This window comes from Viridibacterium curvum (assembly GCF_039544165.1).
GTDB classification, from domain to species: domain Bacteria; phylum Pseudomonadota; class Gammaproteobacteria; order Burkholderiales; family Rhodocyclaceae; genus Viridibacterium; species Viridibacterium curvum.
Genome location: NZ_BAABLD010000017.1, coordinates 394,802 through 747,336, shown reverse-complemented (window position 1 = coordinate 747,336; position 352,535 = coordinate 394,802). Strand labels below are relative to the sequence as shown.

The following is a 352,535-nucleotide window of genomic DNA, read 5'->3' as shown; positions in this document are numbered from 1 at the left end:
ACGAAGTCGCGCCGATGATAGTGCGGATTGCCCGCGTGAAAGTAGGTCATCGTCAGACTCCCCACAACACAACGCCCCTCAGCTCAATGCTGCAGGGGCGTTGGCTTTTTGGGTGGCGCAGACGCAAGCCCCGCAGACTCTATCGTTATCTCATATCCATGCTGATACAGAGCCTCCCTCAAGATTACGAAACCCAATTGGCGGAGAAAGTGGCTGCGTTCAATGCCGCGTTCTCCGAATTCGGCGCTCCCGCCCCAGAGGTGTTTGCTTCGGCCCCCTCGCACTACCGCATGCGGGCCGAGTTTCGTGTCTGGCACCAAGGCGAACGCCTGGATTTTGCGATGTCAGATCCGCAGGATCCCAAGCGAGCTGTTGTGATTGAGAGCTTCCCGGCCGCATCGCGTCGAATTTGCGATGCCATGCCTGACCTGCGCGCATATCTGGAAGGCAGCCTGGTGCTACGCCAGCGGCTGTTTCAGGTGAACTTTCTTTCTACACTCAGCGGGGAGCTGATGATCACGCTGCTGTATCACCGGAAGCTGGAGGGCGACTGGGAGAAGGCGGCACAAAGCCTGGGGGAGAGATTCAATGCACAGGTCGTCGGGCGTAGCCACAAGCAGAAGCTGGTACTGGGGCGTGATTGGCTGCTTGAGGAGCTTGCCGTGGGGAAGCGTCTTCTGCGCTACCAACAGATTGAAGGGTGTTTCAGTCAGCCAAATGCGGGAACAAATCGTCTGATGCTGGACTGGGCGACAGAGCAGGTGAGGAAACTTGGCGGGGACTTGCTGGAGTTGTACTGTGGCAATGGCAACTTCACCGTAGCATTGGCCCCCCTGTTCGACAAAGTGCTCGCGACAGAAGTCAGTAAATCCTCCACTCGCGCCGCTCACTACAACCTTGATGCCAACGGAATTGGTAATGTTGCTATCGCTCGGATGTCCAGCGATGAAATCAGTGATGCATTGGCAGGTGGCCGAGAGTACCGCCGCTTGCGCAACATTCACCTTGATACGTACCGCTTCAGCACGATTTTCGTTGACCCCCCACGCTCCGGGCTCGACCCCGCAACTGTGGAGCTGGCTCGTGGATTCGCCAACATTCTCTACATCTCCTGCAACCTGCGGACATTGAAAGACAATGTTGCTGCTTTGCAGGCTACGCATTCACTCGTATCAACGGCTGTGTTCGACCAGTTTCCTTATACACACCATATGGAATGCGGAGTTTTGCTGAAGCTGCGCGCATAAATGGGGGGGTGCAGCGCGTAGCGGATCCGGGCTGTCTGGCCGGTCGCAGCCGGCATGTCTGCATCGAATTGGTTGAAGGGAATGAAGGTGGCGCCGCGGCTGAGCGTGCGCACCTTGTCGCTGCGGCTGATGGCCGGTCGTGCGGCTTAACAGGCTTCGATATGGCGGACGACGTGGCACGAATCTTGGGACGGCCTGGCGATTGGTTTGACAGCCTCTCTGTCACGGCTAGCGGATTTTCACTTGGCGATGCCGCATGAGGAATTGATGTTGACGCGTCGTAGCTGCAAGTTTGCGACAATTCAACGGCGTGCCTTTTCCAGCCAGGTCAGTACTTCCAGTGTCTGACCTTCTGCTGCGATGAGGTCAAGCCTTCGGCCGCGTGCCGGGCGGACGCAGATGTATTCGAAGTCAAAGCCGATGCCACTCGCCCGTCGTGCCTGACAGCGGGCCGCGCGCAGATCAATTTCCAATTGTCCATCGGCGCTGTGCAGTATTGGCCCGTCAAGATAGAAGCTGCGCATTCGTGAACCAGACAGCAAACTGATCGATGACAGCGGGATCGCCCATATCAGCCAGGCAAGCAGTGGTCCTACCAAGAAAATTATCACTAGCGCGCCCAGTATGCCTTTGTTGTTCTCTGTCAGAGAGGCCAGAACTATGGTACGTCCCCGGTTTCCAAGACAGTTAAACGGACTGCTTTGAGGCAGCCGCTTCAAACGTCATCGGGGCGACGCCCCCGAGATGTCCATGCCGTCGCTGGCGGTTGTAGAACACCTCGATATAGTCGAACACATCACTGCGTGCCTCGTCACGTGTTCGATAGATTTTTCCGCGAATGCGCTCCTTTTTCAGGCTGCTGAAGAAGGACTCGGCCACCGAGTTGTCCCAACAATTGCCGCGCCGACTCATGCTGATCTCCAAGCCATGCTCACGACAGAAACGCTGCCAATCGTCACTGCCGTACTGGACGCCCTGGTCCGAGTGAATCATCACGGACGTTTTGGGGCGTCGGCGCCAGATCGCCATCAGCAAGGCATCGAGCGCTAGCGCCCGGGCCAACGTCGACTTCATGGACCAACCAATCACCGCACGCGAGTACAGATCGAGCACCACCGCCAAATACAGCCAGCCTTCAGCCGTGCGTAGATACGTAATGTCGGTCACCCACGCCTGGTCTGGCTCCGGAACGGTGAATTGCCGTTGCAGCTTGTTGGGCGCCACCGCTGATGGCTTGCCTGCCCTGTAGCGGTAGCGCTGGGGCGAGCGAACCGAGCGCAGTCCGTGTGCGCGCATCAAACGGGCCACGCGGTGCTTGCCCACCGACTCGCCGGCCTCCCTCAGGTCACGATGCACGTTGCGCGAGCCATAGACGCCGCCACTGGCCAGGTACGACTCCTCAATGCGAACCAGCAGGCGTGCATCCTCGATGGCACGCGCCGATTGTGGCTGGGCTTGCCAGGCATAGAAGCCACTGCGCTGGACCTTGAGCACCCGGCACATCACGGCCACTCTGAACTCACGCTGATGCGCCAGCATGAACGCGTACTTCGCCCTTACCCCCTGGCAAAGTACGCGGCGGCCATTTTTAGGATGTCGCGCTCCTCTTCGACACGGCGCAGCTCGGCGCGAAGGCGCTGATTCTCCTTGAGCAGGTCGGCCTCCTGCTGAGCGCTGCGCGCCTGCTGGCTGACACCAGATTCGCGCAACCAGGCATACAGGCTGTGGCTCGATACGCCCAAGCGTTGCGCAACCTCCGCCACCGGGTAGCCACGTTCGGTGACCTGCTTGACTGCCTCGGCCTTGAACTCGTTTGTGTATCGCTTGCTAACCATGATTCCTCCGATCTCAAAAACACCATATCAGGTGTCTAGGAAACCGGGGACGTACCAATATGTTGTGCGTGCCCGTGCAGGTTTGACCATTCCAATTCATCCCTACCGCACAACGCTGCCAGATCAGGCCGGTTTTCGTATCCTTGATCTGGGTGCCATGCCCAAAGGGAGATAGCGCTTGGCGATCAGGGACGTGGCCGATGCTTCCTTGCGCGCGGCGGAAGGAGTCGCAAGGGGCGCAACAGACGTCTTGTTCTGCACCACCGGAGGCTCTTGCGCCAGTGCCGTGCCGATCAAAAGCAAGGCACACAGCCCCCTCAGTTTCTGATTCAAGACACATACCCTTTCAGAATCAAAACCTTCATCATCAAGCACGCCACGCGCAGACCGAGGTAAGCCCCCGGAATAATTTTTGGGTCTTGCACTACAGGTCTTTGAGGTTCAAGAACAGATATGGGTGGGTCCCGGTTTTACTCGCAGCGCAAAGGAAAACCCGACGCAAGTTTGCCTTGCACTCATCTCTATTGAATTTTTTGTGCAGAATTGGCCACACAGCGCATGGCGTAATCTGCAAATCTTCCTGTCGGATCGACTGGCAACCGCACCATGGTCATTGCGCGCATCTCCATCGCTATCGGCTCCAGATTTTCTTGACCACGGGTTACTTTCTTTGTCCCGGTTTCTGGTCCCTTGGGGTTGAGGACGGGTGAATTTGCGTAGTACTTCGCGTCATACCAATCCAGCGTCCAGTCCGCTCCGTTCGAGACCAAGTCGTATAAACCAAGAGGGGAGGGCGGGAAGAGTCCTACCTCGTACCAAGAGCTTGCATACCCATCACGGTTGTGTTTTTCAAGCCACTCATAAGTCGGCACATTGCGCCCTGCTTCTATCTTGCCGTTGTCTGTGGCGTAGATCACCATCTGGCCCCGGTTACGGGCGGCATATTCCCACTGCGCTTCCGTAGGTAAGTCCATTGGCGTGCCCACTTGCTTGCCCAGCCATTGGCAATAGTCACGTGCGGCTTGCCAGCGAGCCCTGGCAGGTGCTGTACGACGTTTGTACTCGAGGTCGCGCGGATCTTGCGCAATCTTCTTCTGCCCAGTCGCTTCAGTGTAGACGTCGTAGTCTTCATACGTTGTTTTGTAGGCGGCGATGGAGAAGCTATCCAACGTGACCTTGTGCAGTGGCATGGTGTCCAGAGCTCCGTAGTAGGGCAGCTTGGCCGGGCTATGCACCGTCCCGAAGTCGCCCATCTCGAATGTGCCCCCCTCTACAAACACCAGGTTCTTTTTGGTCTTGGCTACCAGTGCTTGCAAGGCCGTGAAGCTGGAGGCTTGTGCGTCACTTGCTCCTGGTACGGCGGTGGCCTCGCATGTGACACAGCTCAGTGCAAAAGCCAAGCAGGCGACCGTCTGCTTTGTGACCATCGCTATTGAATTTTCTGTGCAGAGTTGGCCACGCAGCGCATGGCGTAACCCATAAACTTGTTAGGCCCAGGTTCGTCTGGCAGACGCACCATGGTCATGGCGCGCATTTCCATGCCTTCTGGCGATAAGTTCTCCTGACCTCGCGTTACTTTCTCCGTCCCCGTTTTTGGCCCCTTGGGGTTGAGGATGGGGGAGTTCGCGTAGTACTTCGCGTCATACCAATCCAGCGTCCAGTCCGCCCCGTTCGAGACCAGATCGTATAAGCCAAGAGGCGACGGTGGAAACAAGCCAATTTCATACAGTGAATGAATAGACGAGTAATCACCTCCAGCTTGATTGTGTTCCTCCAACCACTCATAGGTTGGCACATTGCGCCCCGCATCTATCTTGCCGTTGTCTGTGGCATAGATCACCATCTGGCCCCGGTTACGGGCGGCATATTCCCATTGAGCCTCGGTGGGTAAGTCCATGGGGGTGCCCACTTGCGTGCCCAGCCATTGGCAATAGTCACGCGCGGCTTGCCAGTGAGTCCTGGCAGGCGCTGTGCGGCGCTTGTAGTAGATGTCTCGCGGATCTTGCGCAATCTTCTTCTGCCCAGTCGCTTCCGTGTAGACGTCGTAGTCTTCATACGTCGTCTTGTAGGCTGAGATGGAGAAGCTATCCAATGTGACCTTGTGAAGCGGCATGGCGTCCAGAGCCCCGTAGTAGGGCAGCTTGGCCGGGCTATGCACCATCCCGAAGTCGCCCATCTCGAATGTGCCCCCCTCAACAAAGATCAGGTTTTTTTTGGTCTTGGTGACCAGAGCTTGCAGGGCGCTGCTTTCGGGGGGCGGCGCTTTTGCGTCAGTTGTAGGCGAGGGGCTGGAAGGTTCGCAAGCGGTCAAGCATAGCGCCAAACTCATGCTCAGGGCGCGGACAGGAAGTGATGTGAACATGATTAGCCGACCGGATTTTCGAGGTTTGAGACGGTAAACGATGGACTGGTTTTTTGGCCGGAAATGTTGAAGGCCGGTGTGTCATTCATAGCCACCTTGTAACCTTTGGGGAAAGTTCCTTTAAGCCTTGCCTTCATTTCAAAGAATTTAGTGAGGTAAGGGTTGTCCATTCCCTTGTTGGCTGCGTTTTTGCCTGCATTGGTGTTGGCAAAGGCTTTCTGCAGATCGTCGGACAGATTCAGGCCGTTGTTCAGCAAACGCAGAACGTCACCTTCGGCTTCGCCAGCGGTACGGGGGGCTTCTTTGTCAGCGCGCGGCCTCGCGGCGGTTTTTGCGGTGAGTTTTCCACCACGGGCGGTCATATGCTGAAACACGTTCTCCCATTCAGCGGTGAGTTGCACAGGCGTCAGTATTTTGATGATGGCTTGCTTGCGCCTGTCTAGGTAGTGGATGTTCGGCAGATAGCCCGTTCCCTCCCTTTTCACCGCCGGTGTATCGCTCGTATGGTCGTAGGCCCAGTGACGCGTCAGCTGATAGAGGAGCATGCCGCGCGTTTCAGGGGTTGCATACACCAGCCAGTGTGGATTTCGCATGATGCCGTCAAGCATTTTTTTGCGGGCATCGGAGCGGTCAATAGTTTTAAGCATGGCAGTAAAGCTTTCATCTATTTGATCCGCCGACTTCGCCAAGGCCTGCCCCAACGGAGTTTGCTCGCCAACCATCATCACCAAAACTTTTGATAGAGCCTGGAAGGCTACTTTGTCCACAAACACCAATTCTCGGAATCCCGCGTGCTGCAACTGCATGGCGAGCCACTTCACCAGTTCGGCCATCTGGTCGAGGTTCACTGCGAAATCCAGCGCCCCCTTGGCACCAGGGCCGAAGGTCAGGCCTGCGGCGAGCTTGAAGCGGAACTTGCCTAGGGCGTAGTACATGTGAAAGTTGAGCTTGGCTCCGATGCCCGCACTAAGTGCGAAGTCGAAGGCCACGTCGGCAAGGCTGACGAATTCCTTTTTTTCCGGCGGTAGCCATTGCAAGCTGCCCTTTGGAATGATGCCGCCCTCAACCCCGGCAAAAGCGTCCACACTGGCTTTGACGCCTGTGCCATCGGGCATTGCGGTGTTCTCGCCATCGGCTTCAAAGCGCGGCAGTTTGATGGGCTTGTTTTTGTCTTTCCAGGCCGTCTTCACCATGCTTGTATAGTCGGGGCCTTTGTCGCGGGGCTTGCCTTCGAGCGATGGGCCGACCCCGGGCATGAACTTGAGGGTGGCACTGCCCTCCATCGCGATTTTCGCGCCCACAAACCCATACAGCGTCAGCTCCAGATACACGCGTATGGCACCAAGGTCTTGGCCACCGCAGGTCATCAGCCAGCCTGCGCGCGAGGGCACGGCATAGTGCATGGCATAGCTGCCCTCGCACGCCACCACCTTGCCTTGCAGGTTGGCGCTGATGCCCACCTTGCCCTTGCGCCAGTCCATCTCGCTTTGTGCGCCCGCTGCGCCGACAAGGCGCAGCCACTGCGCAGAGTATTCGGTGTCAAATGACTCGCTGTGCTCGATGCTGTCGGCCATTTGCCCGCCAAAGCCGGGCAAGTCCAGAGTGCCGTAGGCTTTTTCATCGAGCATCTTGGTCTTGAGCTCTCCGACGATGTTCGAAATGGATTTCCTCAATAGCTCGCGGTCTACGGCCCCAGTTCCCAGGGGATTGCGTGTGGGTGGGGCTTTGCCGGGTTTATCGGCGTAGTAGGCTTCTTTTCTGGCGACATCAGCCGCTTTTTTAGCTGCAGCCTTTTGGGCTTCGTCGGTATTTTTTGCGGCTTCCTCTTTTTCGGCTTTGGCTTTGGCTGCCGCATTGTTTTTTTGCAGATTGTTCGAAGCATCAACGGCGGTGTGGCCTTTGCCTTCGTATTGTTTCTTTGTAGTGCCGTCGATGTCCTTCACGGTGAGTTTGATGCTGAAGTGCTCGCGGTTGATGCGGTTGTTCTTGAGCTGCAGGTAGCGGCTTGCATTGACGTAACGTCGGCGCAGTTCCGTCTTGGGCTTGCCATCGAGCTTTCCGGTGGAGACCGTCTCGAAGGTGTAAACCTCCCTGATGTCTGTCGGTTGTTTGAAGTTCTTGTTCAGTGTTTCTTTGACTTTGTCTTCTGCCAAGCCCAATGCTTTCTCTGCCGCGGCGACGGCATCGGCGTCTCCCGACTCAAGTGCTTTGACAACATCCGCCTGCGCTTGATGTTTCGTGCGAAGTACAGCATCAAACTGGCCGCTAAATTTTTCGAATTCTTCAAAGTCTTTCCGAGGTACTACCAGCAATTCTTGCGTTTGCGGGTTGAGTACTACGGGGGCTGAAGTCACCCCAGACAGGGGCACGGTATGGTTGGGTGCGGGGGCCGTAGTCGCGGAGATGGTTTTAAACGGAACGTTATGGTGGATTGCTGTGCCGCCCTGCACAAAAGGATCAAGGTATCCGGTTTTGATAAGCGCGCTGGTTCCGGGGTAGGTGAACTCGAAGCTGACGCTATCGGTGCACCAGATCCGCTCCGTCATGCCTTTCGCATCTGTTGTGCCGGCAATGAGCTGACCTGATTTGGCATCACGCGCTCGCACCCTCTTTCCCTGGTTGTCGAGCATGAAGGCTTTAAACGAGGCACCTGCAATAGGCTTGTTTGTCGCAGAGTGAACGAGCAGTGCGCGTTGAAACGCTAGCAGCGCGACTTTTCCAATGCTGTTGCCGGTAGTGCTGTGGCCCGACACCTCGATTTGTAGCTGGGAGATTTCTTGATCTTCCATGCGGATCACAGGTGCTTCGTAACGGCTGCTGACAGGGTTCCAGATTTTTATCTGGAACTTTTGTGCCGTCGTGGCGGGATTCTCGAACAGCGTTGTTTCTCCATTGGGGCCTGCCACGCCGCGTGCAATTTCGGTGTTTGATTCATTGACAATCTGGTATTGCGTATTCGCGCTGGCATGCCTGCCACCGTACGTATCCAGGTAATACAAAAAAAATTGCCCGTGTGCCATGTCGCTACTCTTCGGTTAGTTTTCTTGCGGCTGAACGTGGTAACCCTGATGTTCGTCGTCTTGCAGATATACGTGCACTCGTTGTGCAAAGTCCGTAGTGATCTGCTGCGTGCGCCCCTGAGCGTCGGTTTTACCTGTAGCCAATACGCTTCCGTCGGGGCCGAACATCACATAGCTTGCCCCCTTGATGGGCTCGCCCGTTGACGTCGTCGCCTGGTAACGCAGGTAGTGCGCACCCGACGACAAGTTGAGGTTGGACTGAGTAAAGCTGACTGGGGCTGGCGACACACTCTTTGCACTCGTCAAATTCCGCTGACTCGCGAGCAAGGACACCTTGCCCGGTGCTGTAAGCGTGATGTTCCCGCCCGAGATCTGTATCGACGCACCGCCTGCAGTGAGCTGCAGGTCGTTCTTGCCTTGCAGCAGCACATCCTTGGTGGTGGAGGTGATCGTTACCTTTTTGTCGGCGTTGAAGTCGGCCTTGTCGCTTTGCGCTTGCACGCTCAGCTTGCCTTTGGCAGCGTGGAGCATGAGGCCTTTGTCGCTGACTGGTCGCTTGGCGTCGGATTGCTTGCCGTAGGTGTAGAGCGCGATGCCGTCTTTCACCGCCCAAGCGCTCTTGCCTTGTGCGGCGAGATGGATGTCCTGCGCGGCGAGCGTGAGCGTGTCACCCGCGTTGAGGATGGCGTCCTTGGGCGTGAGCGTACCGATGCCGGCGGGGGACTCGGCGACGATCATGGGTTCGCTCCAGGCTGGGGCCGTGCCAGCCCCAGCCGGTGAGGAGTCAGGAGTGAGGGGTGAGGAGCCGCCCTGTGTGTCGGTCTGGGTCAGCACCTCGCTGCTGTGCGCCAGTTGTTCGGCTGCGGCGAGCTTGTCGGGTGCCGGGTCGCCTTGCAGGTCGGCCTTTTGCTTCTGCGCGGATTCGGCCAGCGTCTTGACGAGGCTATGCGCCGCGTCGAGCTGGTTGCTGGCCAGCCGCGCATCCATCTGTGTGCCGCTGGCGTTGTTGCGGGCATCGGTGCTGAGCAGCAGGCCGCTGCCGGCGCGCAGTGCGCCGGACTGCAGCGTGGCTAGTTCGGCGCCGTGGGCGCGGTAGGCGAGGCGCTGGTTGTCGGTCTGGTGGCGGATCGCACCGAGGTTCAGCGTGCTGGCGAACTGCGTAGTCGCCAGCTGGGTGCGCGGCTCGTTGGGCGTGAGGTCGAAGACGAGCTGGTTGTAGCCGCCGCTGCCACTCTGGCTGGCGGATAGGGCTTGGGTCTTGATGCCGGCGAGTGTGTCGGGGTGGGCGTGGCGTTCGCCTGCGGCCCTCACCCCCTGCCCCTCTCCCGCAGGGAGAGGGGAGGTGTCGCCCGCGAACCATGCGGGGGCGTTGCCGGTGGCCACACCTGCGCCGCTGGCGACCTGGTTGTTTTGTGCGTTGGCGGCGCCCTGGCCGTTGTAGAGCGCACCGACGACCACCGGGCGGTCGATGTCGCCCTCGATGAATTCCACCAGCACTTCTTGCCCCACGCGCGGGATGAAGTGGCCGCCCCAGTTGGCGCCGGCCCACGCGGTCATCACGCGCACCCAGCTCCAGGCGGCCTTGTCGCCCGAGGCGTCTTCCGCGCCCGAAGGATGCGTGAGGCGGCTGTGACTCTGGTTGCCACGCTGCCAGTGGAACTGCACGCGGATGCGGCCGTCGCGGTCGGTGTGGACGGGTTGGTTTGCATCGCCGACAACGATGGCCGATTGCGCGCCGCGCACGGTGGGGCGGGCTCGCAATGTGATGCCGCGTGCATCTTGTGCGATGGGCCGGAAGGGGACGGGGGCGGGGAGGAGGGTGAAGCTGTTTGAATACAGTGAGGAGTCAGGAGAGAGGAGTGAGGAGTCGCCCTGCAGCGCAGCGAGTCCCTTGCTCAAGCTGGGATTGAGGTTGTTGCGCGCATGGTGTGCCACGCGCAGCAGGGCGTAGCGGTTGCGGTCGGCGGGGTCGGTGTCCGCCGGCATGTCGGCATCGAAGTGATTGTCGAGCGTGAAGGTGGTGCCGGGCGAGAGCGTGCGCACGGTGCCGCTGCCGGTGAGGGCCAGGCGTGCGGCTTCCAGCGCTTCGATCTGGCGGGCGGCGTAGCGCTCGCCCTGTTCGCGCGTCGGCCAGATGTAGGCGCCGGGGGCGTCGAAGCGGGTGAGCGGCATGTCGGCCACCGCTTCGTCGGGCGTGCTGCTGGCGGAGGCGCTGCGGGTGTCGAGGCTGCGATAGTCCCAGCTGGCGATCTCGATGCTGTGGGTGGCGAGGCTGCGCTGCGGCACGATGGACTGGATGGTGTCCTGCGACTCGGTGGCGTTGGCGCGGTGAAAGCGGATGCGGGCCTGCGCGTTCTCGGTAAAGGCGCCTGTGTGGTCGGCGATGACCATCTTGTGTGAGGCGCCATCCAGCGTGCCGCTGGCGGTGTGTTCGAACCAGTAGTAGAGGCCTTCCTCGGCCATAAGGCGTTCGATGAAGGCCAGATCCGTTTCGTTGTATTGCGTGCAGATGCTGCGCTTGGGGTAGGCCGAAGCGTCGGCGAGATCCAGGCGCCAGGCTGGCACCAGCGCGCCCTGTGCGGAGTAGTCGGCGAAGACCGCTTCGATGATCTCGGGGACCGACATGTCATGGAAGACGAAGCTGTCGCGGCGGTGGCCGAGGAACGCGAGCCAGGGCTCGATGCGCAGGCGGAAGTAACCGAAGGCGCCGTCGGCCTGCAGGCGCTCGAAGGCGGTGATGTGGCCGTGGAAGGGACGAAGTGCGAAGCGCGATTGCTGGGTGAGCAGCTCGATGAGGATAGGCTTGCCCAGCCAGTCCGGCGCGTCGAGGCTGGCGGTGGCGCAGAGGACTTTGAGGTCGAATGCGAAGCCCGCAGTGCACTCCTGGCTGTTCGACGATGGGCCGATCTCTTCGACACCCGTGAGCGTTTCGGCGAGCAGGCTGTGCACGACGTTGCCGGTGTGCAGGCGTATGAGGCGCGTGCTGTCCGTGTGACCCGGCATGAGGGCTTTGCGGATTTCTTCAGCGATGGTGGTCAGCGTGTCAGCCATGGGTCACCCGGTAGTGCGGGGGGTTGATGTGTTGGAGCCGGTTGTCATGCAAGTTCCCAGAACCAGATTGCTTTGCAGTTGAAGTAGCCGTAGACGCTGCAAAGCAGTGTTGCGTTGGCGGGTTCGAGCAAGTCGATGTGGCCGCCGTCGTAGCCGGTGATGGGCTCGAAGAACACGACGCCGCGCTTGTAGCTCAGATCATATTTGGCGATTTCGGCATCGGTGAAAATCTCTGGTTTGCCGAGGATGGAGCGCATCGACAACTGTTCGGCCAGGCGCGTGGTGCCGGGCTCGACGAACTTGCCTTGATGCCTTCCCGTCTTGACGGGCAAACGACCCATGAAGGGCAGGCCGCATTCGAGCAGCGTCAGGCTCATCCGCAGCGCGCTCTTGTTGATGCTGCCCGGGTTGGAGGCGCTCAGCGCCAGATCGGTAGCGGCAGTGTCAGACAAGAAATTTGCCGCCTTGAGTGCGGCGTAGCTGGGTTTCATGTTTTCACCTTGCAGGGCAGGGAGGATCTGAGTGCGCTTTCAATCAGCAACGACGCGCGTTGCTGCAGGCGGGCTGGTGAGGTTTTGCGTAGCGACGCAAAGACGAGTTCGTGCAGTGTGATGGACTTGGCACGGCTGTAGCTGCACCAGGCACGCCCTTCGCTCGCATCCATCACGCCAAGCAGATAGAGCTGGGCGCGTTCGCGGATGGCGGGTTCGGTATGTGTCCAGGCAGCGAGGAAGTCCACACCGTTGAGGTTCACCGTGTGGGCCGTTGGCGCTTGAGGTATCGATGGGACGATCAAAGGCGCCGAAGCTTCAACAGAGGCCCATGCGGGTGTGATCGCCGACATGATGGTTGCCGCACACAGGGATGACCGCAGGGCCGAATGTAGGGCCGACTTCAGTCGGCCACTCCGCTCGCCGACCGTGCCCGATGCGCAGCACCAGTGTGCGGCTGAAGCCGCACCTACGGAGCGGGCGTGGAGGAGATCAGCTGATCGCATACTTGAACTCGCCCTTGTCGCTGGCGGTGAGTTTGATCTTCTTGATCTCGCGCCCTTCGGCCATGCGCGAGAGCACGGTGCCGGCGATCTCGGGGAGCATGGTGCCGTTGAGGATGTTGTCGACGTTGCGGGCGCCGGAGTCGACTTCGGTGCAGCGGGCGAGCACGGCTTCGACGAGGTCGTCGGTGTAGCTGAGCGCGGCGTTGTGGTTCTCGGCGACACGGCGGGCGATGCGGTCGAGCTTGAGGCGGATGATCAGCTCCAGCACGTCATCGGAGATCGGGTAGTAGGGCACGACCTTGAGGCGGCCGAGGAAGGCGGGCTTGAAGGCCTTGTTGAGCTGCGGGCGGATCAGTGCGTCCAGTTCGTCAGGTGTCGGTTGTTCTTCTGCAGGCTTGTTCAGGCTGGCCTGCATCAGGGTGCCGGAGCCGACGTTGCTGGTGAGGATGATCAGGGTGTTGCGGAAGTCGATCTCGCGGCCCTCTGCGTCGTCCAGCACGCCCTTGTCGAAGACCTGGAAGAAGAGTTCGAGCACGTCGGGGTGGGCCTTCTCGACTTCGTCGAGCAGCACGACGGAGTAGGGCTTGCGGCGCACGGCTTCGGTGAGCACGCCGCCTTCGCCGTAGCCAACGTAGCCGGGGGGCGAGCCCTTGAGGCCGGAGACGGTGTGCGCTTCCTGGTACTCGCTCATGTTGATGGTGATGAGGTTGCGCTCGCCGCCGTAGAGCGATTCGGCGAGGGCCAGTGCGGTCTCTGTCTTGCCGACGCCGGAGGGGCCGACGAAGAGGAACACGCCCTTGGGCTTGTTGGGGTCTTCGAGATTGGCGCGCGCGGTGCGCACGCGCTGGGATATGGCTTCAAGCGCATGGGGCTGACCGATGACGCGTGCTTCGAGCGATTCCTTGAGCGTGAGCACGGCCTGGATTTCGTCCTTGACCATCTTGCCGAGGGGGATGCCGGTCCAGCTGGAGATGATTTCGGCGACCACGTTGCCGTCGACCTGCAGGGGCACCAGCGGGGTCTCGCCCTGCATGCCGCGCAGCTCGGCGGAGAGGGTTTCGAGTTCGAGGTGGGCGTCGCTCTTGGGGGCGGCCTTGGCTTTCTTTGACGGCTTGGTGTCGGAAGGCGCTTCGCTTTTCCGACTGACGTCGTCGGCTGTCGTGGTGGCTTGGTGTTCGAGGGCAGCCCGCTGTGCGCCGATCTTTTCGACAAGGGCTTTCTCCTGCTCCCAGCGTGCGCGGTCGGCGGTGAGCTGTGCGTTCAGGGCTTCACGTTCGGCTTCGAGTTCCTTGATGCGCGCGGCATGGTCGTGGCCGGTGGCGCGCTCGCGTGACAGCGAGGCGAACTCGGCTTCGATGCGGTCGAGGCGTTTGGTGGCGTCGTCGATGCGCGCGGGTGTGGCGCTCTGGCCGAGGGCGACGCGGGCGCAGGCGGTGTCGAGCACGCTGATGGCCTTGTCGGGCAGCTGGCGGCCGGTGATGTAGCGCGCCGAGAGGCGCACGGCTTCGGTGATGGCTTCGTCGAGGATGCGCACGTTGAAGTGCTTCTCCATCAGCGCACTCATGGCGCGCAGCATGGCGCTGGCGAGTTCTTCGGTGGGTTCTTCGACCTTGACGACCTGGAAGCGGCGGGCGAGGGCGGCGTCTTTCTCGAAGTACTTCTTGTACTCGCTCCAGGTGGTGGCGGCGATGGTGCGCAGCTCGCCGCGCGCGAGGGCGGGCTTGAGCAGGTTGGCGGCGTCGTTCTGGCCGGCCTGGCCGCCGGCGCCGATCATGGTGTGGGCTTCGTCGATGAAGAGAATGATGGGCGTGGGGCTCTTCTTTACTTCATCGATGACGTTCTTGAGGCGGTTCTCGAACTCGCCCTTGACGCTGGCGCCGGCTTGCAGCAGGCCCATGTCCAGCGTGTGCAGGGCGACGCCCTGCAGCGGAGGCGGTACGTCGCCGGTGGCGATGCGCAGCGCGAGGCCTTCGACGACGGCGGTTTTGCCGACGCCGGCCTCGCCGGTAAGGATGGGATTGTTCTGGCGGCGGCGCATCAGGATGTCGATGGCCTGGCGGATTTCCATGTCGCGGCCGATGACGGGGTCGATCTTGCCGTCCTTGGCGCGCTGCGTGAGGTTGGTGGTGAACTGGTCGAGCGCGGGCGTGCGCGGGTTGCCTTGCGAGGCGGCGGCCATGTCGCCAGCGTCAACGTCGCCGTCCGGGCTGCTCGCTGCATGGCTGACGGCCTGCACGGCTTCGTCGGAGCCGACGGTGAGCTCGGTGAGCTTGTGCTTGATGTCGTCGAGCGGGAACTTGACGAAGAGCTTGGAGCCACGGAAGGCCAGTTGCGACAGATCGGGCGAGGTGAGCAGGGCCAGCAGCAGGTGGCCGCTGCGGATCTGCGCGTTGCCGGATTCGAGCGAGGCGATCAGCCAGGCATGCTCGAACAGGGCGGGCAGGTGTTGCGAGAAAACCGGCGTGCGCGTGTTGCCATCCTTGAAGCGGGCGATCTCGGTATTGAGGTCGCGCTCCAGCGCGGTGAGGCTGACATCGCACTTGCGCGCCAGGCGCGCGAAGTCGGAGTTGTCGGTTTCGCACAACGCGAGGAAGAGGTGCTCGATGTCGACTTCGAAATTGCCGCGCGACATGCACAGCGATGCTGCGCGCTCGGCCGCCTTGCGACAGGTGTTGTTGAGTTTGCCGACGAGTACCTTGAGATTGTTGGACATGGTGCGTGGTGTGAGTGATGTTGAATGGGTATGCGTATCAATGAGGATCAGGCGGCGAGCGCTTGTTCTTCTTCGTGGGTGATGTCGTAGGCGACATCGCTGCGGTGTTCGTGGGTCATGCGCGTGAGCACCCAGGTGTTGTGGCCGAGGCGCGCGGTGCCGGCTTGCGAGTCGAGGCGGATAGGGCGTACGTCTTCCTTGCGCAGGATGGGGCGCACCGTGCATTCGAGCGTGATGCCCGAGAGCATGGCGAGCAGGCGCGTGATGGCTTCGGCGGCTTCGCCACCGGGCAGGAAGCGTTCGAAATCCTCACGTTTAAGTGGCCCGACATTGAGTTCGAACGCAGTCTGCACATGCCACATGCGATTGCCGCAGACGGTATCGACGCCAAGTCGCATGCTGCCGCCCAGCATGCTGAGCTGTTCGTCGGGCAGGGTGTGCCAGCGGCCCTGGAACTGCACGAGCTTGACGGGTACCTGGAAGTAGTCGGCGATGATGCGCTCGATGAGGTGTGCAGGGCGCGCACTGTGGCGCAGGGCGCCAGCGTAGTAGGCGAGCGTTTCGGCGAGTACCGGGCGCGCGGTGTCGCAGACCTTGTCCTGCACCGACGGATTGCCGGCACCGACGAGGGACAGCACCATGGGCAGAAAGCGTTCCTGCCGGTTGCGTTCGTACTGGAAGTAGAGACGGTACTTCTCCCAGGCGCGGTAGAAGAGTGCGACCGAGCGGTTGGTAAAGACGTCGAGGAAGGCGCGCGCGCCGCGATCGCGGTGGCGGATTTCGCGCTCGACGAGTTGCTCGGTGTAGGTGTGCGGCAGCGTGCCCTGGCTGCCGGTCATGCCGATGAAGGCGGGCGTCAGGTGGGCGCGCGTGATGGCGTCACTGGGGGGCTGTGGGGCGGACTCTGGCCACGCAACATCCTGCGTGCTCGCTTCGTCGTACTCGAACTGCAGTGCTTCAATCTCGCTTGGCGCGAAGCCGATGTTGAGCGAGTTGCCGAAGCGGATGTGCTCACCGACCGGGTCTTCATTGCCGGTCGCTCCGTTACGGCGGAAGTGTGTGACGAGCACGCGCACCGCCTGGAAAAACTCGAAGCGGTACGGCTCGGCGCGGAGGCGCTCGATTACACCAGGGTCTGGTCGCCGTTGCGCGGTGGGCATCGCATGATCTCCTCGTTCGTGTCCTGACGGATCAGAACGAGCTGCGTGAAGCTGTTGATGTGGACGTAGAGGCCGAAGAAGTGGTCGAGCAGGCGACCGACCTGTTCGACGCCCGTGCCGACAAAGTGTTGCGGATCGACACCGACACTGATCTCGATGCCTTTGACGAAGCTGGGAAAGGGGTCGCCGTTGATGCGTGCCGTGACGACACGGTGCTTGATGGACTGCAGGCCATCGATGATCTTGCGCGTTACGGGTGAGCGTGTGATGTCGTAGAGCGCCAGCGTCTCCTTGAGCGAGGCCAGGCCCGCCTCGGTGAGCGAGAGATGGTTCAGCGAAAGTTGCGAGATCAGGCGCCAGTGCGAGCCGCTGCGGTCGATGCGGGCCGTGGCGGTAGGCTTGCGCAGCAGGTTGATGCTGCGTGCAACGGAGCCGCCTTCAAGGAACAGATCGCCGCCGGCCACGCCAACAGGAATCTGCGAGGGCAGGTCGCGATTGGTGCAGGTGAGCTCGATCGACAGCGTTTCGGTTTTCTCGGCGCGCGGGTCGAAGTCGAGATCAACGACTGACATTTCGTATTCGAAGCCGGGACTGAGTTCCGCGACCTGCTCATCGCGCCGCAGGTGGTAGAAGCGGCCTGCCTCGCCGAGAGTCTCGCCATGCCGCAGGGCGTAGTAGGGGCGGTACTCCAGCAGACGCTCGCCGCGCACGCTCTTTTCGACCTTGGTGACGGCGTCGACCGAGTACAGCTCGAAAGCATGCGCGCGGCGACTGTCGGGCACGATGGGGTAGCTGGAGCGGGTGTGCGACAGGCGCACCGGCTCGGCGTTCTGGCGAAACAGGTTGACGACGGGCGTGCAGTGCGTGAGGAAGTTGCCCGCGCCGATGCGCTCCAGCAGTCGTACGTCTCGATCATCGTCGCGCTGTGAGCCGAGAATGAAGTGCAGCGTGATAGCCTTGCAGCCGGCCGGCAACTGCTCGCGCAAGGCAGCCATGTCGATGTCGACGAAGTTGAACTTTTCCGGGAAGGCGAAGAACTCGGACAACAGGCGATACGCCAGATGCGAGCGCGGATCGTAGTCGAGCAGTGACTCGTCCAGGCCATAGCCAACCGGGCGCGCAATGGCTTGTGTCTGTATGCGCCAGCGGTATTCGCCAGGCACTTCAAGTGCGACTTCCAGCGCACGCGACAGCAGGGCTTCACGCAGCTGGGCAACCAGCGAAGTTTCGCCTTCGATGAACAGGCGCAGCGCTTCGAGCGGCAAGGTGTCCAGGGTTAGCTGCGATGAGGCGGACTCCAGTTGCAGGCTCAGTAGTGCTCCAGCACCGACCGGGGGCAGGTAGCCCCGTGGCGGCGTGAAGGCTTCTTCAAAGCGGGCGCCGGTGACGCGCAGCGGCGAGAGCTGGACGTCGTAGGCCGTGCGGAACTTGCAGGCGATGCCTTTGACGGGGCGCGTCGTCAGCTGGGTGCCGCGTGCGACGGATGCAACGTCCGACAACTGCGCATCGGCTCCGGCCAGATCGAAGCGCGCGATGGAGCACGCCGGTAGCGGGCGCAGGTAATGCGGATACAGCACATCGAGAAAAGAGCTCGTCAGCTCGGGGAAATCGTCTTCGAGCTTCTTCTGCACACGGGCAGATAGCAGCGCGAAGGATTCGATCATGCGCTCGACGTGCGGGTCTTCGCAGGCGTCGCCGGATATCAGCAGGCGCGACGCAATCTTGGGATAGCGCGTGGCGAACTCGCGGGCGTGGCGCCGCAGGAAGGTCAGCTCGCGTTCGTAGTAGGGCAGCAGGTCGCGCATGGTTCGGCCCGCCTATCGATTTGCCGGATGCAGACGCGAGCGGGCGATCGAGTACTGCTGGGTGTTGGGTTGCAACAGCGCGTCGAAGCTGACCGGCTCGTTGGCGGGCGCGACATACAGCACTGCGCTGATGCCGAACTGCAGACAGCCGATGGAGGAACGGTCCGCTTCGAGATGAACCACCACGTCGCGAAGGCGCGGCTCGTGATGTTCGATGGTGCGTGCAAGGGTATTGCAGATCAGTTCGCGGTCACCGGGATTCGCCAGGCTCAGGCCGACGAAGTCTTCCATGCCGTAGCTGGCAACCGAGCGATGCGATTCGGGAAAACGGACAAAATGATCGGCCGACAGGGCGGCACGATTGTTGAGCAGGGACTCGAGGTCGCGGATGACCGAATCCTTCAACTCATCGACCGACCAGCGACGCAGGGGGTCGGCCTCGGCCTCGCGGTGCGGCGCGTCGTCGAACAGCCTTTCGAAGAGCGTCGGCAAGAATCCCGCCATGGCCTGATACGTCTTGTTGTTATGGGTAGAAAAGCATCCTGCGATGCAGGATCCTGAACTGCCGGAAGAGGGAGGCTCCCGACCGGACCGGACCCTGCACGCAGGACTCCATACGACTTACACCGCGTAGTTCGGCGTGTTCTTCGCCAGACTCCAGGCTTGCACTTTGTTGCCCTTGGAGGCACCGGTGATGTCCTGTTGGGTGTAAGTCCATTGCACGGCTGCATAGGTCAGCGCGAAGGTTTCCGTGGGAATGCCTTCACCCATGACCGACGGTGTCACCGACGAGATGAGCACGTTCTTGAGCTTGATCTCGAGGTACTTGATGCGCTTGGCGCCATCCGAACGCATGAAGTCGATGACCACTTCGTTGAAGGTCTGACCTGCCGAACAGGCAGCCCAGATCACCGGCGAGGTCATGTCGAGATCCTTCGTGAAAATCATTGCGCCATGTTCGCAACGTTCTGCCGTGTGGCCGCCGGCCGTCGAGGCAGTAGCGGACTTCGGCTGAATGACCTGATGCTGCCAGGACGAGACTTCGAACCAGTCCTTGTGCGCATCATCACGCGATTCGCCTTTCAGATCGAACGAACCACCTTTTTCGAACTTGACGTAAATGTCTTTCACTTAGTGCTCCTTCAGGGGAAAAAAACAGGGGATGACGACTTAGCCCCCCTTCGCAGATTGCGGCAACTCCGCAACCAGACGCAGGGAGACGGAAAGCTCATCGAGCTGGAAGTGCGGGCGCAAGAACGACACGGCGCGATATACGCCGGGACGACCCGGTACTTCCGAAACCTGGATCGAAGCCTCACGCAGCGGAAACTGCGCTTTGACCTCTTGCGTTGCGCCGTCGTCGAGCAACACGTACTGCGTGATCCAGTTGTTGAGATAGGTTTCGACATTGCCGGCCGAAGCGAAGCTGCCGATCTTGTCGCGCATCATGGCCTTGAGGTAATGCGCGATACGCGACACAGCGAAGATGTACTGCAGCTGCGACGAGAGCGACGCGTTGGCGTTGGCAGAGTCGGTGTTGTACTTCTTGGCCTTCTGGACCGACTGGGCGCCAAAGAACGCGGCGTAGTCCGTGCCCTTGCAATGCACCAGGGGGATGAAGCCCAAGTCCGACAGCTCTTTTTCGCGACGATCGGTGATAGCGATTTCGGTCGGGCACTTGAGTGCAACTTCGCCATCATCGGTCTTGAAAGTGTGAGTCGGCAGGTCTTCGACCAGGCCGCCGCCTTCAACACCGCGGATCGCTGCGCACCAGCCGTGCTGATCGAATGCGTCGGTCAAGCGCGCGGCAAAGGCGTAAGCGGCATTCACCCACAGGTACTTGCTGTGGTTGCTGCCATCCACGTCTTCGACGTAGTTGAAGCCTTCAACGGGCGTACCGTCCTTGGGGTGATAAGGCAGGCGACCGAGGAAGTGCGGCAGGGTCAGGCCGACATAGCGCGAGTCTTCGCTTTCGCGGAAGGACTTCCACTTGGCGTACTCGACGGTGTCGAAGACCTTGGCCATGTCGCGCGGCTTGCCCAGATCGGTAAAGGCTTCCAGACCGAACAGTTCGGGAGATGCCGCCGAGATGAAGGGCGCGTGTGCCGCGGCCGCCACGTGAGCCATCTGGTCGACGAAGTACATGTCTTCAGCCTGACGGCCGATTTCAAAGTCACCGATGAGGGCGCCAAACGGGGCACCACCGAAGGTGCCGAACTCTTCTTCGTAGACTTTCTTGAACAGCACGCTCTGGTCGAAATCGATGGCCGACTTGAAGTCGCGAATCAGATCCTTCTTGTTCGTGTTGAACACCTTGACCTTGAGCGTCGTGCTGGTCTGGCTTTGCTTGACGAGATACTCCAGGCCGCGCCAGGTGGCTTCCAGTTTCTGGAATTCAGGGGCGTGCATGACTTCGGACAGCTGGAGCGAGATCAGCTCATCAAGTTCAGCGATACGGGCGTCCAGCGTGGCGGAGAGGTTGTCGGAGACAACGACGGCGCCATCCATCACCTGCGAGACGAGCTCACCGATCAGGTCGCGTGCACGGCTGTGCTCAGCAGCGGATTTGGCGACCTTGCTGTCTGCCACGATGCGATCGAGCAGACTGTTTTCGGTCGTTGCTGCAGTGGCGTTCTGGAGTGCTGCGGATTCTGCGCTCATGACTTACTCCTTCTTGCCGGCTTCTTGTTGCAGGGCCGCCAGCTGCTCGGTGCTTGTGAGCACTTGCTGAAGGATGTCTTCAAGCTTCTCGCTGCCAGCCAGCTTGCCACGCAGGTCAGCCAGCTTGGAGCGGGCTTCGAGCAGTTTCTTGAGCGGCTCGACCTGTTGCACGACAGACTCGGGGCGGAAGTCCTCCATCGACTGGAACTTGAGATCGAGGCCCAGCTCGCCACCCTTTTCCGTCAGGCGATTCTTGACGCGGAACGTGGTGCGCGGGGTCATGCCCTTGAGCACGTCGTCGAAATTGTCGCCATCAATGTTGACGAACTTGCGATCGCGCAGCTTGGGCAGCGCCTCTTCCGGATTGCCGGAAAAGTCGCCGAGCACGCCGACCACGAAGGGCAACTCCTTCTGTTCGATTGCATCGCCGATCTCGACGTCATACGACAGCTGAACACGCGGCGGACGCACGCGGTTGAGCTTTTTCTGGGTACTTTCAGACTTGGCCACGACACTTCTCCCTTGCAAATGACCGATTGGTTCAAGACACACCAGCGACGCCAAGACAGCGTGCGCCGATGCTTTACTTCAAGACGTTGAATGGATTGCCACCACCGCCACCACTACCGCCAGTGGCTGCCGGTTCTGGCGTCCGGCGTGTGCTCGGAGCAGGGGCCGGGCGCACCACAGGCTTGGCGGCAGGAGCTGCGACGGGGGTTGCTGCTGCAGGTGCTGCGGCGGGGGCCGGAGCCGCTGCAGGTGCTGCGGCAGCGGGCGTTTTGTGTGCATTGGGATTGGCTGTGGTCGCGGCGCCAGGCACCGGGACGAGCACTTCTACACTCAGTGTCTCGCGCAGCGTGCGTGCCAGCTGCTCCGCTTCGAGGCGAGTATTGCCGCGCAGGCTGGCATCTTCACGCATCTCGCCCAGCGCTTGCATTGCGACACGCAAGCTGGCGACAACCGCGATAGCCTTGGTTTCGCGACGAGTCGAGTCCCGTTTCATGGCTTCGTCCGCAGACTTGATGGCCATGGGGTAGTTGCCTGCTTCGAAGTGAATCTGCGCAGCCTTCACCCAAGGCTCCGCGTACGCAGGATTTGCGCGTGCCGACGCGTCGAGCAACTGCAGGGCTTTGTCTTTCTGTCCGTCGTTCAGCGCTTGAACGGCATCTTTATAGAGTTGCTCGTGAGCGCCTTTGGGAGCGTCGGATGTGGTGGCGCAGCCTGTCGCAAGTGCGAGCAAGGCGAAGCACAGGCATGCTGAGAAACGGCGCAGCGAGCCGGAAGATGCTTTAAACATGAGATGCTACGATTTTGTTGATTTGAATAATTATGCATTTATGCATTAGTAATTACGCGTGGTGAAACTGGTGATCCCGCTGCGTAATCGAGGGCGATCATAGCATCGTCATTTCCCGATCCCGCTATGGTCGGAAGGGCACACAGGTGCGCAACCGACGCGGTTGTCGGATACTAGAGACCTGTCAAAGCGACGCGCAGTTTGCGTTGTTGTGTGGGTAGAGAAAAGCTTTTACGTTGTTGATTTATAACGCTAAATATGGCGGCGCAAAGGGCGGCGTTGTTGCTTGCGCGGCTCACAATTCTCTGCAAATGACGTGTGGGAGTTGCGTTCTGAAGCATGCCGATCAGACGAGTGGTTGATTGTGGGTCGTCAGTGGCATCCGGTTAATTTTGCGCGCAAAACAAAAAAATCATTTTTACTTACGTTTATGCGTAATTATTCATTAATTGTTGTTTTTGGCGTTTCGGTTCTGCTGTCTGGTTGCACCTTGAGTGCCGCCGGTCAGTTGGTGACAGGGGCATTGCAGGTAGCGGGCCTGGTCAAGCCGGATGCCAAGCCAGAGCCCGCCAAGGAAGTGCCGCTGAAGATCTTTGCGGGTGGCAATCTGAATGCAGATGCAAAGGGGCGTCCGCTCGCGGTTGTCGTCAAGCTCTACAAGCTACGCAATAACACCACCTTCATGTCGGCGCCTTACGACGCCTTGGCCGACGCGGCGCGGGAGCGCCAGATCATCGGACAGGATCTGATCGAGGTGCGCGAGATAGTGCTGACGCCCGGGCAGCAACTGGAGTTCAAGGAGAAGCTGGCGCCAGAGACCGGATTTCTGGCCATCGCGGTGCTGTTCCGGTCGCCGGCTGCGGATCGCTGGCGTTTTTCCTTCGCGGTGGATGACAAGAACACCAAGGGCGTCAACATTGGCGTGCATGCGTGTGCCATGACGGTTTCACAAGGTGTGGCGAGCGGTGTGGCAGGTGATGTGCAATCCCTTAACGGGGTGCGGTGTACGGCAGGCGCGTGACTGGCGCTGCGAAAAAAGCGGGATCAATCAGTGAAAACAGTACAGAAGTTGTTGTGGGGCGAGGGGTTGTTCATCAAGCCCCAGCATTTCCAGATGCAGGACTTGTATCACGAGCAGCGTCTGGCGAATGCCATGCGTCTGGCGCATCCGTTCCTGTGGGGCGTGGGGGCCGCGTCGCTCGACCGTGACGCGCTGGAGAGTGGCCTGCTGCGCTTCTCGGAGGTCCGGCTGGCCTGGCCGGACGGTGAGACGTTCGACGCGCCGTACGCCGATGTGTTGCCCGAAGCGCGCAACCTGGCAGATATCGATGTGCCGGCAGAGGGGCTGGTGTTCCACCTCGCGCTGCCGCTGCTGCGCGAAGACGGCGGCAACTATGCGACGCGCGGCGGGAACGGCGCCGTCGCGACCCGTTATGTGCAGGCTGGCGAGATGGCGCCAGATCTCTACACCCGCGCCGTGGCGAGTGAGCTCACTGTGCTGCGCAAGACGCCGCGTCTGCTCGCCGATCACGAGCCGCGCGAACAGTTTGTGTCTGTGCCGCTGACGCGCATCCGGCGAACGGCGACCGGCGGCTACGAAACAGATCCCGCGTTCATTCCTCCCGCCATCAGCATCGAATCGGTTCCCGCCCTGGGCACGATGTTGCGGCGACTGCTCGACATGCTGCAAGCCAAGGTGGCAGCCCTGTACGGCCACCATCGAGAACCCTCGCGCAACATCATCGAATTCCGCTCGGGCGATGTGGCGTCGTTCTGGCTACTGCACACGGCGAGTGCGGCTTTTGCCAGTTTGTCGCACTACTTCCACCACCCGCGTCTGCACCCCGAGCGTCTCTATCAAGGCATGCTGGAACTGGCTGGCCAGTTGCTCACCTTCTCGAAGAGCTACACGCTTACCGATCTCCCCGCGTACGACCACGCAGATCCTGGCCCGTCGTTCTTCACGTTGGATCGCATCATCCGCGAACTCGTCAACACGGTGATCTCGGCGCGCTACGTTGCCATCACCCTGGCCGAGATGAAGCCGGGCTTCCATCATGCCCGTCTCGATTCCGACAAGCTCACCGAGGGCGCCTCGTTCTACCTTGCTGTGGGTTCCGACATGCCGCCGGCCGAGCTGGTCGACGTCGTGCCGTTGCGGCTCAAGGTTGGCGCGCCAGACGACGTCGAGAAGCTCGTGCTCTCCTCGATGCCAGGCGTCAAGCTGATGGCGGCTCCGCAGGTGCCGGCAGCGATTCCGGTTCGCCCCGGCAGCTATTACTTCTCGATTGAACCGCACGGGCAGATCTTCGATCGCATGATGCAGGCCAAGAGCCTCGCCATCTATGTGCCCTCCGGCTTCAAGGACCTCAAACTCGAACTCATGGCGGTGATTGAATGAGCTCTGCTCCCACGCTCTTCGGCCAGACTCCGGCCGCACAACCCAAGCCCGAAGCTACTGCCGGCCGCGTACCGCGCAGCCTCGTCGACATCATGCACGACGGCTTCTACCTGCTCCACCTGTTGCGCAACCGCGCCGCACCGATGGATGCGGGCGTGTTCCGTGATCGCATCCGCCGCTTTCTCGATGAGTTCGAGAAGAGCGCGCGCCGCTTCAATGCTGACCCGGAAGATGTATTTGCCGCCAAGTACGCATTCTGTGCGGCGGTCGATGAGGCCGTGCTCGGCTCCAGCTTCAGCGTGCGCGACGCTTGGGAGTTGCAGCCCCTGCAGCTCGTGTTGTTCGGCGAGCAGCTTGCTGGCGAGCAGTTCTTCGTCAAGCTCGAAGAGCTGCGTTCGCAGGGAGCACGGCGTGTGCAGGCGCTCGAAGTTTTCTACCACTGCCTGCTGCACGGCTTCAAAGGCAAGTACCTGCTTGAAGGCTCCGAGAAGCTCAACTACCTCATCGCACGCGTCGGCGACGAAGTCGCGCATCACAAGGGCAAGCGCGCGCAGTTTGCGCCGCACTGGGCGATTCCCGATCGCATCCGTCACGCCCTGCGCAGTGAAGTGCCGATCTGGGTCATTGCCAGCGTCATGGCCCTGATGGCTGTGCTGGGGTTTGTTGGTTTGCGCACCTGGCTCGATCACCAGACGGCTCGCACCATGTCGAGCTATCAAGGCATCGTCAAGCTCGCGCCGCGCGCGGCCAACGTGCATATCACTTTGCCCTGAGCTGTTTGTCCCCGCGTTGCTGCCGCAGCGCTTTGCGTCCTGCCGAGAACGTTCATGTCTGATCTGTCCGCTTCCCTATCCAGCGCCATCGCAAACGCCGCCCAGGCAGCGCTGCCCAGTCGCGATGCCTTCCTCAAGGCGCTCTCGCAGAAGTCGCGACTGCTCAGCATCGTCACACCGCTGCCCGACGCTGCCCTCGTCGTCGAGTACATGGCTGGTCGCGAAGCCTTGTCTTCACCCTACCGCTTCGACATCGACTGCCTCTCCAGCAACGCGCACTTCTCGCTCGCCCGCTTCATTGGTGAAGAAGTCACGCTGCGCCTGCTGCTCGCCGATGGCCGCACGCGCAGCTGGCACGGGCTCGTCACGCGTGCCGCACAGCTCGGTGCCGACGGTGGCCTTGCACGCTACCGCCTGACCATCGAACCCTGGCTCGCCTACCTCGCCCAGCGTCGCAACAGTCGCATCTTCCAGGACAAGACCGCTCAAGACATCCTCACCGAGCTCTTCGCCGACTATCCCGGCGTCAGCTTCGAATTTGCGCACACCCGCGAACTCCCGCCCCGCAGCCTCACCACTCAATACCGCGAGACCGACCTCGCCTTCATCACCCGCCTGCTCGCCGAAGAAGGGCTCAGCTACCGCTTCGTGCATCAACAGGACGCAGCCGCCACCCAAGGCAGCGCGCAAGGTGACGACAAGCCCGAAGCCGACAGCCTCGCCCACACCCGTCACACCCTCGTCATCTTCGATGCCGAAACAGAGGCCGTCGTATCGCCGCAAGCCCTCATCCGCTATCACCGCGGCAACGCCACCGAGGCAACCGACACCCTGCAGCAATGGCAAACGCGACAAGAGATCCTCAGCAACAGCGTCACGCGCAGCAGCTGGGACTACAAGCAACTGCTCGCGCCTTCCGGCAACGCCAGCGTAGACACCGCCGCGCTACCACTCGGCACCGTGCCCGAACTCGAAGACTACGAAGGCGCCGGCGCCTATCGCTACCCCGATGCCGACAGTGCCCAGCGCGCCGCCACCCTGCGCGCCCAATACCTCGCGCTCGCCACCCAGACCCACCGCATTGGCGGCAGCGTCCGCCAGCTCGACGCCGGCCACCAGTTCACCGTCCTCCAGCACCCACACTACCAGGGCGACGCCGCACGCTTCACCTTGCTGGCCGTTGAGCACGAAGCCGCCAACAACCTGGACAGCAACGCCAAAGCCGCCAGCGGCCTGCACAACGACACCACGCTCGAACGCGGCACCTACCGCAACCAGGCCATCTGCGTTGCCGCCGCACTCCCCATCGTGCCGCGCCCCCAAGCCCGTCCGCGCGCAGCCGGCCTGCAAAGCGCCATTGTCGTCGGTACCGCCAAAGCGAACTCAGGCACCAGCACGCACAGCGAACGCGATCACCGCATCAAGATCCAGTTCCCCTGGCAACGCGGCACCGCCCCCCTTGCAGGCGGCCTCAGCAGCGAAACCGAGCGCGCCACCGGTGACGACGCCAATGGCACCTGGGTCCGCGTCGCCGAATCCCTCGCTGGCCCCAACTGGGGCAGCGCCTTCACCCCGCGCATCGGCAGCGAAGTCCTCATCGACTTCATCGAAGGGGACATCGACCGCCCCCTCGTCGTCGCAGGGCTCTACAACGGCCAGGACGCTCCCCCCTGGCCTGCAGGCGAGGGCAGCAGCGCCAACCACCCCGGCATCCTCGCCGGCTTCCACGCCCCCACGCTGGACGGACAAGGCTGGAGCCAATGGCAAATGGATGACGCCACCGGCCAGCTGCGCACCCGCATCGCCACCAGCTTTGCCCGCAGCGAACTCAACCTCGGCTACCTCATCCACCAACGCCCCGGCAGCAGTGAGCGCGGCCAGTACCGCGGCCAAGGGTTTGAACTGCGCACCGACGGCTGGAGCATCACGCGTGCCGCACAAGGCATGCTCATCTCCACCACCGCCCGCCAGAACGCCACCAGCACCCAGCTCGACACCAGTGAAGCCGCAGGTCAGCTCAAAGCCGCCCACGACACGGCCAACCGACTCTCCGACGCAGCCAGCCAATCCGAAGCCGACGCCCTCGCACAAGCCAAACAGATCGACGCCTTCCGCGAAGTGATCAGCTCCCCTCTCCCAGCGGGAGAGGGGCAGGGGGTGAGGGCAGGAGAGGGGGCCAACAACGGCCGCCCCGACGACGAAAGCAAACCCTTCACCGCCCCCGCCATCCTCATCGAAGCCCCTGCCAGCATCGCACTCACCACCCCGCAAAGCAGCAGCCTCTTCGCCGGCGAACAACTCAGCACCACCGTGCAGGCCGACACCCAGATCACCGCCCAGCACACCGCCAGCCTCGTCAGTGGCGACGCCACCAGCCTCTACACCCACGCCGGCGGCATCAAGGCCATCGCCGCCAACGCCCCGCTCAGCATCCAGTCCCACGACGGCCCCCTCGAAGTGCTGGCCGACCAGAACGTCACGGTCACGTCATCGAACGACGAGATCCACATCCTCGCCAGCAGCAAGATCGTGCTGCAGGCGGGGCAGAGTTCCATCACGCTCGAAGGCGCGAACATCACCTTTGCGTGTCCGGGCAAGTTTGCGGTGAAGGGGGCTAATAATGTTATGGCGGGCGGGGGGAGTGGGGCAGCGAGTCTCGACGAGTTGCCAGACGGCAACATGCCCGTCGTGCCTGCCACACCGGTAGCGTTGAACGATGGGGAGCCTGAGAAGTACAGCGAGCGCATCGTTGTCATCAGTCCGGTAACCGGCGAGGCGATGGACACGAAATACACCCTTACACATCAGGGGCAGACAAAGCTGAAAGGCAAGGCCGCTGCCGATGGCTTCGGCGAGCGCTACATCCAGCCCAAAGCCGAAAAGCTGGATGTTCTGGTCGGCCCATCCGGCGAGTGGAGCGTTGAATACCACATTGCCGACGTGCTTCCGCCCGCAGTGGATCACGACGCAAACGAAGAAGGATCCATGTGATGCTCGACAACGAACAGGAAGTTCCAACGCTGGACCAAAGCTGGCGCGACAAGTATCCCGAGCGCGAAGCTGCCGATGTACCCACGCCTGCCAAGACTTCGGGTGATGAATCCTTGGCCGGCAACCCGGTCGAATCGGGAACCGCAACAGCTAGCGCCAGCCCCCGTGCGGATGCGGACAACACCGACAGCCACTTTGCACTGGTCCTGCGCGACGGCAATGACCAGGCTATCCAGGGGTTGGAGGTTCAGGTCACAACACCCGATGGTGCCATCACTGCCAAGAGCTCTGCCCAAGGCGTTGTCGCTGTTCCGCTGCCTGCCACCAAAACTGGTACGGCTGAGGTCAAAGTCAAGGATCAAACTGGCGCGCACCAGCCCGTCTGCAAGCTCGACCTCGCCAAATGCCAAGGTGCGGTGATCATCCGCAGCCCCAAGGTCGCCACACAGATTGTCTTGCGCCCCCACCAGCAAACGCCACCCCCAGCCGCACCCGGTAAGGCCGCTTCGCCAAAGACCGATGAAGCGGCCACGCAATCCGGCAAGGCCCCCGCCGCCGGCCCATGGTGGAAGCAGAACGGCGCATTGCAGATTGCCTGGAAATGGCTGGGCGCAAAGCTCGCCACTGGGCCGGTTGAACAAGCTTCATCCAAGCCCCTTGCCGCACAGACGCTCAACACTGCGGGGCAGCCGGTCAGCGTCGTAGTTGGCTCAGAATGTCCGAACAAAGACAACCTGCGGCTCGGTCAAAACAACATTTACCGCAAAGCTATTCTCGACGCGAGTAAACGCCTAGGGATGATTCCCCAGGCCTTGTGTGCGCTGATTGAATGCGAAGCCGCGAAGAAGATGATTGTAGTGCCCTTGCTGGACCCTAAAACCAACCAGCAGATCAAAGACAAAAAGGGCATCCCGCAAGAGAAAAAACTCGGCATGCAATGGGATGAGCACTCAGGCGGCGCTCAGGACAAAATTTCTGGCATGACGCAATTCATGCGCGAGACCTGGCTTGGTCTGGTGATGAAGCCTGGCACTTATCTGCACACGCAGGCCAAGGCAAAGAACTGGGTTAGGCAAGAGGACGTTCGCAAGAAGGGGAAGCAGTGGGTGTTTGTGCTGGAGAAAGGCACGACCACAGAACCCAAATTGCATCTGAACGACAGCAATGTGCGCGCATGCCTTGCAATGCGATTGGATCACACTTGGGCCATCAATGCTGCGGCAGACTATGGCATCGAGAACCTCGGCATTCTTGCCAAGGAGGGCTTCAAGACCTCAGGCTTGCCGGACATGGACAAGGCGAAACTGATGTACCTGATGCACCATGAAGGCTGCCCTGACGGGCCGAGGTTCATCAAGAACACGCTTGCGCCAACAGATGAAGCCAAGAAGAAACTCAAAGGCAAGTTTGCGGCTCAGTTCAAGACTAAAACGAGTAGCGGCGTGGAAGAGGCAGAGCGACGCATTCGCCAGGCAGGCGGTGACGTTGAAATTGCTTATCGTTCTTGGTTAGCGCGTTACGTAGATGACCGGTTTGCATCTGCAGAACGCAACGCTTTTTGCTGCAATCCCATGCAGTCTGGACGCACAAACGATCTTCTTTTAAAAATTGGCGGGGTGAAGGTGGTGGTGGTATGAAAAACGCAATTCCGTTTTTTTTGTGGACGCTTTGTTTCTCTGCGTGTGCGTCTGAGGTGTGTGAGTCCGGCAAAGGATTTCAAACCAGTGCAGGGCGGCTAGTTTCTACTGACTGTGCGCTAAATGGATATACAACGCGTCAGTTCAAATCATTAAACGGCAATAAAATTCTTGAGGATCGCTCGTTGTATGAAGAGGCCGGAGACTCAGCGGGGCAGCGCTGGGTGTTTTCAGGAGGTAACAATCCAGAAACGGGGTGTGCCAAGACCTTGTACCTTTTGGATATCGGCGTCACTCCGCCGCAAGTACTTTCCTTTGGTGTTGAAGGTGCGTGCACTGAATTTCACTGGGCGTCCTGGGGTAAAAAGCGAAGCGTCATTGCCATCAAGAGCAACGTCAAATTCGTGTACGAGAATGGCAAGCTGATTCCGCCCCCCAAGGATCTCGCTTTGATCACCAAAATCGATCCGCCCCGCATTGGATCGGGGATAGACGAGAAAAAACTGCAGCCTTTTGTGCGTGAAGTGTCGTTACCGAAGTGAGGTTCGATTCATTAAAACGCGGGGGAGTGCACAAGAGAAAAACCATTTTTGCTGTGTTTTTCTCTGTCGCTGTGTCAGTTGGACACGCGGCCGATGAATGTAAGTCGGGCAAGGGGTATGTTACGGAGCATGGGCGTTTTACACAGACCCACTGTCACGAAAATGGCCATCCTACCCGCTCTTTCCTGAGGCTTGACTCTCTCAAGCTGATAGAGGATGCGCAACTATTTCTTCTGACTAGCGACAACTCGCTTCAGAGATTCCTCTATTCTGGCGGTCTGGATCGGTCAGTTGCGTGCCCAAAGAATTTGTATTTGATTGACATAAGCTTGGCCGCACCAAAAGTCATTGCCTTTGGCGTAGAAGGCGCGTGCCCAGAGTATCACTGGGCGTCCTGGGGTAAAAAGCGAAGCGTTATTGCCATCAAGAGCAATGTCAGATTCGTGTACGAGAATGGCAAGCTGACTCCGCCGCCGAAGGATCTTGCCTTGATCACCACGATTGAACCGCCTCGCACCGGGTCTGGGATAGACGAGAAAAAACTGCAGCCGTTTGTGCGTGAAGTATCACCGCCGAAGTGAAGTTCACTTTGTTGAAGCGCGCGAGGGCGCATAAGAGAAAAACCCTATTTTTTGTGGTTGTCGCTGTCGTTGCGTCAGCCTGCCATGCGACAGAGGAGTGTAAGTCTGGGAAGGGATTTGCTACATCCGCCGGGCGGTTTGTGACGACAAGTTGCACTGACGGCGGAGTCAAAACGAGGAGGTATATCTCCTTGGATGAACAGAAAATTCTGGAGGATCGCTCGTTGTATGAAGAGGCCGGAGACGTAGCTCAGCAGCGCTGGGTCTTTTCGGGGGGCAACAATCCAGAAACGGGGTGTGCCAAGACCTTGTACCTTTTGGATATTGGCGTCACTCCGCCGCGAGTACTTTCCTTTGGCGTTGAAGGTGCGTGCACTGAATTTCACTGGGCGTCCTGGGGTAAAAAGCGAAGCGTCATTGCCATCAAGAGCAACGTCAAATTCGTGTACGAGAATGGCAAGCTGACCCCGCCGCCCAAGGATCTCGCTTTGATCACCAAAATCGATCCGCCCCGCATTGGATCGGGGATAGACGAGAAAAAACTGCAGCCTTTTGTGCGCGAAGTATCACCGCCAAAGTGAATGTGTTGCAATTGGAGCCGTTGGTTGGTTGAAGCCGCGCAGACTAATTTTGCATGCCAAGCGTTCAGCCAATTTCGGATTTGGCTTTCGCGGTCCATTTGGTGACTTGCGTGGTGAGAGATGTATTGGTTTTGCTTAGGACGGCGGTGGTGAGGAAATTCAAGAGATGCACAATTGCATGCTTGGCTATCCTCTGTATGGTTGGCGACGTAAGTGCGCAGGTTAGATGCAGGACAGCTACAAGCCATGCTAGCGCGGGAGCGTTGGATCACGTTACCTGCAGAGATGAGGCTCGCAACTACACCCACGTGCTCAAGTTTGATGGGATGGATCTCATTTGCAGCCCTTTTCTGGTCGAGTTGGACATGAGCAAGACATTGGACAAATTTATCTATGCCGGATCGATAGATCCGACAACGGCTTGTTCAGCTAACTTGTATCTTGTTGACCTGTCTTTCAAGCCACCAAAAGTAATTTCGTTTGGTGTGAAAGGTGCATGCACGGAGTTTCACTGGGCATCTTGGAGTAAGAGCCGTAGCGTAATTGCGATCAAGAAAAACGTTAAGTTTGTCTATGAGAATGGCAAATTGACGCCCCCTGCCAAGAACCTGCAGCTCATTAAAAGCATAGAGCCTACGCATGTTGGCGAGGGCTTGGACGAAAAAGCCCTCTCTGTTTTTTCCGACGAGCTCGCGCTACCCGAAAAGTAAGTTCACGGCTAATCACCCGGGCGCGTTCTGAATCGCCCAGGGTTTTCCAGATCGGGTCATGGCTCGACGATCTGACGGTGTGAGGCGTCGAAAGAGATCAAGCCAGGCGAGCGGGTGGATTGATGAGGTTAGCTGTGCCGATGAAGTATCTTGCGTGTGTGTTGCTGCTATGCATGTCCGTGGCGGCGCGGGCTGAGTTCACTGTGGGTGCCAGCTTGCCAATCTCTGAAGAGCGTGGCGGGCAGACGACGAACAAGCTGCGGATTGGCAGCGAAGTTAGCGTTGAGTCCGTCGATGGTGACTGGGTGTATGTGTTCGATAGACTGATGGGGTTTGGCTGGCTGGAGAAGCGCTGGATTTCGGCTGAAGCGCCGACTCTTGCAGGTGTCCAGTCGGACTACGCCAAGATCGTTTCTGACGATTGGGCGGGGAAGCTGCTTCACGCTCAGCGCGCGGCTGAATTGGTGCCGCTGGAGCCTTGGGGCTGGCAGAAAATGCTCGAAGCTGCCAAGCAGCTTGGACAGTCAGAGACGATCAAGCTGGCCCGCGATGCCCTGGATCTGCTGACGGAAAAATCCCCTGCGCTCGCGAACCTTTCTTTGGCCGTGGCAGTTGCCTCCCAGGGGGAATCCTCTGGCCTTGGGAATGCTCTGCCCAACGAAGGGCCTCTGGTTCTGGAGTGGTTGGAAGGCAGCACGTCCAACGTGCAGGAAATTCACCGCCTTTACAGTCTCACAGGGCAGGCTCTCGGGCTGACGGGGCTGGATCACGTGGTTCAGCGTGAGTGTGGATATACCGATGAATATGTGCGCTACCGCCTGCATCCAGGGATGAGTCTTGAATCTCTCATGTTGGTCAGCGCACAACCGTTGCAACTGCGCGCCGGAACGGGTGCGAGGTTAAGTCCAGCACTGAAAAAGCGTGTGCACAGGCTTGCTGTCAAAACCCTGCTCGACCAAGGCGCGCCAAGAAAAGTCGTCAATGCAACGCAGGGCGCCATAGATGTCATGCCACTCGACATTGATCGAGATGGCAAAGCCGACGCATTGGTGACGGCACAGTTGTTCCGAACCGTGCGCAGCAAGACGCGCGATGGCGATGTAGAGATTGAAACTGAAGAGCGCCCTGACAGCTACACCTTGCTGATGGTCGCGCGTAATGACGGAAAAGGGCGCTTCAAGCCAGAGGTGCTTTTCTGGCATCACGGAACAGAAGATCCTGAGGTCAGCTATAGCAGTACGCACGCCGGCAACTTTATCTATCACGCCCATTTTGATCTGGACGGTGTTCCGTCGATCCTGTTGCGCCGTGATGACGACTACGGTGGCAGGTACACGTTGTTTCGTTTTGATTGGGCCGCGCAGGTCTGGCAGGAAAAACGTTTTCAGTACAAGGGCTGCGATTGATGCTGTGTGGACACTCCCTCATGCGCTGCTGAGCGCACCTTCGGAGCTCGGTGACGGGGCGCTAAGTTGGTCGGAGGACGGTTCAGAGCAGCCGCTATACTGACAAGCCCACCTCCCCAAGGCCTCAGCCTTTTCCACCGTGTCTGCATCTCCCGCTTCACAACGCGCCTCCGGCTTGCTGTTCGCCACGCTGGGGGCTCTTGGTTTTTCGTTCAAGGCAATCTTCATCAAAGCGGCTTACGCTTACGGGCCGGATGCGGAGACCTTGCTGGCATTGCGCATGGCGTATGCCTTGCCGTTTTTCATCGTGATGGGCGTTGTGGTGGAGCGGCGCGAGCCGTGTGTCTTCACGCTGCGTGACCGCTGGATGCTGCTTGTGCTGGGGCTGACGGGGTATTACGCGGCGAGCTATCTCGACTTTCTCGGTTTGCAGCACATCTCGGCGGCGCTGGAGCGTTTGATCCTGTTCCTGTACCCGACGATGGTGTTGCTGCTGTCTGCCGTGTTCCTCAAGAAGCCGATCACGCGTCGCATGTTGTTGCCGCTGGCGATCTGCTATGTCGGCATTGCGGTGGCGGTGGGGCATGACCTGCATTTCGGTGGTCGCAACGTGGCGCTGGGGGGTGTGCTGGTGTTTGCGAGTGCCTTGTCGTATGCGATCTATCTCATGCTGAGTGGTGAGGTGGTCAAGCGCCTCGGCTCGACGCGGGTGACGGCCTGGGCGACAGGCGCGGCGTGTCTGTTGAGCCTGGCGCAGTTCTTTGTGCTGCGGCCGGTCAGCAATCTCGTGCAGCCCTGGCAGGTGCATGCGCTCAGCATGGCGATGGCAGTGTTCTCGACGGTGTTGCCGATCTGGATGGTGGCGGAGGCGATGCGCCGTATTGGCGCGGGGCCGACTTCGATGGTCGGCACTCTGGGGCCGGTGCTGACCATCCTGCTTGCTGCGCTGTTTCTCGGTGAGCCGCTGACGGTGTTCCAGGTCGCGGGGGCGGCGCTGGTGATCTTCGGCGTGTCGCGCATCAAGTGAGGGGGGCGCGATGACCTTGCCCACCCGCCTCATCGATAGCTTGCGCATCCGTTATGCCGAGCCGCATCGTCGCTACCACACGCAGCAGCACGTCGACGATTTGCTGGCCGAACTGCGCAGGACGCCTGAGCCAGTGCAGGACCGTGCCGTGGTGGAGGCGGCCATCTGGTTTCACGACGCGATCTACGACACGCGCCGGCAGGACAACGAGGCGCTCTCGGCCGAGCTCGCCGCCAGTGCGCTGGCCGATGCGGGATGGCAGGCGGCGCCGATAGCGCGCGTTGTCACCCTGATTCGTGCCACGGCAGACCACATGGCGGCTGCGCAAGACCCGGATGCCGCGCTGTTCCTTGATCTGGACCTCGCCATTCTTGGCGCAGACGCCAAGACCTACGATGCCTATGCCCACGGGGTAAGGGCGGAATTCGGCTGGGTCAGCGAGGCGGACTACCGGGCAGGGCGCACGCGTGTGCTGACGCGCTTCCTTTCGCAATCGCGTCTCTATCGCACCGCCTACTACGCAGGCCAGCTGGACATCCTGGCCTGCGACAACCTGCAGCGGGAGCTCGCCCGCCTGCGTGATGCACCCGGCTGACCCGCCCCGAGACATTCATGACCGCCTTGTTCCGCAGCAGCGTTCTCCAGCTTCTCCTGCTCGCCGCCATCTGGGGCGCGTCCTTCCTGTTCCTGCGCATCGGTGTGCCCGTGTTCGGGCCGGCGAAGCTGATCTTCCTGCGCGTGGCGCTGGCCGCAGTCTTCCTGTCGGGCGTGGCGCTCTGGCTGAAGCAGGGGCTCGCGCTGCGTGGCAACGTGCAGCATTACTTCGTGATCGGCGTGCTCAGTGCGGGCCTGCCGTTCCTGCTCTATGGCTACGCTGCGCAGTCGCTCAACGCCTCGATGCTGGCCATCGTCAATGCCATGACCCCCATCTTCGGCGCACTGGTTGCGGCCATCTGGTTGCGCATTCCGCTGCGCCCGCTCGCCATGCTGGGTCTCGCACTGGGCTTCGGCGGTGTGTTGCTCATCGTGGGGGCTGATCTTGGCACGCGTGGCGCGCAAGACTGGCTCGCCTACCTTGCTGCGCTCGGCGCACCGTTCTGCTACGCCATCGCCACCAGCTACACCAGGAAGTACGCCGCCGCGATTCCACCTTTCGCACAGGCCCACGGCAGCTGCTGGACGGCGGCCATCGCCACCTTGCCGCTCGCGCTGTGGCTGCCGGCGCGCGCCGAGCCCGTGGCTGGCGACTGGCTCGCCGTGCTCGCACTGGCCGTGCTCTGCACGGGCTGGGCCTACCTCATCTTCTTCCGCTTGCTCGCCAGCATCGGCCCCGCGCGCACCATGACGGTCACCTTCCTGATTCCCGTGTTCGGCGTGCTGTGGGGGCATCTCTTCCTCGGAGAGTCCATCACGCTGATCATGTTGGCGGGTGGGGTGATCGTGCTCTTGGGCACGGCGTTGGCGAACGGGTTGATTGGGCGGCGCGGCGACTGAGCGACGCATTCGGACGCAGGATGCGCCTGCGTTTTCCGATGACGCTGCGCTTGTCCACGCTACAGCGCGGCTCAGAAGCCGGGAATCGGATTCTTGCCACGCACCAGGTTGTAGGTACCGTTGGCAAAGCGGTACACCGCCGTCTCTTTGACGGGGCGTGAGCGTACCGTCACCCATTCTTCCGGTTCCGCATCCGGCGTGCTCGCCTCGGCAGCGGGCGAGCTGGTCTCGGGGGCAGGGGCAGGGGTGATCGTAGTCTCATCAACCACGGACCCCGAGAAGGTCAGCACCAGATCGGCGTAGCCCTTGCGTGCTTTCAGTGACCACTTTCCCTCGATGTCGAAGCAGTCGCCCGGCCCGGTAGCTGACGCGGGCACCAACACGCCCTTGTCATCCAGGGCCTCGCTGCAGTTCTCCAGAGCCCCGCTTGAATTGGCCCACAACGCAATGCCCGCATCGTCGCGTAGCAGGCGCTTCATTGAGTCTGCGCCAACCTGAAAGATGTCGAGCCAGCTGCCGCAGTAACCCTGCCAGCAACCACCGCTTTCGACGATCAGTGCATGCGTGTCTTTATCGAGAAGTGCCGTGGTGACCGTACCGGCATTGCCATGAGAGCCGGTTTTGTGAAAAGACCCTTTTGATCTGGACAGATACCAGCGGCCTTCGCGCTGCTGGAACCAGTAGGCCCCAAGGTTGCCTGGCGTGCCGTGCGAGGCCATGTCGGTCCCGCTTTCGTCGGTCGGTGAGCCGCTGACCACCAGCACGACTGCCTGCGGCGTCAATTGCACCACCGCTTCAGGGCTGACGAGCATCGTCTCAAGCACCGAGATGTCGCCCTCTTCGACCTCAACTTCAGCAGGCCGTTTTTCGGACCAGTCCGCGAACACCACGCGCATCAGCGCCGCAGGTTCGGTGGAGGTCGCATACGGTTCGGGCTCCGACTTCTCGCAGCCGGCCAGTGCCAGCGAGAGGAGGGCAACAATGCACTGGATCGCGCAACGCACGGCGCGGGGCAAAGCGGTGAAACAGGTTGGCATGACATCGCCGCAGGTGTGACGGAGACGCGCATCTTAGCGGGATGTGTGGGGGCTGAGACGGGCAGCGCCCCCGGAAGACGCTTCGCTCCCCCAGGCACCGCAGCGAGCCGCTATGCTGAGCAACTCGACGCCTAGGCCGGAGGCCACATGCAAACATCTCTCCTGATCTGCACCCGCAAGGGACTGTGGATGCTGCATGCCGATTCCGCACGCGAAAGCTGGGCCGTTGAAGGCCCGCACTTCCTCGGCAACGTCATCCACCACGCGCGGCTCGATCCGCGCGACGGCCGCACCCTGCTCGTCGCTGCCAGCACCGGCCACCTCGGGCCCACGGTGTATCGCTCAGGTGACTACGGCGCCAGCTGGCAGGAAGCCACAACGCCGCCAGCCTTCGAGAAGGAGCCCGGCGGCCGCAGCGTCGACCACGTCTTCTGGCTCACCCCCGGCCACGCTTCGCAACCCGGCGTGTGGTACGCCGGCAGCAGCCCGCAAGGCCTGTTCCGCAGCGGTGATGGCGGCGCCACCTGGCAAGGCGTCGATGGCTTCAACAAGCACCCACAGCGCAAGGCCTGGTGTGGCGGCGATCAGGACGGCACGCCCGACGGCGCCAAGCTGCACTCCATCCTCATCGACCCGCGCGACCCCGCCCACATGTATCTCTCCATGTCCGGCGGTGGCACTTTCGAATCGCATGACGCGGGCGGCGACTGGAAGCCATTAAACCGTGGCGTGCGCGCCGACTTTTACCCCGACCCGGACATCGAATTCGGCCACGACCCGCACTGCGTCGGCCTGCACCCCGCACGCCCCACGCGGCTCTACCAGCAGAACCACTGTGGCCTGTTCCGCCTCGACGAAGGCGACGCACGCTGGACCGACATGGCTCTCAGCCTGCCCAAAGAAGGCCCGCGCCTCGACATCGGCCTCGCGCTCGCCCTGCACCCGCGCGACCCCGACACGCTCTGGACCTTCCCCATGGACGCCACCACCGTCTGGCCCCGCGTCTCCCCCGAAGGCCGCCCCGGCGTGCTGCGCTCGCGCGATGGTGGTAACACCTGGCAATGGCTGAACGGCGGCCTGCCCGCCGAACAAGCCTGGCTCACCGTCAAACGGCAGGCCCTTGCGGCGGATGCGGGCACGCCCGCCGGCGTGTACTTCGGCACCACCAGCGGCGAGGTCTGGGGCAGCCGCGACGAAGGCGAAAGCTGGACCTGCCTCAAGGCCCACCTGCCCGAAATCTACGCCGTCGAAGCAGTGGAGTTCCCGGAATGAGCGCGATCCATCAATACCCGTCATCCCCGCCAGCTTTACAGCCGGCGAAGCCGCACTTCGCTCCCCTCTCCCTAAGACGGGAGAGGGGTTGGGGGAGAGGGCTGCGGGGATCCAGTGACTTAGCCGTCCCTTTCCGAACGCCGCTGGATTCCCGCCTGCGCGGGAATGACGCGCTTCAGCTCGCATCCCCAGCCCCATGACCCACGTCCTCCTCCCCACCCACCTGCACGACTACACCGGCGGCCTGCGCGCGGCAGACTTCGACCTGCCCGCCGGCAGCACCCTCGCCGACCTGCTCGCCGCAATCGACCAGCGCTGGCCCGGCCTGCGCTTCCGCATCATCGACGAGCAGGACGGCGTGCGTCGCCACATCAAGATTTTTGTAGCGGGCGAGTCGGTGCGCGACATCGGCATCACGCTGCAGTCGGATGCCGAGGTGATGATCGTTGCGGCCTTGTCGGGCGGCTAAGGCGGTATTCCGCACAAGGCTTCTGGCCCCATCGCGATGTGCCTCGCAGCCCATGGCCACTCGGGCAGGCGTCATGCTGATGGAAAGAACGGCGACTACGGTTCAGGTTTTACAAGAACCCTCAGAGAGAGCCGACATGAAGCCAGTCATCGATGCCGCGCAGAACATGGAACCCTTCATCCCCCTGCTGCGCGAACGCGGCGTGCGCACCGTCATCCGCTACTACAACCATCGCAACAGCGCGCGCCTGCCGACCAAGCGACTGGAGAAGGCCGAAGCGGAGGCGCTGATCGATGCGGGCTTCGATCTGGCCGTGGCCTTCCAGCAAACCGGCGGTGCAAAGGGCGCCATTGGCGACCTCGACAAAGCACATGGCGAGGCCGATGCTGTGCAGGCCCTCAAGCTCGCCAAAGAGCTCGGCCAGCCCGAAGGCAGCGCCATCTACTTCGCCGTCGATCACGACTACTTTCGCGAGAGCGAGCTGCGCGCCATCGAGCCTTATTTCGCCGCTGTGCACGCGGCGCTTGTCGGCAAATATCGCGTCGGCGTGTATGGCTCCGGCGCGGTAGGCGGGCGCATGGTCAGCAAGGGCTTTGCCGAGCTCATCTGGCTCGCCGGGGCCAAGGGCTGGTCCGGCACGCGCGACATGCTCAAGACAGATCGCTGGGCACTCTTCCAGGGCGACATCGACATGGTCGAACCCGGTGCCTTCAGCTACGACGGCAACGAGGTCAGCCCCGCACATGGCGACTTCGGGCAGTTCCGCCTGGGCGATGCCGACGCAGTGCCGGCCAACACATTCGCGCTGACTACACCTGCCAGCCCCAAGGTGCTGATGGAAGTGCGCGCGCGCGACGGCCTCAAGCTGCGCCCCACTGCGAGCACCGAGTTCCCCGCCAAGCAGTCACTGCCCTTGGGCAGCATCGTCAGCGCCCTCGGTCGCAACGGCGACTGGGTGCTGGTCGACATCGACGGCGACGGCGCCTCAGACGGCTTCATGCATGGCGACTTCCTCAAGGTCGTCGCCGGCGGCTTTCCCGTCACCCCTGCGAGCGGCGACACACCATACGACATCGCGCGCGCCGAACTCGCGCTGGGCATCGCCGAAGTGCCCGGCCCCGGCAGCAACCCCCGCATCCTGCTCTACCACAGCCACACCACGCTCAAGGCCACCAGCGACGAAGTCGCGTGGTGCTCGGCCTTCATGAACTACTGCGTGGACATGGCCGGCCTCGTCGGCACGCACAGCGCGGGTGCGCGGTCGTGGCACGACAGCGGCTGGGGCCGCGACGTCACCGCCTCACCGCAGCCGGGCGACATCGTCGTCTTCAGCCGCACGGGCGGCGGCGCCCCGGCCGGCAGCGGACACGTCGGCTTCTGGGTGGAAGCCGATGACGAAAGCATCACCGTGCTGGGCGGCAACCAGAGCAATCGCGTGCGACTGCAGAAGTACCCCAAGGACGGGGTGCTGGGCACGCAGAAGTACAAGGTGTTGTCGGTGCGGCGGGGTTGAGCGCTACTGCGTTCAACCAGCGCTCCGGTCATCCTGTTTGAAAGGTCGTCGTCACGTATAAAGTTGACTGCGACTGCTACTGCTACTGGAACAAGGTCCGCTCCGTCATGATTTGCACGGGCGCGGCGCAACATCGAAAGTGGCCGGGTCCCGGTAGTCATTCAGCATCACGCGCAGGCCGCCCTGCAGCCCAGATTGTGCGGTTGGGGCTGGCGCCGGCACAGCTGCGAGATCGGCGCCAAGGTCGGCCACCCAGCGCGCCGAGCTGTCGCGCGGCAGATAGCCGATGCGCGCGGCGTCGTCATCGTGCCACCAGCGGCCGGGATTGTCGGAAACGCCGTACACCACCGCACAGCCCGGCGCCTCGGCAAGCAGCGCGCAGCGCACCAGTTCGGCGAAGTCGGCCGGGCTCAGCCAGGCGGCCAGGCTGCGCAGGTCGCTCGGGCGTTCGCGACAGGCGCCGATGCGCAGGCACACCGATTCGAGTCCGTGGCGATCATGGAAGTAGGAGGCCAGTAGTTCCCCATAGCCCTTGCTCACGGCATAGAGGCTGTCCGGCCGCATCGGCATGGACGGGCTCACCATTTCGTCCATGCGGTAAAAGCCGGTGACATGGTTGGAGCTGGCCAGCACCACGCGGCGCATGCCGTTGGCGAGCGCCGCGTCATAGAGGTTGTACTGGCCCACGATGTTGGCCGGCAGCAGGGAGGCGAAATCGCGCTCGTGCGCCATGCCGCCCATGTGCACCACCATCTGCGCGCCGCGCAGCAGTTCGACGACGGCAGCGTGGTCGGCCAGATCACAGGGCTGCAGGCTTTCGTTGCCGCATGGGGGCTCCGACAGCGGGGCAATGTCGCTCAGTACCAGCTCCTCGCACAGCGCACGCAAAGGTGCGCGCAACATACGGCCGAGACGGCCGGCGGCGCCTGTCAGCACGATGCGACGACAGGCCGGGGGCGAGGGAGCAGACATTGTTTGGCTCGAATCAGTGAGGGACCGGGGGATGATGAACCCGGTGCCAGCTGGCTGCAAATCGGGTAAGCCCCAGCGAAACGTGGAGCCCTGGTTGCATCCTGCGAGGAGAGCGTCATGCGGATCGGACGTGACATGAACTAGTATTCGTGGCCTCGCGAAGCAGTGCTGTCCGACATGACCGGATCAAGGTGCGGGCCGTCTTCCTGGGCACCGCTGGGGTGGGTGGATATAGCAGGTTCGGTGCTGAGCGACTGCCCACCATCGTGAACGCTTGAGGTTCGTGATGCCCCACCCTACGCTCCGAGTGCTTTGCGACTTTAGCTATCAGCCCCGCTGGTGCCCACGCGTGGACGCCTTCTTAGCCGATCACTAGACTCATAGCTTATGAAGCTCACCACGGAACTCCACACCCGCGATATCCCCAATGTCTTCAATCGCTTTGTACAGCTAATCGGAGAGAAGGCTTGGCGGAGGCGTGTCAGAAGCTGCAAGGAAGAGATAAAGGGAAATCCCTTTCTAGAGGGCTACTTGCGGTCAGAGTACGAAATTGCTTTTCAGCTCGATAAGCTGAGCCAGATTGCCGAGTCGTATGGTGGAGCTATCCCAATCGAGTTGTGCAATGACAGGTCTGTGTATCGGGCGGCAGCCTTTGCCGCACAGGCAGTTTCTTACATTGAGTCGTTGCCAAAAGTAGACGGTGAGCGATTCAGCCGCCGAATAGATGGAGCGCTACGCAACCCTGATGACATGAGAGGGATGCTTTTGGAAATGGCTGCTGCAACGCATTTTCTCAGGCGTGGCTTACGGGTTAGTTGGCCAGAGTTAACTGGTCAAGGAACATTTGATCTGCTGATAGAAGGGGCTGGAAAAGGGGGGCTGGAGGTTGAGTGCAAATCAATTTCGGAAGACAAAGGTCGTAAAGTTCACCGCCGAGATTTTTTTGACTTCTTTAATCTCTTAAAGAAGCACCTGCCGGCAGCCATTTTGGCTTTGCCTAAAGGCGTGTGTGCCGTACTTACGCTACCAGACCGGTTGCCAACCGCATACAGAGAACGAGTGGAGCTTGCCAAAGAAATTGTTCGGACGGTAATTTCTAGTCGTGACAGAACGTTGGCGGATGGCACATCGATAAGGATCAACGACTTTGACGCTACTGGACTTTCGCTTGAGTCGCTCTCCGATAGGAAAGTGGCCCGACGAGACCTTGATCGAATCACCAACACCAGCAATCAGCCTGTGGCGTGCTTTCGCACAAAGCCTGGTGGAGCATTTGCGCTCGCAGTGCAAAGTTTTCGAGATGACGAACTCTTGGACGCAACATTTGCAACACTAGGTAGTGCCGCGAGTGATCAGCTAAGCGGTACGCGGGCGGGGTTGCTGATTGCACGCTTTTCTGGTCTTACGTCATCGCAGCTAATATCGATAGGAGAGCAGGACAAGGACGTAGAACAAAAGCCGACAGCCTTGCGAGTCAAGGTGAGTAAATTTCTATCGTCATCTAGCCGCCAACATTTGATGGGTGTTGGATTCGTGTGCGCAGGCGAGTTAAATGAGCTGGATTCTGGAGTGGTTGAATCTGGTGGGGCTTCGTATCACTTTCCGAATGTGGAGAGCTTATTTTGGTCACCAGAGTTCGAGAGCCTGTTTAGCTAAGGCTGGATTGATTGGGCGTAGTTGCTACGCCACTTCCTTCAATGACTTGTGTCGCCATCTCGTCAATCATCAATTCATCGGCTCAGCCAATTTCCAACCACTCCGCCACCCCAATCTCCGGCCATCCCTTCTCCAGCGCCTTCAATCCGCGCATCGCACGCGTACTCCAGCCCTTGCCTCGCGATAGCAAATCTTCCCAAGCCTCTTCGACTTCCCAGGGGCGGCTTTGTTTGTAGAGAGAGCAGGCAGGCGGCCTGGAGCAGGTCCTTGTTGCCTTTCACGGTTCAGGCGCCGGAGCGTTCGCCGAAGACGATGAGTTTGTGGAGCGCGTAGCGGGCGGGGTGGGGGATGTTGACGACCACGGCGCCGTCGGCGCAGAAGAGGGCGGCAGGCTGGGGGGGTTACGTGCCGATGTTCGCGAGAAGATCAGCCGGTGTGACGATGTGCAGTGTGCCGATGGTTTGCAGCAGGAGCAGGTCTTGATCGCCGCTGACGATGACGTCGGCGTTGGCGATCAGGGCGGTGTGGATGAATTTGTCGTCATCCGCGTCGCGGCTGTGGCGCACGCTGGTGATGGCTTCCTGGCCTTCGAGCGATACCCATTCGGCGACGGCGTTGAAGTCGTGCAGGAGAAGTTGTCGCGTCTCGATGCTCAGATAGCGGTCGAACTTCGGGCGCCACAGGCGAGTTTCGAGTTCGGTAAAGGTTTCGGGCGAGAAGATCAGGCGTGCGTGCTGCAGAAGGTGCTGCAGGAGCTTCGCTGGTGCGGCGTTGGCGGAGAGGGCGGCGCTGATCAGGACATTCGTGTCGACAACGACGCGTTCAGCTTTCATCGGCCAGCAGTTCGTCCAGTTTTTCGGGGGTCAGCCCGGCGGCCTGGGCGTTTGCTGCACTCTGGCGCAGGGTGTTCTGCAGGCGATCGGCGTAGAAGGCGCGCATAGCTTCGTAGTCGCTGGCGGAGACCATGACGCCGACGACGCGGTCGCGGCGCGTGATGCGGACAGGTTCGCGCTGGGCAATGTCGATGAATTCGCCAAAGCGGGTCTTGGCTTCGTTGGCGGTGAAGGTTTGCATGAGGGGGCTCCGGTGTTCGTTCGTTCATCTTAGGCGAATCGTTCGATTCGCTCAAGTCGTGCGGAATGCTCGGCGAGCCGGACGGCGCAGGGCGCAATAAGCACAGCGCATTGCGCCGGATCGGGAGTGCAGTGCGCGCTTTGCAAAACATGCGGCGTAATGCGCTCCGCTTATTGACGCCCTACGAAAGTCGTCCGTTACGCATACGTTCCAGGGCTTCGCGGATGCGCGCCACGTCGGTGGTGTAGGCTAGTCGCAGCCACCGCTTTCCGTCTGATTCCACAAAGTCGATGCCCGGCGTCGTCGCCACGCCAGCCTCTTCCAGCAACCGGTGCGCGAGCTGTGCTGAGTCTTCGCAAATCCCGCTGACATCCGCCCACACGTAGAAGGCGCCCTGCGGTGTGGCAGGTACCTTGAAGCCGAGTTCGTTCAAGCCTGCGAGCAGCACCTTGCGGCGTTCGGCGAATTCGGCGCGGCGGGCTTCGAGGATGGTGGTGGTGTCGGGCTGGAAGGCGGCGAGGGCGGCGTGTTGGGCGGGGGTGGGGGCGCAGATGGTGTAGTGCTGGGCGAGTTTTTCGAGATCGCGTGTGTAGCGTTCGGGCGCGACGAGCCAGCCGAGGCGCCAGCCGGTCATGCCGAAGTATTTGGAGAAGCTGTTGACGATGAACATGTCATCGGCGCCGGGCAGGCTGAGGGCGGTTTGTGGGGCTTGCTCATAGACGAGGCCCTGGTAGATCTCATCCACGATGAGCGTGCCGCCGCGTTGCTGGAGGCTGGTGTGGATGCGTGCGAGTTCGTCTTGCGCAATGAGGGTGCCGGTGGGGTTGGCGGGGCTGGCGACCATGAGGCCGCGGGTTTGCGGCGTCCAGGCGGCGTCGACCGTGGCGGCGGTGGGCTGGAAGTTGCTGGCGGCGTCGACGGGCAGTGACACGGGCAGGCCGGAGAAGGCGCGCACGAACTGGCGGTTGCAGGGGTAGCCGGGGTCGGGCAGCAGCCAGGCGTCGCCGGGGTTGGTGAGCACGGCGTGGGCGAGCATGAGGGCGCCACTGGCGCCGGCGGTGATGAGGATGCGGCTGGGCGACACGGTGATGCCGAACTTGTCGGCGTAGTGCTGCGCGATGGCCTCTCTCAATGCGGGCAGGCCGGCGGCAGGGGTGTAGTCGACGCGGCCACCGGCGAGGAAACGTTGCGCGGATTCGATGATGGGGGCGGCGGTGGGGAAGTCGGGCTCGCCGACTTCCATGTGGATGATGTCGCGGCCCTGGGCCTGCAGCGCTTGCGCGCGGGCGAGCAGCTCCATGACGTGGAAGGGCGGCAGGTCTTGCGCGCGCTGGGCAGGCAACTGAGCTGGCAACTGAGCGGGCAGGGGGCGGAGTGCATGGGTCATGCCGGGGATTGTGGCAGAGCGTCTGGCGGAAGCACGCTATCGGCCGCTGGTGCTGCGCCGGGACAGGCGGGGGTTGTTGCCCGATATGCGGCAACGCAGCATTTGGCGCCCGTAGGCGAATAGGGGTTTTCCACGATATTTAACTTGACAATTGCTGCGTTGCACACAAACCTGTAGGTCAGGTGCAGAGGGAAACGCGCAGCCTGACGTTTCCTCTGCATCGGCCGGCCGCAAGGCCGGTTGTAGCAGCAGGAGGCAGCATGGGTGCAGTGGGACGCAGTGAGACGAATCGACTTGATTCGCGGGTGGTAGATCCGGTTGTGGGCGGTGAGGGTGGTGGCGACGCGGGTCGCATCGCTTTTGCGCTGGGTGGGCTGGGCGGTGGCAATGCCTTCGGGGCGGGCTTTCTGGCGGCGGCACGCGAACGCAACATCCGCCCCCATGCGATCACCTGCACGTCGGGGATGATCGTGTGGACGGCGCATTTTCTGGCCGGTGACGATCTGCGCGACAAGTTGCGCCAGCACATTGCCGAGATGCCCAAGGCGCCGGAGTCGCTGCCCTTCGGCAACCAGATGATGCTGGCCAAGGGGCTGCCGGGGGTGTTCCGCCCGGCGACGCAGGAATACTGGGAGCGCTGGTCCTTCCTGTCGCCCTTCTCGTCGCTCTCGCCGCTCTCTGACACCAAGGAATGGGCCGATCGCCTGCTGCCGGCGCAGACCTGGGTACCGACGCGCACGCCGGAGTACTTCGCCTTCATCGCCAACACGCTGGCCGACAGCGATGTGGCCATTCTCTTCAACGCGTTCTGCCCGCCGAGTGGGCAGGAGGTGCTGTTCCTCAACGACGCGGCGTGCGGGATGCTGGGCGTTAATTACTTCGACCAGACGCCCGAGACGCTCTACATGCCGATCAGTGCCGAGGGCGTGGAGGCGGCCTTGCACCTCTACAGCTATGGCTATGAGCGCAAGTATTTCGACATGCATCTGATTGACGGGGCGTATCACCGGCAGTTCATCCTCAACGAGCTGATCGACCTGACGGCCCCGGTGCGCGCCGAGACAATATGGGTGGTACGGCCGCAGAATTCGCGCTGGATGGGCGAGATGCCATCCAACTATTTCGAGCAGCGCCACATGGAAACCGAGATCGGCATGAACAGCTCGTACTCGATGCAGGTGGCGCGGGTGGATCGCATCAACAGGGCGTTGCGCGAGGGCAAGCTGAGTGACCCGGCGATCCGCCCGATCCGGCTGGAGCCGTTCCAGTTCACGGGCAAGCGGGAATTTTCGGATTACTTCATCGAGAGCGAAGAAGTCTTCAATTCGGCCTATCACCGCGCGCTTGACCAGCTCGTGGCGCGACATGGGTGGCAGCCGCGTCCGTTTCCGATGGTGGCGGCTGAGGGCTGAGCGTGGGGCGGGCGACGTCGCGGTCGTGATAGCCGCTTCGCATAAAAGTCACTGGATTCCCGCCTTCGCGGGAATGACGGAGCCTGCTACGCGCCGGCGTCTTCGCGCATCACGTCGACCTGCAGGTCTTGCGCGATGGCTTGTTCGCAGCGCGCGGCATAGCTGCGACGCGCTTCGCCGCCGGGCAGTGCGGGCAGCTGGTTGAAGCGCACGCGGGTGAGCGGTGCGCGGGCAATGGCGACGACGCACTGGAAGAAATTGACGTCGCCGACGTAGGCGGGCGCGAGGCTCATCTGCCCTGTGTGGTCGAGGTAGCGCAGGCTCAGTGGGCTGACGGGCGCGCCGGTGAGGCTGGCGGCCTCGAACAGCGCGGCGTTGAAGGGCAGCAGCACGCTGCCGTCGGTGGTGGTGCCCTCGGGGAAGAAGACGACGCTCTCGCCCTGTTTGAGCGATGCGCTGAGGGCCTGCATGGTGCGCGCGGCACCGGCGCGACTGCTGCGGTCGATGAACACGGTGCCGGCCGCCGCGACCAGCCAGCCGATGACGGGCCAGCGGCGTATTTCGATCTTGCAGACGAAGTGGGCGGGTATGCAGGCGCTGATGACGAAGATGTCGAGCCAGGAGATGTGGTTGCAGACGACCAGCGACGTTGTGTCGAGGCGCGGCTCGATGGCGGGCAGTTCCACCTTGAGGATGCGCAGCAGCAGACGCGACCAGTGGCGGCGGTAGCGCCAGAGGTTTTCGGCGCGGGCGTAGGGGAAGTAGCAGCGCAGCGCGAGCAGGCCGTAGCCGACGTGCAACAGCAGCAGGCTGATGCGCCAGCAGGCGCGCAGGAAAGAGATGGGCGAGCGCAAGAGCGTGTGGCAGGCAGATGACAGACGCCGCGAGTATACCGGGGCGCTCTGTGCCAGGCCGGTTGTCCGGCTGAAGCCGGACCTACGGGGTGGTCTGGAGCGCCGCGCCGCGTAGGTGCGACTTCAGTCGCACACCGCACTTGCGAAAGGTTCGTTGTCCGCCTGAGGGCGGACCTACCAGGGCGAGCGTTGTGGGCGCGACTTCAGCCGCGCTGTGCGGCACGCTGTGTTGTCCGGCTGAAGCCGGACCTACAGGGGCTGGTATGCCGTGCCCCGTAGGTGCGACTTCAGTCGCACACCGCACTAGGCTGCAGCGCCACCCGCACCGCGCACTACCTGCAGCTGCAGGTTGTCGGCAATCATGCGTTCGCACTGTGCTGCGTACTCGCGTCGGCTCAGGCCGGGTGGCAGGGTGTCCAGGCGCTGCAGGCACACCTGCGTCCAGGGCTCGCGGGTGATGGCGGTGATGCATTCCACGAAGCTGATGTCGCCGTCGTAGGCCGGGGCGAGGCTGGTGTGACCCTGTTTGTTGAGGTAACGCAGGCTCATCGGCACGACGTGGGCGCCGCCCAGCGTGGCCGCTTCGAACAGCGCGGTGCTGAAGGGCAGCATGAAGGTGCCGTTGGTGGTGGTGCCTTCGGGGTAGAAGGCGACGCGCTCGTCCTTGCGCAGCGAATCGCTCAGGATCTGCAGGGCCTGCGCGGCGCCGGCGCGGCTGGTGCGGTCGATGAAGATGGTGCCCGAGGCGGCGACCAGCCAGCCGATGGCGGGCCAGCTGCGTACCTCCTGCTTGCACACGAACAGCGTCTGCACGCGCGCATTGAGCACGAAGATGTCGAGCCAGGAGATGTGGTTGCAGACGACCACAGCGCAGGACGGCAGGTCTTCGTTCCACATCTCCATGCGCACGCCCAGCACGCGCAGCAGATTGCGGGACCAGCGCTGTTTGGTGCGTTTCTTCGCGGCTTCGTTGATGAAGGGGAAGATGCAGCGCAGAGTCAGCAGGCCTGCGACGATGTGCAGCGCCACCAGGCTGAGGCGGAACGTGGAGCGCAGCGTGGCCATGACGCCGGGGTACGGCGTGTGCACGGCAGCAAGCGGGGATGTAGTGCTCGGCAGCTCTGCGGGCGCTTCAGTGGCGTGTGTCATGGCGATGCGACGAAGGGCCAATACCGTTCGATTATGGCTTGGGGCCAAGCTTCGTCATTCCCGCGCAGGCGGGAATGACGGGAGTGGGCGCTCACCGACCCTGCGGATTTCAGCGATCCAGGAAGTGGCGCGCGTAGCGGCGATCCAGCTGCGACATGGGCATCAGCAGCAGCAGGTCGGCGGTGTTGAAGTCGGGGTCCCACGCCGGGGCGCCGCAGATCTTCGTGCCGGCACGGATGTAACCCTTGAGCAGCGGCGGCAGCTCGGCGGGTACTTCGGTAGCGAGCTTGTCGACCGGCAGCGGGTTGCGCGGGAAGACGTGGTGCTCCAGGTCTGCCATGTGCGTGTCACGCAGGGCGTTGAAGATGTTGGCCGCGTTGTGGCCGCCGTCGCCCATGGTGATGCTGGCGCAGCCCATCAGGTATTCGTAGTTGTTCTCGATCATGAACTTCGCGAGGCCGCCCCACAGCAGGGTGATGACGCTGCCGGTGCGGTAGTCCGCGTCGATGCAGGAGCGGCCGATTTCGACGAGGTTGCTGCGCATGTGCTGGAAGCGCGTGATGTCGAATTCGGTCTCGGAGTAGTACGAACCGACGCGCTCGGCAGCATCGGGCGTGAGGATGCGGTACGTGCCGACGATCTTGCCGGCGTTCTCGTCGCGCACGACGAGGTGCTTGCAGTAGGGGTCGAAATGGTCGCGGTCGACGCCGGGGATGCGCGTCGGCAGGCGTGCACCCATCTCTTCGGCGAACACGCGATAGCGCAGCATCTGCGCTTCGAGGATCTCGGACTCGGTGCGAGCAAAACCTACCTCCAGACGGTGCTGGCGGCGCTGCAGGACTTGCGAATCGGCACGTAGCATGCGGCTTCTCCTTTTTCGGAGAAGCCACTCTAGGGGCGAGGGATTGCGCGGTTGTTACGCGGGTATTGCGGATTGATGACAGCGGGACTGGGAACTGGGGCCGGGGGCGGTTGGGGGCGTGGGGTTGGGCGGATGAATCCGCACCTGCAGGGGGCTACAGTGGGCGGGTTTGCAGGGCGGGTGTAACTCGCCACGGTGTCACGCACGGGGCCGGGGGGCGCCCGGTAGGTGCGATTTCGATCGCACAACCCAGCGTCGCAAGCCGCCCCGGCAAACGCCTGCGTGCTCAGCGGATGCCGGGAATGAAATGCAGCCTGGTCTTGTAGGCGTGGCGCAGTTCTTCGAAGTCCATGCGCTGGAAGCGTGGCAGGGCTTGCCACAGGCGGCGCATTTCAGCGCGGGCACTTTGTGGCACGCGCTGCACTGCAGGCGAGCGGATGATGACCATGAACGGCGCGAGCGGCGAGGGGATCAGCCGCAGGCCGGGACCCAGCGTGGGAAATGCCGCGCGATAGTCTTCGAGACTGAACGCTGCACGCAGGGAGTTGTGGAAATCGGTGGTGAACAGCGGCCCCTGCAAGTCGGCGAAGCGGTGCGACATGAAGCGCATGGTGGCGTCGCGCCGCAGGCGGCCGAAGTCGGCGAGGTAGACGCGGCCGCCGGGTTTGAGCACGCGACGGATCTCGCCGAAGCAGCGCGCGAGGGCTGCTGTGTCGGGCAGGTGGTGCAGGGCGAAGGTGGACATCACGACGTCGGCAGAGGCGTCTGCGATGCCGCGCAGATCGGTCATGTCGCCTGCGGCCAGCTCGACGTTGGCAAGCCCCTGCGCGGCAATGTGGCGGCGCGCATCGGCAAGCATGGCCGGGGCGAGGTCAATGCCGAGAAAGCTGGCTTGCGGGTTGAGGCGCGCGACCTGGGCCAGCTGGGTAGCGGGGCCGCAGGCGAGGTCGATGACGCGGTCGCCGGGCCGTATCAGCCCGCACAGCTGCACGCTGTGCAGCAGGTAGATCTGGCCGATGACGCCGTCTTCACGACCGGCGCGAGCGAACGCTTCGACCTGCGCCGGATCGTCCATCAGCAGGACGGGCTCGGGGATGCGCTGCGGGCGTTGGCGCGAGAAGATCTCGCGGGCGAAATGGCTGAGCAGGCGCAGGTCGGGCATCTAGCGGGTGTTCAGTGCGTCACACGCATGGTGCCGCCGCTGTTGACGACGCGCACGCGCTGGCCGGCTTCGAATTTGTCTTCGCCCTTGCCCTGCACGATGATCATGCTCTCGCCGTTGTCGAGCTTGACGGTGAGCTCCAGCGCCTGTTCGCGCGTGAAGCCTTCTTCGGCCACGGCGCCGGCGATGCCGCCTACGACGGCACCGGCCACGGCACCCACGATGGCGCCACGACCCTGGCCGACGCCGCTGCCGGCGACACCACCGATGACGGCGCCAGTGCCGATGCCGACGCCGGACTTGGTGCCTTCGAGCTTCACTTCCTTGACCTGCACCAGGGTGCCTTCACGGAAGGTCATGACGCGCCGCGCCTCGTCGCGCGAATAGACGTCACCGGCCTTGCTGGAGACGCAGCCGGCGCTGATGAGGGCCAGCGGGGTGACGAGAGCGAGAATGAGTGCGTTGCGTTTCATGATGATGCTCCTTGTATGAAACCGGCGGATCACTCCGCCAGCGATAAAGCTTCTCCGAACGTGGCCTGGTAACGCGCAGCGATGTCGGCATGCGTCGGTGCGTGATTCTGGCCGCCACGCTGCGCGATCTTGATCGCACCCATGACGGAAGCCAGGCGCGCCGACTTTTCCAGCGTCCAGCCGCGCGACAGACCGAACAGCAGGCCGCCGCGGTAGGCATCGCCGCAGCCCGTCGGGTCAGTCAGCGCGTCGGCCTTGGCGCAGGCGACTTCGATGACGCGACCGCCTTCATAAATGCGCGAACCTTCGGCGCCCAACGTGACGATGAAGCCCTTGACGCGTTCTGCCAGCTGCTCCAGCGACAAGCCGGTCTTGTCACTAACGAGGCGGGCCTCGTAATCGTTGACCGTGCACCAGGTCGCAAGTTCGAGGCAGCGCAGCAGGTCTTCGCCCGACAGCAGGGGCAGGCCCTGACCCGGATCGAAGATGAAGGGGATGCCGGCTTCGGCAAAGCGGCGGCAGTGCGTGAGCATGCCTTCGAGACCGTCCGGGCCGACGATGCCGAGCTTCACGCCGGCTTTGGCGTCGAGCAGGTTGTTCTCGTGCGAACGCATCATGGCGCCGGGGTGGAAGGCGGTGATCTGGTTGTGCGAGAGGTCGGTGGTGACGAAGGCCTGGGCCGTCAGTGTGCCGGGGATGTTCAGCAGCGCGCTCTGGTCGATGCCCAGTTGCGTGAGTCGTTCGCGGTACGGCGCTGCATCGTCGCCGACGGTGGCGAGGATGCGTACGTCGCCGCCCAGCAGGCGCACGTTGTAGGCGATGTTGCCGGCACAGCCACCGAATTCGCGGCGCATCTGCGGCACGAAGAACGAGACGTTCAGGATGTGGATCTGGTCGGGCAGGATGTGCTTATGAAAATGGTCTTCGAACACCATGATGTTGTCGAAGGCCATGGAACCGCAGACGAGGATGGTCATGTCAGGGCAGTGAGGAGTAAGGAGTTGGGAGTGAGGAGGCGTGATGCTTACTTGCAGTCGAGGCGGTACATCTTCATCTGCTCGCGGCGCGCGGCTGGCGGGTGCTTGGCGAGCGCGGCGCAGATGGTGTAGCCCCCGACCTGGCGATTGTTGCGGGTGTACATCCAGTCGGTGATGTCACCACGGCGGAAGACCACCTGTTCGTTGGCGACGAGTTCCTGTTCGGGGTCGTCAATGGCGGCGAAGGCGAGGCCCGTGAAGCCTTCGGGGGTCTTCTGCACTTCATTGACCCACACGCGGCGGATGCGGTCGCCCGTGGTGACTTCGATCTTGACCATGTAGTTGCCACTGCCTTTGGGGGGCTTGGAGGACAGTGCGAGGAACTTGTCGAACGATGCCTGCGCTTTGGCGATGGCGGCGAGCATGGCTTCGTCATGCGGCGGGCGGCTGTTGGTGGGGGCAGAAGTCTGGGCTGCGGCGAGGTGCGCTGACAGCAGGAGGAGCACGCCGAGGATGAGGCGAGGGGCTGAGGTGAGACGGTGCATGGGCTGTGTCCTTGTGGTGAACCGGGGCTGGCGATAGACCGTGTCGGCGCAGGAAGGTGCCGCTGGCGGAGCTCAGCGGTAGAAAACGCCGACCTTGTAGCCGACAGCTTCGACGTCGGAAGCGAGATCAAGTCGCGTCGTCAGTTCGCCATGGGCTTCGAACGCCGGTGCGCGGCCCATGTCGGCGGGCAGCCACTCGGAGGGTTCGAGGATGCGACGCGTCAGCCAGCGTTCGTAACGGTCGGTGAGGATGATTTCGAGCTGCGGCCAGGCCACGGGGTAGCGTGCTTCGTTGCGCAGCGTAAAGGCGAGCTGATAACCATCGCGACGTTCCTTGGAGGGCACGAGTTCGCTGCCTTCGAGCTTCACGAGCTCGGCATCGCGCAGATAGGGCACGTCGCAGCCCAGCGTTGCGCAGGCCTGCTCAAGCGGTTCGCGCAGGCCCGGGTACTGGCTCGCCAGCTGGGCGCGCAGCACATAGGTGGCGAGCAGGATGCCGCTCAGTGCAAGGGCGACGTTGGCCGCGATCAGGCGGTTGCGGCGTGAGCGGCGCGCGGCCAGCTCCGCAGCATCGGGCTTGATGTGGTGGGGCAACTCTTCGTCGAGGAAGACGGTGTGCAGCTGCGGTACCGATTCGCCTTCGGGGGCGGCGTCCTCTTCCGTGCCGCTCTCAAGGGCATCGGCGAGCGCAGGGTCGTGCTGGTCGGGCAGGGCACCGCCTTCGGCAGCGATCTCGTCTTCGAGATCATCGATCATGTTGCCCAGCGAGATCTGCTCTACGGCGGGTGCGGGGCTGGCGGGGGTTGCGGCGGGGGCGCCGTGCGTCGCGCTTCCCCCAGCCACTTCACGCGCTTCCTCTTCGAGATCCAGCTGGATGTCGAAATCGCCCATGTTGTCGCCGTCGCCGGCCTGTGGTGCAGGGCTGGCGGGCGCAGCCTGGGCTACGGCTTGGGTGGCGCCGGCAGGGGTGGCGTTGGCCGGCGGCGCAATGCGCGCCGCTGCGCTTTCTTCGGGCATCTCGTCGAGCGAGGAGAGTGCCGAGAAGGGCGTCTGGCAGTGACCGCAGCGGACACGACCACCGCGCAGGTTGAGTTGCTCGGGGCGGATGCGGAAGCTGGTCTGGCAGTGAGGGCAACGCGTGATCAGCAAGGGGCTCTCCGGTGCTCATTGACGGGGCCCGAGATCTGTATGGCGTAGGTCCGGCTTCAGCCGGAGGTGTGCGTCTGAAGGCGCACCAACGTCACAGCAGACAGGGCCCGATCAACAGGGCGTCTTCACAGTATGCGGCGTTCAGCTTTGTAACCTTAGTTTTGCAACCTTACCCAGCCTTCGTGCTCAGCGCCGACGTGCAGCGCGATCCAGGGCTTGTAGGCGTCGATGACCTGCTGTGCCTGCGTCGCCAGCACACCCGACAGGGCCAGCTTGCCGCCGGGAGCGACGCGGGCCGCAATCGACGGCGCCAGCACGCACAGCGGGTTGGTCAGGATGTTGGCGACGACGCGATCATACTGCCCTGCGACCTGTTGCGCACTGGAGAGCCACTCGGCGCTGACGCCATTGCGTTCGGCGTTGTCGCGGCTGGCTGTGACGGCGTTTTCATCGATGTCCATGCCGACAACCTTGCCGGCGCCGACCTTGGCGGCAACGATGCCGAGGATGCCGGAGCCGCAGCCGTAGTCGAGCACGCTGTTGCCGGTTTCCACCTCGGCGAGGATCCACTGCAGGCACAACCGCGTAGTGGGGTGCGAGCCGGTGCCGAAGGCCATGCCGGGGTCCATCACGATGTTGATGGCGTCCGGGTTGGGCGCTTCGTGCCACGAGGGCACGATCCACAGGCGGTCGTCGATGTGGATCGGGTCGAACTGCGCCTGTGTCAGCTGCACCCAGTTCTGCTCTTCGACCTCGTCGACGCGGAAAGGGGGAATGCTGTCCAGCCCGGCACGGCCCGAGGCTTCGGCCAGCATGTGGGCGAGGTCGCCGCTGTCGTCGAACAGGGCGACCACATTGCTGTGGTCCCACAGGCGTTCATTGACGTGGCCTGGCTCGCCGAACTGCGGCTTCTCCAGCTCAGTGCCCGCGTCGGCGTCTTCAATGCTGACCGACAGGGCACCGGCTTCCATCAGTGCCTCGGAAAGGGCTTCCGCGAGGGCTGCTTCTGCTTGCAGGGTGACGGAGAGAAACATGTCGGGGTTTTGCCTTGTTTTTACCGAGCGCCCAGATCGGGTGATGGAACCGTAGCGAGCGGGCCGAGGTCGAGTCGGGAAGCAGAGATTCGAGATCGGCCCGCGCAGCAGGTTCAATCGCCGGATCAGTCTTTGGCGGCGAGCTTGTGCTCCAGATAGTGGATGCTCGTACCACCCTGCATGAAGTGGGTGTCGTGCAGCAGGTTCTGGTGCAGCGGGATGTTGGTCTTGATGCCCTCGACGGCCATTTCAGACAGGGCGATGCGCAGCCGGCGGATGGCCTGCTCGCGGTTGTCGCCGTAGGCGATGACCTTGCCGATCATGGAGTCGTAGTTCGGCGGGATCGTGTAGCCGGCGTAGACGTGCGAGTCGACACGGATGCCGGGGCCGCCCGGCGTGTGCCAGGTGAGGATCTTGCCCGGCGAGGGCGTGAACTTGAACGGGTCTTCGGCGTTGATGCGGCACTCGATGGCGTGGCCCTTGAGCTGCACTTCTTTTTGCGAATAGCGCAGCTTGAGGTTGGCGGCGACGCGGATCTGCTCCTGCACGATGTCGATGCCCGTGACCATCTCGGTGACCGGGTGCTCGACCTGTACGCGGGTGTTCATCTCGATGAAGAAGAACTCGCCGTTCTCGTACAGGAACTCGAAGGTGCCAGCGCCGCGATAGCCGATGCGCTTGCACGCGTCGACGCAGGACTGGCCGACCTTGGCGATGAGCTTGCGGTCAATGCCGGGGGCCGGTGCTTCCTCGATGACCTTCTGGTGGCGGCGCTGCATCGAGCAGTCGCGCTCGCCGAGGTAGATGGCGTTGCCGTGCTGATCGGCGAGGACCTGGATCTCGACGTGGCGCGGGTTCTCGAGGAACTTCTCCATGTACACGGTCGGGTTGCCGAAGGCAGCGCCGGCTTCCGAGCGGGTCATGGTCACGGATGAAAGCAGCGAGCCTTCGGCGTGCACCACGCGCATGCCGCGACCGCCGCCGCCGCCCGCCGCCTTGATGATGACCGGGTAGCCGATCTGGCGGGCGATCTTGACGATCTCCTTGGGGTCGTCGGGCAGTGCGCCACCGGAGCCCGGCACGCAAGGCACGCCAGCTTCAAGCATGGCTTGCTTGGCCGAAACCTTGTCGCCCATGAGGCGGATGGTTTCAGCGCGCGGGCCGATGAAGACGAAGCCGGAGGACTCGACGCGCTCGGCAAAGTCGGCGTTCTCGGACAGGAAGCCGTAGCCGGGGTGGATGGCTTCGGCGTCGGTGACTTCAGCGGCCGCGATGATGCGCGGCACATTGAGGTAGGACTGGGCGGACGGAGCCGGGCCGATGCAGACGGATTCGTCCGCCAGCTTGACGTACTTGGCTTCGGTGTCGGCTTCGGAGTGCACGGCCACCGTGCGGATGCCCATCTCACGACAGGCGCGCAGGATGCGCAGGGCAATTTCCCCGCGATTTGCAATCAGGATCTTTTCAAACATGCTTTTGCCGGCTGCGGTGCGGATCACCGTCGCCGCTCCTCTTTAGCCAATCACAAACAGCGGTTGGCCGAATTCGACCGGCTGGCCGTTTTCGACGAGGATGGCCTTGATGCTGCCGGCGGCGTCGGACTCGATCTCGTTCATGAGTTTCATGGCCTCGATCAGGCACAGGGTGTCGCCAGCGGAAACGCTCTGGCCTTCCTTGACGAAGGGCTCGGAGCCGGGCGAGGCTGAGCGATAGAACGTACCCACCATCGGCGACTTGACGACGTGGCCAGCCGGCAGGGCCGGTGCGGCGTCGGCGGCGGGCGCTGCGGGCGCGGCGGCGATCGGTGCTGCGACCGGTGCAGCCGGCGCGGCGGCGTAATGCACGGCAGCCGGTGCGGCGGCGGCGTGCTTGGCGATGCGCACTTTTTCTTCGCCCTCGGTTACTTCCAGTTCGGCAATGCCGGACTCTTCAACGAGGTCGATCAGTTTCTTCAGCTTTCGCAGATCCATGTCTGTGCTCCAGTGCGTGGCGGGCCGCTACGTGCCCTATGGTTCTTGTGATTGAGAAAATTCAGCGCGACAGCAGCCGTGACAGTGCGTAGTCGAGGGCCAGGCGGTAGCCGGAGGCTCCGAGACCACAGATCACGCCCACGGCGATGTCGGAAAAGTACGAATGGCGGCGGAAAGGTTCGCGCGCATGGACGTTGGACAGGTGGACCTCGATGAAGGGGATCCGAACTGCCGCGAACGCGTCGCGCAGGGCCACGCTGGTGTGCGTGTAGCCGCCGGGGTTGATGATGATGAAATCCACGCCTTCGTCGCGTGCGGCCTGCACGCGGTCGATCAGGCCGCCTTCATGGTTGCTCTGGAAGGATTCCAGCTGCACGTTGGCGGCGCGGGCCTGGGCTTCCATGTCGGCATGGATGTCGGCCAGCGTGGTGGCGCCATATATCTCGGGCTCGCGCGTGCCGAGCAGATTGAGATTGGGGCCGTGGAGAACCAGAATGCGGGCGTGCGCCTTGTCCGCAGCAGCTTTCGCCGTGCGGGTTTTGCCTTGGTTCTTGCCTGTTTCTGATTTGTTGCGGGGACTCACCATGGCCGCGAGTTTGCCGCAAATGGCAGCCATTTGTCCATTATTGACCCCAACTTCGGGGAATTGACAAATGTGGCGCTTGCTGTCAGCGCGGGGGCTCGATCTGCGCCAGATAGTCGCGGAGATCGGCTTCCTTCAAGGCGCCCAGCTTGATCGCAGCGATTTCTCCGTTGTCACGAACGAACACCGTGAAGGGCAGACCCATGGCTTTGTTGCCCAGTTTGCCGGCAAGTTCGGTGATCGCCAGTGTGGTGATCGGCAGCGGATAGCTGACCGGGGTCTTGCTCTGGAATTCGCGCACATGGGCGGCATCGTCGACGCTGATGCCGACAAATTGCAGCTTGGGATGGTTTTTCGCAGCCGAATCCAGCAGGGGCATTTCTTCGCGGCAGGGCGCGCACCACGTAGCCCAGAAATTCACGACCAGGGGCTTGCCCTTCCATTGGGCGAAATCGACAGTCTTGCCGTCGGCGTCGGGCAGCTCCAGCTGCATGAGGGCGGCGATGGCCTCGTTGTCAGGTTTGACGAGGCCTTTGACGGCATACCAGCTGGCGGCGCCAGCAATGGCAGCGGCGAGCATGACGGCGGCCGTGATCAGGGTGCGACGTTGCATGAGAAGAAGAGAGGTAGTTGTCGGGTCAGCGCGCTTCGGCGAGCAGCGCTTCGACCGCCTCGATGCGCGCGCGTTCCGCGGTGCCGCCGGGTCCGGCCCGGCGCGGGGTGCGCTCAGCGACGCGGTCGTAGATGGCCAGGCGTACCGGGGCGTCGTTGCAGTCGAATTCCAGCACGGCTTCGGGGGCGTCGAAACCGCTCTTGCGGACTTCGCGGTGTTCGTAACGCAGGCCTTGGCCGAGCAGGAAGATCTCGACGTCCTTGGCGCTGTCGGCATAGATCTCCAGCTCTACGCTGGAGAATGCGCCGGCGGTGCCATTGAGCACGGTGCCGGTGAGATAGGGTTTGAACGGGCTGAGCAGGCGCATGGCGTCGACGGCGGCTTCACGCAAGGCGAACAGGCGCTCGTCGTGGTCATCGTCCTGGTAGATCGAGAGGTGTTCCTGCAAGGCCTCTTCAATCTCGGCATTGGTGGGCAGGAACTCGCCTTCGGTGACGCCCATCTGGCGTGCGGCCTTGCGCTTGGCAAAGCCGTAGTCTTCCACACCTTCTTCGGCGATCAGCCTCGCCGCGGCGGCGGCGATGGCCCGCCGCAGGTTGTTCTGGCGGGGCATCGCACTCGCGCGCGGGGCGGGGCGGGTCGTCATGGTGCGTTTCCTCGTGCCGGTCGGAAGCCGGTATCGCAAATGATTGTACACACTGAGCGCGCCGTGCATAGCGGCATAATGCGCTGCGTTTTCACCGGGAGACTTCATGAAGCTGCGTCTGATCGTGCTGCTGGTTGTCCTGCTTGGCCTGGCCGGCTTTTTCATTGCGCGTCACCCGGTCTGGTCGGTGAAACTGAAGGAAGTGCTCGACACCGCGACCCTGCCGATGCCCATGCCCGAGACGGGCGGCGGCGAGACGGTTTACAAGTGGACGGATGCGCAGGGCCGCGTGCAGTACGGCACCGATGTGCCCAAGGGCGTGCGCGCCGAGCCGGTCTCTGGCGGCACGGTGAATACCTTGTCCATTCCCAAGCCGCCACCTGTGGCCAAACCGGCGCAGTCGGATCCGCTGGAGGGCAAGTCCATCCACGAACTCGCCACTGAGCGCGCGATCGAACAGTCGACGCGCTGACTGGTGCGCCCATCGGTGCGCGCCGGCCCCCCATGCGGCGGCCGGTGGGTGAGCGGGGGCGGTAGAATGTCGGCCTTCCGGTCTGGCCCGCGCTGAAGCGCACCCGGGCGACCATTCCCAGCAGACTAAGACTCCATGCACATCCATATCCTCGGCATCTGCGGCACCTTCATGGGTGGCGTTGCCCTGCTGGCGCGCAGCGCCGGCCATACCGTCACAGGCTGCGACGCCAACGTCTATCCGCCGATGAGCACGCAACTGCAGGAGCAGGGCGTTGCGCTGGTCGAGGGCTATTCGGCCGACCAGATAGCGATGGGGCCTGACCTCTTCGTGGTGGGCAATGCCGTCTCGCGTGGCAACCCGCTGCTGGAAGCGATCCTTGACCGTGGCTTGCCCTATGTGTCGGGGCCGCAGTGGCTGGCCGACAACATCCTGCAGGGCAAGTGGGTGCTGGGTGTGGCGGGTACGCATGGCAAGACGACAACTTCGTCGCTGCTGGCGTGGATTCTTGAGCACGCCGGTTTGAACCCGGGTTTCCTGATCGGTGGTGTGCCGGGCAACTTCGGCATTTCGGCGCGACTGACCGACACGCCATTCTTCGTCATCGAAGCCGACGAGTACGACACGGCCTTCTGCGACAAGCGTTCGAAGTTCGTGCACTACAAGCCGCGCACGCTGATCCTCAACAACCTCGAATACGACCACGCCGACATCTTTCCGGACCTGGCCGCCATCGAGACGCAGTTCCACCACCTCGTGCGCACGGTGCCCAAGTCGGGGCGCATCATCGCCAATGCGGCCGAAGAGTCGCTGCGCCGCGTGATCGCGCGGGGCAACTGGAGCGAGCTGGAGTGGTTTGGCGGCGCGGGTGAGACGGCCGGTGAATGGCAATACGAAGAGCTCGACAGTCGCGGCGATTCGATTGCTTTCATGCATCACGGCAAGGAGGCGTCGGTGAGTCGCTTGCCGCTGGCTGGCGCACACAATCGCGCGAACGCCCTGGCGGCGCTTGCTGCTGCACGCCACGTCGGCGTGACCCCCATGCATGCGGCCGAAGCGCTGGAAGCCTTCGTTGGCGTGAAGCGCCGCCTGGAGCCGCGCGGCACGGTGCGGGGCGTGACTGTCTACGACGACTTCGCTCATCACCCGACAGCCATCACCACGACCGTGGCCGGCTTGCGTCAGCGCATCGGTGAGCGGCGCATCCTCGCCGTGCTGGAGCCGCGCTCCAACACCATGAAGCTGGGCAGCATGAAGAGCCAGCTGCCGGGCAGTCTCACCGATGCCGACCTTGTGTTCTGCTACGCCAAAGGCCTGGGCTGGGACGCGAACGAGGTCTTCTCCACGATGGGCGACAAGGCGGCCGTGTTCGAGGATCTGGACCAGCTCGTCGAAGCCGTGGTTGCCAAAGCGTCCTATGGAGATCAGGTGCTGGTGATGAGCAACGGCGGCTTCGGCGGCGTGCACGACAAGTTGCTTGAAGCCTTGGCGCGCAAGGCCTGATCCCGGATAATCCGCGCCGATGTCTTTCAGCACTGCCTTCCTTCGCCGCGTTTCCCGCATCGCCATGCTGGCGATGCTGCTGCATGCGTTTGCGCCGTTCGCGCACGCCATGTCGCGCGTTGGTGGGGGCGCTCCGTTCGATCCGCTTTCCAGCATCTGTACGACGGCAGGTCCCGGCTTGTCGCTTGCGCAGCCGGTGGCGAGCGACGCGGCACCGGCCAGCCCGGCTGTCGATCTGGTCCGTCACTGCCCCTTGTGCCTGGCCGGCGCCCATGTCGCGCTGGCCTCACTGCCTGCGCTGCTGTTCAGTGCAGACACCGCTTTGCAGCACGTGCGCGTTGCCGTGTTGCCCGTCTCGCCGCCCGCCACCGCACGCTGGCTGGCGCCCGCTCCCCGAGGCCCGCCCGCGGCCTGAATCATCACCCGCTCGTTCGTGGTGCTGCCAGTGCGCAGCGCCTGGCCCTGATGATTTGCGCGACAGCCTGATGGCGAGCCGCGCCTGGAGTTATTCGCATGTTCAAGTCTTCCATCGCTGCGCTCGTCTGCGCGGCTTTCGCCATTCCCATGGCTCACGCCCACGTCACGCTGGAGCAACAAAGCGCTGTGGCCAACTCGAATTACAAGGCGGTGTTCCGCGTCGGCCACGGCTGCGCGGGTTCTCCCACCACCTCGGTGACGGTGTTTCTGCCGGCCGGCTTCGTGGGCGGCAAGCCCATGCCCAAGGCGGGCTGGAAGCTCGACGTGAAGACCGAGAAGCTCGACAAGCCCTATGACTCGCACGGCACGCTGGTGACCGAGCGTGCCGCGCAATTCACCTGGAGCGGTGGTCGCCTGCTCGATGCGGAGTACGACGAGTTCGTCGTGCGCGTCACGCTGCCCGCCGAGCCCGGCAAGCGCTGGATCCGCGTGCTGCAACAGTGCGAACAAGGCCAGAACGACTGGGCCAGCGTGCCGGTTGAAGGCCAGCCGCGCCCGGCATTCCCGCCTGCCCAGATCGAGATCCTGCCGGCTGCTCCCACGCCTTCGGCTACCGCTGTCGCTGGACCACACGCCCACCACTGACATTTCGCAAAATGAAGAAAGGCTCACATATGTTCAAGACTCTCCTCCTGAGCGCATGCCTGCTCGCCAGCAGCCTTGCGCAAGCCCACGAGTTCAGCGCCGGCAAACTGCGCATCATCCACCCCTGGGCGCGGGCCACCGCACCCGGCGCCATGGCCGGCGGCGGCTTCCTCAAGATCGAGAACAAGGGCGAGGCGGACCGTCTGGTCTCGGCCAGCGCTGGCGTCTCGGAAGCCGTCGAACTGCACACCATGTCGATGGAAGGCGACGTCATGAAGATGCAGAAGCTCGACCGTGGCATCGAGCTGCCCGCCGGCAAGACGACCGAGCTCAAGCCCGGCGGCCTGCACATCATGTTCATCGGCCTCAAGGCGCCGCTCAAGCAGGGCGAGAAGTTCCCGCTCAAGCTGAAGTTCGAGAAGGCGGGAGAAGTGAATGTCGAAGTCGCCATTGACGCCATGACGGCCGGCACCAGCGGCCACGCCCACTGACATGCTGCGACGCCAGTTCCTGCAAGGTCTTCCTGCACTGGCAGGCCTTGCGATCGGCTGCGGGCGCCCCGAGCGGGCGCCCTTTTTTCACAGCATCGACATCACGGGCAATGCCGAATTCAAGGGAGACTTCCAGCTCGTCGATCATGATGGGCACCCGCGCAGCATGGCGGACTACCGCGGCAAGCTCGTCACGCTGTTCTTCGGCTACCTCAACTGCCCCGACTTCTGCCCCACGCATCTGGCGAGGCAGAACGAAGTGCTGCGTCTGCTTGGCGACCAGGCGTTGCGGGTACAGACCCTGTTCGTGTCGGTCGATCCCGAGCGCGACACGCCCGAGCGCATCAAGGCTTACGTCACGGCGTTCAACCCGGGGTTCGTCGGGCTGACCGGCGGCCGCATGCAGATCGACGAAGCAGCCAGGGCATTCAAGGCCAGCTACAGCATCTCCGCCGCCAGCGGTTCTGCGATGGGCTACACCGTCAACCACTCGACCTTGAGCTACGCCTTTGATCCGCTGGGGCGACTGCGACTGGCCGTGCGGCATGAGCTGTCTGCCGCCAATGTGGCGGACGACTTGCGGCAGTTGCTGTAACGGATTTGTTCCGTTGCCCGCCACGAATCGGGAGGTGTCGGGGGCTTTGACAGTTTGCTGGCCGAAATGCTGTTTCCTCCTCGTCGAGGCCAGGAGGGTTTCTGTAAAACACTGTTTCAAAAAGAAAAAATACCGCCATACAAAACCTGGCATCAAGAATGCTTTACAGAGACGTCAGCAGTGTTTCAGAGCCGTAAGAAGCTGCGCAGACACTTAAACGCATTTTCAAAGGAAGACGACATGTTCAAGAAAATCTTTGCAGCAATGGCAGTCGCTGGCCTGATGGGCGGCGCACAAGCTATCACCATCACGAACACGACCGACGCAACCGCCCTGGCCAACGCCATTGCGGGTTCGGGCGTGACCATCAGCAACGCCACCCTGACCTACAACACCGCCGTGCCCGCTGGTACCTTCACGGGTGCCAACTCGGCAATCGGTTTTGACTCCGGCGTCGTGCTGACGACGGGTACCACCGCTTGCGTCGGCAGCACCAACACGCAGGGCGGCTGTACTGGCAGCGGTAGCTACACCTCGCTGAAGTTCGACTTCGTGTCGGCTTCGAACTCGCTGTTCTTCAACTACGTGTTCGGCTCCGAGGAGTACAACTACTACGTCAATTCGTCGTACAACGACAGCTTCCAGCTGCTGCTGAACGGCGTGAACATCGCCTTCCTGCCCGGCGGCACGACTCCGGTGACCATCAACAACGTCAACTGCCTGACCAACTCGTCTTCCTACGTGAACAACGTGTCGGGCGAAGGCAATGACGCGAACTGCCCGAACAACAACCTGCCAATCGAACTTGACGGCCTGACCAAGGTCCTGACCGCCAGCGCCGCCATCGTCGCTGGTCAGACCTACACGTTCGAATTCCTGATCACCGACGTGGGCGACAGCTCGCTGGACTCAGCCGTGATGATCCAGGCTGGCACCTTCTCCGACACCGAAACCAAGGTGCCGGAACCCGCCAGCCTGCTGCTGGCTGGTCTGGGCCTCGGCGCTCTGGCTGCTCGCCGTCGCCGCGCAGCCTGAGTCTGCTGAGACCATCAGGTCTCTTCAGCAAAACAAACGGCGCACCTTCGGGTGCGCCGTTTGTTTTTGGCGGGCTAGAATCGCGGCACTTTTCAGCAGGGCAGGGCGACATGGCATACCGGGATTTGCGGGACTTCATTGAACAGCTCGAAGGTCTTGGGCAATTGCGCCGCATTGCTGTGCCGGTCGATACGCATCTGGAAATGACCGAAATCGCTGACCGTGTGCTGCGCGCGGGCGGGCCGGCGCTGTTGTTCGAGAAACCGCATACGCAGGGCAAACCGCAGGCGATGCCGGTGTTGGCCAATCTGTTTGGCACGCCCGAGCGTGTGGCGCTGGGCATGGGGGCTGAGGGGGAATGGAAGCCCGCGTTGCGCGAGGTGGGCAAGCTGCTGGCTTTTCTCAAGGAGCCGGAGCCGCCCAAGGGCTTGCGCGATGCCTGGGAGAAGCTGCCTGTGCTCCGCCAGGTGCTGAACATGTCGCCCAAAGTGGTGAGCCGTGCGCCGTGCCAGGAGGTGGTGTGGCAGGGCGAGGAGGTCGATCTGTCGCGCCTGCCGATCCAGCATTGCTGGCCGGGGGATGTGGCGCCGCTGATTACCTGGGGGCTGGTGGTGACGCGCGGGCCGCACAAGTCACGGCAGAACCTGGGCATCTATCGCCAGCAGGTGTTGGGGCGCAACAAGCTGATCATGCGCTGGCTGGCGCATCGTGGCGGTGCGCTGGATCTGCGGGATTTCCAGCAGGCCAATCCGGGCAAGCCGTTCCCGGTGGCGGTGGTGCTGGGCTGCGACCCGGCGACGATTCTTGGCGCGGTGACGCCGGTGCCGGATTCGCTGTCTGAATACCAGTTCGCGGGGTTGTTGCGCGGGGGTAAGACCGAGCTGACACAGTGCATGGACTCCGACCTGCAGGTGCCGGCGCGTGCCGAGATCGTGCTGGAGGGCGTGATCCATCCGGGTGAGATGGCCGCCGAGGGACCGTATGGCGATCACACCGGTTACTACAACGAAGTGGCCGAGTTTCCTGTGTTTACGGTCGAGCGCATCACCCTGCGTCGCGAGCCGATCTATCACAGCACTTACACGGGCAAGCCGCCCGATGAGCCGGCGATGCTGGGCCTGGCGCTCAACGAGGTGTTCGTGCCGCTGTTGCAGCGCCAGTTTCCGGAGATCACGGACTTCTACCTGCCGCCCGAGGGCTGTTCGTATCGCATGGCGGTGGTAAGCATGAAGAAGGCGTATCCCGGACATGCCAAGCGCGTGATGTTCGGCATCTGGAGCTTCCTGCGGCAGTTCATGTACACCAAGTTCATCATCGTGGTGGATGAGGACATCGACATCCGCTCGTGGCCCGAGGTGATCTGGGCAATCACGACCCGTGTTGATGCGACGCGCGACACTACGCTGGTCGACAACACGCCCATTGACTACCTGGATTTCGCCTCGCCCGTGTCGGGCCTGGGCAGCAAGATGGGGCTGGATGCCACCAGCAAGTGGCCGGGCGAGACGCAGCGCGAGTGGGGCCGCGTGATTGTGCAGGACGAAGCGGTGCGCCAGCGCGTCGATGCCATGTGGGCATCGTTGGGTCTGGACTGAGGCGCTGACAGCACAAGGCCCGCAGGGCATGGACGGGCTGGTGCGCACCCGCCATACTCCGCAGGGCGGAATGCTGATCGAAGCATGATGCGGGTTTCCTGACCGGGCTGCGGGCCCGTCGAGGACGGAGGGGCGCGATGCGGCAAGGCAAGGACTGGAAGTTTCCCCTGCATATCCTGACGGCTTGCGGCGCCACCTTGCTGCTGTTGGCGCTCGCCATCGTCATGGCCTGGAATGCTCGCGAGAACCTGCATCAGGTTCTGCTCAGCTCGGTCGATGAAACCGTTGCGCGGACTTCGCTGGACGTCAATGAGCGCGTGCAGGACATCTTCCAGCCGGCGCAGCAGCAGGTTGCGTTCTGGGCACATCAGGATGTCGTGCGCGCACAAGGGCTGGAGCAGCGCTTGCGGATCCTGCCCTTCGTGCAGCAGATGTTTGCGACGCAGGGGCACTTTGACGCTTTCTACATCGCCAACCCCGCTGGCGAGTTCCTGTTGTTCCGGCCTTTGCGCAATTTGCGCGTACGTCAGTCTTTCAAAGTGCCGGATGCCGCCAGCCTGCTGGTGCAGGCGCGGACGCTTGACCGTGCGGGCAAGCTGGAGGGCGAGTACCTGTTCTTTGACGACAAGGGCAGATTGGTGAAGCGGGAAAAGCGGGGCGACTACAGCTTCGACCCACGCGAGAGACCTTGGTACAGACTCGCGCAAACGCAGTCTGGTGCCGTGTTGACTGCGCCCTATGTCTTTTACTCGACGCGTTCAGCAGGTACGACCCTCGCTCAGATGGCACCAGGTGGTGTGGCTACCGTAGGGGTGGACATCACGCTGGAGGCGTTGCAGGGACAAGCCGAAAAGTTGCGGCTGACTGAAAACACGCAGGTGGCGTTCCTCGATGCGGAGTCGCATGTTGTCGCGCGCGATCAGCAGTCTGACGTGACGACAGAGTCCGGCAATGTGAGTCTGCCGGATCTGGCCGAGCTTGATGCGCCCGCGCTGCTGGCCGCTGCGGACCTTGGTGGAGGCGTGCTGACGCGGGCTTACGCGAGCCTGGGGGGGCGTGACTGGGAAGTGCTGTCCGTGCCCGTGACAACCACGGTCTCCGGGGCGAGCTTGCGCGTCGTGATGGCCATCCCGCACGATGATTTGTTTCGTAGCGCGCGAAAGCTGCTGCGCCAGCAGATGTGGGTGACCTTGTTGCTGATAGCGTTGTCGATCCCGTTCGGCTACTGGCTGACGCAGCGCGTCGTCACGCCATTGCGCAGGGCGATCCTGGACACGCAGGCCGTGGCTGCTTTCGATTTCTCTCCATCCCAACCGAAACGTTCCCGCATTGCTGAAGTCGACCAGCTGTCGAACGCAACCGCACACATGAGGTCGACGATTTCGCGTTTCCTGAATGTGAGTGCGGCACTCAACTCGGAGACGCGGCTCGATCGTTTGTTGAATGTGGTGCTGGATGGCGTCGTAGCCGCAGCCAGGGCACAGGCGGGGGCGCTTTACCTGTTCGATGATCGCGACTGGAGTTTGCGGCGTTCGCAGTGCTACCCCGAGAACAGTCAGGCGTTGTCCGAGTCGCTGTCCATCGACGGGAATCGTGATCACCCCGCAATTCGCGCCATGACCTCTCGGCGAAGCTATATCAGTCCGGACGGCAAGAGCTTGGCTGTGCCGCTGGAGACCTTGTCGGATGAATTCGTCGGGGCGCTGATGCTGGAGCTCGACGAACCGATGCACGTTGATGAACAAGGCGGGCCGCAAGGGACCCATCTGGCATTCATTGAGGCGCTCTCTTCGACAGCAGCGGTGGCGATCGAGACCCGCCACCTCGTCGATAGCCAGAAAGAGCTGATCGAGTCCCTGATCCAGCTGTTGGCCGGCGCCATCGACGCCAAGAGTCCCTATACGGGCGGCCACTGCCAGCGCGTGCCCGAGCTCACCAAGATGCTGGTGCAGGCCGCTCACGATTGCGAGGAGGGCGCCTGGCAGGAGTTCCGCCTTGAGGAGCCTGACTGGGAGGCCGTACACGTCGGTGCCTGGCTGCATGACTGCGGCAAGATCACGACGCCGGAATACGTGGTCGACAAGGCGACCAAGCTGGAGACCATCTACAACCGGATCCACGAGATCCGCATGCGCTTCGAGGTGCTCAAGCGCGATGCCGAGATCCAGTACTGGCGCAAACGTTCCGAAGGCGTGCCGGAGCAGGAGGCCTGGGATCTGTTACGCATTCGCTGGCGGCAGATTGATGAAGATTTTGCGTTTGTCGCCGAGTGCAACATCGGCGGCGAGTTCATGGACGCAACGAAAATCGAGCGTCTCAAACAGATCGCGCAGCAGCCCTGGATGCGCACGATCGATGATCGTCTGGGCCTGTCGCGCGAAGAGCAGCGCGCGGTCGCGGAGCTGCCGCCACGGCCCTTGCCAGCGATGGAAATGCTGCTGGCCGACAAGGTTGAACACCTCGTCGAGCGTCTGCCTTCAGAGCAGGCCATGCCGGAGGGGCTGGGCTTCAAGGTCACGCCACCGCGCTACAAGTTCAATCGCGGCGAGCTCTACAACCTGTCGATCTCGCGCGGCACGCTCACGGAAGAAGAGCGCTACATCATCAACGACCACATCGTGCAGACCATCACCATGCTGGAGAAGCTGCCTTTCCCCAAACATCTGCGCAGCGTGCCGGAGATCGCTGGCGGGCATCACGAACGCATGGACGGCCGCGGTTATCCAAGAGGCCTCACACGCGATCAGATGAGTGTGCCGGCACGCATCATGGCGATTGCGGATGTATTCGAGGCACTGACGGCGGCGGATCGTCCTTACAAGCCGGCCAAGACCCTGTCCGACTCGCTGATGATCATGGCACGCATGGCGGCCGAGCATCACCTTGATGTGGAGCTCTTTGTGCTGTTCCTGCAATCAGGCGTCTATCGCGCATATGCCGAGCGCTACCTGCTGCCAACGCAGTTCGACGAGGTTGATGTGGCCGCGCTGATCGACAAGGCGCGCAGCGGCAAGCCGCTGGCCGCTGCTACCTGAGCCGGGATGTAGCGGGCGCTGCTTCGGCGACCACGCGCAGCGCAGCCAGCGTGGCTGCCTCACCCGCTTCAGCGCGTGGGCCGGTGATCATCAGCACGACTACCTGCCATTGGCCGCGTGCGTCCTGCACGTAACCGGCCGTGCTCATCACGTCATTGAGCGAGCCGGTCTTCAGGTAAGCGCGACCTGCCGAGGGCTGGCCGCTGAAGCGACGACGCGCCGTACCGTCTTCGCCAGCAATCGGCAGGGTGGCGACGAGATCCGGCATGCGCGGGCTCTGCCACATGCTCTGCAGCAGGTTGCCGAGCCCCGCCGCCGAGATGCGCTCGTGGCGCGACAGGCCGGAGCCGTTTTCCAGCACCAGTCCCGGCAGGGCCGTCTGCCGATTGGCCAGCCAGTCGCGGATGCGCTGCACGCCCATCTGCGGGGTGAGCCCCTGCGCCTGCGTGTCGCTGCGGCCCAGCGTCAGCAGCAGATGGCGGGCCATCACGTTGTTCGAATACTTGTTGATGTCGCGCAGCACCTCGACCAGCGTGGGCGACTGCCAGTTGGCAAAGGGTGTGGCATCTGGCGGCGTTGTGCCTTCGCGGACGGTTCCGTCGAGCCGGCCACCCAGCTCGGCCCACAGGGCGCGGAACACGCTGGCCGCGAGTCGTGGTCCATCATGCGCAGCAAGGTTCAGCACGCGTTCGCCGCAGCTCGCAGGCATGCTGCCGGCGAGGCGCAGCACGAAGCCCTCGCCTTGCGACAGCAGCTCGCTCTGGATCTGGCCGCGCCAGTCGCCACAGCCACCGCTGCTGGCGACGAGTTGGTTGTCGATGTTGAACGGGGCCAGCGGCACCAGCGACACGGCCGCAATGGGCTGGCGCGCTGCGGCGGGCGTGAGGCGCACGCTGATGGCCTTGAAGTTCACCAGCAGCGCATCGGGCGCGGCGTTGTAGGCGCGCTGCGGTTGATCGTCGAAGTTGTCCTGCACGATGGGCGCAAACAGACTGCGGTCCAGCAGCACGTTGCCACGGATCTCGCGCAGGCCACGCGCGCGCAGGTCGCGCAGGAAGCTGCCGAAGCGGTCCCAGGTCAGCGCGGGGTCGCCACCGCCACGCAGCACAAGGTCGCCTTGCAGCACGCCGCCCTGCAGCGGGCCGCGCAGCAGGGCCTCGGTGCGCCAGGTATAGCCGGGGCCCAGCAGTTCGATGGCGGCGCTGCTGGTCACCAGCTTCATCACTGATGCGGGGTTGAATGCCTCGTCAACGTTGTGCTGCAGGCTGGGGGCGCCGCCGTTGGCGGGGGCGACCCATAGCGCGACATTGGCGGGCGCGATGCCGGCGTTTTTGAGGGCTTGTGCGAGGGTTTCGGGCAGCGCTGCTGTTGCTGAGACAGGACCCAGACAGCAGATGAACAGTGCACCGCGCAGGAGTGCCGTCATTCCCGCGAATGCGGGGATCCAGCGGCGTTGATTGGCGCTGACAAAGTCACTGGATTCCCGCATTCGCGGGAATGACGACTCCTTGATGTGCTGGCCTTCTCTCATCCGATCAGCGCCTCGAACGCGAGCGCCGCCTGGCTGATGGGGCGGCGCGGCAGGCGCAGGCGATAGAGCTCGCGCGACAGCTCGCCGGTTGTCAGGCTCAGCGCCGTCACCTTGCCCAGCGCCAGCTGATCGGCGGCGCAGACACGCGGCACCATGCCCAGTCCGAGACCTGCGGCAACGCTCTGCACGATGGCTTCGTTGTTGCCCACCTCCAGCGTGCGTGCCGGCGTGATGCCCAGGCGCAGCAGTTCGCGCTCTACTACTTCGCGGCTGCCCGAACCCGGTTCGCGCAGGATCCACTGCTCGCCAGACAGTGTCGCCGGTTCTACCGTGCAGTCACCATCCGGGCGCCCGCGCGACCCGACGATGACCATGTGTTCATGGCGCCAGATGCGTGACTCCAGTCGCTCGTCGATGACCGGGCCTTCGACCAGTGCCACGTCCACCGCGCAATCCAGCAGCCACTGCGCCACGGCTTGCGTGTTGCCCGACATCAGGCGCACGTTCACACCGGGGTTGTCACGCGTGAAGTCGGCGATGAAGGGCGGCATCCAGTACGTCGCAATTGTCGTGCTCGCGCCGATGGTCAGCGTGCCACGCTCCATCTCGTAGAAGGACTGGACCGCATCGACCGCCGCCTTCTCCATCGCAAAGATGCCTTGCGCATACTCGTAGAGCACGCGCCCCGGCTCCGACAACTGGAAGCTGCGTCCTCCACGGTCCAGCAGCACCACGTCGAGCTGTGACTCCAGTTCGCGCACGGCTTTCGAGACAGCCGGCTGGCTGACTTCGAGCGCCTCGGCGGCACGAGAGAAGCTCTTGTGTTCGACGACGGTGGCGAAGATGCGGAGGAGGTGGAGGTTCATGACTGCAGTGAGGAGTGAAGAGTGAGGAGTGAGGAGCAGTGAGCTTGCCACTGAGCAGCGCATGCGTGGCATGGGCGCAGCTGCTTGCCCGGCGTAGGCAAGGGATGTTTGTACTCCTCACTCCTCACTCTTTACTCCTCTCTGCTTTCAAGGCCAGGCTCGCGCACCAAAGATCATGCGCTTGGTGACGAAATGCCGCAGCGGCGGGCAGATGTCCAGGGCCAGCAGGCCGGCGCCGCGGGCGTGGGTGAGCAGCGGGTTGTTGTTGGAGAACAGGCGGACGAGGCTGTCGGTGAAGCCGGCGGCACCCTGGCGGTCGGCGCGACGTTGTCGCGCGTAGCGCGCGAGGACGTCAGCCGCACCGGGGTCGGTGGCAGCGCGCAGCGTGTCGGCGAGCTCCCACGCATCGCGCAGCCCCAGGTTGAAGCCCTGGCCGGCGACGGGGTGCAGGGTTTGCGCGGCGTTGCCGAGCCAGACGGTGCGGTCACCGACGGGGGATTTGCGCATCTTCATGCCCAGCGGGTAGCTGGCGCGGCTGTGCAGCTTGCTGAAGTGCACACGCAAGCCGAAGGCGCGTTGCAGTTCGGCGAGCAGGGCATCGTCGGGCAAGGCCTTGAGTGTTGCGAGGCGCTCGGGTGACATGGTCCACACCACGCCGAAGTCGCCACCTTGTGGCAGCAGGGCAATGGGGCCGTCAGGCGTGAAGCGTTCCCACGCGGTGTTGGCGTGCGGTTGGGCGGGCGTCACGCGCAGCAGCAGAGCGTGCTGGTCGTAGTCACGGGCGTGCACGTCAGAAGAGGCCGCAGAAAAGTCGCCGGGCCGCCCCAAGACTTTTCTGCCAGCCCTCTTGGGGGGCGGCGCGACGGAGTTTTGTCGCGCCGGGGGCTCATCAATCCTGCCCTCGCAGCAGACGGCGAGTGTCGCATGCAGCACGTCGCCGGCCCCCGCCTCGCTGCGTGTGTTGAGGCTGACCTGGGTGGCGCTGGCTGACAGGGCCTCCACGCGGGCGTCGTAACGAATGTCCAGTCCGACGTCGCGCGCACGTGCCAGCAGGGCTTGCATGAGGGCGCTGGCTGGCAGCACGTAACCCAGCGCTGGCAGGCCGTAGTCGGCGTGGCGCATTTCGGTGCGACCCAGAGCACCGCGCTGCGATACGTGAATGGTGGTGATGGGCGTTGCAGTCTGTGCGGGCCAGGCGCCAAGCGTCTCCAGCAACTGACGGCTGCCGTGCGAGAGGGCGAGCACGCGGCGGTCTTCGTGCGCCTGGTCTGCGCGGCGTGCGTCGAGCAGCTGCACGCTGTGGCCTTGTGCGGCGAGACGCAGGCCGGCGCAGAGGCCGAGGGGGCCGGCGCCGACGACGATGATGTTTTTCCCCTCTCCCGTTTGCGGGGCGAGCAGGGAATTCGTGGAGCTTTGCTCTACGCCTGCGCAGCCGGCAGGCAGTGCAATGCCTGCCGTGGGGCGCGGAGCGGGGTGGCCCGCAGGGCCGGGAGAGGGGCGGGTTTGTGACGCAGCCCTCTCCCCCGGCCCCTCTCCCGTTTCACGGGAGAGGGGAGTATTGGTGCGCGCCTCAGCCACGCTCTTCCACATCCGACATGATGAGTTCGATATCGCTGACCGACTTGGGTGTCGCGATGGTCAGGACGTCATGGCCCTCTTCTGTGATCAGCACGTCGTCTTCAATGCGGATGCCGATGTTCCAGAAAGCCTCGGGCACGTCGGGCGCGGGGCGGATGTAGCAGCCGGGTTCGACGGTGATGACCATGCCGGGTTGCAGCGGACGCCATTGCCCGGCGAGCTTGTACTCGCCCGCGTCGTGCACGTCGAGCCCCAGCCAGTGGCCGGTGCGGTGCATGTAGAAGCGGCGGTAGCCGCCGGTCTCCAGCACGCTGTCGAGCGAGCCGGTGAGCAGGCCGAGGTCGAGCATGCCTTGCGCGAGCACTTTCACGGCCGCGTCGTGCGTGGTGTCGTAGGTGTTGCCGGGGCGGGCCTGCGCGAAGGCGGCTTGTTGTGCGGCGAGCACGAGTTCATAGACATCGCGTTGTGCGGCGCTGAAGCGGCCATTGACCGGAAAGGTGCGCGTGATGTCGGAGGCGTAGCCGTCGAGCTCGCAGCCGGCGTCGATGAGCAGCAGATCTCCGTCGTTGAGCGGCGCGTCGTTGCTGACGTAGTGCAGCACGCAGGCGTTGGCGCCACCCGCGACGATGGAGTTGTAGGCGACGGACTGGCTGCCCTGGCGGCGAAACTCATGCAGCAGCTCGGCCTCGACTTCATACTCATTGACGCCGGGACGCGTGAAGCGCATGGCGCGACGATGCGCTTCACCGCTGATGCGGGCGGCCTGGCGCATGGTGTCGATCTCGACCTCGTCCTTGATGAGGCGCATCTCGTCGAGCGGGCCGCGGATGTCGCGGATGTCGGCGGGAGCGATGACGCCACTGCGGCCCTGCATGCGCACGGCATTCAGGGCTTCGAGCACGCGCGTGTCGTGCGCGGCGTCGTAACCGAGGGCATACCACAGCGCGGGTTGGTTGCCGATCAGTTCGGGCAGCTTGCCGGCGAAGTCGTCGATGGCGTGCGCTTCGTCGAAGCCGAAGACTTCGGCTGCAGCGGCCGGACCGTAACGGAAGCCGTCCCAGATCTCGCGTTCTTCGTTCTTGCTGCGGCAGAACAGCACGCTGCGTGTCGCACTGTTGTCGCCTGAGCCGACGATCAGCACGAGCACGGCTTCCGGCTCGGTAAAGCCGGTCAGGTAGTGAAAGTAGCTGTCGGCGCGGAAGGCGTAGTGTGCGTCGCGGTTGCGGATGCGCTCGGGCGCGGTTGGCACGATGGCAACACCGCCGCCGGCGGCACGCAGTCGTGCGGCGAGTTGCTGGCGGCGACGAACGATGGCGGCGAGGGCGCGGGCTTCGGGTGAGCGGGGCATGGCGGGGTCTCAGTGCTGCGGTTGTCCGGCCTTGATGGCCTCATCGAGTTCGTGCAGGCGGTCGGGTGTGCCGACATCGGTCCAGCTGCCCGTGAAGTGTTCGCCCGTGACGCGCTTGGCGACGATGGCGCGCAGCAGATAGGGCAGCAGCTTGGCCTTCTCGCCGGGGTTGATGCCGGCGAAGAGTTCGGCGCGGTACATGCCGATGCCGGAGTAGGTGAGGCGGTTGGAGGTGTCGCTGGAGAGGTGACCGTCGCTGCCTAACTGGAAGTCGCCCTGCGTGTTGTGCGCGGGGTTACTGACCATGGCGAGGTGGGCGTGCTTGCCCTGCATGAGCTGTGCGAGGCCGCGTGCAGAGAAGCGCGCAAAGTCGAGATCGCACCAGACGTCGCCATTGACCACCAGAAAAGAGCCGTTGCCGAGCAGGGGCAGGGCCTTGGCGATGCCGCCTGCCGTTTCCAGTGCTTCGCCTTCGGGTGAGTAGCGGATGTCGACATCCCATTGCTGACCGCTGCCGAGCGTGTCTTCGATCTGCTGACCGAGGTAGGCGTGGTTGATGATGATCTCGTTGAAACCGGCTGCAGCGAGCTTTTCGATATGCCAGACGATCAGGGGTTTGCCGCCGACAGGCAGCAGGGGCTTGGGCGTGATGTCGGTGAGCGGGCGCATGCGTTCGCCGCGCCCTGCGGCCAGGATCATGGCTTTCATTCTTCGCGCTCCTGCGCTTTCTTCTCGTAGGCTTCAACGATACGCGCAACGAGCGGGTGGCGCACGACGTCTTCCTTGAGGAATTGCGTAAAGGCGATGCCACGCACTTCGGCCAGTGTCCTGGCGGCGTCGAGCAGGCCGCTCTGGTGGCCGCGTGGCAGGTCGACCTGGGTGAGGTCGCCGGTGACGACGGCGCGCGAGCCGATGCCGATGCGGGTAAGGAACATTTTCATCTGCTCGGGCGTGGCGTTCTGCGCTTCGTCGAGGATGATGTAGGCATTGCTGAGCGTGCGGCCGCGCATGAAGGCGAGCGGGGCGATCTCGATGCACTGGCGCTCGAAGAGCTTGGCGACGCGGTCGTAGCCCATGATGTCGTAGAGCGCGTCGTAGAGCGGACGCAGGTAGGGGTCGACCTTCTGTGCGAGGTCACCGGGCAGGAAGCCCAGGCGCTCGCCGGCTTCGACCGCGGGACGCGTGAGGATGATGCGTTCGACCTGCTGGCGTTCGAAGGCGTCGACGGCGCAGGCGACTGCGAGATAGGTCTTGCCTGTGCCGGCCGGGCCGATGCCGAAGGTAATGTCGTGCGACTGGATCTGGCGAATGTACTCGACCTGGCGAGGTGTGCGGCCGTGCAGGTCGCCACGTCGGGTGAGCAGGCCCGCAGGGGCTTGCAAGCCCTGCTCAAGGTTGGTTTGCTCGATGACGCCGAGCTGTATCTGGCCGACTTCGATGGGCTTGTCGGCCTGCTCGAAGAAGCGCCGCAGCGCTTGCGCAGCGCGCTGCATCTGGGGCGGCTCGCCGCGCAGCTTGAAGTGTTCGCCACGTCGTGCAATGGCCACGTCGTAGGCGGCTTCGATCTGGCGAAGGTTCTCGTCCAGCGCACCGCAGAGGTTGGCGAGGCGAAGGTTGTCTGCCGGCAGGGTGATGTCGAGGGCGCGTGGCTTCATGTCAGCCCAGCTTCAGCAGCTTTGCTTCCAGCGCTTCGTTGATCATTGAGAGGGTCTCTTCAAGGTGGGCGCGGGTTTCGAGGTCGTAGTTTTTCGCCTTGAGAGCCTTCTGCAGCTGCGTGCGCAGCTTGAGGCATTCAACGCGCACGAGGCTGCGCATGTCGGGCACGGTGGTGCCGAGGCGTGCAGTCCAGGTGGCGAGCTGCGTGGTCCATTGGCGCTGCAGGTTGCGGCGTGTGAGGGCGATGTTCTGGCCGGGCTTGTCGAGCTCGCTCCAGATGGCGCCCTGCAGGGTGCCGAGCAGATCGGCGATGCTCAGCGTGGGCTGGCCCGGTGTGCGCAGCAGTTCGATGTTGACGAGGCGCACGAGGGTGGCGTCGCTGGTGAGCTGTCGCAGCACGGCGCTTTGCGTATCGAAAATGAGATTGGCCAGCGGCAGGAAGCTGGCGCCGCCGCCCATGCCGGCCCAGCGTTCGAGGTGGTCGGGCGGCAGGCGCTGTAGCAGCCCGGCGGGCAGTTGCAGGCTGTCGGCCTGGAACAGCGCCTGGGTGAGGCTGTTCAGCGCGCGGCGTTGCTCGTCGGTGGGAACCGGCGTGTAGCTGGCGACGCGGGTGCTGGGGTTGCGTGTGGTGCGCACGCCCCCGATTTTCTTGCCCAGCGTGCCGGCCGTGGCACCGAGGCCGCGCAGGCTGCGCTCGATGGTTTCGCGGGCCAGGCTGTAGTCCCAGTCGTCAGGCGAGCGTTTGGCGACCCAGTCGATGCGCTCGCGGATGATCTTCACGCGGCGTTCGAACCAGGCTTGCGAGTCCGAGCCGAGATCGAAGCGGTTTACCTCGGGATCCAGGCCCGAGCCCGTGCCGCCCAGATCGGCGTCCAGATCGTTGGCGTAGGCCAGATTGCGGTCGCTGGCGGCCTTGCTCGCGATGCGCTTGAGGCCCGCCGCTTCGTCGGCAATGGCGAGCGGGGTGTAGCCGTACTCGATGGCCCAGAAGTCGTAGGGGCCGATCACCTTGGGGAAGTAGGGCACAGCCTTCTCGCCAGCCAGGCCGATGTTGCTGGGGATGTAGTCCATCACCGAGGCACTGGTGCCGAACTTTGCGACGAAGTCCGGATCGCGCAACTGTGCGATGGTGTAAGCCGAAGAGGCAATGAAGTTGTGCGAGAGCCCCAGTGCATGGCCGACTTCGTGGGCAACGAGCTGGCGGAGATAGTCCCTGACGTAGGTTTCGATCGCCTCGGGGTCGGCAGGCATCTCGCCGCGTGCGACGAGGTGGTCGATGGTGTCCTTGAGCTGTTCGCCCAGTGCGTCGGCGTAGTCACAGGCCTCGTGGTTGTGCAGGCCGGATGGCGAGGGCACTGCGGGGGTGATGTCGTTGCGGATGGTCTGACGGGCACCGCGCGCGAAGGAGTCGCTGATCAGTACATCGGCATCGAGAATCTCGCCGGTACGCGGGTCACGTGCCGTGGGGCCGATGGAGACGTCGCCGTCCTTGGCGAGGTACCAGCGGATCGAGGCATGCTGGCGGTCCATGGTGTCGAAGCTGGCGTCGTCCGCTTGTTGTTTGACGACGATGGCATTCTTGAAGCCAATGCGCTCAAAAGCGGCATTCCACATCAGTACGCCTTCGCGCACGGTGTCGCGGTAACGCTCGGGGATGTTGCGGTCCAGCCAGAAGGTGATGGGTTGCTTCGGCTCGGATTCGGCAGCGGCCTCGCTCTGCTTTTCAAGTCGCCAGCGGGCGATGTAGTGCTCGGCGTCGCGTGTCGAGAGCTCATCGCGGTAATCGGCAATGCTCTCCATGAAATAGCCGACACGCGGGTCGGCCACGCGTGGCCGCATGGCGTCGGGGAGTGCCGAGAAGCTGTAGTGGAAGCCGAGCGTGAGGCTGCGCGGGTCCGGCACGGTGGTGGGGAGTGACAGCGGGGGCTGACCGGGTTGTTGCACCAGGCTGCGCGCCAGCAGGAACTGCAGACGCACTTCAAAGGTTGTCTCGTCCTTGTTGCTGCGCGCCTCGGTAATCAGGCTGTTGTTGCGGTCTTGCGCGTACGGCAGCCGGAAAGCGTATTCGAGCTGCATGCCGCCGGCGGCAATGTCGTTGAGCAGCACTTGCGAGATGTCGATCAGCACGGCCTTGCTGGTGGGGTGCGGCAGGCTCAGCACGGTAAAGGTGCCGATGGTGCTCTCGCTGAAGCCTTGCGCAATGTTGCGCTCCATCACCTTGTTGCCGGGCGCAATGAAGCGTGAGTTGCGTTCAACCCACTGCACACGGTCACCGGGAATCTGACGGAACACGCCGATGCTGTTGTCGAGCAGCAGACCGGGCCACAGCCGCCGCTCCCCCAGCCCCTGGCTGCGGTGGCTCATGAAGAAGAAAGGCTTGTCGAAATCCTTCTCACCGAGTTCGACGAGGTAACGCCCGTCCTTGACCCAGACATTCAGAAAGCCCTCCAGCCGCTTGAAGTCGCGTGTCAGTTCGGCGAAAGGCTTGAGGTTGGGGTTGCTGGGTGGTCGCGCCGCGGGGGCTGAGGCCGCTGCGGGCGCGGAGCCTGCAGCGGGCGCCGAGGCTGCGACAGGAGAGCTGGCGGCAGCTTGTGCTGCCAGTGGCGCGCTGGCCGCCACGGGCTGACGGTTGGCCTGCGCGGCAGGCGCAGGGGTGTCCGTCGTGCTGCAGGCAATGAGAAGGGCGCTGGCGAGGAGGGCGCTGAGCGCGTGGGCGAGGACGATGACTTTCCGGTCAGTCTGCAAGGACGAGTTCTCCACGCAGCGAATGCGGCAGCGCTGCGCTGATGGTGACGTTGATGAAGTGGCCTATCTGGCGCGGATTGCCCACGAAGTTCACGACGCGGTTATTGTCGGTGCGGCCAGCGAGCTCGCCCGGATTCTTCTTCGAGCGGCCGTCGACGAGAATGCGTTGAACGGAACCCACCATCGATGTGCTGACGGCGGCGGTCTGCTCTTCAATGCGCTTCTGCAGGCGAGCGAGGCGTTCGAGCTTGAGCTCCTGCGGCGTGTCATCGGCAAGGTCGGCGGCCGGCGTGCCGGGGCGGGCGCTGTAGACGAAGCTGAAGGCGTTGTCGAAACCCACGTCTTCGATGAGCTTCATGGTGGCCTCGAAGTCCGCCTCGGTTTCGCCGGGGAAGCCGACGATGAAGTCGGAGGACAGCGAGAGATCTGGCCGCGCGGCACGCAATTTGCGCACAAGCGCCTTGAATTCGAGCGCGGTGTAACCGCGCTTCATGGCAGCCAGTACGCGGTCCGAACCCGATTGCACGGGCAAGTGCAGCTGCGAGACGAGCTTGGGCAGTTTGGCGTAGGCGTCGATCACACGTTGCGTCATCTCGCGCGGGTGCGAGGTGGTGTAGCGGATGCGTTCGATGCCGGGCATGTCATGCACGCAGTCGAGCAGGAAGGCGAAATCTGCCAACTGAGCGCCCATCTCTTCCGTGCCCTTGCTGATCGGCCCACGCCAGGCATTCACGTTCTGGCCGAGCAGGGTGACTTCCTTGACGCCTTGCGCCGTCAGGTTCGCGATTTCGGTGAGGATGTCGTCGAGCGGGCGCGACACTTCTTCGCCGCGCGTGTAGGGCACGACGCAGAAGGTGCAGTACTTCGAGCAGCCCTCCATGATCGACACGAAGGCCGTGGCACCCTCGACGCGCGCCGGCGGCAGGTTGTCGAACTTCTCGATCTCGGGGAAGCTGATGTCGACCTGTGAGCGACCGCTTTCGCGGCGCTTGTCGATAAGCTGGGGCAAACGGTGCAGGGTTTGCGGGCCGAAGACTACGTCGACATAGGGTGCGCGCTTGACGATGGCCGCACCCTCCTGCGAGGCCACACAGCCGCCCACGCCGATGATCAGGCCGGGCTTGGTCTTCTTGAGTTCCTTGACGCGCCCGAGGTCGTGAAAGACGCGCTCTTGCGCCTTTTCGCGCACCGAGCAGGTGTTGAACAGGATGATGTCGGCGTCTTCAGGGGTGTCGGTCTTGACGAGTTCTTCGCGGGCGCCCAATACGTCGGCCATCTTGTCCGAGTCGTATTCGTTCATCTGGCAGCCGAAGGTGCGGATGTAAAGCTTCTTCATGTTTCGGGGTGCGGATTGTCGGCTGGCAGCGGGTGGCCGGCCGGTGTTATTGCAGACGTTCCAGGATCCAGATGCGATGCAGCGTGCCGGCCACGTCGATACGCGCCTTGACGCGGAATTTGCCGCGCAGCGAGTAGATCGACACCAGTAGGTTGTCCTGGTTCCGCACTTGCAGCGCCGCCGTGACGGGGAAGGGGATCTCGTCCAGCAGCATCTGTCCGTCCGCAACCTCCAGCACTCCCTCTTTGGCATCAGCTGGAATGGCTGCACCGGGCACTCCTTGCGCAAAACAGGTTTGCGGCAACAGCGGCGTGGCAGCCAGGGCCAGCGCGAGGGAAAACAGGCGGAAGGACTTGAGCATGGAATCCTCGGGAAAAGGCGCAGCGAAGCCGAGCCGGACGGACTGCAATGGTCGGCGATCACCCCCCTTAAGTCAATCTGGAAAGCTTGCCGTACAGCGTGCCAAATCCATGAATTGCATGGACTTTGCCATCAAGGGGTGTTGAGGTTGTCTTGACCGGTCGTGCGGCAGCGCATTAGAATGGCGGGCTCGATTAGGGTGATGTAGCTCAGATGGTTAGAGCGGCGGATTCATAACCCGCAGGTCGGCGGTTCGATCCCGCCCATCACCACCAGTCAAATCAAAGGCTTGCCGATCGCTCGGCAGGCCTTTGTCGTTTTCGGAGCGAGCACTTCGAAGGCGCTCAAAAACAAAGAGCCGCGCGACGTTTCGTCGAGCGGCTCTTGTCGTTTCTGGCAGGCGGCTTACCAGTTGGTCTCGCGTTCCGGTGTGGCGGTGATCTTGTGGATGGTGATGTCGGCCCCATCGAATTCTTCTTCGGCAGAGAGGCGGATGCCGACGAGCTTGCGGAGCAGGCCGTAGATGATGCCGCCGCCGATCAGGGCGACGGCAATGCCGCCGAGGGTGCCGATCAGCTGGCTCACGAAGCTGATCTTGCCCAGGCCACCAAGCGCTTGCTGGCCAAAGATGCCGGCGGCGATGCCGCCCCAGGCGCCGCACAGGCCGTGCAGGGGCCAGACGCCGAGCACGTCATCGATCTTCCAGCGGTTTTGCGTCAGCGTGAACAGCTGGACGAAGAGGGCGCCGGCAACGGCGCCGACGACCAGCGCGCCGGCCGGATGCATGATGTCCGAGCCTGCACAGACGGCGACGAGGCCGGCGAGCGGGCCGTTGTGGACGAAGCCGGGGTCATTGCGGCCAAGCAGCAAGGCCGCCAGGGTGCCGCCGACCATGGCCATCAGGGAGTTGACGGCGACGAGGCCGCTGATGGCTTCGAGCTTCTGGGCGCTCATGACGTTGAAGCCGAACCAGCCGACGATGAGGATCCAGGCGCCGAGGCCAAGGAAGGGGATGCTTGAGGGCGGGTGGGCGGCGATGGCGCCGTCCTTGTTGTAGCGACCGCGTCGCGCACCGAGGAACAGCACGGCGACAAGGCCCAGCCAGCCGCCCACGGCGTGCACGACGACGCTGCCGGCGAAGTCATGGAACTTGGCGCCGAAGCTGGCCTCCAGCCAGGCTTGCAGGCCGTAGTTGTCGTTCCAGACGATGCCTTCGAAGAACGGATAGACCAGCCCGACGATCAGGGCAGTGGCGGCGAGTTGTGAGCCGAAGCGTGCGCGTTCCGCGATGCCGCCCGAGATGATGGCGGGAATGGCGGCCGCAAAAGTGAGCAGGAAGAAGAATTTGACGAGGGCGTAGCCGCTGTTCTCGGTCAGGCTCTCGGCGCTGCCCATGAAGTGCAGGCCGTAGGCAATGCCGTAGCCGATGAAGAAGTAGGCCAGCGTCGAGACGCTGAAGTCGACAAGGATCTTGACGAGGGCATTGACCTGATTCTTTTTGCGGACGGTGCCGAGTTCCAGAAAAGCGAAGCCGGCATGCATGGCGAGAATCATGATGGCGCCAAGCAGAACAAATAGAACGTCACTGGTGGTTTTTAACTGCTCCATGGTGGAAGGGTCTCCGTTTGCACAATGGCGGAGCATGAAGCACAAACTGCACCAGATTGGTGTTCAATAAAATCAATTGCTTATGGTCGTACTGTTTCCATTTGGTGCGAATATTGGTCGTAAGTGGTGCGCCGGTTCGTTGAGATGCACTTGTGTGGTGCGTTTCTGCAGAGCGGGTTGCGCTGCAATTGGCGGCGCTTGGGGCGCAGGCGCGCGCGGGCGCGCAGGCGTCACGGGACGAGCCGGGTCAGGCGCCCTTCAGCGGCGGGGAGGGGCAGAGTGGCGCGGATGTGGCCTTAGAACGAGTAGCCGACCGTGCCTTCTTCGGGGTCGAGCTTTTCGAGCAGGTGAGCCAGTGGACGCAGTTCGGTGTAGCGCTGGCAGGTCTTCCGCAGGTACTTGAGGACCAGGGGCAGGTCCTTGAGGTAGCCGTCCTTGCCGTCCCGGTGATAGAGCCGCGCGAAGATACCCAGAACCTTGATGTGGCGCTGGGCGCCCATGAATTCGTAGTCGCGGTGAAAGTCGGCAAAATCTTCACGCACGGGCAGGCCGATCTGGCGGGCTGCTTCCCAGTAGCGGACCAGCCAGTCGATGGTGCGTTCTTCCGGCCATTCGATGTAGGCGTCCTTGAACAGCGAGGCCAGGTCGTAGGTGAGTGGGCCGTAGACGGCATCCTGGAAGTCGATGACGCCGGGGTTGGGGGCTGTCAGCATCAGGTTGCGCGAGTGGAAATCGCGGTGTACGAAGACCTTGGGCTCGGCCAGGTTTACTTCAATGATGCGGTCAAAAACCTCGTAAAGGCTCGCGCTGTCTGCTTCGGTCAGCGTGACGCCTTTGTGGCGGGCGATATACCAGACGGGGAAAAGCTCCATTTCGCGCAGCAGATGAGCGCGATCATATTCGGGTAACAAGCCGGGGCGGCTGGCGCGCTGGATGGCGGCGAGGGCGCCGAGCGCGTCGGCGTAGAGCGTGTCGGCGTTGTCGTCCGTAAGTGCCGAGAGATAAGTGCTGCTGCCAAGGTCGGAGAGCAGCAGAAAGCCCTGTTGCAGGTCTTCGGCATGGATTTCCGGCACGTGGGCGCCGGCGGCGCCGAACAGTCGAGCCACGTGTATGAAGGGGCGGCAATCTTCGTGCTCAGGAGGGGCATCCATCACGATGCGGGTGTTGCCGTCGGGCAGTGCGACGCGGAAGTAGCGCCGGAAGCTGGCGTCCGCCGAGGCCGGTGTGATGACGGTTTGCTGGTCAGGGAACTGCTGGGCGACCCACTGATGTAGCTGCTCGAGGCGTTGCAAGGGAAGGGCTCCGGGGGCTTGATGTAGAATCTTGCGCGAACCTGCGGCAAGAGGATCGGAACGGGCCGGTGGCCCGAATAGTAAATGCCGCGGAATCTTAACAAATGTGGATGGTCTGCCTTAGCGGCAGGCCTTGCACGGATTGCCCCGCCCGCCCCGCACAAGAGCTTGCCCGCCAGCCCATGCATCGACTCCCTGTAGCCTTGCGAAGCAAGTGCCGGTTGCCAGTCCCCCAGCCACGCTGCCTCAGCCTGTCGGTCTTTGCCGCGCTGGCCTGCCTGTCGTTGCCGGTGTCTGCGCAGACTTCTTCGTCGGCTTCTTCTGCCGCAGCCGCAAAGCCTGTCGCGCTGCCGCCCGCACTGCTGCAGAAATTCCCGATGCTCGCTGCTGAAAATGCAATCCCGCTTGCGCCGGGCGCGACACGCGTGCGTGCCGAACGGCTCGATGGCCGCAACCAGTTCGAGCTCACGGCTGAGGGCAAGGTCATTCTGCGCCGGGACAGCATGTTCCTGCTGAGTGATCGCTTGCGGTTGGACCAGATCAGCAATGAAGTGACGGCGGAAGGCAATGTGTCGCTGTTGCGTGGTCGTGATCGCATAGACGGACCACGTGCCCAGCTCAACCTGGACACCTCTGTCGGTGAAGTCACCAAGCCGAACTATGTCTTCCAGCGGGACTCCGCACCGTTTCAGAAACGCAGCACGACGCTGACGGCGACGGGCGAGGCGGAGACCCTGTTGCTGGAGGGCAAGAACCAGTATCGCTTGCAGGATGCAACCTACACGACCTGCCGTGCACCGGATCCGGACTGGTACCTCAAGGTGCGGGACCTGTCGCTGGACTACGACCGCGAGCGGGGCGAGGCGCACGATGCGGTGTTGCGCTTCAAGAACGTGCCGGTGATGTGGATGCCCTGGGCGGATTTTCCGCTCAACGACTCGCGCCAGTCCGGTTTGTTGCCACCCACGATCGGCAGCACCTCGAGCACGGGCTTCGACATCACCCAGCCCTACTACGTCAATCTTGCACCCAACTACGACGCCACGCTGGCGCCACGCTGGATGGGCCGTCGTGGCTTGCAGCTGGGTACGGAATTCCGCTATCTGACCAAGTCGGGCACGGGGCGTCTGAGCGGTGAATGGCTATCCAGGGATCAACTGACGAAGGAAGAGCGTGGCTTGGTATCGGCGCGCAACTTCCAGGACTTTGGTGGCGGGCTGAACGGTTCGCTGGATTACACCCAGGTGACGGATGCCAACTATTTTGCTGATCTGAGTTCCCGCATCACCAGCACTTCGCAAGCCACGCTTAACCAGCAGGCCATACTGAATTATGGTGGTCTGCCCTGGTTGAGCAGCTCGCTGAACGTACAGCGCTTCCAGACCCTGGTGGGCGAGGCGCCTTACGACCGCTTGCCGCAGGTGCGCGCAGATTTGAACGTGCCTGACCAGTTGGGCATGTCGGTGCGCATGCCGTTCGAATACACGAAGTTCGAGCACTCGGCCAAGGATGCCGGTGAACGCACAACCGTCCACCCGCAGGTGGCACTGCCGCTGCAGAATTCCTACGCCTTTTTCGTGCCCAAGGCAGGCGTCCACCTGTCGCACTACGATCTGACGCGCCGGACGACGACCGGTTACAACACGCTTTATCGCTCGGTGCCTGGCTTCTCTGTGGATTCTGGACTGACCTTTGAACGTTCGCTGAAGCTGGGGCAGTCGGATTTCATCCAGACGCTTGAACCGCGTGTGTTTTACGTGCGTACGGCGTATCGCGACCAATCGCAGTTCCCCGTGTTCGATACCGCGCGCGCCGACTTCAATTTCTCGCAGTTGTTCTCCGAGAACATCTACACAGGTTCGGACCGCATTGCCGACGCCAACCAGATGACTTCGGCCGTCACCTCGCGCTTCATCAGCGAACAGACGGGTGAAGAGGCCTTGCGCCTGGCGGTGGGGCAGCGTTTCTATTTCAGCGGACAGGAAGTGACCCTGCCCGGTGAAACCCGGCGCGACGGACGCATCGCTGACTGGCTGGGCTTGATGTCCGGCAGGGTGACACGCAGCATCTGGGTGGACAGCTTTTACCAGTACGACCCGCGTGAGCACCGCAGCGAACGCGGCGTGCTGACGACTCGTTACCAGCCGCAGGCTGGTAAATCGGCAGCAGTGAGCTACCGCTACCAGCGCGGTGTGCTGCGCGACATCGATTTTTCTGGTCAGTGGCCTGTCGCCGGAGGTTGGTATGCCGTTGGGCGCTACAACTACAACCTCAAGGATAGCCAGCTCACCGAGGCCATCGCCGGCTTCGAATACAAGGCCGGTTGCTGGGTGCTGCGGACGGTCTATCAGACCCTTCTGAATACCAAGCAGGTGCGGAACAACGCGATCTACCTGCAACTCGAACTCAACGGGCTGGCCTCCGTAGGATCGAGCCCCGTGCAGCTGCTGCGTCGCAGTGTCGGGGGCTATACCGACATCACCAGCACCGGAGATCCGGTGTTTGGTACCAGCGCTGAATAACCAAACGACAATCCGGAGTCATCCATCCATGTCATTCCGAGCAAGTTTCCGCGGAATCTTCGTTGCCCTCTTTATGGCTGTGCCGTTTGCGTTGCAGGCTGCCGAGCCGCTCGACCGCATTGCGGCGATCGCCAACGACGAAATCATCACGATGTCCGAAGTGCGCGCCAAGGTGGATCAAACGCAGCGCCAGCTGCCGCCCGACGCACCCAAGATGAGCCGTGCTCAGATGGAGGAGAAGGTGCTTGACCGCCTGATTCTTGAGCGCCTGTTGCTGCAGCGTGCGCGCTCGTCAGGTTTGCGCGTTGACGACGTTACGCTGGACCGCGCCGTGCAGCGCATTGCGGAGCAGAACAAGCTTCCGATGGCGAAGTTCCGCGAGGTAATCGAGAAGCAGGAAGGGGTGCCATGGCAGCGCTTCCGTGAAGACATCCGCACGGAAATCCTCATCAGCCGCTTGCGCGAACGCGAGGTGGATAGCCGCATTGTGGTCAGCGATGCCGAGATCGACGCGGCGCTGGCTTCCCCCGAGGCGCAGGCCAGTGGCAAGGAGTACCAGATTGCACATATCTTCATTCGCGCGCCCGAAGGTGCGAACGCAGAGTCCTGGATGCGACTCTCGTCACGCGCCAGTGAGGTGCAACGCCTGCTGCGCCAGGGTGATGACTTCGGCAAGCTGGCGGCCGCTTTTTCGGACGCGCCGGATGGCATGCAGGGCGGTGTGATGGCCTGGCAGACCGTGCAGCGCATGCCTACCGTGTACGCCGAAGAGGTTGTGCGCTTGAAGCCGGGGCAGATCAGCAATGTGCTGCGCAGCCCGGCTGGCCTGCATGTCATCAAGCTCGTTGCCGTGAATGATGCCGCCAGCGCCAAGCCGCTCAACGTAACCCAGACACAGACGCGTCATATCCTGCTGCGTGCTTCTGAAGTGCTCAATGATGACGATGCGCGTCGTCGCCTTGGTGATTTGCGCAAGCGCATCCTGGCGGGTGCCAGGTTCGAGGATATCGCCCGTACCACGCCGGGTGACGCGTCTGCTGCGCGCGGTGGCGACCTGGGTTGGTTGTCGCCAGGCGACACGGTGCCCGAATTCGAGCGGGCAATGAACGCCCTCAAGCCGGGTGAGATCAGCGAGCCGATCCAGTCGCCTTTCGGTTGGCACCTGATCCAGGTGATGGCGCGCCGCGATGTGGATATGAGTGGCGAGCGCAGGCGCCTTGAAATGCGCCAGTCCCTGCGCGAGCGCAAGTCGGACGAAGCCTATGAGGCGTGGCTGCGCCAAGTGCGCGACGAGGCTTTCGTTGACGTGCGACGCAGCGAACCCTGAACGACCATGACGGCTCCTCTCATCGCCATCACGAGCGGAGAGCCGGCCGGTATCGGCCCGGAGTTGTGTGCCGTACTGGCCGCACATGAATGGCCCGTGCGGCCCGTGGTTATTGGCGATCTGGCATTGATCACTGCACGCGTGGCCTGCACTGATCGGCATGTTGCCGTGCGGGCGTTCGATGCCTCACAGCCTCCCGTGCCCGGAATGCTGGACGTTCTCCACGTGCCGCTCGACGTGGCGTCCGAGCCCGGTGTGCTCGACACGCGCAATGCCGCTTACGTGATCCGTACGCTCGATGTTGCCGTCGAGGGTTGTCGCAGCGGCCACTTTGCTGCCATGGTGACGGCGCCGGTGCAGAAAAATGTCATCAACGATGCGGGCATCCCTTTCACGGGACACACCGAATACCTTGCTGACCAGACGCAGACACCACGAGTCGTGATGATGCTGGCCGGTGAATACGGTGAGCCGCGTCGCTGGATGCGCGTTGCCGTGGCTACCACGCATTTGCCGCTTGCCGAAGTTCCGGCTGCAATCACGCCTGATTTGCTCGAAGATTCGTTGCGCATCATGCACAAGGATTTGCGGGACAAGTTTGGACTGGTGTCGCCGCGCATTCTTGTATCCGGCCTCAACCCGCATGCGGGCGAGGGCGGGCACATGGGGCGCGAAGAGATCGATGTGATCCAGCCCGTGCTCGACAAGCTGCGTGCCGAAGGCTTGCAGCTCATCGGCCCCTTGCCTGCTGACACCTTGTTCGTACCGCATCAGTTGGAACGCGGCGATGCAGTGCTCGCGATGTATCACGATCAGGGGCTGGCTACCCTCAAGTTCGCCACCTTCGGTGGCGGCATCAACGTGACGCTGGGGTTGCCCTTCATCCGCACCTCGGTGGATCACGGAACGGCGCTTGATCTGGCCGGCAAGGGGTGTGCCGATCCCGGCAGCCTCATCGCCGCGATGAATTGCGCCATCAACATGCTTGGATACCGCTCATGAAGCGTAGGGATTTTCTTTCTTCCGCCAGCGCATTGGCCGCGTTGTCTGCCCTGGCGGCCTGTACCCAGGTGGAGCCCAAGCCGGACGTCGCGCCGAATCCTCCGCTGCAACCGCAGGTTGCGCCGCGACCGAAGCCGCGTCTCGGACTGGCACTGGGTGGTGGTGCGGCGCGCGGCTTTGCCCACATCGGGGTGATCAAGGTGCTGGAAGCGCAAGGCATCGTGCCGGATGTCATTGCAGGCACTTCCGCAGGCGCAGTTGTCGGTACTTTGTATGCCGGCGGTTTCGATGCCATTGAACTGCACCAGCTTGCCAACCGCATGGAAGAAAGCAGTTTCACTGACTGGGTGATTTTCGATCGCGGCTTCCTCAAGGGTGAGGTGATCGAGCGTTTCGTGAACAAGGAGCTTGGCAATCGTCCGCTCGAAGGGCTCAAGCGGCGCATGGGTGTCGTAGCGACCGATCTGGCTTCGGGCGAGATGGCCGTCTTCACCGCCGGCAATGCCGGAGTGGCAGTACGTGCTTCGGCGTCGATTCCTGCGGTGTTCGCGCCGGTTGTCATTCGTGGGCGCGAGTTCGTTGATGGCGGTCTGGTCAGCCCGGTGCCGGTCCGTGCTGCGCGGCAGATGGGTGCCGATATCGTGGTGGCCGTCGACATCTCGGCCAAGCCTTCGGGCAAGAAGAATCAAGGCACTGTCGACATGTTGCTCGACACCATGGCGATCATGGGTCACACCATCGGTGAGACAGAGCTTCTGGGTGCTGACGTCATCATTCGCCCGGATATCCGCGGTTTGCCGGCAACCAACTTCCAGCAGCGTCAGGAAGCCATTCTGCAAGGTGAGCGGGCCGCGCTGGCGGCCTTGCCGCGCATTCGCGAAAAGCTGGCCGTAAGGTGATGCGAGGCGATCAATCGCATCAGGGCCACCTCGCACGCAAGCGCTTCGGGCAGAACTTTCTCGTTGACCGCGAGATCATTGCGCGCATCGTCTCGTCCATCGCGGCGCAGCCCGGGGATCATGTCGTCGAGATCGGGCCGGGATTGGGGGCATTGACCGTTCCCTTGCTTGCTGCGTGCAAGCATCTGCACGTGGTGGAGATCGACCGCGACCTCATCGCCCGCCTGCGCGAGAAATACAGCGAGGAGCAGGTCGCGATCCACGAGGGGGATGCGCTCAAGTTCGATTTCGCCAGTCTGCCCGCGCCACTGCGTGTGGTCGGCAACCTTCCCTACAACATCTCGACGCCGCTGCTGTTCCACTTGGCCGAATTCGCCGAGCACGTTCGCGACATGACCTTCATGCTGCAGAAGGAGGTCGTCGACCGCATGGTGGCCGAACCGGGCGACGAGGCCTATGGGCGCCTGTCCGTGATGCTGCAGTACCGATTTGCGATGGCGCACCTGTTTGACGTGCCGGGCGACGCTTTCCGGCCGGCACCCAAGGTCACGTCGGCTATTGTCTATATGCGCCCCAAGCCCGGGGCGGACTTGCTCTGCCGCGATGCGGCACTGATGGGGCGCATTGTTACCGCTGCGTTCGGTCAGCGCCGCAAGACCCTGCGCAACACTTTGGGTGACTGGCTGCAGGCGGCGGACTATGAGGCGTTACAGATCGATGCAGGCTTGCGCGGTGAGCGCCTGGCAATGGAGGACTATGTGCGCATCGCCAATCACATAGGGGGGCGAGACGCATGAAGCGTATCGATACTTCGCTGGCAGGTGTGTGCGTGCTGGAGCCCAAGGTGTTCGGTGATACGCGCGGATTCTTTCTGGAAAGCTTCAACGCGCGCACTTTCGAGGACTTGCTGGGCTTTGCGCCGGATTTTGTGCAGGACAACCATTCGCGCTCGCAGCGTGGCGTGCTGCGCGGCCTGCACTATCAGATCCGTCAGCCGCAGGCCAAGCTGGTGCGCGTGACGCGCGGTGCCGTGTGGGACGTGGCGGTGGACCTGCGCCGCAGCTCGCCCACTTTCGGACGGCATTTCGGCTGCGAGCTGAGCGAGGACAACCAGCGCCAGATGTGGATTCCGGCCGGCTTTGCGCATGGCTTCCTGGTGTTGTCTGACGTTGCAGACTTTCTCTACAAGACCACCGATTTCTACGCCCCGGAGCATGAACGCTGCCTGCAATGGAACGATCCTGACCTGGGCCTGACCTGGCCGCTGGCTGGAATGGAACCGACGTTGTCCGCCAAGGACAAGCAGGGTCTGCCCTTGGCCCGCTGCGAGGTTTTCGACTGAGATCTTGCTGAAAGTGCCCTGATCGGGCATCTGTCACGGCCGGGTCAGGCAGACGCGCTAAACTCGCAGGCTTTCCGTCCTGTTCCGGATTCCAGATCATGTCCTGCATCCTCGTTACCGGTGGCGCCGGCTATATCGGCAGCCACACCTGCGTTGAATTGCTCGCGGCGGGCCACGACGTTGTCGTGGTCGATAACCTCAGCAACAGCAAGGCCGAGTCCCTGCGCCGCGTCGAAGAGATCGCCGGCCGCAAGCTCACCGCCTTCCATCAGATCGACCTGCGCGAGCGCGAAGCCCTGGCCGAAGTGTTCCGCGCCCACAAGATTGACGCCGTGATCCACTTCGCCGCACTCAAGGCTGTCGGCGAGTCGGTAGCGCAGCCGTTGCGCTACTACGACAACAACATTGCCGGCACTGTGGCGCTGGCCGAGGTGATGGCTGCTGCCGGCGTGAAGACCCTGGTGTTCAGCTCGTCGGCGACTGTGTACGGCGACCCGGCCAGCGTGCCGATCCGCGAAGACTTCCCGACGGGGCCGACCAATCCCTATGGCCGCACCAAGTGGATGATGGAATACGTGCTCAGCGATCTGGCTGCGGCCGACAAGGAATGGAGCATCGGGCTGCTGCGTTACTTCAACCCGGTGGGTGCGCATGCCTCCGGTCGCATCGGCGAAGATCCCAACGGCATCCCCAACAACCTGATGCCCTTCGTCACGCAGGTGGCGGTCGGCAAGCGCGAGAAGCTGTCGGTGTTCGGCGGCGATTACCCGACGGTTGACGGTACGGGTGTGCGCGACTACATCCACGTCGTCGATCTCGCCGTGGGCCACGTCAAGGCCATCGAGCGGCTGGCAAAAAGCCGTGGCGTGCTGACCGTCAATCTGGGTACTGGCTGCGGCTATTCGGTGCTGCAGGTCGTCAAGGCATTCGAGAAGGCCAGCGGCCGCCCAGTGCCCTACCAGATCGTCGATCGCCGTGCCGGCGACATCGCAGAGTGCTGGGCTGATCCGGCCGCAGCCGAGCGCGAGCTGGGCTGGCGTGCGACGCGCGGCATTGATGAGATGTGCGCAGACAGCTGGCGCTGGCAAAGCGCCAACCCCAACGGTTTCGAATGAATCCCATCGAACAAGATCTGAACCAGGAGTCATCCATGTCCTTGCAACCCGTCATCCTGTCCGGCGGTTCCGGCACTCGCCTGTGGCCTGCCTCGCGCGAGCAATATCCCAAGCAGCTGCTGCCACTGACTGCCGACGAGACCCTGCTGCAGATCACCGCGACGCGGCTGCGCCAGCTCTCCGGCATCGAGGTCGCGCAGCCCATCGTCGTGACCAACGAAGACCACCGCTTCATCATTGCCGAGCAGCTGCGCCAGATCGGCAAGCCCAGCAACCACATCGTGCTGGAGCCGGTCGGCCGCAATACCGCACCCGCCATGGAGCTTGCCGCGCAGGTCGCCCAACTGGACGGCGCGGATCCCGTGCTGCTGGTGATGCCGGCCGACCATGTGGTGACCAACGAAGCCGCGTTTTGCGTCGCCATGCAGGAAGGCTATGCCCAGGCCAGCGCGGGTGCGCTGGTCACCTTCGGCATCGTGCCGGACCGCGCCGAAACCGGTTACGGCTACATCCGCGTTGGTGACAAGCTCGGTGGCGCTGCGACGGCGCGCCAGCTGGCCGCCTTCGTCGAGAAGCCCAATGCCGAGCGCGCTGCCGAGTACGTCGCCAGCGGTCAGTACCTCTGGAACAGCGGTATCTTCATGATGAAAGCCTCGGTGTGGCGTCGTGCGCTCACCGCCCTGAAACCTGCGATGGCGGGCGCCTGCAGCGATGCGGTGGGCAAGGCCGCGCGCGATGCCGATTTCATTCGCGTCGACAAGGCGGCGTTCACTGCCTGTCCGTCGGACTCCATCGACTACGCCGTGATGGAGAAACTCGGCCAGCATCCCGAACTGGGTGCTGGTGTCGTCGTGCCGCTGGATGCCGGCTGGAGCGATGTCGGCGCCTGGGACGCGCTGTGGCAGGTCAGTGGCAAGGATGCGGCCGGCAACGTGACGCGCGGTGACGTGATGCTGCACGACACGCAGGACAGCCTGATCTTCGCCGGCAGCCGCCTCGTCGCCGCCGTGGGCGTCAAGGACGTCATCGTCGTCGAAACCCCTGATGCCGTGATGGTCGCCGACAAGGCCAACGCGCAGGACGTCAAGGCCATCGTCAGCCGTCTCAAGAGCGAGGGCAAAACGCTTGCCGCCAGCCATCGCAAGGTCTATCGCCCCTGGGGCTGGTACGACAGCATCGACATGGGCGAGCGCTTCCAGGTCAAGCGCATCGTCGTGAATCCAGGTGCCAAGCTCAGCCTGCAGATGCACCACCACCGCGCCGAGCACTGGATCGTCGTCAGCGGCACGGCCGAAGTCACCAATGGCGACAAGGTGCTGCTGCTGTCCGAGAACCAATCGACCTATATTCCGCTCGGCACCACGCATCGTCTTGCCAACCCCGGCAAGGTGCCGCTGGAGATCATCGAGGTGCAGTCGGGCTCTTACCTCGGCGAGGACGATATCGTCCGTTTCGAAGACACCTACGGGCGCACTGCGTGAATAAAGCTACTGCGCGGCGCAATCTCGCAATTCCGGTGCTCGCCGTACGGCAGTACGTCTCCGCTCCTCGTTGCGACCTTGAGCCGCTCGCTACGCTTTCTTCACACCGTGCTTTTCCTTGGGGCGGTTCCCCGTAGCCCGCGAGCGGGTGTATCGTGAAAGCCCCACCCCGCGACACTGCATGACCATGAACGAGCAACGCAACGTCCTCGGCGGGCCCCTGATGGCCTGCAGCTATTCGCCCCTGACGGGCTACTTCCGCACGGGCTGTTGCGAGACAGACGTCACCGACCGCGGCCAGCACGTGGTCTGCATCAAGGCTACGGCCGAGTTCCTCGATTACAGCCGCCGTGTTGGCAATGACCTTTCCACGCCGCGCCCCGAGTACCGTTTCCGCGGCGTCCAGCCCGGCGACCGCTGGTGCCTGTGTGCCCTGCGCTGGCTGGAAGCCCATGAGGCGGGCTTTGCGCCCCCGGTGGTGCTTGAGGCGACCAACGAGACGGCGCTGGAAGTGATTCCCCTGGAGTTGCTTCGCGAGTTTGCGCTGGGCTGACTATCACCTGGCGCGAAAAACGTGTTCTGTAATTGCGTAAAGCATTGATGACAGGAGTGATGAGATGTTCCGGTTTACCAAAGCCCTTTTTACTCTCGGTGTATATGCGCTGACGTCTCAGGCCTTGACGGCTCAGGCGGACCCGCGGGCTCTGGATCTGGATGATCTGATGGAATCCTCCGCAGCACAAAAGCATCTCAAGTCCCCGATCAGGCTTGTCTGGAAGGGCGGCGTTGACCCGGATCTGGCAGAGCGGGCGCTGCCTGATCATTTTTCTGATTTCAGTCGCGCGCTGATCAATCCCTGCAAAGCGGCATTTCTCAGCGTGCTCGGCAACGTGATGGAAAAAGCCGGCGAGCTCGGATACGACTACGTTTATCTCGAAGGCTTGGCCTACGATGAAGGCCCCAAGCCCGAGGCGGGCCAGGTCATCTGTGATCGGGGGGCGCTGTGGAACAGACTGAAGTTGTCAGCGACCATGGGCGTCTCAAAGGCAGGGCAGGCCAAACAGCAGGCGCTGTCTAATGATCCGGGGCGGGCGTCAGCTATCGCAGAACAGGTGGCCAAGCGCAAGGCTGAGGGCAAGTCGATATTTTTGCCCATGGCATCCCTGTTCGATTCGCCGGGTGCCAAGGAATTGCTGAAGCCAGGTGAAGAATGGGTGTGGGGCGCCATGCCAGTGCCGGCGTTCACGGTTCGCAAGGGGGCGGACAACCACTCCGAAAAAGTCAGCCTCAAGAATCAGACGCAAGAGCAGGCCTGCCACGAGGCCGGGCTCAAGGTTTTGAAGGAGATCCTCAAAGACATGCGCGAGGATGGCTTCAACACGGTGATCCGCATCCGCAGCAATTACGATGACTTGCCGGCGCAGGATGGCGAATACGAATGCAAGCTCGCTTCAAGCAGTGTTCAAGTAGCTCTCAGCGCCACGCTGGTGCGCCGGCATTGAGGCGAGTCACTCGATTGCAAAGCATGGCGGCTGCGCCGCCAGGTGCCAGCAGCAGGCCGGCCATCGTTGTCTGTTAAGGAGCCCCAAACATGATGACCTTGCTTTGGTTGCTGGCCGCCGCAACACTGCTCTTCCAGGTTTTTGTCAGTGTTTGCCTGCTGCGAAGCGATGCGTATTCTTCGTCTCAGCGCACACTGCAATGTGTGCTGATCTGGTGCCTGCCCTTGCTCGGTGCGTGGTTGTCGTATTCGATGATCCGCGCCTCAACCTATGAGAGAAGGCCTGACCGCCAGTTCACTTCCCAGGACGACCAGAGTGTTGCCCCTGGCGTGCATGGGGGTAGCGGCAGCTGATCGGCAAGTCAGGGTTTCTGTCGTTCAGCCGAAACTCAAGCGGTCTGCAAACGCCACCGAGTCCAGCAAGGCGTGGCTGACCTGTTCGTTGGTCAGTCCCAGCGCTTCGGTCTGCGCGCGCAATGCGTCAGGCAGGAAGTTTTCGGTGGCCATTGCGAGTTTGAGCAGTGCCGCGTAGGCACCTTCGTTACGCAGCAGGGCGTCGTTCACCGGCTCGGGCAGGCTCATCTGCTCCAGCACCGTGTCGAGGCTGGTGCCGAGCAGCACCGGCAGCAGCGAGAAGGCGCCTGTAATGAACAGGTTGTCGAGTTCGCTCTTCTCGAACAGATGCTTGCCCAGACTTTCCATGAAATGACCGCGCGTGATCGCGGCCTGCATGACGGCCGGCGCTGTCGGGTCCTTGCTGGCTGACACCAGCAGCAGCGACAGCCACTTGTTGAGCTTGTCCATGCCGAGGATGGTGACGGCGTGGCGGAAGGACTGCACCTCAACCATCAGGCCGAAGCCGGCCGAGTTGATGTACTTGAGCAGCTTGTAGGAGAGCGCCACGTCCTGCTTGAGGGCCGCCTCGATCTCGGAGACTTCGGCCTCGTTGCGCACCAGGTTGAGCAAGCGGACGATGCCTGCGTGCGAGGGCGCCAGCTGCTTGCTGACCTGCACGCCGTGCAGGAAGAACCAGCCCGCTGCGCCATCGTAGCCCTGCCGGATGGCGCCATCGAAGCCGGCCAGATCCTTGAGGCCCCAGGCCATGGCGAGACCGGGGGCGCCGGTGGGCGAGGCGAGCTTGTTGGCGTCGGCCATCACGAAGCGGCAGTCGACGCCGCCGGGCCAACTGACGCCGGGCTGGTACCAGCTCATCGCCAGCGGCATGCCTGCATTGTTGAGTTGCTGGATCAGATCCTGTGTCTGCGGGTATTGCAGGGCAGGGGCCGGGATTTCGACGAGGGTGTTCGGGGGGGCTTGCCATTCGAGCAGCTCGGCGGTGGGCACGAGCTTGCCGAGGCTGACGAAAACGGTGTGGCCGCTGGGCCAGATTTCGCTGTAGCTGTTCAGTGCCGCCGCTGCGGTCGGCACATTGGGGGCATGAACGATCAGCCGGTTTGCAGTAATGGCGCGCTGCTTGTTGACGACGGGTTCGCGCGTGACGAGAACGCTGGCTGACATGGGGAGGCCCTCAGAGTGTGCAACAGGGAACGGTTCCCCTGCTGAAACGGCATCTCCGGCCCCGACCTTGAGGGCGGCTGTCGCCTGCGTAGGTGCGCACTGCGCACCGGGCATCTCAGGCCGTAGCGTCCGCCGCAAACGTGAAGGCGTCAGAGAAAAAGGCGTCAGCCGGCAGCTTGCATTGCTCGACGAAATCCTTGCGGGCCGCATCGATCATCGCCGGGGCTCCGCAGGCATAGACCTCATGGCCCGACAGGTCGGGCAGGTCGGCCATCACGGCCTGGTGCACAAGCCCGGTGCGGCCCTCCCAGGCCTCATCGGACAGCACCGGGATGTACTGGAAGTCGGGCACGGGTTTGCCAGACTCTGATGCCCACTCCAGCGCGCGTGCGTGGCGGTAGAGGCCTTCCACATTGCGCGAACCCACGTAGAGGCGCACCGGGCGGCGAATGCCGCGGTGGGCCATGTCTTCGATGATGCTCTGGATCGGCGCAAAGCCCGTGCCGCCGGCGAGGAAGACGATGGGCTTGTCGCTGTCGCGCAGGAAGAAGCCGCCCAGCGGGCCTTCGAGGCGCAGGATGTCGCGTTCCTTCATCGTGCCGAACACCTGCTCGGTGAAGAAGCCGCCCGCGACGTGGCGAATGTGTAGTTCGATGGTCTCGTTCTGGTGAGGCGCATTGGCCATCGAGAAGCTGCGGCGCTTGCCACCCGCGAGCAGGAAGTCGACGTATTGCCCGGCCATGAAGCGGAACGGGTCGTTAGCGGGCAGCTTGAGCGTCACGATCATCACGTCGCTGGCGGCCTTTTCGAGGCTCTGCACGCGGCAGGGCAGCTTGCGCACCGGGATGTCGGTCGTGCGGCGCACTTCGCGGCACTCGATGCTGAGGTCGGACAGCGGCTTCGCGCAGCACATCAGGGCCAGGCCCGCGTCGCGATCGGTCGGCGGCAGGGTCGATTCTGGCGAACGGCCGTGGTCGACCTGACCAGACAGCACGCGCGCCTTGCACGAGCCGCAGGCGCCATCCTTGCAGCCGTAGGGCATGATCAGTTCGGCGTTCAGCGCCGATTGCAGCACGCTGGTGTCGTCGGCAGCGGGGAACTGGTGGCCGGCGGGCTGGAGGGTGACCTGGTAGGTGTTCGACATGATGCGGGCTCTGGCTGTGTGGCGGTGACGAGATAACGGGTAAGGCTGGGCGGCGTGGGATAATCGCCGCGTGAAAAGAATCCTGATCGTAGGCAGTGGCGACGTTGCGCGCCGGGCCATCCCCTGGCTGGTGCGGCGCTTCCGTGTGTTGGCGCTGGTGCGTCGCCCCGAGGCTGCGGCAGAACTGCGCGCGCTCGGCGCCACGCCGGTGGCCGGCAATCTTGACGACCTGCGTTCGCTGCAACGCCTGGCTGGTCTCGCCGATGCAGTCCTGCACTGCGCACCGCCACCGAACGAAGGGAGCGACGATCCCCGCACAAGGCGGCTGATTGCGGCGCTATCGCGGGGCCCGAGTCTAGCACGCAGGGTGGCCTACATCAGCACCAGCGGGGTCTATGGCGATTGTGGCGGGGCGCGAATCGACGAGTCGCAGCCTCTGCAGGCCACCACCGCGCGGGCCCGTCGCCGGGTCGCGGCAGAGCAGCGCTTGCGGCGTTTTGCGGCGGGGCAGGGCGCGCGCCTCTCTATCCTGCGCGCTCCTGGCATCTATGCGGCAGAACGCCTGTCGCTCGAGCGTCTGCAGCGCGGCAGTCCGGTGCTCAAGGCGGAAGAAGACGTCTTCACCAACCACATCCACGCCGATGATCTGGCACATGCGATGATTGCGGCGCTTTTCCGCGCGAAAGGTGGGCGCGCGTTCAACATCAGCGACGACTCGGAGCTGAAGATGGGCGATTACTACGACGCCATGGCGGATACTTTCGGCTTGTCGCGGCCGCCCAGGGCGAGTCGCGCTGAATGTGCCGCGCAACTGACGCCGGTGACGCTGTCGTTCATGTCCGAATCGCGTCGCCTTGTGAATCAGCGCATGAAACGCGAGCTGCGTGTGGCTTTGCGCTGGCCAGACGTGCGCACAGCGCTGCAGCAGATTGCAGCAGCCAAAAACTGACAGGGAGTTTCCATGCTTTACCTCTGGCTCAAGGCCATCCATATCTTCTTCGTCATCAGCTGGTTTGCCGGTCTGTTCTACTTGCCGCGCATCTTCGTGAATCTGGCGCAGGTGCCGCAGGCAGGGGCCGAACGTGAGCGTCTGCTGGGCATGGCGCAGCGGCTCAAGCGCTTCATGATCCCCTTACTGGCCGGCACCTGGATCTTCGGTCTGGCCATCGTGTTCAGCAACGGCATGGACAGCGCCTCGGTCTGGTTCAAGCAGGGCTGGATGCATGCCAAGTTGCTGCTGGTCATCGTGCTCAGCGGCTACGACGGGTATTGCAAGAAGCTGCTGCGCGATTTCGAAGCAGGTCGCAACACAAGGAGCCATGTGTGGTTCCGCTGGTTCAACGAAGTGCCCGCTGCGCTGCTGTTGATCATCCTGATCCTCGTCGTCGTCAAACCGTTTTGAAGCATGAGTGAAACCTTCTTCTCCCCCTGTCCGCGCGGGCTTGAGTCCTTCCTTGTCGAAGAGCTGAAGGCTTATGGCGCGAGTGCGATCGATAGCGTACCCGGCGGCGTGCAGTACGAGGGTGACTGGCAACTGGCCTGGCGCACCAACCTCGAAAGCCGCATTGCCACGCGCGTGTTGTGGAAGGTGGGGCGCACGCGTTATCGCTCTGAGGACGAGATCTACAAGCTCGCCTACGCAACGACCTGGGCCAAGTGGTTCACGCCCGACGAGACCATCCGCATCTACGTCACCGCGATCAAGTCGCCGTTGAAGAGCCTCAACTTCACGACGCTGAAAATCAAGGACGGTCTTTGCGACCACTTCCGCACCGTTGCCGGCAAGCGCCCCAGCGTGGACACCGAGTCGCCGGATTTGCGCATCCACGCCTTCATTACCGAAGACACCTGCACGCTCTACCTCGACACTTCGGGTGAGCCGCTCTACAAGCGCGGTTTCAAGCCGGCCAAGGTGGATGCGCCGCTGAAAGAGAACCTGGCTGCGGGCATCCTCAAACTCTCCGGCTGGCAGCCGGGTCAGCCTTTCCTGGACCCAATGTGCGGCAGCGGCACCTTTCTCGTCGAAGCCGCACAGATGTCGCTGGGCATCGCGCCGGGGCTGGGGCGGCGTTTTGCCTTCGAGAAGTTTCGTCACTTCGATCAGGCAGCCTACCGCCGCGTGCGTGGCGCGGTCGAGGCAAAGCGCAAGCCTGCGGCCGAGTTGCCGATCTTTGGCGCCGACATCGATCCCCACCAGATCGCGGCGACCGAAGAAAACCTTGCTGCAGCGGGTTTCGACAATCGCCAGGTCGAACTGGTCGTCAATGATGTGCTCGACCTTGAGCCACCACTGAATGACGGAATCATTGCCAGCAACCCGCCGTACGGTGTGCGCCTGTCAACGGGCGAGGAGCTTGCAGAGTGGTATCCCAGACTGGGCGACGCGATGAAGCGTCACTGGGCGGGCTGGAACATCTATCTGCTGACGGCGGACACAGAGCTGCCAAAACGCATCGGCCTGCGCGCCAGCAAGAAGACGCCGCTCATGAACGGGGATCTGGATTGCCGGCTGTACGAGTTCAAGATGCTGGCTGGTAGCGCGCGCGACACTTTCCGCTGACGCAGCCCTCCAAAGACAAAGGCCGCCATCGCGGCGGCCTTTGTCTTTGGAGGGCGGTTGTTCAGACAATATCCAGATTCTGGATACCAGTCATGAGGTCCTTGTCGGAGTGCTTGCTGTTGAGCTTGATCTGCAGGCGCAGGTCGTTGACCGAGTCGGCATTGCGCAGTGCGTCTTCCAGCGTGATCAAGCCGTCCTCGTAGAGCAGGAACAGTGACTGGTCGAAGGTCTGCATGCCCAGCTCGCGCGAGCGTTTCATCACTTCCTTGATCTCGTGTACTTCGCCCTTGAAGATCAGGTCGGCGATGAGTGGTGAGTTGAGCATCACCTCAACGGCGGGGACGCGCCCCTTGCGATCCTTGAGCGGCAGCAGGCGTTGCGACACCATGCCGCGCAGGTTCAGCGAGAGGTCCATCAGCAGTTGCTGGCGGCGTTCTTCCGGGAAGAAGTTGAGGATGCGGTCGATGGCCTGGTTGGTGCTGTTGGCGTGCAGGGTGGCCAGACAGAGGTGGCCGGTTTCGGCAAAGGCAATCGCGTAGTCCATGGTCTCGCGGTCGCGGATTTCACCCATCAGGATGACGTCGGGGGCTTGCCGCAGGGTGTTCTTGAGGCCAGCTTCCCAGCTGTCGGTATCCAGCCCCACTTCGCGTTGGGTCACGATGCAGTTCTTGTGCGGATGGACGTACTCGATCGGATCTTCGAGCGTGATGATGTGGCCGTAACTGTTCTCGTTGCGGTAGTCCACCATCGCGGCGAGGGTTGTTGTCTTACCGGTACCCGTACCGCCGACGAAGATTACCAGGCCGCGCTTGGTCATGCCGATGTCCTTGATGATCATCGGTACGCCCAGCTCTTCGAGGGTCGGGATCTTCTGGGCGATGGTCCGTGCGACGAGGCCGACCTTACCCTGCTGCACGAAGGCATTGACGCGGAAGCGACCGATGCCCGAGGGCGAGATCGCGAAGTTGCACTCTTTGGTGGCTTCGAAATCGGCTGCCTGGCGGTCGTTCATGATCGCGCGTGCCAACTCAGCCGTATGCTGGGGGGTCAGCACCTGGTTGGACTGCGGCACGATCTTGCCGTCGACCTTGATTGCAGGCGGAAAGCCCGCGGTAATGAAAAGGTCGGACCCGCGCTTGCTCGTCATGAGCTTCAGCAGGTCCTGCATGAACTTGATTGCCTGGTCGCGTTCCATCGCTCAGCCCCGTCGGTATCCTGAAAAACGCATCATAGCGCCGCCGCCGGGCCCGCGCCTGACGGGCTGACCGGCGCGGGCAGCGGGCCCCGTCAGTTGCCGGGGAAGAGGTCCTTGTTCATGGCGCGCGGGCGGGCTTCGGCCGCCGAGATGACGTTGCGCTTCACGAGGTCCTGCAGGTTCTGGTCCAGGGTCTGCATGCCGTACTGGCCGCCGGTCTGGATCGAGGAGTACATCTGCGCGACCTTGTTCTCACGGATCAGGTTACGGATGGCGGGCGTGCCGATCATGATCTCGTGCGCAGCGACGCGGCCCGTACCGTCCTTGGTCTTGAGCAGGGTCTGCGAGATCACGGCGCGCAGCGATTCGGACAACATTGCGCGCATCATTTCCTTTTCCTCGGCAGGGAACACGTCAACGATACGGTCGACGGTCTTGGCCGCAGAGGAGGTGTGCAGGGTGCCGAACACAAGGTGGCCTGTTTCGGCTGCGGTCATTGCCAGGCGGATGGTTTCAAGGTCGCGCAGCTCGCCGACGAGGATGATGTCCGGGTCTTCACGCAGCGCTGAACGGAGAGCGTTCGAGAACGACAGCGTGTCGCGCGAGACTTCGCGCTGGTTGAGCAGGCAGCGTTTGGATTCGTGCACGAACTCGATCGGGTCCTCGATGGTGAGGATGTGGCCGTACTCGTTCTCGTTGATGTAGTCGATCATCGCAGCCAGCGTGGTCGATTTGCCCGAACCCGTTGGGCCGGTAACGAGCACGATACCGCGTGGCTGGTTGGAGATTTCCTTGAAGATACGCGGCGCATTGAGGTCTTCGAGCGACAGCACCTTGGACGGAATGGTCCGGAACACGGCGCCAGCGCCACGGTTCTGATTGAAGGCGTTGACGCGGAAGCGGGCGAGGTTGGGCACGGCGAAAGAGAAGTCGCACTCGAAGAATTCTTCGTACTGCTTGCGCTGGCCGTCGTTCATGATGTCGTACACCATGCCGTGCACCTGCTTGTGTTCGAGTGGCGGCAGGTTGATGCGGCGCACGTCGCCATTGACGCGGATCATCGGGGGCAGGCCGGCGGAGAGGTGCAAGTCGGAAGCCTTGTTCTTGACGGCAAATGCAAGCAGTTCGGTGATGTCCATGTGTCGGTTCGTCTCGTGATTGGCCGTGTCGGCGGGCAAATGTTCTTCAATCCGGTACCGGCATGCGGCAGTCCGCTGTACCGGCGTTGCTATAATTTCGGCCCGCGAGTCGGGAAGTTGAGCATGCTCCGGCCTGGATGCCGGTGCCCGCCGCAAACCCTCTCGCAGCCTTGATTTCACGCCTCCTGAATATGACGCCAATCGGCCACAACCTGCAAGCAGTTCGTGCCCGTGTACAGGCCGCCGAGCGGGCTGCCGGCCGGCCTGAAGGCGCAACGCAGCTGCTGGCCGTGTCCAAGACCTGGCCTGCCGCGGCCGTGCGTGACGCCTGGGAAGCCGGGCAGCGCGCTTTTGGCGAGAATTACGTGCAGGAAGGCGTGGCCAAGATCGCCGAGCTGGATCTGCCAGATCTTGCGTGGCATTTCATTGGCCCCCTGCAAAGCAACAAGACGCGCGAGGTGGCGGCGAATTTCCATTGGGTGCACTCGGTAGATCGCCTGAAGATTGCCGAACGCCTTGCGGCCCAGCGTGATGCACACCTGCCGCCCTTGCAGATCTGCCTGCAGGTCAATGTCAGCGGTGAGGAGAGCAAGAGCGGTGCTGCGCCCGCCGAGGTGGAGGCATTGGTCCGAGATGTCATGGCGTTGCCGAGGCTGCAGTTGCGCGGGCTGATGTGCATTCCCGAGCCGACGGAGAACGCCGCGGTGCTGCAAGCGCGCTTCGGCCTGTTGCGCAACCTGCGTGATGACTTGAACCAGCGGCTGAGCCTGCAGCTGGATACATTGTCGATGGGCATGTCGCACGACCTGGAGGCGGCCATCGCAGAAGGTGCGACAATCGTGCGGGTCGGGACGGCGATTTTCGGTCAGCGTAACAAGCCAGCCGGGTAGAGCAGCCAGGCCTGACGACTCCTCGACTCATCACACCTTATTTCTCACTCATCACCCGAGCAACACATGAAGATCACTTTTCTGGGCGGCGGCAACATGGCGACTGCCCTCATCGGCGGGCTCCTCAAGCAAGGCCATGCAGCGCAGGATCTGCTCGTCGTCGAGCTGCTGGAAGCGGCACGCGAGCGACTGGTGCAGGATTTCGGCATTCGCGTGTCGGCGTCGCTCGATGATGAAGCGCTGGATTGCGATGTGTTGATGCTGGCGGTCAAGCCGCAGCAGATGCGCGAGGCGCTGGCCCCTGCTGCGGGCAAACTGGTGCGCCAGCTGGTGGTGAGCATTGCGGCGGGCTTGCGTTTGCAGGACTTGTCGCGCTGGCTGGGCGGCTACACGACACTGGTGCGCGCCATGCCCAACACGCCGGCGCTGATTGGCAGGGGCGTCACAGGCCTTTACGCCGACTCGGCCGTGAGCGAGACAGGGCGTGAAGCGGTGACGAGCATCCTCGGCACGGCAGGGCGTTGCGTGTGGCTGGCGTCCGAATCGCAGATGGACGCGGTCACCGCCATCTCGGGTAGTGGTCCGGCCTACGTGTTTTACTTCATTGAAGCTTTGCAGGCCGCTGGTGAGAATCTGGGCCTGGCTCCGGACACGGCGCGCACGCTGGCGCTGGAGACTGTCATCGGCGCGGCCACGCTGGCTGTGCAGAGTGATGAGTCGCCTGCTGTGTTGCGCGAACGCGTGACGTCGAAGGGCGGCACGACTGAAGCCGCTCTGCGCAGCATGGCGGCGGATGCGCTGCCGGCCATCATTGCGCGTGCGACCGAAGCGGCGGCAAAGCGCGGCGGCGAGCTCGGCGACATACTCGGCAGCGATAGCACTGTCTGAAGCACAACGGGACTCCAACCATGCTGATCCAGGTTTTCATCTATCTGCTGCAGACCGTCGTGGGTTTCTTCACGATGATGTTGCTGGTGCGTACCGTCATGCGCTGGATGCGCATCTCGTTCATCAACCAGGTCGGCCAGTTCGTGCTCGCCACGACCAACTGGGCGGTGTTGCCGGCACAGCGCATTCTGCCCACGATAGGCAAACTCGATACGTCGGCTCTGGTGCCAGCCTGGTTGCTGCAGGTGTTGCAGGCGTTGCTCGTCAGCGTGCTGATGGGCTATAGCCTTGCCAATCCGGCGGCGGTCGCGGTGCGCGCCCTCATCGCCGGCAGCATGGCCCTCATCAGCTCGGCGCTCTACCTGCTGCTGTTTGCCTTGATCCTCACCGCCATCATTTCCTGGGTGAATCCCTATTCGCCCATCGCGCCGACGCTCAATCAGCTGACGCGGCCTTTCCTCGACCCCATCCGCAAGGTCATTCCGCCGGTTGCGAATGTTGACCTGTCGCCAATGATCCTGATGGTGTTCATCTGGGGCTTGCTGCTGTTCGTGTTCGGTGGTTGATGCGCCGCCCTGGTTGCGCCGCGCTTCGGATGGCGGCGTCACCCTGACAATTCATGCCCAGCCTGGAGCAAAGCGCACGGAGGTTGTCGGGCTACACGGCGAGGCTCTGAAGATCCGTCTCGCTGCGCCACCCGTCGATGGCAAGGCCAACGCGGTGCTGACGGGCTTTCTCGCGGAATGTCTGGGCGTGCCGCGTGTGGCGGTGCGCATACTCAGCGGCGAAAGTTCGCGCCACAAGATCGTGTGGGTGGAGGCGGCGAGCGATGCAGCGCTGAGACGCCTGCTGCCGCCGGGTTGACCAACCCCGGCCTGCGCCAATCAACCCATCTCGACGCGGTTCTTGCCCGCGCGTTTGGCGCGGTACATGGCCTTGTCGGCCCGGTCGATGGCGGTCTGGGCTTCCTCGCCGACCAGCAACTCGGTGACGCCAGCGCTGAAGGTGATGAGAATCTTCTTGTTCTCGTGCAGGAAGAAGCGCTTGGTCAGTTCGCGCTGCAGACGCGTGATGGCGACCTGCGCGTCGTCGGGTTTCGTGTCCGGCAACAGGATGACGAACTCTTCACCGCCGTAGCGACCACAGGAGTCTTGAGGGCGCAGCGTTTCGCGGATCACCTGGGCCAGGTGTTTGAGCGCGTCGTCACCCGTGCTGTGACCGTATGTGTCGTTGAGCGTCTTGAAATTGTCGACGTCGAGCAGAGCGACACAGAGGCGTGATTTGCGACGCTGCTGGCGTGCCATTTCGCGCGCCATCATTTCTTCCAGGCCTTTGCGGTTGAGCGCGCCCGTCAGCGGGTCGTGGCGCACCATTTCGCTGGCTTGTTGCAGCTCGTCTTCAAGGCGTGCGATTTCGCGATAGGCCTGATCGACAGTCGAGCGCAGGCTGTTGAGTTCGTCCTGCGAACGGCGTGTGCGGCTCTCGATCGCGCGCGTCTCGCTCAGCACCTCGTCCACGAGCCCCGAGAGCTCCTGCAGGCTGCTGGCGCTGGCGACGCGGGTGGCGAATTGTTCGATCTTGCCGTGATAGATTCCGGTCGAGTCGGCCAGCTCGGTGAGGCGGTCAATGAAGTGCGCGAGCATGTCGCGCAGCTTTTCGTGGGCATCCGACAGGCTGCGCTTGAGCGTGCCCTGCTTGTAGATGACGTCGCGCAGACGCTCGCGCAGTTCGTCGAGTACCTGCTTGTCGAGTGGGCGCGAGAAGAGGTCCAGCACCAAAGACATCTGGCCTTGCAGCCATTTGTCGTCGACGGCGAGCTCGGCAATGTTTTCGATGATGAGCTGTAGCAGGTTCATCAATGCCTGGCGGATGTAGCTCTGATCCTGCACCACCCACTGCACCTTGTAGGAGAACTCCTGCAATTGCGCTTCGAAGAGATCCTGTTCGACTTCGCCCGGAGTACGTAGCGCCTTGGCGAGCACGCCAGCCTGCTGCTGCAGTTCCGGTGTGTCGATGAGCAGCATGCCTATGGCGTTTTCCAGCGTCTGGGCAATCACTGCGCGCCAGGCTTCGGGTGCGTTCTCCAGCGAGCGGGAGGCGGCTGCGGTGCGGGCTGTTGTGGCGGCGCTGAGCGGCGTCGCAGCGGCTGCGCCAGCACTTTCGGCTACATCCTGCTCGGGCAGGCGATTGGCGGCAGCAGCTTGCGACCAGCCACGCACCATGCCCTGCAGACGTGTGAACAGCACGGTCACGTCGGCGCTGCTGGATTCCAGCACCTGGCTCAAGGCGTCAAGCTTGGCCTGACTGGTGAGGCCCGCCGTGGGGCGATCGAATTGCGTAACGAGGTCGCGGATGAGTACGGGCCAGCCCGGCGCTTCCGGGGCTTTTTCGCTCAGCAGGGCGATGGTCTGGGCCTTGAACCCCGCCCAGTTGCGTTCCGCAACCGCCGTTTCAAAACGGCGGGCAAACTTGAGTTGGTCTGGTGTGCCGCGCGGCAGGGAAGCGGCGACCTGCTTGAGCTGGCGCTCGGGGAACGGCTCTTCAACCACCGTGCCGGCGATCTGGTGGTAGAGCTCCTGGTAGTTGTCTGGCGTCGGTGGCTTGCGCGCCATGGCCAGGCGGCGCAGCACTTCACGTGCGATTTCCGAAGGTGTGCCGAACTCAGCCATGAGATGCGCGCGGTGCGATGAACATGAAGGAGGGGCGCGCCGGGTTTATTCGACGAGCCCGTGCTTGAGACCGTAGTGGGTCAGCTCCGCATTGTTGCGCAGCTTCATCTTCTCCAGCAGACGGGCGCGGTAGACGCTGACCGTCTTGACGCTGAGATTGAGTTGTTCGGCGATCTGCGTGAGCGTTTTGCCCGACGAGATCATGCACAAGGTCTGGTATTCGCGGTCAGAGAGTTTCTCGTGCGGCGGGCGCTCGACATCTTCGCCGATGGCGTTGGCGAGCTCTTCGGCCACGGCCGCGCTGACGTATTTCTTGCCTGCAGCTACCTGACGGATGGCGGTGACGAGTTGTTCGGGTGCGCCCTGCTTGGATAGATAGCCAGCAGCACCTGCGCGCAGGGCGCGCACGGCGTATTGCTCCTCAGGGTGCATCGATAGCATCAGAACCGGCAGGCGGGGGAATTCCTTCTTGATGAGCTTGAGCGTGTCGATGCCGTTGCGGTCGGGCATGGATACATCCATGAGCACGACGTCGCTCTGCGTGTTGCGCAGAACCTGCAGGGCTTTTACGCCGCCATCGGCTTCGGCCACTACCTCAAGGTCTTCCGTGTCGGAGAGGATCTGCTTGAGGCCATGGCGGATGATGGCGTGGTCATCGGCAATCAGGACGCGAATCTTCTGGCTCATGGCATGCAATGTATCGATGCTGCTCAGGCCTGTCCACCGGGAAAAGCGTGGTTCTCCCGGCCCATTTCATGGCGCAGTGGCGCGCGTAGCACAACCGTTGTGCCTTGCGGTTCCCGCAGCAGGATGTCCATGGTTCCACCCAGCGCGTTCAGGCGTTCACGGATGCCACGCAGGCCGAAGGACTTCGGTTTGCGCAGGTCCGCGCTTTCGATGCCGCGACCGTCGTCACTGACCTCCAGCACGATTTCGTCACCTTCCTGCATCAAGCGCACTTCAACATGCTGTGCCCTGGCGTGCTTGCTGATGTTGGTGAGCGCTTCCTGATAGGTGCGGAAGAGGGCGATGGCGGCATCCTCGCTGGTCTCGATGTCGTGATCGGCACACAACACCTCGCAGGGAATGCCGGTGCGCTGCTTGAAGTCTTCGGCGTGGCTTTCGATGGCCGCCGCAAGACCGAATTCCTTGAGAATGCCCGGCCGTAGCTCACGCGCTACACGGCCAGCGGTGGTGATGGCGTCATCGATCATGGCCTCGATCTGGCGCACGCGTTCGCGCAGGGGCGACTCGGTTTCCAGCTTGCTGGCGAGGATGGAGACGGAGAACTTCATGCCCACCAGGGTGCCGCCCAGCACATCATGGATGTCGCGCGCGATGCGGTCGCGCTCTTCTTCCTTGATGGTCTGCAAGTGGTTGGAGAGCGCCGCAAGCTGCGCTTGAGAGCTGCGCAGTTCGGCTTCGGCTACCTTGCTCTGCGTGATGTTCCACATCACGCCCTCCCAGATGAGCTGGCCATTTCCGGGGTCGCGCACCGAGCAGCGCAGGTTGATCCATTTGATGTCGGCGCCCGGTACCAGCACGCGGCCTTCCCAGTTGAGCGTGCTCTGGCGGTCCATGGCCAGGCGCAGGTCGCTGAAGAAGCTGTCGCGGTCTTCGGGGACGATGAGCCCGACCAGCGCGTTGTCGCGGGCGAGGAAGTCCTCGGCACTCATGCCCAGCAGCATGTGGCTCGCTTCGCTGACATACAGGAATTGCGGCGAGCCCTCGGCACTTACCTGCATCTGGAACAGCATGCCCGGCACATTGGCGGCCAGCGCCTGGAAACGTGCGTCGTTGACCCGCATGGCGTCCAGCGCGGCGCGGCGCTCCTGGCGCATGCGCGTTTCACGGCGTTCGCGTTCGATGACGGCAGCCAGGCGACCAAGGTGGTTGTTGTCGAGGCAGTCCTGCGCGCCGGCTTGCATCGCTTCGCAAGCCGCGGCTTCGTCAATCTGCGCCGAGACGACGATCAGCGGGATGTCGCGGTTGCTCTGCTGCAGCAGGCGCAGCGCCGCGAGCACGTCGCAGCCAGCAACATCGAAGGCAGCGATCACCAGATCCCAGGTGTCCCCCAGCAGGGCCTCGCGCAAGGCACTTTCGGTCGCAACACGTCGCGCCTTGACGGCGTACCCCAGGGTCGCCAGTTGTTGCCTCAGACGCAGCATTTCGGCTTCGCTGTCCTCGATGAACAGCACCCGCAATGCACTCGAACCGACATCCTGCTGCATGGATCCCCCGTCGTCGTGACAATCGGCGCGAAGATAGCACGAAGCCTGCGGGGCCAACTGCCGTATAATGCTCGCCGCGTCGCCGCTTTAGCTCAGTTGGTAGAGCAACCGCCTTGTAAGCGGTAGGTCGTCTGTTCGAGTCAGACAAGCGGCACCAGGAATTCCGGAAAGCCAAATTTGTTCAGAGCGCTTTCCTTGACATGAGGACGGGACTGGGCTATAGTCTCGCCTCTCTGACGCGGGGTGGAGCAGTCTGGCAGCTCGTCGGGCTCATAACCCGAAGGTCACAGGTTCAAATCCTGTCCCCGCAACCAAGCCTTCAAGCAAGCAGGCCAATCACTTCACGGTGATTGGCCTTTTTGTTTTCTGCGCCGCCAAGAATTGCTGGCCCATCCATGGCCCACCTTTGGCCCATGGTTGGCCCTCAAAAATTGGGCATTTTGCACTGAGTGAGGTTTTTGACCTTCGGGTTACTGGCCCTTCTTGCCTGCGCCGCTGCCTTGCGGTTTCGCCAGGAATATTTCCAGCGCGTAACGAATGACGTCCGATCGTGTGGGGATCTTCCCTAGCGTCGGTTGCAGTTCAATTCGCTTCCGATCCAGTTCTTCGATTTGTTCCGGCGTAAGTCTTACGTTGATCTGTAAGCGGTCCATTGCGATTCCCCAACCAAGATAGAAGCGCCATTGTCTGTCTAGAAACTAGACTTGACAATGTTGTCTAGCGGTCTAATATCTAGCTGTCTAGCAAATAGACACAACAGGAGATCGCAATGACCAACACTTATCTGACGACGGACGAGTTGTCCGCTCGAATCAAATATGACGTAAGGACAATTCGTGAACGCTTGAAGGACAGCGTCTTGCTGGAAGGCGTTCACTACGTACGACCTTTTGGCGGCCGCAAAATTTTGTATATCTGGGAACGCATAGAGGCAGATCTTTCCGCGTACTCCCAAGAGTCCGCGGTAATTCCAATGGCTCGGGGAGGTGTGTGCCATGGGTAGCGTGCGAAAGCTGGCGGAGACGCAGAAACTCTTTTTGGACTTTCGTTGGCAAGGGCGACGCTGCCGGGAGTACACCTCACTTGACGATACGCTCGCAAATAGAAAGCGCCTCGAAAAGGTGCTTGAACGCATCGAGGCCGATATCAAGCTCGGAGCCTTCGATTACGCGAAGTATTTTCCTGGGTCGCGGATGTTGGTGAAGCTAGGGGGCGCTGAGCTGGAGGCTGACAGAATGAAGGCAGGCATATTGATGCCTGCGGACCCGAACGTCCAGCCAGCCGCCAGGCAATTCTCTTCGCAAAATTCAGCGATGGCTGGACGTGAAGTGCTCATGGCTGCAACTCCGACTTTTGCCGTATTTACTGAGGACTGGCGGGCAGAGAATGCAGTTTTGTGGCGCCGCACGTATCAACAGACGATAAAAGATATCGTCATGAAGCACCTGCAGCCTGCTTTCCGCGAGAAAAGTGTCGGAAGCATCTCGCGTGAAGAAATCCTGAAGTTCCGGTCCGAACTCGCCAAAGTCAAAGGCCGGAAAAGGGAAACGCTCTCACCACGCCGAATCAACGCCATCATGAATGTGCTGGGGCTCATTCTCAAAGAAGCCTCCGACCGGTACAAGTTTACTTGTCCCTACTACAACATCAAGCCGCTGAAGATTCCCAAGAGTGATGTGCAGCCCTTTTCGCTCGATGAGGTACGTCTGATTCTTCAGACCGTGAGAGAAGACTACCGCGACTACTTCACCGTCCGCTTCTTCACGGGAATGCGTACGGGAGAGATTGATGGCTTGCGCTGGGAGTACGTTGATTTCAGCCGAAGGCTGATCCTCGTGCGCGAATCAATTGTTCAGGGTGTGGTGGAGGAGAACACCAAGACCATCGAGTCAAACCGCGACATCCTCATGTCCCAGATTGTGTTTGACGCCTTGCAACGTCAACGGCTTCGCACGGGCCGCACACGTTATGTCTTCTGCACCCGAGACGGTACGCCCCTGGATCACAACAATGTCACCAAGCGCGTCTGGTATCCCTTGCTGCGTCACCTCGGGCTGAAGGAGCGGCGACCCTATCAGACTCGTCACACGGCTGCGACGTTGTGGCTCGCTGCCGGTGAGAACCCCGAATGGATCGCGCGGCAGATGGGTCACACCAGCACTGAAATGTTGTTCAAGGTCTATTCCAGATATGTACCAAACCTGACGCGCCGTGACGGCTCGGCATTTGAGCGCCTAATGGCCGGTGGATTGGCTTCGAACGATGCAGTGACGCAAACTTCGCAGGAGGCTATCCATGGCTAAGTCGATGATCGAGCCTTTGACTGACGATGATGAGTCGCTCGGTTGGCAGCCACTAAGTTTCAATTGGGCGGCGGAGCGTAATTCGAATGGCTTGCCTCTTCAAACGAGTCTGCGCGGAGTCAGCGGAGGCGAGCGATTTGAAGGGTGCTATGTGCTGACAGGCAAGAGCGAGCACAGGGATATCAGCGGTAAAAGGTTCTGGCTGTTGCATCTCCGTGATCGAACTGCGCAAATGCTCTTTTTGGCCAGATCTGGCCGATGTGAACTCCCTCGTGAGATTCAGGAAGGTGACGTCATCTACATAGAAGCGCGAGCACATAATCTGGGCAAGCAAGTGATTGCTGACTTGATCAGTATTGGCCTAGCGAAATAAGTGAGCCGCCGGCCAGCGTGCGATGACTTGCCGCTGGCCGGCTCGGCTAAGTTCTAGGCTCGAAGGGATAGAAAGCCGGCAACTCAAGCGAGGATAAGTTTTTTTATCTAAAAGGAACCGATGCCTATATCATTCTGGAATGAGCAAGAAGAACTGGCTGATTTCCTGGGTAGGCAAGGCTGACCATGACTGCGCGGAGGGCGCGCGTGGCGACGACCTCGGCCCGGTGGCCTCCGCCATCAAGGCCCACACACCTTTCGACAAAATTCACCTGCTCACCAACTACGATTTCGAGCGTAGCAAGGCCTACTGCGCCTGGCTGGAGCGCACCACTGGTTGCGTTGAGGCCGATCTCTATTCCGTGGATCTAAGCAGTCCCACCGACTATTCCGCGATCTATTCCAGCGTCTGCGCCGAGCTGAAATCACTTCGCTTGCCACACGACGACATCCAGCTCACTTTCCACTTGAGCCCCGGCACGCCAGCCATGACCGCGATCTGGATCATCCTGGCGAAGACGCGCTTTCCAGCTCGACTGATTCAGACCTCAAAGGAAAAGGGGTTGGAGACGGTCGACTTCTTCTTCGACCTGGCTAACGAGTATCTGCCCGAGTTCCTTCAACGCAGCAGCGAGCGCATCGAGCGGCTCAGCAAAGAAGTTCCAGTTGCGGCCGAGTTCTCAAAGCTGGTTCATCGCAGCCCGGTCATGCGCGAGCAAATCCAACTCGCACAGAAAATTGCCGCCCACCAAGTCCCCGTGCTGATACTGGGCGAAACCGGCACCGGCAAGGAGCTCTTTGCCGAGGCGATTCACGCGGCCAGCAGTCGTGCGCGCAAGGCCTTCATCGCCGTCAATTGCGGTGCCATGCCCAAGGATCTCGCCAACTCCGAGCTCTTCGGCCACAAGAAAGGCGCATTCACCGGCGCGGATTCAGCCCGCCCCGGCCACTTTCGAGAAGCCGAAGGCGGCACGCTCTTCCTCGATGAAATCGGCGATCTGCCGCTCGACTCACAAGTACGTCTGCTGCGGGCCTTGCAACAACGTGAGATCACCCCGCTTGGAGAGTCGAAACCAGTCAAAGTGGATGTCCGCATCATTGCCGCCACCCATCGCGAGTTGCCCAAGGATGTTGCCGAGGGGCGCTTCCGCGAAGACCTCTTTCATCGCCTTGCTGTCGGCATTCTCAACCTGCCGCCCTTGCGCGCGCGCGAAGGAGATCTGGATCTGCTTATTGATCACCTTCTGAAGCAAATCAACGCTGATGCCGCCGATAAACCAGAGTCACAACATAAAGAACTTTCTCCAGACGCCAGAAAACTTCTCCTTTTGCACGACTGGCCAGGCAATATCCGCGAGCTGTACCACACGCTGCTGCGGGCCGCGATCTGGTCAGCCAGCGCAAGCATCGAAGCGGCAGACATCCAGCGCTCACTCCTCTATATCCGTAAAGGTGGCGAAAGTCTGCTGGAACGCCAACTAGGCAAAGGCTTTGATTTGCAAACACTTCTGGATGACATATCGCGCCACTACATTGGCCGGGCGATGGAAAAAAGTGGCAACAAAAAGAAGCGGGCGGCTGAGTTGCTTGGCTTCTCGAACTACCAAACGCTGGGCAACAGGGCCGAAAAACTCGGCCTGAAGCTCGACGAGAAAGACTGACAACGGAGGTTGGCACGGTTCTCGCCGATAGGGATGTAATCAGTCCCGCCGCAAAGACCACCAGACATGCTGATGCAAGACATCCGATCGCTGAATTTCGAGCCCCTCAGGCCTACGTATCCCGAGCTCGCCAACATGGGCGGCTATGCGGAACACTACGCCTACAGCGATGCCGAAAGCGCGCTGGTCAAACTGCGCAACTTCGCCGAGCGTATGGTCGATGTGATCTACATGCGTTTGCGCTTGCCGCAGGTTCCACAATCCACCTTCGTCGATCTGCTCAAGAACGATAGCTTCCGCATGGTGGCCGACCCGCTGGTGCAGGACAAACTCCACCTCATCCGCCGCCTTGGAAATCGCGCCGCGCACGGTGAAGACGTCACTGTCAGCGATGCCCTGCGCAGCGTGCATGAAGCCTGGCAGCTTGCACGCTGGCTGCACGTCTCCCAACTGCAAGGCAAGCTTGAAGACTTCAGCGACTACGTCGAGCCCCCGCAAGGCGGCATCGATGGCAAAGCCGAGATCAAACGCGTCGCCAAAAGGCTCGAAGAAGAAAACACTCTCAAGGAAGCGCGGATCCGCGAGATGCTCGAAGAAATGCAGGCACTGCGCGACAAAGAGCAGGCCTTGCGAGCGCAGATCCTGGCCGGCAACCAACCGATTCCCACCGCCCAGCTTGAAGCCATCAGCAATGCAGCTCTGGCCGCCACCAGGCAGCTCCGCTTCTCGGAAGACAATACCCGCAAGTGGCTCATCGACCGCGACCTGCGCATGGCGGGCTGGAACGTCGGGCACAACGGCGCCAACACCCCGCAGGTTGGTCAAGAAGTTGAAATCCGGCATCAGGGCACCCAAACCGGCCTCGGCTATGCCGACTACGTGCTGTGGGACGACAACGGCAAACCGCTCGCCGTCGTCGAAGCCAAGAAAGCCATCGTCAGCGCGACCCAAGGTCAGCAGCAAGCCAAGGACTACGCCGATGGCCTTGAGAAAGTGCACGGCCAGCGGCCGATGATTTTCTACACCAACGGCCACGACATCTGGCTGTGGGACGACGCTGGCGGCTACCCGCCGCGCAAGCTCTACGGCTTCTTCGGCAAGGACACCCTGCAATACCGCATTGGCTTCCAGCGTCGCGAGCAGCGCGATCTGCTCACCCTCACTCCCGACCCTGTCATCGCTGGCCGCCTCTACCAGATCGAAACTCTGCGCCGCGTGCAGGAGCGTTTTGCCGCCCGCCATCGCAAGGCGCTGGTCGTGCAAGCCACTGGCACCGGCAAGACCCGCGTAGCCATCGCCCTCGCCAAGTTACTGATCGAAGCCCGCTGGGCCAAGCGCGTACTCTTCCTGTGCGACCGCCGCGAGCTGCGCAAGCAGGCAAGGAATGCCTTCAACGACTTCATCAAAGAACCGCTCTACGTTATCGGTCAGAAGAATGACATCGCCAAGCAGGACGCTCGAATCTACGTTGGCATCTATCAGGGCCTGATCAACGACTACGAAACCTTTGACGTCGGCTTCTTCGACCTCATCATTGCCGACGAATCTCACCGTTCCATCTACAACCAGTACAGCGACATCTTCCGATACTTCGATGCGCTACAGGTCGGTCTCACCGCAACCCCCGTCGAGATGGTCAGTCGCAGCACCTGCCACCTCTTCGGCTGCGACTACAAGACCCCGACTGCCAACTACACGCTGGAGCAGGCCGTCGCCCAAGGCAACCTCGTCCCCTACCGAATCGTTGCCCACACCACAAAGTTCCTACGCGACGGCATCAAGGCAGCGCATCTCACTGAGGAGCAGATTGCCCAGCTCGAAGATCAGGGCATCGATCCGAACATGCTGGATTTCGACGCAGAAGAGATCGACAAGGCGATCTTCAACAAAGACACCAACCGCGCCATCTTGCGCAACCTCATGGAGCACGGTATCCGAGACGCAGACGGTCATCTGCCTGGCAGGAGCATCATCTTTGCTCGTAGCATCGACCACGCCCGCATGCTGCATAAACTATTTGACGAGATGTACCCCCAGTTCGCCGGTAAGTTTTGCGCCGTGATCCACTCTCAGGAGCCCCGCGCCGAGCAACTCATCGACGATTTCAAAGGGGGCGAGAACAGCAAGAACAATCAACTCACGATTGCCATTTCGGTCGACATGCTCGACACCGGCATCGATGTGCCAGAAGTCGTCAACCTCGTCTTCGCCAAGCCCGTCAAATCCAAGGTCAAGTTCTGGCAGATGATCGGACGCGGCACTCGCCTGTGTAAAAACCTCTTCGGCCCCGGAGCGCACAAGACCGAATTCCTCATCTTCGACCACTGGGGCAACTTCCCCTATCATGAGATGGACACAGATGAAGTCGAGCCTGTGACCCCGAAGTCGCTGGCGCAGCGTCGATACGAGGCTCGCATCGAGCTAGCCCGTCTTGCGCTCAAACGCTCTGAGCTGGAGGCATTCTCCTGCCTCACCAACTTGCTCAAGCAAGATGCCGATGCCCTCGACGATGGCAGCATCTCAGTGCGGGACAACTGGCAGCCCGTGCAACTCGCTCGGGACGCAGCCCTGCTCGACCAGTTCGCGCCTGCCACAGTGCAAGTGCTCGCCGAAAACGTCGCCCCACTGCTCAACGCGCTGGATGTGCGAGGGCAGGGGGACGCACTACGCTGGGACCTGACTCTTGCCGAGGCTCAGGAGTATGCCCTGCTTACACCGGGGCAAGAGAATCCCGTGCGGATCGAAATTCTCGCCCTGCTTGATCGCCTGCCTGCCAACCTCAGCCAGGTGCGCGCGAAGGCCGAGCCACTCAAGCAGATCCGCAGCGAGGCCTTCTGGCAAACAGCAGACTTTGCCAGCCTCGAAGCTCAGCGAATCGCATTGCGCGATGTCGTGCATCTGGTTGAGCCTCTGACCCTGCCGCCCCCAATGCCCGCGACAGTCCTCGACGTGAAAGAGGACGTTGCCGAGTACCGCTCCGAAGAGATCCAGAGCAAGGTCAAAAGCATCGACGCCCGCATCTACCAGCAAAAGGTCGAGGCTACGCTGCGTCCGCTCTTCGGCAGAAACCCCGTGCTCACCAAGATTCGCAATGGCGAGCCGGTCAGTGAGGCCGAGTTGGAGCAGCTCAACAGCCTGATCCACACCCGCAACCCGGATGTTGATCTGCACACCCTCGCCGCGTTCTACGCCGACACCGCCGTACCGCTCGCCCAGATCCTGCGGAGCATCGTGGGCATGGACGTTGCGGCTGTCGAAGCCCGCTTCACTGCTTTTGCGCAGAAGTACCCGCTCACGGCACTCCAGTTGCGCTTTCTCGACATGCTCAGGGAGCACATTGCACTAGCCGGTTCCATCCGCCTGGAGCAGCTTTTCGAGCCTCCGTTTACACGCATCCACGACGAAGGCATCACCGGCGTGTTTAATCTGGACGGCCAGCTCGACGAACTGATCGGTATTGTGCGTAGCTTCGGCGAGCCGCCTGCGGAGCTAGGGCAAGCATGAAACGGGTCATCCAGGAGGACTCCACGGGATGCGGTTTGGCGTGTATCGCGATGATGGTTGGTACGCGATACAAAACCATCAAGAAACAGGCCCATGAACTCCTGCATGATTGGCCATCCGGGCCACGTTCGTTCTACACAGAGCCAACGCATCTGAAAACGCTTCTGAAAGCCCACAGCATTGAATACGGCCACTACCGCCGAACCAGTAACTGGCGCCAAATCAAGGCCGAGTTGGCGATTGCAGCGATCAATCTCCAGAAAAACGGTAACTGGCACTGGGTTGTATTCAAGCAGCAGGCCAACGATGCCTACATTCTTGACCCACGCGCCAAACAAGAAAAACGAAGAGATTTTGGACGCGCGAAACTCCACGCATATCTGCCAATCCGACTCACTGAACACCTCGGCGTACTGACACACAAAATCCCATGATCACCGGCGAACTCAAGAACCGCATCAACAGCCTCTGGACCGAATTCTGGACCGGCGGCATCACTAACCCTCTCACTGTGATCGAGCAGATCACCTTCCTCATGTACGCCCGCATGCTGGACATGGCCGAGCGCCGAGATGAGCGCATGAGCCAGGTCTCCGGCAAAAGCTTCAAGCCCCGTTTTGCGGCCAACGAGCAAGACTGCCGCTGGGAGGGATGGCGCCACCTGGGTGGGGCGGAAATGCTGCCGCATGTCCGTGATCGCGTCTTCCCACACTTCCGCCGCCTCGCCGCGGAGGCTGGCGACAATCCGTTCGCCGAGTTCATGAAAGACGCTCAGCTCATGGTGCAGAAAGAACAGCTGCTGGTCAAAGCTGTCAATATGATCAACGATCTGCCCCTGGAGCGAGGTGATACGAAGGGAGACCTCTACGAGCACCTCCTCAGCAAGCTCACCACTGCCGGCATCAACGGCCAGTTCCGCACCCCGCGCCACATCATCCGCATGATGGTCGAGCTCATGGCCCCGCAGCCCACCGACCGCATCTGCGACCCCGCCTGCGGCACCGCCGGCTTCCTCGTCGAAAGCTACGATTACCTGCTGCGCAAATACTCCAGCGCCGCCGGCACCCACACCGAAATCGTCGATGGCGAGCCCGTCACCCTCTACAGCGGCGACCTGCTCCAGGAGCACCGCAAGCACGTGGACACCGACATGTTCCACGCCTTCGATTTCGACGCCACGATGCTGCGCATCGCCACCATGAACCTCGTCATGCACGGCGTTGCCGAGCCAGACGTACACTATCAGGACACCCTCAGCCAGAAATTCGAAGAGCGCTACCCGCGCTCAGCCAAAAACGGCTTCGACCTCATCCTCGCCAACCCGCCTTTCAAGGGCAGCCTGGACGAGCAAGACGTCGCGCCCGACATCCTCCGCACCGTCAAGACCAAGAAGACCGAGCTCCTCTTCGTCGCCCTCATCCTGCGCATGCTCAAGGTTGGCGGCCGCAGCGCCACCATCGTGCCCGATGGCGTGCTCTTCGGTTCCAGCAAGGCCCATGCGCAGATGCGTAAACATCTGGTCGAAGACAACCAGCTCGAAGCCGTTATCTCCCTGCCTTCCGGTGTGTTCAAGCCCTATGCCGGCGTCTCCACCGCCATCATCATCTTCAGCAAGGGCGGCAAGACCGACGAAGTCTTCTTCTACGACGTGCAGGCCGATGGCCTCTCGCTGGACGACAAACGCCAGCCGATCAAGGACAACGACCTTCCCGACGTCCTCGCCCAATGGCAGCAATGGCGCGACCGCCTCCCCCCTCTACCGCGTGCGGGAGAGGGGCCGGGGGAGAGGGCGGATTTCACCGACCGCACGCAGAAAGCCTTCAGCGTGCGGCTCGCCGACATCGCCGCGCAGAACTACGACCTGTCGATTAACCGCTACAAGCAGCAGGTTCACGTCGCGGAGAAGCACGACAACCCGCGCGACATCCTCAAGCGCCTGAAGGAGCTGGAGAACGAGATCCAGAAGGAATTGGCAGAGCTGGAGGGGATGCTGGGATGAGTGGCGTGAAACTTGGCGAAATATGCGATTTCGTTAACGGCAAAGCATTCAATGCTGACGATTGGAAAACTTCAGGAGTGCCCATTGTTCGGATTCAAAATCTGAACGACGAAACCAAACCATTTAACTATTGCAACTCAACGGTAGATGAAAAATTCCACGTCAATACTGGTGATTTGCTGTTCTCATGGTCAGGAACACCGGGCACATCATTTGGAGCGTTCATTTGGGAGCGCGGCCATGCTTACCTCAATCAACACATCTTCAACGTCAAAGTCCGTCACGACGTAGATAAGAGGTACTTGTTTCACTCGCTCAATGCGAGCATGCACTTAATGATTGATCAAGCGCATGGAGGGGTGGGCCTTCAGCACATCACCAAAAAGAAGCTTGAAGGCATCGAAATCGCGCTGCCTGAGCTAAAGGAACAAAAACGCATCGCCGCCATTCTCGACAAGGCCGACAGCCTGCGCCGCAAACGCCAGCAAGCCATCCGCCTCGCCGACGACTTCCTCCGCGCTGTCTTCCTCGACATGTTCGGCGACCCGGTCACCAACCCGAAGGGTTGGCCGGTCGGCACGATCCGCGATCTGGTGGCATCTGCCAATTACGGGACATCAGAAAAAGCCGACGAAACAGAGGGGCAGTACCCGATTCTGCGCATGAACAACCTGACCTATGAAGGACGACTGAATCTCTCGTCGCTCAAATATGTAGATCTGGATGAGAAGGTGGCAGACAAGTATCTCGCCCGCAAAGGTGATCTGCTCTTCAACCGGACCAATAGCAAAGAACTGGTTGGAAAGACTGCCGTGTACGACCGCGACGAGACGATGGCCATCGCCGGCTATCTGGTCCGAGTCCGCATGAATGAACGAGGCAACCCTTACTACGTGTCGGCATACCTGAACTCCACACATGGCAAAGCCACGTTGCAATCCATGTGCAAGTCCATCGTTGGTATGGCGAACATCAATGCGCAGGAAATGCAGAACATCCAGATCATGCTACCCCCGATTGATCTTCAAGACCGTTACGCCAACGTGGTCGAAAAGATGCGAGCAATAGAGCAAACTTTTTCGCAATCTGGTGAGGTCTGCGACAAATTGAGCGCGGCACTCTCCCTAGATCTTTTGAGCTGATTACATGCCATCCCTCATCAAATCCATCGCACTGAAGAACTTCAAAGGCTTCTCAGAAGAAGTTCGTATCGATCTGCGCCCAATCACGCTGCTCTTCGGCGCCAATAGCGCGGGCAAAAGTACGATCCTGCAGGCATTGCAGTACGTGCGCGAAATCCTTGAACGCAACAACCTCAACCCGGATCGCACGCTACAAGGCGGCGAGGCGGTAGATCTGGGAGGTTTCCTGAATCTTGTATGTGGCCGTGACCCAGCCAAACGCATCGAGATCGAAATCGGTATGGATCTGCGGGGAGAGTCGTTCCCTGAAATCACACCAGAGTCCTTCGACGAATGGGTTGCATCGAATGAAACCCACGATTTTTACTCGGAGCTGTATGAGATTCGTGGTGCGGTTTTAGATGCCAGTGTGCGCTTGGAAATCGCATGGCAACCGTTGCGGAATACAGCCGTTGTCACCAAGTATGAGGTCGGCATCAATGGCAGTTGGTGCGTTCGTCTGGAGGGCTCGCCGACGGGTCGCGATGTGACGATGCAGATCAATCGCGAGAACTCGATCTTTCTGCGCGAGCAGACAGAGGAAGATGAGGAGGCCGATGCCGCGCTGGCTCTGTTGGACGACTGGGTGGCGGAGTCCGACATTCCCGCCGGCGAAGGCTCACCGTTGTTGCCCGACGGGCAACGCCCTAGGGTATCTGTATTGCCCAGTATTCTCGCTGCAGTGCGCGATGCAGGTATGGAGCGCCCGGGTGCAGGTTTGCGGTCATGGCTGCATGGTTTTGGCAGTGCCTTGCCCCGCTTGGAGCGCATGCTCAACATTCCGGTCTCGGGCGTTCAGGGCGCCCAGAATATTTACGTCGCGCGGGAGTTCACGGCATTTCTGACCTGGCTTACCGTCGGCCCCGCGATGCTTCTCCGCGATCAATTGCAGGCCGCTCGCTATGTCGGCCCGCTGCGCCGTGTGCCTCCGCGTGGCTTTGAGGCTTCACTGACAAAAAACGAATCGGCTTGGGCAGACGGTATGGCTGCGTGGGAGGCTCTGCTCGTGCGCTCAAACGAGATGTTGGAGCGCTGCAGCGATTGGCTGCGCGACGCCGACAAGCTGAATACCGGCTATGGCTTCCTGCGTACCGAAGTGCAGGAGATCGACACCGACACCGGCGCACCACTTGGCCGCCCAAAACCGCGCTTATCCCTTGTTGACGCAGCAGGTCTGAAGCACCAGGCGCTGGATATCGGCGTTGGCATCTCGCAGGTGGTCCCCGTCGTGGTCGCCGCGCAAGACGACCGCGCCAGCATCGTCTCCATCGAGCAACCCGAACTCCACGTCCACCCGGCAGTGCAAGTCGGCCTCGGCGATCTCTTCATCGACGGCGCCATCGAGCGCGGCCTGAGCTTCCTGCTCGAAACCCACAGCGAACACCTGATCCTGCGCCTGCTGCGCCGTATCAAGGAAACTACCGAAGGCTCACTGCCGGAAGGCGCATCTGCTGTGACGCCAGATGACGTGAATATCGTCTATCTGGAAAAGGGCCAAGATGGCGGCGTTATCGCCCACTCCATTGGCGTTGATGCCAACGGTAAATTCAACGACCGCTGGCCGCGTGGTTTTTTCCCCGAGCGGATGCGTGAGGCTTTACCACCTGAGGTGCGTCGCCGCATGGAGGCTGGCAGTGCGGGGGATGCATCTTGATCTACGAGTACGCACTGGATCCCAGCCTTGTAGTCAATTGGGCTATCAATGAAACGGGGAGAGTTGTCGGTCAATTCGGAATGGATCAGCGCCGGCTTCTGTCGGACTTTCCCAGAGATTGGAAAGGCCAGGCTTACGGCGAGTTTTACAAGTACTTCGGATATGACGACACGTCGCTGGATTTTCAGAATGCCCAGCCCGCATTCGAGGCCTACGTCCAGCTACTGACTGACCACACAGTCAGGCGAAACAGGACGATAGACGAAAGCAAAAGCTGGCTCGATGAGGCTGTGACGGAGCATTCATCGCGTCCTTTTCACGCCATCATGGCTTCCCACACTGGCGATGGCTCTTGCGCTTCGGTCATCACGCCGAACGTTATTGACGATATTCGGGATGGCAGGTGGTATCTACCAACCATTGCCTCGGCACGAAAGACGGCTACAGAAATTGCTCAGGCTGTCGCGCCCCTGCTTAAGGTTGCAAACAGGATTGCGCTCATAGACCCTTACTTTGACCCTTCCGAACCACGCTATCTCGCAACTTTCACGGAGATGATGAAGATTGCTTTCGGGCCGTCTCGTTGCATCGGAACTTGGCCTTCAGTTTCAATTATGACCAACGTCTATCAGGCGCATCGGTCGCGAGACGGTGAGTTCACTGCAGATCAGAAGGCGAAAGTCGCAGCAGATCTGACTAGCAAGGCGATTAAGTTTCTGCCGGCACACTTACCAAAAGGGGCGGTCGTCGAGTTCTACTGCCTTGAAAACCCGCCGTCCGGTGACTCATTTCACAACCGCTTCGTACTCACCGATGCAGGTGGAGTCATCGCTCCGTATGGACTGGATGATTTCTCGAGCGGAGCTGGGCATAACGCCAGAGATGATCTGCAACCGATGTCAAAGGGCGTCTATGAGGGACGCTGGAGGCAGTATGCAGAGAAGAAGGATGTATCGATCATCGGCAATCCAGTGCGCGTTGAAGGCCTAGCTTGATTGCTGGCTGCGGAGCCGCTTTTCGACGGCTGAAAATTGCATAGCGATGGCATTCCTAAGGGCTGATATCCCCGCCTTGATATCCGAAGTACTCACTACAAGGAGGCCCCATGGCAAAACGGTCCGCCAAGTTTCAAGTTAGCTCCCGGTTGGCGCATCTGCTCAGTCAGGAGTACTCGTCGTCCGAAAGAGCGCTGAAAGAGCTGGTCGACAATGCCTGGGACGCCGATGCGGATTCCGTCCACATCTCCTTGCCCGAGCCGATGTCGGACTCGCCAATAGAAATCGTGGATGACGGCACCGGTATGACAGAGGAAGAGGTTCGCCGCCACTACCTGAATATCGCAGCCGATAGACGAATTGCGCGTGGCGAGCGGACTGCCGGGAAGGCTCGGCGAGTCAAGGGCAGGAAGGGAGTCGGGAAGTTCGCTGGCCTGATGGCAGCATCCGAGATGCGCCTTGAGACCTGGGCTCGCGGCGTGAAAAGCAGTTTCGATCTGCGATTGGTTGACCTTGCCGGAGTTGAGGACATCGAGAAGCTTCCCATCGACATCGCGTCCGAATCATGCCCCGGAGATAAGCATGGTACGCGGATTGTCTTGGGCGGCTTGCATGCGGGCTTCGCCCTGCCTGACCCGAAAAAATTCCGGCAGGTTTTGCTGCAGGAGTATGGCCGCGAATCCGGCATCGTCATTCACGTTGATGGCAAGCCATTGGGCGTCGATGACGTGGAGGGTAGCTATCAGGACACTTCACTCCAGGTTGAGGGAGTGGGCGATGTGCGCTTGCGCTTTTCGATTGCGGAGAACAAGTCGGTATCACGTGCGCCGGGAATCGTACTTAAGGTAGGTGGCAAGGCCATTGGGAAGCCTTCGTTCTTCGGCTTGGATGAGCGAGACGATTTTCCGCAGAAGCTCTTGAAGAAGCTCTATGGCGAAATAGATGCCGATGGTTTGCATGATCACGTTACGGCGGGCTGGGACAGCATCATTGAGAACAGCGAGCTGTTGACCAAGCTGGTCGAGACGGTTCAGCCGATGCTGACATCAGCATTTGAATCGCGCTACAGGCGCGACATTCAACTAGCCCAGGCGAGATTGAAGCGCACGGTTCATGAGCGACTGGCCGAGCTACCGGAGTACCGACGGGAGTACGCGCAGCGTGCAATAGAGAGAGTGCTGGATCGCTTTTACGGGGACGCACCGGAAAAGATTGAGCCATACATCTACGTTTTGCTTGAGGCGATTGAAAACGCCGACTATGGGACAGTTCTTCGCCACATTGCTGAAGCGGAACGCAGTGATGTGGTTGCAGTGGCTGAAGCGTTAGCAGATTTTGGTCTGGCAGACATGGCTCATCTCGTCGAGCAAGCCAAGGCGCGGCAAGCATTCCTGGATAAGCTTGAGGCCCTCGCGCGCGACCCGAAAACGCTTGAAGCCCAAATGCACAAGGCCATTGAGAAGAACCTCTGGTTGCTTGGTGCGCAATACAGTCTGTTCAGCTCGAACAGGACGCTCGCCCGTCAATCTGAGGACTATCTGGACAAGAAATTTACGGGACAACGTGCAAAGGATCGCCCCGATCTCCTGCTGAACGAGAACCTCGATGGGGCTGCGTTGCTGATCGAGTTCAAGCGCCCAAGCCATCCCCTCAATCACGACGACTACCAGCAAGCAACCGGATATCGCCATGACTTGCACAAGGTGATGAACAAGCCCATCGAAGTGCTGTTGATTGGCGGCAAGCGCTCCCCCGATTTTCCGCAGAAAGACCTGGAGCCCAATGTTCGCGTACTGTCATATCTGGACGTGATCGCCACAGCGCGACGTCTGATCGAATGGCAGTTGAAGACCGGCCAGAACTGACGCGTATTGCAGGAGGCAATGAAATCGGGCCCTTTCTAGCAATTGCAGGGGAAAGTCGTTGCTCAACAATATTATGTTTTGGTAAAGAGATTTACGTTGCGTGGCAGGCGGCATATCCGAGAGTGCATGTAACTAACTGATTTGGTTTGAGTTGTTGTCTGCTGCAATGGCAGGCACGTTTGTCGCAGGTGCATGGCATCAACTTCAGGAGTTCATGCCATGCATAGCAATGTCGAGTTTGATTCCTTCCCCCTGACTAACCACGCACAGCGGCGCATGCAGCAGCGTCGTATCCCATCGCAGGTGCTGGATATGGTGCTGCAGCACCAAAATCGGAATGCACAGGCGATTGCCGAGCAGTGTGCGAAGCTGTATGACGAATTCGTAGGATTCGTTGAGAATATGGAGGATGCAGGGAAGCGGATTGAGCAGGCACAAAAGGCATATCAGGATGCTCATGGCAAGCTGGCTTCCGGCCGAGGGTGTCTTATCAGCCAGGTCGAAAAGGTGCGGGCGCTTGGGGTCAAGTCAAGCAAGACCTTGCCGGCGCCGCTGATGCACGGCCTGGAGTTGGCTGCAGAAGAAGGAACCGAAGCCCGCATAGGCTGACGATTCCAGACAATATCGAGGAGCGAGTCAATGAGTTCTCAAGCCGGATGGTTGCAGGGATTCTTCGGTGCGCGTGGTCTGCAGGGAGCAGACAAGCGGATGCTATATGCGTATCGGCTCAAGGGGGACGAGTTCGCCACCCTGGCAGACAGCTTGCGTGAGAGCCTCGCCGCTGCGTCGTTTGAGCAATTGGCGACGCGTAGCACCTTCTTTTGCGCGCAGTTTGTGCTCTTCGCCTCCGAGTGGTGGCATCGGGAATATCGGGGAGGAGCCTGGAGGTGGGACCCGATTTTTCATGCACTGGGCTACCTGACAGCGGTAGATGCAAACAAGCGCACCACGTGTGTAGAGCGTGGTCTGGGATATTGGAAACATCGACCATCAGGCGTTGGCAAGATGTACTTCGGCGCCATCGTCGCCCATGGTGGGCTGCCCCTCAAGGCTCTGGGGCAAGGTACTGGCAAGCTGAGTGGCATCCTGCTCCATGCGCTGCGTCTGGCGGCTCGTTATGGATGGGGTGAAGAGCAACTGGTGGACGTGGTGCGAGAGCGGGCGGCCTCACTGCCCGATAGCCTGAGGCACGAGGAGATCTACCTGTTGTTGGCCCAGATGGTACTGACCGCGCTTGAATTGCGTCGGGAGTTCAGACTGGAAGCAGGCGGCGACGTTCTGGCGACGCTGCAACGGCATGACCCCGCCTGGATGGATCGATTTCCTATCTCGCTGGAGGAGTCTGCAGCGAAGCCACTGTTGGCTGATCTGGTGAAGGAGGCTGTGCTGCAGCAGCCCACGAGCGGTGGCCGGGTGTTCTCTTTGGAGCGCACGCTGTTTGAGGGGGGCAGTGGCGGTTTTCGTCTGCGCGCTACATTGCGTACGAAGCGAAACGTGACGGTTGAAGAGCTGGCACAAAGCTTCAGATTGGCACCAGAAAAGTTGCCCAGCTTTTTCAGCATCGATCCTTTTGCCGAGTTGGCGGATCCCTGGTTGAGTGGACGTCTGGTGTTGGGGCATGAGGGCGCCGTCAGGCTGGATGGCGCTGATCGCGTGTTGCCTGAGAGTTTGGTATGCGATGAGGTTTGTCTGGTACTGCGCCACCGCGCCAGCATCGTGAGTGATGGACCAATCCCCGTGCCAGGTGGCGCGGCACTTTCGTCTGACCTGCCTTGGGTGTTTGCGGAACGCGACGGGACATGGAGTTTCCTGGCGCAAGGCGGCGCGCGATTGCCTGATCGAATGCTGCGCGTTGCCGTGGCTGAGGGCTGGATCGTAGAACCAGCGGATGCAAGTTCGAGCGTGCTTAGTTGTGGGCGCTTGGCTTCAGCAGGAGCCGAGCAGATGCAGCGCGAGGTGTTTGCCATTGAAGGGAGCGCGACGCTCACGTTGGCTGATCAGGTCTATCTCGTTCGCTGTGGGCAAAGTGCGCGACTTTCTGAAATGTATTCCTGGGAAGGGCGGCGCTTGCCTTGGCAACCTGCGCGCATGCCAGCGTTTCGTGGTGTCCCCAAGCTTTACCGGATCATGGAGAGCGGAGAAGCCTTACGTGTACCGACCAGCGAGATTATCTGGAGGGAGGCTGGCAGTGGCCGGGCGCTGGATGCTCACGCCGCGCGTGGCATCGTCGATGCAATAGTGGTTCAGTCCGGCGAGACATGTGCTCGTTTTCGCATGCTGATTCTGAGTGAAGGCGCAACGATCGAGTTCGGCTCGGGCAGCAGCATTCAAGAAGGGCGCGTGCGACTGAAAGGTTTTGATGCGCCGAACGTAGCCTGCTTGAGTTGCGAGGTCACGGCTCGCGTTGTGAGGGAGGCGGAGGCCTCCGAACTGCACCTCCGGTCCAATGGGGGGGCTCCACCTGAATCGATACGTGTCAGTGTGGGGTGGGGGGCGGCCGAGGCAGTCTTCGCTCTGCCATTTCCGAGTTCGGGCGGGCGCTTCTTTGACCCTCAAGGGACGCCGATGCGCGACCGGGAGCGGCTTGTCCTGTCTGCGCTGTCGGGGATTCGTCTGCGAATTTTCGATCAAAACCCCAGTGCGCCCAAACAGTATTCATTGCATCTGGCGTTGCTTTGCAATGAACGATCAGGCACTGGATCCCTCAGCGATGAGATTCGCTTGCAACTACCCGAGAACGGACTCGCCGAGTTTCGATTGATTGATTTTCAACGAAACATCGAGGCATTGATTGGATTCACCTCTGATCTGGATGCCTATGTTCGGGTGTCTCTCCGGGTGGGCGGCAAGGTTATGTGTGTGCTGGATGTCGCGCGATATGTGGCCGGACTTGAAGGAACGACTGAGCGCACGCTGCGCATACCTGATGAGGAGATGATCAGGCTGTCGTCCGACGACCTGCGTTCAATCTGCATGTTTGCAGCGCCTTTGACGAGCCCGGTTAGGGAGTCGGTTTCGCTTGTTCAAAGTCTGAGCGAGGGGGTGCCTACTGGTGCGTGGAGCATGGAGGGGCTGAAACACCCCGAGCGTTTCTGGCTTGTCTTCCCGGGGCGAGAGGCCATCGTTCCAATGAGGCCAGCTCTCTGGATTGATGCGGACAGAACAGAGGTGGCGCAACGCTGCAGTCTAGGCGCTGCAATGGGGCTGGCAGATCAGACGGAGCGGCGCACAGCCATCGAACTGGCGTTGGGCGAAATGTGCAACCAGTTTGAGCATCCATCGTGGCGCTTGTTTGAATACCTTTGCAGTACCTTGTCTCATTTGCCATTGGGCACGCTCGATGTTTTCCATGTGCTTGCCGGGCAGCCGCAGTTTGCTGCCGCTGTGGCCTTGCGCGCGCAGCACGACGATATCGGGTCCTTGTGTCGTCGGCTGGGGAGCGAGATGGGATTTGTGTGGGAGCTAACGTCGCCGACGGACTGGCTGGATGCCTTGAGATCTTTGCAGCACCACAGCAGAGCTCAGTTTGCAGATGGCTTCGACGTAGTGTTTCCGATTCTTCTGAAGGATCGCTGCGACAAGTTGCGTGAAGCACTGCCCTCCATTTCATTGTTGTTTGATCTTGTGGTGTTTGAAGGTTGCGGGGAGTCAACAGATGCAATGCGGTACGCACTGCAATCTAAAACGAGATCAGTGGAGCAGATTGCGGCCCACATGCTGAAAGGCGAAGGTAGCTTGCTGCAGACAATCCTGCTCAGGAACCATGCTGATGATGCGCATTGGCCGGAGCAGTGGTTCTTTAAGAACAAGGCATGGGACGCGATTGCTGAGAGGGCGACCGGCGATGTGGGGAGCAAGTTGAAAGCGGTTGGCAGGGCGATCTTGTGGATTCCCAGCAAAGATGACTTCAAGCTGACCGTCGTGAATATGCCCGCGTTGCTCGCGATGTGGACAGTGTTTGGTGTTTCAAGGGAGTGGTGGCGTACTGAGGCGAACCGACTCGCGCTTCGAAAAATTCGGGCCTTCGATCCAGAGTGGTTCAAGCAGGCCTATCAGCAGGCTCTGATTGCGTGTTTAGCCGCCAGTACTTCCCCGGCGCCGGGGATGAGAAGACCGGGAGGACGGGACAAGGCCCCCGCACTTTTCAGCGCCCCTACTAACGTTTGCTCGCACAAGTTGAGACCATGAAAAACAGCTATTTCGCTGAGTTGCTACCGGAGCTTGCGACCCGGGCTTCGCGCGCCACACTAGGCCGCCTGGGATTCTCCAACCCTGCGTTGAGGCGGTTTCTTTCCGAGGCGTTTTCGCGTGAAATCGGTGCGCCAGGCAGCTATATCGGCGAGCCTGTTTTCGAAGCGACTTTTGGCTGGGAACAGGCCGACAAGACGCTCGCTCAGTTGAGCGCAGACTTGCTGACGCCCAAGACGGTTGCTGCGCTGGATCAGCCGCCGAAGGACAAAGATGGTAGGGACAGCTCCTACCGTTTCCCGAGGGACGCCTTTCCATACAAACACCAGTTGGAAGCGTGGGGACACCTGTCCAGAGATGAGCCTCGCTCTGTCGTAGTGACCAGCGGGACGGGTTCCGGCAAAACCGAATGCTTCATGGTGCCGATTCTCGACAGTCTGGCGCGGCAAGTGTCACAGTCAGGCCAGAAGCTGGTGGGCGTGCAAGCGCTTTTTTTGTACCCACTCAATGCGCTGATCGAGAGTCAGAAAGAGCGCTTGCATGCATGGACGGCGAGCTTCGACGGATCTATTCGTTTCTGCCTCTACAACGGAAATACTCCGGATAGGGAGCCTCAGCACCGCCGGGATGCGGCGCCAAATCAGGTTATTGACCGCGAGGTTTTGCGCGCGGCGCCCCCGCCTATCCTGGTGACGAATGCAACGATGCTTGAGTACATGCTTGTGCGTGCTCAGGACGCAAATATGCTGAAAGCTTCCAGAGGTCAGCTGAAATGGATTGTCCTGGATGAGGCGCACACCTATATCGGCTCTCAAGCAGCAGAACTGGCTTTGTTGCTGCGGCGTGTTTTGCATGCATTTGATGTGGAGGCGTGCAATGTGAGGTTCGTGGCGACGTCTGCAACCATCGGTGGCGGCGAAGCCGCTGAGCAGCTGAAGCACTTCCTCGCAGACCTGGCGGGATTGCCCGCAGATCGTGTGCATGTCGTATCGGGGCGACGCAAAATTCCCGAACTGATCGCGGGCACTACCGACTATCGGCAGGCGACTCTGGAGCAATTGGAGGCACTGCCAATGGCTGAACCAGAAGTGCGCTATGCGGCGTTCTGTGCGAATCAGACGGCTCGCCGCATTCGTCAGCTATTCGTGCCAGAGGATGGCCGCGCAAGGCAGCTGCGCCGTGTGATTGCGGAGCTGTTCGGCGCAGAAGCCGCCGTTGATCACGCGTCACAGATCACCGCATTGCGCTGGCTTGACCTGTTGACGTCGGCCAGGTTCTCTTCTGGCAGAGAGGCTGTGCCGTTCCTGCCCTTACGCATGCATATTTTTCATAACGTGCTGGCGGGGCTATGGGCGTGCGTTGATCAGAGCTGTACTTGTAAGGACGGCACGGCGCTGGATGCCCCTGAGTGGGCTTTCGGCATGCTTTACCAGGAAGAGCGACGGCACTGCGATTGTGGCGCGCCCGTCTTTGAGCTTCGATCCTGTAGTGATTGCAATACCACCTATCTGTGGGCGGAACGGAAAGTAGATCGCAGGACGGGAGCGCATCGTCTGACGCATGCGTCGACCGAGAACGAAGATGAGTTCAAGCTGGACGTTGAAGTTGCCGACGACGACGAGGCTACGGATCAGGATTTTTCAATCGATGCCCCGCTTCTGATTGCAAATGCACATCTGAGATCGACAACCAGCATTTTTATCGATAAGAAAACACTGGAAATCAACCCCGTTGAAACCACTGAGGTGACCGAAATAAGGGCCTGCGAGGCAGGGGCCTTCGGCGATGACGGGGAGATTGTGTTGTGTTGTCCAGAGTGCGGCGGACACAAAGGCGATGGGCGGAGGTTTTTCCGCAGAGCGATTCTCGGCGCCCCGTTTCTGCTCGGCGAGATCATTCCCACGCTGCTGGAGTTTTGCCCTGATTTTGACGAGAAGGGCGTGTCACCGATGAGTCTGCCTTGGCGCGGTCGACGCATGATCACGTTTACGGACAGTCGGCAAGGTACTGCAAGAATTGCAGCCAAGTTGCAGCAGGACAGCGAGCGCAATGCTGTTCGAAGCTTGATTTATCAGCGCATGTTGCAAGCAGGCCGGATCGGCGCAGACGACAAGGCCCAGAAGCTCAAGAATGACATAGGCGCTCTGGAGGCGGTTCTCGCTGGTGTTGAGAATGAAGCCATCAGAAGAATCGTCGAAGAGAAGCGTGCGGAGCTGGCAGCATTGTCCGAGCCGCAGCCCGTGCAATGGCGGGACATCACTGCATGGTTGATGACCAATGAGCCTGACGTACGAGACTGGATCTACGACTACTACTCCGACCTTGATCCACAACTGTTCAAACAGTCTGATGGTCGTGAGACGCTAGCCCGCATATTGACCATGCGGGAGTTTGCGCGTCGACCGAAGCGTGCCAACAGTCCGGAAACCATGGGGCTCGTGGCAGTAAGGTATCCCAAGCTGGATAGCGTGAAGGTTGCACCAGCTGGTTTTTCTATTGCGGACTGGAAAGACTTTCTGAAAATCGCTTTGGACTTCTGGGTGCGGGAGAACTCATTTATTGACCTGCCCGACTCTTGGAGGAAATGGGGCGGGAATCGCCTTTCCAGGAAATGGCTCTTGCCTCAGGATTCAAAAGAGCAGCCGAGCAACACTCTGAAACGCTGGCCAAAATGCAATACCAGCGGCATCCAGCCAAGATTGGTTCGTCTGCTGTCCTACGCACTGGGCAAAGACCCTCTGAGCACTACAGGGCGTGATGAGATTGACGCCTTGTTGCTTATAGCTTGGCAAAACCTGGTGGAGGTTGGGCTGCTGACCGCTTCTACGCAGGGCCGGTTCTTGCAGTTGGAAGACATCTCCTTGTCGCCCATCACGAAAGGCTGGTTGTGCCCGGTTACTCGTCGCGTACTAGATGTTACTTTCAAAGGCGTTACCCCCTACCTTCCCCGCAAAGACATCAGCAAGAAGTACGCGGAGTGTTCGCCACTTGCGATTCCGCTGGGCGTTGTGACGGACGATGATCACGCAGAGAGACTGAATCGCTGCCGTGCCTGGTTGAATGCTGATGCGTCGATTCTGGCCTTGCGGATGGAGGGGGTCTGGACCGACCTGAATGACCGCATCGTAGAGGGTAGTCGGTACTTCCGTACGGCAGAGCACTCAGCCCAGCAGTCAGGAGCGCGCTTGCAAGCCTACGAGCGAGATTTCAAGTCGGGGCGGGTCAACCTGCTGAGCTGCTCAACAACGATGGAAATGGGCGTCGACATTGGCGGCATCTCAGTTGTGGCCATGAACAATGTACCGCCACACCCAGCGAACTATTTGCAGCGGGCTGGCCGGGCCGGACGACGGAGCGAAACGCGATCAATGGCATTGACCGTGTGCAAGAACAATCCTCACGATCAGGGGGTCTTGCGGAATACCTTGTGGGCATTTACGACAAGCATTTCCGCGCCTTCAGTCAGACTGTCCAGTGCATTGATTGTTCAGCGGCACATCAATTCGTTGTTGCTGGCGGCATTCTTGAAACGTTCAATCGATGGGCATGGCTCGGCAGATAAGCTCGATCTTGATTGGTGGATGTTGCCGAAGGGCGGTGCGCCCGTTGATCGCTTCATTGCTTGGGCTGAGTGCTTTGAGTCACAGGTCGAGGCATCGATCAGTTCCGGGATGCGTACTCTCCTTGTCCGGACATGCCACGCAGGCCTCACGAATCTGCAGAGCCTTACGCGTCAAGCGGCTGCGATGGTCTTCAGGCACAAGACTGACTGGTTCAATGAATATGAAGTGATTCAGGATCAGCTGAAGCAATTCTCAGGGAGCAAAGAGAAGAATCCAGCGTTTAAGGCTCTACAGATGCAGAGCGGCCGACTCACGGGCGAGTATTTGCTGCGCGAACTTGCGGGGGCAGGAGTGCTTCCCGGTTACAGCTTCCCGAGCAACATTGCGTCTCTGGATACGCTGACGTGCGACGAGATCGCGCGCGAGAAAGAGCGCAAGAAAGAGCGTCGCTCGCGCGATGACAATGCGTACCAGCGCCGTGAGTTGCCAAGTCGGGACATCGCCACGGCGTTACGCGAGTACGCCCCTGGTGCTGAGGTAGTTATCGATGGGCTTGTTTACCAGTCACGCGGTGTCACGCTGAATTGGCATGTGCCCGCCTCTCTACAGGCCACTAACGAGATTCAGAGTCTGCGCCGCGCTTGGCGATGCGAGAGGTGCGGGAGCAGTGGTACTGCAACGAGCGCTGAGAATCTTAGCCACTGCTTCGATTGCGGCGCTTTGCTCACTTGCAATAAACAAACTCGTTTCGACTATCTGCAGCCGGCGGGATTTGCAGTAGATCTTTACGCAGCGCCACACAACGACGTTTCACAGCAAAGCTATGTACCAGTTCAACGCCCGTGGGTCGATGCCCGTGGAGAGTGGCGGCCGTTGAGTAATCCTGTGCGAGGAAAGTTCAGGGTCAGTGATGCAGGAACTGTCTTCCACTATTCAGATGGCGTGTCGGGAGAAGGGTACGCGGTGTGCCTGCACTGCGGACGTGCAGAACCGATGCCGGTAGATTCAAGTTTGTTGCCAGAGGCGTTTCAAGATCATAAGTCCGGGAAGATGAAAGAGCACAGGCGGCTGCGCGGTGCAGAGGGCGGTGAAACCGCAATCTGCTCCGGTAGCCAGTCGTCGTACGCGATCAAGTCGGGTCTCCGCCTGGGGCATGAATCGACGACAGATGTACTTGAGCTTGTTTTCTTCGGACTGGACGGCAAACCACTGAACGACGTAGTGACAGCCTACTCCATTGCAGTTGCTTTGCGTTCTGCTGTAGCAGAGCAGCTCGGTATTGAGCTGGATGAGCTGGGGGTCGAGACGAAGCCGGTTCAGTTGAGCGGACAAGCAACAGCGCAAGCTATTGTCATTTTCGATAGAGCGTCGTCTGGCTATAGTTCATCTATTGCGGATAGTGTGTCTGATTTGATCCGTAAAGCTGCACGAAAGCTCGATTGTCAGGCTTCCTGCCCGGCGGCTTGTCAGCACTGCTTGCTCCAGTTCGACACGCGCTACCGTATTGATGACCTTGATCGCAATGCCGCCCTGCGTTTCCTCACTGAACCTTGGTTATCGGGGCTCGCCTTGCCGGTTGATCTTGCCTTTTTTGGGAGAGATTCACGTGCTGAGTGGCAGAGGCTTCCAGAAGCAATCAGCAGCGTGATCAAAAAGCCCGGCGCGAACAAACTTCGTTTGTATCTACAGGGAGTGCCGGAGGACTGGGATCTGGCCGGATCGCCTATAAAACGGCACGTCCGGCGTTGGCTGGAGTTGCCGTTGGAGTTGGTAGCACCCCTCAGCGTGTTGGACGCTTTGTCTTGTGAAGATCGCGAAAGCTTGTTCGGTTTGTCTGCGCTTGGTGGAGTTCAAGTTCTCTCGAGCAATGGTGTGAGCAAAGCAGGATCAAACGCGGCCGTTCTGGCCGAAGTGCTATTCCAGGATGGAACCAGCGAGGTTTGGGCATCTGACTTTGCAGAGATTGGACTTCCAGACGCACACTGGGGGGCTGTCAGAAGGGCGGCGTTGATAGTCGGGCGCACAAAGTTTGAAGCTCAAGCATTGAGTCCTTACGAGTGCGTGACAGGGGGATCCGACGCCCCCGTCGTCACGAGGATCGAAATACAGGGGCAGTTTGACGGACCGATCCAAGAACAAGGAGGGCGAGCCTCTTTTGCGGATCAACTTCTGGACGCACTGGGGCTTGCTCCTGCCCACGATTTGTTTCGTGGCAGTGCCGAGATCGTTCGCATCGAATACCAAGATCGATATTTGATGACGCCTTTGTCTTGCGCGCTACTCGTTGAGACGGTGAGTGCCCTGAAGCGACGTTTTGAGGATGTTTGGGCGCTCAAGTCTATCGATGTGACAACGTTGGAAATCCGGAGAGCAGGAGATGATTTCCGCAAACCATTGCATGTGTCCGACACTTGGCAGACCTCGACAGAGCGAGGCAGTGCGCTGAAAGCTGCCTTCGAGTATTGCGGTATTCCTTCTAGCGTGAGCTGCGCACCAAAGCAAAGTTGTCCGCATGGCCGGTATTTGAAACTCATCTTGTCCGACGGGCGTTTAGTACGAGTGACTTTGGACCAGGGATTCTCATGTTGGCGTGAGACATCTCGAAGCTCCCTTATCCGCACTGGGTGTCCGTTTGACTTCGGAGCTAGCGTCGCCAGGCAGGGAGAGTTGCTGGCAAACATGAATTTGGTAATCGAAGGGCCAGAGGGAGAGAGCTACGCCATTGTCGACTATGGGACAAGTGAGTCGCCCGGGGTTTTCTAGACGTCTGATACGGTGTCTTTCAGGTCGGCGGATCGTGACGAGCAAACGACAATGAACGATTCCAAGGCCGAATTTGTCAAGCGGATCAAGGGTACAGAACTGCCTATCTCAGACGTTTACTAGGCACCTTCTTTTCAGGCACGCCTTTCAGTTTGTCGCGATAAAGCTTCAGAAAATCATCAATGTCGACATCCAGAATGTCGGCAAGCTCCACGAACTCAGTGAAATCCACACGGCGTTCGCCTCGCTCGTACTTTGATACGAAGCTTTGAGGCTTGTTCAGTTTTGCGGCCACCTCGATCTGCGTCAAGCCGGACTTCTCCCGCGCGCCGATCAGCAGCGTGCGGAAGTATTCGTACTGGACCCGGTGGATAGCTCTTGGCATCCACTCACAGTACTAACCCGTTATGGAATAACCCGAAACGGGTTATTATTGCATTGGTCGCTTGTGAATCGAGCTTGGGCGTTGTCCGCGAAAACACACCAAAGGAATGTCAGATTGAAGACCTGCTCTTGGCTGAAAGAACACAAATTTTCAGGGGATGTAAACGTAGCGGTTGATCGTGGCCACGAGATGCTTTGGCTGAACGTCGGCCAGAGGGTCGAACTGGGCTATCCGCTTCAGATGCCCGGTGTTGACATGTTCTTTGACGCGGACGAAGGCCGGCTTAATGCGACATTCCCGGCGATGTCGTGGTTGTCGATGAAGACAACCAGGGCCGAGGCTGAAATCCTGGCGAACGCGTTTGGCGTCAAGTTAGACGAAACAGGGCGCCAAGCCTCGGAGTCGCAGCCTTGAAAGTCATTCCTCGTTTTCTCAAGCTATGCGTAGGTGCCTTACTTGCTGGACTCGTAACCGTTGCTCACTCTGGCGTTGTTCCGCTTGATTTTGAAACGCACACTGACGATTACGACTACGTTAGCCAACAGATGCTTAATGAGTTGAAGGCATCGCTGGGCAGAAGTGCGGAGGTGCGACAGACGCGAGGCCGAGAGAGATACGTCCGGATTATTGTTCATACCCTGCCTCCGAGTCAGGACAACCAGATTGCTTACGCTGTCGTCTGGCTGGCCATGGGCCCACAAGGAGAGCAATGCCAGCAAGGGTGCTACCTGAACAGCATAGTTGGTCGAGCCGGAAACCTCGTGGCTGATCGAGCCGGGCAACGGATAGCAAGCGACACGCTGGGAATCATTCGCGCAATCTCACAACACTTCCCATAACCAAGAGCTACCGGGCGAGCAGGTATCTCTGCGTCTGCTTGTTGGTGATGGTCGTTGGCTTCGTAGTTGACCTGGCATCGTTCTGCATGTCGCCCAACCTGGAGCTGTGCCCAGACACTGCATCTGACTGCACGAAGGGTGTTCACAGGGGGGCGCAATACTGTGTTCACGTGGTGCACGCGATCAGGTGCGTGTCGTACAGGAGAGGCTCCCATGGCAAGCAGGCTCGATACACGCGAGGACGTACATCGATCCGTCGTGAGCGACAAGTTTCGGGATTTCTACGGCAGGCTGGCTGACCTGTTGGAGGGCCCCAAAGCCCATCGCGATGTGGGTGCCGGACTTGACCAGCTTCGCTTTCATGTCCTCGTCACCCGGGGCGTACAGAAGGACCTCGCCAGATTGTTCTCGAGCGGTTTTCTGACGGTGCCTCGCAAGGAAGTCTTACGCGTGATCGGCGTCAGCGAACGAGCACTCCTGAGTGCAGACGAGAGCGCTCTACTGAGCCCTGGCGCCAGTGATCGCCTTCTGCGTCTGGCATCTGTGGCTCAACAGGCCATGGATGTCCTGGGCTCGCAAGAGGCAGCCGAAGCCTGGCTTGCCAAGCCCGCCATCGGCCTGGATCGCAACCGCCCGATTGACCTGATTACGACATCCGCAGGAACGGGTGCGGTCAAGGCGCTACTCAAGCGCATGGACTACGAGGTCTATGTTTGATTGAGCAGCCCCGGCTAGAAATTCAAGGGATGCATGTTCTTTAGCGGAACGCAGCGTCCGTAGATCTCCCTGGAGGAATGGCATGGACCGTCGTCGTAAGGTCATCAAACGCAAGCGTCAGTACGAGCGCCAGGCAATGCGGGCAAAGCGGCGGCGCCGATGTCGCATCGCGGACCTGCTTCCGGAAAAGGGGGAGGCGCTACCGATTCTTGAAGAATGGGATCGCCTCGTTTCAGTTGGTCGGGAAATCGTATGAGCAGAGATTTCTGTGGCGTAGGGGCCGGGGTATTTGACCTGCCGCCCGACAAGCGGCCAAAGATTGGGGCGCAGCCGCGCCGGGCCAATACTCGGTTTAAAATTGCCTGAATGCATAAATATTGGTAACTCAACATGAGCGGTCGCGCAAAAGTTTCGAAGGCAATCAGGAACATCAAGGGCTTCAGAGCCGAGAGCGGTCTCAACCAGGCGGATTTCTGGATTCCCTTGGGCTGCACCCAGTCGGCAGGAAGCCGTTTCGAGAACGGGCGAAAGATTCCGACCCCGACAGCGATCCTCTTGGTTCTGAGAGAGCAAGGCATCATTGATGACGAAGCCCTCAAGCAAGCCATGCGCACCGTGAAAGCGTCCAGAAAGTAAGGCGCGTGACATTCAGAGACTTGGTCTCTGGATCACCGGACCGCCCTCTACGAGCCGCTGTGGCGTCAGCCCCAATTTCACCCGCATCAAGCAACCGCTTTGGTGAATTTAATGCTTTTTGGGTTTCGGAAGCCACCCGTCCGAAACTCCGGGAGTTCACCCATAGCCGCCTTTTAGAATCCATGCTCGCCAGCACTCCGTGCTGAAAATCTAGCCACCGCAAGCGCCTGCGAACACCGCTCGCGCAGCCTCACGGTCGACTCGCACATGGATATCCGGGACATCTTCAATGCGCTCCGCGCCGGCCACACCGACGCCTCGCGCCTCCTGCGCCTGCACACCCCGCAAAAGCTCACCCCCCTCCTGATCGAACGCCTAGATGGCATCGAATCCATGGGGCCCGGAGCCGTTACGGATGACAGAAACGCTCCAGGCAACGTCACAGGATTCCGCCTGCGGCTCGTCACCGTCTCAGAAAGCGCCCATCTCCAGGCGACCGACTTCCTGGGCAAGCCTGTCCTCATCGAACTGCTCACGGCGCAATCACGCTTCGCGCTGCGCCCGTTCCACGGCCACATCACCGCCTTCGAACGACTGCAGAGCGATGGCGGCTTCAGCTACTACCAGCTGACCCTCGAACCCTGGCTCGCCTTCCTTGCACATCGTCGTGACAGCTTCGTCTTCTACGACAAGACCATCGTCGAGATCGTCGAGAGCATCTTCGCCGACTACCAGGGGCAGGGCGCCCTCACGCCAGCATGGCGCTGGGAGTTGGCCGACGCCTCGGTGTACCGCAAGCACAGCACCTGCACCCAGTACAACGAGACCGATCTGCAGTTCATCGACCGCCTGCTCGCGCAGGAGGGCATCAGCTACTACATCGAACACAGTGGCGACGCCAGCAGCGCCACCCTCGGCCAACACACGGTCGTGTTTGCCGATCACGTCGATGCCTTCAAGCCCAACGCCCAGGCCAACATCCGTTTCGCTCGCGCAGCGGCGACCCAGAGCGAAGACGCCATCCAGATCTTCACGCCCAGAGCGAGCTGGACCACCCAGACACTGGAGTCCGCCAGCTGGGACTACCGCACCCTCAACACCCGCCCGGTCTCCGCATCCGGCAGCGGCGCCAAGGATGACGCCGAGACGGATACCGGCCTCAGCCACTGGGAAGTCCCCGGCCTCTACGCCTGGCCTGACACCGAAACCGGTGAGCGACGGATCAGCCGTCGTCTTGAAGGAGACCTTGCCGCCGCACGCCTGATCCATGGCGAAGGGACCGAACGCACCATGACGCCGGGCCACCGCTTCAGCCTGATGGATCACTTCGACTTCAGCCCCAGCTTCGGACAACTCTCCGGCTCCCAGGCGGACGACGCATCCAACGGCTTCACCATCCTGCGTGTCGAGCACCATGCGCGGAACAACATCGGTGCCAGCCTCACCCAGCAGCTGGGTAACGTCGGGGCGCTGACAGGGCTCGCACAACGCTTCCTGGGCGCCAAGGACTCCGCCAAAGGTGTGCAAGGTGGGCAGGGCGACAAGGCAGAGGACGACACGCCCCTCTACATCAACCGATTCATCGTCCTGCCTGCTCCGCATCCCTACCGAGCGCGGCTCAAGGATGACCAAGGGCGCCAGCGCTTCGCAGCCCCCCTCGTTAAGGCACAAACGGCCATCGTGGTCGGCACGCCTGGCGAACCCGTGCATACCGACCGGGATGGACGCATCAAGGTGCAATTCCACTGGCAGCGCGGCGCTGCCAATAGCCATAGTCGTCTTGCCCACCCCTCCGGCGAAGAGAACGCTCCCGGAGACAACGGTGCCTGGAGCTGGGTGCGCGTCATGACCGCGTGGGCCGGCGCCAACTGGGGCGGCCACTTCATCCCGCGCGTGGGGCAAGAAGTGCTGGTGGAATTCATCGAGGGCGACATCGACCGCCCGGTGGTCGTCGGTGCGCTGTACAACGGCCAGGGCGCCGCCAATGCACAGAACAACCAGGTCGCCAGCGGCGCCGGCGTCGCCACAGGCAACGCCCCCGCATGGTTCGCGGGTGAAACCAGCGAAGGCAGCAGCGCACAAGCCAGCAGCGGCCCCAAGCACGCCCACCCCGACACACTGGCTGGCATCAAGACGCAAGCCATGTCCGCCAGCCAGAGTGGCAGCGGTGGCTACAACCAGCTGGTCTTCGACCTCACGCCCAACGAGCCGCGCACCCAACTGGCGACCACGCAGTTCGCCAGCACGCTGAACCTCGGCGCGATCCGCCACCAGACCGACAACCAGCGCCTCGCCTACCGCGCCCACGGCGCCGAACTGGCCACGCTGCAGTCCGGCGCATTGAGAGCCGGCAGCGGGCTGCTGCTCAGCACCGATGCACGCAACAACGCCAGCGGCACGCAGATGGACGCGCGCCTCGCCAGCAACCAGCTCGACGCCGCGCATAGCCTCGTCAAGACGCTGGCCGAATCGGCGCAGAAGCAGAAGGCAGATCTGCAGGGAGACCCGGCACCCGACAAGCTCGCCGCAGCCGAAGCGCTGGCCAAGAGTCAGGAAATCCTCGGCACCACCGAAACCGGCAGCACCGCCAGCGAACAGCTCGGCGGTGGGGCTGGCACCGTGCCCGCCTGGAGCGAACCCATGATCGTCGCCGAGTCCCCCGCCGGCATCGGCACGCTCACGCCCAAAGACGCCATCCTCAATGCGGGCGACACGCTGACGCTCGCCGCGCAAGACATCCACCTCGCCGCCCAAGGCAAGAGCGCCTGGGCAGTGAAAGACGGCATCGCGCTCTACACCTATGGCAAAGCCTCCGACGGCAGCCGCCCCGTGCAAGACAAAGGCCTCATGCTCCACGCCGCCAAAGGCAAGCTGAGCGTGCAAGCGCAAAGCGACAAGGCCGACTTCAACGCCGACAAGAAGATGACCATCACCTCCACCACCAAGGATGTGCTGCTGCAGGGCAAGAACGATCTGCAGATCGTGGCAGCAGGCGCGGCGATCCAGATCTCGGGCGGGAACATCACGCTCACGGCGCCGGGCAAGGTGTCCTTGCTGGCGAGTCAGCGGAATCTGACGAGTGCGAAGAGTGCTACAGCGGAGAGCGTGAAGTTGCCATCAGCCAAGGACGTCCCGCCTTGTTCGCAACAACAGTCGGCCGGTGCCGCAGCAGGTTCCGCATTGCTTTGAGCGTACCGATGAATACCAACCGTGCTTTGAGTTTTTCAGGTGCGTTGCAGCTTGAGCAACTGCCTACCTATGCGCTGATTGACCCATTCTTTGGAGAGCCTCCGGCGTGGGACTGTATAACGGACACAGCCCAGACTTTTGACGCTCTGGCTGATGCGCGCGCAGCAGTCTGGGAGCGCCAGATTTGGGTCGCAGACTCCCCCAAACCTCTGGTGAGCCCTCACCGGCTTCCATATCTCGTGGAGCTGAACGGCGCACGCGACCCGCTGATCAAGCAGCTGTGCGAATACGCGCAAGAAGAGCAAATGACGTCAGCCGATAACGTAGCAAGCACCGAATACCGCCTCGGTTCTTTTGTGCAAACGTCTCTTCCGCCCGCGCTCCTGATGGGTCGTCTGCAAACTATGTGGGCCTACCGCTTTGGTGGGGCAGCACCACGCTATCTGCGCATCGCTGACCGGCGCGTGATGGAGTTGCTGTGTCACCTGCTTCAACCCGAATCAATTGCAGCTTGGCTTGGGCCTATCGCGCGCTGGCATGTGCTTTCGCGTCGTGGAGTATGGATTTCAGCCTCAGGCATTCTGGACGAAACCCAATTTGATGAGAATGAGAGTCTCCGCCGCGTTGAGAGTCTCAGCGCCAGCGCGCTTTCCACAGCCCGGCTGCGCCCAACTCCAGCAGAGCATCTGCGCATTGCATCGTCTGAAGCTGCCTCTCGCGCTCTCCTTCTATGGCAACGGGCAGGCAAAGTAGTCGATGACTCTGCGCACCGTGCTGTATGGGCTGGCATCGAAACCGCCCGTACACATAGTCTCTCTTCACCGGAAGACCTCGCGGAGTTCGCGTGGCGATGGATGGCAAACTCAAACTGCGCAGTACAGCCACCACTGCGCGAAGCACTGGAACAGCGCAGGAACGAACTACGCCCCCTTTCCGAAATTCTTGACACCCTGTCTGCCGTAGCAGACTGAGTCACTACATGGATCAAACACCATGAGCAACGCACCCACGACATGCAAGGTTTGCGAGAGCAGCGGTCTCGCTCTGTTGTTCACTTGGCACTCCGCCATCGCAACGGACACAGCCCTCGCTCCAATAGGAGCGAGCGCGTTGAGCAGCCACACGACCAGCGCCAAAGCGCTGGGACTGCCCGACCTGCAGTACGCCCGGTATGTGTTGCGCACTTTGCGTCCCGGCTACTTGCACGTCTATCACGAGAAGGCTCCAGTGCGACTCGCAAAGAAAGTCTCCGCGAAAGATCCAGAGGCTGGGAACTGGGAGATTTTTCGTGTCGCGCCGGGCGGGGCGTTGTATCCAGAAGATCATCCAGATTTCTCTACGGCAGCTCAGTTCTCGTGTTCCCAAGACGGGGGCTCGCATATCTTTACCGCCATGGCCTACCGGCTGCCCGACGCACATAGCTCAGGCAAACTGTGGGTCGCGTTTAGTGCCAACCTCTGGACACCTGAGCTGCGTGGGAAGAACAAGAAGAAACAGGAGGTAATGCAATGCGTCGACGTGCCAGCGTTGCTAGGAGGCGCTTCGTCGGCCACTTACATCAGTGCAAAAGCGGACTGGATCGAGAAGAACATCGCTGAGTTTGCGCTCGGTTCTTTTGACCAAGGGGGTATCACCCCTGCGTTTCCATTTGTCTCTCGGCGCGGTCAAGGAGCAAAGATCGAAGCTCGTTTCAACGTACTCGACAGCAAACACTCGCAGACCAAGGGACGCTCAGCAGTGATCGTGCTTCGTGACCCCGTTGGTACGGCTGCTTCGCTCGCACATATCGGCGCATCCAGACACTTTCAAGCAAAGGAATACGCCTGGACCCAGCGCCATCCGCTCGGGGCCGCGCGGTCCATAGACTTCATTCGTGACAGCGTCTACCAATCTCAAGTTCAAGAGATCCAGAAGACGACTCGCCCCTTGCTGGTCACCGATGTATACGACGCGCAGGGCAAGCCGCTGGTCTCCGAGACCGAACGGAAGTTCATGCCCAAGCCGGAAGAGATCAGCGAATGGCGCTACATCGGCGTCATGGGCTCGCAGATTTTTTACGACAGCAAAAATCTTTATAAAGACATCCCGCAATCGGCCCGCTGGCTGCAACTCAATGCCCAGCCCATGGACGGCATCGTGATTGCACCAGCGGCCGATACGGCCGCGGCGCGCACCGAAATTGCCACGCGCAAGATCAATCGCCTGCATGACCGCGAAGCCGTCAAGAAATTCAAGGAACAGTTCCAGACGGAGCTGAACGCCTACAACGACAAGATCACCCAGCACGGCAGCGACCATGCCTTGCTGATTAATCATCCGCCCATTAAGGCTTACTTCGACAAGCACTTTGACCCTGCAGACCCCAACCGCCCCCAGCAGTTTTGCAAGCCAGGACTGATTTATCTGGAAGAAGCGACGCGAGCCTTGATCGGATGGGGCGGTATTACGCCGGGGATGGAAGCAACAATCCGCACCCTGCTCGAAGCCAAGGTCGACAGTCCCGAAGGCTGGGCTTGGCGCGCAGTCGTTGGCAATCAGCAAGGCTTGTTCTCCACCCTCGATAGCTTTCTGTCGCAGCAGTACGACTGGTTCACAAACCCTGATAACAAGCTGGACAAGAGCTACGACACGCTCAAGGCACTCCTAGCGGATGAAGATGCCAGCAAGATCCTCACCGCCAAGTTTGGATGGCTAAACAAGAGCGGCATCGGCTTGAGCTTCGGCATGATGGGATTCCTCGGCGGTGCCGCTTCACACATTGCCGCTCAAAGCATCTCGCGTGATTTCCCCGACGAAGTCGCCAAGGCTGCGCAAGTCGGTGCCAAGATCGAAAAGACGACGAGAAAGTTCGCCGAAGTCATGAGCAAAGGTGTTGCCGGTATCGAGTTAAAGCTCGCCGCCAAAGTGCAGACCTGGTGCCTTAACCAGAGCATTGTCCTGGAAGCACTCCTCAACAAGAAACCCCCTGCGCGCCCGCTCTACGTGCGCGTTGATGTGACCCTGCCGCAAGCGCTGGAGATCCTCGTCGACTTCCGCAAGCAGAAAGCTGACTTCAATCGCACCACGCGCAAGATGCTCAAAGAGCTGGAAGGTTTGCAGGCACTCGACGGGAAACAGACTGTTTCGCTCGATTTCCTCACCACCGATGTGGCGCTGGACGACGCGAAGAACATCAAAGGACTGGCAGGCGAGGCCGACCGAGTGCGTGTCAGCGTGCTCAGTCACACCGCTGGCGTGCCCGTCGCCGCCCTGTCCCTGCAACAACTCGGCGAGGTCTACCGCAAGGCACATCGATACGACGGTTTGAAAGCTGGACTGACAGCGCTGCTGGGTGAAAGCACGCCAGCAGCCGTTCGTGCTGCCACGAGTGTGGTGGCCGGAGCCGTAAATGTACCTGCTGCAGCGTTGCGAGGAGCAACTCAGTTCAACGGACAGCTTTCACTCTTTGGCGCCTGGCTGCAATGGCGGCTCCACGTCAAGAACGAAGAAAAGCTGGAGGAGCTCAATCGCCGACTTGCCGAGCGCAAAGACCTTACCCAAGGCCAGCGCGAAGCCATCGAAGATGCAATCTTGATTACACGCCTGGGGAACTACGACAACTGGTGCGGCATCGCAGGCGGAACGCTGGAAATGGTGGGTGTCGGAGCCGCCGAACTTCGACTGGCGGGTACGGCGTCTGCGCTCACTGCGCTTGCAGCGTTTGCCGGAGCGGGCGGTGCCTTCATGAATGCGGCGCAGAACTTCAAGAAGGCGCAAGGAAAGTCGAATGGACTAGAACGCGCATATAACCTTGTCGGAGTGCTGTACGTCTCCGCTGGCTTTGCGCTGGGTGCGGCAGGTGTAGAGGTCGCAACGCACTGGTTCCTTGAACGCAAGCTGCTGGAAGTCGGTTTGCGCGTCGCTACCCGCGACGCTGCGGGGCGTGCCATTGCCACGCGGTTTGGATATGGACTGGCTATTCGTGGCGGACTGAGTCTGACGGGTGTCGGCCTAGTCGTAACGGTTGCGGCGTTCGCGATCGAAGGATTGGTCGCCTACTACGACCGTACCAAACTGGAAGCATGGGTCGAGAACTGCTACTTCGGAAACTACCCGAAGTGGCGCGCTCAATCACGCCCTACAGACGGGCGTCGCTATGCTGGATGGGCACGCATGCTGCCCGAGAAAGCCATCGAAGACCCTGCACTCTGGGACAGTGAAGCAAAAGCTTTCTCACTGGCTTTGGAAGAGGCTAATGACCAGGGAGCTGCTTCGTGACCGCTTATGTGTTTCGACGAGCGACGGAAGTGCGAGCGAAAGAGATGCTCTCAGTGGCAGAGCGATCAACAGAGGCGCAGCACTTACCCAAGAGCGCAGCTGCGTCGCAGAGTCCAAGTAGCTACGCACTCGTGAGACGCGCGGCCGACAATGCCGTTTTCCTCGATAGCGCCACTACCCGGTACAGAGGCGTCCCTAGTGCATTTCTGCTGATCTTCATCGGCGGGATGGCGTTGTTGTTATGGCCAATTCTCACTACTGCAAACGGCTTCCAAGAACTCATCCAGCAAGGAGACTATGGGTGGCTAGTTGTGGATTTCGTTTTCCTTGCGTTCATTCTTGCAATAGAAGCTGCGGCCCTTTCCGTTGTTGTTCGAATTCTCCGCATCGATCTCTTCGGCCCCAAAGAAGTGCCATTAGTCTTCAACCGCAAAACGCGTAAGGTCTATAAGTTCATACAGAATATGCCTGCGCGTGATTTAAGCAGTCTGCGCAATGCATTCCGCTATTGGCTTACCGCCTTCCAGCCCTGGCCCATGATGCTGATCGAATACGAGTGGGATTGTCTCGAAGCGGAGTATTTCGAGCGCACTACGCTCTTGGGCAATGTGGTCAAAACCTTCCATGTCCTGCAGTTCTACGTCAAGGAGACTCCCGACAGTGATAAGGTGATCGGCAGCTTCACCATTGCATCTCCATTCATGCTCGGCCGCGAAATTGCGATGGATATCTGGGAGTTCATCCGCTGCTACATGGAAGAGGGCGGCCCGGTAATGTGCCCCGGCGACAAACCAGCACCGGCGCATCCACGCAACCTGTGGCAAGCCGCCAATACCGTGTGGGTAGGCTGGCCGCTCGTGGTCGGGGCAGCAATTTGGGCCGCCAACCGAGTCGCTCAAGCGCCCGATCTATATTCAATCGACTTTCTGCCTTTCGTCACCGCACTGGTCTCATGGCCCTTCACGCTCGCCATTGTCTTCAACTGGCTAGGGCACAAGTGGGGCGCCGACGTAACGCTGCCTCCCGAGCTGATGGCCGAGGCTGGAGAGCCTATGGACATCAAGCGCATATCAGACGAAGCAAACGGCATTGCAGTTCCCGATGTGCCAACCGAAAAGAAACTCCCATCTCGTATCGGCAAGATGCGTAAAAGCGGGAAGCATCGCTGATGCATATCTGCTGCTGTCTCTGCCGGGGTTGCTGACTTCAACGACGGGACCGAGGTATACGCATATCTATCAGACCGCCCGGCTGGCCTAGTTCTTGGCGGTGGCGCATTGCTGCTGGTCTTCTTCAGTCTTGGACAGCTTTAGCTGCGCTGACAGTGCCTGGAAAACCACGAATCTGTCTCGCTCCACGGCCGCGATGCTATGAAGACCACCCATCCCGTTCTCGATCACACAGAAACCATACGTGCTGCGGCTGAACGAAGCCGCGTAACCTGTCTCGACAGCGTTTGGCTTGGTTGGTCGCATCCGTACCAATTCATGTGCTCTGAGGGCCATGAATTTACGCTCAACGCATTGAGATTCGAGAACGCTCGCGTAGCTTGCCCTCAATGCAGACAACTGACCAGAGAGAAAGTACGAACTGAGGCATCAAATCGATTGCATCAAGTGGTCACCGACAAGGGTGGAAAGTTACTCACTGATACATTCACTGCACTCCGAGCTCGGTATGAGTTCAAGTGCGCGGTCGGACACACTTGGAAAGCTCAAGGCGCCAGCGTTTTACGCGGTAGCTGGTGCCCAAGATGCGCCAATGCGGCAACTCGGATCTCGCTACGCGATACGGATGGATTGGAGAAGATGCGGCGCACTGCCGCCTCCCGTGGCGGCGTGTGCCTCAGCGATCATTACTTAGGTCTAACGAGCCGATACCAGTTTCGCTGTGCTCAGGGACATGTGTGGCAAGCCACTGCAAAGCGCCTTCATGCGGGCGATTGGTGCCGAAAATGTGCGGACGAGGCAAGGCGACTGACGGATGGCCTCGACGCGCTGCAGATAGCCGCAGCAGCGCATGGCGGAGTGTGCCTCTCAAACACCTATGAAGGCGTGAATCACCGCTATCGCTTTCGTTGTCAGCATGGCCATGAATGGACTAGCCAGGCAGATCCAGTATTGCGCGAAGGTCGTTGGTGCATCGAATGCGCCCATGAGAACTTGCGCCTTGGCATCCAGCGCGCGCACGAGGCGGCGCGCGAGCGCGGTGGACAATGCTTGTCAGAGCACTACATCAACAATCATACAAGGCTCACCTGGCTTTGCCACAAGGGCCACATGTGGCAAGCGCCTCTTGCAAGCATTCGCAATAAAGGCTGCTGGTGCCCGCAGTGCGCGCACGCAGACCGTATTGCTGCGAGAACTTCAAAGGCTAGGGCACGATATGTTGCAGCCTAGTCGCCCAACTGTTGGAAGCGGGCCGTCCTTTTCCTTCTCGTTGAACGCTGACTGTTAGGTGACCAAGCAACTTACCTTGCGTGGGTGAGGGCACTTTACGATTTCACAAGTCGTTACTAAATGCGCTTATTGGACTTCTCGACCAAGGTTAAAAGTCCGTTTCGAGCTTCTCTCGACTGATCAAGGGTGGTGGTTGGGTGGTTATGGCATTGGACTATCGTCGTAACTGTAAGGTTGTAAAACTCCCAGCCATTCCTGTACCGTTGCTGAAAGGATGTCGGCATTGAGTATACGCATCACTCGATAGCCTGCATGGCGACGCGAAAGGGGCGATACCAGTTCCACCACTTCCAGATCGATTGCAGTGTCAGTGAGCATTGCTGCATGCGCAAGAAGGCTGAACCGAGGGGCGTCATCCGTTTGGCTCAGCTTAACCTGCGCTGTTTTGCGCAGCGGTCGCATCGCGCCATGCGAGAGTCGTTGAACTCCGCCCAGGCGTATTTGATGGCGAGCGGCTTTTAGGACCTGACCGCGGATGCGCAGTGTATCGGGCAGTGTATCCAGCGCGACTGGCGGGAGTTGGGCAACCGAAAGGTGCGCGAGCGCACCATCTAAGTCCATCTGTAACTGCTGTCCTTGGAAGGCGTGCAGAATGCCGTGCAAGGCTCGGCGATGCGAGGTGGGCGGCTCGGGGAACGCCCCCGCGCGCAAGAATTCAATTTCGGCATCCAGCGCAGCCTGTGCAACATGCAGCGCCTGCCTTGCCTGCCGGACCTCGGCAGCCATCAGCGTGTAGGCTGTGGCCGGTTTGCGTTCGAATTGCAACTGCAATTGACGATTGGGCTCGAGACTGAATTCGACGTAGAGCTGGTTCTCGCGCGCACAGAAGGCGTACGTGAGCTCGGTGTGCGCCAGCGCACCGAGGAGCGGCGCGATTTCGCCGAACGCCGCCATCCAGCGCCGAGCGTGGCGCTCTTGCTGCGCGCTTGTCAATGCCTGAGAGCCGCGCACAAGCGGTACGATGCATAGCGGCCAAACACGCCGGTGGCTCATGGGGCGGCCCTCCCGTTGTTGGCCGTGCGCAGCGCAAGCCAGACACTCAGCGCCAGCATCCACGCATGAAACCCTCGCAGACTGCAGCGAGCTGATGGCGGCTCAAGTCCGATACTAACCGGCGTGCTAGACCACACCAGATAATGCGCGGGGCGCCCACGACGGGGCTGAACGACAATTCGGTTTGGTGCTGCTGAAAATACGCGCTTGAAAGCCAACGATAGCTGCTCTGAGTATTTGTCGCGACCCCAGTCTCGTGGCGCAGCGGTTGGCTGTTCTCCTTCTTGAAGTGGAGCACGTGCATGCGAGCGAGGACGCCCGGCTGCGCATACCAATGCAAGGTGATCGGCTGGTGTACCGACCCTGTGCAATAGGTCCAATAGCTCATTGGCTGAGGGAAAATGCTTTAAGTCAAGGAAGCGCCCGGCCTGCGTCGTAAGCCAGGCATCGATGAGTCGATGCAGGGTCTCGTCTTGTTGGTTACGTGCAAGCCAGGCAGTCAAGCCGTCATATTTCGTCTGCAATGCGGCACGGAAGCAGGGACCTGTGAGCTGTTGAGCAAGATACTTGCACAGAGCGTCAGCGCAGTACTCGGGACGCAGCGTCTTGCTCATCGGCCCGCGGTGAGTCGGCGCAACGACGATCTCATACGCGTGACGGACAATGTCGTGAAGACACGAAATGGGTGTGTCATGCCGACTTGCAATCTCGTTGAGACCCATGCCTTGCGCGAGGTCGCGCAGAATGTGCAACAAGTCTGCGATTGAGCGCTGTGAGTGCGCCGCCGAGAGCCACCCTGGCGTCAGTGGTTCGCAGAGGTCAGCGTGTGCCGCTGCCGACGGCAATGCCGCGTGTGTTGTCGCAGACGATCTCAGTCGGATGGCGGACCAGATTTCGTCCTTGAGTGGCGTGTGATGGAGGGAGGCACGCTTGCGCAAGGCGGACGCACTTACACCGGCCCACCTCGCTCCCTCTACTGACGAGATGCTGATGCGGGAGAAAGCGCGGTCCAGCAGCGTATGAATCGCAGGTTCGTAGCAATGTGTATAGACGCGGAGTGTCGTCGTCGCAGTGCGGTGACCAGCCGCGACGGATACGCTATCCAGCGGGTTAAGGTCGATCGACCTACCTTTGGCCTCTGCGGAGTCGAGGAGTGCCTCGGCCATCGCGTCAGAAACCCAAGTGTGCCCCAACGTATGAAACGATACATCCGGATCGCCCGTCGCGGCTTTGAGCAGTTGGTTCAGGCCTACCGTTAGCGCGCCAGGCTGGCAAACATTCCCGGTGATAGGGTCACCGAACAGCAGATCATTCGGCAGCGCGCGCTCGAAACTTCGTTGTGCTTTCCAGCGCACGATTGTTTCGATCGCAGCTGCGTCATCAACTGTCACAACGCGTCGCGCCGACTCGGATTTCTGTTGGGGGTCACGGAGTCGTGGAGAGATATGGATCTCTATTTCGCTGACAGCGCCAGACTTGCTGGACTCCGGTGTGCAAATCGCACGCATCTGCAGATGGAGCAACTCACTGATCCGTATCCGGCAGCTAAAGGCAATGGCACATGCTACAGAGAGCATCGTATTGAGTCGCGACTCCGAGGCAGATCGCAGCCATTGGCTGATGCGCAACTTTTCATGTGGCCAGATGATGTTGGCCGCAGGAAGTGCAGGCTCAATGTCATCAGAATGTATGCGTGCGTATGGCAACTGCAGCCACTTTTGTAGGAAGCTATGCCAGGACCTCAGCGCAGACAATGCAATTAGCATTTGCTTCGGCGTGGTTTCTCTGGCTATCTCGTTGTACACAGCTTCAAAATCATTACGCGACATCGTCAATAGATCGCGATGCGCCAGATGTGTATGTAGCGCGCGCAAGGTTCGATGCGTGTAATTGCGCAGAGTATTCGGACGCAGTGGTTTGCCCCGGACCCCACCGGTCTGTAGCAGATTGATCACCCAGCCCAGCATTAGCGCAGACAGAGCGTCTGCATGCGGGAGTTCGACGCTGAGCGCTCGGCACGCCATAAGTTTCGCGCGCCGTTGCGCGTGGGTGGCGTTCCGACTTTCCTGACGCGTGGCGATCTGCTCGAGCTCGCTCACCAACCAAGGTGTACCTCGCGCCGTTTCGGCGAGATGAAACCGGTTGAGCACATTTGCCATGTCTGCTTCCTGGCCCCCTGCGACAGGGAGGCTAAGTGCCAAGCCTGTGTGCTTGCGCGCTTTGGCAGAACGCGGCAGTGCGGTCAGCGCGGCGTCACGTGTGACATGAGCATACAGTGCGGGGGGCAGTACAGTAAAAGCCCAGCACTGCGCGGCCACCAGGACGGACTCTACTGCGGGTGTCCCAAAAGCTGCCCATTGCCCGAAAGCCTCCAGTCCAGCCCTTGCCTCGGCCTCGGTGATGAGGGTAGGGGTGTCTGCGATCAGATGCAGCACGAACCCATGCAATTGGCGACTATCCTGCCGCCCGCAATGAGCAAGCCAATCGACCGACACCTTGTCATCAAAGGCGTAGCGATCAGCGAGGGCCTGCAGCGCCTCGACGACATCGTGTGCTGTGGTGATGCACTCAAACGCAATCAGCGCGCCTGCCAGGCGTGCCAGTGGCGGCAGGGGCGCAGAGATCAGCTCACCGTAGAGCAGACGTCTTTGAAGCTGTTCAAAGCGCGTAGCCATGTGAAAGGTTTGCGGCATAGGCCGATATCGAATCCGTCCGACGGAGTCGGTCTTCAGTGCAGGCAGTGCTGGGTGAGATATTTGCGGTGCGCGCAGGCTCATGACAGACGCCCCCCGGACTTTTGTGACAGGCCAGCCAGTGCATGAATCCCAAGCTCCCGCAGTGTGACTTCGACTGCTGCATTGATGCGCGCGTTAGCCGCCACGACAGTCGTGTTGGAGGTGTTGGCGTAGGGGTCGCATCCCGCGAGTGTGTGGCGCACCCACCGATCAATCAATGAGCTTGGCAAGCCGTGCTCACGTAGTGCTGACTGCCAGAAATGACGCGGCCAATTTGGTTCCAAGGCGAAGTCCGCAGGCCACCAGCTGTGTAGTTCGTTCGTACTGATGTCTTGTGGGCGGTGCAGTCGGTTAATGTCAACGATCAGCGGAACATCTTTGCCAATGCTTGCCGCCGCGAGGCATTTGCAGAGCAGCGTTGTGCGTTGGACTCCAAGCCTCAGGAGACGACGCAGCAGCGCTGCGCAATGGCACTGCACTAAGTGCAGCTGTTGCTGTAGCGTCTCACACACCGTGATAGCAGAATTTCCGGGGAACTCCCCAACGCGTTTGTCCTGGTAGGCAATTGTCTCGTCCAGCACATCAGCAGCGCTGAGTCGCAGGCGCTTTGTAGCGCGTGCAGCTAGCAGAAAACTTGCGATCGACGCGGCGCAGCGCACATACACGCGGTGGTGTTCTAGGAGGCCCGAAAGTGAATAATTGCGCCCTGGGTTTGCAGCATCAAGCGACTCTTCCAGCCAACGAAACCAACGCGTGACTGTCTCATGGATGGGCGTCACGGCTGAGCCTACCGCAAGCCCACTTAACATTGCTGTGGGAGCACCCCAGCCCAGCTCACCAAATAGCAGGGCGCTGGCGTCCCAGATTTCTTCGCGACTCGCCCGAGCGTAATAAAATTTTCCAGTCGGAGTTATGCGGAAGTCATGTGTAACCAGTGCGCCAAGATACCTGTCTATGCCGCACGTCACTGCAAGCGCGCCCATTGTGTTCAACATGCGCGGTAACGTTAGACGTATCGGGGCGTCGTGCCCAGGCAAGCGAAGGCCCTCCGTTTGCGCCGAGACACCGAGTAGCGCACTGACGTCACTTGCCGCAGGATATGCGGCTACTCGTGCGCGCAATGCAGTGGCGAGTATCTCGGGCAATGGACGAACCAGTTCGCCTGTTGCCTGATGCAGCGTCCCGTTCTCGGCATCCGGTGCGCCGGCGCGACCCGGTACAAGCGCGTCCAGGTCAAGTTTGAGGACGCCGGTATGCAGGTCAATGACGAGTGGCCCTTTCGTCGGACCTGCGGGGGAAAACTGAAGTCGCACCGCGTGGCGTGCGGGTAGTCCGCTGAGCAGCGCAAGCATCTGCAAGCATGCCACGGGATCTTCATTGCGCACACGCCGCGCAATTTCCTGGCCCGCGGCGCGCAGCATGGAGAGCGTATTGCAGCGATGATCGGGGACCGCTTGACCGGCGCGCTCCCGCGCATAGAACAAGCGGTTACGAAAATATTTATTGAGTTCAAGCGCTGGCGTGGGATTCGCCGCTGAAGCAGATGCGTCGTTTGATACAAACAGCAAGAATTCTGGCCGAGTCATTTTTGCCTCCCGGTGGTTGTTTGCGATAGAGAAAAAAGCAAAGCAAACGCGAGCGGAGGGGCCGCAGGCGTAACCAGAAGACATTGGCCAACTTATCGCCTACGTAGTAACTCTAGGGTTGTGGTAAAGGCGATACCTACGCTGTAACAAAGTACTCAGCGCAAGGAGGACAAACAAATATGCAGGGACTAGAGGCGAGCGATAAACGGAAACACCCGGCGCGCTTGCGCGGGACTGCCGTGCAACTGCCTACTTATATGACTTGATGCAAGAGGTGGTGTTCGACCACCTGACTGACTAGGCTCGGGAAATGCGCCCCAGCTGCAAAATACAATAATGGTTCTCTGGTGCGCCTGCAACACCCGAAGGTCATTTTTCAGTTGCGTTGCCGCGGCCCCGAGGGCGCAGTAGCCATTCACGAGCGCGCCAGTGACCTGCACACCAGCCCCGTCACAGAGATCAATCCACATCCGGCATCGCCACAAAGTCCTGCGCATCAAACGGCTGCAGCAGTGACCTCGCCTCAGCGTCGGTTCGCGCATTCAGCCAATCTGGATAGTCGTCTGGAGACAGAACAACAATGCTTCGCTTCTCATCGTCCGGCTTGTGAAACCGTTTCATCAACGGATGTTGATCTGCGTTGATGGTCAGCATCGTAAAGCTCCAGCGTGCCGGGCCTTCATCGGCAAATCGATGCTCCCATAGGCCGGCAATGCCGAAGGGCTTCCCGTCTGCGCGCTGAATGCGCCAACGGACAGCCTTGCCGGACTCGTAGTTGGGCTCACAGAAGTGCTCAGCGGGAATGATGCAAAGCTGTCGCTGACGCCAGGCGGATCGATAGGACGGCTTCTCTGCGACGGTCTCGCTTCTGGCATTGTAGGTCGAGCGAAATAGATCCGGCTTCGCCCAATGTGGCATCAGCCCGAAGCTGCCGACCTGCCAGAGGCCACCGTCTGCATTGCTGAGGAACGGCGCGGCATACCCCGGCCACACATCCGTCCGGTAGCTTGGAAAGGCATCAATGTGCGTTTCGGCAAATGCCACCAGTCCAAGCGGACCCGGTGCTTTGTAGTTCGAACACATTCCCCTCTCCCCGAATCGGCAGTAGCGACCTGACTACGCACGTGGATCTCGACTTGGCGGTACGCCGTCACGCTTGCGAAGCAGCTTCTCGATGACGGGATGCCAATCCCGATCATACCGAGCATCACGCAGTGAAAGCTCCTCGCATTGCCACTCCTGGAGAACCAGATAGGGCCCATCCCCCTGGTCAATGCGCTCGTAACCGCGCAACTGGAATCCTCCTCTACTTATCCCAGTGAGTACCGGTTCGAAGAGTTCCGGCACGATCAGCTCGGGCCGCCCGCCACCGGTAGACAGGATGGCCGCGTTGCGCGTCTCGTTCCGCCGGACCCATACCCCCTTCATCGACAACTCCCCGACGTAGCAGGGACCATTGTCGACATCACGAGGCGAACGCCGATAGCCTCGGGTTCGCAAGAGGAGAATACGCATCCGCACAATAAAAGCTGTATGTTTGTACAGTCTTCATGGTAGCGTCCACACCGTCAGCTTTGCCAGCCCACCAGCCAGCGTGCGGAGGCCGGTTGCGGCATTTCGAGCCTCAGCTCACGCATAGACCTCATAGTTCATGCGCTTGAGCAGCGCCTTGACCGCACCCGTTCCTGCGGATGTCGAAATCAGGTCAATAGGGCGGTTGCGATCCAGGCCGATGGCGGGTTTCGCAAGCCAGGCTTCTGCAGCTTCCTGCGAGCCCAGGATATCCATGGCCTGTTGGGTCACGGATGCCAGGCGCAGAAGGCGATCACTGGCGCCAGGGCTCAGCAGATCGGTCTCGACTGCACGCTGGAGCGTGCGTTCGCTGACGCCGATCACGCGCAAGACCTCCTTGCGTGGCACCGTCAGAAAGCCGCTCGAGAACAATCTGGCGAGATCCTTCTGTACGCCCCGGGTGACGAGCATATGAAAACGGAGCTGGTCAGATTCCGCACCTGCATCACTAAGGGCCTTGGGGGCTTCCAACAGGTCAGCCAGCTTGGCGTAGAAGTTCCGAAACTTGTCGCTCACTGCGGGTCGATGCACGACCTCGCTGATATCGAGCCTGCTTGCCATGGAAGCTCCTCCCGTACGACAGGTGTCTTGTCGGGTGAAACACCTGCGCGCTGCATTGCGCTCAGTCTGTGCATACCCTTCACGCTGTCAAAGTACAGCGTCCGGGTAAAGCTTGCACGGGCCAGCTGCCTATCCGCTCATTTTGAGCAGTGCTACATTGCTGTACAGAGTCTACCTATACCGGAGCAAGCCATGCCTGACGTGCGCTCAATGAAGTCTGACGCAGCCCCACCGTATCGATTGGGGACGGGGCCGGCAATGCCTGCGGACAGTTCGGTCGCGGACTGGCTGTTGGCGCTGGATGCTCCGGAGCCAATGAAGCAGATCGGCTTCGAGCGCTGCGATTTCAAATCCTCATTCATGGCCGAACTAGCAAAGCACCTTGGGGTGCGCACGCAGCGTCTGTATGCCATCGTAGGCCTTCCTACGGCCGGTAATCGCAAGACCGTCACAGGCGCCCCTGCCCTTGCCACCCTGGGGCTGCTACGACTGCTGAAGCAGGTGCAGGAGCAACTAGACGATGCCGGCGACGTCGCGATCGGATTTGACGGCGCGCGCTGGCTGGGTCAATGGATCGAAAAGCCGTGCCGGGCCTTGGGCGGTCGCTTGCCTGCGGATCTGCTCGATACCCCGACTGGCACGAAGCTCGTCAGCCGCGTGATCGGCGCGATGCAAAGTGGCGTATATCTCTGATCGGGTGTTGGCCATTTCGATCCACAAAGGCTGGCAGTCGATCATCACCACCGGGGCAATACGCAGCGCCATGCTTGTGATGGGGGCTGTGCTACTCAGCTTGCTGAGTGTGCAGACCGAGGCGCAAGGCCAGACCTTGACGGGACGGGTTGTCGCGGTCGCTGACGGTGACACGCTGACACTTCTGGATGACCAGCGCCAGCAGTACAAGATCCGCATTGCTGGCATCGATGCTCCGGAAAAGCAGCAGCCGTTCGGGAGTGCGTCCAAGGCCTCACTCAGTGAGTTGGCATTCGATCAGATGGCGACGGCCGTTTGCCCGAAGCGGGATCGCTACGGCCGCAGCGTTTGTGTTGTGACGGTCAAAGGTCGGGATGTCGGGCTGGAACAGATCCGCCGCGGAATGGCGTGGTGGTATCGCGAGTATGAGCATGAGCAATCAGCGTCGGATCGTGCGGAGTATGAGCGGCTTGAGAACTACGCAAGAAGCTCAAAGCTTGGGTTGTGGACAGCCCCTGACGCGGTGCCTCCCTGGAGCTGGCGGCGCGCCAAGCGCGTCAATCCGTAGGTTGAGTTGGCCCGCGTCGGGGAAAAAATCGGAAACTCATGAGCGAGGACATTCGACTGAGCTATTCACTCAACAGTCATATCGAATTCGCTGCAGCCGAAGTATCTCCGGATCAGCAGTGTCTGCCACAAGGAGGCCAATCAGGAAGCGTTGACTCTTTATTTTGTCGGGTCGAGCCCACCAGAATTTGCGTACCTCTTGGTAGGTAGACGAGATTTTCGTCGGGAGTCATGTCCTTTCGGGCAATAGATTGCCTCCACAATCAGAGTGTGATTATCTGAGCAGCCACCAAGGGAGAGAGAAATGAAATGGTCAAACATGCTCCCGTAAGTGGGCTGCGGCACTAGTTCTAGAATCAATCACGGAGGTCGACATGGCAAACGTCGTTCTGCTCTTCGGTCATGGCAGCTTTAACCCGCTAGAGAGTCCAAGCAAAGCCACTATTCCAACTGGATGCCGGCTACTGCTTTTTGCACGTCATGGTGAGGAAATCAATGGTGAACGGATGACCCATATCACCTACTGGATTGATCACTTCGCCCCCGAAGCCAAAGCTGAACAATCAGATCTGCTCGCGCATTCCGCTTTCATGAAGCAAATGAAAGAAGACAACCATCTTCGCCGCGTAAAGAACGGCGGGGAGCAAGTTCATAACTATCGGCTGTTCCCTCCGGCGGGGCTGTACCACGATGTCTCCGGAGAAAAGTCGGAGACAGGCGTCAAACTGGTGATGGTCGAAGACGAGAACGGCGTACCTCTTCAATCACTTCTGGCTAAGTATGGGAAGCCGGGCAGACTCGTGATGTGGGTTGCCTGTCGGGCCATGACAGATAAAACCAAGAGGCGTGTTGATGGTTACAACCTTTCCTCCACGATCACGCACGTCACCCAGGGAGATGACTTGGTCCCCATATACCGACGTGAAAACGAGCCAAATGGATACTCGCCAAGCAGCTGATTCGAGTCTTTCATGAGTGACTACTTCTAGCCCAGGTGAGTTGAAGCCAGTCGGATCTGGATGATTTCGAAGTAGTGCTGGATGAGCGAAAGCTGCAATACCTAAGGGAAAGCCATCCGGAGGGCTTAGAGCGTTCCGGATTTGAGGGGCTGTCAGCATCAGACATCGCCGAGCAAATCCGCTGCAAAATCACGGCGAACTACATCTACAACTTAGCCCGCTCGGTGGATGGATCAACTATGAAGTTCAACATCCTGCTTGAAAACCCTGGCGTAGCACGTTTTCTTTGTGCCCTAGAGCATCGTCCACAAGACCGGCAGCTTCGGGTGATTACGTTGTTTTAGCTGCTAGTTGTCAGACTCAATGAAGCTTTCACCTAAAAGCCATAGCCCGTAGTTCGAACACTGGAAGCCAGGGAAGCTGAATGCGAGTAAGAATCTGAACAATCCGCTGCGGACTTGCCCGCGGCCCTGTGCGCATACCGAGCCCCTGCTGCGGATGTAGCATAGGGACCGAATCGGTTCTCGTGACGGCCTTCCGTTCATGCCACGACTTACTCAATCACCTTTTAGAAGGGCCGCCTTTGAGGTCTCACTTTAATCAGGAGTTTCAGATGAGCCTAAGCGAAATCAATAAACTGGGCGCCAGGAAGTACTTTGAAGACCGAGGGGTCTATCGAAATCCTTACGCTGCGGGAAGCCCTGAAGGCAATGAATTCGAACGTGGTTGGATGCAATCACTTAAGAAAAACGGCGGACGTCTCGTGAAGGAAAGTGAGCTTCAAGCTGAAAAGCTAGTGAAGCAGGCGACTTCTGACGATATGATTAAGCGTTATCGCGAAATCAAAGGTTGATGGCCTCCATCAATTTGAGGAAGCAGATCTTGAGGCCTAGGCAGAATTGACATGTAAATCCAAATTCCTCGAGCAGTGCTTTACAGTCGATTGTCGATGACGAATTGATGGCTGCGCTCAGATAGTGCCATCGCCCGACAATTTGAACGACTGTCTTCTCGCGATTTCAGTGGCAATCTCAGCAAGTTCTGGATGTACGTAGGAGCTGCTCTGATGCGCAATGAACGCAGCAGAGCTCAAAGAAACGCTTCTCTTTAGATGCTCATAAAGCAACACACCTCGTCCCAAATTCAGGTGCTGAAGTTTTTCGTGGTCCACATCTGCGATGTCCGCACACTTAACTGTCCATTGCTGAGTAGCTCCAATGTTCAGATTCAAAGCGACTCCTTCCGGGTGGAGTGAAACCCAAAGCGCGACTGCATTGGGGTCGCCCAACAACTTCAATAACTGCTCATCCTTTCGATGAAATGCTCCCGTTCCCAGCATGCCGTCTGCTGCATCCTCATCTAGGCTCGTCAGTGCTCGCCGAAGTGTGGCGGCGCAGTTCGAATCTGTCGCGCTGCGGCCAAATAGAGCGAAACCAACGCCAAGCGCCAACTTCGCCATAAATCTTATGTCATATTTTGCATAAATGCTCAGGTGCCCATGCCCAAGATCTTTGGCTGTCTGCAAATACGCGATCCTTTGAAGATCGAGTTCATCTGGATCACTAAAGCCAATACTCTTGACGTCTGCATCGAGAACAGTTGTCATCATTATTTTTTTGACCTTTCGTCCCGCGAACGCATCCCGAAAAGTTCGCCAAGCCAACCCGACATTTAGCTCTGATTTTATGGAAAAGGTGAAGTAAGCTCGACTCGGGGTCGACTTGGCGGTGCGTGGATTTCCGCCCGAATACCAATAGGTTCGCTTGTCGTCTTGGCGGATCCAATATACCTGCTCACCGTGAGGCCCCAGCCATATCTCGCAGACCTCGTCATCTTTAATTCCCGGCAGCTTCGCCTTCACTGCACCAAGGCAGTTCAACTGCATGCCGGCGTCGGCGGAATAGTCAAAGGTACGCTGCGTAATACCCCATAGTGCTTGATTGACGAACCAGCACTTTTCGAATCCGGCGTCGACAAAGAGTCCAAGATTATGGTTGCAGGGCCCGCAGACCGCACGAACTTTGAACTCGTCTGGTGCGTAAGCTCCGCCCAAAAATCTGGGTATGGTGTGCTCTAAGGTAAAAGCAGATTCCGGCTTATCTTCATTGCAATAGATACAGCGTAGGAGCCCCATATTCTGCCCTATCCAATTCTGTCATCAAGTCGCAGTAGCTCGGTTTTCTCAGCACTTTGTGAGCGGAAGTTTAGCGGCAAACGAAATTCCTGATCAGCTTGTCGAAAGAGCTCTGGATATGTCGATGTCCTGCATGCCATCTCTACCTGTTCTCCGAAGAGTACTCGCTTTACGAGGGTTGGCAGCGGATCCCGGGCTGCGGCGGTTTCAGCGCTTACGTTGTACGAGGAGTATGCGCAGTGATGCCTAACAGGCGGTCATCCGGGCCCGTGCCTACGCAAGACGGTTATGTTCCGTTGAAAGGCCACTCCGGTCCAGAAAGTTGTCGCCCGGGGACTGCAAGTGCCACTTTCGCTTTGGCCGAGCTTCGGGCTTCGAGTCTCGGACAGGTGTAGGGCACGCTAGGCTTATCTGCATTGACCGCCTCGTCGTCGGCCAAAGCAGTCTTTCGGCGCATCGCCCTGATAGGTCAGCTTCCGATCCACAATAGACGTTCGTAGTCTCGACGGCTCTGCGGCAGGTCTTAGAGAGGAGCGGTCGTTCAGGACATCTGTCGAATGGATACAACTCTGCCAAAACCGACGCTAAGAAGGCTGACCTTGGCTTCGCATCTTCTGTAGAAGAAAGTGCTCCAGTAACACATTAAAGGTCGAAAACGTCGTGTGAGGGGATAGCCTCATCCTCACCTCGCTAAGCGATTGCACACTTTCCAATAGAATGTCGAGTTGGGCCACGCTCGCTGAAGCGGCATTGAGCGGATGAGCGTTGATGTCTTGCCCTGCCGCCTCAAGCAGGCGCGTCTCTTCCTTAAACAAGTGCAGATTCGTGTTGAATTCATCGACTTGCCTTTTTTTCGGATAGCTGGGATCGCAGGTTACTTGGGCCGACAACAAAGCGTTATAGACGTTGCTGAGCATCCACCGATCCTGGAGTGCACCGTGGTCCAATAGGGTCACGGTGAGACGCGTGATGTTCCGGTCCCGATATTCCAGCCTCGTCCCGTCGCGAAATAGTATCGAGCCCGTACATCGCAAAATACGCTCATGCTTGAGCGCCTGAGCTTGAGACGCAAACAGCCCACCTGCAAAATCGAGCAGCGCATCGCCCTGAATGCCTGTCATAGCTCCTCGGGTCAGAGCCTTCGCTTTGCATTCGACGAGGAGAATATTTTTCTCATCCTCGAATACGAAATCGCACTCGCCGGCACCTTGTTCACCAAGAACATAGGTGGCGTTTTCGAAGCTAGGAGTAAAGCCGTGCTTTGCGAATAGGTGTTTCGTTAGCCGTTCTGCTGCGTCGCCTCTCAGGCCGGCAATTTCCTGATCTGTTTTGATGGTTTTCAAGGCTGCGAATGTGGCTTCGAACAGGGCAGGACCCAGTACCGAGGCCGCGGGCAGAATGACGCTGTTTTCCTTGAACAGGATGAGCGGCTTGAAGATTACGTCAGGACCTGCGGCCCCGAAGGGGGAACGATAGTTTTTATTGGCTTCTCCCTCTCTATGCGCAAAGAATGGCAACATGGAATTGAAGACTCGCGGGTCGATGCCGGTTTCAAGCAGCCTAGAGATCGGTACAACCAGAGTGCCCGGTCTGGCATGAGCTTTGAGAACGTGGGCCAGTTGCACCACATCTGCGACGTTCCAGCCGAGTCGCTGCTTCATGCCAGCATCGAATTCTTCGCCGAAAAAAACGGTGAGAAACTGCGGCGTAAAGCTGAGATGCCACTGACGAAGAGCGAAGCAGTGGTCGTAGTGCGCGACCTCTCTTAGTCCATCCTCCAAGGCTTGTGCATCCAATCCTAGAAAAGCAAACTGTGAGTAGGGTTCGAGATCGAGCATCGCCACTAGATCGCGCGCTAGGCAAACAGCCTTGTCCCAGAAGGACTTGGCATTGCGTTCGTTGGATCCGCCGGCCGGCAGCTTGACGGCAATGTTATAGAGTAGCCCGATCGGCAACCCAGGGGGCCGATAACCAAAGCCAACGGCATATTTTCTACCGAATAGAATTTGCTCGTAGGCGTAATCTTGGGTCTGCAAGCCAGCCTGCATGATATTCGCCAGCGCATTGTGGCAGCCTAGGCGAAGGAGACATTTCCAAATTTCGCCCACGATATTTTCGATACCCTCAGGCCTGATCCGGTATCGGCCTGAGCGGATCGAAAAGGCGTAGCCGAGCTGTCGGATCCGGGTCGCTGCGTCCGCAACCGCTTTCGTGCGAGCGTTCGAGAAGGGATGTCGCTTGAGGACCGTTAAGGCGCGACCTATGTGCATGGCTTCCAGCCAAGCCGACTCATCGTCAAGTGTTCGCACGAAGGCAGTGACTTGCGAAGAGGGAGATGCGCCTGGTTGAACTGGCCCGGATGGAATCCTCGTTCCGTCGGGCTTGGCGATTCTGGGCAGGCAAGCCGCAACGTTGTTGAGCGCGTCGGCGATTGGCTCGCTTACCCTATCCAGCACATTAGCCAAAAAGAAATGACTGGCTAGAGAGCGCACGGTGCCAACCGTTTGGCCAGTATTCTCCAAGACGATCAATATATCAAAAAGGCGATTCGATACGTGTTGAAGGCTCTGATAGCCTTCCAAGGCCTTATTCGCGGCCGCCTCATCGGTCATCGGCACTGCTGTGGCGGAATCCAGAAAAATCGCTCTTAGTTTTTCTACCTGATCGTCAAAGTCTTGCATCAGGGGTTCCTTGAAGCGCGCGAATTATATTTAAAAATGCAACCCTGCCACGATGACTAAATTGGCCGCTTAGTGGAGAAATCGGAAGGCAGCTTCGCACCGGTAGCGACCATTCTAGCCCGCTGGCATCGATAGCCGCAAAGGCCGAGGTTCGGACAATCGAGGAACGACAGCCTTCAAAGCTTTAGTCGACTCACCGTAGGCCAAAGAAGTCGGTAGCGCTGACTCAATTGAATGGCCGGTGTCTGGCACGTTGCTGACGTTGAAGGGGCGCGGTATGCAATGATTGTTATTGTCAGCTCGCATTCTGACGCTCACGCCTTTCCAACAAATGCCAAATGCGTGGATAATTCAAGGCCCGAGGAGAAAATCCCAAAAACATGGGGGCCTGAAACACAGAGGAGGTGTTTGGCGTCGTCGTTGCGTTCCTCGACAAGTGCAGCCCTCGCGACGCCGGTTAGGCCAAACCCCTCGCCAACGCTCTGCTTTTCTAGGTTGGGCCGCTTGGTGTGAAGATCGACTCGTACACTAACTTCGACGAACTCCGCTGGCTTCGCTGACGATTCATAAGGGATTTGATCAATGCACGTTCATCGCGTTTCCGCTGAGAACTTTCGGACGTTTGGTGCATGTCTTAACGGGAAGCACCTCGACATCCTGCTAAATAGGGGCCTGAATGTTCTCGTCGGCGAAAACGACGCTGGCAAGACCAGCATCATTGATGTGATGCGCTATGCGCTACTTACGACAAGTAATGACTTCGTCCGAGTCGAAGACGACGACTTCCATATTGACGCGGGCAACCAAGCCACCGAGCTATGGCTCGAAGTGGAATTGCGCGGACTAAGTAAGCCACAGCAGGCAGCATTATTGGACTGGCTTACACTTGAGGCTGGTGCTGAGCCCTACTTGATCATTCACCTACACGCCAGGCGCCGGCTCGGAGGCGTCGGAGGCGGTCGGCAGAGCAACCCTGCGGTAACCGTTAGCTGTGGCAAGGGTGGCGGCGGCGCTGAGATCAGTTCTGCTGCCCGCGAGTTGATTCGCGCTACCTACTTAAAACCCCTTAGAGATGCAGTTGCAGAGTTGAGGCCGAAGAAGGGTTCTCGTCTATCGCAGGTGCTTCGAGCGCATAAGGATGTCAAAGCCGAGGCCGAGAACAACTTCGATAAGACAAAGCCCGACGATAAGCCCACCACTCTCGTCGAAATCATGGCGCAGGCGCAACATCGCGTGAGCACCAGAAAGGTGGTGACTGACGTTCGGGACAAATTGAACGACGATTTTCTGAAAGAGCTCAGTTTCGACGCAACACCGCTGATCTCGGACATTCGTGTTTCGGCCGACCTAACGCTTGCACAGATCCTGGAGCGCTTGGAGCTAACGCTCAGGCCGCCCGGTGGTGTGAGTCAGGATTTGGTGTGCGAGCGCGGCCTTGGATACAACAATGTGCTGTTCATGGCAGCAGAGCTACTACTCCTCAGCAATGGCGGTGGAGATGAGCTTGCGCTGTTGCTGATAGAGGAGCCTGAGGCGCATCTACATCCACAGCTGCAAGCTCGCGTACTGTCCATGCTAGCGGATAAGGCGGCCACCAAGAACATACAGGTTGTGGTTACGACCCATAGCCCCAATGTCGCCTCGAGCGCACCGGTAGAGACGCTTACGCTGGTGTGCTCCGGGCGGCCGTATCGGCTCTCGCCGGGCGATACTTGCTTGGAGCCAGCCGACTATGAGTTCTTGCGCCGATTCTTGGATTCGTCGAAGGCAAACCTGTTTTTTGCTCGCGGTGTCCTCATCGTAGAGGGGCCTGCGGAATCCATCTTATTGCCGGCGCTGGCCGAGGCAGCAGGTCGATCGTTCGAAGCGAACGGCATTTCGACCATAAGCGTTGGAGGTGTTGGTCTATTTCGGTACGCGCGTATCCTTCAGCGCAAGGATGGCACTAAGCTACCAATTAAGGTCGCCTGCCTTGGTGACTCGGACATTGTGCCGAACGATGTCAGCTATGTGGAGGGACGCCAAGACAAGATCAATAAAGGTCAAGCGCTAACGAAGGATGGGAAGCAGCACATGCGACGTAAGGTTGCCGACTACACGTCGGCCGAGCTTATAGAGGTTCGTCAAGCCAAGGTCGACCGCGCAAAAGGTGGTAGCACCGAAGTGTTCATCGCAGACCATTGGACGCTTGAGTATGACCTGCTCCGCTCGGGGTTAGCCAAAGCAGGCTACATAGCGATACAGCTCGAGCAGGCGGAGGGCAGCAAGGGATATCTGACGGCCGTTGAGTATGACAAGGTCTATCAGGAAGCGGGGGAGGCGTTCGATTCGCTTGCGCTGTTCGAGCCTGAAGAGGCGATCGCCGCAGATGCGTACGAACTCCTTCACTCGAAGAGGGCCTCCAAGGCGATAGTTGCACAGTATCTCGCCAAGATGGCTAAGGACGGAAGCCTAGGCACAGGCGATGCGCTTCTTAAGGCATTACCCCCGTATATCAAATCAGCTTTGGACTACTTAGTCCCCGACGAACTGTAATGAGCGGTCCGTTCCAACTCACTCACGATGATCTGGCGGCGCTCAGTCAGTTCTTCCCTCATCTGAGTTTCGCCAGGCAGGAGCAGATCAATGCACTACTCCATGCGGCGACTGCCGATTTTCAGGCGGCCCCCGGCAGTGGGAAGACAACACTTCTCGGCGCAAAGCTCGCGCTAATGTCTGCTCGGTGGCCACATGAGCGTCGCGGCATCTGTATCCTGACTCACACCAATGTGGCTCGAGAAGAGATTGAGCGGTGTCTCAAGTCAGTGCCTCACGGTGACTCGCTTCTTGGCTATCCACACTTCATTGGAACCATTCAGACATTCGTGAATAAGTTTCTTGCAATTCCTTGGTTGCGAACCCTTGGCATTAACCTGCGAGAAATTGATGAAGAGGATTTTGCAGACAGGTTTTACGGGCGCGCATACCCTTTCTGCAAGGCTTGGGTCGATGTGAATGCTTGGGAGCGCGCGACGACAATCCGAAATGTGCGCTATCAGGGGGCCGAGTTAGCGCTAGTCAGCGATGCGGAGACGCCTCTTCCGGCGACTGGCAAAATGATCGATAGCCTGCGCGCGTTAAAGGCGACGATGGCGCGCGACGGCCGTTTGCGCCACGCAGATATGTTTGCGTACGCGGAGCAGGCGCTTGCCAAGGTTCCCGGCTTGGCTGAAGCGGTAGCGTATCGGTTTCCGAACGTCTTCATCGATGAGATGCAGGACACGAATGACATCCAACTCGGAGTCCTGTCTTTGGTCTTCAACGCGGGGACCATCGTGCAGCGATTTGGCGACGTCAATCAGTCGATTCTGAATCGAGGTCGTAGCGCGGCGCCTAACTCATTCCCAGGATTGGGTAGCCTTGAGGTATGCACCAGCCTTCGCTTCGGCATGAACTTCGCAGCGGTGGCGAACAGCGTCAAAGCAGTCGGCGGAGAAATCGACGGCCAAGGGCCACCGTGCCTCGCACCACCAACGCTCATTCTCTACTCAGACGCTACTGCCCAACAGGTTATTGCGCGGTTCGGCAATTGGATTGCCGGCTTCTTGCCGAGTGATGAGGTTGAGAAGTTACCCGTTAAGGCGATTTGTGCCATCAAGACAGAAGGGAACATGCGGCAAAAGGTTGGACGGCACATTACGGACTACTTCCCTCAGTTTGATGACGCAGCTGCCAAGACAGCCCCAAGCCAAAGATCTGTGGGGCAGTTGCTTCGGACCGCCGCAACCCATGTAACTAGTTCAGCGACGGAGAAACGAGGAGCCGCAGCCAGAACGGCATTGCTGTTGATGGTTCAAAAATTTGGTGTTAGTGGCTATAGGGATGCGAAGACTTGGCGTGAGTTAACATTGCTGGGAGCTTCCAACGTGGAGCACATTTCAAGACTACGTGGAGCGGCCCGCGATATCGTGCTAAGTCCATGTGACGTTTCGACAGACGCTTCATGCAAGACGGCCATACTGACGCTGCTCGTGTCGCTCGGCGACATCATTGATGGGCAAGTATCGGCGGCGGACCTACCCGTCGAATGGATCGTGGGCGCGAGCCCAAATGTGGCGGATAGACAAGGGAGCCCCAACATATTGCTTGTCGAGACGCGGAATATGAAGTTCCCGATTCATGTCGCCACAATTGCATCAGTCAAAGGCGAGACGCATCTTGCGACACTGGTTTTAGAGAGTTGTCGTAGACAACGGTACGACATCAAGGAGGTATTGCCTTACCTATGTGGCGATAAGAAGGCGGCAGACGTAACGGATGCGATGACAGAGGGGCAACTCATGAATATTTTTGTGGGTGCCAGCCGTCCGAGGAAACTGCTAGCGTTGGCCATGCACGCCGACCGTATGAACGATCGGACGCGACAGAAACTTGAAGAGGTTGGCTGGAACGTCCTTGACTGGACTACCGTCGTCTAACCCTTCAAGCCCCGTGTTCGCTGAGTGACAGATAACCGGACCATTGCGGCCATATTTTGCCGGAACACCAAATGTCGGCTATGGCCGAGAAGCAGAAGTTCAGGGCTACCTGCACCTGCTTCTCTTTAAACCCGTAGCGGTAGTTCAGTGACGACCAGGAGTGTGGTCAGCGGTCAAACAGACCGCAATCTACACTTCGGCCTTGCTCTTCGCTCCTATAGCTTGAGGCATCGGCCCTACGTCAAACAGCTCATTAGTTGATTGCCCGACGGTCATTTTGACGCACTGCGTTGCTGTGCTAGGCTGTTCTGCAATAGCCTGCTTTTTGGTTGGCTTCTGTGAACTGAGCATCTACGTTGTTGGAAAACGGTATTAAGCGGTTCACAAGGCGGATGCAGTAAGTGTTTGATTTTATTTGGCCTGCGCCGATTTTGACCGATTGAGCTGCACAGAATCGCTGTGCACGCCCATCAATTTTTTTGGCCTCATAACCCGAAGGTCACAGGTTCAAATCCTGTCCCCGCAACCAAGCCTTCAAGCAATCAGGCCAATCACTTCACGGTGGTTGGCCTTTTTGTTTTTGGTCTGCTGCGGGGCCCGTTCACGTCAGAGCGATCAAGTGGTGGGATTGGGTATCGGCTTTGAGCCGGGGGATAAAGACTTGGGGCGAGGGGCAACTACAAGATCTGCCGGCCGCAGCAATTCGACCCAGCGTGTTTCAGTCACAAAAGCGGTTGGCACGTTTGCCGGATAGCGGAGCCCGGCTGGGCTGCCTCCGCGAGACAGCCGCCGCGCCCAGCCCTGAGCGCGGTTCTCCTCGACTGATCGCCGCAATCCTGTTGAGTCTGCGGGCGCCAAGTTCCGGATGCGCTCTAGCGTTTGTAGAAGTACTGCTGGGGTAGTGTGGGACCCGGAGAGCCAAAGCTCCAGCCGGAGGGGAAGGAGTCCGGCACATTGATCAGCTTCGTGTTTCGCAATGCTGTGGCGCCGCCTGGACGAATTGTCCCAATGACATCGAATTCCTCGGCTGCGAGCGCGAGAATTTCGCGGAAAAGGGCATCCGCTTCCTTGTCTGTCTTGGCCAGTTGCCAGCGGTCATACAGTTCCAGGCGTTTCTTCATGTTGGGTAGCGGTTCCTCGCCCGACTTGCCGTTGGTTTCGTACCAGCGCACCCAAAGCAGGCTTTGCCGTGATTCCTGCGCATGGATGGTCAGGATGGAACGCATGTCCAGCGTGGGGTCCAGCCCGCCAGCAACACCATCGATGGCGGCCTCATAGTCATTGTTGCGGGCCCGCTCGTAGTGCAGCGAGCGTTCGACGGCCTGGATGACGAGGTCGACCCCCGCAGCCTTGAATTGTTTGCGCATCAGGTCAGCGATATCGAGGCTTTGCGTTGACGCCAGATTGACCGAGAGATTGATTGCCAGTCTCTTGCCGCCCGCGTAGGTGCGATAGCCGTCCGGGTCACGCGCAGTCAGTCCCAGTTGGTCGAGCAATGTATTGGCGCGTGACAGGTCCCGCTCGGTGTATTGCTTGGCGAGCTTTTCGTTGAAAAAGCGATTCTGGCGCAAAGGACCGATCTGCCATGGCTCGCCCTGTCCTAGAAAAACCAGTTCGTTGATCTCTTTGCGGTCCATCGCCAGTGAAAGCGCGATACGGAAGTCTTTGTTGCGGAAGAGCTCGCGCAGCGGAGCATTTTTCGTCGAATAGTTCAGGTACAAGCCGGCAGCATTGCTCGGCAGCTCGGGCAACGAGAGCAGGGTATAGCCATTACGTTTTGCGTTCTCGGCAAGAACGGAGCGGTTTTGCACGCCACCGATGTGACGGTTCTGGAAATCTAGCTGGCCACCGATGGCCGCGAGAACGATGGTCTCAACTTCAGAGATGACCTTGAGCTGGATGGTATCGATATAGGGCAGCTGCTGCCCTTGAGGGTCAACCTGCCAGAAGTACGGGTTTCGTACCATGAGCACGGATGCGCTGCTTCCGGTATAGGGTTCCTTGACCAGCCAGGGGTCCAGGCTCGGTTTTTCCGGGTTACCCCAGCGTGTGGCGAGTTCGATATCGCCGCACTTGTTGCGCATCAGTGTCCCCCAGTCGGCAAGCTTCGCATCGCGTAGCAAATCGTCCACCTTTGCGTTGTACTTAGGGTGGAACTGGCCGCAATAGTGTTTGGGAAACAGCGTGGGATGTTGCCCCAGCGGCGTCGCCAGTTCCTCAGGAAAGCGCCGGTAGCTGCCTGCAAAGCGGAACCTGACGGTGTAGTCATCGAGCTTTTCGGTGACAATCGGCTTGTCATTGATGACATAGCGCGAGGGCGTGACGCGGAAGAACTGCGGATTGGTGACGAGGTCGTTCATTGAGAACAGCACGTCGTCGGCAGTAAAGGGTTTACCGTCAGACCAGCGCATGCCGCGACGCAGGTAGAAGGTGTACTCGGTGACGTCTGCATTGCTTGTCCAGCGCTCTGCTACGTTGGGCACAACGCCGGAAAAATCAGGTGTCCAGCGAACCAGCCCCTGCGCGCCGATAGTGCGCAGAATGGCGTTGTGGTCTGCATTGCCCCGCAGAGCGGTACGCAAGCGCCCGCCGTAGGTGCCGATGCGCTGATGGGGCTGGATTACCTCGGGCTTCTCCGGCAGTCGTGCAGCAACGGGCGGCAGCTTGCCAGCGCGTACCTCTCGTGCCAGTTCAGGCGATTCTTGCCAGGCAGCAAGACAAGATGTTGAAGTCATGGCCAGCGTCGTGATCGTGGCAACGATGGTTATGAGGCGAAGCATGTGTGTCTCCTGCGATCGGCTATGCATGACCGAATTGCATTCTTGTCAGGTCTGAACGCGAAAGAGGCAGCCCGTGGGCTGCCTCTGCTTCCGTGTTGCTACAACTTGGCAGGCAGAATCAGAAATCCTTGACCAACCCCACGCGGGTGTAGCGCTCGTCACGCTTGGTCAGAGTGTCCGAGAAGTTTGCCTTGGTGCCGTCGTACTTGCCGCCAGCATAGGACTCGTTACGTGCGTAGTCCGTCCGCATGGTTGCGACGTAGAGATAGAGGTTCTTACCAAGGAACCAGGCGCCACCCAGCATGTAGCCGCGGCCGCTGTTGCGGTTCGAGCCGAGATCGCGAAGCTTCGAAAACTCTGCGCCGATCTCCAGAGTGTTGTCCCAGTTGTAGGACAGAACCATATTCGTGTTCTTTTCCTTGAATGCCGAACCGCCATTGGCATCTGTGATGTTGGGGTTGCGGCCCTTGAACGTGTTGTAGTTCATGCTGAACTTCAGGTCCTTGATGGGGCGAACCGTGAAGTGTGTGTGCGTGATCACCATACCGTTTTCGATCGTTGGCATCACACCCTGAGACTGGCGATTGATGATGTCGAAGTTGAACGTAAAGATGTTGTCCCCGACTGCGGTCTCAAAACCCGCAGCAGTGGTGCGCCCCGAATTGCGATTGCCGGGATTGGTGCCGCCCGTGGTCGTGTCGTCGTTGTTGGTGCCGTCCTTCTGGAAGTCGCCAAACGCATGCTGGCCCTTGATCAGCATCTTGACGGGGCCCGCCGACACAGTAGGGCTGACCCACTCAGTCACGCGTGCGGTCAGTTGGGATTCGCGCGCGCCGGAGATTCCGAACTTCACGATCTCCATGTCCCGGGGTGAAACCATATAGGGCTTTTCTGCAAGGTGAAGGTTGGTGATGTTGTAAGTGCCCCAGGTCAGTTTGCCGATCGGGGAGATCAGACCCATCACCTTCTTGTCGTTGTTGTTCAGGCCGGTTTTGCCTTCATGCACGTTCGTAAAGCGGAGGTCGAGGTCGACAAACGCAGAAATGCCCTTGGAGATGTCTTCCTTCACACCGACGGTGATGCGCGAGGTGCTGGCGCCGCCATCGCCCTGGGTTTCCGTCGTCACGCCACCGGTGCTTGCGCTGTTGGTGACTGCGCCACTCGCGCCGTAGACGGTCTGCAGGTTCTGTGTGCGCTTGAACTGATAACCGGCGTCGAGCTTGCCGCCAATCTTCACCTCTTGGGCAAACGCACTGCCAGAAATTGCTGCCATCACGGCTGCAGCAACGATGGTCCTTTTCATGTTCTCTCCTCTCGGCCAGCAGGTGCCTGCAAGGCCCCAATAGTTTGTGGAATGGCCGATTGGCCACTGCGTGCTTTTTACAGAGCAGGCGGTTTGGTCACAATTGAGATATGGGGTGCGCGGATTTATGTTTTTCTTTGCTGGGCTGCAGAAAACCGATTTGTGCATCGCGACACCACCTGTCGAAGCTTGCTGTTCGCCTAGTCATGGGTTCGGGGGCATTTGTTGTTCTGTGCGTTTGCACAACGGAAAATCCGTTGCGCGGACGACTGAAATCGCAATATCTCGCCGCGGTTGGGCTGGCTAGCATTCCCGCACAAACAGAGGCCAACCCAATTCGGCAGGTGGGCTTCAGGCAGGAGGAGTCGGGAATGCGTGTGCAGAACAAGTCCGCAAGCTTGTGCTTGCGCTGGATGTCCGTCGTGATGATTGCGGCGTTGGCTGCGTGTGGTGGGGGGGGCGGAGGAGGGGGGCAGGCTACTGGTGGCGGAGGCGCGAGTTCTGCGTCCTCCATTGCCGCCACTTCTGCGTCCAGCACGAATTCGGCTGCGTCAAGCGCTCAGTCGAGCTCCAGTACCAGTGCGTCATCGACGTCCAGCTCGGCGAGCAGCGGTTCCGGTGTTTCTTCGTCCACCGCGACCTCTGCATCATCGTCCTCTGCAACATCCTCGGCGTCCTCCGCATCCAGTTCGACGCCGAACTACTACGCAAGCTGCACATTCCCGGCGGGCGACTGGCGCAACGGCGCCTGGTGCTGGAGCAACCCGACAGTTGTCAGCGGGGCCGTTTCGAAATACGACCTGACCGGTTTTGCGAGCTTGCCGGGCGATAGCGTTACGGGGCTCGTGCCGGCAGGCGTGACCGGCGGCGGCGTCATTCCGGAGACGGACCCTGGCTATCGCAAGGTCACAACGGCGCTGGAGCTTGCGCAGGCCATCGTGGCGGCCAACAAGATTGATCCCGGCAAGACAGGGCGCGCCTATGTCATCGAGATCATGAACGACCTCGATCTTGGCTGGAACGAAATCGGCTCGGCTGCGCAGACATTGGCCAGCACGCCGTTCTCAAAGCATGCCAATACGCCAAAACTGCACCCGAAACTGATTGCATCGGATGTTTCCAATCTGCAGATTTCGCCAAAAAAGGGCGGGCTGACGATCTTCTCTGCCAATGGCGCGACGATCCGTCATTCCAGCTGGTCGATCAAGGCAACTTCAAACGTGATCATCCGCAACCTCAAGTTCGACGAACTCTGGGAGTGGGATGAGGACACCAAGGGTGACTACGACAAGAACAACTGGGACTTCATCGTCATCGGCGTGGGCGGTGGCCGGGTGAGTCATATCTGGATTGATCATTGCACGTTCAGCAATGCCTACGACGGCATCATCGATACCAAGGGCGGTACGAGCAACGTCACCTATTCCTGGAACGCCTATGTGGGGGATGACGGGGTGGCGAATGCCTTCAACCCGACAGCGAATCTCAACAGCTTCGTCTGGCAACAGATCAACAAGCTGGAAGAGAACAAGGACTCCTACCCCCTGTACAGCACGCTGCGCAACAAGATGCTGCTCACACCCGAGCAGATCGTACAGGTCATGCAGGGCACCAAGAAGACTATGGCGATTGGCGAGCTCTCCAAGGACGTCGTGAACCAGATGTCCTCGGTGACGCTGCATCACAACCTGTACCTCAACCCCGTCGATCGTCTGCCGCGCAGCGCCGGAGCGCAGGTCCACAGCTACAACAACTACGCCGACGCAACCAACCTGCTGGCAGCGAAACGCATGCGGGACGCTAAATTTGCGGCGATGAGCAGCGCAGATCAGGCGAAGTTCACCAGCGACAACCCCTACAAGTTCGGCCCCTCGCTCAATGGCAGCATCTCGGTCGAAGACGGCGCAATGCTGGTCGAAAAGTCAGTCTACATCGACGTGCTCTGGCCCTTGCGCAACAACCAGACCAACCCGGCGGATGCCAGCTACACCGGCAAGATACTGGGGCTCGATCTTCAGTACATCTTCCATAACGAGGATGGCACGACCTACACCGAGCGTGGTGACAGTACCGCTACCGGAAGTCGCCTCGGTCCGTTCCAGGACTCTCGCATCAAGCCTTTCGCCTGGAACACCACCCACGGTGGAGCGCCTTACACGCTGCCGGCCTCCGCCTATGACGATCCGGCAAGTCTTCTCCCGGTCATTCAGGCTGGCGTGGGCGCCGGCCGCCTGACCTGGGCCAAGGAGAACTGGTTGAAGGTCAAGTATTGAGCTTGCGCGGGCGCCAGGGTTTGCCTGGCGCCCCATTCGGGGCGGCGTGGTTCAGAGGGGCCGAATTGCCGCCTTCCCGGCTGAGCAGGCTGGCGCGCACTGCGTCAGAGGCAGGACGAACTTAACAACACATAATGGAGACAGAGATGCGTAAACAGATACTGGCGGGCAGCCTGGCTCTCGCCATGGCGAGTGTGGTGCACGCCGCTGGCGATGCACCAAGCGATTACACGAAGTGTGCGCAGAACACGGGGGCTACTTGTACCATGAGCGGCACGCGCTCGGTTGCGCTCGGAAAATCGGGCACGTTCGTATATGCCACCAAGACGGGTAGCTTTGCATGTACTGGCAGTGCTTTCCCCAGCAACAGCTTCGGCACTTCGGCATGGTGTTCGTACGCACCGACGGCAAGTGCTTCGTCGAGCTCTTCGTCAAGCGTGTCTTCAAGCAAGGCCTCCAGTGCGGCGTCGAGTGTTGCAAGCAGCGCCGTGCGGTCTTCATCTTCCAGTGCAGCCTCTTCGGCTAGCGCCAGCAGCCAGAGTAGCTCCTCTGTCAGCAGCGTGGTGGCTTCTTCAAGCAGCTCCACGTCGTCTGCACCGCAGACCTTGTCGCGCTACAACCTCAGAGGGTTCGCGACGCTCCCGGGCGACAGCACCAGCGGGCTGCTGGCTGGCGGTGTGTCGGGTGGCGGCGTGATTGCAGAGACCGATGCGGCTTACGCGAAGGTGCGCACGCCGCTTGAACTGGCCAATGCGCTGGTCGCCGCCAACAAGAAAGGCACGATCAAGGTCATCGAGATCATGAACGACCTGAATCTGGGCTGGAACGAGATCGGCGCCGAAGTGCAGAACCTGGCTTCCACGCCCTTCACGGCGGCGGCGGCCCCGAAGCTTCATCCGGTGCTGCTCAAATCGGGTGTGAGCAGCATGCAGATTTCGCCCAAGGCTGGCGGGCTCACCATCTTCTCGGCCAATGGCGCGACCATCCGCCACGCCAACTGGTCGATCCGCAATACCCACAACATCATCATCCGCAACCTGAAGTTCGATGAATTGTGGGAGTGGGATGAGGCCAGCAACGGCCACTACGACAAGAACAACTGGGACTTCTTCACCATCGGTGTGGGCGGCGGGCGCGTGCATCACGTCTGGATTGATCACTGCACTTTCACCAAGTCGTATGACGGAATCATCGATACGAAGGGTGGCGCGAGCAACATCACGTACTCCTGGAACACCTACATCGGCGACGACGGCGAGACCAACCCCAACAGCTTTGTACGCCAGCAGGTCAATGCGCTGGAGGCATCCAAGTCTTCCTACCCGATGTACAACTTCCTGCGTACGCGCGGCTTCTCGGTCGAGGACATCGTCAAGATCCTGCAGGGACCGGACAAGACGCAAGCCATCGGCGAGCTGTCCAAGGATTCGTCCAACCCGTTGGCCTCGGTGACATTCCATCACCAGTACTACCTGAACACCTGGGATCGTCTGCCCAGGCTGGCGGGTGGTCAGGCCCACAACTACAACATCTATGTCGACGACACCAAGGTGCTCGCAGCCAAGCGCTTGCGCAAGGCCCGTTATGACGCCATGAGCGCCGCTGACCAGCTGAGCTTCACCAAGAACTACAGTTTCGACCCACCCATCAACGGCAGCATCTCGACCGAGGATGGCGCACTGCTGGTGGAGAAGTCGGTGTACGTCGATACGATCTGGCCGCTGCGCAACAACCAGACCGACCCGAGTGATCCCAGCTATACCGGCAAGATCCTTGCGACCGACACGGTCTACGTCTTCCACAACGAGGATGGCACCACCATCAACTCTCGTGGAAGCAGCACCGATGCAGGCAGCAAGCTCGGGCCTTTCCAGGCCACGATCAAGCCCTTCTCCTGGAACACCGCGAACGGGGCTGCGCCGTACAGCTTGCCCGCGTCCGCCTACGACGATCCGATGAGTCTGCTCGATGTCATCAAAGCGGGCGCCGGCGCAGGGCGTCTCACATGGGACAGGCAGAACTGGCTCAAGACGGCGTACTGATTCCCCGGTTCTCACAACTGGCGTAAGCATCGGGGGGGGGCGGCAGTTGTGACGCGAAATGTTCAACCCCCTATGGAGTTGGTGGTTTCTGATGTCCGGCCACGCAGGCCGGACATCACCGTCTGATTCCAGATATTCCAACAATATGAAGCAGGAGACAGCATGAACAAGTACAGATTGGTTTTACCCGTTCTCGCGTTTGTTGCAACACAGGCAGGCGCTGTCACGGACTACCCCGCTGGATACACAAAATGCGCGAAGCTCGGCGAGTCGTGCGTCATGACGGGGACGCACAAGGTTGCCCTCGGCAAGTCCGGCTCGTTTGTCTACACGACGCTGACGGGCACTTTCACGTGCGCATCGTCGGTTTTCCCGGCAAACACCTTCAGCAGCTCGGCGGTGTGTTCGTATGATCCGGCCACTGCCAGCTCGTCAAGCAGCTCGACGAGCAGTTCAAGCTCCAGCAGCGTGCAAAGCTCGTCCTCCGCAAGCAGCGTGTCGAGCAGTAAATCGTCGTCGTCGGTCGCCAGCTCTGTTTCATCCAGCACATCAAGTGCTGCGTCCGGCACGGTCATCGATGCACGCACACTGACGGGCGCCAGTACACCCTTCCAGTCCGAGCTGTATGGTGTTCGCAATTACTCGGCGCCGGTGAAGCTCTCCAGTGGGCACGACCCGAAGAACTACAAGGCCGCCCCCAAGCTGCCAACATGGCAGTTCGCGTCGTCAGACCCTACGGGCGGAAAGCTCAGCTTTGAACGCGAGGTCGCGCCGAGCAACGGCTGGCATTCGTTCTCGCGAAAGGGCAAGGTGAGTGTCACGGGCGGTTCCGCCGCGACAGCAAATCGCGTGTACACAGTCTTCAACGGCCAGCAGCTTGTTGCGGCCATCAACGAAGCGAAGAACGATCCGAAGATCATTCGTGTGGTGGGCCACATCGATTTGCGTTGGAGCAGCAACAACACGGTGTTCAAGGAATACACCAGCTTCTCGGATCAGAAGTTCGGCGGCTCGATCATGATTCCGTCCAATACCACACTGGTCGGGATCAACGATGCGCAAGGTCGCCCGGCTCGCTTCACCGGGACAACCCTGCTGGTTGGAGCCGAGTTGCCGCTGGCTACGGGCGGCGATCCCAAGACGGACCTCACCGCGTGGATTGCGTCGGGCAAGGATGGGGAAGACTACCCGACCTGGACGCGCAACATCATCATCCGCAATCTGGTGATCGATACGCCCTGGGATGTGAATCCGGAAGGGTCCGCCGATGCCTATGCAGACGGCATGACGCTTGCGCGTGCGCAGAACGTCTGGATCGACCACATCACGATGTCTGATGGCACCGACACGCCGGACTCCGCTGCGTCGGACACGCGCCATGATGGCCTGCTGGACATCGTGCGCGGCTCGGACTACGTCACGCTGAGCAACAACTACTTCACGCGCCATCACAAGACCACGCTGATCGGAAATGGCGATGCCGATCGCGCCTGGGGTGACGATGGCCGTTTCCACGTGACGCTGTTCGGCAACTGGTGGGACAACCTCCAGGCGCGTCTGCCGCTCAATCGTTTCGGTCAGGTGCACATCTTCAACAACTACATCACGGGCAGCACCTCGACCAAGGACTCCGACCTCAAATTCATGAGCGGATCCGATGCGCGTTATCACTCCAACCAGTTGCTGCAGAATAACTACTACAGCTTCTCCGGGCTCAAGCTCTCTGATGCCTGCGGCAAGGTGATTACCGGCAAGGACTACACCGGCTTCCGCTCCTCGGGTCATCTTTTCGTGAGCGACAAGATCGACGTTGGCCTCAACATTCCCGCTGGCACGGTCACGGCATGGGATGGGCAGTGCGGCATGACTGCGCCCACGGGCGCAAACGTCTGGACGCCACCTTACAGCTTCACGCTGGCCGCCACATCGTCGGTGCCCGCATCTGTGCAGGCCAATTCGGGTGGAGGCAAGCTGAAGTAATCGCCGGAGTTCACGAACCGGGTTGCTGACAAAGCACGGTCGCCTGCAGGCGACCGTGTGCGTTTTCCGGGGGCATGAACGCCAGTGATCAACAAAGAAGAGGAAATCAAACATGGAGACAAATATGAAACGGAACAAACACCCGGTTGCAAGCCTCATGCGCCGGTCTTTGCTTGTGTCAGCCGTCTTTGCTGCTGTGTCGGCGCACGCGGCGGTATCGGGTTGCGGAACCAGCTGCACGGACTATCTCCGGCCCAATGTCGAGGCCGTGCCATTGACGCAAGCGCGCATCGACGCAAGCGCAGGTAGCCTGGCCAAGGACTTCACGACCTACCTGGCAGCCTCGAAGAAAGCGATGGACGCTGACAAGGCGACACTGCGCAGTGAGCGGCAAGGTTTGTCTTCGGTGCCCAAGTCGCGTGCGTCAGACAAGTCTTCGCCCGATACCATGCCGCTTTCCGAATCGAGCAGCTACTACGCCGGCAGCAAGGCGCTGGGCATCGCAAAGGAAATCATTTCCTTTCAGACGCCCGCAGGCGGCTGGGCGAAGAACATGCCGCGGACGGGCGCCTTGCGTCTGAAGGGCCAGTCTTTCAGCACCTATACCGTGAACCCGGCGACGACGGCTTACGAAGACTGGTTGTGGGTGGGCACGCTGGATAACTCCGCGACCTGGACTGAGCTGCGCTATCTCGCCAAAGTGCAGGGCGCGCAAAGCTCGGATCGCGCTGCGATTCAAGCCAGCATAGTCAAAGGCGTCAATTACCTGCTCAACGCCCAGTACCCGAGCGGTGGCTGGCCCCAGGTGTACCCGCTGGCTGGCAAGTATCACGATGCCGTCACCATCAATGACGACGCCATGCTTTCCGCAATCAAGCTGCTGCGCGAGATTGGCTTGAACAGCAACAAGGACTTTTCGTTCCTCGATGCCAGCCTGCGATCAAAAGCCGCAGCCGCCGCAGACAAGGGCGTTAACTGGCTCCTGACCAACCAGGTAAGCATCAACGGGAAACTTACCGTCTGGGGCCAGCAGCATGATGCCTTGACGCAGAAGCCGACGCCCGCCCGCACCTGGGAGATGGCTGCGCTGACGGCGCAGGAGAGCGCGAAGATCATGTCGTTCCTGATGGCGCTGCCCAGCCCGGACGCGCGCACGCGCGCCGCCGTCTATGGCGCTGCTGACTTCTTCAAGGCCACGCAGATCAACAACAAGAAATGGAGCTCTGGCAAGTTCATCGATGCCAGCGGCACCAACTCCTGGGCGCGTTTCTACGATCTGGCGTTCTACACACCGACGGATGCCACGGTGAGCAAGCGCGCCAGAGCCCTGTTTGGCGACAAACCGGAACTGCACGGAAGCAATGAGTACGGTCTGGTCTTCACATCCCTCGCTGCGTTTCCTGCAGAAAGTCTGGGCTATGCCTGGTACGGCAGCACAGCCCAGTCGGTGCTGACCCGCTTCAGCGACTGGAGCGCGAAGAACGCGCGTCCGTAGTTGCATGACGAACCGGGGGCGCTCGTCGAGGCCCTCGGTGTCGGTCGGTTGATAAGCGAATTCTGACCCCATTGTTATGCAGAAACAGAATCGCTCTGAGAGATATTGCAATTGCGATTCTCGATCTGGACTTCAAGAATGAAGCTCCCTGCCAGAAAGCAGGTCAAGTAAAACATTCATGGAGACAGATCAATGAAACTCGTAATGCTGGCAGCCACACTTGCGCTGCTATGTGCGCCCTATGTCCGTGCGGCGACAGATGCGCCAGACGGCTACACCAAATGCGCGAAGAACGATGGCTCGACGTGCACGATGACGGGCACTCGCCAGGCGGCGCTGGGTAAGTCCGGTAGCTTTGTGTACGCAACGAAGACTGGTAGTTTCGTTTGCGTTGGCAGTGCATTCCCGACCAACAGTTTCCCGACCAATGCGACTTGCTCTTATGGGCCCACAAGTACTTCGTCGTCGGCCTCCTCGTCCACGTCTTCCGTCAGCTCATCGGTCAGCTCTTCGTCATCCCTGTCCTCAAAGTCCTCTTCGAGCAGTTCCAGTAGCTCCAGCACAGTGCAATCCTCCGCCTCCAGTTCGAGTAGTTCTGTGGTGTCGTCCGGCGCCCTGCTGAGCTCTGGCGGCTGGAATGAAGTGGCGTTCGCAAGCTGGAAGCCTGTGTCGGGCGCAAGTTCCTACAACGTCTACGTCAAAGCTGCGGGGGCTGCGGATTCGACCTACAAGAAGATCGATGCGCCTTTGGTGAGGCAGTACGCCAGCTCCTATCGCGCCGATGTTCCGGGGCTCGCCGCCGGTAGCTATGTGCTGAAGGTGGTGCCTGTATCCGGAGGGGCCGAGAACGGCGCTGGTGCTTTCGTGACGAACAGCCTGACTGTGTCGGCGCACAAGCGCGAAGGCTTCGCATTTTCGCAAACCTCGCCCGCCAAAACAGGCTCCGGTGGTTATACGGACAATGGCACGCCGGCTTCCAACGCGCAGATCCTGTACGTCACCTCCAGCAACTTCAACAGCGTTGCACTGGATGTCATCACGGGCACGGACGGCCGAAAAACTGCGGCAGTGGGGATGGAGCGGATCATGTACTACCGCGCGAAGGGGTTCGACAAGACTCCCCTGATTGTGCGCGTCATCGGCTTGATCAAGGCAGCTGACGTCAAGGCCGGGCTCAAGGACGGGGTCTATCTCGGGCTCAAGGGTGGTGGCACGAGCGCGCTGATCAGCAATGTGACCGTCGAAGGCATCGGTGACGATGCGACGTTCCATGGCTTTGGCATCTACCTGGGCAACACGCAGAATGTCGAGATCCGGAATCTCGGCATCATGTTGTCGGGACCTGGCAACGACGCGATCTCCATGGAAGGCAACAACCACAACATCTGGGTGCACAACTGCGACCTCTTCTACGGGCAGCCCGGCAGCGATGCCGATCAGAAGAAGGGCGATGGCACCATCGACATGAAGTACGACACCTCGTACGTGACGATTTCCTACAACCACTTCTTCGACAACGGCAAGACGACCTTCGCGGGCGGGGCGACGGAGAGCAACCCGATCTACTTCACCTACCACCACAACTGGTTTGATCACAGTGACTCGCGCAATCCGCGCCTGACGCATGCCACCACGCACATCTACAACAACTACATGGACGGCAATGCCTCGATGAGCGTGTTGAGCACGGGCACCTCGTCGGCCTTTGTGGAAGCCAACTACTTCCGCAACAGCAAGTACCCTATGATGATCAACCTGCAAGGGACAAACTATGTGTTGTGGCCCAATGGCGAAGCGAACGGCGGTGGCTTGATCAAGGCTTACAACAACATCGTTGTTGGCGCGACGGCCCTGGTTTATCAAACCACCAACGCAACCGAGTACGACGCATATCTCGTGACCAGCCGCTCGGAGCAGATTCCCTCGTCCGTGAAGAGCAAGGCCGGGAACGCCTACAGCAACTTCGATACGGCTCCCACCATGTACGCCTATGTGCCGGATGCGCCCGGAAGTGTGCCCAACATCGTGAAGGGCGCTGCCGGACGTCTCGGCGGCGGCGACTTCAAGTGGGTCTTCACCGACGCGGATGACACGCTGACCGACATCAATGAAGGGCTCAAGACCGCGCTGACGAACTACCAGTCCAAGCTGGTCGCGGTGGGCAAGTAACCAATCAGCATTCCGAGTTTGGCAAAACGGGGCTCCGATGGAGCCCCGTTTTCTTTTTGGTGCCCGCCGCATTGGACTCGGGCGGGCGGTTGTCCGATTGACAAGGTGGCAAAAACAGACCAGGCGCGCCGCATGAGATTCATTTTGCAAACAGGTGCATTTGCGATTTTTAAAGATTTTGCTTTGTAAATGAATCGGTTCTGGCCGAATCAATGTCTGGGCGCTACAGTCAATTTGCAAAAACTAAATATTTGTCATGAGTATGTGCGGCGTCTTTTCGCGCAACTTCGTGGCAGGAGTCTGGAGAGAGACATGAGTAGGTTCGATATTCGCCTGGGCGCGACAGCGCTCGCAATTCTTGCGCTGGCAGCGTGCGGTGGAGGCGGTGGTTCAGGTAGTGGCGCAGGTGCAGCTGCGGCGTCTTCCGCAGGCGGAAGTTCTAGTGCAGCCTCGTCCCAGGCATCCAGTTCCGTGTCATCTCTGGCCTCCAGTTCGGCTTCATCAAGCAGTTCGTCGTTGGTGACCGGTTCAGCTATTTGTCCGGCAATCTCCCTTGCTGCAGTGGATGCGAAGACCTTGACGGGTTCGAGCACGCCTTTCCAGTCAGCTGTGTATGGCATTCGCAGCTACTCGGCACCCGTGAAAGATTCGAACGGGCATGACCCCGCCAACTACAAGGTCGCGCCCAAACTGCCAACCTGGCAGTTTGCGACGGTCGATCCCACTGGTGGCGCATTGACCTCACTGGAATGTGACGTGGCGCCAGACAGCGGCTGGCACACCTATCGCCGAACGAGCGGCACTGCCGCGACGATTACCCATGGCAAGGTGGTTGTCACAGGTGGCCGCAACGCGGCCGCCAATCGCATCTATACCGTGTTCAATGGGCAGCAGTTGATTGCGGCCATTAATGAGGCCCAGAACGAGCCGAAGATCATTCGCGTTGTCGGTCATATCGACTTGCGCATGAGCGACAACAACGGCACGTTCAAAGAGTACACGAGCTACCTGGATCAAAAGTTCGGCGGATCAATCATGATCCCGTCGAACACCACGCTGGTTGGTATCAATGGCACTGACGGGAAGCCGGCACGCATTACGGGGACCACAATTCTCGTCGGCAGTGAGCTGGCGAATGGCGCCATTGATGCTGAAACGGGTTTCAAAGCCTGGATCGCTGCGGGCAAGGATGGCGAGGATTACCCGACCTGGACGCGCAACGTCATCATTCGCAACCTTGCCATTGATACGCCGTGGGACGTGAACCCGGAGGATTCCGGCAATGCCTATGCGGATGGCGTGACAATCTCGCGCGCTCAGAACATCTGGGTGGACCACGTCACGATTACCGATGGCGACACGCCGGATTCCCTGGCCTCGGATACCCGTCACGATGGAGCGCTCGACATTGTTCGCGGTTCGGACTACGTGACAGTCTCCAGCAGCTTCATCGGTGATCACGGCAAGGTGATGCTCGTTGGCAACGGCGACAGCGGACGTGCATGGAGCGACGCCGGTCGTCTGCATGTCACGCTCAACCAGATCTGGTGGAAGGGATTGACCTCGCGCCTGCCGCTCGTGCGCTTCGGGCAGCTGCATACATTTAACACCTTGATGGAAGGCACCACCGGAACAGCCACTTACGGTCACAAGTTCGAAGGCGGGCTTGATGTGCGCTATCAGTCCTCGGTGTTCCTGGAGAACAGCTTCCATTACTTCACCGGGCTCAAGCCCAAAGAAGTATGCGGCAAGCTATCGGGCGGCAAGGATGGCCTGGGCTTCCGGGTGACTGGCGCGCAGTTCATCAGCGACAAGACTGACGACGGCAAGGCTTGGACGGGCGGGCCTATCGATGTCAGTGCGGCGTTGGCGGCAGCTGCGTGTGCCGAGGTTCCCGCTGCCGACATCGCCTGGACGCCGCCTTACGCCTACACTGCCCTGGATGCCAACAGCGCTCGCGTCAAAATCGAAGAGGAGGCAGGGGCTGGTCGCGTTGGCATGTTCAGCACCAAGGGCACGGCTCGCAGCATTGCCAGCGGTTCATCCTCGAGTACGTCCAGCAGTAGTTCATCGGCAACGTCATCCGCGTCTTCTTCTACTTCTTCGGTTGGCTCGTCTGCCTCATCCTCCGTGGCGTCTTCCGCGTCAAGCAGTACGGGGGTGTCGGTCGCTGCGGGCGTAACGGGGACCTGGACGGAGAGCTTCTCGGCCAGTAACGCGAGTGCTTTCTTCACTACTGCTTACGCTGCGCAACCCGATGATGCGGGCAAAGCCATGTACCGCAAGACCGGGGGTACGGCCACAGTAGCCAGCGATGTGCTCACGATGGCAGGCCTGCGCTTCACGGTGGGTGAGCGTGGCAGCACAGGCACCACGGCAACCAGCACGCCGGGCGGCATCTTCACTATCAACGGCAAGACCTGCACCCTGACGATCGATGTGGGAGTCGCGGGATCCGGTACTGGCAACTTCCAGCTGGCTGTCGATAACAACAGCACGAGCAACAGCAATAGCAGTTCGCCTCATGGATCCAACTCGCGCGTGGTCGATGTCGCCATTGGTACGCTGACGGTCGGGACGCACAGCTGGACATTTGCGCTGAACACACCTACCTATTCGGGCGGATCGTTCTTCCAGCTGCGCACAGAGTCCAGCGCGACGATAGGTCTCAATAGCGCCAGTCTGAGCTGCAACTGACGTCGATTGTTCTCCAGGCGCAGGCGAACCCGCGGATGGGCCGATGCAAATTCGCGGAGCGCTTGGCTCACCATTCGAGAAGCAGCATTCGCGCTTACGGCGGCTCTTCGTGCGCAAGGAAGAGCCCCGGGCGTCGGCGCGCGCGCAGCGGTCGACATGGTTTGGTGGGGTGCGGCGCCGCAGCAACAGAATTCATAAGCCTGCCCGGCAAAATTTCGCCGGGAAAATTCATCGCGGTACCCAATAATCAGGCAACTGCACAAGCTACTGGATGTGGCTGTGCACCATAAAAGCAAGCATTTGGAGGGATTCAGGATGTACACACCGCGTTCTCAGCTTCTGGCTACGTTGATCTGCATGAGTCTTGTCGCCTGCGGCGGTGGCGGCGGCGGCGGTGGTGGCAGCGCCACCGCCGCGGTCTCCAGTAGTTCTTCCACGAGCGCTGCCTCGGCCTCGAGCAAGACGTCAAGCAGTGCGTCCTCGGTCTCCAGCAGCGCCTCTTCCGCTTCGAGCAGTCAATCCAGCAGCGCCGTGAGCAGCGCGCCACTCCTGTCGCAGTCGGGTAATCCTGCGTCTGCCGAGCTGGATACTTACAAGGTCTTGCTGAGCACGGCCGCTGATGACGCAAGCAAACTGACTGCCGACAAGGCCAAGGCAGACATCATGCTGACCTGGCAGACCGCAGAAGGCGGCTTCTACAAGCATCTCACCGACTTCAAGAACACCGCGAGCAAGAGCAAGACCGAGCTCTATGTCACTGCATGGACCACGGGCAGCAAGTCCTCCTCCTGGCTGGGCGTGAATGGCGAGAGCCTGGGCACTATCGACAACGATGCGACCACATCAGAACTGTTTTTCCTGGCTGATGTGTATAAGCGTAGCGGTGATACCAAGTACCGCGACGCCGCCCGCAAGACGCTCGATTTCCTGCTCACGATGCAATATGCATCAGGCGGCTTCCCGCAGGTTTATCCGGCGCGTTCAGCGGATACGCCTTACTCCAACTACGTGACCTACAATGACGACGCCATGACCCGCGTGATGCTGGTGTTGGAGCAGGTCGCCAAGAAGGTTGCGCCTGTCGATAGCGCCGACCTCTTCACTTCGGATCAGTACGCCAAGCTTTCTTCAGCCATCGACAAGGGTGTGGACTACATCCTTAAATCCCAGATTGTGCAGGGCGGGGTGAAGACGGTGTGGTGTGCGCAGCATGACCCGGTGAACTACGCTGCGCTCGGTGGCAGGGCGTACGAATGGCCGTCCAAGAGCGGTAAGGAATCGGTCGGCGTAGTCGGCTACCTGATGAGTCGGCCGCAAACCACCGAGATCAAGGCTGCTGTGCAGTCGGCTTTGGCCTGGTTCCGTAGCAGTGCCGTGCAAGCGGTGGACAAGGCTTATGTCAACCGAGCCTCTGGCAGCACTGACATTACCTACAACCCGATCCAGACCCAGGCCGGCAGCGTGATGTGGTATCGCTTCTATGATCTGGACAAGGACACCCCGTTCTTCAGCGGCCGTACTCCGAATGGCAGCGACTGCACCACCCCGGCGCCTTTCACCACCTGCACCGGGAAGCAGTACGACATCATGGCTATCGAAGCCGAGCGTCGCTATGGCTATTCATGGGGTGGTGCCTATGCTGCGACCCTGCTGACTTACGCCAGTTCGGTAGGTTATTGAGTCGCAACCCGGCGACCAGTGCTACGTCACTGGTCGCCAGCCCGGCTGTGCGGAGGCAGGCCGGGCGTTCGTTGCGGCTCTCGCCATGTTTATGGTCAAACGCCTTAGCACTGGCTCGGCACACGGCTCAGTCGGCACGCATAAGCCGCGATCACGGTGCAGCCACATGCACCGCACTAGGTGCTGGTGACCCTTCCGGTTGGTGCCAATGTCACGGCAATTGTCGAAATGGATCTGGCTTGCAGACGGGTCGGGTTCGACGAAGGCCAGAACGAACTTTCTGTGCCTCATGACCTCCGTTTTGCAGGGCAATGCTGAGTCGGCTGCGCGACGCTGCGGGGTACGCAATCCCATGCGATATCGGCAAACATGGCAGTTGGTCAGAGTATGCAATCCGGGTTGTTGCGCCGATTGCCACAACCGAAAGTCACGGTCGAAATCTCGTTCAGCCAATTGATAAAAAACGAAAGGGCGTTGCATGCCGCACTGCTTAAACTGATTTTGAACCTTGTACGACGCAAGGCATGACAAGATCAGGAGACAGAGATGAGTATGCAGACACAGGTCTGGAAGTCGATGTATGCCGACGCCCCCAGGGCCGGAATCGTAGCGTTGACGCTTGCCCTGCTTGTGGCAGGGTGTGGTGGCGGTGGAGGTGGGGGCGGCTCTTCGTCGCCCGCCGCTTCAGGCAGTTCAAGTAGCGCAAGCAGCACAAGCAGTTCAAGCCAGAGTTCCGTTGCGTCCAGTTCCGCATCTTCTGTTTCTGCATTGGCGGCTCCTGTCGAGTTGCAGGTGCCCACGCTGGCTTACGATGACTCCCAGATCACGCTGGTCTGGAAGAAACCGGATAGTTATTCCGGTATCGTTGATTACAACGTTTATCTCGGCGGCAAAAAGCTTGGCAGCGCTGCGTCAAACAATCTGACGAACTCTCCCGCTGCGCCCTACATCCAGGCTTTCTACGCAGCGGATACGGCCAAGTTCCATGTTCCGGTGACGTATCACAACTTCACAGCAAGCGGGCTGAAGCCTGATACCGAGTACACCTTTACGGTGCGCTCGGTGAACGCCAAGGGCGAAGAGTCGGCAGACAGCATTGCCCTGAAGACCCGGACGGCCTCGACGTTTGCCAAGGTTGTCGATGTGGCAAAGCTGGGGGCGAAGGGTGATGGCGCGACTGTTAATACCGCAATCATTCAGCAGGCAATTGACGACTGCGCCACCGCGTCCACTTCGGCTTACGGGTGCAAGGTTGTGATTCCCGGCGCGGACGCTAGCGGTAAGGTCTTCGTGACAGGGGCCCTGTTCCTGAAGAGCAACATGACGCTGGAGATCGCGGAGGGGGCTACCTTGCGGGCGTCGTCAAACTCGGCTGACTTCCCGCTCAGCAAGGGTTACCAGCTGTACAACTTCTTCAACAGTACGGTGGATGACCGTCGTCCGCCATCTGTGTTGAATCTGCTGTCGACAGACCATATGAATGGTTCAAAAGCACTGACGGACCATCAGGGCAACGACGACTCGCGTGGTGTCTTCACTAACGTCCGCATCACCGGCAAGGGGGCGCTGGATGGAAGCGGCTGGACTCCGGATGGCGTCACACGCAAAGATGAACTCGGCAACGATTTGCCCAACTACCTGAATAGCAGCGCGAAGAACTGGAAGGCCTACGGCTTGCTGGTCAAGAGCCAGGTCGAGGCAGCGCAGGCCGAAGTAGGCGGTACGTTCACGGGGTCGCAGGAAACGGAGTTCTACAACCAGCGCCGTTCGAGCCTCGCCACCTTCCGCGGCGTTAAGAACATCCTGCTGAGCGGCATTACCTTGCTGAATCCTGCCAATCACGGGCCGATGTTTCTGGAGAGCGAGAACGTTGTCTTTGCCGGTACGATTTCCAAGACGTATGACATCCATAACGCCGATGGTGTCGAGTTCGGCAGCAGCAGCAACGTCATGGCGTACAACAACTTCCTGGATACGGGCGATGACTGCATCAACTTCGCGGCTGGCCAGGGCCTTGACTACGAGACCAAGGGGCATCCGTCCGAGAAGGCCTGGATCTTCAATAACTACATGAACGAGGGGCATGGTGGCGTGGTGGCAGGAAGCCATACTGCTGCCTGGATTCAGGACTTCCTGGTTGAAGACAACGTGATGTTCCACACGGATAACGGCCTGCGCATGAAGAGCCAGCCAGCGAATGGCGGCGGTGCTCGGCGGATCGTGTTTCGCGACAATGCGATGAAGGACATGAGCACCAATGCCTTCATCATGACGCTGAGCTATAGTGCTGCCGCCCTGCCATTCACCAAGGCCGGCAAGTCGGCCCAGTTCCGCGACATCACCATCAGCAACGTTTCAGTAGACAACATCCTGAGTGGCAGCGCACCGATCCAGGTAGATGGCTATGCCGGCACCGACACCACATTGGGCTACCCTGAAACCTTCCATGAAAACGTGAGCTTCAAGTCGGTAAAGTTCACCAACGCCAAAGTGGCCACCAAGATCAGCCGCCTGAAGGGAAGCAGCTTCACGGATGTCACGGTGACCAACAGTCCGGATCCGTTCTGGGTGGTCAGCGACTCGCCTGATGTGACGTTTACCGGCGTCACCGGGAAGTGATGTACGGCGTTCTTCCCTCGCTGGATTGGGGCAAGAGGTTCGGCGTGATCAAGCCCCGTTTGCGGCGGGAATAAACGCCTGAATGTGCGCGGTGTTGGCGGGATGTGGCCGACGCCGCGCAGCGGAGGCGGTAGCTAGGCCGTATGGTTGGCAGGCTACCGCGTCCCTTTTTCTTTTCCTTTTTCCGTCGGGTTTGCATCCGGGCCATTTGGTCGGAGGCCTGCCTGAGCACTCGTACGCCCCTTGATTGTCGGGGCACTCACCCAAGCTAGCCCAGCCAGCTATTTGCACGAGCCATGAGGACGCGACTGCAGAGCTTCGTCCGTTGCCGGGACGGCCCGCTGGTCAGTTTGCACGCCAAAATTATGCGGCTTGCGCAGGTAGGCGCGCCTTGGCTCGTCTGCAAGTCAGTTCGACAGCTAAGGAATCACAGGTGGCTTGGCAGCGCAGACGAACGCTGTGACTGAAGCAGGGGAGTGCGGGACAAAAAATTGGCGACCGTTACGGTCGCCACAAGAAGAGCAGCTACACACTGTGGGAGGAAAGCGCTGCTCCAGGAGGGGTAAAACCAGTTTCTGCCAATGCTTTGCAGTGATCTTCCGGTTTTGCGTTGGATCTCTGTCTGGTTGAGTAGTCGGAGTGATCGACTATCGAGGTTCTATCAGTTTGGCGCGCCACTTTTCGAGACAGATTCTAAAGAGCTGGACCTTCGACTGGTTTGTGTTTTTGGATTGGATCGCTATCGATTTTCAGTGCTGAAAAGACGAAGCCTGATCAGTGGGCATATCAGGCTTCGTGGTGCTTCAGATCGCGCTACTTCGTTGTTCGCAGCCGGCTCAGCAACCCGATGCAGCGAGCTGCGCTCCGTCTTTGCCGACACCCGCAACGTTCTTCAGCTTTGCCTTCACGCATGCAGCCGTGACAGGGCTATAGCTGTAGCCCAGGGTCTTGGGGAACGCCTTGGTCGTTTTCCAGCTTTCCGCACTCTTCTGGTTGCCGCTGACTTTGCTCCACGTGATGCTGTACTTCGAGTTGTCGGCGGCGCTGGTCAGATTGTTGCTGCGCAGGTCCCAGTCGCCACAGCCACTTGTATCCAGGCAAATGACGGGGTCTTTTGCCTTTTCAAAGTAGTTTTTCTCGATGAGTGCATAGCCGCCCGCACGCACGGCGATGCCGGAAGTTGTGACATTGGAGTACAGGTTGTTGTACTCGTGCGTCCAGCCACCACGCTGGAGTGGCAGGCGTGCGTTCACGTTCTCATAGACATTGTGGTGATAGGTGATTTCACGACCACCTGCGATGTCCGTGTTGGCGGCGCCATCCAGCCCTACCTTCTTGTGATCGTGGAAGTAGTTGTACGAGACCGTGATGTTGTGGGAATCCTTCTTGATATCCAGGGCTCCCTCGAAAGTCAGGTCACCATCCGGTGAGCCCTTGCATTCGTGGTTGGAGCTGAAGAGTTCGTTATGGTCGATCCAGATGTTCGAGGAGCTGTCGATGCGGATGAGGTCGGCATCCTTGGCTGCACCGCCCAGTGCACCGAGCTTCATGTTGCGGATGATCACGTTCTTGGAGTCGATGATGGGGATGCCGAAGTTTCCGGATGAGCCCTTTGCGCCGATGATGGTGATGCCTTTTGTGAAGCCTTTGATCTCGACCGAGCGATACGCGTCGTCCCAGTGCGGTGCGGGGCATTTTCCGGAGGAGTCGGGCGTCGAGTCCTTGATGATCTTTGCGATGGCCGCGTCTTCGTTGCCTGTGTAGGTGATGATGAGGGGATAGGCGCCGCTTTTTACATCCTTGGTGGCGTCAGCGATGATCTTGTTGATCTCGGTGTGGCTTTTTGCGGTGAATGATTTCGCGCCAGAAACGTTACCGCCGTCCGTGGTAGCGAAGCCGCCCGTGTTGGCCGCGTAGGCGCTGGATGTCAGTGCAAGAATCGTCAATGCTGCAGTGGTTTTCAGTTTCATCGGGTGTCTCCTGGTTTTTTGAGTTTCAAGCAGAAATATGACTTGCTTGGGTGCCCTCTTGCGGTGTGTCTGGTGAAAGGAGGGGCGGTTCAATCCTAGCCCTGCGCCGAAGAAGTTGAATTCTGATTTTGTGTGCGGCACGAGTGATTTATGCGAGTGCATTGCAGCACTGTGAACTTGTGCATGGTCTGGATGCGTCGCGCGGGCAGCTACAGTGAAGCTGCTTGATCGGGAAGAGTTGATCGCAGGCCGACAGTCCCGATCTGCGCGTCAAAGAACAACGCCCATTGCCTGGAGGGCAATGGGCGTTGGTCATGCATCTTGCGAGCGCGTTGCGCTCGCAGGCATCACGGTGTCGGCGTCCAGCTGATGGAAGAGAACACGGCGCTGCGAGACGAGTAAGGCAGCACTTCGGTGGAGGTGAGTGTGCGTGCTGCCGCGGCACGGCCGGATGTGTCGAGGGCAGATCCATCCAGTGCAGTACTGCCATACTCGCGCCAGCCGCTTGTGGCCGTTGCAGTGGCGGGCGTTGGGGCAGGGCTCGTGAGCCATCCTGCTACGACGATGTGGCTGTCGATCTTGCTGTTGACGAACACGACATTGTCGTAAGTGCCATTGCCCGCGCTACGTGCAAGATAGCTCTTGGCAGAGGTGCCGGTGGCAACGGTGTTGCCCCCGGGGCCGACACCCTGCGTCAGGCTGCTGTTGAGGAAGACGAATCCGGCGTCTGTAGCGGCCGCAACACGGGCTTGCAGGATATAACCGCCCGAGGGTGTGCCGAGCGTCTGTGTGTCGCCCAGCATGCGGATCTCGCAGTTCTCGAACAAGGCGGCCTTCGCGCTGCCCCAGATGAAGTCAACGTTGCCGGCAACCAGCGAGTTGTAGAACCACACGTAGCCGTTGAGCTGAAGGGTGTCTTGCTCGCTCCAGAACTCGGCATTTTTGACGCTCAGGCGACCGGTTGGCGAATTGAAGTAGATGACTTCAGCCTGATCGCCTGCGCCGCTGCGCAGGTGGGTGTTCCTGAACGTCATCGTGTCGAGCACGAGTTCGTCTGATGCCTCGACGAGGAGGAGTGAGCGCCCGCCCCCAGCGTTGGCTACGCCCGCAACGCTGGCGCCGGATCCCGGGTTCAGACCGTCATAGTTGTTGAAGTTCACAACGGTTCCGCTGCGACTCTCGCCCTTGATGGTGAGCTTGTTCTTGTTGCGCAGGAACAGGGTTTCCGTGTAGTTGCCGTTCTTGACGGTGATGCTGGCAGGGGTGTCCTTGGCTACGTTTTTCATGACGTAGTTCAGCGCGCCTTGAATGCTGCGGAAATCTGCGGTGTTGCCATCGTCATCGACTGTCAGGTCTGTCAGCGACGTTGCCGGGGCAGAGCGTGTGGTGAAGCCCCAGCCAGCTGCTTTGCCCAGACCATTGAAGGCCTTGCCACCCAGGGTGGCGCCCGTGAGTACGCCATCTGCAATCGCGACATAGTAGGCCGTGCCATTGGCAAGCTTGCCCTGGTGCGGGCGTACGAACAGCTTGTTGCCACTCACCCAGGCCAAAGGCATCTTCAGGCCGCGATAGTTGCCGTCAGCTGCCGGGCCGATGGCGTCGCTTTCGTTGATGAGCTTGACCACGTCAACCAGGCTGTCGTCGCTCGTGCGGAAGATCCGGATCGACCCGTTCGAGGTCAGCGTCGGTGCGGCGTCGAAGTTCAGGCTGAACAGTTCGTCGGCATAGGCGCTGGAGGTGCCTGCACTCGGAACGGTCCGCGTCGACAAGTCGCCGTAGGTGGTGGATACCTGCACGAAGGCCGGGTTGATGGTGGCGGTGATGGTGCGCACCAGATCCGGCTTGGAGCCGCTGGTAACGGTGATTGTTGCGGTACCAGCTGTTTTGGGTGTGATCGACACAGTGGTGCCGCTGATGCTGACCGATGCGACAGATGGAGCGCTGGAAACCACGGTAAAGGAGTCGTCGGCGGCGGCGGAGGTCTTTGCCGTGACGGTGAAGGTATAGGGGGCGTCGCCCACCTCAGCGGTGTACGAGGTGGCGGACGGTGCCAGCGTCAGCTGAACCGGCTTCTGTGAGGGGTCGCCGATCTTGATGTCATCAATCAGGAACGAGCGATTGTTGGTGAAGATGCCGATCTTGCCTGCGGAGAAAGTCGAATCGGCCATGGGCGTGCTGTTGATCCGCTCACCCTCGAAGTAGACCGTGTGGTTGCCGCCGATCATCTCGAAGCGGACGGTGTACCACTGCCCGTCAGCACTGCCCTGAGTGCCCAGGACAATCGGTTTCTTGGCTGTCACGGGACGGCTGATGACCCCGGCTTTGTTGTAGCCGGCTTCGACCTGGGTGCTGGCCGTCGTGCTCTGGACGTTGAGCCCGCCGAGAAGCCAATTGTTGGCATCCTGGTAGCGCCCCAGCAGGAAGATCTGCTTGTTGGCGGTCGTGCTGTTGTTTTGCGGTTTGATGCGCGCTTCGACGAAGTAGTCACTCTTGCTGGCGATCGTCGCCCAGACCGAATCCTTCAGCAGGGCAACAACGCCGCCGGCCTTGCCGGCCGTGTATTGCAGCACCTTGTTGCCCGACACGCCGGGTTCGTCCACCACGGAGAAGCTGGAGCCTGTGCCGGCGGGGGTCAGGTCCCAGTTATCCGAGGTTCCTTTCTGGAAGTCGTCGCAGAACCAGTCTGACGTGGAGCAGCCCGAAAGCGTAGAGGCCGATGAGGATGAGGATGAGGCCGAGGACGATGGTGCGCTGCTTGCACTGCTGGCTGAGCTGCTGGTGACACTGGAGCTTGCGCTGGAGGAGGCCGGGGCGCCGGTACCGCTGCTGCCTCCGCCACCACCTCCACCTCCACCGCAGGCGGTGAGAAAGGCGAGCAGGAAAAGGATCGCGGCCCTCGCGGGCTGTCTGTCGAGAAATTGCATGGTCTCCTCCGGTGATGCTTGTTTTTCTGGTGCGGTGGCGTAAGGGTTGGTGTTCGCCACGCAGGAGGAGTCATTCAATCACTGCTCAAGTTGGGGCGCGAGGCACCTGAGGCTGAAAGCGAAATTTTGTCCGGCGCTTGTCAAAAACCTTAAGGCGATAGCCGAGCAAAGACCTTAAGGCGATAGCCGAGGATCGGTTATCGAGAGGGCAGGTTGTTCAGTTTGGCGGCGCTCACTGATCGGTTGAGCGCGCGCAATGCGCCCCACCCCAGTCGCGTTTCAGGTGTTTGGCGCGCTTCAATGTGCGCTCAGCGCTGCGAAGCGGCGTGGAGATTGATCTGGTACTCGCGAGGTGTGCAACCAATCTCGCGTTTGAACACGGCGTACATGTACTGCAGTGAGGTGAATCCGCATTTCACTGCTATATCACTGATGCTCAGCTTGCCTTCCGCGAGATGGTTGCAGGCAATCTCCAGTTTGAAGTGCAGTATTTCGTCATGCACGCTGTGCTTGAGTTCGCGCTTGAAGCTGGTTTCCAGCGTGGTGCGGGAAACGCCCACGTAGTCGGCAACCTGACCGGTCTTGATCCCCTGGGCTGCGTACTGACGGATGAAGTGGCGTGCGCGCATCACCAGTGGGCTGCTCAGCATGACGTGTTTGCTGGAGGCCTGGGCGTTGATGCCTTGCGGTGCGACCAGGTGGCGCTGCACAGGCAGGTGGCCCGTGCTCAATCGCCTGTGCAACAGGCTTGCGGCGGTGCGCCCCATCTCCCGTGTGCCCTGAATGACCGAACTGAGGGGAATGCGCGTGATTGCTTGCGTTAGCGGGTCATTGTCGATGCCGATGATGGCGACCTCTTCGGGGACCGCTATGCCCTCCTGCAGGCAGGCTTGCAGCACCTGGCGCGCTCTGGCATCCGTCACGGCGATGATGCCGATCGGGCGTGGCAGCACCTTGAGCCACGCGGCGATATCGCGCTGTGCTTCGCTCCAGCCGGAAGCACTCGTCGGCAGCCCGCGATGAACATGAGGGATGAGGCCTTCGCGTTGGGTGAGGGCTTCGAACGCGCGTTCACGCTCCAGTGCCCAGCGATTGCCGGGGTTGGGTGGAATGCTGTACAGCGCGAACTGTGTGAGCCCGGACTCAATCAGGTGGCGATAGGCCAGTTCAATCAGGGCGCGGTTGTCGGTGGCGACATAGGAGACATCGTCCGGATAGTCGCTTTCCTTGGCATACGACCCTCCTGTTGCGATGACGGGGCGTGCGTCGCCGCACAGTGCCGCAGCAACGTCAGGGTCATCGAAGTCTGCGATGAAGCCGTCGCCCTGCCACTGCGAGATGGTTTCGGGTCGGCAGCGGAAATCTTCTTCGAGGAAAAGGTCCCATGCCACACGCGTCGAGCTCAGGTACTCGCCAATACCTGCAATGATCTCGCGGTCGTACACCTTGTTTGCATTGAACAGGAGGGCGATGCGATGAATGACGGGTTGTTTGAGCACGAGGGTGGATTCCGGGAAAACTTCTGCTTAGTGCCTAAGTCCGTGCTTGTTGAGCCAGGCAGGGTAGTCCTTTTCGAGGAGCTGACGAGGCGCCTCGGAGAACCAGTTGTATTTTACCCGGCGTTCATAGCTGACTTCGCTGAATTCGCTGCGTGGAATGCTGTCGCGAGAGGTGAAGAGCGGCTTGCCTTGCAGGTCGTAGAAACGTGCCCAGAGCAACGGTGCCTGAGGGTCATTCTGCAGGACATAGTCGACGCCAAATTCCAGCGTGCGGTCGTCGCGCTTGACGCGACGCACTCCCTTCAGGCTCGAAGCTTCGAACCAGGCCATGGCGTCGCGAATGGCTTGCTTTACCGACGGGGAGGGCTGTTCGATGCTCATCAGGAAGCGCACCACGTTCACGCTCTCGTGGCCACTGATTGAGGGCAGTTCAAAGGCGCGGCCCATAGCCGGGGCCAGTGTCAGCTCATCGTACTGCGCACACCAGCCCGTCTTCTTGCCGGCGACAGTCAGTTGGGTTCGCAGGATCAGCGAGACGCCCTTTTCATAAGCCTGGGCGGCCCGCTGGCGCCGCGCGTCATCAACAAAGGCGTAGTCAGGCGTACGCTGGGCGATGTCCCGCAGCACTTCGAGAATGTTGGCGATGGCATCGTCGTTGAAGGTGATGCGCTTCTTGTAACCAATGGGGTCAGGCCAGAACTGCTGCCAGCCGCCGTTGTCGAGCTGGGCGGCCAGAATGTAGTCGAGCCCGCGTTCGAAGCTGCGCAGGAATGCCGGATCACGATGCACCACGTAGGCGCGGGCCAGCGCTGTCAGCTGTTTGGTGGTGGAGTCGTTGTCGATGGTCGACTTGCCCTTCACGCCCGTGAGCGCTGCGCGATTAACAGGCACCAGCATGTTGGTGCGCCGGTCGAGTTTGGGCCAGCCGCCGTCGTCGTTCTGGTAGGCGACGACGATTTCACCAAGCTTGCGCCCCTCGCCGCTGGCATAGAACGGAGCGGGCTGCTCGGTCATGTTTGCTTCGGTGATGCTGCCTCCGAGGGTCAGCCCCTCGGTCTTGCGATCCTTGGGGAGAATGAAGGTCGCGGCGAGGCGCTGACGCGCCTCATCCCAGCGCGAATAGGCGCCAAGGAGCGAGAAAACCTCTTCGAGTGGCACCCACATGCTGCCGTCGCGCCATTCGGGGGCAATTGAGAGAGTCGCGACGCGATCCTGCGCGCGCGCCCCCGTACTGTCTGCTGTCAGTGTGAGGGTGCGCCGGTCAAGCGTATAGGTCACGCTACGTGCACCGGTATCGCGGATAACCGTGCCGCCAAGCAAGGTGATGATGTCCTGGATCGGGGCGAACATCTTCTTGCCGGGCTTCAACTCGGGTTTGGTGTAAAGACCTTCTTCCAGCTCCTGATATCCGCTATCCAGCGAGAAGTTAGGTTCGCCCATGATCAGGGCGATCACGACAGGGACGCCATTTGCGAATGGGTCGGGGGAGGCCTGCTGCCCGTCGGGTTGGACGGGTGGGACCGTGCAGGCAGAAATCACAAACACTGCGAGGATAACGGCGAGCTTTTTCATTGATCTGTCTCCGGCAGAGCGTGGCGGAGCGCAGTATATGCAGGGCCTTTGTGCGCAGCCATGCTTGCCGCAGTGCGTCGCGAAAAATCATAAAGCCGCTTGCGCGAGACCGCGATTGGACAGTGTGTCGCGCGGGCATAAGCTCGCGGCCATTGTTGATTTTGCGGTTCCCGTTTGCATGGCCAACTATCTTGGCATTGATCTCGGTACGTCTTCCCTCAAGGCGCTCCTGTTGTCGGATCGGCATGAGGTGCTGGACGTCGCGGAGGTGCCGCTAGCCGTCTACACGCCACACACAGGCTGGTCGGAGCAGTCTGCTGAAGACTGGTGGGCAGCCTGCTGCGAGGCGCTGGATGCGCTCGCTTCCCGACAGGTTGCCGGCATGGCCGCAGTGCGCAGCATCGGGCTTTCGGGGCAGATGCATGGCGCGGTGCTGCTGGACGATGAGGACGTGGTGCTGCGACGGGCCATTCTCTGGAACGATGGCCGCAGCGCCGAGGATTGTGCGGTGTTGAGCCGTTGCCTGCCAGATCTGCCGCAGATAGCGGGCAATCTTGCCATGCCTGGCTTTACGGCACCCAAGCTGCTCTGGGTTGCTCGCGAAGAGCCGGCGATCTTTGCGCGTACGCGCAGCGTGTTGCTGCCCAAGGATTGGCTGCGGCTCAAGCTATGCGGCGAGAAAATCTCCGACATGTCGGATGCGGCCGGGACGTTGTGGCTGGACGTTGCGAAGCGCGATTGGTCGGACGAACTCCTCCAGGCCACGGGCATGCAACGCGCCCAGATGCCGCAGCTTGTGGAGGGGAGTGCCGTGGGCGGCATATTGCGTCCTGAGTTGGCTCATCGATGGGGGCTCCGCGAGCGCCTGCTCATGGCGGGCGGTGCCGGCGATAACGCCGCCAGCGCCGTGGGAATTGGCGCAGTGTCGCCCGGTGATGGGTTCGTTTCGCTGGGGACATCGGGCGTGCTGTTCGTTTGCACGCCGCAGTATCTGTCGGCACCACATTCAGCAGTGCATGCGTTCTGCCACGCTCTGCCCGGTGTATGGCACCAGATGGGCGTGATTCTCTCTGCGGCAAACTGTCTGCGCTGGGTGACAGGACTGCTCGGGCGCGACAGCGAGCGAGCGTTGCTCGACGAGGTTGCCATGCTGGACGACACCGCGCGTCAGCAGGCGCCGATTTTCCTGCCCTATCTGAATGGCGAGCGCACGCCGCACAACGATGCTGCGGCCAGTGGCGTGTTGTTCGGTCTGCGCAGCACTCACGCGCCTGCGGCCATCGGCTACGCCGTGATTGAAGGCGTTGCATTCGCGCTGCTGGATTGTCTGCAGGCGCTCACGAATAGCGGCACAGCTGTTGGCGCACTGGGTCTGGTTGGCGGCGGTGCACGGAGCGCTGAGTGGGCGCAGCTGCTCGCGGATGTGCTCGAGCGCGAGATCCACGTTTATGCCGACAGTGCGCATGCGGCAGCGGTCGGTGCGGCACGCCTCGCATGGCTGGCAGACGGCGGCAACACGCTGACCGTATGTCTCAAGCCAGACGTGTCAGCCCGTCTTGTGCCAAACCTTGAGAACACCGGCAGGTTGCGCGGGCGGCATGCGCGCTTTGCCCGCCTTTATGCCGCACTGAAAAATGAGTTTGATGTCGAGAATCGGAAATCATGATGAGTTCGTATTTTGCTGAAATCCCTCCCGTCCGCTTCGAGGGGCCCGAGTCCAAGAACCCCTTGGCGTTCCGGTGGTATGACAAAGATCGTGTCGTGCTGGGGCGTCGCATGGAAGACCACCTGCGGTTCGCTGTCTGCTATTGGCACAACTTTGTCTGGCCCGGTAACGACCCCTTCGGCGGTGCGACTTTCGAGCGCCCATGGTTCCAGGGGGGCGACCCGCTCGCGATGGCAAAGCACAAGGCGCGTGAGGCTTTCGATTTCTTCAGCCGCCTCGGCGTGCCTTACTACTGCTTCCATGACCGCGACGTGGCACCCGAGGGCGCAACGCCTCGCGAATCACTGGCTTTGTTCCAGGCCATGACTGACGAATTGGCTGCGCAGCAGGCGCGCACCGGCGTGAAACTCCTGTGGGGCACCGCCAATCTGTTCAGCCACCGCCGCTTCATGTCGGGTGCAGCAAGCAATCCAGACCCCGAAATTTTCGCGATGGCCGCTACCCAGGTGAAGGCCGCGATGGACGCTACGCTGGCTCTTGGCGGCGAAAACTACGTGCTGTGGGGTGGGCGTGAAGGGTACGAGACGCTCCTCAATACCGATGTGGGCCGCGAGATGGATCAACTCGGTCGCTTCCTCAACATGGTGGTGGACTACAAGCATCGTATCGGCTTCAAGGGAACCATCCTCATTGAACCGAAACCGCGCGAGCCTTCGCGTCACCAGTACGACTTCGATGTGGCGACGGTTTATGGCTTCCTCATGCGCTACGGCCTGGAAAGCGAAGTGAAGGTCAATATCGAAGCGAATCACGCGACCTTGTCCGGTCACAGCTTCGAGCACGAGATCGCCATGGCGCAGGCACTGGGCATTTTCGGCAGCATCGACATGAATCGTGGAGATCCGCTGCTGGGCTGGGACACCGACCAGTTCCCCAACAACATCGCTGACACGGCCATCGCTATGTATCACATCCTGCAGGGTGGGGGCTTCACGACGGGGGGGCTCAACTTCGACGCCAAGGTGCGTCGCCAGTCCATCGATGCGGCCGACCTGTTCCACGCACATATTGGCGGTATGGATGTCAGCGCGCGTGCCCTGCTGATTGCCGAACGCATGATTCAGGACGGCGCGATGAAGGCGGAGCTGGATACGCGTTATGCAGGCTGGGGTAGCGAACTCGGGATGGGCATTCTGGGCGGTACGCTGAAGCTGGAAGATCTCTCTGCGCGCGTGCTGACGCAGAATCGGGATGTGGCACCGGTGTCGGGGCGCCAGGAATTCCTCGAAAACCTTGCCAACCGTTATTGTTGATCTCCTTGCCACCTCACCTCGAAATCGACATGCCTCTGCTCCTCATCTTCGTGCTGTTGGCCGGCCTGCTGGCTGGCTGGTTCCTCGCGCGACGTCACTCGCCTGCCATGCAAGCCGCGGTCACACCTGCCCTGCCTGGGGTGGAGTGTGTGCCTTGGGCACGCGGCATCGAGGGGCAGCGCAAGGCCGACCTGGGTGATGGCCGGTACCTCAACCCGATCATGCCGGGCGACCATCCGGATCCTTCGATCCTCAAGGATGGTGATGACTACTACATGACCTTCTCGTCGTTCGATGCGTATCCCGGTCTGGTGATCTGGCATTCACGCGATCTGGTCAACTGGCAGCCGGTCACTGCTGCACTGAAGCAGCCCATCGGTTCGGTCTGGGCCCCCGAGCTGATCAAACATGAAGGCCGCTACTACCTCTACATCCCCACACGGCTCAAGGGAGAAGGACTTGGCGGGCGCGGCAGCATTCATGTGATCTGGGCCGATGACATTCGTGGCCCCTGGAGCGATCCGGTTGACCTTGGCAATCCGCGCATTGATCCCGGGCATGCGGTGGGTGAGGATGGCAAGCGTTACCTGTTCCTGTCTGGTGGGGGGCGCGTTCAACTGTCCGATGACGGTCTGTCCATCGTCGGCGAAATGGAGCATGTCTATGATGGTTGGGCCTACCCCGAGGAGTGGGATGTTGAAGCCTTTGCGCAAGAAGGCCCGAAGATCACGCGTCACGGCGAGTACTTCTACATGGTGCTGGCCGAGGGCGGTACAGCCGGGCCGGCGACGGGGCATATGGTTATCTGCGCACGCTCGCGCTCGATTCATGGCCCTTGGGAGAATGCACCGCACAACCCCATCCTGCGTACGCGGTCGTCCAGTGAAGCCTGGTGGTCGCGCGGACATGCCACGCTGGTAGAAGGACCTACCGGGGCCTGGTACATGGTCTACCACGCCTACGAGAAGGGCTACTACAACCTTGGCAGGCAGACCCTGCTGGAGCCCATCGAGTGGACCTCCGATGGCTGGTTCCGCGCCGTTGGCGGTGACGTGGCCCAACCGCTGCCCATGCCTGTTGTCGGTCGCGCCGTTCCGCATGGTCAGGCTTTGTCGGATGACTTCTCGACGGATCGAATGGGTGTGCAATGGGGCTTCTACGATCCACAGCCTGGCGCCGCGCGACATCGTTACGACAACGGGGCGCTGGTTATCGAAGGACGCGGCAGCAGCCCGGCCGACTGCTCACCGCTTACCTGTGTGACCGGGGACCGCGCCTATCGGTTCGAGGTTGAACTCGATATCGATGAGGGCGCACAGGGTGGGGTGCTGCTGTTCTACAGCAGGCGGCTCTACGTGGGTCTGGGGCTTAACGCAAACAACCTGGTGATGCACCGCTACGGCACCGAGCGCGTATTGGCGCGCCCGGCGCATCTCATCGGTCGTCGCGTTTTCATGCGAGTGAGCTTGCGCGATCACGTCGTAACAATCCATACAAGCAGCGACGGCCAGACCTGGCACAAGTTCGGCACCCAGATGGAGGTCTCGGGTTACCACCACAACGTCGCATTCGATTTTCTCAGCCTGCGCCCTGGTTTCTATGCCGCAGGGAGCGGCGAAGTACGGTTCCGCAATTTCAGATTTGAAGCGCTGCGCGATTGAGCGCGCTCGCAGTACAGCCAAAACAGGAGACATTGTCATGATCAGGAGATTGAGTGTGCGCTGCGTCGGCACGCTGTTCGCAATTGGGCTGGTGAGCGCGGCCAGCGCCGGTGAGGCGCCCGCTCTGGCGGCACAAGTGAAAGAAGGCAAGCTACCGCCTCTGGTGAAGCGCTTGCCCGAAAAGCCTGAAGTCATCACACCACTGCACAGCGTGGGTCAGTATGGCGGCACGCTGCGCAATGCCTTGCGCGGCAACGGTGATCACAACGCAATCTTGCGCGTGGTGGGCAATCAGGGCCTGGTGCGTTGGAATGTGGAAATGACCAAGATCGTGCCCAACATTGCCGAGCGCTGGACTACGAACGCGGACTCGTCGGAATACACGTTCTACCTGCGCAAAGGCATGCGCTGGTCAGATGGCACGCCGTTTACAGCCGATGACATCCTGTTCTACACGCAGGATCTGATGGTCAACAAGGAATTCATTACGGCACCACCGTCGCAGTTCCGCGTTAACGATAAGCCCATGCAGGTCGAGAAGATTGACGATTACACGGTGCGCTTCCGCTTTGCCGGGCCGTTCGTTCCATTTCTCGAGAACCTCGCACATCCGACAGGGCAGCAGCCGGTTTTCTATGCCAAGCACTATTGCAGCCAGTTCCACCCCAAGTACAACCCCAAAATTGACGAACTCCTGAAAGCCAACAACCAGCGTGATTGGGGGGCCTTGATGCGTCAGAAGTGTGGCGACATCGAAGTGCCGACGCGTTGGGGGAACACTGCGCGTCCGACCCTGGATCCTTGGGTGATTGTCGAGCCCTACGGCGGTTCTGCGAGCCGGGTGGTACTCAAACGCAACCCCTATTTCTGGCAGACCGATACCAAGGGCAACCAGCTTCCCTACATTGATGAGCTGCGGCTGCAAGTCATTTCTGAAGTTGAGACCATCGTGCTTGCAGCTATCAACGGTCAGTTGGATCTGCAGTTCCGCCACATCGGTGTGATCCAGAATCTGCCTGTGCTCAACGAAAACGCAGCCAAGGGCGGCTACAAGGTCTTGCAGATGGAGGACGCCAGTTCCAACGCAGCGGGTTTGTTCCTCAACCAGAGCACCAAGAATGAAAAGCTTCGCGCGATGGTTCGCAACAAGGACTTCCGCGTTGCCTTGTCCCTCGCAACAGATCGCAAAGAGATCAACGAAACCGTATTCCTCGGACAGTCATACCCCTGGCAGATCGGCCCCAAGAAAGGCAACCGCTTCTACAACGCCCAGCTTGCGACGCAGCACACCAAGCTTGACGTTGCTGCAGCAAACGCCTTGCTCGATAAGCTCGGTCTCTCCAAGCGTGACGCCGACGGGATCCGGTTGTATCCGCAAGGTGGCCGGGTGAGCATCGGCGCCATCGTGCAGGTCGCCAGCACCAGCTATGTCGATGTGCTCGAGCTGTTGCGCAAGCAATGGGCGCGGGTTGGTGTCGATCTGGTTATCCAGGGCGTTGAACGCTCGTTGTTCTATGATCGTTCCAATACGAACGACTACGATATGGCGATTTTTGTTGTTGGTGGCGGTCTCGACCCGCAGTTCGACAAGACCGGTGTGATGGTCTGGTCGATGGAGTCGCGGCAGAGTCTGCAGTGGTTCAAGTGGGCTGAGAGCGGCGGCAAGCAGGGTGAGGAACCCTCGCCGAGCATGAAGCGTCGTTTGCAGCTGAACGACCAGTGGAAGGTTGCGAAGTCCCCGGCCGAGGCAGATGAATTGCTCAAGCAGATTTTGCAGCTGGCCGCAGACGAGTTCGAAGTGATCGGTACCGTCGCCACCCCCAAGGTGCCGGGCATCGTCAGCAAGCGACTGGTCAACGTCTTTGACAGCATGCCCTGGGCCTGGCCCTACGCAACGCCGGCGGGTTCGCTGCCGCAGCAATACTACTTCCGCCGCTGAGCCCCGCCTCCGGTCGCGCAATATGGCAAAAGGCTCCACGCGCACACTGCGGTCTCACGAATTCCGTGACCCAGATACCGGTGTGCGCATTACCCGCCTGACGCCGCCGGAGGTGGTGTGCCACCGCACCTACTTCTACCAGAAGTGCTTTACGTCCGATGGCCGCTACCTGTTGTTCGGTGGCGGCTTCGACGGCCACTGGAACTGCTGGTTGCTTGACCTCGTCACCGCGCAGGCCACTCAGCTGACTGAAGGCGCAGGTGACAACGCCTTCGGCGCCTTCATTACACCTGACGAGCAAGCGGTTTGCTATGTGAAGGGCAATAGCGTGCTCTATCGGGTCGATCTCGCGACCTTGCAAGAGGACCCCGTTTTCCTTGTTCCCGAGGGCTGGAAAGGCGCAGGCACCTGGGTGCCCAACAGCGCGGGCACGCATCTGGCGGCCATGCTGCTGGCGCGGGAAGATATCGCGGCAGGCAAGGGCTGGGAACAGTTTCATCGCCAGCTCGCGCGCAATCCCCGCTGTCAGTTGTTGTCTGTCGATATGCAGACTGGCGCAGCACGCGTGGTGCTCGACCAGCGGCGCTGGATGGGACATCCCATGTATCGGCCTTTTGACGACGAAACCATGGCCTTTTGCCACGAAGGGCCGCACGATCTTGTCGATGCGCGCATGTGGCTCGTGAATTCGGATGGCAGCAAGCTGAGGTGCGTCAAGAAACAGGACGCAGGTGAGAGCTGCATGCACGAGTTCTGGGTGCCGGATGGTTCGCGCATGATGTACGTGAGCTATCGCCATGGTGAGCAGCAGCGCTGGATCTGCGAGGCCGACCCCGTCACGCTTGAGAATCGTCGCTTGATGGCCATGCCCCCGTGCTCGCACATCATGAGCAATCACGATGGCAGCTTGCTGGTGGGCGACGGCGCAGGTCATCTGGACGACATCGCGGACAAGGCCGCATTCCAGTTCGAGCCTGATCCTTGGCTTTATCTGTTCCAGCCGGAACGACAGCGTGTCACGCGCATTGCTGCGCATCGCACCAGCTGGCGCGAGATCCGTGGCAATCACCAGGTGACTCACCCACATCCTTCGTTTACGCCGGACGAGCGGCGCGTGCTCTATACCAGCGACTTTGAAGGGGAGCCTGCGCTATACCTTGCGGACGTGCCGCCCGATTCTTAGTCGGCGGGTGAAAACGACGCCAAGCCAATCGATCCGTGGATGCTGGAAGTTTTGCACGGTGACCTCGGCTTGGCTCTGATGCCGTGTCCTCTCGAGTTGGGAGCCGTCCGGGGCGTGAGTAACGCCTTGAGCCAGTCGGATCGGCGACTCAGTCTCGCTGCGGGCGGATTTCGGGCTGGGGGCTCGTGCCGAGGAGCGTGGTCAGCCGGCGTGCGGCGAAGAAGCCTGTGACGAGGCCGGCGAGGCCGGCAAGCAGGGACAGGCTGTCGCCGGCACCCCACGCGGTCGCGATGACGGTTCCGAGCAGGAAGCCCAGCGCCGGCGGAATGTACAGCGCCGCCGCAAGGCCGAGTGTCATGGCGGTGGGCATGCTGATCTCCACTTTGTCTCCCTGGCGCAGCTGGCTGAGCGTGAGGTCGTCGACGACCACGGCGCGCGTTGTGCCGACGCCGCACGACGATTTGCTGCGGCAGCTGCCGCAGCCGGACTGTTCGGCAATTGCGAGTTCGACGCTGTTGCCGACGATGCCGACGATGCGACCCTGAGTGGTGCTCATTCTCTGATCTCCCGGAAAGGATGTCGGGATCGCAGCAAACTGCGTGCCGAAGCCGATATGCGCGGCGTTCCGCGCTGCCGGTGCTGCGCGTACCTTGTTGCATTGTTTGTTTTGTCGCGATTGATGGTTGGATCTTGGCGCAATTGTCTGACGCTATGCCCTGTTTTGACGGGTATGACGCCAGTTGGGGCGAACATGCCTGCCTGTCGCTTTGCCAGCAGACGCCAGCGCCTCAGACACACTCTGGCGCCACCTTTTAAACGCCTGATTTCACGCCATCTTCCGCGTTCCGCCGGCTGGCATGCCCATTCGGTACGTTGTTTGCTAAGGAACCCCTGAGGAAAGGGTTGGCCTCATGCGGTACCCGGCGTCCGGACACCAAGAAGAACAGGGCAGTTCAAGGGTTCGCTTATCGTTACGCGGAGGGTCGCGTCATGCTGGCGAGTGGAATCGATTTGAACGCACGTGCGAATGTAGAGCTGGTTACGGTCTACGAGATCAGCAAGATCCTGAGCTCGTCTCTCGATCTGTCGAAAACCCTGCGCGAGGCGCTCAATGTTCTTGCGCATCATCTCGACTTCCGGCGCGGCATGATCGTGCTGGTGGAAGAGGATGGCGAAACACTGACCCTGCAGGCTGCGGTGGGGCTCTCTGCGGCCGAGTGGATGGGCGGGCGCTACCAGGCTGGTGAGGGCATCATCGGGCGCGTGTTCTCGTCCGGGACGCCGATGGTGATTCCGGACATTTCCAACGAGCCCCTGTTCCTGAACCGCACGGGATCGGTAGATGAGGCGCGTGGCGAGACCATCGGCTTCGTGGGTGTTCCCATCCGTGGCGGCAGCGAAACGCTTGGCGTGCTGTCGATTGATCGTGCCGCAGGTCTCAATGGTGGTTTTGGCAACGACGTGCGCCTGCTGTCGATGGTGGCCAACCTCGTTGGCCAATCGGTCGCGCTGCGCCGTGTCGTCAGCGACGAACACGAGCGCCTGCTCACCCAGTCCAAGCGTGTGCGGCGCGAGACCCGCACACGCTTCAAGCTGGACAACGTGGTGGGCAGCTCGCGGCGCATGCAGGAGGTGTTCGCAGAGGTGCACCAGGTTGCGCCATCGCGCTCCACCGTGCTGTTGCGTGGCGAGAGCGGCACGGGCAAGGAAGTCATTGCGCGCGCCATCCACGAACTGTCGACGCGCAAGGCGGGGCCTTTCATCAAACTCAACTGCGCAGCGCTATCAGAGTCCTTGCTGGAGTCGGAACTGTTCGGCCACGAGAAAGGCGCTTTCACCGGGGCCAGTGGTGATCGCAAGGGCCGCTTCGAACTGGCGGATGGCGGCACGCTGTTCCTTGATGAGATCGGCGACATCTCCCCGTCCTTCCAGACCAAGCTGTTGCGTGTGCTGCAGGAGCGCGAGTTCGAACGCGTCGGGGGTAGCAAGTCGATAAAGGTCGACGTACGTCTCGTTTGTGCGACCAACCGCAATCTGGAGAAGATGGTGGCGGCGGGCACCTTCCGTGCCGACCTGTACTTCCGCATCAACGTGGTCAGCATCTTCCTGCCCGCGCTGCGCGAGCGTCGTGACGACATTCCCGCATTGGCGCGCCATTTTCTTGAGCGCTTCAACCGTGAGAACGGTCGGCAGATGGTGCTGGATGCGGGCGGGGAACAGGTGATGTTGCAGTGCTACTGGCCAGGCAACGTGCGCGAACTGGAGAACTGTATCGAGCGCACCGCCACCATGGCACACCAGGACACCATCGGTCATGACGACTTCCCCTGCTCGGTCAATCGCTGTCTGACGCAGGTGCTGCACTTCATGAAGAAGGATGATGCCGTGTCGCCAGTGCTCAATCTGCCGTCTGCCGAGCCGGTGGCCCCACCGCCGGCCAGCGCGGCACCGCCGATGGAAGATACGCATGAGGTGGATGCAGACGTCACCGTCGCCGCGCCAGCACGGCAGTTCGGCTCGGACAAGCCGCACGGCGAGCGCGAACGTCTCATCTGGGCCATGGAGCAGTGTGGCTGGGTGCAGGCCAAGGCGGCCCGCCTGCTCAACATCACCCCGCGCCAGATGGGGTACGCGCTGCAGAAGTACAACATCGAGGTGCGGCGCTTCTGAAGTGCCCGGCTTGTCGACAACCCGACAGGTCGGCATGCGCCAGCGAAGCGACACCCGGCCCGCAATCTGGCGCGATCGCTGACGGGCCGTGCCACAGCGGGGTTCGCTGCACCTCTGGCATTCATCTTGCGCGAGGCCTGTCGTCACAACGAATGGCGACACATCATGAATGCACCGGTTACTCCGCAACTCGACTGGTCCGCTTACGACAGTTATGGCGCTGGCGATGCCTATGCGCAGTTGCCTTCTGCGGGCGGCGGCTTCGGCAAGGCTGCAGCGGTCTGCATCGGCAACCGCCAGTGTCAGCGCGAGGAAAAGGGCGTCATGTGCCCCAGCTACCGCGCGACCCAGAACGTGCAGCACTCCACCCACCATCGCGCTGCCACGCTCAAGGCTGCGCTGAACGGTGAGCTCGGCGTTCGGCCTTTTCTCAGCGATGCGCTGACGCAGGCCATGAACCTATGCGTCGGCTGCAAGGGCTGCAAGCGTGAGTGCCCCAATGGTACTGACATGGCCCTGCTGAAAAGCGAGAGCCTTGCGCAGCGCTGGTTGGCGCGTGGCAAGCCACCGCTGCGCGAACGTTTGCTGGCCGGCGTGCCGCGGCTGCTGCCCTGGCTCCGGCGCCTGGCCTGGCTGGTGTCGCTGCGCAACCGTGTTCCACTGCTGGCCAGCCTGGCAGAGCGCATTACGGGCATTTCGGCACGCCGCACGATTCCCGCCCCGGCGGCAAGCAGCTTCCTGGCGACACAGGAAGATGTCGTGTCGGGGCCCGAGGGCGGGCGCGAGGTTGCCCTGTTCGTCGACACCTTCAGCAACGAGCTGGAGCCGGCCAACGCACAGGCCGCACGGGAGCTGCTCGTGACGGCCGGTTACCGCGTTCATCTCGTGCGTGCTGCGAAGGGTGAGCGCCCGCTGTGTTGTGGGCGAACCTGGTTGTCTTCTGGTCTCATCGAAGCAGCCCGCACCGAGGCGCAGCGGGTGGTCGACGCGCTGTGGACCTTTGTGGAACGCGACATTCCGGTCGTCGGCCTGGAGGCCTCATGCCTGCTGATGTTGCGCGACGAGTATCACGCGCTGGGCCTCGGCGAACGCGTGCCGAGGATTGCCAAGGGGGCCTTTCTACTTGAGGAGTTTCTGGTGCGCGAACATGACGCAAAGCGATTGCAGCTGTGCTTTGCCGACGCGGCAGGTCGGCGTGTGGCCGTGCACGGACATTGCCACCAGAAGGCTTTCGGCGCCATGAAGGCCATGCGCAAGCTGCTCGGTCTGGTGCCCGGTCTGCAGGTGACATTCATCGAATCGAGCTGCTGTGGCATGGCGGGTGGTTTCGGTTTCGAGGCAGAGCACTACGATGTCTCCATGCGCATGGCCGAGCTATCGCTACTGCCCGCATTGCGCCACGAGCCGGCCGAGACCCGTGTGATCGCCAATGGCATGAGCTGCCGTCACCAGATCCGTGACGGGGCGCAGCGCGACAGCCAGCATGTCGTACGCCTGCTGCGCGATGCCCTGCAGGACGTCGGTTGAATGTCGCACAGCTGGCCGCCCGGTGAGTTCAGCACCTCGCGCCTGCTGCTGCGCAAGCCTCACCCGGCAGACGCCGAGGTGCAGTTCAGCCGACTCAGTGGTGATGCCGCTGTGACGCGTTACCTCGGCTGGTTGTGTCATGCGTCCATCACGCAAACACGTCAGCAGATCAGCCACGACCTGTTGCGCGCCGACCGTGGCGCCGCCTGGACCTGGGCTTTGCTTCAGCAAGGCAGTGCAGCGCACGATGTCGCTGGTTTCCTGCAACTGACAAGGCACGACCATGTGCTGCGTCTGGGCTATGCCCTGCGGCAATCGTGCTGGGGACAAGGCTTGATGGCGGAGGCTATAGCGGCCGTCTGTGAACGCGTGTTCGAACAAGCCTGGGCATGGCGTCTGGAGGCGCAGTGCGATGTTGACAACCACGCCTCCCGACGTCTGCTCGAAAAGCTGGGCTGGTGCTGCGAAGGCCGTTTGCGGCGCGGACTTGTGCATCCCAACGTATCATCCGAACCACGTGATGTCTGGCTGTACGCCCTGACGAGAGACTGATGAAACCCGATGCGCCGTCCTGCGCCCGTAACCGTGACGTGATCCTCGCCGTGCTCCGCGATCATCTGACGGGGCCATGCCATGTACTCGAGCTGGGCAGTGGTACCGGGCAGCACGCCATCCATTTCGCGGCGTTCTGCCGCAGCTTGTCTGGCAGTGTTCGGATGTGGCGGACAACCTGCCCGGCATTTCGGCCTGGTTGGCCCATGCAGCGTTGCCCAACACACCGGCTGCCTTGTTGCTGGATGTTGACGGAGTTTGGCCCACTCGGCAGCACGATGCGGTGTTCTCGGCCAACACACTCCACATCCTGTCCTGGCTGCAGGTTCAGCAATTCTTCGCGCAACTTCCGGGTGTGCTGCGACCCGAAGGGACGCTGATTGTCTACGGCCCGTTCAACTATGGCGGGCAGTTCACCAGCGAGAGCAACGCCGCTTTTGATCTGTGGTTGAAGGAACGCGGCATGCATCAGGGCATCCGCGATTTCGAGGCCGTGGATGCTTTGGCACGCGCTGCGGGGCTGGTGCTCGTCGAAGACTGCGAAATGCCCGCCAACAACCGTTGCCTGGTTTGGCGCATGCGCGGCTGACGCGCTCATCCAGGCTGATCCGGGTCGCCTTCTTCCTGCGCTTTGAGCTCGGCACGGATTTCGTCCATGTCCATGGCACGCAGCTGCGCGATGAGCTGCTCGAACGCACCTGCGGTCATGGCACCCGGCTCGCGGAAGACGATGATCTGCTCGCGGATCACCATCAGGGTCGGGATCGAGCGTATGCCGAAGGCACTTGCGAGCCCCTGCTCGGCATCGGTGTCCACCTTTGCGAAGAGGATGTCCGGGTGCCGTTCCGCAGCGGCTCCGAAGATCGGGGCAAAGTTCTTGCATGGCCCACACCAGCTGGCCCAGAAATCGATGATCACCAAGGGGTGATTGTCGACGGTGTTCCTGAATGTTTCCTCGGTGAGCGGAATGGTGGCCATATCGATTTCCTGTTGTGGGGGCGTTCATTCAATGTCTGCGAGTCGTACATGAGCGGCGCCCTCTACGCCGCTGGCCTGCTCGCCAACTTCTTCGATGCCGGCTGGTCCGTGCAGATCCTGATGGGCGACATGGATCGCGCCCAGTACTTCGCTTCGCGTCTCACGCGTCGCGAAATCAAGAAGCATCTGCGCATCATGATTGATACGGTCAGCCTGCTGCCCGTCGACGTCCGGGAGCAGATGCCCGCCATCAATTGGCAGGCCTGGCGTGAGCTTGGCGCGGCATTGCCGTGCCTGTCACGCGCGCAGAAAGACACCGTGTGGTACGCGCTGGAGACGCTGGTGCCCATCACTGGCTATCACCTGCGGCAGTACAGGGCGAAGTTGCCAGACCTGTTCGCCTTCCGCATGTGACGCCTGACGGCGCTCACCATTCGTTCTTTACGCCCCAGGGCATCGCGCCATCCACGAGAGACGCTTTGATACCGCGCTTCTCGATGTCTTCCAGAGACTTGTAGAAAGTCGCTTCGTGCATGAGGGTGCCGTTCTCGGTGTACAGCGCGACGTATTTCGCAACGGGGTCGACGTCGACGACGAAGCCGCCGCCCGCGTCTTCTGTGCGTCGTGCCTTGCCGTTCCAGTCGATGAAGAAGCCGGGGATGACTGCCATGGTGCTCTCCTGATGGGTTTCTGAAGTGTCTGTGTGAGGCGGTTCGCAACTTGCTTTGCAAGAAAGACACCAGTGCTTGCAGCACGCGGCAATGCGGGCGATGGCCTGGTGTGGGCACAAGTGCGCGTGCGGGCTTGTCGCAAACCCTTCAAACCGTGTTGCAGCAGTCGAGGTTGAATATGAATGCAATTGCCAGTCGTGTCGTGAGTGCGCAGGTCATCGAAACGGCGCGCGCCATTACCCTGTTCGGTTTTGATGCTGAAGACCGTTGCGTGCTGGCCTGCCAGGGCCTCATTGAAGAAGCGCCGGCCAGCCTGCAGCGCTACGTGGCTTCGGTTATTGAAGGCTGGTGCGACGAAGGCTGCGAGACTGACCCGACGCGCGCTGCCGCGCTCTACGACCTGCTGACGGGCAGCGAGGATAGTTGGGAGGTGATCGCCGAGCACGACGGCGAAAAGCTCTTCCTGTTTGAGGAAGACATGAGCCGCGCGAGTCGTCGCTTCGCTGGTGTGGGCTACGTGCTGGGTCTGCTGCACCTCAAACCTGAGGGCAACTGGTTCGAGCAACTCGGCGAAGGCAGCATCTGGCAATACACCTTTCGCGACCCCATCGCCGCCGAAGAATGGCGCGACGAGCTGGTTCAGGACTGCGAGATCCACTCGGTGGCCAACCTGCTGGAGAAGGGCTGCGTGCTGCGCGGGGAGTGAGGTGCAGGGGGGCGATTTCCCCTCTCCCGCCCCTGACGGGGCACCCTCCCCCATAGGGGGAGGGAACGGCTTGCCGTGTTGCGGGCTCGGAAAAAGCAGGGTGGAGACGCGCGAACAAACCGCACGCTCGGCCGTCATTCCCGCGAAGGCGGGAATCCAGTGACTTTTCGAACGCCGCTGGATTCCCGCCTTTGCGGGAATGACGGCATCCAGGGAGGACGCCGGCCGCGGTTACGCGGCGCGCAGGCGACTATCAAGCCGGATTCTCCAGCACCGCCACCGCCTTCACCGTCACGTTGTTCTTCGTCGCATCGGTGTAGGGCGACACCTTCAGCGCGCGTTCGACCAGCGAGTCGGCCGTACCCTGATCGATGCCGTGCAGGATGGCGGCGAAGTTGATCGAGAAGCGGTAGGCCTCTTCGAAGTTCTTGAACAGCGACACCTCGGCTTCGACCATGCAGCCTTTCACGGGCAGGTGGTCGCTGCGGATGATGTGACGCAGCGAGTTCTCGAAGCACGCGGCATAGGCCGCCGCAAAGAGTTGTTCGGGGTTGGCGCCGGGCTTGGTGCCGCCCATTTCGGCGGGCTGGGCGAGGTCGAGCTTGAGCAGGCCATCTTCGCTCTGCACGCGGCCGTTGCGGCCGCCCTGGGTGAAGACGCGGGTTTTGTAGATCAGATCCATGGTGATTCTCCGGGCTGGCGATGAAAATCCCTTGCACACCGTGACGAGAGCAGGGGAAAGGGGGCGGGCAACATCTTGTGGAGCCTCAGCTTGAGCAGCTGACCGTCAGGCCGTCGGCCCAGTCCGGCGGGGGAGAGGACCAGGCTTCGTTGTCAGGCTGTTCGTCAAAGGGATGACGAAGGCATTCAAGCAGGCGCGTCACCAATGCAAAGTCACCCGTGCCGGCGGCGCGGATCGCGGCTTCGGCTATCCAGTTGCGCAGCACGTATTTCGGGTTGCAGGCCAGCATGGCAGCTTGCCGTGTGGCGTCGTCACGACCCTCACGTGCGAGCCGCGTGCGCCAGGCCAGCAGCCAGGCGTGGCCCTCGTCGCGGTCGCTGAACTGCTCGCGCAGTGGTGCGTCGCTGACGACACGCTCTTCGCGCGAGGCCTGTGCCGGCAGATGGCTCAGGGCGCGGAAGAAGCAGGTAAGGTCCAGCCGCTGGCGTTGCAGCAGGCCGAAAGTCTCGCCGACGAAATCGGCGTCACCGGGCAGCACTTGCGCGAGCCCCAGGCGCGCGTTGGCGGCCTGCTGGAAGCAGCGCTCGTAATGCGGCCAGTAGCTGTGCTCGATCAGCTCGCGAATGTGATCCGGGTGCCCGATCAGGCTTTGCAGCGCGTCACCGAGTGCCAGCAGGTTCCAGTGGCACACGCGCGGCTGCATCCGCCAGGCATAGCGGCCGTGCGTGTCGGAGTGGTTGCAGATGTGGTTCGGGTCGAAGGCTTCCATGAAGCCGAAGGGGCCGTAGTCGAGCGTGAGACCCAGAATGCTCATGTTGTCGGTGTTGAGCACGCCGTGCATGAAGCCCAGCACCTGCCAGCGCGCCACCATCTCGGCAGTGCGCTCGCAGACGTCGACGAGCAGTGCGGCATAGGGCTTGTCGCGTTCGCGCAAGGCGGGGCGGAAGTTGTCGATCACGTAATCGGCCAGCACGCGCAGTTCGTGATTGCGGTCGAGTGCCGACCAGTGCTCGAAGGAGCCGAAACGCACGAAGCTCGGCGCCAGCCGCGTGACCACCGCAGCCGTCTCGACCTTCTCGCGGATCACCGGCAGATTGCTGCCGATAAGACTCAGCGCGCGCGTGGTCGGCACGCCCAGCGCATGCATGGCTTCCGAGCAGAGGAATTCGCGCACGGATGAGCGCAGCACGGCGCGACCATCCGAGAAACGCGAATAAGGCGTCGGCCCTGCGCCCTTGAGCTGCAGTTCGATCGGGCCGGCAGGCGTCTGCACCGCCCCCAGCAGATGCGCGCGACCGTCACCCAGCTGGCCCGACCACATGCCGAACTGGTGGCCCGAATACACCGCAGCCAGCGGCTCACTGCCGGGCAGCGCACGGTTGCCTGCGAAGTAGTCGGTGAAACGCGGATGCGACGCGGCCTCCGGGTCGAGCGAAAGCAGCGATGCCGCGTCGGGACTCACGGCAATGGGGTAGGGGTCGGGGATACCTGTCGGCGGCAGTCGCGTGTAGAACGCAGCGGGCAGTCGCGCGAAATGGTTGTCGAAGGGCAGGGCTTCGAGCGGATGCGCGTTCTTCAGGTCGGGCAAGTGCGGGGCATTCATGTCGGAGCAAACCTTTGAGCTGGCCTTCTGGCGGGCTTTGATGCAGCACCAGAGGTAAACGCAAGGATCGCGCCTTGGCTTGCCAGCCGCGTCGCGATGCGCTTTTGCGCGGATTTGCACAGACGCAGCCCGCGTGATGTGTGTGGATTGCGACAAAGTCGACGCGGCGTCGTTGCTGATGCCGTACGCAAGTCGGGGACGACACGCAGGACAGGTGGGTTTCCTCCTTCTGCAAAAAAGGTAGAGGACGGAATCGGCTTTACCTCGCCAATCAAGGCCCCAAGCCAATCTTCCTTCGCCCCTCTTTCGCGAAGGGGAGCCGTCGGACCCGGGTGACGGAGTCCGCGTTGCGGTTCGCGCGGGCGTGGAACGATGCTTGCTGTATGAGTGCCATAACACGCGTCTCACAGAGAGGACTGCCATGCTCGACACACTCATTGTCGGCGCTGGCCTTTGCGGACTCAGCCTTGCCAGCAAGCTGCAGTTCGCCGGCCGCGACTATCTCCTGGTAGAAGCCCGTCCGCGTCCGGGTGGCCGTATCGACACCGAACGCGACGCCAACGGCCTTGCGCACGATCTGGGCCCCGGATGGTTCTGGCCCGAGACGCAGCCGCGCATGACGCGCCTGCTCGCTGACCTGGGCCTGCAGACTTTCGCGCAGCACGACAGCGGCACCATCATGATTCTCGCGCAGGGCGATGGCAGCCCCGAAGCCTTGCCGCAACCCGGGGTGCATAACGGCGCGCAGCGCGTTGTGGGTGGCATGCGTTCGCTGGTCGATGCCTTGCTGCAGCGCCTGTCGGTAGAGCGCCTGCGCTTCGGTTATGAAGTGACGCGTCTGTTCGACCAGGGCACGCATGTCGAAGTGCATTGCTGGACGGGCAAGGAAACCGTCGTGCTGAGTGCGCGCAATGTCGTTCTCGCACTGCCTCCTCGCCTTGTCGAAGAGCGTCTTTCCTTCACGCCGGCACTGGAAGCAGAAATGGTGGAAACACTGCGTGCCACGCCCACCTGGATGGCATCGGCCGCCAAGACATCCTGCGGCTTCGACCGCGCCTGGTGGCGCGACGGCGGGCTTGCCGGCAACGCTTTCGTGACGCATCCGCAGGCCGTGCTGGCCGAGATTTTCGACGCCTCTTCATCGACCGGCACGCCGGGCGCACTGGGAGGCTTCGTTGCCATGCCGCCTTCGGTGCGCACCGCCTTCAAGGCCGCGCTGCCGATGATGATCGGCAGTCAGCTCTCGCAGTTCTTCGGGCCGCAGGCGGCAGATGGTGAGCTGCACATGCGTGACTGGGCGACCGAGCGCTTCACGTGCAGCGGCATGGATGCGGTGTCGCGCAACGAGCACCCCGAAGACGGCGTGGAAGCCTATGCGCGTGCGCACTGGGCCGGCAAGCTGCACTTTGCCGGCAGCGAGACTGCAGCGCAGGCTGCGGGCTACATGGAAGGCGCGCTTGAAGTTGCCGCGCGTGTGTGGCAGCAACTCGACGAGCGCCCGCAGCTGCGCGTCGTGCCGCCGCCGCTCGCCGAGACGAATGCCGGCAGCCTCGACGCATTCGCCGCCTGGGTGACCGCGCGGCGCGAAGAGGCGATTGCCAACTATCGGCGCATGCTCATGCAGACCCTTTCCACACAGCAGTTCGAAGCGCCTACGCGCGTCGCCGTGATGGAGGTGGTGGGGCAGTTCTATGCCGCCGCGCTGACGCAACTCGCCGGTCTCGCGCTCGACCTCGATGGCGTGCCGGTAGAGAAGGGCCGCTCGGCGCTCACGCCGCGCGTGCTGGAGCCCTTCGTGGGTTTCAGTGATGTTTTCCTCACGGCGGCGGTTACGCACAACGCCACCTCGTGCGCGATTTCAAACTTCCCCACCGAGCACGACCCCGATGCCGAATACCTGCAGGCCATCCGCCGCGAGATGGCGGCGGCCTGGCGCGAGTTTGCGCTGAGCGTGAATGAACAGTTGCTTGATCGCGCGGAGGCGGCTGCGCATTAGGTGAAAAGTTTTCTTTGCATTGGTCGGGCGGTCCGGTGAGAGCTGGCCGCCCGTTTTTTTGTGTGAGTTCCTTGCAGCGCTGCTGATGTCTCCGCCTGCCCCCAGCTGCCGTCATTCCCGCGAAGGCGGGAATCCAGCGTCGTTCGATCCCGCCGCAAAGTCACTGGATTCCCGCCTTCGCGGGAATGACGGGGGAGCCAACGGTCGCTTCACCTCGTGGCCTGGACGGCCCTGTGGTGAACCCGACAAGCCCCGCGCAATGCCGCTGCAAGTGTTTGTGTGAATTGTCGTGTGCGTCGCTTTTGTGCGCCGCCACCTGCGTCGTGCAGGAATCTGCAAGCTTATGAATATCAAGAAGAAATGGCAGTGGCACGGAACTGGCTATTTACCCTTCGCCAGCCCCAGCCGAGCAGGATCTGTCTGCCAGGAAGAGCAGACAGCGCTGCAGAACAAGGAGTACGTCATGCAAGGTGCAACAGCAAGCTACGTCAGCATTGCCGATCTGAAGTCCAGTCACAATGCGCTGGCTACCCCCGCCGATATTCCTGCAACCGGTGGTGGTTGCGGTACCCATGGCGGAGAAGGCAAGGCCAGTTGCGGATCGTCAGGTGGCCCCGACGACATGCCGCAGGAAATCTGGGACAAGGTCAAGAACCATCCCTGCTACTCCGAAGAGGCTCACCACCACTACGCACGCATGCACGTGGCGGTCGCTCCGGCCTGCAACATCCAGTGCAACTACTGCAACCGCAAGTACGACTGTTCCAACGAGTCGCGCCCCGGTGTCGTTTCGCAGAAGCTCACGCCCGAACAGGCCGTCAAGAAAGTCGTCGCAGTCGCCAGCGAAATTCCGCAGATGACGGTGCTCGGCGTGGCTGGCCCCGGTGACTCCCTGGCCAATCCGAAGAAGACCTTCGATACCTTCAGGATGCTGCAGGAGCAGGCGCCTGACATCAAGCTGTGCCTCTCGACGAATGGCCTCGCACTGCCCGACAACGTCGACGAGATCGCCAAGTACAACGTCGATCACGTGACCATCACCATCAACATGGTCGACCCCGAGATCGGTGCCAAGATCTATCCGTGGATCTTCTGGGATCACAAGCGCGTAACCGGCGTCGAAGCCGCCCGCATCCTGCACGAACAGCAGATGAAGGGACTCGAAATGCTCACCGCGCGCGGCATCCTCACCAAGATCAACTCGGTGCTGATCCCCGGCATCAACGACGAGCACATGATCGAAGTGAACCGCGAAGTGAAGAAGCGCGGCGCCTTCCTGCACAACATCATGCCGCTGATCTCGGAACCCGAGCACGGCACCTACTTCGGCCTCAACGGCCAGCGTGGCCCGACCGCGCAGGAGCTCAAGGCTGTGCAGGACGCCTGCATGGGCGGCGCGAACCTGATGCGTCACTGTCGCCAATGCCGTGCGGACGCCGTCGGCCTGCTCGGGGAAGACCGCAGCAAGGAATTCACGCTCGACAAGATCGAAGAGATGGAAGTGGTCTACGACCTCGACCGTCGCCGCAGCTACCAGGACAAGGTCGAGGCCGAACGCCAGGCCCAGCACGCTGCCAAGGTCGAAGCCCTTGCCGCACAACCGGAGATCGCCTTCGACGAAAACATCAAGGTGCTCGTCGCCGTCGCCACCAAGGGTGGTGGCCGTGTGAATGAACACTTCGGTCACGTCACCGAGTTCCAGATCTTCGAAGTCTCGTCGAAGGAGGCGCTGTTCGTTGGCCACCGCCGTGTCGACCAGTACTGCCAGGGCGGCTTCGGTGACGACGAGCAACTGCCTTCGGTGGTGCGCGCCATCAATGACTGCCACGCCGTGCTGGTGGCCAAGATCGGCGCCTGTCCGAAGGACGAGCTCAAGTCCGCCGGCATCGAGCCAATCGACCAGTACGTCGATGAGTTCATCGAGAAGGCTGCACTGTCCTGGTTCGCCGACTATGCCAGCCGTGTGGTCGATGGCGTCATCGAGCATCAGCCGCGTGGCGACGCCTCGATCCGTCAGGGCGCATTCACGGCTGCTGCCTGAAGCATCAAGAAGTAGCCCGGCCCGCGAGGGCCGGGCAGTAACAACCGCACATGCAAATGTGCTGAACAAGCAAGGAGTCCATCATGTCCCTGACCATTGTTGCCGACGTCTGCACCGGTTGCTCCGCCTGCGAACCCGAGTGCCCCAACGATGCCATCAGCGAAAAGAAGAATCTTTTCGTGATCGACCCAGAGTTGTGCACCGAATGCGAAGGCCACTACGACACGCCGCAATGTGTCGCGGTGTGCCCCATCGACGACTGCATCATCCCGCTCGCCGCCTGAGGACCCCGCCGGGGATCCCGCGGATCCATCCCACCGAGGACATCATGACCAACGTAACGCTGACTCCCGCCGCCACCAAGTTCATCTCGCGCATGGTGCGTTTTTCCGGCCAACCCGAAGGTGCCGGCTTCCGCCTGCAAGTGAGTGCCGGTGGCTGCTCCGGCTTCAACTCCGAGTTCACCGTCGAAGCCGCACCCATGGCCAACGACTCCGTGGTTGAAGTCAACGGCGTGAAGCTGTTCCTCACGGCCGAGTCGCGCTTGCTGCTCGAAGGCGTGACTATCGACTTCGCCGATACGCCGACCAAGAGCGGGCTGACCTTCATCAACCCGAATCAGGCGCCGTGCGCCTGCAGCAGCAGCGGTCCCTCGGCTGGTCATGATCATGGTCACGACCACAGCCACGCGCCGGCCGCATCGCTGCCTGGCGTGGTCACCGTGTCGATCGACGCGATCCGCCGCCACTGAACCGCTGCGCATAGAGGGAGGTATGTCATGTCGTCCAGCAGCCTGGCATCGAACGTTGCAGACTTCGATGTCGCCGTGCTGGGGGGCGGACTGCCTCCTGCTGCCGAATCACTGATCCGTCGCGCGGGCCTCAACCGCAACGACGTTGCCACGGCGCAAGCCCTGCTCGAAGAAGCACGCGCGCTCGCACCCACGCACCCGGCGGTGCTGATCGCGCTGTATCGCTTCCACTTCTACGGCAATCGCCTCAAGGAGGCGCGCGGCATCGCCATCGACGCGTTGCCTGTCGCGCTGATGGCGCTGGGCCTGCGCACCACGCGCTGGCAGGACGTCAGCGCCGACAACTTTCCGCGCGACCGCTCCGCTGCACTGGAGCCGCTACCGCGCTTTTTTCTTTTCACGCTCAAGGGTTATGCCTACCTGAGCCTGCGCCTTGGCGAACTCGACGAAGGGCGTGCGGCGATTGCGCGCCTCAACGAGCTGGATCCGGCGGACGAAGTCGGCTACCGCGTGCTCGACGCCGTGCTCGCCCGCATGGGGCGTGACGACATCGGTTACGAAGACTGTCCCGAGATTGCAGGCGCGCGCACTGTCGGCGCCGACGAGGTGTTGTCATGATGGTCGCCGTCCCGCGCTTCGAACAGGACATTCCCCTCGTCGACTGGCATGGCACGGCGCTCGACTGCGACACCTGCCCCAGCCGCGCGAAGTATGAAGCCAGCGAGATGCGCTGCGAGCTTGCCCATGCCTGCGTCGAAGACCGCTACGCCAAGCGCGTAGACCGCTTCTTCAAGTGGAACCCGCATCTCGGTAACGACTTCCTCGGTCACCCGTACTTCGAAGTGCGCGCCATTGCCTGCCGCCACGCCGACGTGTTCCGCCTGCAATCGCTGATTCACGACGAAGACGAAACCGTGCGCCTGTCGGTGGCCGTGCGCTTGCCGCTGGGCCAGACCGTGCGATTGAGGGATGACCCGCATCGCGAAGTGCGCATCCGCGTCGCCATGCGTCTCGAAGGCAGCGAACTGCTGGCGATGAAGGACGACGAGGACTACTACGTGCGCAAGCTCGTCGCCCGCCGCGTGCCCGAGGGCATGCTGTCTCGTGTGATGCACGACCGCGAGTGGGAAGTGCGCCTCGAAGTCGCCAAACGCATGCCCATGCCCCGCCTGCTCGACATGTGTGACGACCCCGAGGTCGCCGTGCGCCGCGAAGTCGTGCAGCGCATGCCGCAGGCCTTGCTGTCGCGCATGGCGAAAGACCCCGCCTGGGAAGTGCGCTGGGAAGTTGCCCAGCGCGCCGACGCCGCACTCGCGCGCCAGATGAGCGAGCACGACGAAGAACCCGAAGTGCGCAACGAGGCCTTGTTGCGACTGGAACAACTCGGCGTGGGCAGTGCCCCCGCCAGCAGCAGGGAAGGAGTACGCCATGGGTGATATCAGCCGCGACAGCGACACCGTAGAACTGACCGCACCGCCGATCTTCAATTACGGCGAACGCGTGGTCACGCGCTACACCATCCGCAACGATGGCACCTATTGCGGCAAGGACATCGGTGAAGTGCTCGCACGCAAGGGCGATGTCGGCTTCATCCAGAGCATCAACACCTTCCTGCAGCAGTACTACATCTATGCCGTCGAGTTCATCGAGACCGGCAACCGCGTCGGCATGCGCGGCCGCGAACTGGTCTCCCTCGACAACCTGCCCGAACACGTCATAGAAGCCCTCGGCCCTGAAAAGATGGCCCAGCTCAACCGCGCCAAGGTGGGGGCAGTGCAGGAGGCGCCGCCGATCAAGGCAGTCGATGTGGAGATTGGCGGCATTCGTGTTGAAGAAGGAGAAGGCCATGTTTGACATGCGCGAAGCGAAGTACCAGTGGGGACAGCGCGTGTCCGCGCTGATCGACCTCTACAACGACGGCAGCTATCCCGAGATGCCCGAAGACGCGCTGCTCGTTGCCATCGGCACGCCCGGCGAGATCGTGCAGATCGGTCATCACGAAGAAGCCAACCTGCCGGTCTACATCGTCGAGTTCGGCACCGAACGCCCCTGCGTGGTCGGCGTGATGGAAGAGGAGATCGCGCCTCTGTGAGGCGCGTCGTCGGTGATGAACGCCATGCGCACCCTGCACCCCATCGAGAAGAAGGCTTCGGTGCTGGTCGGCCAACAGGAGTTCACGCGCCGACGCCTGCAGCGCGCGCTGAAGGACCGCGAACGTTACCGCTACGTCGAGCCCGAGGTGCACGTTACTGACGCCGGCTATCTCGTCACCAGTCCCTGTTGCTCACGCAACATCGACCCCGAAGGCGGCGTGATCGACATCGCCCGCATCGAACAGTTGGGCAGTTCCTGGCTGCTCTACTCGCGTGACCACCAGCTCGACATGTGGCTGCTGCACGACGAATACAAAGACCTCGACGCCTTGCTGGCCGTACTTTGTAAGGACAGCGAGCGGGTGTTCTGGCCATGAACGTTCATCACATTCCCTCAGATTCGTCATTCCCGCCGGCTTTACGTTCGGCGCAGCCGCATTCCGCTCCCCTCTCCCGCTCGCGGGGCGAAGCAAGGGTTTCGAGTTGCATGCAACTCGCTTGCGCAGCCGGTTGGCAATGCATTGCCAACTGTGGGGCGCAGAGCGGGGGTTGGGGGAGAGGGTTCGTGCGGGAATCCAGTGACTTTCAACGACGCTGGATTCCCGCATTCGCGGGAATGACGGCGGCGACCCCTGCATCTGGCGAATGGCCTGATCGGAGCACAGCATGATCTACCTCGACCACAACGCCACCACGCGCCCGCTGCCCAAGGTGATCAGCGCGATGAACGCCTGCATGCAGGACTGCTGGGGCAATCCGTCATCCAAGCATCCGCTGGGGCAGGAAGCCAGGCGCGAGCTGGCCGCCGCGCGTGCCGAGGTTGGCCTGCTGCTGCGCGCACAGCCTGTCGAGATCATCTTCACGAGTGGCGCGACCGAATCCAACCACCACGTGCTGCACGGTGCCCTGCATCGCCCCGAGATGCCACGCCGCATCATCCTCTCGGCCATCGAGCACGCCGGCTACATGAAGAGCGCCCTGCGTCTGCGCCAGGAAGGCGTCACGGTTGACCTGCTGCCGGTAGACAGCGCCGGCCGCGTGCGCCTCGATGCGCTGCGCGAGATGTTGCAACAGGATGCCGCGCTGATCTCGGTGATGGCCGCCAACAACGAAACCGGCGTGCTGCAACCCGTGCGTGAAATCGCCGCGATGGCGCGCGAGCGTGGCATCCCCATGCACGTCGATGCTACCCAGATGCTCGGCAAGCTGCCGCTGAGTTTTGCGGAGTGGGGTGCTGACCTCATGTCGGTTTCGGCGCACAAGCTGCACGGTCCCAAGGGCATCGGCGCGCTGGTCGTGCGTAAGGGCCTCACCTGGTCCTCGCTGCTCAGCGGCCAGCAGGAGCGTGCACGTCGTGGTGGCACCGAAAACCTCGCCGGCATCGTCGGCTTTGCCGCCGCGGCACGGCACGCACGCGAAACGCTTGAAACCGAAGCCGCCCGCCAGACCGCGCTGCGTGAAGCGCTGGAGGCCGGCCTCATCGAGCAGGTACCGGGCGTCACGATCTACGGCGCCGAAGCCGAGCGCCTGCCCAACACCGTGTGCCTCACCGTCGCCGGCATGTCCTCCGACAAGCTGCTCGACAGGCTCGAACGGCGCGGCATCTTCGCTTCCTCAGGCGCGGCCTGTTCGTCGGGCGGCTCCGATCCCTCGCATGTGCTGCTCGCCATGGGTGTCGCTGGCAACGTCGCGCTCGGCGCGATCCGCCTCTCACTGGGCCGCGATACGCAGCTTGCCGACATCAGCGAAGTCGTCGCCACACTGCGTGCCGTCGCCGAAGCGAACGACGCCGCTGGCAGCAACCCCGAGGCGCCCGCGCCGGCGCACTGATTCCCTTCCACACCCAACCTTCCTGACTGTGAGCCAGCACATATGAAAGTCATGATCCGCAAGAACGGCAAAGGCGAACTCTCGCTGTACGTGCCCAAGAAAGACCTCGAGGAACCCATCGTCTCGATGGAACGCCCCGAGATGTGGGGCGGCCTCGTCAAGCTCGGCAACGGCTGGGACATGTCCCTGCCCGAAATGCCGGCTGACACCAAGCTGCCCATCACGGTTGAAGCCAAGAAAGTCGGAGGTGAATGATGGCCATCAATGCCGAACAACTCACGCACGTCGCACGCCTCACGCTGCAATGCGTAACCCTCAATGACGCCGTCAAGGCCGTGCGCGAAGCCTTGCCGGGATTCCGTGCTTCGGCCGTCGACGCGCTGGACATGCGCGGCGAAACCCCCGTGCTGCGTATCGGTGATCGCGACCTCTACCTCATGCAGAGCGATGGTCATTGCTGGTCGGTGACGGCTGACCCCGGCCAGGCGGTGGGGCTGGTGCTGACGCAGCACATGTGAGTTCCGACATGTCTGGCTGCCGCACCTACCCTCTCCCGGCGCTTCGCGCCACCCTCTCCCGCAAGCGGGAGAGGGGATGCCATGCGCACTTCCCGCTCCCCTCGCCCGCTTGCGGGAGAGGGGTTGGGGGAGAGGGCAAACGCAGCACCTGCCACCCAGTCTTCCAAAGGAGCACTGACCATGGATAGCGACTGGATCGCCCTCTCCGTTGCCGACATCGCCGAGCGCGAAGAGCAACTGATCTCTCACGTTCTGCAATCGGGTCGCGTGTCGAGCGGCCCCATGGTGGAAGCCTTCGAATCCGTCTTCGCCGATTTTCACGAACGCAAATATGGCGTCGGTGTTTCCAGCGGCATGACTGGTTGCTGGATCGCACTGCGTGCCATGGGCATCGGCCCCGGCGATGAGGTCATCGCCAGTGCCTACAGCTGGCACCACATCGCCCACGCCATCGTGCATGCCGGTGCCACGCCGGTGTTTGCCGACATCGACTACTGGTCGGGCTCGGTTGCACCGAAGTCGGTCGAGCAGAAGATCACGCCGAAGACGCGCGCCATCATCGCCAGCAACTGCAACGGCCACCCGGCCGACTGGAGAGCCTTGCGCGAGATTGCCGACCGCCATAGCCTGCGCCTCATCGAAGACTCGACCGAGGCGATTGCCTCGCGTTACTACGACGACCTTGTCGGCAGCTTCGGCGACGTTTCCATCTTCGACCTCTCGCAACCACTGGCGGTCAGCTGTGGCGAAGGCGGCGTGATCCTCACCGACGACGCTGACCTTGCCTCAGAGCTGCGTTACCTGCGCGCGCATTCGCTGTCCGACCGCCTCTCCGTATCGGTCGGCAGCCGCGTGCCAATGCAGGGCTGCATGAGCGACCTGAGTGCCGCCATCGGCATTGCGCAGATGGAACGCATCTACGAAATCCTCGCGCGCAGGAAGCAGGTCGAGGTCTGGTACAACGAAATCATGCAGACCTTCGAGGGCATCAAGCCGCCCTACATCGCCGACGGCGTGAACGAAGTGCACTGGATGCTCTACGTCGTGCATCTGGGCAAGCGCATCACCGCCAGCGCGCGCGACAAGCTCATCGAAGACCTTGACGACGAAGCCGTCGAAGTGGCCGCCTACGCACGCCCCCTGCATCAGCAATTCTTCTACAGCCGCTTCGGCTACCAGAAGGGCGTCGGCGGGCTCTCCAACACCGAACGCATCGCCGACCGCTCGCTCGCGCTGCCCTTCCACGGCTTCATCGCCGAGGAAGAAGTGCGCTTCGTCGTCGGCACCCTCAAGGACGCAGCGACCAACGTGGGCGCCGGCGTACCCATTTACTGAGGCGATCGCGATGCACAGCAACCCAACCCCCCCAGCCCCCCTTGTCAGGGGGGAGTGCGTGCAGTGCGCGCCGGACTGCTCCTCCCCTGATAAGGGGAGGCTGGGAGGGGTTGCCGTTCATTTGAACAACGCACCCTACAAGGAACAACCATGACCCTGCCCGCCCAACTCGAAGCCAGCCTCAGTGCCGGCACACTCGTGCCCTACCTCGGCCCCAGCGTTCTCTCGCTGGCGCCCGACTACGCCGTGCCCGGCACGCCCGAAGCACTCGTGGCCCTGCTCACCGCCAAGGTCACCGTGCCCCACAAGATCCGTAACAAGCTCACGCAGGCAGCTCAGTTCATCGAGAACTTCAAGCACCGCAAGACGCTGGTCGACCAGATGAACGCCGCCTTTGCTGCCGCCCCCAGCACCTCGCCGCTGCACACCTGGCTGGCAGGGCAGGGCTTTCCCCTGATCGTCGACGCCTGGTATGACGAAGCCATGGCCGCCGCGCTGCAGGCCGAAGGCGTCAAGTGGGGTGAAGTGCAGGGCCTCTCGCAGTCCGAGCACTTCGGCACCTGGACCGGCTGGTACGACCGCGACGGCAACCCCGTGCCCGACCGCGCGCCCGACTGGAGCACGCTGCTCTACAAGCCCATCGGCTGCGCTTCACCGGCTGCCAACTACCTCGTTTCCGACACCGACTACGTTGAAGTGCTCACCGAGATCGATATCCAGACCCCCATCCCGCAAGAGATCCAGAGCCTGCGCACGGGCAAGAACTTCCTGTTCATTGGCTGCCGTTTCAACGACCAGCTCACCCGCACCTTTGCGCGCCAGATCATGAAGCGCTCATCGGACCGCCACTGGGCCGTGCTGCCCGAAGAGCCCACGCGCATGGAAGCCAAGTTCATGGCCGAGCAGAACATCACGCGCATCGCCATGCCGCTCGACGCCTTCGTCGCACAGCTCACCGCTTTGTCTCAACCCGCTTGATCACATCCATCCAGGAGAATCCACCATGCCAAAACTCACCATCCAGCCCTCTGGAAAAGTCGCTGACGTTGCCCCCGGCACCAACCTGCTCGCCGCAATCACGGGCGCGGGCGAAACCCTCAAGTGCACCTGCGGCGGCAACGGTGGTTGCGAAGCCAGCCACCTCTTCGTGAGCGAAGGTCGCAAGAGCCTCACCAAGGCACAGAAGCCCGAACACGAAAAGCTCGACTCCCTCGTTGGTGTCAGCTCCAAGTCGCGTCTCGCCTGCGTCGCCGCCATCGGCGAAGAAGACGTCACCGTAGAAATCCTCAGCTTCGTGTAATCCATTGCCGGCACTACTGCGCGGCCCGATCCCGGCGCTGCGATGCTCGACGTACTCCAGTACGTCTGCGCTTCTCGCACCGGCCTCGGGCCGCTCGCGACGTGCCAGCAACGGATCTGACGTGCTGAACAACAAATTCTGATTCATCCCCTGTTCAAGAGAGAACCATCATGAGCTACGACGCCATCAAATCCGACCGCGCCCTCTGCATCGGCTACCGCAAAGGCCTGGCCGGAAAGTGCAACGCGCAGGTCCTCAAATGCGAATGCGGTGCCACCGGCTGCCGCCAGACCTACGCCGAGAACTGCACCGAGCAGATCTTCGACGTGAACTACAAGTGTGTGAAGTGCGGTGCCGTGGGCAAGTACGAAGTGCTCAACTTCGTGAACCGCATCGGTGCATGACGCACAGCAGGTTGGGCTTCGCGCTTGCGCAGCTCAACCTCTTATAAGCAAACCTCGAATCCATGTTCAGCGCAGCGGTATTGCACACCATCGAAGAGGCCGGCAGCAGCATTCTGATCCTCACCGAGGGACTGGAGCGGGAGGAGTTTCTGCGCTCTCGCCTGACCCGGGCTGAGGTCAGCCGGCAGCTAATCATCCTCGGCAACAGCATCGCGCAGCTGCCGCCCGAGGCGCATGCAGCAATGCCGGAGATTGGTTGGGACGGGTGGAGCACAACGGGACGTCAGCTCTCTACGCCTGGCTCGGCGCAGGACGATGCCCTCTGGTTTGCCGTGATTTCGCTTGTGCCCGCCACGCTGATGTGGCTGCGCGTTTACCGTGAGAGCCAGCCGGGCATGTTCAGCTTTTCAGCCTGACTGTTGTGCCGTCAGGATTTTTTCCAGGAGTCCGGCTACTCCAGGAACTTTCCGTCGTTATAGGACTTCACAAGCTCCCGGTACGCGGGCTTGCTGCGGATGTCGCCGAGCGCCTTCCAGAAGCATTCAACCAGCGCTGTATTCGCCTGATAGAAGCCCTTGTTGAACATCACATAGCCATACAACGATTCAAGCGGTGGTTGCTGTGCCTTCACTTCAGCAACGAGTTCCGGATTGGCAGCAAGTATTTCGTTGACATGGCTTTCTATGGCAATAAGTCCTTCGGCGCGCCTTCTTGCCAGCATGCGCAACATCGTCGCATAGCCTGTGTTCTCAAGAGGCTCCAGGCCAAGTTTGATAGCGATATCGACGCCGGCCGCACCTCGTTCGACGATGACCTTGCGGTTCGAACCCTCGACTGTTCTGCCATTCCAGGAGAGCTTGCTTTCAGGGTGCAGGTACAGGATGTAGGAGTAGCCTTTCATTGCTCGGGCGGGGTCCGGCACGCCGCCTTTCAGCGGGAAAACGCCGTACTGGGCGCGCTCGGCGGACCATGAGGCAGAAAACGCGCCGTCCACGGCTTCTGTCTTGACCTGTTCCAGAACGCGCCGCCAGGGTGCGGTGACGAAATTGACAGAGACTCCGCATTGATTGCCGGCCGATCGCAAGATTTCAACCCTGAATCCGGGGCGATCAGGATTGGTCATGGTTCCATCTGTGGTCATCGCAGGAATGGATTCCGGAATGGTAGCCAACGTCATCGATAGCGCTGCATCTGATGGATGACAGAACAACAAAAGAATGAAGCAGTAGATGAAAATCCGGCTGGCGGGCATGTTTGCGTGAGGCGTGTTTCATGCAGGAAATTCTGCGTGAGCTTTAACGGTTAGCACACCATCAGCGTTGCCGCCATATCACAAATGGGTATTGAAAATTGTCCAGCAATGATCTTGCCTTGGTGGCCCTGTGTCTGCATTTTGTCGAGTGAATGCGCGGCAGGCAGACCGATGAATGAGGTTTGGCTATGAAGTAAGTCGATCGCGATTGATTTTTGATCAAGATCAAACAATCTGCCTCGCACTCTCCGCTTTGATCTTCTAGATTCAACGCGCAGCGCTTTGCGCTGACCGCAGGAATGCGGCCCCAAAAGTAAGTTCAGATAACAGGAGATTCGACAAGATGGTTCGAGAGTTTTTCTATGGTGGCGATCGTTTTCGCGCCACGCTGCACGGCCATGCCGGCAAGGAAGAAGTGTTCATAGTCCAGATGCTTGAAGATGATGAAGAAGGCCCGGAAATTTCGCTGGATCGTTTTGAAGATCCGGCCAATGATCCCGCAGCCAGCATTGAGAGCGTGCTGACCATGCTCGTCGACCGCATGCGTCGCGAACAAGGTCTCAACGCTGCCAGCGCAGCAGGTTTCAACTGGTCCGAAGGCCGTGTGCTCGCCAAGGTGCACAGCGGCGTGCAGCACTGAGTCGTCGCAGCAAACTCACCGCATCACCCCTGATGCCTCGCAGACCGGGTCGATACGAAGACCAAGAATCCCGGTGCTGTCTCTTTCTGTGTGATGCCTGTTTTCCTTCGCAGTCGTGCCCGAAGACAGGGCATTCGTAGGCGCGATTTCAATCGCACAATCCCGCGCCGCAAGCCATCCGAAGCTTCTGCCTGAACGTGTTGGCGGGTTGAAACCCGCCCTACATCCGGCGCTCGCTGAAAGTCGCTGGATTCCCGCCTTCGCGGGAATGACGGCGGTTTGGCGTCGTCCGACGAAGCAGCTCGGCACCCTTCTTGCAGAACTCCCTCTGATTCGCCCCTTGGGAGCATTCCATGTCACGTTCGTGTCGCATTCGTATCGAAACCGACGCGCTGCCGGCGGCTGCCGTGTTGCAGGGCGCGCTGAAGTCGCTGGGTTTTCCGCTGGATCTGGAAGGGCTGGAGATCGCGGAGGCGAGTGGCTTCCAGGGCTGCGTGCTGGATGGCGAGGACGCTGGCTTCTCGGTGGCCGACGACGACGAAGGTTTGATGTTGCGCTGGTCGGGTGACCCGCGCGAGGAGTGCGCGGCGCTGATGGTGGCGGCGGCCTTGCAGTCGCTGGCCGGGGCCGAGGTGAGCATTGGCGGCGGCGCTGCACAGACGGCTGCGGCGCTGAAGTCGCGTGTTGAAGAATTGCGTGCGGAGATATGATGACCATGAATGCAATGGCTGAAATCCAGACGCATCCGGTGTGGCAGCACAACCGGGTGATCCTGTCGCACTTCGACAGTTACAGCACGGCGCTGGTGTTCGCGCGTTGGCCTGACGGTTCGCTGCTGGCGCCGGGGCCGTTGCCGGCGGGGGCGAAGGTGGGCGTGGAGGCGGCCGCCGATGGCAGCGTCACGGCGCAGACCGTCATCGACGCCGCTTTAGAGACGCTGCAACTCACGCCGGCGGAATTTGTGTATGTGGGTGACTTCGATGCCTGGGCGGCCGCAGAGAGCGGCGCCGTGCGCATCCACCTGCTGCGCTTCACGACCTTTGAAGCGCCAGCACACCGCATTGAAGGTGGTGGTGGCATCTTCCGCCCGATCAGCGCCCTGCGCGGCGCCGACGCGCAGGAACTGCTGCTGATGCGCAAGGTGTTCGACCTCATCATGGGTGGCGGCGGGCGCTGAGGGCTGGTGTCGCGCTTGCTCCGGCAGGAGCGTGATTTGAAACCCCTCCCACCCTCCCCTTGAGGGGAGGGTGGCCGGAGGCCGGGAGAGGCGGGATGGTTCGCAATCTCGCATCGGTGAGGCTTGAGTGAGGTGCGTGGCTTTTCCCCTCTCCCGGCCCTGACGGGTCACCCCGCTCCGCGCCCCACGGCAGGCATTGCACTGCCTGTCGGCTGCAGAGGCGCAAAGCAGTGCTTTGCGAATTCACTCTTCGCCCCAAGGGAGAGGGAACGGCTATGCGTGTGCGGCATTCGCGGGCGTGGTCGCTACCCTGACCGCCTTTCCTCCATACTTGCGTCCATCCCTTCTTCAGGAGCCTCACCGTGTTGTACGACATTCTGCGCAGCCTGCATGTGCTGGCCATCATTGTCTGGGTAGGGGGCATGGTGTTGATGCATTTCATCGTGCGGCCGACCGTGGCCGAGTTGCTTGAGCCGCCGCAGCGCTTGCCGCTGATGGCGCGTCTGCTGGGTCGCTTCTTTGCGTGGGTGACGGTGGCTGTGGTCGTCGTGCTGGTGACGGGCGTGGCGATGATGCGGCTGATCGAGACGGGTGGGCCGACGCCGGCGGTCTACCTGCACGTGATGATGGGCATCGGCATCGTGATGGCGCTGATCTTCGGCTGGATCCGCTTGAGCGAGTATCCGCGCCTGCGTCATGCGGTCAGCACTGCGGCCTTGCCTGTGGCGGCAGCGAGCCTGTCGCGCATCCGCCGCCTGGTGGCGCTGAATCTCGCGCTGGGTGTACTGACGACGCTGATCGCGATGCTGGGGCGCTCGCTGTAGTGTGGGCCCGGTGAGCCCACGCGGTGGGGCGTGCGCTGCAGGGTCAGCTACCGGTTTCGAGCAGGTAGGCACTCACCCAGCGGTCAACGCGCGGCTGGCAGGCAATGAGAGCGACGCGATACTCGGGGATGTCGAAGTAGGCAGGGTCGTGTGAGTAAGGCTCGCGCATGGCTCCCACATCGCTGGCGTCATGGCTGAGATCGACCAGTCGGCCGGCGATGCGGTTGTACTGATGCGCATAGTGGCCCTCGATGACGCCGCCGTAGAGGTCGTGCATGAACAGCGAGCCATACTTGCAGGCGCCCGACAGGTCGATAGGCAGCAGGGCGCCGCGCTCGCGGGCGAATTCGCACCATGCACGAAAGAAGAAGGCTTTTGCCAGTGCGAACTCGGTGTAGTCGTAGTGCAGGGGCTGTATGCGTGGTTCCATGTGGATTACCTGTAGCCTTCTTCCCGCAGGACGCGTTGCACCACGGGGCGGCTGCGCATGAGGGCGTAGTGCGCCTGACAGCGCGGGGGGAGTGGAATCTTGAGGTGTTCGGCCCAGAACGCGACGTAGAACAGCGCCGGATCGGCGATCGAGAAGTTGCCGACGGCATAGCCTTCATCGGGTAGCCATGCTTCGAGCAACTCAAACGCTTGCGTCACCATCTCGCGGCCGCGTGCCTGCACGGCGACGTGCTGGGTGGCGTCGGCGGTGTAGGCGTCGGTGGTGAAGATGCGCGTGTAAGCCTGGCCGTGCACGTGGCCCGTTACATAAGACAGGAGCGACATGGCCTTTGCCGCCAGCACGGAGTCTTCGGGTAGCAGCTTGCGGCGCGGGTGTCTGGCGGCCAGCCAGTACGAGATGGCGAGGTAATCGCCGAGCACGTTGCCGTCGTCGAGCACGAGGGTGGGGATGGTGCCGCGCGGGTTGAGCGCGAGGTATTCGGGCTTGCGGTTGTCGCCCGCGGGAATGTTGACCACCCACACTTCGAAGGGCAGTTCGAGCTCTTCGAGCAGGATGTGAATGCCGGTCGTGCAGGAGCCGGGAGCCATGTAGAACTTCATGCGATTTCCTGTTTGGGCTGGGGTTGCCAGAAGTTCGTCATTCCCGCCAGCTTTATGCTCGGCAACGCCGCTTTTCGCTCCCCTCTCCCGCTTGCGGGAGAGGGGTTGGGGGAGAGGGCACGGGCGGGAATCCAGCGTCGTTCGAAAAGTCACTGGATTCCCGCCTGCGCGGGAATGACGGAGCGATGCCTAGCTGAAGGTCAACACCTGCACGTCCTCGTCTTCGTCCGGCCCCTTCACGTGCGCTTCGCAGAGCTGGCCCTCTGCATCGTAGAGATAGTCATGGCGCATCTCGACTTCGCCGTAGACGAACTTCTCGCAGCAGAGCATGCGGCCATCGGCCGCGTAGCGGGCGCGGAACCAGGTGTTGCGGTTGCGCAGTGCGTCGGGGGCGAGTTCGTCGAAGAGCTGCAGGGGCAGTTTGACGCCGGTGTAGCTGAGGAAGAAGCGCTCGTGGTCGAAGTCGGTGGACTCCATGTTGCTTGTCTCCGTATGGGTTATCGACAGGTGTCAGTGATGAACGTGCAACAGTTGATGAAGTGGCTCGCCGAAATGCCGGCAGAAGCGACGGTGCTGCTCGAAGGCGATGTCGGTTACTCGCCGCTCGGTGGGGTTAGCCTGCAGGCAGGCGAGGGCGGCATGCCCGATGAGGTGATCTTTCACCCGGACATGACGCCTGATTGACGCAGTGCGCGTCGCGAGGTGTGGCGGCCAAATGGTGCGCAGTGCGCACCCTACGTAGCGGGTGTGCATGGTGCGCTGTTGATGTTTGCCGCGCAGCCCTCGGCGCGCGCAACGGGGCGTGCCGCGTCCTGCGCGTTAAGGCCGATCCAGGCATCCACGGCAGCGGGGTCGAAGCCGACGCGGCGTTCGTCTCGCACCTGCATCAGCGGGCGACGGATCAGCAGTGGCTCGGCGAGCAGAAGTTCGATGGCTTTGTCGGCTTTGAGCGCCTCGGGCACGATCTCGCCCGATTTCACACGCGGTGCGGCGCGATTGAACCAGTCAGCCACCGGCAGCGGGCCGAGGAATTCGAGCAGCGTGAAGGCCGTCCAGGGCCAGGAGAGCAGGTCGCGCACTTCAAGCGTGTGGCCAGCGGCCTGCAGCCAGGCTTTCTGCTTGGCGTTGCCGCCGCAGCCGGGTTTTTCCCAGAAAAGGATGTGGGGCATGGTGGCCTCCGTAGGGTGCGCACCGCGCACCACAGGTTGGGGTGGAGTGGACGGTGCGCATTGCGCACCCTGCGTTTTCAAGCCTGCTTCGCCGTTCGCGTCGCCGCGCGCAGCAGTTGCAGGCATTCCACACTCGCCGCCATGTCCAGTGCGCTGAAATCGTCCTGTGTCTGGATCAGCGGGTCGGCGCCGAGGGCGAGCAGGGTGGCGACGATGTCGGGTTTGCTCGATGAGGCGGCGTACATCAGGCTGGTCGCGCCGGTGAGGTTGGCGTGGTCGATGTCTGCGCCTGCAGAGGCAATGCGCTGCACGATGGCGGGGTCGTTGCTCACGCAGGCCAGCCACAGGGCGGTGTTGCCATCGTTATTGACGGCGTCGACGCGCGCGCCAGCGGCGAGCAGCGCATCCACGACCGAGGCTTCACCTTTCCACGCCGCGTGCATCAGCGGCGTGTTGCCATGCGTGCCGGCAGTCTGCACATCGCTGAAGCCATTGTTATTCAGCCAGGTGGCGAGCCCCGCATCGACGGCGGGCCTGTGCGCCAGTGCTTTCTGCAAGCCTTCCCAGCCGCCGACAAGGTCAGCAACATTGCGGAAGCCGAAGTCGGCAAACTGTTGCGCGTAGGTCTGGCTGGCGTTGCCGCGATAACAGTAGATGAACACCGGCCGCGACTTGGGCGTGGAGAAGATCAGGCCTTCGTGGTTGCGACCGTCGAGACGCACGCTCGTCTCGATGTTGCCAGCTGCAAAGGCATTGGCGTCGCGAGCGTCGAGGATCAAGGCATCGGGGTTGGCGCCCAGCCAGGCGCCGAGTTCGCTGACGGCGAGGCGCTGGAATTTTCTCTCTGTCATGGTTCTAGTCCTTTAACGGCCTGCCCTCGTAGGGCGGCTCGGTGGTGATGCGGTTGTCGACGAGGGGCACGCCGACGGTGAAGTGATAGAGCGTCTGTAACTGACGGTCGTGGATGCCGAGCAGGTCGTGCAGGGCATCGTCGAAAAAGCAGCCGATGCCGGTGCCGCGCAGGCCCATGGCTTCGGCTTCCATGTAGAGCGCCTGGCCGATGAGGCCGGCCTCCTGGAAGAGGTGGCGGTAGTGCGCGGGGTCTTCATCCAGCGCGCCGGCAAAGTCGGCCAGCAGGGCCACGGCGAAACAGGCATCCGAGCCGATGGCCTGGTGGCAGCACAGCGTGCGCAGGGTGCCGGCCAGTGCGGCGTTGTTGGCGAGCATGAAGAGCGGCAGATCCGTGTCGCAGCCTTCGAGTGGCTGCCACTGCATGTCGTGCGAGAGGCTGGAGCGCATGATCTGCTCGCCACGCCGGCTGCGCGGCATGGCCCAGGCACCGGCGGGAATGCCGTCGACGCGATGCACGAAGAACACCGGGTGGATGCGCGGCGGCAGATGCCAGGCATCGAAGGGCAGGCAGTCTTCCATGAGGCTGCGTGCGATGGCCAGGAAGGATGCCGACGGCATGCTGGCGCGGCGTTCGAAGTGCTGCGCGCTGCGGCGCTGGCGGATCAGCGTGGCGGCGGGCTGTTCGCTGCGTATCAGGGCGTTGCCCGCGGGCTGGCGTGGCGGGCGCGAGGGAGGGTCGGCAAAGATGAGGCGAGACGCGGCGGCGGCTTCGTCGATGATGGGCCACTGGTAGAGGCGGCGTCCCTTGTCGAGCCGGCTGGGCTTGCCGAGAAAGGCGGCTTCATCGATCCAGCCGCGCGGGCAGAGCGGGGTTGCGCCTGCGGGCAGAATCTCGACGAGCAGTTCGGGTTCTTCTTCCTCCACCATCATGTAGTCGGTGTGGCGTGAGCTGCCGATGAGGCGGCCGAGGTCGTCGGCGTTCATCGGCACCACGCGCGCCTGCCAGCCCATCAGCGCGGAGGCATAGCGCAAGGCACCCAGCGCGTGGCCGGTGTCGAGCTGGCAGTAGCGGAAGGCACGCTCGCCGTACTTCCAGGCCTCGCGCCACATCACTGAACTGAGAGCGACCCACAGGTGTGGCCGGTCTTGCGGCCGATTGGCGGCAAGTGCGGCGCGCAGCTCCAGCGCGTGTTCGCGCGGCGCGTAGTGGTAGAGGCCGTCGTCGACATCCGGAAAGCCCTGCGCGATGACATAGGCTTCGGTGGGGTGCAGGTTGCCGCTGGAAGGATTGCAGCGCAGCGCCCAGCGGTCGGGGCCGTATTGCTTCCAGGCGGACAGGCCGAAGGAGAGTTCGAGCAGGGCGGCGAGCGCTTCGCGCTGGAAGATCTGCGGCGTGATCAGGCCCAAGTGCAGGTCGGACCAGCTGCGGCGCAGGCCATCAGCGACGAGGGGCAGGGCGTCGACGGGGCTGCCCTCGAAGCGGCGGAACGGATCGGGCTGCGAATCCCAGTCCAGCGTCTCGGGGCCCTTGGCGTACTGCTGCAGCGTGTGTTTGCTGCGCTCGTGGTAGGCGAAGAGGGTTTGCAGGCGTTCGTCGAGCATGTCAGTGCTTCCTGCCTTGAAAGTGCGTTCTTTCCCAGCCGTCATTCCCGCGAAGGCGGGAATTCAGAGTCGTTGAAAGACGCTGGATTTCCGCGCCAGCCCTCTCCCCCAGCCCCTCCCCCGCATGCGGGGGAGGGGAGCGAAGTGCGGCAATGCCGCTGGTAAAGCTGGCGGGAATGACGATGCGCGGGATCTGGAGCGTGTGTTCGCCCATCACACCTTCCTCGGGAACGCGAGCCCCAACAGCTGTCGCGTCTGCACTTCAATGCGGTGGCGGATGTCGGGGTCGATCTTGCGCAGCCATTGGCGAGGCAGGGCGCGCAGGCCGAAGCGTGCGCCAGCGAGCATGCCGGCCAGCGCGCCGGTGGTGTCGGCATCGTCACCGCGATTGACTACGGCGATCACGCAGTTCTCGAAATCGTCGTGCGTGAAGAAGTGGTGCAGCACGGTCTGCATGGTGTCCACGATGTAGCCGGTGGCGCGGCCCTTGTAGCGGCTGGTCGAGAAGCGCGGCTCCTGCGCGGCGAGTTCTTCGGCAATGCGCTTGGCCTGGGTAACGGGCTCGCCACGCAGGAGGGATGCCGTCATGCGCGCAATGGCCACGTTGGCGAGGTCGGACAGCGGGTGGTTGTGCGTGACGCGGCCCTGCTCAAAGCTGTGGCGCACGAGCTGTGCATCGTCGTGCAGGAAGCCGAGCACGGCGGGCAGGTTGCGCATCACGGCGCCGTTGCCGGCGTCCCCCTCGTTGAAGGCAGCTTCGAGCGTGCCGTCGAGCATGTAACGCCGGATGCCGCGCCGGCAGGTGTTGCCGCAGTCGACCGGCATGCCGCGCAGCCAGTCCGCATAGTGTTCGGCGACTTCGCGCAGATCCCAGCCGCGCGCCTTGACGATGGCGTCCCCCAGCGCGAGCGCCATGGTGGTGTCGTCTGTCACCTGGCCGGGCTTGAGTTTGAGCCAGCCGCCGCCGATGACATGGCGATGCGTGCCATAGGTGGTCATGATCTCGCGCGGAGTCATGAACTCGACCGTGGCGCCCAGCGCGTCGCCGATGGCGAGGCCCAGATAGGCGCCGAGGGCGCGGTCGAGCAGCGACAGCGGCGGGGCCTCAGGCAGACGGGCAGGGCGTTCGAGAACCAGATCAACCATAACGTGCCTCCACGCGATAAAGACCGCCGATGACCAGGGCTTCGCCTTCGGCGTTGAGCACCTTGTCGTTCAGCAGGCCGGGAAAGAACAGCAATTTGCAGGCCGGGACGTCGCTCTTCAGTACCCAGTCGCCAAACTCGCTGGCTCGTTCGGCATCAAGACTGAACGAGACGAGGTTGTTGAGACGCGTGATGCACTCGCGGCTCCGCAGCGAGCCGCTGAGGATCTGCTCTTCCATGTGGTTGGTGCCGCGCCACATGAGGCGGCAGAGCGGATGTGCGAAACGCACGAGGCTCCATTGGCAGAATTCGTACAGCGCATCCAGTTGCATGTTGATGCAGTTGTTGTGGAAGCGACTGTTGAACTTCTCTTCGAGATAGCCCGTCCAGGCGGGTGAGGGATAGCGGTCCAGCGCCGACTTGTGGAACGAAGGCGTGATGCCGAAGCGGCTCTCCACCCAGCCTTTGAGCACAGCCCCCTGCGGACTGTTGGAGTCGAAGCCCCAGCCTTGCAGCAGTTTGAGATAGCTGGCACGGAAGCGTCGTTCACGGGGGCGTGGCTGCGTGGGGTCGGGCTTCTCCAGCCCGAACACGGCGTCCATGTAATGCGCAAAGCGGTCGGCCGCGTCAGCCTGGTCTACGGCGTCATCCAGCAGGCGGAACAGGCCCGCATTCGCCTCGCGCGTGCCGGCAATGCGCAGGGCTTGTGGATGCTCGTTGAAAGCGACCGACGCGACCAGATCTGCCGGTATACCCACCATGTTGGTGGAATACCAGCGGCTGGGCTGGTGCTCAAGCATCAGACCTTCGTCGCGGGCAGCCATGGCGGGCGAGTGGCGAGTGCAACAAAGGGCGTCATTCCCGCGCAGGCGGGAATCCAGCGACTTTCACGCAACGCCACTGGATTCCCGCGCCAGCCCTCTCCCCCAGCCCCTCCCCCGCAAGCGGGGGAGGGGAGCGAAGTGCGGCAATGCCGCTGGTAAAGCTGGCGGGAATGACAGACCCTTAAACGGGGCGATTCTCGTACGGATTGCGCACGGGGCCCATCAGCGTCAGCAGTTCGTCATACGTGCTCTGGATGAACTTCTTGTCGCCGACAAACTTCAGCCCGCCATTCACCACGGCTTCGGTCTTGCCGCCTGTGTCGAGCTTCTTGAGGTCGTTCTTTTCGAGATAGAAGATTTCGAGCAGCTCGTTGTACACGGTCGCTTCGTCGATCGGCAGGATGTAGAAGGTGGCGCCGGCGTAGTTGATGACGTACTTCTTCGACAGATCGATGTTGTCGCAGTAGAGGATGTACTTGCCGGTCGGCGTGAGCTTCTCGCCCAGGGTTTCGGCAAGCAGCTTGATGTAGCCGAATGAGAGCAGGAAGCCGCCCAGGAAGCTGAAGCCGACTTCGCCTTCCTGGCAGGCGGCGATGACTTGCTCGACGCACTTTTCAGGCGGGCGCTTCTCGTCGGCCTTCTGCTGCTGGAACTCGATGGCGATGTCACCGCGGAACCCGAAGCGCCCGGCGGTTGCGGTCGGCCCCTTGAACACGGCGTTGAGGAGTCGTCCTTCAGCTTCGAGGGACGCAAAGGCGGTTTTATCGATGGTGGTCATGGTGGTGATCCTCGTCATTGCGGATGAAATCTGCGGTTTTGAAAAAGGCTTGCTCCAGTTGGGCAATGAGCGCCGTGTCCTGCACGGTCTCTTGTAAGGCGGTGCGCATGCACAGCATCCATGCGTCGCGTTCGGCAGCGCCGATCGGGAAGGGCAGATGCTTGCGACGCAGGCGCGGGTGGCCGCGCTCGACCGAGTAAGCCTGGGGGCCTCCCATCCATTCGGTGAGGAAGCCCACCAGAACCTGCTTGACCGGCCCGAGGTTGGGCGGATGCATCGCGCGGATGCGGGCAGCCTCGGGCAGCGTGTCCATATGGAAGTAGAAACGCTCCACCAGCTGCGCGATGACCGGTACGCCACCGATCCGCGTGAAGTGCGGATTGGCGGGGTTGTCGGTGCTCGGGGCCGAGGCCACGATTGGCGCGATGGGCGTGTTCATTGCTGGCGGGCTGTAGCGAATACGAACCCTTATCAGCAAGGCCCGTACCCGACAACTGTCTGTCGCACACAAACCCAGCACTGGCGCGCTTCTACGCGCGTTTGTCGACTTTCAGGCGCGGTTTTATGGCGCCGTGTGCTTTGTGACAGGCGCAATGCCTTTGTCGCATTTGTCACACCCGACTATCACCTCGATAGTTTTGTGGCATCGCCCGAAAACCCGCGCAAATAAAGGCTTTCAAGAGGATTTCAAGAGGGTGGCACGCCAGTTGCTGAAAGGAGCCTGCACCGACCATGTCTCGCCGACGAGTCGCAGATACGAAGAGCAAGAAAAGGCGTTAGGGGCTGCATCCGGGGCACGGTAAAGCGCAAGAACCACACCCAACAGGGCAAAAAATTTTTGCGACCACTTTTAACTGCTCATCTGTTTGTCAGGAGAATCACATGTCAGACCTTCGTCAAATCGCCTTCTACGGCAAAGGTGGTATCGGCAAGTCCACCACCTCGCAAAACACCCTTGGCGCCCTCGCCGAAATGGGTCAGAAGATCCTCATCGTCGGCTGCGACCCCAAGGCCGACTCCACCCGCCTGATCCTGCACGCAAAGGCCCAGGACACCATCCTGTCGCTGGCCGCTGAAGCCGGTTCCGTGGAAGACCTGGAACTGGAAGACGTCATGAAGGTGGGTTATCGCGACATCCGTTGCGTTGAATCCGGTGGCCCGGAGCCGGGCGTTGGCTGCGCTGGCCGTGGCGTGATCACCTCGATCAATTTCCTCGAAGAAAACGGCGCCTACGACGGCGTGGACTATGTCTCCTACGACGTCCTGGGTGACGTGGTGTGCGGCGGCTTCGCAATGCCGATCCGCGAAAACAAGGCTCAGGAAATCTACATCGTCATGTCCGGCGAAATGATGGCCATGTACGCCGCCAACAACATCTCGAAGGGCATCCTGAAGTACGCCAACTCGGGTGGCGTGCGTCTGGGCGGCCTGGTGTGCAACGAGCGCCAGACCGACAAGGAACTGGAACTGGCTGAATCGCTGGCCAAGATGCTCGGCACCACGCTGATCCACTTCGTGCCGCGCGACAACATCGTGCAACACGCTGAACTGCGCCGCATGACCGTGCTCGAGTACGCACCGGACTCCAAGCAAGCCAACGAATACCGTCAGCTCGCCCAGAAGATCCATGCGAACAAGGGCAACGGCACGATCCCGACGCCGATCACCATGGACCAGCTCGAAGACCTGCTGATGGAGCACGGCATCATGAAGCAGATCGACGAGTCGCAAGTTGGCAAGACCGCTGCTGATCTGGCTGCCTAAGCACTGAGAGTCGAGGGGGTCATTACTGCCCCCCGGAGTTGCCGCGCAAGCGGCAACTCCGGCCCCCCTGGGGGGCGCCAGGAAAGCTTTGGACGGCCTTGCGCTTGGTTTCGTGGCTTTCCTGGCTCCGGCACTCACCGCCAGCGTGCACCCCGGCTCTCCACCCTCCGCTCCCGCATATAGGAGATTTAGAAATGAGCATGACCATTGACGAAAAGAAGGCCCAGAACGCAGCCCTCATTGACGAGGTGCTGAAGGCCTATCCGGAAAAAACGGCCAAGAAGCGCGCCAAGCACCTCAACGTGCACGAAGAAGGCAAGTCGGATTGCGGCGTGAAGTCCAACATCAAGTCCCTGCCGGGCGTGATGACCATCCGCGGCTGTGCATATGCCGGTTCCAAGGGTGTGGTGTGGGGTCCGATCAAGGACATGATCCACATCTCGCACGGCCCCGTCGGCTGCGGCCAGTACAGCTGGGCTGCGCGTCGCAACTACTACATCGGCGTGACCGGCGTGGACACCTTCGTGACCATGCAATTCACGTCCGACTTCCAGGAAAAGGACATCGTCTTCGGTGGTGACAAGAAGCTCGAAGTCATCATGGACGAAATCCAGCAACTCTTCCCCCTCAACAAGGGCATCACGGTGCAGTCGGAATGCCCGATCGGCCTGATCGGTGACGACATCGAAGCCGTGTCGAAGAAGAAGAGCAAGGAATACGCTGGCCACACCATCGTTCCCGTGCGCTGCGAAGGTTTCCGCGGCGTGTCGCAATCGCTCGGCCACCACATCGCCAACGACGCGGTGCGTGACTGGGTGTTCGACAAGACCGATCCGAACAAGCGCCCCGACTTCGTCTCCACCCCGTATGACGTGGCCATCATCGGCGACTACAACATCGGTGGTGACGCATGGTCCAGCCGCATTCTGCTCGAAGAAATGGGTCTGCGCGTCATCGCCCAGTGGTCGGGTGACGGCACCATCGCCGAGCTCGAGAACACTCCGAAGGCCAAGCTGAACGTCCTGCACTGCTACCGCTCGATGAACTACATCAGCCGCCACATGGAAGAGAAGTACGGCATTCCCTGGGTTGAGTACAACTTCTTCGGCCCGACCAAGATCGAAGAGTCGCTGCGAGAAATCGCTTCGCACTTCGACGACACCATCAAGGCCAATGCCGAGAAGGTCATCGAGAAGTACAAGCCGCTGATGCAAGCCGTCATCGACCGCTATCGTCCGCGCCTCGAAGGCAAGAAGGTCATGCTGTTCGTGGGCGGTCTGCGTCCGCGTCACGTGATCGGCGCCTACGAAGACCTGGGCATGGAAGTGGTCGGCACCGGCTACGAATTCGGCCACAACGACGACTATCAACGTACCACGCACTACGTCAAGGACGGCACGCTGATCTATGACGACGTCACGGGCTACGAGTTCGAGAAGTTTGTCGAGAAGATCAAGCCGGACCTCGTCGGCTCGGGCATCAAGGAAAAGTACGTCTTCCAGAAGATGGGCGTGCCCTTCCGCCAGATGCACAGCTGGGACTACTCCGGCCCGTACCACGGCTATGACGGCTTCGCGATCTTTGCGCGCGACATGGACATGGCCATCAACGCGCCGATCTGGGGTCTGTCGAAGGCGCCCTGGAAGAAGTAAGTAACCAGTGAGGAGTGAGGAGAGAGGAGTGAGGAGTAACACCTCGCCTCACGTCCTCCTCACTCCTGACTCCCAACTCCTCACTATCCTTTTCAGGAGAATCATCATGCCGCAATCCGCCGACAAGATCCTCGATCACGAGAACCTCTTCCGCGAGCCCGAATACCAGGAGATGCTCGCCACCAAGAAGAAAGAGTTCGAATTCAATCACCCTGATGCCAAGATCCAGGAAATCGTCCAATGGACGAAGACCGAGGACTACAAGGAAAAGAACTTCAAGCGCGAAGCCCTGACGGTCAACCCCGCCAAGGCCTGCCAGCCGCTGGGCGCCGTGTATGTCGCCAACGGCTTCCACAAGACGCTGTCGTTCGTGCATGGCTCGCAAGGCTGTGTTGCCTACTACCGTTCGCACTTCTCGCGTCACTTCAAGGAACCGACGTCCTGCGTCAGCTCCTCGATGACCGAAGACGCAGCTGTGTTCGGCGGCCTCAACAACATGATCGACGGCCTCGCCAACAGCTACAACCTGTACAAGCCCGAAATGATCGCCGTGTCGACCACCTGCATGGCCGAGGTGATCGGTGACGACTTGAACGCCTTCATCAAGACCTCGAAGGACAAGGGCAGCGTGCCCATGGAATTCGACGTGCCCTTCGCCCACACCCCGGCCTTCGTCGGCAGCCACATCACCGGCTACGACAACGCGCTGCTGGGCATCCTGCGTCACTTCTGGGACGGCAAGGCCGACACCACGGCCAAGCTCGAGCGCGTGCCCGGTGAAGCCATCAACTTCATCGGTGGCTTCGACGGCTTCGTCGTCGGCAACATGAAAGAGATCAAGCGCATCATGGATCTCTTCGGTGTCGAGTACAACATCATCTGCGACCCGTCCGAGACCTGGTCGACCCCGACCGATGGCGAGTTCCGCATGTACGAAGGCGGCACCACCAAGGAGACCGTCGAGCGCGCGCTGAACGCCAAGGCCACGATCATCTTCCAGGAGTTCTCCTGCGAAAAGACCGCCAAGTTCATTGCTGAACACGGCCAGGAAGTCGTGCTGCTCAATAGCCCCATCGGCGTGGCCGGCACCGACCGCTTCCTGATGGAAATCTCGCGCCTCACCGGCAAGCCCATCCCCGCCGTGCTCGAACGCGAACGTGGCCTGCTCGTCGATGCCATGGCTGACTCGCAAGCTCACCTGCACGGCAAGCGTTACGCCCTCTACGGTGATCCCGACTTCCTGCTGGGCCTCACCGAGTTCCTGCTCGAACTGGGTGCCGAACCCGCCCACGTGCTCGCCACCAACGGCGAGAAGGAATGGGCCGCCAAGGTGGAAGCGCTGTTCGCTTCTTCGCAGTTCGGCAAGGGCTGCAAGGCCTATCCGAAGCGCGACCTGTGGCACATGCGTTCGCTGCTCTACACGGAGCCGGTCGACTTCCTCATCGGCAACACCTACGGCAAGTACCTCGAGCGCGACACCGGCACGCCGCTGATCCGCATGGTCTTCCCGATCTTCGATCGTCACCACTACCACGTGCGTCCGATCTGGGGTTACGAAGGCGGCATGCGCGTGCTGGTTGACCTGCTCGACGAGTACTTCGAAACCCTGGATGCCAACACCATCATCCCAGGAAAAACCGACTACTCCTACGACATCATCCGCTAAGGATAGGGCGCTCGCCTACTGCGCGGCCCGATCTCGACTCTCCGGTGCTCGCTGTACCCCGGTACAGCTCCGCTCCTCGAATCGACCTCGGGCCGCTCGCTACGGCGATCACCCCATCCTGGAGTACGGAGATTCACGGCGGAATGCATCAATCCCGTCATTCCCGCGAAGGCGGGAATCCAGCGACTTTGATTTGTATCAGCGTCGCAAAGAGTTCAGCAGTGCAAGCGCAGCAATGAGGAAAAAGGCGCGGTGGGGGACTCCATGCCCCCACCGTTTCCTCACCGAGTCCGGACGCAGAGCCGGGCCGATACACGTTTCATCCCCTGCAAGAGGTGTCCCATGCTTATCAGCCACGACATACTCGGGCCGAAGAGCTTCACTGCCGTGATGCAGGAAGCCGGCGTCGCGATCGAAGAAGTGCCCATGGTCAGCTGGCCGCTGGGCGTCAAGGGTCAGAGCAAGGTGCTGCACTACAGCTACGTGTCGCGCAGGAGTGGGCAGACCGTGCATGTGCTCTCCTACAGCGAGCCCCTGATGCCCAAGGGCGAGTACCACGAGATCTGGCAGTTCGACGCGCCGTTCTCTGAGGCCGAGGCCGTTGCTTCGCTCGACAAGCATAGTTATCTGAACGGCCGCCTGGGGTGATGTACCGCTGGCGGCATTGAGGATGTCGCCATGTCTTCGCCCGCTTCGCCCGCTTCGCCCGCTTCGCCGCTGCTGTATTTCAGTCACCGCCACGCCAGCTTCTCGACAACGCTCACTGATTGCCGCAAGCAGGGCGAGTTGAGCGAAACCATGTTCGACGAAGCCGACGCCCAGTTCGAAGCGCGTGTCACAGAGTCCTGCAAGGGCGCCGACCCCATCGCCTGTGGCAGGGGCTGCGCGACCTGCTGCTCGCTGCGCGTGACGGCCACCGCTCCCGAAGTGCTGCGCGTTGCGCGCCACCTGCGCGAGCGGGTCGATGGCGACACCTGTGTTCGCCTCGTACGCCGCCTGTTCGAAGCCGACGGCCTCACGCGCGACCTTGACGAATCCGAGCGCGTCGCCCTGCGTCACAAGTGCCCCTTCATCGATAAAGCCGCCTGCGTCATCTACCCCGTTCGCCCGCTGGCCTGCCGAGGTCATGCGTCGCACTCGCGCAAGGCCTGCGTACAAGCCGCTCGCGGCCAGATCGACAGCGTCCCTCATTCGGTGGCGCACCGCGACGCGCGCAGCCTGATCCAGAACGCACTGCAATCAGCCCTGCGCGACACCGGCCTCGGCTGGGGCGCCTACGAACTCAACCACGCCCTGCGCATCGCGCTCGCGACCCCCGATGCCGAAGCACGCTACCTGCAGGGCGAAGACCTGTTCGCCGACGCCCAGGTGCACGAAGTGCCCGCCCATGAGATGGCTGAAGGTTTCGACCTCATCAAGAAGATGGCAAATACCGCAGTGCCCGCAGTCCGGCGCAATGTCGCTTCGTAGGTGCGATTTCAATCGCACAACTGCCCGCCGCACTACACGCTTGTTGCCGTTCCCGCCGGATTGACTCACGGCAAAGCCGCTCAACGCACCCCTCTCCCGCTTGCGGGAGAGGGGTTGGGGGAGAGGGAGTCAGGGAGAGGGTGCCCCGTCAGGGGCGGGAGCGGGGAGATGCCACGCGCCAGGAGCAGCAAGGCCGTCGTGCGCGCACCAAGAGACACAACGGCGGAGTTTCCACTCCGCCCTACACCCCCGAACATCGTCATTCCCGCGCAGGCGGGAATCCAGCGTCGTTCGCAAAGTCACTGGATTCCCGCCTTCGCGGGAATGACGACCATTGGAGATGTTGTCGCAACCGGATGACCTGGCGAAGCCGGATATCACCAGCTACAGACGTATGGCGGCGCGAATACTCCGCCACAACCAAAGCCCGCCAGAAGAACTGCGCTCGAAGCGAGTTCCGGCTGGAGCAACATTTGCTTGTGTCATGGCATCTCCTGGCAGAGGTAGCCCCGCAATGCAGCCCGACAGTGCAACCGGCAGCACCCTTCCCGCAACAGAGCCGCCTGCAAGTGGCGCTGGCATTACACCTCTGGGTAACGGCGCCACATCCCGCCGCCTCGCCACCCTCATCTTCGCCGGCACCATCTTCAGCAGTGCCTTTGCACTGTTTCTGGTCCAGCCCATCATTGCGCGCCAGATCCTGCCCTGGTTCGGGGGCTCGGCTGCCGTGTGGGCGCTGTGCATGGTGTTCTTCCAGGTCGTGTTGCTGGCCGGCTACGCCTATTCCGACTGGCTGACGCGGCGCCTGCCGGTACGCAGGCAAGTGCTCGTGCATGGCGTGCTGCTGCTGACCAGCCTTGCCTGCCTGCCCATCGTCGCCAACGTGCAGTGGAAGCCAGTGGGCGACGAAGAGCCCACCTGGCTCATCCTGCGCCTGCTGGTTGCCACCATCGGCTTGCCGTACTTTTTGCTCTCCACCACCGGCCCGCTGATCCAGGCCTGGATGTCTCGCACGGCGGTCGACGCCAAGGTCTATCGCTACTTCTCGCTCTCCAATCTTGCGTCCCTGCTGGCGCTGCTGTGTTACCCCGTGCTGCTCGAACGCCACGCCACCACCGTGCAGCAGGCGCAGGGCTGGTCCATTCTCTACACGCTCTACGTCGTGCTGTGCCTTGCTGCCGCCTGGCAATTCACGCGCAGCACGGCACCAGACGCTTTCGCGACCACGCGTCTCATTGCGCCATCACCCGGCTGGCGCACCTGCGTGGGTTGGGCCATGCCGGCCGCGCTGGCCTCTGCCCTGTTGCTGGGTGTCTCCAGCCACATCACGCAGAACGTCGCTGCGATTCCCTTCCTGTGGGTGCTGCCGCTGACGCTCTACCTCTTCACCTTCGTGCTCTGCTTCGAAAGCGACCGCTGGTACCGCCGCGCCTTCTGGCTCCCCGTCGCAGGCGTCTTCCTGCTGCTCGCCTCCTGGGGTCTGCACGACGGTGCCGTGGGCCGCCACGTGCAGGTGGCCGTGCCGGTCTATGTCATCGCAATGTTCTCGCTGTGCATGGTCCTGCACGGCGAGGTCGCCACACGCCGCCCGGGCGCCGGTCAGCTCACACGCTTCTACCTCATGCTGTCCCTCGGTGGCGCCACTGGAGGCATGCTCGTTGGCCTCATCGCCCCCAACGTTCTGCCCGCGTATTACGAGCTGGGGCTGGCCATGGCCGGCTGTGCTATCTGGTTCGCCTGGCTGCAGCGCGGCCAGCGCAAGCTCGCCGGCGCGGCCGCCGCCATCGGCACCTGCACGGTCGCCTGTCTCGCACTGCAGGTGCATGACGACTACGCCGGCAGCCGCGTCGTCACGCGCAGCTTCTACGGCGTGCTCTCCACCTTCGACACGCAGCGCGAAAGCCTCGGCGGTGCCCCCGTGCGCCAGCTTTTCCACGGCGCCATCAAGCACGGCGAACAGATCCTCACCCCCGGCCACGAACGCGAACTCACCAGCTACTACGGCGAGAGTGCCGGCATCGGCCTCGCCATCCTCAACACACGCAGCAAAGGCCCGCAGCACGTCGGCGTTATCGGCCTCGGCGCCGGCACGCTGGCCGCATACGGCAGGGCAGGTGATCGCTACCGCATGTACGAAATCAACCCCGAAGTCATCGATATCGCGCGCAGCGAGTTCAGCTTCCTCTCCGACTCGCCCGCCTTCATCGCCACCGTGCTCGGCGACGCCCGTCTCGCACTCGAACGCGAAACCCCGCAAGACTTCGACGTCCTCGCCGTCGACGCCTTCTCCGGCGACGCCATCCCCGTGCACCTCATCACCCGCGAAGCTCTGGCGGTGTACCTGCGCCACCTGCGCCCCGGCGGCATCATCGCCTTCCACGTCACCAACCGCTACCTCAACCTCGCCCCCGTCGTCGCCACACTCGCCCACGAACGCGGCCTCGCCGTGCGCCTTGTGCACGACGAAAACGAAAACCCGCGCTTGCGCGATACCGATTGGGTGCTGGTGAGCAGGGATGCGACTGTGCTGGCACAGCCGGCGATTCAGCGGGTGAGTAGCCCTGTTGTCATCGACTCACACAAGGGGGTGTGGACGGATGACTTCAATAATTTGTTTGATGTGTTGAGATAGCGCCGCGTTGGATTGGATGGCGTCGGCTATTCGGCCTTAACGGTCATTCAACAGGCTGGCGTGCTTCGTCTGCAATGCTTTATTTTTCGGACTCCCAGATTCGACCATCACTGAACTCCGCGACATGACCCGCCGATTTACACACCTGACAAGACCGTGGAGTCAGAGTCAAGCCTATTAAAGGCCGGTCATTTTCAGGATGGCTTCCGGTAAACGCTCGCCCTGAATCTCGATGCCGGCGAGCTGAGTCTGGATGCGGGCGAGATCATCTGCATTCAGTTCCAAATCCACTGTGCCGAGGTTTTCTTCCAGCCGGTGCAGCTTGGTTGTGCCCGGGATCGGCACGATCCAGGGCCGCTGCGCAAGCAGCCAGGCCAGCGCAATCTGCGCGGGTGTCGCGCCCTTGTCGGCGGCGATGGTCTTGAGCACTTCCACCAGGGCAAAGTTGTTGGCGCGTGCCTCGGGCGAGAAGCGCGGTACAACGTTGCGGAAATCGCCTGCTTCGAACTTCGTATCGGCGTCGATCTTGCCGGTGAGAAAGCCCGCACCCAGCGGGCTGAAGGGTACGAAGCCGATACCCAGCTCTTCGAGGACAGATAGCAGCTCGGCTTCCGGCCCGCGCCAGAACAGCGAGTACTCGCTCTGCACGGCGGTGACGGGCAGCACCGCGTGGGCGCGGCGGATGGTCTGCACACCGGCTTCCGACAGGCCGAAGTGGCGCACCTTGCCGGCGGCCACCAGATCCTTCACCGCGCCGGCAACGTCTTCAATGGGCACGGCTGGATCGACACGGTGCTGGTACAGCAGGTCGATATGGTCGGTGCGCAGGCGCCTGAGGCTGCCTTCGACCGCCGTCTTGATGTGCTCTGGCCGGCTATTGGTGCCGGGGCCGCGCTCGCCGCTGTGCGGATCGACGTTGAAACCGAACTTCGTGGCGATGATCACCTGGTCGCGGATCGGCGCGAGGGCTTCGCCAAGCAGTTCTTCGTTGGCGAACGGACCATAGACTTCGGCCGTGTCGAACAGCGTCACGCCCCGCTCGTGCGCGCTGCGCAGCAGGCCGATCATTTCCGTGCGGTCAGCCGGCGGGCCATACAGGGCGCCGGTCATGGTCATGCAGCCGAGGCCGATGGCGGACACTTCGAGGCCGTTGCCGAGGGTGCGGGTTTTCATGTGAACGCTCCTGATTGCGAGATCAGCGATCCAGCCGGTTCCGGTGAAGGAAGTCCGATACGAGGTCGGCGATCTGCAGGTTGTTGAGGTCGGAGAACGCAAAGTGCGTATTGCCCCGGATGCCGATCTCCGGCAGATGAATGACCATGACATTACCGCCGTGGCGATTGACGGCATCACGCCAGGCGCGCGCCATCGCAAGACGCACGCGCCAGCTGTCCTGCCCGGGCAAGGCCGAGGCTTGCGCAGGAATGTTGTCGCCGTAGTAGATGACGATGGGGATCTTCGTCAGCGCCAGGAAGTCGGCCAACGGGATGGCCTGGCCACGCAGCGTGTCGAAGGCGCTGGGCATGGGCTCCGGCACCTCCCCTTCCGGAAAGACGAAGCCGCTGCCGGGCTCGAAGGAGACGATGGCGCGTACCCCGGGATTCCTGATCGCGGTGAGCCAGCCCGGTCCGCCGCCCTGCGAGTGGGTGAGCAGCACGCCGTCACCGACGCGTTCAAACAGTGCAGACAGCGCATCCGCGATCACCGTTGCATCGTAGGCGCCGGTATTGGGCGTCATCTGACGGAAGTACTGGTTCAGCGATTCAGCATCGCGCGGGAACTGCACGCCGTCGAAATACGCAGGCCAGTTGCCGACGCGGAACTGGTTGAACCACAGCTGTTCGTCGGCCGTCGGTTTGAGCGTGCCCTCCACCATGCTCCGGCCGGCATTGCCGCGCCGTGGCTGGTCGATCAAGTAGGTGGCAAAGCCGCGTCGCAGGAAGATGTTCTGGAAGCCTTCGCGGCCATCCGGTGTGCTCTGCCAGGTGCGCATCGACTGACCGGCACCGTGCAGCATCACGAGTGGCAGCTTCTTCGCCTTGACGGGTACCTGATAGAAAACAGCGGCATGGTCACCGTGATAACTCTGCCCCGCCGGCTCCAGCGGCTTGAGCGGATCAAAGCTGCCCGGCTCGGTTTTCTGTGCGCCGCCAACGGCGAAGCTGCCTTGCGCGGCGAGGCTGAGCGGCCGGGTGACAGCCGGCGCGGCAATGGCGGCGGCTATCCCGCTCAACAGGCAAACCAGCAACAGCGAGCGGCGGATAATCTTTGCGGACATGTCTGGTCCTCCCGGTTTTCGTAGCCGATGTCAGGTGTGTGAAGACGTCGCCTGGCCGGCCACGGCAGGCGGACGCCGGAACAGGTAACGCGCCGACACCAGCAGGGCCGCGAACAGCAAGCCTGCGGCGGCCTGCATCGTGATGCCCGTGTGACGCGCCATGCCGACAGCATCAAAGACCGGCGCGTGGCCACCGGCATACACCACCACCAGCACGGCCAGACCCAGCGAGGCCCCCAGCTGGTGAGCGACATTGACCAGACCCGACGCAGCACCCGAATTGCGCGCTTCCACACCCGACACACCGGCCACCGTAAGCGGCGCGAGCACCCAGCCCTGGCCGAAGCCGAGCAGGATCATGGGCAGCACCACGCCACCGACATACGACATCTGCGTTGCCGTCAGGCCCAGCCACAGCAGACCCACGACACACAGGCTCAGACCGATCAGCAACAGGCGGCGCTGACCGAAGCGCTGCGCGGCGCGCGGCACGATCACCGAGGCAATGAACTGCGGCACTGTCACCGGCACGAAGGCCAGACCGGCCTGCATGGGCGAGAAGCCCAGCGCGCCCTGCAGGTACTGCGCGGTGAAGAACCAGAAGCCCGCCATGCCGGAGAGGAACAGCAAGCGCGCGACATACGCGCCATTGCGCTGCGCGTCGCTCAGCAGGCCAAGTGGCAACAGGGGCTGGCTGGCGCGTTGCTCGACCCACAGGAAAGCGCCGAGCAGCAGGATGCCAGCAAGGATGGCGCCCTGCGTCAGCGACGACGCCCAGCCGGCTTCCGCCGCCTCGACGATGCCGAACACCAGGGCGAACATGCCCAGCGTGGCCGTCAGCGCACCGGCCAGATCGAAACGACCGCCATGACGCGGTGTTTCGCCGATGTAACGCAGGCTGCCCGCAATCAGCACGGCACCGATCGGCAGGTTGATGAAGAAGCCCGCGCGCCAGGAGATGAGGTCGGCGAGCAGGCCACCCAGCACCAGGCCCAGGGTTGCGCCGATGCCGGCCGCTGCCGCGTACCACGCCAGCGCACGATTACGCGCCTGGCCTTCTTCGAAGTAGGTGGCGATCAAGGCCAGTGTGGACGGTGCCAGCACAGCCGCGCCAAAACCCTGCACGGCGCGGAAGGCAATCATCCACACCGGTGATTGCGCGGCCCCGATGGCCAGCGAGGCGAGCGTGAATATCGCAAGCCCGATGATGAACATGCGTCGCCGGCCGAGGATGTCGCCAGCGCGTGCACCGAGCAACAGGAAGCCGCCGAAAGCCAGCGTGTAGGCATTCTGGATCCACGACAGGCTGGCCGGCGTGAAGGCCAGCTCGGCACGGATCTTCGGCAGACCCGTGAGCACGATGGAGATGTCGACGACCAGCATCAGATAGCTCGCCATGATGATGGCGAGGATGATGCCGCGATGGGGATGGGGGTTTGTATTGTTCATTTCGTGCTGACTCCAAGACTGCTGCGCCGATGCAATGCCGGATCGAGCGCGAGCTTCACGATCAGATCCGAGAGACTGTTGAGCGATACCTCATGCCCGCGGAAGGCTTCGCCCTTCTGCGTGAGCTGGTAGCTCACGGTCTTGTCGCGCGTGAACCAGCCCGGGCGAAGGATCGTGTAGTCGAGATCCGAGGCTTCGATCAGCGCGGCCGAATCGCGGTAAGGATCGAGCACGCTTTGGTACTTCTCGCCCGGCACTTCGCCGTAGATGCCCATCGAAGCGATGAACACCAGACGCTTGAGTCCGACGGCGTGCATCGCGTCGATGATCGTGCGGGCCTGCTGCGCCATGTCACCGGCGAGATTGGCATACACCACGTCCTGCCCCTGCATGGCTGATTCGAGCGCACTGTGATCGAGCACATCGCCCTCGATGATGCGCACGCGCGCCGGATCCGGGTTGGCAATGCGCTTCGCACGGCGCAAGTAGAGGGTCAGCGCCACTTCCTGCTGTTCGAGCAGGAAGGGAATCGTGTTGCGCGCAAGCTGACCATTCGCGCCGAGAATCAGGATACGGGTCATGACAATTCTTTCAGTCGTTCAGGCCAAATCAATCTGGCGTCGCCAGGGTGCCGGTCTTCATGGCTGCGATGACACCGCCATCGATCAGCAGGTCACTGCCGGTCACGAAGGCTGAATCCGGACCGAGCAGGAAAGACGCGGCGATGGCGATTTCTTCGGGCGGCGCCATGCGTTTGGCCGGAGAGGCTTCGATCATGGCGCGATACATGCCGCCAATTGCTGAATTGAGTTCGTGCATGGCCAGCGGCGTGACGACAATGCCGGGACTGATCGAGTTGACGCGCGCCCCGCGAGCACCCCAGCTGATCGCGGAAGCCTGTACGCGCAGATGGTTGGCGCGCTTGGCGATCATGTAGGCAACCACCGTGTTCGGGATGACATCCGCTTGCAGGAAAGGCAGCGCCAGCAGCTCCTCGGTCGGCGTGTGAAGCAATGCCTGATCCTGTTCAGCCGGGAGCGCGGGCATCATGTGGCCGGCCATGCTGGAGATGATCAGGCCGGCACCGCCCGGGGCGATGACCTTGCCGAACTCATCGAACACCACGGCCGCGCCGTAGAGATCGACCTTCAGCACACCGTCAATCGGCGCCATGTTGGGTGAGAGCCCGGCGGTGTTAACCACCTGTATCACGCTGCCAAGCTCAGCTGCCCTGGTGGCCAGCGCCTTGACTGAATCGCGCGAAGTCACGTCAACCGCTTGCGTTTCAATCGCGTAACCGGCATCGCGCATGGATTGCGCGGCCGTGGCCAGCGTTGTCTCATTGAAGTCGGCCAGCAGCACCGTGCGGCCAAAACCCTGCCTGCGCGCGATGGCAATACCGATACCGCCTGCGCCGATGATGACGATCACGTCTTTGTTCATGGTGTTGATCCTTTGTTGAGATTTGTGGGGTGTCTTACAGCGCACGCTTGAGGATGTCCGTCACCACATCACGCGTGTAGAGATCTGCCAGGCCGAACCAGGCGGCGTTGCCGAGCACGTTGTCGACCGTTGCGGGCAGCTGTGCTTCGGTGATGCCCAGTTGCGAGAGGCGTGTCGGTGTGCCGATCTTGTCGAACCACTTTTCCAGCGCGGCAATGCCTTCTGCGCCCGTCTTGAGGCCGAACACCTGTTGCGCGAAGCGGTCGAACTGCGCCGGATTGCGACCTTGGTACCACTTCATCCAGGCCGGCATCACGACCGACAGGCCCGCACCGTGCGGCACGTTGAAGAGAGCCGACAGCGAGTGCTCGATCATGTGATTGGGATAGCCGAAGCCCGAGGTGCCTGCGTAGGTAATGCCGTTGAGTGCCAGCGTGGAGGCCCAGGCAAATTCGGCGCGGGCGTTGTAGTCGTGTGGCTCGGCGAGCAGCACTTCGGTGTTCTCGATCACCGTGCTGATCACCGACTCGACAAGGCGCGATTGCACCCTGGGTTGCACGGTCGCCGTGAAGTAGCCTTCGATGGAGTGCGCAATGATGTCGGCCGCCGAATAGACGAGGTAGTCGCGCGACACGGTCTGCATCAGCGCCGGGTTGACGATGGACACCTTGGGGAAGGTATGCACCGAACCGATGGCGAACTTTTCCTTCGTGGCCTCATTGGTCACCACGGCGCCGTTGTTCATTTCGCTACCGGTCGCGGCCAGCGTGAGGATGGCGAACACGGGCAGGGCCGAAGCGATGGGCGCCTTGCGCAGAAAGAGGTCCCACACCTCGCCCTGGTACAGCGTGCCGGCCGCAATGGCCTTGGAGCTGTCGAGCACCGAGCCACCGCCGACGCTCAGCACCGCCTCCACCTTGTGCTCACGTGCCAGCGAGATGGCTTCGCGCACTTTCGAGAGCACCGGGTTGCTGACGATGCCGCCGCATTCGATGAAGCTGATGCCGTGCTTGTCGAGACTCTTGCCGACCGTGGCAAACAGGCCGTCGCGCTTGATGCGTTCGCTGCCGTAGGTGAGCAGCACCTTCCTGATGCCGTGCTCGGCGAGGATCTGGCCGATGAGTTGTTCCTTGTCCTTGCCGAACTCGATGCGGGTCGGGTTGTAGAAGCTGAAGTTGTCCATGGTGCGTGTCCTGTGTGGGCAGACGGGCTGCGTCGATGGGCTGAACTGTAGGCGGCACACAAACATTCAACTAGACAGATATGGATTGAATGATTTACAACCAAATGATGAAAATACCGATGCAAACAGGAACACAGGGAGGCGGACTGTCCCATGTCGATCAATGAGTTACGTTCGATTACCACGTTCATTCGCACGGCCGAGCTGGGCAGCCTGAGCCGGGCGGCCGAGGCGCAGCAGATCTCGCCGCAGGCGGCGAGCAAGGCGTTGGGACAGCTGGAGGCCTGGCTCGGCGTGCGGCTCTTCCACCGCACTACGCGCAGCATGTCGCTGACCGAGGAAGGTCAGCGCTTCCTCGAAGCGGCGCAGCCCTCGCTGGCCGGCCTGCAACAGGCCCTGCAGTCAGCGCGGCAGACGCGCGAGGAAATTGCCGGGCCGTTGCGCATCGTCGGCCCGCGTTCGGTTCTGCTGCAGGTAATCAGCCCGGTGCTGCAGGAGTACTGCCGCCTGTATCCGGAAGTGCAGCCCGATGTGCAGCTCGACGACCGCATCGGCAACTGGGTCGAGGATCGCGTCGACGTCGGCTTCCGCATCGGCTCGTCACCGCAGGAAGGCCTCATCGCGCGGCGCCTGTTCCCGCTGCAGCTGATCGTCTGCGCCGCACCGAGTTATCTGCGCAAACATGGTGTGCCCGAAACGCACCTCGCACTCAGCGCGCACCGCTGCAGCGTGTTCCGCAACCCGAACGACGGGCGCATGATTCCCTGGCACCTGAAGGTCGGCGACAGCGTGCAGGACTGGCCGGTGCCGCCTGCGTTCAGCACCAATGACGAATTGCTTGAGTTACAGGCCGTGCTGGCTGGCGAAGTGATCGGACAGCTTGCTGCCCCCACGGCGGCGCCGCACATCCGCGCCGGGCGCCTAGTGCCGCTGCTGGTCGAGCATGTGGCCGACGGCTACAGCCTGTTCGTCTACTACGGCAACCGCGCCTTGCCAGCACGCGTGCGGCGCTTCATCGACCTTGCGGTCGAAAGGCTAACCGGGAGTAATGACTTTGTATTAAGTGCAGAGGAACTCATTAGCGGAAAATTTTCCTGAAGGCAGCGCAAAAGTAAATGATTCAGCGATCACTTTACGTCTCAAAGCACCCAACAATATAGGACTTGCCCAGTGTCAGCTTTGACCGCTTGCGCGTACATCCATTCAAAGCTGGCCGAATGGCGAGCACTCAGTCCACATCCCCTTCCAGATCTACCTCCAACACATCCCCATTCACCTGAATCGGGTACTCCGTCATTTCGCACCCCGTCGGCGATAGCCCTTCGCCGGTATGCCCATCAAACACCCAGCCATGTGCAGGGCAGATGAGGGTGCTGCCGTTGAAGATGCCTTGTGTGAGCGAGACGCCTTCGTGCGGGCAGCGGGCCTTGAAGGCGCGGGGGCGGCCACCTTCGGGCCACAGGATGACGACTTCGGTTTTGCCGACCATGGCGGGGACGAGCTCGCCGGGGCTGAGCAGGGTTTTCTTGCAGAGGGTTTGCCAGGTCATGGTGGGGCTCCTTGATGTGGGGCGTTGGGGAATTCGGCGTGGGCGAGGCATTTCCCCTCTCCCGCCCCTGACGGGGCACCCTCCCCCGAGGGGGAGGGCACTGCTGAGGTGACGCGGTGATCCGCCACTTGCGGTCTTCGCCAACGCTGCCATCAGTCCTCAATCGTCGTTCCCGCGCAGGCGGGAACCCAGTGTCTTCAACGTCGCCGGATTCCCGCCGTGGCCCTCTCCCCCAACCCCTCTCCCGTGTGACGGGAGAGGGGAGCGTTGAGCGGCTGCGCCGTTCGTGAAGCTGGCGGGAATGACCGTATTACAGCGGCAAACCAAAGTCCGGCGCGATCAGCTTGAGCCAGCCGTCGACGCGCTCAGCCGTCATGTCGGGCTGGATGTCGTTGTCGATGGCCAGCCCGCAGAACTTGCCGTCGATGACGGATTGCGAGGTTTCGAAGGTGTAGCCGTCGGTGGGCCAGTAGCCGACCACCTTGGCGCCGGCGTCCTTGAAGAAGTCGTGCAGCAGGATCAGGCCGTCGACGAATTCGTGGCCGTAGGTGTCCTGGTCGCCGAGGCCGAAGAGCGCGACGGTCTTGCCGGCGAAGCTGGTGCCCTTGAACTTCTCGATGGCTTCGGCCCAGCTCTCTTCGTCGCACTCGGCTTCAATGCCGGGCAGCAGGCCATCGCCCAGGGTGGGCGTGCCGCAGATGAGGAAGTCGTACTTGAGCAGGTCTTCGACCGTAGCCTTGTTGATGTTGACGGCATCCGCCATGGTGTCGTCGTCGAAGCGTTTCTTGATCTGCTTGGCGATCTTGCGGGTGCTGCCGCTATTGGTGCCGAAGAAGAGGCCGATGCGTGCCATGGTGTTTTTCCTTGCTGGACAGTGAAGAATTCGGTGTGGGAGTAGGGTTAATGCCATTCAGTTTGCGAACATCGGCCCTCATCCCCAGCCCTTCTCCCGCAGGGAGAAGGGGGCAACAAGCCCTCTCCATGTGGGGCGCAGCAGGGGTTTCGTGCGGCATGTCGCACGCCTGCGCAGCCGACTGGCAATGCATTGCCAGTCGTGGGGCGCGGAGCGGGGTTGGGTGAGGGGCTTTGTCCACCCAGCGGTTCCCGGTTGTTGTGGCGAAGGCATTTGCGTGGCCTCTCAAGCGGCTGCAAGCAGTGCTGGCACGTCCATGCCGCGGAAGATGGCGCAGCGCTGGAACACGTCGAGTGTGGGCGGGCACTGCTTGTGCTGGCAGTACTTGGCGGCGAGCTTGGCGAGGCCCTTGATGTCGCGGCCCGTGGCGTGCGGGTAGATGCGCGCGAGGTCCTGCACGAGTTCGCTGCTGATGGGCAGGGCGAACTGTTCGGACATGACCTGCCAGATGCGTGCGCGGGCGGCTTCGTCGGGCGGTGAATACTTGATGAGGGCGATGCAGCGCGAGACGATGGCCTCGTCGATGTCATCGACGCGGTTGGTGGTGAGGAACAGCAGGCCGTTGAAGTATTCGAGCACGCGCAGGAAGACGCCGACCACGGCGTTGGCGGTCATGTTGTCGTCGCGACGGCGGATGTAGACGTCGGCCTCGTCGATCAGCATCACGGCGCCCCAGCGCTGCGCGCGGGTGAGCACGTCTTTCAGCGCGGTTTCCATCGCGGCGACGTTGAGCCCGAGCTGGCCGGAGTGCACGCGGTAGAGCGGGCGGCGGATGATCTCGGAATACACCTCGGCGGTGAGCGTCTTGCCCACGCCTGCAGGCCCCGCACACAGCACGGTGGTGCCGCCGGATTTGCCGGCGACGATGTCGTCCATGAGTACGTCCATCTCGGCGGTGAGGATGTCGATGAGGTCGGTCTGCTCGGGCGGCAGTACGAGCTTCTGTTTCAGCTGTGGCTGCCAGGCGTAGGGCTGCATGTCTTCCACGTGCACCCACAGGTAGTGGTGCAGGTCGAGGTGGAACATGAGGATGAAGGGGTGGATGGGCAGCTGCGTGAAGAGGCCTGCGGGCAGGGCGGCGCGTTCGTCTGCGACTTCGTCTTCGTTCTCGTAGCGGTTGCTCTTGGCAGCGCGGCGCAGGTAGGGGCCGAGTATGTCGCCGGGGGCGTCGAGCGTCAGCGTGCGCGAGGCGAGGATGCTTTCATCATTGACGAGGCGCGCCGTGCCGCCGCTGGCGGAGAGCACGATCACGTCCTTGCGTGACCAGTCGGTGTCGTGGTGCGTGGCATTGGGGTCGGCGGTGTAGAAGCCGGTGCCGCTGCCCGAGAACTGCTCGCCGTAGCGGCCGCGCCAGTCGTAGTAACGCTCGGTGACGGCGTCGTACTGGGCGATGAGTTCGGGTGTTTCTTTCAGGAAGCCCTTGGCGGCGAAGATCTCGCTGATGGTGCGCCCCGTGGCGTCACTCGCGTAGATGCGCACGATCTGGGTGGCCAGGGAGCCCTTGGCGTTGGCCTTGAGTTCGATGAAGACCTTGCCGGTTTCGTCTTGCGAGGGCGGGGTGTAGTCAATGCGCGTGACCACGTAGGGCAGGGGGCGCGTGGTCATGTTGGCGCTGAACAGCCAGCCACGGATGGCCTCTTTGGCGAGGTAGCGGGCAATGGCGGGCACCACGCTTTCGAGCTCGTTGGCGCCGAAGCGCGGACCACCGTCGGCGAGTGCGCGGCGCACGGTAGCGAGATGCGTGGCACGCGGCGCAGTGGCCGGGCCAGCCTCGGCGAGCAGCTGCTCCAGCTGGTCGAGCGCGGAGGCGGGCAGCTGCTGGATGTCGAGTTCGACGCGGTCGGAGAAGCGCAACTGCTCCTGCACGAGGTGGAGAGTGGGGTCGGCCGCGAGCAGGGGTTCGGCAAAGCGGCGTTCGATCATCAGCTTCATGGGCTTGCTCCCGGTGACTGGCTCAGCGCACGACTACCGGAATCGACAGGGCAGCACGACGACCGATCTGGGCGTCGACCTTGCGGCGCACGTTCTCGACCTTGAGCGGGCGCAGCAGGGTGCTGACGGCGCCGAGCTCCAGTGCGCGCTTCACCAGCGGCTCGTCGGCGTCGAAGCAGACGACGAGGATGCGCACGTCTTCGACGGCTTCGCGCAATTGGGTAACAACGGCTTCGCCTTCGGCCTCCAGCGTGGCGAGGCCCAGCAGCACCAGTTCGGGCGGCGCGGTCTTCGCCTTGGCGAGGGCTTCGGCGGCGGTAGTGAAGAGGTGGGTCTCCATCTCGTCGGCGAGCATGAACTGCAGCGCCGTGCTGGTGACGTCATCGCAGTCGAGCACGAAGACGCGCTTGTTCTCGACGGCACGCTGGGTATCGACACCGATCTGCATGATGGCTTCCTCTCTCTGTGCGGTGTGGGGCGCGAGCAGATCAGCAATCTTCATTCCCACATTGCAAAGCCGCATGGCACAAGGCTTTGCGGGCGACGAGGTGGAGAGCAGGGTGCGCCGCGTCGCCTTTGTCGCGCGGGCTTTGTCGTGTTTGTCGCAGCGCCGCATGGCGCGGGCTGGCCGGTGCGTGGGCCGTTTGTCACAAAGGCGCATGGGGACTCGCTCTGCGGGCTTTGCATGGCTGGCGGCACGCGTCCTGCTACTGGCCGTTGCCAGCGAACGGTGAACACACCTGAAGGAGCCCGCACATGAGCACGACATTCATCCGCCTCACGAGCGACGGACGTCGCATCGAAGTCATCGACGGCGTGGTTTGCCTTGACGGCCACCCGGAAGCCAAGGAACTGGTGGCGCTCGACGAGCACCCCAACCGCCAGGCGATTGCGCGTGCGGTGCCTGGTGCGAGCCACGTGGCGAACCGCCTCATCTTCACGCTCGACGAAGCGCACAAGGTGAACGACGCGCTCAACGAAGCGCGTCGCGATCTCGACCTCTCGCCTGTCGCCATTAACCGCCGTCTCAAGGACGTGATGTTCCATCGCGCCAAGATGGAAGGCGTGGAGTGATTCCCGCGCGATTCACCGCGATGCTTTGTCAACGACGCCTCGCCGTGCAGCAGCACTGTCTCGGGTCGTTTTCGCGCCTCGCGGCGAATCACGCGGGAATCGTGGAGCAGGGTGCGTGTGCGATGGCTCATGCAAACCCGACAAAGAGCCTTGTCGCAAAGCTTGCAAGCCCACGCCAGCGGCGCCGGGATCTGATGCCAAGTTGTTGATATCACTAGAAACACGACGCTGGCACCAATCCTGCTGAAGCAGGGTGTCAGCTGACAGAGAGGTGTGCCATGGATGCACGGGTTTCCAGCAAGATTCAGGACGTGTTCGAAGAACCGGCCTGCGAGCACAACCAGAACAAGTCGGCCAAAGAGAAGAAGAAGGGCTGTACCAAACAACTGTCGCCGGGCGCTGCGGCAGGTGGCTGCGCCTTTGACGGCGCGAAGATTGCGCTGCAGCCCATCGTCGATGTGGCCCACCTCGTGCACGGCCCGATTGCCTGCGAGGGCAACTCGTGGGACAACCGCACGTCCTTCTCCAGCAGCGCGACGCTCTATCGCACCGGCTTCACGACCGACATCAACGAGCTCGACGTGATCTACGGTGGCGAGAAGCGTCTCTTCAAGTCGGTGCGCGAGATTGTCGAGAAGTACAACCCGCCCGCCGTCTTCGTCTACCAGACCTGTGTGACCGCACTGATCGGTGACGACATCGAGGCAGTGTGCAAGAAAGCGACCGAGAAATTCGGCACGCCGGTGATCCCCGTGAACTCACCGGGTTTCGTCGGCCCCAAGAACCTCGGCAACAAGCTCGGTGGCGAAGCCCTGCTTGATTACGTGATCGGTACGGCCGAACCCGAATACACCACGCCTTACGACATCAACATCATCGGCGAGTACAACCTCTCCGGCGAGCTGTGGCAGATCAAGCCGCTGCTCGACGCGCTGGGCGTGCGCATCCTGTCGTGCATCTCGGGTGACGCGAAGTACAAGGAAGTCGCTTATTCGCATCGCGCCAGGGCGTCGATGATGGTGTGCTCGAAGTCGATGATCAACATCGCGCGCAAGATGGAAGAGCGCTACGACATTCCCTTCTTCGAAGGCTCGTTCTACGGCATTGGCGACATGAGCGAGACGCTTCGCGAAATCGCCCGCCTGCTCATCCAGAAGGGCGCGCCCGAAGAGCTGCGCGACCGCACCGAAGCGCTGATCGCGGTGGAAGAGAAGCGCGCCTTCGAGCGCATCGCATCGTTCCGTTCGCGCCTCGAAGGCAAGAAGGTGCTGCTCATCACCGGCGGCGTGAAGAGCTGGTCGGTCGTCGCCGCGCTGCAGGAAGCCGGCCTTGAAGTGGTGGGCACCAGCGTCAAGAAGTCGACCAAGGAAGACAAGGAAAAGATCATGGAGCTGATGGGCCAGGACGCCCACATGATCGACGACATGACGCCGCGCGAGATGTACAAGATGCTCCGCGACGCGCAGGCCGACATCATGCTCTCCGGTGGTCGCAGCCAGTTCATTGCGCTCAAGGCCAAGATGCCCTGGCTGGACATCAACCAGGAACGCCACCACGCCTATGCGGGTTACGAAGGCATGGTCAAGCTCGTCGAAGAAATCGACAAGGCGCTCTACAACCCCATCTGGGAGCAGGTGCGTCGCCTCGCACCGTGGGAGACCGAGCCCACGCCGCTGGTGAAGCCCGAACCTGAGCCTGCAGCGGCCCCCGTTGCCGCGCAGGCTGCCTGAGGTCGCAATCATGGACAGCAGCCTCACTCACTTCGTCGCCTACCCGCTGGCCATTGTCAGCCTGGCCTTCCTCTACCTGCGCGTGCTGCTGGAGTGCTGGCTGCATGGCAGGGCGGAGCAGCAATCGGCGGCGCGTCGTCAAATGCGTGATCAAACCCATAGCCACTGGGTTCCCGCCTTCGCGGGAACGACGGCATCGGGCGCGATCTCTCATCATCGTCATTCCCGCGAAGGCGGGAATCCAGTGTCGTCCGAAGCGTCGCAAAGTCGCTGGGTTCCCGCTTTTTCCCTCTCCCCCATCCCCTCTCCCGCGAGCGGGAGAGGGGAGCGCCGTGCGGCTTTGCCGGTTTTAAAGTTGGCGGGAACGACGGATGAGGGAGGCGTTCATGGCTAACGTCGTCGAATCCAAGAAAGCCTGCGCGGTCAATCCGCTCAAGATGAGCCAGCCGCTGGGCGCGTGCTACGCCTTCATGGGCGTCGACAACTGCATGCCCATGATGCACGGCTCGCAGGGCTGCACCTCGTTCGGCCTCGTGCTGCTGGTGCGCCACTTCAAGGAAGCCATCCCGCTGCAGACCACGGCGATGAACGAGGTGAGCACCATCCTCGGGGGCTTTGAGAACATCGAGCAGGCCGTGCTCAACATCAAGAAGCGCGCGAACCCCAGCGTCATCGCGATTGCGTCGACGGGCCTCACCGAGACCAAGGGTGACGATGTCGACGGTTATCTCAAGCGCATCCACAACAAGCATGGCGAAACACTGGACGGCACGAAGATCGTCTACGTGTCGACGCCTGACTACGTCGGCGCGCTGGAAGATGGCTGGGGCAAGGCTGTGCTGTCGCTGGTCGAGGCTTTCGCAGAGCCCGCTGCCGAGAAAGACGCGAAGCTGGTGAACGTGCTGCCCGGCAGCCATCTGACGCCGGCCGACATCGAAGAGCTGCGCGAGATCATCGAAGCCTTCGGTTTGCGTGCGATCTTCCTGCCCGATATCTCCGGCTCGCTCGACGGGCACATCCCCGAGAACTTCACGCCGACCACGCTGGGCGGTACCACGCTCGCGCAGATGCGCAGCATGAGTTCGGCAGTGGCCACACTCGCCATCGGCACGCAGATGACGGCGGCCGCCACGGCACTCGAAGACAAGGCCGGCGTGCCGTTCCGCGTCTTCGACCGCCTGTTGGGCCTCGGTGCTGTGGACGAACTGATGAGCCATCTCAGCCAGATCTCCGGTCAGCCGGTGCCCAACAAGTACCGTCGCCAGCGCGGCCGGTTGCAGGACGCGATGCTTGACGCGCACTTCTGGATCGGCAGCAAGAAGCTCGCCATTGGTGCCGAGCCTGATCTGCTGTTCTCGCTCGGCATGCTCGCCTACGAGATGGGGGCCGTGGTCACCGCAGCGGTGACGACCACGCATTCCGCCGTGCTCGCCGGCCTGCCCATCGAAGAAGTGCTGATCGGCGACCTCGAAGACCTCGAGACGCGCGCCAAGGCCACCGGCGCCGACGTCTTCATCACGCATTCCCATGGCCGCCAGGGCGCAGCGCGACTGGGTATTCCGCTGCTGCGCACCGGCCTGCCCATGTTCGATCGCCTCGGCGCCTCGCATGTCTGCATGGTCGGCTATCGCGGCACACGCGAGCTCATCACGCTGTGGGCCAACACCTTTCTCGAAGCCGAGCATGTGGCCCAGCCACACGACTGGCCACTTCCCGAAGAGAGCCTTGCTGCCGCCAAGGGTGGTTCCTGCGGTACGGGCTGTGGTTGCGCCAGCAGCCCCAGTGAGCAGTCAGCAATTGATTTTTCATAGGAGCGCATCATGAAAGTCGCCTTCTCCACGCAGGACAAGCAAAAGGTCGACGCCCACTTCGGCTGGGCCAAGCACATCGCCGTGTATGACGTCACCAAGGACGGCTACAGCTACATCGAGACCTTCGACTTCGGCGGCAAGCTCGACGAAGACGGCGACGAAGACAAGCTTGCACCCAAGCTCGAAGCCATCAAGGACGTCGCCATCGTGTACGTCGCCGCCATCGGCGGCTCGGCCGCCGCGCGCGTGGTGGCCAGCAAGATCCACCCGATCAAGGTGCCGCAACCCGAACCCATCATGGACATCCTCGAAAAGCTGCAGGAAGTCCTCAAGGGCACGCCCCCTCCCTGGCTGCGCAAGGTGATGCAGAAGGACGAGGCACGCGAACTCGATTTTGAAGACGAGGCTTGACTGAGAGGTAAATGAGACATGGCTGAAACACTGGAACTCACCGCTGAAGACGCAGCGGCACTTGAGACCCCCTTCATCAAGGAACTGATCAAGGTGTGGCGCGCGCAGGACACCCACGGCACCTGGGAAGGCAAGAGCGACACAAAGATGCTCGCGCCCTACATCCTCACGGCCGAAGCGCGCCGTGCGCTGCCCATCATGGGCGACCCGGATCCCGAAACGCTCTGGCACATCGAGCTGTTCTTCAACGCCGTCGGCCTCACCATCGAGCGCGCCTGCAAGGTGATGGTCACGCCGATGATGAAGATGTCGCACGAAGGCTTCGGCCGCCAGGTGCTCATCGCCGGCCGCCTGATCGTGGTGAACAAGCAACTGCGTGACGCCCACCGCTTCGGCTTCCCCACGCTCGCCAAGCTCGCCGAAGCTGGCACCAAGTACGTCGATGAAGGCGTGGGCATGGTGGAGAAATTCAAGGACGTAGCGACCTACAGCTAATCGCATCTGCAGGAGCGGGACTGCCGCTGTTGCCATGTAGGTGCGCCTTCAGGCGCACAAGTCCGGCTGAAGCCGGACCCACATTCAGCTATCGAGGCCGCAACCGCAGATTGAGCACGAAAGGAGCAAGCAATGGAAGACCTCGACACCCTCAAGGCACGAGTGAAGAAGCTCAACGCGCAGGCCACGCAGGCCAAGATGGATCTGCACGACCTGTCCGAAGACCTGCCGACCAACTGGGAAAAGATCCTCGAAGTTGCGCAGATTGCATTCGATTCTCACAAGGCGCTGATGGCAGCGCGCAAGGATCTGGCCGCTGCGACTGCCTGAGCAGCGCCACGATCGGAAAGAGCAACAGGCAGTACCGACCGCCCCGGCTTCCCCTCCTCCGGCTGGGGCGGTCACCCCGAAAGGAAAGCATCATGGCCATCTATTCCGTCACTTTGCCCAGCGGGCAGATCTTCACGCCGAAGTTCGTTGCCGACCTCAACCAGGAAACCTGTATCGGCTGTGCGCGCTGTGTGAAGGTCTGCGCGAACAACGTGCTGGCGCTCGCCGGCATGACAGAAGACGGCGAACTGATCCGCGTCGACCCGGAGAACGAGGACGACGATGACGAGTATGAACGCAAGGTCATGACCATCGCCACGCAGGCCAACTGCATCGGCTGCCAGGCCTGCTCGAAGGTCTGCCCCAAGAAGTGCTACACGCACGCACCGGCTGAAGTCTGAGTCACATCATGCTCGCGGGCGTCGTACAAGGCCTCACCCCCAGTCAGCCCGCTTCGTGCGGGGAGGGCGTGTCCGCCGCCGCCCTGCGTGACGCGCTGCTGCGCCTCGCACCGCGCCCGGCCTATGGCGTCAGCATTGCGCTCGCCGGCGTGGCAGCCGGCAGCTGGGTTACGCGCGGCCTGCACTGCCTGCCGTTCTTCGGCCTCGATGCCGCGCAGACGCGCGAGCTGCTCGAAACACACTTTCCCGGCTGCACGCAGGCGCTGTCGCTGAGCTGGCAGTCGCTGGCGTCACCCAGTGCATTCGACGATGCACTGGAACTCGAAGACATCGTCACGCTGCTGGTTGATTACCGCACCGTGGCGGACGACGACAGCCGCCATCTCGCACACGCCATCGCCACCGCCTGCGTAGGCGAAGACCACCTGTGGCAGGACATGCACTTGCCGTCGCGCAGGATTCTCTCCGAACTCCTGCACGGCTTCTTCACCACGCTGGCAGCGCGCAACCGGCAAGACATGAAGTGGAAGAAATTTCTCTATCTGCAACTCTGCGAGCGCGCCGAGATCCGTGTTTGCAAAGCGCCGAGTTGCGGCGTGTGCACGGACTACCAGGTGTGCTTCGGGCCGGAGGCCTGACGAACCCGGCGAGTCAGCCCCCAGCCCTGATTGCAGTCATTCCCGCGAAGGCACGCTGCTGTCCGGGGAATTCTCACGCCTTGCCGCCATGTCAATCGCACCCGAAGCAAGGTCGTTCGTAGGTGCGGTTTCAACCGCACAATTCCATGCCGCAGACCGCGCGACACCTCTGCTGAGCATGTTGGCGGATTGAAATTCACCCTGCCCTTGAGCCCGGCTGGCGCTTACTTTTTCGCGGGTACTGGCGCGGCATCATGCGTTTCCAGCGACGTATCCACACACGCCCAACCCGGCGCACTGGCGCGCCAGATGTTTGCCGTGGGTTTGATCGACGAAGGGTCGTCGAGTGTGCCCAGACGAACGACGGTCAGGCCCGCGCGCCCACTTGAATCTGAAAAGAGCTGGGTGCCGCAGGTGGGGCAGAAGCTGCGCGTGACCGTGTTGCCACTGTCAGCTGTTTTGTCGTGGCGGGCCAGAGTGCCGGTGACTTCGATGGCGGCGCTGGGGAACATGGCGTTCGCCGTGCCGTTCGAGGCGATCTTCTGGCAATCGCGGCACCAGCAGATGCGCGATGCGCCGGGCTCGGCGTTGATGCGATAGCGGATCTGGCCGCACAGGCAGCCGCCGGTATGGTTGCTCATGAGTGCTCCTTCGCTCGGGTTCCGCCCCGCCGGGAATGGAGGCGGCGTTCCCTGTGAATGTACCCGAGCGCGAGGAAAGTGGCAGCGATGATGAACGGCGAGCCGGGTAGCTCGCCGCCCCGAGCCGTGTTACTGGAATCGTCGGGTCAAGCCGAGGTAGAGGCTATGGACTTCCAGGTTGGCCCTGTGATCCAGGGTGCCCCCGCTATTGTTGGTCGAGGTGACATCGGTCGTGACCGAGGTGTAGCCGAATCGACTGTAGAGGTACTCGCCGCGCAGAGCCCAGCTTTTGCCCACGTTGTACTCGCCTCCGAAGCCAAGACTCCAGCCCAGCTTGTTCTTGGACCTTGAGCCCTGCGAATAGCCACTCCAGGCGTCGTCCACATAGGTCGTTTCCATCTTGATCCGCGTGGCAGCCAGTCCACCAGTCAAGTAGATCAGCCGGTTGTGGTCGGTGAGGCCTGCGCGCAGACGCAATCCGGCAAGCCAGTCGGCAGAGACTGATTGCTTGATTGTCATGCCCGTCCCGGCCGGTGCCACGGGGGAATCAAAGATCTCCCTCTTCTCATGATCCCTGTTGAAATACAGTGTGCTCGCGCTGGCTTCGACGCCAATAAACAGTTGGTTGAACTGTTGCCCGTAACCGAGTACCAGTCCCCCGCTGAGTCGCGACTGGGTTAGATCGTTGTTCCCCGTTCGGCCAATCTGTGCAGCGTCGAAGTTGTCGAAGTACTGCAGGCGACCGGTCGTGGTGACGGCGTTGGCGCGGCTGTAGGTCATCCCGAGGACGCCTCCTGCGCTGAAGCCCGACCATGTTGCCGCAGCTTCCGATTGCGCGAGTGCTGCGCCGCTGCCGCCAAAAGCCAGCACGATGGCGGTATATCGAAGTATCTTTTTCATGGTTCCTTCCGGGAGGGTCAGCAGAGAGTGGAGAGACTGCCGAGCAGGATGAGTGCGTGGCAGGTCTGCTAAACATCGGCTCCGGGAAAGCGTTCTGAAGGAATCGCTTCAGGGCGTAGCGTGTGTCAGGTCTTCAGCAGCTTCTTCCGCTCACCCGCCGAGAAGTTGCTCATATGCCCTTCCTTTGCGGCCTGGGCGCGGGCGCGCTGGATGATGCCTTTGCTTTTGCCGGGTTCGGCGGGCATGGAGACGAGTTTGTCGATTTCGGCGCTGCCGCAGTGGGGGCAGGCGGGGGTGTCGCTGCTGCGCACCAGCAGCTCGCTGGTTTTGTCGCAATCGCGACAATGGAAGTCGAACAGGGGCATCGCAAGGCTCCGGGGCTGGCGTATTACCCCTTCTGAGCAAGAGCAGTGCCGGTGGGAAAGGGAGTCGTCCGGGCTTCGAGGTGGGTGAGAGGCTGTCAAGAATCCAGACGCGTCATTCCCGCCTTAGCGGGAATGACGCATTCAGCGTATCCATTCCGGGCAGAGCAGGATGCGTGCATCGGGGCGCCTGGGGCCTGTGTTCGTCTGGCACGTTTATCGCTATGGTGGTAGATATATAGCGAGTGTGTCGTGATTGTCGGGGCGAGTCAGCGTCAGGCGGGCACGCCGAGAATGACGCTGGAGGACTTGATGACTGCCGTGGCCGTAACGCCTTCCCTGAGACCGAGTTCAACGACCGCATCGCGTGTGATGCTGGCGAAGACCTCGGTGCCGCCGGGCAGGGCGATGATGACTTCGGCGCTAACCGGGCCTTGCGTGACACGTTTGATGACGCCGGCGAGGCAGTTGCGCGCCGACAGCTTCATGCTCGGGCTGTCGGTCATGACCATCACGCTGGACGCCTTGACGATCGCGACAATCGGGGTGCCGATGCTGAGTCCCAGCGACGTGGCGCTGCTCTGTGTGATGGTGGCGACGAGCCTGTCACCGCCGCTGGTCGTGAGCGCGACTTCGGCACTGACCGGGCCGATGGTGATGTGGCTGACGGTAGCTGGAAAGGTGTTGCGAGCGCTGATGTTCATGTCGGCAGGCCTTGTGGCTGAGGGGATGAGGCGGACTTTAGCGGCGGTACCTGCGACGTCTCAACCATAACGGCGTCAATGGAACGATGATGATTTCAGGGGTTTGGCACGTCATGCAGTGTATTCGGAAATATATAGCGGTCGGGATTGCCATCACTGGGGAAAGGGTGCGATGAAAGCGCAACGCATGATCGGCCGCTTCGGCGTGGATCTGGCCGCCGGCAGTTTTCTGGGCGACACGCGCATCCGCCTGCTCGAAGCCATCGAGCAGTGCGGCTCGATTTCGCAGGCTGCACGCGAAGTGCCGCTGTCATACAAGGCGGCGTGGGATGCGATCGACGCGATGAACAACCTCGCCGAGCAGCCGCTGGTGGATCGTCTGGTCGGTGGCAAGCGCGGTGGCGGCACGCGGCTCACCGATTACGGACGGCGCGTGATTGCGCTGTATCGCGCGATGGAGGCGGAATACCAGCGCGCGCTCGACCGCGTCACGGCCAGCCTCAAGGACCCGGCTGCCGATGACCCGCAGGCCTTGCGCCGGCTGATGCGCAGCGTGGGTATCACGCCCAGCGCGCGCAACCAGTTCGTCGGCCCGGTGACGACGCTGCGGGCGGGCGAGGTGACCTACGAGGTGGGCATCCGCTTCGATGGCGTGAATGAAGTGATCGCGCAGATTTCTGCCGAGGGCGCCGAGCAGTTGCAGCTGGGCATTGGTCGCGAGCTGCATGCCTGGGTGAATGCCTCGGCCGTGATCCTGATGACGGATCGCAGCCTGCGCATCTCTGCACGCAACCAGTTGTGGGGTGTCGTGCAGCGCATCCACGAGGGGCCGGTGGCCGTCGACGTGGTGCTGGGCCTGCCGGGCGGGCGCACCGTCAGTGCGCTGATCACGCGCGATTCACTGACTGAACTGGGCCTGCGCGAAGGCGTCGAGGCCTGTGCCGTGTTCAAGGCATCCACCGTGATGCTGTGTGCGTTTGACTGAATCTGATTGCCATTGCTGAAAGGTCTCATCATGAAGAACCACTTTGCCCTGCTCGCTTTGTTATGTCTTGCTTCGCCAGCATTTGCCGATGAAGTGAAGGTGGCCGTGGCGGCCAATTTCACCGCACCCATGCAGAAGATCGCGGCGGACTTCGAGAAGGACACAGGGCACAAGGCCGTGGTGTCGACGGGTGCGACGGGGGCGTTTTACGCGCAGATCAGGAACGGCGCACCGTACGAGGTGTTTCTGTCGGCAGATGATGAAACGCCTGCGAGGCTGGAGGCCGAAGGCGCTGCCGTCAAGGGTAGCCGTTTCACGTATGCCATAGGCAAGCTGGTGCTGTGGAGTGCGAAGCCCGGCTTCGTTGATGACAAGGGTGAGGTATTGAAGAAGGGGGAGTTCAACAAGCTCTCGCTCGCCAACCCGAAGACTGCACCCTATGGGGCAGCAGGTATCGAGGTGCTCAGGAAGCTCGGCGTGCTGGATGGCGTGCAGGCGAAGATCGTGCAGGGCGAGAACATCTCGCAGGCTTTCCAGTTCGTGAGCACGGGCAATGCCGAGCTGGGCTTCGTCGCACTGTCGCAAGTGTGGCAGGACGGCGCGCTCAAAAGCGGTTCCGCCTGGATTGTGCCGGCGGGTGATTACACGCAGATCCGGCAGGATGCGGTGCTGCTCAATAACGGGGTCGGCAAGCCGGCTGCAGATGCGCTGCTGAAGTACCTGAAGACGGACAAGGCGCGCGCGGTGATCAAATCGTATGGGTATGCGTTTTGAAACCTCCAATACCGTCATTCCCGCGAAGGCGGGAATCCAGTGTCTTTCAAAGTCGCCGGGTTCCCTCCGCAGCCCTCTCCCGCCATGTGCGGGGGAGGGGAGCGTTGTGCGGCGATGCCGTGCATAAAGCTGGCGGGAACGACGAGCGTTCCGCAGGCTTCTCCGGTGCTCAACAAACAATGATTTCAGGTGCAAGGGTGCGACATGCTGGTTGAACAAGACTGGTCCGCCATCTGGCTGACCCTCAAGCTGGCCAGCACGGTAACCGTGCTGCTCTTGCTGCTGGGCACGCCCCTGGCCTGGTGGTTGGCCAATACGCACTCGCGGCTGCGCGGCACGGTGAGTGCGCTGGTGTCGATGCCGCTGGTGCTGCCTCCAACCGTGCTCGGCTTTTACCTGCTGTTGCTGATGGGGCCAAACGGGCCGCTTGGAAAGCTGACGCAATGGCTGGGCCTGGGGCTGCTGCCCTTTACGTTCTGGGGGCTTGTCGTGGCGTCGACCTTCTACTCCTTGCCTTTCGTGGTGCAGCCGATCCAGAACGCCATCGAGGCGATTGGCGTGCGTCCGCGGGAGGTGGCGGCCACCTTGCGCGCTTCGCCCTGGGATACGTTCTGGTCGGTGGTCGTACCGCTGGCGCGGCCGGGATTCCTGACCGCGGCGATTCTCGGTTTTGCGCACACCGTAGGGGAGTTCGGCGTGGTACTGATGATTGGCGGCAACATTCCGGGCATCACTCGCGTGGTGTCAGTCCAGATCTATGACCACGTCGAGGCGCTGGAGTATGCCCAGGCGCACTGGCTCTCTGGCGGCATGGTGCTGTTCTCTTTCATCGTGTTGCTGGCGCTGTACACCCTCAACCCGGATACACGGAGGGCGCGATCATGAGCGGGCGGGATCAGCGGCGTGGCGCGGATGAAGCACAGCGCAATCCGGGAGTGGCCGAGGTGCTCCCGGAGTCCGGCGTATCGCCTGCATCCGGGCTACGGCTGCGCGTGCAGCATGGCTTCCCCGGCTTCAGGCTGGATGTTGATCTGTCGCTGCCGGGCAAGGGCATCACGGTGTTGTTTGGCCATTCCGGTTCGGGCAAGACGACCTTGCTGCGTTGTGTGGCAGGGCTGGAGCGGGCGAGGGAGTCGCACATCGCGCTCAACGGTGAGTGCTGGCAGAAGGGGCGGGATTTCGCACCGACCTGGCGGCGCGCGATTGGCTATGTGTTTCAGGAGGCCAGCCTGTTCCCGCATCTCGATGTGCGCGGCAACCTCGCCTTCGGCATGAAGCGCGCTACCGGGCGTGTGAATGAAGACGAGATTCGGGTCATGGCGGACCGCTTCGGCATCGCGCATCTGCTGGCGCGCAAACCCGAGGGTTTGTCGGGCGGCGAACGGCAGCGCGTGGCAATTGCCCGGGCACTGCTGACGCGGCCGCAGCTGTTGCTGATGGATGAACCGCTGTCCGCACTCGACAACGCGCGCAAGCAGGAGATCCTGCCTTACCTCGAGCGACTGCATGATGAGCTGGAGATCCCGGTGCTCTACGTGACGCACCAGGTCGAGGAAGCCGCCCGCCTGGCTGATCACATCGTCTTGATGGAGCAAGGCCGCGTGCTGGCAACGGGGCCGGCAGCCGAAGTGCTGACGCGTCTGGACCTGCAAGGCAGCTTCAGCGACGAGATGGGGAGCGTGCTGGATGCGCGGGTCGTTGAGCGTGACGAGCACTACAGCCTGTCGCGCATCGCCTTTGCAGGTGGCAGCCTGCTTGTGGGGGGGGCGACACGCGCCATCGGCAGCAAGGTGCGCGCGCGTGTGCTGGCGCGCGATGTGAGTCTGGCTACCGTACAACCGGGGCCGAGTTCCATCCTCAATGCCGTACCGGCGACGGTGCTGGAGATTCGCGACGATGGCGTAGACAAGGTCAACGTGCGACTCGCCATCGGTGAGGCCGGGAGCGCCGAGGGGGCGATGCTGGTGTCACGCATCACGCGGCGTTCGCGCGATTTGCTCGCCCTCGAGGTCGGGCAGGCGGTGCACGCCCAGGTGAAGAGTGTGGCGCTGCTCACCTGAGCATGCCTACTGCAGCGAGCCTTAAAGGCGTGGAATCTCGCGCGCGGAGACCAGTTCGAAACCGCGATCTTCGCGACCACCACAATGGCCACCCGTGCTTCCGCGGATCAGTCGGCGCAGCCAGTTGCCATCGTGACAGCGCCAGGCTTCCAGTGATTCGGCTTCGAGCTGTCGCAACCAGGGCTGGTCTTCTTCGTCGAACTGTTCCTGCCACAGCGTATAGGTGTGGTGGTAGTAGCACAGCTCGCCGGCCGCATCGTAGCCGCGCCACTTGGATGCGGGAACGCTGTCGTCGTGGAAGGACTCTGTCGTGACGGGCGCGATGACCAGGTCTTGCAGCGTCAACGGCAAACGATGGTTCCAGTGCTCGGGTATGCGTTCCATGTGTGGCCTTTGTCGCGAATGAGGCAGCTGATTTCGTTGTAACTGTCGATATATAGCGATGGTGCAAGAAGAGTGCCCGTCGCTTTGCCGGAGCGTTGCCGATGAGCCTGAACCCCTACACCCTGCCCGACAGCCTGCTGGAGCAATTGCTGCAGGAAGATGCGCCGCAAGGCGATGCCACGACGCATGCGCTCGGAATAGGAGGGCGCCGCGGGCGCATGCTGTTTGCCGCACGCCACGAGATGCGTCTGTGCGGCAGCGAGGAGGCCGTGCGCATGGGCGCGCTGCGTGGCCTGCGGTGCGTGGGTGACGTCGCGGCGAGCGGCAGTGCGCTTGCCGCAGGTACACCGATCCTGACGCTGGAGGGAGACGTGGCGGGCTTGCAGCGGGTCTGGAAGACGGCGCAGACGTTCATGGAGTATCTCTCCGGCATTGCCAGCGGCACGGCCGCCATCGTCTCGGCGGCGCAGCGTGGTCGTGCCGGCTGCGCCGTAGCCTGCACGCGCAAGAACTTTCCGGGCACCAAGACGGCGGCGATCAAGGCCGTGCTGGCCGGCGGGGGCGTACCGCATCGCCTGAGCCTGTCTGAGACCTTGCTCGTGTTTGCCGAGCATCGCGTCTTTCTTGACGAGGAGCCCGCCGCTACAGTGGGGCGCCTGCATCAGCAATGGCCAGAGCGCGCCGTTGTGGTGGAGGTCGCAAGTGTTGATGAGGCCTTGTTGTGGGCCTCCGCAGGTGTCGACGTATTGCAGCTGGAGAAGTTCACGCCAGCCAGCGTGGCTGCGCTGCGCGCGGCACTGCCAGCGGGGACGCGCGCACGCCTGGCTGCCGCCGGCGGCGTGAAGGCTGACAATGCCGAGGATTACGCGCGCGCCGGTGCCGACTTCCTCGTAAGCAGCGCGCCATACTTTGCGCCACCGCGCGATGTGGCGGTCAGACTGACTGTTTGCGATTGACGCGCGCGTCGGGTTTGACCGCCCGGCATTCCGCCGGGTGGGCTTCATTTTTCAGCCAGATCTGCCGTTATGCCCGCCTGACCCTGAGACAGCTGGCCTTGCGCCGGGAGTGAGTTGCAGGCATGACGGAACACGGTACGCACGACGCTGCGCAACAACGCCCTGCCTGGGCTTTGTCGGCCTGGATGCGCGTCGGTGTGCTGTGTGTTGTGCTGGCAACCGTTCTGCCCATGCTGTTCTTTCTGGAGCGTTTCGCGCGCGAGGCGGTGGAGCGTCAAGCCGGTGAGGCGCTCAACCAGGTGGCATGGCAGATGCGCGATGCGCTGGACCGCGGCATGTGGGAGCGCTACATCGAAATCCGTCTGCTGGCAGGCCGTGAGGCCATCCGCGACGGGCGGCGACATCCCGCTGAGGCGCGTGCCGCGTTGGAGCAGCTCAAGACCAACGTGCCCGAATACGCCTGGATTGGTTTGACAGGAGCGGACGGCAAGGTTCAGGCAGCGACCGGAGGCCTGCTGGAAGGCGCGGACGTCAGTCAGCGTCCGTGGTTTGCCGGCGCACAACAGAAAGCCTTTGTGGGTGACGTGCACGCGGCACTGTTGCTCGAGAAGAAGCTGCCCAAGCAGGCAGAGCCCTGGCGCTTCGTTGACGTGGCGTTTCCCGTCGAAGGCAAGAACGGCAAATTTCAGGGAGTGGTGGGCGCGCACCTGAGCTGGACCTGGGCTGAGAAGCTGAACAAGCAATTGATCGAGCCGCGCGGCGAGGTGCTGAAGGCCGACATACTGGTATTGCGTGCGGACGGCGAGGTCTTGCTGGGGCCACAGGAAATGCGCGGCAGCAAGCTGACGCTGGAGAGCGTGCGGCGGGCGCAGCAGGTCGACAAGGGCTACCGGCTGGAAACGTGGCCCGATGGTCAGCGTTATGTGACGAGTTTTGTGCGGACGCGGGGCCATGGCAACTATCCAGGCCTGGGCTGGATCGTTCTGGCGCGCCGGCACGAAGCGGTCGCGCTGGCCGAGTACAAGACCCTGCAGTTACAGATAGGCGTGACCTGCGCTACCACGGGCGTGCTGGTGCTGGTTTTCGCCAGTTTGCTGGCGCGTCGTGTGGCCCGCCCGCTGGAAGCGCTCAGTGAGGCCGTGATGCAGCTGGCGACACACCCGGGCAAGGGTGAGATCCCCGAGCTGCGAGACTACCGCGAGGCCAGCGTGCTGTCGTGCGCGTTGAGGGATTCCCTGCAGGCCGAGGTGCGTCTGCTTGCCGAGCTGGAACAGCGTGTCGACGACCGCACGTCGGCTTTGGGCGAGGCCAACAGGCATCTCGGCCTCGCACTGGCCGAGAGAGCGGCGGCCGAGCTAACGGCGCGAGAGAGCGAGGAGAAGCTGAGGACAATTGCCGACAATCTGCCGGTGATGATTGCGTACCTGGACGAGTCGCGCTGCTACCGCTTCAACAACGAAGCCTATGGCGTGTTCTTTGGCCTGCCCGTTGCGGAGATCACAGGTCGGCGCATTGCCTCCTTGCTCGATGAGCAGGCACGGCAGCGCGTCGAAGAACACCTCGACAAGGTGTTCGCCGGCGAGGAGGTGCATTTCGAGAACTCGGTGATGCAGAGCGAGATGGAGCGCACGCTGGCCTGCAGCTTCATCCCTCACGCCAACGCAGAGGGCAAGGTGGTCGGCGTCTATGTGATGGCGCAGGACGTGACCCTGCGCAAGGCGCTTGAAAGACAGCTTGAACAACGTGCCTTGCAGGACGAGCTGACTCGGCTGCCAAACCGGCGTGCGCTGTTCGACCGCCTGCCGCAGGCCATGGCGCGTGCCGACCGCTGGGACAAGCCGGTCGGCGTGCTCTTCCTTGATCTTGATGGATTCAAGAAGATCAACGACACCATGGGGCACGAGATGGGGGACGAGCTGCTGCGCCAGTTCGCCGCTCGTCTGCAGGCGGCGGTGCGACAGACCGATACGGTGGCGCGTCTCGCGGGTGACGAATTCACGGTCCTGCTCGAAAGCCTGGCGATGGGAGCGGACCATGCGCAGGATGTTGCCCGCAAGATCATCTCGGCCATGCAGCAACCCTTCCAGCTCGGCAGTACGCCGGTGGTCATGACGACCAGCATCGGCATCGCCTTGTACCCGCCGCGTGCCGGCATCAGTCCGGACGAGCTGCTGGCGCGCGCTGACCACGCCATGTACGAAGCCAAGCGCGCCGGCAAGAACCAGTGCCGCTACGCGGCCTGAGGCGTGCGCAGTGTCGCCAGCAGGTTGGTCGCTGCCGTGGCCGCCGCCGAGGCATCGATGAACTTGCCGTAGTGCACCTGCCAGATCAGTTTTTCGAGGGCATCGACGAGCGGTTTCACGTCATCGAGCTTCACGTAGGCGGCATTCGCGTCAGCGCTTGCATCGCCGAAGTTCACGGTCTTCATGTTCATGGGGATTACTCCTGTCAGGGGTCGGCCTTGTATGTAATCGACCAGGCGCTGCGGGCCATCGCTGGCGCCTGGCGTGTGGAATCAGTTGCGGCTGCCCTCCAGCAAAGCGGCGATCACGTCATCGCCGAGACCTGAGGCGCCGCCATGCACTTGGCGGATCTTGTTTAACGCAGCGCTGGCTTCCTCTGTGCGTCCCTGGCGCAGCAGGATGAAAGCGAGCGCCTTGAGCGTAAACAGCCAGAAGCGCGCCGGTCCGGTATGGCTGAAGTCGGCGCAACCGGCCTCTGCTGCTTGCCAGTCGGCGGGCAGGCCTGCCTGTTGCGCCGCGTGCAGCAGACCACTGCGCGCAGCCTTCTCGGCCAGATCGAACTGACGGCGACTGGCGTGGTACTTGTAGAGCAGGTAGTACACGGGCAGGCAGTCGGGGCTGCTGACCTGAGCGGTCCAAAGCAGTGATTCGAATTCGGCGGGTGTCGCCGTAGCAAGCTGGTCGAGCATGCGCCGCGCCGCCGGCGTCAGTTCGCCGCCGAAGTATTCGTCAGAGGATTCGCCGGTAAAGAGGTTCACCACACAGCCTCGGGCGGCATCAGGCGTGCAACGGGCTCGCCACCGATGAGGTGCTTGTCGAAGATCTCGGCCACGTCGGCCGTTGTGACGTTGTTGTACATCACGCCTTCGGGATAGACGACCACGTTGGTGCCCGCATCGCAGGGTCCGAGGCAGCCCGAGTAGGTCACGGCAACCTTGTCATACACGCCGCGCTTCTGCAGCTCGCTCCAGAAGCTCTGCAGCACATCGCCGCAACCTTTCTGCTGGCAGGAGCCGCGCGGATGCCCTGCAGGACGGGACTGCGAGCAGACAAATACGTGACGGATTGGCTTGGCCATGATGGTTCCTTTCTGTTGCCGGGTGATGCGTTGCCGGTGGGGCCGGCAGGCTGATGGGGGTTCGGGTCAGGTTGTTGTGCGTCAGGTGGCTTATGCGATGAACTCCTCCCAGACTCCCTTTGTTGCGGGAGGGGCAGGTTGCGCGTTTGCAACCCAGGCGTTCCGCCTTGCCACCAGGCGGTCGGCGCGTGGTGGTTGGCTCCTCCCCTGACAAGGGGAGGTCGGGAGGGGTTGCTGTGCCGGGACTTACACGCTCAGTCGCACGATCCATTTCTCCAGGGCTTCGAGGTGGCCGGCGGCTTCGTGTTCGAAGACGCTTGCCACCTGGCTCAGTTCGTTGTCGGCCGTCAGTGCAGCGATGCTGGCGTAATACGCGTGGCTGCGGCGCTTGAGTTCGAGGGCCAGGGTCATCGCGCGGTGCAGTTCGAGCAGGGCGTCACTGCCCACGCGCACGGCACTGCGCGGGGCGGGCGCGCTGCGCTCGATGCGGTGCTGGTGAATGCTGGCGCGCATCTCCAGCCCGCCATTGGCGCTGGCTTCGGCGGCCTCCAGGCGGGTCAGTTCGGCGAGGCCCGAGAAGAAGGCTTCCAGCTCGCTGTCACCCGCTGCGAGTGCGCGTTGCGCAAAGGCCTCGTAATGACTGGCGGCCTCGCCTTCGAGCGCCACGACATTCGCCAGGAACAGTTTCGTGTTGCTCATGGCCAATCCCTCACGCCTTGACGGGCGTGCGTGCCAGCCACTGCTGCAGGGCTGCGACGTGCTCGGCTTCCTCCGCCGCGAACTCGCCCGCGACGCGACGCACTTCCGGGTCCTGGCTCAACTCGCTGACCTGTCTGTAGAACACGTGGCTGCGGTGCTCGCCCTGCAGGGCCATCAGCAGCGCCGTCTGCAGATCGACCATGCTCGACAGCGACTCCAGATCCGGCGCTTCGGGTGACACACCACCGAACCAGCGGAAGGCATTCGGATCGAGCTCGGGCAGTGCGTGCGAACCGCCCATGGCGACGGCTTCGTCCAGGTGCTTGTGGGCGAACACGGCCATCGTGCCGAAGAAGGCTGACGCCTCGCCATGACCTGCCTCGGTCATGGCAGCGTGCAGTTCCTGGTAGCGCTCGGCCGCTTCGCGTTCGAGCTGGATGGCGTGGGAGAGGAAGAGCTGGATCTCGTTCATGCTGGCGGGCCGAGGCGGATCAGGCAGCGGAGGGCAGGGTGGAGCGCAGGCTGTCGAGCGTGACACTCTGCTTGCCGTCGGTATCCTGGAATACCTTGAAGACCTTCTCCTGCGCCGGCGTCGACTTCACGAAGTCTTCGTAGGCTTGCGCCAGCAGGCTGCGATAGCGTGCGTACAGCGTCGCTTCGTCGCTGAGGCTGGCCAGCTCGGGGTCGCGGCGCAGGTACTGGTAGAAGCGCTTGAGAATGTGCAGGCGGCTGACATTGACGACCGACTGTTCGTAGCTCAGCGAGAAGAAGTCCAGGAACTCTTCTGCCGAAGAGAGCTTGGCGAGGCGGGTAGTGAGTTCGTTCATGGTGGCTTACTCCGGGTGATGCGTGGCAGTCGTGCTGCCATCGAAAGTCGGTTGGGAACAGGTGTCGTCACAGTCGCCGCAGGCGGTCGTTGGCGTGACGGAAAGAAAGTCGCCGGGCCGCCCCAAGACTTTCTTTGCCCCCTCGGGGGGCGGCTCGGCGCAGTTGGCCGAGCCGGGGGCTGTCTTGCTACCGCGCATGCGAAGCACTTCCTGTTCCAGTTCGCCGATGCGGTCGAGCAGGCAGCCGATGGCCTTGCCGACGGGGTCGGGCATCTGGTGGTGGTCGAGGTCGATGCCGCTGTCGGTGATGCGGCGCTGGCTGCGCGGCACAACCATGCGGCCGGGAATGCCGACCACGGTCATGCCGGCGGTGACGTCTTCGATGACCACCGAGTTGGCCGCCACGCGTGCGCGGTCGCCCACCGTGATGGCCCCGAGAATCTTCGCCCCTGCACCGACCACGACACCATGCCCCAGCGTGGGGTGGCGCTTGCCGGGGTTCCAGGTCGTGCCGCCGAGAGTGACGCCGTGATAGAGCGTCACGTCGTCACCGATCTCGGCTGTTTCGCCGATCACGACGCCGGCGCCGTGGTCGATGAAGAAGCGCCGGCCGATGGTGGCACCGGGGTGGATGTCGACGTTGGTGACGAGGCGCGCCACGAAGGAGATGAGGCGTGGCAGGTAGCGCAGATGCATCTTCCACATGGCATGAGCCAGGCGATGCAGCACGAGGGCCTGGATGCCGGGGTAGATGGTCAGCAGTTCGAGCGTGTTGCGCGCGGCAGGGTCACGCTGGAAGACGCAGGCCACGTCTTCGCGCAGCATGGCGAAGAGGCCGGGGCGGGCCTCATTCACCGAAGCGGCGGCCAGCGAGTCGCGGATCGAATGCTCGGGGCTCATGCGACTTCCTTGAGCGTGCGCGCAGCTTCGAGGTAGAACTGGGCGAGCGCCAGCGCGTCGGGTTCGCGCTTGGTCTGCATGGCGTAGTCGCGGATGCGCTCGATGATCTGCGCAGTTTCGAGTGCCGTCGGGTGCAGGCCCAGGCGCGCGTAGGCGGCTTGTACGGCATGCGAACCGGAGTGCTTGCCGAGCACGAGGCGATGCGCGCGGCCGAGTTCGGCGGGGTCGAAGCCCTGGTAGTTCTGCTGGTCTTTCATGAGGCCATCCACGTGGATGCCGGATTCATGCGTGAACACACCTTCTCCGACGATGCTCTTGTTGGGGGCGACCGGCCGGCCGGAGGCGGCTTCGACGAGGCGCGAGATGGGTAGCAGGCAGTGACTGTCAATGCCGACGTCTTCGCCATGGATGTGGCGCATGGCCATCACCACTTCTTCGAGCGGCGCATTGCCGGCGCGCTCGCCAAGGCCGTTAACCGTGGTGTTGGCGTGCGTCGCGCCGGCGCGGAACGCGGCCAGCGTGTTGGCCGTGGCCAGGCCCAGGTCGTTGTGGGCGTGCATCTCGATCTCGATATCGATGGCGCGGCGCAGCTTGCCGATCTGCTCCATCGTCGAGAAGGGGTCGAGAATGCCCAGCGTGTCGGCAAAGCGCAAGCGGATCGCGCCAGCCTCCTGCGCGGCTTCGGCAACGCGGCAGAGGAAGTCGATGTCGGCGCGCGAGGCATCTTCCATGCCGACGCTGACATCCATGCCGGTGGCGGCAGCACGCTCGACGTGGGGGCGGATCTGGTCAAGCACCCACTGGCGGTTACGCCGCAGCTTGCGTTCGATCTGCACATCCGAAACGGGGATCGAGAGATGTACGACATCGACATGGCAGCGCAGCGCCGCCTTGACGTCGGCATCCACCATGCGGCCCCACACCATCAGTTGCGCAGGCAGCCCCAGGGCAGCGATGCTGTTGATCACCTCGATCTCATCGGCGCCCATCGCGGGGATGCCGATCTCCATCTCGGTGACGCCGGCCTCCGACAGTGCCTGGGCGATGGCGCACTTCTCTTCAGCCGTGAACGACACCCCGGCGGTCTGTTCGCCGTCGCGCAAGGTCGTGTCATTGATGGTGAAAGCGGTCAGCATGTGAAACCCCCTTTGCGGGGACTTCAGCAAGCTGCATGCCATCCATCAAGGCATTGTTTTTATGCGACTAATTTTGCGTATGCCGACGAGGTGGCTGTGAGGAATGTGGGTTTTGTGTGGTGTCTGGCGTGGAAACACATCGCCCCGACATTCAGGTGTCAGGCGTCCTGTCCCACGGTGCCGGGTCCCCGCCAAAGCGGTCGGCGAGGAAGTCGACGAGCAGGCGCAGTGCCAGGGGCTGGTGCTGGCGCGAGAGGTAGATGGCGTGGATGCCGAGCGCTTCGGGTTGCTCGTCGGGCAGCAGCGCGACCAGGGCGCCGGTGCGCAGCTCGTCGCCCACGTAGTAGCTGGGCAGCATGCCGATGCCGGCGCCCGAGAGCACCGCGCGGCGCAGTACGGCCGTCTCGTTGGTGTGGAAGCTCCAGCGCACGGGCACTTCGATGAGCTCGTTGCCGCGCGTGAAGCGGTATTGCCGGCCGATGCCGAAGGCGTGCGCGATGCAGCGGTGCTGCTGGAGTGCGTCGAGGCTTTGCGGGGTGCCGTGGCGGGCAAGGTAGGCCGGCGAGGCGCAGAGGATGGAGCGGCAGCGCGCGAGTGGGCGCGTGATCATGGCGGGGTCGAGCGTGTTGGTGATGCGCACGGCCAGATCGACCCGCTCGCCCACCAGGTCGGCCGCACGGTCGCCCACCGAGAGGGCGATCTCGACCTGCGGGTACAGCGCCTGGAAGTCGACCAGGGCGGCGGTGAGCTGCGCATCGGCAAACGAACCGGCGCTGGCCACGCGCAGCACGCCGGCGGGCTCGCGGCTGCGCTCGGCGGCGAGGTGCTGCACGTCTTCGGCAATCTCCAGCATCTGGCGGCAGGCAGGCAAGGCGGCGAGGCCGGCATCGGTGAGGCTGACCTTGCGCGTGGTCCGGTGCAGCAGGCGCGCGCCAAACCAGCCCTCGATGGCGGCGAGGTAGCGGCTCACCATCGCGGCCGACATCTCCAGCTGTTCGGCAGCCTGGGTGAGGCTGGCCCGGTCTGCCACTTCTACGAACACGCGTACGGCGGTCAGTCTGTCCATTGCGACGATCCATGCAACAAATAATCAACTGTTGAGTACTTTATCTACCAATACGCAAAACTTAAAGTCCTCCTCGTCGCATCCCCGCACATTCATTCTTGAAGGAGATTCACATGTTCAGCATCAAGTTCAGCCCCCGGCAGATCGCCCGCTCCCTAGTTCCCGCCCTGGCCCTGGGCGTTGTCGCCAGCGGTGGCGCCAGCGCGCAGACCGCGCCGCTGACGCTGAAGGTCTACAACGCCGACGGCAACAGCTTCAACGTGAATGCCGTGGTGGTGAGCGGCAAGAGCGAAGCGGTGGTGATCGATAGCGGCTTCACCCGCGCCGACGCCCTGCGCGTGGCGGCCAATGTGCTCGACACGGGCAAGACGCTGAAGACCATCTTCATCAGCAATGCCGACCCGGATTTCTACTTTGGCGCCGAGACGCTGAAGCAGATCTTTCCGCAAGCGCAGGTGGTGACCACGCCGGCCGTGCGCGAGAAGATCGCCGCCAAGCTGGCTGGCAAGCTTGGCTTCTGGGGCCCCAAGATGGGCGCCAACGCGCCGCAACAGCCCATCGTGCCCGAAGCATTGAAGGGCACCACGCTCACGGTGGATGGCGAAACCATTGAAGTGCGAGGCACCACGGGTGAGCTGGCGCACCGCCCCTACACCTGGATTCCGTCGATCAAGGCGGTGGTGGGCAACATCGCGATCTTCGGCAATCTGCATGTGTGGACGGCCGACACGCAGAAGCCCAGCGAGCGCAGCGCCTGGTATGCGCAGCTCGACGAGATCGAAGCGCTCAAGCCCGCCACCGTGGTGCCCGGCCACATGGCCGCCGGTACGGCGCTGGATGCCGGCAACATTCGCTACACGCGGGATTACCTGAAGCGCTTCGATGCCGAGGCCGAGAAGGCGAAGACCGGCGCCGAGCTGATCGCGGCGATGCAGAAGGCTTACCCGGCTGCCGGCTTGGGCATCGCGCTGGATATTGGCGCCAAGGTGCGCAAGGGCGAGATGCAGTGGTGATAAAGCGATACGCTGAATGACAAAGCGCCCCTCGCTGGGGCGCTTTTGTCTTGCGCGCAAACGGTCGATCAGCCCGCCGCTTTTTCCACCGCAGGCGTTGCATCTTCCTGTTTGCGGAACACCCGCCGCAGCGCCAGCAGCAGGTCATCCATATACGTAAACACCACCGGCACGACCAGCAGGCTCAGCACGGTCGAGGTGAGCAGGCCGCCGATGACGACGATGGCCATGGGCTGGCGGAAGCTGGGATCGGCGCCTAGCCCTAAGGCAATCGGCAGCATGCCGGCGGCCATGGCGATGGTGGTCATGAGGATGGGCTGGGCGCGCTTGTGGCAGGCGTCCATCAGCGCGTCGAAGCGGCTCATGCCGTGCTCGCGGCGTGCCATGACGGCGTATTCGACGAGCAGGATGGAGTTCTTTGTCACTACGCCCATCAGCATCAGCAGGCCGATCACCGAGGGCATCGAGAAGCTGCTGTTCGTCACCAGGAGGGCGAATAGTGCGCCGCCGACTGACAAGGGCAGGGCGGCGAGGATGGTCGCGGGCTGCAGGAAGTCGTGGAACAGCAGCACCAGCACCGCATAGATGCAGAACACGCCAATGGCCATGGCAGCGGCGAAGCTGCCGAACAGTTCTGCCATGCGTTGCAACTCGCCTTGCTGGACTTCGTGAACGCCCGGCGGCAGTTGCTTCATCGAGGGCAGCTGGCGCACTTCCTTCATCACATCACCCAGCGTGCGGCCGGAGAGTTCAACGGACAGGGTGATGTTGCGTTCGCGGTCTAGCCGGTTGATTTGCGAGGGACCGCTGCCGAGTCGAATGTCGGCAACGCTCGAGAGCGCCACGTAGCCATTGCTGCCTTTCACGCGCAGCTGAGACAGGGTGTCCAGGTCGGCGCGGGCGGCCGGGTCGAGGCGCACGCGGATGGCGATCTGGCGTTGCGGCAGATTGAGCTTGGAGAGGCTGGCGGCGAAGTCGCCCGCCGTGGCGACGCGAATCGTGTCGGCCAGTGCGTTGGCGGTCACGCCAAGCGCCGAGGCGCGGGCGAAGTCCGGCTGGATCAGGACTTCGGGGCGTTGCAGGGCTGCGCCCGAGGTGACGTTGCCGACCCCCTTGAGCGTGCGCAGATCGCGTTCAACGTTTGCGGCGGCGCTGAGCAGCGCATTGCTGTCATCGCTGGCGAGCGTCAGTTCGAGTTTCTCGCCGCTGCCGCCGCGACCAACGTTCACCCTTGCGCCGGGCAAAGCCTTCATGACCTCGCGCATCTCGGCCTCGATGGCGGATTGCTTGCGATGCCGCTCGGAGCGCGGCGTGAGCTTGATGGTGAGCGTGGCTTTTCGTACGTCGCTGCTCACCACCGAACTGAAGCCGCCGCCGCTGGTCGAGGCGCCGACCAGGGTGAAGACCTGCTTCACGTCGGGCATGGTCATAAGGAGCTGTCGGGCCTGCTCCGCGACTGCGCTGGTCTCGGCCAGCGTGCTGCCGGGGGCGAGTTCGATGCTGACGCGCGTCTGGCTGTCGTCGGGTGGCGGCACGAAGCCAGTGGGCAGTCGCGGAATGATGGTCAGCGAGACGAGCAGGAAAAGCACCGCGGCGGCCACTGTCTTGAAGCGATGCGACAGGCAGCTTTTCACCCAGCCGAGGTACTTTGTCATCAGCCTGCTGTCCTGGTGCGCGTGCTGCTGCGGGCGCAGGAAGTAGGCTGCCATCATCGGCGTGAGCAGGCGTGCAACGACCAGCGAGGCCACCACGGCGACGGCTGCGGTGATGCCGAACTGGCGGAAGAACAGGCCCGCGATGCCGCTCATGAACGCCGTGGGCAGGAAGACGGCCACCAGGGTGAAGGTGGTGGCGATGACGGCGAGGCCGATCTCGTCGGCGGCTTCCATCGCGGCGTCGTAGGGTGATTTGCCCATGCGGATGTGGCGCACGATGTTTTCGATCTCGACGATGGCGTCATCGACGAGGATGCCGACCACCAGCGCCAGCGAGAGCAGGCTCAGCACGTTGAGGCTGAAGCCGAGGTAGTACATCGCGGCGAAGGTCGGGATGATCGACAACGGCAGAGCGGTGGCCGACACGATGGTGGCGCGCCAGTCGCGCAGGAACCACCACACCACGAGCACGGCGAGGATGGCGCCTTCGAGCAACAGGTGCATCGAGCCGAGGTAATTGTCGTTGATGCTGTCGACAGTGTTGTAGGCCTCCTTGATCTGCACTTGCGGATGGCTGGCCGAGAACCTGTCGATGGTCTCCTTGACGAGCCGCGCCACCGTGACCTGGCTGGTGCCCTTGTTGCGCGTGATCTGGAAGCCGATGACCTGCTTTCCGTCGATGAAGGCAAGGCTGCCGCGTTCGGCGATGCTGTCGCTGACGCGCGCAATCTGGTCGAGGCGCAGGTGGCGACCGTCAGACAGGGGAATGTTGAGTGCCGCAACGTCGGCCACGCTGCCTGCAGCGCCCAGTGTGCGCAGCGACTGCTGCGCGCCGCCGATGTCACCACGGCCACCCGATGCGTCCTGCTGTGTGAGCTTGAGCTGGCTGGAGACTTGGGACGCCGTGACACCCAGACCACTCATCAGTGCCGGGTCGAGGTCGACGTGCACCTCGCGGTCAACGCCGCCGATGCGCGAGACCTTGCCGACGCCCTTGACGGTCATCAGCGCTTTGGTGAGTTCGTTGTCGACGAGCCAGGAGAGTTCCTGTTCGTCGTAGCGATCCGAGGCGATGGTGTAGGTGACGATGGCACTGCCCGTCGTGGTGACTTTCGACACGGTGGGGGCGTTCATGCTGCTCGGCAGGTCAGCGCGCGCGCTGTCGACGGCGTTGCGCACTTCGTTGAGCGCTTCTTCGCCATTCTTTTCGAGCGCGAAAGAGACAGAGATCGACACCGAGCCATCGGTAATGGTGGTGACGATGTGATCCACGTTACCCAGCGTGGCGAGCTTGTCCTCGATCTTGCGCGCGACCTCGGTTTCCAGCTGCGCTGGCGCGGCACCCTCAAGGCTGGCGCTGACGATGATGGTGGGCAGGTCCATGTCCGGGAAGTCCTGGATCGGCAGGCCGCGCAGGCCAATGATGCCCAGAATGCTCAGCAGGACGAAGAGGAGCAGGGCCGGGACCGGATTGCGGATCGACCAGGAGGAGAAGTTCATGACTTCTCCTTGCCGGCTGTGGTGACGTTGACGCGGTCACCGTCCGACAGGAATGCCGCACCGTTCTCCACGAGCTGCGCCTGCGATGTGATGCCGTTGAGGATTTCAACGCGGTCGCCCTGGCGGCGACCGATGCTGACCTTGCGGCGCAGGGCGCGGCCGTCGTTGCCGACTTCGAACACGTAGCTCATGCCATCGCGCAGCACCACGGTGGATTGCGGTACGGTCAGCGCGGGCTGGTCACCCAGCTCGATGCGACCGCTGGCGTACATGCCGGCGCGTGCGGCGCTGCCGACGGGCAGACTGACGTAGGCAAAGGCGCGGCTGGTGTCGGTCGATAAGGTAGGCGCTGTGGCCCTTACCTTGCCACGCACTTCGGTACCGCCGGGTGTCGTGATGACGGCAAGCTGGCCTGCGCGTACGCGCGGCAGTTGCTGCGCGTCGAGCTCGGCGCGCCACTCGAAGCGGTTCTGCCGCACCAGGCGATAGAGCTCTTCGCCGGACGAGACGACCTTGCCCAGCGTGGCCGTACGCGCGGTGATGACGCCATCATCGACGGCGGTCACACGGGTGCGGGCGAGGGTGACACGCTGGGCGTCGAGCTGGGCCTGCGCCGAGTCGACGTTGGCCTGCGCGGTCTGCTCGTTGCTGAGGTAGTTGCTGATCTGCTGCTCGGAGAGTGCGCCGCTGCCTTTGACGGCGCGCGCACGTTCGGCATCGGCATGCGCTTGCGCGAGGCTGGCGCGCGCTGAGGCGAGTGCGGCTTCGAATTTGCGCAGGTCGGCGTTGACCGAATCCTGCGCCAGCTCGGCAAGCAGCTCGCCGCGCTTCACCTGATCACCCACATCGGCATGCAGGGCCATGATGCGCAGGCCGCCGGTCTCGGCGCTGACGATGCCTTCCTGCCAGGCGGCAATCGGCCCGTTGGCCTGCAAGGTGAGTGGCCAGGTCTGCTGGCTGGGTGTCACGAGGGTGACTGCCATGACGGCGTTGGGCGCTGCCGCAACGACCGGGTTTGGTGCGGGCTTGCGGGCGATGAGGAGCGCGGCGCCGCCGAGGGTGGCGAGCACGGCGATGGCGATGAGTCCGTTGCGGAGGGGCTTGTTCATGGTGCGTTCAAATCCGGGGAGGTGGTGCTTGTTCGGTGCTTGCTTTGCTGGGTGCGTCTGCCTGCCAGCCGCCACCCATGGCCTTGTAGAGAGCGATCCAGTATTCGACGCGCGCCTGCTGCAGGCTGATCAGGTTTAGCTCGGCGGTGATGGCGTTGCGGCGCGCGGTTTCGAGGTTGAGCAGGCTGGTGCCGCCGGCGCGCCAGTTCGCCTCGCTGGCCGTGACGTAGGCGCGATAGCCCTCAGCGCTGCGGCGCGCATCGTCTTCTCGGCGCACCGCGCCATCGAGGCGCACAAGAGCTTGTTCGACCTCCTTCACGGCGGTGCGTACCGATGACTTGTAGGTGGCGAGGGCCGAGTCGTAGTTGGCGCGTGCGGCTTCGACCTTGGCGGCGAGCGCACCACCGTTGAAGACGGGGATGGTCAGCGTCGGGCCGAACGACCAGGGCAGGCTGCTGGTGCCGCTGCTGGCTGACAGGCTGATCGAACCGTTGAGCGTCAGGCTGGGGTAGCGCGCGGCTTCGGCGACCCCGATCTGTGCGCTGGCCGAGGCGACGGCACGTTCTGCCGAGACAAGGTCGGGTCGTTGCGTAAGCAGTTGCGCGGGCACGCTGTCGACCGTACGTGTGGCCGGTTGCGGCAAGGTGGCCGGGCGGCTGCCCAACAGGCTGCGCACGCGGCTCTCATCGAGCCCGCTGAGGGCCACCAGTGACTTGATGCTGACCTCGCATTCGGCCGCTTGCGCAATCGCACTGGCGGATGCGCTGGCCGCGCCTGCATCGGCGAGCGAGCCATCGGCAGGTGCGGTGAAGCCGGCCTTGACCGACAGCTGCGTCAGTTCGGCCGTGGCGCGTTGCGAGCGCAGTGTGTCTTCATAGGCGGAGAGCTTGAGCTGGCAGGCGCGATAACCCACGTAAGTCGTGGCCACCTCGGCGGCGAGCGAAATACGCGCGTCGTGCCAGTCGGCTTCGCGCGCGTCGCGCAGGGCGCTGCCTGATTCCACCGAGCGACGCGTGCCGCCGAACAGGTCGAGTTCCCAGCTGGCATCGAGGCGCCCCGTGGTGGTCGTGACCGGCATTGCCCCGTTGCCTTGCTTGGTGCCGCTTTGCGTCGAGGATGTCGTGCCCTTGACCGTGGGCAGCTCTGCGGCGCCTGCGCTGCGCAGGTTGGCGCGGGCGAGGCGGATCGCCGCGCTGGCCTTGTCCAGCGACGGGCTGTCGGCTTGCGCGGCGCGCTGCAACTCATCAAGCACGGGGTCCTGGAACTGCGCCCACCAATTGCCGAGCTGGTCGAGCTGTCCGTCGTGGGGCAGGGGGGCCTGCCATTGCGTGGGTGTGGCGATGTCGGGCCGGCGATAGTCGGGGCCGACAGCGCAGGCGGCGAGCAGCAGGCTCAGGGCCATGCCGGCAAGAGGACAGCGGGGAAAAGTGCGGGAGGTTTTCTGCATGGGTGATGTGGGTCTTGCCCGGAGCCCGAGTCTGACGGGGCGAGGCGGCGTGCGTGTTGCAGGGATGTAAGCAATCTTTCTGAGGCGTTACACGGAAGCGATGGCGTGGTGCGAGCCTGTGCGACGTTACCGAGCCTGCAGCATAGGGCTTTGTGATTGTGCGATATAGTGGAATTAATCAAATTAACAATCCCATTTGGTGAGGCAATGCTCGACAAGCTGCGCAGCATGGCGGTGTTCGCCAAGGTGGTGGAGCTGGGCTCGTTCCGGCGCGCAGCCGAGGCGCTGGACCTTTCTGCTTCGGTGGTCAGCCATCACGTGGCAACGCTCGAAAAGCAGATCGGCGTCACGCTGCTGTATCGCTCGACCCGCCATCTCTCGCCTACGCCCGATGGCGCAAGGCTCTACGAGTCCTGCCTGGCGATGGTGCAATCGGCCGAGGCCGGCCTCAGCGCGATGGCCAGCGAATCAGCGGCCTTGAACGGGCGTCTGTGGTTCATCGCGCCGGGGCCGTTTGCAAGCCCGCGCTTCCTGGCCAGCGTGGCGGACTTCGCGCGCCTGCATCCGCAGCTGCAGATACGCGTCGACTTTGACGACAGACCACGCAACATCGTGCAGGAGGGTATCGACCTCGCGATCCGCTTCGGCGAGCAACCTGATTCTTCACTCGTCTCGCGCAAGCTGTTCGATGCGCCACGCCGCATCTTCGCCTCCCCGGATTATCTGGCGCGCTGTGGCGAGCCGCAGCATCCAGCCGATCTGGCGCAGCACGAGTGGGTCAGCATCGGCGCCGAGCAGAGCGTGGACATGGCCAGCGCCAACGAGCTGTACAAGGCCGTGCCGATCCGAGCGCGCATGATCGTCAGCAACGGGGTGGTGCAGCGTCAACTCGGTTGCGAAGGCCTCGGACTCATCCTGCTACCGGCCTTCATCGTGCAGGAGGAATTGCAGCAGGGCCTGCTGCGCGAAGTTCTGCCGGGCTGGGAGTCTGCCGGGGCAGGCTGCTACGCGCTGTTCCCGGCTCGCGTGGGGGCCAATTCGGCGTCGCGAAGGTTTGTGGACTTCCTGATGGAGCGAATCCTTCAGGCCAGCGAGATCAAGGCAGCAGGGCGGAGGTCGGACTGAGCACAAGCTCGTGCATCAGGTGCAGCCGGGACCGTCAATGGTCCACTCGATGGGAATCTCTTTCGTGGTGTTGTCCGGAAAAATCACGCCTTCACCTGAGGTTGTGCTGCAGAAGTCGCCATGCACGAAATCGCCCGGTACATCACGGAACATCATGACGCCGGGGTGCGGCTTCCTGTTGCCCGGTTTGAACCACAGTGCGCCCGGAGCGCCGCCCTTGCCTGGCGCAAAGCGCCATGGACCGGGCACCAGCAGCGGACCGAGCGCCTTGAGATTGCTCGTGTCGGTGATGTCCCAGGAGCCATCACGAAACAGGGCATCGCCGCCCATGATGATCGTGAAGCTGAAGCTGCCATCCTTGGCGCGGACGCGGTAGCGGTTGGACATGATGTTTCCTGTGGCGGACGAGTAGCTTCATGGTGGCGACAGAAAGTGCGCCCTGCCCGGGGATTGCCCATTGGGGACGGAGAAAAGCGTAGGTTGAGCTGACGAAGGAAGCCCAACATTTCTATGGACGCACGCTGTGTTGGGCTTCGCTGTGCTCAGTCCAACCTGCGCAATTCACTCCCGCGCCAGATTCCGCGTATGCATCGGGATCTCGATGGTCACGTCCGCCGTACCCAGCTTGACGCAACACGACAGGCGAGAGCTGGGTTCGAGGCCCCAGGCGTCGTCGAGCTGGTCTTCTTCGTCATCGCTGGCTTCGTTCAGGGTGTGGGCGCCCTGACGGATGTAGACGTGGCAGGTGGCGCAGGCGGTCACCTTTTCGCAGGCGTGTTCGATCTCGATGTGGTTCGCCAGCAGGGTGTCGCAGATGGTCTTGCCAGCCACGATGGGCAGGCGTGCGCCGGTGGGGCAGAGATCGGGGTGGGGCAGGACGGTCAGCGTGGCGCTCATGTGCGAACCTCAGGTGAGTGCTTCGAGGGTCTGGCCCGACAGCGCCTTGCGGATGCCGGCGTCCATGCGGCGTTCGGCAAACGTCGTGGTGGCCTGGTTCAGCGCGTCGGTGGCGCGTTTGAGGATGGTGGTGTCGGTGCCGCTTTCGAGTTGTTCGGCGAGCGCGTACATGGCTTGCTGGATGGCGGTGTATTCGTCATGGCTGAGCAGGGCGTGGCCGTCTTCCTGCAGGGCGGCTTCGGTGGCGTCGAGCAGGCGGCGGCCGTCGACCTGGGCTTCGCGCAGCATGCGCGCCGCGGTGTCGATCTCGGCCTTGCCGTAGGCGTCGAGCAGCATGTTGGTGACCTGGTCATCAGAGAGCCCGTAGGAGGGCTTGACCTGGATCTGCGCTTCGACGCCCGATGTTTCCTCGCGTGCCGAGACGGACAGCAGACCATCGGCATCGATCTGGAAGGTCACGCGGATGCGTGCGGCGCCGGCCACCATCGGCGGGATGCCGCGCAGCTCGAAGCGCGCCAGAGAGCGACAGTCGCTGACCAGCTCGCGTTCGCCCTGCAGCACGTGGATGGCCATGGCGGTCTGGCCGTCCTTGAAGGTGGTGAACTCCTGCGCGCGTGCGGTGGGGATGGTGGAGTTGCGCGGGATGACTTTCTCGACGAGACCGCCCATGGTCTCCAGCCCCAGCGAGAGCGGACAGACGTCGAGCAGCAGCCAGTTGTCGCCATCGCCCGTGCCTCGGTTGCCAGCGAGGATGTTGGCCTGCATGGCGGCGCCGAGGGCCACCACTTCGTCGGGGTTGAGGTTGGTGAGCGGTTCGCGATTGAACAGCTTGCCGACGGCCTCGCGCACTTGCGGCATGCGCGTCGAGCCGCCGACCATGACGACGCCGTCGACTTCATCTGCCCGCACGCCAGCGTCTCGCAGTGCCTTGCGTACTGGGGCAAGGCTGCGCGAGACGAGTTCCTGCGTCATCGCCTGGAAAGCCTCGCGTGTGAGTGTGAAGTTGAACGGGTGTCCGTTCGACAGCGTCCCCGTGACTTGAGTATCGAGTGCACTCGACAGCGCCTCCTTTGCGGCTCGTGCCTGCGCCAGCATCATGCGCGTGTCGTTGGGGGAGGGCGCTGCGAGTGCGAGGCTCTGGCCGAGTTGCTGTCTGATCCAGTCAGCAATCCGGTGGTCGAAATCGTCGCCGCCCAGCGCAGCGTCGCCCGAAGTGGCGAGCACTTCGAAGACGCCGCGTGAGAGTCTGAGTATGGAAATGTCGAAGGTGCCGCCGCCCAGGTCGTAGATGGCGAAGACGCCTTCGGAGCCGTTGTCGAGCCCGTAGGCAATTGCGGCGGCGGTAGGCTCATTGAGCAGGCGCAGCACGTTGAGGCCGGCGAGGCGCGCGGCGTCCTTGGTGGCCTGGCGCTGGGCGTCGTCGAAGTAGGCCGGCACGGTGATGACCGCACCAACGAGGTCGCCCCCCAACGAGGCTTCGGCGCGCTCGCGCAGGGCTTTCAATATCTCGGCCGAGACTTCGACCGGTGACTTGGCGCCGGCGCGCGTGTTGAGGCTCACCATGCCGGCGGTGTCGAGCAGGTCATAAGGAGTCTGCGCGTCACCGAGGTCAGCCAGGCGGCGGCCCATGAAGCGCTTGACCGACACGATGGTGTTGCGCGGATCTGCCACCTGTTCGGCCTGTGCGGCATGGCCGACCACGATGGGCGAGGAATCTTCTGCCGGCGTGTCGAGGTAGCGCACGACCGAGGGCAGCAGCATGCGGCCTTCGGCATCGGGCAGCACCCTGGTGATGCCGCTGGCCACCGTGGCAACCAGCGAGTTGGTTGTGCCGAGGTCGATGCCGACAGCAAGGCGGTGCTGGTGCGGGGCGGCGGAGAGGCCGGGTTCGGCAATCTGCAGCAGGGCCATGGTGATGCTCCGTGGTGATGCGTGTGTCCGGGGTGTGACGTTGGCCGGGCCTCACCCGTCAGGGGTGGAGAGGGGTCGCGCTTCTGGCGCTCCCCTGACAGGCGAGACCGGGGTGATGAGGCTTGCCGTCAGACCGCGAAGCTTTCCCCGCAGCCACAGCTTGCCGTGGCATTGGGGTTGTGGAACTTGAAGCCTTCGTTGAGGCCTTCGCGCACGAAGTCGAGCTCGGTGCCGTCCAGGATCACGTGGCTCTTGGGGTCCACGATGATGGTCACGCCATTGCTCTCGAAGAGCTGGTCTTCGGGCTCGGGCTTGTCGACAAACTCCAGTGCATAGGCAAAGCCGGAACAGCCACTGGTCTTGACAGCCAGGCGCAAGCCGACGCCGCCACCGCGCTTGGCGAGGCTCTTCTGCACGTGGATTGCTGCTTTGGGACTGACGGTGATCATGGTGGGCCTCCGTGGATCAGACCGAGAACGAGCTGCCGCAGCCACAGGTCGAGGTGGCGTTGGGGTTGCGGATCACGAAGCGCGAGCCTTCGAGACCATCTTCGTAATCGATTTCGGCGCCCATGAGGTATTGCATGCTCATGGCATCGACAACCATGGTCACGCCGGACTTCTCGAAGCTCATGTCGTCTTCCTTGAGCTCCTCTTCAAAAGCGAAGCCATAGGAAAAGCCCGAACAGCCGCCGCCGGTCACATAGACGCGCAGCTTGAGGGCAGGGTTGCCTTCTTCGGCAATCAGTTCGGCAACCTTGGCCGCAGCGGCGTCCATGAACTTGATGGGCGAGGCGACGATTTCTTCAGCAACTGCGTTCATTGCGGTGTTCCTTTCAGGCAGCTTGTTGGACTTCAACCGAAGGGCAGGCTGCAGCGCCGTCCTGCTTGGCGCGGAAGTCTGCGACGGCGGCCTTGATGGCGTCTTCGGCGAGGATGGAGCAGTGGATCTTGACGGGCGGCAGGGCCAGCTCTTCGGCGATGTCGGTGTTCTTGATGGCGAGCGCTTCGTCGAGCGTCTTGCCCTTGACCCATTCGGTCACCAGCGAGCTCGAAGCGATGGCCGAGCCGCAGCCGTAGGTCTTGAACTTGGCGTCTTCGATCACGCCTTGGGCATTCACCTTGATCTGCAGCTTCATCACGTCGCCGCAGGCTGGTGCGCCGACCATGCCGGTGCCGACGCCATCGTCGTCAGCGGCCATCGAGCCGACGTTGCGGGGATTGTCGTAGTGATCCAGTACCTTGTCGCTGTATGCCATGTTTAACTCCTTCGGGTGAGGAGTGAGGAGTAATGAGTGAGGAGGGCAGGTATCCGGGCGGCGATGCCGCCCGCAAAATTCAACTCCTGACGCCTCACTCCTGACTCTTCACTGATTGATCAATGTTCGGCCCACTGCACGGTATTGAGGTCGATGCCGGCGCAGTGCATGTCCCACAGGGGCGAGAGTTCACGCAGTTTGCCAACCGCGCCGGAGATCATTCCGATGACGGCGTCGACTTCCTGCACTGTGGTGAAGCGGCCGATCGAGAAGCGGATCGAGCTGTGGGCGAGTTCGTCGCTGCGGCCCAGGGCGCGCAGCACGTATGAGGGTTCCAGCGAAGCCGAGGTACAGGCCGATCCGGACGAGACCGCAACGTCCTTGATGCCCATCAGCAGCGACTCGCCTTCGACGAAGTTGAAGCTCATGTTCAGGTTGTGCGGTACGCGGTGTTCGAGGTCGCCGTTGATGAAGGTCTGATCCATCTTCTGCAGGCCGGTCATGAGGCGGTCGCGCAGCCAGCGGATGCGCTCGTTGTCGGTGCCCATGCATTCGCGGGCCAGCCAGAAAGCTTCGCCCATGCCGACGATCTGGTGCGTCGGCAGGGTGCCCGAACGCATGCCGCGTTCGTGACCGCCGCCGTGGATCATGGCTTCGATGCGTACGCGCGGCTTGCGGCACACGTAGAGCGCGCCGATGCCCTTGGGGCCGTAGGTCTTGTGTGCCGAGAACGACATCAGGTCGACCGGCAGGTTGTCGAGATCGATCTCGACCTTGCCGGTGGCCTGTGCGGCATCGACGTGGAAGATCACGCCCTTGTCGCGACAGATGGTGCCGAGTGCGGCGATGTCCTGGATCACGCCGATCTCGTTGTTCACCAGCATCACCGAGGCAAGGATGGTGTCGGGGCGGATCGCGGCCTTGAAGGCGTCGATGTCGAGCAGGCCGTTTTCGAGCACGTCGAGATAGGTGACTTCGAAGCCGTCGCGTTCGAGTTCGCGGCAGGTGTCGAGCACGGCCTTGTGCTCGGTCTTGACGGTGATGAGGTGCTTGCCACGCGCCGAGTGGAAACGCGCCACGCCCTTGATGGCGAGGTTGTTCGATTCGGTGGCACCCGAGGTCCACACGATCTCGCGCGGGTCGGCGCCGACCAGTGCAGCGACCTGTTCGCGCGCAATCTCGACGACTTCTTCAGCAGCCCAACCATAGCTGTGCGAGCGGCTAGCCGGGTTGCCGAAGTTGTCGAACAGCCAGGGCACCATCTTCGCGACGACGCGCGGGTCGACCGGTGTGGTGGCGGAGTAATCGAGATAGATCGGGCGGTTCGTCATGCTGCTTCTCCTGCGTTCAATCCGATGTTCGACGTGGGCAGTTCGTTGTGTCGTGCTGCCTTGCAACAGCCTTGAGCAACTTTGGGGCCAGTTCCGAAATTTGATCCAGATCAAACATTTACGGCCGTCGCGACACGCTCGCGCGCGCGAGGCTCGTGTGGCGTGTCGAATTTGTCGGATAGCTGACGCGGCCTGCGTTGCGGTGGACCTTGCCTGCTGCGTTGTGCCAACGCCCCCGCGTGCACGCGTGTACGCGTGCGGGCGTTGCGCGCTGCACGGGCTTGGCTGGCGTGATTGCAGCGCGCTATTGAGAGGGTGTCGATCTGTGCGGAAAGCGACAAATTGCGCAGCGTCGGAAAGACCCCGGAAAACAGCGCAAGTTATTGAAAGTGAATCGAAATCGTCTTTTGGCACAGGTCATGCATTTAGCCGCTGAAACAGGAGAACTGTCATGCGCGAAATGTTGCTCACCATCATCGGCATCGTCCTCGTCAACAACGTGGTACTGGTGAAGTTTCTCGGGCTCTGCCCCTTCATGGGCGTGTCCAAAAAAATCGATGGTGCTGTAGGTATGGGGCTGTCGACGACCTTTGTGATGACTTTGTCATCTGCTGCGGCATGGGCCCTCGAGCACTGGCTGCTCGGCGCCTATGACCTGATTTACCTGCGCATCCTCACCTACATCCTGGTCATTGCAGCGGTCGTGCAGTTCGTCGAGATGGTCGTCAAGAAGGCGACGCCCGATCTCTACCGCGTGCTGGGCATCTACCTGCCCCTCATCACAACCAATTGCGCCGTGCTGGGCATTCCACTGATCAACGCGCAGGGCAAGCTGGGCATGACCATGAGCGTCGTCAACGGCTTCGGGTCCGGTCTTGGTTTCACGATGGTGATGATCATATTTGCCGGCATGCGCGAGCGTCTTGCCCTGGTTCGCGTGCCCGGCACGTTTGCCGGTGCGCCGATTGCCTACATCGCAGCGAGCTTGCTGGCACTGGCATTCATGGGTTTCACCGGTCTGGTTCCGGCTGAAGTGCACTGATATCTGCAGGGAGTAGAGAACATGCTTACAGCAGTGGTGAGTCTGGCAGCCATCAGTTCAGGCCTGGGCCTGGCGCTGGGTTATGCAGCACGCAAGCTGCATGTCGAGGGCGATGCGCGCGTCGAAGAAGTCATGGCCATGTTGCCTGCCGCGAACTGTGGCCAGTGCGGCTTCCCTGGTTGCGCCGGCGCGGCCGAGGCGATTGTCGCCGGCACGGCTTCGCCGACCTGCTGCCCGCCGGGGGGCAAGGTGGTAGCGCAGACGATTGCCGATCACCTTGGCATCAAGCTCGACGATGGGGGTGAAGCACCGCGGCCCACCGTGGCGGTGATCCAGGAAGCCATCTGCATCGGCTGCACGAAGTGCTTCCGCACCTGCCCGTCAGACGCCATTCTTGGTTCGACCAAGCAGTTGCACACCATCCTCGACGAGGCCTGCACGGGTTGCAACCAGTGCGAAGAAAAGTGCCCGACCGGTGCCATCAGCATGATCGAAGTGCCCGAAACCCTGGGTACCTGGGTGATGCCCAAACCTGTCATGGTGTCCTGATCATGAGCTCCATTGTCATTCCACCGCTCCGCAAGCTGCTTCAGCGCTGGGGCGTTCATCCGGATAGTCACAAATTCCCGGCCTGCGGCCTCTCCATCGAACAGGCGGGCTTTCCCGACCTGCTGACGGTGCCACTGTCACAGCACGTGGGTGCCGCAGCACGCCCGGTCGTGGCGGTCGGCGATTACGTGTTGCGCGGCCAGCTGATTGCCGAGGCGGGCGGCAACATCTCGGCGCCGGTGCATGCGCCGACTTCCGGCACGGTAGTGGCTATTGCCGAAGCCGCCATGCCACATCCCTCAGGTCTACCCGACATGGCCATCCACATCAAGCCGGATGGTCGTGATGAATGGGTGACCCTGCAGACCGAGCATTACCCGATCAATCTGGCCGGAGAAGAGATCGCTCGTCGGGTGGCCGCCGCCGGCATCGTCGGCATGGGGGGAGCGACCTTCCCGTCCGCAGTCAAGCTGGCGCTTGGCGCGAAGAGCAAGATCACTACGCTGATTCTCAATGGCAGCGAATGCGAGCCCTACCTTTCGTGTGACGACAGGCTCATGCAGGAACATGCAGACGGCATCATCGAAGGTGCGCGGCTGATTCTCAAGGCTACAGGTGCTACGCGCGTGCTCGTGGGCATCGAGGACAACAAGCCCGAGGCGATTACGGCGATGAAGATCGCCGCCAAGCCGTTCCCCGAAGTGGGGGTCGCCAAAGTGCCGAGTCGTTACCCGATGGGGGCGGATCGTCAGCTGATCCAGACGCTCACCGGCATTGAAGCGCCCGCCGATGGTCGCGCGGCCGATGTGGGCGTGGTGGTGCACAACGTCGGCACGGCCTACGCGGTGCATCGCGCGCTGCGTTACGGCGAGCCATTGACCGAGCGCGTCATCACCGTGGCTGGTGGTGCGGTGCGCGAGCCGCGCAACCTGTGGGCACGCATCGGCACACCACTGTCGTATCTGTTCGAGCGTTGCGGCGGGCTGGTGAGCTCACCGGCGCGCGTGATCGTCGGTGGCCCGATGATGGGCATCGGCGTGCCGAGCTTCGAGGCGCCTGTGGTCAAGGGGGCGAGCGGCGCGCTGGCACTGACGGCGGCAGAGGTGGGCGAGCGCGAACCGAGCGCCTGCATCCGTTGTTCGAGCTGCGTGAGTGCTTGCCCGGTGGGCCTGATGCCGCTGGAGATGGCCTCGCTGATCAACGCCAATGAACTGGGCAAGGCTGACGAGATCGGTCTCGGTGACTGCCTGACCTGCGGGGCATGTGGCTTCGTGTGTCCGTCGCGGATTCCGCTGGTGCAGTACTTCTATCACGCCAAGGGCGAGCTCTCGGCGATGAACCGCGACAAGAAGCGCCTCGACAACATCAAGGTGCTGACCGACGCGCGAAGCGAACGCATCGAACGCGAAAAGCGCGAGAAGGCCGAGATGCATGCGCGCCGCAAGGCCGAACGTGACAGGGCGGCTGCCGAAGCCGCACAGAAACGCAACAGCGAGACCGCATCATGAGCCAGGTTCACGCATCGCCCCACGCACTCACCAGTCGCACCACCAGCCAGATCATGGGAATGGTTTTGCTGGCGCTCACGCCCGCCACCCTCGCAGGCTTCTGGCAATTTGGCTGGGGCGCCTTCCTGTTCTGGTGTGTGTGCGTCTTCTCCTGCGTTTTCTTTGAAGCCTTGTGCCTGCGCTGGGCCGGCAAGCGCGCGTTGCCCGTGCTGTGGGATGGCTCGGCCGTGCTGACCGGCTGGCTGATGGCGATGTCGATGCCACCTTGGGCACCCTGGTGGATCGGTGTGCTGGCGTCGGCCTGTGCCATCGTGCTGGCCAAGCAGGTGTTCGGTGGCCTGGGTTGCAATCTGTTCAACCCGGCGATGGTGGGCCGCACCCTGGTGCTGGTGTCATTCCCCGTGCAGATGACACAGTGGGTCAGCCCGCAAGCGCTGGCGCAGGGCACAGATTTCGCGCAGGCCTTCTCGCAGATCTTCCTTGCCAGCGGTGTGCCGGATGCCTTCACCAGCGCTTCGCTGCTGGGTCACGTCAAGACCGAGCTGGGGCGCGGCGTCGACATGTTCGACGCGCTGCGCGACTTCCTGCCCTGGGCGTCTTCCATCAATGGCGCACGTGCCGGCAGCCTGGGCGAGACCTCGGCGCTGCTGATCCTTGGCGGCGGTCTGTTCCTGGTGGCCAAACGGATCATTGGTCTGCGCATTCCGATTGGCTTCATGCTGGGCCTGGGTGTGCCGGCCCTGATCGCGAACGCGGTGGCACCAGAGAGTTTCCTGCCAGCCAGCACGCACATCCTTTCGGGTGGTGCGATGCTGGGGGCATTTTTCATTGCGACTGACTATGTGACTTCGCCGAGCGCGCCTGCCGGGCAATGGGCCTTCGCCCTCGGTTGCGGTCTGATCACGTGGTTGATCCGCACCTGGGGTGGCTACCCCGAGGGGGTGGGCTTTGCAGTGCTGATCATGAATGCGCTGACGCCCTTGCTCGACATGTGGCGACCGCGCATCTTCGGCCGCAGCTTCACGGGCAAATCACTGCCTGCACGTCGCGTAGGGAGTGTGTGATGAGTTTGCGTAACAAGCTGGATGAGGTGTGGTTCCAGGGGGCTTCGCTGGGCTTGATCGGCCTGACCGTGACGGCTGTGCTGGCGGTGGTGTACGACATGACCAAGGCTGCCATTGCGGCCGCCGCAGAGCGTGACACCCAGCAGTCGCTGGAGCAGGTTCTGCCGGCGGGGTTTGCCGACAACAACTTGCTCAAGGATATCGTGGTGATGCCTGAAGGCCCGCTCGGCGCGCCGTTGACGGTCTATCGCGCACGCAAGCAGGGGCAAGTGAAGGCGGCGTTGTTCGAGATTGCCGGCAAGGGTTATGGCGGCCCCGTGTCGATGGTGATGGCGATCGACCGCGAGGGCACCATCCTCGGTGTGCGCATCACGCATCACATCGAAACTCCGGGGCTGGGCGACAAGATCGAAGAGGCCAAGACGCCCTGGATCCACTCCTTCGATGGCAAGTCGCTCGAGAAACCGGTGCCGGCGCGCTGGGGCGTGAAGAAGGACGGCGGCGAATTCGATCAGTTTGCTGGAGCCACCATCACGCCGCGTGCTGTGGTGGCGACAGTCAGGAAGGGTCTGGATTATTTTGCCGCCCACCGGTCGGAGTTACTGGGCGAAGATAACGCGGGAGTGAAGCCATGAGTCATGCAGCAGCAGTTGAAGGTGATGTGCCACTGGGTAGGGTCGTCAAGGACGGCCTGTGGGACAGCAACGTGGTTTTCGTACAGATGCTGGGCATGTGTCCGACAATGGCTGTGACGAGCAGTGCGACCAACGGACTGGGTATGGGCCTTGCCACCATGGCGGTGTTGATTGTGGCAAACGCAGTGATTGCCAGCTTGCGTCACTGGGTCAGCCCGGCGGTGCGGATTCCCATCTTCATCGTGCTGATTGCTGGCATGGTCACCCTCGTCGATTTGTCACTCAATGCCTGGCTGCATGACCTCTACAAGGTGCTGGGCATCTATATCGCGCTGATTGTGGCCAACTGCGCGGTGCTGGGGCGTGCAGAGGCCTTTGCTTCGCGGCAGCCCGTGTTGGCGTCGGCCGTGGATGGGGCAGCCATGGGTTTCGGTTTCACGATCGCGCTGACGATGATGGGCGGCATCCGCGAAGTGTTCGGTGCCGGCACTTTGTTTGCCAATGCGCACCTGTTGCTCGGCTCACACTTCGCCTTCCTGGAAATGAAGATCCTGCCCGAGACGGCCAGCACCCTGTTCATGATCCTGCCGCCGGGGGGCTTCCTGACGCTGGGCTTCCTCATCGCTGCACGTCGTCGCATCCAGGGCTGGCTCGATGCGCGCAGTGCAGCGCATGAATCGCTGCCTCCCGGCAGCGCCGCGGCGCACTGAGGAGGCGATCATGCAGATTTCGGTCGCCTACGCCACCACAGTCAGGAAACTCTGGCTCAAGCTTGACGTGCCCGAAGCCTGCACGGTGGCAGAGGGCATCGAGCGCTCCGGCATTCTCGTGAGTTGTCCCGACATCCAGCTCGAAAAGCAGAAGGTCGGCATCTTCGGCAAGGTCGTCAAGCTCGACGCACCACTGCGTGCGGGTGATCGCATCGAGATCTACCGCGGCATCATCTGCGATCCGAAAACCGTGCCGCGTCGTAATGGTGCGGACGATGATGACGATGACGAGTGAATCAGTGCCGCGCGCCTGACAAGGCCGACCCGGCGTCTTTCGGCAGGCGCATCAGTATCAAGATCGACGTCATCGACAGCAGTGCCACGGCGGCGAAAGCCAGCGAGAAGTCAATCGCCGCCAGCGCGTGGCCGCCACGCAGGAACTGCGCACCCTGCAGTGCCGCAGCACCAATGGTGACGCCCATGCCGGCGGCCAATTGCTGCACGACGCTGGCGAGGCTGGTGGCCTGGCTCATCTGGCCGGGCTCGACATCGGCGTAGGTCAGCGCGTTGAGACTGGTAAATTGCAGGGAGCGCAGACAGCCCCCAGCGAACAGCAAGACAATCATCAGCAGGTGCGGCGTGTTTGCCGTGAACAAGGCGATGATGCCCAGCGACAGCGCCACGAACACGGTGTTGGCGATCACCACGCGACGAAAGCCCCAGCGCTGCAGGATGCTCGATGCCGTGGTCTTCATGAAGATCGCGCCCATCGCTGTCGCGCAAGTCAGCAGGCCCGATTCGAAAGGGCTCAGGCCGAAGCCCAGCTGCATCATCAGCGGCAGCAGGAAGGGGATCGCCCCGATGCCGACACGGAACATGAAACCGCCTGCGACGCTGGCGCGGAAGGTGGCGATGCGGAACAGGGACAGGGTGAGGAGCGGCGTCGCTGCGCGGCGGGCATGCCGCAGGTAGAGCGCCATCGTCGCGCCACCGAAGAGCAGGCACAGTACCGAGGTTGGCGTCGACACGAGATGCCTGCCCAGCGTGGCGAAACCCAGCATCAGCAGCGCGAGGCCGAAGGCCGACAGCACGAAGCCCGTCGTGTCGAGCGCCGGCATGCTGTCTTCCTTCACCTGCGGCACATGGCGCCAGGCCATATAAAGCCCCAGCACGCAGATCGGCACGTTGATGAAGAAGATCCAGCGCCAGTGAAAGTATGTGCTGATGAAGCCACCCAGTGGTGGTCCCACGACCGGCCCCAGCAGGGCCGGGATGGTGAGGTAACTCATCATGCGTACGAGATCGGCCTTCTCGGTGGAGCGCAGGATGACGAGACGACCCACCGGCACCATCATCGCGCCCCCCATGCCCTGCACGAAGCGCGCGGCGACAAAGCCGCCCAGTGTGCTCGACAGCGCGCACAGCATCGATCCGCCCATGAACACACCCATCGCCCACATGAAGACGCTGCGCGAACCGAAGCGGTCGGCCATCCAGCCGCTCACGGGGATGAAGATGGCGAGGCTCACGAGATAGGAAGTGAGCGCCAGCTTCAGAGCGACCGGATCTTCCATGAGATCTTTTGCGATGACGGGAAGCGAGGTGGCGATCACCGTTGAGTCCATGTTTTCCATGAACAGCGCGCTGGCGACGATGACGGGCAGCAGGGGGACGAGCCGGCCGAAGAGGCGGAAGTGAAGGGGGCGTTCGCGCATGAGCCCCGAATTCTGACACCGGGCGCGACCCGCGCGAAGATGTAGGTGAAAGGCGGGGGCTGAAAAGCCGAGGCGTGGCGAGCAGGGGCGAGGCGCCGTGTGGCGCCCCGCCCCTTGGAGACTACTGGATCTGCTCGCCGTGCAGGCTGATGTCGAGGCCCTCTTCCTCTTGATCTGCCGAGACGCGCAATCCGATGGTGAATTGAAGCAGCTTGAGGATGATGAAGCTCACGACGAAGCTGTAGACCAGTGTGGCGCCGACAGCGATGGCCTGGGTGGCGAGATCGCCTGTTACACCGCCGATCGTCTGGCTCGCGAACACCCCCGTGAGCAGTGCGCCCACCACGCCACCCGTGCAATGCACGCCGAACGCGTCGAGCGAATCATCGAGCCCCGTGAGGCGCTTGCCCAGTGTGCTCGCCAGGTAGCAAGCCACGCCGCCTGCTGCGCCGATGATCACGCTGGCGCCCGAATCAACGAAGCCGGACGCCGGGGTGATCGCCACCAGGCCTGCCACCGCACCGCTCGCGATGCCAAGCGCGCTGGTCTTGCCGCGAAAGCCCCATTCAACAATGCTCCAGGCCAGCGCGGCCGAGGCGGTGGCGAGCTGGGTGGTCAGCATCGCCATGCCGGCGCGCCCATCAGCTGCAACGGCCGAGCCGGCATTGAAGCCGAACCAGCCCACCCACAGCAACGCGGCGCCAGTCAGGGTGAGCGTGAGGTTGTGCGGCGCCATCGAGCGCTGGCCATAGCCGACGCGTGGGCCGATTACGATGGCGCATGCCAGCGCTGCCGCGCCCGCATTGACGTGCACGACCGTACCCCCGGCGAAATCCAGTGCGCCCATTGCCGCCAGCCAGCCGCCTGGCTCCCACACCCAGTGTGCAATCGGCGCATAGACCAGCAGGGACCACAGGCACATGAAACAAATCAGTGCGGAGAACTTGATGCGTTCGGCGAACGCGCCACAAATCAGTGCGGGCGTGATGATGGCGAAGGTGAGCTGATACATCGCGTACACCGACTCTGGAATCGTCGTAGCCAGATGTGAGACGGACAGCTCGCCAGAGCTCTTCTTGAAGAGCATGCCTTCGAACAGCGCGCGGCTCATGCCACCGATCATCGACGAGCCAGGTGTGAAGGCGAGGCTGTACGCGCAGAGCCACCACAGCAGCGTGACGAGCGCGGTGATCACCAGACTCTGCATCATCGTGGCCAGTGCGTTTTTCTTGCGCACCATGCCGGCGTAAAAGAGTGCAAGGCCGGGAATCGTCATCAGCAGCACGAGCGCCATGGAGGTCATCATCCAGGCGGTATCTCCGCTGTTGAGCTTGTCGCTCGTGGTTGTGAAAGGTGCGACGGGCGCCGCTGTGCCTGGAGCAGGCGCGGCAACCGCAGGGGCGGCCGGGCTCGCGTCGGCTGTGCTGATCTCCAGGTTGATGCTGCCACTCGCATCGCTGGCGGGAGCGCTCACCAGCACGATGCGAGCGGGCGTAATGCCCGCCATGCGCAGGGCTTCGATCACATTGGTATTGCGTTGTGTGCTCAGACCGCTTTCCGGCTTTTCATCGGCATCAGGGCTGGTGGTGAGGGTGAGATTGCCGCCCTCACTCCAGACTTGCGTGGCGACGATGCGCTTGAGTGCGTCGAGCGCTGCGGGCGTGAGGTCTGCACTGCCCGCATTGAAACCGATACGGCTGTTGACCTCGGCCGCGAGGGCGGAAGAAAACTGGAAGGCAATCAGAAAAAGGAATGCAGTAATAAATCGTTTTGTGCTGCTGCGTGCTGGCGACATGCATGACTCCCTGAAAGATACGCATCGCAATATTCGCGACTCGTGCCTATCAGCAAGAGACATACCCTAAGGAAGAACTGTGTGTGATGCGCTTCACGCTTGCAGGCGAAGAGGCGCTTGAGGCTCAGCGCGCTGCGTCGGGGCGCTGTTTGTGAAACGTCAGCGGAATCTCCACCACGCTTGGCGGCGGGCTGTTGAAGATGTGCTTCTTCATCTTGCTGACGACGTGCATTTCGCAGGGTTTGCAGTCGAATTTCAAGGTCATGCGTTCGTCGCCATTCACGAGTGTCATCGGCTCGGCCTTCACCTGACCCTGCACACCTTGCACACCCTTGGCCTGCTTGGGGCAGAGGTTGAACGAGAAGCGCAGACAGTGCTTGGTGACCATGACCGAAACTTCGCCGTCTTCTTCGTGTGACTCGTAGGCGGCGGCGATGAGCTCGACGCCGTGCTTCGTGTAGAAGCGGCGAGCGGCGGCGTTGTAGACGTTGGCGAGATAGCTCAGCGACTTCTCGGGGTACGGCACGGGTGGCTCGACGGCAGGCGTGCGCGTCCATCGCGGCAGCGCCTTGAGGCGTGCGGCTTCGAGTTGCGCGATGGCATCGCGGCGCATCTGGTTGGCCAGCGAGGCGGGCACGAACAATGGCTGTGACCAGACGATGCCGACGTCGCGTGCGGCAAAGATCGTCGTGCCGAGTTTGCAGAGGTTTGCGCGTAGAGCGTCGCCCGCGCTGTCCGCGTTCTGTGCCGGCGTCTTTTCGTGCGCCACTTCGACCGCCACACGCACGCCGCTTTCGTCGTTCAGCTGGAGCAGGAAGCCCTGGGCAGTCTCGCTGAACAGCATGTCGACGGTGATGCGCCGATCTGCCGACTTCTTCAGCAGGGCCTGTTCCCAGGCGTGGTCGCGATTGCGCGAGATGCGCGTGCCGACCTTGAGTCCGGCGAGCTCGGCAATCTTCTGGTTGGGCGTGACGCGCCAGACGGCGCCGACCTGCTTCACCACATCGGCCTGCACGCCGCACACCGTGCGCTTGTTCATCCAGGTGAGGCCGTCGCCATTGGCGAGTGCTTCGTCGGCGTCGATCTCGAACCAGTCGGGGCCGAGTCGGGTGACCGTGCCCAGCGGCAGGCCGACGTGGGTCGGCGCGTCAAAGGCGCCGATGTCTTCCTTGCGGCCCGTGACGAAGTAGTCGGTCGCGCTGCGGTTGAAGGTCTTATCGGGTTCGGGCGTGAAGCTGAAGCTGCACTTGCCGTGAGAGGCGCTGGCCAGTTCAGGGCGCTCTTCGAGAATCTCGTCGAGCAGCGTGCGGTAATGAGCGGTGATGTTCTTCACGTAGCTCATGTCCTTGTAGCGGCCCTCGATCTTGAAGCTGCGGATGCCTGCGTCGACCAGCGCGCGCAGGTTGGCGCTCTGGTCGTTGTCTTTCATCGACAGCAGATGCTTGTCGAAGGCGACCACGCGGCCCTGGTTGTCTTCCAGCGTATAGGGCAGGCGGCAGTCCTGCGAGCAGCTGCCACGATTGGCGCTGCGGCCGCTGTGCGCGTGGCTGATGTAGCAGTTGCCGGAGAAGGCGACGCACAGCGCGCCGTGGATGAAGAACTCGAGGGCGATTTCGGGGGCAACGGCGGCGCGCATCGCGGCGATCTGCTGGAGTGTGAGCTCGCGTGCCAGCACGATCTGCGAGAAGCCGGCCTGGCTGAGGAACTTCGCCTTCTCGACGGTGCGGATGTCGCACTGCGTGGAGGCGTGCAGCTGGATGGGCGGCAGGTCGAGTTCGAGCAGGGCCATGTCCTGCACGATGAGGGCATCGACACCCGCGTCGTAGTACGCCTGCACGAGCTTCTGCGCAGCGTCGAGCTCGCTATCGTGCAGGATGGTGTTGAGAGTGACCATGATGCGGCTGCCGTAGCGGTGCGCGAATTCGACGAGGCCGGCGATGTCGCTGACCGAGTTCTCGGCATTGGTGCGGGCGCCAAACGCAGGCCCGCCGATGTAGACGGCGTCAGCGCCGTGCAGCACGGCTTCGCGGCCGATTTCGGCGGTGCGGGCGGGGGACAGCAGTTCGAGCTGGTGTGGGGCGAGACTCATGGTGCAGGGCGCGGCGGGTGCAAGGGCGTGATGATAGGGGAGCTGGTGCTGACTTCCTAGGGCGTATTCACCTTCACCCGCGCAACCGGCCGATTGCCGCGAGGTGCCGGGGCCGCTGCAATCAGCGGTTGGCAGGAGACGCAGGGATGTTGATGACGCCAAGGCTTAGCCATCCGGCAAGGTCGGCGTCCTGTGTCTGGTTGGCAAAGCGGACTGGCGGTGCTTCAGGCAAGGCGTTTGGCACGCGCAGCAGAACCTGCAGGGGGCCGCCACTGTTTGCGGGCAAAGCCAGCTCGATCTGACGCCGCGTCGGTGCGCCGGGCAGGATGCCTGTGAGCGGCGGCGCTGTGACAGTGGCAATCAGGCGGCCAGGGTTGTCACGCAGCGCCAGCTCTATCGGCCAGTCGGCATGGAAAGGTGCGACGCCGCGATTCTCGATGTCGAGCAGCACGGTCAGGCTTCTGCCCGAGATGTTGAGCGCCACGCGTGCGACGTGGAATTCGTAGCCCATGCGTTGCACGGCGGCGATGGCACGGGCGCGCCGTTCTGGCGGGTTCGCCGATCTGAACATGCCCGAATCCATCAGCCAGCTGGCGTGTGTGGCAGCGACGCACTGGGCGAAGTCTTCGATCTTCGGATCGCCGGGCGCGGTGTCGAAAACCTTGCCCCAGGCCTCGGGGCGGATCTCTCCGCCGATGGGGTAGGCCTGCCACTTGTCCGTCGCGCCAGCTTTCTGCATCAGCGCCATGAAGTGGGAATTGCGCGTTGGCAGGGTGCTCCACGCAAAGGAGTCATCGTGCAGGCCGAAGGGACGCGTTGCGTTGGCGGCATAGCGCGCATCGTCGTCGCCGGCCGGATAGCGCAACAGCACCGGCGTGCGGCGGAAGGCGGCCTCGTAGGCATCCATCACTTCTGCCTGCACGACCTTGCTGGCGAACTGGTCCTGCAGCGGATGGTTGTGCCACTCGCCCCAGTGCCCCAGCAGGCCGGCGGTGATGAAGCCGATACGCGGGTCGCCGTCGTAGCGCGCACCAAGTGCCTTGATGAAGGCCACCAGGGTCTGGCGCAAGGCGGCGTTGTTGTAATCGGGGGTCTCGATGTCGACGGGCGGGCGCGGCGGTGTGCTGGCGCGTTGCGAGCGAAAGATCGGCAGACCATCGCGCAGCAGGAAGGCGGGCAGGCTGCTGGTCTTGCCCGGGTACTCGCTATAGACGCGGAAGATGGCCTGGTGGCCGCGCGCAGCGACCGCGTCGAGAAAGCGATCGAGCGTGCGCCAGTCGTAAGTATCGGGTGCGGTGACGAAGGCCGACAGCGGGAAGTAGCTGAACTCCATGATGTGCGGGAACGCGTCCGGATTGGCTGCGCCCGCATACGGCACGAGGCCCTTGAGCGGGTTGTCGGCTGGGGCGGGGGCGTAGTCGAGTGTTTGCCAGACGGGTTCGGCCGCGCCAGTCAGCAGGCTTGTCAGCGTCAACGCGGCGGCAAGCAGCAGGCGACGCATTACAGCACCGGCGGCCAGGGTTTCCAGGGCAGGGGCTGCGCGCTGTGTGCAGGCAGAGCCCCGAGTTTTTCGCGCAGTGCGGCTTCGCGTTCCGCTGACTGTGGGTGTGTAGAGAGTAGCGCGGCGGGCGCGTCGCCGGCCTTCTCGGCCAGTATGCGGAAAAAGTCGGGCATGCCCTGAGGATCTATGCCGCTGCGGATCAGCGTGTCGAGGCCATGCGCGTCGGCCTCGCGTTCGGCATCACGCGAGAATTTGAGTGTCAGCAGATCGGTGGCTGCGCTGCCCGCCATGCCACTGCCGAGATCACCTGTGGCGAACATCCACAGCGCGCTGAGGCCCAGCTGTTTGACGATGCTCTTGAGGCTGTGGCGCAGTTCGACATGCTGCACTTCATGCGCCAGCACGCCGGCAAGCTCTTCGGGGCGTGTGGTGGCGCGGATCAATCCCGTGTGCACCACGACGATGCCGCCGGGCATCGCAAACGCGTTGATCTCCGGCTTGTCAGCGAGGTGGAACGCGTAGGTGTAGCGCGAGCCCCGGGTGAGTCGGGCACCCAGCTCGCGCAGCATGCGGGCCGCCTCGGTGTCGTCACGCAGTTTCAGGTCGTCTTTCATTTGCGCAAAGCTGGCTTCGCCGAGCTGGCGTTCCTGCTCGATGGGAATCTGTTCGGCAATCCATCCCGCGATCGGATCGGCGAAGACGAGAAAAAGCGCCAGCAGAATCACCGGCGCTGCGAGGAAGAGCCCCAGCACCGCCCAGCCCAGGCGGCGCCCGCTGTTCTCCTTGCGCGCACTGCGCGTCAGCTCGCTGTGCGCGCTTTGTAGCGTGGCGGGCAGGGCACGGGTCAGGTTCTCGACAGCGCTGCCGTCGAGAACCTGCAGTGCATGCGTGCCAGCCGCATCGTCCCATGCCAGCTCCAGTCCCTTGAGATCGAAGCCCACGCGGCGCAGGCGCACGCCCTGCTCGGGCAGCACGCGTTGTGGAGCGTCAATGCGCAGGGCGTGGCCGTCGATGCGCAGCGTGACGTCCTGCCCGGCCGGGGGAAGGCCGGGGCCGTAGAGGCGGGCGGTGACCGAGGTCATGCGGAGGCTCACCTGTCTCCATCGAGAATGTTGCCCAGCCCGCCCAGCAGCGAGCCTTCCTCGCGACCGCCACCGCCCGCAGCCGGTGCGGCCATGACGATACGGTTGGCCAGGCGCGACAGCGGCAGCGACTGCAGCCATACACGCCCCGGGCCTTGCAGCGTGGCGAAGAACAGACCTTCACCGCCGAACAGCGCAGTCTTGATCTTGCCGACGTACTGGATGTCGAAGTCCACGCTGGGCTGGAATGCCACTACGCAGCCGGTGTCGACGCGCAGCACTTCACCCGGCGCGAGATCCTTCACCAGCAGGGTGCCGCCGGCATGCACGAAGGCCATGCCGTCACCATCGAGCTTCTGCATGATGAAGCCCTCTCCGCCAAACAGACCGGCGCCGAGCTTCTTCTGGAAGGCAATGCCCAGCGACACGCCACGCGCAGCACAGAGGAAGGAGTCCTTCTGGCACATCAATGTGCCGCCGAGTTCGGCGAGGTCGACCGCGACGATCTTGCCCGGGTAGGGCGCGGCGAAGGCGACGCGGCGTTTGCCATTTCCTTCGTTGTGGAACACCGTGGTGAACAGCGACTCGCCCGTGAGCAGTCGCTTGCCCGCGCCGAGCAGCTTGCCGAACAGGCCGCCCTGCTGGGCCGAGCCGTCGCCGAACACGGTGTCCATCTCGATACCCTGCTGCATCATCATCATCGCGCCGGCTTCGCCGATCGCGGCTTCACCGGGGTCGAGCTCGATCTCGACGTATTGCATTTCGTTGCCGAAGATTTCGTAGTCGACGACGTCCATGGCCATGGTTCTGCTCCTGAGAATCAAAGAGAAGGGAAGGAAATCGGGTGTCAGCGGGTAACGCGGACACCCTCTCCAGGCGGTTATGACCGTTTCACGGATGTTGCGTTGCCATATTCAATCAAATCGTCGAATTATTTGCAGTCCGGGCTTGGTGGCTTCGTGACGTGACGGATAAAATCCATTCGTGGTCAAGTACTTGCTGACGGCAACGACCGCGTCCAGACATATAAACATAAAGACGCTGCAAACCCATTGCAGACGTCATTCGAGGAGACTGACGATGAAACTCAACGCCTTCGCCGGCGTGCTGGCGCTGAGCACAGCGCTGCCCGCTTTTGCGGCGACAGATTATCCCAGCGGGTACACCAAGTGTGCGCAGAACACGGGCGCTACCTGCACCATGAGCGGCACCAACAATGTCGCGCTCGGCAAGTCCGGCGAGTTCGTGTATGCCGTCAAGACTGGCAGCTTTGCCTGCACCGGCTCTGCATTTCCGACCAACAGCTTCACCACCAGCGCCTGGTGCTCGGTGGGCTCCGCCGCAACCGGTAGTTCCTCAAGTACGGCCAGCAGCGCGGTGGCGTCGTCCAGCTCGTCGAAGTCAAGCAGCTCGACCGCGGCATCTTCGTCATCCTCGTCGAAGTCCAGCAGTTCCCTCGCCAGCAGCTCCGTCTCCAGCAGTGCGCAGAACGGCAAGCAGGTCGAAAAGCTCGACCGTGGCGTGACCGCGATCTACACCGGCAGCGGCGTGTTCATCAGCTGGCGTTCGCTGGGCACCGATGTTTCGGGCATGACGTTCAATGTTTATCGGAACGGTACGAAGCTCAACAGCTCCGCGCTGACGGTGACCAATTACAGTGACAGCAGCGGCACATCCAGCAGCAGCTATACGGTCAAGCCCGTGATCAACGGCGTGGAGCAAACGGCCGATGCGGCCAAGGCCACCTGGTCAACGGTGTACAAGTCCATCCCCATCCAGCAACCCGCAGGCGGCACGACGCCGGATGGTGTGGCATACACCTACGAAGCCAATGACGGCACGCCGGCTGATCTGGACGGTGACGGTCAGTATGAAATCATCCTCAAGTGGCAGCCCACCAATGCCAAGGACAATTCGCTGTCGGGCTACACGGGCAACACCATCATCGACGCGTACAAGCTCGACGGCACACGCATGTGGCGTATCGACCTCGGCAAGAACATCCGCGCCGGCGCGCACTACACGACCATGGTCGCGTATGACCTCGACGGTGACGGCAAGGCCGAGGTGATGCTCAAGACGGCCGATGGCAGCAAGGATGGCAAGGGCACCGTGATCGGCGACTCCAGCGCCGACTATCGCAACAGCTCGGGCTACGTCCTGTCTGGCCCGGAATACCTGACCGTGTTCAACGGTCAGACCGGCGCCGCGATGGCCACGACCAACTATTTGCCGGGGCGCGGCACGGTTTCGAGCTGGGGTGACAACTACGGCAACCGCGTTGACCGTTTCCTGGGTGGCGTGGCCTACCTTGATGGCAAGCGTCCCAGCGCGATCTTCTCGCGTGGCTATTACACGCGTGCCGTGGTCGTGGCCTGGGATTGGCGTGATGGCAAGCTCACGCAGCGCTGGACCTATGACACGGGCAGCAGCACCTCCACCACCACTTCGGCCTACCATCAGGGGGCGCACTGGCTGAGTACCGGTGATGCCGATGGCGACGGCAAGGACGACATCATTTTCGGTGCTGCAGCGATCAGCAGCAGCGGCACGCTGATGTACAGCACGGGCCTGTGCCACGGCGATGCACTGCACTTTGGCAAATTCAACCCGGCACGTTCCGGCATGGAGGTGTTCATGGTGCACGAGACGCCGGACTGCTACGGCAGCAACGGTGTCGAAATGCACGATGCGGCCACCGGCAAGATCCTGTGGGGCAAGTCGGGTGAAGGCGTCGACGTGGGCCGTGGTGTGTGCGGCGATATCGACGCCAACTACCTGGGTGAAGAGTGCTGGGGTTCGCGTGGCGGTCTGGTCGCGGCCAACGGTACGCAGATCTCGACCTCGGCGCCGAGCCCGAAGAACTTCATGGTCTGGTGGGATGGCGACCTGATGCGCGAGATCCTCGACGGTACGGTGATCTCCAAGTGGAATGCTTCCTCGTTTAGCGCGACGACCCTGGTGTCGGCCACCTCGGCCGCTTCCAACAACGGCACCAAGGCGACACCTGTCCTGTCGGCTGACCTGTTCGGTGATTGGCGTGAGGAAGTGGTGTGGCGCAGTTCGGACAACAAGTCCCTGTTGATCTACAGCACGACGGCGCCGACCACCTACAAGTTCACCACGCTGATGCACAACCCGCAGTACCGCGTGCAGGTGGCGGACCAGAATGCTGCCTACAACCAGCCGCCGCATCCGAGCTTCTACCTCGGCACGGGCATGAGCACGCCGGCTGCGGTGCCGGTCTACACGCCGTAAGCGGCGCATGCTGGAATGAACGGGCTGCCGGTTGGCAGCCCGTTTTTTGTTGACGAGTGAGCATCACCACAATGCACGGAATGAAATATCTGATCGGGCTGTGTCTCTCGTGGGCAGGCGCTGCCATGGCGCACGAGCCTTTCGAGATCACGACCAATGTGCGGCTGTTTGCCGAGCGCATCAGTCTGCAGGTTGTCGTCACCGATACAACCGCAGCCTTGCTGTGCGTACCCGCTGCAAAGCGCATGGACGCGGAAGTCCTGCGCGCCAACGAGGCAGAGGTCAAACGCTGCGTAAGCGGGCTTTACGCGGCCCGCAGTGGCGACAAGCAACTGATGCCTGTGTCAGTCGACGTGACCCTGAACCCCGAGAACGACCTCGTCGGCAACGTCGACTACCCCGCTGCCGGACGTGAGGCGCTGCATTTCTCCGCCGTGCATCTTGCACGCCTCAAGGACCCGACTTATGGCGCGACTTTCACGGCGACTGGCGCAGGTGTCTTCTACGTGCAGAAGCTGCTGCGTGCAGACGACGCCGAGGTGTCGTTCTTGCCCGCTGGCGATGGTGCCGGCAAGGAGAGCAGCTTCAGTGAATTCCTCGCGCTGGGCATCGAGCACATCCTCACCGGCTACGATCACCTGCTGTTCCTCGCGGCCCTGCTCATCGTATGTCGGCAGCTGCGCACCGCGCTGATCATCATCACCGCTTTCACGCTGGCGCATTCGATTACGCTGGCGCTCGCGGCACTCGACATCGTTCAGTTGTCGGGTCGGCTTGTCGAGCCTGTCATTGCTGCGACCATTGTGTTTGTCGGTCTCGAAAACCTGTGGCGAGCCCGACGGAGCGAACAGGAGCTGCGCGGTCGTTGGGTGCTGACTTTCGTCTTTGGCCTCATGCACGGCTTCGGTTTTGCCGGCGCGCTGCGCGAATCCGGCCTGCCCCCGGGCGGCATGGAATTGATTGCGCCGTTGCTGGCCTTCAACCTGGGCGTCGAAACCGGGCAGCTGGCCGTGGCGGCCGTGTTCCTGCCGCTGCTGTTCTGGCTGCGGCGCTTTGCCTGGTTCAATCAGCGCGTGCTGATGCCGGCATCGATACTCGTCGCACTCGCGGGTCTGTGGTGGTTGCTGGAGCGGACCGTCCTTTAAGCCTCAGCTGAAGAAGCCCGCGTCCGCATTGAAGTAGCCGAGACGCGGGAACACTTCGCCTAGCACCGCATCGCTGGCACCAAACCATTTGGCGAGCGTAGCGGCATAGGTTTCCACCGAAGTGGTGGGAATCCAGTTGCCGTTGCCGCCTGAATCGTCCGGGCCATTGAGTTGGTGAGTGGGGAAGGTGCCGTAGAGCTTGCCGCCCTGCACCGCGCCACCCGCGATGATGTGATGGCTGCCCCAGCCGTGGTCCGAGCCTTGCCCGTTGGAGGTGAAGGTACGTCCGAAGTCCGACGCGGTAAACAGGGTCACGTTGTTGGCGATGCTGAGTTCGGTCGTCGCCGTCTGGAATGCCGACACGGCAGCGCTGATTTCGCCGAGCAATTCGTTCTGCCGCTGCAGCTGATCTTCGCCATGCGTGTCGAAGCCGCCGATGCTGCAGAAGAAGCATTGACGCTTGAGCCCCAGCCTGGTGCGTGCCGAGATGAGCCGCGCCACCATGCGCAACTGGGCGCCGAGGCCTGTGTCGGGGAACGTAGTAGTGAGTGCGCTGCCGGCGAGGGCGTCGGTGAGAATGGCCTGCACGTCGATGGAGCGCGCCATCACATCCAGCCAGCCCTGTTCGAGCAGGTGGTCGTGCTTCTCGCTCATGGTCGCCGTAATCGCCGCCGACAGCGGATCACTGCCTTTGGGGTCGTAGAAGTCGAAGCCGAAATTGCCCGACGCAGACACCTTGTAGGGCGTGAGAACGCTGTCGCTGGTCTCCCACAGGTTGTTGCCTGTCACGGAGACGACGCTGTAACCACGATTGAGCGTACTGCCGTCGACCATGCGCTCGACGAGGCGGCCACCCCAGCCCGAGCGGGGCGTCTGGTATAGCGAGGCCTGCCACTGCGCCTGCTGGTCAGAGTGTGAAAACAGGTTGTCGGGCAGCGGCACCGAACGCGCGTTCCACTGCGCCTTGCTGGTGGGCACCATCAGCGGGCCGACGTTGGCGACGACAGCGGCCTTGCCCGTGTCGAAGAGTTGTTTGATGCCGCTCATCGCAGGGTGCAGACCGTAGCGGATGCCGCCGGTATTGCTCGGTGCGATCAGCTGCAGCGCGTCGCGCGGCAGGGCGAGGTTGCTGCGAATGCCGGCATAGCGGTTGTAATCGCTGGTCTCATAGGGAACGAGCAGGTTGTTGCCGTCGTTGCCGCCGAACATGAAGATGCAGACAAGAGCCCGGTAGTCTTCGCTGGTGGAGAGCTGTGCGAGGGCATCGAGCTGGCTGAGCAGGGCAGCGCCCGCGCCAGTCGCTCCGGCGTACTTGAGGAAGCGGCGGCGTTGGATGTTCGTCGTCATGTTGTTCACCGTTGCACCACGAAGTCAGGTGAGAGGCTGGTCAGAATCAGTGCCGCCTTGACGCGTTGCGAGCGATTGGCGGGCATCGCCGTGAGCATGGTGATCATGCGGCTGCGCATCGTGCTGCTCATCTGGTAGTTGCAGAACAGCGCGTTGATGCGGTCGGTCAGTGCGGAAGGGGTCGAGGCAAGTGCTTCGAGTTCTGTCGTGTCGAGCTTGAGGCGCGAATCGCCCCAACCGTAGCCACCGTTGTTGAAGAGATCCGCGAAGAAGTTGAGCGAGCCCACGGCCGTGGTTTCGGTGGTGATCTGGAACTCGGGCGAGTAGAGGCCGGCCTTGGCAATCGCGCCGGGCGCGCGGTAGTTCGGCGAGAAGTAGTTGAACACCGAGGGTGCCAGCAGCGGGCTCTGGCCCAGGCCGTTATCGGCGCTGTCGAGGTAGTGGATCATGTTGATGCCGTTGGCGCTCTTCGCGTTCAGCGCACGCAGCATGTTGGCAAACCTGATCACCGGCTCGCGCTGCTTGCCGAAGTTGACCGGCGCCGCCGCGTTGCGCGCCTCCGCATCGAGCAGAATCGCCTGCACCACAGCGCGCAGGTTGCCGCGCACGCCCGTGCCGTCGTTGTTGAACACCGTGGCGACGCGTGCGATGTAGTCCTTGCTCGGGTTGCTGGTGACAAGGCGCTGGATCAGCTGACGCGAGATGAAGGGGCCGACATTGGGGTGATTGAAGATGTTGTCGATGGCATCTTCCAGATCCTTCTGCGGCGTCTGTCCGGCAGGGATCGCCGTGCCGTTCAGCAGCGTCTTGGCGCCGTTGTCGTGCTGTGCCGGGAAGGGCTTCATCGGGCTCACCCATGCAGCCGGCACTTCCTCCTCGGCATCGTCGAACTTCGTTGCATTCGGGTAACTCCAGCCTGTGAAGGCGCGCGCGAATTCCTTCACCGTCGCTTCGTCGTAGGTCGGGATGCTCTTGCCGCTGCCATCGAGCTGCGGCGTACCGTCTATGTTCAGTTTCACCAAGCCGATCGAGAACAGCTGCAGCACTTCGCGTGCGTAGTTCTCATTCGGGTGGGCGCCGGTCTTGGTGTCTTCCTTCTCGCTGTTGATCATGTTGAGGTAATAACCCATGGCCGGGTGCAGGGTCACGTCCTTCAACACCTGGCGATAGTTGCCGAAGGCATTGCGGTTGAGCATGTCCCAGTAGCTGGACATGGCGTAAGGGCGAATGTCGGGTGCGATGTTGGAGATGACGACGATCTCGCCCAGCGCGAAGGCCATGCGGGCGCGCAGCTGATCCTTGCCGAACAGCCATTGCTGCCACACGGCCTCGTAGCTCATCTCTTCGGTGGCTTTGGCGCCGCTCTCGCGCAGGCGCTGCTGGTCGAGGTAACTCGTGTGCAGCATGGTGCCGGTGTTGAACTGCTCCCACAGCCACAGCGGATAGCCCTTGGCGCGCAGATCATTGATCTCGCTGACCGACTTGATACCGAAGGTGGCCTGCGTCAGGAAGCGCGCCGCATCGGCGCTGGAGGGCTGCGCGTCGGACGCCGCAGCAGGTGGCGCAGTCTGGCCCGAGCCCGGCAGGTTTTCTGCCGTCACTGTGGCGGGCGGGCTGCTGCTGGCACTGCCACCGCCACCTGCACCACCACAGGCAGCGAGCAGTGTCAGTGCGCTCAAGAGGCACAGGCTGCCAAGCCATGCGCGATGCGAACGCGGGGAACCGGCTGCGCGGCACGCAGTCCATTGAAGAAGGTTCATGAACTAACTCTCTCGGTTGGCGTCCCGCTCTGCTCCCGCGGAGCCGGACACGACGCTGTTCTTATTGATGAGTCGCAGTGTAGGCAGGCAAGGTTTCAGCGCATCCGCAGCAGGATGTGCGGGGGATGACAGGCGATTGGTGGTGAAGCGCCCTGATCAGGCTGTCGGGCTGCGGCGACAGTTGCCAGCGGCGTGACCGCGCGGCCTGACTTACACTGCCAGCTGCCGCAACACGAAAGCACCACAATGATTGCCCTGCACCCCTTGCTTGAACAGATCGCTGCGCAGTCCGGCAGCAACGACGGCACCCTTCTTGTCGAACTTGTCCGTCACCTGCGCCCGGCGCGCGCCGATTCGGCCGACGACGCCCGCCAGCGCATGCAGCTGCTCATTGCCGTGCTGCGTGGTCAGCCGGACCTTGCCGCCGGCCTGCAGCGCTACCTCGGGGCCTTGCTGACAGCGCGCGATCACAGCTTTCTTTACGCAGAGAGCGGCATCCTCGCCAACACGGGGTTCTTCAGCGAGCTGCGCCATCGACTCGGCAATCGCGTGCTGCCGCCGGTGCTTGACCCGCGCTTTCTGCGTGATCTGCTCGACGAAGTGTTTGACGAAGATGACGACGCCACGTGGCTGGCGCACATCACGCCCGAGCTGTGGCAGGCGCTGCTGGACGTGCTGGCATGTGCCGACAGCACCCTGCACCACATACGCCTGGAGCTCGGCGAGGCGCTGCGCATCCTGGCCTGCCGGCTTGCCGCATTGGGCCTGGAACCCGACATGGTGCGTTACTACCCCGCGCTGGTGGAGTACGGCTCGCCCTTCCTCGCACAGCAGCGCGAGATGGAGCAGGTGATTGCCGACCTTCAGCAGCGCAATGGTGACGCGCAAGCCGTCGCCATCGACAGTGCGCATGCCGACGTGCTGCTCGACCAATGCCGCGATGTGCTGGCGCGCATTCGCCGACAGTCGCGCGACGCGGGCGCTGCCGTCAAGCTGACCTGGCACCTGACGCGTGCCGAGCAGATCATCGAGCGCATGCACACCATGCTCGGGCTGCTCAAACCCGCTGAAGCAACGCCCAGGGTGACGGCCGCGATGCAGTTCCTGATCGAACTGGTGCGTGCCGAGGCGCGGCGCAACAGCGTGCGCGATCTCGTCAGTGGCGTCACCGATCTGCTCTCCATGCAGGTCACCGAGCATGCGAGTAAGACCGGCGAGCACTACGTGGCGCGCGATCGCAGCGAGTTCTTCGCCATGTTTCGCAAGGCCGCGGGGGCCGGCGTCATCGTCGCCTTCATGGCCATCATCAAGATGTTCATCACCAGCCTGCATCTGCCACCGCTATGGGAGGCTCTCGGCTACAGCCTCAACTACGGTCTGGGCTTTGTGCTGGTGCACGTGCTTGGCTTCACCATTGCCACCAAGCAACCCGCCATGACGGCGGCTACGCTGGCTGCCGCGCTGGACCCCAGGAAAGGCAGCGCGGGCGCACTGGACGAGCTGGTCGAGACCATTGCGCAGGTGTCGCGCACACAGATCATCGCCATTGCAGGCAATGTGCTGCTGGCGCTCATCGTCTCCTGCGCCATCGCGTTCGCCTGGCCGCTGGTGTTTGGCGCGCCGCTGATCGGCACCGAGAAGGCCGGGCACCTGCTGCATGACCTGCATCCCCTGCTCAGTCTTGCCATTCCGCATGCGGCGATTGCCGGCGTCTGCCTGTTCCTCTCCGGCCTCATCTCCGGCTACTACGACAACAAGGCCATCTACAACCGCGTGCCGGATCGCCTGCGGCGCGTGAAGTGGCTGCGGCGGCTGCTGGGCGAGCGGCGACTCGATGGGCTGGCGGTCTACATCGAGCACAACCTCGGTGCACTCGCCGGCAACCTCTCGTTCGGCTTCATGCTCGGTTGCATGGGCACCATAGGCTTCCTGCTCGGTTTGCCGCTCGACATCCGCCACGTCACCTTCGGCGCGGCCAACCTGGCCTACGGTTCACAGGCGCTGGGCTTCCAGGTGTATTGGGTTGATGCGCTGGCGGTCAGCGCAGGCGTGCTGCTGATCGGCCTCACCAACCTCGCGGTCAGCTTCTCGCTCGCACTGCGTGTGGCGCTCAAGTCACGCCGCGTCCACCTTGCCGGCGTGCGTGCACTGCCGGGTATGGTGCTGCGGCGGTTCTGGCAGCGGCCGCGTGACTTTTTCTGGCCGCCGGCCGAGTGAGCTGCGCTCTTTTGAGCGCAGCTGGACCTATGCACTTGCCCGCTTGAAAGCAGGAGGCGCGGGCTCTGGCGGGGTATCTAGATGCCTACTTCCAGTCCATCGGGACGGCGAAGCGCATGTCCCTGTCCAGCCAGCGCCGGAGGCCCGGGTACATGGCATCGCCCAGCCTGGTCAGAGTGCCACATTGGGTGAACGCCGACATGACGGATGCGTTGAATCGATTTGCCGCGATCAGCATGGGGCCATCGTAAAGTTCAGCGGTCAGTTCAGCGCTGGGTAGTCTTTGCGAGTCCAGCGGAGGTCTCAACTCCAGCTTGACGAAGCGCAACACGAGTCGGCGACCCTTGTGGGCGAGAACGTCCGGCACAATCACGAAGGAGCGAAGCCCTGATTCGTCATCATCCTTATCCGCCATCTCTACGCGTAAATTCTGTGATGCCTCGCGAAGCCACGCGCAGCCACGAACGTCCTGCGGGGGTTCCGGCGACGTCGGGAACAGCGGGTGAGCGCCCAGGGCAACGGGCTCTTGTGGATGCAGTCCGCTACAGTCAGGCCCGCATTCAGGCAGGCGATTGGTCGCGAGCCATTCACTGAGATCGAGACCGAGATTGACGGCCAAGCCTGAGATCATTCCGCAGAAAGAGTCATAGTTCCGCAGGGTCTTGTCTTCGATCTCGAAGACTGAAACGGGCTTGTTGTCCTGCATGAACTCGAAGCGATAGCCGAGACGACGATTTTCGCCGTCCTTTTTCGGCACGTACAAGCGAATGACCGTGATGTTGAGTTTGCGACTCGCCTTGGCAAACTCATCTTCGGGTACGAGTTGGGCGCGGCCATTGGCGCTGCCGAGAAAAGACTGGACGAATTTCTCATGCCAGTTGCAGCCTTCCAGGTCCGGCGGAGGGGAGACCCCTGGTGCGAAGACCGGCCTGGCTGTAAACGCGATGGTTTCTGCGGCGGTAGTGGCGCCACTGGCCAAAACCAATGCAATGGCGGAAATACACGCCGCCAGGGTCTTTCTCATCTTTTATCTCCGATTCTGACTTCGTTTTCTTGCATCCAGCATCCAGCATCCAGCATCCAGCATCCAGCATGGGCATTCACCGCACCATGTGCGCTTAGCGCAAGGCTGCCTGGCCTCTACTGCGGGAGCACCGAAGAGCGGCCATAGCCGCACCTTCGGTGCGACAGGTTTCGCTACGGGCATGATCTTTTTCGCGCCCCCAACTTGCTGAGGCCGACTGACGAAAGTCACTGCTGCCAGTTGGCCGGCAGGCCAGGGTCTTTCATCAGCCATTTGACGACGTCGCCCATGGCCCTGTCACCCAGTCTGGCCATCGTTTTGCAGAGTGTGGAGCCATGAAATGACGTGTCGTTGCTGAAGCGCCGCGCTGCTACCAGCATCGGCCCGTCGTGCAACTCGGCGGTCAAGTCTGTCGAGGCGTTGTCCTGCGGATTGGCGGGTTTCAGATTGAGCTTGTCAAAGCGCAAGACAAGTCGACGCCCCTTGTAGTCGACAATATCCTCCTGCGCGATCTTTGTTGTGATCGGCAGAAGGCCTGCGCCAGTCGGCTCCTTGTCCTTCATCCTGTCTTCCGACTCGTCGTTCAGCGTCTCGCTCAGATCCGGCATCACGCTCGTCAACCAGTCACATTTTCCGAGGCTCTTGACGAAGTCGCCTGACGGGAAGAGCGGTTGCGCACCTATGGCAATGGGTTCGCGGGGGTGCAATCCGGTACATTGCGGGCCACAGTCTGGCAAGCGATTGAGAGTCAGCCATTCCGCCGTGTCTTTGGCGAGATTGGTTGCCAAGGCGCCCATCAAGCCGCACACCGGTTCGTTGTCGCGCAGCGTGCGATCTTCGATCTGTCTGAGTGCAACCAGCTTGCCGTCCTGCATGAACTCCAGTTTGTATGCGAGACGACGCTTCTGCCCACCCAGCCTGGGGGCAAACAATCGTGTGACGGTCACCTTCACCTTGCGTGGCGCCTTGGCCATTTCGTCATCAGACATCTCCAAGACCAACCCGTTGGTCTCGGCGACCAGTGTGCGGACGAACTTTGCATGCCAGTTGCAACCATTGATGTCCGGCTGCGTCTCTATGTTTGATGCAAACGCTGGCGCAGCCGCGATGCCCACAGGCGAGGGGTGGGCGGCTGTGCCTGGCTTCGCGGTAGCGATGACGAACAGGGCGAGCGCAGCGGTAAGGCTTGTCTTCATGCAGTTTCCAGCGTGGTCGAATGGTTGATCAAATCGTGCGGCCGTAGCCCGCCGCATGCCGCTTGAGCATAGCGCAATTGCTGCTTTGCAGATGCCTGCGCCCAGCCCTCCTGGCACGCTTTACCCGATCCGGATTTACGTCAGTCGCATCAAAAGTCAGACACGGGCGAGCGTGCCAGAACGCCGATCGCGGCCTCAAAAGCGTCAAGCCATCACCGCCCGCTCGCTCGCCCAGGTGCGCAGCTGCCCGACCTGCTCGCTCATCACCACCGACAGCGGCCGCGTCTTGCCCAGCTCGGCGAGGATCAGCTCGCTCGACATCGCACCACCGGCCTGCGCTTCGAAGCAGGCGCTGATGACGGCCTGCTCGATCTCGGCGCCCGTGAAGCCCTCGCAGGCCGAGGCAAGCGTGGTCAGGTCGAAGCTGGCGGGGTCGAAGGCGCGGCTCTTCAGATGAATCGCGAAGATGTCGGCGCGCACCGCTGCATCGGGCAGGTCGACGAAGAAGATTTCGTCGAAGCGCCCCTTGCGCAGCAGCTCGGCGGGGAGTGCCCGGATGTCGTTCGCCGTCGCGGCGATGAACACCGGCTTGTCGCGCTCCGCCATCCAGGTGAGCAGGGTCGCCAGCACGCGGCGGCCCACACCGCCATCGGTGTCGGACGAGCCCTGCGCCATGCCCTTCTCAATCTCGTCGATCCACAGCACGCAGGGCGCCAGCGCCTCGGCCGCCTGCAGCGCATTGCGCAGGTTGCGCTCGGTCTCGCCGTGGAACTTGTCGTAGAGGCTGCCGATATCCAGCCGCGCCAGCGGCACCTTCCAGCTGCTCGCAATGGTGCGTGCGGCCAGGCTCTTGCCACCGCCCTGCACACCCAGCAGCAAGACCCCACGCGGGCTGGGCAAGCCCGGCTGCGGGTTGCCGAAGGCTTTGGCGCGCAGCGCCAGCCAGCGCTTGAGGTTGGGCAGGCCGGCGACCGCATCTGGCGCGATCTCGCGGAATTCGATCTCCAGCGCCGAGTCGCTGAACATCTCGCGCTTCACCTTCACCACGCGCGCCACGTCGGCCTCGGTGATCGAGCCGTCATCGCGGATCGACAATCTCAACAGACGCCGCACATCTTCCTCGCACAACCCCAGCAACTGTTGCACGAGGCGGTTGGCGACCTGCTGCTCGCCATCCACCTTGCGGCCGTCTCTTGACTTCGCGTAGAGCTCGATCTCCTCGCGGAAAATATCGCGTACCCGTTTGGCATCCGGCAGAGTCAGGGTGTGGAACAAGGCGTGACGCGCAATCTCCGGCGGCAGCGTAATGCGCGGCCCGATCAGCACCAGCGCCCGGTGCTTCTCCGGGTGTGCGAAAGCAATCTCGCGCAACAGGCGCTGCACGGCGGCCTGTTCGAGGAAGGGATGAATATCCAGCAGCACATAGATGCCCGCCGGCCCTTCCTTGTCGATGAAATGCAGCGCGGCTTGCAGCTCGGTCGTATCTTCGAACTCGCGCACCTGCCCGGGGTCTTCCGCCTGCTGCCGCCCCTGCCAACCCTCCACCGTGGGCATCCAGTCCGCCTGCTTCACACCGCTGTAGCGGAAGTTGCGATGACTCAAACCATCCGCCACGCTCCACTCATGACAAGCCTGATTGCCCTCGTCCGCAATCTTGCGGATCAGCGACAGCGCACGCGGCTCTTCGTGTGTCTCGATGCAGACGATGGGGAAGCGGGCGCTGAGGGCGGTGCGGAGGGATTCGAGGTCGGTCATGGGCTGGCTTCGAGGTTGTACCGATGGTTGCTTGCGGGATGTGTAGGGTGGGCACGGTATGCCCACGCGGTGTGTTCACCGTGGTCCGAGCGCGTGGGCTCACCGAGCGCACCCTACCGGGCCAGGGCCGACTTCAGATAGTTAACAAACGAAGTACATGACAGCAGGAAGTACTTTGCGTCGTCTTGTGTGAGATTCGGTTCGTCGAGCATTGCGTGGCGAATGCCGCTTTCATCGTTGGCATATCCGTACAATTTGGAGAACCCGTCCTTAAGCGCCGCGTGAAGTTTTCCAGTCTTCTCAAGGGCTTTCAGTGCTTCACCAAGCGTAGCTTTCGGATTTTCCGACACCAATCTAGCCATAGCCTCTACTGCGGAAATTGATTCTTTGATCGAGTTTCTGTAGTCCGGGCTCTTTCGATCTGATAGCAGCGCGAGTGCTCGCTCGAGGTGTGCGGTGACGGAGGAAAAGCGTGTGTCCGCGAGCGCTTCTTCAAGCATTTTGCGCTCTTGCTCCCCCGTGATGTCTGCGAGTTTTCCGTCGATGAACCGGAAGGCAGACATTTCTCTAGCGAGAACACCGTTCAGAAATTCGGGCAGGCGCGATCGTGTCTTGAGCGTAGCTACTACGAACTCAAGGAAATCGTAGACTTCGTTCCAACTGGCAGTGAAGAAGTAGTCACGAATGATCTTGAGGATTCTTTCACTGCGGTCGCGATTCGCGAAGCTCGGTCGTTCATCAATCGGACGCTTGAAATAGCGAAACCATAGCTGGGCGCTGAAGTCGTCGATCTCTGGGAGTTTTCCGTATCGGTGATGCAGGAAGTCACTGGACTCCCATACAGCGACGTGCAATGTGTTCCAAAGTGAATTTCGAAGCTCATCCGTCATGCCATCCACTTGGATGGTTTGCCTGACAGGCTTGAGTCCCTTTCGTTCGCTGAAAGTCTTCATTGGCGCCTAGAAAATCTAACGTGTTTTATCTGACAAACTGAACAGCCCAGCTCCATTCTCCCACCCCACCTTCCGCGCCATCTCCGGCGGCAAACCTCCCAGCCATTCCCGCGCAGCCTGCATGAGTCCTTCGTAGTCTTCCCAGCGGGCGTTGATCCAGGTATCTGAACCAATCACGAAGCGATCCGGCATCTCGGTGATGAGTGCGCGCCATTCTCGGCTGAGCTGGCCGCCTGCGGCGGTGAGGCCGGGGCGGTAGGAGAGTTCGCCGATGAGTTTGGGGTAGCGCTTCATGAGGGCGCGCACGCGCTCGACGCTGGGGGCGCTGATGCCGGTGTGGGCCCAGATGAGACGGGCCTGCGGGGCGTGGGCCATGAGCAGGTCGATGGCATCGTCGTCGACGTGGGCGAGGACGGCGAGGTTCTTTGCTTCGGCGAGCTGCATGAGCTTGCGGGCGACGGGGCCGTTGGCGTTGGCGCTGTCGTAGAGGTGGAATTCGCCGATGCCACGGTAAGGTCCGGCAGCGGTGCCTGTGGCGAGCTCTTGCTCGACCATGGTGTAGATGCTGTCGTCGCGGAACCAGTTGGTGTAATCGTCGCGGTTGCGATAGAGCCGGATGAAGGGCACGACGGTGAGGCTGATGGCCTGCGTTTCCTTGCGGGCGTTGGCGAGGGTCTTGGTGCCGTCGTTGGGCCTGCTGTTGGCGATGATGCCGCGCACGCCGCTGCGCTGGATGCGGCCCAGCACATCACTGAGCGGGTAGAGCTCGACGAAGGCTTCGACGTTGTAGTGGAGGTGGGCGTCGAAGAGGGGGCCGGTGTAAGGGCTTGCTGCGTGCAGCGGGCCGGACAGCAGCAGGCAGATTGCCAGCAGGATGCTGTGGCGGGTCAGGCGGAGTCTTCGCATGGCAGCAATCCCGAGGGAGAGATGTGCTGCGAGTGTAGCGGCGTGCGGGCCGGCAGGGGAGGGGGGTGGAGGGGAGCGCGCGCCACCGCGACGCGGGGTCGGGTGGCGCGGCGGCCTGCCTCAGTGCGTGAAGCTGATGACCTGCAGGACGGCTGGCGAGAAGGCCAGAACGACTGCGGCGGTGATGCCGACAACAGCGCGGGTGACGGTGGCGTAAGTGCTGGGGTCGTGTTTCATGATGCAACTCCTTTAAGACCGGCTGGACAGAACGCGTCCAGCGCATGGCTGGAGTATTGCTGCCAAGCAGCAAAATGCCATTCGAAGTTTTGGATGGCGGAATGCGCCGCTTTTATCGCGGTCGTCAGGGGGCGACGGACGGGCTGGCCAGGCCGGCGAGGCGCGCGCTGAGCGCATCGGTGTAGGTACTGAACTCGTGCACGTCGTTGTGGCCCGCCCGGGGCAGGATCAGCACGTTGGCGTCGGGTCGTATGGCCTTGAGTGCCTGCGTGTGGGCCGGTGTGACCAGGGTGTCGAGCGCGCCGTGGATCAGCATGACGGGCGCCTTCGCTTTGGCCAGCCATTCGTCGCTGCGCATGGGGTAGCGCGAGAGAAAGGACGGAATCCAGGGGAAATGATCGCGCCCGAGCTGCACGAAGCTGCTGTAGGGCGAGACGAGGATGAGGTCGGCAAACTCGCCGGGTGCGAGCTGGCTGGCAAGCCGAGTGGCCAGCCCGGTGCCCAGCGAGCGGCCGTAGACGACGATGGGGCGGCCCTTGTATTCGCCGGCGACGCTGCGCCACGCTGCCATGACGTCGGCGTGCAGCTGGGCTTCGCTCTCGATCTTGCCGGTGCTTTTGCCGAAGCCGCGATAGTCGAGCATGAACAGGTCGTAGCCGGCGCGGCGGTAGAACTCGGTGCTGGGCAGCCAGATGTCGAGATTGCCCGCGTTGCCGTGCAGGAAGAAGATCAGCCCCTTCGCGTCGGGCTGGCGGAAGTGCAGCGCGGAGAGCGTGGCGCCGGGCACCTCGACCTTGCGCTCGACGACGCCGGGTTTGTTGAACTCGAAATCGGCGGGCAGGGGCGTGGGGTAGAAGAGCAACTTCTCCTGTCGCCAGATGATGGTGGCCACCAGGGCGGCGTAGCAGACGAAGGCAGCGAGGAGGATCCAGAGGGCGGTGCGGAGCATGCGGAGGACTCTGTGCGTGACTGGACCAGTGTACGCAAATGCGGGGACAGCCGCGCGCTTCCCCACGTCATTCCCGAGAAGGCGGGAATCCAGCGGCGTTACCGCCCGTTGCACTGTCACTGGATTTCCGCCGAAGCCCTCTCCGCCAGCCCCTCTCCCCCAGCCCCTCTCCCGCGGGCGGGCGAGGGGAGCGGAATGCAGCTGCGCCGCGTGTAAAGCGGGCGGGAATGGTGTGTGTGAGCGGGGGCGCTTACAAGCGCCGCAACTTGACCGGCTTGCCCTTGAGCTTGCCGCCCGAGAGGCGGCGCACGACTTCGTCGGCGATGCTGCGTTCAACGGCGACGTAGCTGCTCTGGTCGGTGATCTGGATCTTGCCGATCTGCTCGCGCGTGAAGCCGGCATCGCCCGTGAGGGCGCCGAGCACGTCGCCGGGGCGGATCTTGTCGCGGCGCCCGCCGAGGATCTGCAGGGTGGCCATTTGCGGCAGCAGAGGGGCGTCGTCGCCAGCCAGTTCGGCCAGCGCATGCCATTCGGGTTCAATGTTGCAGGCGGTGGCGATGCTGCCGATGCGGCGTTTGTCGCCGGGGCTCATCAAGGTCAGCGCCCAGCCGTCCTGCCCGGCGCGGCCGGTGCGGCCAACGCGGTGCAGGTGCACCTCGGGGTCAGGCGTGGTGTCGACGTTGATGACCATGTCGAGGTCCTTGATGTCGAGCCCGCGTGCAGCGACGTCGGTGGCGACGAGCACGGTGCAGCTGTGGTTGGCGAACTGGATCAGCACCTGGTCGCGGTCGACCTGTTCCATCTCGCCGTGCAGGGCCAGCGCGGCGATGCCTTGCGCCTGCAGCACGTCGAGCAGGTCGCGGCATTGCTGGCGGGTGTTGCAGAAGGCCAGGGCGCTTACGGGGCGGTAGTGGCGCAGCAGCGGGGCGATGGCCTGCAGGCGTTCTTCGTGTTTGACCTCGTAGAAGCGCTGGCGGATGGTGGCGCTGCTGTGCGTCTCCTCAATCGTCACCATCTCGGGTTCGCGCTGGAACTCTCGCGCAATGCGGGCAATGCCATCCGGGTAGGTGGCAGAGAACAGCAGGGTCTGGCGACGCGTCGGGCAGTGACTGACGACGTAGTCGATGTCGTCGATGAAACCCATGTCGAGCATGCGGTCGGCTTCGTCGAGCACGAGCATGGCAAGGCCGTCGAGCTTGAGGGCGCCGCGTTCGAGGTGATCCATGATGCGGCCGGGTGTGCCGACGACGATGTGGGCGCCGTGTTCGAGGCTGGCGCGCTGCGGACCGGCTGGCACGCCGCCGCACAGGGTGACAACCTTGATGTTGTCGTGACCGCGCGCGAGGCGGCGGATTTCCTTGGTCACCTGCTCGGCGAGCTCGCGCGTGGGGCACAGCACGAGGCCTTGCACGGCGAACCAGCGCGGGTTGAGCAGGGTGAGCAGTGGCAGTGCGAAGGCGGCGGTCTTGCCGCTACCGGTTTTCGCACGCGCGATGAGGTCGCGCCCGGCCAGCGCCAGCGGCAGGCTGGCGGCCTGGATGGGCGTCATCTCGTGATAGTCGAGCTGCTGCAGTGTGGCCTGTATGGCTGGCGACAGCGGCAGTTCGCGAAAGCTGCGGGTGCTCATCGTTCCTGCTTGCGTGGCGGTTTGCCAGCCGTCTTGCGTGCCGCAAAGGGGCGCTTGGGGCCGGGGCGCTTGGGTGGCAGTGGCGGCTTGCCCTCGGCAATGCGCTTGGCATTGGTCTCGTTGAAGCGGGCTTCGCGCTGTTCGGCGACTTTCTCGGCCTTGGTGGGCGGCGGCAGGGTGGCGCGCCAGGCGGCGATGGCGGCACTGAGGGCTGCGGCATCCGGCTTGCTGGCGGGGTGCGTGGCCGTGAGCTGGTTGCCGGCGAGGCGATCTTTCAGCGACTGCAGGCGCTCTGCGATCTCGCCTTTGGCCTTGACGCCTTTCAGCAGGCCTTGCGCTGTGTCACTGAGGGCATAGCCGTCGAGGCTGGCGATCACCAGTCCGTGGTTGCTCAGGCGCGCGAAGGCATCGAGCAGCTTGGGCTCGGCAGGCAGGCGTGGTTGCAGCGTGCCGAGCGCGATGGCGATCTCCTCGACGTTGGCGGGCCGGCGTTTGCTGGCAAGAGTCAGTGCCAGCAGCAGAAGCGCGTCGGCGTCGTGAATGGGGTGCATGAGGGGCTTTCGGGGAGTCAGCAGCTGAGGGTAGTCGAAACGGTGCCGACTGCGAAGGAATAACGGCGCGGGCCGGAATGTGGGGGTAACAAGCGCAGCACAACTACGCGGTGTGCGCTGGGCAATGGTGGCGCTGCGCTTGGCCGCCTTGCGCGATTGGTGTGCCTGTGCGTTCAGACCCAGTCACGCGGGGGTAGGAAGTCGGTGTAGAGGCGCGCTTCGGGGCTGTCGGGCGCCGGTGTCCAGTCGTACTTCCAGCGCACTTCGGGCGGCATGGACATGAGGATGGATTCGGTGCGACCACCCGATTGCAGGCCGAAGTGCGTACCACGGTCGAAGACGAGGTTGAACTCGACATAGCGACCACGGCGGTAGCACTGAAAGTCGCGCTCTCGCTCGCCCCAGGGTGTGTCGCGACGGCGCTCGATAATGGGCAGGTAAGCGTCGAGAAAGGCGTCACCGACGCTGGCTGTGAGCCCGAAACTCTGCTCGAAGCCGTTGGCGTTGTGATCGTCGAAGAACAGGCCGCCAATGCCACGCGCTTCATTGCGATGCTTCAGATAGAAGTATTCGTCGCACCACTTCTTGAAGCGCGGATGGAGGTCTGCACCGAAGGGGCTGACGGCGCGCTGGCAGGTCTGGTGGAAGTGACGCGCATCCTCTTCGAACGGGTAGTAGGGCGTGAGATCCATGCCGCCGCCAAACCACCAGGCGGGCTCGGCATCGTTGGCCTTGCGCTTGGGTGTTGCGGGTGCCACGTGGGGCTTGCCGCCGCGGCGCAGGGGAGACGCCGCGAAGCGTTGCGCCTTGCTTTCCTCTTCTTCATCCTGCTGGGGCAGATCGGCGCGGAAGTAGCGCACATTCATGTGCACCGTGGGGCAGTAGGGATTGCGCGGATGCAGGACCAGGGACACACCCATGGCTTCGAAGCCGACACCGGCGAGATCGGGCCGGTTGGCAGTCGCACTGGGTGGCAGCTGCTTGCCGAAGACATGCGAGAAATTGACGCCGCCGCGTTCGAAGAAGTTGCCGTTCTCGATGACGCGCGTGTGGCCGCCGCCGCCCTCGGGGCGTTCCCAGCGATCACTGCGGAAGGGTTTGCCGTCGAAGGCTTCGAGCGAGGCGACGATGCGGCTCTGCAGATCTTCGAGATAGGCGCGGACGACTTTGGCGGTCATGAAAGAAGTGTGAACGGAAACAGGCGCGGCGGACAAGAGCCCGCCGCTGTGGAATACCCGCACGCAAGCTATCAGCGGCGGATGGCGCGGTGGCCGATGTCCTTGCGGTACTGCATGCCGTCGAAGCTGATTGCGGCGACGGCCTCGTAGGCGCGCGACTGGGCTTCGCGCACCGAGTCACCCAGTGCGGTGACGCACAGCACGCGGCCGCCGGCAGTCAGCACCTGGCCGTTCTGGTCGGTGGTGCCGGCGTGGAACACGTGTGCGTCTTCGTGTTTGACGTCGAGACCTTCGATGACATCGCCCTTGCGCGGATTTTCGGGGTAACCGTGTGCCGCGAGCACGACGCCCAATGCCACGCGACGATCCCAGTCGGCTTCGACGCTGTCGAGACGACCTTCGATGGCGGCTTCGACGAGATCGACGAGGTCTGTCTTGAGTCGCATCATGATCGGCTGTGTTTCGGGGTCGCCCATGCGGCAGTTGAATTCGACAACGCGTGGTGCGCCACTCTCGTCGATCATCAGCCCGGCATAGAGGAAGCCGGTGTAGGGCAGGCCTTCGGCCGCCATGCCGGCAAGCGTCGGCATGATGATCTCGCGCATCACGCGGGCGTGGATCTGCGGCGTTACGACCGGGGCAGGCGAGTAGGCGCCCATGCCGCCGGTGTTGGGGCCGATGTCGCCATCGCCCAGGCGCTTGTGGTCCTGGCTGGTGGCCATGGCCAGCGCGTTCTTGCCGTCGGCCATCACGATGAAGCTGGCCTCTTCGCCTGCCATGAACTCTTCGATGACGACGCGCGCACCGGCGCTGTACTGCACGCCCAGGGTGTTGTCGACGAGCATCATGTCGATGGCGGCATGCGCTTCGTCGAGCGTCATCGCCACGACGACGCCCTTGCCGGCAGCAAGACCGTCGGCCTTGATGACGATGGGCGCGCCTTGCGCGTCCACGTAGGCGTGGGCTGCTGCGGCGTCACTGAAGGTCTGGTACTTCGCGGTGGGGATGTTGTGGCGGATGAGGAACTGCTTGGCGAAGTCCTTTGAGGATTCGAGCTGGGCAGCCAGACGTGTGGGGCCGAAGATGGGCAAGCCGGCAGCGCGGAAGGCGTCGACGACACCTGCCGCCAGTGGTGCCTCGGGGCCGACCACGGTCAGCCCGATCTGCTCGCGCTTCACGTAGTCGATAAGCTCGGGAATCGCGGTAATCGGTACGTTCTGCAGTGCGGGTTCGCGTGCAGTACCGGCATTGCCCGGGGCGACGTGGATGTTCTGCACGCGCGGTGACTGGGCCAGCTTCCAGGCCAGGGCGTGTTCACGACCGCCAGAACCGATGACGAGGATTTTCATTCGAGGGCTCCTGACTGAAGGCGCAGCAGTAACAAGGCGACGTTACCCGTGCCCTTCTTGATGCCCGGCACATAGGCGGACTCGATCGACACCCATTTGTAACCTACCTGGAAGCTCGGCAGGATGAACGGGAAGGGGGCGTAGCTGAAGTAGTCGTTACGCATCATCAGACCCATCACCGCGCCGACGCCCCAGCGCAGATTGCCCTCACGCCAGATCCAGTTGTAGTTGTAGCCCGCCATCCAGGAGGGCTTGTCCCAGCTGTCCTGAAACTCCATGGCATAGAGACTGCTCCAGTTGCCGCTGGGCATGTACATGCCTTTATTGATCCCGAACGCCGGATGCGGATTGTTGTTCTGGTCGTTGCGCTGTTCCTTGGTGTAAGCGAAGCGCATATGGACGGTCCAGGCCGGCAGCATCAGGCCCCAGTCACCTTCCTTCCACAGCTTCGATGTCGAACCGAAGGTGTCGTCATAGAACTCGCGATAGAAGGGCTTGTCGTTGGGCACCCAGGTGCGTTTCTGGGTGGGAACCGTTGGCTCGGCCTGGGGTGCGGATTCCTGTGCGGATGCCGGCAACACATTGTTCAGCAGCAGGGCGAGGGCGAGCCCCCGCAGGCAAGGCAGGAGAAACTTGGTCATGGCGATCTCAGTGGCGGAAATGGCGGAAGCCGGTGAACACCATGGCGATGTTCTGTTCGTCGGCCGCAGCAATGACTTCGGCATCGCGCATCGAGCCACCGGGCTGGATGACAGCGGTGGCGCCAGCCTGGGCGAGAACGTCCAGGCCGTCACGGAACGGGAAGAACGCATCCGAGGCCACCACGCAACCCGGAATCGCGAGACCGGCATTCTCGGCCTTGATCTTGGCGATGCGCGCTGAATCGACGCGGCTCATCTGGCCTGCACCGACGCCAACGGTCATACCATCCTTGCAGTAGACGATGGCGTTGGACTTGACGTACTTGGCGACGCGCCAGGCGAAGAGCAGGTCTGCGAGTTCCTTGTCGGAAGGCGCGCGCTTGGTCACCACCTTCAAATCAGTCGGGGCCAGCACGGCGTCGTCGTAGGTCTGCACCAGCAGGCCGCCAGCCACGCGCTTGTAGTCGGTCTGGCTGATCTTGCCGAGCGCACAGGTCAGCACACGCACGTTCTTCTTGGCGGCGAGCAGGGCCAGCGCCTCAGGCGTGTAGGACGGCGCAATCAGCACTTCCATGAACTGGGCCGAGACGGCTTCAGCAACCACGGCGTCGACTGTGGTGTTGAAGGCGATGATGCCGCCGAAGGCCGAGGTCGGATCGGTCGAGAAGGCCTTGCGGTAGGCGTCTTGCGCGTCGGCGCCCAGCGCCACGCCGCAGGGGTTGGCGTGCTTTACGATGACGCAGGCCGGTGTGGCGGCGTCGAATGCCTTGACGCATTCCCAGGCGGCGTCCGAATCCGCGATGTTGTTGTACGACAGTTCCTTGCCTTGCAGCTGGGTGTAACCGGCGATGCCGCCTTCAGCGGCGGACAGGTCGCGGTAGAAGGCTGCGGTCTGGTGCGGATTCTCGCCGTAGCGCAGGTCCTGCACCTTGTCGAAGGCCAGTTGCAGGCGCGTCGGATACTCGGCGCGCACTGGCGCCGCTGCGGGTTCGAGCTTGTCGGCATCTACGGCGGTGAGCCAGTTGGCGATCATCGAATCGTAACGGGCGGTGTGGGTGTAGGCCTTGCGGGCGAGTTCGAAGCGCGTCTTGTATGACAGCGTGCCACCGGCCTTCAGTTCGGCAATCACGCCGGCGTAGTCGGCCGGGTCGGTAACGATGCCGACGCCACCGGCCTCCGAGCCGTGGTTCTTGGCGGCAGCGCGCACCATGGTCGGGCCGCCGATATCGATGTTCTCGATGGCGTCTTCGAGCGTGCAGCCGGCTTTGGCGACGGTGGCTTCAAACGGGTAGAGGTTTACGACGACAAGGTCGATGCGCGGGATCTGGTGTGCATCCAGCGTGGCGAGGTGTTCAGGCAGGTCGCGACGCGCGAGGATGCCGCCGTGCACCTTGGGGTGCAGGGTCTTGACGCGACCGTCGAGCATTTCGGGGAAGCCGGTGTAATCACCCACGTCGGTGACAGGGAGGCCCGCATCACGGATGGCCTTGGCGGTGCCGCCAGTGGACAGCAGGGCGACGCCCAGCGCAGAGAGTTCGCGGGCGAATTCGACAACGCCTTGTTTGTCGGAGACGCTGAGAAGGGCTTGAGTAACTTTCATGGGAGACCGTCGCAGGGAATTCAGAAATGAGAAACGAGGGGAATTCAGAGCAAACCATGCTCGATGAGCTTGCGGCGCAGGGTGTTGCGTGTCATGCCCAGCATTTCGGCGGCTTGCGTCTGGTTGTTGCCGGTTTGTTGCATCACGGCCGTGAGCAGGGGGATTTCGACCTGGCGCAGAACCATTTCGTAGACGCCTGTAACAGCTTCGCCATCGAGGTCAGCAAAGTAGCGTTCCATCGCGCGGGCAACGCACAGGGAGATTTCGTTCTTGGAGCTCATGTCAGGCGGCGAGAGGTTCGGCGAGTTCTTCGGTGTAGCAGAGGCGTTCGCTTTGCGCGGCGAGATCGCCAAAGAAGCGATCAACGGCAGCCTGCTGTTCTTCCACCGACGGTAGCAGATTCATGTTGCTGCGAAATGCAGCGGATCCGGCAAGCGTCTTCGTGTACCAGCCGATGTGCTTGCGCGCGACACGCACGCCCGCCTCGACGCCGTAGAAGTCGTACAGGTCGTCGAGGTGTTCGCGGCACACGCGATGTACTTCGCTTACGGTTGGCGGCGGCAGTGCTTCGCCGGTGGCGAGGAAGTGTTCGATCTCGCGGAAAATCCACGGGCGCCCTTGCGCCGCACGGCCGATCATCACACCGTCGGCACGTGTGTAGTCAAGCACCTGTTTCGCTTTCTGCGGCGAGGTGATGTCGCCGTTGGCGATGACGGGGATGCGGACCAGGGCCTTGACGCTCGCGATGGTGTCGTACTCCGCCTCGCCGGTGTACTGGTCGCAGCGGGTGCGGCCATGGATGGACAGCAGGCGGATGCCGGCTGCTTCGGCGATGCGCGCGATGCGTTCGGCGTTGCGCGAGTCACGATCCCAGCCTGTGCGGAACTTGAGCGTGACCGGCGTGTTCGGAACCGCAGCCACGACAGCGTCGAGAATGCGACCGACGAGGGCTTCGTCGCGCAGCAGGGCAGAGCCCGCTGCGACGTTGCAAACCTTCTTGGCCGGGCAGCCCATGTTGATGTCGATGATCTGCGCACCGTGGTCGACGTTGAAGCGCGCGGCTTCACCCATCATTACCGGATCGGCGCCAGCAATCTGCACGCTGATCGGTGCAACCTCGCCAGTGTGGTTGATGCGGCGCTGTGTCTTGGTGCTGCCATAGAGCAGGGCGTTGGAGCTGACCATCTCGGAGACGGCGAGACCTGCCCCCATCTTTTTGCAAAGCTGGCGGAAAGGCCGGTCCGTGACGCCCGCCATGGGGGCGACAAAGAGCGCGTTGCGGAGGCGGATGCCGGCAAATTCCATTGCTGAGAACAGGGGAAAAAGCCCGCGAAGGGATGCGGGCGAAAGGGGCGAATTCTACCCCGGCAGGGGGGCATGAGGGAATGCGACTGACCAGATGGTCGTGATGTCGGCACGACGCTTTGCGCTGCAGCATGCCCCGCGCGTCAGCGCGCGGGGCGTGGGCTATCAGGCCCGTTTCTTCTGCTTGTGGGCGAACAGGAAGGCCGAGATAAGTTCCAGCAGCTGGTCTTCCTGATAAGGCTTGCCGAGGTAGTGATTGACACCGATTTCGGCCGCGTAGTTGCGGTGTTTGTCGGCCATGCGCGAGGTGATCATGATGATCGGGATGGCCTTCAGGCGTTCGTCCGCGCGCACATTGCGGGCAAGGTCGAAGCCGTCCATGCGCGGCATCTCGATATCGGACAGCATCACGTCCGGGATCATCTCGGTGAGCTGCTCCAGCGCATCGACGCCGTCCTTCGCGGTGACCACACGGTAGCCTTCGCGTTCGAGCAGGCGTGTGGTGATCTTGCGCACCGTGAGCGAATCGTCGACCACCATGACGGTCGGAACGTGCGCGGTCTCTTCCGCAGCGCCGTCCTGCTTGGCGTCGATTTCGTCGACACCTTCTGCCACGGCATGACGGCCTGCCAGTACGACCGGGTTGAGAATCAGCGAGATCTCGCCGTCCGGTAGCACCGTCGCACCTGTGTAGCCTTGCAGGCGGACGAATTGCGGGCCAGCGTTCTTGACCACGATTTCCTGGTTGCCGATCAGGGCGTCGATCAGCAGGGCCAGCGAGTCGTTACCGGCGCGCAGCAGCAGGATCCAGTGGTAACGCTGTTGTTCGGGTTGCGTTTCGTGGTCGCCCATCAGACGCGGCAGGTAGCGCAGGGGATAACGCTGATCCTTCCACTCCGAGTAGCCCTTGGCACGGATGTCTGCCAGCACGTCTTCCTTCACCTCGGTGGCCTGTTCAACCATGGTGGAGGGGATGGCGTAGACGCGGGTGCCGGCTCGTACCAGCAGGGCTTGCGTGACCGCCAGCGTGAGCGGCAGGTGGATCAGGAAGCGCGAGCCCTGACCACGCGTCGAGGACACGTCGATACGACCACCGACCGACAGCGCTTCGTTCTTGACCACGTCCATGCCGACGCCACGACCGGCGACGCCGGTGACCGTTTCGGCCGTCGAGAAGCCTGGTTCGAAGATTAGCTGGGTGAGGCGGTTCTCGCTGGGTTGCTCGTCTGCACTCAGCAAGCCGACCGTGCGTCCACGTGCAGCGATCTTCTCGAAGTTCAGACCGGCACCGTCGTCGGTCATCTCGAGCGCGATTTCGTTCGACAGCTGGGTCAGTTTGAGGGTGATCTGGCCAGTTTCCGACTTGCCAGCCGTGGCCCGGTCCATGGGCATCTCGATGCCGTGGGCGATGGCGTTACGCAGCAAGTGCTCGATCGGCGCAATCATCTTGTCCAGCACGCCACGGTCGATTTCGATGTTGCCGCCGACGATATCGAGATTGGCACGCTTGCCGAGTTCGCGTGCTGTCTGCCGAACGATACGGTAGAGACGATCCGCGACTTCGTTGAACGGCACCATCCGGACGCCCATCAGGGCTTGCTGCAGGTCGCGCGAGAGGCGGCCCTGTGCGTGCAGTGCTGCGTCGGCGCCGTCAAGGTTGCGCAGCAAGTTCTGCTGGATGGTGGTCACGTCACCCACAGACTCGGCCATCATCCGCGTCACTTCCTGCAGGCGCGTGAAGCGGTCGAATTCGAGCGGGTCGAAGTTGGCGTGTTGTGATTCGGCGGCCGCGATGCGCGACTGCATCTGCGTTTCGGCCGAGATCTCAACTTCGCGTAGCTGGTTGCGCAGACGGATCACGTTTTCCGTCAGGTCGAGCAATGAGCGGCGCAGCGTGCGCATTTCGCCTTCGACACGCGTACGTGCGATCGAGATTTCGCCTGCTTCGTTGACGAAACGGTCGACAAGGTCGGCACGCACGCGCAGCAGGGCACGCGAGCTCTGGATGGCCTCGGGCTCTTCGACGACAGGGGTCTGGCGCAGGGCTGCGGGAATGGATGCTTCACCGCCATCGCGTGTCGGGGTACGCGGCGGCGTAGCGGCCACCATCTCCTGTCCGACAGTCGGTGCTACTGGCGCTGGCGCGTTTGCAGTGACGGGGGCGGTTTCAAGCAGTGCCGGCGGAGGCGGGGGTTCGCTGCCCGGATTACGCAAGGCTTCGAGCATGCTGCCGATGTGGTCGTAACCGGTTTCCAGTTCGTCGACAACATCGGCGGTCGGTGCGCGGGAGGCGATTTCGAGACGGCTTTCCAGCGCATGGACGAATTCGCCCAGGCGCATGGCGCCGGCCATGCGAGCACTGCCCTTGAGCGTGTGCAGATGGCGAGCGAGGGCATTGAATGGCTCGGCGCTGCCGGGCTCGCTGCGCATCTGGCGCAGAACACTGCTGATTTCCGCGCTCAGTTCGTCTGCTTCTTCAAAGAAGATGGGCAGCAACTGGTCGTCAAGCTCGTCCTGTACGGCATTGACGTGCTCGAACAGATTGGCGGTTGCGCTGAGGCTACCGGCAGGCGGTTCACCTGTGACCGCGGCAGCCTCGAATACGGCTGGTGCAGCGGCTTCTGCGTCAATGTCGATACCGACTTCGTCGGCCGTCTCGATCACGGACTCCGCGACGGATTCAACAACCGGTTGATCGACGACAGGCTCGGGGATGGATACGAGCTCTTCTTCAACGTGCGGTCGAAGGGTGTCGAGTTGTTCGACCAACTCGGGTGCGTCGAGTGGCATCTGCATGCGGGCAACCTGGGCCTGCATGGCTTCCAGCGTGTCCAGCGTGACTGCGAACAGATCGGCTTGCGGCGTGGTCGGTGCGTGATTTGTCTCGTGCAGCCGGTGCAGGGCGTGTTCGAGTGCTTTGGCGAGCGCGTAAAGCGAGTCGAAGCGGGCCGTGCCGGAGATGCCTGCCAATGTATGCGCTGCGCGAACAGTGTCGAGGTCGGGTACCAGCAGCGGGTTGTGACTCATCTGCTGCTGGCTGTCACGCAGCTTGGCGAGATGCTGCGCTGACTCAGCCATGTAGAGGTCATACAGTCCGCGTGACAGCGTGTTTTCGCCAACCGTTACGTCACCGTCTACAACGGTCGTCGGTTCGGGTTCGACCAGGCTGGCAACGTGGGCGACCATGCTGTCGGGGCCGGGCTCGTTCTGACCAAGACTGGCGATATTGATAATCGGCAGCTCGATATCTTCGTCGCCGTCTTCGATAGCAACTTCTTCGAGGTCTTCCTCTCGCGTAGCCCCGGCCGTGGTTGGCATTACGGGGGCTTCGTGTTCGCTGTCCGGGGAGTTGTTCGTCGGCGTAGCGACGGGTTCGTCGTTCGGCGCCTCGTCTGCACTGAGCAGAACGATGGCCTCCGACAGACTGGTCGTGAGGTCCTGATCCAGCGCTGTCGACGTGAGGTCGAGTTCGGTCTCGGGCTCGGCATTGGCCGCTTCGGTCGACTGAACGGGTTCTGCAGCGGGGACTTCTTCAGCCGGGCTGTCGTCGAGCAGGATCATCGGCTCCGACAAGCTGGTCATGAAATCCTGCTCAAAGCCCGTTTTGGACAGGTCGATCTCAACGCTCTGTTCCGGCTCGGCAGGAGCAGGGGGGACCTCATAAGTAGAGGGTGCACTCTCTTCGAGCGGGTCTGCAGGGGCGTCGTCGAGCAGGAGGATGGGCTCTGTGACGCTGGCCATCAGATCCTGTTCGAAACCGGTAGCGCTCAGATCGAGTTCGACGACCTTGTCGTCATCCCCAGGCATGCTGGCAGCTGGCGCAAAGGCAGGGGCCTCCGCCGGGCTGTCGTCGAGCAGGATCATCGGTTCGGACAGCGTTGCGAGGAGATCGGAGTCGAATGAGGTTGCTGAAAGATCAATCTCCTGCTCGCGCGGCTCGCCAAGGCGCAGGTCGAGGTCGGTCGTGGTCAGATCGGTGACGTGACCGTCGTCCTCCGGCAGGCCGGGTTCTACAGCGATAACGTCGACAACCGTTGCCGTCAGATCCAGTTCCGAGATTTCGGCCTCACCACTGGAGAGGTGTGCGAAGCCACCTTCCATGAGAGTTGCCGTCAGATCGATCTCGGCCAGTGGCGTGTCATCCAGATCCATGTCCAGACCGGTCGCGACGGCGTTCGCCGGCGCGATGTCGGGGCCGGAAGCCGGCGCAGCAGTCTCATCGGGACCGTCGTCCAGACTCAGATCGAGGTCGAGGCTTGAATCCGTGCCCGACTGCGCGGTGGCTGGGGCTTCTGCCACCGCGCGCTCAGGGGACGGTGGCCTCGCTAAGAGCTGAGGGGAGGAGGAGTCTCCCGAAGGATCCAGTGAAGCGAGCAGGGCGTCCGATTTGTTCGTCAGTGCTGTGGCATCGCGCCAGGCGCTGCCCCCGCCATTGAGCTGGTCCACCCAGGCCGAGAAGACGGCGATGCTGTCATCAATCAGACCCAGCAGGTCGCTGTCTGCATGCTTCTCAAGCTGCAGCCAGCGGTTCATGAGCATTTCGATGTGCTTGGCGGCATCAGAGAAGGCCTCCAGTCCGACCATGCGGCTGGAGCCCTTGAGCGTGTGGAAGCCGCGACGCAGTGTGGTAAGGGCGTCGACGTTGTGCGGTTCGTTGCCGGCAATACCGCGGTGTTCGCGTAGCGTGTCCAGCACTTCGGCAGCCTCTTCGAGGAAGATGGCCAGCAGTTCAGCGTCAAGCTCTTCGGTGCTGACCTGCATGAGGCGTGCAGCTTCTTCCGAAGGTTGAGGCGCGTCGGTTGCGGCCACCGAAGACAACACTTCTTCGATCTTTTCGGCAGACACGTCGCCGCCGGCCTTGAGGGTGGCAATGGCTTCCTTGGCTTGTTGCTCAAGGGCGGAGTCCGCCACCAGCTGGGCATCCTCACGCATGGCTTCAAGGTTGCTGACGAGCTGATTGCGCAGTTCGCTGCTTTGCGGCGTTTCCTTAAGGGCTTCGACGAGATTGCGTGTTTCGCGCGACTCACGCAGCAGCTGCGCTTCGACGGTGCCACTTGCCGCAGCCTTTTCTTCCTCGGCAGCAAAGGCGCTTGAGGGGTCAAGGAAGTGCTGCAAATTAGCCGGGCCAGTCTTCAGGGCTTCGACATAGAAGCCCAGTGCTGACAGCTTGTGAGCCACTTCGTCACACTCTTCTCGCGAAGGCGGTTCAGTGGCGTTGGCAAAGGCTTCGACCTGCGCTGAGCTCTTGGTGACGAGTTCCGCAGCTTCTGTCTGACCGAGGATGGCCAGCGCCCCTTCGATCTGCTTGAGCGGGTTGGTCAGCGTCGACAGTGCTTCGCGCTGGGCCGGATTGCGGAAGAATGCGTCGAGGGTCTGTTCGATCTGACCCAGGTTGGTGAGTATCTCGCGCGCCAGCTGGTTGAAGAACAACTTTTCCTGCGCTTGTTGCGAGGCCTCGCCGAACAGCGAGTCATCCATCGCCGGCGGACGACCGCCGCGACTGCGGATGGTGTAGATGGTGGTCAGTAGTTCAACCTGACGTTCCAGCAGGTTGCGGTCGTAGGCGGGTGATTCGGCTGCTTGCTCAACGACCAGCAGGCCGGTGGCCACTTCCATGGACAGGGCTTCGCTCTGGCGCAGCGGATCGGTGCGCAGCCAACTGCCGATTTCGCCCATGCTGACGAGCAGCTTTTCGAGCTGTGGCAGCTGCATCGCTTTGACGCGCGATTGCAGCTCGGTGAGCTGATCCTGGAACTGGGGCAGCGCGACGGCAGCGCCTGCGCAGAAGCGGTTCCAGGCGTCTTTGGTGTGTTCCAGCGACTCACGCACGCGCAGCACAAGCGGCTGACGCAGGGTGTCTGAAACGCCTTGATCGACTTCTGGCAATGCCGCTTCGAGCTTGTAGACCTGACGTACCGAACGGGCGTGCGGCGTCTTGATGTTAGCCGTGGCGACGAAGTACAGCACGTCGCGCACGAGGCGTTCAGCAACGACCTGCGAGCCCTCGATGAGGCGGCGCATTTGCATGTCTATGCGGCGGCACAGGCGCTGCGTGGCACGTTCAACAGGAATGATCTGCTGGGCGAGGCCTTCGAAGAAGGCAATCGCCGACCACCAGAAGGCTCGCGTGGCAGGAACGGACTGAATCTGTTCTATGCGCTGGACGGCGCGCAACATCTCTTCCGCACCCGCATTGCTGGTGGGTTGTCGTAGCCACATCAGCAGACCTTTTTCGAAGCGTCCGCGCAAGACGCGCAGTTCGGTCTTCAGTGAGGCAGGATCCGGTGCCGCGTTGGCAGCGAGCTGCGGGCGTGCAGACAGGTCGGGGAAGAATAGTTCTGACGCTTGCGGAGCCTCTTCACCACGTGCGGTCACCAGATCGCGATAGGCAGGGAACAGCCGCAGTGGCTTGTGGGGCGCACCAGCCAGCAGTTCGTTCAGGTAGTTGGCAAGTACGGCGAGGCTGCGGCGCGCGACATCCAGCGATGCTGCGGGCGGATTGTCTTCGCTGCCGGCAAGGGCCGACAGCAGCTTGTCGAGGGCTTCAGAGAACTGCGTGACACCGTCGAGACCGACGATTGACAGCGCGCCACTGGCCTGGTGAACGTGATTCTGTGCGAAGCGAAGCGGCTCGCGCTGGTCAGGCTGCGCAATCGCTGCATCAAGGCTTTCGGTGGCACGTGTGAGCGCCGTATCGATCTCTGCCTTGACCCAGGTCAGCGGTCCTATGTCGAAATCAGTTTGACTCATCGGTTCCTCTCGGAGCTCTCCGGTCGCTTTTCTCGTGTCGCTCGTCCCTGCGGGTAGTACAGGGCCGTGCGCACATATTCAGTATTGTCTGCAGTCTTGTCAGACCTTGAAGCCGGAAACCGAACCCTTCAGTTCCACAGCAAGGTCGGCGAGCTGGCCGATAGACAGGGCGGACTGTTGGGTGCCGCGCGTGGTTTGTTCGGTGATGGCGAGAATCTCGCGCATGGATTCCGACACCTCTGTAGCAACCGCGGCTTGTTTCTGCGTATCGGCCGAGATGCGTTCGACGAGGGTGGCCATTTCCACCGACACGTCGCCGATTTCGCCGAGCGCCTGACCGGCAGCGTCAGAGAGCTTGGCCCCTTCAACCACACCCCGCGTCGAGTTTTCCATAGCGGCCACGGCGTCTTGCGTGTCGGTCTGAATGGTCTTCACGATCGCCGCAATCTGCTTCGTCGCCTCGGCGGAACGTTCAGCAAGTCGTTGCACTTCTTCCGCAACCACCGTGAAACCTCGGCCCGCTTCACCGGCTGACGCGGCCTGAATGGCGGCGTTCAGAGCAAGAACGTTCGTCTGTTCGGTAATGTCCGAGATCAGTTCCACGATTTCACCGATCTCCTGCGAGGACTCGCCGAGGCGCTTGATCCGTTTGGAGGTTTCCTGGATCTGCTCCCGGATTTCGTTCATGCCGGAGATGGAGTCCTGCACGGCTGTTGTGCCTTTGCGCGCAGCTTCCAGTGAGCGACGCGCCACCTGTGCTGTCTGCAAGGCGCTCGACGATACCGCCGAGATCTGCTTCGCCATGTCCTGAATCTGTCCGCCGGCTTGCTGGATGTTACGCGACTGGCGTTCGGAAGCATCAAGCAGTTCGCCCGACATGCGCTGGGCGGATTCGGTGGCCTGCGTCACGCGGTTTGCTGCGTCGTTGATTCGGCGTACGAGAACCGAGAGCTCTTCAATCGTGTAGTTAACCGAGTCGGCGATGGCGCCCGTCACGTCTTCCGTAACCGTCGCACGAATCGTCAAGTCACCGTCAGCGAGGTCGCCCATTTCGTTCATCAGACGCAGAATGGCCTGCTGAGTATTGTTCTTGTCGGCTTCGGCCGCAGCACGTTGTGCTTCGGCTTCTTCACGACGCGCCGAGATGTCGTCGCGGTACGTCAAGCCCATGTAGGCCAGTACAGCCAGGGCCAGAAGGGCTGAGACGATAATCAGGATGATGAAGACGCTACCGCCGCTGTACGCCTTGCGATAGGCCTCGGCGAGGTTGTTGGAGGCCTCCAGCAATGGCACCGAGTCGCGGAAGATGAGCTGGCCGGAACGCTTGGCTTGCACCATCGGTTGCACGTTGGCGAGGATCCCGCCGACCGCCAGCTGGTGGCGGGCTGCGAATTTGTTGAGGCCTTCGAGCTTCTCCTGCATTTCTGCATTCGCATGCATCGAGCCCAGTTCTTCGAGTCGTTGGGTCAGCGTGCTGTTGTCCTTGCCCAGCAGGAAGACGATTTCCGGGTCGACCGTTTCAGCGGCCTGCAGCGCGTTGGCGTTTTTAGCCATGCGCTGAGTCAGCATGACGACCTCGTTGGCGATAGCGATTTCTGCCGCTGGCGCATTGAGTTGCAGCTTCAGCGCGGCCACTTGCTGAGCGAAATCGAGCAATTCCGCGTTGTTACGGTTAATGGTGTCAACCGCGTTGCCCAGACGCGTGATGCTGACCTGCTGGCTGGTCAGCTGCTCGGCCGCTTTGTTGATCTTGTCCCAGATTTCATTCAGGTCGTCGCGCGCCTTCTGCGCCGAACGGGGACCTGCCGGTACCTTGATGCCGTCGACCTCGCCACCCTCTGTCACAGCAGCGAGTAGTGCGACGAAACGTTCGCGTGACTCCTTCAATTCCGTAAAGCCAGTACCGCCCCGCGTGAAATTGGCTTGGCCGGACACCCCTTCACGAGTACCGCCGGTCACTGTGATCTGGGCTGCTTTTGCGAGCACCTGGGATTGTGTACCCATCTGTGTGGCGGCTGACACGAAAGCCGTACCGTGCGCAGCGTCGCGGATCTGGAAGGCCACCAGCAGAACGGTGATCACGGTCAGTGCGGCGAACAGCATGCCCAGCAGGCGCAGGCGCTCGCCGACGGCGCGGCCAGCAAGCCATTTGAGGGCTGGCAGCCGGACGCGCGGCGTGCCTGCCTGGACTCCCTCCATTTGGGTTGAACTGTCCATCACCGTGCTGTCCGGGCTCTTGCCTTTGCCGATGCCGGACTTGAGTTTCTGAAGAACGTTCTTGAATGCCATGCGTTTGCTCCGCTCTGAAGCTTGTCAGTTAGATTGCGCGTTCTGCGCGATACTACTTGTTATGTGGCGTAACTATCGAGAGTTGCGTCGAGAAAGTGCGCGTCAGCCAGCAAGGGGCGCACATTGAGCTTGCGCCACAGCCGATCCTGAGAGTCACGCACAGCACCAGCGACCCAAGGGCGCTGATCGATCGTTGTCTCGTCGGTATCGAAATCTTCGGGGTTGCGCAGACCTAGCGCGCGGCTGACCAGCAGAGCGGTGTTCATGCCGTGCTTGGCGCCGATGAGCAGGATCCGGGTGTTGCTGTTCATCGGGGTAATGCCTTCACCGCAGAACGCTGCGAAGTCGACAACGCTGTAGAGATTGCCGCGCACATTGGCGAGGCCACGGAACCACTCGCGCGTCAGGGGTACCGGTGTGAGATTGGGGGTTACGATGATCTCACCGGCTTCGGAAAGATCGAGAAGCCAGTTTTCCGGACCCGCGTTAACGGCCAGCAGGGCCGAACGCCGGCCGCTGGCCTTGACTTCGGTCAGGCGGCGCGTCAGGTCTTGCTGGAACTCCCTCAGGCTTTGTCGTTTTGCCATCTACCTGCTTCCTCGCAGCGTGGGATGTTGCCAAGCGGCAATCAGCCGATGGCCTGGATCTTCTTGAGCAGCTCTTCGTGATTGATCGGCTTGACCATGTAATCGAAAGCGCCCTGACGCATGCCCCAGATCTTGTCGGTTTCCTGATCCTTGCTGGTGGTCATGATCACGGGGATGTTGCGGGTGGTCTCTTCGCGCGAGATCGTGCGCGTCGCCTGGTAGCCGTTGATGCCGGGCATCACCACATCCATGAGGATGAGGTCGGGCAGTTCCTGCTTGGATTTGACGACGCCATCTTCACCATTTTCGGCAGTCACGACCGTGAAGCCGGCCTTGGTGAGGAACTCGGTCATCGCGAAGCGCTCGGTGGGCGAATCGTCTACTACCAGGATCTTTTTGACGGGCATGGTGCTTTCCTCGTTACGTTCCTGCAGGCCTACTTGATGACTCGTGCAGCAGTGTGGGCAGAGACGGCCTTGAGCAGGCTGTCCTTGGTAAAAGGTTTGGTCAGGTATTCATCCGAGCCGACCATGCGCCCGCGCGCGCGGTCGAACAGCCCGTCCTTGGAGGAGAGCATGATCACCGGCGTGCCGGCATAGCGTGGATTCTTCTTGATGAGCGCGCAGGTCTGGTAACCGTCCAGGCGCGGCATCATGATGTCGACAAAGATCAGGTCGGGGTGATGGTCGGAGATTTTCGACAGTGCGTCGAAGCCATCTTCCGCCAGCAGCACCTGGTAGCCCGCCTGGGCCAGGAAGATCTCGGCGCTGCGACGGATGGTGTTGCTGTCGTCGATGACCATTACTTTGACGCCGGTAACGTCAGATCCTTCTGCCAACGCGTTACTCCTCTTGTTGGTCCGCAGGAGGTGGGCACGAAAGTGTCATCACCATGTCCGCGGGTACGATTAGCTTTGAGGCTACACCGTCTGCACGCTACTCAAACCAGGATGCAGGGGCGGATTCGAGATCATTGTGCATTTTGCCGCAATGTCACCTGAATTGCCCGTGCGCCCGTCAGATTTCCATCATCTCGAAGTCTTCCTTGCGAGCGCCACACTCGGGACAGGTCCAGTTCGGAGGTACATCTTCCCAACGTGTGCCGGGGGCGATTCCTTCGTCAGGTGAACCAGTTTCCTCGTCGTAGACCCAGCCGCAGATGAGACACATCAAGGTTTTGAAAGGGGCGTTGCTATCAGCCATTGCATGCGTATTCAGATAAAATCGGACCGATCTTAGCGCATTTCACCTGCTGCTTGATCGGCGGTACAACGGCATTTCCTCCTTGTTTCTTGAATCTCGCAGCTTCCTCGCCTGAGGCTTCGTGCTTCTCAGCGCATGTTTTCCTCTGATCGACCTTCCATGCCCCACTCTGATACACCGCTCGTCCTGACGTTTGCTGCCGCCGATCCGACCGGGGGAGCAGGTATGCAGGCGGACATCCTGACCATTGCAGCGCTGGGCGCACATCCGCTTTCGGTGCTGACCGGCATGACCGTGCAGGACACGCGCGGCGTCGAGGAAGTCCAGCCCGTGGATGATGATTTCGTGGTCGATCAGGCGCGTGTGCTGCTTGAAGACATGCGCGTTCAGGCGTTCAAGATCGGCGTGCTGGGCAGCGTCGAGAACGTCGCTGCGGTGGCCGAGGTCCTTGCGGATTACCCTGATGTGCCGGTCGTGCTGGACCCGGTGATCGCGTCCGGGCGCGGTGATCCGTTGGCTGACGAAGAGATGCTGGCGGCGCTGACCGAGCTGTTATTGCCGTTGACTACGGTGCTGACGCCCAACAGCATCGAGGCACGCCGTCTGACGCAGGACGAGGATGATGGCGATGTCGCCGAGGACATGCCGCTCGCGGATTGCGCGCGCTACCTGCTGGAGCTGGGCGCGCGCCATGTACTGATTACAGGCACGCATGAGACAGCACCGCAGGTGGTCAACACCCTTTATGGACCGGGTGGGGTGATCTGCACGGACGCCTGGGAACGCTTGCCCGGCAGTTACCACGGCTCGGGCTGTACGCTGGCATCTGCACTGGCCGTGATGCTGGCGCATGGCATGCCGGTGGGCGAGGCGGCGCGCGCAGCCCAGCGCTACACCTGGGAGACGCTGGCGCACGCATTGCGACCTGGCATGGGGCAGGCGATTCCCAACCGGTTCTTCGCCAACCGGGTTTTCAATCCCGGCGCATGAAGCGCGGCCTCTACCTGGTCACCCCAGACCAGAACGATACCGGACACCTGTTGGCGCTGACTGAAGCGGCGTTGCGCGGTGGGGCCGTCTGCGTGCAGTACCGCCACAAGACGGCCAGCGAAAGTTTGCGGCAGGAGCAGGCGAAAGCTTTGCGCGCGCTGACCCGTGAGCATGACGTGGCCCTGATCATCAACGACGACGCCGCGCTGGCGCGTGCGGTGGAGGCCGACGGCGTGCATCTTGGACGCGACGATGGCGACATTGCCGCCTTGCGTGCAGTGCTGGGTGAGAACTTCCTGATCGGCGCATCCTGCTACAACGACTTCGGCCGGGCGCAACGCGCAGCGCTTGCGGGAGCCAGCTACGTAGCTTTCGGAGCCATGTTCGCTTCGGCGACCAAGCCGGAAGCCGTAGCGGCGTCGCTGGACCTGGTGACGCGTGCCAAGGCTGAACTGGCATTGCCGGTGGCGTGTATTGGTGGCATCACGGTCGACAATGCGCCCATCCTTGTGGCAGCTGGTGCGGACTGGCTGGCTGTCATCACCGACATCTATGCGGCGCGAGATCCGCAGGCGCAGGCCGCGCGCTTTGCCGCGCTGTATTCCTGAATTCATTCATCTGGTCACGCCATGTCACGCAACGAAGAACTCTTTGCCCGCGCCCAGCGCAGCATTCCCGGTGGCGTCAATTCGCCCGTCCGTGCATTCCGTTCGGTGGGCGGCACGCCGCGTTTCCTGAGTCGCGCCCAAGGCGCATATACCTGGGACGCTGACGGCAAGCGTTACGTGGACTACGTAGGCTCCTGGGGTCCGGCGATTCTTGGCCATGCGCATCCCGAAGTCGTCGAAGCCGTGCAGCGCGCTGCGGTGGATGGGCTGTCGTTTGGCGCGCCGACCGAGCGCGAAATCGAGATGGCGGAAGCGCTGATCGCGCTGCTGCCGAGCATGGAGATGGTGCGACTTGTGTCATCGGGCACCGAGGCGACGATGAGCGCGATCCGTCTCGCGCGGGGATTCACGGGGCGCGACGCCATCATCAAGTTCGAGGGCTGCTATCACGGCCATGCCGACTGCTTGCTGGTCAAGGCAGGCTCGGGCTTGCTGACTTTCGGCAATCCTTCATCGGGTGGTGTGCCGGCGGATTTCGCGAAGCACACCGTCGTGCTTGACTACAACAATGCGGCGCAGCTTGAAGAGGTGTTTGCAGCGCGCGGCAGCGAGATCGCGGCAGTGATCATCGAGCCGGTGGCCGGCAACATGAACCTCGTGCGGCCCTCGCAGGCCTACATGGATACGCTACGCGCACTGTGCACGAAGCACGGCGCTGTGCTGATCTTCGATGAGGTGATGACGGGCTTCCGCGTCGGCATCAAGGGCGTACAGGGCCTCTACAACATCACGCCGGACCTCACCACGCTGGGCAAGATCATCGGTGGCGGCATGCCGGTCGGCGCCTTCGGTGGGCGTCGCGACATCATGGAAAAGATCGCCCCGTTGGGCGCGGTCTATCAGGCCGGCACCTTGTCGGGCAGCCCGGTGGCGGTGGCGGCGGGTCTCGCTACGCTGCGTCTGATCCAGCAGCCTGATTTCTACGAAACCCTGACGACACGCACCACCGCATTTGCCAACGGCATGGCGGCAGCTGCGCAACGGCATGGACAGGCCTTCTCGGCACAGGCCGTCGGGGCCATGTTCGGGCTCTACTTCTCGGCGCAGGTGCCGCAGAGCTTTGCCGATGTGATGGCCAGCGACCGTGAGCGCTTCAACCGCTTCTTCCACCTCATGCTGGATGCCGGGCACTACCTGGCGCCGTCGGCGTTTGAGGCGGGTTTCGTTTCCGCCGCGCACACAGAGGCTGACATTGCCGCCACGATTGCGGCGGCAGACCAGGCTTTCGCGCAACTCGGCTGAAAAGCCGGGCTACAAAGCCAGGCAGAGCTTCAGCGGTACTTGTTGATCTCGTCGCGGGTGGCAATCGCTGCCACGCGTGCTGCGCTGGCAAAGTCTTCGCCCTTGCCGGCGTAGAGGATGGCACGTGAAGAGTTGATCATCAGGCCTGTACCGGTGGCGGTCTTGCCCGCATTCACGGTGGCCTGTACGTCACCGCCCTGCGCGCCGATGCCGGGCACCAGCAGAGGCATGTCGCCGATGAGGCTGCGCACGTCGGCAAGTTCGGCCGGGAAGGTCGCGCCAACGACCAGTGCAGCTTGTCCATGGCGATTCCATTTTTCGGCGACCAGCGAGGCGACATGCTGGTAGAGCTTCTTGCCGCCAGTAATCTCGAGGTTCTGCAGGTCCGAGCCGCCGGGGTTGGAGGTGCGGCACAGCACGATGAGGCCGCAATCCGGGTATTCGAGATAGGGCTCGACCGAGTCGAAGCCCATGTAGGGATTGACCGTCAGCGCATCGGCCTGGAAGCGTTCGAAGGCTTCGCGTGCGTACTGCGCTGCGGTGGCGCCGATGTCGCCGCGCTTGGCGTCGAGGATCACCGGGATGTTCGGGTGATTGAGATGGATGTGGTCGATCAGCGCTTCGAGCTGTTCTTCAGCGCTCTCGCCAGCGAAGTAGGCAATCTGTGGCTTGAAGGCACAGGCGAGGTCGGCCGTGGCGTCAACGATGGCCTTGCAGAATTCGAAGATCGCATCCGGCTTGCCGGCAAGGTGGGCGGGGAATTTCGACAGGTCGGGGTCGAGGCCGACGCAGAGCAGGGAGTTGTTGCGCGCCCAGGCGCCTTGCAGGGAGTCGATGAAGCTCATGGGGAGGATCCAGCCGGAAGAATGGCGGGATTTTACCGGCAATCGCCGGGCCGCCGCAGTGACGCACTGCGTACGGCCCGGAGCGCGGAGATTGCCTACTCCGGTGTGCTGACGAAGGCGAACTTGGTCAGGCCGGCGCGTGCGCTGGCGGCCATGACGCGGGCCAGCGTCTCGTAGGCAGTCTGGCGGTCGGCACGCAGGTGGATTTCGGGCAGTTGCGCCGGGTCGCTGATGGCGTTGCCTTCGCCATCGCGCGATGCAGCGGTCAGGCGCTCGCCAAGAGCCTGTTCAGCAATGCGCTCACCGTCCCAGTAGATGCTGCCGGCATCATCGATCGCAATCTCGATCTTGCGCGGCTGCGCGTGATTCTCGGTACTCGATGCACGGGGCAGTTCGACCTTGACCGCATGCGTCAGCAAGGGGGCTGTGAGGATGAAGATCACCAGCAGCACCAGCATCACGTCGATGAGCGGGACCATGTTGATCTCGGCCATCGGGGCCGTGTTGGCCTCTTTGTTGAATCCACCGAAAGCCATCATGCACCTCCGGCGACAGCCTGCAGGCGCGGGGTGCCGCTGTTCGTCTGGCTGACCTGGCCGCCGGTGGTGAGGTACGCGAAGAGGTCGTGTGCGAAGGCGTCAAGCCTGGCAAGCGTGACGCGGTTGGCGCGCGTGAAGGCGTTGTAGGCCACCACGGCGGGCAGCGCGACGGCGAGTCCGAGACCCGTCATGATCAGCGCTTCGCCAACCGGGCCGGCGACCTTGTCCAGGGTACCTGCCCCTGACATGCCGATGGCAACCAGCGCGCCGTAGACGCCCCACACCGTGCCGAGCAGGCCCACGAAGGGCGCCGTGGCGCCGACAGTGGCGAGCACCGTGAGGCCGTTTTCAAGACGCGCGGTTTCTTCGTCGATGACCTTGCGCATGTTGCGTGTCAGGAAGTCAGCCAGCGAGCCCGCTTCTTCAATCTTGGCGCCACCATTCAGGTGGCCGATCTTGCTGTGGTGATCTGCCGCAAACAGGGCATGGCTCGTCAGATGCGAGAAGGGTTCGTGTGCGCCGTGGGTGTTGATCTCGTTACGCACGGCATCGAGGCTGCTCGCGTTCCAGAAGCTTTCGACAAAGCGTTCGCTCTCGCGACGCTGGCGGAACTGGGTGATGGCCTTGGTGATGATGAAGTACCAGGATGCCATCGACATGGCGATCAGCACGACCAGCAGGAACTTGCCGAGGCCATCGGCCTGCGCGAGGAAGTGGGTAAAACCCAGGTGTTGTTCGGTGGGCATGGTGTTACTCCAGACTGAAAGTGACGGGGATCTTGACCCAGTTGCCGGCGCTGTGTTGCACCTTGCATTGCCAGGACTGTTTGACGATGTCGCGCGCGGCGCGGTCCAGACGGCCGTAGCCGCTGGAGGTGAGGATTTCGACGATGGTGAAGAAGCCTTTCTCGTCGGCCTGGGCGCGCAGGATGACCTTGCCTTCCTCGCCCAGCTTCAGCGAGGTCTGCGGATAGATGGGGGCTGGGCGCACGGGGCAATCCGCTGTGGGGTTGAGCAGCTGGGGTTCGGCGGGCAGGCTGGGGCGTGCTACGGCGACAGGCGCCGTCGTGGTGGTCTGCGCGCTGGGCGCAGGGGCTGCTGGAGGCGGTGTTTCCTCCTGCCTGGCAACGACGATGGGCGCCGGTGCTTCGACTGCTGCGGCGATCACCGGGGGCGTCACGGGCTGCTGCACTTGCGGCTTGGGTGGCGTCGGTTGTTTTTCGCTGACCTTGGGCGTCGGCGGGGCTTTGACCTCGGGAGCCTTTTCGGGCGTGATCCAGCGCACGGAGAGGACTTCAGGCAGTTGCGGTGCAACCTGGGTCAGGCCGAACCACAGCAGGCCCGCGCCGGCCAGAACGTGAAGACCCAGCACGGTGGCGCCGACCAGGCTGCGTTGACGCAACGGGTCGGCGCTCTCGGGGGCGCGCATGCGCTGGAATCCCAGCGGGCCAGCGGGCGCCGTGGTCGGCACTGCCGGGGCCGTCTGGGGGGCTGTTGCGGTATGGCTGTTCACAGTTCGGTCCAGATGCGTAACAGGTTGTGATAGGCGCCGGTCAGGCTGACTACCGGCTCGGTGTCGCCTTGTTGCTGACGCAGGGAGGCAATGGCGACATCCATGTCGAACAGGATGCTGCGCTGATTGGCATCGCGCACCATGCTCTGGACCCAGGTGAAGCAGGCGAGGCGTTCGCCACGCGTGACCGGCTCGACACGGTGCAGCGTGGTGCCGGGGTAGATGATCATGTCGCCGGCAGGCAGCTTGATGCGCTTGTCGCCAAAATGGTCTTCGATGACGAGCTCGCCACCCTCGTACTCTTCCGGTTCGCTGAGGAACAACGTGCAGGAGATGTCGGTGCGCATGTTGCGGCTGCCGTCAGGTAACAGGCGCACCGAATTGTCGATGTGATTGCCGAAGTGCTCGCCACCCGCATAACGGTTGAACAGAGGCGGGTACAGGTCAGCAGGCAAGGCGGCCGAGAAGAACACGGCGTGACGTGCCAGCGCCTTGCGTACGATGGCGCGCGCCTCGGCGATCTCAGCGGCAGTTTCAGGCAACTGCCGGTTCTGCTTGACCTGCGCAGATTGTGTGCCCGCCGTGATGCGCCCGTCTGCCCAGTCGGCAGCCAGCAGCAGGCTACGCAAGCGGGGGAGTTCTTCATCGTTGAGTACGTTCTGTGCGCGGATCATCATGCCTGGCTGGTCCTGTGTGGTGTGGCGGATTCAGGTTGGCTGGGGCTTGTATCTTTTTTTAATGGCGACGCGCCGTCGAGGGCGCGTCGCGATGCGGCTGTCAGAACTTGTAGGTGCCGGTCACCTGCACCGTGCGGCGCGGGCCTGCCACGGCGTGGCCATTGTAGACCGCCAGCCAATACGTCCTGTTGAAGAGGTTGTTGATGTTGAGCTGAACGTCGTACTTGGTCTCTTCGAACTTGAGCATGGCGTCATATTTCACGAAGCCCGGTGCCCAGTTGCTGGAGTTGTGCGAGGGGTTGCGTTTGCTCTGGCCGTCCATGCCTCCGCCCGCCGTCCACTTTGGCGCGAGCTTGTAGGTCGTCCACAGGCTGCCACTGTTGGTTGGCGTGTTGCCAGCGGGCTTGCCCACCGTGTTGGCGCTCGCTGCGGACGAGCCGGCAGCGAGGATGTTGGACCACATGTGGGCGAAGTTCATGAACACGTCCCACTTCTCGGTGATGCGGCCAGCCACTTCGAGCTCGTAGCCTTCGGTGCGGCGCTTGCCCGAGAGCAGGAACTCGCTGCCTGTGGTCTCGGTGTCGGTGCTGCGCTCGTTGTACTTCTCGGAGCGGAACAGGGCCGTGCGCAGTTGCAGCTTGCCTTCCAGCAGTTCGAACTTGGTGCCCAGCTCGATGTTGCGGCTCTCTTCCGGCGGCGTCTTGGAGCTGGAGGTGTCGTACTGGTACAGGTCGCCGGATGTGTTGAAGGCGGTGCCGTAGGACACGTAGTAGCTCATCTCGTCGGTGGGCTGGTAGATCAGGCCGGTGCGATAGCTCCACAGGTAGTCACGGCGCTGCAGGCGCGCGGCGGTGCTGTCGGCCCCTGAGCTGTAGTCACCCGAGAAGCGGTCCCAGCGCACGCCGGCAAGCCACTTCCACTTCGGCACGAACTCGATGAGATCCTGCGCGTACAGCCCGACCGTGCTGGCGGTGAAGTAGTTGAAGTTGGTGCGCATACCCGTCGCCGCAATGGGTTGCGACGAGGTGGCATAGGGGTCGCCGACCGTGCCGCTGGTCTTGGTCGGGGTGCCGTTTGCCCCGCCTGTGGGATAGCTCCAGCGTTCGGATTCTTCACGAGCCAGTTCCAGACCGAGCAGGGTGTCGTGCTTCATACCCAGTGCCGTGAACTTGGAGGTGTAGTCCGTGACGTTGAACAGGTGATGTTCTTCACCGCCACGGCGCTGGCTGTTACGTGTGATGGTGGTGTTGTCTGTGACATTGACCGTGCCGGCAGGCAGGCGTGCCGTCGTCGCCCACAGGTCGCGCTTGTAGATGCCGTAACGCGTGGCGTTGCGGATCTGGCTGCGTGAGCTGAAGCGGTGCGTGTAGACGCCATTGACGACGTCGGCTGAGTCACGCTGGAAGTCGCTCTCCAGCCCGTAGAACTTGTTTGCCGTGCTGTCTACAGGGCGACCACCGGCCCAGGCAAAGCCGTAGTTCGGGGTGTCATCGTAGTTGAGGTGGTAGTAGCCGATCTCGAACTCGTCCTTGGTGCCTATGCCGGTGCGGAAGGTCGGCGCAAAGCCATAGCGCTTCGAGTCCGCGCCTTCGGGGTCGCCCGAGGTCGTCGTATACATGGTGTTGAGGCGCAGGGCCGAGGTATCTCCAGTGACCTTGTTGAGATCCAGCGTATTGCGCAGGTAGTCGTTGTTGCCCAGCGTGAGCCCGATCTTGTTCTCGTCGAGCAGGTAGGGCGACTTGGTGACGGCGTTGATGATGCCACCCGTCGAACCGCGGCCGAAGATCATCGAGGCGCCACCGCGCAGAATGTCGATGCGGTCGAGGTTGAAGGTTTCGCGGTTGTATTGCGCGATGTCGCGCATGCCGTTTTCGTAGATGTCGCCGTTGGCCGAATAGCCGCGCAGCTGCAGGTTGTCGCCGATACGACCGCCTTCGCCCGCGTTGAACGACAGGCCGGCGACGTTGGTCAGGGCCTTGGCGAAGCTGTCGCCAGCCCGGTCGGTAATCAGCTTGTTGGTCACCGTGGTCAGCGACTGGGGGATGTCCTTGACGGCCTGTTCAGTGCGGCCGACCTTGCTGGTGTCGACCTTGTAGCCGGTCTGGGCCTGCGGGGTAGTGTTCTCGCGGGTGCCCTTGACGATCACCGGGGCCACGGTTGCCTCTGCGCCCTTTGCGGGCTCTGCTGCCGGACCACTCTGGCTGGCTTGAGGGGAGGTCGACACATTCTGGGCATGTGCCGGCGCTGCAACGATGGCGGAGGCGGCCATGGCCATCATCAGGCGGGATGGGGCCGTACTGAGCAGGTCTTGCGAATACTTCTTCAAGGGTCTCTCCCTAAGGGTTATCTGGATTCTGTTTTGTCGCATAGCAACACGATGTTGCGAATTATTACCATTTGCGACAAGTGCGTCAACGAGAATTATTCGCATTAGTGTTGGCAGCGAGGCAAAGTCACGCGTAAAACAACAATCCGGCAGAATCCGGGCATAAGGTCAGCTCATGGCCGGCTAGCGAGGTGAGGAATGCGATTCGACGACGACAACGAAAGCAGCAATGTGGAAGACCGCCGCGGCGGTGGAGGGGGCTTTCCGGTCGGGGGGCGCAGCATCGGGGTCGGCACCGCCGTGCTGGCGCTGGCGGCCTGGTACTTCGGCATCGACCCATTCATTGTCATCAATGGCGCCAACATGCTGAACCAGCGTGCTGCCCAGGAAGAGTCGCGCGGCCCGGTGCAGCAGAGCGCAGAAGAGGCGCAGACGGTGCACTTTGTGAAGCAGGTGCTGCGTGACACCGAACGCACCTGGGGGGCGCAGTTTCCGGCGCAGGCCGGGCGGCAGTACGTCGAGCCCAGCCTGGTGCTGTTCCGTGGGCGAACCTCAACCGCTTGCGGGGCGGGCGAGTCGGCGATGGGGCCGTTCTACTGCCCAGCCGATCAGAAGGTCTATATCGATCTCTCCTTCTATGACGAGATGCGCCGCCGCTTCAAGGCGCCGGGCGACTTTGCGCAGGCCTACGTGATCGCGCACGAGGTCGGCCATCACCTGCAGAAGCTGCTCGGCATTTCGGACAAGGTCTACCAGATGCGTCAGCGCGCCAGCGAGAAGCAAGGCAACGCCCTGTCGGTGATGCAGGAGCTGCAGGCGGACTGCTTCGCGGGCGTCTGGGCCCACCATGCCAACAAAGAGCGCCATGTGCTCGAAGCCGGCGACGTGGAAGAGGCCATCCGTGCGGCGACCGCGATCGGGGACGACGCCCTGCAGCGTGCGGCACAGGGCCGCGTCGTGCCGGACAGCTTCACCCACGGCAGCTCGGAGCAGCGTGTGCGCTGGCTCAATCGCGGTCTGGAGAGTGGTAGCCTTGATAGCTGCAATACGTTCAAGGCCAGCTCGTTGTAATTTCCACGCACATTCTCTCTGGATCCGCATGCAGACTCTTACGACAACGCCGCAACACTCCTGGCCAGCGCATGCCGCTGCGCCCAATACGCATAAGAGTGTCTGGAGTCTGATGCAGAGACATCTGCGCACATTCGCCGGGCTGTCTGTCTGCGACTTGCCCTGCGGAGCTGGCCTGTTCTCGCAGCGTCTCGCCGAGGCGGGCATGCAGGTGACCAGTGTCGATATCGAGGCGGTCGAGCCTTTCAGGGCCGACCCGGCCCGCCGCATCCTCGCAAACGCCAATGAGCGCCTGCCGTTCGACGATGGCCAGTTCGATGTAATGGTGAGCATCGAGGGTATCGAGCACCTCGAGAATCCAACATATTTCCTGCGCGAGTGTTCGCGTGTCGTGAAGCCGGGCGGGTGGATCTTCCTTTCCACGCCGAATGTGGACAGCCTGCGCTCACGCCGCTACGCATTCGTTTATGGGCACCACAAGTTCTTTCACCCCAAGGCGGATGGCAGCAAGGATTCGGGACACCTGTTGCCGGTCGACATGGCCTTTGTGCGTCACGCTGTGGGCAAGATCGGGTTGGAGGTGGTCGATGTCGGCGTGAACGAGATTCGTGGTCGCACGCTGGTCAAGGAGTGGCTGCGGCCTATCCTCACGCGCAAGCTGCCAGACTTCCTCAAGGGAGAAATCCCGTTTTATGGCGATGTGATCATTTACGCGATGCGCAAACCGGCGTGAGAGCCGGATACAAAAAAGCCCGCAATGCTGCGGGCTTTTTTTTCGCGACGCCATTCAACTACCGATACGCCCACCATCCTTCTTGGTAATCACGATGGTCGCCGAGCGCGGGCGCTTGCCGGGGCCATAGCCGGCGTTTGCAGGCCACTGGCTGGTGTACTTCGCCGGATCGGCGATATTCGCCGGCGAGGTCGTTTCGCCCGGATGCTGGATGTTGATGAACAGTGCCTTGCCGTCCGGCGTTTCGCACAGGCCGGTGATTTCGCAATCGACCGGGCCGACGAGGAAGCGCTTGAGCGTCTTGTCGGTGGCCTGGGCGCCGACGAAGGTGTCGACAGACAGCGTGCTGCCATCGGCCTTCTTGTAGCTGAGCGTCTTCTTCTCGCCATCGCCGACCTTGCCCGGCGTGGCCGCGAGCAGCATGCAGTTGCTCATGTCGGTGTAGGCGCTGTCGTCGGTCAGATTGAGCACACTTTTCAAGATACAGAGCTTGCTAGGGCAAGACAACACGAAGGGGCCGCTGCTTTTGACCCCCTCGTGTTTGGGCAGTACGAGCACGAAGATGCTGCAAGTACTCGCTGCGATCCGTCGACTATTTATGCTGCTTGAGCAATTAGTGGAAACGGATCGTATTGCCTTTCATGAATTGCTGCTGACTCTCCAACTGGCGGGGGAGAAAACCGAGCCATTGCGTCGACCAGTAGGTCCAGTTGACTGCATTGACTTATTGGGTTGGAGGGGGTGTCGACATACCTGAAATATATGTCGCCCATGGCGCGACTCTCGTTCGATATGAACGC

General features: G+C 61.8%; 309 protein-coding genes, 3 tRNA genes and 2 pseudogenes (1 of these 314 cut by a window edge). 156 read left to right on the top strand and 158 right to left on the bottom strand.

What is annotated here, in order from left to right; translation table 11 throughout:
- Window positions 1-158: 158 nt before the first annotated feature.
- The gene (gene trmA / locus ABEA02_RS19825; protein WP_345534881.1) at window positions 159-1,247 is read left to right on the top strand and encodes a tRNA (uridine(54)-C5)-methyltransferase TrmA; all 1,089 of its coding nucleotides are present in this window, start codon (window positions 159-161) and stop codon (window positions 1,245-1,247) included.
- A gap of 302 nt (window positions 1,248-1,549) precedes the next feature.
- Here the strand turns inward: trmA and ABEA02_RS19820 are convergent, their stop codons facing one another.
- The 16 genes from ABEA02_RS19820 to ABEA02_RS19745 all read right to left on the bottom strand — a co-directional run bounded on the left by ABEA02_RS19820 (window position 1,550) and on the right by ABEA02_RS19745 (window position 22,148).
- A complete protein-coding gene (locus ABEA02_RS19820) occupies window positions 1,550-1,771 on the bottom strand; it encodes a hypothetical protein (RefSeq protein WP_345534863.1) in 222 nt (73 codons plus the stop codon).
- Window positions 1,772-1,934: 163 nt separating this feature from the next.
- Window positions 1,935-3,082 (bottom strand): IS3 family transposase gene (locus tag ABEA02_RS19815; RefSeq protein WP_345534861.1). Its coding sequence is split into 2 segments (ribosomal slippage): window positions 1,935-2,833 and window positions 2,833-3,082, totalling 1,149 coding nucleotides; the frame shifts between segments, so codons are not numbered across the junction.
- 521 nt (window positions 3,083-3,603) lie between these two features.
- The gene (locus ABEA02_RS19810) at window positions 3,604-4,482 is read right to left on the bottom strand and encodes a formylglycine-generating enzyme family protein (protein WP_345534860.1); all 879 of its coding nucleotides are present in this window, start codon (window positions 4,480-4,482) and stop codon (window positions 3,604-3,606) included.
- 29 nt (window positions 4,483-4,511) lie between these two features.
- Window positions 4,512-5,444 (bottom strand): formylglycine-generating enzyme family protein, encoded by a 933-nt coding sequence (locus ABEA02_RS19805; protein ID WP_345534859.1) that lies wholly within the window; start codon window positions 5,442-5,444, stop codon window positions 4,512-4,514.
- A 2-nt stretch (window positions 5,445-5,446) separates the two neighbouring features.
- Window positions 5,447-8,464, bottom strand: a complete 3,018-nt coding sequence (locus ABEA02_RS19800; protein ID WP_345534858.1) for a hypothetical protein — start codon at window positions 8,462-8,464, stop codon at window positions 5,447-5,449.
- A 15-nt stretch (window positions 8,465-8,479) separates the two neighbouring features.
- Entirely contained in the window at window positions 8,480-11,515 is a 3,036-nt protein-coding gene (locus ABEA02_RS19795; protein ID WP_345534856.1) for a type VI secretion system Vgr family protein, read from the bottom strand.
- A gap of 44 nt (window positions 11,516-11,559) precedes the next feature.
- Window positions 11,560-12,006, bottom strand: a complete 447-nt coding sequence (locus ABEA02_RS19790; RefSeq protein ID WP_345534854.1) for a T6SS effector amidase Tae4 family protein — start codon at window positions 12,004-12,006, stop codon at window positions 11,560-11,562.
- Complete coding sequence (locus ABEA02_RS19785; protein WP_345534853.1) at window positions 12,003-12,269, bottom strand: Rap1a/Tai family immunity protein; 267 nt, start codon at window positions 12,267-12,269, stop codon at window positions 12,003-12,005. The genes ABEA02_RS19790 and ABEA02_RS19785 overlap by 4 nt, the downstream gene beginning before the upstream one ends.
- Before the next feature lie 229 nt (window positions 12,270-12,498).
- Window positions 12,499-15,225 carry a type VI secretion system ATPase TssH gene (tssH, locus tag ABEA02_RS19780; RefSeq protein WP_345534852.1) on the bottom strand — a complete coding sequence of 909 codons (2,727 nt, stop codon included), beginning with the start codon at window positions 15,223-15,225 and terminating at the stop codon, window positions 12,499-12,501.
- A 47-nt stretch (window positions 15,226-15,272) separates the two neighbouring features.
- A complete protein-coding gene (tssG, locus tag ABEA02_RS19775) occupies window positions 15,273-16,385 on the bottom strand; it encodes a type VI secretion system baseplate subunit TssG (protein ID WP_345534851.1) in 1,113 nt (370 codons plus the stop codon).
- On the bottom strand, window positions 16,349-18,190 hold the full coding sequence (gene tssF / locus ABEA02_RS19770; RefSeq protein ID WP_345534850.1) for a type VI secretion system baseplate subunit TssF: 1,842 nt from the start codon (window positions 18,188-18,190) through the stop codon (window positions 16,349-16,351). Before tssF ends, tssG begins: the two co-directional genes overlap by 37 nt.
- 12 nt (window positions 18,191-18,202) lie before the next feature.
- The gene (tssE, locus tag ABEA02_RS19765) at window positions 18,203-18,694 is read right to left on the bottom strand and encodes a type VI secretion system baseplate subunit TssE (RefSeq protein ID WP_345534848.1); all 492 of its coding nucleotides are present in this window, start codon (window positions 18,692-18,694) and stop codon (window positions 18,203-18,205) included.
- Window positions 18,695-18,811: 117 nt separating this feature from the next.
- Complete coding sequence (locus ABEA02_RS19760; RefSeq protein ID WP_345534846.1) at window positions 18,812-19,321, bottom strand: Hcp family type VI secretion system effector; 510 nt, start codon at window positions 19,319-19,321, stop codon at window positions 18,812-18,814.
- A 39-nt stretch (window positions 19,322-19,360) separates the two neighbouring features.
- Entirely contained in the window at window positions 19,361-20,851 is a 1,491-nt protein-coding gene (gene tssC / locus ABEA02_RS19755) for a type VI secretion system contractile sheath large subunit (protein ID WP_345534845.1), read from the bottom strand.
- A gap of 3 nt (window positions 20,852-20,854) precedes the next feature.
- On the bottom strand, window positions 20,855-21,361 hold the full coding sequence (gene tssB / locus ABEA02_RS19750) for a type VI secretion system contractile sheath small subunit (RefSeq protein WP_345534844.1): 507 nt from the start codon (window positions 21,359-21,361) through the stop codon (window positions 20,855-20,857).
- 73 nt (window positions 21,362-21,434) lie between these two features.
- Window positions 21,435-22,148, bottom strand: a complete 714-nt coding sequence (locus tag ABEA02_RS19745) for an outer membrane protein assembly factor BamD (protein WP_345534842.1) — start codon at window positions 22,146-22,148, stop codon at window positions 21,435-21,437.
- A 286-nt stretch (window positions 22,149-22,434) separates the two neighbouring features.
- On the opposite strand from ABEA02_RS19745, the gene tssJ reads away from it, so the two are divergent.
- From tssJ to ABEA02_RS19680, 13 genes are all read left to right on the top strand, one after another.
- Window positions 22,435-23,169: a type VI secretion system lipoprotein TssJ gene (gene tssJ / locus ABEA02_RS19740; RefSeq protein ID WP_345534840.1), complete on the top strand. Its 735-nt coding sequence runs from the start codon at window positions 22,435-22,437 to the stop codon at window positions 23,167-23,169.
- A gap of 30 nt (window positions 23,170-23,199) precedes the next feature.
- The gene (gene tssK / locus ABEA02_RS19735) at window positions 23,200-24,549 is read left to right on the top strand and encodes a type VI secretion system baseplate subunit TssK (protein ID WP_345534839.1); all 1,350 of its coding nucleotides are present in this window, start codon (window positions 23,200-23,202) and stop codon (window positions 24,547-24,549) included.
- Window positions 24,546-25,322: a type IVB secretion system protein IcmH/DotU gene (gene icmH, locus ABEA02_RS19730; RefSeq protein ID WP_345534838.1), complete on the top strand. Its 777-nt coding sequence runs from the start codon at window positions 24,546-24,548 to the stop codon at window positions 25,320-25,322. The genes tssK and icmH overlap by 4 nt, the downstream gene beginning before the upstream one ends.
- Before the next feature lie 54 nt (window positions 25,323-25,376).
- Window positions 25,377-28,313, top strand: coding sequence for a type VI secretion system Vgr family protein (locus tag ABEA02_RS19725; protein WP_345534837.1), 2,937 nt, complete (start codon window positions 25,377-25,379; stop codon window positions 28,311-28,313).
- Window positions 28,313-29,950, top strand: a complete 1,638-nt coding sequence (locus ABEA02_RS19720) for a hypothetical protein (RefSeq protein WP_345534836.1) — start codon at window positions 28,313-28,315, stop codon at window positions 29,948-29,950. The genes ABEA02_RS19725 and ABEA02_RS19720 overlap by 1 nt, the downstream gene beginning before the upstream one ends.
- Complete coding sequence (locus ABEA02_RS19715) at window positions 29,947-30,492, top strand: hypothetical protein (protein WP_345534834.1); 546 nt, start codon at window positions 29,947-29,949, stop codon at window positions 30,490-30,492. Before ABEA02_RS19720 ends, ABEA02_RS19715 begins: the two co-directional genes overlap by 4 nt.
- Window positions 30,493-30,518: 26 nt before the next feature.
- Window positions 30,519-31,073: a hypothetical protein gene (locus tag ABEA02_RS19710; RefSeq protein ID WP_345534833.1), complete on the top strand. Its 555-nt coding sequence runs from the start codon at window positions 30,519-30,521 to the stop codon at window positions 31,071-31,073.
- Window positions 31,074-31,264: 191 nt separating this feature from the next.
- Complete coding sequence (locus tag ABEA02_RS19705) at window positions 31,265-31,654, top strand: hypothetical protein (protein WP_345534831.1); 390 nt, start codon at window positions 31,265-31,267, stop codon at window positions 31,652-31,654.
- Between the two features lie 365 nt (window positions 31,655-32,019).
- A complete protein-coding gene (locus tag ABEA02_RS19700; protein WP_345534829.1) occupies window positions 32,020-32,364 on the top strand; it encodes a hypothetical protein in 345 nt (114 codons plus the stop codon).
- A 140-nt stretch (window positions 32,365-32,504) separates the two neighbouring features.
- Window positions 32,505-33,770 carry a hypothetical protein gene (locus ABEA02_RS19695; protein WP_345534828.1) on the top strand — a complete coding sequence of 422 codons (1,266 nt, stop codon included), beginning with the start codon at window positions 32,505-32,507 and terminating at the stop codon, window positions 33,768-33,770.
- A gap of 139 nt (window positions 33,771-33,909) precedes the next feature.
- Complete coding sequence (locus tag ABEA02_RS19690; RefSeq protein ID WP_345534827.1) at window positions 33,910-34,797, top strand: DMT family transporter; 888 nt, start codon at window positions 33,910-33,912, stop codon at window positions 34,795-34,797.
- A 10-nt stretch (window positions 34,798-34,807) separates the two neighbouring features.
- A complete protein-coding gene (locus ABEA02_RS19685) occupies window positions 34,808-35,392 on the top strand; it encodes an HD domain-containing protein (protein WP_345534826.1) in 585 nt (194 codons plus the stop codon).
- 17 nt (window positions 35,393-35,409) lie between these two features.
- Window positions 35,410-36,291, top strand: a complete 882-nt coding sequence (locus ABEA02_RS19680) for a DMT family transporter (RefSeq protein ID WP_345534825.1) — start codon at window positions 35,410-35,412, stop codon at window positions 36,289-36,291.
- A 71-nt stretch (window positions 36,292-36,362) separates the two neighbouring features.
- Here the strand turns inward: ABEA02_RS19680 and ABEA02_RS19675 are convergent, their stop codons facing one another.
- Complete coding sequence (locus ABEA02_RS19675; RefSeq protein ID WP_345534824.1) at window positions 36,363-37,328, bottom strand: hypothetical protein; 966 nt, start codon at window positions 37,326-37,328, stop codon at window positions 36,363-36,365.
- 147 nt (window positions 37,329-37,475) lie between these two features.
- Here ABEA02_RS19675 and ABEA02_RS19670 point away from each other — a divergent pair, with 147 nt between their 5' ends.
- From ABEA02_RS19670 to ABEA02_RS19660, 3 genes are all read left to right on the top strand, one after another.
- Window positions 37,476-38,600 (top strand): WD40/YVTN/BNR-like repeat-containing protein, encoded by a 1,125-nt coding sequence (locus ABEA02_RS19670; protein ID WP_345534823.1) that lies wholly within the window; start codon window positions 37,476-37,478, stop codon window positions 38,598-38,600.
- A 196-nt stretch (window positions 38,601-38,796) separates the two neighbouring features.
- The gene (locus ABEA02_RS19665) at window positions 38,797-39,069 is read left to right on the top strand and encodes a MoaD/ThiS family protein (RefSeq protein WP_345534822.1); all 273 of its coding nucleotides are present in this window, start codon (window positions 38,797-38,799) and stop codon (window positions 39,067-39,069) included.
- Window positions 39,070-39,205: 136 nt separating this feature from the next.
- Window positions 39,206-40,582 carry a TIGR02594 family protein gene (locus ABEA02_RS19660; RefSeq protein WP_345534821.1) on the top strand — a complete coding sequence of 459 codons (1,377 nt, stop codon included), beginning with the start codon at window positions 39,206-39,208 and terminating at the stop codon, window positions 40,580-40,582.
- Window positions 40,583-40,687: 105 nt separating this feature from the next.
- On the opposite strand, the gene ABEA02_RS19655 is transcribed toward ABEA02_RS19660, so the two are convergent.
- On the bottom strand, window positions 40,688-41,554 hold the full coding sequence (locus ABEA02_RS19655) for an NAD-dependent epimerase/dehydratase family protein (protein ID WP_345534820.1): 867 nt from the start codon (window positions 41,552-41,554) through the stop codon (window positions 40,688-40,690).
- Window positions 41,555-41,941: 387 nt separating this feature from the next.
- Here ABEA02_RS19655 and ABEA02_RS19650 point away from each other — a divergent pair, with 387 nt between their 5' ends.
- Complete coding sequence (locus ABEA02_RS19650) at window positions 41,942-43,210, top strand: hypothetical protein (protein ID WP_345534819.1); 1,269 nt, start codon at window positions 41,942-41,944, stop codon at window positions 43,208-43,210.
- A 284-nt stretch (window positions 43,211-43,494) separates the two neighbouring features.
- On the opposite strand, the pseudogene ABEA02_RS20185 reads toward ABEA02_RS19650, so the two are convergent.
- From ABEA02_RS20185 to ABEA02_RS19635, 4 genes and pseudogenes are all read right to left on the bottom strand, one after another.
- Window positions 43,495-43,593 (bottom strand): annotated as a pseudogene (locus ABEA02_RS20185) (GSU2403 family nucleotidyltransferase fold protein); the annotation flags it as partial.
- Window positions 43,594-43,611: 18 nt separating this feature from the next.
- Entirely contained in the window at window positions 43,612-44,043 is a 432-nt protein-coding gene (locus ABEA02_RS19645) for a putative toxin-antitoxin system toxin component, PIN family (protein WP_345534818.1), read from the bottom strand.
- Complete coding sequence (locus tag ABEA02_RS19640) at window positions 44,033-44,284, bottom strand: type II toxin-antitoxin system Phd/YefM family antitoxin (protein ID WP_345534817.1); 252 nt, start codon at window positions 44,282-44,284, stop codon at window positions 44,033-44,035. The genes ABEA02_RS19645 and ABEA02_RS19640 overlap by 11 nt, the downstream gene beginning before the upstream one ends.
- A 181-nt stretch (window positions 44,285-44,465) precedes the next feature.
- Window positions 44,466-45,671, bottom strand: a complete 1,206-nt coding sequence (locus tag ABEA02_RS19635; RefSeq protein WP_345534815.1) for a pyridoxal phosphate-dependent aminotransferase — start codon at window positions 45,669-45,671, stop codon at window positions 44,466-44,468.
- A gap of 260 nt (window positions 45,672-45,931) precedes the next feature.
- Between ABEA02_RS19635 and ABEA02_RS19630 the strand changes: the two genes are divergently transcribed.
- Window positions 45,932-47,083, top strand: coding sequence for a hypothetical protein (locus ABEA02_RS19630; protein WP_345534814.1), 1,152 nt, complete (start codon window positions 45,932-45,934; stop codon window positions 47,081-47,083).
- Window positions 47,084-47,169: 86 nt separating this feature from the next.
- Here the strand turns inward: ABEA02_RS19630 and ABEA02_RS19625 are convergent, their stop codons facing one another.
- The 14 genes from ABEA02_RS19625 to ABEA02_RS19560 all read right to left on the bottom strand — a co-directional run bounded on the left by ABEA02_RS19625 (window position 47,170) and on the right by ABEA02_RS19560 (window position 59,100).
- Window positions 47,170-47,937, bottom strand: a complete 768-nt coding sequence (locus ABEA02_RS19625; RefSeq protein ID WP_345534813.1) for a lysophospholipid acyltransferase family protein — start codon at window positions 47,935-47,937, stop codon at window positions 47,170-47,172.
- 303 nt (window positions 47,938-48,240) lie between these two features.
- Window positions 48,241-49,107, bottom strand: a complete 867-nt coding sequence (locus ABEA02_RS19620) for a lysophospholipid acyltransferase family protein (protein ID WP_345534811.1) — start codon at window positions 49,105-49,107, stop codon at window positions 48,241-48,243.
- Window positions 49,108-49,195: 88 nt separating this feature from the next.
- On the bottom strand, window positions 49,196-49,948 hold the full coding sequence (locus tag ABEA02_RS19615; RefSeq protein WP_345534810.1) for a GNAT family N-acetyltransferase: 753 nt from the start codon (window positions 49,946-49,948) through the stop codon (window positions 49,196-49,198).
- 286 nt (window positions 49,949-50,234) lie between these two features.
- The gene (locus ABEA02_RS19610) at window positions 50,235-51,110 is read right to left on the bottom strand and encodes a class I SAM-dependent methyltransferase (RefSeq protein WP_345534809.1); all 876 of its coding nucleotides are present in this window, start codon (window positions 51,108-51,110) and stop codon (window positions 50,235-50,237) included.
- Window positions 51,111-51,121: 11 nt separating this feature from the next.
- Window positions 51,122-51,583 carry an outer membrane lipoprotein gene (locus tag ABEA02_RS19605; protein ID WP_345534808.1) on the bottom strand — a complete coding sequence of 154 codons (462 nt, stop codon included), beginning with the start codon at window positions 51,581-51,583 and terminating at the stop codon, window positions 51,122-51,124.
- 29 nt (window positions 51,584-51,612) lie between these two features.
- Window positions 51,613-52,560, bottom strand: a complete 948-nt coding sequence (locus tag ABEA02_RS19600; RefSeq protein WP_345534806.1) for a carbohydrate kinase family protein — start codon at window positions 52,558-52,560, stop codon at window positions 51,613-51,615.
- Window positions 52,561-52,607: 47 nt separating this feature from the next.
- Complete coding sequence (locus ABEA02_RS19595) at window positions 52,608-53,105, bottom strand: DUF2314 domain-containing protein (RefSeq protein WP_345534805.1); 498 nt, start codon at window positions 53,103-53,105, stop codon at window positions 52,608-52,610.
- A 72-nt stretch (window positions 53,106-53,177) separates the two neighbouring features.
- On the bottom strand, window positions 53,178-54,254 hold the full coding sequence (locus ABEA02_RS19590) for a DUF3426 domain-containing protein (protein WP_345534804.1): 1,077 nt from the start codon (window positions 54,252-54,254) through the stop codon (window positions 53,178-53,180).
- Between the two features lie 155 nt (window positions 54,255-54,409).
- Window positions 54,410-55,288, bottom strand: a complete 879-nt coding sequence (gene prmA / locus ABEA02_RS19585) for a 50S ribosomal protein L11 methyltransferase (RefSeq protein ID WP_345534803.1) — start codon at window positions 55,286-55,288, stop codon at window positions 54,410-54,412.
- Window positions 55,289-55,413: 125 nt separating this feature from the next.
- The gene (gene accC, locus ABEA02_RS19580; protein ID WP_345534802.1) at window positions 55,414-56,760 is read right to left on the bottom strand and encodes an acetyl-CoA carboxylase biotin carboxylase subunit; all 1,347 of its coding nucleotides are present in this window, start codon (window positions 56,758-56,760) and stop codon (window positions 55,414-55,416) included.
- 42 nt (window positions 56,761-56,802) lie between these two features.
- Window positions 56,803-57,258 carry an acetyl-CoA carboxylase biotin carboxyl carrier protein gene (gene accB / locus ABEA02_RS19575; protein ID WP_345534801.1) on the bottom strand — a complete coding sequence of 152 codons (456 nt, stop codon included), beginning with the start codon at window positions 57,256-57,258 and terminating at the stop codon, window positions 56,803-56,805.
- A gap of 61 nt (window positions 57,259-57,319) precedes the next feature.
- Window positions 57,320-57,844 (bottom strand): type II 3-dehydroquinate dehydratase, encoded by a 525-nt coding sequence (gene aroQ / locus ABEA02_RS19570; RefSeq protein ID WP_425584692.1) that lies wholly within the window; start codon window positions 57,842-57,844, stop codon window positions 57,320-57,322.
- A gap of 82 nt (window positions 57,845-57,926) precedes the next feature.
- The gene (locus ABEA02_RS19565; protein WP_345534799.1) at window positions 57,927-58,454 is read right to left on the bottom strand and encodes a TlpA family protein disulfide reductase; all 528 of its coding nucleotides are present in this window, start codon (window positions 58,452-58,454) and stop codon (window positions 57,927-57,929) included.
- A gap of 25 nt (window positions 58,455-58,479) precedes the next feature.
- Window positions 58,480-59,100, bottom strand: coding sequence for a hypothetical protein (locus tag ABEA02_RS19560; RefSeq protein WP_345534798.1), 621 nt, complete (start codon window positions 59,098-59,100; stop codon window positions 58,480-58,482).
- 106 nt (window positions 59,101-59,206) lie between these two features.
- Between ABEA02_RS19560 and ABEA02_RS19555 the strand changes: the two genes are divergently transcribed.
- From ABEA02_RS19555 to ABEA02_RS19515, 9 genes are all read left to right on the top strand, one after another.
- Window positions 59,207-59,572: a DUF4124 domain-containing protein gene (locus ABEA02_RS19555; RefSeq protein ID WP_345534797.1), complete on the top strand. Its 366-nt coding sequence runs from the start codon at window positions 59,207-59,209 to the stop codon at window positions 59,570-59,572.
- A gap of 135 nt (window positions 59,573-59,707) precedes the next feature.
- The gene (mpl, locus tag ABEA02_RS19550) at window positions 59,708-61,075 is read left to right on the top strand and encodes a UDP-N-acetylmuramate:L-alanyl-gamma-D-glutamyl-meso-diaminopimelate ligase (RefSeq protein WP_345534796.1); all 1,368 of its coding nucleotides are present in this window, start codon (window positions 59,708-59,710) and stop codon (window positions 61,073-61,075) included.
- Between the two features lie 19 nt (window positions 61,076-61,094).
- Window positions 61,095-61,490: a DUF2946 family protein gene (locus tag ABEA02_RS19545; protein ID WP_345534795.1), complete on the top strand. Its 396-nt coding sequence runs from the start codon at window positions 61,095-61,097 to the stop codon at window positions 61,488-61,490.
- A 98-nt stretch (window positions 61,491-61,588) separates the two neighbouring features.
- Window positions 61,589-62,137 carry a YcnI family copper-binding membrane protein gene (locus tag ABEA02_RS19540; RefSeq protein WP_345534794.1) on the top strand — a complete coding sequence of 183 codons (549 nt, stop codon included), beginning with the start codon at window positions 61,589-61,591 and terminating at the stop codon, window positions 62,135-62,137.
- Window positions 62,138-62,166: 29 nt separating this feature from the next.
- Window positions 62,167-62,628 (top strand): copper chaperone PCu(A)C, encoded by a 462-nt coding sequence (locus tag ABEA02_RS19535; RefSeq protein WP_345534793.1) that lies wholly within the window; start codon window positions 62,167-62,169, stop codon window positions 62,626-62,628.
- A 1-nt stretch (window position 62,629) separates the two neighbouring features.
- Window positions 62,630-63,223, top strand: a complete 594-nt coding sequence (locus ABEA02_RS19530) for an SCO family protein (protein WP_345534791.1) — start codon at window positions 62,630-62,632, stop codon at window positions 63,221-63,223.
- Between the two features lie 240 nt (window positions 63,224-63,463).
- The gene (locus ABEA02_RS19525) at window positions 63,464-64,258 is read left to right on the top strand and encodes a choice-of-anchor L family PEP-CTERM protein (RefSeq protein WP_345534790.1); all 795 of its coding nucleotides are present in this window, start codon (window positions 63,464-63,466) and stop codon (window positions 64,256-64,258) included.
- A gap of 110 nt (window positions 64,259-64,368) precedes the next feature.
- Window positions 64,369-65,853: a 4-hydroxy-3-polyprenylbenzoate decarboxylase gene (gene ubiD / locus ABEA02_RS19520; RefSeq protein WP_345534789.1), complete on the top strand. Its 1,485-nt coding sequence runs from the start codon at window positions 64,369-64,371 to the stop codon at window positions 65,851-65,853.
- A gap of 137 nt (window positions 65,854-65,990) precedes the next feature.
- Window positions 65,991-68,888, top strand: coding sequence for an HD domain-containing phosphohydrolase (locus ABEA02_RS19515; protein ID WP_345534788.1), 2,898 nt, complete (start codon window positions 65,991-65,993; stop codon window positions 68,886-68,888).
- On the opposite strand, the gene dacB is transcribed toward ABEA02_RS19515, so the two are convergent.
- The 9 genes from dacB to ABEA02_RS19470 all read right to left on the bottom strand — a co-directional run bounded on the left by dacB (window position 68,881) and on the right by ABEA02_RS19470 (window position 80,309).
- Window positions 68,881-70,314, bottom strand: a complete 1,434-nt coding sequence (dacB, locus tag ABEA02_RS19510) for a D-alanyl-D-alanine carboxypeptidase/D-alanyl-D-alanine endopeptidase (protein WP_345534787.1) — start codon at window positions 70,312-70,314, stop codon at window positions 68,881-68,883. The two genes, ABEA02_RS19515 and dacB, sit on opposite strands and share 8 nt — an antisense overlap.
- 101 nt (window positions 70,315-70,415) lie before the next feature.
- A complete protein-coding gene (locus ABEA02_RS19505; protein WP_345534786.1) occupies window positions 70,416-71,285 on the bottom strand; it encodes a LysR substrate-binding domain-containing protein in 870 nt (289 codons plus the stop codon).
- 147 nt (window positions 71,286-71,432) lie between these two features.
- Window positions 71,433-72,863 (bottom strand): FAD-dependent monooxygenase, encoded by a 1,431-nt coding sequence (locus ABEA02_RS19500; protein ID WP_345534785.1) that lies wholly within the window; start codon window positions 72,861-72,863, stop codon window positions 71,433-71,435.
- Window positions 72,856-74,211 (bottom strand): aminopeptidase P N-terminal domain-containing protein, encoded by a 1,356-nt coding sequence (locus ABEA02_RS19495; RefSeq protein ID WP_345534783.1) that lies wholly within the window; start codon window positions 74,209-74,211, stop codon window positions 72,856-72,858. The genes ABEA02_RS19500 and ABEA02_RS19495 overlap by 8 nt, the downstream gene beginning before the upstream one ends.
- 9 nt (window positions 74,212-74,220) lie before the next feature.
- Window positions 74,221-74,919, bottom strand: a complete 699-nt coding sequence (gene murU / locus ABEA02_RS19490) for an N-acetylmuramate alpha-1-phosphate uridylyltransferase MurU (RefSeq protein ID WP_345534782.1) — start codon at window positions 74,917-74,919, stop codon at window positions 74,221-74,223.
- Window positions 74,916-75,866 carry a PhoH family protein gene (locus ABEA02_RS19485; RefSeq protein WP_345534781.1) on the bottom strand — a complete coding sequence of 317 codons (951 nt, stop codon included), beginning with the start codon at window positions 75,864-75,866 and terminating at the stop codon, window positions 74,916-74,918. Before ABEA02_RS19485 ends, murU begins: the two co-directional genes overlap by 4 nt.
- Before the next feature lies 1 nt (window position 75,867).
- The gene (locus ABEA02_RS19480; RefSeq protein WP_345534780.1) at window positions 75,868-78,627 is read right to left on the bottom strand and encodes a zinc-dependent metalloprotease; all 2,760 of its coding nucleotides are present in this window, start codon (window positions 78,625-78,627) and stop codon (window positions 75,868-75,870) included.
- Window positions 78,602-79,948, bottom strand: coding sequence for a tRNA (N6-isopentenyl adenosine(37)-C2)-methylthiotransferase MiaB (gene miaB / locus ABEA02_RS19475; RefSeq protein WP_345534779.1), 1,347 nt, complete (start codon window positions 79,946-79,948; stop codon window positions 78,602-78,604). The genes ABEA02_RS19480 and miaB overlap by 26 nt, the downstream gene beginning before the upstream one ends.
- 46 nt (window positions 79,949-79,994) lie before the next feature.
- Complete coding sequence (locus ABEA02_RS19470; RefSeq protein ID WP_345534778.1) at window positions 79,995-80,309, bottom strand: hypothetical protein; 315 nt, start codon at window positions 80,307-80,309, stop codon at window positions 79,995-79,997.
- A gap of 197 nt (window positions 80,310-80,506) precedes the next feature.
- Here ABEA02_RS19470 and ABEA02_RS19465 point away from each other — a divergent pair.
- Window positions 80,507-80,583: transfer RNA gene (locus tag ABEA02_RS19465), tRNA-Met, on the top strand.
- Between the two features lie 130 nt (window positions 80,584-80,713).
- Here the strand turns inward: ABEA02_RS19465 and ABEA02_RS19460 are convergent.
- Entirely contained in the window at window positions 80,714-81,916 is a 1,203-nt protein-coding gene (locus ABEA02_RS19460) for an ammonium transporter (protein ID WP_345534777.1), read from the bottom strand.
- 296 nt (window positions 81,917-82,212) lie between these two features.
- Window positions 82,213-83,208: an aminoglycoside phosphotransferase family protein gene (locus tag ABEA02_RS19455; RefSeq protein WP_345534776.1), complete on the bottom strand. Its 996-nt coding sequence runs from the start codon at window positions 83,206-83,208 to the stop codon at window positions 82,213-82,215.
- 221 nt (window positions 83,209-83,429) lie between these two features.
- Here ABEA02_RS19455 and ABEA02_RS19450 point away from each other — a divergent pair, with 221 nt between their 5' ends.
- From ABEA02_RS19450 to ABEA02_RS19400, 11 genes are all read left to right on the top strand, one after another.
- Complete coding sequence (locus tag ABEA02_RS19450) at window positions 83,430-85,730, top strand: LPS-assembly protein LptD (protein WP_345534774.1); 2,301 nt, start codon at window positions 83,430-83,432, stop codon at window positions 85,728-85,730.
- 28 nt (window positions 85,731-85,758) lie between these two features.
- Complete coding sequence (locus tag ABEA02_RS19445) at window positions 85,759-87,057, top strand: peptidylprolyl isomerase (RefSeq protein WP_345534773.1); 1,299 nt, start codon at window positions 85,759-85,761, stop codon at window positions 87,055-87,057.
- Window positions 87,058-87,063: 6 nt separating this feature from the next.
- Window positions 87,064-88,059 carry a 4-hydroxythreonine-4-phosphate dehydrogenase PdxA gene (gene pdxA, locus ABEA02_RS19440; protein ID WP_345534772.1) on the top strand — a complete coding sequence of 332 codons (996 nt, stop codon included), beginning with the start codon at window positions 87,064-87,066 and terminating at the stop codon, window positions 88,057-88,059.
- Window positions 88,056-88,958: a patatin-like phospholipase family protein gene (locus ABEA02_RS19435; protein WP_345534771.1), complete on the top strand. Its 903-nt coding sequence runs from the start codon at window positions 88,056-88,058 to the stop codon at window positions 88,956-88,958. The genes pdxA and ABEA02_RS19435 overlap by 4 nt, the downstream gene beginning before the upstream one ends.
- Complete coding sequence (gene rsmA / locus ABEA02_RS19430; RefSeq protein WP_345534770.1) at window positions 88,958-89,755, top strand: 16S rRNA (adenine(1518)-N(6)/adenine(1519)-N(6))-dimethyltransferase RsmA; 798 nt, start codon at window positions 88,958-88,960, stop codon at window positions 89,753-89,755. The genes ABEA02_RS19435 and rsmA overlap by 1 nt, the downstream gene beginning before the upstream one ends.
- Window positions 89,752-90,300, top strand: coding sequence for a dTDP-4-dehydrorhamnose 3,5-epimerase (rfbC, locus tag ABEA02_RS19425; protein WP_345534769.1), 549 nt, complete (start codon window positions 89,752-89,754; stop codon window positions 90,298-90,300). The genes rsmA and rfbC overlap by 4 nt, the downstream gene beginning before the upstream one ends.
- 98 nt (window positions 90,301-90,398) lie before the next feature.
- Window positions 90,399-91,415 carry a UDP-glucose 4-epimerase GalE gene (gene galE, locus ABEA02_RS19420; protein WP_345534768.1) on the top strand — a complete coding sequence of 339 codons (1,017 nt, stop codon included), beginning with the start codon at window positions 90,399-90,401 and terminating at the stop codon, window positions 91,413-91,415.
- 35 nt (window positions 91,416-91,450) lie between these two features.
- A complete protein-coding gene (locus ABEA02_RS19415; RefSeq protein WP_345534767.1) occupies window positions 91,451-92,896 on the top strand; it encodes a mannose-1-phosphate guanylyltransferase/mannose-6-phosphate isomerase in 1,446 nt (481 codons plus the stop codon).
- A 181-nt stretch (window positions 92,897-93,077) separates the two neighbouring features.
- Complete coding sequence (locus ABEA02_RS19410; RefSeq protein ID WP_345534765.1) at window positions 93,078-93,449, top strand: DUF2237 family protein; 372 nt, start codon at window positions 93,078-93,080, stop codon at window positions 93,447-93,449.
- A gap of 64 nt (window positions 93,450-93,513) precedes the next feature.
- Window positions 93,514-94,398, top strand: a complete 885-nt coding sequence (locus ABEA02_RS19405) for a hypothetical protein (protein WP_345534763.1) — start codon at window positions 93,514-93,516, stop codon at window positions 94,396-94,398.
- Between the two features lie 89 nt (window positions 94,399-94,487).
- Entirely contained in the window at window positions 94,488-94,751 is a 264-nt protein-coding gene (locus tag ABEA02_RS19400; protein ID WP_345534762.1) for a hypothetical protein, read from the top strand.
- Between the two features lie 24 nt (window positions 94,752-94,775).
- Here the strand turns inward: ABEA02_RS19400 and ABEA02_RS19395 are convergent, their stop codons facing one another.
- Window positions 94,776-95,915, bottom strand: coding sequence for an EAL and HDOD domain-containing protein (locus tag ABEA02_RS19395; RefSeq protein WP_345534761.1), 1,140 nt, complete (start codon window positions 95,913-95,915; stop codon window positions 94,776-94,778).
- Window positions 95,916-96,030: 115 nt separating this feature from the next.
- Entirely contained in the window at window positions 96,031-97,059 is a 1,029-nt protein-coding gene (locus tag ABEA02_RS19390; protein ID WP_345534760.1) for a CDP-6-deoxy-delta-3,4-glucoseen reductase, read from the bottom strand.
- A gap of 70 nt (window positions 97,060-97,129) precedes the next feature.
- Here ABEA02_RS19390 and ABEA02_RS19385 point away from each other — a divergent pair, with 70 nt between their 5' ends.
- The 3 genes from ABEA02_RS19385 to ABEA02_RS19375 are packed head-to-tail and all read left to right on the top strand — an operon-like array spanning window position 97,130 to window position 99,619.
- Window positions 97,130-98,008 carry an NAD(P)H-binding protein gene (locus tag ABEA02_RS19385; protein ID WP_345534759.1) on the top strand — a complete coding sequence of 293 codons (879 nt, stop codon included), beginning with the start codon at window positions 97,130-97,132 and terminating at the stop codon, window positions 98,006-98,008.
- A 12-nt stretch (window positions 98,009-98,020) separates the two neighbouring features.
- Window positions 98,021-98,461, top strand: coding sequence for a CopD family protein (locus ABEA02_RS19380; RefSeq protein ID WP_345534758.1), 441 nt, complete (start codon window positions 98,021-98,023; stop codon window positions 98,459-98,461).
- A 3-nt stretch (window positions 98,462-98,464) separates the two neighbouring features.
- On the top strand, window positions 98,465-99,619 hold the full coding sequence (locus ABEA02_RS19375; protein ID WP_345534757.1) for a THUMP domain-containing class I SAM-dependent RNA methyltransferase: 1,155 nt from the start codon (window positions 98,465-98,467) through the stop codon (window positions 99,617-99,619).
- Window positions 99,620-99,680: 61 nt separating this feature from the next.
- Here the strand turns inward: ABEA02_RS19375 and ABEA02_RS19370 are convergent, their stop codons facing one another.
- Window positions 99,681-100,814, bottom strand: a complete 1,134-nt coding sequence (locus ABEA02_RS19370; RefSeq protein ID WP_345534756.1) for a PilT/PilU family type 4a pilus ATPase — start codon at window positions 100,812-100,814, stop codon at window positions 99,681-99,683.
- Between the two features lie 92 nt (window positions 100,815-100,906).
- A complete protein-coding gene (locus ABEA02_RS19365; RefSeq protein ID WP_345534755.1) occupies window positions 100,907-101,953 on the bottom strand; it encodes a type IV pilus twitching motility protein PilT in 1,047 nt (348 codons plus the stop codon).
- 191 nt (window positions 101,954-102,144) lie between these two features.
- Here ABEA02_RS19365 and ABEA02_RS19360 point away from each other — a divergent pair, with 191 nt between their 5' ends.
- From ABEA02_RS19360 to ABEA02_RS19345, 4 genes are all read left to right on the top strand, one after another.
- On the top strand, window positions 102,145-102,843 hold the full coding sequence (locus tag ABEA02_RS19360) for a YggS family pyridoxal phosphate-dependent enzyme (RefSeq protein WP_345534754.1): 699 nt from the start codon (window positions 102,145-102,147) through the stop codon (window positions 102,841-102,843).
- Between the two features lie 66 nt (window positions 102,844-102,909).
- A complete protein-coding gene (proC, locus tag ABEA02_RS19355) occupies window positions 102,910-103,731 on the top strand; it encodes a pyrroline-5-carboxylate reductase (RefSeq protein ID WP_345534753.1) in 822 nt (273 codons plus the stop codon).
- Window positions 103,732-103,751: 20 nt separating this feature from the next.
- Window positions 103,752-104,297, top strand: a complete 546-nt coding sequence (locus tag ABEA02_RS19350; protein WP_345534752.1) for a YggT family protein — start codon at window positions 103,752-103,754, stop codon at window positions 104,295-104,297.
- Window positions 104,290-104,595 carry a DUF167 domain-containing protein gene (locus ABEA02_RS19345; RefSeq protein ID WP_345534751.1) on the top strand — a complete coding sequence of 102 codons (306 nt, stop codon included), beginning with the start codon at window positions 104,290-104,292 and terminating at the stop codon, window positions 104,593-104,595. The genes ABEA02_RS19350 and ABEA02_RS19345 overlap by 8 nt, the downstream gene beginning before the upstream one ends.
- A gap of 20 nt (window positions 104,596-104,615) precedes the next feature.
- On the opposite strand, the gene ABEA02_RS19340 is transcribed toward ABEA02_RS19345, so the two are convergent.
- From ABEA02_RS19340 to ABEA02_RS19330, 3 genes are read right to left on the bottom strand one after another with little or no spacing between them, the layout of a single operon-like run.
- Entirely contained in the window at window positions 104,616-106,400 is a 1,785-nt protein-coding gene (locus ABEA02_RS19340; protein ID WP_345534750.1) for a diguanylate cyclase, read from the bottom strand.
- A 45-nt stretch (window positions 106,401-106,445) separates the two neighbouring features.
- Window positions 106,446-107,087: a response regulator gene (locus ABEA02_RS19335; protein ID WP_345534749.1), complete on the bottom strand. Its 642-nt coding sequence runs from the start codon at window positions 107,085-107,087 to the stop codon at window positions 106,446-106,448.
- 23 nt (window positions 107,088-107,110) lie between these two features.
- On the bottom strand, window positions 107,111-108,631 hold the full coding sequence (locus tag ABEA02_RS19330; RefSeq protein ID WP_345534748.1) for an ATP-binding response regulator: 1,521 nt from the start codon (window positions 108,629-108,631) through the stop codon (window positions 107,111-107,113).
- Between the two features lie 81 nt (window positions 108,632-108,712).
- Between ABEA02_RS19330 and ABEA02_RS19325 the strand changes: the two genes are divergently transcribed.
- Both ABEA02_RS19325 and ABEA02_RS19320 read left to right on the top strand, forming a co-directional pair.
- Window positions 108,713-108,788, top strand: a tRNA-Thr gene (locus tag ABEA02_RS19325).
- An 80-nt stretch (window positions 108,789-108,868) separates the two neighbouring features.
- Window positions 108,869-108,945 (top strand) — tRNA-Met (locus ABEA02_RS19320).
- Window positions 108,946-109,101: 156 nt separating this feature from the next.
- Here the strand turns inward: ABEA02_RS19320 and ABEA02_RS19315 are convergent.
- Complete coding sequence (locus tag ABEA02_RS19315; RefSeq protein WP_345534746.1) at window positions 109,102-109,284, bottom strand: ribbon-helix-helix domain-containing protein; 183 nt, start codon at window positions 109,282-109,284, stop codon at window positions 109,102-109,104.
- 342 nt (window positions 109,285-109,626) lie between these two features.
- On the opposite strand from ABEA02_RS19315, the gene ABEA02_RS19305 reads away from it, so the two are divergent.
- From ABEA02_RS19305 to ABEA02_RS19245, 13 genes are all read left to right on the top strand, one after another.
- On the top strand, window positions 109,627-110,934 hold the full coding sequence (locus ABEA02_RS19305; RefSeq protein ID WP_345534744.1) for an Arm DNA-binding domain-containing protein: 1,308 nt from the start codon (window positions 109,627-109,629) through the stop codon (window positions 110,932-110,934).
- A complete protein-coding gene (locus ABEA02_RS19300) occupies window positions 110,927-111,307 on the top strand; it encodes a hypothetical protein (protein ID WP_345534743.1) in 381 nt (126 codons plus the stop codon). The genes ABEA02_RS19305 and ABEA02_RS19300 overlap by 8 nt, the downstream gene beginning before the upstream one ends.
- 139 nt (window positions 111,308-111,446) lie before the next feature.
- Window positions 111,447-112,967, top strand: coding sequence for a sigma-54 interaction domain-containing protein (locus tag ABEA02_RS19295; protein WP_345534742.1), 1,521 nt, complete (start codon window positions 111,447-111,449; stop codon window positions 112,965-112,967).
- 72 nt (window positions 112,968-113,039) lie between these two features.
- Entirely contained in the window at window positions 113,040-116,471 is a 3,432-nt protein-coding gene (locus ABEA02_RS19290) for a DEAD/DEAH box helicase family protein (RefSeq protein WP_345534741.1), read from the top strand.
- A complete protein-coding gene (locus tag ABEA02_RS19285) occupies window positions 116,468-116,905 on the top strand; it encodes a cysteine peptidase family C39 domain-containing protein (RefSeq protein ID WP_345534740.1) in 438 nt (145 codons plus the stop codon). The genes ABEA02_RS19290 and ABEA02_RS19285 overlap by 4 nt, the downstream gene beginning before the upstream one ends.
- Window positions 116,902-118,470, top strand: coding sequence for a type I restriction-modification system subunit M (locus tag ABEA02_RS19280; RefSeq protein ID WP_345534739.1), 1,569 nt, complete (start codon window positions 116,902-116,904; stop codon window positions 118,468-118,470). Before ABEA02_RS19285 ends, ABEA02_RS19280 begins: the two co-directional genes overlap by 4 nt.
- Window positions 118,467-119,612 (top strand): restriction endonuclease subunit S, encoded by a 1,146-nt coding sequence (locus ABEA02_RS19275; RefSeq protein ID WP_345534738.1) that lies wholly within the window; start codon window positions 118,467-118,469, stop codon window positions 119,610-119,612. The genes ABEA02_RS19280 and ABEA02_RS19275 overlap by 4 nt, the downstream gene beginning before the upstream one ends.
- Before the next feature lie 4 nt (window positions 119,613-119,616).
- Window positions 119,617-121,305, top strand: coding sequence for an AAA family ATPase (locus ABEA02_RS19270; protein WP_345534737.1), 1,689 nt, complete (start codon window positions 119,617-119,619; stop codon window positions 121,303-121,305).
- Window positions 121,302-122,300: a hypothetical protein gene (locus tag ABEA02_RS19265; protein WP_345534735.1), complete on the top strand. Its 999-nt coding sequence runs from the start codon at window positions 121,302-121,304 to the stop codon at window positions 122,298-122,300. Before ABEA02_RS19270 ends, ABEA02_RS19265 begins: the two co-directional genes overlap by 4 nt.
- 110 nt (window positions 122,301-122,410) lie before the next feature.
- Window positions 122,411-124,165, top strand: a complete 1,755-nt coding sequence (locus ABEA02_RS19260; RefSeq protein ID WP_345534734.1) for an ATP-binding protein — start codon at window positions 122,411-122,413, stop codon at window positions 124,163-124,165.
- Window positions 124,166-124,384: 219 nt separating this feature from the next.
- Complete coding sequence (rmuC, locus tag ABEA02_RS19255) at window positions 124,385-124,774, top strand: DNA recombination protein RmuC (protein WP_345534732.1); 390 nt, start codon at window positions 124,385-124,387, stop codon at window positions 124,772-124,774.
- 30 nt (window positions 124,775-124,804) lie between these two features.
- Window positions 124,805-128,353: an STY4851/ECs_5259 family protein gene (locus ABEA02_RS19250; protein WP_345534731.1), complete on the top strand. Its 3,549-nt coding sequence runs from the start codon at window positions 124,805-124,807 to the stop codon at window positions 128,351-128,353.
- Window positions 128,350-134,679 (top strand): DEAD/DEAH box helicase, encoded by a 6,330-nt coding sequence (locus ABEA02_RS19245; protein ID WP_345534730.1) that lies wholly within the window; start codon window positions 128,350-128,352, stop codon window positions 134,677-134,679. The genes ABEA02_RS19250 and ABEA02_RS19245 overlap by 4 nt, the downstream gene beginning before the upstream one ends.
- A gap of 103 nt (window positions 134,680-134,782) precedes the next feature.
- Here the strand turns inward: ABEA02_RS19245 and ABEA02_RS19240 are convergent, their stop codons facing one another.
- Window positions 134,783-135,064, bottom strand: a complete 282-nt coding sequence (locus ABEA02_RS19240; protein ID WP_345534729.1) for a helix-turn-helix domain-containing protein — start codon at window positions 135,062-135,064, stop codon at window positions 134,783-134,785.
- Between the two features lie 114 nt (window positions 135,065-135,178).
- On the opposite strand from ABEA02_RS19240, the gene ABEA02_RS19235 reads away from it, so the two are divergent.
- The 8 genes from ABEA02_RS19235 (at window position 135,179) to ABEA02_RS19200 (ending at window position 145,871) form a co-directional block, all read left to right on the top strand.
- Window positions 135,179-135,478 carry a hypothetical protein gene (locus ABEA02_RS19235; protein WP_345534728.1) on the top strand — a complete coding sequence of 100 codons (300 nt, stop codon included), beginning with the start codon at window positions 135,179-135,181 and terminating at the stop codon, window positions 135,476-135,478.
- Window positions 135,479-136,116: 638 nt separating this feature from the next.
- A complete protein-coding gene (locus ABEA02_RS19230; RefSeq protein ID WP_345534726.1) occupies window positions 136,117-136,620 on the top strand; it encodes an antitoxin Xre/MbcA/ParS toxin-binding domain-containing protein in 504 nt (167 codons plus the stop codon).
- 82 nt (window positions 136,621-136,702) lie between these two features.
- Window positions 136,703-136,876: a hypothetical protein gene (locus tag ABEA02_RS19225; protein WP_345534725.1), complete on the top strand. Its 174-nt coding sequence runs from the start codon at window positions 136,703-136,705 to the stop codon at window positions 136,874-136,876.
- Between the two features lie 134 nt (window positions 136,877-137,010).
- Entirely contained in the window at window positions 137,011-137,256 is a 246-nt protein-coding gene (locus tag ABEA02_RS19220; RefSeq protein WP_345534724.1) for a helix-turn-helix domain-containing protein, read from the top strand.
- A 267-nt stretch (window positions 137,257-137,523) separates the two neighbouring features.
- Window positions 137,524-140,445 carry a type VI secretion system Vgr family protein gene (locus tag ABEA02_RS19215; protein ID WP_345534723.1) on the top strand — a complete coding sequence of 974 codons (2,922 nt, stop codon included), beginning with the start codon at window positions 137,524-137,526 and terminating at the stop codon, window positions 140,443-140,445.
- 8 nt (window positions 140,446-140,453) lie between these two features.
- On the top strand, window positions 140,454-141,416 hold the full coding sequence (locus ABEA02_RS19210; protein ID WP_345534722.1) for a hypothetical protein: 963 nt from the start codon (window positions 140,454-140,456) through the stop codon (window positions 141,414-141,416).
- A 22-nt stretch (window positions 141,417-141,438) separates the two neighbouring features.
- Window positions 141,439-144,702 carry a T6SS effector BTH_I2691 family protein gene (locus ABEA02_RS19205; protein ID WP_345534720.1) on the top strand — a complete coding sequence of 1,088 codons (3,264 nt, stop codon included), beginning with the start codon at window positions 141,439-141,441 and terminating at the stop codon, window positions 144,700-144,702.
- Window positions 144,699-145,871: a DUF6708 domain-containing protein gene (locus tag ABEA02_RS19200; protein ID WP_345534718.1), complete on the top strand. Its 1,173-nt coding sequence runs from the start codon at window positions 144,699-144,701 to the stop codon at window positions 145,869-145,871. Before ABEA02_RS19205 ends, ABEA02_RS19200 begins: the two co-directional genes overlap by 4 nt.
- 867 nt (window positions 145,872-146,738) lie before the next feature.
- On the opposite strand, the gene ABEA02_RS19195 is transcribed toward ABEA02_RS19200, so the two are convergent.
- From ABEA02_RS19195 to parS, 6 genes are all read right to left on the bottom strand, one after another.
- On the bottom strand, window positions 146,739-146,918 hold the full coding sequence (locus tag ABEA02_RS19195) for a hypothetical protein (RefSeq protein WP_345534717.1): 180 nt from the start codon (window positions 146,916-146,918) through the stop codon (window positions 146,739-146,741).
- A 384-nt stretch (window positions 146,919-147,302) separates the two neighbouring features.
- Window positions 147,303-148,154 (bottom strand): hypothetical protein, encoded by an 852-nt coding sequence (locus tag ABEA02_RS19190; RefSeq protein ID WP_345534716.1) that lies wholly within the window; start codon window positions 148,152-148,154, stop codon window positions 147,303-147,305.
- Entirely contained in the window at window positions 148,151-150,829 is a 2,679-nt protein-coding gene (locus ABEA02_RS19185) for a hypothetical protein (RefSeq protein ID WP_345534715.1), read from the bottom strand. Before ABEA02_RS19185 ends, ABEA02_RS19190 begins: the two co-directional genes overlap by 4 nt.
- 98 nt (window positions 150,830-150,927) lie before the next feature.
- Complete coding sequence (locus ABEA02_RS19180; RefSeq protein ID WP_345534714.1) at window positions 150,928-152,475, bottom strand: hypothetical protein; 1,548 nt, start codon at window positions 152,473-152,475, stop codon at window positions 150,928-150,930.
- A gap of 459 nt (window positions 152,476-152,934) precedes the next feature.
- Window positions 152,935-153,558, bottom strand: a complete 624-nt coding sequence (locus ABEA02_RS19175) for an SOS response-associated peptidase (RefSeq protein ID WP_345534713.1) — start codon at window positions 153,556-153,558, stop codon at window positions 152,935-152,937.
- Window positions 153,559-154,104: 546 nt separating this feature from the next.
- Window positions 154,105-154,608, bottom strand: coding sequence for a type II RES/Xre toxin-antitoxin system antitoxin (gene parS / locus ABEA02_RS19170; RefSeq protein ID WP_345534712.1), 504 nt, complete (start codon window positions 154,606-154,608; stop codon window positions 154,105-154,107).
- A 192-nt stretch (window positions 154,609-154,800) separates the two neighbouring features.
- Between parS and ABEA02_RS19165 the strand changes: the two genes are divergently transcribed.
- The 4 genes from ABEA02_RS19165 to ABEA02_RS19150 all read left to right on the top strand — a co-directional run bounded on the left by ABEA02_RS19165 (window position 154,801) and on the right by ABEA02_RS19150 (window position 157,680).
- On the top strand, window positions 154,801-155,301 hold the full coding sequence (locus tag ABEA02_RS19165; RefSeq protein WP_345534711.1) for an antitoxin Xre/MbcA/ParS toxin-binding domain-containing protein: 501 nt from the start codon (window positions 154,801-154,803) through the stop codon (window positions 155,299-155,301).
- A gap of 7 nt (window positions 155,302-155,308) precedes the next feature.
- Window positions 155,309-155,869: a thermonuclease family protein gene (locus tag ABEA02_RS19160; protein ID WP_345534710.1), complete on the top strand. Its 561-nt coding sequence runs from the start codon at window positions 155,309-155,311 to the stop codon at window positions 155,867-155,869.
- 373 nt (window positions 155,870-156,242) lie between these two features.
- Window positions 156,243-156,827: a putative adhesin gene (locus ABEA02_RS19155; protein ID WP_345534709.1), complete on the top strand. Its 585-nt coding sequence runs from the start codon at window positions 156,243-156,245 to the stop codon at window positions 156,825-156,827.
- Window positions 156,828-157,440: 613 nt separating this feature from the next.
- Window positions 157,441-157,680 carry a hypothetical protein gene (locus ABEA02_RS19150; protein WP_345534708.1) on the top strand — a complete coding sequence of 80 codons (240 nt, stop codon included), beginning with the start codon at window positions 157,441-157,443 and terminating at the stop codon, window positions 157,678-157,680.
- 117 nt (window positions 157,681-157,797) lie between these two features.
- On the opposite strand, the gene ABEA02_RS19145 is transcribed toward ABEA02_RS19150, so the two are convergent.
- Window positions 157,798-158,961, bottom strand: coding sequence for an HNH endonuclease (locus ABEA02_RS19145; protein WP_345534707.1), 1,164 nt, complete (start codon window positions 158,959-158,961; stop codon window positions 157,798-157,800).
- A 584-nt stretch (window positions 158,962-159,545) separates the two neighbouring features.
- Window positions 159,546-161,642, bottom strand: a complete 2,097-nt coding sequence (locus tag ABEA02_RS19140; RefSeq protein WP_345534706.1) for a hypothetical protein — start codon at window positions 161,640-161,642, stop codon at window positions 159,546-159,548.
- Window positions 161,643-162,224: 582 nt separating this feature from the next.
- Between ABEA02_RS19140 and ABEA02_RS19135 the strand changes: the two genes are divergently transcribed.
- Together ABEA02_RS19135 and ABEA02_RS19130 are read left to right on the top strand one after the other, a co-directional pair.
- Window positions 162,225-164,177 carry an ATP-dependent nuclease gene (locus ABEA02_RS19135; RefSeq protein WP_345534705.1) on the top strand — a complete coding sequence of 651 codons (1,953 nt, stop codon included), beginning with the start codon at window positions 162,225-162,227 and terminating at the stop codon, window positions 164,175-164,177.
- Window positions 164,177-166,099 (top strand): UvrD-helicase domain-containing protein, encoded by a 1,923-nt coding sequence (locus tag ABEA02_RS19130; protein WP_345534704.1) that lies wholly within the window; start codon window positions 164,177-164,179, stop codon window positions 166,097-166,099. The genes ABEA02_RS19135 and ABEA02_RS19130 overlap by 1 nt, the downstream gene beginning before the upstream one ends.
- An 872-nt stretch (window positions 166,100-166,971) precedes the next feature.
- On the opposite strand, the gene ABEA02_RS19125 is transcribed toward ABEA02_RS19130, so the two are convergent.
- Window positions 166,972-168,681 (bottom strand): ABC transporter substrate-binding protein, encoded by a 1,710-nt coding sequence (locus ABEA02_RS19125; protein ID WP_345534703.1) that lies wholly within the window; start codon window positions 168,679-168,681, stop codon window positions 166,972-166,974.
- A gap of 316 nt (window positions 168,682-168,997) precedes the next feature.
- Entirely contained in the window at window positions 168,998-170,182 is a 1,185-nt protein-coding gene (locus tag ABEA02_RS19120; protein ID WP_345534702.1) for a porin, read from the bottom strand.
- Between the two features lie 371 nt (window positions 170,183-170,553).
- Here ABEA02_RS19120 and ABEA02_RS19115 point away from each other — a divergent pair, with 371 nt between their 5' ends.
- Window positions 170,554-172,455, top strand: coding sequence for a pectate lyase family protein (locus ABEA02_RS19115; RefSeq protein ID WP_345534701.1), 1,902 nt, complete (start codon window positions 170,554-170,556; stop codon window positions 172,453-172,455).
- A gap of 226 nt (window positions 172,456-172,681) precedes the next feature.
- On the opposite strand, the gene ABEA02_RS19110 is transcribed toward ABEA02_RS19115, so the two are convergent.
- Window positions 172,682-173,041, bottom strand: a complete 360-nt coding sequence (locus ABEA02_RS19110) for a hypothetical protein (RefSeq protein WP_345534700.1) — start codon at window positions 173,039-173,041, stop codon at window positions 172,682-172,684.
- On the opposite strand from ABEA02_RS19110, the gene ABEA02_RS19105 reads away from it, so the two are divergent.
- Window positions 173,019-174,497 carry a hypothetical protein gene (locus ABEA02_RS19105; RefSeq protein ID WP_345534699.1) on the top strand — a complete coding sequence of 493 codons (1,479 nt, stop codon included), beginning with the start codon at window positions 173,019-173,021 and terminating at the stop codon, window positions 174,495-174,497. The two genes, ABEA02_RS19110 and ABEA02_RS19105, sit on opposite strands and share 23 nt — an antisense overlap.
- 326 nt (window positions 174,498-174,823) lie before the next feature.
- On the opposite strand, the gene ABEA02_RS19100 is transcribed toward ABEA02_RS19105, so the two are convergent.
- Window positions 174,824-175,135, bottom strand: coding sequence for a hypothetical protein (locus ABEA02_RS19100; RefSeq protein WP_345534698.1), 312 nt, complete (start codon window positions 175,133-175,135; stop codon window positions 174,824-174,826).
- A 13-nt stretch (window positions 175,136-175,148) separates the two neighbouring features.
- Here ABEA02_RS19100 and ABEA02_RS19095 point away from each other — a divergent pair, with 13 nt between their 5' ends.
- The 6 genes from ABEA02_RS19095 to ABEA02_RS19070 all read left to right on the top strand — a co-directional run bounded on the left by ABEA02_RS19095 (window position 175,149) and on the right by ABEA02_RS19070 (window position 187,137).
- Window positions 175,149-176,477 carry a pectate lyase family protein gene (locus ABEA02_RS19095; protein WP_345534697.1) on the top strand — a complete coding sequence of 443 codons (1,329 nt, stop codon included), beginning with the start codon at window positions 175,149-175,151 and terminating at the stop codon, window positions 176,475-176,477.
- A 124-nt stretch (window positions 176,478-176,601) separates the two neighbouring features.
- On the top strand, window positions 176,602-177,972 hold the full coding sequence (gene pelA, locus ABEA02_RS19090) for a pectate lyase (protein ID WP_345534696.1): 1,371 nt from the start codon (window positions 176,602-176,604) through the stop codon (window positions 177,970-177,972).
- 192 nt (window positions 177,973-178,164) lie between these two features.
- Complete coding sequence (locus ABEA02_RS19085) at window positions 178,165-180,141, top strand: pectate lyase family protein (protein ID WP_345534695.1); 1,977 nt, start codon at window positions 178,165-178,167, stop codon at window positions 180,139-180,141.
- A gap of 519 nt (window positions 180,142-180,660) precedes the next feature.
- A complete protein-coding gene (locus tag ABEA02_RS19080; RefSeq protein WP_345534694.1) occupies window positions 180,661-182,838 on the top strand; it encodes a pectate lyase family protein in 2,178 nt (725 codons plus the stop codon).
- Window positions 182,839-183,153: 315 nt separating this feature from the next.
- Complete coding sequence (pelA, locus tag ABEA02_RS19075; protein WP_345534693.1) at window positions 183,154-184,518, top strand: pectate lyase; 1,365 nt, start codon at window positions 183,154-183,156, stop codon at window positions 184,516-184,518.
- 546 nt (window positions 184,519-185,064) lie between these two features.
- On the top strand, window positions 185,065-187,137 hold the full coding sequence (locus ABEA02_RS19070; RefSeq protein ID WP_345534692.1) for a glycosyl hydrolase family 28 protein: 2,073 nt from the start codon (window positions 185,065-185,067) through the stop codon (window positions 187,135-187,137).
- Between the two features lie 836 nt (window positions 187,138-187,973).
- Here ABEA02_RS19070 and ABEA02_RS19065 read toward each other — a convergent pair.
- The 4 genes from ABEA02_RS19065 to pelA (ABEA02_RS19050) all read right to left on the bottom strand — a co-directional run bounded on the left by ABEA02_RS19065 (window position 187,974) and on the right by pelA (ABEA02_RS19050) (window position 194,985).
- Complete coding sequence (locus ABEA02_RS19065) at window positions 187,974-189,107, bottom strand: pectate lyase family protein (protein WP_345534691.1); 1,134 nt, start codon at window positions 189,105-189,107, stop codon at window positions 187,974-187,976.
- Between the two features lie 347 nt (window positions 189,108-189,454).
- Window positions 189,455-192,031 carry a pectinesterase family protein gene (locus ABEA02_RS19060; RefSeq protein ID WP_345534690.1) on the bottom strand — a complete coding sequence of 859 codons (2,577 nt, stop codon included), beginning with the start codon at window positions 192,029-192,031 and terminating at the stop codon, window positions 189,455-189,457.
- Window positions 192,032-192,339: 308 nt separating this feature from the next.
- Complete coding sequence (locus ABEA02_RS19055; RefSeq protein WP_345534689.1) at window positions 192,340-193,530, bottom strand: XylR family transcriptional regulator; 1,191 nt, start codon at window positions 193,528-193,530, stop codon at window positions 192,340-192,342.
- A gap of 27 nt (window positions 193,531-193,557) precedes the next feature.
- On the bottom strand, window positions 193,558-194,985 hold the full coding sequence (gene pelA / locus ABEA02_RS19050; protein WP_345534688.1) for a pectate lyase: 1,428 nt from the start codon (window positions 194,983-194,985) through the stop codon (window positions 193,558-193,560).
- 295 nt (window positions 194,986-195,280) lie between these two features.
- Between pelA (ABEA02_RS19050) and xylB the strand changes: the two genes are divergently transcribed.
- The 5 genes from xylB to ABEA02_RS19025 are packed head-to-tail and all read left to right on the top strand — an operon-like array spanning window position 195,281 to window position 202,864.
- The gene (xylB, locus tag ABEA02_RS19045; RefSeq protein ID WP_345534687.1) at window positions 195,281-196,768 is read left to right on the top strand and encodes a xylulokinase; all 1,488 of its coding nucleotides are present in this window, start codon (window positions 195,281-195,283) and stop codon (window positions 196,766-196,768) included.
- Complete coding sequence (xylA, locus tag ABEA02_RS19040) at window positions 196,768-198,081, top strand: xylose isomerase (RefSeq protein WP_345534686.1); 1,314 nt, start codon at window positions 196,768-196,770, stop codon at window positions 198,079-198,081. Before xylB ends, xylA begins: the two co-directional genes overlap by 1 nt.
- A 29-nt stretch (window positions 198,082-198,110) precedes the next feature.
- Complete coding sequence (locus tag ABEA02_RS19035; RefSeq protein ID WP_345534685.1) at window positions 198,111-199,742, top strand: family 43 glycosylhydrolase; 1,632 nt, start codon at window positions 198,111-198,113, stop codon at window positions 199,740-199,742.
- Window positions 199,743-199,779: 37 nt separating this feature from the next.
- Window positions 199,780-201,681 carry an ABC transporter substrate-binding protein gene (locus ABEA02_RS19030; protein WP_345534684.1) on the top strand — a complete coding sequence of 634 codons (1,902 nt, stop codon included), beginning with the start codon at window positions 199,780-199,782 and terminating at the stop codon, window positions 201,679-201,681.
- 22 nt (window positions 201,682-201,703) lie between these two features.
- On the top strand, window positions 201,704-202,864 hold the full coding sequence (locus ABEA02_RS19025; RefSeq protein ID WP_345534683.1) for an oligogalacturonate lyase family protein: 1,161 nt from the start codon (window positions 201,704-201,706) through the stop codon (window positions 202,862-202,864).
- 148 nt (window positions 202,865-203,012) lie between these two features.
- On the opposite strand, the gene ABEA02_RS19020 is transcribed toward ABEA02_RS19025, so the two are convergent.
- On the bottom strand, window positions 203,013-203,420 hold the full coding sequence (locus ABEA02_RS19020) for a SoxR reducing system RseC family protein (protein WP_345534682.1): 408 nt from the start codon (window positions 203,418-203,420) through the stop codon (window positions 203,013-203,015).
- A 434-nt stretch (window positions 203,421-203,854) separates the two neighbouring features.
- On the opposite strand from ABEA02_RS19020, the gene nifA reads away from it, so the two are divergent.
- From nifA to ABEA02_RS18995, 4 genes and pseudogenes are all read left to right on the top strand, one after another.
- On the top strand, window positions 203,855-205,534 hold the full coding sequence (gene nifA / locus ABEA02_RS19015) for a nif-specific transcriptional activator NifA (protein ID WP_345534681.1): 1,680 nt from the start codon (window positions 203,855-203,857) through the stop codon (window positions 205,532-205,534).
- A 165-nt stretch (window positions 205,535-205,699) separates the two neighbouring features.
- On the top strand, window positions 205,700-207,061 hold the full coding sequence (locus tag ABEA02_RS19010; protein WP_345534680.1) for a (Fe-S)-binding protein: 1,362 nt from the start codon (window positions 205,700-205,702) through the stop codon (window positions 207,059-207,061).
- Window positions 207,062-207,613 carry a GNAT family N-acetyltransferase gene (locus ABEA02_RS19005; protein WP_345534679.1) on the top strand — a complete coding sequence of 184 codons (552 nt, stop codon included), beginning with the start codon at window positions 207,062-207,064 and terminating at the stop codon, window positions 207,611-207,613.
- Window positions 207,613-208,202, top strand: a pseudogene (locus ABEA02_RS18995) (DUF938 domain-containing protein). Before ABEA02_RS19005 ends, ABEA02_RS18995 begins: the two are co-directional and overlap by 1 nt.
- A 5-nt stretch (window positions 208,203-208,207) precedes the next feature.
- Here ABEA02_RS18995 and trxA read toward each other — a convergent pair.
- On the bottom strand, window positions 208,208-208,591 hold the full coding sequence (gene trxA / locus ABEA02_RS18990) for a thioredoxin (protein WP_345534677.1): 384 nt from the start codon (window positions 208,589-208,591) through the stop codon (window positions 208,208-208,210).
- A gap of 48 nt (window positions 208,592-208,639) precedes the next feature.
- On the opposite strand from trxA, the gene ABEA02_RS18985 reads away from it, so the two are divergent.
- Entirely contained in the window at window positions 208,640-209,005 is a 366-nt protein-coding gene (locus ABEA02_RS18985; RefSeq protein ID WP_345534676.1) for a hypothetical protein, read from the top strand.
- Between the two features lie 13 nt (window positions 209,006-209,018).
- On the opposite strand, the gene ABEA02_RS18980 is transcribed toward ABEA02_RS18985, so the two are convergent.
- Window positions 209,019-209,261 (bottom strand): hypothetical protein, encoded by a 243-nt coding sequence (locus ABEA02_RS18980; protein WP_345534675.1) that lies wholly within the window; start codon window positions 209,259-209,261, stop codon window positions 209,019-209,021.
- A 173-nt stretch (window positions 209,262-209,434) separates the two neighbouring features.
- On the opposite strand from ABEA02_RS18980, the gene ABEA02_RS18975 reads away from it, so the two are divergent.
- Complete coding sequence (locus ABEA02_RS18975; RefSeq protein WP_345534674.1) at window positions 209,435-209,968, top strand: hypothetical protein; 534 nt, start codon at window positions 209,435-209,437, stop codon at window positions 209,966-209,968.
- Window positions 209,969-210,221: 253 nt separating this feature from the next.
- On the opposite strand, the gene ABEA02_RS18970 is transcribed toward ABEA02_RS18975, so the two are convergent.
- The gene (locus ABEA02_RS18970; RefSeq protein WP_345534673.1) at window positions 210,222-210,650 is read right to left on the bottom strand and encodes an Ohr family peroxiredoxin; all 429 of its coding nucleotides are present in this window, start codon (window positions 210,648-210,650) and stop codon (window positions 210,222-210,224) included.
- 85 nt (window positions 210,651-210,735) lie between these two features.
- Window positions 210,736-212,253: a protein adenylyltransferase SelO gene (locus ABEA02_RS18965; protein WP_345534672.1), complete on the bottom strand. Its 1,518-nt coding sequence runs from the start codon at window positions 212,251-212,253 to the stop codon at window positions 210,736-210,738.
- A 421-nt stretch (window positions 212,254-212,674) separates the two neighbouring features.
- On the opposite strand from ABEA02_RS18965, the gene ABEA02_RS18960 reads away from it, so the two are divergent.
- The 17 genes from ABEA02_RS18960 to ABEA02_RS18880 all read left to right on the top strand — a co-directional run bounded on the left by ABEA02_RS18960 (window position 212,675) and on the right by ABEA02_RS18880 (window position 224,937).
- Window positions 212,675-214,249 (top strand): flavin monoamine oxidase family protein, encoded by a 1,575-nt coding sequence (locus ABEA02_RS18960; RefSeq protein WP_345534671.1) that lies wholly within the window; start codon window positions 212,675-212,677, stop codon window positions 214,247-214,249.
- A 343-nt stretch (window positions 214,250-214,592) separates the two neighbouring features.
- Window positions 214,593-216,290, top strand: coding sequence for a nitrogenase cofactor biosynthesis protein NifB (nifB, locus tag ABEA02_RS18955; RefSeq protein WP_345534670.1), 1,698 nt, complete (start codon window positions 214,593-214,595; stop codon window positions 216,288-216,290).
- A gap of 83 nt (window positions 216,291-216,373) precedes the next feature.
- Window positions 216,374-216,574 carry a YfhL family 4Fe-4S dicluster ferredoxin gene (locus tag ABEA02_RS18950; RefSeq protein WP_345534669.1) on the top strand — a complete coding sequence of 67 codons (201 nt, stop codon included), beginning with the start codon at window positions 216,374-216,376 and terminating at the stop codon, window positions 216,572-216,574.
- A 44-nt stretch (window positions 216,575-216,618) separates the two neighbouring features.
- A complete protein-coding gene (locus ABEA02_RS18945; RefSeq protein ID WP_345534668.1) occupies window positions 216,619-217,041 on the top strand; it encodes a HesB/IscA family protein in 423 nt (140 codons plus the stop codon).
- A gap of 27 nt (window positions 217,042-217,068) precedes the next feature.
- Complete coding sequence (locus ABEA02_RS18940; protein ID WP_345534667.1) at window positions 217,069-217,659, top strand: tetratricopeptide repeat protein; 591 nt, start codon at window positions 217,069-217,071, stop codon at window positions 217,657-217,659.
- A complete protein-coding gene (locus ABEA02_RS18935; protein ID WP_345534666.1) occupies window positions 217,656-218,477 on the top strand; it encodes a 4Fe4S-binding leucine-rich repeat protein in 822 nt (273 codons plus the stop codon). Before ABEA02_RS18940 ends, ABEA02_RS18935 begins: the two co-directional genes overlap by 4 nt.
- Complete coding sequence (locus ABEA02_RS18930; RefSeq protein WP_345534665.1) at window positions 218,470-218,895, top strand: nitrogen fixation protein NifZ; 426 nt, start codon at window positions 218,470-218,472, stop codon at window positions 218,893-218,895. Before ABEA02_RS18935 ends, ABEA02_RS18930 begins: the two co-directional genes overlap by 8 nt.
- On the top strand, window positions 218,888-219,133 hold the full coding sequence (locus ABEA02_RS18925; protein WP_345534664.1) for a nitrogen fixation protein NifZ: 246 nt from the start codon (window positions 218,888-218,890) through the stop codon (window positions 219,131-219,133). The genes ABEA02_RS18930 and ABEA02_RS18925 overlap by 8 nt, the downstream gene beginning before the upstream one ends.
- A gap of 15 nt (window positions 219,134-219,148) precedes the next feature.
- The gene (locus ABEA02_RS18920; protein ID WP_345534663.1) at window positions 219,149-219,511 is read left to right on the top strand and encodes a DUF3024 domain-containing protein; all 363 of its coding nucleotides are present in this window, start codon (window positions 219,149-219,151) and stop codon (window positions 219,509-219,511) included.
- A 289-nt stretch (window positions 219,512-219,800) separates the two neighbouring features.
- A complete protein-coding gene (locus ABEA02_RS18915) occupies window positions 219,801-220,964 on the top strand; it encodes a cysteine desulfurase family protein (RefSeq protein WP_345534662.1) in 1,164 nt (387 codons plus the stop codon).
- A gap of 42 nt (window positions 220,965-221,006) precedes the next feature.
- A complete protein-coding gene (gene nifT / locus ABEA02_RS18910) occupies window positions 221,007-221,219 on the top strand; it encodes a putative nitrogen fixation protein NifT (RefSeq protein ID WP_345534661.1) in 213 nt (70 codons plus the stop codon).
- Window positions 221,216-221,482 carry a hypothetical protein gene (locus ABEA02_RS18905; RefSeq protein ID WP_345534660.1) on the top strand — a complete coding sequence of 89 codons (267 nt, stop codon included), beginning with the start codon at window positions 221,216-221,218 and terminating at the stop codon, window positions 221,480-221,482. Before nifT ends, ABEA02_RS18905 begins: the two co-directional genes overlap by 4 nt.
- Window positions 221,483-221,662: 180 nt before the next feature.
- Window positions 221,663-222,817, top strand: a complete 1,155-nt coding sequence (locus tag ABEA02_RS18900; RefSeq protein WP_345534659.1) for a DegT/DnrJ/EryC1/StrS family aminotransferase — start codon at window positions 221,663-221,665, stop codon at window positions 222,815-222,817.
- 150 nt (window positions 222,818-222,967) lie between these two features.
- Entirely contained in the window at window positions 222,968-223,795 is an 828-nt protein-coding gene (locus ABEA02_RS18895) for an SIR2 family NAD-dependent protein deacylase (RefSeq protein ID WP_345534658.1), read from the top strand.
- 25 nt (window positions 223,796-223,820) lie between these two features.
- Entirely contained in the window at window positions 223,821-224,117 is a 297-nt protein-coding gene (locus tag ABEA02_RS18890) for a hypothetical protein (RefSeq protein WP_345534657.1), read from the top strand.
- Window positions 224,118-224,287: 170 nt separating this feature from the next.
- Window positions 224,288-224,521, top strand: coding sequence for a hypothetical protein (locus ABEA02_RS18885; RefSeq protein ID WP_345534656.1), 234 nt, complete (start codon window positions 224,288-224,290; stop codon window positions 224,519-224,521).
- A gap of 80 nt (window positions 224,522-224,601) precedes the next feature.
- Window positions 224,602-224,937, top strand: coding sequence for a HepT-like ribonuclease domain-containing protein (locus ABEA02_RS18880; protein WP_345534655.1), 336 nt, complete (start codon window positions 224,602-224,604; stop codon window positions 224,935-224,937).
- A gap of 35 nt (window positions 224,938-224,972) precedes the next feature.
- On the opposite strand, the gene ABEA02_RS18875 is transcribed toward ABEA02_RS18880, so the two are convergent.
- Complete coding sequence (locus ABEA02_RS18875; protein ID WP_345534654.1) at window positions 224,973-225,773, bottom strand: substrate-binding periplasmic protein; 801 nt, start codon at window positions 225,771-225,773, stop codon at window positions 224,973-224,975.
- 343 nt (window positions 225,774-226,116) lie between these two features.
- Here ABEA02_RS18875 and ABEA02_RS18870 point away from each other — a divergent pair, with 343 nt between their 5' ends.
- From ABEA02_RS18870 to ABEA02_RS18855, 4 genes are all read left to right on the top strand, one after another.
- Window positions 226,117-226,413 carry a hypothetical protein gene (locus ABEA02_RS18870; protein ID WP_345534653.1) on the top strand — a complete coding sequence of 99 codons (297 nt, stop codon included), beginning with the start codon at window positions 226,117-226,119 and terminating at the stop codon, window positions 226,411-226,413.
- A gap of 353 nt (window positions 226,414-226,766) precedes the next feature.
- On the top strand, window positions 226,767-227,123 hold the full coding sequence (locus ABEA02_RS18865) for a hypothetical protein (RefSeq protein ID WP_345534652.1): 357 nt from the start codon (window positions 226,767-226,769) through the stop codon (window positions 227,121-227,123).
- Window positions 227,123-227,590: a hypothetical protein gene (locus tag ABEA02_RS18860; protein ID WP_345534651.1), complete on the top strand. Its 468-nt coding sequence runs from the start codon at window positions 227,123-227,125 to the stop codon at window positions 227,588-227,590. Before ABEA02_RS18865 ends, ABEA02_RS18860 begins: the two co-directional genes overlap by 1 nt.
- Before the next feature lie 362 nt (window positions 227,591-227,952).
- On the top strand, window positions 227,953-228,414 hold the full coding sequence (locus ABEA02_RS18855; RefSeq protein WP_345534650.1) for a DUF4149 domain-containing protein: 462 nt from the start codon (window positions 227,953-227,955) through the stop codon (window positions 228,412-228,414).
- 43 nt (window positions 228,415-228,457) lie between these two features.
- Here the strand turns inward: ABEA02_RS18855 and ABEA02_RS18850 are convergent, their stop codons facing one another.
- The 3 genes from ABEA02_RS18850 to ABEA02_RS18840 form a co-directional block, all read right to left on the bottom strand.
- Window positions 228,458-228,844, bottom strand: coding sequence for a hypothetical protein (locus tag ABEA02_RS18850; protein ID WP_345534649.1), 387 nt, complete (start codon window positions 228,842-228,844; stop codon window positions 228,458-228,460).
- A 5-nt stretch (window positions 228,845-228,849) separates the two neighbouring features.
- Window positions 228,850-229,464 carry a glutathione S-transferase family protein gene (locus tag ABEA02_RS18845; RefSeq protein ID WP_345534648.1) on the bottom strand — a complete coding sequence of 205 codons (615 nt, stop codon included), beginning with the start codon at window positions 229,462-229,464 and terminating at the stop codon, window positions 228,850-228,852.
- 189 nt (window positions 229,465-229,653) lie between these two features.
- Complete coding sequence (locus ABEA02_RS18840; protein WP_345534647.1) at window positions 229,654-229,941, bottom strand: DUF6156 family protein; 288 nt, start codon at window positions 229,939-229,941, stop codon at window positions 229,654-229,656.
- Window positions 229,942-229,980: 39 nt separating this feature from the next.
- On the opposite strand from ABEA02_RS18840, the gene ABEA02_RS18835 reads away from it, so the two are divergent.
- Window positions 229,981-230,148, top strand: a complete 168-nt coding sequence (locus tag ABEA02_RS18835) for a hypothetical protein (RefSeq protein WP_345534646.1) — start codon at window positions 229,981-229,983, stop codon at window positions 230,146-230,148.
- A gap of 50 nt (window positions 230,149-230,198) precedes the next feature.
- Here ABEA02_RS18835 and ABEA02_RS18830 read toward each other — a convergent pair whose 3' ends face one another.
- The 7 genes from ABEA02_RS18830 to ABEA02_RS18800 all read right to left on the bottom strand — a co-directional run bounded on the left by ABEA02_RS18830 (window position 230,199) and on the right by ABEA02_RS18800 (window position 236,273).
- Window positions 230,199-230,633: an ArsC/Spx/MgsR family protein gene (locus ABEA02_RS18830; protein WP_345534645.1), complete on the bottom strand. Its 435-nt coding sequence runs from the start codon at window positions 230,631-230,633 to the stop codon at window positions 230,199-230,201.
- A gap of 77 nt (window positions 230,634-230,710) precedes the next feature.
- Window positions 230,711-231,484, bottom strand: a complete 774-nt coding sequence (locus tag ABEA02_RS18825) for an ankyrin repeat domain-containing protein (RefSeq protein WP_345534644.1) — start codon at window positions 231,482-231,484, stop codon at window positions 230,711-230,713.
- A gap of 4 nt (window positions 231,485-231,488) precedes the next feature.
- Window positions 231,489-233,087: a nitroreductase family protein gene (locus ABEA02_RS18820; protein WP_345534643.1), complete on the bottom strand. Its 1,599-nt coding sequence runs from the start codon at window positions 233,085-233,087 to the stop codon at window positions 231,489-231,491.
- 213 nt (window positions 233,088-233,300) lie between these two features.
- A complete protein-coding gene (gene draG, locus ABEA02_RS18815; protein ID WP_345534642.1) occupies window positions 233,301-234,233 on the bottom strand; it encodes an ADP-ribosyl-[dinitrogen reductase] hydrolase in 933 nt (310 codons plus the stop codon).
- The gene (locus ABEA02_RS18810) at window positions 234,226-235,056 is read right to left on the bottom strand and encodes an NAD(+)--dinitrogen-reductase ADP-D-ribosyltransferase (protein ID WP_345534641.1); all 831 of its coding nucleotides are present in this window, start codon (window positions 235,054-235,056) and stop codon (window positions 234,226-234,228) included. Before ABEA02_RS18810 ends, draG begins: the two co-directional genes overlap by 8 nt.
- A gap of 181 nt (window positions 235,057-235,237) precedes the next feature.
- Window positions 235,238-235,834: a hypothetical protein gene (locus ABEA02_RS18805; RefSeq protein WP_345534640.1), complete on the bottom strand. Its 597-nt coding sequence runs from the start codon at window positions 235,832-235,834 to the stop codon at window positions 235,238-235,240.
- On the bottom strand, window positions 235,818-236,273 hold the full coding sequence (locus ABEA02_RS18800; RefSeq protein WP_345534639.1) for a group II truncated hemoglobin: 456 nt from the start codon (window positions 236,271-236,273) through the stop codon (window positions 235,818-235,820). Before ABEA02_RS18800 ends, ABEA02_RS18805 begins: the two co-directional genes overlap by 17 nt.
- Window positions 236,274-236,716: 443 nt before the next feature.
- On the opposite strand from ABEA02_RS18800, the gene nifH reads away from it, so the two are divergent.
- The 6 genes from nifH (at window position 236,717) to ABEA02_RS18770 (ending at window position 245,018) form a co-directional block, all read left to right on the top strand.
- Window positions 236,717-237,598 (top strand): nitrogenase iron protein, encoded by an 882-nt coding sequence (nifH, locus tag ABEA02_RS18795; RefSeq protein ID WP_345534638.1) that lies wholly within the window; start codon window positions 236,717-236,719, stop codon window positions 237,596-237,598.
- 194 nt (window positions 237,599-237,792) lie between these two features.
- The gene (gene nifD, locus ABEA02_RS18790; RefSeq protein WP_345534637.1) at window positions 237,793-239,250 is read left to right on the top strand and encodes a nitrogenase molybdenum-iron protein alpha chain; all 1,458 of its coding nucleotides are present in this window, start codon (window positions 237,793-237,795) and stop codon (window positions 239,248-239,250) included.
- A gap of 106 nt (window positions 239,251-239,356) precedes the next feature.
- Complete coding sequence (gene nifK / locus ABEA02_RS18785) at window positions 239,357-240,916, top strand: nitrogenase molybdenum-iron protein subunit beta (protein WP_345534636.1); 1,560 nt, start codon at window positions 239,357-239,359, stop codon at window positions 240,914-240,916.
- 342 nt (window positions 240,917-241,258) lie between these two features.
- Entirely contained in the window at window positions 241,259-241,564 is a 306-nt protein-coding gene (locus tag ABEA02_RS18780) for a hypothetical protein (RefSeq protein ID WP_345534635.1), read from the top strand.
- Window positions 241,565-241,594: 30 nt separating this feature from the next.
- Window positions 241,595-242,386, top strand: a complete 792-nt coding sequence (locus ABEA02_RS18775; protein WP_345534634.1) for a YkgJ family cysteine cluster protein — start codon at window positions 241,595-241,597, stop codon at window positions 242,384-242,386.
- A 514-nt stretch (window positions 242,387-242,900) separates the two neighbouring features.
- On the top strand, window positions 242,901-245,018 hold the full coding sequence (locus ABEA02_RS18770) for a fused MFS/spermidine synthase (protein ID WP_345534633.1): 2,118 nt from the start codon (window positions 242,901-242,903) through the stop codon (window positions 245,016-245,018).
- Between the two features lie 177 nt (window positions 245,019-245,195).
- Here the strand turns inward: ABEA02_RS18770 and ABEA02_RS18765 are convergent, their stop codons facing one another.
- Genes ABEA02_RS18765 through ABEA02_RS18740 form a run of 6 tightly spaced genes read right to left on the bottom strand, consistent with a single transcriptional unit; the run spans window position 245,196 to window position 251,371 of the window.
- Window positions 245,196-246,191, bottom strand: coding sequence for an aldo/keto reductase (locus tag ABEA02_RS18765; protein WP_345534632.1), 996 nt, complete (start codon window positions 246,189-246,191; stop codon window positions 245,196-245,198).
- A gap of 22 nt (window positions 246,192-246,213) precedes the next feature.
- Entirely contained in the window at window positions 246,214-247,296 is a 1,083-nt protein-coding gene (locus ABEA02_RS18760) for an alpha/beta hydrolase (RefSeq protein ID WP_345534631.1), read from the bottom strand.
- Between the two features lie 30 nt (window positions 247,297-247,326).
- Entirely contained in the window at window positions 247,327-248,745 is a 1,419-nt protein-coding gene (locus tag ABEA02_RS18755; protein WP_345534630.1) for an MFS transporter, read from the bottom strand.
- Entirely contained in the window at window positions 248,742-249,326 is a 585-nt protein-coding gene (locus tag ABEA02_RS18750; RefSeq protein WP_345534629.1) for an NAD(P)H-binding protein, read from the bottom strand. Before ABEA02_RS18750 ends, ABEA02_RS18755 begins: the two co-directional genes overlap by 4 nt.
- A gap of 28 nt (window positions 249,327-249,354) precedes the next feature.
- Window positions 249,355-250,188 (bottom strand): SDR family oxidoreductase, encoded by an 834-nt coding sequence (locus ABEA02_RS18745; protein ID WP_345534628.1) that lies wholly within the window; start codon window positions 250,186-250,188, stop codon window positions 249,355-249,357.
- 34 nt (window positions 250,189-250,222) lie between these two features.
- Window positions 250,223-251,371 carry an iron-containing alcohol dehydrogenase gene (locus ABEA02_RS18740; protein ID WP_345534627.1) on the bottom strand — a complete coding sequence of 383 codons (1,149 nt, stop codon included), beginning with the start codon at window positions 251,369-251,371 and terminating at the stop codon, window positions 250,223-250,225.
- Between the two features lie 153 nt (window positions 251,372-251,524).
- Between ABEA02_RS18740 and ABEA02_RS18735 the strand changes: the two genes are divergently transcribed.
- The gene (locus ABEA02_RS18735; RefSeq protein ID WP_345534626.1) at window positions 251,525-252,469 is read left to right on the top strand and encodes a LysR family transcriptional regulator; all 945 of its coding nucleotides are present in this window, start codon (window positions 251,525-251,527) and stop codon (window positions 252,467-252,469) included.
- Between the two features lie 130 nt (window positions 252,470-252,599).
- On the opposite strand, the gene ABEA02_RS18730 is transcribed toward ABEA02_RS18735, so the two are convergent.
- From ABEA02_RS18730 to ABEA02_RS18715, 4 genes are all read right to left on the bottom strand, one after another.
- Entirely contained in the window at window positions 252,600-252,920 is a 321-nt protein-coding gene (locus ABEA02_RS18730) for a Rieske 2Fe-2S domain-containing protein (RefSeq protein WP_345534625.1), read from the bottom strand.
- Between the two features lie 310 nt (window positions 252,921-253,230).
- Window positions 253,231-253,773, bottom strand: a complete 543-nt coding sequence (locus tag ABEA02_RS18725) for a flavodoxin (RefSeq protein WP_345534624.1) — start codon at window positions 253,771-253,773, stop codon at window positions 253,231-253,233.
- Window positions 253,774-254,058: 285 nt separating this feature from the next.
- Window positions 254,059-255,765 carry an AAA family ATPase gene (locus ABEA02_RS18720; RefSeq protein WP_345534623.1) on the bottom strand — a complete coding sequence of 569 codons (1,707 nt, stop codon included), beginning with the start codon at window positions 255,763-255,765 and terminating at the stop codon, window positions 254,059-254,061.
- Between the two features lie 22 nt (window positions 255,766-255,787).
- Window positions 255,788-256,267, bottom strand: a complete 480-nt coding sequence (locus tag ABEA02_RS18715) for a response regulator (protein ID WP_345534622.1) — start codon at window positions 256,265-256,267, stop codon at window positions 255,788-255,790.
- 254 nt (window positions 256,268-256,521) lie between these two features.
- Between ABEA02_RS18715 and ABEA02_RS18710 the strand changes: the two genes are divergently transcribed.
- From ABEA02_RS18710 to ABEA02_RS18670, 9 genes are all read left to right on the top strand, one after another.
- Window positions 256,522-256,839 (top strand): hypothetical protein, encoded by a 318-nt coding sequence (locus tag ABEA02_RS18710; RefSeq protein WP_345534621.1) that lies wholly within the window; start codon window positions 256,522-256,524, stop codon window positions 256,837-256,839.
- A gap of 278 nt (window positions 256,840-257,117) precedes the next feature.
- The gene (nifE, locus tag ABEA02_RS18705) at window positions 257,118-258,569 is read left to right on the top strand and encodes a nitrogenase iron-molybdenum cofactor biosynthesis protein NifE (RefSeq protein WP_345534620.1); all 1,452 of its coding nucleotides are present in this window, start codon (window positions 257,118-257,120) and stop codon (window positions 258,567-258,569) included.
- Window positions 258,570-258,579: 10 nt separating this feature from the next.
- Window positions 258,580-258,963: a hypothetical protein gene (locus ABEA02_RS18700; protein WP_345534619.1), complete on the top strand. Its 384-nt coding sequence runs from the start codon at window positions 258,580-258,582 to the stop codon at window positions 258,961-258,963.
- Window positions 258,956-260,380, top strand: a complete 1,425-nt coding sequence (gene nifN / locus ABEA02_RS18695) for a nitrogenase iron-molybdenum cofactor biosynthesis protein NifN (RefSeq protein ID WP_345534618.1) — start codon at window positions 258,956-258,958, stop codon at window positions 260,378-260,380. Before ABEA02_RS18700 ends, nifN begins: the two co-directional genes overlap by 8 nt.
- A gap of 9 nt (window positions 260,381-260,389) precedes the next feature.
- A complete protein-coding gene (gene nifX, locus ABEA02_RS18690) occupies window positions 260,390-260,791 on the top strand; it encodes a nitrogen fixation protein NifX (RefSeq protein ID WP_345534617.1) in 402 nt (133 codons plus the stop codon).
- A gap of 18 nt (window positions 260,792-260,809) precedes the next feature.
- The gene (locus ABEA02_RS18685; RefSeq protein ID WP_345534616.1) at window positions 260,810-261,286 is read left to right on the top strand and encodes a NifX-associated nitrogen fixation protein; all 477 of its coding nucleotides are present in this window, start codon (window positions 260,810-260,812) and stop codon (window positions 261,284-261,286) included.
- Between the two features lie 132 nt (window positions 261,287-261,418).
- Window positions 261,419-261,616, top strand: a complete 198-nt coding sequence (locus tag ABEA02_RS18680) for a CCE_0567 family metalloprotein (protein ID WP_345534615.1) — start codon at window positions 261,419-261,421, stop codon at window positions 261,614-261,616.
- A 92-nt stretch (window positions 261,617-261,708) separates the two neighbouring features.
- Entirely contained in the window at window positions 261,709-262,017 is a 309-nt protein-coding gene (fdxB, locus tag ABEA02_RS18675) for a ferredoxin III, nif-specific (protein ID WP_345534614.1), read from the top strand.
- 8 nt (window positions 262,018-262,025) lie between these two features.
- On the top strand, window positions 262,026-262,655 hold the full coding sequence (locus tag ABEA02_RS18670) for a nitrogen fixation protein NifQ (protein WP_345534613.1): 630 nt from the start codon (window positions 262,026-262,028) through the stop codon (window positions 262,653-262,655).
- A 224-nt stretch (window positions 262,656-262,879) separates the two neighbouring features.
- On the opposite strand, the gene ABEA02_RS18665 is transcribed toward ABEA02_RS18670, so the two are convergent.
- From ABEA02_RS18665 to ABEA02_RS18650, 4 genes are all read right to left on the bottom strand, one after another.
- Complete coding sequence (locus ABEA02_RS18665) at window positions 262,880-263,296, bottom strand: GFA family protein (protein ID WP_345534612.1); 417 nt, start codon at window positions 263,294-263,296, stop codon at window positions 262,880-262,882.
- Between the two features lie 129 nt (window positions 263,297-263,425).
- A complete protein-coding gene (locus tag ABEA02_RS18660) occupies window positions 263,426-264,196 on the bottom strand; it encodes an outer membrane protein (RefSeq protein ID WP_345534611.1) in 771 nt (256 codons plus the stop codon).
- A gap of 125 nt (window positions 264,197-264,321) precedes the next feature.
- Window positions 264,322-264,561: an FmdB family zinc ribbon protein gene (locus ABEA02_RS18655; protein WP_345534610.1), complete on the bottom strand. Its 240-nt coding sequence runs from the start codon at window positions 264,559-264,561 to the stop codon at window positions 264,322-264,324.
- A 272-nt stretch (window positions 264,562-264,833) separates the two neighbouring features.
- On the bottom strand, window positions 264,834-265,262 hold the full coding sequence (locus ABEA02_RS18650) for a TOBE domain-containing protein (protein ID WP_345534609.1): 429 nt from the start codon (window positions 265,260-265,262) through the stop codon (window positions 264,834-264,836).
- 172 nt (window positions 265,263-265,434) lie between these two features.
- Between ABEA02_RS18650 and ABEA02_RS18645 the strand changes: the two genes are divergently transcribed.
- From ABEA02_RS18645 to modC, 4 genes are all read left to right on the top strand, one after another.
- Complete coding sequence (locus ABEA02_RS18645) at window positions 265,435-266,247, top strand: TOBE domain-containing protein (RefSeq protein ID WP_345534608.1); 813 nt, start codon at window positions 265,435-265,437, stop codon at window positions 266,245-266,247.
- Window positions 266,248-266,277: 30 nt separating this feature from the next.
- Window positions 266,278-267,021, top strand: a complete 744-nt coding sequence (modA, locus tag ABEA02_RS18640) for a molybdate ABC transporter substrate-binding protein (protein WP_345534607.1) — start codon at window positions 266,278-266,280, stop codon at window positions 267,019-267,021.
- A gap of 204 nt (window positions 267,022-267,225) precedes the next feature.
- Window positions 267,226-267,906 (top strand): molybdate ABC transporter permease subunit, encoded by a 681-nt coding sequence (gene modB, locus ABEA02_RS18635; protein ID WP_345534606.1) that lies wholly within the window; start codon window positions 267,226-267,228, stop codon window positions 267,904-267,906.
- Window positions 267,903-269,081 (top strand): molybdenum ABC transporter ATP-binding protein, encoded by a 1,179-nt coding sequence (gene modC / locus ABEA02_RS18630; RefSeq protein ID WP_345534605.1) that lies wholly within the window; start codon window positions 267,903-267,905, stop codon window positions 269,079-269,081. Before modB ends, modC begins: the two co-directional genes overlap by 4 nt.
- Before the next feature lie 21 nt (window positions 269,082-269,102).
- Here the strand turns inward: modC and ABEA02_RS18625 are convergent, their stop codons facing one another.
- Window positions 269,103-269,465 carry a hypothetical protein gene (locus ABEA02_RS18625; RefSeq protein WP_345534604.1) on the bottom strand — a complete coding sequence of 121 codons (363 nt, stop codon included), beginning with the start codon at window positions 269,463-269,465 and terminating at the stop codon, window positions 269,103-269,105.
- A 101-nt stretch (window positions 269,466-269,566) separates the two neighbouring features.
- Here ABEA02_RS18625 and modD point away from each other — a divergent pair, with 101 nt between their 5' ends.
- Together modD and ABEA02_RS18615 are read left to right on the top strand one after the other, a co-directional pair.
- Entirely contained in the window at window positions 269,567-270,421 is an 855-nt protein-coding gene (modD, locus tag ABEA02_RS18620; protein WP_345534603.1) for a ModD protein, read from the top strand.
- A gap of 122 nt (window positions 270,422-270,543) precedes the next feature.
- Window positions 270,544-272,664, top strand: coding sequence for a diguanylate cyclase domain-containing protein (locus ABEA02_RS18615; protein ID WP_345534602.1), 2,121 nt, complete (start codon window positions 270,544-270,546; stop codon window positions 272,662-272,664).
- On the opposite strand, the gene ABEA02_RS18610 is transcribed toward ABEA02_RS18615, so the two are convergent.
- The 9 genes from ABEA02_RS18610 to ABEA02_RS18570 all read right to left on the bottom strand — a co-directional run bounded on the left by ABEA02_RS18610 (window position 272,652) and on the right by ABEA02_RS18570 (window position 278,370).
- The gene (locus ABEA02_RS18610) at window positions 272,652-272,855 is read right to left on the bottom strand and encodes a hypothetical protein (protein ID WP_345534601.1); all 204 of its coding nucleotides are present in this window, start codon (window positions 272,853-272,855) and stop codon (window positions 272,652-272,654) included. The genes ABEA02_RS18615 and ABEA02_RS18610 overlap by 13 nt on opposite strands.
- Before the next feature lie 81 nt (window positions 272,856-272,936).
- Entirely contained in the window at window positions 272,937-273,422 is a 486-nt protein-coding gene (locus ABEA02_RS18605) for a hypothetical protein (RefSeq protein ID WP_345534600.1), read from the bottom strand.
- Window positions 273,419-273,742, bottom strand: coding sequence for a (2Fe-2S) ferredoxin domain-containing protein (locus ABEA02_RS18600; protein ID WP_345534599.1), 324 nt, complete (start codon window positions 273,740-273,742; stop codon window positions 273,419-273,421). Before ABEA02_RS18600 ends, ABEA02_RS18605 begins: the two co-directional genes overlap by 4 nt.
- Before the next feature lie 246 nt (window positions 273,743-273,988).
- Window positions 273,989-274,441 carry a hypothetical protein gene (locus ABEA02_RS18595; RefSeq protein ID WP_345534598.1) on the bottom strand — a complete coding sequence of 151 codons (453 nt, stop codon included), beginning with the start codon at window positions 274,439-274,441 and terminating at the stop codon, window positions 273,989-273,991.
- Window positions 274,442-274,451: 10 nt separating this feature from the next.
- Window positions 274,452-274,913: a ferritin family protein gene (locus tag ABEA02_RS18590; protein WP_345534597.1), complete on the bottom strand. Its 462-nt coding sequence runs from the start codon at window positions 274,911-274,913 to the stop codon at window positions 274,452-274,454.
- Between the two features lie 19 nt (window positions 274,914-274,932).
- On the bottom strand, window positions 274,933-275,268 hold the full coding sequence (gene nifW / locus ABEA02_RS18585; protein ID WP_345534596.1) for a nitrogenase stabilizing/protective protein NifW: 336 nt from the start codon (window positions 275,266-275,268) through the stop codon (window positions 274,933-274,935).
- Between the two features lie 6 nt (window positions 275,269-275,274).
- On the bottom strand, window positions 275,275-276,168 hold the full coding sequence (gene cysE, locus ABEA02_RS18580) for a serine O-acetyltransferase (RefSeq protein ID WP_345534595.1): 894 nt from the start codon (window positions 276,166-276,168) through the stop codon (window positions 275,275-275,277).
- Window positions 276,165-277,304, bottom strand: coding sequence for a homocitrate synthase (nifV, locus tag ABEA02_RS18575; RefSeq protein ID WP_345534594.1), 1,140 nt, complete (start codon window positions 277,302-277,304; stop codon window positions 276,165-276,167). Before nifV ends, cysE begins: the two co-directional genes overlap by 4 nt.
- 151 nt (window positions 277,305-277,455) lie before the next feature.
- The gene (locus tag ABEA02_RS18570; protein ID WP_345534593.1) at window positions 277,456-278,370 is read right to left on the bottom strand and encodes a LysR family transcriptional regulator; all 915 of its coding nucleotides are present in this window, start codon (window positions 278,368-278,370) and stop codon (window positions 277,456-277,458) included.
- A gap of 113 nt (window positions 278,371-278,483) precedes the next feature.
- On the opposite strand from ABEA02_RS18570, the gene ABEA02_RS18565 reads away from it, so the two are divergent.
- Window positions 278,484-279,383 carry an MBL fold metallo-hydrolase gene (locus tag ABEA02_RS18565; RefSeq protein ID WP_345534592.1) on the top strand — a complete coding sequence of 300 codons (900 nt, stop codon included), beginning with the start codon at window positions 278,484-278,486 and terminating at the stop codon, window positions 279,381-279,383.
- 68 nt (window positions 279,384-279,451) lie between these two features.
- On the opposite strand, the gene ABEA02_RS18560 is transcribed toward ABEA02_RS18565, so the two are convergent.
- From ABEA02_RS18560 to ABEA02_RS18550, 3 genes are read right to left on the bottom strand one after another with little or no spacing between them, the layout of a single operon-like run.
- Complete coding sequence (locus tag ABEA02_RS18560; RefSeq protein ID WP_345534591.1) at window positions 279,452-282,538, bottom strand: efflux RND transporter permease subunit; 3,087 nt, start codon at window positions 282,536-282,538, stop codon at window positions 279,452-279,454.
- Window positions 282,535-283,647, bottom strand: a complete 1,113-nt coding sequence (locus ABEA02_RS18555) for an efflux RND transporter periplasmic adaptor subunit (RefSeq protein ID WP_345534590.1) — start codon at window positions 283,645-283,647, stop codon at window positions 282,535-282,537. The genes ABEA02_RS18560 and ABEA02_RS18555 overlap by 4 nt, the downstream gene beginning before the upstream one ends.
- A gap of 7 nt (window positions 283,648-283,654) precedes the next feature.
- Complete coding sequence (locus ABEA02_RS18550; RefSeq protein ID WP_345534589.1) at window positions 283,655-285,094, bottom strand: efflux transporter outer membrane subunit; 1,440 nt, start codon at window positions 285,092-285,094, stop codon at window positions 283,655-283,657.
- A gap of 207 nt (window positions 285,095-285,301) precedes the next feature.
- Here ABEA02_RS18550 and ABEA02_RS18545 point away from each other — a divergent pair, with 207 nt between their 5' ends.
- Window positions 285,302-286,219 carry a LysR family transcriptional regulator gene (locus tag ABEA02_RS18545; protein WP_345534588.1) on the top strand — a complete coding sequence of 306 codons (918 nt, stop codon included), beginning with the start codon at window positions 285,302-285,304 and terminating at the stop codon, window positions 286,217-286,219.
- 15 nt (window positions 286,220-286,234) lie between these two features.
- Here the strand turns inward: ABEA02_RS18545 and ABEA02_RS18540 are convergent, their stop codons facing one another.
- The 7 genes from ABEA02_RS18540 to ABEA02_RS18510 all read right to left on the bottom strand — a co-directional run bounded on the left by ABEA02_RS18540 (window position 286,235) and on the right by ABEA02_RS18510 (window position 291,616).
- A complete protein-coding gene (locus ABEA02_RS18540; protein WP_345534587.1) occupies window positions 286,235-286,606 on the bottom strand; it encodes a hypothetical protein in 372 nt (123 codons plus the stop codon).
- Between the two features lie 174 nt (window positions 286,607-286,780).
- Entirely contained in the window at window positions 286,781-287,116 is a 336-nt protein-coding gene (gene fdx / locus ABEA02_RS18535) for an ISC system 2Fe-2S type ferredoxin (RefSeq protein WP_345534586.1), read from the bottom strand.
- Between the two features lie 9 nt (window positions 287,117-287,125).
- The gene (hscA, locus tag ABEA02_RS18530) at window positions 287,126-289,027 is read right to left on the bottom strand and encodes a Fe-S protein assembly chaperone HscA (protein WP_345534585.1); all 1,902 of its coding nucleotides are present in this window, start codon (window positions 289,025-289,027) and stop codon (window positions 287,126-287,128) included.
- A gap of 128 nt (window positions 289,028-289,155) precedes the next feature.
- A complete protein-coding gene (gene iscA, locus ABEA02_RS18525) occupies window positions 289,156-289,476 on the bottom strand; it encodes an iron-sulfur cluster assembly protein IscA (RefSeq protein ID WP_345534584.1) in 321 nt (106 codons plus the stop codon).
- A gap of 16 nt (window positions 289,477-289,492) precedes the next feature.
- On the bottom strand, window positions 289,493-289,849 hold the full coding sequence (gene erpA / locus ABEA02_RS18520) for an iron-sulfur cluster insertion protein ErpA (protein WP_345534583.1): 357 nt from the start codon (window positions 289,847-289,849) through the stop codon (window positions 289,493-289,495).
- Window positions 289,850-289,862: 13 nt separating this feature from the next.
- Window positions 289,863-290,285, bottom strand: coding sequence for a Fe-S cluster assembly scaffold IscU (gene iscU, locus ABEA02_RS18515; RefSeq protein ID WP_345534582.1), 423 nt, complete (start codon window positions 290,283-290,285; stop codon window positions 289,863-289,865).
- 119 nt (window positions 290,286-290,404) lie between these two features.
- Window positions 290,405-291,616: an IscS subfamily cysteine desulfurase gene (locus ABEA02_RS18510; protein WP_345534581.1), complete on the bottom strand. Its 1,212-nt coding sequence runs from the start codon at window positions 291,614-291,616 to the stop codon at window positions 290,405-290,407.
- Window positions 291,617-292,067: 451 nt separating this feature from the next.
- Between ABEA02_RS18510 and rsxA the strand changes: the two genes are divergently transcribed.
- Genes rsxA through ABEA02_RS18475 form a run of 7 tightly spaced genes read left to right on the top strand, consistent with a single transcriptional unit; the run spans window position 292,068 to window position 297,419 of the window.
- Entirely contained in the window at window positions 292,068-292,658 is a 591-nt protein-coding gene (rsxA, locus tag ABEA02_RS18505) for an electron transport complex subunit RsxA (RefSeq protein ID WP_345534580.1), read from the top strand.
- A 21-nt stretch (window positions 292,659-292,679) separates the two neighbouring features.
- Window positions 292,680-293,207 carry an RnfABCDGE type electron transport complex subunit B gene (locus tag ABEA02_RS18500; RefSeq protein WP_345534579.1) on the top strand — a complete coding sequence of 176 codons (528 nt, stop codon included), beginning with the start codon at window positions 292,680-292,682 and terminating at the stop codon, window positions 293,205-293,207.
- A gap of 2 nt (window positions 293,208-293,209) precedes the next feature.
- Window positions 293,210-294,715, top strand: a complete 1,506-nt coding sequence (gene rsxC, locus ABEA02_RS18495; RefSeq protein ID WP_345534578.1) for an electron transport complex subunit RsxC — start codon at window positions 293,210-293,212, stop codon at window positions 294,713-294,715.
- On the top strand, window positions 294,712-295,779 hold the full coding sequence (locus ABEA02_RS18490) for an RnfABCDGE type electron transport complex subunit D (RefSeq protein ID WP_345534577.1): 1,068 nt from the start codon (window positions 294,712-294,714) through the stop codon (window positions 295,777-295,779). Before rsxC ends, ABEA02_RS18490 begins: the two co-directional genes overlap by 4 nt.
- Window positions 295,779-296,414, top strand: a complete 636-nt coding sequence (rsxG, locus tag ABEA02_RS18485) for an electron transport complex subunit RsxG (protein ID WP_345534576.1) — start codon at window positions 295,779-295,781, stop codon at window positions 296,412-296,414. The genes ABEA02_RS18490 and rsxG overlap by 1 nt, the downstream gene beginning before the upstream one ends.
- Window positions 296,411-297,124, top strand: coding sequence for an electron transport complex subunit E (locus tag ABEA02_RS18480; protein WP_345534575.1), 714 nt, complete (start codon window positions 296,411-296,413; stop codon window positions 297,122-297,124). Before rsxG ends, ABEA02_RS18480 begins: the two co-directional genes overlap by 4 nt.
- 10 nt (window positions 297,125-297,134) lie before the next feature.
- The gene (locus ABEA02_RS18475) at window positions 297,135-297,419 is read left to right on the top strand and encodes an RnfH family protein (RefSeq protein ID WP_345534574.1); all 285 of its coding nucleotides are present in this window, start codon (window positions 297,135-297,137) and stop codon (window positions 297,417-297,419) included.
- A 1-nt stretch (window position 297,420) separates the two neighbouring features.
- Here the strand turns inward: ABEA02_RS18475 and ABEA02_RS18470 are convergent, their stop codons facing one another.
- The 6 genes from ABEA02_RS18470 to ABEA02_RS18445 form a co-directional block, all read right to left on the bottom strand.
- Complete coding sequence (locus ABEA02_RS18470; RefSeq protein ID WP_345534573.1) at window positions 297,421-298,839, bottom strand: MFS transporter; 1,419 nt, start codon at window positions 298,837-298,839, stop codon at window positions 297,421-297,423.
- A 121-nt stretch (window positions 298,840-298,960) separates the two neighbouring features.
- Window positions 298,961-300,634, bottom strand: a complete 1,674-nt coding sequence (gene amt, locus ABEA02_RS18465) for an ammonium transporter (RefSeq protein ID WP_345534572.1) — start codon at window positions 300,632-300,634, stop codon at window positions 298,961-298,963.
- Between the two features lie 124 nt (window positions 300,635-300,758).
- The gene (locus ABEA02_RS18460; RefSeq protein WP_345534571.1) at window positions 300,759-302,723 is read right to left on the bottom strand and encodes a peptidase U32 family protein; all 1,965 of its coding nucleotides are present in this window, start codon (window positions 302,721-302,723) and stop codon (window positions 300,759-300,761) included.
- Window positions 302,724-302,844: 121 nt separating this feature from the next.
- Window positions 302,845-304,224 (bottom strand): DUF4832 domain-containing protein, encoded by a 1,380-nt coding sequence (locus tag ABEA02_RS18455; protein WP_345534570.1) that lies wholly within the window; start codon window positions 304,222-304,224, stop codon window positions 302,845-302,847.
- Window positions 304,224-305,306, bottom strand: a complete 1,083-nt coding sequence (locus ABEA02_RS18450; RefSeq protein WP_345534569.1) for a M48 family metallopeptidase — start codon at window positions 305,304-305,306, stop codon at window positions 304,224-304,226. Before ABEA02_RS18450 ends, ABEA02_RS18455 begins: the two co-directional genes overlap by 1 nt.
- 8 nt (window positions 305,307-305,314) lie before the next feature.
- On the bottom strand, window positions 305,315-306,109 hold the full coding sequence (locus ABEA02_RS18445) for a TIGR00266 family protein (protein WP_345534568.1): 795 nt from the start codon (window positions 306,107-306,109) through the stop codon (window positions 305,315-305,317).
- A gap of 277 nt (window positions 306,110-306,386) precedes the next feature.
- Between ABEA02_RS18445 and ABEA02_RS18440 the strand changes: the two genes are divergently transcribed.
- Both ABEA02_RS18440 and ABEA02_RS18435 read left to right on the top strand, forming a co-directional pair.
- Window positions 306,387-308,564 (top strand): rhamnogalacturonan lyase, encoded by a 2,178-nt coding sequence (locus tag ABEA02_RS18440; RefSeq protein ID WP_345534567.1) that lies wholly within the window; start codon window positions 306,387-306,389, stop codon window positions 308,562-308,564.
- Window positions 308,565-308,644: 80 nt separating this feature from the next.
- Entirely contained in the window at window positions 308,645-309,709 is a 1,065-nt protein-coding gene (locus ABEA02_RS18435; RefSeq protein ID WP_345534566.1) for a HupE/UreJ family protein, read from the top strand.
- Window positions 309,710-309,712: 3 nt separating this feature from the next.
- On the opposite strand, the gene ABEA02_RS18430 is transcribed toward ABEA02_RS18435, so the two are convergent.
- Window positions 309,713-311,056 (bottom strand): DUF1501 domain-containing protein, encoded by a 1,344-nt coding sequence (locus tag ABEA02_RS18430; RefSeq protein WP_345534565.1) that lies wholly within the window; start codon window positions 311,054-311,056, stop codon window positions 309,713-309,715.
- Between the two features lie 5 nt (window positions 311,057-311,061).
- Window positions 311,062-312,735, bottom strand: a complete 1,674-nt coding sequence (locus ABEA02_RS18425; protein ID WP_345534564.1) for a DUF1800 domain-containing protein — start codon at window positions 312,733-312,735, stop codon at window positions 311,062-311,064.
- Window positions 312,736-313,062: 327 nt separating this feature from the next.
- Between ABEA02_RS18425 and ABEA02_RS18420 the strand changes: the two genes are divergently transcribed.
- The gene (locus ABEA02_RS18420; protein WP_345534563.1) at window positions 313,063-315,033 is read left to right on the top strand and encodes a site-specific recombinase; all 1,971 of its coding nucleotides are present in this window, start codon (window positions 313,063-313,065) and stop codon (window positions 315,031-315,033) included.
- An 85-nt stretch (window positions 315,034-315,118) separates the two neighbouring features.
- On the opposite strand, the gene ABEA02_RS18415 is transcribed toward ABEA02_RS18420, so the two are convergent.
- The 20 genes from ABEA02_RS18415 to ABEA02_RS18320 form a co-directional block, all read right to left on the bottom strand.
- The gene (locus tag ABEA02_RS18415) at window positions 315,119-316,057 is read right to left on the bottom strand and encodes a hypothetical protein (protein WP_345534562.1); all 939 of its coding nucleotides are present in this window, start codon (window positions 316,055-316,057) and stop codon (window positions 315,119-315,121) included.
- A gap of 227 nt (window positions 316,058-316,284) precedes the next feature.
- Complete coding sequence (locus tag ABEA02_RS18410) at window positions 316,285-317,253, bottom strand: hypothetical protein (protein WP_345534561.1); 969 nt, start codon at window positions 317,251-317,253, stop codon at window positions 316,285-316,287.
- A 204-nt stretch (window positions 317,254-317,457) separates the two neighbouring features.
- Complete coding sequence (locus tag ABEA02_RS18405) at window positions 317,458-319,008, bottom strand: AAA family ATPase (protein WP_345534560.1); 1,551 nt, start codon at window positions 319,006-319,008, stop codon at window positions 317,458-317,460.
- Window positions 319,009-319,121: 113 nt separating this feature from the next.
- The gene (locus tag ABEA02_RS18400; RefSeq protein WP_345534559.1) at window positions 319,122-319,961 is read right to left on the bottom strand and encodes an AbiJ-NTD4 domain-containing protein; all 840 of its coding nucleotides are present in this window, start codon (window positions 319,959-319,961) and stop codon (window positions 319,122-319,124) included.
- A gap of 15 nt (window positions 319,962-319,976) precedes the next feature.
- Window positions 319,977-320,867, bottom strand: coding sequence for an amidohydrolase family protein (locus ABEA02_RS18395; RefSeq protein ID WP_345534558.1), 891 nt, complete (start codon window positions 320,865-320,867; stop codon window positions 319,977-319,979).
- A gap of 361 nt (window positions 320,868-321,228) precedes the next feature.
- Window positions 321,229-322,053 carry an alpha/beta hydrolase gene (locus tag ABEA02_RS18390; protein ID WP_345534557.1) on the bottom strand — a complete coding sequence of 275 codons (825 nt, stop codon included), beginning with the start codon at window positions 322,051-322,053 and terminating at the stop codon, window positions 321,229-321,231.
- A gap of 250 nt (window positions 322,054-322,303) precedes the next feature.
- Window positions 322,304-323,680, bottom strand: a complete 1,377-nt coding sequence (gene dbpA / locus ABEA02_RS18385; RefSeq protein ID WP_345534556.1) for an ATP-dependent RNA helicase DbpA — start codon at window positions 323,678-323,680, stop codon at window positions 322,304-322,306.
- Entirely contained in the window at window positions 323,677-324,231 is a 555-nt protein-coding gene (locus ABEA02_RS18380) for a hypothetical protein (protein WP_345534555.1), read from the bottom strand. The genes dbpA and ABEA02_RS18380 overlap by 4 nt, the downstream gene beginning before the upstream one ends.
- A gap of 173 nt (window positions 324,232-324,404) precedes the next feature.
- Window positions 324,405-325,409, bottom strand: coding sequence for an oxygen-dependent coproporphyrinogen oxidase (gene hemF / locus ABEA02_RS18375; RefSeq protein ID WP_345534554.1), 1,005 nt, complete (start codon window positions 325,407-325,409; stop codon window positions 324,405-324,407).
- A gap of 71 nt (window positions 325,410-325,480) precedes the next feature.
- On the bottom strand, window positions 325,481-326,758 hold the full coding sequence (gene purD, locus ABEA02_RS18370; RefSeq protein WP_345534553.1) for a phosphoribosylamine--glycine ligase: 1,278 nt from the start codon (window positions 326,756-326,758) through the stop codon (window positions 325,481-325,483).
- Window positions 326,755-327,399: a hypothetical protein gene (locus ABEA02_RS18365; RefSeq protein WP_345534552.1), complete on the bottom strand. Its 645-nt coding sequence runs from the start codon at window positions 327,397-327,399 to the stop codon at window positions 326,755-326,757. Before ABEA02_RS18365 ends, purD begins: the two co-directional genes overlap by 4 nt.
- A gap of 7 nt (window positions 327,400-327,406) precedes the next feature.
- Window positions 327,407-328,999: a bifunctional phosphoribosylaminoimidazolecarboxamide formyltransferase/IMP cyclohydrolase gene (gene purH / locus ABEA02_RS18360; protein WP_345534551.1), complete on the bottom strand. Its 1,593-nt coding sequence runs from the start codon at window positions 328,997-328,999 to the stop codon at window positions 327,407-327,409.
- A gap of 44 nt (window positions 329,000-329,043) precedes the next feature.
- Window positions 329,044-329,280, bottom strand: a complete 237-nt coding sequence (locus ABEA02_RS18355) for a helix-turn-helix domain-containing protein (protein WP_345534550.1) — start codon at window positions 329,278-329,280, stop codon at window positions 329,044-329,046.
- Window position 329,281: 1 nt separating this feature from the next.
- Complete coding sequence (gene dusB / locus ABEA02_RS18350; protein ID WP_345534549.1) at window positions 329,282-330,304, bottom strand: tRNA dihydrouridine synthase DusB; 1,023 nt, start codon at window positions 330,302-330,304, stop codon at window positions 329,282-329,284.
- Between the two features lie 165 nt (window positions 330,305-330,469).
- On the bottom strand, window positions 330,470-337,054 hold the full coding sequence (locus tag ABEA02_RS18345) for a FimL-related protein (RefSeq protein WP_345534548.1): 6,585 nt from the start codon (window positions 337,052-337,054) through the stop codon (window positions 330,470-330,472).
- A 99-nt stretch (window positions 337,055-337,153) separates the two neighbouring features.
- Window positions 337,154-339,343 (bottom strand): methyl-accepting chemotaxis protein, encoded by a 2,190-nt coding sequence (locus ABEA02_RS18340; RefSeq protein WP_345534547.1) that lies wholly within the window; start codon window positions 339,341-339,343, stop codon window positions 337,154-337,156.
- A gap of 59 nt (window positions 339,344-339,402) precedes the next feature.
- Window positions 339,403-339,930, bottom strand: coding sequence for a chemotaxis protein CheW (locus ABEA02_RS18335; protein ID WP_345534546.1), 528 nt, complete (start codon window positions 339,928-339,930; stop codon window positions 339,403-339,405).
- 41 nt (window positions 339,931-339,971) lie between these two features.
- A complete protein-coding gene (locus ABEA02_RS18330) occupies window positions 339,972-340,337 on the bottom strand; it encodes a response regulator (RefSeq protein ID WP_345534545.1) in 366 nt (121 codons plus the stop codon).
- A gap of 29 nt (window positions 340,338-340,366) precedes the next feature.
- The gene (pilG, locus tag ABEA02_RS18325) at window positions 340,367-340,732 is read right to left on the bottom strand and encodes a twitching motility response regulator PilG (RefSeq protein WP_345534880.1); all 366 of its coding nucleotides are present in this window, start codon (window positions 340,730-340,732) and stop codon (window positions 340,367-340,369) included.
- A gap of 214 nt (window positions 340,733-340,946) precedes the next feature.
- A complete protein-coding gene (locus ABEA02_RS18320) occupies window positions 340,947-341,099 on the bottom strand; it encodes a rubredoxin (protein ID WP_345534878.1) in 153 nt (50 codons plus the stop codon).
- A 192-nt stretch (window positions 341,100-341,291) separates the two neighbouring features.
- Here ABEA02_RS18320 and thiD point away from each other — a divergent pair, with 192 nt between their 5' ends.
- The 3 genes from thiD to hemL are packed head-to-tail and all read left to right on the top strand — an operon-like array spanning window position 341,292 to window position 344,032.
- Window positions 341,292-342,122: a bifunctional hydroxymethylpyrimidine kinase/phosphomethylpyrimidine kinase gene (thiD, locus tag ABEA02_RS18315; RefSeq protein ID WP_345534544.1), complete on the top strand. Its 831-nt coding sequence runs from the start codon at window positions 341,292-341,294 to the stop codon at window positions 342,120-342,122.
- Complete coding sequence (thiE, locus tag ABEA02_RS18310; protein ID WP_345534543.1) at window positions 342,119-342,730, top strand: thiamine phosphate synthase; 612 nt, start codon at window positions 342,119-342,121, stop codon at window positions 342,728-342,730. Before thiD ends, thiE begins: the two co-directional genes overlap by 4 nt.
- 21 nt (window positions 342,731-342,751) lie before the next feature.
- Entirely contained in the window at window positions 342,752-344,032 is a 1,281-nt protein-coding gene (gene hemL, locus ABEA02_RS18305) for a glutamate-1-semialdehyde 2,1-aminomutase (protein WP_345534542.1), read from the top strand.
- A 29-nt stretch (window positions 344,033-344,061) separates the two neighbouring features.
- Here the strand turns inward: hemL and pyrF are convergent, their stop codons facing one another.
- The 6 genes from pyrF to ABEA02_RS18275 form a co-directional block, all read right to left on the bottom strand.
- Window positions 344,062-344,877 carry an orotidine-5'-phosphate decarboxylase gene (gene pyrF / locus ABEA02_RS18300; RefSeq protein WP_345534541.1) on the bottom strand — a complete coding sequence of 272 codons (816 nt, stop codon included), beginning with the start codon at window positions 344,875-344,877 and terminating at the stop codon, window positions 344,062-344,064.
- A 95-nt stretch (window positions 344,878-344,972) separates the two neighbouring features.
- Complete coding sequence (locus ABEA02_RS18295; protein ID WP_345534540.1) at window positions 344,973-345,413, bottom strand: ExbD/TolR family protein; 441 nt, start codon at window positions 345,411-345,413, stop codon at window positions 344,973-344,975.
- Window positions 345,413-346,162, bottom strand: a complete 750-nt coding sequence (locus ABEA02_RS18290; protein WP_345534539.1) for a MotA/TolQ/ExbB proton channel family protein — start codon at window positions 346,160-346,162, stop codon at window positions 345,413-345,415. The genes ABEA02_RS18295 and ABEA02_RS18290 overlap by 1 nt, the downstream gene beginning before the upstream one ends.
- Before the next feature lie 4 nt (window positions 346,163-346,166).
- A complete protein-coding gene (locus ABEA02_RS18285; protein ID WP_345534538.1) occupies window positions 346,167-346,928 on the bottom strand; it encodes an energy transducer TonB in 762 nt (253 codons plus the stop codon).
- The gene (locus ABEA02_RS18280) at window positions 346,925-347,605 is read right to left on the bottom strand and encodes a Fe2+-dependent dioxygenase (protein WP_345534537.1); all 681 of its coding nucleotides are present in this window, start codon (window positions 347,603-347,605) and stop codon (window positions 346,925-346,927) included. The genes ABEA02_RS18285 and ABEA02_RS18280 overlap by 4 nt, the downstream gene beginning before the upstream one ends.
- Window positions 347,606-347,705: 100 nt before the next feature.
- Window positions 347,706-349,931 (bottom strand): TonB-dependent receptor, encoded by a 2,226-nt coding sequence (locus ABEA02_RS18275; protein ID WP_345534536.1) that lies wholly within the window; start codon window positions 349,929-349,931, stop codon window positions 347,706-347,708.
- Between the two features lie 198 nt (window positions 349,932-350,129).
- Here ABEA02_RS18275 and ypfJ point away from each other — a divergent pair, with 198 nt between their 5' ends.
- Window positions 350,130-351,002, top strand: coding sequence for a KPN_02809 family neutral zinc metallopeptidase (ypfJ, locus tag ABEA02_RS18270; RefSeq protein WP_345534535.1), 873 nt, complete (start codon window positions 350,130-350,132; stop codon window positions 351,000-351,002).
- A gap of 112 nt (window positions 351,003-351,114) precedes the next feature.
- Window positions 351,115-351,735 carry a class I SAM-dependent methyltransferase gene (locus tag ABEA02_RS18265; RefSeq protein WP_345534534.1) on the top strand — a complete coding sequence of 207 codons (621 nt, stop codon included), beginning with the start codon at window positions 351,115-351,117 and terminating at the stop codon, window positions 351,733-351,735.
- A gap of 54 nt (window positions 351,736-351,789) precedes the next feature.
- Here the strand turns inward: ABEA02_RS18265 and ABEA02_RS18260 are convergent, their stop codons facing one another.
- Both ABEA02_RS18260 and ABEA02_RS18255 read right to left on the bottom strand, forming a co-directional pair.
- Window positions 351,790-352,206, bottom strand: a complete 417-nt coding sequence (locus ABEA02_RS18260; RefSeq protein WP_345534877.1) for an alkaline phosphatase PhoX — start codon at window positions 352,204-352,206, stop codon at window positions 351,790-351,792.
- A 125-nt stretch (window positions 352,207-352,331) separates the two neighbouring features.
- Window positions 352,332-352,535, bottom strand: the final stretch of a protein-coding gene (locus ABEA02_RS18255) for a hypothetical protein (protein WP_345534533.1). 1,530 nt of this gene lie beyond the right edge of the window; the window shows 204 of its 1,734 coding nt (coding positions 1,531-1,734); its start codon lies off the right edge, out of view; it ends in the stop codon at window positions 352,332-352,334.

Excerpts from the sequence above, each read along its gene's own strand:
- ABEA02_RS18760 (WP_345534631.1), bottom strand. The coding sequence starts at position 247,296 with ATGTCCGCAAAGATTATCCGCCGCTCGCTGTTGCTGGTTTGCCTGTTG.
- ABEA02_RS19395 (WP_345534761.1), bottom strand. The coding sequence starts at position 95,915 with ATGTCAGCCAGCGTTCTCGTCACGCGCGAACCCGTCGTCAACAAGCAG.
- fdx (WP_345534586.1), bottom strand. The coding sequence starts at position 287,116 with ATGAGCGCCACGCTGACCGTCCTGCCCCACCCCGATCTCTGCCCCACC.
- pdxA (WP_345534772.1), top strand. The coding sequence starts at position 87,064 with ATGACGGCTCCTCTCATCGCCATCACGAGCGGAGAGCCGGCCGGTATC.
- ABEA02_RS18780 (WP_345534635.1), top strand. The coding sequence starts at position 241,259 with ATGCTTATCAGCCACGACATACTCGGGCCGAAGAGCTTCACTGCCGTG.
- ABEA02_RS18615 (WP_345534602.1), top strand. The coding sequence starts at position 270,544 with ATGACGGAACACGGTACGCACGACGCTGCGCAACAACGCCCTGCCTGG.
- ABEA02_RS19205 (WP_345534720.1), top strand. The coding sequence starts at position 141,439 with ATGAGCAACGCACCCACGACATGCAAGGTTTGCGAGAGCAGCGGTCTC.
- ABEA02_RS18740 (WP_345534627.1), bottom strand. The coding sequence starts at position 251,371 with ATGGACAACTTCAGCTTCTACAACCCGACCCGCATCGAGTTCGGCAAG.
- rsxC (WP_345534578.1), top strand. The coding sequence starts at position 293,210 with ATGAGCTCCATTGTCATTCCACCGCTCCGCAAGCTGCTTCAGCGCTGG.
- ABEA02_RS19210 (WP_345534722.1), top strand. The coding sequence starts at position 140,454 with ATGAATACCAACCGTGCTTTGAGTTTTTCAGGTGCGTTGCAGCTTGAG.
- modB (WP_345534606.1), top strand. The coding sequence starts at position 267,226 with ATGCTGGTTGAACAAGACTGGTCCGCCATCTGGCTGACCCTCAAGCTG.
- ABEA02_RS19805 (WP_345534859.1), bottom strand. The coding sequence starts at position 5,444 with ATGTTCACATCACTTCCTGTCCGCGCCCTGAGCATGAGTTTGGCGCTA.
- ABEA02_RS19065 (WP_345534691.1), bottom strand. The coding sequence starts at position 189,107 with ATGAAACTGAAAACCACTGCAGCATTGACGATTCTTGCACTGACATCC.
- ABEA02_RS19445 (WP_345534773.1), top strand. The coding sequence starts at position 85,759 with ATGTCATTCCGAGCAAGTTTCCGCGGAATCTTCGTTGCCCTCTTTATG.
- ABEA02_RS19035 (WP_345534685.1), top strand. The coding sequence starts at position 198,111 with ATGCCTCTGCTCCTCATCTTCGTGCTGTTGGCCGGCCTGCTGGCTGGC.
- ABEA02_RS19350 (WP_345534752.1), top strand. The coding sequence starts at position 103,752 with ATGCTGATCCAGGTTTTCATCTATCTGCTGCAGACCGTCGTGGGTTTC.
- ABEA02_RS19280 (WP_345534739.1), top strand. The coding sequence starts at position 116,902 with ATGATCACCGGCGAACTCAAGAACCGCATCAACAGCCTCTGGACCGAA.
- ABEA02_RS19700 (WP_345534829.1), top strand. The coding sequence starts at position 32,020 with ATGAGCAAGACATTGGACAAATTTATCTATGCCGGATCGATAGATCCG.
- ABEA02_RS18470 (WP_345534573.1), bottom strand. The coding sequence starts at position 298,839 with ATGCGCGAACGCCCCCTTCACTTCCGCCTCTTCGGCCGGCTCGTCCCC.
- ABEA02_RS19595 (WP_345534805.1), bottom strand. The coding sequence starts at position 53,105 with ATGCACCGTCTCACCTCAGCCCCTCGCCTCATCCTCGGCGTGCTCCTC.
- ABEA02_RS18395 (WP_345534558.1), bottom strand. The coding sequence starts at position 320,867 with ATGCGAAGACTCCGCCTGACCCGCCACAGCATCCTGCTGGCAATCTGC.
- dacB (WP_345534787.1), bottom strand. The coding sequence starts at position 70,314 with ATGACGGCACTCCTGCGCGGTGCACTGTTCATCTGCTGTCTGGGTCCT.
- ABEA02_RS19290 (WP_345534741.1), top strand. The coding sequence starts at position 113,040 with ATGCAAGACATCCGATCGCTGAATTTCGAGCCCCTCAGGCCTACGTAT.
- ABEA02_RS18685 (WP_345534616.1), top strand. The coding sequence starts at position 260,810 with ATGGCTGAAACACTGGAACTCACCGCTGAAGACGCAGCGGCACTTGAG.
- ABEA02_RS19360 (WP_345534754.1), top strand. The coding sequence starts at position 102,145 with ATGACGCCAATCGGCCACAACCTGCAAGCAGTTCGTGCCCGTGTACAG.
- tssC (WP_345534845.1), bottom strand. The coding sequence starts at position 20,851 with ATGAGCGCAGAATCCGCAGCACTCCAGAACGCCACTGCAGCAACGACC.
- ABEA02_RS19565 (WP_345534799.1), bottom strand. The coding sequence starts at position 58,454 with ATGCAACGTCGCACCCTGATCACGGCCGCCGTCATGCTCGCCGCTGCC.
- ABEA02_RS19165 (WP_345534711.1), top strand. The coding sequence starts at position 154,801 with ATGCCTGACGTGCGCTCAATGAAGTCTGACGCAGCCCCACCGTATCGA.
- ABEA02_RS18390 (WP_345534557.1), bottom strand. The coding sequence starts at position 322,053 with ATGCTCCGCACCGCCCTCTGGATCCTCCTCGCTGCCTTCGTCTGCTAC.
- nifV (WP_345534594.1), bottom strand. The coding sequence starts at position 277,304 with ATGCTGACCGCTTTCACCATCAATGACACGACCTTGCGCGACGGCGAA.
- ABEA02_RS18400 (WP_345534559.1), bottom strand. The coding sequence starts at position 319,961 with ATGAAGACTTTCAGCGAACGAAAGGGACTCAAGCCTGTCAGGCAAACC.
- ABEA02_RS18435 (WP_345534566.1), top strand. The coding sequence starts at position 308,645 with ATGAAATATCTGATCGGGCTGTGTCTCTCGTGGGCAGGCGCTGCCATG.
- ABEA02_RS19495 (WP_345534783.1), bottom strand. The coding sequence starts at position 74,211 with ATGCCCCGCTCACCCGAAGCCCGCGCCCTCGCCGCCATCGTTCGTCGC.
- nifT (WP_345534661.1), top strand. The coding sequence starts at position 221,007 with ATGAAAGTCATGATCCGCAAGAACGGCAAAGGCGAACTCTCGCTGTAC.
- ABEA02_RS19670 (WP_345534823.1), top strand. The coding sequence starts at position 37,476 with ATGCAAACATCTCTCCTGATCTGCACCCGCAAGGGACTGTGGATGCTG.
- ABEA02_RS18415 (WP_345534562.1), bottom strand. The coding sequence starts at position 316,057 with ATGAGAAAGACCCTGGCGGCGTGTATTTCCGCCATTGCATTGGTTTTG.
- ABEA02_RS19185 (WP_345534715.1), bottom strand. The coding sequence starts at position 150,829 with ATGGCTACGCGCTTTGAACAGCTTCAAAGACGTCTGCTCTACGGTGAG.
- ABEA02_RS19175 (WP_345534713.1), bottom strand. The coding sequence starts at position 153,558 with ATGTGTTCGAACTACAAAGCACCGGGTCCGCTTGGACTGGTGGCATTT.
- parS (WP_345534712.1), bottom strand. The coding sequence starts at position 154,608 with ATGGCAAGCAGGCTCGATATCAGCGAGGTCGTGCATCGACCCGCAGTG.
- ABEA02_RS18560 (WP_345534591.1), bottom strand. The coding sequence starts at position 282,538 with ATGAACTTCTCCTCCTGGTCGATCCGCAATCCGGTCCCGGCCCTGCTC.
- ABEA02_RS18950 (WP_345534669.1), top strand. The coding sequence starts at position 216,374 with ATGTCCCTGACCATTGTTGCCGACGTCTGCACCGGTTGCTCCGCCTGC.
- trxA (WP_345534677.1), bottom strand. The coding sequence starts at position 208,591 with ATGGCCACCATTCCGCTCACCGAGGAAACATTCAGGAACACCGTCGAC.
- modD (WP_345534603.1), top strand. The coding sequence starts at position 269,567 with ATGAGCCTGAACCCCTACACCCTGCCCGACAGCCTGCTGGAGCAATTG.
- ypfJ (WP_345534535.1), top strand. The coding sequence starts at position 350,130 with ATGCGATTCGACGACGACAACGAAAGCAGCAATGTGGAAGACCGCCGC.
- ABEA02_RS18945 (WP_345534668.1), top strand. The coding sequence starts at position 216,619 with ATGACCAACGTAACGCTGACTCCCGCCGCCACCAAGTTCATCTCGCGC.
- ABEA02_RS19365 (WP_345534755.1), bottom strand. The coding sequence starts at position 101,953 with ATGGACATCACCGAACTGCTTGCATTTGCCGTCAAGAACAAGGCTTCC.
- ABEA02_RS18365 (WP_345534552.1), bottom strand. The coding sequence starts at position 327,399 with ATGACCAAGTTTCTCCTGCCTTGCCTGCGGGGGCTCGCCCTCGCCCTG.
- dusB (WP_345534549.1), bottom strand. The coding sequence starts at position 330,304 with ATGGAATTTGCCGGCATCCGCCTCCGCAACGCGCTCTTTGTCGCCCCC.
- ABEA02_RS18280 (WP_345534537.1), bottom strand. The coding sequence starts at position 347,605 with ATGATGATCCGCGCACAGAACGTACTCAACGATGAAGAACTCCCCCGC.
- thiD (WP_345534544.1), top strand. The coding sequence starts at position 341,292 with ATGCCCCACTCTGATACACCGCTCGTCCTGACGTTTGCTGCCGCCGAT.
- ABEA02_RS19685 (WP_345534826.1), top strand. The coding sequence starts at position 34,808 with ATGACCTTGCCCACCCGCCTCATCGATAGCTTGCGCATCCGTTATGCC.
- ABEA02_RS19555 (WP_345534797.1), top strand. The coding sequence starts at position 59,207 with ATGAAGCTGCGTCTGATCGTGCTGCTGGTTGTCCTGCTTGGCCTGGCC.
- ABEA02_RS18770 (WP_345534633.1), top strand. The coding sequence starts at position 242,901 with ATGCAGCCCGACAGTGCAACCGGCAGCACCCTTCCCGCAACAGAGCCG.
- hemL (WP_345534542.1), top strand. The coding sequence starts at position 342,752 with ATGTCACGCAACGAAGAACTCTTTGCCCGCGCCCAGCGCAGCATTCCC.
- draG (WP_345534642.1), bottom strand. The coding sequence starts at position 234,233 with ATGGTTGATCTGGTTCTCGAACGCCCTGCCCGTCTGCCTGAGGCCCCG.
- ABEA02_RS18890 (WP_345534657.1), top strand. The coding sequence starts at position 223,821 with ATGCCAAAACTCACCATCCAGCCCTCTGGAAAAGTCGCTGACGTTGCC.
- ABEA02_RS19315 (WP_345534746.1), bottom strand. The coding sequence starts at position 109,284 with ATGGACCGCTTACAGATCAACGTAAGACTTACGCCGGAACAAATCGAA.
- ubiD (WP_345534789.1), top strand. The coding sequence starts at position 64,369 with ATGGCATACCGGGATTTGCGGGACTTCATTGAACAGCTCGAAGGTCTT.
- icmH (WP_345534838.1), top strand. The coding sequence starts at position 24,546 with ATGAGCTCTGCTCCCACGCTCTTCGGCCAGACTCCGGCCGCACAACCC.
- ABEA02_RS19660 (WP_345534821.1), top strand. The coding sequence starts at position 39,206 with ATGAAGCCAGTCATCGATGCCGCGCAGAACATGGAACCCTTCATCCCC.
- ABEA02_RS19130 (WP_345534704.1), top strand. The coding sequence starts at position 164,177 with ATGAGCGGTCCGTTCCAACTCACTCACGATGATCTGGCGGCGCTCAGT.
- ABEA02_RS18825 (WP_345534644.1), bottom strand. The coding sequence starts at position 231,484 with ATGACAGAGAGAAAATTCCAGCGCCTCGCCGTCAGCGAACTCGGCGCC.
- murU (WP_345534782.1), bottom strand. The coding sequence starts at position 74,919 with ATGAAAGCCATGATCCTGGCCGCAGGGCGCGGCGAACGCATGCGCCCG.
- ABEA02_RS18410 (WP_345534561.1), bottom strand. The coding sequence starts at position 317,253 with ATGAAGACAAGCCTTACCGCTGCGCTCGCCCTGTTCGTCATCGCTACC.
- ABEA02_RS18595 (WP_345534598.1), bottom strand. The coding sequence starts at position 274,441 with ATGAGCAACACGAAACTGTTCCTGGCGAATGTCGTGGCGCTCGAAGGC.
- tssE (WP_345534848.1), bottom strand. The coding sequence starts at position 18,694 with ATGGCGGGATTCTTGCCGACGCTCTTCGAAAGGCTGTTCGACGACGCG.
- ABEA02_RS18340 (WP_345534547.1), bottom strand. The coding sequence starts at position 339,343 with ATGGCATTCAAGAACGTTCTTCAGAAACTCAAGTCCGGCATCGGCAAA.
- pelA (WP_345534696.1), top strand. The coding sequence starts at position 176,602 with ATGAAACGGAACAAACACCCGGTTGCAAGCCTCATGCGCCGGTCTTTG.
- ABEA02_RS19070 (WP_345534692.1), top strand. The coding sequence starts at position 185,065 with ATGAGTATGCAGACACAGGTCTGGAAGTCGATGTATGCCGACGCCCCC.
- ABEA02_RS19665 (WP_345534822.1), top strand. The coding sequence starts at position 38,797 with ATGACCCACGTCCTCCTCCCCACCCACCTGCACGACTACACCGGCGGC.
- thiE (WP_345534543.1), top strand. The coding sequence starts at position 342,119 with ATGAAGCGCGGCCTCTACCTGGTCACCCCAGACCAGAACGATACCGGA.
- ABEA02_RS18980 (WP_345534675.1), bottom strand. The coding sequence starts at position 209,261 with ATGGCAGTCATCCCCGGCTTCTTCATCGACTGGAACGGCAAGGCACGA.
- ABEA02_RS19370 (WP_345534756.1), bottom strand. The coding sequence starts at position 100,814 with ATGGAACGCGACCAGGCAATCAAGTTCATGCAGGACCTGCTGAAGCTC.
- ABEA02_RS19525 (WP_345534790.1), top strand. The coding sequence starts at position 63,464 with ATGTTCAAGAAAATCTTTGCAGCAATGGCAGTCGCTGGCCTGATGGGC.
- accC (WP_345534802.1), bottom strand. The coding sequence starts at position 56,760 with ATGTTTGAAAAGATCCTGATTGCAAATCGCGGGGAAATTGCCCTGCGC.
- ABEA02_RS19615 (WP_345534810.1), bottom strand. The coding sequence starts at position 49,948 with ATGCTACGTGCCGATTCGCAAGTCCTGCAGCGCCGCCAGCACCGTCTG.
- ABEA02_RS19800 (WP_345534858.1), bottom strand. The coding sequence starts at position 8,464 with ATGGCACACGGGCAATTTTTTTTGTATTACCTGGATACGTACGGTGGC.
- rsmA (WP_345534770.1), top strand. The coding sequence starts at position 88,958 with ATGCGAGGCGATCAATCGCATCAGGGCCACCTCGCACGCAAGCGCTTC.
- ABEA02_RS19300 (WP_345534743.1), top strand. The coding sequence starts at position 110,927 with ATGGCTAAGTCGATGATCGAGCCTTTGACTGACGATGATGAGTCGCTC.
- ABEA02_RS19155 (WP_345534709.1), top strand. The coding sequence starts at position 156,243 with ATGGCAAACGTCGTTCTGCTCTTCGGTCATGGCAGCTTTAACCCGCTA.
- ABEA02_RS19630 (WP_345534814.1), top strand. The coding sequence starts at position 45,932 with ATGGGTGCAGTGGGACGCAGTGAGACGAATCGACTTGATTCGCGGGTG.
- ABEA02_RS18940 (WP_345534667.1), top strand. The coding sequence starts at position 217,069 with ATGTCGTCCAGCAGCCTGGCATCGAACGTTGCAGACTTCGATGTCGCC.
- hscA (WP_345534585.1), bottom strand. The coding sequence starts at position 289,027 with ATGGCCCTGCTGCAGATTGCCGAACCCGGCCTCTCCGCCGCCCCGCAC.
- ABEA02_RS18510 (WP_345534581.1), bottom strand. The coding sequence starts at position 291,616 with ATGACGAACCGCCCGATCTATCTCGATTACTCCGCCACCACACCGGTC.
- rfbC (WP_345534769.1), top strand. The coding sequence starts at position 89,752 with ATGAAGCGTATCGATACTTCGCTGGCAGGTGTGTGCGTGCTGGAGCCC.
- ABEA02_RS18765 (WP_345534632.1), bottom strand. The coding sequence starts at position 246,191 with ATGAAAACCCGCACCCTCGGCAACGGCCTCGAAGTGTCCGCCATCGGC.
- ABEA02_RS19820 (WP_345534863.1), bottom strand. The coding sequence starts at position 1,771 with ATGCGCAGCTTCTATCTTGACGGGCCAATACTGCACAGCGCCGATGGA.
- ABEA02_RS18660 (WP_345534611.1), bottom strand. The coding sequence starts at position 264,196 with ATGAAAAAGATACTTCGATATACCGCCATCGTGCTGGCTTTTGGCGGC.
- ABEA02_RS18290 (WP_345534539.1), bottom strand. The coding sequence starts at position 346,162 with ATGCCCACCGAACAACACCTGGGTTTTACCCACTTCCTCGCGCAGGCC.
- ABEA02_RS19245 (WP_345534730.1), top strand. The coding sequence starts at position 128,350 with ATGAAAAACAGCTATTTCGCTGAGTTGCTACCGGAGCTTGCGACCCGG.
- ABEA02_RS18840 (WP_345534647.1), bottom strand. The coding sequence starts at position 229,941 with ATGGAGTCCACCGACTTCGACCACGAGCGCTTCTTCCTCAGCTACACC.
- ABEA02_RS19560 (WP_345534798.1), bottom strand. The coding sequence starts at position 59,100 with ATGACGACCCGCCCCGCCCCGCGCGCGAGTGCGATGCCCCGCCAGAAC.
- ABEA02_RS19745 (WP_345534842.1), bottom strand. The coding sequence starts at position 22,148 with ATGTTTAAAGCATCTTCCGGCTCGCTGCGCCGTTTCTCAGCATGCCTG.
- ABEA02_RS19180 (WP_345534714.1), bottom strand. The coding sequence starts at position 152,475 with ATGACTCGGCCAGAATTCTTGCTGTTTGTATCAAACGACGCATCTGCT.
- rsxG (WP_345534576.1), top strand. The coding sequence starts at position 295,779 with ATGAGTTTGCGTAACAAGCTGGATGAGGTGTGGTTCCAGGGGGCTTCG.
- ABEA02_RS19005 (WP_345534679.1), top strand. The coding sequence starts at position 207,062 with ATGTCGCACAGCTGGCCGCCCGGTGAGTTCAGCACCTCGCGCCTGCTG.
- ABEA02_RS19470 (WP_345534778.1), bottom strand. The coding sequence starts at position 80,309 with ATGCTCAAGTCCTTCCGCCTGTTTTCCCTCGCGCTGGCCCTGGCTGCC.
- ABEA02_RS19650 (WP_345534819.1), top strand. The coding sequence starts at position 41,942 with ATGAAGCTCACCACGGAACTCCACACCCGCGATATCCCCAATGTCTTC.
- ABEA02_RS18805 (WP_345534640.1), bottom strand. The coding sequence starts at position 235,834 with ATGACCACCATCGATAAAACCGCCTTTGCGTCCCTCGAAGCTGAAGGA.
- nifX (WP_345534617.1), top strand. The coding sequence starts at position 260,390 with ATGAAAGTCGCCTTCTCCACGCAGGACAAGCAAAAGGTCGACGCCCAC.
- modC (WP_345534605.1), top strand. The coding sequence starts at position 267,903 with ATGAGCGGGCGGGATCAGCGGCGTGGCGCGGATGAAGCACAGCGCAAT.
- ABEA02_RS18590 (WP_345534597.1), bottom strand. The coding sequence starts at position 274,913 with ATGAACGAGATCCAGCTCTTCCTCTCCCACGCCATCCAGCTCGAACGC.
- ABEA02_RS18720 (WP_345534623.1), bottom strand. The coding sequence starts at position 255,765 with ATGAAGCTGATGATCGAACGCCGCTTTGCCGAACCCCTGCTCGCGGCC.
- ABEA02_RS19635 (WP_345534815.1), bottom strand. The coding sequence starts at position 45,671 with ATGACCCATGCACTCCGCCCCCTGCCCGCTCAGTTGCCAGCTCAGTTG.
- ABEA02_RS19725 (WP_345534837.1), top strand. The coding sequence starts at position 25,377 with ATGTCTGATCTGTCCGCTTCCCTATCCAGCGCCATCGCAAACGCCGCC.
- ABEA02_RS18335 (WP_345534546.1), bottom strand. The coding sequence starts at position 339,930 with ATGGCAAAACGACAAAGCCTGAGGGAGTTCCAGCAAGACCTGACGCGC.
- nifB (WP_345534670.1), top strand. The coding sequence starts at position 214,593 with ATGAATATCAAGAAGAAATGGCAGTGGCACGGAACTGGCTATTTACCC.
- ABEA02_RS19610 (WP_345534809.1), bottom strand. The coding sequence starts at position 51,110 with ATGCCCGACCTGCGCCTGCTCAGCCATTTCGCCCGCGAGATCTTCTCG.
- tssH (WP_345534852.1), bottom strand. The coding sequence starts at position 15,225 with ATGTCCAACAATCTCAAGGTACTCGTCGGCAAACTCAACAACACCTGT.
- ABEA02_RS18455 (WP_345534570.1), bottom strand. The coding sequence starts at position 304,224 with ATGCGTCGCCTGCTGCTTGCCGCCGCGTTGACGCTGACAAGCCTGCTG.
- ABEA02_RS18475 (WP_345534574.1), top strand. The coding sequence starts at position 297,135 with ATGCAGATTTCGGTCGCCTACGCCACCACAGTCAGGAAACTCTGGCTC.
- ABEA02_RS19220 (WP_345534724.1), top strand. The coding sequence starts at position 137,011 with ATGAGCGGTCGCGCAAAAGTTTCGAAGGCAATCAGGAACATCAAGGGC.
- ABEA02_RS19605 (WP_345534808.1), bottom strand. The coding sequence starts at position 51,583 with ATGAAACGCAACGCACTCATTCTCGCTCTCGTCACCCCGCTGGCCCTC.
- ABEA02_RS19330 (WP_345534748.1), bottom strand. The coding sequence starts at position 108,631 with ATGCAGCAGGATGTCGGTTCGAGTGCATTGCGGGTGCTGTTCATCGAG.
- ABEA02_RS19675 (WP_345534824.1), bottom strand. The coding sequence starts at position 37,328 with ATGCCAACCTGTTTCACCGCTTTGCCCCGCGCCGTGCGTTGCGCGATC.
- ABEA02_RS18860 (WP_345534651.1), top strand. The coding sequence starts at position 227,123 with ATGACCATGAATGCAATGGCTGAAATCCAGACGCATCCGGTGTGGCAG.
- ABEA02_RS18730 (WP_345534625.1), bottom strand. The coding sequence starts at position 252,920 with ATGACCTGGCAAACCCTCTGCAAGAAAACCCTGCTCAGCCCCGGCGAG.
- galE (WP_345534768.1), top strand. The coding sequence starts at position 90,399 with ATGTCCTGCATCCTCGTTACCGGTGGCGCCGGCTATATCGGCAGCCAC.
- nifN (WP_345534618.1), top strand. The coding sequence starts at position 258,956 with ATGGCTAACGTCGTCGAATCCAAGAAAGCCTGCGCGGTCAATCCGCTC.
- ABEA02_RS19535 (WP_345534793.1), top strand. The coding sequence starts at position 62,167 with ATGTTCAAGACTCTCCTCCTGAGCGCATGCCTGCTCGCCAGCAGCCTT.
- ABEA02_RS19140 (WP_345534706.1), bottom strand. The coding sequence starts at position 161,642 with ATGCAAGACTTTGACGATCAGGTAGAAAAACTAAGAGCGATTTTTCTG.
- iscA (WP_345534584.1), bottom strand. The coding sequence starts at position 289,476 with ATGATCACCGTCAGTCCCAAAGCAGCAATCCACGTGCAGAAGAGCCTC.
- ABEA02_RS19405 (WP_345534763.1), top strand. The coding sequence starts at position 93,514 with ATGTTCCGGTTTACCAAAGCCCTTTTTACTCTCGGTGTATATGCGCTG.
- ABEA02_RS18330 (WP_345534545.1), bottom strand. The coding sequence starts at position 340,337 with ATGCCCGTCAAAAAGATCCTGGTAGTAGACGATTCGCCCACCGAGCGC.
- ABEA02_RS18915 (WP_345534662.1), top strand. The coding sequence starts at position 219,801 with ATGATCTACCTCGACCACAACGCCACCACGCGCCCGCTGCCCAAGGTG.
- ABEA02_RS18445 (WP_345534568.1), bottom strand. The coding sequence starts at position 306,109 with ATGGCCATGGACGTCGTCGACTACGAAATCTTCGGCAACGAAATGCAA.
- ABEA02_RS19190 (WP_345534716.1), bottom strand. The coding sequence starts at position 148,154 with ATGAGCCACCGGCGTGTTTGGCCGCTATGCATCGTACCGCTTGTGCGC.
- ABEA02_RS18735 (WP_345534626.1), top strand. The coding sequence starts at position 251,525 with ATGTCGATCAATGAGTTACGTTCGATTACCACGTTCATTCGCACGGCC.
- ABEA02_RS18800 (WP_345534639.1), bottom strand. The coding sequence starts at position 236,273 with ATGAACACGCCCATCGCGCCAATCGTGGCCTCGGCCCCGAGCACCGAC.
- tssG (WP_345534851.1), bottom strand. The coding sequence starts at position 16,385 with ATGCCCACCGCGCAACGGCGACCAGACCCTGGTGTAATCGAGCGCCTC.
- ABEA02_RS19545 (WP_345534795.1), top strand. The coding sequence starts at position 61,095 with ATGTCTTTCAGCACTGCCTTCCTTCGCCGCGTTTCCCGCATCGCCATG.
- ABEA02_RS19250 (WP_345534731.1), top strand. The coding sequence starts at position 124,805 with ATGAGTTCTCAAGCCGGATGGTTGCAGGGATTCTTCGGTGCGCGTGGT.
- purD (WP_345534553.1), bottom strand. The coding sequence starts at position 326,758 with ATGAAAATCCTCGTCATCGGTTCTGGCGGTCGTGAACACGCCCTGGCC.
- dbpA (WP_345534556.1), bottom strand. The coding sequence starts at position 323,680 with ATGAGCACCCGCAGCTTTCGCGAACTGCCGCTGTCGCCAGCCATACAG.
- prmA (WP_345534803.1), bottom strand. The coding sequence starts at position 55,288 with ATGTTTCTCTCCGTCACCCTGCAAGCAGAAGCAGCCCTCGCGGAAGCC.
- ABEA02_RS18680 (WP_345534615.1), top strand. The coding sequence starts at position 261,419 with ATGGAAGACCTCGACACCCTCAAGGCACGAGTGAAGAAGCTCAACGCG.
- ABEA02_RS18750 (WP_345534629.1), bottom strand. The coding sequence starts at position 249,326 with ATGACCCGTATCCTGATTCTCGGCGCGAATGGTCAGCTTGCGCGCAAC.
- ABEA02_RS18450 (WP_345534569.1), bottom strand. The coding sequence starts at position 305,306 with ATGACCTCGGTCACCGCCCGCCTCTACGGCCCCGGCCTTCCCCCGGCC.
- ABEA02_RS19260 (WP_345534734.1), top strand. The coding sequence starts at position 122,411 with ATGGCAAAACGGTCCGCCAAGTTTCAAGTTAGCTCCCGGTTGGCGCAT.
- accB (WP_345534801.1), bottom strand. The coding sequence starts at position 57,258 with ATGGATCTGCGAAAGCTGAAGAAACTGATCGACCTCGTTGAAGAGTCC.
- ABEA02_RS18320 (WP_345534878.1), bottom strand. The coding sequence starts at position 341,099 with ATGTGTCTCATCTGCGGCTGGGTCTACGACGAGGAAACTGGTTCACCT.
- ABEA02_RS18440 (WP_345534567.1), top strand. The coding sequence starts at position 306,387 with ATGAAACTCAACGCCTTCGCCGGCGTGCTGGCGCTGAGCACAGCGCTG.
- ABEA02_RS18460 (WP_345534571.1), bottom strand. The coding sequence starts at position 302,723 with ATGAGTCTCGCCCCACACCAGCTCGAACTGCTGTCCCCCGCCCGCACC.
- ABEA02_RS18430 (WP_345534565.1), bottom strand. The coding sequence starts at position 311,056 with ATGACGACGAACATCCAACGCCGCCGCTTCCTCAAGTACGCCGGAGCG.
- pyrF (WP_345534541.1), bottom strand. The coding sequence starts at position 344,877 with ATGAGCTTCATCGACTCCCTGCAAGGCGCCTGGGCGCGCAACAACTCC.
- pilG (WP_345534880.1), bottom strand. The coding sequence starts at position 340,732 with ATGGTCATCGACGACAGCAACACCATCCGTCGCAGCGCCGAGATCTTC.
- ABEA02_RS18745 (WP_345534628.1), bottom strand. The coding sequence starts at position 250,188 with ATGAACAAAGACGTGATCGTCATCATCGGCGCAGGCGGTATCGGTATT.
- ABEA02_RS19275 (WP_345534738.1), top strand. The coding sequence starts at position 118,467 with ATGAGTGGCGTGAAACTTGGCGAAATATGCGATTTCGTTAACGGCAAA.
- ABEA02_RS19305 (WP_345534744.1), top strand. The coding sequence starts at position 109,627 with ATGGGTAGCGTGCGAAAGCTGGCGGAGACGCAGAAACTCTTTTTGGAC.
- ABEA02_RS18830 (WP_345534645.1), bottom strand. The coding sequence starts at position 230,633 with ATGCCCCACATCCTTTTCTGGGAAAAACCCGGCTGCGGCGGCAACGCC.
- ABEA02_RS18540 (WP_345534587.1), bottom strand. The coding sequence starts at position 286,606 with ATGTCCAACCGCTACCGCGTCCGCGCCAAGGATGGCAGCTTCAGCTTC.
- ABEA02_RS18625 (WP_345534604.1), bottom strand. The coding sequence starts at position 269,465 with ATGGAACGCATACCCGAGCACTGGAACCATCGTTTGCCGTTGACGCTG.
- ABEA02_RS19120 (WP_345534702.1), bottom strand. The coding sequence starts at position 170,182 with ATGAAAAGGACCATCGTTGCTGCAGCCGTGATGGCAGCAATTTCTGGC.
- ABEA02_RS18645 (WP_345534608.1), top strand. The coding sequence starts at position 265,435 with ATGAAAGCGCAACGCATGATCGGCCGCTTCGGCGTGGATCTGGCCGCC.
- ABEA02_RS19340 (WP_345534750.1), bottom strand. The coding sequence starts at position 106,400 with ATGGCTGAGTTCGGCACACCTTCGGAAATCGCACGTGAAGTGCTGCGC.
- ABEA02_RS19145 (WP_345534707.1), bottom strand. The coding sequence starts at position 158,961 with ATGGGGCTCCTACGCTGTATCTATTGCAATGAAGATAAGCCGGAATCT.
- ABEA02_RS18665 (WP_345534612.1), bottom strand. The coding sequence starts at position 263,296 with ATGAGCAACCATACCGGCGGCTGCCTGTGCGGCCAGATCCGCTATCGC.
- ABEA02_RS19410 (WP_345534765.1), top strand. The coding sequence starts at position 93,078 with ATGACCATGAACGAGCAACGCAACGTCCTCGGCGGGCCCCTGATGGCC.
- amt (WP_345534572.1), bottom strand. The coding sequence starts at position 300,634 with ATGTCGCCAGCACGCAGCAGCACAAAACGATTTATTACTGCATTCCTT.
- ABEA02_RS18670 (WP_345534613.1), top strand. The coding sequence starts at position 262,026 with ATGCTCGCGGGCGTCGTACAAGGCCTCACCCCCAGTCAGCCCGCTTCG.
- ABEA02_RS19515 (WP_345534788.1), top strand. The coding sequence starts at position 65,991 with ATGCGGCAAGGCAAGGACTGGAAGTTTCCCCTGCATATCCTGACGGCT.
- ABEA02_RS18755 (WP_345534630.1), bottom strand. The coding sequence starts at position 248,745 with ATGAACAATACAAACCCCCATCCCCATCGCGGCATCATCCTCGCCATC.
- ABEA02_RS19435 (WP_345534771.1), top strand. The coding sequence starts at position 88,056 with ATGAAGCGTAGGGATTTTCTTTCTTCCGCCAGCGCATTGGCCGCGTTG.
- ABEA02_RS18295 (WP_345534540.1), bottom strand. The coding sequence starts at position 345,413 with ATGGCTTTCGGTGGATTCAACAAAGAGGCCAACACGGCCCCGATGGCC.
- ABEA02_RS18810 (WP_345534641.1), bottom strand. The coding sequence starts at position 235,056 with ATGGCTGCCCGCGACGAAGGTCTGATGCTTGAGCACCAGCCCAGCCGC.
- ABEA02_RS18960 (WP_345534671.1), top strand. The coding sequence starts at position 212,675 with ATGCTCGACACACTCATTGTCGGCGCTGGCCTTTGCGGACTCAGCCTT.
- ABEA02_RS18985 (WP_345534676.1), top strand. The coding sequence starts at position 208,640 with ATGAGCGGCGCCCTCTACGCCGCTGGCCTGCTCGCCAACTTCTTCGAT.
- ABEA02_RS18965 (WP_345534672.1), bottom strand. The coding sequence starts at position 212,253 with ATGAATGCCCCGCACTTGCCCGACCTGAAGAACGCGCATCCGCTCGAA.
- ABEA02_RS18820 (WP_345534643.1), bottom strand. The coding sequence starts at position 233,087 with ATGCTCGACGAACGCCTGCAAACCCTCTTCGCCTACCACGAGCGCAGC.
- ABEA02_RS18930 (WP_345534665.1), top strand. The coding sequence starts at position 218,470 with ATGGGTGATATCAGCCGCGACAGCGACACCGTAGAACTGACCGCACCG.
- ABEA02_RS18655 (WP_345534610.1), bottom strand. The coding sequence starts at position 264,561 with ATGCCCCTGTTCGACTTCCATTGTCGCGATTGCGACAAAACCAGCGAG.
- ABEA02_RS18265 (WP_345534534.1), top strand. The coding sequence starts at position 351,115 with ATGCAGAGACATCTGCGCACATTCGCCGGGCTGTCTGTCTGCGACTTG.
- ABEA02_RS18845 (WP_345534648.1), bottom strand. The coding sequence starts at position 229,464 with ATGAAGTTCTACATGGCTCCCGGCTCCTGCACGACCGGCATTCACATC.
- purH (WP_345534551.1), bottom strand. The coding sequence starts at position 328,999 with ATGAAAGTTACTCAAGCCCTTCTCAGCGTCTCCGACAAACAAGGCGTT.
- cysE (WP_345534595.1), bottom strand. The coding sequence starts at position 276,168 with ATGAGCCCCGAGCATTCGATCCGCGACTCGCTGGCCGCCGCTTCGGTG.
- aroQ (WP_425584692.1), bottom strand. The coding sequence starts at position 57,844 with ATGGTGAGTCCCCGCAACAAATCAGAAACAGGCAAGAACCAAGGCAAA.
- ABEA02_RS18480 (WP_345534575.1), top strand. The coding sequence starts at position 296,411 with ATGAGTCATGCAGCAGCAGTTGAAGGTGATGTGCCACTGGGTAGGGTC.
- ABEA02_RS19150 (WP_345534708.1), top strand. The coding sequence starts at position 157,441 with ATGAGCCTAAGCGAAATCAATAAACTGGGCGCCAGGAAGTACTTTGAA.
- ABEA02_RS18345 (WP_345534548.1), bottom strand. The coding sequence starts at position 337,054 with ATGAGTCAAACTGATTTCGACATAGGACCGCTGACCTGGGTCAAGGCA.
- ABEA02_RS19240 (WP_345534729.1), bottom strand. The coding sequence starts at position 135,064 with ATGCCAAGAGCTATCCACCGGGTCCAGTACGAATACTTCCGCACGCTG.
- ABEA02_RS18380 (WP_345534555.1), bottom strand. The coding sequence starts at position 324,231 with ATGCACCCCATTCACGACGCCGACGCGCTTCTGCTGCTGGCACTGACT.
- nifA (WP_345534681.1), top strand. The coding sequence starts at position 203,855 with ATGCTGGCGAGTGGAATCGATTTGAACGCACGTGCGAATGTAGAGCTG.
- ABEA02_RS18870 (WP_345534653.1), top strand. The coding sequence starts at position 226,117 with ATGGTTCGAGAGTTTTTCTATGGTGGCGATCGTTTTCGCGCCACGCTG.
- ABEA02_RS19135 (WP_345534705.1), top strand. The coding sequence starts at position 162,225 with ATGCACGTTCATCGCGTTTCCGCTGAGAACTTTCGGACGTTTGGTGCA.
- ABEA02_RS18555 (WP_345534590.1), bottom strand. The coding sequence starts at position 283,647 with ATGAACAAGCCCCTCCGCAACGGACTCATCGCCATCGCCGTGCTCGCC.
- ABEA02_RS19270 (WP_345534737.1), top strand. The coding sequence starts at position 119,617 with ATGCCATCCCTCATCAAATCCATCGCACTGAAGAACTTCAAAGGCTTC.
- rsxA (WP_345534580.1), top strand. The coding sequence starts at position 292,068 with ATGCGCGAAATGTTGCTCACCATCATCGGCATCGTCCTCGTCAACAAC.
- nifH (WP_345534638.1), top strand. The coding sequence starts at position 236,717 with ATGTCAGACCTTCGTCAAATCGCCTTCTACGGCAAAGGTGGTATCGGC.
- xylB (WP_345534687.1), top strand. The coding sequence starts at position 195,281 with ATGGCCAACTATCTTGGCATTGATCTCGGTACGTCTTCCCTCAAGGCG.
- ABEA02_RS18710 (WP_345534621.1), top strand. The coding sequence starts at position 256,522 with ATGAGCACGACATTCATCCGCCTCACGAGCGACGGACGTCGCATCGAA.
- ABEA02_RS19020 (WP_345534682.1), bottom strand. The coding sequence starts at position 203,420 with ATGAGCACCACTCAGGGTCGCATCGTCGGCATCGTCGGCAACAGCGTC.
- ABEA02_RS19645 (WP_345534818.1), bottom strand. The coding sequence starts at position 44,043 with ATGAAAGCTGAACGCGTCGTTGTCGACACGAATGTCCTGATCAGCGCC.
- ABEA02_RS18550 (WP_345534589.1), bottom strand. The coding sequence starts at position 285,094 with ATGCAGAAAACCTCCCGCACTTTTCCCCGCTGTCCTCTTGCCGGCATG.
- ABEA02_RS19530 (WP_345534791.1), top strand. The coding sequence starts at position 62,630 with ATGCTGCGACGCCAGTTCCTGCAAGGTCTTCCTGCACTGGCAGGCCTT.
- ABEA02_RS18885 (WP_345534656.1), top strand. The coding sequence starts at position 224,288 with ATGAGCTACGACGCCATCAAATCCGACCGCGCCCTCTGCATCGGCTAC.
- ABEA02_RS18920 (WP_345534663.1), top strand. The coding sequence starts at position 219,149 with ATGAACGCCATGCGCACCCTGCACCCCATCGAGAAGAAGGCTTCGGTG.
- miaB (WP_345534779.1), bottom strand. The coding sequence starts at position 79,948 with ATGAAGAAGCTTTACATCCGCACCTTCGGCTGCCAGATGAACGAATAC.
- ABEA02_RS18600 (WP_345534599.1), bottom strand. The coding sequence starts at position 273,742 with ATGGCCAAGCCAATCCGTCACGTATTTGTCTGCTCGCAGTCCCGTCCT.
- ABEA02_RS18925 (WP_345534664.1), top strand. The coding sequence starts at position 218,888 with ATGTTTGACATGCGCGAAGCGAAGTACCAGTGGGGACAGCGCGTGTCC.
- tssF (WP_345534850.1), bottom strand. The coding sequence starts at position 18,190 with ATGCGCGACCTGCTGCCCTACTACGAACGCGAGCTGACCTTCCTGCGG.
- pelA (WP_345534693.1), top strand. The coding sequence starts at position 183,154 with ATGTACACACCGCGTTCTCAGCTTCTGGCTACGTTGATCTGCATGAGT.
- ABEA02_RS19695 (WP_345534828.1), top strand. The coding sequence starts at position 32,505 with ATGAAGTATCTTGCGTGTGTGTTGCTGCTATGCATGTCCGTGGCGGCG.
- ABEA02_RS19460 (WP_345534777.1), bottom strand. The coding sequence starts at position 81,916 with ATGGAGCAGTTAAAAACCACCAGTGACGTTCTATTTGTTCTGCTTGGC.
- ABEA02_RS18570 (WP_345534593.1), bottom strand. The coding sequence starts at position 278,370 with ATGGACAGACTGACCGCCGTACGCGTGTTCGTAGAAGTGGCAGACCGG.
- ABEA02_RS18405 (WP_345534560.1), bottom strand. The coding sequence starts at position 319,008 with ATGACCGACCTCGAATCCCTCCGCACCGCCCTCAGCGCCCGCTTCCCC.
- ABEA02_RS19085 (WP_345534695.1), top strand. The coding sequence starts at position 178,165 with ATGAAACTCGTAATGCTGGCAGCCACACTTGCGCTGCTATGTGCGCCC.
- ABEA02_RS18850 (WP_345534649.1), bottom strand. The coding sequence starts at position 228,844 with ATGGAACCACGCATACAGCCCCTGCACTACGACTACACCGAGTTCGCA.
- ABEA02_RS19380 (WP_345534758.1), top strand. The coding sequence starts at position 98,021 with ATGCTTTACCTCTGGCTCAAGGCCATCCATATCTTCTTCGTCATCAGC.
- trmA (WP_345534881.1), top strand. The coding sequence starts at position 159 with ATGCTGATACAGAGCCTCCCTCAAGATTACGAAACCCAATTGGCGGAG.
- ABEA02_RS19285 (WP_345534740.1), top strand. The coding sequence starts at position 116,468 with ATGAAACGGGTCATCCAGGAGGACTCCACGGGATGCGGTTTGGCGTGT.
- ABEA02_RS19720 (WP_345534836.1), top strand. The coding sequence starts at position 28,313 with ATGCTCGACAACGAACAGGAAGTTCCAACGCTGGACCAAAGCTGGCGC.
- ABEA02_RS18970 (WP_345534673.1), bottom strand. The coding sequence starts at position 210,650 with ATGGATCTGATCTACAAAACCCGCGTCTTCACCCAGGGCGGCCGCAAC.
- ABEA02_RS18905 (WP_345534660.1), top strand. The coding sequence starts at position 221,216 with ATGATGGCCATCAATGCCGAACAACTCACGCACGTCGCACGCCTCACG.
- nifK (WP_345534636.1), top strand. The coding sequence starts at position 239,357 with ATGCCGCAATCCGCCGACAAGATCCTCGATCACGAGAACCTCTTCCGC.
- ABEA02_RS18355 (WP_345534550.1), bottom strand. The coding sequence starts at position 329,280 with ATGAGCTCCAAGAACGAAATCTCCCTGTGCGTTGCCCGCGCGATGGAA.
- erpA (WP_345534583.1), bottom strand. The coding sequence starts at position 289,849 with ATGAACGCAGTTGCTGAAGAAATCGTCGCCTCGCCCATCAAGTTCATG.
- nifW (WP_345534596.1), bottom strand. The coding sequence starts at position 275,268 with ATGAACGAACTCACTACCCGCCTCGCCAAGCTCTCTTCGGCAGAAGAG.
- ABEA02_RS19215 (WP_345534723.1), top strand. The coding sequence starts at position 137,524 with ATGGATATCCGGGACATCTTCAATGCGCTCCGCGCCGGCCACACCGAC.
- ABEA02_RS19715 (WP_345534834.1), top strand. The coding sequence starts at position 29,947 with ATGAAAAACGCAATTCCGTTTTTTTTGTGGACGCTTTGTTTCTCTGCG.
- ABEA02_RS19790 (WP_345534854.1), bottom strand. The coding sequence starts at position 12,006 with ATGAAACCCAGCTACGCCGCACTCAAGGCGGCAAATTTCTTGTCTGAC.
- mpl (WP_345534796.1), top strand. The coding sequence starts at position 59,708 with ATGCACATCCATATCCTCGGCATCTGCGGCACCTTCATGGGTGGCGTT.
- rmuC (WP_345534732.1), top strand. The coding sequence starts at position 124,385 with ATGCATAGCAATGTCGAGTTTGATTCCTTCCCCCTGACTAACCACGCA.
- ABEA02_RS19010 (WP_345534680.1), top strand. The coding sequence starts at position 205,700 with ATGAATGCACCGGTTACTCCGCAACTCGACTGGTCCGCTTACGACAGT.
- ABEA02_RS19030 (WP_345534684.1), top strand. The coding sequence starts at position 199,780 with ATGATCAGGAGATTGAGTGTGCGCTGCGTCGGCACGCTGTTCGCAATT.
- ABEA02_RS19295 (WP_345534742.1), top strand. The coding sequence starts at position 111,447 with ATGAGCAAGAAGAACTGGCTGATTTCCTGGGTAGGCAAGGCTGACCAT.
- ABEA02_RS18725 (WP_345534624.1), bottom strand. The coding sequence starts at position 253,773 with ATGGCACGCATCGGCCTCTTCTTCGGCACCAATAGCGGCAGCACCCGC.
- ABEA02_RS18650 (WP_345534609.1), bottom strand. The coding sequence starts at position 265,262 with ATGAACATCAGCGCTCGCAACACCTTTCCAGCTACCGTCAGCCACATC.
- ABEA02_RS19600 (WP_345534806.1), bottom strand. The coding sequence starts at position 52,560 with ATGACCATCCTCGTCTGCGGTTCCATGGCCTTCGACAACATCATGGTG.
- ABEA02_RS18490 (WP_345534577.1), top strand. The coding sequence starts at position 294,712 with ATGAGCCAGGTTCACGCATCGCCCCACGCACTCACCAGTCGCACCACC.
- ABEA02_RS19230 (WP_345534726.1), top strand. The coding sequence starts at position 136,117 with ATGGCAAGCAGGCTCGATACACGCGAGGACGTACATCGATCCGTCGTG.
- ABEA02_RS19795 (WP_345534856.1), bottom strand. The coding sequence starts at position 11,515 with ATGGCTGACACGCTGACCACCATCGCTGAAGAAATCCGCAAAGCCCTC.
- xylA (WP_345534686.1), top strand. The coding sequence starts at position 196,768 with ATGAGTTCGTATTTTGCTGAAATCCCTCCCGTCCGCTTCGAGGGGCCC.
- ABEA02_RS19505 (WP_345534786.1), bottom strand. The coding sequence starts at position 71,285 with ATGAACCTCCACCTCCTCCGCATCTTCGCCACCGTCGTCGAACACAAG.
- ABEA02_RS18500 (WP_345534579.1), top strand. The coding sequence starts at position 292,680 with ATGCTTACAGCAGTGGTGAGTCTGGCAGCCATCAGTTCAGGCCTGGGC.
- ABEA02_RS19025 (WP_345534683.1), top strand. The coding sequence starts at position 201,704 with ATGGCAAAAGGCTCCACGCGCACACTGCGGTCTCACGAATTCCGTGAC.
- ABEA02_RS19415 (WP_345534767.1), top strand. The coding sequence starts at position 91,451 with ATGTCCTTGCAACCCGTCATCCTGTCCGGCGGTTCCGGCACTCGCCTG.
- ABEA02_RS18420 (WP_345534563.1), top strand. The coding sequence starts at position 313,063 with ATGATTGCCCTGCACCCCTTGCTTGAACAGATCGCTGCGCAGTCCGGC.
- iscU (WP_345534582.1), bottom strand. The coding sequence starts at position 290,285 with ATGGCATACAGCGACAAGGTACTGGATCACTACGACAATCCCCGCAAC.
- ABEA02_RS18875 (WP_345534654.1), bottom strand. The coding sequence starts at position 225,773 with ATGCCCGCCAGCCGGATTTTCATCTACTGCTTCATTCTTTTGTTGTTC.
- ABEA02_RS19680 (WP_345534825.1), top strand. The coding sequence starts at position 35,410 with ATGACCGCCTTGTTCCGCAGCAGCGTTCTCCAGCTTCTCCTGCTCGCC.
- fdxB (WP_345534614.1), top strand. The coding sequence starts at position 261,709 with ATGGCCATCTATTCCGTCACTTTGCCCAGCGGGCAGATCTTCACGCCG.
- proC (WP_345534753.1), top strand. The coding sequence starts at position 102,910 with ATGAAGATCACTTTTCTGGGCGGCGGCAACATGGCGACTGCCCTCATC.
- ABEA02_RS19655 (WP_345534820.1), bottom strand. The coding sequence starts at position 41,554 with ATGTCTGCTCCCTCGCCCCCGGCCTGTCGTCGCATCGTGCTGACAGGC.
- ABEA02_RS19375 (WP_345534757.1), top strand. The coding sequence starts at position 98,465 with ATGAGTGAAACCTTCTTCTCCCCCTGTCCGCGCGGGCTTGAGTCCTTC.
- ABEA02_RS19640 (WP_345534817.1), bottom strand. The coding sequence starts at position 44,284 with ATGCAAACCTTCACCGCCAACGAAGCCAAGACCCGCTTTGGCGAATTC.
- ABEA02_RS19400 (WP_345534762.1), top strand. The coding sequence starts at position 94,488 with ATGATGACCTTGCTTTGGTTGCTGGCCGCCGCAACACTGCTCTTCCAG.
- ABEA02_RS18900 (WP_345534659.1), top strand. The coding sequence starts at position 221,663 with ATGGATAGCGACTGGATCGCCCTCTCCGTTGCCGACATCGCCGAGCGC.
- ABEA02_RS18935 (WP_345534666.1), top strand. The coding sequence starts at position 217,656 with ATGATGGTCGCCGTCCCGCGCTTCGAACAGGACATTCCCCTCGTCGAC.
- ABEA02_RS18895 (WP_345534658.1), top strand. The coding sequence starts at position 222,968 with ATGACCCTGCCCGCCCAACTCGAAGCCAGCCTCAGTGCCGGCACACTC.
- ABEA02_RS19225 (WP_345534725.1), top strand. The coding sequence starts at position 136,703 with ATGGACCGTCGTCGTAAGGTCATCAAACGCAAGCGTCAGTACGAGCGC.
- nifD (WP_345534637.1), top strand. The coding sequence starts at position 237,793 with ATGAGCATGACCATTGACGAAAAGAAGGCCCAGAACGCAGCCCTCATT.
- ABEA02_RS18545 (WP_345534588.1), top strand. The coding sequence starts at position 285,302 with ATGCTCGACAAGCTGCGCAGCATGGCGGTGTTCGCCAAGGTGGTGGAG.
- ABEA02_RS18610 (WP_345534601.1), bottom strand. The coding sequence starts at position 272,855 with ATGAACATGAAGACCGTGAACTTCGGCGATGCAAGCGCTGACGCGAAT.
- ABEA02_RS18700 (WP_345534619.1), top strand. The coding sequence starts at position 258,580 with ATGGACAGCAGCCTCACTCACTTCGTCGCCTACCCGCTGGCCATTGTC.
- ABEA02_RS18865 (WP_345534652.1), top strand. The coding sequence starts at position 226,767 with ATGTCACGTTCGTGTCGCATTCGTATCGAAACCGACGCGCTGCCGGCG.
- modA (WP_345534607.1), top strand. The coding sequence starts at position 266,278 with ATGAAGAACCACTTTGCCCTGCTCGCTTTGTTATGTCTTGCTTCGCCA.
- ABEA02_RS18565 (WP_345534592.1), top strand. The coding sequence starts at position 278,484 with ATGTTCAGCATCAAGTTCAGCCCCCGGCAGATCGCCCGCTCCCTAGTT.
- nifE (WP_345534620.1), top strand. The coding sequence starts at position 257,118 with ATGGATGCACGGGTTTCCAGCAAGATTCAGGACGTGTTCGAAGAACCG.
- ABEA02_RS19060 (WP_345534690.1), bottom strand. The coding sequence starts at position 192,031 with ATGCAATTTCTCGACAGACAGCCCGCGAGGGCCGCGATCCTTTTCCTG.
- ABEA02_RS18775 (WP_345534634.1), top strand. The coding sequence starts at position 241,595 with ATGTCTTCGCCCGCTTCGCCCGCTTCGCCCGCTTCGCCGCTGCTGTAT.
- ABEA02_RS19115 (WP_345534701.1), top strand. The coding sequence starts at position 170,554 with ATGCGTGTGCAGAACAAGTCCGCAAGCTTGTGCTTGCGCTGGATGTCC.
- ABEA02_RS18715 (WP_345534622.1), bottom strand. The coding sequence starts at position 256,267 with ATGAAGATTGCTGATCTGCTCGCGCCCCACACCGCACAGAGAGAGGAA.
- ABEA02_RS19335 (WP_345534749.1), bottom strand. The coding sequence starts at position 107,087 with ATGAGCCAGAAGATTCGCGTCCTGATTGCCGATGACCACGCCATCATC.
- ABEA02_RS19540 (WP_345534794.1), top strand. The coding sequence starts at position 61,589 with ATGTTCAAGTCTTCCATCGCTGCGCTCGTCTGCGCGGCTTTCGCCATT.
- hemF (WP_345534554.1), bottom strand. The coding sequence starts at position 325,409 with ATGACCGCCAAAGTCGTCCGCGCCTATCTCGAAGATCTGCAGAGCCGC.
- ABEA02_RS19390 (WP_345534760.1), bottom strand. The coding sequence starts at position 97,059 with ATGTCGAACACCTACCAGGTCACCCTCCAGCCCGCCGGCCACCAGTTC.
- ABEA02_RS18835 (WP_345534646.1), top strand. The coding sequence starts at position 229,981 with ATGAACGTGCAACAGTTGATGAAGTGGCTCGCCGAAATGCCGGCAGAA.
- ABEA02_RS19485 (WP_345534781.1), bottom strand. The coding sequence starts at position 75,866 with ATGAAGCCACGCGCCCTCGACATCACCCTGCCGGCAGACAACCTTCGC.